General features: G+C 39.3%; 410 protein-coding genes, 2 tRNA genes and 1 riboswitch (1 of these 413 only partly in view). Of the genes, 186 read left to right on the top strand and 226 right to left on the bottom strand.

Annotated elements, in window-relative coordinates; genetic code table 11:
• The 4 genes from HDE70_RS24530 to HDE70_RS24515 form a co-directional block, all read right to left on the bottom strand.
• On the bottom strand, window positions 1–854 hold the 5' end (the start) of the coding sequence (locus tag HDE70_RS24530; RefSeq protein ID WP_183892107.1) for a Tex family protein. It extends 1,438 nt beyond the left edge of the window; the window shows 854 of its 2,292 coding nt (coding positions 1–854); it begins with the start codon at window positions 852–854; the stop codon falls past the left edge of the window.
• Between the two features lie 145 nt (window positions 855–999).
• Window positions 1,000–1,986 (bottom strand): pyruvate dehydrogenase complex E1 component subunit beta, encoded by a 987-nt coding sequence (locus HDE70_RS24525; protein ID WP_183870287.1) that lies wholly within the window; start codon window positions 1,984–1,986, stop codon window positions 1,000–1,002.
• 105 nt (window positions 1,987–2,091) lie between these two features.
• Window positions 2,092–5,001 carry a PD-(D/E)XK nuclease family protein gene (locus HDE70_RS24520; protein ID WP_183892106.1) on the bottom strand — a complete coding sequence of 970 codons (2,910 nt, stop codon included), beginning with the start codon at window positions 4,999–5,001 and terminating at the stop codon, window positions 2,092–2,094.
• A 15-nt stretch (window positions 5,002–5,016) separates the two neighbouring features.
• On the bottom strand, window positions 5,017–8,253 hold the full coding sequence (locus HDE70_RS24515; RefSeq protein WP_183892105.1) for a UvrD-helicase domain-containing protein: 3,237 nt from the start codon (window positions 8,251–8,253) through the stop codon (window positions 5,017–5,019).
• 95 nt (window positions 8,254–8,348) lie between these two features.
• Between HDE70_RS24515 and HDE70_RS24510 the strand changes: the two genes are divergently transcribed.
• Window positions 8,349–8,882, top strand: coding sequence for a thioredoxin family protein (locus HDE70_RS24510; RefSeq protein WP_183870284.1), 534 nt, complete (start codon window positions 8,349–8,351; stop codon window positions 8,880–8,882).
• Between the two features lies 1 nt (window position 8,883).
• Here the strand turns inward: HDE70_RS24510 and HDE70_RS24505 are convergent, their stop codons facing one another.
• Window positions 8,884–9,324: an RrF2 family transcriptional regulator gene (locus HDE70_RS24505; RefSeq protein WP_183870283.1), complete on the bottom strand. Its 441-nt coding sequence runs from the start codon at window positions 9,322–9,324 to the stop codon at window positions 8,884–8,886.
• Window positions 9,325–9,535: 211 nt separating this feature from the next.
• Between HDE70_RS24505 and hmpA the strand changes: the two genes are divergently transcribed.
• Window positions 9,536–10,750, top strand: coding sequence for an NO-inducible flavohemoprotein (hmpA, locus tag HDE70_RS24500; RefSeq protein WP_260162068.1), 1,215 nt, complete (start codon window positions 9,536–9,538; stop codon window positions 10,748–10,750).
• 61 nt (window positions 10,751–10,811) lie between these two features.
• Here the strand turns inward: hmpA and HDE70_RS24495 are convergent, their stop codons facing one another.
• Entirely contained in the window at window positions 10,812–12,515 is a 1,704-nt protein-coding gene (locus tag HDE70_RS24495; protein WP_183892104.1) for a glycoside hydrolase family 3 protein, read from the bottom strand.
• A gap of 226 nt (window positions 12,516–12,741) precedes the next feature.
• On the opposite strand from HDE70_RS24495, the gene HDE70_RS27370 reads away from it, so the two are divergent.
• Both HDE70_RS27370 and HDE70_RS24490 read left to right on the top strand, forming a co-directional pair.
• Complete coding sequence (locus tag HDE70_RS27370; protein ID WP_260162067.1) at window positions 12,742–12,918, top strand: hypothetical protein; 177 nt, start codon at window positions 12,742–12,744, stop codon at window positions 12,916–12,918.
• On the top strand, window positions 12,840–13,352 hold the full coding sequence (locus HDE70_RS24490) for a porin family protein (RefSeq protein WP_317617435.1): 513 nt from the start codon (window positions 12,840–12,842) through the stop codon (window positions 13,350–13,352). Before HDE70_RS27370 ends, HDE70_RS24490 begins: the two co-directional genes overlap by 79 nt.
• A 60-nt stretch (window positions 13,353–13,412) precedes the next feature.
• Here the strand turns inward: HDE70_RS24490 and HDE70_RS24485 are convergent, their stop codons facing one another.
• The 6 genes from HDE70_RS24485 to HDE70_RS24460 all read right to left on the bottom strand — a co-directional run bounded on the left by HDE70_RS24485 (window position 13,413) and on the right by HDE70_RS24460 (window position 19,264).
• Entirely contained in the window at window positions 13,413–14,723 is a 1,311-nt protein-coding gene (locus HDE70_RS24485; RefSeq protein ID WP_183892103.1) for a carbohydrate porin, read from the bottom strand.
• A 74-nt stretch (window positions 14,724–14,797) separates the two neighbouring features.
• Window positions 14,798–15,385 carry a lactate utilization protein C gene (locus HDE70_RS24480; protein ID WP_183892102.1) on the bottom strand — a complete coding sequence of 196 codons (588 nt, stop codon included), beginning with the start codon at window positions 15,383–15,385 and terminating at the stop codon, window positions 14,798–14,800.
• 2 nt (window positions 15,386–15,387) lie between these two features.
• Window positions 15,388–16,761 carry a lactate utilization protein B gene (locus HDE70_RS24475; protein WP_183892101.1) on the bottom strand — a complete coding sequence of 458 codons (1,374 nt, stop codon included), beginning with the start codon at window positions 16,759–16,761 and terminating at the stop codon, window positions 15,388–15,390.
• Between the two features lie 5 nt (window positions 16,762–16,766).
• On the bottom strand, window positions 16,767–17,504 hold the full coding sequence (locus tag HDE70_RS24470) for a (Fe-S)-binding protein (protein ID WP_183892100.1): 738 nt from the start codon (window positions 17,502–17,504) through the stop codon (window positions 16,767–16,769).
• 185 nt (window positions 17,505–17,689) lie between these two features.
• Complete coding sequence (locus HDE70_RS24465) at window positions 17,690–18,271, bottom strand: TMEM175 family protein (protein ID WP_183892099.1); 582 nt, start codon at window positions 18,269–18,271, stop codon at window positions 17,690–17,692.
• Window positions 18,272–18,304: 33 nt separating this feature from the next.
• A complete protein-coding gene (locus HDE70_RS24460) occupies window positions 18,305–19,264 on the bottom strand; it encodes a quinone oxidoreductase family protein (protein WP_183870275.1) in 960 nt (319 codons plus the stop codon).
• A gap of 155 nt (window positions 19,265–19,419) precedes the next feature.
• Here HDE70_RS24460 and HDE70_RS24455 point away from each other — a divergent pair, with 155 nt between their 5' ends.
• The 3 genes from HDE70_RS24455 to HDE70_RS24445 all read left to right on the top strand — a co-directional run bounded on the left by HDE70_RS24455 (window position 19,420) and on the right by HDE70_RS24445 (window position 22,360).
• On the top strand, window positions 19,420–20,169 hold the full coding sequence (locus HDE70_RS24455) for a LytR/AlgR family response regulator transcription factor (protein WP_183892098.1): 750 nt from the start codon (window positions 19,420–19,422) through the stop codon (window positions 20,167–20,169).
• Between the two features lie 11 nt (window positions 20,170–20,180).
• Window positions 20,181–21,263 (top strand): histidine kinase, encoded by a 1,083-nt coding sequence (locus HDE70_RS24450; protein WP_183870273.1) that lies wholly within the window; start codon window positions 20,181–20,183, stop codon window positions 21,261–21,263.
• 80 nt (window positions 21,264–21,343) lie between these two features.
• Complete coding sequence (locus HDE70_RS24445; protein WP_183892097.1) at window positions 21,344–22,360, top strand: sensor histidine kinase; 1,017 nt, start codon at window positions 21,344–21,346, stop codon at window positions 22,358–22,360.
• Between the two features lie 61 nt (window positions 22,361–22,421).
• Here the strand turns inward: HDE70_RS24445 and HDE70_RS24440 are convergent.
• From HDE70_RS24440 to HDE70_RS24430, 3 genes are all read right to left on the bottom strand, one after another.
• A tRNA-Ser gene (locus tag HDE70_RS24440) sits at window positions 22,422–22,509 on the bottom strand.
• A 67-nt stretch (window positions 22,510–22,576) separates the two neighbouring features.
• Window positions 22,577–24,004, bottom strand: a complete 1,428-nt coding sequence (gene pyk, locus HDE70_RS24435; RefSeq protein ID WP_183892096.1) for a pyruvate kinase — start codon at window positions 24,002–24,004, stop codon at window positions 22,577–22,579.
• A 139-nt stretch (window positions 24,005–24,143) separates the two neighbouring features.
• A complete protein-coding gene (locus tag HDE70_RS24430) occupies window positions 24,144–24,563 on the bottom strand; it encodes an IPExxxVDY family protein (RefSeq protein ID WP_068404929.1) in 420 nt (139 codons plus the stop codon).
• Between the two features lie 165 nt (window positions 24,564–24,728).
• On the opposite strand from HDE70_RS24430, the gene HDE70_RS24425 reads away from it, so the two are divergent.
• Genes HDE70_RS24425 through rnc form a run of 3 tightly spaced genes read left to right on the top strand, consistent with a single transcriptional unit; the run spans window position 24,729 to window position 27,009 of the window.
• Complete coding sequence (locus tag HDE70_RS24425; RefSeq protein WP_008508386.1) at window positions 24,729–24,965, top strand: acyl carrier protein; 237 nt, start codon at window positions 24,729–24,731, stop codon at window positions 24,963–24,965.
• A 29-nt stretch (window positions 24,966–24,994) separates the two neighbouring features.
• Entirely contained in the window at window positions 24,995–26,248 is a 1,254-nt protein-coding gene (fabF, locus tag HDE70_RS24420; protein WP_183870269.1) for a beta-ketoacyl-ACP synthase II, read from the top strand.
• A gap of 32 nt (window positions 26,249–26,280) precedes the next feature.
• On the top strand, window positions 26,281–27,009 hold the full coding sequence (gene rnc / locus HDE70_RS24415) for a ribonuclease III (RefSeq protein ID WP_183870268.1): 729 nt from the start codon (window positions 26,281–26,283) through the stop codon (window positions 27,007–27,009).
• Between the two features lie 8 nt (window positions 27,010–27,017).
• Here the strand turns inward: rnc and HDE70_RS24410 are convergent, their stop codons facing one another.
• Window positions 27,018–27,752, bottom strand: coding sequence for a hypothetical protein (locus HDE70_RS24410; protein ID WP_260162066.1), 735 nt, complete (start codon window positions 27,750–27,752; stop codon window positions 27,018–27,020).
• A 163-nt stretch (window positions 27,753–27,915) separates the two neighbouring features.
• On the opposite strand from HDE70_RS24410, the gene HDE70_RS24405 reads away from it, so the two are divergent.
• From HDE70_RS24405 to nadD, 3 genes are read left to right on the top strand one after another with little or no spacing between them, the layout of a single operon-like run.
• Window positions 27,916–28,779, top strand: a complete 864-nt coding sequence (locus tag HDE70_RS24405; protein WP_183870294.1) for a YicC/YloC family endoribonuclease — start codon at window positions 27,916–27,918, stop codon at window positions 28,777–28,779.
• A 24-nt stretch (window positions 28,780–28,803) separates the two neighbouring features.
• Entirely contained in the window at window positions 28,804–29,373 is a 570-nt protein-coding gene (gmk, locus tag HDE70_RS24400) for a guanylate kinase (protein ID WP_183870267.1), read from the top strand.
• A gap of 16 nt (window positions 29,374–29,389) precedes the next feature.
• Window positions 29,390–29,965 (top strand): nicotinate (nicotinamide) nucleotide adenylyltransferase, encoded by a 576-nt coding sequence (nadD, locus tag HDE70_RS24395; RefSeq protein ID WP_183892095.1) that lies wholly within the window; start codon window positions 29,390–29,392, stop codon window positions 29,963–29,965.
• Between the two features lie 8 nt (window positions 29,966–29,973).
• Here the strand turns inward: nadD and HDE70_RS24390 are convergent, their stop codons facing one another.
• Window positions 29,974–30,681 (bottom strand): SAM-dependent methyltransferase, encoded by a 708-nt coding sequence (locus tag HDE70_RS24390; protein WP_111632876.1) that lies wholly within the window; start codon window positions 30,679–30,681, stop codon window positions 29,974–29,976.
• 313 nt (window positions 30,682–30,994) lie between these two features.
• On the opposite strand from HDE70_RS24390, the gene HDE70_RS24385 reads away from it, so the two are divergent.
• From HDE70_RS24385 to HDE70_RS24375, 3 genes are all read left to right on the top strand, one after another.
• The gene (locus tag HDE70_RS24385) at window positions 30,995–32,512 is read left to right on the top strand and encodes a DUF6600 domain-containing protein (RefSeq protein WP_183892094.1); all 1,518 of its coding nucleotides are present in this window, start codon (window positions 30,995–30,997) and stop codon (window positions 32,510–32,512) included.
• Window positions 32,513–32,607: 95 nt separating this feature from the next.
• A complete protein-coding gene (locus tag HDE70_RS24380) occupies window positions 32,608–34,188 on the top strand; it encodes a peptide chain release factor 3 (protein WP_183870264.1) in 1,581 nt (526 codons plus the stop codon).
• Between the two features lie 218 nt (window positions 34,189–34,406).
• Window positions 34,407–34,577, top strand: a complete 171-nt coding sequence (locus HDE70_RS24375) for a hypothetical protein (protein WP_183892093.1) — start codon at window positions 34,407–34,409, stop codon at window positions 34,575–34,577.
• 65 nt (window positions 34,578–34,642) lie between these two features.
• On the opposite strand, the gene HDE70_RS24370 is transcribed toward HDE70_RS24375, so the two are convergent.
• The 12 genes from HDE70_RS24370 to HDE70_RS24315 all read right to left on the bottom strand — a co-directional run bounded on the left by HDE70_RS24370 (window position 34,643) and on the right by HDE70_RS24315 (window position 46,997).
• A complete protein-coding gene (locus tag HDE70_RS24370) occupies window positions 34,643–35,896 on the bottom strand; it encodes a pyridoxal phosphate-dependent aminotransferase (RefSeq protein ID WP_183892092.1) in 1,254 nt (417 codons plus the stop codon).
• 26 nt (window positions 35,897–35,922) lie between these two features.
• Window positions 35,923–37,254 carry an argininosuccinate lyase gene (argH, locus tag HDE70_RS24365; protein WP_183870261.1) on the bottom strand — a complete coding sequence of 444 codons (1,332 nt, stop codon included), beginning with the start codon at window positions 37,252–37,254 and terminating at the stop codon, window positions 35,923–35,925.
• Window positions 37,255–37,295: 41 nt separating this feature from the next.
• On the bottom strand, window positions 37,296–38,363 hold the full coding sequence (locus HDE70_RS24360) for a M20 family metallo-hydrolase (protein WP_183870260.1): 1,068 nt from the start codon (window positions 38,361–38,363) through the stop codon (window positions 37,296–37,298).
• A gap of 3 nt (window positions 38,364–38,366) precedes the next feature.
• Window positions 38,367–39,185 (bottom strand): pyrroline-5-carboxylate reductase, encoded by an 819-nt coding sequence (gene proC, locus HDE70_RS24355; RefSeq protein WP_183870259.1) that lies wholly within the window; start codon window positions 39,183–39,185, stop codon window positions 38,367–38,369.
• A gap of 1 nt (window position 39,186) precedes the next feature.
• Window positions 39,187–39,975, bottom strand: a complete 789-nt coding sequence (argB, locus tag HDE70_RS24350) for an acetylglutamate kinase (protein WP_183892091.1) — start codon at window positions 39,973–39,975, stop codon at window positions 39,187–39,189.
• Window positions 39,976–39,978: 3 nt separating this feature from the next.
• The gene (locus HDE70_RS24345) at window positions 39,979–40,938 is read right to left on the bottom strand and encodes an alpha/beta fold hydrolase (RefSeq protein ID WP_183892090.1); all 960 of its coding nucleotides are present in this window, start codon (window positions 40,936–40,938) and stop codon (window positions 39,979–39,981) included.
• Between the two features lie 68 nt (window positions 40,939–41,006).
• A complete protein-coding gene (locus HDE70_RS24340) occupies window positions 41,007–41,972 on the bottom strand; it encodes an acetylornithine carbamoyltransferase (RefSeq protein ID WP_183870256.1) in 966 nt (321 codons plus the stop codon).
• Entirely contained in the window at window positions 41,969–43,102 is a 1,134-nt protein-coding gene (locus HDE70_RS24335) for an aspartate aminotransferase family protein (RefSeq protein WP_183892089.1), read from the bottom strand. Before HDE70_RS24335 ends, HDE70_RS24340 begins: the two co-directional genes overlap by 4 nt.
• Window positions 43,103–43,192: 90 nt before the next feature.
• The gene (gene argC / locus HDE70_RS24330) at window positions 43,193–44,164 is read right to left on the bottom strand and encodes an N-acetyl-gamma-glutamyl-phosphate reductase (RefSeq protein WP_183892088.1); all 972 of its coding nucleotides are present in this window, start codon (window positions 44,162–44,164) and stop codon (window positions 43,193–43,195) included.
• Window positions 44,154–45,347 (bottom strand): argininosuccinate synthase, encoded by a 1,194-nt coding sequence (gene argG / locus HDE70_RS24325; RefSeq protein WP_183892087.1) that lies wholly within the window; start codon window positions 45,345–45,347, stop codon window positions 44,154–44,156. The genes argC and argG overlap by 11 nt, the downstream gene beginning before the upstream one ends.
• Before the next feature lie 78 nt (window positions 45,348–45,425).
• Window positions 45,426–46,133 (bottom strand): GNAT family N-acetyltransferase, encoded by a 708-nt coding sequence (locus HDE70_RS24320; protein ID WP_183892086.1) that lies wholly within the window; start codon window positions 46,131–46,133, stop codon window positions 45,426–45,428.
• Between the two features lie 429 nt (window positions 46,134–46,562).
• Window positions 46,563–46,997 carry a hypothetical protein gene (locus HDE70_RS24315; RefSeq protein WP_183892085.1) on the bottom strand — a complete coding sequence of 145 codons (435 nt, stop codon included), beginning with the start codon at window positions 46,995–46,997 and terminating at the stop codon, window positions 46,563–46,565.
• 153 nt (window positions 46,998–47,150) lie between these two features.
• On the opposite strand from HDE70_RS24315, the gene HDE70_RS24310 reads away from it, so the two are divergent.
• The 4 genes from HDE70_RS24310 (at window position 47,151) to HDE70_RS24295 (ending at window position 50,603) form a co-directional block, all read left to right on the top strand.
• Complete coding sequence (locus HDE70_RS24310; RefSeq protein WP_183870250.1) at window positions 47,151–48,305, top strand: M28 family metallopeptidase; 1,155 nt, start codon at window positions 47,151–47,153, stop codon at window positions 48,303–48,305.
• A 118-nt stretch (window positions 48,306–48,423) separates the two neighbouring features.
• Window positions 48,424–49,500, top strand: coding sequence for an NADPH dehydrogenase NamA (gene namA / locus HDE70_RS24305; RefSeq protein ID WP_183892084.1), 1,077 nt, complete (start codon window positions 48,424–48,426; stop codon window positions 49,498–49,500).
• Between the two features lie 102 nt (window positions 49,501–49,602).
• A complete protein-coding gene (locus HDE70_RS24300) occupies window positions 49,603–49,908 on the top strand; it encodes a YbaB/EbfC family nucleoid-associated protein (RefSeq protein WP_111632860.1) in 306 nt (101 codons plus the stop codon).
• A gap of 17 nt (window positions 49,909–49,925) precedes the next feature.
• On the top strand, window positions 49,926–50,603 hold the full coding sequence (locus HDE70_RS24295; protein ID WP_183892083.1) for a metal-dependent hydrolase: 678 nt from the start codon (window positions 49,926–49,928) through the stop codon (window positions 50,601–50,603).
• A gap of 67 nt (window positions 50,604–50,670) precedes the next feature.
• On the opposite strand, the gene polA is transcribed toward HDE70_RS24295, so the two are convergent.
• From polA to trmB, 6 genes are all read right to left on the bottom strand, one after another.
• Window positions 50,671–53,484 (bottom strand): DNA polymerase I, encoded by a 2,814-nt coding sequence (gene polA, locus HDE70_RS24290; RefSeq protein ID WP_183892082.1) that lies wholly within the window; start codon window positions 53,482–53,484, stop codon window positions 50,671–50,673.
• 107 nt (window positions 53,485–53,591) lie between these two features.
• The gene (locus tag HDE70_RS24285; protein ID WP_183869179.1) at window positions 53,592–54,287 is read right to left on the bottom strand and encodes a type II CAAX prenyl endopeptidase Rce1 family protein; all 696 of its coding nucleotides are present in this window, start codon (window positions 54,285–54,287) and stop codon (window positions 53,592–53,594) included.
• Window positions 54,288–54,851, bottom strand: coding sequence for a DNA-3-methyladenine glycosylase I (locus HDE70_RS24280; protein ID WP_183869180.1), 564 nt, complete (start codon window positions 54,849–54,851; stop codon window positions 54,288–54,290).
• A gap of 8 nt (window positions 54,852–54,859) precedes the next feature.
• The gene (locus tag HDE70_RS24275) at window positions 54,860–55,201 is read right to left on the bottom strand and encodes a carboxymuconolactone decarboxylase family protein (protein WP_041882030.1); all 342 of its coding nucleotides are present in this window, start codon (window positions 55,199–55,201) and stop codon (window positions 54,860–54,862) included.
• Between the two features lie 15 nt (window positions 55,202–55,216).
• Window positions 55,217–55,543, bottom strand: a complete 327-nt coding sequence (locus HDE70_RS24270; protein ID WP_183869181.1) for an MGMT family protein — start codon at window positions 55,541–55,543, stop codon at window positions 55,217–55,219.
• Window positions 55,543–56,193 carry a tRNA (guanosine(46)-N7)-methyltransferase TrmB gene (gene trmB, locus HDE70_RS24265; RefSeq protein WP_183869182.1) on the bottom strand — a complete coding sequence of 217 codons (651 nt, stop codon included), beginning with the start codon at window positions 56,191–56,193 and terminating at the stop codon, window positions 55,543–55,545. Before trmB ends, HDE70_RS24270 begins: the two co-directional genes overlap by 1 nt.
• Before the next feature lie 117 nt (window positions 56,194–56,310).
• Between trmB and HDE70_RS24260 the strand changes: the two genes are divergently transcribed.
• Together HDE70_RS24260 and HDE70_RS24255 are read left to right on the top strand one after the other, a co-directional pair.
• Window positions 56,311–57,240 carry a GDP-L-fucose synthase family protein gene (locus HDE70_RS24260; RefSeq protein WP_183892081.1) on the top strand — a complete coding sequence of 310 codons (930 nt, stop codon included), beginning with the start codon at window positions 56,311–56,313 and terminating at the stop codon, window positions 57,238–57,240.
• Window positions 57,241–57,307: 67 nt separating this feature from the next.
• Window positions 57,308–58,240 carry a hydrogen peroxide-inducible genes activator gene (locus HDE70_RS24255; protein WP_183892080.1) on the top strand — a complete coding sequence of 311 codons (933 nt, stop codon included), beginning with the start codon at window positions 57,308–57,310 and terminating at the stop codon, window positions 58,238–58,240.
• A 17-nt stretch (window positions 58,241–58,257) separates the two neighbouring features.
• Here the strand turns inward: HDE70_RS24255 and HDE70_RS24250 are convergent, their stop codons facing one another.
• From HDE70_RS24250 to HDE70_RS24235, 4 genes are all read right to left on the bottom strand, one after another.
• Window positions 58,258–59,724 (bottom strand): serine hydrolase, encoded by a 1,467-nt coding sequence (locus HDE70_RS24250; RefSeq protein WP_183892079.1) that lies wholly within the window; start codon window positions 59,722–59,724, stop codon window positions 58,258–58,260.
• A gap of 135 nt (window positions 59,725–59,859) precedes the next feature.
• Window positions 59,860–60,465: a superoxide dismutase gene (locus tag HDE70_RS24245; protein ID WP_183892078.1), complete on the bottom strand. Its 606-nt coding sequence runs from the start codon at window positions 60,463–60,465 to the stop codon at window positions 59,860–59,862.
• 80 nt (window positions 60,466–60,545) lie between these two features.
• Complete coding sequence (locus tag HDE70_RS24240) at window positions 60,546–61,019, bottom strand: nucleoside deaminase (protein ID WP_183892077.1); 474 nt, start codon at window positions 61,017–61,019, stop codon at window positions 60,546–60,548.
• A gap of 5 nt (window positions 61,020–61,024) precedes the next feature.
• Window positions 61,025–61,360: a tRNA-binding protein gene (locus HDE70_RS24235; RefSeq protein ID WP_111632849.1), complete on the bottom strand. Its 336-nt coding sequence runs from the start codon at window positions 61,358–61,360 to the stop codon at window positions 61,025–61,027.
• A gap of 90 nt (window positions 61,361–61,450) precedes the next feature.
• Here HDE70_RS24235 and HDE70_RS24230 point away from each other — a divergent pair, with 90 nt between their 5' ends.
• Window positions 61,451–62,638 carry a class I SAM-dependent rRNA methyltransferase gene (locus tag HDE70_RS24230; protein WP_183892076.1) on the top strand — a complete coding sequence of 396 codons (1,188 nt, stop codon included), beginning with the start codon at window positions 61,451–61,453 and terminating at the stop codon, window positions 62,636–62,638.
• Between the two features lie 83 nt (window positions 62,639–62,721).
• On the top strand, window positions 62,722–63,633 hold the full coding sequence (locus HDE70_RS24225; RefSeq protein ID WP_183869189.1) for a bestrophin family protein: 912 nt from the start codon (window positions 62,722–62,724) through the stop codon (window positions 63,631–63,633).
• 3 nt (window positions 63,634–63,636) lie between these two features.
• On the opposite strand, the gene HDE70_RS24220 is transcribed toward HDE70_RS24225, so the two are convergent.
• From HDE70_RS24220 to HDE70_RS24200, 5 genes are all read right to left on the bottom strand, one after another.
• The gene (locus HDE70_RS24220; RefSeq protein WP_183869190.1) at window positions 63,637–64,692 is read right to left on the bottom strand and encodes a nucleoid-associated protein; all 1,056 of its coding nucleotides are present in this window, start codon (window positions 64,690–64,692) and stop codon (window positions 63,637–63,639) included.
• A 44-nt stretch (window positions 64,693–64,736) separates the two neighbouring features.
• Complete coding sequence (locus HDE70_RS24215; RefSeq protein WP_183869191.1) at window positions 64,737–65,519, bottom strand: TerC family protein; 783 nt, start codon at window positions 65,517–65,519, stop codon at window positions 64,737–64,739.
• 80 nt (window positions 65,520–65,599) lie between these two features.
• Window positions 65,600–66,883 carry a hypothetical protein gene (locus tag HDE70_RS24210; RefSeq protein WP_183869192.1) on the bottom strand — a complete coding sequence of 428 codons (1,284 nt, stop codon included), beginning with the start codon at window positions 66,881–66,883 and terminating at the stop codon, window positions 65,600–65,602.
• Window positions 66,880–67,422 (bottom strand): hypothetical protein, encoded by a 543-nt coding sequence (locus HDE70_RS24205; protein ID WP_183892075.1) that lies wholly within the window; start codon window positions 67,420–67,422, stop codon window positions 66,880–66,882. Before HDE70_RS24205 ends, HDE70_RS24210 begins: the two co-directional genes overlap by 4 nt.
• A complete protein-coding gene (locus HDE70_RS24200) occupies window positions 67,412–67,969 on the bottom strand; it encodes an RNA polymerase sigma factor (RefSeq protein ID WP_183869194.1) in 558 nt (185 codons plus the stop codon). Before HDE70_RS24200 ends, HDE70_RS24205 begins: the two co-directional genes overlap by 11 nt.
• A 148-nt stretch (window positions 67,970–68,117) precedes the next feature.
• Between HDE70_RS24200 and aspS the strand changes: the two genes are divergently transcribed.
• Complete coding sequence (aspS, locus tag HDE70_RS24195) at window positions 68,118–69,863, top strand: aspartate--tRNA ligase (RefSeq protein ID WP_183892074.1); 1,746 nt, start codon at window positions 68,118–68,120, stop codon at window positions 69,861–69,863.
• Window positions 69,864–69,939: 76 nt separating this feature from the next.
• Here aspS and HDE70_RS24190 read toward each other — a convergent pair whose 3' ends face one another.
• Complete coding sequence (locus HDE70_RS24190) at window positions 69,940–71,013, bottom strand: serine hydrolase domain-containing protein (protein ID WP_183892073.1); 1,074 nt, start codon at window positions 71,011–71,013, stop codon at window positions 69,940–69,942.
• 63 nt (window positions 71,014–71,076) lie between these two features.
• On the opposite strand from HDE70_RS24190, the gene HDE70_RS24185 reads away from it, so the two are divergent.
• The gene (locus HDE70_RS24185; protein ID WP_183892072.1) at window positions 71,077–72,120 is read left to right on the top strand and encodes a serine hydrolase domain-containing protein; all 1,044 of its coding nucleotides are present in this window, start codon (window positions 71,077–71,079) and stop codon (window positions 72,118–72,120) included.
• A gap of 3 nt (window positions 72,121–72,123) precedes the next feature.
• Here the strand turns inward: HDE70_RS24185 and HDE70_RS24180 are convergent, their stop codons facing one another.
• The 7 genes from HDE70_RS24180 to HDE70_RS24150 all read right to left on the bottom strand — a co-directional run bounded on the left by HDE70_RS24180 (window position 72,124) and on the right by HDE70_RS24150 (window position 77,106).
• Window positions 72,124–72,651 (bottom strand): TlpA family protein disulfide reductase, encoded by a 528-nt coding sequence (locus tag HDE70_RS24180; RefSeq protein WP_183869198.1) that lies wholly within the window; start codon window positions 72,649–72,651, stop codon window positions 72,124–72,126.
• Between the two features lie 312 nt (window positions 72,652–72,963).
• A complete protein-coding gene (locus HDE70_RS24175; RefSeq protein ID WP_183869199.1) occupies window positions 72,964–73,404 on the bottom strand; it encodes a hypothetical protein in 441 nt (146 codons plus the stop codon).
• Window positions 73,388–73,768 carry a phage holin family protein gene (locus HDE70_RS24170; RefSeq protein ID WP_183869200.1) on the bottom strand — a complete coding sequence of 127 codons (381 nt, stop codon included), beginning with the start codon at window positions 73,766–73,768 and terminating at the stop codon, window positions 73,388–73,390. Before HDE70_RS24170 ends, HDE70_RS24175 begins: the two co-directional genes overlap by 17 nt.
• A gap of 76 nt (window positions 73,769–73,844) precedes the next feature.
• Entirely contained in the window at window positions 73,845–74,111 is a 267-nt protein-coding gene (locus tag HDE70_RS24165; protein WP_068404836.1) for a YtxH domain-containing protein, read from the bottom strand.
• Window positions 74,112–74,326: 215 nt separating this feature from the next.
• A complete protein-coding gene (locus tag HDE70_RS24160) occupies window positions 74,327–75,733 on the bottom strand; it encodes a sigma-54-dependent transcriptional regulator (RefSeq protein WP_068404834.1) in 1,407 nt (468 codons plus the stop codon).
• A 167-nt stretch (window positions 75,734–75,900) separates the two neighbouring features.
• Window positions 75,901–76,683, bottom strand: coding sequence for an enoyl-CoA hydratase/isomerase family protein (locus tag HDE70_RS24155; RefSeq protein WP_183892071.1), 783 nt, complete (start codon window positions 76,681–76,683; stop codon window positions 75,901–75,903).
• Between the two features lie 3 nt (window positions 76,684–76,686).
• The gene (locus HDE70_RS24150) at window positions 76,687–77,106 is read right to left on the bottom strand and encodes a cobalamin B12-binding domain-containing protein (protein ID WP_068404829.1); all 420 of its coding nucleotides are present in this window, start codon (window positions 77,104–77,106) and stop codon (window positions 76,687–76,689) included.
• Between the two features lie 79 nt (window positions 77,107–77,185).
• Here HDE70_RS24150 and HDE70_RS24145 point away from each other — a divergent pair, with 79 nt between their 5' ends.
• Window positions 77,186–78,847, top strand: coding sequence for a glutamine--tRNA ligase/YqeY domain fusion protein (locus HDE70_RS24145; RefSeq protein ID WP_183892070.1), 1,662 nt, complete (start codon window positions 77,186–77,188; stop codon window positions 78,845–78,847).
• A 61-nt stretch (window positions 78,848–78,908) separates the two neighbouring features.
• Here the strand turns inward: HDE70_RS24145 and HDE70_RS24140 are convergent, their stop codons facing one another.
• Window positions 78,909–79,739 carry an N-acetylmuramoyl-L-alanine amidase gene (locus tag HDE70_RS24140; RefSeq protein ID WP_183869382.1) on the bottom strand — a complete coding sequence of 277 codons (831 nt, stop codon included), beginning with the start codon at window positions 79,737–79,739 and terminating at the stop codon, window positions 78,909–78,911.
• 116 nt (window positions 79,740–79,855) lie between these two features.
• Here HDE70_RS24140 and HDE70_RS24135 point away from each other — a divergent pair, with 116 nt between their 5' ends.
• Window positions 79,856–81,547: a dipeptidyl-peptidase 3 family protein gene (locus tag HDE70_RS24135; protein ID WP_183892069.1), complete on the top strand. Its 1,692-nt coding sequence runs from the start codon at window positions 79,856–79,858 to the stop codon at window positions 81,545–81,547.
• Between the two features lie 65 nt (window positions 81,548–81,612).
• On the opposite strand, the gene HDE70_RS24130 is transcribed toward HDE70_RS24135, so the two are convergent.
• The 8 genes from HDE70_RS24130 to gltX form a co-directional block, all read right to left on the bottom strand.
• Entirely contained in the window at window positions 81,613–81,981 is a 369-nt protein-coding gene (locus HDE70_RS24130) for a response regulator (RefSeq protein ID WP_183869204.1), read from the bottom strand.
• Window positions 81,982–81,994: 13 nt separating this feature from the next.
• Complete coding sequence (locus HDE70_RS24125) at window positions 81,995–82,558, bottom strand: chemotaxis protein CheB (RefSeq protein ID WP_183892068.1); 564 nt, start codon at window positions 82,556–82,558, stop codon at window positions 81,995–81,997.
• On the bottom strand, window positions 82,558–83,385 hold the full coding sequence (locus tag HDE70_RS24120) for a CheR family methyltransferase (protein ID WP_111632830.1): 828 nt from the start codon (window positions 83,383–83,385) through the stop codon (window positions 82,558–82,560). Before HDE70_RS24120 ends, HDE70_RS24125 begins: the two co-directional genes overlap by 1 nt.
• Window positions 83,386–83,757: a two-component system response regulator gene (locus HDE70_RS24115; RefSeq protein WP_183869206.1), complete on the bottom strand. Its 372-nt coding sequence runs from the start codon at window positions 83,755–83,757 to the stop codon at window positions 83,386–83,388.
• Between the two features lie 22 nt (window positions 83,758–83,779).
• The gene (locus HDE70_RS24110) at window positions 83,780–87,373 is read right to left on the bottom strand and encodes a response regulator (RefSeq protein WP_183892067.1); all 3,594 of its coding nucleotides are present in this window, start codon (window positions 87,371–87,373) and stop codon (window positions 83,780–83,782) included.
• 14 nt (window positions 87,374–87,387) lie between these two features.
• Complete coding sequence (locus tag HDE70_RS24105; protein WP_183869208.1) at window positions 87,388–88,512, bottom strand: hybrid sensor histidine kinase/response regulator; 1,125 nt, start codon at window positions 88,510–88,512, stop codon at window positions 87,388–87,390.
• A gap of 21 nt (window positions 88,513–88,533) precedes the next feature.
• On the bottom strand, window positions 88,534–89,376 hold the full coding sequence (locus tag HDE70_RS24100) for a neutral zinc metallopeptidase (RefSeq protein WP_183892066.1): 843 nt from the start codon (window positions 89,374–89,376) through the stop codon (window positions 88,534–88,536).
• A gap of 72 nt (window positions 89,377–89,448) precedes the next feature.
• Window positions 89,449–90,957: a glutamate--tRNA ligase gene (gene gltX, locus HDE70_RS24095; protein WP_183892065.1), complete on the bottom strand. Its 1,509-nt coding sequence runs from the start codon at window positions 90,955–90,957 to the stop codon at window positions 89,449–89,451.
• A gap of 89 nt (window positions 90,958–91,046) precedes the next feature.
• On the opposite strand from gltX, the gene HDE70_RS24090 reads away from it, so the two are divergent.
• From HDE70_RS24090 to HDE70_RS24070, 5 genes are all read left to right on the top strand, one after another.
• Window positions 91,047–92,294: a sensor histidine kinase gene (locus HDE70_RS24090; RefSeq protein WP_183869211.1), complete on the top strand. Its 1,248-nt coding sequence runs from the start codon at window positions 91,047–91,049 to the stop codon at window positions 92,292–92,294.
• A complete protein-coding gene (locus HDE70_RS24085) occupies window positions 92,242–92,745 on the top strand; it encodes a DinB family protein (protein ID WP_183892064.1) in 504 nt (167 codons plus the stop codon). Before HDE70_RS24090 ends, HDE70_RS24085 begins: the two co-directional genes overlap by 53 nt.
• Complete coding sequence (locus HDE70_RS24080) at window positions 92,742–93,167, top strand: hotdog fold thioesterase (protein WP_183869213.1); 426 nt, start codon at window positions 92,742–92,744, stop codon at window positions 93,165–93,167. Before HDE70_RS24085 ends, HDE70_RS24080 begins: the two co-directional genes overlap by 4 nt.
• Before the next feature lie 9 nt (window positions 93,168–93,176).
• Entirely contained in the window at window positions 93,177–93,743 is a 567-nt protein-coding gene (locus HDE70_RS24075; protein WP_183869214.1) for a Crp/Fnr family transcriptional regulator, read from the top strand.
• Window positions 93,744–93,811: 68 nt separating this feature from the next.
• Complete coding sequence (locus tag HDE70_RS24070; protein WP_068404797.1) at window positions 93,812–94,138, top strand: DMT family transporter; 327 nt, start codon at window positions 93,812–93,814, stop codon at window positions 94,136–94,138.
• Between the two features lie 66 nt (window positions 94,139–94,204).
• Here HDE70_RS24070 and HDE70_RS24065 read toward each other — a convergent pair whose 3' ends face one another.
• Together HDE70_RS24065 and HDE70_RS24060 are read right to left on the bottom strand one after the other, a co-directional pair.
• Window positions 94,205–94,765: a DUF2911 domain-containing protein gene (locus HDE70_RS24065; protein WP_183869215.1), complete on the bottom strand. Its 561-nt coding sequence runs from the start codon at window positions 94,763–94,765 to the stop codon at window positions 94,205–94,207.
• Between the two features lie 44 nt (window positions 94,766–94,809).
• Window positions 94,810–94,995 (bottom strand): hypothetical protein, encoded by a 186-nt coding sequence (locus HDE70_RS24060; protein WP_245952621.1) that lies wholly within the window; start codon window positions 94,993–94,995, stop codon window positions 94,810–94,812.
• Between the two features lie 174 nt (window positions 94,996–95,169).
• Here HDE70_RS24060 and HDE70_RS24055 point away from each other — a divergent pair, with 174 nt between their 5' ends.
• The 5 genes from HDE70_RS24055 to HDE70_RS24035 all read left to right on the top strand — a co-directional run bounded on the left by HDE70_RS24055 (window position 95,170) and on the right by HDE70_RS24035 (window position 102,552).
• Complete coding sequence (locus HDE70_RS24055) at window positions 95,170–95,790, top strand: TetR/AcrR family transcriptional regulator (RefSeq protein WP_183869216.1); 621 nt, start codon at window positions 95,170–95,172, stop codon at window positions 95,788–95,790.
• A gap of 17 nt (window positions 95,791–95,807) precedes the next feature.
• Window positions 95,808–97,103, top strand: coding sequence for a TolC family protein (locus tag HDE70_RS24050; RefSeq protein ID WP_260162065.1), 1,296 nt, complete (start codon window positions 95,808–95,810; stop codon window positions 97,101–97,103).
• Window positions 97,104–97,122: 19 nt separating this feature from the next.
• Window positions 97,123–98,187 carry an HlyD family secretion protein gene (locus HDE70_RS24045; RefSeq protein WP_183869218.1) on the top strand — a complete coding sequence of 355 codons (1,065 nt, stop codon included), beginning with the start codon at window positions 97,123–97,125 and terminating at the stop codon, window positions 98,185–98,187.
• A 4-nt stretch (window positions 98,188–98,191) separates the two neighbouring features.
• Window positions 98,192–99,739, top strand: coding sequence for a DHA2 family efflux MFS transporter permease subunit (locus HDE70_RS24040; RefSeq protein ID WP_183869219.1), 1,548 nt, complete (start codon window positions 98,192–98,194; stop codon window positions 99,737–99,739).
• A gap of 224 nt (window positions 99,740–99,963) precedes the next feature.
• Complete coding sequence (locus HDE70_RS24035) at window positions 99,964–102,552, top strand: phosphoenolpyruvate carboxylase (RefSeq protein WP_183892062.1); 2,589 nt, start codon at window positions 99,964–99,966, stop codon at window positions 102,550–102,552.
• Between the two features lie 72 nt (window positions 102,553–102,624).
• Here HDE70_RS24035 and HDE70_RS24030 read toward each other — a convergent pair whose 3' ends face one another.
• The 13 genes from HDE70_RS24030 to HDE70_RS23970 all read right to left on the bottom strand — a co-directional run bounded on the left by HDE70_RS24030 (window position 102,625) and on the right by HDE70_RS23970 (window position 116,740).
• Entirely contained in the window at window positions 102,625–105,687 is a 3,063-nt protein-coding gene (locus HDE70_RS24030) for an efflux RND transporter permease subunit (protein ID WP_183892061.1), read from the bottom strand.
• Window positions 105,684–106,760, bottom strand: a complete 1,077-nt coding sequence (locus HDE70_RS24025; protein ID WP_183892060.1) for an efflux RND transporter periplasmic adaptor subunit — start codon at window positions 106,758–106,760, stop codon at window positions 105,684–105,686. The genes HDE70_RS24030 and HDE70_RS24025 overlap by 4 nt, the downstream gene beginning before the upstream one ends.
• Before the next feature lie 18 nt (window positions 106,761–106,778).
• Entirely contained in the window at window positions 106,779–108,152 is a 1,374-nt protein-coding gene (locus HDE70_RS24020) for a TolC family protein (protein WP_183892059.1), read from the bottom strand.
• 36 nt (window positions 108,153–108,188) lie between these two features.
• On the bottom strand, window positions 108,189–108,800 hold the full coding sequence (locus HDE70_RS24015; protein ID WP_183869224.1) for a TetR/AcrR family transcriptional regulator: 612 nt from the start codon (window positions 108,798–108,800) through the stop codon (window positions 108,189–108,191).
• A gap of 139 nt (window positions 108,801–108,939) precedes the next feature.
• Complete coding sequence (locus tag HDE70_RS24010) at window positions 108,940–109,524, bottom strand: carboxymuconolactone decarboxylase family protein (protein ID WP_183892058.1); 585 nt, start codon at window positions 109,522–109,524, stop codon at window positions 108,940–108,942.
• A 131-nt stretch (window positions 109,525–109,655) separates the two neighbouring features.
• Window positions 109,656–110,201: a peroxiredoxin gene (locus HDE70_RS24005; RefSeq protein ID WP_068404771.1), complete on the bottom strand. Its 546-nt coding sequence runs from the start codon at window positions 110,199–110,201 to the stop codon at window positions 109,656–109,658.
• Window positions 110,202–110,342: 141 nt separating this feature from the next.
• Window positions 110,343–112,691, bottom strand: coding sequence for a S9 family peptidase (locus HDE70_RS24000; RefSeq protein ID WP_183892057.1), 2,349 nt, complete (start codon window positions 112,689–112,691; stop codon window positions 110,343–110,345).
• 104 nt (window positions 112,692–112,795) lie between these two features.
• On the bottom strand, window positions 112,796–113,623 hold the full coding sequence (ygiD, locus tag HDE70_RS23995) for a 4,5-DOPA dioxygenase extradiol (RefSeq protein WP_183892056.1): 828 nt from the start codon (window positions 113,621–113,623) through the stop codon (window positions 112,796–112,798).
• Between the two features lie 76 nt (window positions 113,624–113,699).
• Entirely contained in the window at window positions 113,700–114,272 is a 573-nt protein-coding gene (locus HDE70_RS23990) for a YceI family protein (protein WP_183892055.1), read from the bottom strand.
• A gap of 76 nt (window positions 114,273–114,348) precedes the next feature.
• Complete coding sequence (locus tag HDE70_RS23985) at window positions 114,349–114,858, bottom strand: DUF3347 domain-containing protein (RefSeq protein WP_183892054.1); 510 nt, start codon at window positions 114,856–114,858, stop codon at window positions 114,349–114,351.
• Window positions 114,859–114,862: 4 nt separating this feature from the next.
• Window positions 114,863–115,672, bottom strand: a complete 810-nt coding sequence (locus HDE70_RS23980; protein ID WP_183892053.1) for a hypothetical protein — start codon at window positions 115,670–115,672, stop codon at window positions 114,863–114,865.
• 8 nt (window positions 115,673–115,680) lie between these two features.
• Entirely contained in the window at window positions 115,681–116,217 is a 537-nt protein-coding gene (locus tag HDE70_RS23975; protein ID WP_183892052.1) for a heavy-metal-associated domain-containing protein, read from the bottom strand.
• 121 nt (window positions 116,218–116,338) lie between these two features.
• Window positions 116,339–116,740: an HYC_CC_PP family protein gene (locus HDE70_RS23970; protein ID WP_111632803.1), complete on the bottom strand. Its 402-nt coding sequence runs from the start codon at window positions 116,738–116,740 to the stop codon at window positions 116,339–116,341.
• Window positions 116,741–116,891: 151 nt separating this feature from the next.
• Here HDE70_RS23970 and HDE70_RS23965 point away from each other — a divergent pair, with 151 nt between their 5' ends.
• Together HDE70_RS23965 and HDE70_RS23960 are read left to right on the top strand one after the other, a co-directional pair.
• Entirely contained in the window at window positions 116,892–117,614 is a 723-nt protein-coding gene (locus HDE70_RS23965) for a peptidylprolyl isomerase (RefSeq protein WP_183892051.1), read from the top strand.
• Between the two features lie 135 nt (window positions 117,615–117,749).
• On the top strand, window positions 117,750–118,520 hold the full coding sequence (locus tag HDE70_RS23960; RefSeq protein ID WP_183892050.1) for an exodeoxyribonuclease III: 771 nt from the start codon (window positions 117,750–117,752) through the stop codon (window positions 118,518–118,520).
• A 34-nt stretch (window positions 118,521–118,554) separates the two neighbouring features.
• Here the strand turns inward: HDE70_RS23960 and HDE70_RS23955 are convergent, their stop codons facing one another.
• Entirely contained in the window at window positions 118,555–119,121 is a 567-nt protein-coding gene (locus tag HDE70_RS23955) for a 5-formyltetrahydrofolate cyclo-ligase (RefSeq protein WP_183892049.1), read from the bottom strand.
• Window positions 119,122–119,385: 264 nt separating this feature from the next.
• Between HDE70_RS23955 and HDE70_RS23950 the strand changes: the two genes are divergently transcribed.
• Window positions 119,386–119,637, top strand: coding sequence for a hypothetical protein (locus tag HDE70_RS23950; protein ID WP_183892048.1), 252 nt, complete (start codon window positions 119,386–119,388; stop codon window positions 119,635–119,637).
• A 110-nt stretch (window positions 119,638–119,747) separates the two neighbouring features.
• Here the strand turns inward: HDE70_RS23950 and HDE70_RS23945 are convergent, their stop codons facing one another.
• From HDE70_RS23945 to HDE70_RS23915, 7 genes are all read right to left on the bottom strand, one after another.
• Entirely contained in the window at window positions 119,748–121,187 is a 1,440-nt protein-coding gene (locus HDE70_RS23945) for a S8 family serine peptidase (RefSeq protein WP_260162064.1), read from the bottom strand.
• 1,079 nt (window positions 121,188–122,266) lie between these two features.
• The gene (gene efp / locus HDE70_RS23940; RefSeq protein ID WP_068404751.1) at window positions 122,267–122,827 is read right to left on the bottom strand and encodes an elongation factor P; all 561 of its coding nucleotides are present in this window, start codon (window positions 122,825–122,827) and stop codon (window positions 122,267–122,269) included.
• Between the two features lie 156 nt (window positions 122,828–122,983).
• Entirely contained in the window at window positions 122,984–123,601 is a 618-nt protein-coding gene (locus tag HDE70_RS23935; protein ID WP_183892047.1) for an ATP-binding cassette domain-containing protein, read from the bottom strand.
• 8 nt (window positions 123,602–123,609) lie between these two features.
• Window positions 123,610–124,395: an acyl-ACP--UDP-N-acetylglucosamine O-acyltransferase gene (gene lpxA, locus HDE70_RS23930; RefSeq protein ID WP_183869239.1), complete on the bottom strand. Its 786-nt coding sequence runs from the start codon at window positions 124,393–124,395 to the stop codon at window positions 123,610–123,612.
• Window positions 124,392–125,804 carry a bifunctional UDP-3-O-[3-hydroxymyristoyl] N-acetylglucosamine deacetylase/3-hydroxyacyl-ACP dehydratase gene (locus HDE70_RS23925; protein WP_183869240.1) on the bottom strand — a complete coding sequence of 471 codons (1,413 nt, stop codon included), beginning with the start codon at window positions 125,802–125,804 and terminating at the stop codon, window positions 124,392–124,394. Before HDE70_RS23925 ends, lpxA begins: the two co-directional genes overlap by 4 nt.
• 26 nt (window positions 125,805–125,830) lie before the next feature.
• Window positions 125,831–126,877 carry a UDP-3-O-(3-hydroxymyristoyl)glucosamine N-acyltransferase gene (gene lpxD, locus HDE70_RS23920; RefSeq protein ID WP_183869241.1) on the bottom strand — a complete coding sequence of 349 codons (1,047 nt, stop codon included), beginning with the start codon at window positions 126,875–126,877 and terminating at the stop codon, window positions 125,831–125,833.
• A 136-nt stretch (window positions 126,878–127,013) separates the two neighbouring features.
• Window positions 127,014–128,243, bottom strand: coding sequence for an HD domain-containing protein (locus HDE70_RS23915; RefSeq protein WP_183869242.1), 1,230 nt, complete (start codon window positions 128,241–128,243; stop codon window positions 127,014–127,016).
• 104 nt (window positions 128,244–128,347) lie between these two features.
• Between HDE70_RS23915 and HDE70_RS23910 the strand changes: the two genes are divergently transcribed.
• From HDE70_RS23910 to HDE70_RS23900, 3 genes are read left to right on the top strand one after another with little or no spacing between them, the layout of a single operon-like run.
• Entirely contained in the window at window positions 128,348–129,901 is a 1,554-nt protein-coding gene (locus tag HDE70_RS23910; protein ID WP_041883582.1) for a bifunctional response regulator/alkaline phosphatase family protein, read from the top strand.
• A 9-nt stretch (window positions 129,902–129,910) separates the two neighbouring features.
• On the top strand, window positions 129,911–130,333 hold the full coding sequence (gene tsaE / locus HDE70_RS23905) for a tRNA (adenosine(37)-N6)-threonylcarbamoyltransferase complex ATPase subunit type 1 TsaE (protein WP_183892046.1): 423 nt from the start codon (window positions 129,911–129,913) through the stop codon (window positions 130,331–130,333).
• A 47-nt stretch (window positions 130,334–130,380) separates the two neighbouring features.
• Window positions 130,381–131,607 (top strand): alanine dehydrogenase, encoded by a 1,227-nt coding sequence (locus tag HDE70_RS23900; RefSeq protein WP_183869244.1) that lies wholly within the window; start codon window positions 130,381–130,383, stop codon window positions 131,605–131,607.
• On the opposite strand, the gene HDE70_RS23895 is transcribed toward HDE70_RS23900, so the two are convergent.
• Both HDE70_RS23895 and HDE70_RS23890 read right to left on the bottom strand, forming a co-directional pair.
• The gene (locus HDE70_RS23895) at window positions 131,608–132,786 is read right to left on the bottom strand and encodes an MFS transporter (RefSeq protein WP_183892045.1); all 1,179 of its coding nucleotides are present in this window, start codon (window positions 132,784–132,786) and stop codon (window positions 131,608–131,610) included.
• A gap of 152 nt (window positions 132,787–132,938) precedes the next feature.
• Complete coding sequence (locus tag HDE70_RS23890; RefSeq protein ID WP_260162063.1) at window positions 132,939–134,285, bottom strand: D-alanyl-D-alanine carboxypeptidase; 1,347 nt, start codon at window positions 134,283–134,285, stop codon at window positions 132,939–132,941.
• Between the two features lie 157 nt (window positions 134,286–134,442).
• On the opposite strand from HDE70_RS23890, the gene HDE70_RS23885 reads away from it, so the two are divergent.
• The 8 genes from HDE70_RS23885 to HDE70_RS23850 all read left to right on the top strand — a co-directional run bounded on the left by HDE70_RS23885 (window position 134,443) and on the right by HDE70_RS23850 (window position 148,469).
• Window positions 134,443–136,950 (top strand): zinc-dependent metalloprotease, encoded by a 2,508-nt coding sequence (locus HDE70_RS23885; RefSeq protein WP_183892043.1) that lies wholly within the window; start codon window positions 134,443–134,445, stop codon window positions 136,948–136,950.
• A gap of 130 nt (window positions 136,951–137,080) precedes the next feature.
• A complete protein-coding gene (locus HDE70_RS23880) occupies window positions 137,081–138,022 on the top strand; it encodes a hypothetical protein (RefSeq protein WP_183869248.1) in 942 nt (313 codons plus the stop codon).
• A 95-nt stretch (window positions 138,023–138,117) separates the two neighbouring features.
• Window positions 138,118–138,309 carry a cold-shock protein gene (locus tag HDE70_RS23875; RefSeq protein WP_037441187.1) on the top strand — a complete coding sequence of 64 codons (192 nt, stop codon included), beginning with the start codon at window positions 138,118–138,120 and terminating at the stop codon, window positions 138,307–138,309.
• 200 nt (window positions 138,310–138,509) lie between these two features.
• Window positions 138,510–141,824 (top strand): hypothetical protein, encoded by a 3,315-nt coding sequence (locus HDE70_RS23870; protein ID WP_183892042.1) that lies wholly within the window; start codon window positions 138,510–138,512, stop codon window positions 141,822–141,824.
• A 10-nt stretch (window positions 141,825–141,834) separates the two neighbouring features.
• Window positions 141,835–142,287, top strand: coding sequence for an rRNA maturation RNase YbeY (ybeY, locus tag HDE70_RS23865; protein ID WP_183869250.1), 453 nt, complete (start codon window positions 141,835–141,837; stop codon window positions 142,285–142,287).
• Between the two features lie 504 nt (window positions 142,288–142,791).
• The gene (locus HDE70_RS23860; protein ID WP_183892041.1) at window positions 142,792–144,666 is read left to right on the top strand and encodes an ABC-F family ATP-binding cassette domain-containing protein; all 1,875 of its coding nucleotides are present in this window, start codon (window positions 142,792–142,794) and stop codon (window positions 144,664–144,666) included.
• A gap of 161 nt (window positions 144,667–144,827) precedes the next feature.
• Window positions 144,828–146,690, top strand: coding sequence for a tRNA uridine-5-carboxymethylaminomethyl(34) synthesis enzyme MnmG (gene mnmG, locus HDE70_RS23855; protein ID WP_183892040.1), 1,863 nt, complete (start codon window positions 144,828–144,830; stop codon window positions 146,688–146,690).
• A 144-nt stretch (window positions 146,691–146,834) separates the two neighbouring features.
• Window positions 146,835–148,469 (top strand): Ig-like domain-containing domain, encoded by a 1,635-nt coding sequence (locus tag HDE70_RS23850; protein WP_183892039.1) that lies wholly within the window; start codon window positions 146,835–146,837, stop codon window positions 148,467–148,469.
• A gap of 1 nt (window position 148,470) precedes the next feature.
• Here HDE70_RS23850 and HDE70_RS23845 read toward each other — a convergent pair whose 3' ends face one another.
• Both HDE70_RS23845 and nadB read right to left on the bottom strand, forming a co-directional pair.
• Window positions 148,471–148,980, bottom strand: coding sequence for a gamma carbonic anhydrase family protein (locus HDE70_RS23845; RefSeq protein WP_183869254.1), 510 nt, complete (start codon window positions 148,978–148,980; stop codon window positions 148,471–148,473).
• Between the two features lie 13 nt (window positions 148,981–148,993).
• Window positions 148,994–150,580, bottom strand: a complete 1,587-nt coding sequence (nadB, locus tag HDE70_RS23840) for an L-aspartate oxidase (protein ID WP_183869255.1) — start codon at window positions 150,578–150,580, stop codon at window positions 148,994–148,996.
• 398 nt (window positions 150,581–150,978) lie between these two features.
• Between nadB and nadA the strand changes: the two genes are divergently transcribed.
• Complete coding sequence (nadA, locus tag HDE70_RS23835) at window positions 150,979–151,971, top strand: quinolinate synthase NadA (protein WP_183892038.1); 993 nt, start codon at window positions 150,979–150,981, stop codon at window positions 151,969–151,971.
• Window positions 151,972–152,080: 109 nt separating this feature from the next.
• On the top strand, window positions 152,081–153,121 hold the full coding sequence (gene thiL / locus HDE70_RS23830; RefSeq protein ID WP_183869257.1) for a thiamine-phosphate kinase: 1,041 nt from the start codon (window positions 152,081–152,083) through the stop codon (window positions 153,119–153,121).
• On the opposite strand, the gene HDE70_RS23825 is transcribed toward thiL, so the two are convergent.
• Entirely contained in the window at window positions 153,111–154,439 is a 1,329-nt protein-coding gene (locus HDE70_RS23825; protein WP_183892037.1) for a DNA recombination protein RmuC, read from the bottom strand. The genes thiL and HDE70_RS23825 overlap by 11 nt on opposite strands.
• A 318-nt stretch (window positions 154,440–154,757) precedes the next feature.
• On the opposite strand from HDE70_RS23825, the gene HDE70_RS23820 reads away from it, so the two are divergent.
• The gene (locus tag HDE70_RS23820; protein ID WP_183869259.1) at window positions 154,758–155,453 is read left to right on the top strand and encodes a zinc metallopeptidase; all 696 of its coding nucleotides are present in this window, start codon (window positions 154,758–154,760) and stop codon (window positions 155,451–155,453) included.
• Here HDE70_RS23820 and apaG read toward each other — a convergent pair.
• Both apaG and dusB read right to left on the bottom strand, forming a co-directional pair.
• The gene (gene apaG, locus HDE70_RS23815) at window positions 155,450–155,836 is read right to left on the bottom strand and encodes a Co2+/Mg2+ efflux protein ApaG (RefSeq protein ID WP_068404707.1); all 387 of its coding nucleotides are present in this window, start codon (window positions 155,834–155,836) and stop codon (window positions 155,450–155,452) included. The two genes, HDE70_RS23820 and apaG, sit on opposite strands and share 4 nt — an antisense overlap.
• A gap of 44 nt (window positions 155,837–155,880) precedes the next feature.
• The gene (dusB, locus tag HDE70_RS23810) at window positions 155,881–156,888 is read right to left on the bottom strand and encodes a tRNA dihydrouridine synthase DusB (protein ID WP_183892036.1); all 1,008 of its coding nucleotides are present in this window, start codon (window positions 156,886–156,888) and stop codon (window positions 155,881–155,883) included.
• Between the two features lie 53 nt (window positions 156,889–156,941).
• Here dusB and HDE70_RS23805 point away from each other — a divergent pair, with 53 nt between their 5' ends.
• From HDE70_RS23805 to HDE70_RS23790, 4 genes are read left to right on the top strand one after another with little or no spacing between them, the layout of a single operon-like run.
• Window positions 156,942–157,874: a CPBP family intramembrane glutamic endopeptidase gene (locus HDE70_RS23805; protein ID WP_183869260.1), complete on the top strand. Its 933-nt coding sequence runs from the start codon at window positions 156,942–156,944 to the stop codon at window positions 157,872–157,874.
• Entirely contained in the window at window positions 157,855–158,064 is a 210-nt protein-coding gene (locus HDE70_RS23800; protein ID WP_068404701.1) for a DUF2007 domain-containing protein, read from the top strand. The genes HDE70_RS23805 and HDE70_RS23800 overlap by 20 nt, the downstream gene beginning before the upstream one ends.
• Window positions 158,061–158,870, top strand: coding sequence for a phosphatidate cytidylyltransferase (locus HDE70_RS23795; protein ID WP_183869261.1), 810 nt, complete (start codon window positions 158,061–158,063; stop codon window positions 158,868–158,870). The genes HDE70_RS23800 and HDE70_RS23795 overlap by 4 nt, the downstream gene beginning before the upstream one ends.
• A gap of 6 nt (window positions 158,871–158,876) precedes the next feature.
• Window positions 158,877–159,524, top strand: coding sequence for a hypothetical protein (locus HDE70_RS23790; protein ID WP_183892035.1), 648 nt, complete (start codon window positions 158,877–158,879; stop codon window positions 159,522–159,524).
• 23 nt (window positions 159,525–159,547) lie between these two features.
• On the opposite strand, the gene HDE70_RS23785 is transcribed toward HDE70_RS23790, so the two are convergent.
• Together HDE70_RS23785 and mfd are read right to left on the bottom strand one after the other, a co-directional pair.
• Window positions 159,548–159,760 carry a DUF3820 family protein gene (locus tag HDE70_RS23785; protein WP_183869263.1) on the bottom strand — a complete coding sequence of 71 codons (213 nt, stop codon included), beginning with the start codon at window positions 159,758–159,760 and terminating at the stop codon, window positions 159,548–159,550.
• A 10-nt stretch (window positions 159,761–159,770) separates the two neighbouring features.
• Window positions 159,771–163,112: a transcription-repair coupling factor gene (mfd, locus tag HDE70_RS23780; RefSeq protein ID WP_183892034.1), complete on the bottom strand. Its 3,342-nt coding sequence runs from the start codon at window positions 163,110–163,112 to the stop codon at window positions 159,771–159,773.
• A gap of 51 nt (window positions 163,113–163,163) precedes the next feature.
• Between mfd and HDE70_RS23775 the strand changes: the two genes are divergently transcribed.
• The 3 genes from HDE70_RS23775 to HDE70_RS23765 are packed head-to-tail and all read left to right on the top strand — an operon-like array spanning window position 163,164 to window position 165,004.
• Entirely contained in the window at window positions 163,164–163,499 is a 336-nt protein-coding gene (locus HDE70_RS23775) for a DUF2752 domain-containing protein (protein WP_260162054.1), read from the top strand.
• 17 nt (window positions 163,500–163,516) lie between these two features.
• Window positions 163,517–163,879, top strand: coding sequence for a TM2 domain-containing protein (locus HDE70_RS23770; RefSeq protein WP_183869265.1), 363 nt, complete (start codon window positions 163,517–163,519; stop codon window positions 163,877–163,879).
• Between the two features lie 27 nt (window positions 163,880–163,906).
• Window positions 163,907–165,004: a Nif3-like dinuclear metal center hexameric protein gene (locus HDE70_RS23765; RefSeq protein WP_183892120.1), complete on the top strand. Its 1,098-nt coding sequence runs from the start codon at window positions 163,907–163,909 to the stop codon at window positions 165,002–165,004.
• A 47-nt stretch (window positions 165,005–165,051) separates the two neighbouring features.
• Here HDE70_RS23765 and HDE70_RS23760 read toward each other — a convergent pair whose 3' ends face one another.
• Together HDE70_RS23760 and HDE70_RS23755 are read right to left on the bottom strand one after the other, a co-directional pair.
• The gene (locus HDE70_RS23760; protein ID WP_183892033.1) at window positions 165,052–166,692 is read right to left on the bottom strand and encodes a beta-N-acetylhexosaminidase; all 1,641 of its coding nucleotides are present in this window, start codon (window positions 166,690–166,692) and stop codon (window positions 165,052–165,054) included.
• A 61-nt stretch (window positions 166,693–166,753) separates the two neighbouring features.
• Complete coding sequence (locus tag HDE70_RS23755) at window positions 166,754–169,189, bottom strand: phosphocholine-specific phospholipase C (protein WP_183892032.1); 2,436 nt, start codon at window positions 169,187–169,189, stop codon at window positions 166,754–166,756.
• A gap of 142 nt (window positions 169,190–169,331) precedes the next feature.
• On the opposite strand from HDE70_RS23755, the gene HDE70_RS23750 reads away from it, so the two are divergent.
• The 9 genes from HDE70_RS23750 (at window position 169,332) to HDE70_RS23710 (ending at window position 181,963) form a co-directional block, all read left to right on the top strand.
• Window positions 169,332–169,886 carry an RNA polymerase sigma-70 factor gene (locus HDE70_RS23750; RefSeq protein ID WP_183869268.1) on the top strand — a complete coding sequence of 185 codons (555 nt, stop codon included), beginning with the start codon at window positions 169,332–169,334 and terminating at the stop codon, window positions 169,884–169,886.
• 74 nt (window positions 169,887–169,960) lie between these two features.
• Complete coding sequence (locus HDE70_RS23745; protein ID WP_183892031.1) at window positions 169,961–170,614, top strand: hypothetical protein; 654 nt, start codon at window positions 169,961–169,963, stop codon at window positions 170,612–170,614.
• An 88-nt stretch (window positions 170,615–170,702) separates the two neighbouring features.
• Window positions 170,703–171,812: a hypothetical protein gene (locus HDE70_RS23740; RefSeq protein ID WP_183869270.1), complete on the top strand. Its 1,110-nt coding sequence runs from the start codon at window positions 170,703–170,705 to the stop codon at window positions 171,810–171,812.
• A 195-nt stretch (window positions 171,813–172,007) separates the two neighbouring features.
• On the top strand, window positions 172,008–174,452 hold the full coding sequence (locus HDE70_RS23735; protein ID WP_183869271.1) for a TonB-dependent receptor: 2,445 nt from the start codon (window positions 172,008–172,010) through the stop codon (window positions 174,450–174,452).
• Window positions 174,453–174,500: 48 nt separating this feature from the next.
• A complete protein-coding gene (locus HDE70_RS23730; protein WP_183869272.1) occupies window positions 174,501–175,733 on the top strand; it encodes a DUF4374 domain-containing protein in 1,233 nt (410 codons plus the stop codon).
• A 61-nt stretch (window positions 175,734–175,794) separates the two neighbouring features.
• The gene (locus tag HDE70_RS23725) at window positions 175,795–176,904 is read left to right on the top strand and encodes a PepSY-associated TM helix domain-containing protein (RefSeq protein ID WP_183869273.1); all 1,110 of its coding nucleotides are present in this window, start codon (window positions 175,795–175,797) and stop codon (window positions 176,902–176,904) included.
• Window positions 176,901–179,330, top strand: coding sequence for an outer membrane beta-barrel family protein (locus HDE70_RS23720; protein ID WP_183892030.1), 2,430 nt, complete (start codon window positions 176,901–176,903; stop codon window positions 179,328–179,330). Before HDE70_RS23725 ends, HDE70_RS23720 begins: the two co-directional genes overlap by 4 nt.
• 243 nt (window positions 179,331–179,573) lie before the next feature.
• Window positions 179,574–180,317, top strand: a complete 744-nt coding sequence (locus tag HDE70_RS23715) for a zinc ribbon domain-containing protein (protein ID WP_183869275.1) — start codon at window positions 179,574–179,576, stop codon at window positions 180,315–180,317.
• 140 nt (window positions 180,318–180,457) lie between these two features.
• Window positions 180,458–181,963 (top strand): tetratricopeptide repeat protein, encoded by a 1,506-nt coding sequence (locus tag HDE70_RS23710; RefSeq protein ID WP_183892029.1) that lies wholly within the window; start codon window positions 180,458–180,460, stop codon window positions 181,961–181,963.
• On the opposite strand, the gene HDE70_RS23705 is transcribed toward HDE70_RS23710, so the two are convergent.
• The 4 genes from HDE70_RS23705 to rsfS all read right to left on the bottom strand — a co-directional run bounded on the left by HDE70_RS23705 (window position 181,960) and on the right by rsfS (window position 186,312).
• Complete coding sequence (locus HDE70_RS23705; protein ID WP_260162047.1) at window positions 181,960–183,030, bottom strand: 3-oxoacyl-ACP synthase III family protein; 1,071 nt, start codon at window positions 183,028–183,030, stop codon at window positions 181,960–181,962. The two genes, HDE70_RS23710 and HDE70_RS23705, sit on opposite strands and share 4 nt — an antisense overlap.
• A gap of 76 nt (window positions 183,031–183,106) precedes the next feature.
• Window positions 183,107–183,751, bottom strand: a complete 645-nt coding sequence (locus tag HDE70_RS23700) for a lactate utilization protein C (RefSeq protein ID WP_111632760.1) — start codon at window positions 183,749–183,751, stop codon at window positions 183,107–183,109.
• 57 nt (window positions 183,752–183,808) lie between these two features.
• Window positions 183,809–185,902 (bottom strand): ATP-dependent zinc metalloprotease FtsH, encoded by a 2,094-nt coding sequence (gene ftsH, locus HDE70_RS23695; protein ID WP_183869278.1) that lies wholly within the window; start codon window positions 185,900–185,902, stop codon window positions 183,809–183,811.
• A gap of 35 nt (window positions 185,903–185,937) precedes the next feature.
• Complete coding sequence (gene rsfS, locus HDE70_RS23690) at window positions 185,938–186,312, bottom strand: ribosome silencing factor (RefSeq protein WP_068404664.1); 375 nt, start codon at window positions 186,310–186,312, stop codon at window positions 185,938–185,940.
• Window positions 186,313–186,356: 44 nt separating this feature from the next.
• On the opposite strand from rsfS, the gene HDE70_RS23685 reads away from it, so the two are divergent.
• From HDE70_RS23685 to rplS, 9 genes are all read left to right on the top strand, one after another.
• Complete coding sequence (locus HDE70_RS23685) at window positions 186,357–187,130, top strand: biotin--[acetyl-CoA-carboxylase] ligase (RefSeq protein ID WP_183892027.1); 774 nt, start codon at window positions 186,357–186,359, stop codon at window positions 187,128–187,130.
• A gap of 43 nt (window positions 187,131–187,173) precedes the next feature.
• Window positions 187,174–187,623 (top strand): protein-disulfide reductase DsbD domain-containing protein, encoded by a 450-nt coding sequence (locus HDE70_RS23680; RefSeq protein WP_183869280.1) that lies wholly within the window; start codon window positions 187,174–187,176, stop codon window positions 187,621–187,623.
• 188 nt (window positions 187,624–187,811) lie between these two features.
• Window positions 187,812–189,506, top strand: a complete 1,695-nt coding sequence (locus HDE70_RS23675) for a protein-disulfide reductase DsbD family protein (RefSeq protein WP_183892026.1) — start codon at window positions 187,812–187,814, stop codon at window positions 189,504–189,506.
• Window positions 189,506–190,489 carry a 6-phosphofructokinase gene (gene pfkA, locus HDE70_RS23670; RefSeq protein ID WP_183869282.1) on the top strand — a complete coding sequence of 328 codons (984 nt, stop codon included), beginning with the start codon at window positions 189,506–189,508 and terminating at the stop codon, window positions 190,487–190,489. The genes HDE70_RS23675 and pfkA overlap by 1 nt, the downstream gene beginning before the upstream one ends.
• 137 nt (window positions 190,490–190,626) lie before the next feature.
• Window positions 190,627–191,190, top strand: coding sequence for a 30S ribosomal protein S16 (locus tag HDE70_RS23665; protein ID WP_111632754.1), 564 nt, complete (start codon window positions 190,627–190,629; stop codon window positions 191,188–191,190).
• A gap of 91 nt (window positions 191,191–191,281) precedes the next feature.
• Window positions 191,282–191,809 (top strand): ribosome maturation factor RimM, encoded by a 528-nt coding sequence (gene rimM, locus HDE70_RS23660; protein ID WP_068404653.1) that lies wholly within the window; start codon window positions 191,282–191,284, stop codon window positions 191,807–191,809.
• A 9-nt stretch (window positions 191,810–191,818) separates the two neighbouring features.
• Window positions 191,819–192,496, top strand: coding sequence for a tRNA (guanosine(37)-N1)-methyltransferase TrmD (gene trmD / locus HDE70_RS23655; protein WP_183869284.1), 678 nt, complete (start codon window positions 191,819–191,821; stop codon window positions 192,494–192,496).
• Between the two features lie 165 nt (window positions 192,497–192,661).
• Window positions 192,662–192,934: a hypothetical protein gene (locus HDE70_RS23650; protein ID WP_183869285.1), complete on the top strand. Its 273-nt coding sequence runs from the start codon at window positions 192,662–192,664 to the stop codon at window positions 192,932–192,934.
• A 165-nt stretch (window positions 192,935–193,099) separates the two neighbouring features.
• Window positions 193,100–193,447: a 50S ribosomal protein L19 gene (gene rplS / locus HDE70_RS23645; RefSeq protein ID WP_041883657.1), complete on the top strand. Its 348-nt coding sequence runs from the start codon at window positions 193,100–193,102 to the stop codon at window positions 193,445–193,447.
• A 714-nt stretch (window positions 193,448–194,161) separates the two neighbouring features.
• Here the strand turns inward: rplS and HDE70_RS23640 are convergent.
• The 3 genes from HDE70_RS23640 to HDE70_RS23630 all read right to left on the bottom strand — a co-directional run bounded on the left by HDE70_RS23640 (window position 194,162) and on the right by HDE70_RS23630 (window position 197,597).
• The gene (locus HDE70_RS23640) at window positions 194,162–194,821 is read right to left on the bottom strand and encodes a phosphatidylserine decarboxylase family protein (protein ID WP_068404647.1); all 660 of its coding nucleotides are present in this window, start codon (window positions 194,819–194,821) and stop codon (window positions 194,162–194,164) included.
• A gap of 67 nt (window positions 194,822–194,888) precedes the next feature.
• The gene (gene hpt / locus HDE70_RS23635) at window positions 194,889–195,434 is read right to left on the bottom strand and encodes a hypoxanthine phosphoribosyltransferase (RefSeq protein ID WP_260162037.1); all 546 of its coding nucleotides are present in this window, start codon (window positions 195,432–195,434) and stop codon (window positions 194,889–194,891) included.
• 15 nt (window positions 195,435–195,449) lie between these two features.
• The gene (locus tag HDE70_RS23630) at window positions 195,450–197,597 is read right to left on the bottom strand and encodes a transglycosylase domain-containing protein (RefSeq protein WP_183869286.1); all 2,148 of its coding nucleotides are present in this window, start codon (window positions 197,595–197,597) and stop codon (window positions 195,450–195,452) included.
• Between the two features lie 118 nt (window positions 197,598–197,715).
• Between HDE70_RS23630 and HDE70_RS23625 the strand changes: the two genes are divergently transcribed.
• Genes HDE70_RS23625 through HDE70_RS23615 form a run of 3 tightly spaced genes read left to right on the top strand, consistent with a single transcriptional unit; the run spans window position 197,716 to window position 199,768 of the window.
• Window positions 197,716–198,792: an Mrp/NBP35 family ATP-binding protein gene (locus HDE70_RS23625; protein WP_183869287.1), complete on the top strand. Its 1,077-nt coding sequence runs from the start codon at window positions 197,716–197,718 to the stop codon at window positions 198,790–198,792.
• Between the two features lie 32 nt (window positions 198,793–198,824).
• On the top strand, window positions 198,825–199,070 hold the full coding sequence (locus HDE70_RS23620; RefSeq protein ID WP_183869288.1) for a NifU family protein: 246 nt from the start codon (window positions 198,825–198,827) through the stop codon (window positions 199,068–199,070).
• Between the two features lie 53 nt (window positions 199,071–199,123).
• Window positions 199,124–199,768 carry a hypothetical protein gene (locus HDE70_RS23615; protein WP_183869289.1) on the top strand — a complete coding sequence of 215 codons (645 nt, stop codon included), beginning with the start codon at window positions 199,124–199,126 and terminating at the stop codon, window positions 199,766–199,768.
• On the opposite strand, the gene def is transcribed toward HDE70_RS23615, so the two are convergent.
• The 4 genes from def to HDE70_RS23595 form a co-directional block, all read right to left on the bottom strand.
• Window positions 199,765–200,328, bottom strand: coding sequence for a peptide deformylase (def, locus tag HDE70_RS23610; RefSeq protein WP_183892025.1), 564 nt, complete (start codon window positions 200,326–200,328; stop codon window positions 199,765–199,767). The genes HDE70_RS23615 and def overlap by 4 nt on opposite strands.
• Window positions 200,329–200,450: 122 nt before the next feature.
• Entirely contained in the window at window positions 200,451–201,680 is a 1,230-nt protein-coding gene (locus HDE70_RS23605) for a M16 family metallopeptidase (RefSeq protein WP_183869291.1), read from the bottom strand.
• A gap of 50 nt (window positions 201,681–201,730) precedes the next feature.
• On the bottom strand, window positions 201,731–202,921 hold the full coding sequence (locus tag HDE70_RS23600) for a hypothetical protein (protein ID WP_183892024.1): 1,191 nt from the start codon (window positions 202,919–202,921) through the stop codon (window positions 201,731–201,733).
• The gene (locus HDE70_RS23595) at window positions 202,918–203,898 is read right to left on the bottom strand and encodes a DUF2157 domain-containing protein (RefSeq protein ID WP_183892023.1); all 981 of its coding nucleotides are present in this window, start codon (window positions 203,896–203,898) and stop codon (window positions 202,918–202,920) included. Before HDE70_RS23595 ends, HDE70_RS23600 begins: the two co-directional genes overlap by 4 nt.
• A gap of 129 nt (window positions 203,899–204,027) precedes the next feature.
• Here HDE70_RS23595 and htpG point away from each other — a divergent pair, with 129 nt between their 5' ends.
• Window positions 204,028–205,917: a molecular chaperone HtpG gene (gene htpG, locus HDE70_RS23590; protein WP_221270730.1), complete on the top strand. Its 1,890-nt coding sequence runs from the start codon at window positions 204,028–204,030 to the stop codon at window positions 205,915–205,917.
• 90 nt (window positions 205,918–206,007) lie between these two features.
• On the opposite strand, the gene HDE70_RS23585 is transcribed toward htpG, so the two are convergent.
• Window positions 206,008–208,086 (bottom strand): S9 family peptidase, encoded by a 2,079-nt coding sequence (locus HDE70_RS23585; RefSeq protein WP_260162033.1) that lies wholly within the window; start codon window positions 208,084–208,086, stop codon window positions 206,008–206,010.
• 156 nt (window positions 208,087–208,242) lie between these two features.
• Between HDE70_RS23585 and HDE70_RS23580 the strand changes: the two genes are divergently transcribed.
• A complete protein-coding gene (locus HDE70_RS23580; RefSeq protein ID WP_183892021.1) occupies window positions 208,243–208,830 on the top strand; it encodes a TlpA family protein disulfide reductase in 588 nt (195 codons plus the stop codon).
• 36 nt (window positions 208,831–208,866) lie between these two features.
• Window positions 208,867–209,142: a hypothetical protein gene (locus HDE70_RS23575; protein WP_183892020.1), complete on the top strand. Its 276-nt coding sequence runs from the start codon at window positions 208,867–208,869 to the stop codon at window positions 209,140–209,142.
• Window positions 209,143–209,187: 45 nt separating this feature from the next.
• On the opposite strand, the gene HDE70_RS23570 is transcribed toward HDE70_RS23575, so the two are convergent.
• Entirely contained in the window at window positions 209,188–212,025 is a 2,838-nt protein-coding gene (locus HDE70_RS23570) for a S8 family peptidase (RefSeq protein WP_183892019.1), read from the bottom strand.
• A 97-nt stretch (window positions 212,026–212,122) separates the two neighbouring features.
• Here HDE70_RS23570 and HDE70_RS23565 point away from each other — a divergent pair, with 97 nt between their 5' ends.
• Together HDE70_RS23565 and HDE70_RS23560 are read left to right on the top strand one after the other, a co-directional pair.
• Entirely contained in the window at window positions 212,123–212,959 is an 837-nt protein-coding gene (locus HDE70_RS23565; RefSeq protein ID WP_183869298.1) for a M57 family metalloprotease, read from the top strand.
• 210 nt (window positions 212,960–213,169) lie between these two features.
• Window positions 213,170–214,003: a M57 family metalloprotease gene (locus HDE70_RS23560; RefSeq protein ID WP_183892018.1), complete on the top strand. Its 834-nt coding sequence runs from the start codon at window positions 213,170–213,172 to the stop codon at window positions 214,001–214,003.
• A gap of 71 nt (window positions 214,004–214,074) precedes the next feature.
• Here HDE70_RS23560 and HDE70_RS23555 read toward each other — a convergent pair whose 3' ends face one another.
• The 9 genes from HDE70_RS23555 to ruvX all read right to left on the bottom strand — a co-directional run bounded on the left by HDE70_RS23555 (window position 214,075) and on the right by ruvX (window position 221,969).
• Window positions 214,075–215,613 (bottom strand): YifB family Mg chelatase-like AAA ATPase, encoded by a 1,539-nt coding sequence (locus HDE70_RS23555; RefSeq protein ID WP_183892017.1) that lies wholly within the window; start codon window positions 215,611–215,613, stop codon window positions 214,075–214,077.
• 119 nt (window positions 215,614–215,732) lie between these two features.
• A complete protein-coding gene (gene ffh, locus HDE70_RS23550; protein WP_068404601.1) occupies window positions 215,733–217,073 on the bottom strand; it encodes a signal recognition particle protein in 1,341 nt (446 codons plus the stop codon).
• A 105-nt stretch (window positions 217,074–217,178) separates the two neighbouring features.
• Entirely contained in the window at window positions 217,179–218,204 is a 1,026-nt protein-coding gene (locus tag HDE70_RS23545) for a DUF3078 domain-containing protein (RefSeq protein WP_183869301.1), read from the bottom strand.
• Window positions 218,205–218,239: 35 nt separating this feature from the next.
• Window positions 218,240–218,563 (bottom strand): hypothetical protein, encoded by a 324-nt coding sequence (locus tag HDE70_RS23540; RefSeq protein ID WP_183892016.1) that lies wholly within the window; start codon window positions 218,561–218,563, stop codon window positions 218,240–218,242.
• Window positions 218,560–219,309: a hypothetical protein gene (locus HDE70_RS23535; protein WP_183869303.1), complete on the bottom strand. Its 750-nt coding sequence runs from the start codon at window positions 219,307–219,309 to the stop codon at window positions 218,560–218,562. The genes HDE70_RS23540 and HDE70_RS23535 overlap by 4 nt, the downstream gene beginning before the upstream one ends.
• A 49-nt stretch (window positions 219,310–219,358) precedes the next feature.
• A complete protein-coding gene (locus tag HDE70_RS23530) occupies window positions 219,359–220,195 on the bottom strand; it encodes a glucosaminidase domain-containing protein (protein WP_183869304.1) in 837 nt (278 codons plus the stop codon).
• On the bottom strand, window positions 220,195–220,905 hold the full coding sequence (locus HDE70_RS23525) for a glucosaminidase domain-containing protein (protein ID WP_260162026.1): 711 nt from the start codon (window positions 220,903–220,905) through the stop codon (window positions 220,195–220,197). The genes HDE70_RS23530 and HDE70_RS23525 overlap by 1 nt, the downstream gene beginning before the upstream one ends.
• Before the next feature lie 3 nt (window positions 220,906–220,908).
• Window positions 220,909–221,544, bottom strand: a complete 636-nt coding sequence (locus tag HDE70_RS23520; protein WP_183892015.1) for an O-methyltransferase — start codon at window positions 221,542–221,544, stop codon at window positions 220,909–220,911.
• 8 nt (window positions 221,545–221,552) lie between these two features.
• A complete protein-coding gene (ruvX, locus tag HDE70_RS23515; RefSeq protein ID WP_183892014.1) occupies window positions 221,553–221,969 on the bottom strand; it encodes a Holliday junction resolvase RuvX in 417 nt (138 codons plus the stop codon).
• Between the two features lie 39 nt (window positions 221,970–222,008).
• On the opposite strand from ruvX, the gene HDE70_RS23510 reads away from it, so the two are divergent.
• The 4 genes from HDE70_RS23510 to HDE70_RS23495 all read left to right on the top strand — a co-directional run bounded on the left by HDE70_RS23510 (window position 222,009) and on the right by HDE70_RS23495 (window position 226,371).
• Complete coding sequence (locus HDE70_RS23510; protein WP_183892013.1) at window positions 222,009–223,157, top strand: ATP-binding protein; 1,149 nt, start codon at window positions 222,009–222,011, stop codon at window positions 223,155–223,157.
• Window positions 223,158–223,159: 2 nt separating this feature from the next.
• Window positions 223,160–224,650 (top strand): stage 0 sporulation family protein, encoded by a 1,491-nt coding sequence (gene ricT / locus HDE70_RS23505; protein ID WP_183892012.1) that lies wholly within the window; start codon window positions 223,160–223,162, stop codon window positions 224,648–224,650.
• Entirely contained in the window at window positions 224,637–225,119 is a 483-nt protein-coding gene (locus HDE70_RS23500; RefSeq protein ID WP_183892011.1) for a gliding motility lipoprotein GldH, read from the top strand. The genes ricT and HDE70_RS23500 overlap by 14 nt, the downstream gene beginning before the upstream one ends.
• A gap of 118 nt (window positions 225,120–225,237) precedes the next feature.
• Window positions 225,238–226,371: a hypothetical protein gene (locus HDE70_RS23495; protein ID WP_183892010.1), complete on the top strand. Its 1,134-nt coding sequence runs from the start codon at window positions 225,238–225,240 to the stop codon at window positions 226,369–226,371.
• A 216-nt stretch (window positions 226,372–226,587) separates the two neighbouring features.
• Here the strand turns inward: HDE70_RS23495 and HDE70_RS23490 are convergent, their stop codons facing one another.
• The gene (locus HDE70_RS23490; protein WP_183892009.1) at window positions 226,588–227,889 is read right to left on the bottom strand and encodes a UDP-N-acetylmuramoyl-tripeptide--D-alanyl-D-alanine ligase; all 1,302 of its coding nucleotides are present in this window, start codon (window positions 227,887–227,889) and stop codon (window positions 226,588–226,590) included.
• Window positions 227,890–228,037: 148 nt separating this feature from the next.
• On the opposite strand from HDE70_RS23490, the gene HDE70_RS23485 reads away from it, so the two are divergent.
• From HDE70_RS23485 to HDE70_RS23460, 6 genes are all read left to right on the top strand, one after another.
• Window positions 228,038–230,524 (top strand): M14 metallopeptidase family protein, encoded by a 2,487-nt coding sequence (locus tag HDE70_RS23485; protein WP_183892008.1) that lies wholly within the window; start codon window positions 228,038–228,040, stop codon window positions 230,522–230,524.
• A gap of 428 nt (window positions 230,525–230,952) precedes the next feature.
• A complete protein-coding gene (locus tag HDE70_RS23480; RefSeq protein WP_183892007.1) occupies window positions 230,953–234,165 on the top strand; it encodes a SusC/RagA family TonB-linked outer membrane protein in 3,213 nt (1,070 codons plus the stop codon).
• A 10-nt stretch (window positions 234,166–234,175) separates the two neighbouring features.
• The gene (locus HDE70_RS23475) at window positions 234,176–235,663 is read left to right on the top strand and encodes a SusD/RagB family nutrient-binding outer membrane lipoprotein (protein ID WP_183892006.1); all 1,488 of its coding nucleotides are present in this window, start codon (window positions 234,176–234,178) and stop codon (window positions 235,661–235,663) included.
• A gap of 23 nt (window positions 235,664–235,686) precedes the next feature.
• Window positions 235,687–236,190, top strand: a complete 504-nt coding sequence (locus tag HDE70_RS23470; protein WP_183892005.1) for a lipid-binding protein — start codon at window positions 235,687–235,689, stop codon at window positions 236,188–236,190.
• 416 nt (window positions 236,191–236,606) lie between these two features.
• The gene (locus HDE70_RS23465) at window positions 236,607–239,879 is read left to right on the top strand and encodes a SusC/RagA family TonB-linked outer membrane protein (protein WP_183892004.1); all 3,273 of its coding nucleotides are present in this window, start codon (window positions 236,607–236,609) and stop codon (window positions 239,877–239,879) included.
• Window positions 239,880–239,891: 12 nt separating this feature from the next.
• Complete coding sequence (locus HDE70_RS23460) at window positions 239,892–241,373, top strand: SusD/RagB family nutrient-binding outer membrane lipoprotein (protein ID WP_183892003.1); 1,482 nt, start codon at window positions 239,892–239,894, stop codon at window positions 241,371–241,373.
• Between the two features lie 77 nt (window positions 241,374–241,450).
• Here HDE70_RS23460 and HDE70_RS23455 read toward each other — a convergent pair whose 3' ends face one another.
• Window positions 241,451–242,350 carry an LD-carboxypeptidase gene (locus HDE70_RS23455; RefSeq protein ID WP_183892002.1) on the bottom strand — a complete coding sequence of 300 codons (900 nt, stop codon included), beginning with the start codon at window positions 242,348–242,350 and terminating at the stop codon, window positions 241,451–241,453.
• A 595-nt stretch (window positions 242,351–242,945) separates the two neighbouring features.
• On the opposite strand from HDE70_RS23455, the gene HDE70_RS23450 reads away from it, so the two are divergent.
• From HDE70_RS23450 to HDE70_RS23430, 5 genes are all read left to right on the top strand, one after another.
• A complete protein-coding gene (locus HDE70_RS23450) occupies window positions 242,946–245,999 on the top strand; it encodes a SusC/RagA family TonB-linked outer membrane protein (protein ID WP_183892001.1) in 3,054 nt (1,017 codons plus the stop codon).
• Window positions 246,000–246,016: 17 nt separating this feature from the next.
• Window positions 246,017–247,468, top strand: a complete 1,452-nt coding sequence (locus HDE70_RS23445; RefSeq protein WP_183892000.1) for a RagB/SusD family nutrient uptake outer membrane protein — start codon at window positions 246,017–246,019, stop codon at window positions 247,466–247,468.
• 105 nt (window positions 247,469–247,573) lie between these two features.
• Entirely contained in the window at window positions 247,574–248,245 is a 672-nt protein-coding gene (locus HDE70_RS23440; RefSeq protein WP_183891999.1) for a hypothetical protein, read from the top strand.
• A gap of 115 nt (window positions 248,246–248,360) precedes the next feature.
• Window positions 248,361–250,469, top strand: coding sequence for a methionine--tRNA ligase (gene metG / locus HDE70_RS23435; protein ID WP_183891998.1), 2,109 nt, complete (start codon window positions 248,361–248,363; stop codon window positions 250,467–250,469).
• 4 nt (window positions 250,470–250,473) lie between these two features.
• A tRNA-Arg gene (locus HDE70_RS23430) sits at window positions 250,474–250,545 on the top strand.
• 196 nt (window positions 250,546–250,741) lie between these two features.
• Here HDE70_RS23430 and HDE70_RS23425 read toward each other — a convergent pair.
• Both HDE70_RS23425 and HDE70_RS23420 read right to left on the bottom strand, forming a co-directional pair.
• Complete coding sequence (locus HDE70_RS23425; RefSeq protein WP_183891997.1) at window positions 250,742–252,058, bottom strand: M12 family metallopeptidase; 1,317 nt, start codon at window positions 252,056–252,058, stop codon at window positions 250,742–250,744.
• A gap of 15 nt (window positions 252,059–252,073) precedes the next feature.
• Window positions 252,074–253,000, bottom strand: coding sequence for a hypothetical protein (locus tag HDE70_RS23420; protein WP_183891996.1), 927 nt, complete (start codon window positions 252,998–253,000; stop codon window positions 252,074–252,076).
• A 451-nt stretch (window positions 253,001–253,451) separates the two neighbouring features.
• Between HDE70_RS23420 and HDE70_RS23415 the strand changes: the two genes are divergently transcribed.
• Window positions 253,452–253,796: a hypothetical protein gene (locus tag HDE70_RS23415; RefSeq protein ID WP_183891995.1), complete on the top strand. Its 345-nt coding sequence runs from the start codon at window positions 253,452–253,454 to the stop codon at window positions 253,794–253,796.
• Between the two features lie 85 nt (window positions 253,797–253,881).
• Here HDE70_RS23415 and HDE70_RS23410 read toward each other — a convergent pair whose 3' ends face one another.
• The 6 genes from HDE70_RS23410 to HDE70_RS23385 form a co-directional block, all read right to left on the bottom strand.
• On the bottom strand, window positions 253,882–254,922 hold the full coding sequence (locus tag HDE70_RS23410) for an NAD(P)-dependent alcohol dehydrogenase (protein WP_183891994.1): 1,041 nt from the start codon (window positions 254,920–254,922) through the stop codon (window positions 253,882–253,884).
• 87 nt (window positions 254,923–255,009) lie between these two features.
• Window positions 255,010–255,897 carry a helix-turn-helix domain-containing protein gene (locus HDE70_RS23405; protein ID WP_183891993.1) on the bottom strand — a complete coding sequence of 296 codons (888 nt, stop codon included), beginning with the start codon at window positions 255,895–255,897 and terminating at the stop codon, window positions 255,010–255,012.
• An 82-nt stretch (window positions 255,898–255,979) separates the two neighbouring features.
• A complete protein-coding gene (locus HDE70_RS23400; RefSeq protein WP_183891992.1) occupies window positions 255,980–257,113 on the bottom strand; it encodes a glutathionylspermidine synthase family protein in 1,134 nt (377 codons plus the stop codon).
• On the bottom strand, window positions 257,113–257,442 hold the full coding sequence (locus tag HDE70_RS23395; protein ID WP_221270731.1) for a hypothetical protein: 330 nt from the start codon (window positions 257,440–257,442) through the stop codon (window positions 257,113–257,115). Before HDE70_RS23395 ends, HDE70_RS23400 begins: the two co-directional genes overlap by 1 nt.
• Before the next feature lies 1 nt (window position 257,443).
• Window positions 257,444–257,758 carry a hypothetical protein gene (locus tag HDE70_RS23390; protein ID WP_183869337.1) on the bottom strand — a complete coding sequence of 105 codons (315 nt, stop codon included), beginning with the start codon at window positions 257,756–257,758 and terminating at the stop codon, window positions 257,444–257,446.
• A 107-nt stretch (window positions 257,759–257,865) separates the two neighbouring features.
• Window positions 257,866–258,405 (bottom strand): hypothetical protein, encoded by a 540-nt coding sequence (locus HDE70_RS23385; protein WP_183869338.1) that lies wholly within the window; start codon window positions 258,403–258,405, stop codon window positions 257,866–257,868.
• Between the two features lie 329 nt (window positions 258,406–258,734).
• Here HDE70_RS23385 and HDE70_RS23380 point away from each other — a divergent pair, with 329 nt between their 5' ends.
• Window positions 258,735–260,132: a S41 family peptidase gene (locus HDE70_RS23380; protein WP_183891991.1), complete on the top strand. Its 1,398-nt coding sequence runs from the start codon at window positions 258,735–258,737 to the stop codon at window positions 260,130–260,132.
• 33 nt (window positions 260,133–260,165) lie between these two features.
• Here the strand turns inward: HDE70_RS23380 and HDE70_RS23375 are convergent, their stop codons facing one another.
• The 6 genes from HDE70_RS23375 to HDE70_RS23350 all read right to left on the bottom strand — a co-directional run bounded on the left by HDE70_RS23375 (window position 260,166) and on the right by HDE70_RS23350 (window position 268,942).
• Window positions 260,166–261,011, bottom strand: a complete 846-nt coding sequence (locus HDE70_RS23375) for a YitT family protein (protein ID WP_183869340.1) — start codon at window positions 261,009–261,011, stop codon at window positions 260,166–260,168.
• A 106-nt stretch (window positions 261,012–261,117) separates the two neighbouring features.
• Complete coding sequence (locus HDE70_RS23370) at window positions 261,118–262,530, bottom strand: efflux transporter outer membrane subunit (protein WP_183891990.1); 1,413 nt, start codon at window positions 262,528–262,530, stop codon at window positions 261,118–261,120.
• Window positions 262,531–262,551: 21 nt separating this feature from the next.
• The gene (locus HDE70_RS23365; RefSeq protein WP_183891989.1) at window positions 262,552–265,683 is read right to left on the bottom strand and encodes an efflux RND transporter permease subunit; all 3,132 of its coding nucleotides are present in this window, start codon (window positions 265,681–265,683) and stop codon (window positions 262,552–262,554) included.
• Between the two features lie 52 nt (window positions 265,684–265,735).
• Entirely contained in the window at window positions 265,736–266,911 is a 1,176-nt protein-coding gene (locus HDE70_RS23360; protein ID WP_183891988.1) for an efflux RND transporter periplasmic adaptor subunit, read from the bottom strand.
• Between the two features lie 156 nt (window positions 266,912–267,067).
• On the bottom strand, window positions 267,068–267,826 hold the full coding sequence (locus HDE70_RS23355; protein ID WP_183891987.1) for a LytR/AlgR family response regulator transcription factor: 759 nt from the start codon (window positions 267,824–267,826) through the stop codon (window positions 267,068–267,070).
• A gap of 6 nt (window positions 267,827–267,832) precedes the next feature.
• The gene (locus HDE70_RS23350) at window positions 267,833–268,942 is read right to left on the bottom strand and encodes a sensor histidine kinase (RefSeq protein ID WP_183891986.1); all 1,110 of its coding nucleotides are present in this window, start codon (window positions 268,940–268,942) and stop codon (window positions 267,833–267,835) included.
• 422 nt (window positions 268,943–269,364) lie between these two features.
• Here HDE70_RS23350 and HDE70_RS23345 point away from each other — a divergent pair, with 422 nt between their 5' ends.
• Entirely contained in the window at window positions 269,365–272,550 is a 3,186-nt protein-coding gene (locus tag HDE70_RS23345) for a SusC/RagA family TonB-linked outer membrane protein (RefSeq protein WP_183891985.1), read from the top strand.
• Between the two features lie 13 nt (window positions 272,551–272,563).
• Window positions 272,564–274,051: a RagB/SusD family nutrient uptake outer membrane protein gene (locus HDE70_RS23340; RefSeq protein WP_183891984.1), complete on the top strand. Its 1,488-nt coding sequence runs from the start codon at window positions 272,564–272,566 to the stop codon at window positions 274,049–274,051.
• A 64-nt stretch (window positions 274,052–274,115) separates the two neighbouring features.
• Here HDE70_RS23340 and HDE70_RS23335 read toward each other — a convergent pair whose 3' ends face one another.
• Complete coding sequence (locus HDE70_RS23335; protein WP_183891983.1) at window positions 274,116–275,303, bottom strand: hypothetical protein; 1,188 nt, start codon at window positions 275,301–275,303, stop codon at window positions 274,116–274,118.
• 98 nt (window positions 275,304–275,401) lie between these two features.
• On the opposite strand from HDE70_RS23335, the gene HDE70_RS23330 reads away from it, so the two are divergent.
• Together HDE70_RS23330 and HDE70_RS23325 are read left to right on the top strand one after the other, a co-directional pair.
• Window positions 275,402–275,965, top strand: a complete 564-nt coding sequence (locus tag HDE70_RS23330) for a thiamine pyrophosphokinase (RefSeq protein WP_183891982.1) — start codon at window positions 275,402–275,404, stop codon at window positions 275,963–275,965.
• The gene (locus HDE70_RS23325; RefSeq protein WP_183891981.1) at window positions 275,962–276,477 is read left to right on the top strand and encodes a GNAT family N-acetyltransferase; all 516 of its coding nucleotides are present in this window, start codon (window positions 275,962–275,964) and stop codon (window positions 276,475–276,477) included. Before HDE70_RS23330 ends, HDE70_RS23325 begins: the two co-directional genes overlap by 4 nt.
• On the opposite strand, the gene HDE70_RS23320 is transcribed toward HDE70_RS23325, so the two are convergent.
• On the bottom strand, window positions 276,474–277,790 hold the full coding sequence (locus HDE70_RS23320; RefSeq protein ID WP_260161986.1) for a M20/M25/M40 family metallo-hydrolase: 1,317 nt from the start codon (window positions 277,788–277,790) through the stop codon (window positions 276,474–276,476). The genes HDE70_RS23325 and HDE70_RS23320 overlap by 4 nt on opposite strands.
• Window positions 277,787–278,872 (bottom strand): DUF4407 domain-containing protein, encoded by a 1,086-nt coding sequence (locus HDE70_RS23315; RefSeq protein ID WP_183891980.1) that lies wholly within the window; start codon window positions 278,870–278,872, stop codon window positions 277,787–277,789. The genes HDE70_RS23320 and HDE70_RS23315 overlap by 4 nt, the downstream gene beginning before the upstream one ends.
• A 169-nt stretch (window positions 278,873–279,041) precedes the next feature.
• Between HDE70_RS23315 and HDE70_RS23310 the strand changes: the two genes are divergently transcribed.
• Both HDE70_RS23310 and HDE70_RS23305 read left to right on the top strand, forming a co-directional pair.
• Complete coding sequence (locus HDE70_RS23310) at window positions 279,042–279,359, top strand: rhodanese-like domain-containing protein (protein WP_111632695.1); 318 nt, start codon at window positions 279,042–279,044, stop codon at window positions 279,357–279,359.
• Window positions 279,360–279,363: 4 nt separating this feature from the next.
• Complete coding sequence (locus HDE70_RS23305; RefSeq protein WP_183869350.1) at window positions 279,364–279,597, top strand: DUF6358 family protein; 234 nt, start codon at window positions 279,364–279,366, stop codon at window positions 279,595–279,597.
• Here HDE70_RS23305 and HDE70_RS23300 read toward each other — a convergent pair.
• Window positions 279,578–280,612 carry a dipeptide epimerase gene (locus tag HDE70_RS23300; protein ID WP_183891979.1) on the bottom strand — a complete coding sequence of 345 codons (1,035 nt, stop codon included), beginning with the start codon at window positions 280,610–280,612 and terminating at the stop codon, window positions 279,578–279,580. The two genes, HDE70_RS23305 and HDE70_RS23300, sit on opposite strands and share 20 nt — an antisense overlap.
• Window positions 280,613–280,699: 87 nt before the next feature.
• On the opposite strand from HDE70_RS23300, the gene HDE70_RS23295 reads away from it, so the two are divergent.
• The gene (locus HDE70_RS23295) at window positions 280,700–281,668 is read left to right on the top strand and encodes a hypothetical protein (protein WP_183891978.1); all 969 of its coding nucleotides are present in this window, start codon (window positions 280,700–280,702) and stop codon (window positions 281,666–281,668) included.
• On the opposite strand, the gene HDE70_RS23290 is transcribed toward HDE70_RS23295, so the two are convergent.
• The 3 genes from HDE70_RS23290 to HDE70_RS23280 are packed head-to-tail and all read right to left on the bottom strand — an operon-like array spanning window position 281,665 to window position 284,778.
• Window positions 281,665–282,291, bottom strand: a complete 627-nt coding sequence (locus HDE70_RS23290; protein ID WP_183869353.1) for a rhomboid family intramembrane serine protease — start codon at window positions 282,289–282,291, stop codon at window positions 281,665–281,667. The genes HDE70_RS23295 and HDE70_RS23290 overlap by 4 nt on opposite strands.
• Window positions 282,292–282,316: 25 nt before the next feature.
• Window positions 282,317–284,029 (bottom strand): M14 family metallopeptidase, encoded by a 1,713-nt coding sequence (locus tag HDE70_RS23285; protein WP_183891977.1) that lies wholly within the window; start codon window positions 284,027–284,029, stop codon window positions 282,317–282,319.
• 38 nt (window positions 284,030–284,067) lie between these two features.
• Window positions 284,068–284,778, bottom strand: a complete 711-nt coding sequence (locus tag HDE70_RS23280; RefSeq protein WP_183869355.1) for an outer membrane beta-barrel protein — start codon at window positions 284,776–284,778, stop codon at window positions 284,068–284,070.
• 130 nt (window positions 284,779–284,908) lie between these two features.
• Here HDE70_RS23280 and pepT point away from each other — a divergent pair, with 130 nt between their 5' ends.
• The gene (gene pepT / locus HDE70_RS23275) at window positions 284,909–286,165 is read left to right on the top strand and encodes a peptidase T (protein WP_183891976.1); all 1,257 of its coding nucleotides are present in this window, start codon (window positions 284,909–284,911) and stop codon (window positions 286,163–286,165) included.
• A 1-nt stretch (window position 286,166) separates the two neighbouring features.
• Here pepT and HDE70_RS23270 read toward each other — a convergent pair whose 3' ends face one another.
• The 5 genes from HDE70_RS23270 to HDE70_RS23250 all read right to left on the bottom strand — a co-directional run bounded on the left by HDE70_RS23270 (window position 286,167) and on the right by HDE70_RS23250 (window position 290,754).
• Window positions 286,167–287,177, bottom strand: coding sequence for an LLM class flavin-dependent oxidoreductase (locus HDE70_RS23270; RefSeq protein ID WP_183869357.1), 1,011 nt, complete (start codon window positions 287,175–287,177; stop codon window positions 286,167–286,169).
• 74 nt (window positions 287,178–287,251) lie between these two features.
• On the bottom strand, window positions 287,252–287,941 hold the full coding sequence (locus HDE70_RS23265; protein WP_183891975.1) for a class I SAM-dependent methyltransferase: 690 nt from the start codon (window positions 287,939–287,941) through the stop codon (window positions 287,252–287,254).
• A gap of 19 nt (window positions 287,942–287,960) precedes the next feature.
• Entirely contained in the window at window positions 287,961–289,064 is a 1,104-nt protein-coding gene (locus HDE70_RS23260; protein WP_183869359.1) for a mechanosensitive ion channel family protein, read from the bottom strand.
• Entirely contained in the window at window positions 289,052–290,473 is a 1,422-nt protein-coding gene (locus tag HDE70_RS23255; protein WP_183891974.1) for an MBL fold metallo-hydrolase RNA specificity domain-containing protein, read from the bottom strand. The genes HDE70_RS23260 and HDE70_RS23255 overlap by 13 nt, the downstream gene beginning before the upstream one ends.
• Window positions 290,474–290,547: 74 nt before the next feature.
• Window positions 290,548–290,754: a YtxH domain-containing protein gene (locus tag HDE70_RS23250; protein WP_183869361.1), complete on the bottom strand. Its 207-nt coding sequence runs from the start codon at window positions 290,752–290,754 to the stop codon at window positions 290,548–290,550.
• 93 nt (window positions 290,755–290,847) lie between these two features.
• Here HDE70_RS23250 and HDE70_RS23245 point away from each other — a divergent pair, with 93 nt between their 5' ends.
• From HDE70_RS23245 to HDE70_RS23205, 9 genes are all read left to right on the top strand, one after another.
• A complete protein-coding gene (locus HDE70_RS23245; RefSeq protein WP_183869362.1) occupies window positions 290,848–291,210 on the top strand; it encodes a hypothetical protein in 363 nt (120 codons plus the stop codon).
• 99 nt (window positions 291,211–291,309) lie between these two features.
• Window positions 291,310–291,753, top strand: coding sequence for a 50S ribosomal protein L13 (gene rplM, locus HDE70_RS23240; RefSeq protein ID WP_068404336.1), 444 nt, complete (start codon window positions 291,310–291,312; stop codon window positions 291,751–291,753).
• Between the two features lie 16 nt (window positions 291,754–291,769).
• Window positions 291,770–292,156 carry a 30S ribosomal protein S9 gene (rpsI, locus tag HDE70_RS23235; protein ID WP_068404334.1) on the top strand — a complete coding sequence of 129 codons (387 nt, stop codon included), beginning with the start codon at window positions 291,770–291,772 and terminating at the stop codon, window positions 292,154–292,156.
• Window positions 292,157–292,176: 20 nt separating this feature from the next.
• Window positions 292,177–293,001 (top strand): 30S ribosomal protein S2, encoded by an 825-nt coding sequence (rpsB, locus tag HDE70_RS23230; protein ID WP_068404332.1) that lies wholly within the window; start codon window positions 292,177–292,179, stop codon window positions 292,999–293,001.
• A gap of 104 nt (window positions 293,002–293,105) precedes the next feature.
• The gene (gene tsf, locus HDE70_RS23225; protein ID WP_183891973.1) at window positions 293,106–293,942 is read left to right on the top strand and encodes a translation elongation factor Ts; all 837 of its coding nucleotides are present in this window, start codon (window positions 293,106–293,108) and stop codon (window positions 293,940–293,942) included.
• 96 nt (window positions 293,943–294,038) lie between these two features.
• Window positions 294,039–295,148, top strand: a complete 1,110-nt coding sequence (gene nagA, locus HDE70_RS23220; protein ID WP_183869364.1) for an N-acetylglucosamine-6-phosphate deacetylase — start codon at window positions 294,039–294,041, stop codon at window positions 295,146–295,148.
• 44 nt (window positions 295,149–295,192) lie between these two features.
• Window positions 295,193–295,900, top strand: coding sequence for a UMP kinase (gene pyrH / locus HDE70_RS23215; RefSeq protein ID WP_068404326.1), 708 nt, complete (start codon window positions 295,193–295,195; stop codon window positions 295,898–295,900).
• 40 nt (window positions 295,901–295,940) lie between these two features.
• A complete protein-coding gene (gene frr, locus HDE70_RS23210) occupies window positions 295,941–296,504 on the top strand; it encodes a ribosome recycling factor (protein ID WP_183869365.1) in 564 nt (187 codons plus the stop codon).
• 95 nt (window positions 296,505–296,599) lie between these two features.
• Window positions 296,600–298,339: an ABC transporter ATP-binding protein gene (locus HDE70_RS23205; protein ID WP_183869366.1), complete on the top strand. Its 1,740-nt coding sequence runs from the start codon at window positions 296,600–296,602 to the stop codon at window positions 298,337–298,339.
• A 3-nt stretch (window positions 298,340–298,342) separates the two neighbouring features.
• On the opposite strand, the gene HDE70_RS23200 is transcribed toward HDE70_RS23205, so the two are convergent.
• From HDE70_RS23200 to HDE70_RS23170, 7 genes are all read right to left on the bottom strand, one after another.
• Window positions 298,343–299,617, bottom strand: coding sequence for an MFS transporter (locus tag HDE70_RS23200; protein ID WP_183891972.1), 1,275 nt, complete (start codon window positions 299,615–299,617; stop codon window positions 298,343–298,345).
• A gap of 91 nt (window positions 299,618–299,708) precedes the next feature.
• Window positions 299,709–300,341: a thiamine phosphate synthase gene (locus tag HDE70_RS23195; RefSeq protein ID WP_183869368.1), complete on the bottom strand. Its 633-nt coding sequence runs from the start codon at window positions 300,339–300,341 to the stop codon at window positions 299,709–299,711.
• A 52-nt stretch (window positions 300,342–300,393) separates the two neighbouring features.
• On the bottom strand, window positions 300,394–302,844 hold the full coding sequence (locus HDE70_RS23190) for a TonB-dependent receptor (RefSeq protein ID WP_183891971.1): 2,451 nt from the start codon (window positions 302,842–302,844) through the stop codon (window positions 300,394–300,396).
• Between the two features lie 55 nt (window positions 302,845–302,899).
• A riboswitch (TPP riboswitch) is annotated at window positions 302,900–303,047 on the bottom strand.
• A gap of 50 nt (window positions 303,048–303,097) precedes the next feature.
• Entirely contained in the window at window positions 303,098–303,250 is a 153-nt protein-coding gene (locus tag HDE70_RS23185; protein ID WP_170132634.1) for a hypothetical protein, read from the bottom strand.
• A 9-nt stretch (window positions 303,251–303,259) separates the two neighbouring features.
• The gene (locus tag HDE70_RS23180; protein ID WP_183869370.1) at window positions 303,260–303,781 is read right to left on the bottom strand and encodes an AAA family ATPase; all 522 of its coding nucleotides are present in this window, start codon (window positions 303,779–303,781) and stop codon (window positions 303,260–303,262) included.
• Window positions 303,774–304,415, bottom strand: a complete 642-nt coding sequence (gene pnuC, locus HDE70_RS23175) for a nicotinamide riboside transporter PnuC (protein ID WP_183869371.1) — start codon at window positions 304,413–304,415, stop codon at window positions 303,774–303,776. Before pnuC ends, HDE70_RS23180 begins: the two co-directional genes overlap by 8 nt.
• A 93-nt stretch (window positions 304,416–304,508) precedes the next feature.
• The gene (locus HDE70_RS23170; RefSeq protein ID WP_183891970.1) at window positions 304,509–305,033 is read right to left on the bottom strand and encodes a hypothetical protein; all 525 of its coding nucleotides are present in this window, start codon (window positions 305,031–305,033) and stop codon (window positions 304,509–304,511) included.
• A 305-nt stretch (window positions 305,034–305,338) separates the two neighbouring features.
• Here HDE70_RS23170 and carB point away from each other — a divergent pair, with 305 nt between their 5' ends.
• Complete coding sequence (gene carB, locus HDE70_RS23165; RefSeq protein WP_183891969.1) at window positions 305,339–308,155, top strand: carbamoyl-phosphate synthase large subunit; 2,817 nt, start codon at window positions 305,339–305,341, stop codon at window positions 308,153–308,155.
• Window positions 308,156–308,213: 58 nt separating this feature from the next.
• Here carB and HDE70_RS23160 read toward each other — a convergent pair whose 3' ends face one another.
• The 4 genes from HDE70_RS23160 to radA all read right to left on the bottom strand — a co-directional run bounded on the left by HDE70_RS23160 (window position 308,214) and on the right by radA (window position 313,209).
• Window positions 308,214–310,187, bottom strand: a complete 1,974-nt coding sequence (locus tag HDE70_RS23160) for a KUP/HAK/KT family potassium transporter (protein ID WP_183891968.1) — start codon at window positions 310,185–310,187, stop codon at window positions 308,214–308,216.
• A gap of 79 nt (window positions 310,188–310,266) precedes the next feature.
• On the bottom strand, window positions 310,267–311,235 hold the full coding sequence (locus HDE70_RS23155; RefSeq protein ID WP_183869375.1) for a DUF3137 domain-containing protein: 969 nt from the start codon (window positions 311,233–311,235) through the stop codon (window positions 310,267–310,269).
• On the bottom strand, window positions 311,235–311,795 hold the full coding sequence (locus tag HDE70_RS23150) for a LemA family protein (protein WP_183891967.1): 561 nt from the start codon (window positions 311,793–311,795) through the stop codon (window positions 311,235–311,237). The genes HDE70_RS23155 and HDE70_RS23150 overlap by 1 nt, the downstream gene beginning before the upstream one ends.
• 37 nt (window positions 311,796–311,832) lie before the next feature.
• Window positions 311,833–313,209: a DNA repair protein RadA gene (radA, locus tag HDE70_RS23145; protein ID WP_183891966.1), complete on the bottom strand. Its 1,377-nt coding sequence runs from the start codon at window positions 313,207–313,209 to the stop codon at window positions 311,833–311,835.
• Between the two features lie 255 nt (window positions 313,210–313,464).
• On the opposite strand from radA, the gene HDE70_RS23140 reads away from it, so the two are divergent.
• Entirely contained in the window at window positions 313,465–314,454 is a 990-nt protein-coding gene (locus HDE70_RS23140) for a hypothetical protein (RefSeq protein ID WP_183891965.1), read from the top strand.
• An 86-nt stretch (window positions 314,455–314,540) separates the two neighbouring features.
• Here HDE70_RS23140 and HDE70_RS23135 read toward each other — a convergent pair whose 3' ends face one another.
• From HDE70_RS23135 to HDE70_RS23125, 3 genes are all read right to left on the bottom strand, one after another.
• Entirely contained in the window at window positions 314,541–316,091 is a 1,551-nt protein-coding gene (locus HDE70_RS23135) for an Rne/Rng family ribonuclease (RefSeq protein WP_183869378.1), read from the bottom strand.
• Window positions 316,092–316,345: 254 nt separating this feature from the next.
• Window positions 316,346–317,209: a tetratricopeptide repeat protein gene (locus HDE70_RS23130; protein ID WP_183869379.1), complete on the bottom strand. Its 864-nt coding sequence runs from the start codon at window positions 317,207–317,209 to the stop codon at window positions 316,346–316,348.
• Between the two features lie 7 nt (window positions 317,210–317,216).
• The gene (locus HDE70_RS23125) at window positions 317,217–317,519 is read right to left on the bottom strand and encodes an HU family DNA-binding protein (protein ID WP_041883022.1); all 303 of its coding nucleotides are present in this window, start codon (window positions 317,517–317,519) and stop codon (window positions 317,217–317,219) included.
• A 259-nt stretch (window positions 317,520–317,778) separates the two neighbouring features.
• Between HDE70_RS23125 and mutY the strand changes: the two genes are divergently transcribed.
• From mutY to HDE70_RS23110, 3 genes are all read left to right on the top strand, one after another.
• The gene (gene mutY / locus HDE70_RS23120) at window positions 317,779–318,828 is read left to right on the top strand and encodes an A/G-specific adenine glycosylase (RefSeq protein ID WP_183869380.1); all 1,050 of its coding nucleotides are present in this window, start codon (window positions 317,779–317,781) and stop codon (window positions 318,826–318,828) included.
• A 14-nt stretch (window positions 318,829–318,842) separates the two neighbouring features.
• Window positions 318,843–319,268 (top strand): single-stranded DNA-binding protein, encoded by a 426-nt coding sequence (locus tag HDE70_RS23115; RefSeq protein ID WP_041883024.1) that lies wholly within the window; start codon window positions 318,843–318,845, stop codon window positions 319,266–319,268.
• 658 nt (window positions 319,269–319,926) lie between these two features.
• Window positions 319,927–320,079 carry a hypothetical protein gene (locus HDE70_RS23110; RefSeq protein WP_183891964.1) on the top strand — a complete coding sequence of 51 codons (153 nt, stop codon included), beginning with the start codon at window positions 319,927–319,929 and terminating at the stop codon, window positions 320,077–320,079.
• Between the two features lie 138 nt (window positions 320,080–320,217).
• Here HDE70_RS23110 and HDE70_RS23105 read toward each other — a convergent pair whose 3' ends face one another.
• Together HDE70_RS23105 and HDE70_RS23100 are read right to left on the bottom strand one after the other, a co-directional pair.
• Window positions 320,218–321,702, bottom strand: a complete 1,485-nt coding sequence (locus HDE70_RS23105) for a DUF4270 domain-containing protein (protein WP_183891963.1) — start codon at window positions 321,700–321,702, stop codon at window positions 320,218–320,220.
• A 23-nt stretch (window positions 321,703–321,725) separates the two neighbouring features.
• Window positions 321,726–322,550 (bottom strand): glycogen/starch synthase, encoded by an 825-nt coding sequence (locus HDE70_RS23100; RefSeq protein ID WP_245952844.1) that lies wholly within the window; start codon window positions 322,548–322,550, stop codon window positions 321,726–321,728.
• 125 nt (window positions 322,551–322,675) lie between these two features.
• On the opposite strand from HDE70_RS23100, the gene panC reads away from it, so the two are divergent.
• The 3 genes from panC (at window position 322,676) to HDE70_RS23085 (ending at window position 325,167) form a co-directional block, all read left to right on the top strand.
• Window positions 322,676–323,542, top strand: coding sequence for a pantoate--beta-alanine ligase (gene panC / locus HDE70_RS23095; protein ID WP_409339003.1), 867 nt, complete (start codon window positions 322,676–322,678; stop codon window positions 323,540–323,542).
• Window positions 323,543–323,586: 44 nt separating this feature from the next.
• Window positions 323,587–323,937 carry an aspartate 1-decarboxylase gene (gene panD, locus HDE70_RS23090; RefSeq protein WP_111635459.1) on the top strand — a complete coding sequence of 117 codons (351 nt, stop codon included), beginning with the start codon at window positions 323,587–323,589 and terminating at the stop codon, window positions 323,935–323,937.
• Between the two features lie 90 nt (window positions 323,938–324,027).
• Window positions 324,028–325,167: an acyl-CoA dehydrogenase gene (locus HDE70_RS23085; protein ID WP_183891962.1), complete on the top strand. Its 1,140-nt coding sequence runs from the start codon at window positions 324,028–324,030 to the stop codon at window positions 325,165–325,167.
• A gap of 65 nt (window positions 325,168–325,232) precedes the next feature.
• Here the strand turns inward: HDE70_RS23085 and HDE70_RS23080 are convergent, their stop codons facing one another.
• Entirely contained in the window at window positions 325,233–325,580 is a 348-nt protein-coding gene (locus HDE70_RS23080) for a phage holin family protein (protein ID WP_183891961.1), read from the bottom strand.
• Between the two features lie 18 nt (window positions 325,581–325,598).
• Between HDE70_RS23080 and HDE70_RS23075 the strand changes: the two genes are divergently transcribed.
• The 5 genes from HDE70_RS23075 (at window position 325,599) to HDE70_RS23055 (ending at window position 332,046) form a co-directional block, all read left to right on the top strand.
• A complete protein-coding gene (locus HDE70_RS23075) occupies window positions 325,599–326,033 on the top strand; it encodes a hypothetical protein (RefSeq protein WP_183891960.1) in 435 nt (144 codons plus the stop codon).
• Between the two features lie 206 nt (window positions 326,034–326,239).
• Window positions 326,240–326,704 (top strand): ribosome assembly cofactor RimP, encoded by a 465-nt coding sequence (gene rimP / locus HDE70_RS23070; RefSeq protein ID WP_183866268.1) that lies wholly within the window; start codon window positions 326,240–326,242, stop codon window positions 326,702–326,704.
• A 2-nt stretch (window positions 326,705–326,706) separates the two neighbouring features.
• Window positions 326,707–327,942: a transcription termination factor NusA gene (nusA, locus tag HDE70_RS23065; protein WP_111635455.1), complete on the top strand. Its 1,236-nt coding sequence runs from the start codon at window positions 326,707–326,709 to the stop codon at window positions 327,940–327,942.
• Window positions 327,943–328,014: 72 nt separating this feature from the next.
• Window positions 328,015–331,083: a translation initiation factor IF-2 gene (infB, locus tag HDE70_RS23060; RefSeq protein ID WP_183866267.1), complete on the top strand. Its 3,069-nt coding sequence runs from the start codon at window positions 328,015–328,017 to the stop codon at window positions 331,081–331,083.
• A gap of 96 nt (window positions 331,084–331,179) precedes the next feature.
• Window positions 331,180–332,046 carry a hypothetical protein gene (locus HDE70_RS23055; protein ID WP_183891959.1) on the top strand — a complete coding sequence of 289 codons (867 nt, stop codon included), beginning with the start codon at window positions 331,180–331,182 and terminating at the stop codon, window positions 332,044–332,046.
• On the opposite strand, the gene HDE70_RS23050 is transcribed toward HDE70_RS23055, so the two are convergent.
• From HDE70_RS23050 to HDE70_RS23040, 3 genes are read right to left on the bottom strand one after another with little or no spacing between them, the layout of a single operon-like run.
• The gene (locus HDE70_RS23050; protein ID WP_183891958.1) at window positions 332,030–333,265 is read right to left on the bottom strand and encodes a glycosyltransferase family 4 protein; all 1,236 of its coding nucleotides are present in this window, start codon (window positions 333,263–333,265) and stop codon (window positions 332,030–332,032) included. The genes HDE70_RS23055 and HDE70_RS23050 overlap by 17 nt on opposite strands.
• Before the next feature lie 23 nt (window positions 333,266–333,288).
• Window positions 333,289–334,098, bottom strand: a complete 810-nt coding sequence (locus HDE70_RS23045; RefSeq protein ID WP_183891957.1) for a DUF5672 family protein — start codon at window positions 334,096–334,098, stop codon at window positions 333,289–333,291.
• 32 nt (window positions 334,099–334,130) lie between these two features.
• A complete protein-coding gene (locus HDE70_RS23040; protein WP_183891956.1) occupies window positions 334,131–335,237 on the bottom strand; it encodes a glycosyltransferase family 4 protein in 1,107 nt (368 codons plus the stop codon).
• 135 nt (window positions 335,238–335,372) lie between these two features.
• Here HDE70_RS23040 and HDE70_RS23035 point away from each other — a divergent pair, with 135 nt between their 5' ends.
• Window positions 335,373–336,242, top strand: coding sequence for a glycosyltransferase family 2 protein (locus HDE70_RS23035; RefSeq protein ID WP_183891955.1), 870 nt, complete (start codon window positions 335,373–335,375; stop codon window positions 336,240–336,242).
• A 2-nt stretch (window positions 336,243–336,244) separates the two neighbouring features.
• On the opposite strand, the gene HDE70_RS23030 is transcribed toward HDE70_RS23035, so the two are convergent.
• The 5 genes from HDE70_RS23030 to HDE70_RS23010 are packed head-to-tail and all read right to left on the bottom strand — an operon-like array spanning window position 336,245 to window position 341,358.
• Window positions 336,245–336,949, bottom strand: coding sequence for a glycosyltransferase family 2 protein (locus HDE70_RS23030; RefSeq protein WP_183891954.1), 705 nt, complete (start codon window positions 336,947–336,949; stop codon window positions 336,245–336,247).
• A 19-nt stretch (window positions 336,950–336,968) separates the two neighbouring features.
• Entirely contained in the window at window positions 336,969–337,784 is an 816-nt protein-coding gene (locus tag HDE70_RS23025; protein WP_183891953.1) for a glycosyltransferase family 2 protein, read from the bottom strand.
• A gap of 11 nt (window positions 337,785–337,795) precedes the next feature.
• On the bottom strand, window positions 337,796–338,581 hold the full coding sequence (locus HDE70_RS23020; RefSeq protein WP_183891952.1) for a glycosyltransferase family 2 protein: 786 nt from the start codon (window positions 338,579–338,581) through the stop codon (window positions 337,796–337,798).
• 9 nt (window positions 338,582–338,590) lie between these two features.
• Entirely contained in the window at window positions 338,591–340,417 is a 1,827-nt protein-coding gene (locus HDE70_RS23015) for an ABC transporter ATP-binding protein (protein ID WP_183891951.1), read from the bottom strand.
• Window positions 340,418–340,455: 38 nt separating this feature from the next.
• Entirely contained in the window at window positions 340,456–341,358 is a 903-nt protein-coding gene (locus HDE70_RS23010) for a glycosyltransferase (RefSeq protein ID WP_183866258.1), read from the bottom strand.
• 95 nt (window positions 341,359–341,453) lie between these two features.
• Between HDE70_RS23010 and meaB the strand changes: the two genes are divergently transcribed.
• Complete coding sequence (gene meaB, locus HDE70_RS23005; RefSeq protein WP_183891950.1) at window positions 341,454–342,347, top strand: methylmalonyl Co-A mutase-associated GTPase MeaB; 894 nt, start codon at window positions 341,454–341,456, stop codon at window positions 342,345–342,347.
• A gap of 7 nt (window positions 342,348–342,354) precedes the next feature.
• Here the strand turns inward: meaB and HDE70_RS23000 are convergent, their stop codons facing one another.
• Window positions 342,355–343,011, bottom strand: coding sequence for a glycosyltransferase family 32 protein (locus HDE70_RS23000; RefSeq protein WP_183891949.1), 657 nt, complete (start codon window positions 343,009–343,011; stop codon window positions 342,355–342,357).
• A 6-nt stretch (window positions 343,012–343,017) separates the two neighbouring features.
• Window positions 343,018–344,316, bottom strand: a complete 1,299-nt coding sequence (locus tag HDE70_RS22995) for an aminopeptidase P family protein (protein WP_183891948.1) — start codon at window positions 344,314–344,316, stop codon at window positions 343,018–343,020.
• 169 nt (window positions 344,317–344,485) lie between these two features.
• On the opposite strand from HDE70_RS22995, the gene HDE70_RS22990 reads away from it, so the two are divergent.
• The 5 genes from HDE70_RS22990 to recG are packed head-to-tail and all read left to right on the top strand — an operon-like array spanning window position 344,486 to window position 349,470.
• Window positions 344,486–345,832 carry an OmpA family protein gene (locus HDE70_RS22990; protein ID WP_183891947.1) on the top strand — a complete coding sequence of 449 codons (1,347 nt, stop codon included), beginning with the start codon at window positions 344,486–344,488 and terminating at the stop codon, window positions 345,830–345,832.
• 52 nt (window positions 345,833–345,884) lie between these two features.
• Window positions 345,885–346,043, top strand: a complete 159-nt coding sequence (locus HDE70_RS27455) for a DUF6728 family protein (protein WP_317617434.1) — start codon at window positions 345,885–345,887, stop codon at window positions 346,041–346,043.
• Between the two features lie 3 nt (window positions 346,044–346,046).
• Window positions 346,047–346,427 carry a RidA family protein gene (locus HDE70_RS22985; RefSeq protein WP_183866253.1) on the top strand — a complete coding sequence of 127 codons (381 nt, stop codon included), beginning with the start codon at window positions 346,047–346,049 and terminating at the stop codon, window positions 346,425–346,427.
• Window positions 346,411–347,346 (top strand): EamA family transporter, encoded by a 936-nt coding sequence (locus HDE70_RS22980; protein WP_260161934.1) that lies wholly within the window; start codon window positions 346,411–346,413, stop codon window positions 347,344–347,346. The genes HDE70_RS22985 and HDE70_RS22980 overlap by 17 nt, the downstream gene beginning before the upstream one ends.
• 18 nt (window positions 347,347–347,364) lie before the next feature.
• Window positions 347,365–349,470, top strand: a complete 2,106-nt coding sequence (gene recG, locus HDE70_RS22975; protein ID WP_183891946.1) for an ATP-dependent DNA helicase RecG — start codon at window positions 347,365–347,367, stop codon at window positions 349,468–349,470.
• A gap of 12 nt (window positions 349,471–349,482) precedes the next feature.
• On the opposite strand, the gene HDE70_RS22970 is transcribed toward recG, so the two are convergent.
• Window positions 349,483–350,691 carry a serine hydrolase domain-containing protein gene (locus HDE70_RS22970; protein WP_183866251.1) on the bottom strand — a complete coding sequence of 403 codons (1,209 nt, stop codon included), beginning with the start codon at window positions 350,689–350,691 and terminating at the stop codon, window positions 349,483–349,485.
• 137 nt (window positions 350,692–350,828) lie between these two features.
• Between HDE70_RS22970 and fumC the strand changes: the two genes are divergently transcribed.
• The 6 genes from fumC to HDE70_RS22940 are packed head-to-tail and all read left to right on the top strand — an operon-like array spanning window position 350,829 to window position 355,054.
• Window positions 350,829–352,226: a class II fumarate hydratase gene (fumC, locus tag HDE70_RS22965; protein WP_183866250.1), complete on the top strand. Its 1,398-nt coding sequence runs from the start codon at window positions 350,829–350,831 to the stop codon at window positions 352,224–352,226.
• A gap of 1 nt (window position 352,227) precedes the next feature.
• The gene (locus tag HDE70_RS22960) at window positions 352,228–352,725 is read left to right on the top strand and encodes a fumarate hydratase (protein WP_260161932.1); all 498 of its coding nucleotides are present in this window, start codon (window positions 352,228–352,230) and stop codon (window positions 352,723–352,725) included.
• A gap of 9 nt (window positions 352,726–352,734) precedes the next feature.
• The gene (locus HDE70_RS22955; RefSeq protein WP_183891945.1) at window positions 352,735–353,535 is read left to right on the top strand and encodes a S1/P1 nuclease; all 801 of its coding nucleotides are present in this window, start codon (window positions 352,735–352,737) and stop codon (window positions 353,533–353,535) included.
• A 4-nt stretch (window positions 353,536–353,539) separates the two neighbouring features.
• Complete coding sequence (locus tag HDE70_RS22950; protein ID WP_183866247.1) at window positions 353,540–353,980, top strand: low molecular weight protein-tyrosine-phosphatase; 441 nt, start codon at window positions 353,540–353,542, stop codon at window positions 353,978–353,980.
• A gap of 3 nt (window positions 353,981–353,983) precedes the next feature.
• Window positions 353,984–354,544 carry a DUF1543 domain-containing protein gene (locus tag HDE70_RS22945; RefSeq protein ID WP_183891944.1) on the top strand — a complete coding sequence of 187 codons (561 nt, stop codon included), beginning with the start codon at window positions 353,984–353,986 and terminating at the stop codon, window positions 354,542–354,544.
• Window positions 354,545–354,595: 51 nt separating this feature from the next.
• Window positions 354,596–355,054, top strand: coding sequence for a PA2169 family four-helix-bundle protein (locus HDE70_RS22940; protein ID WP_183866245.1), 459 nt, complete (start codon window positions 354,596–354,598; stop codon window positions 355,052–355,054).
• A gap of 58 nt (window positions 355,055–355,112) precedes the next feature.
• Here the strand turns inward: HDE70_RS22940 and cphA are convergent, their stop codons facing one another.
• Complete coding sequence (cphA, locus tag HDE70_RS22935; protein WP_183866244.1) at window positions 355,113–357,728, bottom strand: cyanophycin synthetase; 2,616 nt, start codon at window positions 357,726–357,728, stop codon at window positions 355,113–355,115.
• 522 nt (window positions 357,729–358,250) lie between these two features.
• Between cphA and HDE70_RS22930 the strand changes: the two genes are divergently transcribed.
• The 4 genes from HDE70_RS22930 to HDE70_RS22915 all read left to right on the top strand — a co-directional run bounded on the left by HDE70_RS22930 (window position 358,251) and on the right by HDE70_RS22915 (window position 363,008).
• On the top strand, window positions 358,251–359,126 hold the full coding sequence (locus HDE70_RS22930) for a cyanophycinase (protein WP_183866243.1): 876 nt from the start codon (window positions 358,251–358,253) through the stop codon (window positions 359,124–359,126).
• Between the two features lie 5 nt (window positions 359,127–359,131).
• Window positions 359,132–359,974, top strand: a complete 843-nt coding sequence (locus HDE70_RS22925; RefSeq protein WP_183866242.1) for an isoaspartyl peptidase/L-asparaginase — start codon at window positions 359,132–359,134, stop codon at window positions 359,972–359,974.
• Between the two features lie 20 nt (window positions 359,975–359,994).
• Window positions 359,995–360,666, top strand: coding sequence for a hypothetical protein (locus tag HDE70_RS22920; protein WP_183891943.1), 672 nt, complete (start codon window positions 359,995–359,997; stop codon window positions 360,664–360,666).
• Window positions 360,667–360,857: 191 nt separating this feature from the next.
• Complete coding sequence (locus tag HDE70_RS22915) at window positions 360,858–363,008, top strand: carboxy terminal-processing peptidase (RefSeq protein ID WP_183891942.1); 2,151 nt, start codon at window positions 360,858–360,860, stop codon at window positions 363,006–363,008.
• Between the two features lie 63 nt (window positions 363,009–363,071).
• Here HDE70_RS22915 and HDE70_RS22910 read toward each other — a convergent pair whose 3' ends face one another.
• Window positions 363,072–363,995 (bottom strand): SPFH domain-containing protein, encoded by a 924-nt coding sequence (locus tag HDE70_RS22910; RefSeq protein ID WP_183866239.1) that lies wholly within the window; start codon window positions 363,993–363,995, stop codon window positions 363,072–363,074.
• 124 nt (window positions 363,996–364,119) lie between these two features.
• On the opposite strand from HDE70_RS22910, the gene HDE70_RS22905 reads away from it, so the two are divergent.
• Window positions 364,120–364,305 (top strand): hypothetical protein, encoded by a 186-nt coding sequence (locus HDE70_RS22905; RefSeq protein ID WP_183866238.1) that lies wholly within the window; start codon window positions 364,120–364,122, stop codon window positions 364,303–364,305.
• On the opposite strand, the gene HDE70_RS22900 is transcribed toward HDE70_RS22905, so the two are convergent.
• Together HDE70_RS22900 and HDE70_RS22895 are read right to left on the bottom strand one after the other, a co-directional pair.
• Window positions 364,302–365,411, bottom strand: a complete 1,110-nt coding sequence (locus tag HDE70_RS22900) for a CapA family protein (protein ID WP_183891941.1) — start codon at window positions 365,409–365,411, stop codon at window positions 364,302–364,304. The two genes, HDE70_RS22905 and HDE70_RS22900, sit on opposite strands and share 4 nt — an antisense overlap.
• A gap of 69 nt (window positions 365,412–365,480) precedes the next feature.
• Complete coding sequence (locus HDE70_RS22895; RefSeq protein ID WP_041878629.1) at window positions 365,481–366,035, bottom strand: C40 family peptidase; 555 nt, start codon at window positions 366,033–366,035, stop codon at window positions 365,481–365,483.
• 235 nt (window positions 366,036–366,270) lie between these two features.
• On the opposite strand from HDE70_RS22895, the gene pdhA reads away from it, so the two are divergent.
• The 3 genes from pdhA (at window position 366,271) to hisS (ending at window position 370,427) form a co-directional block, all read left to right on the top strand.
• A complete protein-coding gene (gene pdhA / locus HDE70_RS22890; protein WP_068404218.1) occupies window positions 366,271–367,266 on the top strand; it encodes a pyruvate dehydrogenase (acetyl-transferring) E1 component subunit alpha in 996 nt (331 codons plus the stop codon).
• 32 nt (window positions 367,267–367,298) lie between these two features.
• Window positions 367,299–368,954 carry a pyruvate dehydrogenase complex dihydrolipoamide acetyltransferase gene (locus HDE70_RS22885; RefSeq protein WP_183891940.1) on the top strand — a complete coding sequence of 552 codons (1,656 nt, stop codon included), beginning with the start codon at window positions 367,299–367,301 and terminating at the stop codon, window positions 368,952–368,954.
• A gap of 72 nt (window positions 368,955–369,026) precedes the next feature.
• Window positions 369,027–370,427: a histidine--tRNA ligase gene (gene hisS / locus HDE70_RS22880; protein ID WP_183891939.1), complete on the top strand. Its 1,401-nt coding sequence runs from the start codon at window positions 369,027–369,029 to the stop codon at window positions 370,425–370,427.
• Here hisS and HDE70_RS22875 read toward each other — a convergent pair.
• From HDE70_RS22875 to HDE70_RS22855, 5 genes are all read right to left on the bottom strand, one after another.
• Entirely contained in the window at window positions 370,424–371,194 is a 771-nt protein-coding gene (locus HDE70_RS22875; RefSeq protein ID WP_183891938.1) for a dienelactone hydrolase family protein, read from the bottom strand. The two genes, hisS and HDE70_RS22875, sit on opposite strands and share 4 nt — an antisense overlap.
• 52 nt (window positions 371,195–371,246) lie before the next feature.
• Window positions 371,247–371,717: a nuclear transport factor 2 family protein gene (locus HDE70_RS22870; protein WP_183891937.1), complete on the bottom strand. Its 471-nt coding sequence runs from the start codon at window positions 371,715–371,717 to the stop codon at window positions 371,247–371,249.
• A 207-nt stretch (window positions 371,718–371,924) separates the two neighbouring features.
• Window positions 371,925–373,370 (bottom strand): SDR family oxidoreductase, encoded by a 1,446-nt coding sequence (locus tag HDE70_RS22865; protein ID WP_183866232.1) that lies wholly within the window; start codon window positions 373,368–373,370, stop codon window positions 371,925–371,927.
• Window positions 373,367–374,725, bottom strand: coding sequence for an ABC1 kinase family protein (locus HDE70_RS22860; protein ID WP_260161920.1), 1,359 nt, complete (start codon window positions 374,723–374,725; stop codon window positions 373,367–373,369). Before HDE70_RS22860 ends, HDE70_RS22865 begins: the two co-directional genes overlap by 4 nt.
• The gene (locus HDE70_RS22855; protein WP_183891936.1) at window positions 374,670–375,326 is read right to left on the bottom strand and encodes a TetR family transcriptional regulator C-terminal domain-containing protein; all 657 of its coding nucleotides are present in this window, start codon (window positions 375,324–375,326) and stop codon (window positions 374,670–374,672) included. The genes HDE70_RS22860 and HDE70_RS22855 overlap by 56 nt, the downstream gene beginning before the upstream one ends.
• 190 nt (window positions 375,327–375,516) lie before the next feature.
• Between HDE70_RS22855 and HDE70_RS22850 the strand changes: the two genes are divergently transcribed.
• The 3 genes from HDE70_RS22850 to HDE70_RS22840 all read left to right on the top strand — a co-directional run bounded on the left by HDE70_RS22850 (window position 375,517) and on the right by HDE70_RS22840 (window position 379,471).
• Window positions 375,517–375,861 carry a hypothetical protein gene (locus HDE70_RS22850; RefSeq protein WP_183891935.1) on the top strand — a complete coding sequence of 115 codons (345 nt, stop codon included), beginning with the start codon at window positions 375,517–375,519 and terminating at the stop codon, window positions 375,859–375,861.
• Between the two features lie 154 nt (window positions 375,862–376,015).
• Window positions 376,016–378,334: a TonB-dependent receptor gene (locus tag HDE70_RS22845; protein WP_183891934.1), complete on the top strand. Its 2,319-nt coding sequence runs from the start codon at window positions 376,016–376,018 to the stop codon at window positions 378,332–378,334.
• Between the two features lie 147 nt (window positions 378,335–378,481).
• Window positions 378,482–379,471 carry an alpha/beta fold hydrolase gene (locus HDE70_RS22840; protein ID WP_183891933.1) on the top strand — a complete coding sequence of 330 codons (990 nt, stop codon included), beginning with the start codon at window positions 378,482–378,484 and terminating at the stop codon, window positions 379,469–379,471.
• A 34-nt stretch (window positions 379,472–379,505) separates the two neighbouring features.
• Here HDE70_RS22840 and HDE70_RS22835 read toward each other — a convergent pair whose 3' ends face one another.
• Window positions 379,506–380,285 (bottom strand): zinc-dependent peptidase, encoded by a 780-nt coding sequence (locus tag HDE70_RS22835; RefSeq protein ID WP_317617433.1) that lies wholly within the window; start codon window positions 380,283–380,285, stop codon window positions 379,506–379,508.
• Window positions 380,285–381,301, bottom strand: coding sequence for a Gfo/Idh/MocA family oxidoreductase (locus HDE70_RS22830; protein ID WP_183891932.1), 1,017 nt, complete (start codon window positions 381,299–381,301; stop codon window positions 380,285–380,287). The genes HDE70_RS22835 and HDE70_RS22830 overlap by 1 nt, the downstream gene beginning before the upstream one ends.
• A gap of 134 nt (window positions 381,302–381,435) precedes the next feature.
• Here HDE70_RS22830 and HDE70_RS22825 point away from each other — a divergent pair, with 134 nt between their 5' ends.
• Window positions 381,436–381,780 carry a hypothetical protein gene (locus tag HDE70_RS22825; protein ID WP_068404193.1) on the top strand — a complete coding sequence of 115 codons (345 nt, stop codon included), beginning with the start codon at window positions 381,436–381,438 and terminating at the stop codon, window positions 381,778–381,780.
• 91 nt (window positions 381,781–381,871) lie between these two features.
• Here HDE70_RS22825 and HDE70_RS22820 read toward each other — a convergent pair whose 3' ends face one another.
• The 4 genes from HDE70_RS22820 to HDE70_RS22805 form a co-directional block, all read right to left on the bottom strand.
• Complete coding sequence (locus HDE70_RS22820; RefSeq protein WP_183866226.1) at window positions 381,872–382,552, bottom strand: OmpA family protein; 681 nt, start codon at window positions 382,550–382,552, stop codon at window positions 381,872–381,874.
• Between the two features lie 213 nt (window positions 382,553–382,765).
• Window positions 382,766–384,046, bottom strand: a complete 1,281-nt coding sequence (locus HDE70_RS22815) for a replication-associated recombination protein A (protein ID WP_183866225.1) — start codon at window positions 384,044–384,046, stop codon at window positions 382,766–382,768.
• A gap of 83 nt (window positions 384,047–384,129) precedes the next feature.
• Complete coding sequence (locus HDE70_RS22810; RefSeq protein WP_183891931.1) at window positions 384,130–385,407, bottom strand: DEAD/DEAH box helicase; 1,278 nt, start codon at window positions 385,405–385,407, stop codon at window positions 384,130–384,132.
• Window positions 385,408–385,488: 81 nt separating this feature from the next.
• Window positions 385,489–386,289 carry a DUF4197 domain-containing protein gene (locus HDE70_RS22805; RefSeq protein WP_183866223.1) on the bottom strand — a complete coding sequence of 267 codons (801 nt, stop codon included), beginning with the start codon at window positions 386,287–386,289 and terminating at the stop codon, window positions 385,489–385,491.
• A gap of 122 nt (window positions 386,290–386,411) precedes the next feature.
• Between HDE70_RS22805 and HDE70_RS22800 the strand changes: the two genes are divergently transcribed.
• Entirely contained in the window at window positions 386,412–386,990 is a 579-nt protein-coding gene (locus HDE70_RS22800) for an RNA polymerase sigma factor (RefSeq protein ID WP_183866307.1), read from the top strand.
• Window positions 386,983–387,924, top strand: coding sequence for an energy transducer TonB (locus tag HDE70_RS27450; protein WP_183891930.1), 942 nt, complete (start codon window positions 386,983–386,985; stop codon window positions 387,922–387,924). Before HDE70_RS22800 ends, HDE70_RS27450 begins: the two co-directional genes overlap by 8 nt.
• A 68-nt stretch (window positions 387,925–387,992) precedes the next feature.
• Here the strand turns inward: HDE70_RS27450 and HDE70_RS22790 are convergent, their stop codons facing one another.
• The 8 genes from HDE70_RS22790 to HDE70_RS22755 form a co-directional block, all read right to left on the bottom strand.
• Complete coding sequence (locus tag HDE70_RS22790; RefSeq protein WP_183866221.1) at window positions 387,993–389,021, bottom strand: inorganic phosphate transporter; 1,029 nt, start codon at window positions 389,019–389,021, stop codon at window positions 387,993–387,995.
• A gap of 11 nt (window positions 389,022–389,032) precedes the next feature.
• Entirely contained in the window at window positions 389,033–389,674 is a 642-nt protein-coding gene (locus HDE70_RS22785) for a DUF47 domain-containing protein (protein WP_068404177.1), read from the bottom strand.
• An 87-nt stretch (window positions 389,675–389,761) separates the two neighbouring features.
• Window positions 389,762–390,787 (bottom strand): sensor histidine kinase, encoded by a 1,026-nt coding sequence (locus HDE70_RS22780; RefSeq protein ID WP_183866220.1) that lies wholly within the window; start codon window positions 390,785–390,787, stop codon window positions 389,762–389,764.
• Between the two features lie 53 nt (window positions 390,788–390,840).
• A complete protein-coding gene (locus HDE70_RS22775; protein WP_183891929.1) occupies window positions 390,841–391,614 on the bottom strand; it encodes a TIGR03915 family putative DNA repair protein in 774 nt (257 codons plus the stop codon).
• Window positions 391,615–392,871, bottom strand: coding sequence for a putative DNA modification/repair radical SAM protein (locus HDE70_RS22770; RefSeq protein WP_183891928.1), 1,257 nt, complete (start codon window positions 392,869–392,871; stop codon window positions 391,615–391,617). It abuts the gene before it with no gap.
• A 45-nt stretch (window positions 392,872–392,916) separates the two neighbouring features.
• Entirely contained in the window at window positions 392,917–393,570 is a 654-nt protein-coding gene (locus HDE70_RS22765) for an HD domain-containing protein (RefSeq protein WP_183892113.1), read from the bottom strand.
• A 41-nt stretch (window positions 393,571–393,611) separates the two neighbouring features.
• A complete protein-coding gene (locus HDE70_RS22760; protein ID WP_183891927.1) occupies window positions 393,612–393,860 on the bottom strand; it encodes a helix-turn-helix domain-containing protein in 249 nt (82 codons plus the stop codon).
• A 158-nt stretch (window positions 393,861–394,018) separates the two neighbouring features.
• A complete protein-coding gene (locus HDE70_RS22755; protein WP_111635405.1) occupies window positions 394,019–395,224 on the bottom strand; it encodes a class I SAM-dependent RNA methyltransferase in 1,206 nt (401 codons plus the stop codon).
• Window positions 395,225–395,295: 71 nt separating this feature from the next.
• Here HDE70_RS22755 and HDE70_RS22750 point away from each other — a divergent pair, with 71 nt between their 5' ends.
• The 5 genes from HDE70_RS22750 to HDE70_RS22730 all read left to right on the top strand — a co-directional run bounded on the left by HDE70_RS22750 (window position 395,296) and on the right by HDE70_RS22730 (window position 401,988).
• The gene (locus HDE70_RS22750; protein WP_068404163.1) at window positions 395,296–395,664 is read left to right on the top strand and encodes a DUF3127 domain-containing protein; all 369 of its coding nucleotides are present in this window, start codon (window positions 395,296–395,298) and stop codon (window positions 395,662–395,664) included.
• 148 nt (window positions 395,665–395,812) lie between these two features.
• Window positions 395,813–397,639, top strand: coding sequence for a sensor histidine kinase (locus HDE70_RS22745; RefSeq protein WP_183891926.1), 1,827 nt, complete (start codon window positions 395,813–395,815; stop codon window positions 397,637–397,639).
• 13 nt (window positions 397,640–397,652) lie between these two features.
• A complete protein-coding gene (locus HDE70_RS22740) occupies window positions 397,653–398,345 on the top strand; it encodes a response regulator transcription factor (protein ID WP_068404157.1) in 693 nt (230 codons plus the stop codon).
• A gap of 132 nt (window positions 398,346–398,477) precedes the next feature.
• Window positions 398,478–399,596 carry a M57 family metalloprotease gene (locus tag HDE70_RS22735; protein ID WP_183891925.1) on the top strand — a complete coding sequence of 373 codons (1,119 nt, stop codon included), beginning with the start codon at window positions 398,478–398,480 and terminating at the stop codon, window positions 399,594–399,596.
• Between the two features lie 136 nt (window positions 399,597–399,732).
• Window positions 399,733–401,988, top strand: coding sequence for a helix-turn-helix domain-containing protein (locus tag HDE70_RS22730; RefSeq protein ID WP_183891924.1), 2,256 nt, complete (start codon window positions 399,733–399,735; stop codon window positions 401,986–401,988).
• Here the strand turns inward: HDE70_RS22730 and dapF are convergent.
• Complete coding sequence (gene dapF / locus HDE70_RS22725; RefSeq protein WP_183891923.1) at window positions 401,985–402,800, bottom strand: diaminopimelate epimerase; 816 nt, start codon at window positions 402,798–402,800, stop codon at window positions 401,985–401,987. The two genes, HDE70_RS22730 and dapF, sit on opposite strands and share 4 nt — an antisense overlap.
• A 183-nt stretch (window positions 402,801–402,983) precedes the next feature.
• Between dapF and HDE70_RS22720 the strand changes: the two genes are divergently transcribed.
• The 4 genes from HDE70_RS22720 to HDE70_RS22705 all read left to right on the top strand — a co-directional run bounded on the left by HDE70_RS22720 (window position 402,984) and on the right by HDE70_RS22705 (window position 408,222).
• On the top strand, window positions 402,984–404,519 hold the full coding sequence (locus HDE70_RS22720) for a Do family serine endopeptidase (protein WP_183866214.1): 1,536 nt from the start codon (window positions 402,984–402,986) through the stop codon (window positions 404,517–404,519).
• Between the two features lie 219 nt (window positions 404,520–404,738).
• On the top strand, window positions 404,739–405,419 hold the full coding sequence (locus HDE70_RS22715) for a succinate dehydrogenase cytochrome b subunit (protein ID WP_183866213.1): 681 nt from the start codon (window positions 404,739–404,741) through the stop codon (window positions 405,417–405,419).
• Window positions 405,420–405,448: 29 nt separating this feature from the next.
• On the top strand, window positions 405,449–407,428 hold the full coding sequence (locus HDE70_RS22710) for a fumarate reductase/succinate dehydrogenase flavoprotein subunit (protein WP_183866212.1): 1,980 nt from the start codon (window positions 405,449–405,451) through the stop codon (window positions 407,426–407,428).
• 23 nt (window positions 407,429–407,451) lie between these two features.
• The gene (locus HDE70_RS22705; RefSeq protein ID WP_111635398.1) at window positions 407,452–408,222 is read left to right on the top strand and encodes a succinate dehydrogenase/fumarate reductase iron-sulfur subunit; all 771 of its coding nucleotides are present in this window, start codon (window positions 407,452–407,454) and stop codon (window positions 408,220–408,222) included.
• Between the two features lie 79 nt (window positions 408,223–408,301).
• On the opposite strand, the gene HDE70_RS22700 is transcribed toward HDE70_RS22705, so the two are convergent.
• The 3 genes from HDE70_RS22700 to HDE70_RS22690 all read right to left on the bottom strand — a co-directional run bounded on the left by HDE70_RS22700 (window position 408,302) and on the right by HDE70_RS22690 (window position 410,984).
• A complete protein-coding gene (locus HDE70_RS22700; RefSeq protein ID WP_183891922.1) occupies window positions 408,302–410,164 on the bottom strand; it encodes a M56 family metallopeptidase in 1,863 nt (620 codons plus the stop codon).
• Window positions 410,161–410,538, bottom strand: a complete 378-nt coding sequence (locus HDE70_RS22695) for a BlaI/MecI/CopY family transcriptional regulator (RefSeq protein ID WP_183866210.1) — start codon at window positions 410,536–410,538, stop codon at window positions 410,161–410,163. Before HDE70_RS22695 ends, HDE70_RS22700 begins: the two co-directional genes overlap by 4 nt.
• Window positions 410,539–410,702: 164 nt before the next feature.
• Window positions 410,703–410,984 (bottom strand): hypothetical protein, encoded by a 282-nt coding sequence (locus tag HDE70_RS22690; RefSeq protein WP_183891921.1) that lies wholly within the window; start codon window positions 410,982–410,984, stop codon window positions 410,703–410,705.
• Window positions 410,985–411,222: 238 nt separating this feature from the next.
• Between HDE70_RS22690 and HDE70_RS22685 the strand changes: the two genes are divergently transcribed.
• Both HDE70_RS22685 and HDE70_RS22680 read left to right on the top strand, forming a co-directional pair.
• Window positions 411,223–412,248 carry a sensor histidine kinase gene (locus HDE70_RS22685; protein ID WP_183866208.1) on the top strand — a complete coding sequence of 342 codons (1,026 nt, stop codon included), beginning with the start codon at window positions 411,223–411,225 and terminating at the stop codon, window positions 412,246–412,248.
• Between the two features lie 18 nt (window positions 412,249–412,266).
• On the top strand, window positions 412,267–413,016 hold the full coding sequence (locus HDE70_RS22680; protein ID WP_183891920.1) for a LytR/AlgR family response regulator transcription factor: 750 nt from the start codon (window positions 412,267–412,269) through the stop codon (window positions 413,014–413,016).
• Between the two features lie 32 nt (window positions 413,017–413,048).
• Here the strand turns inward: HDE70_RS22680 and HDE70_RS22675 are convergent, their stop codons facing one another.
• Entirely contained in the window at window positions 413,049–413,783 is a 735-nt protein-coding gene (locus HDE70_RS22675; RefSeq protein WP_183891919.1) for a lysophospholipid acyltransferase family protein, read from the bottom strand.
• Window positions 413,784–413,789: 6 nt separating this feature from the next.
• Complete coding sequence (locus HDE70_RS22670) at window positions 413,790–414,344, bottom strand: NUDIX domain-containing protein (RefSeq protein WP_183866205.1); 555 nt, start codon at window positions 414,342–414,344, stop codon at window positions 413,790–413,792.
• Between the two features lie 117 nt (window positions 414,345–414,461).
• Here HDE70_RS22670 and HDE70_RS22665 point away from each other — a divergent pair, with 117 nt between their 5' ends.
• Entirely contained in the window at window positions 414,462–414,797 is a 336-nt protein-coding gene (locus HDE70_RS22665) for a hypothetical protein (protein WP_183891918.1), read from the top strand.
• 822 nt (window positions 414,798–415,619) lie between these two features.
• On the opposite strand, the gene HDE70_RS22660 is transcribed toward HDE70_RS22665, so the two are convergent.
• On the bottom strand, window positions 415,620–418,106 hold the full coding sequence (locus tag HDE70_RS22660; RefSeq protein WP_183891917.1) for a TonB-dependent receptor domain-containing protein: 2,487 nt from the start codon (window positions 418,104–418,106) through the stop codon (window positions 415,620–415,622).
• 94 nt (window positions 418,107–418,200) lie between these two features.
• Between HDE70_RS22660 and HDE70_RS22655 the strand changes: the two genes are divergently transcribed.
• A complete protein-coding gene (locus tag HDE70_RS22655) occupies window positions 418,201–418,803 on the top strand; it encodes a thioredoxin family protein (protein ID WP_183891916.1) in 603 nt (200 codons plus the stop codon).
• Here HDE70_RS22655 and HDE70_RS22650 read toward each other — a convergent pair.
• The 5 genes from HDE70_RS22650 to dcd all read right to left on the bottom strand — a co-directional run bounded on the left by HDE70_RS22650 (window position 418,800) and on the right by dcd (window position 424,137).
• Window positions 418,800–419,081 (bottom strand): ATP-dependent Clp protease adaptor ClpS, encoded by a 282-nt coding sequence (locus HDE70_RS22650; RefSeq protein WP_183866201.1) that lies wholly within the window; start codon window positions 419,079–419,081, stop codon window positions 418,800–418,802. The two genes, HDE70_RS22655 and HDE70_RS22650, sit on opposite strands and share 4 nt — an antisense overlap.
• Before the next feature lie 100 nt (window positions 419,082–419,181).
• Window positions 419,182–420,057 (bottom strand): SDR family oxidoreductase, encoded by an 876-nt coding sequence (locus tag HDE70_RS22645; protein ID WP_068404114.1) that lies wholly within the window; start codon window positions 420,055–420,057, stop codon window positions 419,182–419,184.
• A 3-nt stretch (window positions 420,058–420,060) separates the two neighbouring features.
• Window positions 420,061–420,822 (bottom strand): enoyl-CoA hydratase/isomerase family protein, encoded by a 762-nt coding sequence (locus HDE70_RS22640; RefSeq protein ID WP_183891915.1) that lies wholly within the window; start codon window positions 420,820–420,822, stop codon window positions 420,061–420,063.
• Between the two features lie 7 nt (window positions 420,823–420,829).
• On the bottom strand, window positions 420,830–423,520 hold the full coding sequence (locus tag HDE70_RS22635; RefSeq protein ID WP_183891914.1) for a carboxypeptidase-like regulatory domain-containing protein: 2,691 nt from the start codon (window positions 423,518–423,520) through the stop codon (window positions 420,830–420,832).
• 80 nt (window positions 423,521–423,600) lie between these two features.
• Window positions 423,601–424,137 carry a dCTP deaminase gene (dcd, locus tag HDE70_RS22630; protein ID WP_068404102.1) on the bottom strand — a complete coding sequence of 179 codons (537 nt, stop codon included), beginning with the start codon at window positions 424,135–424,137 and terminating at the stop codon, window positions 423,601–423,603.
• A gap of 65 nt (window positions 424,138–424,202) precedes the next feature.
• Here dcd and HDE70_RS22625 point away from each other — a divergent pair, with 65 nt between their 5' ends.
• The 5 genes from HDE70_RS22625 to HDE70_RS22605 all read left to right on the top strand — a co-directional run bounded on the left by HDE70_RS22625 (window position 424,203) and on the right by HDE70_RS22605 (window position 427,295).
• Window positions 424,203–424,838, top strand: coding sequence for a 4'-phosphopantetheinyl transferase family protein (locus tag HDE70_RS22625; protein WP_183891913.1), 636 nt, complete (start codon window positions 424,203–424,205; stop codon window positions 424,836–424,838).
• A gap of 11 nt (window positions 424,839–424,849) precedes the next feature.
• Window positions 424,850–425,545, top strand: coding sequence for a lipoyl(octanoyl) transferase LipB (gene lipB / locus HDE70_RS22620; protein WP_183891912.1), 696 nt, complete (start codon window positions 424,850–424,852; stop codon window positions 425,543–425,545).
• Window positions 425,546–425,622: 77 nt separating this feature from the next.
• Window positions 425,623–426,177: a DUF5684 domain-containing protein gene (locus HDE70_RS27175; protein ID WP_221302121.1), complete on the top strand. Its 555-nt coding sequence runs from the start codon at window positions 425,623–425,625 to the stop codon at window positions 426,175–426,177.
• 5 nt (window positions 426,178–426,182) lie between these two features.
• On the top strand, window positions 426,183–426,518 hold the full coding sequence (locus HDE70_RS22610; RefSeq protein ID WP_183891911.1) for a DUF2752 domain-containing protein: 336 nt from the start codon (window positions 426,183–426,185) through the stop codon (window positions 426,516–426,518).
• A 60-nt stretch (window positions 426,519–426,578) separates the two neighbouring features.
• Window positions 426,579–427,295: an SGNH/GDSL hydrolase family protein gene (locus HDE70_RS22605; protein ID WP_183891910.1), complete on the top strand. Its 717-nt coding sequence runs from the start codon at window positions 426,579–426,581 to the stop codon at window positions 427,293–427,295.
• A 6-nt stretch (window positions 427,296–427,301) separates the two neighbouring features.
• Here the strand turns inward: HDE70_RS22605 and HDE70_RS22600 are convergent, their stop codons facing one another.
• The 11 genes from HDE70_RS22600 to miaB all read right to left on the bottom strand — a co-directional run bounded on the left by HDE70_RS22600 (window position 427,302) and on the right by miaB (window position 443,012).
• A complete protein-coding gene (locus HDE70_RS22600) occupies window positions 427,302–428,729 on the bottom strand; it encodes an L-serine ammonia-lyase (RefSeq protein ID WP_183891909.1) in 1,428 nt (475 codons plus the stop codon).
• A 38-nt stretch (window positions 428,730–428,767) separates the two neighbouring features.
• Entirely contained in the window at window positions 428,768–429,424 is a 657-nt protein-coding gene (locus HDE70_RS22595; RefSeq protein ID WP_183866194.1) for an MgtC/SapB family protein, read from the bottom strand.
• Between the two features lie 81 nt (window positions 429,425–429,505).
• Entirely contained in the window at window positions 429,506–430,534 is a 1,029-nt protein-coding gene (locus tag HDE70_RS22590; protein ID WP_183891908.1) for a PorP/SprF family type IX secretion system membrane protein, read from the bottom strand.
• Window positions 430,535–430,541: 7 nt separating this feature from the next.
• Complete coding sequence (locus HDE70_RS22585) at window positions 430,542–435,923, bottom strand: PKD domain-containing protein (RefSeq protein WP_183891907.1); 5,382 nt, start codon at window positions 435,921–435,923, stop codon at window positions 430,542–430,544.
• Window positions 435,924–436,061: 138 nt separating this feature from the next.
• A complete protein-coding gene (groL, locus tag HDE70_RS22580) occupies window positions 436,062–437,702 on the bottom strand; it encodes a chaperonin GroEL (protein ID WP_068404075.1) in 1,641 nt (546 codons plus the stop codon).
• Window positions 437,703–437,752: 50 nt separating this feature from the next.
• On the bottom strand, window positions 437,753–438,046 hold the full coding sequence (groES, locus tag HDE70_RS22575; protein ID WP_041878207.1) for a co-chaperone GroES: 294 nt from the start codon (window positions 438,044–438,046) through the stop codon (window positions 437,753–437,755).
• A 222-nt stretch (window positions 438,047–438,268) separates the two neighbouring features.
• Window positions 438,269–438,628, bottom strand: coding sequence for a preprotein translocase subunit SecG (gene secG, locus HDE70_RS22570; protein ID WP_183866191.1), 360 nt, complete (start codon window positions 438,626–438,628; stop codon window positions 438,269–438,271).
• 14 nt (window positions 438,629–438,642) lie between these two features.
• Complete coding sequence (locus HDE70_RS22565; protein ID WP_221270566.1) at window positions 438,643–439,737, bottom strand: hypothetical protein; 1,095 nt, start codon at window positions 439,735–439,737, stop codon at window positions 438,643–438,645.
• Window positions 439,738–439,793: 56 nt separating this feature from the next.
• Window positions 439,794–440,303, bottom strand: coding sequence for an LptE family protein (locus HDE70_RS22560; protein WP_183866189.1), 510 nt, complete (start codon window positions 440,301–440,303; stop codon window positions 439,794–439,796).
• A gap of 3 nt (window positions 440,304–440,306) precedes the next feature.
• Complete coding sequence (locus tag HDE70_RS22555) at window positions 440,307–441,542, bottom strand: sigma-54 interaction domain-containing protein (protein ID WP_111636255.1); 1,236 nt, start codon at window positions 441,540–441,542, stop codon at window positions 440,307–440,309.
• Between the two features lie 36 nt (window positions 441,543–441,578).
• Window positions 441,579–443,012, bottom strand: a complete 1,434-nt coding sequence (gene miaB / locus HDE70_RS22550) for a tRNA (N6-isopentenyl adenosine(37)-C2)-methylthiotransferase MiaB (RefSeq protein WP_183866188.1) — start codon at window positions 443,010–443,012, stop codon at window positions 441,579–441,581.
• A gap of 184 nt (window positions 443,013–443,196) precedes the next feature.
• Here miaB and HDE70_RS22545 point away from each other — a divergent pair, with 184 nt between their 5' ends.
• Window positions 443,197–444,975: a hypothetical protein gene (locus HDE70_RS22545; protein WP_183891906.1), complete on the top strand. Its 1,779-nt coding sequence runs from the start codon at window positions 443,197–443,199 to the stop codon at window positions 444,973–444,975.
• Between the two features lie 58 nt (window positions 444,976–445,033).
• A complete protein-coding gene (locus HDE70_RS22540) occupies window positions 445,034–446,815 on the top strand; it encodes a hypothetical protein (RefSeq protein WP_183891905.1) in 1,782 nt (593 codons plus the stop codon).
• A 50-nt stretch (window positions 446,816–446,865) separates the two neighbouring features.
• Here HDE70_RS22540 and HDE70_RS22535 read toward each other — a convergent pair whose 3' ends face one another.
• From HDE70_RS22535 to HDE70_RS22510, 6 genes are all read right to left on the bottom strand, one after another.
• Window positions 446,866–448,986 carry a DPP IV N-terminal domain-containing protein gene (locus HDE70_RS22535; RefSeq protein WP_183891904.1) on the bottom strand — a complete coding sequence of 707 codons (2,121 nt, stop codon included), beginning with the start codon at window positions 448,984–448,986 and terminating at the stop codon, window positions 446,866–446,868.
• Between the two features lie 134 nt (window positions 448,987–449,120).
• Complete coding sequence (locus HDE70_RS22530) at window positions 449,121–449,849, bottom strand: DUF4377 domain-containing protein (protein ID WP_183866184.1); 729 nt, start codon at window positions 449,847–449,849, stop codon at window positions 449,121–449,123.
• A gap of 119 nt (window positions 449,850–449,968) precedes the next feature.
• Window positions 449,969–451,033 carry a branched-chain amino acid aminotransferase gene (locus tag HDE70_RS22525; RefSeq protein ID WP_183866183.1) on the bottom strand — a complete coding sequence of 355 codons (1,065 nt, stop codon included), beginning with the start codon at window positions 451,031–451,033 and terminating at the stop codon, window positions 449,969–449,971.
• A 126-nt stretch (window positions 451,034–451,159) separates the two neighbouring features.
• Window positions 451,160–452,155 (bottom strand): tryptophan 2,3-dioxygenase family protein, encoded by a 996-nt coding sequence (locus HDE70_RS22520; protein WP_260161891.1) that lies wholly within the window; start codon window positions 452,153–452,155, stop codon window positions 451,160–451,162.
• Window positions 452,121–453,419 carry an HAD-IB family phosphatase gene (locus HDE70_RS22515; RefSeq protein ID WP_183891902.1) on the bottom strand — a complete coding sequence of 433 codons (1,299 nt, stop codon included), beginning with the start codon at window positions 453,417–453,419 and terminating at the stop codon, window positions 452,121–452,123. Before HDE70_RS22515 ends, HDE70_RS22520 begins: the two co-directional genes overlap by 35 nt.
• Window position 453,420: 1 nt before the next feature.
• The gene (locus tag HDE70_RS22510) at window positions 453,421–454,389 is read right to left on the bottom strand and encodes an NAD-dependent epimerase/dehydratase family protein (protein WP_183891901.1); all 969 of its coding nucleotides are present in this window, start codon (window positions 454,387–454,389) and stop codon (window positions 453,421–453,423) included.
• Window positions 454,390–454,462: 73 nt separating this feature from the next.
• Between HDE70_RS22510 and HDE70_RS22505 the strand changes: the two genes are divergently transcribed.
• Window positions 454,463–455,650 carry a formimidoylglutamase gene (locus HDE70_RS22505; protein ID WP_183891900.1) on the top strand — a complete coding sequence of 396 codons (1,188 nt, stop codon included), beginning with the start codon at window positions 454,463–454,465 and terminating at the stop codon, window positions 455,648–455,650.
• A 243-nt stretch (window positions 455,651–455,893) separates the two neighbouring features.
• On the opposite strand, the gene HDE70_RS22500 is transcribed toward HDE70_RS22505, so the two are convergent.
• Window positions 455,894–456,067 (bottom strand): hypothetical protein, encoded by a 174-nt coding sequence (locus HDE70_RS22500; protein WP_183891899.1) that lies wholly within the window; start codon window positions 456,065–456,067, stop codon window positions 455,894–455,896.
• Window positions 456,068–456,914: 847 nt separating this feature from the next.
• Between HDE70_RS22500 and HDE70_RS22495 the strand changes: the two genes are divergently transcribed.
• The 3 genes from HDE70_RS22495 to HDE70_RS22485 all read left to right on the top strand — a co-directional run bounded on the left by HDE70_RS22495 (window position 456,915) and on the right by HDE70_RS22485 (window position 461,306).
• The gene (locus HDE70_RS22495) at window positions 456,915–457,304 is read left to right on the top strand and encodes a DUF3592 domain-containing protein (RefSeq protein WP_183891898.1); all 390 of its coding nucleotides are present in this window, start codon (window positions 456,915–456,917) and stop codon (window positions 457,302–457,304) included.
• 27 nt (window positions 457,305–457,331) lie between these two features.
• Entirely contained in the window at window positions 457,332–457,814 is a 483-nt protein-coding gene (locus tag HDE70_RS22490) for a hypothetical protein (protein WP_183891897.1), read from the top strand.
• A gap of 150 nt (window positions 457,815–457,964) precedes the next feature.
• Complete coding sequence (locus tag HDE70_RS22485) at window positions 457,965–461,306, top strand: hypothetical protein (protein ID WP_183891896.1); 3,342 nt, start codon at window positions 457,965–457,967, stop codon at window positions 461,304–461,306.
• Window positions 461,307–461,373: the final 67 nt, after the last annotated feature.

The raw sequence follows: 461,373 nt of genomic DNA, 5'->3' as shown, positions 1-461,373 counted from the left end.
AAACGAAGTTCTGTTTCCATCGCCGGGCCTAACAAACGTTTATAACAGTCATGTAAAGCCAATTCTACTTGTTTAGAAGCAGCACCATTTCCCTGAATAACCTGTTTTTCTAAAATTGCTATCGCACCATCCTCTTCAGGCATGGCTTCAACTTTTAAGATAGATTCATTTTCTCCGCGTCTCATGGCTAAGACACGGTGAGAAGGTGCCGATTTTACGGATTCTTCCCATTCGAAATAGTCTTTATATTTTATCCCTTCTTCTTCTTTTCCTTTAATTACCGAAGACTTCATGATCGCTTTCTGCTGAAAATACTGACGCATGTCTGTACGCACTTCTGCATTCTCATTGATCATTTCCGCAATAATATCCCTTGCACCTGCCAGAGCTTCCTCCGTATTCACGACACCAAGCTCTGTATTCAGATATTTGGTTGCTTCTTCATCAGGATTTAATTTCCCCTGTTCAAAAATCAGCAGGGCTAAAGGCTCCAAACCTTTACGTCTGGCTTCAGAAGCTCTTGTTTTCCTTTTTGGTTTGTAAGGAAGGTAGATATCTTCAATAGTTGTGATATTTTCAGCCACATTCAGCTGCGCTTCAAGCTCTGGTGTTAATTTACCAAGCGTGGCCAGCGCTTTCAGAATAGCTTCGCGTCTTTTGTCTAATTCACGCAATTGCTGGAAACGGTCACGAACCGCAGCCACCTGCACCTCATCTAAACTTCCGGTCACTTCTTTACGGTAACGGGAAATAAAAGGTACAGTCGCTCCTTCATCTAATAATTCAATAGTTGCAATAACCTGTTTTTCTGAGACTGCTAATTCCGCAGCAATAATCTTTGAGTGATTATTCATGTTAAAATATTGGGTGATGTTTTAAGAAACAGCTTATCGGTAAGTCAGTTTCTGTGAATTTAAATTTCTTCCGGGCAAAGGTAAAAAACAAAAAATCCCGCATGGGGTTAGCCAGCGGGATTATATATCAACAGTTCTTAATAACTTATTTTGTTACGTACATTACTTCTTTCACTGCTTTAATTACACGTTCAGCATTTGGTAAGCTGGCAGCGATTAAAGTTGGTGCATATGGTAATGGTACATCAGCACAAGTAATACGTAAAACTGGTGCATCTAAATGATCAAATGCATTTTTTTGTACGTTAAAAGCAATTTCAGAAGAAATTGAAGCTAATGGCCATGCTTCTTCTACAATTACAAGGCGGTTTGTTTTCTTAACAGACTCAATGATTGCAGGGTAGTCGATAGGACGTACGGTACGTAAATCGATAACTTCAACACTGATTCCTTCTTTAGTTAATTCTTCTACAGCTGGATTTACAACACGTGTCAGCATTTTACCAAAAGTAACGATAGTTACATCAGTACCTTCCTGAACGATTCTTGCTTTTCCAATTGGCAGGTAATACTCCTCTTCAGGAACTTCACCTTTATCACCATACATCACCTCAGATTCCATGAAAATAACCGGATCCGGATCAATGATAGCTTGTTTTAATAAACCTTTAGCTTCGTAAGGAGTTGAAGGAATAACAACCTTCAAACCTGGACAGTTTGCATACCAGTTCTCAAAATTCTGAGAGTGTTGTGCACCTAACTGACCTGCATTACCTGTTGGGCCACGGAATACGATTGGAATAGAAAACTGACCACCGCTCATGGATAACATTTTTGCAGCTCCGTTTATAATCTGATCGATTGCAACCAGGGAGAAGTTGAATGTCATAAATTCTATGACTGGAATTAACCCATTCATTGCAGCACCAATACCGATACCGGTAAAACCAAGCTCAGCAATTGGGGTATCGATGATACGTTTGTCACCAAACTCATCAAGCATTCCCTGACTTACTTTGTATGCACCATTGTATTGCGCAACTTCTTCGCCCATTAAGAATACGTTTTCATTCTTACGCATTTCTTCGCTCAAAGCTTCACGCAAAGCTTCTCTAAATTGAATCTCTCTCATTGTATATTCAAATGTTAACTGCCGGCAAATATAACTATTGTAACGTAATAATAAAGTTTGTTTTAATTACATTACAAAGCGATTATTATTAACGCTATTGTTGCCCTACTTGCCGCAAAGGGACAAATAAGGACAATATGTACAATTATCGGCTAGTGTAGTATGTATAAAAGGGATTTCCGGGTTAAATAATTCCTCCAGTTTCTCCCGTAGCAAACGGCTAAAATCTTTTTTCAGGTCCGCTAAATATTCGGCTTGCAGCTGCAACTTCTTCCCTCTTCCTTCAGAAAAACTAAACAATGTCCCTTCTTTTCTCATCTTGCGGATCAGGTATAAATTAGGCTCCATATCCGTTATCCCTCTGGACTGTTCATACACATAGGTATAAAAAAGAGTTTGGATCAATGCCTTATTCTGTTTATCGGTTTCCGCATCAAAAATCTCCTCCAGCGAACTATATTGAAGCTCATCACGACCTGTTTTATAATCGACAACCCGCGTTACCCCATTTTTCTGATCTACCCTGTCAATAATCCCATGTAAGGTAACCTGCCTTTCTACGCCTGCAACATTGATTTTGAAATAAATCTCATCCTTGCTCTCCAATCCTATAATAGAGAAAGGGGCTTCTTTTTCATCATGGTCAAGAATTACATTCGCATATTCGGTCACAATAGCCAGCACCACCTGCTGCATCCCGTTTGCTGAGAGTACTTGTTTTTCATCATCGTACATCACTTTCACAAAGGCCAGCTCTGTTAAACGGGGCAGATTTTTGCGATGCGCAACAATCCGCTCTTTAGTGATATAAGGAGTTTCTGCTTTTAGTTCTTCATAGAATTTCTCCAGTACAAAGTGAAGCATCGAACCAATATAGTTTGCTTCCAGATTCTCTGAGAGCTCTTTCGGCTCTTCTATTTTGGCGATGTATTTATAAAAAAACTGCACCGGACAGTTCATATAAGTAGTAACCGCGGTGGCCGAAATTCTTACTGAAGGATCTTGCAGATCCAGGTAAAGACCCAGACGTTTCAAAACGTCACCTTCTTTTTTAATCTGAACCGTAACCGGATGTTCTGTTGCTACGGATTGTGACTGGTCATAGTATTTGAAGCTATACCCACTTTCAAACTCCAGCTGGCGTAAAAACCGGCTTGGCTCTCCCGTTGTATTGTCATCTGCCTGGCCATTGTAAACGAGGCTTATTTTTCTGGAACGTTGCAGCAGCCGGTAAAACATGTAGGCGGAGATCGCATCCTGATTCTCAATAACAGGCAAACCATATGCTCTTCTGATACTGTCAGGAATAAAACTTGGCGACGCGCTTACCTGTGGTAAAATACCTTCATTTACACCTAATATATAGACATGATCAAAATCCAGGCTCCTGCTTTCCAGTAATCCCATCACTTGTACACCTTCTAGAGGTTCTCCACTTAAAGGAACCGCTATTCCCTGAACCGCTTTTTGAATTAATGACAAAACAAATGGCAAAGGCAAGCGGGCAGCAAATTCTGCCAGCGTATCATGTAAACGGTTTAACTCTTTGATCGTGGCAATAAATAAATCTACCTCTGTTTGTTTTAAAGTCTTTTCTTCTACTTGTTGTGTTAAAACAGCTTTAAAAACCTCCTGAAGATTTACAATGGCCGAAGCGGCCGTATTTCTTTTGGTAAAAAACAACTGGGCTAATTCTCCGGAACGTTGCAATAAAGGGATATCAACCTCGATTAACTGTTTGGCCAAAATCTCAAGCTGTAATGTATTTCTTGTTTCTTGCGAAATACCAATCAGCGGATGAGATAAAAATGCTTCCACCTCTCTATGGTTAACGGTATCTTTTTTGCCTCCTGCCAGCTGAGATTGTACAGAAAGCCATATATCTGCCAACCCAAAAATGGAAGTCGCTAATAATGGATACCCCATGGTTACATTCAGCTCTACCGCGGTACGCTTCCCTTCTACCTCATAATGGGTAGGGATAGTTTGCAAAACAGGCAACAACAAGCTTTCATCCGCAAGGATTAAAGCTATTTTGCCCGCATTATTCGCAGCATCCAGTATTGGATAATCTTCTTCCAGTTCCAATTGCAAGATCTTTGCCTGCGCAGTCTGTCCTTGTGTTTTATAGACTTTGACTTCTTTCTGCACTGATCTGATCAGCGGCCTGCTTTGTCCCAGTGCATTAGGCAAGCCTAGTCGTTGAATATTTTTCCGAAGGAATAATCCCGCTTCCTGCGTATCATCCTCCATATAATAAGTATCTGTATCAAAATAGAAGAGTGCTTTTTCAGCTTCATTCCATCTTTTAAAAATCACAGCTTCTGCATTGCTTAAGGCATTAAATCCGGCAAAGACTAACTTACCTTTGGCAAAGTCATCAATAAAACCTGGTTTATCTGCCTTACCATTTGCTAGCTTCCGGTATACGTGTGCCATCGAAGTCAGCCCTTTTGAAGCTAATGCCTGATGAAAGCCACGGTATAACTTAGGCATCCTGCGCCACATCCGGATAAACTGTTCCTGGTGATTTTTCTGTTTCCCTGTCGAAAATGAAGTCCAGAACTGCTCCAGAAATTGTTGCTGCTCCAGTGTAAGGTGCTGAAAGTCTTTTTCAATAACTGCGATGTCTTCCAGTTCTTCAAATAACTGGTCTGCATTCACCAGATCATTGTCTATCTGGGCAAAATCACTCAGTATAATTCTTGCAATGGGATAAAAGACATCCGGATTAATTTCTTTTGCTCCTTCTGCTTTTAACAGTTCATTGTATTGCTGGTGTAAAGTGAAAAATTGTGTAAAGCCATCAGCGATCAGTAAATCTGTCGATAAGGCAAAAAATTCCTGTATGGTATAAAACGACGGACTCCAGAAAGGTCTCCCAATCGTATCTGCCAGGTGATGCCGCAAATAAGGTACAGGGCGTTTATTGTTAAAGATCACGGCAGAATTGTGCAGCGTATTCCCTAACCTGTCCACTAAATCTTCTGCAACTTCTTTTAAAAATGCTTTCATGTTTTAAACTGGCTGTTATACTAAAATCAATTCGCCAATCGTGGCATAAAATAAATAGGCACTTACTTTCGGGTAACCCATTTCGCGCAAAAGATCCCGATAGCCGTGCACTTGTTTGACGTGATTACGACTCTGTTTTTTAGTGAACTTATAATCAATCACGATCACTTCAGTTGTCGTAAACAAGACTTTATCCGGACGGTAGCTTTTACCTGTAAAATCAATAATACTCTTTTCACTGACACTTTGTGTGCTGTTCAGCAATAGATTTTGCAGCGCTTCATGTTCTAAAACGATCATGGCCTGCTTTCTGAAATCTGCGATTTCCTTTTCTTTAAAGAATCCCTCATTCAGCATCTGTCCTAAAACTTCGTCTATATCCTGGATAGCCGCAGCACGGGCCAGCACTTCATGTAAAATACTTCCTTCCCTGCCTGCGCTATCATTTAATAGCATATCCAGTTCTTTCTTTCTCAGATCGCTATTAAAAACTTCACTGAGCCTTCCTGATAATGGGTATGCTTTCAAATCAATAATTTCCGGACTGAGGTGTACGGACGATTTTCCCGACCCTTTTTTAATAACTTCTTCTTCCAGGAGAAATTGCCCTTCTGGTGTGAGCTGATCTTCAAAGATCCGGATCAGCAAGTCACCGATGGTACTGATACTATCAGATTTTTTGCCCAGACAACTCATATATAAATATTCTTTAGTGCGCGTTGTGGCTACATAAAGCATATTTAAAGCATCCATATTATTATATAGTAATTCTTCGTAGTAAGGAATGGCAACTGCCGATGCCCCTAATGCCGAAGTATATTTGAGCGGAATACTTTGCAACTGATGGTATGGAGTGTTTGCAGCAGGTACCCAAAATATCGTATTAATCTTACCATTGATATCCCAATTACAAAAAGGGATCATCACTACTTTAAAGGCAAGTCCTTTAGATTTATGGATCGTAATGACTTGTACAGCATCTGTGCTTTCTGAAGAAGGCAGGGTTTTTCTGCTTCCCTCTTCTTCCCAATATTTCAAAAATGAAGTAATCCCTTTTTCTCCCTGACGGCCAACATTCCCTGCCAGATCTCTCAAAGCAAATAAATAAGGCAGATGATTTGCATAGACTGTTTCATTTAAGCCATAAGCAGCAATCAGTTTTTCGAGTAATTCGGGTAGCGGCTGCTGCATCCAGCTGCGCCAGTGCATACATAGATCAGCAGGTAATACGCCGGTTAATTCTTCCAGTTGTTTACTTTTCAAATTAAATAAAGAAGCAGGATCAAGGGTACGTTGTTGTAGTTGTGCATATAAACTGATACAATTTGCTTTATACAAAGCGGTATTGGATGGCATTCCTGCCATCACCATTAAAGTATCAATTAATATTTTCACTGCGGTATTGTTCTCAATGAGCAGGGCTTCTCCGGAAATTACATTGATGTTATTCTCCATCAATATATCTACCACGGCAATCGCTTCTGAATTGGAGCGCACCAGTACACAGGCGTCACCGGCCTGATAACGTTTTTCTTCTATCAAAAGACGTTTAAGCGTTTCCACCATTTTGTGAAGCGCTGCTGTCTTGAAGCTTGTTTTATTTAAAGGGGCATCATTTTCATCTGTTTTTAAAACATTAAAATCAATGGTACCCCCGTCTGCTGTTCTTGGTGTCAGCCTTTGTTCTGCTTCTGCATAAACATCTGTAATAATATGACTAAAGCCTTTCTCTTCCCACCAGTCATGGAGCGTCAGGTTAGCTGCTTGTGCTTCTACTGTAGTATTGATGTTTTTCTGCATCAATATCGGCAGCGCCTTAAACAGGATATTATTAAAATTAATGATGTTTTTGGTACTTCTGTAATTTTCTTCCAGACTGGAATCGGTAACATAAGTGCTGCCGATGTCTTTTTTAGCTTGCTGGTGAAGAATATTCCAATCGCCATTCCGCCATCTGTAAATCGACTGCTTCACATCCCCTACAATCAAATGATCAATAAGTTTCCCGTTCGCTTCTGCCATTGCATTTTTTAGCAGCGGCCTGAAATTCCCCCATTGATTGGCTGAAGTATCCTGGAATTCGTCAAATAAAAAGTGCCGGTAACGGCTGCCTGTTTTTTCCCAGATAAATGCGGGATTATCATCGTCATCTCCGGTAATTCCTTTCAGCAGGTTCTGTGCATCGCTGATCAGTAAACTCCCGCTTTCTTCCCGGTAGGTTTTTAACAGAATAGCCATTTCCTGCATCAAACGCAGATAATATAAATTTTTATTGAAAGCCTGTGCTAAGATATAGTCAGGCAGTCCGTTGGTGTAAGTCTGATATAAATCCCTGATTACCGGATTCAGTGTATCATATAAGAAGGTATCACTTCCTGGTTTAAACCATTCTTCGGGTTCGTCAATGAGCTTACCTAAACTTTCTACTTTATCAAAGTCTTCATCAGCAATTTTCTTCAGGTTATTTAATGGGGATCTGGACTTTCCTTTTAAAAAATCCGGACTAACTCCTGAAGTTTCAAAAATATGAAGCGCTTTTAAAGAAAGCTGTTTAACAGTTTCTTCAAACAGCGTAATCTGTTTTTTAGTCTCTTTATGATAATCTCCAAACAGGACATTCATATCTGTATGCTGCACCAGTGCCTGGATGGCATTGTCAAATGGCTGATATCGTTCTTTAAATATCTCTCCGGCAAGATCTGTCAGTTCGGCCCTGTAGTTCCAGCTGATATTATTGCTGATCCGGTCTAAGGCCAGGTCTATAATCCATTGCAATAATTCCGGGTTGACATCCAGTTGTTCATCGAGTTTATCTGCCAGTTCGTTTTTGACCTTGTCAAAGTTCATCTCCAGTTTATAACCAGAGTCGAGCCCTAGTTCGAAGGCAAAACCACGGATAACTTTTTGTACAAAACCGTCAATTGTACTGACTGAGAAACGGCTGTAATCGTGAAGTATTCTTTTATATATTCTAGCTGATTTTTCCTGTAAAGTGGCTGTATCTAAATCAGGATGTGCCTGCAAAACCAGGGTTCTGTAATCTTCAACCTCCTCATCGCCCGTAGCAAAGCCTTTTAACACTTCCATAATACGGGTTTTCATCTCTTCGGTAGCCTTATTGGTAAAGGTTACTGCGAGAATCTCCCTGTACTTGGTTTCCCCAGATAATAAGAGGGTTAGGTAGTGTGCCGTAAGGCTGAATGTTTTACCTGAGCCTGCCGAAGCTTGTAATATTTTAAGTGGTTGAGGCATGTGGTGAAGTTAGGACAAATTGTATACATTTAGAAAAGTTTAAAATGGCACTGCTTATTTTAAACTTCTGTTAAAATTATTAAAAACAACCGGACATGAAGAAACTATCACTGATTCTATTAGCCACACTGGCAATTTCAACTGCAACATTTGCACAGGCTACCAAAACTAAAGCACCAAAAGAAGAAGTAAAAATATATAACCCTGCGGCTGATGCCAAAGCTGATATTACTGCGGCTGTTGCCAAGGCTAAAGCAGAAAAGAAACATGTATTTATACAGGTCGGCGGAAACTGGTGTTCATGGTGTATTGCTTTTCATCATTTAGTGGAGAATACCCCTGCGTTGAAAACTTACCTGAACGATCATTATGAAACTGTACTGGTAAATTACAGTAAAGAAAATAAAAACGAAGCAATCATGGCTAGTTTAGGTTATCCAGGACGTTTTGGTTATCCTGTATTTGTGATCCTTGATGGGGATGGAGAAATATTACATATCCAGAATTCTGGTTACCTGGAAGAAGGAAAAGGGCATAGTGTTAAAAAAGTAACTGAATTTCTCCAGGGGTGGACTTATGAGGCCTTAGATCCTGCAACCTACACCAAAAAAGACGCTGCTGCACAGTAATCTATTTTTTCAGGGAGAGCATTCCATTCATCAGCTCGTCATTGAACTCTCCTATTTTTGTTTCATGCAGCATCAGGTGTATTTTGTTCCTGATGTCCTTAAACTCATTGTGTAACGGGCATGGATTAATTTCGGAACATTGTTTCAGCCCGAGACCACAACCATAAAAGATATCGTTTCCGTCTACAGCGGCGACGATATCACTTAAGGGCCTCTCTAAAGAAGCACTATCAAGATAAAACCCGCCATTCGGACCTTTCGTAGATTGCACAATCCCTCTACGGCTTAAATCCTGTAAGATTTTTGCCAGGAAAGGTTCAGGTGAATCTATCCCCACTGCAATTTCTTTAATGCCTACCCTGCCGCTCTGTCCGGCTGTTCTGTGTGCAATGAAGAAAACTGATCTGATTGCATACTCACAAGTTTTTGAAAATATTCCCATCTCTGATTATAAAACAAAGATAGCAATAAATTAGCCATAGAATGTGTGTAGTATTTCTTTTAAGAATCTCATCTTAAGCATTAAAATAATAAAAGACATTTTAGTCTTTTATTATTTATTTACTATATTTGACCCATCAAACCATACCAGCGCACCTTAAAGAATGCATAGTTGCATTACAATAAAGGATAAAAAGGTATTAATATATTTTATGATGACTGACGAACAAAAAAAACTGATCACAGCAACAGTACCAATTCTAAAAGAAAACGGCGTTTTATTGACCACACATTTCTACAAACGAATGTTTACGCATAATCCAGAGCTGAAGAACATTTTTAACATGGGAAATCAGCAAAGCGGGAAACAGCAAACTGCACTGGCTATGGCAGTACTCGCTTATGCCGAAAATATAGCCAATCCTATGGTACTGCTGCCTGTAGTAGACCGGATTGGACATAAACATACTAGCCTGGATATTCGTCCCGAACATTATATGATTGTAGGCACTCACCTGATCGAATCTATCAAAGAAGTATTAGGTGATGCAGCCACTCCGGCAATTATCGATGCCTGGGGAATCGCTTATCAGCAATTAGCGAACCTGATGTCGGGCCATGAAGCTAAACTTTACGAACAACAAACTTTGAAAACTAATGGATGGACAGGTTGGAGACCGTTTATACTCGGCAAAAAAGAAGCAGAATCAGCAGAGATCACGTCTTTCTACCTTTATCCAAGCGATGGCGGAAAAGTAACACCTCACCTTCCGGGCCAATATCTAAGTATCCGCACTTTTCTTAAATCCCTGAATTTAAAACAGGCGCGTCAGTACAGTATATCAAGTGCACCGAACGATGATTATTACCGTATCTCTGTAAAAAGAGAAAAGGGTGTGAACCTGGATGCTAATGGCTTAATCAGCAATCATCTGCATGATGCTGTAAATGAAGGTGACATTTTAGACCTGACCTCTCCTGCCGGTAATTTTGTACTTATGAAAAATCCGACTGCGCCAATTGTGCTGATTAGCGGAGGTGTGGGCCTGACACCGCTCATGAGTATGCTGCAAAGTCTGATAGATCAGGATCATGAAAGCCCGGTTACGTGGTTACATGGTTGCAGAAATAAATCCGTTCATGCCTTTAAAAGGCACCTTGATCACATTACAGCCACAAAGAGCAATGTGAAACAGCATACCTTCTACAATATAGTTACTCCGGAAGATAAAGCGAATGGCATATTAGAGGGCCATCTAAATATTAATAGCATCCCGGATTTACACAATGATCCGGATACTAATTATTTTATCTGTGGCCCATCGGCCTTTATAGAAAAACAATTTCAGGACCTTCAGGCAAAAGGCATTGATAAGAAGTCAATATTTTTCGAAGAGTTCGGACCTCAGTTGTTACAAATGAACTAAGCGAAATCAGGGCATAAAAAAAGAGGCATTTTAGTGCCTCTTTTTATTTTAACAACTGTCTTTATAGTCCAGCGTTGAACCTGAAAAAATTATTGACAGTCACCGGTAATTTACCAGTAGCTATTTTTACATGACCAATAACCTCAGCCGCAGCTTTCTGCATATAATCTTCTTTCTGATAGCCGACTACTAAAGATTTCGCATTTTCTATTCCCGGCAAACCAGAAAGGTTATACGGATTGGCAAATAATGCAAATACTGTATTTTTTGCTGCCATATCTCTGATCAGCATCTTCAAATCACCGCTTAACTCCATCCCATTGCCGGGGCGCAATCTGGTATCATGAATTCCAATAATCACCTGATCAAAACCAGCTAACTGCTTCACAACGCCGGCAATTGTATTTGCATTTGCTGTTTTGTCTAAGTTGAAGAACATACAATTTTGATATAATTTCGCTGACTCCCGCTGAAACACCGTTTTGTCAGGTGTGCCAATACTAATAATAGCTGTTCTTTTTGCCAGATCCAACGATTTTATTCCTCCGTCACCATTTAAAATAGTCATAGATGCATCAGCCAGCTGTTGTAATAAAGCCAGGCTCTCTGCTCTGTTAACTTCAGCAGCAACGTGATGTGTATTGACAGTATCTCTTTTATAAACGCCTGACCAGTATTTAGCAATCAGGATCTTCCGGACACTTTCGTCAATCCTTTCCATACTGATCCTTCCATCCCTCACTGCCTGACGTACCAATTTAACTGCTCTCTTGCTATTTTCAGAAAGTTCCAAAATATCATTTCCAGCAATAACTCCCATGACATCTGCCTCACCATCTTTAAAATTCTTCACTACCCCTTTCATCTCCATCGCATCGGTCACGATCAATCCACGGAAACCAAGTTCCCCTTTTAAAAGATCAGTCACAATAGGTTTTGACAAGGTAGAAGGAAGGTTTGGTGTATTGTCCAGTGAAGGAATGTTCATGTGCGCGATCATTACGCCCGCAGCACCTTCCCGGATTAACTCTTTGAAAGGATATATTTCCAGACTATCTAAACGGGCTTTAGTAAAATTAAGCTGAGGGAGGTCATAATGTGAATCCACATCGGTATCTCCGTGGCCTGGAAAGTGTTTTAACGTAACCAGTAATCCACCATCCTGCATCCCTTTGAGATAAGCACCACCTTTCACTGCTACATTATATTTGTCTTCTCCAAAAGAGCGGTAATTGATAATCGGGTTTTTCGGATTGTTATTAATATCAACATCAGGTGAAAGATTCATCTGCATCCCTATTCTTTTATAATCTTTAGCGACTTCCAGCCCCATTTTATAAATCAGCTCTTTATCTTGTATAGCACCCAGTGCCATTTGATAAGGATAAGCGATTGTACTATCCAAACGCATACCCAATCCCCATTCTCCATCAGATGCAATTAATAAAGGCGTATGCGCTAATGCCTGGTACTTATTGGTCAAAATAGCCTGCCTGCCTGGGCCGCCCTGAAAGAAAACCAGTCCACCGATACGCTCTTTTTTGATCACAAGTCCGACAGAATCTTCAAAAGCCTGTCCTTTATTGGTATGCGCCCTTACAAAAAACAACTGCGCAATCTTATGGCGCTTTTTTAATTTATGCAGTACAGAATCTACCCAATGGTTAGGTTCATCTAAACTCTGGATATAAGATTTCTTTTGTGCCTGAGCAGAGAAGGCGAGGAATAATAGGATTATAAATGCGGGGAACTTTTTTTGAATCATGGATAATTGATATGGTTAGTCTCACAAAGTTAATTAAAACCTCCAAACCAATGTATCAGATTTGATACACAAGAAGCGATTTCAAGGTAAAAAACATGATTTTAAAAATGGGAACCAAACTACTGTATATCAATACCTAAGAACAGTACTTGCTTTTAATATTCCTGAGGTCTCTTAAACTGGCACATTTATTTCTATGCACTCCGCGTTAATCAAAAAATTAATTATGAAAAAGATCTTTATTTTGGCCATCGGCCTTTTTGTAGCTACAGCAGCAAATGCACAGGATAAGATTAAATTTGGTGTTAAAGCCGGATTAAATCTATCAGACATTATCAAAGGCGATGGCAACAACAACTTCGACACCAAAGTAAAACAGGATTTAATGCAGGTGTTACTGTAGAAATCCCATTAATTGCAGGACTAGCCTTCACACCCGAAGTGCTGTACTCACAAAAGGGTTACAAATTAACTTCTTCTTTAGGAGAGTTAAGACAAACCACAAGCTTTATTGATGTGCCTATTCTAGCTAGTTTCAGACTGGGTAGCAGCTTTAATATTGTTGCTGGTCCACAGGTTTCCTTTTTATTGTCTACTAAAAACAAGTTTGACAATGGATTCGGTACTGTAGAACAAACCAATGTGGAGAAAGACTCAGACAGATTTAAGAAAAGTCTGGTTGGTGGTCTGATCGGTTTCAGATATGATATCAATGAGAAATTTGATATTCATGGACGTTATGCTTTAGATTTCCAGAAGAACAATGAAAATGGGACTTCTTCTACACCAGAATTCAGGAATCAGGTATTCTCTGTTGGTGTAGGTATTAAGTTTTAAGTATATCCATACCTATGGAAAATCAGCCCTGACTTCTCTAATCAGAAGCAGGGCTTTTTGTTAAAATTCTACATGTGCTCTTAATGAGAAAACATGAACAGGCCCCCGGTCTTTATTATAGGCGGGATGTAAGATAAACTGATAATCGGGAGAAAGGAAGAACTTCTTCTGATAAACGTTCACCTTATAATACGTTTCAGCAATCATTTCCGGCGCATAGTTCAATTTCCCATCACCGATAATGAATCCGTATCCTCCGTGGGCGAGATAATCACGATGGTCTTTAGAGATTCCATTGCCTACAAAAGCAAGACCGATCTCTGCATCTTTTTGATTCCAGCTATCTCCTTTTAAAATCGCCCCCAAACTTACTGACCTGTCAATTTCTGTAAAGGCCCAGGTTTCAGTCTTTCCGTCATTATAGCTTGTTTTAGCAAAAACACCCAGATTTGAATTGATGTTTTGTTCTATATTGACCCCAAAACCATATTTATTTCTGCCATAAGCGCGGGTCTCCGTAATATCGGGTGCTATTGGATTTTGGGCAATTGCTAAACGGTAATCTCCCATTTTTGCGGCGTTGTCATAACCTAATACACGTAATGTTCCTTTTTGTCCGCTAATCTGGTATCGTTTTTCATATTCAAGTGTAAAGGCATGTGCTTTGCCTATTTTACCATCCCAAATTGATCCATTAGCTGTAGTGGTCACCATAGTAGTGGCTAAACGTAATGCCCAGGTTGGCTGCCCGAGTTCGAATACAACCCCAAATACATAACCTCTTGTATTGGCCGGATAGTCCCATGCCCCATTTGCCATTAGTGACCAGTTCATAAACTGCGATCTCGCATCATGGCTAAAAGCATTGTTATCGAAGAAGTCGCTTAATCCAAATTTACCCGCAGTAATAGAGAAGTATTTCTTTTTGCGGTAACCGGCCAGCTGATTGGCATCGTCAGCTATGGTATCTGTTTCTTTTCCCCAGCCAAAAGTCTGGACAAGGTAAGCTCTGGCAATGTAAATCGCTGGTTCAGGGGAGCCAATTCTAAAGGTTTCCCCATTCGGAAACCCCGCTACCCCAACTGCCTGACTAAATCCTTTTCCACCAGACATCTCCGGATTGAAATATGCTTCAGCTCCTTTCCATAGCCTGGCACCACCAAATAAGGTCGTGGTCAAAGAGGTAGCTGTTTCATGAACAGTAGAAAGACTATTGGTACCGGAATATTGTGCACTAAATCCAGGCTTAGTCTGTGTAATTACAGTTTGCTGGAAATGGAGGTTGAATCTTTTTTTAAACAGGCTATCTGTTTGTGCGAAAGTTGGTGCTGCCAGTAAAGTGGCTATACCCAGTAATATTATCTTCTTCATAGGATGAGCGCAAAGATATTAGAATACAATATTACTGAGATTAAAACCAGATTAAAGAATTCTTTTTTAACAGGTTAAGCATAAATAAATATATCCATGCTTCTTGGCCCGTGAGCCCCTAAAACCAATGATTGTTCTATGTCTGCGGTCTTGGAAGGGCCTGCAATAAAAGTTCCGAAGTCATATCCGGCTTCCCCAATTTTCTGATAGGCGGTGTGCATATCGGGAACTAATGCCGAAAGAGGGACTATCATCACCATATGCTGGGTAATAAATGGTAAAACCCTGGTCCCCATTTGATCTTCAGTAAGCCAGAGTGCCGAGTTTTCTGCAACTCCAATTGACGATTTAAAAATGGCCACGTCTACATCAGCATAACTATGCGGATCCGGATGAAGCTCAAAGGCAGGAATAACAGCAGACACTAATTCTTTTACAGTAGAAACTATTCGTTTTTCACCCGAAAACCGGGCTGCGATTAAAGGTTCTATTGAGGCAAATTCATCAACCAGATGTACTGTGCTACCTATTCCTTCGGCCATTGCCTTAAATTTAGCCTGTAGTTCAAGAATTTCTACACGCGCTAAGGGCATTGCGGCCGGAAGAGGGACTAACTCTGGTTGGTTTTCTCTTAATACGGCTAATATTTTGTCTCTGCTCATTGCTATTTAACGTTCTTCTTATACCATTCCCCAAATGATTCCTTTGGAACTTCGGGCATCTCTCTTTGCTTGTACCACGGATTAAAATGATTATTCACTGCAAAGGGAATGTATTTTAAAACCCATCTGCCTGCTTTTCCTGCGGTTTTATAAACTCCTGGTGAAGAAAGTGTATAGTTCATAATTTTCATGCTCATCTTTTTGCCTGACGTTGCATATCCCTCCTGAACGATCACCTGTCTCCATTTATAAAGTTGCTGATGAATATCAATCTTGACCGGACATACATTAGAGCAAGATCCGCATAAGGTAGAGGCAAAAGGCAGATCGGCATACTTTTCCCGATCCAGATTAGGCGCCAGAATTGCGCCAATAGGCCCTGAAATTGCATAATGGTAACTATGTCCGCCACTTCTTCTGTAAACAGGGCAGGTATTCATACAGGCGCCACAACGAATACATTTTAAAGAAGCTCTGAAATCTTCCCTCCCCATTTGTACGGTACGGCCATTGTCAACCAGCACAAGGTGCATTTCCTGTCCTGCTCTTGGTTTTTTAAAGTGACTGGAATAAGTGGTAATCGGCTGTCCGGTTGCACTTCTGGCGAGTAAGCGCAGAAATACGCCTAAATGTTTACGTTTAGGGATGATTTTCTCGATCCCCATACAAGCGATATGAACATCAGCAAGATGAGCACCCATATCAGCATTTCCTTCGTTGGTGCAAACTACAAATTCACCGGTTTCGGCAATCGCAAAGTTAACCCCTGTCAAAGCTGCTCTTCTGGTCAGAAAGGTCTCTCTCAGATGTACTCTTGCAGCTTCGGTCAATATTTGCGGATCTGAGGTTCCGGCGGCTACGCCAAGATGCTGATGGAATAAATCCCCTATTTCTTCTTTTTTCTTATGTATACAAGGCAGAACGATATGACTTGGCGGTTCTTTAGCTAATTGAACGATGCGCTCTCCCAGATCAGAGTCAATCACTTCCAGTCCTTGTTTTTCTAAATATTCGTTTAAATGGCATTCTTCCGTTAGCATGGACTTACTTTTTACCAGCTGGCGGATATCGTGTTTTTGTAAAATCTGATGTACGATTTGGTTATGCTCCTGTGCATCTGCCGCCCAATGCACAATAATGCCATTCGCAAGCGCTTTTTCTTCAAAGCTAACCAGGTATTCGGCAAGGTTAGATAAGGCATTGTTCTTAATCTGCGAGGCTTTTTCTCTCAGCACTTCCCATTCGGGAATACTATGTGCTGATTTATCTCTTTTCTGCCTGATCCACCATAAGGTTTCATCATGCCAGTTTACACGCTGTTCATCTTTATTAAATACTTCTGATAATTCAGGATGGGTTTTCGCTGTTGTACTCATAAATTCTATCCTGCATTTAGTATTTCTGCAATATGCAGCACCTTCACGTTGCTATTTTCTCTTTTTAAAATCCCTTCCATATGCATCAGACAAGACATATCGGCACCGGTAATATATTCTGCGCCATTTGCCTGGTGATCTTTTACTCTGTCTTTTCCCATTTTCACTGATACAGCTTCTTCAACCACACAAAAAGTCCCGCCAAATCCACAGCATTCATCTTCTCTTTTCAAGTTGATGAGTTCCAGTCCTTCTACCTGCGCCAGAAGTTGTTGAGGTTTAGAAAAATAAGGAGCAACCAGCTCACTCATTTGTGTAAGCAATAATCCTCTTTGGCCGTGACAGCTTTGATGTAAGCCTACTTTGTAAGGGAATTTTGCTTTAAGATTTTTCACCTGGAGTACATCTACCAAAAATTCTACGAGTTCATAGACTTTAGTCCTTATTGCGGCCGCCTGTGGTTCTGATTTTTCGGTATGCAGGTGTTCCTTAAGGTGTAAAACACAGCTGCCAGAAGGAGATACGATATAATCAAACTCTGCGAAATTGTCTACAAACAACTGATTACAATCTCCGGTAAGATGTTCAAAGCCTGAATTGGCCATGGGTTGTCCGCAACAGGTTTGCCCGGTTGGATAAGTAACGTCCAGTCCTAGCTTTTTAAGCAGCTGATAGGTTGCAATACCAGCATTAGGATAAAATTGATCTACGTAACAGGGAATAAAAAGGCCTACTCTTTTCATAAAGCGAAATCATTGGGAACTGTGTAAATTTCATGTTTACTGAAAGCACAATCTACGAAAATACGCTTAACGTGCTGCTCTTCTATCTCTGATTTTGGCAAAACATACAGCTTTATTGCTATATCAAAAATAATAGACAAGTATAAAAATTCCAGCCGGACTAACTGTACCGTACTATCTTGGTATTATTCCTGTTCCATAGTTTTTTCAATACGGGAGTCGGGTATGAACCAGATCACCGCAACTAATATATAGAGGGAAAAACTGATCCACGGATTCACAAAAGACAGGCCAATAGCTGTTAGATATAATCCGACTGAGATCATCCCTTTAGTACCTTCCCCTATCGCTTTACTGAGATTTGAGTTCTTGCCTTCATGTTTGATCAGAGAATTTGACAAGATGGAATAGGCAAATGCATTCATGACCATCACAAATCCATAACAGGCGACCGGCCATTGACTGAAATGGTTTTCACCCATCCAGGCAGTCACAAAAGGGATCAGCGAGAGCCAGAACAGCAGGTGCAGATTAGCCCATAAGATACGTCCGTTCACAGATTTTGCAGCCTGAAGCATGTGGTGATGGTTATTCCAGTAAATACCTACATAGACAAAACTGAGGATATAACTCATAAACACCGGTATAAGCGGAACTAATGCATTGAGGTCATGACCACCATGTGGTACTTTTAATTCTAAGACCATGATTGTGATAATGATGGCGATTACACCATCACTGAAAGCTTCCATTCTTCCTTTATGCATTATTGTCTGTTTAGTTTTTCAAGTATAGTTATTTTAAGGAATCAGAATTATTTTTCCTGTGCTTTTTCTGCTTTCTAAAAAGTCATGTGCGTCTTTTCCTGCTGCAAGTTTAAAAGAAGTTGGTTCAGCTACTTTAATTTGTTTTGTTCTGATCCATTCAAATAATTGACCTGATCTTTTTACACGCGCTGCTCTGGAAGTCAGATAACTCCATAGGTCTCCGCCGGTAAGTGTTTTAGAACCGTCCATCAGCATCCGGGGATCTACAAAAGCAGGATCTCCACCACTCATCCCAAAAAACACAACCTGACCACAGTCTTTAGTGACGTTAAAGCTATCTTGCAGGGTACTTCCTATACTGTCATAAACAACATCCACACCGCCAGCAGCGAAGAAAATCACTTGTTTTTTCCAGTTATCCTGATAAAGGTAAACCTGGTCAGCTCCATTTTGCAGCGCAATAGCTGCTTTTTCTTCAGAAGAAGTTAAACCAATTACTGTACCGCCCAAAAGTTTGGTTATTTGTGTCAGCAGTTGCCCCACCCCACCTGCTACCGCATGAATCAAAACGATGTCTCCGGCTTTAGTCTGATGACTGTCTGTAGCCAGATATTGTGCAGTCAGCCCTTGCAGTAAAACAGCGGCAGCAGTTTCAAAGCTAATGTCTTCGGGAATTGGTAAGGCATGACTTACAGGTAATGCCACATATTCTGCATTCGCAAAAGGTACATCAGCAAATGCAACCCTATCGCCTGGTTTAAATTCAGCATGATCATTTGCATCTACCACTATCCCTGCACCTTCATAACCGGCAATATAGGGTGGTTCTCCTGTTAAGTGATAATTTCCTTTCCTCCGGTAAATATCTGCGAAGTTCAGGCCAATGGCCTTCATTTCAAGTAGTATCTCTCCTTTTTTTAAGATTGGTTTGGGTACTTCTATGTATTCCAGTACTTCCGACCCGCCAAAGCTGGAAAATGTCAATGCTTTCATCTGTTTCACTATTAAATAATAACTAAATGTATGATAATGGAAGGAATAATCTTCAATTGCTGCTGATCATGACATTTTAATGTACAATTAACAATAATGTATTGTAATTTAGTTTTTTAATGGTTTAAGAAACCATAACTATTAATTCTTGCTTTATGCTATTAAATTGTGTCATCATAGAGGACGAAAATCATGCGATTGAATTGCTGACAGACCATATTCAGAACATGCCTAATCTTCATTTACTTAAAGTTTATTCTCAACCTATAATTGCGCTGGCAGAAATAACAGAGGAGGATCATATAGATATTCTTTTTATGGATATAAATATGCCTGGTATATCGGGAATGGATCTGGCTAAGATCCTTCGTCCGAAAGCGCGCTTCCTGATTTTTACTACTGCGTATCATCAATATGCGGTAGAAGCATTTGAGCTGGAAGCTGATCAATATATTATTAAACCTGTTACCTTCCCGAAATTTACGGTAGCCATAGAAAAGATCATCAGAAAAATTGGCAAAGCCCCTGTTCAGCCTGTTGCTAAATCAGAGATATTTATCAAAACAGGGGTAATGAATAAAATTATCAAGGTTAGTCCCGAAGAGGTGATTTATCTGGAAGCAAGGGATAACTATATTATTGTTCATACGGACAAGGATAGTATCATCACTTATCTCACGCTAAAAGAGGCACTTCACACTTTGAATCAGCTCAATAACCTGGTACAGGTGCAGAAGTCTTTTGTCATAGCCCGGAATAAGATAGAAATGATAGAAGGGAACCTGATTATTATGGTGAAGGGAACCCAGATCCCGATAGGCAATACTTATAAAAAATCATTTTTTGATTATGTGAAGAATAATACGGTGGTATCTGCAAGGATCAAGCCTCCCAAACCGCAGTAAGATTATTCAGAATGGCAATTTTTCATCCGGCTACCTTCTTTAATAAATATAAATATCATTTTCTGGTATGGAGTATTTTCATTGGTTATGAGCTAATGATGCAACGGTTAACCGGAATGAGACAGAGCAATATAAAAGAACTCATTATTGCTTATTCCACAGGTGCTGTCATTTTCTATTTCCATGCACATATTTTATTAAAATACACCCTCAACACCAAAAATAAGCTGCTAAAGTATAGCCTGCCATTATTAATCCTGCTTGAAATCACCTGCTACATTGCGATAAGATATTTTACTGATAAATACGTCTATAGCTATACAGGCCCTCCTCATTTTGGGTCAAATAATTCACTCAGGATTTATCTTGCATCGAAAGTATGGCGGTGTATTTATTTTATAGGTAATAGCACTGTTTACTATTTCTTAGTTCGTGATCTACTGCAAAAACAACAAATAGAGAAGATGAAGCGAAGGGAGCTTAAAGCCATTTTATTAGAAAAAGAGATTAAGAATGAACTTATTTTAACTCAAAATGCCTTATTAAGAGCCCAGATCAATCCGCATTTTTTAATTAATACGCTAAGTTACCTGTACAATGAAACCCGCAAGATAGCTCCAAATGTGGCTAATAGTATTTTGTCTTTATCTGATATTATGCAATATGCTTTAAGCAAAGAGATATCATCAGAATATGTGAAACTAGAAAACGAAATCAAACTTGTAGAGAGTTTTCTGATTTTACATCAGGTAAAACAGGTACAAAAAATACATCTGAACCTTTCTTATAATAAAGAAGTGCTGGCTATTCCTTTTATCCCTCTAATATTGATGTCCCTTACTGAAAAGATTGTCAAACATGGTCAGTTCGATGATCCAATGGCTCCCGCAGAGATCAAAGTAATTTATAAGAATTCAAGTCTGCATATTGAGACTTCAAGCCTTGAGGGAACAGAAAACCCGATTTTGGAATCTGATTCAGACTTAAAAAACATCAGCAATAGACTACACATGGCTTATGGAGAAAAAGCTACCTTTCATTTTCAGCTCGATTCAAAGAACTATTTTCATACCCTTATTCAGTTGCAATTTTAATTATGAACAATCAACTGATAGATTTCTTTAAAAAATATAAATATCACTTTTTGGTATGGTCCGCTTATTTAATTTATGAAATGTCTGTCACATGGCTGATTTTTGATAAAAGGCCTTTACTGATCGTATACACCTACTACTTTGTTTTTTATATCCTATTATTTTATTTCCATGCCAATGTACTCTTGAAGTATACGCTGGGAAGTTCAAATAAGCTGCTTAAGTTTAGTTTAGTGTTTTTGATATTAATCGAGCTACTGGTTTATGTCGGTTTAAAATATCAGTTTGACTTAATATTCCTTAGAAATCTGGACCCTGGTGCTATTAAAGGATATGCATTTAATTTAACAGTTTTATCGCCCATCATATACAGGTTTGTATATTTCATCTGTTATAGCACGGGATATTATTTTCTGATAGCTACCCATCATCAACGGCAGCAGGTAGAAGAAATGGAGCAACAGGAACTAAGAAACCTAATACAGGAGAAAGAAATCAAGAACGAACTGGTCTTAACACAAAATGCTTTTTTGAAGTCACAGATCAATCCGGACTTCTTAATCAATACATTAAATTATTTTTACGAGGAAACAATTAAAATTGCACCGAAAGCAGCCGAAAGTATCATATCATTATCAAACATGATGCAATATGCACTAGGTAAAGAAGCCTCTACCGGTTTTGTAAAACTTGAAAAAGAAATTGAACTCATAGAGAACTTCCTTCTTTTACACCAGGCAAGGCAGGTACATCAAGCGCAATTAAAATTAGTTTATAGTCAGGACATCTTATCTGCCTGGTTTGTCCCTTTAGTATTGATGACCCTGACTGAGAATATGTTAAAACACGGTAAACTGGACGATCCGGATAGGCCTGCGGAAATTAGAATAAGCTATGAAAATTCAATTCTGCGTATTGAAACAGTCAATAAAGAATCCAGAAACAGCAGTATTCCAGGTCATGGCATTGGCTTGAAAAATATTAAAGAACGCCTTTCTCTGGCTTATGGCGAAAAGGCTACATTCGATTATGGTCTGGATGTCAAAGGATATTTTCATACCGCTATTGAAGTGCAGAACGCAATCAGACACAATTAATTAATTACAAAAAAGCGCCTTAAGCATTAGCTTAAAGCGCTTTTATAAATTTATAATCTCGCGGAGAGAGAGGGATTCGAACCCTCGATACCCTTTTGAGGTATACACACTTTCCAGGCGTGCTCCTTCAACCACTCGGACACCTCTCCAATTCGGGGAGTGCAAAAGTAGTATTTTTTTTGATTGTTAAACCTGAGCCTGCCTGATTTTTATAAATTAAATAACAGTAACTTTTACCATGTTTGTTTTGCCTTTGCTTTCCATAGGAATTGCAGCAGTATTGATTAAAGTATCTCCTTTTTTGATCAGTTTCATTTTAACCAGCAGACTGTTTACATCTAAAATGGTCTCATCAGTACTTTCAAACTTATCATAAAAGAAAGCCTGAACACCCCAAACCAAACTTAAAGTATTTAATAATTGTCTGTTATTCGTGAAAATATAAGTCAATGCTTTTGGTCTGTGTGCAGATATTTCAAAAGCAGTATAACCACTCACTGTCATAGAAACGATACCAACAGCATTCGTACGGCTCGCTAAAATACAAGCAGAATCACAAATTGCGTCACTTAAGAAAGTTTCAGAGTCAGCTTTTAAAGCTTTCTCAACATGGAATGGATAATTATTTGTTTCAATGTTCTGAATGATTTTTTGCATCGTTTCGATAACGATCAAAGGAAATTCTCCAACTGAAGTTTCTCCACTTAGCATCACTGCATCTGCACCATCCAATACTGAATTTGCAACGTCATTCACCTCAGCACGTGTTGGTCTTGGTGTAGTGATCATGCTTTCCAACATCTGGGTAGCAATAATTACAGGTTTAGAAGCAGCAATACATTTCTGAACAATCATTTTTTGTAACAATGGAACTTCTTCCATCGGCATTTCAACTCCAAGGTCACCACGGGCAACCATGATACCGTCAGAAACTGCGATAATTTCATCAATGTTATCAATCGCTTCAGGTTTTTCGATTTTAGCGATTACCCTTGCGCCTTTACCTCTTTGCTTGATAATATCTTTTAATTCGATGATGTCAGCAGCATTACGTACAAACGAAAGACCGATCCAGTCCACGTCATTTTCTAACACAAACTCAAGGTTCTTACGATCTTCTACAGTTAAAGAAGGGATAGATACTTTAGTGTTTGGTAAGTTTACGCCTTTTCTCGAGGTTAAAATACCACCGTGAACAACTTCACAAACAACCTCATCTTCATAATTCGTTTCAATCACTCTCATTTGCAGTTTTCCATCATCTAAAAGAATGATTTCTCCTGGTTTTACATCTTTAGGGAAGCTTGTATAAGTGATATAAATACGTTCTTCGTTACCGATGCATTCTTTAGTTGTGATGATTGTACGACTTCCATTAACTAAGTGTATACCACCATCTTTAACGATTCCAATTCTAATTTTAGGGCCTTGTAAATCAGCTAAAATACCAACGTTATAGTTGTGTTTTTTATTGATTGCACGGATCGTATCCAGGACTTCCTGGTGATCGGCTTGTGAACCGTGTGAAAAGTTAAGTCTGCAAACGTCTAGTCCTGCATTAAACATGCTTAATAAAACGTCTGGTTTTGCTGAGGCCGGACCTAGCGTGGCTACAATTTTTGTTCTGGAATGAAAGGGTTTCATTTGAGTTATTTTATTTGTTACGACTAACAAAAGAAGGTTTTAGCTATTAAAAACCACTGTTAGCCTGGTTGATTCTGTTATTTAACTAAATAATGTTAGATTCAAATATAGTGTATTTAATACACCTTACATATAAAATTTATATTACCAAATTCTCATTTGACTTCAATTTGAGGGGATCTATCTGCGCAGCAACCTGAATATCAGGCAGTTTATTAAGACCTGAAATGATATAATCCAGGTCTTCTTTATCAATATATCCCTGAATAATCATAAAATAATCCACTTTATTCATCTCCGGAATCAAGAATCCTTCACTACTGCGGTTACTGAGTATAAAAAAATCATTATCACCCTGTTCTACGTAAAAATTATACTTCGAAAATGCTAAAGGAGGCTCGTCTACATTAAAAAACACCTCATGATCTTCAACTTTTTCAAAATTTAAATTGAGTCTTGTGTTGATCTTATGACACAGCACATAATCCTTTAAGGACGCTGTGATTGCGATTAAGACAAAATCCAGGTCCAGAGAAAGTTTTAAATAAGTTTTGTTCAAAGCAGCTTAGTAAGATATATTTTAGGATACGAAATTATAAAACTAATTTTGCTTTATCATTTGAAATAAAAACATTAAAATTGACAGAGAAATAAAAACATTTGAAATGTGTCAGAATTTATTTTTCTTTGCACTGAATTATTTAACCCATTAAATTATAACATTATGTCTGATATTGCTTCAAGAGTTAAGGCTATTATCGTTGAAAAATTAGGTGTGGATGAGAGCGAGGTTACCCCAGAAGCTTCTTTCACTAATGACCTAGGTGCGGATTCTTTGGATACTGTAGAACTTATCATGGAATTCGAAAAAGAATTCAATGTAGCAATTCCTGATGATCAAGCTGAGACTATCGGTACAGTTGGTCAAGCAATTGCTTATCTAGAGAAAAACGTAAAGTAGAACATACGGCCTCCGTATAATCCGTATAAATGGAATTAAAAAGAGTAGTAGTTACAGGTCTAGGTGCACTCACTCCAATTGGCAATACTATCCCAGAATTCTGGGATAATTTGTTAAAAGGGGTGAGTGGCGCTGGGCCGATTACAAGTTTTGATACAGAAAAATTCAAAACAAAATTTGCCTGCGAGCTGAAAAACTTCAATCCTGAAGACTTTTTAGAAAAAAAAGAAGCTCGTAAATTAGATCCTTTTGTGCAATACGCGATAGCATCAACAGACGAGGCGGTAAAAGATGCGGGATTCGATTTCTCGCAAATGGACACCAATCGTATTGGCGTTATCTGGGGTACTGGTATCGGTGGTATCAAGACGTTTCTGGAAGAAATGAGAAACTATTTTGCGGGCGATGGAACTCCCCGTATTAATCCGTTCTTCATTCCAAAGATGATTATTGATATCGTTCCTGGCCACATCTCCATAAAATATGGCTTACGTGGCCCTAACTTTGCTACCGTATCTGCCTGTGCTTCTTCAACTAATGCAATGATCGATGCTTTCAATTACATACGCCTGAATATGGCCGATGTGATTATCAGCGGTGGATCTGAAGCGATTATTAATGAAGCTGGTATTGGCGGTTTCAATGCAATGCATGCGCTTTCAACAAGAAATGACGACCCGTCAACTGCTTCCAGACCGTTTGATAAAGACAGGGATGGATTTGTAGCAGGTGAAGGTGCCGGAACTATTATCCTGGAAGAGTTAGAGCATGCAAAAGCACGTGGTGCTAAAATCTACGCCGAATTAGTTGGTGGTGGAATGAGTGCAGATGCAAATCATATTACAGCTCCGCATCCGCAGGGATTAGGTGCTAAAATGGTGATGACCAATGCACTAAGAGATGCAGGTATGACAACTGGAGATATTGATTATATCAATGTTCACGGAACATCTACCTCACTTGGAGATATCAGTGAAACAAGCGCAATTGTTAATTTATTTGGTGAAGATGCGTACAAACTGAACATCAGCTCAACGAAATCAATGACTGGTCACCTTTTGGGTGCTGCTGGTGCTGTTGAGGCCATTGCTGCTATTCTTGCTGTACAAAACGACATCGTACCTCCAACAATTAATCACTTCACCGACGATCCTGATTTTGATCCTAAGTTGAATTTCACTTTTCATAAGCCGCAAAAACGATTAGTACGTGCTGCATTAAGCAATACTTTTGGTTTCGGTGGTCATAATGCATCAGTAATTTTCAAAAAATACGAAGAGTAAAACGTCACGAAATATCGATTTTAATAAATTTAATGCCCCTATTTGACCTATATAAACTCTATTTATCGCCTGATAAAGAGTTTATAAAAAAGCTGAAAAATATGTTAGGCTTTGTGCCTGGAAATACCGTTTTGTATAAAATGGCATTCAGGCACAGGTCTGTGGCTAAAGTATTGAAAAATGGAAGTCGGAGCAGTAACGAACGCCTGGAATTTTTGGGCGATGCCATCCTTGGCGCTGTTATTGCAGAACTACTCTTCAAAAGTTACCCTTATAAAGAAGAAGGTTTCCTTACAGAAATGCGCTCTAAGATCGTTAACAGGGTGAATTTAAATCAGCTAGCCAGAAAAATGGGCTTTGATCAGCTGATCGTTTTCGATCAGAAAATGGTTAACATGCAGACTAAACACCACTCTATGCTCGGTGATGCTTTCGAAGCACTGATAGGCGCTGTTTACCTGGATAAAGGATATAATTTCACCAAAGAGTTATTGCTTAAACGTATTGTCAAGCCGTATATCGACGTTCATACCCTTGAACTTACTGAAACAAACTTCAAAAGTAAATTGATAGAATGGTGTCAGCGCCATGCTAAAGATATCACGTTCGAAATGATGGAGAACAGTGAAGGCGACAGTGCCAAACTTTTCACTATACAGGCCATTATCGATGGTGAAAGTTTCGGTATCGGAAGAGATTACAATAAGAAAAATGCAGAAAAACAAGCCGCAGAAAAGGCTTGTGAGGCATTATCTCTATAAAAACAGGCTTATTTCTTCTTTACCGTATCTGTATACTTTTTATAAGTATCTCTGATATACTTTACTGCATCATATTCTGTCCAGTTTTTTGCCTTCTGATAATCAGGACGGTAGTTTAGCATGAAATCTTCCAGCTCTTTACCACTCAGTTCAGTATTCTTTTTAATCAGGGATTCATTGAAATATCCGTCAATCTGAGTCTGCTGCATTTCCCTGTTATAATAATTCCCAAATCGCTTTGCATTCTTAGGTGTACGACCAAATAATTCGTATAAAGCAGTTATGGGCGCAAAAATATAAGATAGCAAAGGTGGCTTTCCCGCATAAAAAGAACCTTTATCCCTGTAGTCCTGTTTCAACTCATCCAGTTCTGCTTTTTTAGATTTACCCCTGATATTTACTTCATGTAAGGTTGTACCTGCGCCATTATCCAGGTAAACAATCAAATCCTTATTTGATAAAACGATCATTTGCTTATCTGAAAAGTCCTGTTTATAGATAACAAGCGTATCTCCTATGTTCGCTTTCACCTGGAAAAGCCCCAGATCATTACTGCTAACGGTAAACTTTGTCCGCAAGTTAGTAACCTGCGCCATTGCAATACGTGTGGTAGTCCCTTTTGTCATGACCACGCCATTTAATTGAAAATCCTGTTGCGCGAAAACAACAGATACGGAAGCAGTTATAAAGGCAAAAACAAGTAAACTTTTCTGGATTGTACGGATCATTGGTCTGTGATGCATGGAGTAAATTTAACTATTGTTTGTGAATCTGCCATAGCATAAATTGCCATATGACTTTATAAATGCTATTCAGCACGTTAAAAATTTCATATCTTCAGGGGTGTCTGTTTAAAATAGACGCTCATTTTAACAATAAATTATATCTTTGCACATGATAAAATCAATGACAGGTTATGGCCTGGCCTCTACAGATCAGGAAAATACAAAGTTTTCCGTAGAGATAAAATCCCTGAACAGTAAGTTTTTAGAGCTTAATCTAAAACTCCCAAGGGCATATGCAGATAAAGAACTTTTACTGCGTAATGTCTGTAGCAAGGATATTGAACGCGGAAAAGTAAATGTTTCTATTAATATTGAGCGCAGTGAAGAAAACCTTAAAGGTGCAACGATCAATGCAGCTTTACTGAGCAAATATTACAAACAATTAGAAGCAATTAACATTGATTTAGGTGCAAATTCAAGTAACCTTCTTCAGGCTGTATTGAATTTTCCGGACGTAATCAGCTATACTGAAGAAGTAGTAAATGAAGGTGAATGGGATATTTTGCAAAAAACATTCTATACTGCTTTAGCCAGCTTCAACCAGTTCAGAGAAACTGAAGGAAATGCATTAAAACAGGATCTGGAACTTAGGATTAAAAATATACTTGGCTTTTTCTCTCAGATTGAAGTTTTAGCTCCTTTGAGAATCCCTCATATCAGGGCAAAACTGAACCAATTATTAGAAGAGGTATCAGGAAAGGTTAATGTTGATCAAAACCGTTTAGAGCAGGAATTAATCTATTACATAGACAAACTTGACATTACGGAAGAAAAAATTCGTCTTAAAAGCCACTGTGACTATTTTACTGAGACTTTAAAAAGTAAAGATGCCAATGGTAAAAAACTTGGTTTTATATCTCAGGAAATAGGCAGAGAGATCAATACCATGGGTGCAAAAGCAAATGATGCACAGATACAGCAATTAGTTGTTGGTATGAAAGAGGAATTAGAAAAAATTAAAGAACAGTTGCTAAACGTAATTTAATACGCCGGCAAGATTTACACACCAATGATACAAGGCAAACTAATTATATTTTCCGCTCCGTCCGGCGCAGGAAAAACAACAATCGTTAAACACTTACTGGAGAAGTTTCCATCACTAAGCTTTTCTATATCAGCAACAACAAGGGAATTACGTGGTGATGAAAAACATGAGAATGATTATTATTTCATCTCTAAGGAATCGTTCTTACACAAAGTTGCACACCAGGAATTCGTAGAATTTGAAGAAGTTTACAATGGAACTTTCTATGGTACTTTGCGTTCAGAAATCGAAAGGATCTGGAACGAAGGCAAACATGTGATTTTTGACATTGATGTAGAAGGTGGTTTACGTTTAAAACGTAAATACGAAGAGGATGCGTTAGCTATCTTTGTTCAGCCACCATCTCTGGAAGTCTTAAAAGAACGTTTAAGCGGCCGTGGTACTGACAGTGAATCAAAACTTCAGGAAAGATTTATTAAAGCGGAGAAAGAGCTGCAATATGCAGATAAGTTCGATGTGATCCTTAAAAACTTTGATCTTGATATAGCCTGTGCAGAAGCAGAAAAATTAGTTACCGATTTTCTTAATAAATAAGAAGCTGATCAAAAGAATGGCGAAAACAGGTTTATTTTTTGGTTCTTTCAATCCTATTCATGCAGGACATCTGATTATAGCCAGTTATATGGCTAATTTCACCGATCTGGATGAGGTGTGGCTGGTCGTTTCCCCACAGAACCCACTGAAAAATAAAAAGGGGCTTGGTAATATGTATGACAGACTTGAGATGGCCCGGTTAGCAATTGAACCGGCAGAACAACTTAAGGTAAGTGATATTGAATTTAACCTGCCCCAGCCTTCTTATACTATTGATACCCTCGCCTATCTTCAGGAAAAACATCCTGCAAAAGAGTTCGTTTTGATTATGGGGGCTGATAACCTGGCTTCTTTAAAAAAATGGAAGAACTATGAGGTCCTGCTCAGGGACTATGCGATCTATGTGTATCCCAGACCGGGATCGGATGTTACAGAATGGGTTAACCATCCTTCGATTACATTGACAGAAACACCTCAGATGGAAATTTCATCGACCTTTATCAGACAAGCTTTAAAAGACAATAAAAATATTCAGTTCCTTGTTCCTGAAAATGTAATCTCATTTATGGACAGTAAAAATATGTATCGCTAAACTGCTGTTTAACGGTAGATTAAGAATATAGTCGGTTTTTTATGAAGATCTATCTTCTCCTGACGCCATTGACCAATACTCTGCGTTCTGATATATTCATCTTCTCCTGTAATATTACTTGCTACACATAACAAAGTATTTGCTGCTGTATTTTTTATAATATCCTCATATAAATGATTGTTCCTGAAAGGAGTTTCAATGAATAGCTGAGTTTGTTTATTTTTTTCGGCCAGTTGCTCCAGCTCTTTAATCTTCTTTACTCTTTCTACTTTGTCAATAGGTAAATATCCATGGAAAGTGAAACTCTGTCCGTTAAAGCCCGAAGACATCAGCGCTAACAACAAAGAGTTAGGGCCTACCAGAGGTACTACTTTAATTCCGCGTTTGTGTGCTTCAGAGACGATTTCAGCACCCGGATCAGCTACTCCGGGACAACCTGCTTCACTCATCAGACCTACATCTTTTCCTGTCATTAATTCTTTAAAATAAGGAACCATAGAGTCATTCCTTTTATGTTTACCATAATCATGAATGGTTAGATCACTCTGTGGAATTTTTAAGCCTGCCTCTTTCAGAGACTTCCTTGCAGTTTTTTCATTCTCTACGATATAAGTATCTATAGCATTGATAGTATCAATCAGATATGGAGTGAATGATTTCGCAGAGGCATTTTCTGCCAATGGAACAGGAATCAGGAATAATACACCTTTCTTCATTTGAATATTTGTTGTTTTTTGGTATAATTTATGTAGCACTGTAATGAATTCCGTCTATACCAATTTAATGGCTATAAGGGCTTTGATCAACAGTATTTGGAATTACAAAGGAAAAGAATAAATATTTGGAAAGAGAAAATAAGAATCTAAATCTTAAGTTTAGCTTTTTAAAGCCTGTAAATCCCGTGTCTTCCGTATGTAATTTTTCAATACGAACCTTGCCGATCCTTAATTTAACACATAAAACGTTAAACCATTGTATATTTTTTTACTCATAGATATAAGTTAGGTTATATTATAAATACACACACAAATGAAAAACATGATCAAATTTCCAGCTGCATTACTGGGGCTTATGCTCTTGTTCGGCTTCACAGCACAGAAATCGATGGCTCAGGGGGGCTATGACGATATCTCACTGCAATCGTTTTATGACGAATTATCCCCTTATGGAACCTGGATACAGGATCCTCAATATGGTAACGTATGGCGCCCTGATGTAGATCAGGATGATTTCAGGCCTTATTACAGTGATGGCCGCTGGGCGATGACTGAATATGGAAATACCTGGGTATCCGATTATGACTGGGGCTGGGCTCCGTTTCATTATGGCCGCTGGGTAAATAACAGGTTCAATCAATGGGTCTGGATTCCGGATACAGTTTGGGGACCTGCGTGGGTTAGCTGGAGAAGCGGCGCTGGTTATTATGGCTGGGCTCCTTTAGGCCCTGGTATCAGTATTAACATCAATATTGGTGGCGGTGGTTATAATACGCCGAATAACTGGTGGAACTTTATCCCTCAGCGCAGTATTTACAGCAATAATTATCCAAGATATTCAAGCAGAAACATTACGATCATTAACCGTACTACGATTATCAATAATACTTACGGTCGTGGTGGCAGAGATACTTATTACACTGGCCCAAGAGCTGATGATATCAGAAGAGCAACAAACAGAGATGTAAGAGTTTATAATATCTCCCGTTCAGAAAGACCTGGAAGAACAAGTATTACGAATAATAATATTAATATATACAATCCAAGATCAGGAGTTAACGGGTCTTCAAGAGCGGGTGATAATGGTGGTTCAAGATCAGGAAATGTTGACCGTTCCGGAAGAAGTGATATAAATAATTCAAGAGCAGGTAGTGTGGATCGTTCAGGAAGAGGAGATATTAATACTTCAAGATCTGGAAATACCAGTACTACAAGGCCGGATGTCAATAATTCAAGGGCCGGAAGTATTGACCGTTCAGGAAGAGGAGACATTAATACTTCAAGATCAGGAAATACTGCTCCTGTAAGACCAGATGCCGGTATTCCGGTAAATGGGAATACTAATCGTTCTGGCAGATCAGATATGGGCAATTCCAGGGCAGGAAATAATAATACCTCCAGATCAGCGAATCCGGATCAGCAAAGACAACAACAAGATCAGCAGCGTCAGCAGCAAGTTCAGCAACAACGCCAACAGCAAGTTCAACAGCAACAACGCCAACAGCAGGATCAACAACGTCAGCAGCAAGCTCAACAGCAACAACGTCAGCAACAACAACGTGATAGTCAGGCGCGCCAACAACAAGATCAGCAACGTCAGCAGGAGCAACAGCAACAACGCCAACAACAAGATCAGCAGCGCCAGCAACAACAACAGCAACAACGCCAGCAACAGGATCAACAACGTCAGCAGCAGCAACAACAACGCCAGCAACAGGATCAACAACGTCAGCAGCAGCAACAACAGCAGCAACAGCAACGTTCTCAGGATTCAAGAAGTGGCGGTGATGCTCCCCAAAGAAGCGAATCTTCCAGATCAGGAAGAAATTAATCACTATAAAATAAGAACCGGCTATAATGGCCGGTTTTTATTTTATATATTATAATTATCTTTGCAGCCTCATCAAGCAATATGCTTAACCCTTTATGATTCACCCCGAAATAGAAAAACGAAAAACATTCGCCATTATCAGTCACCCGGATGCCGGAAAAACAACACTAACTGAAAAGTTTCTGCTGTTTGGAGGAGCAATTAATACCGCTGGTGCTGTAAAACGTAACAAAGCCAATCAAAGCAGTACTTCAGATTTTATGGAGATTGAGAAACAACGTGGAATATCCGTTGCGACCTCAGTAATGGGTTTTGAATACAAAGATAAACGCATCAATATTCTGGATACACCAGGTCACAAAGACTTCGCCGAAGATACCTACAGGACTTTATCTGCTGTAGATAGCGTAATCCTTGTTGTAGACTGTGTAAAAGGTGTTGAGGAACAAACAGAAAAGCTGATGGCCGTATGCCGGATGCGGAATACTCCCGTAATTATCTTTATTAACAAGATGGACCGCGAGGGTAAAGATGCCTTTGATCTGCTGGATGAAATCGAAAATAAACTAAATATCAGTTTATGCCCGTTATCATGGCCAATCGGACAAGGACATACCTTTAAAGGTGTATACAGTATTTACAATAAACACCTGAACCTGTTTGAACCGGATAAAACAAAAATTGCTGATCCCGTTATAGAGGTCAGTGATCTGAATGATCCGAACCTGAATAATTTCCTTAAACCAAAGGAACTTGGAGAATTAAAAAATGATCTGGAACTTGTAGAGGGAGTTTATGGTACATTAGACCAGAATATGTATACAGAAGGTCTCCTTGCCCCTGTATTTTTTGGAAGTGCCATCAACAACTTCGGTATTAAAGAATTGTTGGACACCTTCATTAATATCGCGCCAAGTCCAAGAAGCAGAGAAGCTGAACAAAGAGAAGTCCTGGTAGAAGAGAAAAACTTTTCCGGATTCGTATTTAAAATACACGCCAATCTTGATCCTAAACACCGTGACCGTATTGCTTTCTTAAGGATATGTTCCGGTAAGTTCGAGAGAAACAAATTCTATTTCCATACGCGTCAGGGTAAAAAACTTAAGTTTTCTAACCCAATGGACTTTATGGCCAATGAGAAAAGCATTGTAGAAGAAGCATGGCCAGGTGATGTTGTCGGATTATATGACAGCGGGAACTTTAAAATCGGAGATACATTGACTGAGGGAGAGCAATTGCAATTTAAAGGCATTCCTAGCTTCTCTCCTGAAATATTTAAGGAAGTAGAGAACAAAGATCCGCTTCGCACCAAACAGCTTGAAAAAGGCATACAACAACTCACAGAAGAAGGTGTTGCCCAGTTATTCACGCAACAACCAGGAAACAGGAAAATCATTGGTGCTGTAGGTGAATTACAATTTGAGGTAATTGCATTCAGACTGGAACATGAATATGGCGCGAAAGCACACTTCCGTATGTTGAGTTACAGCAGATCAAACTGGGTAACTTCTACAGATAAAAAGAAACTGGAAGAATTTGTGAAACGTAAAGGTCAGCACATCGGAGAAGATAAAGACGGAAACCCTGTTTTTCTTGCAGACAATGACTTTATGATCAATATGACTAAAAGAGATTATCCGGATATTGAATTCCATAAGACCTCTGAATTCAAATAAGCAATAAAAAAAAGGCTGTAGCGGGAAAAACCGCTACAGCCTTTTTCATACCACCTGTTTCGACGAACTGGCATTTTTATTCTACGAAAGCTTCAAAAAGCACAAAAACACCTTTATTCCCTAATTAAACAGTTCGTCTACGATAATATACACTTGGTATAAAACATTTTAGCAGGATTTTTTTATTCATTCTATTTGTTTCAACAAAACGAAATATTATGAAATCTCTGTTTAACATATCGCCATTTCTACTCCTGTTAGTTCCTGCATTTGTAATGATGATCCTGACAATTGTAACCAATAACAGCCATACTGATCAGGCATCAGAAGTCGTAAAAACAACTGTAACCACATCTTTAGACAAGACAAGCATATCAATTGCCAAATAAAAAAGGGCATCCTGAATTTACATAATCATGCAACCAGAATACCCTTTATATTAAGTTGGAAAATACTATTTCAATTTGCTTAATGCAGCTCTAACACGTGGAATCATTTCTTTGATGTCGGTCAGAGAACAAGCACCAACCGAAGCACGGAACCATGATTTAGTTTCATCCGTACCAAAACAAGAGAATGGCACCAACGCCACCTGAGCCTCTTTAATCAAGTAAGAATTCACATCAGTACTGTCTTTCAATAAATCACCATCCGCAGTAGTTTTACCAATATAATCGATTTTCAGTGTCAGATAAATTGCTCCCATAGGCGCAATTGCATCTACCGCAAAACCATCCTCTTTCAAGCTGGTAAAGCCTTCATACAAAGCATTAAGACTATCCTGAATCTGAGTTTTAAACGCACCTAAAAACTCATCAACCTGTCCTTTATCTGCAAAATACTTACCAACCGCCACTTGTTCAGCTTTAGGCGCCCAGGCACCGATATGCGTCAGTAAAGCTTTCATTTTACCAATTACTTTATCTGGTCCGAAAGCCCAGCCTACGCGTACACCAGTACTTGCAAGACATTTAGAGATTCCATCAATATAAATGGTGTAATCTTTCAGCTCAGGACGTAAGCTTACCGGGTTGATATGTTCTTTACCAAAAGTCAATAAAGAGTAAATCTGATCGTACATGATATACAACGGTTTCTCTCCCTCAGCTCTCGATTGATTTTCTGCAATCACAAGATCACAAATTTCTTCCAGCTGTTCTTTAGTGAACATTGTACCCGTTGGGTTTAATGGAGAACATAAAGCCAGTAAAGTTGCACCTTTAAGATGTGGTTTTAACAACTCAGCAGTAGGCATGAAATTGCTTTCCGCAGTAGTTTCCACAGCGATTCCTTCCGCAGAAGAAAGATGACAGTAATGGTTATTATTCCATGATGGGGCAGGATAAATAACTTTATCTCCCGGATCAATTAAGGCAAGGTAAGTCGCATAGATCAAAGGGCGGGAACCACCAGAAACCAATATTTCATTTGTTTTAAAGTCAAGATCATATCTGTCCTTTAATACGTCTACAATCGTTTCACGTAAAGCTAAAATACCATCAGCAGGCGGATAGTTGGTTTGATTATGATTATAAGCATCAACAATCTCAGCTTTCAGCCCGGCAGGTATAGGGAAAATTGAAGGATCAAAATCACCGATAGTTAAATTTGCAATTTTAGCACCTTTGCTCTTCAGCTCATTAACCTCATTGCCAATTTTAATGATTTCTGATCCAATGAGTGAGTTTGCTAATACCGATACATTCATGTTATATAATTTATTAATGGTTAGAATTAAGCTAGCAAACTTTGAATAGCTAACTTGGTTTTTTCAAAATTAAACTGGTCGAGAATAGTTTCCATCATCACTTCAATTTCCGGATTACATAGATTTCCTATGCTGCCTTCATGGGTATGATTTACCTGAACTCCCGGTACAAAGGTACCATTTTCAATCGTCTCTCCCACTATCTGATAAGCTTCTCTAAAAGGGACACCCTTTAAAGCCAAATCATTAACCACCTCTACACTAAACAAATAAGCATATTTCTTATCTGCCAATATATCATCCTTCAGCGTGATATGCTGTAACATATATGTTGTCATTTCCAGACACTCATTTAAAGAAACTATCGAAGGAAAAAGGTTCTCTTTCAATAATTGCAAGTCGCGGTGATAGCCTGATGGCAGATTAGTCGTCATCATTGCAATCTCATTCGGCAATGCCTGAATCTTATTACATCTTGAACGGATCAGTTCAAACACATCCGGGTTCTTTTTATGCGGCATAATGCTTGAACCTGTAGTCAGTTCATCAGGAAATTTGATAAAACCAAAGTTCTGATTGATAAATAAACATACATCCATCGCCATTTTAGCCAGGGTAGCTGCGACAGAAGACATCGCCTGAGCCAGTATCCTTTCTGTTTTCCCTCTGCCCATCTGTGCATAAACTACGTTATAATTCAGGTTCTCAAACCCTAAAAGATTGGTAGTCATCGTTCTGTTCAATGGAAAAGATGAACCATAACCCGCAGCAGAGCCTAAAGGGTTTTTATTACAGATCTTCCATGCCGCCAGCATCATTTCCATATCATCCACTAAGCTTTCTGCATAAGCGCCAAACCAAAGTCCAAAAGAAGAAGGCATTGCAATCTGCAAATGTGTATAACCCGGTAACAACTTGTCTTTATGTGTATTACTTAATGTAATTAACTGCTGAAACAAGACCGCAGAATTACGCACCATCTCTTCAATCCTGTCTCTGAAAAACAATTTCAGATCCACTAAAACCTGGTCATTACGTGATCTTCCGCTATGGATCTTCTTACCCGCTTCACCGATACGCTGCGTCAGTAACCATTCAACTTGTGAATGTACATCCTCTACTGTATCTTCAATTTTAAACTCTCCAGCTTCAATTTCAGCGTAAATATGCTTCAGTTCCTTTTGTATTTCTGCAAGCTCAGCAGCAGTCAGTAAACCGATACTTTCCAGCATCTCTACGTGTGCCAGAGAACCCAGCACATCAAAAGCCGCCATTTGTAAATCCAGCTCCCTGTCCTGACCTACAGTAAAACTCTCAATACTTTTATTTACTTCTATATTTTTTTGCCAGATTTTCATTGTCTATTATAAATTATAAAACGCTCCCGCAGGAGCAAATGTTATTTCCCGTTAATAACCGGTTTAAGCATATCAATATATAGTTGTATTCCTTCAGCAATCTCCTTAACGAATACATATTCATCCGCCATATGTGACCGTGCTGAATCACCAGGCCCTACTTTTACAGAAGGAATACTTAATAAAGCCTGATCAGATGTGGTTGGCGAACCATAAGTAGTTCTGCCCAATGCAATACCAGACTGAACAAGCGGATGCTCTTTATCAATTGATGAAGGCTTTAACCGGACAGAGCGTGCCTGGACGTCACAATCCACGTGGGTACGGATAATCCGCAGCACCTCTTCATTGGTATACGCATCAGTAACCCTTACATCTACGGTAAAAGTGCAAGTTGCAGGCACTACGTTGTGCTGAGAACCAGCATTGATAATCGTAACCGACATTTTCAAAGGCCCGAATACTTCAGATACTTTTGCAAAACGGTAGTTCCTGAACCATTCAATATCTTTCAATGCTTTATAAATTGCATTATCACCTTCTTCTCTTGCCGCGTGGCCAGCTTTTCCGGTAACTGTACAATCCAGCACCAGCAATCCTCTTTCTGCAATCGCAAGCTGCATTTCTGTTGGCTCACCAACAATAGCAAATTCCAGTTCCCCAAGATCAGGAATAATACATTCCAGTCCGTTATTCCCTGAAATTTCTTCCTCGGCTGTAGTTGCTAAACAGATATTATAAGCCAGATCTTCCTGTGCATAGAAATACAGAAAAGTAGCAATCAGTGAAACCAGGCAGCCTCCTGCATCATTACTTCCCAATCCATATAACTTTCCGTCTTCTATTTTCGGTTCATAAGGATCTCTCGTATAACCTGAGTTTGGCTTTACCGTATCATGGTGCGAATTTAAAAGCACTGTAGGTTTACTTGCATCGAAATGCTGATTATAAGCCCAGATATTATTCAGCTTACGGTGTATTTTAATTCCTCGTTCCTGCAAAAATTGCCCGATCAGATCAGCAGTTTTGTCCTCTTCCTTACTGAAAGATTGAATACTGATCAGATTCTTCAACAATTCCAAACTATCTTTTTGCAGCGTCTCTATCATAATTTATTCTTTTGTATATAATGCCCCGGCTTTTATAGCCGAAAGCTTAATGCCTTTGATCAGGGATGAACTGAATCCATTGTGCTCCATTTCATTCAAGCCTGCAATAGTACATCCCTTTGGCGAAGTTACTTTATCAATTTCCTGCTCTGGATGCGATTGCATTTGCAAGAGTAAATCTGCGGCTCCTTTTGCAGTCTGAACAGCCATTTTAAGCGCTTCATCTGCATGGAAACCAATTTCTACACCACCTTGCGAAGCTGCACGGATACCTCTTAAAAAGAAAGCAATACCACAAGCACATAAAGCAGTGGCAGCGGTCATCAGGTCTTCATTAATTTTAACTACTGCACCAACCGTTTCAAACATCCTGGTCACTTCAACTATATTTTCTGCTGAAGCGCGATCCGCAGCCACACAGGTCATAGACTGGCCAATGGCAATAGCTGTATTGGGCATTGCACGGATAACTTCTAATTGCTCACCAAGTTTCTCCCGGATTGCTGCACAGCTCACTCCTGAAGCCACAGAAATCACCAGATGACGTTTGATATCAATCACACCAGAAATTTGTTCCATCAGCTGATTGAGCTGCTGTGGTAAAACCGCCAGAACAATTACATCCGCAGCTGCTACAGCCGCAGCATTATCAGCACTGATCTGATAACCAAGATTTGCAAATCCGGTTAAATGACTTAAAGTCCTTCTGGTTAAAGTAATCGCACCAGCAGGTACATAATTCGCTTTAACTAATCCTTTGGCTAGTGAAATTCCAATATTACCACTGCCCAGTATCGCTATCTTGCCTGTAAATTGTCCCATATTAATCTATTAATCGGGTTCCAAAACCCTGTGTATCAATCTGTGGTAATTCATCTGCTTTGCCAATATAGACCGCACTAACCCCTTGCCTGATGGCTTCAAATGCATTATGTAATTTAGGGATCATCCCTCCTGAAACTACCCCTTCGGTCTGCAAACGTTCAAAATCTTCTCTTTTGATCTCTGTTACCAACGAAGTTTCATCCTCTACATCACGTAAAACACCCTTTTTCTCAAAACAGTAAACCAGGCGTGTTTCATAAACCGAAGACATTGCAACAGCAACCGCCGAAGCAATTGTATCTGCATTGGTATTCAGTAACTGGCTATCTCCGTCATGCGTAATCGCACATAAAACAGGGATCAGCTTACTTTTAAGCAAACTATCCAATGTTGTTACAGAGACAGAATTTTCATCCAGATCACCTACAAAACCAAAGTCTATCTCTTTGACCGGGCGTTTTACTGCCTTAATCACATTGCCATCTGCTCCACTTAATCCAATCGCATTACATCCTCTGGCTTGTAATTGCGCTACCATATTTTTATTAATCAACCCGCCATAAACCATCGTCACTACACGCAGGGTCTCAATATCTGTAATCCTTCTGCCATCAACGAGTTTAGGTTCAATTCCCAGGGAGGCCCCTAATTCTGTGGCAATCTTACCGCCTCCATGGATCAGGATCTTATCTCCCGGTAAAGCTGTAAAATCAACGAGAAACTGATGTAGCTTCTCAGAGTTATCAATTACATTTCCACCTATTTTTATAATCGTTAACTGCTTCATTCTTTATTTCTTAAGGAATTCATTGATGATAGGAAATTCTTTTTCAGGCTCTTCCACCTGTGGATTATGACCCGATTTCTCAAACATGACAAACTGCGCCTGCGGACAGTATTCTTTATACTTTACCATCATCCAGGGCGTAGCTACTCTGTCAAACCGGCCGCCAATTATTAATATCGGCATCTTTAAATCCTTTAACTGTTTCCTGAAGTCAAAAGTTCCAATATCACTTCCCACATAAAAATCACCATCTCTGCCTACCATTTGATAGTATAGCTTGGTATTCATGCTATTTGGATAGGGTTTTCTGCCTCTGGAAACAAACTGACCAGGGTTGTAAGCGTATAAAAACCCATAAGGAACTTTACCATAAATCTCCTGATGCTGTGCATCACTTGAAACAGCCCCCTGCTCCCTGATTTTCATCAGATCTGCCCAGACTTCCGGATAATTCGTTTTGATCTCATGGTTAGAATTATCATCATTCTCCTGCCACATCACATAACTGTGAAAAGTATTGGCCAGAATCAGGTGACTTACATTATTTGGATACTTAATGGCGTACCCCTGCGCAACTAATCCACCGTAAGAGTGCCCCAAAAGAGACACTTTATTGAGTTTCAATGCTTTTCTTAGCCCCTCTATATCTTCAATATCTCTTTGCAGGCTATAATCTGAAACTACTTTCGCAGTATCTGATTTTCCTCTGCCAAACCCATCAAAATAAATCAGCTGATGATTTGCATCCGCTAAAGGATCAAAACTTCTTAAGCCAGGATGCGCGCCACCAGGACCACCAGCAATAAAAATAATTGGATCACCCTGCCCAACCGTAACTACCCATAATTTAGCACCGTTGACAGTAATAAATTTACCATCAGTCCAGCTATCTACAGTTTTTTGCTGAGCAAAAGAGAGTGCGGCAAAACAAAGCGCACAGATTAAAAGATTGAGCCTTTTCATGAGATTTCTTAGGTTTTAACGGTTTTTAAGCCAATAGAGGCCTGATTTCTTAAGCAATCAGGCACCCCCTAAGATAGCTTTTGTAACAGACCTTTCAAAACTGCCTGTGCAGCCCATAAGCGATTTCCCGCCTCATGGATCACTAAAGAGTTTGGCCCGTCCAATACCTCAGATGAAAGTTCCAGATCCCTTCTAACCGGTAAACAATGCATTACTTTCGCATCATTTGTCCCTTTTAAAAGTTCATTGTTCAGCATCCATCCTTCAGGATAAGGAAGGATTTTACCATATTCTTTATAACTCGACCAGTTTTTTACATAAATATAATCTGCACCTGCTAGTGCTTCCTGCAAGTTATGCGTAATGTGAGCACCCGGTGTAAAATCTTCAGAAAGCTCGTAACCTTCTGGCTGAACAACCGTAAAATCAAGCATATCTTCCTGCTGTGCTTTACACATCCATTCTGCAAAAGAGTTTGGAACCGCTTGTGGCAAAGCCTTGATATGTGGCGCCCAGGCCAGAACCACTTTAGGTTTAGTAGTTCCCTTCCAGGTTTCTTTAATCGTTACCAGATCTGCCAGACTTTGTAAAGGGTGACGGGTAGCACTTTCTAAACTTACCACAGGAACACCGCAATATTTGATAAACTTGTTAAAGAAATCTTCGTTATAGTCTTCCTCCCTGTTCACCAGTTTTGGAAAAGAGCGAAGTCCCAGGATATCACAATATTGGCCCATTACCGCTGCTGCTTCGCGAATATGCTCTACAGTAGTTCCGTTCATGACCACTCCGTCTTCAGTTTCCAGTGCCCATCCTTCTTTATCCATATTCATCACCATTACACTCATTCCTAAGTTAATAGCTGCTTTCTGGGTACTTAAGCGGGTACGCAAACTTGGATTCAGAAAAACAAGACCAAGCGTCTTATTTTTCCCCAATTGCTGATCTGCATAAGGATTGCTCTTTAAAGTAAGGGCATCTTTTACTAATTGGCCGATGTCTTCAACATCGTTTACTGAAGTGAACTGGTTCATCCTTTTATAGCAATTTTAAAGTTTTCTAAAAATTGATCTGCTTGTGCTTTGGTCAGATTAAGCGCAGGCAACAATCTGATCACATTTGGTTTGGCCTCTCCCGTGAAGATAAACTGCTTGAACAGCAAGTTCTTTTTAACCTGTGAAAGTTCCTCAGGAAGCTCAATACCGATCATTAAACCACGTCCTCTTACCTCACGGATTTCTTCGATCTTTTTAAGTTCAGTGATTAAATAATCACCTGTTTTCGCTGCATTTTCCATCAGCTGATCTTGTTCCATAACTTCCAGCACCGCTAACGCAGCTGCGCAAGCCAAATGATTTCCGCCAAAAGTAGTGCCCAGCATAGAATGCCATGCTGTAAATTTAGGAGCAATAGAAATTCCCGCTACAGGAAAACCATTTCCCATTCCTTTTGCCATGGTATATACATCGGCATTTACCCCGGCATAATCATGAGAATAAAATAAACCTGTTCTGCCATAACCACATTGAACGCTGTCAGCGATATAAACGGCATTGTATTGGTCACATAATGTGCGGATCAGTTGAAGGAAGCTAATGGAAGCTTCTTTAATTCCACCAACACCTTGTATACCTTCAATAATCACAGAGCTGATTTCTTCTCCATAAGCTTCAAAAGCATGTTTCAGGGCTTCTTCATCATTGAAGGGAAGAAAAACGATATTATCCGTACTATTTACTGGCGCAATAATTTTAGGGTTATCCGTTGCTGAAACAGCTAGGGATGTACGGCCGTGAAAAGCTCCTTTAAAAGCAATTACTTTTTTTCTTCCATTATAGAAAGAAGCCAGTTTCAAAGCATTTTCATTGGCCTCAGCACCAGAGTTACAAAGGAATAACTGATAATCAGTCTTTCCGGAAACTTTACCCAGTTTCTCTGCAAGCTCTACCTGCAAAGGTATTTTCACTGAATTAGAGTAAAATCCTACTTTGTTCAGCTGGTCTGTCAAACGTTTTACATAGTGAGGATGAGTATGACCGATAGAAATTACGGCATGTCCGCCGTAAAGATCAAGGTACTCCTGCCCATTGGCGTCCCATACGGCACTGCCAGAGGCTTTAACAATTTCTATATCATTTAAAGGGTATACATCGAATAAGTTCATCTTTTTAAAGCTTTTTACCCCAGGTTTTCACCTCAGGAGATTCATAAAATAATTTGATTGCAATGCCTGTTAAACAGGCGTAGTTGTTGTTTAAAAAGCAGCTGCTTTAAGTTTCAACCCTTGCCGTTCGTCTAAGCCAAACATCAAATTCATATTCTGTACCGCCTGTCCGCTTGCTCCTTTTAACAGATTATCGATCATACTGATTATTAATAATTTGTTGCCATGTTTTTCTACATGTACCAAACCCTTATTCGTATTCACGACCTGTTTAAGATCAATATTTTTTTGACTGACATGTGTAAAAGGATGTCCGCTATAATAGTCTTCATAAAGCTTTTGTGCCTGTTCAGCTGTTAAATCGCTTTCCAGATAAACCGCAGCAAGGATACCTCTGGTAAAGTCTCCGCGTTGCGGGATGAAGTTCAGCTCCTGATTAAAATCATCATCCAGCTGTAAAAGACTTTGTCCGATTTCATTCAGATGCTGATGTTCAAAAGCCTTATAAACAGACAGGTTATTGTTACGCCAGCTAAAATGAGAAGTTGCCGCAAGGCTTTGTCCTGCACCTGTTGAACCAGTTGTTGCATTGATATGAACTTCACTTTTCAATAAACCTTTTGCTGCCAGTGGCAATAAAGCCAATTGGATACAAGTTGCAAAGCAACCCGGATTCGCAATAAAGTTTGCCGATTGAATACGTTCTCTGTTTAGTTCAGGTAAACCGTAAACCCAGTCCTGCCCCGCAGCTTCAGCTAATCTGAAGTCCTGGCTCAGGTCTATTATTTTAATACCAGCTGCAATAGGGTTTGCAACCAGGAATTTCTTTGCATCGCCATGGCCTACGCATAAAAAAAGTACGTCTATAGCAGAAGAAAGTTCATCCGTAAAACGCAGGTCAGTATCTCCTAAAAGATCAGTATGAACGTCTGAGATCAGATTTCCACCATTACTGTTGCTGTGTACAAATACGATTTCTACGCCATCATGATTCACTAACAGGCGCAGCATTTCACCACCGGTATACCCGGCACCGCCAACTATACCTGCTTTAATCTTCATTTCCGTTCACTTTATGCCAGATCATAACCTGGTTACCAAAAATTTTAGAGAACCCTTTAACGTCCTCACCACTCCATGCATTGTTCATTTCTCCGTAGCTGCCGAATTTATTGCTCATCAGATCATGCTCAGACTCGATACCGATAATCTGGAATCGGTAAGGCAATAACTCTACAAATACTTTTCCGCTCACAGTACTTTGTGTGTCTGCAAGGAAAGCTTCGATATTACGCATAATCGGATCATGGAATTGACCTTCATGCAGCCAGTTTCCATAAAAAGAAGCTAATTGCTCTTTCCATGACAACTGCCATTTAGTTAAAGTATGTTTTTCTAAAGTATGGTGTGCTTTGATAATTACCATTGGAGCTGCTGCCTCAAAACCTACACGTCCTTTGATTCCAATAATTGTATCTCCCACATGGATATCACGACCGATACCATAAGGCTGTGCGATTGCCTGTAATTTCTGGATTGCTTTGACTGGTTCTAATTGCTCACCATCTAAGGCAACCAATTCCCCTTTTTCAAAAGTAAGTTCGATTTTACGGCTCTCAGTTTCAGAAACCTGTGTTGGCCATGCTTCTTCTGGTAGAGTCTCGTTAGAAGTTAAAGTTTCTTTTCCTCCTACTGATGTACCCCATAAACCTTTGTTGATAGAATATCTTGCTTTTTCAGCACTATATTCAACTCCGTGTTTACTTAAATATTCTATTTCCGCTTCGCGGGATAATTTCAAATCTCTGATTGGTGTGATGATCTCTACGTTAGGAATGATAATATTAAAGATCATATCAAAACGTACCTGATCATTACCAGCACCAGTACTTCCATGTGCTACATAATCAGCACCTATTTTTTTAACATAGTTTGCTATTGCAGTAGCCTGGCTTACGCGCTCAGCACTTACAGAAAGCGGATAAGTTGCATTTTTCAATACATTACCAAATACCAGGTACTTAATGCAGCCCTCGTAATAATTTGCAGTCTCGTCAACTACAGCATGAGAGGCCACTCCTAAAGCGTAAGCTCTTTTTTCGATTTCCTGTAATTCTTCATCAGAAAAACCACCTGTATTAACAATAACCGAATGAACTTCCAGTCCACGGTCCTGTGCCAGGTGAATACAGCAAAATGAAGTATCTAAACCTCCGCTAAAAGCTAAAACTACTTTCTTTTTCATGAGCAATGTGTGTTTTTGTGGTGATGAAGCCTGTTTGCGTTTTTTCGCTGTCAGCCTCCATAACCGTTTTAGTTGTTATTATTTAAAAAATAGGACTGATTGGTATAAGAATGATTTTAAGCTTCCTTTGTCATCCGATGGTTTGGGCTTTAGCACTAATCTTTGTTTAATGCGCATAAAACGCTCGTATAATTTAGGTTTGCGCTCTAACTCTTCGGCAAATTTCTTTGCTACATCATGTTTCTGCGTTGCAGGATCGTAAAGCATCGCTGTACACATACAGTTTTTACGGTCTTTGCTTTTCAGAATCTCAAAGTTTACGCAGCTTTGACAGCCTTTCCAGAATTCTTCATCTTGTGAAAGTTCTGAATAGGTGACAGGCTCATAACCCAGGTCGGAATTGATTTTCATCACAGCAAGCCCTGTCGTTAATCCGAAGATCTTGGCTTTAGGATATTTCTGACGTGATAATTCGAAGATTTTGTTTTTAATGGTATGCGCAAGCCCCATTTTTCTGTATTTAGGACTGACTACCAAACCTGAATTGGCCACAAACTGGCCATGGCTCCATGTTTCAATATAACAGAACCCAGCCCAGGAGCCGTCTTTGTGGAAAGCAATAACTGATTTACCTTCAGTCATCTTTCCTGCAACATATTCAGGCGAGCGTTTAGCGATACCTGTACCTCGTGCCTTAGCAGATTCAGCCATTTCTTCACAGATTTCTTCTGCAAAAACACGATGTTCAGGAAGTGCAACCTGCACTATAAAATCGTTTATATTCATTAATAGTTAACGAAAAAAAGATAAAATATTCTTATTAATTGGTTCTGAGGAGCTATAAAATTCTCAGGATTGAGTTAGAATTAACTCAAATACGGGGTGTATAATTTTGCCGGCTGGTTGTTACATAAATGACAGGCTCCAGACGTTCAATATATAAACTTCTCGCAGCAATGTTCTTTGCTGTTACGATTGAAAGTTTATGTATTATCTGTTTGATCATTTTCTGTATAATTCCCGCTTTAAAATATTAATAGTGTAAAGGTTTAAATAAATTTCGAGTTGTGCAACAGGTTTTTTATTTTTTTACATTTAATCAACTCCTTGGACCTCATGAGGTCACCGCTCAAAAATACGTGATATCTGTTGATAATAAAGATTAAATTTTCGTTAAATTTCAGGAGAGAAAGCTATGAAAAACCAGGAGGTTAACTAATAGGTGTTTCGGAATATAAATTTAGGTGCACTATAGTCAATCGGTGCGCCTTTTTTAAAATAATTTATGTCCATGTAGCTCTCCAGCGTACCTGTTCCCAAAATCAGCCTTCCATCTTTCTTCAATAAAGCTATTGGCCCCCTCAGCCATTTTTCAAGACCATAATGCTGAAAATGATAATCCCCGATTAAAGTATCACCTTTGATAGCGCCCTTTACATCTCCGGAATCTTTAAAACTGCCATGATAGTTTACTTCATACTGTCCTGTAAATTGTGTTCCTGTAATTACCAGTTTCAGAATAGCTGTATCTGCTCCTTTAATCGCAAGATAAGAGGTACGGACTACCCTTTTCTCTCTGCTATCACATCCTTGTATCACTAGCAATATAAAGCTCATCGCAAATACAAACAGAGATTTAGTAACTTTCATTATTTCGATTTTAAACAACATTTACAAATGTATCACCTAAGTTAATCAACAAAGTTATAATCCCGCAAATCTATTTTAAATTCAGATTGTACCGCTAAAATGCAAGATCTTTATTTATTTGTACGTTTATCCTGATAGCTAATACCCCTTTTTATGAAAAGACTCCTTTTCCTGCTTTTTTTACTCCTTTCATTTACCTCAATAACCTCTGCACAGGATTTACGCGCAGCCAGAAAAACGATAAACAAATTGGCTGCTCCCGATTTCTGGGGAAGAGGTTATACCAAAGACGGAATGGCAAAGGCCGCGGTTTACCTTTGTGATGAATTTAAAAAGGCAGGCCTCAAACCGATGGAAGGAAATGATTACAGACAGAATTTCTCTTACCCTGTGAATACTTTTCCCGGAAAAATGGACGTAACAGTGAATGGAAAAAAGCTGATTCCTGGTAAGGATTTCATTATTGAACCTGCAAGCCAAGGCCTGCATGGTCTGATGAAACTGGAACAAAAAGACAGTATTTACATGAACCGCGCCCAGCGGATGTTTGTCGTACTTAAAGATAAGCTGACCTGGAGCGTCGCACAGAAGGCAAATGACTATACCGTTCTTGAAATCAATAAAAAAGCATTGACAGCCAAACCTGACTCCATTCACGTAGACATCGACAATGAAGTTATTCCTGAATTTATAACCAGCAATATCTGCGGCGTGGTCAAAGGGACGAAACATCCAGACTCCATACTCATGTTAACCGCTCATTACGATCATTTGGGCGGCATGGGAGAACACACATTTTTTCCGGGAGCCAATGACAATGCCAGTGGAATAGCGCTTTTATTAAACCTGGCGAAGTATTATGCCAAAAATCCAGCACCTTATACCATTGCTTTCGTTTGTTTTGCCGGTGAAGAGCCAGGACTTAAAGGTTCTTCTTACTTTACGACCTTCCCCCCTGTCCCACTATCCAATATCAGGTTCCTGATCAATGTAGATATGGTAGGAACAGGAGAAAAAGGAATTACTGTAGTGAATGCGACTATCCTTCCGAAAGAATTCTCTTTGCTGAATAAAATCAACGATCAGTATCATTACCTCAGCAAAATTACCCCCCGGAATAAAGCGGCCAACAGCGATCATTATTTCTTTACTGAAAAAGGTGTCCCAGCTTTCTTCATCTACACTCAGGGAGGCGTAAGCGCTTATCACGATGTGGAAGATATACCTGCAACACTGCCTTTAACGGAGTTTGCCGACTTATTTAAGTTATTTGTAAAATTTAATGGTGCATTGATGAAATCCTCTTAACAACAGGCCACTATTCCTTTGTTCATTATCGATTTTCTGTCATATCTTTAATTGTGTCAATTTCCAAACTAACAAATTGACACTGTGATCGTTTATTTGCTAATAAATATATACATCGATGTCAATTTTACTATCTCCACTAACTATAAAAAACATCAGCCTGAAAAACAGGATTGTCATTTCCCCAATGTGCCAGTATTCCGCAGAAGATGGTTACGCTAATGATTGGCATTTAGTTCATTTAGGCAGCCGTGCAGTTGGCGGAGCCGCTTTGATCATTCAGGAAGCAACTGCTGTTTCTCCGATCGGAAGAATTTCACCGGGTGATTTAGGAATCTGGTCTGATGGCCACGTTCCTGTACTCAAACGAATCACTTCTTTTATTCATCAGCAGGGCGCTATAGCTGGTATTCAGCTGGCTCACGCTGGCAGAAAGGCAAGTTTTGATGTGCCATGGAATGGTGGTAAGCAAATTCTGGAGAAAGATGGAGGATGGAAAACTGTTGCGCCGAGCGCAATCCCTTTTAATGACCATGATGAACCTCCGATCGCTTTAACCGGAAGTGATATCGAAAAAATAAAAGCCGATTTTAAATCAGCGACGCTAAGAAGTATTGAGGCAGGATATCAGGTGATAGAACTCCATGCAGCCCACGGTTATCTGTTTCACCAGTTTTTCTCTCCGCTCAGCAACAAACGTACAGATGAATATGGTGGAAGCTTTGAAAACAGGATACGTCTTTTACTGGAAGTAGTAGACATCGTACGTGAAGTATGGACTTCTGAAAAACCTTTATTTGTCCGCATTTCTGCTACTGACTGGGCTGAAAAAGGATGGTCACCTGAAGATTCAATTCAATTGTCTGCTATTCTTAAAACAAAGGACGTAGACCTGATTGACTGTTCATCTGGCGGAAATATCCACTACCAGGAAATCCCTCTTTTTCCAGGTTACCAAGTACAGTTTTCTGCTTCAATCCGGAAAGAAACAGGTGTGTTAACTGGCGCAGTTGGCTTAATTACTGAAGCAAAACACGCAGAAGAGATTCTTCAGGAAGGAAAAGCCGATCTGATTATTTTAGCGAGAGAACTCTTAAGAGATCCTTATTTCCCATTACATGCTGCTTTTGAATTGGAAGATGAAATCAAATGGCCGGATCAATATGTGCGCGCCAAACCCAGAAAAAAGAGCTAAACAGTTATTTGCACCCCTATTTCAAAAATAAGATGCTTCCATTTTTAAGCTGTTTCTAAACCAATTTGTTTTAATTTTGTTCTTTCATAAAACAAGATAATTATGTTCGATAAATTAATGGCTGCTCAGCAAAAAGCTGAAGAAATAAAAAAACGTCTGGATACTGTTTACGTTCAGGCAGAAGTTGAAAGTGGTGCAATCAAAGTAACTTCAACGGCGAATAAAACAATTACAGCTATAGAAATCGATGAAGAGTTCTTTAAACAAGCTGATAAAGAAGAAGTAGAGGAACTACTTTTAACTGCAATCAATAAAGTGCTGCAACAAGCAGAAACTGTGAATGCGACCGAAATGCAAGCTGCAACCCAGGATATGCTTGGTGGCTTAGGCGGCATGTTCGGCCAATAATATTAAAACACATAAAGATGAAATACACCTATTACGGACAATCCTGCTTTCTTTTAGAAGCTGATGGAAAGAAGTTTCTATTTGATCCATTTATTACACCCAATGCGCTGGCTTCAGCAGTTGATATTTCAAAAATTGAGGCTGATTATATTTTGGTAAGTCATGGACATGGTGACCATGTGGCCGACCTTGTTCTTTTAGGAAAACAAACCGGTGCAGTGATTATTGCAATGCCTGAGGTTGCTGCATGGGCAGAAAAACAAGGCCTGACTAATATCCACCAAATGAATTACGGTGCTGCGAAATTTGACTTTGGAAAATTACGTATGGTCTGGGCTACACATTCAAGTTCAATGCCTGATGGCAGCTATGGTGGAAATCCTGCGGGATTCGTACTGGAAACCGGGGGTAAAACAATCTATTATGCAGGTGATACTTCGTTGAATCTTGACATGAAGATTCTTGCTGAGCTATACAGTTTAGATTATGCAATACTGCCGATTGGTGGTAATTACACGATGGATGTGGATGACGCTTTAATTTCCACTAAATACATTAATTGCAGCAACGTGATCGGTGTTCATTATAACACTTTCCCGGCAATTGAGATTGATACAAAGGATGCAGTTGAGAAATTCAAGAGAGAAGGTAAAGTATTGTTGTTACCGGAAATAGGAGAAACAATTCAGCTTTAAAACAAGTTATTGCATAAAAAGGCCGCTGTTTTCAGAAAACAGCGGCCTTTTTATATAATTAAAGTTCTTAATGTGCTTCCAGCCAGGTATTCCCTTCGCCGATTTCGATTTCAATCGGTACAGTTGTTTTGATGGCATTCTTCATCCGGTGTGTGATAATTTTCTTCATCGCATCAACTTCCGATTTCAACACATCAAACACCAACTCATCATGCACCTGCATAGTCATTTTGGACTGTAACTTCTGGTCCTTAATATCCTGATGAATATGAATCATTGCGATCTTAATCATATCAGCCGCAGATCCCTGTATCGGAGCATTAATTGCATTTCGTTCTGCAAAACCACGGACCGTCTGATTAGCCGAATTGATATCTCTTAAATATCTTCTTCTGCCCATCATCGTTTCTACAAAGCCATTTTCACGTGCAAAGTTCATGGTATCCGTCATATATCTTTTGATACCCGGATATTGTGCAAAATATTGCTCGATCATTTCCGCAGCCTCTTTTCTTGGTATACCCAGGTTCTGAGATAACCCAAAAGCAGACTGTCCGTAAATAATACCAAAGTTTACTGCTTTCGCATTCCGGCGCTGCGTAGAATCAACTTCCTCAATGGTGATTCCGTAAACTTTAGCTGCCGTTGCCGTATGGATATCAATTCCTTTACTAAAAGCATCCAGCATATTTTCTTCCTTACTGATATCAGCAATAATACGAAGCTCTATCTGCGAATAATCCGCCGAAAGCAATACATGATCCGCATCTCTTGCAATAAATGCCTTACGGACTTCCCTGCCACGTTCTGTACGGATAGGAATATTCTGAAGGTTCGGATTATTTGAGCTTAATCTTCCCGTAGCTGCTACTGCCTGGTTGTAACTGGTATGTACACGGCCTGTTTTTGGATTAACCAATAAAGGAAGTGCATCTACATAAGTTGATTTTAACTTTTGCAGCTGACGGAAATCAAGAATATCTTTTACAATATCACTTTTATGTGCCAGAGCCGATAAAACATCTTCTCCAGTTTGATATTGGCCTGTTTTTGTTTTCTTTGCTTTAGGATCAAGTTTCAACTTATCAAAAAGAACTTCACCCAATTGTTTTGGGGAAGCCAGGTTGAATACGACACCCGCTTTATCATAAACACTTTGCTCAAACCTGCGGATATCAACTTCCAGATCTTTAGAATAGCTGATCAAAGTTTCCATATCAATTCTAACCCCCTCCTTCTCCATATCCGCAAGAACATAAACCAGTGGGTTTTCGATATTGGTGATCAGCTCTTCTGCGTTCAGGTCTTTCAATATTGGCCTGAAAACATGGGCAAGCTGTAAAGTCACATCAGCATCTTCTGCTGCGTAATCAACCACACTTTCTACAGGTACATCTCTCATTGTTCCCTGATTCTTTCCTTTGGGGCCAATTAACGTAGTAATAGAGATTGGTGTGTATCCTAAATAGTTTTCCGATAGTACATCCATATTGTGACGTGTATCAGGGTCAATCAGGTAATGTGCCAGCATCGTATCAAATAATTTCCCTCTGATATCTACACCATACCATTTAAGCACTAAAATATCGTATTTAATATTCTGTCCCGTCTTACCTATTTTTTCATTCTCCAATACCGGTCTGAATTCATCAACAACCGCCTGCGCTTCTGCCTGATCTGCCGAAATAGGAATATACCATGCTTTTCCAGCTTCAATACAGAAAGACAGCCCAACCAGTTCTGCTCTGTTCGCATCTATTCCGGTTGTTTCAGTATCAAATGAGATACTTTCCTGCTGAAGCAATAAATCAATTAATACTTTTCTTTTCTCCGCGGTATCTACCAGCTGATAATCAGGTTTAGTATCTGCAATTGTTTTTCCTACCGGAGGCTGTTCAAATAAGTTTGGTAATTGTTCAAAGGGTTTCGCTTTGCTGACAGGTTCGTCCACTGCATTACCAAATAAATCAGTTTGCTGTGATACGTTTGCTTTCGCATCCCCGATACTGAAACCGTCTCCAAATACGCGTTTACCTAAAGTACGAAACTCTAATTCCGCAAAAAGAGGCTCTAATAATTCTCTGCTAGGCTCTTCTAACAATAAAGACTGTTCATCAAATTCAACTGGAACATTCAGGATAATCGTTGCTAATTTTTTAGAGATCATTCCCTGATCGGCAAATGCAATCACGTTTTCGCGCTGCTTACCTTTCAACTGTTCCGCATTGGCAATAATGTTCTCCATGGAACCGTATTGTTTGATCAGCAGTTTCGCAGTTTTTTCGCCTATTCCAGGGATTCCAGGAATATTATCAACTGCATCTCCCCATAAACCAAGGATATCAATAACCTGTAATACGTTTTCTATTTCCCATTTTGCAAGTACTTCAGGAACACCAATGATTTCCATCTCATTGCCCATTCTTGCTGGTTTATAGATAAAGATATTATCAGAAACCAACTGCGCGAAATCTTTATCAGGTGTCATACAAAAAACAGTGAACCCTGCTTTTTCGGCTTCTTTAGCCAGCGTCCCTATAATATCATCTGCTTCAAAACCATCCTTGGTAATTACAGGAATGTTAAAGCCTTCAATCAGTTTAAAGATATAAGGTAAAGCAGCAGATAAATCTTCTGGCATACTTTCCCGGTGTGCCTTATAAGCAACAAAATCAGTGTGTCTTTCCGTAGGTGCATCTGTATCAAATACTACCGCGATATGACTTGGTTTTTCCTTTTTCAGGACTTCCATTAAAGTATTGGCAAAGCCCATTACTGCGGAGGTGTTGATACCGGTAGAGGTAAATCTAGGGCTTTTACTTAATGCAAAATGCGCTCTGTAGATCAACGCCATACCGTCAAGCAGGAAAAGTTTCTTCATTAGTATATATTTATATTTTTATCAATATTGAACCCTGCCAGCTACTTCACAGGTTATCTGCCCAAAGTTAACATCTGAAGATGAGCTAACCTAATTTGCGATTATTTTTAGTATTTGGAGATAAATAAAAGTACAGGAAAGAAATTATACATGGCATGAAGTATAATGGAATATTTAAGCCCGTAATTCATCCGGGTGTAACCCAAAACAAGAGCTACAGCCAGCTGAGGTAAAGTGTACAATATCCCCAAAGGTAACAGGCTGATCCCTTTCTCATAGTTACTGAGATGTACCAGCGCAAAACAAATCGCGGTCAGGTGAAAATGCCACGGAAAAATCCGCTCCCAGAATTCAAACTTTAAAGTGATGCTCCGGGCCAGATTATACCGGTAGACCAGGTATAAAATGATAAAAATAAAAGGACTGATCAGAAAAGCCCAGTTTGTTTGAACTATAACGCTTAAAAATGCACCACAGATAAATGCTATAAAAGCAATGCTAGCCGTAAAACGCCTCAACTGCGCTCTGAAAAGAAGTTCTTCAGATAAAGGGGCCCAAATTACAGCCATTGCAAAGAGTACAATCTTTGACATCTTTTTATGGTCAATTACGGATGGTCCAGGATCAGGAATCAGCTTCAGCCCGATTAATATTCCCATTAACATTCCGCAGCCAATACCCACTACGATACAGATAAAAGCTAACTTTAATAACAAGCTAATTGGCTTATCTGCCTTTGCAGGAATCCTGATCAGATAAGGACGCTTCAGGTAATTTGTTAAATCAGAAACCAGCTCCAGCATTTAGCGTGCAATACAGCCCTCAATATGATCATTAACCATTCCTGTAGCCTGCATATGAGCATAACAAATTGTTGTTCCGAAAAACTTGAAACCCCGTTTTTTCATGTCGCCACTAATCGCGTCAGATATTTCTGTTCTTGCCGGAACCTCCGCCAGAGATTTGAAACGATTGACAACAGGTTTCCGGTCTGGCAAAAATCCCCAGATATAGTTGGAGAAAGAGCCGAACTCCTTTTGTATTGCTATAAAAAGCTGTGCATTTTTAATGGCAGAATTGACTTTGAGCTTATTTCTGATAATCCCGGTATCATTCATTAACCGTTCTGCATCGGCCTGCGTAAAAGCGGCAACCTTTTGTACATCGAAATCAGCAAATGCCGCACGATAACCTTCTCGTCTGCGCAGAATCGTAATCCAGCTTAAACCAGCCTGTGCGCCTTCCAGAATCAGGAATTCAAATAAAACATGATCATCATAAACAGGCTTACCCCATTCTTCGTCATGATATTTTATATACAAAGGGTCGGTTCCACACCAGCCACATCTTTTCACTTCTGCGCTCATGTGCTCTATTACATGCTTAATTCATCCCAATACTCTACCGCACGGCGGTAATGCGGGATAACAATAGAACCGCCAACCAGGTTTGCGATCATGAATACTTCATTAATTTCTGCATCGTTCACGCCTGCATCAAAACATTTTTCCAAATGATATTTGATACAATCATCACAACGCAAAACCATAGAAGCTACCAGGCCCATCATTTCTTTGCTTTTTACATCCAGTGCTCCGGCAGCATACGTTGTGGTATCCAGTGCAAAGAAACGCTTGATGTTTGTGTTGGCAGTTTCCATGATCCTGTCGTTCATCTTTGAACGGTAGTCATTAAATTCTTCTACTAATTTGCCCATATAATATTTAAATAATTACAGCTCCAATGCCGGGTCCCAAAAATGGGTTTTAAAGTCCTTTATCTTATCCTGCTCGATCACCAGTCCTTCGTTTTCTAATAATTCCTGCATCAGCTCCGGAGTGGGAAAATGAAATTTCCCGGTCAGTAATCCTTTATGGTTTACGACCCGGTGCGCTGGTATAGGAGGTAATGCATCATGAGCATTGTTCATTGCATAACCTACCAAACGGGAAGATTTTCCAGCTCCAAGAGCTTTCGCAATTGCGCCGTAAGAGGTTACTCTCCCTTTTGGGATTAACCTCACTACTTCATAAACCTGCTCATAAAATGATTGTTCCATTAGTCAAGAGAGAATTGGATGTAATTTATATTTTTATCTTGTTTTAAATAAATTCTTTCGTAGTGCGTTTTGATCTTTAATACCTCATCATAGAATTCTGAAGTATATAAATGATCTGTCTTTTTATAACATGGCAGATTTAATTCTTCCACTTTTTCAACGGTATAAGCATATAAACCGTCATTGTCGGTCTTTAAATTAATCTTACCCCCTGGTTTTAAAAAGCCTTTATACTTGTTCAGGAAGCCTGGAAAAGTTAATCTCTTCTTTTCTCTGCTGTCTTGCGGCTGCGGATCAGGAAAAGTAATCCAGATCTCATCCACTTCGTTTTCACCAAAATAGCCTGCAATATCCTCAATCTGTATCCTTAAAAATGCCAGGTTATTGATGTTTTCATCTACTCCGGTTCTCGCCCCTCTCCAGATGCGGTTCCCTTTTAAATCTATGCCTATAAAATTCTTCTCCGGGAAAAATTTAGCCATATTAACTGAATATTCTCCTTTACCACAAGCCAGTTCCAGTACTACCGGATTGTCATTTTTAAAATGCTGCGATGCCCATTTGCCTTGAAGCGCCATTCCTTCCTCCATCTGATAGACATTCGGGAAGGTATCAATTTCAGCAAATTTCCTTAACTTATCTTTACCCACTATTATTTTTTTTATGCAAAAATACAATTTAATCTTTTCAGCGTCTGTTTAATTTTAGATGGGTGGTTATGCTCGGCTGTAATTCGTATTTTTGTAAGAACATTACTTCAGAACAAATTGGAAAAGAGCGCAAAAATTTATATCGCAGGCCATCGTGGGATGGTAGGATCAGCTATTCACCGTAAATTGCTGAGTGAAGGTTATACAAACCTGGTTACCCGGACTTCTTCAGAGTTAGACTTGCGTAATCAGCAGGCTGTAACAGACTTTTTTGCAGCAGAGAAACCTGATTATGTATTTCTTGCTGCCGCAAAAGTAGGCGGTATTATCGCTAATAACACTTACAGAGCTGATTTTCTCTATGAGAATTTATCAATCCAGAATAATGTAATTCATCAGGCTTATGAAACAGGTGTCAAAAAACTGATGTTCCTGGGTTCAAGCTGTATCTATCCGAAATTAGCTCCGCAGCCTTTGAAAGAGGAATATCTTTTAACAGGTTTGCTGGAAGAAACCAATGAACCTTATGCAATTGCTAAAATAGCAGGTATCAAATTATGTGATGCTTACCGTGCACAATACAATTGTAATTTTATTTCTGTGATGCCGACTAACTTATATGGTTACAATGACAATTACCATCCTCAAAACTCTCATGTACTGCCTGCGTTAATCCGCAAGTTTCATGAGGCAAAAGTTAACGGGACACCAGAAGTCGTGATCTGGGGATCAGGCTCACCAATGCGCGAATTCTTATTTGCGGATGATCTGGCCAATGCCTGTTATTTCTTAATGCAGAATTATAATGAACCTCACCTGATCAATATTGGTACCGGAGAGGACTTAACTATAAAAGATCTGGCACTGCTGGTCAAAAAAGTAACCGGATTTGAAGGTGCACTTACTTTTGACAGCACAAAACCAGATGGTACACCCCGCAAATTAATGGATGTATCGAAATTACATAGCCTTGGATGGAAACATCAGGTGGAACTGGAACAAGGAATCCACCTGGCTTACCAGGACTTTCTGGCTAAACATATTTAGTCAATTTTAGCTGGCCGTCATATAACTAAAGTTTATACATTTGTAAAAGAAAATAAACTTTAGCTATATGACCTTAGTTCAACTAGAATATATTGTAGCAGTAGATACATACAGAAGCTTTGTTGGCGCAGCCGAAAAGTGCTTTGTGACCCAGCCAACGCTGAGTATGCAGGTGCAGAAGCTGGAAGAAATGTTGAATGTTAAAATATTTGACAGAAGTAAACAACCTGTTATCCCTACAGAAATCGGCTCTCAGATTATTGAGCAGGCCCGCCTGATTCTTCAGGAAAGCCAAAAAGTCAAAGAAATCATCAGCAGTCAGCAGCAGGATATCGTTGGCGAACTTAAAGTAGGTATCATCCCTACCGTAGCTCCCTACTTATTGCCACAGGTAATTGCTGCAATGATGGAAAAATACCCTGAATTAAAGCTATTGATCTGGGAATATACGACCGAAGATATCATTCATCATCTTAAAACAGGTGTACTGGACTGCGGAATATTAGCGACTCCGCTTGGTGATAATTCAATCACAGAAATGCCGATGTACTACGAGAATTTCGTGACCTATATCAGCAAAAACAGTAAACTCTTTAAGAAGAAAAACATCGATGCAAACGATCTGGAAGATGAAAATATCTGGTTGCTGAATGAAGGTCACTGTATGCGTTCTCAGGTCCTTAATATTTGCAGATCGACTAAAGATAATCGCTTACAGGGTTTGACTTATAACACCGGAAGTGTAGAAACATTGATCCGCATGGTAGACATGAATAATGGCGCTACATTATTGCCTGAACTGGCTTTAGCAGAATTAACCCCTAAACAACTCAGTAAAGTAAGGACATTTAAGTCTCCTGAACCAGTTCGTGAGATCAGTTTAGTAACCCACAAGAACTATATCAAGAAAAGAATGCTGAACGCGCTTAAAGAAGAGATCTTAGCGGTCATCCCAAAAGCAATGAAGCAGAAAAAGAAAAAAGATATTGTAGGAATTTAGCGCATCATTATCCTGAATTAATTGCCTGATTTGAGTTCTTTAAGTGCCTTTAATGCCGTCTCGCTTTTTGAGTTAAGTGAGAGGCATTTTTCATAATTAATGATCGCCAGTTTTTTATTCCCCATTTTTAAGTATAATTCACCGAGACTGTCATATACATTAGCAGACTGCGGGAATTGCAAGGCGTTTAACGCAAAGACTTTAAGCGCATCATCTTCCATATGCTGATCCCGGAGCAAACTATAGCCAAGGGAATTCAGACCCGATTCTGCATTTGTAAAATCATAGGTATCCTTATGGCTACTCAGTTCTTTATGAAGCTGCTCCACATTAAGCTTAGTTCTGGACAACGCCCTCCTTATGGCATAAGCAACTGTCGTTTTCTGCTTTTTTAGCGGAATTCCTCCTAATAGACTGTTTAACAATTTATCAGTTAAAAGGGTTGCTATCCTTGTATTTTTTTCATTCGCCAAAACTGCCACACCAATCTTTTGATCAGGTGAATAGCGGATTACGGCTATCCCCATCCCACCAGGATGCCCCATAGTCTGGAAATCTCCATAAGACTCAATTTCTGAAGCGATACTATAGCCCTCATTGGTAACAGAGTCTTGTATATAGATCCTGTTCTTAGCGAATACTTCTCTTTCAATCAGCTTCAGGGGAACTATTTTACCACTATTGAGTGTCAGAAAAAGATTAGCCATATCGCTTGCTGTAGTATTGTAGCCAGCACCAGTACTTTGCACAAGGGGGTAGAAGAATTTTGCGGGTAACGGTCTCCCGCCTGTCACTTCATAATTGACCGGTAAATCAGCAGGGTTACTAATTTGTTCCAGATGATGCGTATGTTTCATCCCTGCCGGATCCAAAACGCTTTGCTGTACAATATCCTGCCAGGATTTACCTGTTTTCTCAGAGATAATCATCGCCATCATGGCAAAAGTAGTTTGCTGATAACGCCAGTTTGTACCGGGCTGAAAATCCAGTGGCATATCCTTAATCAAATCAAAGTATTGACGGTAAGTCAGCTTTCTTTGCTGCTCTTCATTCATTTGGGCAAAAGGAGTTTTATCTGTTGAAGGGATGCCCGAAGTCAGATTCAGTAATCGCCATAAAGGAATATCCCCCCAATCTGACCTTACCCCCGGAATATAAGTTTTCAAAGGTAAATCCAGATCAACTATGCCATTTTCCACCGCTTTAAGAACGCTGAGGTTAGTAAAAAACTTAGTGGCAGAAGCGAGCATCCCCGGTGTATTCTTGTCAAAAGGACTGTTCTTCACGACATTCGATAATCCATATCCTTTGCAAAGGATCACCTGATTTTCTTTCACAATCGCAACGGAAAGCCCGGGAACCTTATAAATTTCCAGCATCTCTGGAATCAGCCGGTCAGCCTCCCTAACCAGATCTTTGTCTATTTGCTGCCCAACACTAAAAAGCGGGAGGATAAGAAGGAATACGGGGATTAAAGACTTCATAAAGTTACGGCTGTTATTCAGTATATCGTTTACCAAAATAACAATTAGTTTCCAGGAAACACCGATAGATTTACATTTAAATTAAAAAAGGGCACAACCGAAGTCATGCCCTTTTTATTCAAGATTTCTTAAAGCTTATGCTTTTTTGAAACGTTCAGCAACTGCATCCCAGTTTACTACATTCCAGAATGCAGCGATATAATCAGGACGTTTGTTTTGATATTTTAAGTAGTAAGCATGTTCCCAAACATCCATTCCTAAGATTGGAGTACCTTTAACTTCAGCAATATCCATTAATGGATTATCCTGATTAGGTGTAGAAGAAACAACTAATTTACGGTCAGCACCAACGCTTAACCAGGCCCATCCAGAACCAAAACGTGTAGCACCTGCTTCAGCGAATTTAGTTTTGAAATCAGCGAAAGAACCGAAAGCAGCTTTAATTGCGTCAGCTAATTCACCTGTTGGCTCACCACCTTTATTGTGGCCCATAACTTCCCAGAACAAAGAGTGGTTAAAGTGACCACCACCATTGTTTCTTACTACTGCTGGAAACTTAGAAATGTGTTTAACGATTTCTTCCAGACTTTGAGAAGCCTCAGGTTTACCTTCTAAAGCTTTATTTAAATTAGTAACATAAGCCTGGTGATGTTTATCATGGTGAATTTCCATGGTAGTTTTATCGATATGCGGTTCTAATGCATCTGTTGCGTAAGGTAACGCAGGTAATTCAAAAGCCATATTATTGTATATTTAAGTTTAAAAATTAATGGTCCACAAAGATAACATTCGAGGTTAAGTATTGTTCAGTATTTTGTCATTTACCCTCGTTTGTTCTCAAAGAAACGCTTCATCAATTGCGCACATTCCAGTGCCAGCACTCCTTTTTGTGTGATCGTTTTTGGATGCAGCAAATTAGCATTTTTACTCGTAAATCCACGCTTCTCTTCCGAAGCGCCATAAACGATCCTGCTGATCTGCGTCCAGTAAGCCGCACCAGCACACATCACACAAGGTTCCACAGTTACATAAAGTGTGCAATCCTTCAGATACTTACCTCCCAATGATAAACTTGCTGCGGTAAACGCCTGCATCTCTGCATGCGCAGTGACATCATTTAACTGCTCAGTAAGGTTATGTCCGCGTCCAACGATCCTGCCCTTACAAACGACTATTGCCCCAATCGGAATTTCCTCCTGATCAAAAGCTATTTGTGCTTCCTGCAAAGCAAGACGCATATAATGTTCATCTTCTTGTGGCAGATCCTTTTCTTCAGAAAAATTATAATAACTCATTTAGTTTAACACAATTTACTGCCATTGGGTACTTTTCCCAATAGCGTTGTCAATACAATACTTCCATCTTCATCCGCAAATCCAGTGACCAGAAACTCTGACATAAACTTGCCAATCTGCTTTTTAGGGAAGTTAACCACACCAACAATTTGTTTGCCGACCAGCTCTTCTTTAGTGTAGTGAGCGGTGATCTGCGCACTGCTCATTTTCTGTCCATATTCGCCAAAATCCACCTTAACTTTATAAGCCGGTTTTCGGGCTTCAGGGAAATCCAGGACTTCTAAAATTGTGCCTGCTCTTAATTCGACCTTCTCAAAATCATTCCAGTCAATAGGTTCCATATCCGATCTCGTATTTGTACACCGATAAAATTACGAATCTTCAGCTTATAATGCCCTATGTTGACTATTGCTTTTTGTTACCTTTGTAACATGATTGATGTTGTACTTAAAAAAGGCAAAGAAAAAGCCGTCCACCAAAAACACCCCTGGGTATTTTCAGGAGCTATAGATAAAGTTAAAGGTAATCCATTGAATGGAGAGGTAATCAAGGTTCTTGCAGCCGACCAGTCCTTCTTAGCTTATGGCTATTATAACGGCCAGTCACGCGTAGCAGTGCGTTTATTGGAATGGGAAGAAGACAACATTATTGATAAAGCCTGGTATGAAGTGAGATTGAAAGATGCAATTGCTTCCCGCGCACACTTACTGAGCGATCAGCAGACAAATACCTGCCGTTTGGTATTTAGTGAGGCCGATTACCTGCCTGGACTGATCGTTGACAAATATGCAGATTATCTTTCTTTACAAATCCTGAGCGCAGGAATGGAGAATGTTAAAGCAGAACTGATTGAAATTTTAATTGCTGAATTAAATCCAGTCGGGATCTTTGATAAAAGTGATGCCAATGCACGTACTCACGAAAATCTTGAAGTTTCACAGGGTTTACTCTGGGGAGAAACTCCACCGGAATTTATCGAGGTTAAAGAAAATGGCGTTCGCTACCATATCAATATTGCAGATGGACAGAAATCTGGTTTTTACTGCGATCAGCGTGATAACCGTGAAATCCTTGCTGCTTATACTAAAGACAAAGAAGTACTGGATTGCTTCTGCTACAGTGGCGGATTCACTTTAAATAGCCTAAAACATGGCGCTAAACATGTAACCAGTGTAGATAGTTCAGCACTGGCTATGGAAACCTTAAAACATAACCTTGGTTTAAACGACTTCATGGAACATCAGCAGACCAGCGTACAGTCTGACGTAAATAAACAATTGCGCGTTTTCAAAGAAGATGGAAAACTATTTGACGTGATCGTCCTTGATCCACCAAAATACGCCCCTTCAAGATCTGCTTTAGACAGAGCTGCACGTGCTTATAAAGACTTAAATAGATTGGGAATGCTATTGCTGAAAAAAGGCGGTATCCTGGCTACTTACTCTTGTTCAGGCGCTGTTGATCTGGAAACTTTCAAACAGATTATTGCCTGGGCAGCATTGGATGCTGGCAGAGAAGTACAGATCATCAAACAATTCCACCAACCAGAAGATCATCCGGTGAGAATTTCCTTTCCAGAAGGAGAATATCTTAAAGGTTTATTGTTGAGGGTATTATAATAGAAATAAAAGCATTTTATTCATAGGGGTAGCAAACAAATTTGCGTTTTGTTTGTAGATTAGACAAAACGCAAATTTCCCGAATGCTAATAGTACACAATATCCGGTTAAGCCGTATTCTAAGGAATACCTGGCAAGTAGACCTTATCATGATCTTTTCCTGCACAGGGGCGTATCTGACCAGAGCGTTCCTGATTAAACATAACTTTGAGATCCCAGCTATCATTCCTACCGTTTTAGGTACCGCGATAGCTTTTTTTATTGGATTTAATAATAACCAGGCTTACGACCGATGGTGGGAAGCCCGCAAAATATGGGGTTCATTAGTCAATGATTCCAGGTCATGGGCCAGAAGTATAATCACCTATATCTCCCAGAATGAAACCAGCGACCAGGAATTTAAAGCCTTAAAAGACAGAATGGTCCGCCGCCATATCGGTTTTCTCTATGCCCTTAAAGCCAAACTAAGAGATGCAGTTGATGAAAATTATCAGCAATACCTGGATGAGGCAGATCTGAAAGAAATCAATCTCCACAGTAACGTACACAATGCCATTTTAACCCTGCAATCCAGAGATCTGCAACAATTGAGTAAAGATGGACTGATTGATGGTTTTCGTTTCATGGAACTGAACAAGCTCCTGGTTAATTTCTCCGATCATATGGGAAGAGCTGAACGGATTAAAAACACAGTTTTCCCGACCACTTATAATTACTTCACCAAAGTCTTTATCTGGTTATTTGTGGTTTCACTGACTTTAGTAGTGAGTCATGAAGCAGGTGTATGGGCTATATTTATTGGCTGGCTGGTTGGTTTTGTCTTTGTATCTACGCAGATCAACGGAATGAGCCTGATCGATCCTTTCGAAAACAACTCTTCCTCAGTGCCACTAAACCAGATTACAAGAACCATAGAAATCAATCTATTGGAAATGATTGGCGCAGAAAAAATTCCCGCGCCAGTTAAGCCTATCAATGATGAATATATCTTGTAAATCTTATTCTTCTTCTTTAAAATAAACTTTGTAGTAATTCATGGATTTATCATCATCGAAGCCCTTTTCGATAAGTTCTTTATTTCCATGAATATAGATATGGAAGTTTTTATCCAGTTTAAGCACGCTTTTAAAAGCTTTAGCTTGTTTTTTAACCGCAGCACCTGAGATATCAAAACTATCAGCAATAGGCGTTTCAAATTCTTCCTCATAACTCTTTTTATAGTTTTTGAAAGATTCGATCCCTTCCTTATTCCCGATTACCTCGTTAGAAAATTCATCCATATCAAAGCTTTCTTTCTCTTTGAAATACTTCATAGAGCGGTTCAGCAGATCTATCTTGTCTGCTTTAGTGATATCGTACTCCTGATCAAGTTTTTCGGTTACAAAGCTTTTATAAACGCCCAGTACGTTCTTAGTCTGATTGTAATTATCATTTCTGACCTTAAGCTTCAAAAACTCATCTTTCCAGTAAACTGCCTCATTGCTTTTATTCGTCTGATCGATAACCGCAACCTTGTACCCCTCTTCTTTCTCGGTATTAAAAATAATGCAGCCCTTATCCAGCTTATTGATATTGATTGCATCTTCTTCATAACTCAGTGCAAAGCCAGCCTGTTCAGGAGAAACCTTCAAATAAGTCTCTTTAGTCTCCGATTTAAAAATACCAATCGCATCATGCAGCTCACCTTCTATCTGTACATTCTCAAAATAAGCCACATACAGCTCACCAGCCTTAATTTTGGGATGATTAGAGGTATCATACAGATATTTTGCCAACTGCTCACTGTTTTTGTGAAAGTGCTCTCCATTTTCAAATACCTGTTCCACGAAATGATAAACCTCATTCAGGTTTAAGTCATCGTTCGGGTGAAAAAAACGAAAGATCTCATTTGTTTTTTCATAAGGACTTAAAAAATACTGGATCAGCACGTTTTTCAAATGCTCATCCTGAATTTGCATGGAGGCTTCAGACAATACATAAAACTCATCTTGTGCTTTATTGCCAATCCTATGTATAGAAAGCTCTGACAGAGACGCTTCTGGAAAATAAATCATATACGCTGTAATTTTTAGCTTAGTTAACGGGTCGCAAAAATACTTTATTTTTCTTCTTTTGCAGTATTTCTAAGCTCCACAGGTTTGGTAGATTTCTTCTTCATTCTCAGGTTCAGCATCTCCACCAGTACAGAGAATGCCATGGCAAAATAGATATATCCTTTAGGAATATGCTGATCAAGTCCTTCTGCCAATAAAGAAACACCGATTAATAACAGAAAAGAAAGTGCAAGCATTTTCACTGTAGGGTGATTATTCACAAAGTCACTGATTGCATTAGCAGACACCATCATAATAATTACCGCTATAATTACCGCAGCAATCATGATTTCAACATGGTCTGCCATCCCGATTGCTGTAATTACAGAATCTAAAGAGAAAACAATATCCAACACAAGGATCTGAGCAATTACGCCAGCAAAAGAATGGACTTTAACTTTTCCTTCTTCCTCCTCTTCGCCTTCTAACTTCAGGTGAATTTCATGCGTACTTTTATAGATTAAGAACATCCCTCCCACAATCAGAATCAGGTCGCGTCCTGAAATAGCGAGTTTCTCCAACCATTCTTTATTGTCCAGGCTGATCCATTCTCCAACGTTAAATAAAGTGGCTGTCAGGCTCATCACCCAGCTTAATGATAAAAGCAATAATACACGGGTAATCATAGCAAGCCCTAATCCCAGTTGTCTGCCTTTTTTTTGCTGATGTGCAGGCAGTTTCCCTGAAAGGATGGAGATAAACACAATATTATCAATCCCAAGTACGATTTCTAAAATTGTCAGGGTTAACAATGAGATCCAGGCTTCGGGTGTACTAAAGAATTCCATAAATTAAAGGTTTTGCTGTAAAGCTAAAAAAAAAGCTTGTTGAATTAATCAACAAGCTTCACAACAATTAGTTTATTTTTTTACCTGAAAGTAACTGACCCATAGTCTGATTTTATACGGACTGCGCTTCTTCCGCCACTCCCGATTTTGCCGGTATAGTTTTTCGAATTATCATCGTCCTGTGACCCCGACTGACGTACAGTCACCCGGTCTCCGGATTTAAATCCGCTATAACTTGTTTGTACGTTGAAATCACTATTAAAGCCCTCAGCGAATTTTAATTTTGTATCTACATAATCGGCATCAATCGTTAAATTCCTGCATCCTGTCCCTACTTCAGCGATATCAAAATTATTATAGCTCATCTTAAAAAAGCCATCACCTCTTAAAGCGCCAATTTCTACATTAGCGTACTGTGATTTGAGATCAAGTTTTCCTACAGTTCCTATTTTAATACTATTGTATTGCTGTCTGATGATTGCATTCCCTTTGATATTATCAACTCTCACATTAGCGTATTGAATATCAAGATCAAGATTATTAACATTGGTAATACTGATTCCGGAACCGTATTGCTGCTTGATGATCGCATCCCCTCTGATCGTATTGATACGAACCGTTACATATTGGGCATTCAGATCCAGTGTTCCAGCAGCTCCGATAGTCAGGCCTGATCCATATTGCTGTTTAACAACAGCTTTATTAATATCAGTAATCGTAGTTTTGCCATACTGAACAGAAACATAATTATTTGCGCTGGATAGTTTTCCGGCGATAAAATCTCCATACTGCACTTTCGCATAAAGCGGGCCCGCAAAATCATCCATATTGACATTACCAAATTCCTGTGTTAAAGTCAGAGAGTTTGTGGCTGGCATATAAACGACATAGTTCACCTTTACTTCCCTCCTGCGGCCACGTCCCGTCCATCTGCTTCCGCTGCCTATATTGGTTTTACAAGTTACCTGATCGCCGTCCTTTTCGGCCGAAATATTAACCTGATCGATTAATCTTTGAGCCTCTCTATCCTCATTACTAAATGCTTTGATTGAAACATCAATTTTCACTTCCCTTTTGTCCCAGATCTTAATTACCATTGCTCCATACTGATTATGAAGATTTATTTTATCAGACGGACTTATAGAAAAGCTCTTGCTGAAGTTTTTAGAGCGCATCGGATCATCCCCATTTTGCGAATTTTCCTGAACTCCGTGACCAGCATGCGACGAGCGGCCGGAAGCAGACGAACTACCCGAATTTGCTACATAAACAGGCTCACTGCTAACTTTAGTGTCTGTTTCGCTCTGTGCACTGGCCATACTAAATGAACATAGCAGAGCGCCTGCAAGGATCAGATTTTTCATATACTATTCTCCTTTTTATATTGACTAACTTCATTAATAATTGACAATTGCTGATTCAGCAACTGAATCTGAATTTCCAGGTTCCTGACCATTGCCTTAACCACCATTTGCTGATTCGGGCTCCCGGCCATTTCTTTGTTTAATCCCTCATAAGTTTTATTCAGCACCTCAAAATCTGCTTTAAACTTACGGTAGAGTTCAGGGTTTGTTTTTGCAAAAGCCTGTAAACTATCCTGTTTCTGCTCAATTATGCTTACAAACTTCACTTGCTTCTGTGCATATACCGGATTTACATCCTCCACACTGATCTTTCCTCTTTTCCCGGGAATCACATACAAGAAGGTGATCCCCAGCACCACAAGCAGTGATGCAGCAATTCCAGCCCATAGCTGAAGATTAAAAGACCGTTTAAGTTTTTTTTTCTGTTTTTCTTGTTTATCCAGTTCCGCTTCAATTTTATCCCAGAGGCCAGCTGAAGGCCTGTCGGTATCGAACTCCCTCTTATTGTCTCTGATAAAATCTTCTAATTTAGTACTCATCTCTTGCTCCTCTCTTTTCTAATATATTTCTCAATTTGGTTTTTGCTCTCATTAATTGTGACCGGGAAGTAACTTCCGATATTTTCAGGATATGGGAAATTTCCTCATGATCGTACCCCTCAAATAAATACAGCGTAAGTACCACTCTATACCCATCAGCCAGTCCTTTTACTGCTGCTTTCACCTCTTCTACTCTCCACTGCAAATCTTCCTGATCTGCTGATTCCTCTGCCGCAATCTCCACCCCATCGAGGTTCGTGAACTCCACTCTTCTTTTGCGCAGACAGTTAATCGATTTATTCACGATGATCTGTTTTAGCCAGAGGCCAAAAGTAGTATCCCCCCTGAAATCGCCAATCCTCAAAAAGGCATCCAAAAATGCTTCCTGTACAACATCTTCAGCCTCAGCTTCATGATTTACTATCCGCAGCGCAGCGCTGTACATAGCTCTCTCATACAATTTGTACAATTCAAATTGTGCGGCCCGGCTACCTTTCCGGCAAGCGTTAACCAGGTCTATATTTTTGTCTATGTATACTGCTTCCAATGTTCTTCGTATTCGTTATAAATGACATCATGATTTCACAAACGTTGCACCTTAATGAAAAAACTTTTGAATATACTTCGTTAAATCAATAACCCTTTGTAATATATGGCTCAAAATGAATATTTTTGCGGCTTAATCCGATGAAAAAATGTTAAGAACAACAACTTGCGGAGCGCTGACGATTGAGAATCTAGGCGAAAGCGTAATTCTGTGCGGTTGGGTACAGAAATCCAGAGACTTGGGAGGAATGACTTTTATTGATATCCGTGATCGTTACGGTATTACCCAATTGGTTTTTAATATGGATGATAACACTCAGCTCTGTGAAAAAGCCCGCAGTTTAGGTCGCGAATTTGTGATCAAGGCCAGTGGACTTGTTGTTGAGCGTTCCAATAAAAACCTTAAAATGCCAACGGGAGAAGTGGAAATAAAAATCACTGATCTTGAAATCCTGAATGCTTCGAAGATTCCACCATTCTTAATTGATGATGAAACCGATGGCGGCGATGATTTACGTATGAAATATCGTTACCTGGATCTGAGAAGGAATCCGGTAAGAAATAATATGGTACTGCGTCATAGAATGGCTCAGTCTGTAAGAAAATATCTGGATGCTTTAGATTTTATCGAGGTGGAAACTCCTGTATTGATTAAATCAACACCTGAAGGCGCAAGGGACTTTGTTGTACCAAGCCGGATGAATGCTGGTGAATTCTATGCTTTGCCACAATCTCCTCAAACCTTTAAGCAACTATTGATGGTTTCTGGTTTCGACAGATACTTCCAGATTGTAAAATGTTTCAGAGATGAAGATTTACGTGCAGACAGACAACCTGAATTCACCCAGATTGACTGTGAGATGTCCTTTATTGAGCAGGAAGATATCCTGAACACTTTCGAAGGACTGATCCGTACCTTATTTAAAGAGGTTAAAAACTTCGAATTACCAGAGGTTCCAAGAATGCAATATTCGGATGCTATGCGCTGGTATGGTTCTGATAAACCTGATACACGTTTCGAAATGCGCTTTGTTGAATTAAACGAAGTAGTTAAAGGTAAAAACTTCCCGGTATTCGATAATGCAGAATTAGTAATTGGGATCAATGCAACAGGTTGTGCGCATTATACACGTAAACAGCTGGATGAGCTTACTGACTTCATTAAACGTCCGCAGATTGGTGCTACCGGCTTGATTTACGCTAGACACGGTGAAGATGGTTCAATCAAATCATCGGTTGATAAATTCTATAGCGAAGAAGACCTGAAAGGATGGGCTGAGGCGCTTCAGACTAAACCTGGCGACCTGATGCTGTTAATGGCGGGCACTAAAGATAAAGTACGTAAACAATTAAGTGAATTACGTCTTGAAATCGGTTCCAGACTAGGTTTACGTGATAAAAACGTATTCAGTGCATTATGGGTACTTGATTTCCCTCTTTTAGAATGGGATGAAGAATCTGAACGTTACCATGCAATGCACCACCCTTTTACGTCCCCTAAACCAGAAGACATCGCAATGCTGGATACCAATCCGGGCGAAGTAAGGGCAAATGCTTATGACATGGTTGTTAACGGTACTGAAATCGGCGGTGGCTCTATTCGTATCCATGACCGTACTTTACAGGCTTTAATGTTCAAGCATTTAGGCTTTACTGCTGAAGAAGCACAAAAACAATTCGGCTTCCTGATGGATGCTTTTGAATTCGGAGCCCCTCCACACGGTGGTATTGCTTTCGGTTTCGACAGACTTTGTTCAATCTTCGCGGGCTTAGACAGTATCCGTGACGTCATAGCCTTCCCAAAAAACAATTCAGGAAGAGACGTGATGATTGATAGCCCTTCGACCATCGATGAAAAGCAATTGAAAGAGTTAAAAATAAAGACCAATTTATAAGGAAACGTTCAGGATCTGTTCCTGCTTTTCAAGCACAAAAGCCTTTCAGTGCAAACTGGAGGGCTTTCGTGCTTTATTATTTACCAGAAAAGCCCGGCACAATATATTTAGCCAGGATCTCAAAAGCCTGCTTGCCCTTAAAAGACTGATAATTCCCCTGCGTAAACACCACCGTTAAGTCTAGATCTTTGAGTATAAAGATGAACTGTCCCCCATTCCCCGAGGCGAAAAGTAAATCCTGCTGTATATCCTTTGTTTTCAGCACCTCACGATACCAGTAAAACCCATAAAAAGTGGGCTGAGGGATAAGCAGCTGACTTCTGCTGGATTTCGCATTGGAAAAATCAGGAATAGGAATATCACAAACCGTAGACTGGCTGATCCAGTGTTTAGAAATAAGCTGTTTTCCCTTCCAAATCCCATTACCCTTTACCAGTTGCCCTAATTTAACCATATCCGCAGGACGAATATAAAACGACCCGCCAGTCATTCCATGTCCGGCAGGATCAACCGTCCATTTATAATCAATAATACCCATTGGCTTAAATAAATACTGTTCTGCAAATGCCATAATAGTCATCCCTGAGGCTTTGCTGATTACGCCACTTAAAATCATGGGATCAACGGAAGTATAAGACCAAAGTTCACCCGGCTTATATTTCATCGGCAGCTCCAGAGAAAACTTTACCCAATCCTTACTCAAACTCATTTCCTCCTCGCAATCCTTAGTATCGTTAAACTCCTCACAATCAAACCCCGACTTCATTTCAAGCAGGTCCTTAAGGGTCATTTCTCTTTTGAGCTTATCCTTTCCAAAAGCCGGATACTGCGGAAAAAACTCATAAACCCTTTGATTAACACCTTTAATCAGTCCACGATCAATCGCTATCCCAACCAGCAAACTTGTAACCGACTTAAAAGATGAGCGGGAATCATGCAAAGAATTCTGATTAAAACCATTGAAATAGCGCTCATAAACCGCCCTATCCCCTTTAAAAACCGAAACACTATGAATCTTAGGATAATGTCCCTGCTCAATTGCGCTGGTCATTTGAAGTAAAAGTGAATCCGCATTGATTTTAACATCTTGCGCAGCCGCACTCAGGCTAAACACCAGAAATAAAGCACAATGAACCACAACTTTCCTCATCCCTCTAAGTTATATAATATTACCTTTATCTTAAATCAATTTCTTTCCAAATCTTATTACTTTATGTCTTTTCCAAAACTGAATTACTTCTTTCTGTTGGCCCTAACCCTTCAGACTATTTCCCTTTTCGGACAAGCACAATCCCTGGAAAGAGCCTTTCCACGCCTCGATTCACTACTAAACGTCAAAAATAACAAACCATTCAACGGCACAATTATTATCGCCACGGATAGAAAAATAGCCTACGAACGCCAGCATGGATCTTCTGTACCCGGAAAAAAAACTCCTTTTAATGAAAACAACCAGTTTGTTATCGGATCTGTCAGCAAACAAATCACTGCCGTACTGGTCTTAAGAGAACTCGACAAACATAACCTGAACCTTAAGGATCCTATCAAGAAATACCTGCCTGAATTAACCATGTCATGGGCAGACACCGTGACTATCCACCAATTACTTACCCACACGCATGGAATTACCACACTGGACAAGCCACTGGCCTACCCCGCAGGCTCAAAATTTAACTATTCCACAATTGGCTATCAGTTACTAGGAAAAATTGTAGCTAAAACCTCTGGAAAGACTTTTCCAGAACTATCAAATGAATTATTTATTCTTTGCGGGATGAAAAACACCTTTGATCCCAAACTAAAAAAACACCAAAAACTTGTCAACGGTTATGTTGAAAAAGAAGACGGTAAACTACACCTTGAAAAATCCCCTCTGGAAGAATTTACCCCAGCAGCGACCTTTATCTCAACAGCCAGGGATTTAGTCCTCTGGAACAGCGCTGTACATTCAGGAAAGCTTCTTTCCGCAGCAACCTATAAGCTGATGATCACACCTTATGCAACCAGACAACATGTATTTCTTGGAAAAACAGACTACGGCTATGGCCCTACGATTACGAATACCGATAATCTGCTTCAAATAGGCCAGACAGGCTATATTCCCGGTTTTGTTTCCATGGATTATTATTTCCCACAAACAAAAACCAGCATTATCATGCTGCAAAACACCGCATGGGACTTAAACGACCTTTCAAAAACCTTCAGCTATCAATTACAAGCCCTAAAGATCCTTAAAGAGACCTTACTCCACCAATAACTCTTATTTCGTTTCTGCCTTCTTAAGATGCGTATCAATCAACTCAACCAACGCAGCAAACTCTTTAGGTTCATACCCGATAGACTGATAAATAATCTTTCCACGCTCATCAACCAGTATATTCCTCGGAATAGACTGCAAAGCAAACTTTTTGAATATTCCCCTATCAGTATCCGGCAGAATAGGGAATGTAAAACCCTTTTTCGCTTTAAAAGGGATCAATTTGTCCCAGCCCTCTTCCCGTCCAAAAACAAAAAAAGCGAACCCCGCATTGTCCTTATACTTTTCCCAGATCCTTTTCTGAACCTCCGGAAGCTCCTCATTACAAGGAGGACACCAGGTTGCAAAAAGATTAATCAGAATTAGCTTCCCCTTATAATCGCTAATAGATACCGATTTTCCTTTTTGGATCTCAAAATTAAAAACAGGAACAGCGTCCCCAATCTTAGTTAAAGTGCCCTCATCCTTCTGCGCAAAAGAAACAAACGGCAACAAAGCGAACAACACGATAAAATATTTTAGCTTTCTCATAAGAGTATATGTCTATACACAATAATACCAAAATAAAACTATTCCCCCATCTCTTATTTCTCCTCCATACTTCGCCAAAATATTCTCTTCCCTTCTTTCCCTCAACGCTTCGCCATTTTATTTCTTCTTCTATTTCTCCTCCATGCATTGCCATCCTGCTTTCCCCCCCAACCTGTCAAAACCGCATTACATAAAAATCAGGCCTCTAAAAAAAATAAGGCTGTATGGTTTACGAACATTGACCATCCCTTCAGATGGGCGTAGTTCGCAAACCATACAGCCTTATTTTTTTTAGCCGTACGATAACTTTATTTAAAAGGACTCACTGTCAGGCGGAATCCCATAATCCACAAACCCCGGTCTTTTTTCCTTTTTCTTTTTCCCTGTGAACAAGCCCTTCACCGTATTAAATATCGCAGAAATATGTTCCGCATCCAGCGTTTTACCAACCTTACTCGTCGCTAATCCTACCAATGCCCTTGTAATAAAACCTGACCCCTTAAACAGCGTCCCATTCATTAAAATAGGCAATGCCATAGACATCAGTCTGCTGCTGATATTCAGCTTATCGTCAACCTTTAAAAACGCAGATGGCGTAGCATATTTCTTAATCAGGCTACCCAAAGTAAACTGTTTAAGATAAACCTTAACATCATCCTTAATCATTTCCTCCTGCATCTTATAATCAACCTTAAGACTAATCATTCTGACGTTCAGATCTTGCAGGTTATTAATTTCATACTTTTTGCTCATCTTCTTCGTCCTCCTGTAGTTTTTTAAAATATTTCCTGATCGTGAAGTTGACAATAGCCTTCTCAATGAATTTCTCTTTAGTCACATACACTATAATTGCTAAAAGCAGATAAAGCAGCGCAACACAACCAAAACCAGCGGTATAACTGGCAAAAAGTGTAGATAAGAAGAGCGCAAGCGTAACCGTCCCTAAAATAAAGGCCAGCACAAAGCAAACACCCACAATAGCATTGGTAATTAAGTCAGCAAATACTTTGGCAGACCTTTTAATTAACACCAGCCGTGCGTATTCTATCCGGGTATCCACGTAGGTCTTAGCCTCCGAGAACAACTCCTCAATATTCTTTTCTTTCTTCTCCTCCATTGGTAATTAAACTTTAGCTTGTTCTGATCATAAATATGCAGAACTACTTATAATAACTCATTAATAAGAATATTGTTTAAGCGTGTTCCGCATCATCAACAAATTCTTCTTCAGCTTCATGCAGTTTACTCTTAACAGAGCTTACTACTTTATCTTTTAAGCCCGTCAAATGATCAATCTCATCTGCCGCTCTCTCTTTTATTGCATCACCAAGGTCTTTCAATGACTGATTCAAACGGTCACGAGTTTCACTACCTTTTTCAGGCGCAAACAGCAACCCTAATGCTGCACCAGCAGCCAAACCTGTTAATAATCCAATTAATACTTTTGAGTTATCGTTCATGACTTTAATTTTTATGTTTAATAATTGATTTTGTAGCGATGTAATTGATAATAAGGTGGTATTATTTGTTATAACTCTTTAGCCACGGGAATTGTTTTAATCTTTCTGAGAATTTAACAGAATAGAAATCTTTCAAACCGGAGATAAAAGATAAACCGGAGGAAACAATGTACAACACCGTCCTTTACTAAGTTAATACGAAGAATGGAGTGGACTTAGGTATCCAGGTTAATAGCCTTCATTTTATTGTAAAGGGTCTTCCTGTCTATATTCAGGATCTTTGCAGCCTTAGTCTTGTTAAAGTTCACCTCACGAAGCACTTTCAATATGGCTTCATATTCAGCCTCTGAAGCTGCATTCTTCAAGTCCCTGGACTTCTCATGGTTCCTGTGAATCGTATTTTCAATGGCAGTTACTTTTGCGTCAGTAGAAATTTCCAGCGGAAGTGCTTTAAGCTGGATTTCATCAGATTCTGTCAGTAATGTTGCTCTTCGGACCACATTCTTTAGCTCCCTTACATTTCCCGGCCAGTTATAGCTCAGGAAACACTCTTCCACATCCTTAGAAAAGCCCAGTACATTTCTGCCCAGCTCCTCATTTGCGAAATCAAGAAAAGTCTTTGCAAAGATCATAATATCTTTTCCCCTCATGCTCAATGGCGGAAGGTTAATTGCGAATTCATTAAAACGGTGGTATAAATCCTCTCTGAAACGTCCTCTCTGGATCGCTGTAGCCAGATTTTCATTCGTTGCCACAATAATACGGACATCAAGATCAATCTCTTTTGTGCTACCAATACGCTTAATTTTTCTTTCCTGAACCGTTCTCAGTAAAGCAGCCTGTAAATCATAAGATAAGTTTCCTACTTCATCCAGAAAAAGCGTTCCGCCATTTGCCATCTCGAAATGACCGATTTTTGTATTTAATGCACCCGTAAAAGATCCTTTTTCGTGTCCAAAAAACTCACTCCCTGCAAGTTCCTTTGTTAAAGAACCACAATCCATAGCCACAAAAGGGTTATCCCTTCTTGGACTGTTCAAGTGAATAGCTTTCGCTACAGATTCTTTTCCAGTGCCACTTTCGCCAGTCAGGATTACACTGTATGACGTTGGTGCTACCAATTGAATTTGCTTTAACAACTCTTTTGAAGCCTGACTCTGGCCGGCCACAAAATTTTCTACCTGGTTATAAACAGGCTTTGAAGTCTTGGCTTTTTGTACCTCAGATCTAACACCTTCGGCAGTAGTATCATTTAATGCTATTTGTGTATCAATAGCTTTATTTATAGTATTTAAGATTTCATCCGGATATAAAGGCTTGGTAATATAGTCGTAAGCCCCTAATTTAATCAGTTCAACAGCAAGTTTGATATCCGAATAGCCAGTAATAATAATCACACCCGTCTGTGGATAATTCTCTTTAATTTTAATGAGCATTTCCTTTCCGTCGGTGTCCTCCAGCCTGTAATCACATAAAACAAGGTCATACTGATCCTTACTCAGATAGTCTTGTGCAGAAACGCCACTAGTCGCAGTATTCACACTAAACCCATTTCTGGTTAAGAATTTTGACAGTAATAAACCTATATTAATTTCATCATCTACTATTAGTATCCTTTTCATATCTGGCAACAAATTCTAAACTTATTCGATGATAAATATAAAGAAATATTTTATATGGGAAATATTTTCTACACTTATATATTTATATTCCCCTTAATCGCATACTTATCCCCGAAAACGCTCCAACCGGCTTTTCCGCAAAATTTAAACCATTTAAAGCGAGTTAGTTAGCGTCCTTTGAAATCTGCGCGCCTTTTTTCCAGAAAGGCCCCTACACCTTCTTTAAAGTCTTGTGTACCAAAACATTTACCAAACTCCTCAATTTCAACCTCAAAACCGTTTACACGCTCATTTACAGCAGCATTCACAGCATTTATTGCTGCTGCAACAGCAAGAGGTGCACGTTGTTTAATTTTGTTAAGGATTTCTTCGGCCTTGCCAATCAATTCTGCAAGAGGCACTACATGATTGACCAACCCTATTTTCTCTGCCCTTTCCGCAGTAATCATATCTGCTGTGGTAATCATTTCTGTAGCTCTTCCTTTTCCAACCAATCTGGTTAATCTTTGTGTTCCGCCATAACCAGGAATCAAGCCTAAAGTAACTTCAGGCAAGCCCATTTTTGCAGTATCAGCAGCTACACGGATATGACAAGCCATTGCCAGCTCTAATCCTCCGCCCAAAGCGAATCCATTAATTGCAGCCACAAAAGGCTTTTTACTATTTTCTATCGCATCAAAAACATTGACTTGTCCACTTCTGGCTAAAGCTTCTCCCTGCTCAGTATTATAAGCTGAGAATTCTGAAATGTCAGCTCCAGCAACAAATGCTTTCTCACCAGCACCAGTCAAAAGTACACCTCTCACTTCTTCTGTTCTGGAAGCAAAAGCAATTACATCTGCCAGTTCAGCCAGTGTTTCCTTATTCAGGGCATTCAATTTCGATTCACGGTTAATCGTAACGTAAAGTATATTCGCTTTAACCTCTGATAGTATATTCTGATAGCTCATATTTTAAAAGTTTCTGTTTTCGTTAGCCCAGTCACGGATATAATCGACGATAGTCACCATGGTTGTTCCCGGTGCAAATAATTCTCCCACTCCAATCTCTTTGAGTTTTTCCATATCTGATTCGGGAATGATCCCACCACCAGTTAATAATACATTAGTCAGCTTCTTTTGTTTCATGAACTCCACAATTTTAGGAAAAACTGTCATGTGTGCACCTGATAAAATAGAAACTCCGATCGCGTCCACATCTTCCTGCAATGCAGTGTTGACCACCATTTCTGGGGTTTGCCGTAAACCGGTATAAATCACTTCCATACCGGCATCACGTAAGGATGTTGCGATCACTTTCGCTCCGCGGTCATGACCATCAAGGCCAACTTTGGCCACTAAAATCCGAATTGGCCTATTTAATGTTTTGCTCATAAATTATACCGATAATCCATCGTAAATGTAAGTAAATTAGCTCTTTTATATTAACTTTGAATATAAATTTACAGTTTTTATGAGTGAGGAAAGATCATTGAACTTTATTGAAGAGATCATTGAAAACGATTTAAATAGTGGAAAGTACAAAACTTTAGTTACACGTTTTCCACCTGAACCTAATGGATATTTACATATCGGTCATGCTAAGGCTATCTGCCTGAATTTTGGATTAACCCAGAAATATGGTGGTTATACCAACCTGAGATTTGATGATACAAATCCTGTGACCGAAAAAACCGAGTACGTAGACAGTCAGCAGGAAGACATCAAATGGTTAGGTTTTGAATGGAAACATGAATTATATACTTCAGATTATTTTGATACTTTATATGATTTTGCCGTTAAGTTAATAGAAAATGGTCTTGCTTATGTAGATCATGGTACTGCTGAAGAAATTGCAGGCTTAAAAGGTACGCCAACAGAATCAGGTACTGACAGTCCATACCGCAGCCGTAGTGTAGAAGAAAACCTGGCCTTGTTCAGCAGCATGAAAGCTGGTGAACTGGAAGACGGAGCTTGTATCCTGCGTGCAAAAATTGATATGTCAAGCCCTAACATGCTGATGCGTGATCCGATTATTTACCGTATCAAACATGCAGAACATCACCGTACAGGCAACAAATGGTGTATCTATCCAATGTACGATTTTGCCCATGGTCAGAGTGACAGTATTGAGGAAATTACGCATTCGATCTGTACACTTGAATATGTTTCTCACCGTGAGTTATATGATTGGTTTATTGCAAAACTGGGCATCTTCCCTTCACACCAGTACGAGTTTGCACGTTTAAACCTTACTTATACAGTAATGAGTAAACGTAAACTGTTACAATTAGTGAATGATGGTGTAGTAACCGGATGGGATGACCCACGCATGCCTACGATCAGCGGACTTAGAAGAAGAGGTTATACACCAGAAAGTATCCGTGAATTCTGTGAAAGAATCGGAATCGCGAAAAGAGAAAACCTGATTGAACTGAGCCTGTTGGAATTCTGTGTCCGTGAGCATTTAAATAAAACAGCGAACCGTGTAATGGCAGTTCTTGATCCTATTAAATTAGTGATTACAAACTATCCTGAAGGTAAAGAAGAAATTCTGATTGGGGAGAACAACCCTGAGGCTGAAGATAAAGGCGGCCTGAGAGAAATCCCTTTCAGCAATGAACTTTGGATCGAAAGAGAAGATTTCATGGAAGAACCTGCTAAAAAATGGTTCAGACTGGCTCCTGGTACAATGGTAAGGTTGAAAAACGCTTATATTGTGAAATGTGAAGATTTCAAAAAAGATGCAGACGGAAACGTTACTGAAATCCACTGTACTTATATCCCTGAGTCTAAAAGCGGCGAGGATACCAGCGAAATCCATGTAAAAGGGACTATTCACTGGGTAAGTACGAAACACGCTAAAACTGCTGAAATCAGAGTTTATGACCGTTTATTCTCGGTAGAATCTCCTGATAGCGAAGAAGGCGATTTCAAAGACTACCTGCACCCTGACAGCGTAAAAGTTATCAAAGAAGCTTATATAGAGCCTTATCTGGCTGGTGCTGATCTGGAATCAAGATACCAGTTTATCCGTAAAGGCTATTATTGCCTCGATAAAGATTCAACAGCAGATCACCTGGTTTTCAATCAAACTGTTGGTTTGAAAGACGCCTGGGCGAAAGCAAAGAAATAAATTCATTAAAAAACCCCTGTCCTTTACCAGGTCCAGGGGTTTTTTGTGTCTAAAAAGACCGTTAATACTTCTGATAAAGATTATATAAGATCATTTTATCACCATCAGTTAATACCGGTGTGATGTCTACCTGTACAAAATGACGTTTAAAAGCAACGATGGCCGCCGGCAGGTTACTTACATCATAACCAATAATACGCAGAGCGATAGCCGGATCAAATTCAACAGGAGGAATTTGCAATACATCATCATACCATAAACCAAAACCTCTGTCAGCAAGCTGTTTCCATGGAAATTTATTAGGATCAATCTTACGTTTAGGCGCGATATCTGAATGTCCGATAATATTTGAAGCTGGTATATTATATTTTTTCTTCAGCGAGGTTAATAGCGCAATCAGGCTATTCATTTGCGCCTCAGAATAAGGTTCATTTCCATTGTTATCCAGTTCAATCCCTAAAGAACAAGAATTCAAATCATATTCATTACCCCATTTCGCCACACCAGCATGGTTTGCACGCAGGTAATCATTCACCATTTGTACTACTTTTCCGTCTCTTCCAACAATGTAATGCGCACTGGTTTGCGTTTCCTTCTTGGTAAATGCTCTGATTGTTCCCTCTGTAGAGGTCATCGCTGTATGATGGATAATAATAAAATTAGGTTTACGGATACCAAAATTCACAGAGCCTACAAAAGACTGCTGATCAGCCGGAAGCGTCTCAATATTCTGATTCACCGGTGGCATCGCTGTCAGGATATCACCGAACCCTTTAGCCTGGGTCTTATAGATCTTATTCGTTGCTGCATATTTGTTCGTTGAACAGGCCGCAAGGAAAAGCAAAGGGATGCTTAACAGTAAAATGTTTTTACTTATAGGGATTTGTCTCATCATAGGTAATTATAAACGGTGAAATTACTAATATTTACATAAATGCGTTAGAATACACTAATGTTTATGCCCGGCTTATTATTTTTCCTAATTTAGTTGCGTTATAAAAAATTACCATGAACAAAACTACCAAAGCAGCCTTATTTTTAGCAGGATGCTCGATTATTGCAGGCATAGGATCCTGTACTAACACATCGGGAACCAAAACAGCTACAACGACAACAACAGAGAAACCAGGTGCAGTCAAAGACAGTTTACAGGAATATGTACACAACAGACTGGATATTTATGAAACGGTTAAACTAACGACTAATCTGAATGTACTGAGTGCAAATGAGCGAAAAATACTTCCTCTGCTTATCCAGGCTGCCCAGATTATGGATGAATTGTTCTGGAAACAAGCGTATCCGCAGCGTGACAGCCTGCTGGCAGGACTGAAAGATGAAAAAACTAAAGAATTTATTAAAATAAATTATGGCCCATGGGACAGGTTAAATGGTGATAAACCATTTATTGCAGGCATCGGGGCTAAACCAGAAGGCGCTTCCTTCTATCCTGCCGGGATGACTAAAGCAGAACTGGAAAAATCTACCTTAAAAGATAAATTCAATGCCTATTCGGTGATTCAAAAAGATTCAACAGGAAAACTGATCAGCGTTCCTTACCATGTTATCTATGCTTCAGAACTTCAAAGAGCTTCGAGCTTATTAAAACAAGCGGCATTAATGACTGAGGATGCAGGATTTAAAAAATATCTGAACCTTAGAGCAGATGCATTGATGAATGATAATTTTACTGTAAGTGATTATGCCTGGTTAGATATGAAGACCAATATTCTGGATATCATTATCGGCCCTATTGAGAATTACGAAGACAAAATGTTCAATGCACGTACCTCTTACGAAGCTTATGTTTTAGTAAAAGATAAAGTGTGGAGCAAGCGCCTGGCAAAATATGTAAGTATGCTGCCTGAATTACAAAAAGGACTGCCAGTTGCTGAAAAATACAAAAAAGAGAAACCAGGTACAGATTCAGAATTAAACGCTTATGATGTTGTTTATTATGCTGGTGACTGTAACTCAGGCTCTAAAACCATCGCGGTTAATTTACCGAATGATGAGGTAATTCAGCAGAAAAAAGGCACACGCAGATCACAATTGAAAAATGCAATGAAGGCTAAGTTCGATAAGATCCTGGTTCCGATTGCAGCTGAACTGATCGATAAAGATCAACAGCAATACATTAATTTTGATGCATTCTTTGCCAATGTAATGTTCCATGAAGTAGCACATGGCCTGGGTATCAAAAACACTGTTACTGGTAAAGGTTTTGTAAAAGAAGCGCTTAAAGAACAATCCGGATGGCTGGAAGAAGGCAAAGCAGACATATTAGGTCTTTACATGGTTACCGGCCTGTTGAAAAAAGGGGAGTTAACTGGTGATATTAAAACCTACTATACCACTTTTATGGCTGGCTTACTTCGTTCAGTAAGATTTGGGGCTTCAAGTGCACACGGTAAAGCAAACATGCAGTGTTTCAACTTCTTCAAAGAGAAGGGCGCATTTGTAAGAACAGCAAACGGAACTTATAAAGTAGATTTCACGAAATTCCAGACTGCAATGAATGACCTGAGCAATGTCATCCTTACCCTGCAAGGTAATGGAGATAAGGCTGCGGTAGAGAAAGTACAGAAAACCTATGCGGTAATCAGTCCTGAACTAAAAGCAGACTTAGACAAGTTAAGCAAAAAAGGAATCCCGGTTGATATCATATTCGAACAGGGAGTTGATGTATTGGGTGTAAACTAAGCAAGCCCGCATAAAAAAGGCCGTCATATTCATAAGAGTATGACGGCCTTTTCTTTTAAAGAAGTTTAAGAAGGAAGGTGTTTCAAAATGATATTTTCCAATTCCTGGATATCGAAAGGTTTGGACAAATAACCATCTGCACCAGCTTCATCTGCCAGAGACATTACATCATTATTGGCAGAAAAATAGATAACAGGGATATTCTTCAGTTTTTCATCACTTTTTAGCGCTCTGGTGGCATCAATACCACCGACGTCAGGTAACCAGTTATCCATAAAAATAATATCCGGAATATAGGCCATAACCTGTTCTATGATATTATTCGAGGTAGAAGAGGTTTTAATTTCATAACCAGCGTCTTCAAGAATAAAGGTACATAATTCAAGTATGTCGGTATTATCATCAAAAATGAATACTTTTTTTTGCTCGGCCATTTAACAGTATAGATTAGGACAACAAATTTATGAATTCTGTCATATCTTCAATGCGTAAAGTGTAATCTATTTTAGCATGGATGGCAGCTTGCTGTGGCATATAAGAAACCTGGGCTGTGGCCGGGTCCTGAATTGCAGTAATTCCACCCCATGCTTTTACGCTGATTAATCCATTTACCCCATCAGAATTGGATCCTGAGAGCAATAAACACACTAATTTAGTTTTGTAAACTTCGGCAGCTGTTTGAAATGTTGCGTCTATTGCCGGACGGGAATAATTTATTTTTTCTGAATAATCGAGTGAAAAACTCTTGTCTTTTTCTATTAATGTATGATAATCTGAAGGTGCAATGTAAATTGTGCCCGCCAGAATAGGCTCTTTTTCGTCAATTTCTTTTACAATCAGGCTGGTTCGTCCTGAAAGTAATTCCGGCAGCAGCGAATCTGCCCCATGTTTTCTGTGAACTACAATGATAATAGGAAAACTGAGCGCAGGGCTGAGTCCTGGCAGTACTTTTAACAGTACGTCCAGACTTCCGGCAGAGCCTCCTATAATTAATGCCTCACAGTCTTTCATTAGCTTACTTTCCTCCAGATTTTTTCTGCGGGAACCCGCTTATAATTTTTGGAGAGCGGGGAAAAATCCAGCGTTTCCTTACTTCCTAAAGCAAGATAACCAAGACCTTCCAGGCTTTCATCAAAAAGGTTTAAAACTTTATGTTGTAAATCCCGGTCAAAGTAAATCAGGACATTACGACACAAAATTAGTTGAAATTCATTAAAAGAATGATCAGAAACCAGATTATGTGTAGAAAAAATTAGCCTGCTTTTTAAATCATCACTGAATTTTGCCAGAGAATAGTTTGCCGTATAGTAACTCGAAAAATCTTTTGCACCACCCGATAAAATATAATTCTCCGAATATTGTTTCATCTGGCTCATCGCAAACATACCCTGCGCAGCCTTTTCTAAAACAACGGGATTTAGATCTGTCGCGTAAATCAGAGATTTGTGTAAGAGGTTTAGTTCCTTCAGGATAATTGAAATTGAATAGGCCTCCTCCCCAGTTGAACAACCAGCAAGCCAAATTCTTATAAAAGGATAAGTTCCCAGTTTAGGCAGCACTACATCTCTCAGTGTCTTAAAAAAACCCGGATCCCTGAACATCTCGGTCACATTAACCGTAATCTGCTCTACAAACCTTTTAAAATAAGTGGTATCATTATTTATAGTATACCGGAATTCTGCAAAACTTACCTGCTTATCCAGAGAATACAATCTCAGTATTCTCCTTTTAATAGATGCTTTGGAATAACCTGTAAAATCATATCCGTAATGCTCCAGCAAATCTGCCAGCAGAATTTCGACCTGCTCGTCAGTAATTACAGATAATTCCTGGCTCATCTAAATATATTTAACTAATAAATCGGTTAAGCTGTCTACATTAATAGGTTTTGAGACATAACCAACCGCACCTGCATTCAGGCAGCGCTCTTTATCTCCAAGCATCGCCTGCGCCGTAACAGCAATAACAGGTATTTCTTTTAATTCAGGATCTTTACTCATGATCGCCATGGCTTCATAACCATCCATTCCAGGCATCATCATATCCATTAATACTACTGCAATATCTTTTTGTTCTTCCAGCAACTGTAACCCTTCTTCCCCACCAATTGCCGAAACGCACTGATAACCTTTAGATTTCAACACAGCCTTTAAAGCAAAGATATTCCTGTTATCGTCATCTATTATTAATACTTTTCTCTTTTTTTCCATACCTTAAAACATGGTGGTTTTTTTAATTTTTATCATAAAGCCATACGCGCAATAACGAAATCAGCTGATCCACATCGACTGGCTTGGAAATATAGTCGGATGCACCCGCAGCGATACATTTTTCTCTATCTCCCATCATTGCTTTCGCAGTAACAGCTAAAATAGGTAAATGTTTAAACGCACTTATTTTCCTGATTTCTTTGGTGCTTTCATATCCGTCCATCTCCGGCATCATCATATCCATGAGCACAAGATCTATCGACGGATTCTCCTTAAGTAACTGTAGTGCTTCTTTTCCATCAGTAGCAGCCAATACTTTCATCTTATGTTGTTCCAATGCTTTAGTCAGAGAAAAAATGTTCCTGACATCGTCATCAGCGATTAATACGGTCTTATTATGCAACACTTCATATAAGCTGCCCAAAGTTTCAGTCGCTTTTTTTGCTTTGCTTTCTACTGATTTTTCTTCTACCAAATGCAGAAAAAGTCCTGCTTCATCCAGAATACGCTGATAAGAATGTGCCGTTTTTACAACAATAGAATCCGCGTATTGCTTAATTCTGCGTTCCTCTCCCTGAGAAAGGTTTTTACCCGTAAAAATAATGATTGGAAGATTCTCTAATCCTTCACTCTTTTTAATCGTTTCCAGAGTCAGGTAAGCATTTTTATCAGGGATACCCATATCCAGTATCACACAATCCACTTCTTTGCGCTGCAATGCGTCAACACCCTGCGCTACGTTATTTACGACCTCAGTTTGTATCGCATGATTACTTAAAAAGTAGCTTAATGCTTTTGCATGCTGCTCATTTTCTTCCACAATCAGTACCTTTTTAGGATGACGGCTTAAAGCATGTTCCAGCTTTTGGAAAATCTGCTGCATATGTTCCAGGGCTACTGGTTTATTGATAAAGTCAACAGCGCCCTTTAACAAGCTTTCCTTTTTCACTTCCAGCGAGGACATAATATGTACAGGGATAGGTCTTGTTGCTGGATTCGCTTTCAGTTCTTCCATCACCTGCCAGCCATCCTTTACCGGAAGCTGTATATCCAGCAGGATTGCTAAAGGTTTAAAGTGGTTCGCCAGTTCAATCCCAATATCACCTCTTACAGCGACTATTCCTTTGTAATTTCTCTTGCGTGTAAAGGTTAATAGTGCCTTCGCAAAAGAAGTATCATCCTCAATAATCAGGATCACTTTATCTCCTTTGACTATAGTTGCACGGTCATCATCAATTTCCTGCGGAATATGATCTACTGTATAACGCTCTGGCAGTGCTGTTCCTTCTGTCTCAATAACTTCAACATCACTGTAATCATAGGTTGCATGGATTTCTTCTTCGAGTTCGGCTGCAATACCATCTATAGGTAAAGTAAGCGTGAATGTACTCCCTGTATTTTCTACACTCGTCACTTCTATTTCTCCGCCTAATAACTTAGCCAGCTCTCTGCTGATGGAAAGTCCAAGTCCTGTTCCACCAAACTTCCTTCTGGTTGAACCATCTGCCTGCTGAAAAGCTTCGAAGACTAACCCCTGTTTAGCAACAGGAATACCAATACCTGTATCTGTTACTTTGAAGATCATTGCATTATTTGCCTGATCGCTATGAATATTCAGGGTTACACTTCCCTTAGCTGTAAACTTGATTGCATTGGACAGCAGGTTCTTTAAAATCTGCTCCAGACGCATTTTATCGGTATGAAGCGTTGATAGCTCACTCTGCTGCTCGATATTAAATTCCAGCTGTTTGTTTTTCGCTATCGGATTGAATAAAGAGCGCATATCTGACGACACCTCATTCAAACTGATATCCGCCAGTTCCAGCTTCATTTTCCCTGCTTCGATTTTAGAAAGGTCAAGAATCTCATCAATCAAGCCTAATAATCCTTGTCCCGAACTCTGAATAACCTCAGCATATTCTATATATTCCGGATCCAGTTCTTCGTTATCAGACATTAACTTAGAAAGCAGCAAGATCGAATTTAACGGTGTTCTTAGCTCATGAGACATATTCGCCAGGAATTCTGACTTATATTTCGTGCTTTGTTCCAACTGCTCAGATTTCCGCTGAATCTCCACATTATGCTCATGGATCATCTGATTTTTCTCTTCCAGCAAGGTTGTTCTTTCTTCGAGCTCCTGATTGCTTTGTAAAAGCTCTTCTTGTTGCACCCGAAGTTCTTCTTCAGAAGTTTGTATCTTTTGAGTCTGCGCTTCTAATTCTGCATTTAAGCCTTCCAGCTCACTATGCTGTGCTTGTAATTCTTCTGCCTGTGCTTGCGTTTCTTCCAGGAATTCTTGCAATTTCTTCCGGTTCTGAGCTACATGAACGGCTACTCCTATATTAGTCGCAATGTTATTGAAAAAGTCGAGCTGCAATTGACTAAATGTATTCAGTGAACCAAACTCCATCACACCAACAATTACATTATCCCTGATTACAGGTACTGCAACTATATTTTTAGGTTTAGTATTTCCAGCGGCATAACTAATGGTCAATTCTCCATCAGGAATATCGTTCAGCAAAATCTGTTTGCCGGATTTCAGCACCTGGCCAACCAGTCCCTCTCCTTCTTTCAGTGTTTGTTTCCGCTGATCTGCTAATAACGCATAACTTCCTGCCATATGCAGTTCACGGTCATTTTCTAAAAGATAAAAAGCGGCTACATGTGCGCTTGTGTGCTGAATAATGTTTTCTAAAATATCATTAGCCAGCGTTTCTACATTTTTCTCACCAACCATCTTATCATTCAGGTTCGCAATACCAGATTGTAACCATTCTTTGTCAGCCAGTAAAGAGAAAGAGTATTGTAAAGATTCGGCCATTGAATTCAGTGATAATGCCAAACGGCCCAGGCTATCTTCTGCTGCTTCATCCAGTCTGATCTGGTAATTTCCACTGGAAATCTGAGCGGCTATATCCTGAATAACGTGAATCCGGCGATCAACTTCTTTGTTGGTTTCTTCTAGTTTCTGTTGCAGTTGAATTCTGGCATCGAAATCTGTTGAAACCCTGCGGTAAAAGAAGATAGTGATTAAAATAGCCAGCAGTGCCGCAATGATAATTAACACTGGAGTAAAGCCTGCCAGCTTATTCTGGCTTGCAGTCCGCGCGTTCAGCAAGCTTTGTTCTTCAGTCTGCATGGTTTTAATGACAACCCTTGCTTTGTCCATATAAGCTTTACCGGTAAGCAAGTCTCCGATGCTCACAGACCCGCCTTTTCTTTTGATAGTTATAGTTTTTTCAAGAATACTTAAGCGCCCTTCAATAATTTCTCTCAGCTTGTTAATATTAACTTGCTGTGCAGAGTTATCTGTAGTTTGACGCTGCAAAGTATCCAATAAAAGGATTGCTTCAGCTTTAGCTCCGTTATAAGGTTCAAGAAAAACTTCATCTCCTGTCAGCAAAAACCCCCGTTGCCCGGTTTCTGCATCTTTTAAAACAGATAACACTCCATCTGTATGCCTGATTACCGCATTACTATGAGAAACCAGATCTGAATTTTTAATCAGATTAGTAATACTTACATAAGAAGCAAACGAACTGATAAAAAGCAATAATAAAGATAACCCCAGTCCAAAACGCAGGTTATTTTTTAATGTTTTCCTAACCATAAAAAGAAATATTTTTAAGCTGTCTCTGTTGTTGAAATTAAAGGGATATTGAAGTAAAATTCAGATCCCTCTCCTAAAATACTATTTACACCTACTGTGCCACCGTGTCTTCCTATAATTTCGGCAGAAATATATAAACCAATTCCTAAACCCTGGAAATGGATAGATGTTTCCTCTACCCGATAAAATTTATCAAAGACATTCTTTTGCTGCTCCGGCTCAATCCCTATTCCAAAATCCCTCACCGCTACCGTTACCCGGTCATCTTCTACTGCCACGTTTATATGAACTTCGGTTGTTCCGGGAGCATATTTGATGGCATTCGTTAGAAAGTTTACCACCACCTGTTCAATCCGCATTTCATCTGCAAAGATTTCAGTAGGAACGTGTCCATTTTTTATAATGGTAAATTCAGGATTAGACTGGTGGATCACTTCCAGAATGTTATCTAAAAGAGTATTCAGATTGAAGTATTGTTTATTAAACTTCAGTTTCCCACTTTCAATTTTAGAAATATCAAGTAAATCAGCAATCAGATCGCTCAGCTTATCCAGTTGCAACTGCGCTTTCTTTAAATGCTTTTTTACCGTTGGAATATCCCCTTTATCGACACTTCTTTCCAATAACTGGACATATCCCTTCACACTGGTCAAAGGCGTTTTTAACTCATGGCTGGCAATACTGATAAATTCATCTTTTTTTCTTTCTGCTCTTTTTCTGAATTCTATTTCTTCGAGCAGCGTTTTCTGAATTTCTATGAGTTTCCTGCTTTGTTCATAGATCCTGTAAAATGTTTTTACTTTTAAAAGCAGGATATTGATATCTACAGGTTTAGTAATATAATCCAACCCTCCTGAAGAATAGCCTTTAGTGATAAAGCTGAGTTCAGTATTTGCGGCAGATAAAAAGATGATTGCTGTTTCTTTGGCCTTACTGTATCCTGCAATGGCTTCTGCAACTTCAAAACCATCCATCCCGGGCATCTGAACATCTAATATGATTAATACGTAAGCCGTTTTAAGCACTTTTTTCAAAGCTTCTTCTCCGGAAGAAGCTGTATCGACTTCAAAATTGTGTCTTTCGAGAACTTTTTTTAGCGAGATCAGATTCTCTGGTGTATCGTCTACAATTAGGATCATTATGATGAATAAATAATAATTTTAAAGCTGATTACTAGTAAAGGTATCTCCCTGGTTTATATCTCCGGTATCAAATCCTTTTTTGAACCAGTACATTCTTTGTGCTGAAGTTCCGTGCGTAAAAGCATCAGGAACAACCTGTCCGCTGGATTGTCGTTGTAGTTTATCATCACCAATTGCATTTGCAGCAGTAAGTGCCTCCTCCAGATCTCCGGGATCTAATTCAAAATCCTTAAGATTTTGTGCATGATTGGCCCACAAACCAGCAAAAAAGTCGGCCTGTAATTCCAACTTGACAGAAAGTTTATTGTATTCTGTTTTGGATAAGGAACCACGTGCGCGTTCCAATTTCTCCGATATGCCTAATAAGTTTTGTACGTGATGGCCTACTTCATGTGCGACCACGTAAGCCTGTGCGAAATCTCCTGCTGCACCAAAGCGATCCTTTAATTCCGTATAAAAACTAAGGTCAATGTATACTTTATGATCGCCGGGGCAATAAAAGGGGCCTACCGCAGCGTCTGCGCGACCACAGGCAGACTCTACACTGCCTGTAAATACCTGGAGTTTAGGATGCTCATAAGTTTTGCCCATTTTACTAAACTCTTCATCCCAGACCTGTTCTGTAGATTCCAGTACACCACTTACAAATTTCAGTTCAGGATCAGTATTTAATCCTTTTTTAACTTCAACCTGCTGAGTTTCACCTAAAGGTAGTTGGGAAACAAGGCCGGTAAGGTCAGTACCAAAAAACATTCCGACAAGCACGACAATCAGGCCAATACCACCACCTAACAACGTTTTTCCTCCAGAGGAGCCTCTTGCGTCTTCTATATTATCACTACCCTTACCGAACCATTTCATATATTTTTGCGTTAATCAGTTATAACAAATATTAAGGTCAATTGTTGTCCTGAATTTTAATAAATCCTTAGCTTATGCAAAAGCTGCTAGTGCCGCTAAAATCCGGCTCTCAGTACTTTCAGCACCTAAAGTTACTGCAATATCAAAAACACCAGGGCCAAATTTTCCGCCTACCAGCATAATCCGGAATGGCAGCATTAATTCTCCTGGTTTAAGATTATGTTCTACAGCTAAGGCTTTGAACTTGTCTTCCAGCGCTAAAGCAGTTAAGCCATCTTCAAGCATAGGAATATACGCCGTAAAGAAAGCCGCTTTTTCAGCTGACCATTTACTTTTTACAGCAGGCAGATCATACGAAGCAGGTGCATTAAAGAAATATTCACTTTGTGCAACAAAATCAGTTAACAAATTACACCTGTCTTTGATCAGTCCAATCACCTTCAGAGCAAAATTATCATCCGATAATGTGATTTCTTTAGCAGCAAACTCCTCTTTAACGATATCCAGCAAATCGGCAGCATCCGTCTGTTTAATCCATTCGTGGTTATACCATTTAGCCTTTTCAAAGTCAAATTTAGCTCCTGCCTTACTGATTCTTTCTACAGAAAACTTCTCAATCAGCTCAGCCATAGTGAAAAGCTCCTGGTCAGTTCCATCATTCCAGCCCAGCATCGCCAGTAAGTTTACAAAAGCTTCAGGCATAAAACCAAGTTCTTTGAAACCTTTGGTCACATCTCCGGTTTTAGGATCTGTCCAGTTCTGTGCATAAACAGGGAAACCTAAACGGTCACCATCACGTTTACTTAACTTACCGTTTCCATCTGGTTTTAAGATCAGTGGTAAATGTGCCCAGTTTGGCATTTCATCTTCCCAGCCCAGATATTTCCATAATAAAATATGAACTGGCGCTGAAGGCAACCATTCTTCCCCTCTAAAAATATGGCTTATTTCCATCGCTTTATCATCAGCTACAACCGCCAGATGATAAGTAGGCATTCCATCTGCTTTTAAAAGCACTTTATCGTCAACAAGATTGGTTTCAAAAGTAACCAGTCCACGAATCATATCTATAAAAGACACCTGCTCATCTGCCGGCATTTTGATGCGGACAACATGTGGTGTATTATTTTTCAAAAGAATATCAACCTCCTCTTCAGAAAGGGTTAACGAATTTCTCATACTCATTCTGGAAGACAGCCCGTATAAGAAATTAGGAATCTCTTTACGTTTGGCATCTAACTCTTCAGGAGTATCAAAAGCATAATAAGCAAAACCATCAGCAATCAACTGATCAGCATACTGCTTGTAGGTTGGTTTACGCTCACTCTGACGGTAAGGTGCAAATTCACCACCAACCTGCGGACTTTCATCAGGATGAATGCCACACCACGCCAGGCATGAAGCAATATATTCCTCTGCTCCAGCTACAAAACGGGTCTGATCCGTATCCTCCACACGTAATACAAATGTACCCTTGTGTTTTTTGGCGAATAAATAATTAAATAAAGCCGTGCGTACACCGCCTAAATGAAGGCCCCCTGTCGGACTGGGCGCAAATCTTACTCTAACTTTCTTTTCCATATTATGAATCACAAAGATATATTTTTTAAGCGCTTACCGTTCTATTGATGTCTTTTTGAATGCTATTTTGTAATTTGCCTGAATATTCTATGAATCCTTACGAAAAAAAACGCCGCTGGAAGTTCTTCCTCCTTATTTTTGCGATTGTAATCGGAACCGCATCGGTGTTCTACAGTGACTTTTTCGTTAAAAAGATGGAGCGCGAAGAACAAGTTCAGTTTCAGCTCTATGTCAAAGTAACGGAGCAGTCTTTAGTCATGTATGATGATGACCGCTTTACCGATCTGATTGAAACAATTACCAAAAACACCAAACTCCCGGTAATTATGACCGATGGAGATGGACTGATCAATTCCTACCAGGGACTTGACTCTGCAAAAACAAACTATGGTGTAGAAAAGCAATACAAGAAAACGTACGATCCTGCCTATTTTGAAAGAGAGCTGAGACAAATGAAATTGCAGCATCCGGGTACCCCAATTATTGGTCTGGATGGCAAAATATGGCATATCTACCATAAAGACTCCTTTATTTTAACACAGCTGCGTTATTTCCCATTTATTCAGCTGGGGGTAATCGGCCTGTTCTTACTAACAGCTTATGTAGCTTTCAGCTCCGCAAGACGTTCTGAGCAGGACCAGGTATGGGTTGGGATGGCGAAGGAAACAGCACATCAGCTGGGAACCCCTATTTCTTCACTCATGGCCTGGATAGAGCTTATGAAATCCCGTTTTAATGCTGAGGATGACCCCTTAATTGCCGAAATGGAGAATGACCTCAAAAGACTGGAAGTGATTACAGACCGGTTTTCTAAAATCGGATCAAAACCTGTACTGGAAGATCATGTTGTTTATTCTGTCATTAGTAACTTCATTCAATATTTCCAGTTAAGGACTTCTGATAAGGTGATTTTTACCATTACCGGCGATGACCAGGTACGCGCCATGCTTAATATTCCTTTATTTGACTGGGTGACGGAAAACCTGCTAAAAAATGCAGCCAATGCCATTGAAAATGAAGGGCATATTACTGTCAACATTATTGAACATCTGGCAAAAGAAGAAGTGTTCATAGACATTACAGATACAGGAAAAGGTATTCCGAGGTCTAAGTTTGATGCCGTTTTTCAACCTGGTTATACCACAAGGAAAAGAGGCTGGGGACTCGGATTATCGTTAACCAAAAGAATTGTAGAAAACTATCATAGTGGTCAGATCTTCGTCAAAGACTCTGAATTAGGCAAGGGAACCACATTTCGTATCATCCTAAAAAGCAGTATTAAATATGAACCGACCTCAACCAAACGAATATCCGGCATGGGCATTGACTTACATTGAAAAAGTTAATAGTGATATTATTGAACTCTTAGAACGTCAGGCTGATGAGTTTCCTGATTTCTTAAGCACATTGACTGCAAAGGCAGATTATGCTTACGCACCAGGTAAATGGACGCTCAAAGAGATGGCAGGGCATATTATTGATACAGAAAGAATTTTAGTTTACCGCTTAACCTGTTTTGCCCGTCTGGAGCAAACTGCTTTACCGGGTTTCGAGGAAGATGATTATGTAGCGAATGCACATTTCTCAGACCGCGAGCTAAGCAGCTTTGCAGAAGAATTCAGGTTGCTGAGAAAAGCGAACCTGTACTTGTTCAAATCTTTGAATGATCATGATCTGAAGCGTAGCGGAACGGCTTCTGAAAGACAAATCTCTGTTCGTGCTTTACTTTATGTGATTGCCGGACATTTAATGCACCATACACAAATTATTAACGAAAGATATTTATGATCTGGTTTACTGAATTTACTCCTGAACAGCTAAATAACAGGCCCAAAAACCATTTGGGCGGGCTTTTAGATATTCAATTTACAGCGATTGGTGAGAATTCGGTAACTGCGACCATGCCTGTAGATGAACGTACCCATCAGCCTGCCGGAATATTACATGGAGGAGCCTCTGTCGTACTCGCAGAAACGCTGGGCAGTATTGCATCTTTCATGTGTATAGACCCTGAATTATACCAGGCTGTAGGCCTTGAAATCAACGCAAATCACTTACGTCCTGTTAAAAGCGGAAAAGTTACCGGAATTTGCACTGTTATCCATAAAGGTGCAAAAACACATATCTGGGACATCAAAATCTATGATGACAGGGGGAAAATGAATTGTATCAGCCGTTTAACAGTTGCTATTATTCCTAAAACAAGATAATTAACCGCTTTGCAAAATACACTGACCACTATAAAAAGCATTTATCCATTAAAGGAAGTGCATTTGAATCTGCTGCTGAAAGAACTAAAAGAAGCAGAATTTCCTAAAGGTCACCAGATTATTAGTGCCGGAAAGATAGAACGCTCTTTATATTTTATAGAGAATGGAGTTGCACGTGCTTATGTGGATGGCAAAGAGAACCGGATTACTTTCTGGTTCGGCATGGAAGGGGATATTATTCTTTCCTATCATAGCTATATTAACAATACACCTGGTTATGAAAGTATAGAGCTGCTGGAAAACTGTACGCTCTATGAATTGAAAACTGAGGCACTGGAAGCTTTATATAATTCGCATACAGAACTGGCCAACTGGGGCAGAAAGCTGGCAGAACTTATCTTGATTAAAACTGAAGAATCTTATATTGGCCGTCTGTTTAAGCCTGCTAAAGAACGGTATATTGATCTGCTGCAAACAGACCCGCTATTGATTCAGCGGATTCCTTTAGGTCATATTGCCTCTTATCTTGGAGTTACACAGGTTACTTTGAGCAGAATCAGGGCAGAGATCAAATAATCATTTTTTAACATTTGTAAAAAGCCACGTCAGCCACAGGCCGTACTTTTGTATCAAATTATTAAATTATGAACTGGATTATTTTGATTATTGCAGGTTTATTTGAGGTTGGATTTACGACCAGTCTTAAGCTTTCCAATAACTTTTCTAACCTTAAATGGAGTATAGCGTTCTTTGCTTGTATTACTTTAAGTTTTTTCTTTTTAAATAAAGCAACTCAAACTTTGCCAATGGGTACTGCTTATGCTGTATGGACCGGCATAGGTGCTGTTGGAACCGTTATCGTGGGTATTTTATACTTTGACGAACCCGCAAACTTCTGGAGGATATTTTTTATTGCAACGCTGATTGGCTCTATTCTGGGCTTAAAATTCTTTGCAGGCAGCGCACACTAAATAAAGACAAAAAAGAGGGAAGTCCTATAGCTATAAGACTTCCCTCTTTTTTATGGAATAATATATTTATTTAATCGTTACTGGTACTTCAACCGAAGTCTTGTCCCATCCGATAATCAAGTTTGCTCCTGATGCACTTGGTGTAAAAGTAATCGCTAAAGCTTCCACAACAGTGGTTAAAGGCTTAACTGGAACTGTTACTCTGACTACATCTTTGGTTTCATCATAAGTATATGCTCCCCAGCGGTCAGTTTGTTTATTGACAATCACTACCCATTTATCTTGTTCAGGAATAGCAAACAAGCTATAAGCACCGGCAGGAATTTCTTTTCCGCCAATAACTACTGGTTTGAAAAATCTGATTTCAGTACTTTCGTTAGCACCTAATCTCCATACTTTTCCAAAAGCTTCCTGTTTACCAAAGATTTCGCGGCCCTTCACAGAAGGTCTTGAATAAATTACTTTGATCAACGGTGCAGCATCTTCTCCTTTTTTAACCTTAGTCGTATTTAAAGGGAAGTAAGCAATATCTGCCGGGCTGGTATCCAGCCCCGGGAACTTAACTTCTTGCGCATTTACTGTAAAAGCAAATAATGCCATTACAATTAACAGATTGAACTTCTTCATTTTGTAAATTTAGTTTATAAACTGGTCTGAGAGACTTGTGTGAACTAGTATTTACGTCCTTTTACAACTGATCCAAGGAAAACTGCTCCCATAATCAATCCTAATACGCCACCAAATAGTGACCAAAGGAAACTACCTGAAATTACTGCTGCGGTAGCAATACCACATACCAGGCCTAAAACTGAATAAACCCAATCAAAACTTTTGTTATTTTCTTCTTTAATCATCATTAAAATATTGATGATCCAAAGGTATTGATTTATTTCAAATAAGAAAGAATTCAGCGCTTTATCCAAAAAGAAGCATGGGCTATATTGTCAGAAATATGTAAATTGTGATTAGAATCACTATTCTTATATCAATTCAATCAATCGATTGATTAATTTTGTTCCATCAAATCAGAAATGGAAAAGCCAGACAAAAGAACGAGCATATTAATAGCTGCTCAAAAATTGTTTTCTGAGTTGGGGTATGAAGGGACTTCAACCCGCCAGATTGCAAAAGAATCAGGGGCAAATATGTCCATGATCAATTACTACTTCGGGTCGAAAGAAGGCGTCTTTCTCGAAGTAATTAATGACAGAATTAAAGGGTTCAAAGCCCAGTTAGTAAGTATCGATGAAGACAGCATCATCCCGCTGGAAAAATTAATGAGAGTAATTGAAGGATATGCCCATAGGATCCTTTCAGATATCCCCTTTCACAAAATGATGTATAGAGAGATCTCCTTAGCCCAACGTCCCGAAATGTGTCTTAAATTAAGAGACGCAATGTCAGGAAATATGCAGGTCATTGAAAACATTATTAACAATGGAGTAGCTGACGGATCATTCAAACAAGTAGATACCCGGATGCTCATGGCCTCAATTATGGGTACCATCACCAGTGTAGCCACCATGCCGAGTAAAATTACACATGGCTCCACCCTGGACATTACCATCCCAAAAGACAAAGAAATTTTAACCGACCGCTTAATCGCACATCTGCAAGATTTGGTCACCACCTATTTAACACCCCAGAAATGATACACCAAACAATTAAAATGAGTTGCTTCGCTCTCCTGCTGCCAGGCATGCTCTATGCACAGAACGTGAAAAAACTGACGCTACAGGAGGCGATTCAGTTAGGGATAGAAAACAGCAAGAACCTGAAGCTTTCTCAGAATAAAATTGAAGAAGCAATGGCAAAACTGGAAGTCACTAAAGACAACGCTCTTCCTACAGCCAAAGCAAGTGTACTGTACAATCACGCAGAAATCCCTGCCAATCAATTGGTTTTAGACGGCGGCAGCCCGATATTCCTTCCTAAACGCGCTGATGCCTTTGTAGGTACAGCCTCAGTACAACAACTGGTTTATGGCGGTGGCAAGATGAGATATGCGAGAGAGAGTACTAAATTACTTGCTGATGTTGCCCGCCTGGATGCAGATAAAAACCAGGAAGAAGTAACTTATGCAGTGATCGATACTTACTACTCCTTATATAAAGTAGCACAAAGTAAAAAGGTTGTCGCACAAAACTTAGCCTCTATTGCAAGCCAGCTGAAACAATCACAACGCTTTTTTGAGCAAGGTATCGTGACTAAAAATGATGTACTGAGATTCCAGCTGCAACAGGCAAATATTACCCTGACCGATCTGGACATTGAAAGCAACCGTAAAATCATCAATTACAATCTGGACATCCTTTTAGGCTTACCAGAAGATACCCAGATTGATATTACAGATCCTTCAACAGGTCAGAAAGATGCTGCTCCATTGAATGCTTACATTGATCAGGCACTAGCTTACCGTCAGGAATTAAGAGCACTGGACTTACAAAATAAAGTTGCTGAGATTGATATCAAATCAGTTAAAGCAAATGCGACACCAACTTTTGGTATCGGTGCGGACGTTTATTACATTAGTCCTAACGGAAGTCTTTTACCAAAATCACATGATTATATCATGCCGATGACCGCCAGTGCTACACTTTCATGGAACATTGGTACCCTGTGGACTAATAAACATAAGGTAACAGAGGCAAGGGTTCAGCAGAAAAGCATCGTTATCCAGAAAGATATTCAATCTGATAACGTAAGAACTGAGATCAACAGAAACTACCAGACTTATCAGGTTGCTAAAGACAAGATCAAAGTACTGGAAACTTCAATTGATCAGGCAACTGAAAATGACAGGTTACTGGAATCCAAATACAAAAACAACGTAGCCTCTGCCATAGACAGAATTGATGCCGAAACCCTTTTATACCAGGCGAAGATCAATTTAGAGCTTGCCAAAGCTGATGCAGGCCTTGCCTACTATACTTTATTAAAATCAACAGGAAAAATTTCTCAATAATATTATAATCCATCTAGTAATGACTACAGAATCAACAACAGAAGCGACAATTGAACCTAAAAAGAAAAGTAAAGTTGTCCCTATAATATTAGCTGTGCTAATCGTTATAGGCGCCATATTTGGCGTGAAAGAATATATGTACTACAGCAAACACGTAGATACCGATGATGCGCAGATTGATGGCGATATCAGCCCGGTAGTTGCACGTGTTGGCGGGTATGTAAACGAGATCAAATTTGAAGAAAACACTAAAGTTACCGAAGGACAGGTATTGGTATCCCTGGACGACAGAGACTATAAAGTAAAATTGGAACAAGCCATGGCAGGTCAGAAAGGTGCTGATGCTGGCGTTGGTGTTTCACAATCTGAGATTATTGCTACTTCAGCAAATACAGGAACAGCTAAAGCCAATATCGAATCTGCTAAAGTAAAATTATGGCAGGCACAAAAAGATTTTGACCGTTATGCAAACCTGATTAAAGACGGATCGATCACTCAACAGCAATTTGACCAGGCTAAAGCAACAAGAGACGTTGCACAGGCTACTTATAATGCTGCAAAAGATCAATATACGGTTGCCCTTAAACAAATCGGTACTACAAAATCTCAGCTTGCAGTAAGCAGTAATGGAGTATCTCAACGTCAGTCGGATGTTGATTTTGCTAAATTGCAGTTGTCTTATACAGAGATCAAAGCACCTGCAACAGGGATTGTTTCTAAGAAAAGTATTCAAAAAGGTCAGTTAATTCAGGCAGGACAGTCTTTATTCTCTATTGTGAATGAAAACAGCCTGTATGTAACTGCCAACTTTAAAGAAACACAATTGGAAGAAATCCGTGCTGGTTTGAAAGTGGAAGTTGAAGTTGATGCTTTCCCTGATCAGAAGATTCAAGGTGAAGTCTATAACTTTTCTCCTGTTACAGGAGCAAAAGGTTCTTTGCTTCCTCCAGATAACGCAACAGGTAACTTCGTGAAAGTTGTACAACGTGTACCTGTTAAAATTAAACTTAAAGCCTCAAAAGAAATGCTGGAAAAATTACGTCCAGGTATGAGTGTTAAAGTTTCTGTAACTACAAAAGACTAAAAAAATGGCCGAGTATGGTTTTAAAAAATGGATAATCACGTTTACAGTGATCACAGCTTCGCTACTGGAGCTGATTGATACCACTATTGTAAACGTGGCTTTACCACAAATTCAGGGTAACCTGGGCGCTACTCTCGAGGATGTCGCCTGGTTATCAACCGGATATGCCGTTGCGAATGTAATTGTCCTGCCCATGTCGGGCTGGCTGGGCAGTCGTTTCGGGCGTAAAAATTATTTTCTAACTTCCATCATTGTCTTTACGATAGCGTCATTTTTATGCGGTAACGCAACTTCACTGGAAGAACTTATTTTATTCCGTATCCTTCAGGGGCTTGCCGGAGGGGGATTGATCTCCACTGCGCAGTCTATTCTGATTGAAACCTGGCCGCGTGAAGATATAGGTATAGCCACCGCACTCTTTGGATTGGGGGCCGTAGTAGGTCCAACTGTGGGCCCGACTATCGGGGGTTATATTCTGGACATCAGTTCATGGCCATGGATCTTTTACGTGAATATTCCCGTCGGGATTCTCGCCGCGTACTGTACGATAACCTATATAAGGGCCACTCCGAAGGATGGGCAGGGGCTACCTGTCGACTGGTGGGGTATCGCATTACTGGCAATTGCAGTTGGTAGTTTACAGACTGTACTGGAAAAAGGAGAAAGTGAAGATTGGTTCGCAACACCTTACATTATTGCGCTATCAGTAGCCTCAGTAATTGGTTTACTGCTGTTTATCTGGCGCGAGATGTCTACAGATCACCCTATTGTAAACTTCAAGATCATGCGTCACAGAAGTTTCTCTATTGGTATGGTGACCTCATTTATTCTGGGTTTCGGGTTATATGGATCTGTATTCGTGTTCCCGGTTTTCTGTCAGAATCTATTAGGTTTCTCTCCATTGCAAACCGGTGAATTGTTATTTCCAGGTGGGATTTGTACCATTATGATGATGCCGTTTATTGGTATATTCCTTAAAAAAGGAATCCCTGCACAATTTATGGCTACAATCGGGATGTTCTTGTTCTTCGTTTTCTGTAATATGCTGAGTAAATCAACGCTTTCTTCGGGAACAAGTGATTTCTTCCTGCCGCTGGTAATCAGAGGTATTGGAATGGCCTTATTGTTTGTTCCGTTAACTACACTGGCTATTCAGGACCTTAAAGGTGCAGAAATTGGTCAGGGTTCGGGATTGAACAATATGATGAGACAATTAGGCGGATCATTTGGTATCGCAGCTTTAACAACTTTGATTCATACCCGTCAGGGATTCCACAGAAGTTCATTGCTTGCCAATGTAAACGAATATAATCCTGCATTTACAGACAGAATGAATGCTTTCATTCATAATTTCATGTCTAAAGGTTATAGTATGTTTGATGCGAAGGTAATGGCGATCAAAGCGATTGATGGTACGGTAACCAAACAAGCATTATTATTGACTTACAGCGATGCCTACTGGTTAGTAGGACTAGTCCTTTTATGCTCTATACCACTTCTTTACTTGCAGAAATTCAAGAAAAATGTCAACATCCCTGTTGATGTTCACTAAAATAAAAACAGGCTGTCCTTTCGGGGCAGCCTGTTTCATTTTACAAAAAAATACAATGTCGCTACACACAACGAATGCTTATACTTTTAAAAGAGTTAAAAAACCTTAATGAAAGCAATTTATAGTATTTGTAATTAAAAAGCAAACAAAATTTATTAACATTATTCTATAGATCTTCCCGTCATTATTTTGTAGCTTAAGCTCCCAAAAAGAACCCTTTTGTTATGACGCAGAAACTAAGAGTTACAGGGCCAAGAGAATCCATTTTTAACAACGAAGTTGTCTCCAGATTCGAACTTTACAACAGCCTGTTTCTAACCCTCCCCTTTTATAAAATCAAGGATACTGGCACATTGCTGCCCCTTTTTATTAAACACTGTGAAGATGGTGTCAAGAATCTCAAGACTCCTGCTGAAATTATTAAGAGCTTTTTTGAGCGGTATACCCAAACCACAGATGCTAAGGATATTATAGATTTACTGTTCCGTTTTATTCAATATATTGAGCGTCAGGTTGTATTATTTGACGCTGTTGAGGATGCATCCTTTACAAAATTAAACACAACAGAAGACCATAGTTCCCTGCGGTCTATGTTGAAAAAAAGTGAATTTAATGCAGAGCTCCATGACAAGATAGCCAAACTGATCGAAGATTTCTCGCTCCGCCTGGTACTTACTGCACATCCAACGCAGTTTTATCCGGGTAGTGTACTCTCTATCATTAACGACCTGACTACGGCAATTAAAATCAATGATATTGTAACCATTAACCAGCTTTTACAGCAATTAGGTAAAACTCCGTTTTTCAACAAGAAATCTCCAACACCGGTTGATGAAGCTTTAAGCTTAACCTGGTATCTGGAGAATGTTTTTTACTTCGCCGCAGCCAATATACAGTCAGAAATAGACAGCAGCCTTGAAGAATTTAATATCCCTTCAAAAAAAGTGATAGAACTTGGTTTCTGGCCGGGCGGAGACCGTGATGGTAATCCGAATGTGCATGCACAGGATACTATACAGGTTTCAAAAATGCTTCGTCAGATCCTTTTCCGCTGTTATTACAGAGATTTCAGGAAATTGAAACGAAGGATCACTTTCAGAGGAGTAGAAGAAACAGTTTATAAAGTACAGGATGTACTCTATAAAAATGCCTTTGACACTAATATTGAACCGGCCAACATTTCAGACTTCCTGATAGAGAACCTGAACCAGATTAAAGATACCCTGATCGAATTCCACGATGGTCTGTTTGCAGACCTGGTAGACGACCTGCTGCGTAAAGTTGAACTTTTCGGCAGTCACTTTGCCTCTCTGGATATCAGACAGGATAGCAGAGTACTGCGTAGCGTTCATGCTTATTGCAGACAATTCAAGCCTATTATTTCCCTTTTCCCGGAAAACTTTGATGAATTACCAGAAGAAGAAAAAATACAATTGCTTTCTTTTAAAACCGCAAAAGTAAATTATTCGGGCGATGCAGATCCACTGACTACTGATACCCTGCAAACCATTGCGGAAATCAGACAGATCCAGCAGCAAAATGGAGAATTGGCCTGTCACCGCTATATTATCAGCAATTGTCAGCAGGCGAGCGATATCCTTCAGCTAATGGAATTGTTTTTATGGAATGGCTGGGATGAAAAAGAACTGACCATAGATTTTGTACCGTTGTTTGAAACAGTAAGTGATCTGGAAGGTGCTTCAGAAATCATGGAACGCCTGTATACGCATCCATTTTACAGAAAACATCTGGAAAGCAGGGGAAATAAGCAAGACATTATGCTTGGTTTCTCGGACAGTACCAAAGATGGTGGTTACCTGATGGCCAACTGGTCTATTTTTAACGCCAAGGTGGCCTTAACTACAACTTCGGTAGCCCATAATATACAATTGGCATTTTTTGACGGCCGTGGAGGCCCTCCATCAAGAGGCGGCGGTAAAACTCACCGTTTTTACGCTTCTATGGGAAAAGAGATTGCCAATAAAAATATACAACTGACTATCCAGGGACAGACGATCAGTTCACAATATGGCTCTATTGATAGTGCGGAGTTTAATATGGAGCAATTAATTAATGCTGGTATCTCGTCCGGATTGAAAGAAAAACACAATATTTTACTGGATTCGCCACATAAAGACATTTTAAACGTGATGGCAAAAGATAGTTTTGATGCTTTTGTCGCTTTACGTAAACACCCTTTGTTTTTAAATTATCTGGAACGCTTCTCCCCGCTCAGCTTATTGTCTAAAATCACAATCAGCAGCAGGCCGGTCAAAAGAAGTTCTGGTGAAAAACTACGTTTAGAAGATCTCAGAGCAATTAGTTTTGTAACTGCCTGGGGGCAGCTGAAACAGAATATTCCAGGTTTTTATGGTATAGGTACTGCTTTAAAAAATCAGGAAGCCTCAGGAAACTGGGATAAAATCTGTAAAACCTACCAGGAATCTGGTTATTTTAAAACGATCATAGACAACGGAATGATGTCTATGAGTAAAACAGACTTCTCTATCACTGCACATTTTGCCAAAGATCCTGAATTCGGCGATTTCTGGAAAATGCTCCGTGATGAATATGAACGTTCGAAAGAAATGCTTTTAAAATTAGCAGGACATACTACCCTGATGGAAAACTATCCGGTAGAGAAAAGATCTATTGCAGTCAGAGAGAAGATTGTACTTCCTTTGGTATTGATCCAGCACTTTGCTTTAGAGAACTTACAGCATGAACTGGAGGATGAACAGCATCAATCTTATGAAAAACTGGCGATCAGAACCGTTTACGGGATCGTAAATGCAGGCAGAAACTCTGCATAGCTATTTCTTTATAATTCAAAGGAGGCGACCTATACGGGAACGCCTCCTTTTTTACGTTTATTAATCTTATTCTTACACTGGTTTTTGCTCTTCCACCTCAATTACCGGGGGAATCAGCTCGTAAATAATCGGCGTAACAATCCTCGACAATAAAGTCGAACTGATCAATCCGCCTATCAATACAATCGCTAAAGGTGCAATCAATGGATTAGTAGAAATTGCGATCGGTATCAAACCACCAATTGCGGTCAGCGAAGTTAATACAATAGGTAAAAATCTGACTTCACCAGCTTCCCGGATCGCCTCTTGTAAACCTTTACCTTGTTTCCTGAGCTGATTAGTGAAATCTACCAGCAGAATAGTGTTCTTCACCTCTATCCCTGCCAGTGCAATTAACCCGATAATGGCAACGAAAGAAAGTGAATTCCCCGTTATCCATAAGGCCACCGCAGCCCCTACCACTCCTAAAGGAATAACAGATAACACAATCAGTGTACTTTTAAAAGTTTTGAATAACAGGATCAGCACTGCGATAAATAAGAATACAGTAACCAGGATGATGTTCAGAAATCCACCAAAAGAGTTATTCCTGGATTCTACTTCACCTCCCATTTCATAACTATAACCAGCTGGCAAATGAACCTTGTCCATTTTAAAAATCACATCATCAATCACCCTGTTCACTAAAAACCCATCGCGGACATTGGCTTGTACAGAGACTACACGTTTCTTTTCCTGGTGATTAATTACTGCCTGCGAAGCTTCCAGTTTCAAATCAGCCACCTGGTTCATTGGCAAAGCATTTCCTTTTGCATTGTCAACATACAAGTTCCGGAAAGCATCCATTCCAGGTCTGCCCTCTTTAGTACGCGTCAGGAGTACGCCATAACCGTTTTTGTTATCATTGTTATAAAAGGTTCCCATATTTAACCCGGTGACTGCCAATCTTGCCGTCTGATCAATATTTATAGTAGAAACCCCTAATAATTGTGCTTTTTCCTTATTCACGACTACACGGATATCACTTTTAAGTAAGCTCACAGGGTTCCTGACATACATCGTGCCCGGCGATTCGTTCAATAGCTTTTCTACCCTGATAGAAAGCAAGCGCAGCGTATCCAGGTTATCTCCGAATAAACGAACCTCTACCGGCGCAATTACAGGCGGCCCCTGCTCAAAATTCTTCACTTCGACCTTTGCACCCGGATAATGTGCCCAACGCTTCTGTAGCTTCTGAATCAGCTTTAATTTGGCATCAGGAGAAGTATCTTCACCGAGTTGCACAAATAGCTGTGCAAAATCGCTGCGGTCGTTCTCCGGTATAATATTATAATAGATCCTTGGATTACCCTTTCCTATATTAGAAGAGTAATATTTTACTTCAGACTCTTGCTTCAATTCCTTTTCAATAGCCTTGGCTACCCCATCGGTATAAGACAGATTAGATTGATTTGGCGTAGTGATATTCACCAGGAATTGCGGTTTTTCTGACGCAGGAAACAAACTAAACCCAATCACTTTGAAAAGAAATACAGAAGTTGCGAAAAGTACAACCGCGATCGAAATAGTTAACAGTGGTCTTCGCAAAGCTTTATCCAACAAACGCGCATAACTGCCATGAATCAACCTTTTCAGCCCACGCATCAACATATTGCCTTCTGGATTTCCAACGTGAGTTTTTAATAACCTGCTGGATAAGAAAGGGATAATCGTTAAAGAAACCAACATTGATGCCAGTACCGAAAAAATAACTGCCAGTGGTAATGACCTGATAAAATCACCCGAACCTTCCGGTAAAAATACCAGTGGCATAAAAGCAATAATCAAAGTAATCGTACAACCCACTACAGCCATTCCAATCTGCTTAGTTGCTTTCAAAGTAGCATCCAAACGACTGTGCCCTTCCAGCATCCACCTTTCAATATTTTCCACGACGACAATACTATCATCCACGAGCAATCCTAGCGCAACCACTAGTCCGACAATACTCAGCTGATTGAGGTTGAAACCAAACAACTGTAGTAAAACAATCCCGATAGCCAGTGAAAGTGGTATTGAAATCATCACAATGATTGCCGGACGCATCCCTAGTGGCAATAAAGTTACCGCAACCAGTAAAATGGCAATTATAAAATCATGTCCCAAACCAGTCAGCCTTCTATTTACATTATCTGCCTGGTCAAAATTCTGTACCAGATCAATATTAGCGGGCAATGTCTTTTTAAAATTTGCCAGCACCGGCTGATAGGTCTTTTGCGTTTTACTAATATTCTCCCCCTCTTTCTGAGCCGCAGTGATGAATAAACTACGGTGCCCGTTTAAGCGTGTAATGTGCTTATCTTCTTCATACCCGTAATAAACCCGGGCAATGTTCTTTAAGACTATATTTTTCCCTCCTGCTGCATAAACAATCGTATTTTGAACTGCGTCTAGGGTTCTGTATTCGTTGGTTACAATGTTAAATGTCTGGTGAGCCGCATCAATACTTCCGCCCGGTATACTCGCCATTTCGCTCTGAAGACTATTTTTTACAGCGCTAACCGGAAGATTCATCTGCGCCATTTTTTCCAGATCGAGTTCTATACGAACCTGCTGTCTAGGCAAACCAAAAATGGATACTTTCTTCAATGCAGCTACCTTTTCCAGTTCATCCTGAAGCTTTTCCGCATAATATTGCATCTTGCTGCGCGGTGCATTCTCTGAAACCAGTGCGACCTGCAATACATTCACATCAGAAGGTTGTTGTTTCTGAACCTCTATACTGTAAATATCAGCCGGTAATTCACTTCTTTTACTGTTAACCTCTCTTACAATTTCCTGATATTTTCCTTCAACACTGCTGCTGTACTTATATTCTACCCGTAAAACAGCGACTCCATTAGAGATACTTGTCCGGATTCTTTTAATATCATCCAACCCTGAAATCGTTTTTTCCAGAGGGGTAACCACCCGGTCTTCGATATCCCTCGGACTGGTTCCCGGATAAACAATAATCACGGAAAAAGCTGGTGCATGCATCTCCGGATCTTCCGATCTGGGCATACTGAACATGGTGGTAATCCCCAATACGATGATCATCAGGAAAATCACCAGCGTAAACTGGCTGTTTTTTACAGCGTAATCTGATATTTTCATTTCGCTGCTTTTAATGGTGAATGAATACTGATCTTGCTGTTATCTGTCAGATAGGCTGATCCCGAAATAATCAATGCCGCCGCATTTTCCAGTCCCCCACTGATGGTTACCGTGTTTTTCTCAATTCCTGCAACTGTCACTTTTACCCTATGCGCAGTTTTGTTGTCATTGGTAATAAAGACATAACCGCTGCTTCCGTCTCCGTCTAACAAAGCTTCGTATGGTATTTGCCAGTTTCCTTTATGCGCTACCTGCTTTGAAGGGCTCAACGTTGCCCTTCCAAACATGCCCGCAGCAATAGCTTTTGGGGTCTGTCCGGTTAACCTGATATAAGCTGTAAATGTTCCAGTAGCCGCATCAACGCCTTCAGACTTACGGCTCACCACCCCATCTAAAACCTGTCCCGGCATAGCAGTGGTTTCTATCTTTGCCGGATCATTTAATTTCAAAATTGCCCATTCCCTATCGCTGATCCCAACTTTTAACTCCCATTTCCCGGATTGTGCCCCATTAGTTTGTAACACAGCAGTGCCAGAAGAAATCTGCTGACCTACATCTGCCAGCTTTTTAAGAATAAACCCATTTTCAGGGGCATGTATCTCCGAATACTTCCTGTTAAAATCAACCTGATTAAGCTGCTGCTGAGAAATCTGAAGCGCAGTTTTGCTATTTTGCAACTGCTCTAAAGTAGCGACACTATCACTATACAGGTTTTTTGTCCGCTGGTAATCACGCTTTGCCTTTTCATAACCTAGTTGAGCCTGCTGCACTTGCGCATTAATCTCCGTCAGGTTCAAAGTTGCAAGCAACTGCCCTTTTTTAACTGCATCACCCTCTTTAACCAGCAGACTGTTTATAATCCCTCCGGTTTTAAAAGAGAGCATCACTTCATCGTTCGTTGTAAATTGTCCGGATACCGGGATCGCGGCATTACTGCTTTCCAGGTTAAGTTTCATAACCTGAACCGGAATCGTATCGTTTCCCATTGCCGTGCTGGCAACTGGCGTTGAGGTATTGCAAGCGTAAAATAACGGTACTCCCAGCAATAGCGCAGCATAATGAATAGCTTTCATTTCGTTTATATTTTAATATTAATTATTTAATGGATAAGTAGCCTGATCACGTTCCAGTTCGGCCATTGTGATTTGTAAGTCGGCCTGTGTATCGGCCATTCTGAGTTTTGCATTGGTTAACTGATCCTGTGCGTCAATCAGTTCAAGATATAATAACTGTCCAGCGCGGTATGCTTTGAGCTGATCTCTGTAATATTTACCCGCAAAGGATAATCCCGATATTGCACTCGTACAAGCAGCTTTAGCAGCCCGGTAATTGTTATAAGATTGGGCCAACTGCAATTTAAATGACTGTTCTGTTTCATCAATTTTGGCTGTATTCGCTTTGATGCTTGACTGGGCCTGTGCTGCACGGAACTTATTTTTACCTCCTGTAAAGATGTCCCATTGCAGATTGACACCCCACATATAGTATCTAGTTTTATCATTTACTTTAAAATCCATTCCCTGGGATCCCAGATCAATATAGGTGCTCAACTTAGGGATCAGATTAGACCTTTGTAATTTATAATCCAGGTTATTAGCTTCTTTCAAGCTGTTTAATTGTTTTAATTCTTCCCGTCCGCTAATACCAGTTGTGGTATCCGGTATAACTAATACATTGGCAATGGCAACACTGTCTATCAGAATTTTCTCCTTTAAAGGCCGGTTTAATAAAAAATTAAAATAGGCACTGGCATTGTCTACATTACGTTGCGCATTAATAAGGGCAGCATTTGTTTTTTCCTGCTCCGTCTGTGCACGTAATAAAGCAGTTCCATTTCTAACCCCATTCTTTAATAAACTCGTATTCACGCGGATATTTTCATCAATGAGTAATAAGGCGCTGCGGTATGTTTCCACACCCTGTAAGGCTTGAAAGTAGTGGTAATAAGCAGTTTTAATGTCTTTGACCAGTGCTCTTTTATAAACATTCACCGCGGCCTGCTGACTGCTGATCAATTTTTGTTTAATTAGTTTATTATAACGGATCTCTGCATTGATCAGCGGAAGTGATGTCCTGAGTTTAACATCATAAAAATTATCCGGGTTCAATAAGAATGATTGATTCGGTAACTGCGGATACTTAGAAGAAGAGGTCAATTGATTAAGCGCACTGTAAATAGGATTAACCAGGTCACCAACCGGTATATCTATCGTCCTGCCTCCCGCAGACTTCGTGTAACTGCCCAGCATACTCACTGTAGGCAAATACATAGCTTTGGCCTCATTCAGGGCAAATAATGATTTTTCCAGGTCGAAGTTTTGTTGCTTCAGCCCCTGGTTCTGTTCAAAAGCCAATGAAATATAGTCATCCAGCTGCCTGCTCTGCTGTTGCGCCATGGCTGGTTTCCCTAAAATAAGCAGCCATCCGGTGAGTAGAACAGATGCTTTAATAAATGATGTATACATAATAAACAGTGTTTAGTAATGGGTCAAAAAAAAGGCCTAAGCCCTTATGGAAAATAAATAATCTTCTATCGCTTTATTCAAAATTTCAGGAATGGATGCTTCTTCAGGAATCATTATTTTTAAACGACAACGGAGATTTAAAGAAACCAGGCCATGCGCCATAGACCAGATTTGCAATGCCGCCTGGTTAGCATCCTTAAAAATTAACAGGTCTGCCTGAATACATTCCTCAATCAAACTGATTGTGTAAGTTAATGTAGCATGGCCGTTATGTCCATGAACTGTTTCATCCACGTTTGTCGGTGCCCTGATAATAAACATCAGGTCATATAATTCAGGGTTGGCCAAACCGAAAGAAACGTAAGTTTTACCCAACTGCTCCAGTCTTTCCAGCAGATCTGTACTAGTTATGTTTTGTTTGAATGCCTCTAATAACTTCAGATAAGCTTGTGCCTGAACCTCAAAAAGTAACTCATCTTTATCTTTATAATATAAGTAAATAGTGCCGGGGCTGTATTCAATAGCGTCGGCGATATTACGGATAGAAGTTTTCGCATAACCATCTTCCAGGAACATTTTCATGGCCGCAGTAGTGATCATCGTTTTCATCTCTTCCCTTTCCCGCTCTTTTCTTTCTGATATACCCATATCCTTAAATTATACTGTACAAATGTACTGAACACTGTTCAGTAAATCCAAATAAATACTTAAATATTTTCAAAAACATCCTTATACAACAAAAGGAGGCTCTTTCCAGAAACCTCCTTTTTCAATAAATCAGTTAAATCTAGTAAAGGATCTTACCAGCAGAAGTAACGATTGAAGCAATACGGATCGCATCAAATACGCGTTCTTCAGTAGCTCCTAAAGCCAGAATAGATTCTTCATGTGCATTTACACACATTTCGCAACCATTCACAGCTGAAACAGCTAAACTCATTAATTCAAAAAATTCTTTACCAGTTACCGGATTGCCCATTAATTGCATTCTTACGCGTGCAGGCATGCGGGTATACTTCTCTTTTGCCGTAAAGTGACGGAAACGATAAAGTACATTGTTTAAAGCCAGTAAAGAAGCACAACCAGTTGCTTCAGCAATTTCTTCTGCTGTAGCTTCTTTTTGCTGCGCATATTTCTCGAAGAAATCAGTTAATACTTTGTTGTTGTTATTGATTGCAATACTTAAGCCAAGTAAAGCACATTCCTTTTCAGTAATATGTGCTGAAGTCAGGGTACTGCTGAAATTTAATTTTAAGTCACGTACATATCTCGAATTACCTTTTTCAAGTAAATGGATACTTTCGTTTCTATAGCCTTCGTTCAAACCTACAATGGCTAATAATTCTTCTATGGTTTCAGTACTTTCACTCATGTTTTTATGATTTTATGAAGCTGCCTTATTTATAAAAAACAGATTCTGTGGATATAAAAAACCCCTGCAAAATGCATTTACAGGGGTTTTTATGAATTAAACCCTGTTTAAAATAAACAGGAATTCAAGATTTAAACTGTTAAAGTTGCTTCACCTTTTTCCCAGTTACAAGGACAAAGTTCGTCAGTTTGTAAAGCATCAAGTACTCTTAATACTTCTTTTACGTTACGTCCAACACTTAAGTCATTTGCACTAGCCCAACGGATAATTCCTTGTGGGTCAATGATGAAAGTTGCACGGTAAGCGATTTTTTCTGTTGGCTCTAAGATATCAAGCGCTTCAGCTAATGATTTAGAAGTATCAGCAAGCATTGGGAATTTTAAACCACGTAAATCATCATGGTTGTGTCTCCATGCTAAATGCACATTTTCTGAATCTGTAGAGGCACCGATTAAAGTAGTGTCACGGTCACGGAATTCACCGAAATTAGCATTGAATTCAGCGATTTCAGTTGGACAAACAAAAGTAAAATCTTTTGGCCACCAGAACATACAAGTCCATTGGTTGTTCTCATTTACTAAAGTTTCAGAAGTTAATGTTTCAAACTCTTTTCCTTTTTCTATACTAACTACAGCTGGTTTTGAATAAGCTGGAAATTGTTCACCTATATTAATCATAATGTTCTTTTTTTCGTTGTGCAAAAATACATCAATATTGCCTCTTTATCAACCCTATTGAAAAGATAACAGATACTTAATATTGATGACCCCATAGACAAAACCTATACACACAAACCGAAGAATCAGTCACACTCTATTTTAATTCTTTAACGTCCTTTCAAACAGCTTAAAGATCCTTTTATATTCATCCGTCCAGCTCGAGGGCTGCACAAATCCATGGTCTTCAACAGGATAAACAGCCAGATCCCAGTGGTTTTTGCCCAATTCAATCAGGCGCTGACTCAAACGGACTATATCCTGAAACTGCACATTCTCATCCACCATCCCATGGCACATCAATAAATCCCCTTTCAGACCTTCAGCAAAATAGATTGGAGAACTGCGCCTGTAAGCCAGTGAATCATTAGCTGGTTCGTTCAGGATATTAGAAGTATAACCATGGTTGTAATGTGCCCAGTCTGTTACCGAACGCAGTGCCGCACCAGAAGCGAAAACACCAGGTTCATTAAACAGCGCCATTAAAGTAATGAACCCACCATAAGAACCGCCATAAATACCTACATGCTGCGGGTTCACCTGGTACTTTTCTACCAGCATTTTTATGCCGTCCACCTGATCGGTTAAATCCTTTCCACCCATATGACGGTAAATTCCTGTGCGATGGTTTCTGCCATATCCGGAACTCGCTGTATAATCGATATCAATTACTGTATACCCATTATCTGCAAGCAGGTTATGGAACATATATTCTCTGGAATACTGGCTCCACCAGTAATGTACATTCTGCAAATAACCTGCACCATGCACAAATACAACCGCGGGATGGTTTGCAGCAGGCTTTGATGCCGGATAAACCCGCGCATATACGTCATCACCATACCTGTTTTTAAAAGAAACCAGATCTGGTTCTCTCCATGGATAAGCCTTAAACGCCGCAGAAGATGATTCCGTTACTCTAATTGCTTTAGCACCCGGCTTATTCGCCTGAATATAAAGCTCCCAAGGCTTGTTCATATAAGAATAATTGATAGCCAGCCACTTTTCATCAGGGGATAAAGTAACTTCATTACCCCCTTTCATACTGGTAATTTTGACTGGCGTTCCACCATTCACACTCACTTTATAAAAATGCGTAATGCCCGGATGTTCTATATTTCCAGTGAAATAAAAGGTTTGTTTGTCTTTGGATAAAGAAAGATTTTTCACTTCCCATTTTCCGCTGGTCAGCTGGCGCTTAACCCCTGTAGAAACATCAGCAACGTAAACATGCGCGTATCCGCTCGCTTCACTCTGAAAATATATATGCTGATTATCTGTCCATCCCAGGTTATCTGAATTGATACCAGGGCCACCAATCCAGGCTTCATCGCGTTGTCTGTCTAAAAGTGTTAAACCGCCTGTAGCCGCATCTAACTTTAAGATCCAGCGATCTTTATTATCCTGCGATTCCGCCGTTAAAACCGCCATTGTACCCGCAGTATTCCATATGGGTGCAGATAAATTGACTTTTCTGTCTTCATTTTTCTTAACCGCCGCTTCCTGTTCCTTTGGATAGTCTTTCAGATAGTCCGGCAAATCTTTAATACCGGGAATATTTGTGAGCTGAATCTTATAAACAGTATCCCGTTGCTGATCATAGATAAAATTCTCATAAACAGGTAAAGGCTCTCCTACTTTAGTTCTGCCCGGAATATCTTCAGTATAGCCCGATGCCGTTACAAAATTCGGTACAATCGTTTCTCTGCCTTCCCCGGCCTGAAGCTTCAGCCTGTAATTGATATAACGTCCATCCGGACTGATCACTAAATTACTGAGCTGCTGGTTCCCAAGCTCAATTGCCCTTAAAGGTTTATCCTCTCCGCTCAGGCTTTTCTTTTTAGCCAGCCTGAAAGCTTCCTGCTTTTTCTTACTTTTAATCACTTCAAAGAGCCCGTCCTGTTCGGTTTTTAACCAATTGTCCTGCGTATTTTTAACCACAGGAGCCTTTTTCCCGGAAACAAAATTGGTAAGCTGTTTCAGCTCCGAAGTATTCAGATTGAGTGCATATAAATTATTTCCCTTTTGAAAGGCAATCGTCCCGTCGTTTAAAAAAACAGCGTTACGTTCCGCTTCTATAGTATTTGTCAGTCTGCGCTGCTGCTTTGTTTTGAAAGCGTACAAGAATAAATCACCAGACTTTTCAATAAGCCCTAAACTATGGTCTTTGTTATAAGTATAATCACCTATACTCTCCTGATCCGCCAGCTTTTCTGTAGTCTTTACAGGTTTTCCAGCAGAAATGTCCACTTTATAAGACTCATTATTGTCCTTACTTTCTGGGTTCCATTTGAAATAAATTGTTTTACTATCACCAGACCAATGGTAATCAGATGGGGAAACACCCAGCCATTTCTGGTCACGCATTATACTTTCTACAGTTAATACAGGTTTTTCCTGAGCCTGTGCGATGCTGGAACCCAATAAAAATAAGAGGCAGAATTTCTTCATTAATTTAAACTTAGACCGCAATTTATGAAAAAATTAAGCCTCGTCCTCTGCCAGAAAAGAAGGTTTTACAAATGTTACAGGATCTTGTTTTGATTGAGTGGGATCTAGCTGATCCGGACAGAGGTCATCGTTAAAGAACCACCAACAGCCTTATCATTGAAAAGTACAACTTCTTCCTTTTCATTTTGCAAGCCCAATGTATATAACAATGGCAAATAATGTTCTGGTGTTGGAATAGCCAGCATAGCGGCTTTGCCCAGGTTGTGATAAGCCATCAGTGGCTGATGTTCTTTGTTCATAATCAATGACTTGAACTGATCGTTAATTTCCAGTGCCCAGTCATATCCCCCACCGTTTATCATTTCCCAGTTCATCATTCTTAAATTATGAACCATATTACCACTGCCCATAATCAATACTCCCTTTCTGCGGAGCTGATAAAGCTCAGCAGCGAGTTCATAATGTGCCCTTGGATCTTTCGTATAATCGATGCTCAATTGCAGCACAGGGATATCAGCCTTTGGAAACATATGCTCTAATACTGTCCATGCACCATGATCCAGTCCCCAGTCATGATCTAAAACAACGTCTGTACTGGTAATTAACTTTGCGGTCTCTGCGGCCAGCAAAGGACTGCCCGGTGCAGGATATTCTACATCAAATAAGGCCTGCGGAAATCCGCCAAAGTCATGGATCGTTTTCGGAAAATTCATTGCAGTTACTGCTGTCCCCCTGGTAAACCAGTGTGCAGAAACAACAATAACAGCTTTGGGAACAGACATTGTACGGCCCATGTCAGCCCATTTTTGACTAAATTCATTGTCTTCGATCCCATTCATTGGAGAACCATGACCAATAAACAAAACAGGCATCAATTCATCCTGAACAGGAAGATTACCCGTTAAATTTTTAAGCTCTGATAAGTTTGCCATAATTTTTTAGCTAAAAAAAGGGGTTGCTTAAGCATTCACCTGCTTAAACAACCCCTCTTCAGTTTAAACAAGAATATTATTTAGCCTGAACAAATTCCAGGTTTAATTCAATTTTGATGTCTTTAGCTACTGCCATTCCACTTGGATCATATTTAATGTTATAATCTAAACGGTTAACCGTGGTAGTAGCGTGAAAGCCCGCTCTTGTATTTGCCTGCTGATCTTTAGCTATTCCGCCATAAACAACGTTGAATTTTACGTCTTTCGTTACATCACGGATAGTCAGTTTACCAGCAAGTTCATAATTATTATCTTTCAATTTCCTGAAAGACGAACCCACAAAAGTCATGGTTGGATATTTCTCTGCATTGAAGAAATCGTCTGTTTTCAAATGATTGTCTCTCATCTCAACACCAGTAGTAACGCTGTTTACATCTACAGTAAAGTTGATTTTAGCATCTGTTAAATCTGGTTTAGCTGCATCAATTGTGCCTTCAAATTTCTTGAATGACCCATTTACAAAGGAGATCCCCAAATGTTTAACTTCAAAATTAATGAAGGTATGCATAGGGTCAACAGACCACTTTGTTTGTGCAAATGATGCCGTGCTGATGGAAGCAACAAGCAGAAATAAAAATATCTTTTTCATAAATTGTATGTTTTAAATAACAATACAAACGTATAGGGAATTATGGCAAAAACCCTTGATGTATGATAAGAAATGTTTAGTTCTTTTCAAGCGTATCTTTCACAGTACCACAGTCGTACATTTGGCTCCCATAATAAGGGTTCTGTATTTCTTTCACTTCATTCAACCAGCTGAATTTACCCATTGGACAGTATTGAACAAAAGCTTCCTGCGTATTCAGCTTCAGCTCTTTTGCTAATTTGATAAATGCAGTGCTGATTCCTTCAAAACTTTTACGCTGACTTTTTAAGTCATTACTTTTGCTTAGTTCCACTGCTTTCTGCTGAATTACAGCCGACTCAGACATCCATAACAGGTGTTGTCTGGTATCTTTAAATCCTTTGTGCGGAACTTCTTTAACCGCGCTTTGTAAGGCTAGTGCTAATTTTGGAGCTTCCTCCGGTTTATCCGTTGCCAATGCATTTTTTAAAGCATAATAGCTTTTTAAACTCTGGTTAAATTTACCAGATACGTCAGCTTTCTGCGCAAGGGCAGGTTGTACAAATGCCCCTAAAAAAAGGGCTAAACCTAAAATTACTGTTTTCATAATATTATTTTAAAACGTTAAAGAAATTAAACTCTGCACGTACCAGGTACATGTTTTTATTATATCTGCCAGCCATATCTCCGGCTACCTGGAACCTGTATCCCAGATCAATACGCGTTCTGCTATTCAGAATGACCTGTAAAGCGGGCGCAAGATCGAGGTAAGACTTTCCGTTTGCCGGATTTGTTTTACCCAGCATTTCAAAGTAAACGTTGAAATTTGGCTGATTGTAGTTTTTATAAACGAATGGAAGCACGAGGTATCCAGAAGATAAACTATACCCGATCATCTGATCTGGCTGTAGGGTTCCTGTTACGCGCTGACTTTCCACATCAAAAGCTTTGCTATAGCTTACCGTACCCGATAAAGCCAGTTTATGAAGTAGCTGAGTCACCACTATCCCACCCTGAACTCCACTATTATCACCTTCCAGATTAATATCTTCTGTATAAGTTGGCCTTTTACTGGTACTTACCCTGCCGAATACCGCCGCGCGTAAATGCCGCTGCGTATCATCGATAGAAAGGAAACGGTATTTTGCATAAACGCTTCCCCCTTCCAGTCTGTATTTGCCATCCATATCAGAGAAAAACCCCTGAAAATGTGTCATCAGGTTTTTATTAAAGCTAAACATCACTTCTGGCATGGTCCTGTTTCCACCACCGTTAAAGATCCCTTCATTGGTAATTCTGACTCCGATAGATTTGGCCGCCATATTACTTGCCGGTTCTGTAAAGACATATAATTCCTGTGCACCCGCACGCAAGCTCCCGCCCAGCAGAAAAACTACTGCTGCTAATTGAATAAACTTCATTCTTGTGCTTAAATGCTTAAGTGAAAAATACGTGTTTCTTTACCCTGAACAATACCTTTTCCTTTAAGATAGGTTTCAGATTTTAGTTCCGCAGCTTGTTTCTTAAAAGCTGACGAAGTGATAAAATCCTTATCCATGATACGGGCGATAACCGGGCCGTCCAATGTTTTGCTTTTCGCATTGATGAACTGAAAAACAGCACCATCAAGTTCAGCAAGTCCGGCAGCATCAACTTGTGTATTTTTAAAGTTAATGGTGGCGGAAAGGTCCCCTATAGAAAAGCCTGCGTCCTGAACTTTGTCCCTGATTTCGTCCAGATCTACTTTTTTGTCTGCTTTAAAAGTAAGGACAAAAACGTTTCTATTCAGGTCGGGAGAGACAGTTTCAATAAAGCCAAGGCTTTTTAAAGAGGTTTCAGTAGCTCTTGAACACATAGAGCAGGTTAGACCGTTAACTTGTAATTCAGCTTTAGAAATTTGTTGTGCGAAGGTATTTCCGCCGATAAATAAGCAGAATAAGATAATGAAATATTTGATCGTTTTCATAATGAAATTGTTGTAAGCGGCTGTTTGAATATTAAAAACAGGGGCCAATGATTTGAAATAAATTAATACAAAGGGGCAATAGCGAATGAGTATCCGCAATTACACTTAATTTATTCCTGATCTAATTTCTGAAAACGCAGTTGTAGGCATGCAGGGCGACCCGCGCGGATAAAGGAGGGGCTTCCTCTTTAATTTTACTAAATAACTGCGGTAAAACAAAAGACAACAGTTCTGAAATATAAGAAGAGATTAATACCGGAAGACTATGATTTTTAGGAACATCAATTTTCAGACCTGTCTGGTGACTGTCTTTGATTTTAGCATCAACCTTAGTGTTTTTACAGCAGGAATCTTCTTTTTTAACCGATTTTTCCGCTTCATTACAGCCGCCACAATGGGCAACTTCCGTCAAATGAATTCCAGATAACTGTCCCCCGCAAAAATGCAGGCTCAGGGCAACACCAATTACGCTAATCAGGTAAAAGGCACATAATCCTAAAGCTATCTTTTGTTTCAGTTTCATTTGCGAATTAATAGTATCAATTATCAAACTTAAGGATAAATTCTTAAAAACGAAAAACGGGGCCGGTAAGAAACAGAAAGATTACAAGATTATGCCATACCAGTTTTTTAAAGTAGAATTCTGTCTTAACTTAGCCAAAAATACCTATAAGATGAAGCCATTTCTTACGCTACTACTCTTGCTTTGCCTGAATTCCGTCTTTGCTTCCGGACCAAAACATCAATATCTAAAGATAACAACAGCGCAGGGCGAATGTATCATCATGTTATACAATAAGACCCCGCAGCACCGGGATAATATTGTTAAACTGGTCAAAAAAGGTTTTTATGATGGTACGCTTTTTCACCGGGTAATCAATTCATTTATGATTCAGGGAGGTGATCCTGATTCTAAAAATGCACCCACAGGTAAAGAATTGGGAAATGGGGATGTCGGTTATACTGTGCCTGCGGAATTCCGCGATAGCTTGTTTCACAAAAAAGGCGTATTGGCTGCAGCCAGAGACGATAATCCGCTGATGGCATCCAGTGGCTGCCAGTTTTATCTGGTACAGGGGAAGAAATTCACCGATACACAGCTGGATAGTATGGAAGTTAAAAGGTTGAAATTTAAAATTCCACAATGGGAACGCGAAATTTATAAGACTAAAGGTGGCGTACCTCATTTGGATAAACGATATACGGTATACGGTGAGGTTGTAAGTGGGTTACCGCTGATTGACACGATAGCGGCAGTGAAAACAGATTCCAATAACCGCCCTTTAGCAGATGTAAAAATGACGGTGACACTTTTGAAAAAAAGAAAGGCGCGTAAGCTGGAAAAAGAGATGAAAAAATCAGGGGGTGATGAAGTCATTTTCCTGCTTAACCAATAAAAAAATAATATATACTACGATGAAACCTGTCTGGGCCCTTCAGCCTGACAAGCTTCATCACTATTAAACCACGAAGTGCTCTTGAGTTCAATTAAAAAACAATAAACACCCCGAAAAAAAATAATATATACTACGATGAAAATACTTTCTTACAACGTGAACGGAATCCGTGCTGCCTCTACAAAAAACTTTGTAGGCTGGCTGCAATCAACGGATGCAGATATGATTTGTCTTCAGGAAGTGAAAGCCCTTCCTTCTCAAATTCCGGAGATAATTGGTCTAATTGAGAACCTGGGTTATCATCATTACTGGTTTGCTGCAGAAAAAAAGGGATACAGTGGAGTCGCTATATTTTCAAAAATCAAACCTAATCACGTTGAATACGGATGTGGTGAAGAATGGATAGACAAAGAAGGACGCATTTTAAGGGCTGATTTTGACACTTTCTCTTTGATGAGCGTATATTTGCCATCCGGATCATCCGGAGACGAGAGACAGGTTAAGAAGTATGAATTCATGGCTTATTTCGAGAAGTACATCACCAAACTCCGTGAAACTTATCCGAACCTGATCATTTCCGGCGATTATAATATCTGTCACACTGCAATTGATATTCATAACCCTAAATCCAATGCAAATTCTTCTGGTTTCCTTCCTGAGGAAAGAGAGTGGATGGGCTTGTTCCTGGAAGCTGGTTTTATTGACACCTTCAGACACTTGAACAAAGATCCTCATCATTACACATGGTGGAGCTACAGAGCAGGTTCAAGAGGCAAGAACCTGGGCTGGCGTATCGATTATCATTTAGCGACGCAACCTATGCTTGACCGGATTAAAGACGTAAAGATTTTGTCTGATGCCATACATTCTGACCATTGTCCGATTTTATTAGAACTTACGTCATAAATATTATCTGCCGGATCAGACTATTGAACAGGATTTAATCCTTAAAATAGATTACCTGATCTGGTGTTATACAAAGATTAAGGCGAATATCATTTTCGTGGGTATCAGCAATGATGCCCACGCTTTTGAAAAAAGATAAACCCACTTTCAGGGTATTTCGTCCCTCTAAAAACCGGTCATAGAATCCTTTGCCATATCCGACCCGGTAACCCCGATCATCAAATGCCAGTAAAGGCACAATAACAAGGTCTATTTCTCCCTGATACTCTTCTTCGTTAACTGGCTCCAGAATATTAAAAGAACTCTTTAAAAGCTCTTGTTCTCCCTTATAATGATGATGCGTCATTAAAGAAGTTTTAAAATCTGCACGGGGTACAATTATTTTTAACTGCGGATGATGCGTTTTAAGCCATTCAATAAATAAAAAGGTATCCGGTTCATTCTTTTCAGCAATTGGAAGGAAGATATGAAGTGTTTTTACAGCACTCAGGTCAAGCGTAGCAAATTGTTCGAGTAATTTTCCACTCAGCGCATAAACTTGCTCCGGGTTAAGTTCTTTTCTTCTTTTCGCTTCCTGTTTCCTGATTTCTGTTTTATTCATCTTTTAATAGCACTATGTTCTGCAAGTTAGAAATCTTGTCTGGACCCAGCTTACTCATTGATAAATTTTCTATTCATTTACGCTGAATTCATACCACTACAAGTAGTCATATTTGGGGACTTTTGGCATAAAAAACAGAGCAGATCTTTGTAAATTAACACTATGATTTAAATCAATCAATGGGGGAAGCCGAAAACCATGAAAAGAGTAGGCATGAATTAAAGTTTTTTGATTTCTTTTTGATAGACAAAAGAATCATTTATTATGGCTAGAAGATGGTATGCCTACAACGGAGTTGGCGATCCACTAATCCCTCCTTCCTATTATATAGCAAGTTTGCCACCAAGTTGTAAAAACGGAGTAAGAGTATGTGCTATTTATGCTGCAGGCACCGGGCCAGTCCCCATTATCTTATCTAGTAACCTGAGAAATTATATTGCAAATCTTTATATAACGTTAGTAGCTCAGCCTGATTCAAATCCAGGAATTAAAAAGTATGTTTATGGCAAATCTTAGTGAACTATGGAGAGGATGAATCCAAAAATTACATGCAAGAATTTCAAACAAAACTTAACAAGGTACATACAAGTTTAAAGGTTTAAACTTGTATGTACCTTGTTAATTAATTAGTATTTGTCAATATACGATAACGCATTATATGCGTTTACCACTCCACCAGAAACACACTTATCTTTCAAAACATCTTCATGAATAACCGACTTCATGATAACTTCTTTAACTTGTACTGCTGTTAATTTCGGATAGTACTCTATGATGACCGCAGCGAGCCCCGTAACTACAGGAGCAGCCATACTAGTACCACTATTTTCATCATAGGTAGAACGAAGTACCGTAGAAGTAATATCAACCCCCGGCGCATAAACATCTACGCTATTTTTACCATAATTGGAAAATTCAGTAGCTAATTTTTGATCATTTTTAGAATCTGAGGCTCCAACTTCTATCCAGTAAGGAGCTATAACCTGACCTTCCAAAGTTTTCCTATCAGGGATAAGATTATCCATCTTATCCAGATTTTCCCCGGTATTACCAGCGGCATGAACAATCAAAATATCTTTGCTAACGGCATATCTTATTGCTTCATAGATTGTAGCAGGTCTTGTGGCTAACGGTATTCCAAAACTCATATTGATTACCTTTGCTCCATTATCAGCTGCATAATGAATAGCGTCAGCTATTGCCTTAATATTCTTATTCTCTTCAGTTCCGCCTAATGCGTAGATAGTTGCTGAATCCGCCGTCTCTTTGAACGGGTCGATACCAGGAGTTGCACGAATAACCATCAATTTCACCTGATCTGCGACTCCGTTAGTACCAACATTATTATTACGAACTGCAGCAATAATACCTGCCACATGAGTACCATGTATACTAGAAGGTCCACCCGGTATTGGGTCATAATCCTTTTTTTCATAATATGCCAACTGCATCTTATAGAAATCAGCCGCTTTTTTCAGTTTGACCCTTCCTTTGGAAACAAAATCCGGATAAATTTTCAAGCCAGTAATCATTGCCGTCTGCATTTTAAGTTCCTCTGGGCTGCCGGGTACATAATTCTTAAAATCATCAACAGTTGGAATAGGCTTGCCCATTTTCTGCAACATATGATTTAATATTTCCTGATCCTTTTTCGTTTTTTCTATCTTGTTGTGTACAGATAACATTTCAGCCTGAGTATCTTCTCCTACGGCTGCACTATAGAAATTCCAGCCATGAATATCATCTATAAAACCATTTTTATCATCATCTATACCATTGCCTGGGATCTCCTTAAGATTCGTCCAAATGACAGATTTGAGGTCTTCGTGATTAATATCAACCCCACCATCAATTACTGCAACAATGACAGGTGTCGCTTTCTTTCCACTTAGCAACTGTGTATAAGCCTTTTCCATGCTGATCCCAAAAACACTGTCTGTTTTCAAATCCAGATTTTGCCAATTAGCCTTAATCTTTCCATCAGTTTGCGCAAATACAGAATTTACAGCGAATAGCATAAAAGCTATCATCACCAGTTGAATGAAATACCGATCCGTTTTTATCATTATCCACAATCAGAAGGTATAAAGTTAATTATAAGTCGTTTAACTATATAATTAATTATATAAGTAAACATATTTCCTAATTACTAAAAGCATTTAAAACACTCCATTGCCAATAAATTTTTCTGCTATTTACGGATCAAGTCATAAACTTGTGGATTAGTGATTAAATTTCAAGTTTTGGTTTTGATATTTTCTTAGTTCAAAGCAGATGGTTACGATTCTTTAATAAGCTAATTACTTCCCGATTTTTTCAGGCTTGCTCCTTTTACAAAAGTTCTTTGATGCCTTTGGGTTTCGATTGATTGTTTCATTGTGCCCCTTACAAAACTTTCGAAACAACTTGTACTCCAAACTACTGCTTTAAAAATGAAATCGCCCAGGATTCCCTTTGAAAATTTACCCGTTAAACTTCCCATAATAAATAAATGCCTTTCCACCAATGTAGGCTATTGGCGTTAAAGATTATCCTGATGCGTAAAAAATGTCCTTAATTGTCCGCAGCTGTCTGCAATTGTCCGCAGTTGTCCATGGGTTAGTCAAAGGGAAAATTATAATTTCATTAATCTTCAACTAGTTATGGTTTAGTTGTGCCTGAGTGGTGGTCGGGGTGACACCAGGTTGTAAACGGGCTGTAAGCATGGCAAGTCCAATTGATTTCAACTAGTTGTTTTGACTTGGACTTGCCATGCTCTCACGTTACTTTAGCATTGCTCTTACCCTAACGACTACTCAGGCAGTACCCGACCAGTACCCGGCCGATATAGATCTATTATTAAGCTATTTTGAATTTATTTACTAACAGCCCGGCCTTGTTTCGACTGAGTCATTCCCATGCAAATTGAAAGCTTTCAGCACAACTGCCAGAGGCGTAACAGCATCCGTGAAATCAAAGACTTTCTGTTTAGCGTGTCAAAATTTATCCTGAAAAAAGAGCTTGCTACACAAGTTTATGACTTGATCCCTATTTACACGAAATGAACCTGATCAGGTTGAATAAAAAAGTCTCTAAAAAAATATGGCTTCGGGAACCACTCCGAAGCCAAAATCAACCTAAACCTAAAACTAAACTATGAAAATTCTTATTTTACTCTTTCTATATATTCACCTGTACGTGTATCAACCTTAACCTTATCGCCTTGATTGATAAACATCGGCACTTTTATTTCAACATCTGCTCCAACGGTCGCATATTTCAATGCACTTGTTGAAGTGTCCCCTTTAACAGCGGGCTCTGTGTAGGTAACTTCCAGCTCAACATGCTGGGGAGTTTGTGCCGAAATCGGCTCTTCACTCTCGAATGCTATTACAACATTCATGCCTTCTTTTAAGAATTTAATCTGATCCCCAAATAATGATTTTGGGATGTTAAATTGTTCAAAAGAACTGTTATCCATTACAACGAGGAATTCTCCATCTTCGTATAAATATTGATAATCATTTGTCTCTACCCGGCAAATCGTTACCTCTTCATCTGTGCGGAACCTATACTCGACTAATTTGCCGCTTTTAATGTTCCTCATTCTTGCCTGGTAAAAAGCTCTTAAATTTCCAGGAGTCCGGTGTAGAAACTCTTCTACTACTATTAATTCTCCATTGAAACGAAGAATATTACCGCTTTTCACTTCTGATGCTTTTGCCATTTTTTTCTGAAATTCATTGCTCTACCAGCAGCGCTATTTCGTGCCGCAAAGGTAAAAACAATTTCTGGTTCTACAATAGTTATTTTAAATAATATAAATAAGGCCAATTTTTAGCCCGTTTCTTGACAATGGCCTTGCAATTCAACACGTTTCGCTTTATTTATAGTCAGTTATCTTTATAAAATTATCGCAAAAAGAATACTCGTTTTCCTGATTGGAGCCGATCACGACGAGCTTATCAGCAGTAAAATCCCGGATCAGCTCGTGATACCACTTAATTCCCTGTTGATCAAGGTTAGAAGTTGGCTCATCCAACAGCAGCAGCGGTGTATCTGTACAGCAGGCCAAAGCCAACTTAGTCCGCTGTTTCATACCAGACGAAAAATACTTTAAAGCTTTATCCTGAGCTTTCCTCAACCCTAAAAGATCCATCACCTGTGCCGCATTGACACCGGGATGAAAATTCTTGAATTTAAAATGGAAATCTATAGTCTCCTGCAAAGTAAACTCCTCCACCAGGTCCAGGTAAGGTGCAGCAAAACTCACTTGCTTGTACACTTTTTCTACCGGAATGACGTTAGCGTCATCTGCATAGGTAATCGTGCCTTCAGAAGGCTCCAGACTACCGAGAATTACACTTAGCAAGGTCGACTTACCGGAACCATTTGGCCCCAGAACAGCATATTTGCCGGCAGCAGCAAACCCATAAGTGAAATTTCTGAATATCCACTCCTGGTTAAACCTTCTGCCGGCATCTTTTAAATCGATCTTCATTCAAATGATTAGCTACCCGATCCAAAACCCTTCATCACACCTCTGTTTGAATTTCTGATAAAATCAACGATTTCATCACGAATTTCCGTCGGTGCAAATTCAGCCTCTATCTTATCAAGGGCTTTGGTCACATTGTTATGCTTTACAAACAGTACCCTGTAGATCTCCTGTATCTCATTGATTTTCTCTGAAGAAAATCCGCGTCTTCTTAATCCAACAGAATTAATCCCTGCGTATGACAAAGGCTCTCTTGCAGCCTTAACGTAAGGCGGAACATCTTTTCTTACCAGTGAACCACCGGTAATGAACGCATGCGCCCCTACATTAACAAACTGATGTATCGCAACTAAACCAGCCAGAACCACGTAATCACCAATAGTGATATGCCCTGCCAGTGTGGTGCTGTTAGAGAAAATACAATTATTACCCACTTCGCAATCATGCGCAATATGTGAATAAGCCTGAATCAGGCAATTGCTTCCAATTACAGTCTTCCATTTATCTTTTGTTCCGCGGTTAATCGTTACACACTCCCTGATCGTGGTATTATCCCCGATTTCGGCAGTAGTAATTTCACCTGCGAACTTTAAATCCTGAGGGACTCCGGAGATTACAGAACCAGGAAAAATCCTGCAATTCTTTCCTATCCTTGCGCCATCCATGATTACCACATTAGAGGCAATCCATGTTCCTTCCCCAATGACAACGTCTTTATGTATAACAGAAAAAGGCTCTATGACCACATTGTCTGCTATGATCGCATCAGGATGTATATATGCTAATGGTTGTATCATGATACGCGTTCGCTATCTTTAACTTTTGAAATCTGGGCCATCATCTCTGCCTCTACTACTATTTTCTCTCCTACCATGCCCACGCCTTTCATCTGTGCAATGCCTCTGCGGATTGGCTCCATCAAATCACATCTGAAAACGATCGTATCACCAGGCAACACTTGTGCCCTGAATCTCACTTTATCAATTTTAAGGAAATAAGTCAGATAGTTTCTTGGATCAGGAACAGTACTTAATACTAAAATACCACCAGTCTGCGCCATCGCCTCTATCTGGATTACACCCGGTAAAACTGGTGCACCCGGAAAATGCCCTTTGAAAAACTCTTCATTCATCGTTACATTTTTCACCCCAACAACGTGTGTTTTTGATAATTCAAGGATTTTATCGATGAACAAAAACGGCTGTCTGTGCGGCAAAATATCCATGATCTGCATCACATCATAAAGTGGCTTTACAGACGGATCATAAACATGCTGAACTTTCTTGTTTTTTTCTTTCTTGATTGCGGCTTTAATCTTTTTCGCAAACGCAATGTTTGCCGCATGTCCTGGTCTTGCAGCCATGATATGCCCTTTAATGTGCATTCCAACAAGCGCAAGGTCACCAATCATATCTAATAATTTGTGTCTTGCAGGCTCATTCTGGTAACGCAGCTCCATATTGTTCAAAATACCCTGTGGAGCTACTTCTATCTTTTCTCTGTTGAATATTTTAGCCAGGTGATCTAACTCATCACGCGTAACCTCTTTGTCAACAATAACAATTGCGTTATTTAAATCACCACCTTTAATCAGGTTGTTCTGTAATTGATATTCCAGTTCATGCAGGAAACAGAAAGTACGGCAGGATGCAATCGCACTTTTGAATTCCGCAATCGTAGAAATTACAGCATGCTGACTACCCAGAACAGGTGAGTTATAATCAATCATACAAGTAAACCTGTAATCTTCAAGCGGCATTGCCACGATCTCTACCTTGCGTTCAGCGTCAGTATAAGTAATATTATGAGGGATCTGGAAATACTCACGGTCAATACTTTGCTGTACTAAGCCAACACTTTCCAGTGCCTCTACAAAAAGGATCGCACTTCCGTCCATAATCGGAGTTTCAGGGCCATCCAGCTTCATTAATATATTATCAAGATCCATCCCAACCAAAGAAGCCATTACATGCTCCACCGTGCTGATACTAGCTCCGTTTTGCGTAATCGTTGTGCCTCTTGCTGTATCTGTAACATTGTCACAGTCTGCATCGATGATTGGTTGACCTGGTAAATCAGTCCTTTGAAATTTAAACCCGTGGTTTTCCGGAGCCGGACAAAAAGTTAAAGTGACACTGGCACCTGTATGCAAGCCTACTCCATGTACAGAAACTTCGCTTTTTATGGTTTTTTGTTTAACGTTCATTATTGTTTTGTGTGGTACTAATTATACTATGACTGGAGTTTTGCTGTAATTTCAGCCTCTAATTTTGTAATCCGTTTTTCTATTCCCGGCAAATGCTTGAACAACACAGATGCACGCATCCAGTCTCTGAGCGGCTGCGCAGGCGTGCCGTGCCATTGTTTATTCTCTTCTGTAATATTGGAATTAATTCCAGCCTGTGCGCCAATTTGTGTGCCTCTGGCTAACGATAAATGCCCTGCAATTCCAACCTGACCGCCAACAACTGATCTTTCACCGACCTTACTGCTTCCGGAAATTCCTGCCTGAGCAGCTACAACCGTATGCTCTCCAATTTCTACATTGTGTGCAATCTGAATCAGATTATCCAGTTTTGAGCCTTTTCTAATAAAAGTAGAGCCCATTGTTGCTCTGTCAATTGCCGTATTGGCACCGATTTCAACATCATTTTCAATCACGACATTCCCTATCTGTGCAATTTTAGTATAGGTACCATCGGGCTGAGGGGCAAATCCAAATCCATCACTGCCAATTACTGTATTAGAATGGATAACGACCCCATTTCCAATGACAGAACGGTTATAAATTTTAACTCCGGGATGAAAAGTACACCCTGAGCCTATTTTTGAATCTGTTCCAATATGTATTTGCTGTAAAATCTTTGTATTGTCTCCAATTTCAACATTCGCATCGATATAAGAAAAAGCTCCTATAAACACATTCTTACCAATTTTTGCTGAAGGATGAACAAAAGAAGGTTGTTCAATACCTGTTTTTTGAGCAGTCTCATTCAAGACCTCATTATACTTTTCCAGTAAAACAGAAAAAGCACTATATGGGTCCTTCACCTTCACCAGCGTACAGCTGATAGGTTGTGAAGGAACAAAATCTAACCCAACGATAACGACAGATGCGTTCGTTGAATAGATGAAGTTCTCGTATTTCCGGTTAGATAGAAAACATAAGGCCCCTTTTTTCCCTTCTTCTATTTTCGAAAGCTCTGAAACTGTGATAGTTTCATCGCCTTCAACTGTTCCACTTAAAAAGTCGCTTATCTGCTTGGCAGTAAATTGCATTCTACAAAGTTAAATGTTAAATTGATATGAACAAATTATCCCAACTCCCTATTTTATCAGACACTTGACCATTTCAACGCTTCTATATAATCGGATAAAAAACGGGATAATAATTGGATTATTTTGTTAAATAATGCTAAATAATTCTTGGATAGCAAAGTATATGCTTTCTAACTGTCCTGTCGAGCGATTCCAGGTTAGATAAATCGGATGCTTTTGCAATATCTGTTGTTGTATTATTTTTCATTAATATATTAATTGTGCTGTTCCCGCCCCCTGTATTGTAAGCTCTGTTGCTGATTACATCCGTAAAAACAAAGTAAGATACCTCATTCTGATCAATTCCAAGGCTAAAGGCCGTATTTTCACTAATCATCGCCACTCTGCCCGGATCAGGCGCGTCATTGGTAATCTCAATCTTATATAGATTACGGTTAACCAGCATATTACATAAGGAGGAAAGGATTCTGTCCTGATGCTCACACCAGACTTTCACCGAGGCAAAAATATCCTGATCATCCAGTCTGGCGAATTGCAGTAAATGCACATTCGTCTCAAAGAACTCCTTTTGAGAAATTTCATTTTTCAGGAAATGCTGCAATGCCGGGGTTGCAAATAAGTCTCCGCCTTTTACAGCAAGCTCTTTGGCACGTTTCAAAATTTTCACCAGCAGCATCTCTCCCGCAATCACTGTTTTATGCAAATAAACCTGCCAGTACATTAATCTTCTTGCAATCAGGAACTTCTCAATAGAGTAAATTCCCTTTTCTTCAATGACCAGCTGATCATCAGCGATGTTAAACATCTTAATAATCCGGTCAAAACTGATTACACCTTCACTTACACCTGTAAAGAAACTGTCCCTGTTTAAATAATCCATTCTGTCCAGATCCAGCTGACTTGAAATCAACTGATGCAGGAATTTCTTTGGATACTCTCCCTTAAATATAGCAATGGCAGTATTTAGTTTTCCGCCAAACTCCATATTCAGGCGCTCCATCATCAGGATAGAAATATCTTCGTGCTGAATCCCTTTGACCAGTGAATATTCCAGGGCATGAGAAAATGGCCCGTGACCGATATCATGGAGCAATATTGCTATCGTTGCCCCCTCTTCTTCATCTTTGGTAATCTCATGACCCTTACTGCGTAAGATATCAATAGCCAGGCACATCAGGTGCATTGCACCAAGCGCGTGATGGAAACGCGTATGCAAAGCTCCAGGATAAACCAGGTGTGTCATCCCCAATTGCTTAATATAGCGTAAACGCTGAAAAAAGGGATGTGAGATCAGATCAAAGATCAATTCTGAGGGTATATTGATAAATCCATATACCGGGTCATTTATTATTTTCTTTTTATTCAATCTTGGCAAAATAAATTATACGGTACAAAAATTGCTATTTTTATCCGTACTTAAGAAAGAGATATCTCTTTTTAAGGATTTATTTACACCTTATACATACAATAATGCAGGAAACCAAGATTCTATGGGCCGATGATGAGATCAACTTATTAAAACCGCATATATTACTATTGAACGAAAAAGGGTACCACGTGACAACATTTACGAATGGAAACGATGCATTGGAGGCTTTTGGCAAGGAGCATTTCGACCTGGTATTTCTTGATGAAAATATGCCCGGCATGAGTGGACTGGAAACCCTCTCTGCCATTAAAAATATAAAAAGTGACATTCCGGTTGTCCTTATTACCAAAAGTGAAGAAGAAAACCTGATGGAGGATGCGATCGGTTCAAAAATTGACGATTATCTGATAAAGCCCGTTAATCCTAAGCAAGTATTGCTGACAATCAAAAAAATTATAGACAATAAAAGACTGATCAGTGCCAAAACTTCGATGGCTTATCAACAAGATTTCAGACGTTTAGGCATGACACTGAATGACAAATTAAGTTACGAAGAATGGACAGAGGTTTATAAAAAACTTATTTTCTGGGAACTGGAACTTGAAAAGCTGGATGATCCTCAGATGCATGAAATTCTGACTATGCAAAAGTCTGAAGCGAATACACAGTTCTCTAAATTCATTGAAGACAACTACATTGATTGGGTGAACAAAAGAGGCAAAACACCTTTATTATCTAATGAACTGCTTAAAAAGAAAGCATTCCCACACATCAATTCGACTACTCCCGTATTTTTCATCCTGATTGATAACCTGAGATACGATCAATGGAAAATCATCAATCCTTTAATCACCGAGCATTTCAGGTTAGACGAGGAAGATATTTATACGAGTATCCTGCCAACAGCGACACAATATGCAAGGAACTCTATCTTTTCAGGCCTGATGCCGCTCGAAATGGAGAAACGTTTCCCTTCACTTTGGCAAAACGATGACGAAGAAGGTGGTAAAAACATGCATGAAGAAGCCTTTCTCGCAGATCAGATTAAACGCAGCGTTCGTAAAGACTGCAAATTCAGCTACCATAAAATTCTGACTTATGATGATGGAAAAGCGCTTAATGAGCAAATGAACAACCTGATGCAGAATGAATTTAATGCAATCGTTTACAACTTTGTCGATATGCTTTCTCATGCCCGTACCGATATGGCCATGATCAGAGAACTGGCTAATGACGATGCAGCTTACCGTTCACTCACGCTTTCCTGGTTTGAACACTCTCCTTTATTAGAGCTGTTAAAGAAACTTGCTCAGAAACAGGTTAAAGTAATTATTACTACAGATCACGGTACCATCAGGGTGAAACATCCGAGTAAAGTAATCGGGGATAGAAATACCAATACAAACCTGCGCTATAAACAAGGCAGAAATCTGAATTTTAATGCAAAAGAGGTATTTTTGATTAAGAATCCTCATGAGGCACAGTTACCTAAAATAAATATCAGTTCTAATTATATTTTCGCCAAAGAAGACCGTTATTTTGTTTATCAGAACAACTACAACCAGTTTGTGAACTATTATAATGAAACGTTCCAGCACGGTGGGATCTCTCTGGAGGAAATGATGATTCCTGTAGCGACCTACAGCTCAAGATAGCATATTGAAATGAACATTGAAATTAATCACCTGGACGAACTGGGCAGTGCCGCTGAAGCACTGCTCAGTTTTGCAGGAAACGAAAAAATATTCGCCTTCGATGGCGAAATGGGAGCAGGAAAAACAACTTTTATTAAAGTCCTCTGCCAGAAACTAGGCGTAACAGATGTAGTTAACAGTCCTACATTTTCTATTGTAAATGAATATGCAGCACCAGCTCATCAGGCCATTTATCATTTTGACTTCTACAGGATTAAAAACTTGCAGGAAGTATTTGATATTGGTTATGAAGAATATTTTTATTCGGGTAATATCTGCCTGATAGAATGGCCTCAGATGATTGGCGGATTGCTGCCTGAAAATTATATCGAAGTTGGAATTACGGCATTGTCAGAAGACAAACGTTCTTTCACCTTCACAAAAATTTCTTAAATTCAGCTTATTTTTCTTAATTTCAATCAAAAAATCAGATAGACAGAATGGCTACAGGATTACGGGAAGAAATGGCCTCTATTGCTCAAAAAGGACTGCTACAGCCTAAAGAGACATTGTCAGAAATCAAACAGAAAAGCAACAGTCTTTATATTGGAATTCCTAAAGAGATCTCTTTTCAGGAAACCCGGATTGCACTTACACCTTTATCCGTTGCACTGCTGGTCAATCATGGCCATAAAGTATTGCTGGAAAGTGGTGCAGGTACAGGCGCAAACTTCTCTGACAATGATTACAGCGAACAGGGTGCACAAATTACATTCAATAAAAAGGATGTATATGATGCTGATATTATCGTAAAGATAGCCCCGCCAACGTTAGAAGAAATCAATCTGATGCATAAGGGCCAGACACTGATCTCTGCTTTGCAGATGGGTGCACTTAAAGAAGGTTACCTGAAAGCATTACTGAATAAGAAAATCAATGCTTTGTGCTTTGAGAATCTAAGGGATGAAGGAAATGTTTTAACGGTTGTACGCGCAATGAGCGAGATCGTAGGTGCTACTTCCATCTTTATTGCCGCAGAGTATTTAAGCAGTGTAACCGGTGGTAAAGGCTTAATGCTGGGTGGTTTTACTGGCGTCCCTCCTACAGAAATTGTGATTCTTGGTGCTGGAACGGTTGGAGAATATGCAGCCAGAACAGCACTTTCATTGGGTGCAGAGGTCAAAGTATTTGACAGTTCTATTTATCGCCTGCGCCGTCTTCAGAATAACCTGGGAAGCCGTGTATTTACTTCTGTTATGCAACCTATCGTATTGGGAAAAGCCGTAACCACCTGTGATGTGGTGATTGGTGCCATCCGGGCTACACATGGCAGAAGCCCTTGTATTGTAACCGAAGAAACAGTGAGCAGAATGAAACCAGACTCGGTAGTGATTGACGTGAGTATAGATCAGGGCGGATGTTTCGAAACCTCTGAGGTAACGAACCACAAAGACCCGGTTTTCAGAAAACATGATGTTATCCATTACTGCGTACCTAATATCGCATCCAGAGTACCCAGAACAGCTTCTTATGCCTTAACCAATATCTTTACCCCAATCCTGGTAGATATAGGCGAAATGGGTGGTCTGATGAGCCTGATCTGGAATAAACCAGGTATCAGAGAAGCACTTTATATTTATAAAGGCCACCTGACCAGTAAAGATCTGGCTGCCAGATTTAGCCTGCCTTATAAGGATATCGAATTATTAGTTGCTGCAAATCAATAGCTAAACTGTAGCTGCAAGCTTAGGCTTCCAGACAAATTGCAGGTAAACTAATGCTGCAATGGTAATGCCTGTACAGATGAAAAATGTATAGGGTATGGTTTTGATATTGTCAATAAATAACCAGCCAGCCAGCAGTGCCCCCAAACCAATTCCGGCTTCCAAAGCGATATACATGGTTGCCATAGCCTTACCGCGGTGTTTTGGATCACTCAGATCTATGGTCCAGGCATTGACAGTTGGTGAAAGCATTCCTGTTGCTACACCGTATAAAGCTGAAGCGGCCATTAAAGTAAAGGATGAATTCGCAAAGCCGATGCATAATAACGAAACAGCCAGTAATGCAAGGGATATTTTCAGGATTAAAACCCTTCCATGCCTGTCAGAGGCTTTACCGGCCACAAAACGGATCAGTAAGGAAGACAGGGTAAATACCATAAAAAACAAGCCTTTATTACTGGTTCCAAGATATTTGCTCCAATCTCCGACAACAGTCAGGATTACGCCATAACTCACATAACTCAGCAACGTAATTAAAGCCGCCGGAATCACTCTCCATTCAATAATATCCTGTCTTTTAATTTTCAATAAGGAGAAGCTGAAAGGTTGTTTTTCTTTTAGGGTTTCCTTCATATTTCCGAGAATAACGATGGAAGATAAAGCGAAAATTGAAGAGCAATAAAACAAGACGTTAATGGAGAAATGATCGGTTATTGTACTTCCAATAGCAGGGCCGATGGCCAGACCGGTACTGAAACAAATTCCATGAATCCCCATGGCTTCTCCCCACCTGTTCTCCGGAACCAGATCTGCAACATAAGCCGCGGTTGCGGTTGGCTTAAATCCAGTAGAAAACCCATGAATTAATCTGAGAAAAAGAAATCCGGCAACTGTGGTGAGTACAGGATATAAGAATCCGCAAACGAAACAAACTATGGAGCCTACTGCCATAATAGGTACGCGGCCTATAGTATCTGTCAGTTTACCGCTAAAAGGTCTGGAGATCCCTGCTGTGAGCGTAAAAAGGGCAATGATTAATCCTTTATAAGAAGCTCCGCCCATTGCACTGAGATATGCAGGCAATTCTGGGATCAGCATATTAAAACTGGCAGAAAAAAGGAAAGAGCTTAAACATACCAGGCCAAATTGCAGGGTATAAATCGATTGATCGGACTTTTGCATATCCGCACAAAAATAGAGATAAAATTAGAGAAGCAGTTTAAATTCAGGTGATAAAATTGTAAAGTACAGGATTGTTTCTTACAGCAGTTTTGAAGCGGTTGTAGTAAGGTTGTCTTGCAGTACCCAGCCATAACCCTAACCAGAATATCAAGTTAATACTGATCGTGGATGTACCCCATGAGTTTGGCCATTTCTGCCTTTAACTCTTTAACAGGGGTCATAAAATTGTTATTCATGAAAGAAAAGACCAGCGTTTTTCCTCTTTTGGTGACGATATAACCACTCTGGTTATAATTATTCGAAAACGTTCCGGTTTTTGCAAATACGAAAGGATGTGACGTTTTAGGATAAGCATTTTTAAGTGTTCCCCGCAAACCTCCGGCGGGAAGCATACTGAAGAGTTTTTCCCTGTTGTTTACCTCTTTGTCGATCATTTTCAGCAGCATAATCATATCCCTGGGGCTGAACAGGTTCATTCTCGACACCCCTGATCCATCTACCCAGCGCGGACGGTCTGGCAAATCTTTCAGGTATTTGTCCAGAACGTACCGGATCGCATCAGTGCCGCTTAATTTCTGCTGAAACTGATTCGAATAAACCAGTAGAAGCTGCTCGGCAATAAAATTATCGCTTGGCAAAAGCATCTCCCGGAAAAGATCTTCAGATTTGCTGTTGTAAATTGTCTTTGCAGTAACCGGCATCTCCAGCTGGATGAGCTGTACATCGCGTCCTAAAGTATCTCTTAATAGATTCAATGTAGTTAAAGTGCTTGTTTGATAAGGAACCAACTGTTTAAAATCAGCAGGAATAACCCCTGAAGGATATTTAAATTCGTTCTTTTCCAGCATTCTCACCACACCGAATTCCTTTTGATGAGTTAAGCTATCTTTCACCAGGCAATCGTTAAAATGATGTGGATTAACAGTGATTCGCCCCTTTTCATTTTTAAATCCGGCCAGGTTATCCATCATAGGCAGCTCGGTTATTTCTGCCTGGGTATCATCATTGTAATCGTCCCATGCCCAGCCCTGCCCATAAACATTGCCTGTATATCTGCCTGGTGCAAAAAACAACTGCTTTGTACTGCTGCTTAAAAATTTGAAGGTTTTCTCCTCGCGCATTCCCCGCTTCAAAAAAGAAGGGTCTCCTGTACCCCAGAAAATAAGTGAATCGCCGCGTTCTATATAGCGTATAGAAGGAATGGAATCCGGTATCATTTTTAACCCGGCATAAAAAGTATATAACTTGGTATTAGAGGCAGGAATAAAATATTTGTCTGCATTTTGCGTATAAATCATCCCCTGACGATCTGATTCAGAAAGGGCAAATCCGACAAGATGGTCATTGAGAATAGGTGAATCCGTTATAAAATGAGAGACATTTTTAGCTAACCGGTGCTGCATGGAGCAGCCTTCAAGAAACAGTAAAATAAACAATGCCGGAATGAAAAACGACTGAACACGGTACACTTTTTTTAATTCCATTACACTCTTTACCATTGATATAGTCCGAATATATTGCTTTTTCTGAAAATACAGATACCCTTCCGTTTAAACTGCGGCCTATTTTGTAACGTTGCAATTACGTTGCATTATTTTAAGCTGACAATAGATATTTTTACGTCTTCAACCCAAACCCCAAATTTCTTTATTATCAATGAATTCAAAAACTAAATTACTGGCCATTGCCGGTATGTGTTTTTTAGGTGCGGTATGCAGCGAAACTGCTTCTGCACAGAAAAAATCTAAAAAGACAGCTGCAACTGCGGCGCCCGCTCCCACTATTCCAGCTCCCAAAAAGGAAGGGCTGAAGCCATTTTCTGAAGTGATTACTGCAAAAGCAAGAACGAAAAATGGATTGTTCAAAACTTATAAAGTGGATGATAAATGGTTTTTCGAGATTCCTGATACGTTATTAAACCGTGAAATGCTTGTCGTTACCCGTTTAAATAAAGTCCCATCCGGCGTATCTGTTGGCAACCAGCAATATGGAGGAGAAGAATTAAATGACCAGGTTTGGCAATGGGAACGTCGCGGAAAGCAGGTTTTTATCCGTGTACCCAGTTATTCTGTAAGAGCCGACAGCACTTCAGATATGTATCAATCTGTTAAAAATTCGAACCTGTCTACAATTCTTGCCAGCTTTGAGATTAAAGCTTACAATAAAGATACCACAGGTGTAGTAATTGACGTTACCGATTTTTATAACGGTGATGTCGTGGCTATTGGCGCTACTGATGCCTTAAGAAAAGCCTATAAAGCAAGCGCTCTGGATGCCGGGCGTTCTTATGTAGATACGATCAAAACTTTCCCTATAAATATCGAAGTAGTGACCAGCAAAACCTATAAATCGGCAGAATCTCCGATTGACAATAGTATTGGTGCAGTAACTTTTGAATTCAATACTTCGATGCTCCTTTTACCAAAAACACCGGTTAAAGCGAGATTAACAGACCCGCGGGTAGGTTATTTCGGCCAATCACAAACAGATTACGGTACAGATGCCCAAAAAGCAGAACGCACGGCCTATATCCACCGATGGAATCTGGTTCCCAAGGATACTGCGGCTTATATGCGTGGTGAATTGGTAGAGCCTGTTAAACCAATTGTAATTTACATTGATCCGGCCACTCCAAAAAAATGGATTCCTTATTTAATTCAGGGGATTAATGACTGGCAGATTGCCTTTCAGGAAGCAGGATTTAAAAATGCCATTATCGGAAAGGAAGCTCCTACTGCTGCACAGGATCCTGATTTCAGTGTAGAGGATTCCAGGTACTCTGTTGTGCGTTATTTTGCTTCAAATATCGCCAATGCTTATGGGCCTCATGTTTCCGATCCACGTACCGGACAAATTCTCGAAACACATATTGGCTGGTACCATAATGTAATGAATTTACTTAGAAACTGGTATTTCGTACAAACTGCGGCTGTTAATCCGGCAGCCAGAAAAGCTAAATTTGATGATAAACAAATGGGTGAACTGATCCGTTTTGTTTCTTCACATGAAATTGGGCATACGCTTGGCCTGCCTCATAATTTTGGTTCAAGTTATGCCTATCCGGTAGATTCCCTTCGTTCGAAAACCTTTACCAATACACACGGAACAGCGCCATCTATTATGGATTATGCACGTTTTAACTATATCGCACAACCTGGTGATGGGGTAACTAAACTACATCCTGAAATTGGTGAATATGATAAATGGTCTATTAAATGGGGCTATACCTGGTTTCCGGGTAACTTAACTGCTAAACAGGAAAGAGCAAAACTGGATGTATGGACAGTCGCTAAAGCAGGTAATCCTTTGTATTATTATGGCCGCCAGGGCACCAGTCTTGACCCGCGCTTACAAAGCGAGGATTTAGGAGATAATGCAATGAAAGCCAGTACTTATGGTATCGCTAATTTAAAGCGGATCCTTCCGAATATAGAAATATGGACTTACCAGAAAGGGCAGGATTTTAGTGATTTGAAAGAGCTCTATAATGAAGTTATTACCCAGTATGGCAGATATATGGGCCATGTAAGAGCCAATGTTGGCGGAATGAGCGAAAATTTTAAAACGAATGATCAGAAAGGTACTGTTTATTCTTATTTGTCTAAAGCTAAACAAAGAGAAGCAATCGCATTTTTCAATACGCAGCTGTTTACTACTCCGGTATGGCTGATTAATAACGAACAGCTGAATAAATTTGATAACGGACAGATCCTGAATAAGATTAAGGCGGTACAAACCAGCACATTAAATCTTTTATTGACCCCTGGCCGTATTGCGCGTTTATTGGATAATGAGGCGAAGAATGGTACAGCAAGCGCATATACGCTTCCTGAGCTTTTTACGGATCTGAAAACCAGTATATTCTCTGCCAACAGACCGGATGCTTTTAAACGTAATTTACAACGTTCCTATGTAGAGACGCTAACGCAATTGATGACTAAAGAAATGGATGCCCCGGCTGGAGCAAGTGCTGAAGGCCTTGCTAATTATGGTGTTACCCCTATTAATGTTTCTTTGTCGGATATCAGGCCGCTGGTAAGAGCTGAATTGAAATCGCTGTTAACGCTAACTAAAGCAAGGGCTTTGGCTGGTGATAGCTTGACAAAAGCACATTATGATGACCTGGTGATCAGGATCAATGATATTCTTTTTCCTAAAAAATAATCGGGTCTATTCCCTTTATTAAGCCCTTAAGCAATATTTTTATAGCTTAAGGGCTTTTCTTTTATCAACCCTTGTTATGATTAGCAAATAAAGCCTGATATATTTACAGGAAAAAAGCGTTGTCTATTATATGAGAGCAATCACCTCCCTGTCTATTTTTGTAAGTTTCAGCCTGTTACTGACCGCGTGCAATACGAAAGCGAAGAAAGAAAAATTACCAGAACATGTAAAGTTGGATGTGACTCCGGTCAAAGGGATCCGCTATACGGAAGTAAAACGCCGTTTCAGCAACGGGTTATCTTTCGATACATCTGGTTTTCAGCAGGAACCAAGCTGGATTATTCAGTTTAAATCTGCTGATACCGTATGGGCTTATGATCCTGCTCAGAAAATTATGCAGCCGTTTCACTTACACCATGACCATGCTGATGTCTTTAATTTTGCGAAAGAATGGTTCAGGTTTAAGCTGATCAGCAAAGACAGCCTTGTTTTTCAACGACTTCAGGTAACTAAAAAAGAGATTGCAGATGATATCCGTTCGGATGTAAACATGACATTTTATGCCGATGATTATATCAAAAATAAATTAAAAACTACTGCCGGAAAGTTACAGCGCCCAAGTAAAGCAGATACCCTTTTTATTGAGAGAATGGTGGCTAAAGCGACCAAATATCCAGATCAGAGGGACAGTGTATTTGCGGGCAGACAAGTGGTCTCTTTGCGTCCGCGCGATAACCGGATTACCGTAGAACGTTTAAGCAGTGTCGATAAATTGAATGGCAGAACGGAGGCCTATGATTACCTCTATCCGCAATATAAGCTGGTTATTCCGGATGCTTATAAAGAATTCGCTTATGAGTTCAATGTCCTTGTAGACGAAAAAGGAAAAATGAGATTAAGTTATTTTTTCACTAATCTTCCGGAATTCAGGGAAACAAGAAAAAAAGTTCTGGAAGGGATTATAAGCGTATATCTGCAAAATTTACTAATAATTAAACCGGGTAGCACTCTTGGCGTGCCTCATACGAGTGAAATTACGGTAGATGTGATCGGGAGAAAACCCTCAAAATAAATCGTCAAAAATTATATTTATCAAAAAATGAAGCATTTGCAGATTATAAAAAAATAATTACTACATTGCAGACTTAATTATTAATACATAATACAATGCAAGAAGGAACAGTAAAATTTTTCAATGTAACTAAAGGTTTTGGATTTATCGTACCAGCGAATGGCGATAGCGAAATTTTTGTACATTCAACAGGCCTTATCGATGAAATCCGTGAAAACGACAAAGTAGAATACGATGTTGAAAGCGGTAAAAAAGGTTTGAATGCGATCAATGTTAAAGTAATCTAGATTATTATAACCATAATTCGTACAAGCTTCCTGATGAGATATCGGGAAGCTTTTTTTATGCCTTTTAAAATCTATCCAGAATAAAAAAAGGCCATTTCCTGCCCCTTTTCATAAAAAACAGCAATTACATTCGTTCTCTGTACAAGGCTTTTCTATCTTTAAATTCAGAAACGGCTTAAACGGGCTTTTATACAGCAGAAATGGATAGCAATTACAGCCTTTTAATTTCAAAGATTAATGAATTCAGGCAGCAGTTTTATCTCAATAAATTGCTTCATGGTCTGATTTATACGCTTGCCCTTTTATTTGCCCTTTATCTTTTCTTGTTTGTACTGGTGTATTATCTGCATCCTGCTCCCCTGGTTAAAACCATCCTCTTCTTTTCTTATCTGCTGATCTTACTGGTTTCTATAACCATTGGCATTATTAAACCTGCTCTTGCCTATTTCAGGCTGAGTAAGACCATTAGTTTAGAGGAGTCGGCCACACTTATAGGAAACCATTTTGAGCCTGTACGTGATAAATTGCTGAATACTTTACAGCTTAAAGCACTGGCAGATTTATCCCCTGAGCATAATCAATTAATTTTAGCAGGAATAGATCAGAAGATTAATGAATTAACACCTGTTCCATTCAGTAAAGCGATTAACCTTGGGGATAATAAAAAACTAATTAAGTATTTTGTAGTTCCGCTGGTGCTGATTATCGCTATTGGAATCGTTGCTCCTGCTATTTTAAAAGAAGGAACTAATAGCTTCGTCAAGTATGATCAGGAGATTTTACCAGTGGCCCCTTTTGATTTTGTACTGCTGAATAAGGCTTTGGTAGTTACACAAGGGGATGATTTACAGTTGAGTCTTAAAATTGACGGAGATCAGCTCCCGCAGGAAGTCTATTTAAAAGAAGGCCTTAATACATTTAAGCTGGAGAAAAAAACAAATAGTAGTTTCCGGTATACTTTAAAAAACCTGCAAAAGACGCAGCAAATCCGCTTTAGTGCAGGTGGTTTTGATTCCAGGCCCTATACCCTGACTGTCAAACCCAGACCAGCTGTATTAACGATGGAAGCCCATTTGAGCTATCCTTCTTATTTGAAGAAAAAGAACGAAACGGTTTCCAATGCAGGAGATTTAACCCTACCGGAAGGTACTGCTGTCACCTGGATAGTCTCCACTGAAAATACGAAACAATTGTTATTTGCATTAGGCAACCAGCTTCAGGAGCTCCCTGTGGCAAATAATTCAGCACAGTTTAAAGCTGTACTTAAAAAAAGCCAGGACTACCGGGTTGTCCCTAAAAATGAATTTTCCGTACATCAGGACTCGATCAGCCATAAAATTGAAGTCATTGCAGATCTTTCTCCTGCGATAGAAGTTAAAGAAACTGCGGATTCACTGAGCCGTAAAGCGCTATATTTTACGGGGAATATTCATGATGATCATGGTTTCAGCGCTTTAAAATTCATTTATACGCTTAAAGAAAATGGTATCGCGAAAAAAACAGTACAGACTGGTATTCCTGTGAAAGCAAATCAACTGGAGAATTCTTTCTTCTATTTCTGGAATCTCAAAAATATAGAGATCAAGCCTGGTCAAATACTGGAATATTACCTGGAAGTAGCGGATAATGATGCAGTGAACGGGCCTAAAAAAAGTCGCACCATGGTCAGGACTTACGAGCAGCCTACTGCCAGTCAGCTGGAAAAACAGACAAATGCCGCAAGCAGCCAGTTGAAACAGAAAATGGAGTCGGCAATTAAACTGGCCGGTCAGGTCGAGAAAGAAAGCAAGAAACTGGGAGAAACATTACTGGATAAAAAGGAGCTCACTTTTGAGGATAAGAAAGATATTGGCCAGTTAATGGAAAAGCAAAAAAAGTTGGAGGCTGTTGTAAAGGAAATCCAGGAAGCTAAACAGAAAAATACTTTCAATTCTACAGAGAACGATGATTTAAAGAAAGAATTGGCAGAAAAGCAGAAAAAAATAGATGATTTGTTTAACAATGTTCTTGATCCCAAAACCAAAGAGCTGCTGGAAAAACTGCAAAGCCTGGTTACCCAGAATAATAAAGATCAGACGCAGCAGGAGTTGAGCAAAATGACCATGGATAATAAATCCTTAAAGAATGAACTTGACCGGATCCTGGAATTGTATAAGCAATTGGAATTTGAGCAAAATCTGCAAAATAAGATCGACCGTTTAGCTGACCTTGCCAAGGCTCAAAAGGATTTAAGCAAGTCTACTAAAGACCAGAAGAATTCACTGGATGAGTTACAAAAGAAACAGGAAAAGCAACAACAGGAATTTAATGACCTGAAAAAAGAGATGAAAGAACTGGATGCTAAAAACCAGGCTTTAGAAAGGCCTAACCCTTTTCAACCACAGGAAAAAACAGCACAGCAAATTCAGCAACAACAACAACAAAGTCTTGAAAAGTTAACGAAAAACCAAAGGCAGAAGGCTTCAGAACAGCAGCAAAAAGCGGGCGATCAACTACAGGAAATGGCTGATCAGCTTAAAGAAGAGCAGCAGTCTGCCACTGAAACCGAAAATAATCTACAGGTAGAGGAATTAAGGTTATTACTTCAGCATTTGCTGAAAACTTCTTTTGATCAGGAAAAAGTGATGCTTAGTTTAAAGAAAATGGCATTCAATGATCCTGCTTATGTTGGCAATGTCCAGTTACAACGCGGAATAAAAGATAATTTAAAAACGATTTCAGATAGCTTGTCTGCGTTGAGCAAAAGAATTCCTCAGATCCAGAGTGCGGTGGGTGAAGAAATGCAGCAGATTAATTTCAATCTGGATAAAAGTCTGGAAAACCTGGCGGAACGCAGAACTTATGAAGCGGTCAAAAATCAGCAGTACACCATGACTTCAATTAATAACCTGGCTTTAATGCTGAATGAAGCACTGGAACAATTGGAAAAAAATAAGCGCAATTCTAAATCCGGCGGAAAAGGGAAAGGGAAACAATCCATGCAGCAGCTTCAGCAAATGCAGCAGCAATTGAACAAGAATATGGAGCAGGCCAGGCAAAAGCTTCAAAAAGAAGGCAAACAAGGAAGTGTACCTAAAGGGGAAATGAGTGAAAGTTTTGCAAAAATGGCGCAGCAGCAGCAGATGATCCGCGAAGCTTTACAGAAACTGAATACAGAACAAAATAAGGATGGAAGTGGTGGTCTTGGGAATTTAAACCAGGTCATCAAAGACATGAAAACAACAGAGTCTGACCTGATCAATAAAAGACTGGAAGACGCAACGATTAAACGTCAGCAAGGTGTACTGACTAAATTACTGGATGCTGAGAAAGCAAGCAGGGAACAAAGTGAAGATGAGAAAAGAGAAAGCAAAGCCGGAAAAGACTTTCCTCCATCCTATCCTAAATTGTTAGAACAGTTCAAAAAGAAACAAGCTGCTGAACAGGAATTATTACAGAAATTGCCGCCTTCGCTGAATTACTATTACAAAAATAAAATAGCAGACTACTTTAAATTGCTAAATTTGCAGCCGTAAATCGTGAGTCATGAGCAAACCAGCAGTACATTTTTTTTTAGAAGACGTTAAGTATACCCTTAAAAATAAAACAGTAATCAGAAACTGGATCAATGAGACTATCATTGCAGAAGGTTTTCAACTGGAGGAGTTAACGTTTATTCTGTGCTCTGACGAATATCTGCTGGCCATAAACCAGCAATATCTAAATCATGATACTTATACTGATGTGATCACTTTTGATAACTCAGAGGCTCCTGAAATTATTCAGGGAGATATCTTTATCAGCATAGAACGTATTCAGGAAAATGCAAAAGAATTTAAGAGCACGGTACAGCATGAATTGTGCAGGGTAATTATTCATGGTACTTTACACTTGTTAGGTTACAAGGATAAAGGAAAAGCAGCCAAAACCCTGATGACACAGAAAGAAGATCAATATCTGGCTTTATTCAACGCTGCATTGGCAAAAACAGCTGTATAGTTCTGATTACACTTAACGACGAAAACACTAAATACTGTAAATCAACAAGTTACACTTTTATTTTGAGTCCTAAAACACTGACCTTATTTTAAGCGTTATAAGCCCGTTTTAAAATTTCTTAGACTTATCTGTTCAAAACAGCAATAATTTCTTTAAATCGGCTATAAAGCGCCGAAAACAGCATATTAAAGACGTTAGTCATTTAAATTATCCTGTTTTGGCAAATCTTTGCTTTTTGACCTCATAATTACCTGCTTGGGCGTGCTGATTAACAAAATCTATTCTTCCTTTTTCAGGTTACCCGACAGCTCCTCTCCGCAATAATTTTATCATTCTGATTTTTCAAATCTTCGCTTCGGGACTTTTTCTATATATACTTATAAATCCGTAGGTTACTGAATTGTAATATAATATTTAGTTGTTTAAACACATGAATATTATACCCACAAATATTGCTTACTTTTGCGGATAATTTCTTATCTGATAATTCGTTAAAAATATACTTTGAGCACATTAATTGCAGCAGAAAATTTAGGCCATGCCTACAATGATGAATGGTTATTCAAAAATTTAACCTTAGGCATCCAGACTGGTCAGCGCGTAGCGCTGGTTGGAATCAACGGAGCTGGTAAAAGCACCCTATTAAAATTACTGGCCGAGCGGTTTACGCCGCTGGAAGGGAAAATAGTAAAAAATAAATTCGTTAAGATTGGTTTTCTGGATCAGGAACCCTCCTTCCCGGATGGATATTCTATTAGTGATTTTATTTTTTCTACAGACAATAAGCAGCAACAGTTAATCAAAGAATATGAAGAACTGATTGAAGACCCAAACCCTGATGAAAAAAAACTTAACCGTTTATACGAAGAGTTAAGCGAACACAATGCCTGGGAATATGAGCATGAAATCAAAACGATTTTAAGCCGTATGGGGATTAACCATCTGCAACAAAAAATTTCAACTTTATCTGGTGGTCAGAAAAAACGTTTGGCCCTGGCTAAACTTTTGATTGAAGATCCTGAGATTTATGTCTTGGATGAGCCTACGAATCACCTGGACATTGATACTATTGAATGGTTAGAAAAGTTACTGACTTCAGGAAATAAAACAATCTTACTGGTAACGCATGACAGGTATTTTCTGGATAATGTATGTAATACTATTGTAGAGCTGGATAGAGGTAAGATTTATAATTACAATGGAAATTACGCTTATTTCCTGGAAAAAAAATCAGAACGCGAAGCTTCGGATGAGAGTACTTTCCAAAAAAATAAGAATCTCCTGAAAAAAGAATTAGAATGGATGCGCAGAATGCCTGCGGCAAGAACTACTAAATCTCAATCAAGAATAGATGCTTTTTATGATTTAGAAAGTAAAACTAAACAACGTTCTGATACAGGAAGTGTAACCCTAAGCATGAAAATGTCCCGCCAGGGAAATAAAATTCTGGAGCTGGATCACATCGGTCAGTCTTTTGATGAGAAAAAAATAATCAATGATTTCAGTTATACATTCAAACGTGCAGACCGTATTGGTTTAGCCGGAAAAAATGGAACTGGAAAATCTACTTTACTGAACATTATAACAGGCTTTCAAATTCCTGAAAAAGGTAAAGTAAGCACTGGAGAAACTACCGTTTATGGTTATTATAAACAAGGTGGTTTAGCGTTCAATGAAAAAGAAAGAGTAATTGATATTGTTAAATCGGATGCTGAATATATCAAGATGGCTGATGGCTCAATGATCTCCGCTTCTCAGTTATTAACGTTATTCCTCTTCCCTCCCAAAAAGCAACACGGGATGGTAGAAAAACTAAGTGGTGGAGAGAAAAAGCGTTTACACCTGATGAAGGTTTTAATGCAAAATCCAAACTTCCTGATCCTGGATGAGCCGACCAATGATTTAGATATTGATACTCTAAATGTATTGGAAGAGTTCCTGGAAAACTTCCCCGGCGTACTGATCCTGGTTTCCCATGATAGGTATCTACTAGACAAAATGAGTGAGCAATTATTCATTATGGAAGGAGAAGGAATAGTTAGTATTTACAATGGTAATTATTCTGAATATAGAATTAGCCTGGATACACCTAAAGAAAAAGCAGAAACAAAACCGAATAAAACCGAACAGAAAACTGCTGCTATCCCTGCCAATAAATTAACTTATAAAGAGCAGAAAGAATTAGATGATTCAGAAGCTAAAATTGCAGAGACTGAAAACGAAATTGATAAATTAACTAATTCCCTGCTTTCCATTGACAGTGCTAACTATATGGAAATACAAGAAGTAACGAAAGCTATCGAAAAGCTAAATACTACTTTAGAACAGACCATGGAACGTTGGGTAGAGTTGTCAGAGAAGACAAACAAAACGACTTAATTAAAGAAATAGTTTAGGTCATTATAAGGCTGTCTAAGGCATTAAAAAGATTAAACAAGAACGTTAAGCCAGCATAAAAATTAACGTTCCACGTGAAACACCAGTACTCCATAACAAGAAATACAGCGCTTGTTTCACGTGGAACATAAATATAAAATAAGATGTTTAAAGAATATGATGTGATTGTTGTAGGTGCCGGACACGCAGGTTGTGAAGCGGCCGCAGCAGCAGCAAACATGGGATCTTCCGTTTTATTAGTCACCATGAATATGGAGACAATTGCGCAGATGAGCTGCAACCCTGCTATGGGCGGTGTGGCAAAAGGGCAAATTGTAAGGGAGATTGATGCCATGGGTGGTTACTCAGGAATCATCAGCGATAAGACTACCCTACAGTTTAGAATGCTCAATTTATCTAAGGGCCCTGCGATGTGGAGCCCACGTGCGCAGAATGACAGAAAGCGGTTTGCGGAAGAATGGAGACTTGCTTTAGAGCGCACTCCAAATGTAGATTTCTGGCAGGATATGGTGAGCAGTCTGATCATTGAAAACAGTAAAGTGACCGGAGTTAAAACTTCCATTGGTGTAGAGATCAAAGCTAAAAGTGTAGTACTGACTAATGGTACTTTTTTGAATGGATTAATTCATATTGGTGAGAAGAAATTTGGTGGTGGCCGTACTGGTGAAAAAGCAGCTACAGGAATTACAGAACAGTTAACTTCTATTGGATTCGAAGCTGGAAGAATGAAGACAGGTACTCCCCCACGTGTGGATGGAAGATCGCTGAATTATTCATTAATGGAAGAGCAATGGGGTGATGAAAACCCAGGAAGATTCTCTTATACGAATGTAGAAAGACCAACAGAAAAAAGATGCTGCTGGATCACTTATACAAATAGTAATGTACACGAAACTTTGAAAGAAGGTTTTGAGAAATCACCAATGTTTACAGGCAGAATCAAAGGCCTTGGTCCAAGGTACTGTCCATCTATTGAAGATAAAATAAACAGGTTTGCAGAAAGAGACAGACATCAGATTTTTGTTGAACCTGAGGGATGGAATACCTGTGAAATTTATGTTAACGGATTTTCTACATCATTACCTGAAGATGTTCAGTACAGAGCTTTAATTCAAATCCCAGGATTTGAAAATGCAAAAATGTTCAGACCGGGTTATGCGATTGAATACGATTACTTCCCGCCTACCCAATTGTCATTGACATTAGAAACCAAGTTAATTGAGAATCTGTATTTCGCCGGACAGATTAATGGAACTACCGGATATGAAGAAGCCGCAAGTCAGGGTTTCATTGCCGGGATTAATGCGCACTTGAAAATAAATGAGAAAGCTCCATTAATTATGAAGCGTTCAGAATCTTATATTGGTGTATTAATTGATGACCTGGTTACGAAAGGAACTGAAGAACCTTATCGTATGTTTACCTCCAGAGCTGAGCATAGATTATTACTGCGTCAGGATAATGCAGATATCAGGCTCTCCCCTATTGGCCATGCTTTAGGATTAATCAGCGACGAACGTTTGGCGGTTGTTCATCAGAAAATTTCGAACTCAGATAATATTGTTGCCTTTACGCGCAAGCAAGGAATCGAAATGACTGAGGCTAATGATATGCTGGAAACTTTAGGTTCTACACCTTTAGCACAAAATGTTAAAATTGTCAGTGTGCTGGGCAGGCCTCAGGTTGGAATTGACGATCTCAGAAAGGTGAGCAAAAGCCTGGATGAATATCTGGCTCCTTTCGATCAGGAAACTATTGAACAGGCTGAGATCAAAGTAAAGTATGAAAGCTATTTCCTGAAAGAACAGGAGATCGTTAACAAAATGCAAAAGATGGAAGACAAAGATATCAATCCGGATTTTGATTATTCTTCATTAGGATCGCTGTCAAAAGAGGCCAGAGAGAAATTATTGAAGATAAAACCACGTACTTTAGGGCAGGCATCAAGAATTTCCGGTGTTTCTCCTTCGGACATTTCAGTTTTGATGGTACACATCAGCAAATAAAATACAATTTATTGATAATCAATCAATTACAAACATAAATAATACAGTCTGAAAGCAGCTTATTTTAAAGCGATATAAGAAGCTTTCAGACTTTTTACATCATAGTTATTAAAAAGGTTAAAGATTCTATTACATCGCACATAAATGGCCAAAAACAGCTTATTAAAGATTGCAAGGAGTTTATTTTATACATTTTCAGGAATTTCCCTGATATATGGTTGCGCGAGCATTGGACCGGGCCCTCAAGGAGGCCCAAAAGATAAAACTCCGCCAAAAGTGCTTTCCATGACGCCGAAAAATTTAACCAGAAATTTTAAGGCTAAGAAAATCATTATCCAGTTTGATGAGTATTTCAAATTGACAGATCAATATAAACAGTTCTCCATTTCTCCGGACGTCGAGGTCATGCCTACTTTAAAAATTAAAGACAAGTCACTGGAAATTACTTTTACTGATTCTCTGGAAAAGAACACAACTTACACGCTAAATTTTGGAAAAGCTATTGGTGATGTGAATGAAGGAAACGTAATTAAAAATCTGTCTTATGTTTTTTCAACTGGTGCTTCCCTGGACTCTTTAAGTATTTCTGGTAACATCAAAGAATCTCAAACAGGCAAACCACTGATCGAAGGTGTAGCTTTTGTTCTGCCCCTATCCAGGGACAGTATCTTCGGAAAAAAGAAAGCTTCTATCTATACCTTAACAGACAGCAGCGGGAATTATAAAATCAATAATTTAAGAGCAGATACTTATAAAGTGTATGCACTGAAAGAACAAAGCAGTGATAAAATTTACCAGCAAAGTTCTGATGAAATTGGTTTTATTAAAGAGCCTCTTGTACTGAAAAAAGATACACAAAATGTAAATATGCTGGTCTTTAAAGAGGACGCGATACTTTTCAGGATCAATGATAGAAGGCTTAATGCGGATGGAAGTATTTCGATGAACTTTAATCAGAAACTTAAAAAACCAGAAATTGTAGTCACGGAACCCAAAAATCTGGATGCCACTAAATTGGTTAAATTCAATAAAAATGGTGATTCTGTAAAAGTTTGGTTAGCCGATTTAAGCTTTGATTCTACTAAAATAAGTGTCACTAATGATGGAAAATTACTGCAAACGGTAACTTTTAACAGAGGAAAAAAAGATACTTATAAAAGAAGTGTTGTCGCAACTGATAATATCGAAACCAACCTGATCAATCCTAATAAGCCATTTACTTTGACTTTTGGAATGCCGGTTGAAGCCGTAGATCCATCAAAAATAACCTTGATGGAAGATTCTGTGGTCAAGACAAATTTCAAAGTTGTAAAGGATAGTGCAAACTTCCTGGCTTACCACATTATGTATCCTTGGCAACCCAATAATATATATGAAATCAAGTTTGGTGAAGGTGCTTTTACGGGGCTGTTTGCTACTAAAAGCAAAGAGTTCTTAAAGAAATTTCAGCTGGCCAAAAAAGATGATTATGGAACTTTACAGGTTAAAATAATTGTTCCCGAACCCAACAAACAGTTCTTGCTGGAAATTACCAATGAAGCCAAAGCGTTAGTGAATAGTTTGGTGGTATCCAGAGATACCACCGTAAGATTTGCAAATTACAGAGCCGGAAAATACTTTATCAGAATTATCTACGACACGAATAAAAATGGCGTCTGGGACACTGGTAATGTAAAACTGGGCTTACAACCGGAAACCATCTATAACGAGCCTAAAGAGCTCTCTATACGGGCTAACTGGGATAGAAATGAGACCATTACCTTACCTAAGGAAAAATAGTTTATCTGAACCAGTCCGAATACATAATATAGTTATCTGGTAACTTATTTAATAAAGCCCGTTGCTCTTCAGTAATGGGCTTTATTTTTTTTGCAGGTGTTCCTGCATAAAGAAAACCAGTCTCACAAATTGTATTTTCCAGTACAACTGACCCAGCTCCTATAATACAATATTCTTCCACAACTGCATTATCCATGATGATCGCACCCATTCCAACCAGTACATGGTCTTTAAGAATACAGCCATGTACAATTGCATTATGCCCCACAGATACCCTGTTACCAATGGTAGTGGCTGCCTTAAGATAGGTTGCATGGATCACTGCACCATCCTGAATATTACTGTCATTTCCGATTGTAATTGTGTTTACATCTCCTCTGATTACAGCATTAAACCACACGGAACAATTAGTTCCCATGGTCACATCCCCTACTATAGTTGCATTTGGCGCAATGAAACAATTGTCTCCCCATTTAGGGTGTTTATCTAAAACCGGTAAAATAACGGGCATATTCCTATATATATTAAAAAATAGTATCAATTAGTTCTTCAGCATGACCGGGATAATCAGTTGTATAATGTAATCCCCTGCTTTCTTTTCTTGCCCTCGCAGATTTTATAACTGTGAAAGCAACTTGTATAACATTTCTCAATTCACATAATTTCACAGAGACTTTATTGGCTTTGTAAAATTCTTCAGTTTCTTCGTGCAGTAAAAATAAACGTCTCATCGCTCTGTCCAGTCTAAAATCTGAACGAACGATTCCTACATAATCACTCATGAGTTTTTGAGTTTCGCGCAAATTATGCGTCACCAGAATATCTTCATCAGACTGAACCACCCCATGATCATTCCACTCCGGAATATTTTCAGGAATAACACTGTCTTTAAATTTTTCTATGGCATCCAGATAAATACGGTGTGCAAAAACAGGAGCTTCCAATAAAGAATTTGAAGCTAACCGGTTTGCTCCATGTAATCCAGTTGAAGAACATTCTCCGCAAGCATATAAATTATGAATAGAAGATCTTCCGAATTCATCCACTAAAATTCCACCACACATATAATGTGCAGCTGGAGTAACCGGAATTAAATCTTTAGTCATGTCTATACCTATAGATAAACACTTCGCATAAATATTTGGAAAGTGTGTCAGAATGTCAGTCTTTGAGCGGTGCCTGATGTCCAGATAAACGAAATCTTCACCCGATTTTTTCATCTCAGAATCTATCGCCCTGGCTACAATATCACGTGGTGCCAATGACCCTCTTTCGTCATATTCATACATAAATTCATCACCATTCTTACGCCTCAGAACGCCTCCAAAGCCCCTCACTGCTTCCGATATTAAGAAGGATGGATACTCTCCGGGGTTGTATAATGCGGTAGGATGAAACTGAATGAACTCCATATTCCTCAATTTTCCCTTTGCACGGTAAACCATTGCCATTCCATCACCTGTTGCAATTACAGGATTTGTAGTGCTGGAATACACATGTCCAGCTCCTCCAGAAGCCAGCACAGTTACCTTTGCTAGTATCTTTTCCACATCGTTAAGCTCTGTGTTAAAGGCATATACACCAAAACAGTTAATAACTTTAGTACTCTTGTCAACAAACAATCCGAGGTGATGCTGGGTAATTAACTCCAAACAAAAGTAATGTGTTAATATCTCTATGTTCGGATTCTCATGAATCTGCTTCAATAAAACACTCTCAATTTCGTACCCTGTAACGTCTTTATAGTGTAAAACACGGTGCTCTGAATGCCCCCCTTCCTTCGCAAGATCATAGACACCTGCGGGGTCCTTGTCAAATTTAATTCCGTAATCTATGATCTCCTGGATACGCTGAGGCCCTTCTTTCACCACGATTTCCACAATTGCCGGATCGCAAAGTCCATCACCGGCAATTAAAGTATCGTGAATATGTTTTTCAAAAGAATCATCTTTATCCACAACTACAGCTACGCCACCCTGGGCATATTTTGTATTGGATTCATCTTCATTTGATTTTGTAATAATTAAAACTTTACCATGTTTAGCGGCCTTTAAAGCGAAGCTCAAGCCCGCAATCCCCGATCCTATTACTAAAAAGTCTGTATTCTTCATTGAATTGTGCTAAATCCGCCTTGTTGTTAACAACGTTAGAAATATGTTGATTACTTGTCTAAATAAATAGAGTAACTATTTAAGAATGTTTAAAGCTAAGGTAAAATGAGAATTAGACACAATATTTTAAGTTATTTTTCAGCAACTTTGCATGAGTTATTAACTTTTTACTACCAAGTAACTAATAAACATCTGAGTATGGATAAGTTTTTAATCTTAAAAATATCTAATTGTTAATCAGCGCATTTTTTGAAAAAAAAAGTGATTTATTTGTTGATAAGTATAGAACAAGTTATAAAAACGAATAAAAAGCTCAGAGTTACAAACATTACTAACACACTAATAAACAATAGAAATCTATTTATATTAAATAATTATTAATTATTGAAACGTTGAAAATGGATACCTTAGAAGAATTGAACAGAAGAGGATTTGTAGAAGAAAGTATCGACCCAACACTTGATCTTTTTGCGGAAATTGAAAAACTAAAAAAAGAGAAAAATGCGATAATCCTGGCACACTACTACCAAGAACCTGATATACAGGATGTTGCGGACTATATTGGGGACAGTTTAGGGCTTTCTCAGGAAGCAGCCAGAACAGAGGCAGATGTGATTGTTTTTGCAGGAGTGCATTTTATGGCAGAAACGGCTAAAATTCTATCTCCGGAAAAAAAGGTTTTATTACCTGACTTAAAGGCAGGATGCTCATTAGCAGATAGTTGTCCTCCACATTTGTTTAAAAAGTTTAAAGAGAAATATCCGGATCACCTGGTTATTACCTACGTAAATTGTACGGCAGAGCTAAAAGCGATGAGTGATATCGTCTGTACCTCAACCAACGCAGTTCAAATTGTAGAAAGCCTGCCAAAAGAGCAGAAGATTATTTTTGGTCCGGATAAAAATCTGGGTGCCTGGGTGGCGAAAAAAACTGGCAGGGACCTGGTTTTGTGGAATGGTGCCTGTATGGTTCATGAAATATTTTCCAGAGAGAAAATAACCAGGCTGAAAGAGCGCCATCCGAATGCAAAATTTATTGCGCATCCGGAATGTGAGGAAGCTGTATTGCAGATGGCAGATTATATTGGTTCTACGACAGGATTGTTAAATTATTCGATCAAAAGTGAGGCGAAAGAATTTATTGTAGCGACAGAAAGTGGTATAATTCACCAGATGGAAAAGGCAAATCCGACAAAAACTTTTATTCCGGCGCCGCCGAATAATAATTGTGCATGTAATGATTGCCCGTATATGAAAAGAAATACTTTGGAAAAATTGTATCTGTGTTTAAAAAATGGATCTCCAGAAGTTACTGTACCTGAGCATATTATCAGAGAGGCTAGAAAACCAATTGAGAGAATGCTGGAAATATCAGCAAGTCTTGGCTTATAGGAATTGTTAGTTTTTAAACTTTCCTAACAACTGTTAATAAGTTTAAAAGCTTAAAAAACAGGGGTAAAACCGACGGAAAATTCTGGCGGTTAATATTTATAAAAAAAATATGTTTGAGAATAAAGAACGTACAGAATTAGGTGAATTAGGTGAATTTGGCTTAATTGAACACCTGACAAATAATTTTAAAATAAGACATGAGAGTAGTGTCAAAGGGATTGGTGATGACGCTGCGGTATTGCATTCTGGCGATAAAGAAATCTTAATTTCTACGGATTTATTGTTGGAAGGAATTCATTTTGACCTGGCTTATGTACCCTTGATGCACCTGGGATATAAAGCTGTTCAGGTAAATTTAAGCGATATCTATGCAATGAACGGAGTGGCGACTCAGATTACTGTTTCTATTGGGGTTTCGAGCAAGTTTCCGCTGGAAGCTGTAGAAGAAATTTACAAAGGGATAGAGCTGGCTTGTAATAAGTTCAACATTGATTTAATTGGTGGGGATACTTCTTCCAGCAAGCAAGGATTAGTGTTGAGTGTAACAAGTATTGGTTATGCTGCCAAAGAAGATATTTGCTACAGAAATGGCGCTAATGATGGCGATTTAATCTGTGTTTCGGGCGATTTGGGTGGTGCTTATGTTGGGCTTCAGATTTTAGAAAGAGAAAAACAGATTTTCCTTGAAAACCCTAATATTCAACCTGATCTGGAAGGAAAGGACTATATTATTGAAAGGCAATTGAAGCCTGAAGGAAGAAGAGATATCGTGGATCTGCTGGCTCAGATGAAAATTGTTCCTACTGCAATGATTGATATTTCGGATGGCCTGGCTTCTGATATTATGCATATCTGCAAGCAATCTGAAAAAGGATGTACTTTGTATGAAGATAAATTTCCAATTGATCCGATGACTTATGAAACTGCAAGAGAACTTGGACTTGATCCAACTGTTTGTGCGTTAAATGGCGGTGAAGATTATGAATTGTTATTTACGATCAAACAAGAGGATTATACCAAATTAAAGCATGATGTGGATATCACTGTAATCGGTCATATCACGGATAAAGCTTCAGGCTGTAAAATGATTTCTAAATCAAGTGTGGTTCATGAATTGAAAGCACAGGGCTGGAACGCGTTTAAATTATAGGATTTTCATCCTCAATTAAAGCTGGGTCTAAAAATTTACGATCAATTTGTTTCGTAGTTTTTGCACCCAGCTTTTTTATTTTATCAGCTGTATTAGCCAGGTTCCCTGTTCCGGCTGACAGTTTACCCATCGCTTTGTCATAAGCATCCTGGCTCTGTCTTATATTTCTTCCTATACTCTCCATATCAGTTACAAAACCCACAAATTTATCATACATACTGCCGCTTAAACGCGCTATTTCCAGTACATTTCTATTTTGTCTTTCTTGTTTCCAGATGCTTGAAATGGTACGCAGGGTAGCCAGTAAAGTCGAAGGGCTCACTATAACTACTTTTCTTTCCCAGGCATAGTTGAAAAGTTCCGCATCTTTTTGAACTGCAATACCAAATGAAGATTCTATAGGGATGAAAAGCAGTACAAAATCAGGAGAATTAATCTGGTAAAGTGCCTGATAATTTTTACCGGACAAATCCTGAATATGGTTTTTTAAAGAAAGCAAATGCTGTTTGACAAATATTTCTCTTTCTTCTTCTGTTTCGGCAGTAACGTATTTTTCGTAAGCAATCAGCGACACTTTAGAATCGACTACGATGTGTTTATCTTCTGGCAGATCAATAATTACATCGGGTTGGACCCTGTTGCCCGTTGCCGTACTAAAACTCGATTGTATGCGGTATTCCTGATCTTTAACAAGCCCTGAGCGTTCCAGTACACGTTCCAGGATGACTTCTCCCCAGTTACCTTGTTTTTTGTTATCGCCTTTCAGTGCTTTGGTCAGGTTATTTGCATCCTCTTGTATTTGTCTGCTCTGGTCCATCAGCTGTGAAATGACGCCTTTGAGTATATTGCGCTCGTCTGACTCCGCTTTGTACACCCGGTCGACCTTTTCCTCGAATGCTTTAATATTCTCCTTTAGCGGGCTTAAAATAAGATCCATGTTGGCTTTATTGTTTGCCGTGAATTTTGAAGTCTTTTCTTCGAGTATCTGATTTGCGATATGCTCAAATTCCATTTTGAATTTTTGCTGTAGCTCTGCTATATATTTTTCCTGTTCTGTTTGTTTGTCTACCTGGGCTTTAAGCATCTCTTCTGCTTTGACGGCACGGCTTCTTTCATCCATAAATCCTGTCCGTAAATCAATAAGTTCATCTTCCAGACGTTGTTTTTCTTCTCTGTAATAGCCTAAAATCTTTTCATGTTCTGCTTCTTTTAAACATAACAGGTCGGTCTGATTATCAACTGCACCTGGCTTTTTTAATAAAATGAAAAAAAGGAAGATGATCACTATGACAAGAAGTACTATAATCAGGATATTCATTTGCTAATTTTTTTATCAAAAATCTATATTATAAACGATTTTAACAACTATTTTAGTATTTATATACTTGTTAATAGTAGTATTTATGAAGTTTTAAAGAGACATAAAATTATTTTATTGAAAATATAGTGATTTTTTGAAAGAACGAGAAGGGTATTTTATTAATACTCAAGTAATAAATTAATTAATAAGAGTGTTTTTTAATTCTAATAAAGCCTTTTAACCAAAGAATAGCTGTTTTATTGAAATATTATTGAAATTCAAGATTATGGGAACAATTTTTGATTTACGACATTGAATAAAATGTGATATCAAGAGATGGCGACCTATTTGTTTTTTATAATTCCGATGTTGATGCTGAGCATTTTTGTGCAATGGAAGTTCAGGCATAAATTTGCCAGATATGCAGAAATGCAGTTGAATTCTGGATTTTCAGGACATGAAATTGCAGAAAAAATGCTGCATGACAATGGGATATATGATGTACGGGTAATGAATGCAGACGGACAGTTAACGGATCATTATAATCCGGCAGACAAGACCGTTAATTTAAGTACAGATGTTTATTATGGAAGAAGTGTGGCCGCCGCAGCTGTAGCAGCTCATGAATGCGGGCATGCTGTTCAACATGCTAAATCCTATTATTGGCTTCAATTCAGGACAAATATGGTTCCTGTAGTCAGTATATCTTCTAATCTTTTACAATGGGTGCTGATTATAGGCATTTTGCTGATTGGTTTTACAGGTAATCCTTTTGTACTGGGAATGGGGGTAGCTGGTTTGGTGCTGATTACAATCTTCAGTTTTATCACCCTGCCTGTTGAATTCGATGCGAGTAAAAGAGCTTTAATATGGCTTAAAAACAACCAGGTAGTGATGCATAGCTACGAGGAAAATGCGCAGGCTAAGGATGCTTTATGGTGGGCAGCAATGACCTATGTGGTAGCTGCCCTTGGTGCATTGTCCAATTTATTATATTATGCTTCCATGTTATTTGGAAGAAATAAAAATTAATTCAAACGGTAAGGTACAATCAATTGAAATTCAGGAATATCAACTGTGAAATCACTTTCATCTGCGGTGCGGTGCATCAGGTAATTTCCTGACATTGATCCCATATCAGTGGTCAGATTGCATCCGGAAACGTAAGAATAACTTTCTCCTGGTTCTATCACTGGCTGAATGCCAACAACACCTTCTCCCTCTACTTCTCTTTGTGTGCCGTTGGAATCAAAGATGAACCATTGACGGCGCATTAATTGTATTGAATAATCTGACAGATTTTCTACAGAAATCTGGTAAGCAAACATAAAATGTTCTTTCTCAGGATTGGAATATTCTTCCTGATACACCGTATCTACCGAAATCTTAACGCCTTGTGTAATCGCTGTGACCATTATAATCTAAATTCTAATCTAATTTATTAAGTGTTTTTCAAAAATCAAGCCATTTCTCCTTCCAGGAGCAGGTGATGATATGTATCTGCCACTTCGTCTAAAATAGCATGAATTATTTCAATGTTGTCTTCTTTGACCAATAACATTCTATAGTTCTTAAAGTCAGGCAAACCCTTGAAATAATTAGCATAGTGACGTCTCATTTCAAAAATACCTACTTTTGGGCCTTTCCAGGCAATAGATTTATCTAAATGGGTCCTGCAAACGGAAACTCTTTCTGCAACAGTAGGGCCTGCAAGTTTTTCCCCGGTTTTGAAGAAGTGGGCAATTTCTCTGAAAATCCACGGGTAACCAATTGCAGCTCTGCCGATCATGATTCCGTCTACTTCAAATTCTCTGCGCCAATCGAGTGCTTTTTGAGGACTGTCTACATCACCGTTACCGAAAACCGGAATTTTGATCCTTGGATTTCTTTTGATATCCCTGATCATCCGCCAGTCAGCTTCGCCTTTATACATTTGCGATCTTGTTCTTCCGTGAATAGTCAGTGCCTGAATACCGATATCCTGCAATCTTTCGGCTACTTCATCTACGTTTTTCGTGTTATCATCCCAGCCTAAGCGGGTTTTAACGGTAACGGGCAAATGAGTGGCTTTGACTACAGCTTCAGTCATTTTTACCATCTTATCTATATCCTGTAAAAGCGCAGATCCCGCACCTTTACAAGCCACCTGCTTAACTGGACAGCCATAGTTGATATCAATCAGGTCTGGTTTAGCCAGGGTAGCAATTTCAGTTGCTTCCTGCATGGTCGATATCTCACTTCCGAAAATCTGAATACCAATGGGTCTTTCGTACTCAAAAATATCAAGTTTCTGCCTGCTTTTAGCTGCATCACGTATCAGCCCTTCAGAAGAAATGAATTCTGTGTACATCATATCCACACCGCTTTGTTTACATACAAAACGGAAAGGCGGATCGCTTACATCTTCCATCGGTGCCAGCAATAATGGGAACTCTCCCAAGTCAATATTTCCTATCTTTACAGACATTTTTCTATCTTCAATCCAAAATTAAAAGACAAAGGTACAAACTATTCCCAATAATGAATTTCATTTACAAAGAGGCGGAAGAAAAGGATGCTTATATACAGCTACTTATGATTCTGTGTTATACGATATCAGGCTTGGTTATAGGCTCTGTGCTGAGTTTAGCTATAGTAGTGGGTGTTTACGGGACCGATGGTCTAAGTAATGCTGCTGTTTTAATGAGCGGAGATGCCAGTTCTACAGCTGTCCTTAAAATTTCGCAGGTATTAACAACGGGTTGTATGTTCATTTTACCGCCTTTAATGCTGGCCTGGACGGAAAAAATTAAAATCAGTAATTTTTACAATTTTAAAAAACCAACGGCCTCTCTTGTTCTTTTAGTCTTTTTGATTATGCTTTGTTCTATGCCTTTAATGGAATGGATTGGATTGGTTAATCAAAAAATGGTGCTGCCGGAATTTCTAAAACCACTTGAAAACTGGATGAGGAATAAAGAGGATGAAGCAATGAAAATGACAATTTTATTATTAAAAACTAAAAATGTTTCTGACTTTCTGATCAATATTCTGGTGATTGCATTGTTACCGGCTATAGGAGAAGAACTGATGTTCAGAGGAGGGATTCAACGGTCATTTACTAAAATGTTTAAGAATCCGCATGTCGCTATATGGATTTCTGCATTTATTTTTAGCGCAATACATCTTCAGTTTTTTGGATTTTTCCCAAGATTATTTTTAGGAGCAGCATTTGGTTATATCTATTGGTGGACGGGTAGTTTATGGTATGCGATGCTGGCGCACTTTTTAAACAATGCTTATGCAGTTAGTGTAGCCTGGTATTTGCAAAAACATAATATTCCTTTAACTGAAGCAGATAATTCTTCAAATTTTCCATGGTATGCATATGTTATTAGCTTAATTTTGAGCATATTTTTATTTAAGTATTTAAAAAACAAAACCACATCGGGCAATGGAAAACAATTGGGTTAAGGTTTATACCACAGAAAATCCTGTGACAGCGGAGATTATCAAACAAGGATTAATAGAAAATGATATTGCTGCGGTAATTATGAATAAAAAAGATTCTTCTTACCAGACTTTCGGTGTGATTGAAGTATTGGTGAATCAAAAGGATTTTGATGCTGCGGATACTTATATAAAATCGACAGAAACAGAATGAAAACCAGAGCAATAACAGCCTTCTTTTTTACTATTGTAATGCTGGGTTCTATATTTCTTGGTGCCTGGACTTTTACTTTCTTTTACTTGTTTTTAAGTGTTTTTTCTCTTGCAGAGTTTTATAAACTGATTAAAACATCCGGAATCAGGCCGCATCGCAATATTGGTTTGGTCGTGAGTGCATTCATCTTTTTAATCACTGCCGGTTATCATTTATATCAATTTGATACTAAATATTTATTATTGCTGATTCCATTGGTTTCCGCAGTTTTCCTGGGTGAACTCTATAAAAAGGATAAGATTCCATTTGGCAATATTGCCTATACTTTTGTGGGCTTTGTTTATGTAACAGTTCCTTTTTGCTTTTTCTATTCTTTAGCATTTATACAGGATTTCAAAACGCATAATTATCATTTGCCACTGGCTTTTTTGCTGTTGTTATGGGCTAGTGATACTGGTGCTTACTTATTTGGCAGAAAATTAGGAAATCATAAATTATTTGAGCGCCATTCTCCTAAAAAGACCTGGGAAGGTTTCTTTGGTGGTATGCTGACCAGTGTATTGGTTTCTTTCGTGATTTCTTTGTTTTTTAAGGAAATACCATTTCTTGTCTGGGCGGGGATGGCTGTTTTAATTGTAAGTTTTGGTACACTGGGAGACCTGGTAGAATCCATGCTTAAAAGAAGTCTGAATGCGAAGGATTCGGGTACACTTTTACCAGGACATGGTGGTTTACTGGACAGATTTGACGGATTATTGATTGCGGCTCCTGTTGTTTTTGCCTATCTGTACCTTGTTTTAAACTAATTAGTGATGAATAAATTTGCTTATTTTATTTTGCTGTTGTTAATGGTTTCTGCCGGTTGTAACCGGGAATCCGGATCAGGTAAAAATAGTTCTGATGCGACAAAAGGTAAAGGATTACAGACCCAAAATGATAATTCTATTGCTGCTAAACGCATTTTGATAATTGCTGAATTGAAAAGAATGCAGCAGGCCTTCACTGCTAAAGACGTCAACCAGATTGAAAAGTATTTTGATTTTCCGCTGGCAGACAGTACCATGTCTATGTTTGATGTGAATGAGGAGTTCGATCAGGTGAGAAAAGCGAATGGTGGAAAGATCAGCAGAGATCTTTTTATCAAAAACTTTAATGATATCTACGATTACTTTCAAATGGGAGGCTTTAACGACCTGTTTAAGGCTGTGAATGTGGCTGAGCTTAAAGACAAGGGCAAACTTGAAAGTGAATCACATGTAGAAGACGAAGGCTGTTATTCTTTTTATATAATCCTGGTTGACGGGGACACGGTGAGCTTGCAATATGGCACGAATTCAGATCCTAAATATAGAGAAGCGCATCCGGATCAGGAAGAGGTTTGCGGGGAATCTGCACAGCAATGGACTTTCAAACTGGAAGGAAACCGTTTGCGTTTTGTCAAAGAAGTGACCGCCGGATAAATTCATCCGGCAGATCTTTTAATTTATCTTTTTCTGAGCGGTTTTAACAGATATTCCAATCCGTTTAACCTGATTTCATACATGGTTCCGATCAGTTCTCCGAGTTTGCCGGGAGGAAGCCCCTGGTTATTAAACCAGATCAGGTACGACTCTGGCAGGTCGCAGATTATTTTGTCTTTGTATTTACCAAATGGCATCTTAAAAGTAACCAGCTCGTTTAATAGTTGTGGGTTCATCCTGATCTATTTATTCTGCAACCATTTGCAGCATTTGAATCGCTTCATCTACCGTTTTCAGATCTTCAAAAGCAATTCTTAAGGTATTTTTAACTTCTTTCAGGTTACACATCCGGGGATGCTGCTGTGCGAAGGTTAATATTTTATGGAACATCGGAGAATCAAAGAAATTAGATTGCTTGTCGGCAATAAAATAGCCTCTTAATACGCCTTTTTTAAAGCTTAATTTTTCAAATCCCAGCTTTTTAGCTGTCCATTGTAACCGCAGCACATTCAACATCGTCTTTACGGGCTTCGGAACACTACCAAAGCGGTCTTTTAAGGACGTTTCGAAGGCTGTTAGCTGTAATTCGTCATCCAGCTTGGAAAGTTCGGTATAGAGGTTGTATCGCTCTGTAATGTTGGTTACATAATCATCCGGGATGTATAATTCCAGATCTGTATCGATTTGTGTAAAAGTGACAAATGGCCTTTCCTTGTCGTCCTTGAATAATTCTTTGAATTCGTCGGCTTTAAGTTCCTGTATAGCCTCATCCAATATCTTGTGGTACATTTCAAAGCCTATTTCTGCAATGAATCCGCTTTGTTCAGCGCCCAGCAGGTTTCCACTGCCACGAATATCCAGATCACGCATGGCAATGTTAAAGCCACTGCCCAGATCAGAAAATTCTTCTATGGCACTTAGACGTTTCCTGGCTTCGGAAGTAAGGGTAGATAAAGGCGGGCTTAACAGATAACAGAAGGCTTTTTTATTCGATCTTCCTACCCTCCCGCGCATCTGGTGCAAATCACTCAAACCAAACATGTGGGCATGGTTAATGATGATGGTATTGGCATTTGGAATATCAAGGCCTGCTTCGATAATAGTGGTAGCAACAAGTACGTCCTTTTCTCCATTGATGAAATCAAGCATGACATCTTCCAGTGCATCCCCATCCAATTGTCCGTGAGCGATACCTATACGGGCTTTTGGAACGAGTGTTTGTATCAGGCCACCAAGTTGTGGCAGGTCATTTACCCGGTTATGGATAAAAAATACTTGTCCGCCGCGATCCAGTTCAAATTGTACTGCTTCCTGGATCAGTTTATCATTGAATACGTGAAGTTCAGTATTAACGGGCTGCCGGTTTGGTGGCGGGGTACTCATAATGGAAAGATCCCTGGCGCCCATTAGTGAAAAATGGAGGGTTCTTGGTATTGGTGTAGCGGTAAGTGTAAGGGTATCTACGTTAACACGCAGTGCACGCAGTTTTTCTTTGGCAGTGACACCGAATTTCTGTTCTTCATCGATAATCATAATACCGAGTGATTTGAATTTCACGTCTTTACTCAATAAACGATGTGTTCCGATAATGATGTCAACTTTACCTTCTTCTACTTGTGCCAGTGTTTCTTTAATCTGTTTATTGGTCTTGAAACGATTAATATAGTCTACTTTACAAGGAAACTCTTTTAGTCTTCCTGAAAATGTTTTGAAGTGTTGTAAAGCCAGAATGGTCGTTGGAACCAGAACCGCAGCTTGTTTACCATTGGCTACAGCTTTAAAAGCAGCTCTGATGGCTATTTCTGTTTTTCCGAAACCTACATCACCACAAACCAGCCTGTCCATTGGATGCGGGGCTTCCATATCTTTTTTGACATCATTGGTGGCTTTCATCTGATCGGGTGTATCTTCATAAATGAAGGATGCTTCCAGTTCAGTTTCCAGATAACCGTCAGGATCAAATGCGGTTCCTACCTGTGATTTTCTCAGGGCATAAAGCTTGATCAGGTCCCGGGCAATGTCTTTAACTTTTTTTTTTGTAGTCTTTTTTAGTTTGTCCCAGGCTTCTGTACCCAGTTTATTCATTTTTGGTGGCGTACCGTCTTTTCCACTGTATTTTGCAATACGGTTTAAAGAGTTGATATTCACGTAAAGCAGGTCATTATCAGCATAGACCAACCGGATCATTTCCTGCGTTTTGCCATTGACTTCTACCTTTTCCAAACCAGCATATTTACCAATACCATGGTCTATATGGGTAACGAAATCTCCAGGTTTAAGATCCCTCAGATCTTTCATGGTGATAGCCTGACTGCGCTGATAACCTCTTTTTAACTTATACTTATAAAACCTGTCAAAGATCTGGTGATCAGTGTAAAAGGCTATGGATTGTTTGGGATCAATAAATCCTTCTCTTAACTGAATGTTGACAGGAACGAACTTGGCCGTTTTATCAATATCGTCCAGTATGGCATATAACCTCTCGGTTTGTTTAGGGGAAGAGCTGGAAATGAAATTATGAATTCCGTTTTTCTCGTTTTCTTTTAAATTATGGATCAGCAGATTGAAATCTTTGTTGAAAGAAGGTTGCGGCTTAGTATCAAACAGGAAAACGTGATCGGTTTTATAGAAGAACTGCTTGCCAAATTCTATAACCGGGAAATCATGCAGGATGTCTCCGATCATTCTTTCGTCAGAGAAAGCAAATTTCGGGTCAATCCAGTCCAGGTTTTCCTGTTTTTCTTTTGCAGGAAGTGCTTTCCATAATTCTACGGCCTTTTTATAACCTGTTTTTATAATATCCAAAGTGAATTCTACATCTTTAAACCAGAGCTGAGTGTCTTTCTCCACATAATCCAGCAGGTTAATATTGCTTTCTGTAAGGTACTTGGATTGTACGTTAGGGATAATAGTGAAGGTTTTGACATCTTCTACCGAGAGCTGGCTTTCTATTTCGAAAGTCCGGATGCTTTCTACTTCATCCCCAAAAAATTCTATCCGGTAAGGAAGATCATGAGAGAAAGAGAAAATGTCAACTATACCACCGCGGATAGAGAACTGACCGGGTTCATAAACGAAATCGGTGCGGTTAAAATCATAATCAACAAGAAATTCATTGATAAAATCAATGCCTAGTTTTACCCCTAAACTTATTTCAAGGGTGTTTTTTTCGAGAACATCTCTGTTAATTACCTTTTCAGCAAGCGCTTCGGGATAGGTAACCACGATCTTTCCAAACGAAGAATTGTGGTTCAGCTCATTGAGCACTTCTGCCCTTGCCAGCACATTAGCAGTATCTACCTGGGTGAAGTCGAAGGCTTTACGGAAGGAAGATGGAAAAATTAAGACCTCTTTTTCAAGTATACTTTCCAGATCTGCCATAAAATAAGCAGCTTCTTCTCTGTCAGGAAGGATAAATAATTGTGGCTTATGCAGCAGGAAATAGGTAGTAACGGCAACTGTAGCATCGGCAGAGCCTACTAAACCTTTTAATTGAAGTTTATTACCTTTACCCGAATTGAGGGTCTTTGCAAGCGCTTCGATGCGCTCATCAGTTTTATATCTATTGATCAGGTCACGGATGTTCACCTCACAAAGATAATATTTATGATTTGCTAATATGTAACAATGCGGCCATTTATGACTCTAAAATTCAAAACCGTGATGCTTAACTGGTTAGGCCGTTTACCGCTGGAGCTGGTTTTGTGGGTGGCAGGTTTAACTTTGCTGGCCATTGCAGAACCGGAGGGACATGGACAGGTACATCATTTTACCTTTTGCCCTTTAGCAAATATGGGTCTGGACTGGTGCCCGGGCTGCGGACTGGGAAGGTCGATTACCCAATTGTTCCATGGTAATCTGGCGGAGAGTTTTCATCAGCACTGGCTGGGGATACCTGCGGTAATCATTATCGGCTTGAGAATTATCACACTTAGCCAGTACGAGTGGAAGAAAAATAAGAATAGAAAAAATTAAATATAAGGAGAGAGATTATGTACAATTCACCATTTATGATGCTTCCGGGCATCACGCCTCAGGAGTTTTCTTATTTGCAGTCTATGACCGCAGGTTTTAATGAGCAGCAGCTGAATGGATTTCTGATGATTTACAATAGCAAAAGAAGAAATCCGGACGATATGGTACTTTATTGTGTTTTAGGGTTTTTTGTACCTGGATTATCGAGGTTTCTGGTGAATCAGATTGGGATGGGAATCCTTTACTTTTTTACCCTTGGTTTATGTATGATCGGAACAATTATTGACCTGGTCAATTATAAAAACCTGGCTTTTGAATACAATCAAAAGGTAGCTTTTGAAAGTTTGCAAATGGCGAAAATGGGTACAATTACCCAATAATTAAATCTTATAGTATCTTTACATATGATGAGATTAGCTGTAATTACTAAACATCTGGAGGCTTATGCACCGTTAAGTTATCAGGAAGATTATGATAATTCGGGTTTGCTGACAGGTGATATGAACCAGGAAATCACAGGCGCTTTAGTGGCTCTTGATTGTACCGAAGATATTGTTGATGAGGCCATTGCCAGAAATTGCAACCTGATCATTACGCATCATCCGATTGTTTTTAAAGGATTGAAAAAGTTTACGGGCAAGAATTATATAGAGCGTGTGATTGTTAAAGCAATCAAGAATAACATTGCTTTATATGCAATCCATACGAATCTTGATAGTGTGCAAAATGGAGTGAATGGGGTGATTTGTAAACGTCTGGGTTTAAAACAGCCGAAAATCCTTGCACCTAAAGACGGAATTTTGAAAAAGCTGGTTACTTTTTGCCCAACGGCGCAGGTGACTAAATTAAGAGAAGCTCTTTTTGCTGCGGGTGCCGGAAATATTGCAAATTACAGTGAATGTAGTTTCAATGCAGTAGGTGTAGGTACGTTTAAGGCTTCGGCTGGTACACAGCCTTTTGTTGGTCAGCAGGGATTGCAGCACCAGGAGCCTGAAGTTAGAATTGAAACGGTATTTTTAATTCAGGATGAAAGAAAAGTATTGCTTGCACTGCTTGAAAATCATCCTTATGAGGAGGTTGCTTACGATATTTATCCACTTGAAAATAAGTTAAATACAGTTGGAGCCGGAATGGTCGGCTGGCTGGAAGAAGAAATGGATATGGCAGATTTCCTGAGATTTGTTAAATCAAGAATGAATGTCAGCGTGATCAGACATACGAAGGATACGGGCCGGAAAATTAAAAAGGTGGCTGTTTGCGGTGGTTCTGGTAGTTTTCTACTGGGAAATGCGCTTGCAGCTGGTGCCGATGCTTTTATTACAGCAGATTTTAAGTACCATGAGTTTTTTGATGCGGACGGAAAGCTGATTATTGCTGATATCGGACATTTTGAGAGTGAGCAGTTTACTTCTGATTTACTGGTAGATATTCTGCAAAGGAAATTCCCTGAACTGGCAGTCCGTTTAACGGAGGTCAATACAAATCCGATCAATTACTTTTATTAGATAAATGAGTTAAAACGGGGGTTAGCCATAAGCTGACCCCCGTTTTTTTATTGTTTAGTTTCTTCTGCTTTTGCGTCATAATCTACGACCGCAACATTTACCCCTTCTGCTTTCCAATGTGCTTCAATCAGCTTCATTGTATTCTTGAAATAGGTATAGTCTTTCCGGGATAGATCTGTCCATCCTACTTCTGCGTAAGCAGCTAAACGCGGATAAATCTTCTTTTGCATATCAGCTGCTTCCGGAATAAATTCACTCCACATCTGACAGCCCAGGCCTAATACGTGTTTGTCATATTTAGGATCCAGCCCTTCTGGGACCGGATTAAATTCATAGGCTTTCTGAACCGGTATTTCTTTGTAATCATAGTCCAGATAAGTGTAAATGTGGTAAGAGTTAACCAGATCATAGCCTTTTGAGGCTGCGTTGGTAATCATATCTGTAGTGCCTCTCCAAAAATGAACGATAGTTCCCTGATCCAGTTTCTCTTTGACAGTTGTTTCTTTTTCATCTATATTCTCATGGACTTTACCACCCATAATTTCATTCCAGCCCATCATCCTGCGGCCTTTGGAAGCAATGAATTTAGAAATTTTGTTGGTAAACCAGATTTGTACATCAGCGGGTGATTTTAAACCTTCTCTGACCATCAATGCCTGTATCTGAGGAGAGCTTTTCCATTGATCGTATAAGACTTCGTCGCCACCAATGTGAATTACTTTAGATGGGAATAAGACCATTACTTCGGTCAGTACATCTTCTAAAAAGGCATAAACTTTAGGATCAGCTACGTTGTAGGTGTCTTTAAACTTGCCAAAAGTAACCGGAACTTCAACTTTTTCTCCTGTAGTACCTAACCAGGGATAGGCAGCGATGGCTGCGGTAGCATGACCTGGCATTTCGATTTCCGGAACTATTGTAATATGTCTTTCGGTAGCATAACGGACTACTTCTTTAATCTGTTCTTGTGTATAGAAGCCTTCATGTGGTTTTCCTGAACGTTTATCACTTCTCCAGGCTAATTGTGAATCTTTACGTTTAGAACCTATTCTTGTTAATTCAGGGTATTTTTTGATTTCAATTCTCCAGCCCTGATCGTCTGTTAAGTGCCAGTGAAAAACATTCATTTTCAGCATAGCCATGTCATCCAATAGCTGCTTTACTACCTTCTCTCCTTTGAAATGGCGGCCTTCATCGAGCATTAAAGCACGCCAGCTAAAGCGTGGTTTGTCCTGAATGGTTATAAAAGGAATTTTGACATTTTTACCGTTTTCCTGCTGTGTGATTAATTGCAGCAGAGATTGTATGCCATAAAACAGGCCTGCTTTGTCGGCTGCGGTTATTTTAACTCCTGTCGCATTTACTGTAAGCTGATAGCCTTCTTTACCGGCAGTTGCAGATTGATTTTGTTCCAGCGACAGTACAATTTTATGATTTGCGGCTTTTGATGAGTTGCTGATCTGAATGTTCAGGCCAGTAGCGGCCGAAAGTTTATCTTTTAGATAATTTGCTTCTGTGGTTAATGTTCTGGCAGCATTAATTGTGGTAGCAGCATTAAGCTGAAAGGTTCCCAGGGCTGTTTCCAGAGTTAAGGGGCGCGGAGAAATAAGTGGTTCTGTTTGTGCAAATACGGTTTGGTTACTGAGGAGTAAACAAACTGCTGCAAACGAAGCTAAAAGCTTTTTCATAATGGTTATTTGGTTAAGTTGGGGAATTCTTAATATATTAATTTTTAATGAAATAACTTAATTATACATTCGCCATTAGGGGATCTGTAAAGCTTTCTCCGGAATGTTCTACGTGGCCGGCAAACTGCTGACTGAAAGCGGGGTGCCCACTTGCTTTAACTGTAAAATCGTACCAGTTGTGGCTCTGCTTTAAATCAAGAGGAACACGTTTTGATGTTTCTTTTGCGGTCATTGAAACTTCAGCTAACTGCTGCTGATAAGCGTTATCTGTAAGGGTAAACTGAAGTGGTCTTCCTTTTTTAAGCCGCGTAATTTCCAGGATTACATTCCCGTTTAATTGATCAATCTTTCCTTTTTCATTCTGATAATGCAGGGAAATCATGATTTCAGGATCATTGATATCTCCTTTAAAGTGTCTGAAAAAACCATTAACACTGTATACTTTCAAGTCATATTGCTGCTGATCGAATGTATCCAGTGGCCATTGATAGGTAAGCGTATCTCCTGCTGCCGCTGTAAAAGACCAGTTTTTGTGTTTGGCATAAATGTTAAAGCCAGCACCACTGGCCTGTTTGCCGAAGTATTTATGACCAGCAGTAAGGGCGATTTCAAATTGTTTTTTGGCTGAATTTAATCCTCCCTGGGCGTAAATCTCATAAGGAATGGCGTTAGCTGGCTTAATTCCTTTTTCCTGCGCTGGAAGGTATATCGAGCCTTTCATGTTTTTGGTGACCGCTGTTATAGCCTGCTGATCTAATTTTTTAAAGTTATCTGGTAATTTGGCAAACTGAGCTTTGTGGATTCCTTCGATAAAGGGCTTTCTTTCTATTGTTTTTGGCAATGGAATCTTCTCTCCGTTATAGGGCCTGAAAACAGAAGTAAGGTCACCACACAAACTCCTTCGCCAGGAAGTCAGGTTTTCTTCATGGATCTTCTGCCCTGTTTTGTGGCTTAAAAAGTGTTCTAAAAATTGAATAGATGAGGTGTGATCGAAAACTTGTGAGTTTACATAGCCTCCGCGCGTCCATGGAGAGACTACAACCATAGGCACTCTGTAACCTAAACCTACAGGGCTTTCTCTTTTACTCTGTCCTTTTTGTACAAACTCGGCAGAGATATCGAGGCTTTTGGAAACAATTCCTGTAGACGGGTCTTTTGGGTTAGGAGCTGTAAATGGAGGTACATGATCAAAATAACCATCATTTTCATCGTAGGTAAGCACGAAAATTGTCTTCTTCCAGACTTCTGGATTTTTTGTTAAAATATCAATGGCTTCTGATACATACCATGCGCCATACCAGGGGGCGCCGGGATGGTCAGAGAAGTTGCAAGGTGCAACCAGCCAGGAAACTGCCGGTAACTTGCCTGCATCTGCGTCTGTGCGGAACTGATGTAATACATCCCCTTTGGGAATAGCTGTAGTTCTTTCTTTACCCTGGTCTTGATAAGTAATGGATTCTAACTGGTGAAAATCGGGATCATTTCTATTGGTGGTAAATGCTCTTTGGTGTAAGTCTTGTTGTTCGGGGGATAAAGATTCTAATGGATTGCTTTCCAGAAAGGTAAGATCCTTCTGATAGCGCTCCAGTGTCTTTTGCAGTTTCGGATCTGGTTTATCTTTTAATTTGGCAGCTAAATCTGCTGTTGCTTTTTTCAACCATGAAATATGTTCAGGGTGTCGTTTAACGTGGTATTGCTGGAAAAATTCAATTGGATTGTCTGTAAAGTTCCCCAGCCAGTCGTCTTGTTCTCCTTCAAAGCCAACACCTGCACTGAGCTCGTTCTGATAGATTCTCCAGTCTATGCCGTGAGCAGACAGACGCTCAGGGAAAGTGCCCCACGAAAGGCGCTCCGATCCATCAATGTCTCCATTGTCGAGGTGAGCTTTGGCGGTATCGTTTTGCTCTTCTCTGATCTTCCCTGTCCAGAAAAAGGTGCGGTTAGGACTTGTACCAGTCAGCGAAGAGCAAAAGCTATGATCGCAGACTGTAAACGAATCTGCAAGGGCATAATAGAATGGGATGTCTTCTCTGTTATAATAGCCCATGGTAAGGGGCATGTCTGCGTAATCTTTATTCCCGGATCTTTTGGCTTCAAGCCATCCGTTGAAATTACCATGGTTACGGGCATCAACCTGATTTTCCCACGAGTGTGGCAGGGAATTCATCCAGGTTGCCCTGGTATCTTTCAGATCTAACCTGAAAGGGGCATATGTTTCTCCTTTTTTATTGGTTTGCAGCCAAACCGGATGATCATCAGGTAGGCGGATCGCCCTGGGGTCATTGAAGCCCCGGACTCCTTTTAAAGAACCAAAGGCATGATCGAAAGATCTGTTTTCCTGCATCAGGAAAACGATATGTTCTGCATCCAGAAAAGTGGTTCCCAGTTCAGGATCGATGGCTAAGGCCCTTTGTATTGATCCTGGTAAAATTGTTGAAAGACTTAAGGCACCGGTTAATAAAGATGCCTTCTTGATAAAATCCCTTCTGTTTTCCATGTACTATAAAAATCTAAAAATTATTTTAACTGACAAGCTTAATGGGTTATTAAATATCGCTCTGCATAAAATCGTTACACATTCCGCCATTTTGAATCGTTCTAAATTATCCTAACTTTGACGGATTAACTCATAATAGATCGTGTCTGAACAATCACCGGATAATTTAAAGAATCAGCTTAGGATTGATGAAACGTCTTTTTTTCATCTTTATGAACGCTATTGGAAAAAGTTATATCAACTGGGCTATAAATATCTGGGAGATGCTTATCGCGCAGAAGGTGTGGTACAAGAGGTTTTTACGTCTATTTGGCAGCGTAAGGATAGTTTGTTGCTGAGTGAAGATACGATAGAAAATTATTTAGTCCGTGCGGTACGTTTCCGGATCAGCCGGATTTATAGTGATGAAGTCCGTAAAGCAAAGAAGATGGATGAATTGCTGCTGAGACAAACAGTGAGTGATAACAACCATACGGAGCAGGAAGTGCTGTACCGGTTTTTAAGGGAGGATATTGATAAGTTAGTCAATTGTCTTCCTGAGCGCTGTAAAGCGGTATATGTATTAAGCAGAGAAAAGGGACTGAATAACCAGGAAATTGCAGGTAATCTGCTGATCTCTGAAAAAACAGTCGAAAACCAATTGACAAAAGCGCTGAAGTTTATCCGTAAGGGACTCGATAAGTATCCATTATCTTAAAATTATTAGTCTTTATCTGCCCTGACATAGGGGATAAGGATAGGTTGTGATAATTACAATCAGCAGGACACGCTATGAATCCGGAATTATTAAAAAAATGCTTATCGGGGAATGCTTCTGAGGAAGAACTTAAAATCTATGAAAAATGGATGGAAGGGGAAGCTGATGATTTTGATGCAGAAGAATTAACCGGGGAGAATATACCGTTGCAGAGCGAGGTATGGGCTAAGATCAGTGCAGAAAATTTAAAGTATGAGCATTCGCAGCTTTTTAAAAGTAAGGTGTTTAAATTGCTGGTTGCTGCGAGTTTACTGGTTATATTTTATTTTTTTGGTTTTCAGCGGAGTGTTTCAAAGGATCAGTTCATGGTATTTCATTATGATCAGTCCAGACCAGCTATGGAAAAGGAGTTTGATGGGTTAAAAATCCGCCTGGGACAAAATGGAATGGTCAGGTTGGTACAGCAGAAAAATGATACACTGGATATCAGTTTTTCAGGGAACATGATGGTGCGCAATACGACTTCTGCTGACAAAGAAATTTTGGTGCTTTCCAGAAATAATGAAGGACAATTCCGGTCTAAAAAACTTAACCTGCGCAAGGGCAGATCTTATTTACTGGCACATTATCTTTTTAAAGGTGATGAACTGGTTATGGTAGAAAATCGTAATCTCATGGATATGCCACCGGTACTGGCCTTAAATATGAAAAGAGATTTTAACCTCTAAATCCATTGATGTGAATCGGTATTTACCTGGTAATTTTAAGCTTTTATTTTTGTCTGTGTTTCTTTTGATGTGCGCTTGTAGTGGGCACATGGAAAAGAATGACTTTAATTTTGGGCTGATTGTTTATGATCAGGAGAAGGATGTAACGCATTTTATGCCTGTTTATTCCATGGAGGAAGGAAAGCCTGAGGCTAAAGGAATAGATGTGCCTGGAATGACGATTGCCATTTATGAGCATTGTTATTTGCTGATGGACAGGTCTGATCATAGTTTGCTGAAGTACCGGGCAACGGCAGATGGTTTAGTGCTGGAACAGTCAATTGATATGAAAGCGATTCCCTGGGAGCCTTATTCTGGCTGGGTAAACTGGATTAATGACCATACCATTTTATTGGGTAGTGTGGTTGACGAGCAGTTCCGGTATATAGAAATCGATTTGAAGGAGATGAAAATATTACGGAATGGATTATTAGCTGTTCCGCCAGCACCAAAGGGGGTTAATTACACGGGTATGTCTGCTCAGCTGGTTAAGGACAAGCTTTTTATTTTCTATACTTTTCAAAAGGGTTTTATGCGGGAGCATGTTAATCCACCGGATGATGCGGTTCATACGGCTGTTTTTAGCTTTCCTGAGCTGAAATTGCAAAGTAGTTTTGAGGATAAAAGGACTACCTGGCCTGGCAGTTATAATATCTGGAGTTCCAATTCTATCGTGTTAAATGATACGGCTTATGTATTAGGGCAACCTGGTGGCAGAACAGGTAATCACCCTACTGCTCCTTCGGCTATTTTAAGGCTGAATAAGGGGGCGAAGACATTTGATCCGGATTACTTGTTTAAATTAGGGAGCCATGGCGCTCAGGAGGCTTATACGCTCTATAATTTAGGACATGGGCTGGCGGTAACCAGAATTGTAGAGTCTTCGGCTATCAGTCAGTTTGATGATTATATGCTGAAAAGAATTTCCCGGTACGAGCTATTGGATCTTCGCCGGCAAAAAAAGATTAAGCTGGCGATGCCTCCTGTGATGCTTAATTTTATAATGAACGTTACTGCGGATGAAAATTTCGCCTATCTGTCAGTTTATCAGGAGAATGATAAAAGTCAAATCTGGATTTATAATCTCCGCTCGGGGACACTTAAGCGTGGCGTAATTGTAAATGGAGAGATAATCCGCATCGATAAATTAGCAGATTAAAATCTTTTTTCTATTTTATTTAAAATTATTCTAAATAGCCGTAGGGGGAAAGCCCGACTTATGATAATAGTATAAGTAGAAGCAGGGAAACCAGCGGTAGAATATATGAAAAAATAAAAAAGAGCCATACAGTTCGTACCTGTATGACTCATCCCCAGATGGGGTTACCTCTAAATCGTTTATCATTTAAAAGTAATGCAAATTAAGAAAATTTTTCTGACGGGTATTTTGTGCGCCCTGATTTTTTTTGTTCAGGCTCAGAGTGGCAAGAACGGCACGATTAAAGGAACTATATATAATGACCAGTCGGAAGCCATTCCGGGCGCAATTATCAAATTATCACCCTTAAATAAAACGGCAGTCAGTGATGGAAAGGGAGAATTCCATTTTTCTGGATTAGCTGCGGGTACTTATCAGCTGAAAATTCATTCACTGGGGCATGCTAAAGAAGAGAAGAGCTTGACGGTTGTCGCACAAGGAGAGACTGTTATTAGTTTCAGACTTAAGCAGGATGTAAGAGAGATTGATGAAGTTGCTATTCTTGGCTTCAGCAAAAATCAAAAAACGAACAGGCAGGCTTATAATGTAATCTCTATAGACGCAAAGACGCTTCACAATACAACAATGGACCTTGGACAGGTAATGAACAGGGTTTCTGGTGCCCGGGTCCGTGAATCTGGTGGAGTAGGATCAAATATGACTTTTAGCCTGAATGGATTTTCTGGTAACCAGGTGAAGTTCTTTCTGGATGGTATGCCGATGGAGAATTTTGGATCTTCTTTCCAGCTGAATAATATCCCGGTGAATTTTGCTGACAGGATTGAAGTCTATAAAGGAGTTGTTCCGGTATGGCTTGGTGGAGATGCTTTGGGTGGTGCGGTAAATATTGTGACCAACACAGATCCCAGAACTTATGTAGATGCTTCTTATTCTTATGGTTCTTTTAATACGCATAAAAGTTCGGTCAATGCTGGTTATACAGCTAAATCTGGTTTTACGGCACAATTAAGTGCTTTCCAGAACTACTCTGATAATAATTACTGGGTAACCGGAGGGGTGACAGATAGTATCACCGGAGTAAATACGCCGACAAGAGTACGCAGGTTTCATGATCGGTATCACAATGAAACTGTAGTCGCAAATATTGGTGTATCCGGTAAAAAATATGCTGATCAGTTATTGGTAGGGATTACTTTGGGACAAAACAAAGCAGATATACAGGTCGGAAACCGGATGGAAGACGTATTTGGTGGAAGATGGAAATCCGGAAATACAATACAGCCTACTTTAAAATATGTGAAGAAGGATTTATTTGTTAAAGGACTGGATTTAAGGGTGAATGGAAATTTTAATTTTGGAGAGGAGCGTAATGTGGATACGGTTCCCCGAAAATTTACCTGGGATGGATCTTCTGTACCCAGAAACCGAAACGATCCTAAGGCTATTGGTGGAGAAGGTGATCTGGCAGACTTTAAGTTTAAAAACAACAATGGTCTGGCTAATGCAGGATTGAATTATGCCATAAATGACCGTCATTCTTTGTCTCTTAATGACCAGTTTTCGACTTTTAACAGAAAAGGAGTGAACCGTTTTGATCCGGATAACCGGCAGGACAAGCAGCCTCAGATTTCCAGGAAGAATATCTTAGGTTTAGGTTATCGCTTAAATCTTAATGAAAAACTGAATTTTACTGCCTTTATCAAACAGTACAATCAACATATTACGAGTAATAACGTAGTCAGGGATTTTGATAATTCTACTAAAGTAACTACTTATACTATCCTCTCGCGAAGCTCGGATTTATCTAAGCAAGGGTACGGGTTTGCGGGATCTTATTTCTTAACAGAAAATCTTCAGCTAAAGGCTTCATACGAAAAAGCTTACCGTCTGCCTGATAATGATGAGTTTTTTGGTAATGTATATCTGACAGTTGCAAATCTGGAACTGAAGCCCGAGCGTAGTGATAATATTAATATTGGGGCGACTTATACTACAGAAATAGATAAAACACATTTCTTTCAAATTCAGGCTAATTATATTTTCCGTAATGCGAATGATTATATCCGGGCTAATGTATTGCCTGGCGCAAGTAATGGCAGATATTTAAGCAAGTTTAGCAATGAGGGTAAAGTTACCAATCGTGGTATAGATGCAGAGTTGCGCTATGCTTATAAGCAGTTGTTCACGTTGAATACTAATTTCACTTATCAGAATTTAAGAAACGACAATGAATTCGACAGACTGATTTCAGGTGAACTCTCGAAAACCAGAAGTGTCATTTACAGAGACCGTATTCCTAATACCCCCTACCTTTTTGGAAATGCAAATGGCAGCTTTTATTTCAATAATGTCCTGAAAAAAGGTAACCAGCTTACTTTGGGCTATAACGTATTATTTGTCAATAAATTTTACCTGTACTGGCCCGGACAGGGCTCTAAGGAGACTAAAATGGTTGTACCAACCCAGTGGGCACACGATGTCAATATGATCTATGCAATGGGAGGTGGAAAATATAATATCGCAGTAGAGTGTCTGAATTTAACTGATGCTGAGCTGTTTGATAATTATGCATTACAAAAGCCCAGCCGCGCTTTTAACATCAAACTCCGCTATTATTTTTCTAAAAAAAGAGGCCTCTGATCAGGGTGCCCGCTTAAATCAGCTTTTAATAATTAAATCAATAAAACAATGAAGAAGACTACTAATTTTTTAATAACAGGTATGTTAGGAATGGCGGTACTATTAGGTGCTTGCAGCAAGGATAAAACTCCGGATGCTCCTGTAGATCCAGGGAAGCCAGGGCGTTCAAAATATGTATTTGTTTATACTGGGAAGGGTGATGGCGCTGCAACCTATATTGTAAGTACGGATGATATTACCAAAGGAGGTGTCTCATCAACTAATAATGGTGTAGAGGTAGATGCCTGGTCTTTTATCGTCCAGAATAATACAGTGTTTGCACAAGCTTATAATGAACAGGGATTGGTAAGGCCATTTCGTCTGAATGAACAGGGTAAAATATTTGAAGCCGGTAGAGCAGTAACGACCTTTCGCACCGGTGTATCTGGTAAAGTCGGTAATGATTTCTGGGTAGGTGGTGGTGATCCGCGTTCAAGTGGTGTTGGAGAATTATACCGTTTTGACGCGATCAATCTTCAACTTTCGGGAAGAAGTACAACAGATTTAAAGAAAATAACAGGAACAGGTTTCAATGCTGTATGGACAGGTTTATTTGAGGTAGATAATAAAATATATCTTCCTTACTATAAGTTTAAACATACTCCTGGTGGCCGGGTTTACGAAGGTGAATATGGTAGTTTAGACAGTACATGGGTGGCTGTTTTCAGTTATCCTGAGCTTAAATACGAAAAAACAATCTCTGATGACCGTACTGGTTTTATCGGAGACTGGAGCAGTCAGCAGGGCCTTAAGCAAATTGAGAACGGGGATACTTATGCCTGGTCTACTGCATCTGGTGATGGTGAACAAAGAACATCTACAAAACCGTCTGGTATTGTTCGTATCAAAAAAGGAGCAGAACAATTCGATAAATCTTATTTCTTTAATGTTGAAGCAGCAGTAGGATCAAAAATCTGCAGAGGTGAATATATCGGTAAAGGTAAATTCCTGATGGCGGTTTATACTGATGCCAAAGCAACTGGTGGAAAAATCAAGATGATTATTGCTGATGTATTTAACAATACGGTTACCCCGGTTCCAGGAGTTCCTGTACATGAATTTGGTGGATTTAAGTTAATCGTATATGCTGAACCAGATGGTAAAACAATCAACTACGTAATGGAGGACAGTGCAGGTGAATACTATGTATACATTATTAATGCAGACAATGGAACTGTAACAAGAGGTGTTCATATTGAAGGTGCAGCTGGCGTAACTGCTATCTCGAAATTAACGTATTAAAATATTGTGTTTTGTTGGGCCGTATTACCACGAGTAAGCGGCCCTTTTTTATTCCGTCCCAATGTTCAAAAAAATCAATGCCTGGCTCCATTTGTGGCTGGGGCTTGCTTCAGGTATTATTGTAGTAGTTGTTAGTCTTACAGGCTGCATTTTAGTATTTGAGCAGGAAATAAATAACCTGCTGTATCCATATCTGAGCGTAAAACCGGAGGCGGAAAGTAAGTATCTCCCTCCTTCTCAGCTGGCTGAGCGTTTAGCTAAAGCATTGCCTGGAAAAAAAGCAGCGAGTATCTGGTATCATGGGTTAGATAAATCTGCACATGTAACTATTAATTCTGATTCTACGGTTTATATGAATCCTTTTAGTGGTGAAGTGCTGGCTGTAGCTGATCATGATGCTTTCTTTCATTTCATGGATGAGGGACACCGGAATTTTTGGATGGGAAGAAAAGTTGGTAAGGCCGTTGTTGGCTGGGGAACGTTCATTTTTTTTCTGCTGCTCATCAGCGGATTAATTTTATGGTATCCGAAAAAGTGGAGCAAAACGAATTTCAACAGGAGCTTTAAAATAAAGTGGGATGCAAAGTTCAAAAGACTCAACTATGATCTGCACAATGTACTGGGGTTTTATTCACTGTTAATTGCCGTTATACTGGCCTGTACGGGGCTTGTAATGAGTTTTTCCTGGTTCTCAAAGAGTGTTTACTGGTTGAGTGGCGGAAGTATGGCCAAAAGGGTTAAACAGCAGGAAATTAAAATATTGCCACCGCCAGATCCGATTGTTTACAGCTCGGATAAGGTCTGGTATAAAGTGAGAAAAGAGATCGCAGTCCACGATAAGAATGCCATTATAGTTTCTATTCCTGACCATGATGATGAGGCGGTTTATGCCTGTACAGATATGCACAATGGCAGCTGGAGAGATCTTTACTTTGATCCTGTCACGATAGAGGCATTGCCTTACTCAGGAAAAAGACTGTCTGATCTTGCATTTGCAGATTGGCTCCGCAAGTCTAACTATGCATTGCATGTTGGTGCTGTTGGTGGGCTGTTCACTAAAATTATAGCTTTTATAACCAGCCTGATCTGTGCTAGTTTACCAATCACAGGATTTTATGTGTGGTGGGGTAAAAGGAAAAAAACGAAAAAAAATAAAATAACAACCGCATGAAAATAATCCTGACTTTATTCAGTTTCTTCTTGTTTGCTCAATTACATGCGCAGACGCATCAGGTGAGAGGTCATTTAACGGACGAACATCAAAAACCGGTAAGTTATGCTGGGATTTTTTTAATGAGTGCAGCGGATTCTACGAAAGTTAAAGCTGTAGTGAGTGATTCAACTGGTTATTTTAATCTTTCCAATGTGCCAAAGGGCAAATATTTTGTTAAAATCAGCTTTATTGGTTACCAGCATTATATGAGTGAACCTTTGGAGCTAAATGGTACCGCACTGGTTTCTAATCTTGGGCGTATCCGGCTGGTTGCCGAACAGCTGGCTTTAAATACAATAGAAATTAAAGCGAATAAAGCGACAATTGTACAACAGCTTGACCGGATGATCATGAATGTAGAAAATAGTGTCATGGCCGAAGGAGGAACAACTTTAGAGTTGTTGAATAAAGCTCCGGGTGTAACCATGAGCGAAAGCGGAGAGCTTAGTTTAAAAGGCAGGCCAGGCACTATGGTGATGATTAACGGCAAGCCGACTTACCTTTCAGGAAATCAACTGGCAAATTTACTGAGAGGAACTGCTTCGAACACGATCTCCAGAATTGAAATTATGGCAAGCCCGTCTTCTAAATATGATGCTGCGGGTAATGGTGGCATCGTTAATATTATTTTAAAGAAACAAACAAAGGCAGGTTTAAATGGGACTGTCTCTGCGAATGGTGGTGCCGGAAGATCGGCCCGGTTTGGTGGAGGGACAAGCCTGAATTACCGGACAGAAAAGGTGAGCTTTTTTGGGAATTATAATTATTTCTACCAGGATTTAAAAGGGTCTGATGAGGTGAAAAGAGACTTTTACCAGGATGGAATGGGGGCAGGAAAAACTCCGTATAGCAGCTCGGTTCAGCGAATGGATGAAAAAGCGAAACTACGTTCGCATAACTTCCAGGCAGGAATGGATCTGTTTTTGAATGAGAAAAATACTTTGGGTTTCATGGTAAATGGAGGGGTTGGTAAATATCCATCTGTCCAGCCTACCAGGAACCGGTTATACAATAATGAAACAGGCGATGTAATATGGGATGCACATACGAATACTACAGGTAAGGAAAGATGGACTGACATGCTTTATAATATTAATTATAAGCACCTTTTCAATGCTAAAGGACATGAATTAACGGCAGATCTGGATTATGTTTCTCACTTTTCTAAAATGGATCAGCAGTTGGATACGAGGTTCATGGGGACGCAGAATATGTTTCTGCCTGCATTAAAATCCAGAATTGGTGATCTTCCTTCTGATAATGACATTTATGTAGGGAAAATTGATTATGTACTGCCTGCGGGTAAATTGGGAAAACTGGAAGCTGGCTGGAAAGGAAGTGTGGTTCGTATGATGAATAAGCTGAAATACGATACTTTACAAAACGGAGTCTATGTTCCTGATTATTCTACAAGCAATGATTTTATTTATAAGGAACAAATTCAGGCGGGTTATGTCAACTTGAAGAAGGATATTGGAAAATTCAGTATCCAGGCAGGGCTGCGGGGTGAATATACTTATACACAAGGGCATCAGCTTACCACAGACTCTTTAGTTAAAAGAAGTTATTTTAAATTATTTCCAAGTGTATTCCTGACGCAGGAAATAAATGAGAAAAACAGGGTGCAGTTGAGTTATAGCAAGCGGATAGAGCGTCCCAGCTATTGGGATATGAACCCTTTCCGGGTTTATATGGATCCGTTTTCTTATGAGGAAGGAAATCCTTATCTGAGCCCATCTATTGTGAATGCTTTTGAACTGAGCTATGGCTTTCGTTCCCGTTATTATACAACATTGACTTACAATTCCAGCACAGATGTAATCAGCAGCCTGGTGGGGGGAGATAGTAATCTTGCTTTCCAGCGGCCTGAGAACCTGGCAACTTTTAAAAATTATGGAATCAGTTTTACGGCGTCTGTAGATTTTACCAAATGGTGGTCAGGAACGCAGTTTGCTAATCTTTTCAGAAATGATTTTTCTATTGCAGCTCCCCAGGGAGAACAGCGTATTCAAGGGACAAGTTTTACATTTGATTCTCAAAATACTTTTAAACTGGGAAATGGCTGGAAGGCTGAGCTGAGCGGAATGTATAAATCGAAAGTAGTTTCGGGTGTGTTTACGACAAAGAGCTATTATATGGTCTCTGCGGGTGGCCAGAAAGACATCCTTAAGGACAGGGGGACACTTAAATTACTGGTCAATGATATTTTTCAGAGCAGACAAATTAAGCAAGCTGCTACGTATGGAAATATCTCAACTTACAGTCATAGCAGACCCGACAGCCGCGCTGTAGTGCTCTCTTTCAGTTACCGCTTTGGTGGAGATGGAACAGGTGGTAAACAACGAAGTACGGCCAGTGAAGACTTAAAAGGAAGGTTGAAATAAGGAGGATACAGGGGATAAAATATTTAATTAAAAGCCAATCAGCAGATTAATAGCAAATTGTATGGCTGAAAGAAAATATAATACTTATCTTTGCAAGCTTTAGCAATAGACTATATGACAATTAATTCCTATATTTTGGGGAATTATATTTTGTTTTGAGTCTGTGCAAGAGCTAAGAAACAGTTAAAGAACTGACAATTAGTCAAATATAATTATACCCATACCCATAAATTATTTCATTTAATGGAACAAACTGTAGAGCAAAAGCTGAAAGCTTTATACGAATTACAAACCCTTCATACAAAAATTGATAAAATACGTCAGATTCGTGGTGAATTGCCAATGGAAGTGGCTGATTTAGAAGATGAGGTAGCGGGATTGGATACACGTATACAAAAATTCAAAGCTGAATTGGATGAAACCGAAGATGCTATTGTAACACGTAAAAATATGATCAAAGAATCTCAGGCTTTGATTAAAAAATATGATACTCAGTTAAAAGAGGTAAAAAATAATCGTGAGTATGATGCTTTAACAAAAGAAGTAGAGATCCAGTCTCTTGAAATTCAGGTTTGTGAAAAGAAAATCAGAGAATATGGATTTGATATCTCTTCTAAAACTGAAGTTTATGAGAAAGCTTTAGCTGATCAGGAGTCAAGAAAGAAAGACTTAGAGATCAAAAGAGGAGAATTACAAACAATTACATCTGAGACTGAAAAAGACGAGCAGGTTTTAAATAAAAAAGCCGAGAAAGCTGAGTCTGTAATTGAAGAAAGATTATTAATTGCTTACAGAAGATTAAGAGGAAATGCAAACAATGGTCTTGCTGTGGTAACTATTGACCGTGATTCTTGTTCAGGATGTTTCAATCAGATCCCACCTCAACGTCAGCTGGATATTCGTCAGCGTAAAAAAATCATCGTATGTGAGCATTGCGGAAGAATTTTAGTTGATGAAGCCTTAACATTAGAAAACGTACCAGCATAATTAAGTAATTATTGCTAATCCTATAAAAAAACGGTCAGATTGTAATCTGGCCGTTTTTTTTATACAGTTTTTTCTAAATTTAAAACAATAGCGCTGTCTTTGTCGTTTTTATGGATTCACCATATAGAAATATTTTATTTATGCCCGCCAAAAGGAAATTCATCCTCCTGTTTAGATACTGCCTTTTTCCCCTGTTTTTAATCCTTCCCGGCACAGTTCACGCTAATTTTGATTTTAATGCCAATTGTTTAAAAGCTTATCAGTTAATATTTGAGCTTAAAATTAACGCAGCGAAGCAACTGATTGCAGCCGAAAAAAGTGCACACCCTAAAAATTCTATAGTACCCTTATTAGAAAATTATGCGGATTATTTTTACCTGATTACAGTAGAAAGTAAACAGGATTTTGACAGGTTAAAAGACGAAAAATCCCGCAGGCTTAGTCAGATTGAGGATGACGATGATAAATCTCCTTATTACCTGTATGCGCAGGCAGAGGTTAATTTGCAGTGGGCATTATTAAGAAGCCGCTATGGAGAATATTTTACAGCTGCCAGAGAAATCAAGAAAGCAAACAGCCTTTTGCAGGAAAATAGTAAGAAATTTCCGGGCTTTCATTTGAATGGTAAAGGGTTAGGGTTAATCAATGTGTTTTTGGGAAATCTTCCTGATGGTACGCTGAAGAGTATGCTTTCCACTTTCGGCGTCAAAGGTGATGTACAAAAGGGACTATTGATGTTGGATAAGCTTGCCCAAAACCTTCCCCGTTCTGCGTTTGAGCCATTTTACGAAGAAGTAGTCTTTTATTATTCTTATGTTTTATCTGATGTGATCCATTCTCCGGATGCTTATGCTAAAACTATGAAATATACGGCCAGGATTTCTGACAGCAGTTTGCTGAAAGCTTATTTGCAGGCTTATGTTTGCGCACGAAATGGCCATAATGAGGAAGCAATAGCTATTTTGGCGAAGCGGCCTGCTGGTGAAGGTTACCAGGCATTTCCTTATCTCGAACTTTTAATGGGAACCGCAAAATTGAATAAACTGGATTATTCTGCTTCTGTTAATTTTAAAAGATTTTTGCAGCTTAATAAAGGCGTGAATTACATTAAAGACGCTAACCTTCACTTGTCATGGGTTGCTTTATTAAATGGTGATACAGGGGCTTATAGAGGCTATATTGCCAAAGTTAAAAGTGCAGGATACACCTACGCTGAAAAAGATAAGCAAGCGATGAATGAAGCTGGTGCTCCTGCTCCGGACAAAGGGTTATTAAAATCCAGGTTATTATTTGATGGCGGATACTATACTAAAGCGCTGGAGATATTATCAGGGGAGAATGCTTCGGACTATCAGGCTATCAAAGATAAAGTGGAGTTTTATTATCGCATGGGCAGAATTTACGATGCACTGGATAAAGATGATAGTGCTTTACAGCATTATCAGAATGCTGTAAATTACGGGAAAAATTTAAAGTATTATTATGCGGCGACTTCTGCTTTGAATATGGGTAAAATCTATGCAAAGAAAAAAAATGATGCCAGGGCTAAAGCTTACTTTAACCTGGCAATCAATATGAAAAATCATGAATATGAGAATAGTATTGAAACTCAGGCCAAAGATGGCCTGAAGAAACTGAGCAATTAAAACCGGTATACAAAGGCGTTGATATGCATTCCTGCACCAACGGAAGCAAACACTGCATATTCGCCTGTTTTTACCTTATAACCTGCTACTTTTTCCTTCAGTACAAGATCCAGTAAGGTAGGTATAGTAGCAACTGAGCTATTACCTAACCATGAAATTGTCATTGGGACCAGGTTTTCAGGAACCGCATCCTTATCGTATAATTTGAATAATCTTTTCATAATCGCATTATCCATTTTGCCATTTGCCTGGTGGATAAATACGGTTTTAATATCTTCAATACTCAATCCTGCTTTGTCAATAGCCATTTTTACTACATGAGGAACGTTTACAACCGCAAATTCATAGAGCTTGCGTCCATTCATTTTCATGTAGGTATTGCCATCCGTAGCGCCTGGATTACAGCTTTTAGCCATATATAACAGCGAAGCAAAGTTGCCGGCGAATGTCTGTGTTTTATGGGCAATGATACCAATTGGCTCTTCATTTTCAACGCCTTCAAAAACTACTGCTCCTGCCCCGTCCGAAAAGATCATACTATCACGGTCATGCGGATCAATGATTCTGGAAAGTGTTTCTGAACCAATGACTAAAACACGTTTAGCATCTCCGCTTTGAATCAGGTAATTGGCTTGTATTGCGCCCTGAACCCATCCCGGACATCCAAATATGATATCATAAGACACACAGTCTGGATTCACAATCTCTAATTGCTGCTTAACTTTAGCCGCAAGAGAAGGCAAAATATCCATCCGGTTACTTCCATGGTGAATATCTCCAAAATTATGACATACAATAATGTGATCTAAGGTCTCTTTATCGATTTTCGCATCATCCAAAGCTCTTTGTGCGGCAATGGCTGCGATATTGCTGTTGAGCAGATTATCATCGATATAACGGCGCTCTATAATCTCAGTAATTTCAGAGAATTTACTGATAATATCTGCGTTGTCTTTCTCAAGAATGAGCCCGTTTTCGTAAAAAGTAGAGTTTAGGAAGGAATCTCCTGAAACAATTTTCTCCGGAATGTAACTTCCTGTGCCTGCAATTACTGAAGATATATGCATTTTATTACCCATTCTGAACCGTATACTGTTTTAGTATTTAGTATAAAACTAGGATTAATTTATTGAAAACAAAAATTTAAGAGAAATCATCAATTAAAAAAACAAATAATTCTTTCGGGCCATGGGCACCAAGGACAAGTGTTTTCTCAATATCAGCAGTTCTGCTGGGCCCGGTGATCGTACTGATCATAGAGGGCAGCTGTGAGCCATATTTATTTTTGATCAGTTGAAATCCATCTTTAAGATCCATCACCATCTGGCCTGTTCTCGCGATAACAATATGGTGATGCGGAAAAATACTGAGTCTTCTGCCCGCTTCATTTTGATTGCTCAGCAATATAGAGCCATTTCTGGCAATTAAAGCTTCACACATGGTGATTCCAACCTCGGCCATTTCAAAGTCCTTGTCAGTCTTGTAAAAAGGGAATTCGTACGTGGAAAGTAATTTCTGAAGTTCAGTTTCCCAGCAATATATTTTTCTCCATTTGAACTTTTCAGCCAGTTCGAGAATGTTTTCGATGAATTCAACACCGTCCTGGCAATAAATAAAATTGCCGGATACAGCGGTTAACTGCTCGGCAAATAAAATTTCCGGAATCTCTGTGTTGGGCTTGTAAAGCGGGGTTTCTTCTAAGTTCGGATAAGGGTTATCTCTTTTTTCAAGCAGAGCTTTCCTTATCTTTTTTAGCATTAACTCCTTGGAGGAAATATTCTCTTGCATAAAAAAATGGATTTGCTGTCATCAGTATACCTGATGACAGCTCCATAAAGTTAATTATTAAGATTCAGAATTTAAAGGCGATACTAAAGGAGCAGACGGATCTGTTGTTTCTCCAACACCTTCATGAAGTAAGCCTTCAGCAGCAGGTTTTTGATCACCTGTGCCATTCACGAATTCATCATATGTAGTACGGTTGTCAAAAGGGCGTTTACCTAAGATTTCTTCCAGATCTGCCTGGAAAAGAATTTCTTTTTCCAGTAATTTCTCTGCCAGTTTCTCTAAGCCGTCTCTTTTGTCAATTAATAACTGCATTGTTCTGACATATACCTCATTGATCAGTTTACGTACTTCAATGTCAATCAGCTCAGAAGTTTTTTCTGAGTAAGGTTTATTGAAGTTGTATTCATTTTGAGGATCATGGAAGGAAACATTACCGATCGTACTGTTCATTCCATAAATAGTTACCATGGCATAAGACAATTTAGTAATTCTCTCCAGGTCATTCTGTGCACCTGTAGATATTTTACCAAAAACAAGGTCTTCAGCAACACGGCCACCCATAGTCATACACATACCATCTGTAAGCTGTTCTGTAGTGTACAGGAACTGCTCTTTCGGTAAGTATTGTGCATAGCCTAACGCAGCAACACCACGCGGTACGATAGATACTTTTACCAATGGATCTGCATGTTCAAGGTACCATCCTGCAATAGCATGTCCGGCCTCATGATAAGCAACTATACGTTTCTCTTCAGGAGAGATGATTTTGTTTTTCTTCTCTAAACCACCAATAACACGGTCAATTGCATCCTGGAAATCCTGCATATCCACAGATTCCTTATTTCTTCTGGCAGCGATTAAGGCTGCTTCATTACAAACGTTTGCAATTTCAGCCCCTGCGAAACCAGGAGTTTGTGCAGAAAGTTTTTTAGCATCCACAACCACATCAGTTTTGATAGGTTTTAAATGGACTTTAAAGATTTGCTCTCTGCCTACTAAATCTGGTTTATCGATAGAAATCTGTCTGTCAAATCTTCCCGGACGAAGTAAAGCACTGTCTAATACATCAGGACGGTTAGTTGCAGCAAGAATAATAATTCCTGAATCTGTACCGAATCCATCCATTTCTACTAATAACTGGTTCAAAGTGTTTTCACGCTCATCATTACCACCCATCATGCTGTTTTTACCACGGGCACGCCCGATTGCATCAACCTCATCAATAAAGATGATACATGGAGCTTTATCCTTAGCTTGTTTAAACAAGTCACGTACACGTGATGCACCAACTCCAACAAACATTTCTACGAAATCGGAACCTGAAAGCGAAAAGAATGGAACCTGAGCTTCACCAGCAACAGCTTTCGCCAATAAAGTTTTACCAGTACCAGGAGAACCTACAAGTAACGCCCCTTTTGGTATTTTACCACCCAGGTTGGTGTATTTTTTAGGGTTTTTAAGGAAATCTACAATCTCCATAACCTCTTGTTTAGCTTCTTCCAGACCTGCAACATCATTAAATGTTACGTTTACCTGGCTTTCTTTATCAAAAAGAGTTGCTTTGGATTTTCCGATATTGAAAATCTGTCCGCCGCCGCCGCCGGCACCACCACCCATTTTACGCATGATAAAGATCCAGAATCCAATAAATAACAACACAGGAATAATTACTGTGAAGAACCATGAATTGAAAGTACTTTGTCTGGTTTCTTTTTCTGCTAAAATCTGGCTGTCAACCGGAACAGTTTTTTGTGACTCTGACAATTGCTTATCCAGTGCGTCCATTGATCCTGCGGTAAAAGATACTGTAGGGCCTCCGGTTGAACCAAAATTGCTCTTAGTCTGATATTTTTTATACTTCTCCTGGTTAAGACGGTCTGGTTTAATAAATACATCAGCCCTGACCAGGTCTTCATATTTGTAAGCTATAATCTTCTGAACATCTCCCGGAGCAAGCATGTTCGTTTCAAATTCCCTGTACGTGATCGTTTTATTGGTATCATTTGTAAATAAAACGGAAACCAGGACAAGGCCTAAAATGATAGCAGCGTAAACCCAGAATATATTGAAATTTGAACCCTTTTGAGGTTTTTTGGGAATGTTCGGTATTCTCTTAATTAATTTGGGCTTAGTATTTTCTTTCTCTTTCATCGTTGATTCAAAAAAATGTATAAGGTTGTAACTGGTTATGCGCTTTGATAAGAAGTTGTTTGTGCGTCGCCCCATAAATCTTCGATCCCATAAAAATCTCTTTTTTCAGTTTTGAAGATATGAACAACAACATCAAAATAATCTAAGATTATCCATTCTGCGTTTTCTAATCCTTCTTTTCTCCACGGCGTGGCTTCTGTGTTTTTGTAAATTTCGTCTTCTACACTATCTGCGATAGCTTTCACTTGTGTCGACGAGTCTGCGTTGCAAACTATAAAATAATCTGATACGGAGCTATTTAATTCTCTTAAGTCCAGACGGACTATATCGTGGCCCTTTTTTTCCTGCATGCCTTGAACGGCTATTTCTGAAAGGTAGGTAGAAAGGTTTACTAATTTCTTTTTTACCATTAAAATGTTTTATTTTTGATAAATAACAACTATAAAATCAACTATTGCAAAATAACACTTTTTCAACACTATTTGTTGGTCAAAATCTTATCAAATTATTAGCAGTTGATTCTACCAATAATTTTTTGAAAAGGATGGTGTCAAATTCCGAGCCATTACCCGAAGGAACTGTTATTATGGCAGAGAATCAATATGAGGGGCGTGGCCAGGTAGGGAGTAAATGGCATGCTGAGCCAGGTAAAAACCTCACTTTTAGCATTCTTCTGCGACCATCGTTTATACAGCCCAGGGAGCAATTTAACTTGAATATGACTATCAGCATTGCGATTCAGAAAGCGCTGGAAAGTCTTATTGGTACAGGTTTATCAGTTAAATGGCCGAATGATATCTATTTTGGACATCAAAAGATAGGCGGGATGTTAATTGAGAATATCGTAGCTGGAAGCCACATAAAGGCTTGTATCGCAGGAATCGGAATCAATGTTAACCAGGAAGTTTTTGAAACGGAGTTACAGCAGCGTGCAGGTTCAATCTATCAAATTTTACACCGGCATGTTGATTTAGTAACGCTTTTAGCAGAAATTTGCAGTCATATAGAGGCTGGATATTTAAAACTCAAAGCGGGAAACTACGGCAATCTGCGGAATGAATACCTGAATTATCTTTATCAGTACAACGTAAAAGCCAATTACAGACAAAATGGCGAGATAATCGAAGGGAAAATTGTAGATGTAGGTGAAAATGGAATGTTAAGTTTAGAAACCATTGACGGACTAAAGACGTATAACTTCAAAGAGATTGAATTTATTAAACCATAATAGAAAGTATCAGTCTTAGTATATACCAATATAATTTATAAACATGAAAAGAATAACCTTAGTATTTGCCTTATTGTTTTTTACGATTCTTGGAGCTTCTGCTCAGATCGAGAATCCTGTAACCTGGTCTTATGCACAAAAGAAGATCAGTAAAACAGAAGCCATTGTATATCTTAAAGCAACTATTCAGGATGGATGGCACATCTATTCTCAAACAGTAAAGCCAGGAGGGCCTGTTAAAACAACGATTAAGTTTAATCCGTCAAAAGATTTTACTAAAGTGGGTGCTACAGCAGAACCTAAAGCTCTTTCTAAATTTGAGAAGGTTTTTGATATGAATGTTGGCTATTTTGAGAATCAGGTAGTGTTCCAGCAAAAAATTAAATTAAATAAACCAGCAACAGTTGTAACTGGTACCATAGAATTTATGGTTTGTGATGCTACAAAATGTCTTCCTCCCGATGAAGTGAAGTTTTCTGTACAAGTCAAATAGATTTACAAGAAGTATTGAAGAGCGCCAGAATTTCTGGCGCTCTTTTTTTTTGTCTTTTTCTGCCGAATATCGAAGTATAGTAAAATATTGGCAATCCGGTAATTCAAAACTTTTTAAACAAGAAATTATAAGTAATTTCACAGCCTTATAGAAAAAGATAATACCCAATCAGGTTAAAAAACATGAGAATGAAAAAGTTAATTTTAATGCTTGGCTTGGTGCTTACAATGCTTTTAATGCATTCCAGCCAGAGTTTTGCTTTGATACAAAGCCATGATTCTACTGTGGTAAGCGATGATATCCAGTTTACTGAAATTGGATCTGCGGCAGACAGTGCTGCTAATGCTGTCGTTAAGGATAGTGTCAAAAAAGACACGGTTAAAGCTGCTGCTGTAGTTAAACCGGTGCATGAAATACAACAAACAGAACAGGAGAAAACGTTATGGCAAACCTTTATACAGGGGTTGATCGGCGGTTTTATTGCTTTCTTAATGCCCTGCATTTTCCCAATGGTACCGCTTACAGTTAGTTTCTTTACTAAAAAAGCAGGCAGCAGAAAAAAGGGAATCGGGCAGGCGGTAATTTACGGCCTTTCTATTATTATCATTTACGTTGCTTTCGGGTTATTGATCACCCTGCTTTTTGGTTCAGCCAAATTGAATGAACTCAGCAGCAGCGGATGGTTTAATTTTACCTTCTTTATCTTACTGATTGTTTTTGCGATCTCGTTTTTCGGCGCTTTTGAAATTACTTTACCAAGTTCTTTCGTTAATAAAATTGATCAGAAAGCAGATGATACTAAAGGTTTGGGAGGAATATTCTTTATGGCGGCTTCTTTAGCGCTTGTTTCATTCTCCTGCACTGGTCCCATTATTGGAACATTGTTAGTACAGGCGAGTTCTAAGGGCGAAATTCTGGCTCCTGCCATAGGAATGTTTGGATTTGCGCTGGCTCTGGCACTACCTTTTACTTTATCAGCGATATTTCCTGGTTTCTTAAGCAGCATGCCTAAATCAGGCGGCTGGTTAAACAGTGTAAAAGTTTGCCTTGGTTTCCTTGAGCTTGCGCTGGCCTTAAAATTCTTATCAGCAGCAGACCTGGTTTGGCATTGGGAGTGGTTTGACAGAGAGATATTCCTGGTCTTATGGATTGTAATTTTCTTCCTGATGGGTATTTATATTCTTGGAAAGATTAAATTTTCACATGACAGTGATGTCCCTTATGTTTCTGTTCCAAGATTATTTTTTGCTATCCTCTCTTTCTCCTTTGCCATGTACCTTGTTCCAGGACTTTGGGGAGCACCGGTTAATATTTTAAGTGGAATTGCACCGCCTTTAAATACACAGGATTTTATTTTGGGTGGAAATAGCGGTGGAAGTTCACAGGGAACGTCCGATTTTCCTGCGGTAGTTAAATACAATGATGTATTACATCCTCCGCATGGTTTTAATGCATTCTTCGATCTGGATGAAGGCTTGGCTTATGCAAAAAAAGTAAATAAACCAGTACTGATAGATTTTACCGGGCACGCTTGTGTAAACTGCCGGAAAATGGAAGATAAAGTATGGATAGATCCGCAAGTGGGGCATTTAATTAAAGATGAATACGTTCTTATCCAATTATATGTAGATGAGCGGTCTGTTAAAATGCCACCAGAGAAAGTACATTACTCTAAAATTTTAAGGACCACCACAGATGATCTGGGGCGTTGGAACGGTGATTTCCAGGCAACGACCTATAATTCTAACTCACAGCCTTTTTATGTCCTTGGCGGACATGATCTGGTTCCTTTAGTTGCCCCTCAGGGAGCAATTTTTGACGCGAAAGAATACGCCGCTTATTTGCAAAGCGGACTTGATAAATTTAAAGCATCCAAGAAATAATGAATAAAATTAAAAACATAGCTGTATTAACATCAGGGGGAGACGCACCCGGTATGAATGCTGCCATAAGGGCAGTAGTCAGAGCGGGGATATATTATGATTTAAATGTTTCAGGAGTACTTAGAGGATATGAAGGGCTGATTAATGGAGATTTTATCCCCATGGACCGGAAATCCGTAGCGAATATTATACAGCGTGGTGGTACCATTCTTAAAACAGCCCGGAGTGATGACTTCCGGACTAAAGAAGGAAGACAAAAAGCTTATGACCAGTTAAAACTGCACAATATTGACGCAATGGTTGTGATTGGTGGAGATGGTACTTTTACAGGAGCAGACTTGTTTACCAGAGAATTTGATTTTCCTGTAATTGGTTTGCCGGGTACTATAGACAATGACCTGGCAGGAACAGATTTTACAATTGGTTATGATACTGCAATTAATACGGTAGTGAATGCTATTGATAAGATCAGAGATACCGCAGAATCACATGACAGGCTTTTTATTGTCGAAGTAATGGGCAGGGATTCCGGACTGATCGCTTTGAGAAGTGGGATTGGTGTAGGTGCGGAAGCGATTATGATTCCTGAAGCCAATATGGGCGTGGAAGGATTAATCAAAAGATTAGAGTACGGACGAAAAGATAAAGCATCTAAAATTATAATTGTTGCCGAAGGTGATGAAGTTGGTGGTGCATTTAATGTAGGCGAAGTATTGAAAGAGAACTTCCCTAACTATGATATCCGTGTGTCTGTTCTGGGGCATATCCAGCGGGGCGGTAAGCCAAGCTGTATGGACCGGGTACTGGCCAGCCGTTTTGGTGTAGCAGCTGTAGAAGGCTTGCTGGAAGGCAGATCGGGCGGTATGGTTGGGCAGATTAATAAAGAAATCCTGTTTACTCCTTTTGACCATGCGATCAAACACATCGATGCAGAAGAGGTAAGTCCGGTGTGGTTAAAGCTGGTAGAGATTCTCTCTTTATAAAAATTAATATGCGCTGTTCATGAACAGCGCATATTAATTTTGCGGCATCTTGCTTATCATTAGTATTTTACTTACTTTTGCATCCCCGCTAGCATGCAGCTCCGGGAACTATGTTGAATACATAAACTTATAAAGAAATGGCAACTAAAATCAGATTGCAAAGATTCGGTAAAAAGAGCAAACCTTTTTTCCACGTAGTGGTAGCGGATTCACGCGCACCGAGAGATGGTAAATTTATTGAGCGTTTAGGTTCATACAACCCAAACACCAATCCTGCTACTATCGAAATTAATTTCGAAAAAACATTAGACTGGGTAAACAAAGGTGCTGAGCCTACGGATACTTGCCGTACTATTTTATCTCACAAAGGTATTTTGTACAAAAAACACTTACAAGGTGGTGTTAAAAAAGGCGCTTTAACTGAAGAACAGGCAGAAGCTAAATTTGCTGAGTGGTTAGTAGCTAAAGACAGTAAAATCGAAGGCAAAAAAGACAGCTTGACTAAATCTAAAGATGAAGTTAAGAAAACTGCTCTTGCTGCTGAAGCTAAGAAAAATGCAGACCGTGGTGCTGCTATCGCATTGAAAAATGCACCAGTAGCAGAAGAAGTTGTAGCTGAAGAAGCAGAGGAAACTCCTGCGGCTGAAGAAACAACTGAAGAAGCTCCTGCAACAGAAGAAACAAAAGAAGAAGAAGCATAGTAATTTGTAATTCTTGATTATAGCGAAGAATCCTTCATCTGAAGGTTTTCTTCGCTATTTTTATTTAATGTAATAATTGATTTAGATTTTAATGACGCACGAAGAGGCATTTTATATAGGGTATTTTACCAAAACAAAAGGATTAAAGGGTGAACTTCAATTGTACTTTGAATATGATGAACCAGGGCTGCTTGAGCTTGACGTTATATTCGCTGAGATGAATGGCAAGATGGTTCCTTTTTTCGTTTCGGCGTTTAAAATGCAGCCTAACAGCACTGGAAATATCTATCTGGATGATATCGATCACATTGACAAAGCACAGCCTTTGTTAAAGAAAAAGGTCTATCTGCCAATCAGCAAGATGCCTAACAGAGATGATGATGATTTTCATTATACTGATCTTGTCGGGTTTATTGTTACCGATGAAACTCATGGAGAACTGGGCGAAATTCTTGAAGTCAATGAATATCCTCAGCAGTTTGTGGCTACAGTTTCTTATCAGGAAAAGGAAATCATGTTCCCGTTAAATGACGATATGATTGTTGAGATTGACGAAGATGCCAGTACTTTGCTGGTTGATCTTCCGGATGGCCTGCTTGATATTTACCTGTCTAATTAATTTGATCCTATGCGTTTTGATATCATAACAGTTTTACCTGACTTATTGCAAAGCCCTTTCGCGCACTCTATTTTGCAGCGGGCGCAAACTAAAGGCATTGCTGAAATAGTAGTACACAGCCTGAGAGATTACTCGACAAATAAACAACGTAGTGTTGATGACTATCCTTATGGCGGTGGTAGTGGCATGGTGATGTCAATTGAGCCTTTTGCACGCTGTATAGATGCGTTAAAAGAGCAAAGGACATACGATGAGATTATTTTCATGACGCCGGACGGAGTAACGCTGGACCAGTCTATGGCCAATGAATTATCAGGCATGGAAAATGTAATCATTCTGTGTGGTCATTATAAGGGAATTGACCAGCGGATCCGGGATATTTATGTCACACGTGAAATTTCTATTGGTGATTACGTTTTATCAGGCGGAGAACTGCCTGCGGCTGTTCTTGTAGATGCTATTGTCAGATTGATCCCGGGCGTATTGAACGATGAAACGTCAGCTTTGAGTGATAGTTTTCAGGGTGGGCTGCTTGACGCTCCCCTATATACCCGTCCCGCTGATTATAAAGGGCACCAGGTACCTGAAATCCTTTTGAGCGGACATGAGTTGAAGATTAATAACTGGAGGCACGAGCAGGCTCTGGCGCGTACGCTGAAGCGTCGTCCTGATTTGCTTGAAGATTAGCCGGTTTCTGTAAAAATTATTCTCTGCAAAATCTTTTTATTCTTTAATAAATAATTTATTTCCATTATTCTTTATTTGCAGATGAAATTATTTATATATTTACGAAATAGTATTCGTGGCCTGTTTGGCAGGTCTTTGTAAATCGTGTAAATAAATTCAATAAGAATGAATGAAAGTATAGATAAGTATAAGATCAATTATTTCTTAGACAAGCTTACTGTTAAGGAATATAAGTTTGCAATGAAAATGATTCCTAAATTGTTGAATATTTCGATGAACACCTTTCATAATTACCGCAGGATAAAAATTGGCGAGACCCAGGACATCCCCTATGAAAAAGTTAAACTCATGGAAATTTTATTTGACGCAGAAAGCGGAGCGCTTGAAAACGCGAAAATGAATGGAAAAAGCCTTGTGCAATTGCTTAAAGGCCAATGACAAGGCTAATTTAATACCAGTAGAGAAATAAAAAAAAGAAGAATTATTGTGGATTTCGTAAAGAATGTTGAAAAAAAACAAGAATCACTTTTTTTTATTAAATAAAATTCCTAATATTGCAGTCCGATTTTAAACAACAAAAAGTCGGCTTAATAGCTTAAAATCATGGATTTAGTAAAATTTGTTGAAGAGCAGGTAATCGCAAAGAACGAGTTTCCTGCATTCAAATCAGGAGATACAGTGAGTGTTCACTATAAAATTCGCGAAGGTAATAAAGAACGTGTTCAAATTTACCAAGGTGTAGTCTTACAACGTAACAGCGTAGGTGCTAATGAGACGTTTACTGTTCGTAAAATGTCTAATGGAGTTGGAGTAGAGCGTATCTTCCCAATCAACTCGCCAAACATCGCTAAAATTGAAGTTAACAGTCACGGTAAGGTGCGTAGAGCTAAGTTGTTCTATCTTCGTGAATTGACTGGTAAAGCAGCTCGTATCAAGTCTAAGAGAGTTTAATTTCTCTACAAAATATATAGGCCTTCCCGACTTTGTCGGGGAGGTTTTTTTGTTTGTGCCTGCCTCAGTATTCAGTATATGATTATACTCCGGATCAATTCATCAACTTGTGGAGGATGCTCTTATGTCTCTGGAAGTTGCGCTGAAAGCTTTCAATTTGCAGGGGAATGACTCAGCCGAAACGAGGCCGGGCTGTTAGTAAATAAATTCAAAATAGCTTAATAATAAAGCTATATCTGCCGGGTAGTGCCTGAGTACTGCCCGGGTACTCGTTAGGGTAACAGCAAGGTAAGAGCAAGTTGAGTCCATGGCAAGTCCAAGTCAAAACAACTAGTTGAAACAACATGGACTTGCCATGCTTAAAGCCCGTTTACAACCTGGTGTCACCCCGACCACTACTCAGGTACAACCAAACGAACTTTCGTAAAAGTAGCAAGCCTGGAAAAATCAGGATCTTTCCTCCCCTAAGAATTCCGTTGAAGTTTATGACTTGATCCATGATTATACTCATTCTTTGAAGGCTGCAAATAAAGCGATTTAAAGCTGCCAATGGGATTGCTTTATCACAAACTGCATGATGTCTGTTAGAGTTCACTAAAGTGGCTGAAAAGCTTTTTAAGCTATAAAAAAACCGGATACAAATAAAGAGGGTCAATAATTGAGTTATACACACATCAATTATTGACCCTCTTTATTTGTTATAGCTCCTGGGAACTAAGCGAGTTCGCCAAGCACGGTAATACCGCCTTTAACTACCTGGTTCAGTTCCAGGTTAACTTTTGTACCAACAGGAAGAAATATATCTACGCGGGATCCGAACTTAATAAAGCCAAATTCTTTGCTTTGTTCTACTACGTCACCTTCTTTAACATACCATACAATCCTTCTGGCAAGTGCTCCTGCAATTTGTCTGAATAGTACCGGTGTTCCGTTTGCGTGTTCTACGACAACTGTGGTACGCTCATTTTCCGTAGAAGATTTCGGATTCCATGCAGCAAGATATTTTCCAGGATGATATTTGAAGAATTTAACAACTCCAGCAATTGGATTTCTGTTTATATGTACATTAACAGGAGACATAAATATAGAAACCTGTAGTCTTTTGTCTTTGAAATATTCATTTTCCTGAGTTTCTTCAATTACAACGACTTTTCCGTCAGCCGGACAGATGATCAGGTTTCCGCCAGTTACGAATGGTCTGGATGGGTTTCTGAAAAACTGAAGCACCGTAATGAATAACGCGAATGAAGCAATATACACTGCCCACCTTAACCAGGTGACATCAGCAAATCTGTAGTCAATAATGGCATTAAGGACGAAGATAAAAAGGAGAGAGAGTGCGATGGTTGTATAACCTTCTTTATGTATTGTCATTTAAATATAAAATATGTTTGATGCAAAATTGTGAAAAATTTACGGGAATCAGGCTAAAGAATCACGATCAGGAAATTGTACGGTAAATATGTTTAAGGTTCCGGCCCAGTTCATCATAGTCCAGGCCATAGCCAACTACAAATTCATTCGGGATTTCAAAGCCTACATATTCAAGTTCTTTAATCGGTGAAAGGATGGCTTCTGGCTTGAAAAGCATACTGCAAACACGCACAGAGGCAGGGTGCTGTAAATAAACCTTTTCTAATATATATTTTAATGTAAGGCCTGTATCCACAATGTCTTCAACTAAAACCAGGTGCCGGCCTTCCAGATTGTCCGGCAAACCAAATATCTCCTTTAATTCTCCGCTGCTGGTTAGTCCGCCTTTATAGCTGGAAACCTTCATAAAAGCAACTTCACAAGGAATTTCTGTTTCCTTAAGCAAATCAGCCATAAATAAGAAGCTGCCATTTAATACCCCGATAAATAGAGGGCGTTTATCTTTATATTCAGCATTGATTTGTGCTGCAATTTCTTTTGTACGCGCATTAATGCGGTCGTTCGTGATCGATATCCCGAACTTTCTGTCTCCAACTTCTATCGTATTCATCATTTCTTTATGGCGAAGTTAATTGGCTTCTTTTTCCAGACGTCGTTTTTCCCGCCTTTCTCTTCGCAATTCTTTTCTTGTTTTTTTTACGGTATCCTGTACTGTTAATTGTTTGCTTGTTGTATCCTTCTCTTTTTTAGACCTGCCAAATAACCTGTCAAAAAGATTTTTTGATTCATCCTGCATTTTAACAGGCGCATCAGTATCTGTATCAAAGGCAGCAGTGTCAACTTTTGCCGAATCCGGCAGCAGGTAACGGCGTAAACCTTCTCTTAATCTTACGTTATAAAAACCATAACCACTGGTATCGGCAGGTGTCAAGCCACGCTTGGCCATGATCCTGCCCATATACCTGAAATAAGGCAGCATATAGTCTTTTAACCCACCATCACCCCGAAACTTGAACATTGCTATTTTTGGGCGCGGAACAATATTAGCCAGGAATATACCCTCTCCAATACTCAATTGCGATGGGCTTTTTCCAAAATACTGGCGTGATGCTTCTCCTATTCCATAAATATTTTTACCCATTTCAATAATATTGAAATAGACCTCAAGCATTCTCTGTTTACTAACCAGGCGGTTATTCTCGATTAACCAGACAATTAGAATTTCTTCCGCTTTACGTGCAAGTGTTTTTTGTCTGCTTAAGAATACATTTTTCACAAGCTGCATTGAAATCGTACTTCCTCCCCTGACAAACTTCTTCTCCTTGAAATTAATCACGAAAGATTTACGGATAGATTCTTCAACAAAACCTTTGTGTGTATAAAATGAAGGGTCTTCAGAGGTCAATAGTGCATTTTTGAAATTACTGGAGATCTCAGAAAGTGGGGTGTAATTAGGATTAGAAGGCCCGATTGTGATATCACGCATCGGTTTTCCGTACTCATAAGGGGTATATACAAAGGTCTCATTAATCTTTTGCAGGTTTAATTTACCCCATTTGACGATTTTAAAATTGTAAGGTGTTAGTGTAGAATTAAACTTTAAACTATCCGGTGTACTGCTGTCCAGGTAAAAATTAAGATCATATTTAATCTTTCCCTTCACCTGTAATCCGTCCAGTGATTCAAATAAACCTTCTGGAAAAGCATTTAAAACCGCTTGGGCATCCTGTTCATCCGCATGAAGTTTCACTTCATAAATTTTGTTCGGAGAAAGCGTATATTTCAAATAAGGGTGAATCGCGGCATCTTTAAGGAATACCGTTGAAGTGCTGTCCAGAGCCACGAAATTTGGCCCGATCAGCATATCTGCATCAATCTTGGCATTCTTGACTATAATATCGTTAGAAGCGATCTTAGTATGGTTAATCAATAGGTTTTTAACCGACCAGGACCCGGAAATCTTGAAATTATCACCACTATATTCAGCGCTTCTCATTTCGGTTCTGACCGTATCGAAACTAAGTTTTGCATGCAGTTTATTTTCCAGGTAAGGTAATTCGACTTTTTTACCATCCGCAAAGAACAGCACATCCATTTGTTTTTTACCCGGTTTCAGTTTACCATCAATATGCCAGGTTGCCTCATCATTATTGACCAGAATGGTTGATTTCAAATCTCCCCCGTCAATTGTAGCTGTTGTAGTCAGGAAATTCAGTTTTGCAGTATCATTATCATTCAAGGTGAACACCAGGTTCTTCATCTCCATGTCATCCGGGATTTTATTCAGTACCTGGTTGAGGATATCATGCGCAATTTCACTCAGATCTATTTTTGCTTTATTATCTTTTTTATCTTTCTTTTTCCTTTTGAGGATAAAATCAAGGTTAGTCAGACTATCTTTCAATACGATGCTGACTTTACCGGTATTTAAGGCGACCTCAGCAAGTTTAACGTCTCCGAACAGTAAGGGAAATAACTTTACACCAATGGTAAGATCAGCAACTGTAGATAAAGTATCCCGGTCTTTGGGAACTACAGAGATGTTTTTCATGTGTACAGTGCTCAGCCCTTTAAAGCCGGCATTCTCAATTTTTATGGCTAATCCATAATCAGTATCGGCCTTCTGGATAGCTTTGGCTATCATTTTTTTGAGTAGAGCTTCTCTCTTGCTGTAAGCAATAGAACCAAGGATGGCAATTAATACAAGAAATACCCCTAGAACCCATGCACCTGCTTTGATGTATTTTTTAGGGATGTTTATTTTTGGAAGACGCATGCTGTAAAATAGATGTTTAATTGCTTAACGTTAAATGCAAATGTTTATTTCGTGTTAAAATTACACTTAAAAAGCCTAAAATCAATTAATTGTAACGTCCTTTTGTTAATTTTGGGCAATGAATATTAGCAACGAACAAGTTTTAGCTGCTTTAAGAAATGTCGAAGACCCTGATCTTAAAAAAGATCTGGTCACATTGAACATGATTAAAGAGCTGAGCATCGAAGATAAAAAAATTAGTTTCACCTTAGAACTGACCACTCCAGCCTGTCCAATGAAGGATATGCTTAAAAATGCCTGCCTTAATGCCATCAAGCATTTTGTAGACAAAGAGGCAGAAATAAATATAAAAATTACTTCAAGAGTAACTAAGCCAAATGATACTACCCAGCTGAAAGATATTAAAAATATCATTCTGGTCTCATCAGGTAAAGGCGGAGTAGGAAAATCTACCGTGGCGAGTAACCTTGCTGTTACCCTTGCAGCAGACGGCGCTAAAGTTGGTTTAATTGATGCAGATATTTATGGGCCTTCGGTGCCAACAATGTTTGGTCTTTTAGGGGCTAAGCCAAGTGCAAGAGAAACAGCAGAAGGAAAAACATTGATTCTGCCAATTGAAAAATACGGTATCAAGTTATTGTCATTAGGATTTTTTGCCGATCCTGACCAGCCTGTACCCTGGCGTGGCCCGATGGCGTCCAATGCAATTAAACAATTGTTCAATGATGCAGATTGGGGCGAACTGGATTACCTGATTGTGGATCTTCCTCCTGGAACCGGGGATATTCATATCACCATTACCCAAAGTTTCCCGATTGCAGGTGCAGTAATAGTGACTACTCCACAGCAAGTAGCTTTAGCGGATACCAGAAAAGGGCTTGCCATGTTCAGAATGCCAGGTATTAATATCCCGGTATTAGGAGTAATTGAGAATATGGCTTATTTTACCCCGGCAGAATTGCCTGAAAACAAGTATTATATTTTCGGGAAAGACGGCGGAAAGGCTCTGGCAGCTTCTTTTGACGTACCTTTCTTAGGTGAAATACCTCTTGTTCAGGGAATTACAGAAGGTGGAGATAGTGGTACGCCTATTGCAATGGATAAAGAGAGTCAGACTTCAATTGCATTTGCAGAAATGGCAGGAAAGATTGCGCAGCAGATTGCAATTAATAATGCGTTGCGGTCAGATTGCTAAAAAATTAGTAAATTTATATTTTAAAATATATCATGGATTTAAAAGAACAAGTAGAACAAGCATTAGAAACCATCCGTCCTTATCTTAAGGCTGATGGTGGTGATGTTGCGATAGAAGAAATTACGCCGGACAATGTCGTTAAATTGAAGTTATTGGGGAACTGCGGATCTTGCAAAATGAGTTTTATGACCATGAAAGCAGGAATCGAGCAGGCTATTATGAAAGCAGTACCACAAATTACTGCGGTTGAAGCTATTAACCTGACTGAATCAGTTTAGCCATTTAACAAATTTTAACTAGTCACTGTAAGAATTACAGTTATTTTTGTACGATGAAATACATCTTTACGGTCGTTTTGATTTTTTTTACTGCGGGGCTGTTTGCACAACAAACGCCTTCAGGGAAGAAATTGATCCAATTTTCTGGTATTATAACAGACAGGGACAGTAGTTTTGTTGTCCCTTACGTGACTATAACGAATAAAACTAACCAGGATCAGCGTTATGCTGCCAATTATAAAGGTTATTTTTCTTTTGTAGCCCATCCGGGGGATACTTTGATTTACAACGCTATAGGATACACTGACAAAGTCGTTCTTATTCCGGCTGATATTAAAGACTCAAAGTATACTGCGATGGTAAAAATGAAATCAGAAATCGTTTACCTTCCTGCTGTACGCGTTTATCCATGGGCTACCATAGAAGAGTTTACGAAAGATTTTCTGGCGATGAAAGTCGCTGATGATGATATGGAAATTGCGCGGAAAAATATGTCTTCACGCTCTATTAATGGAAAAATTCAATATCTCCCCAGGGATGCTGGAGAGATATCTTCAACTAATTTCCGTATAGATCAGGAAAGAGAACTGAATAAAAATCTGGTACAATCTAACCCATTATTAAATCCATTTGCCTGGGGCAAGCTCATGCAGCAGATTTTTAGCGGGGATAAAAGCAGACAAAACAATAATAACTAGCGTTTCTTATTGCGTTGTTTTGGGAACTTCATTCTGTAATCTGCGTGAATATCACCTCTTGAAATTGAATCCAGTTTAGACTTCAGCATGGTCTTACGCAACAGACTTAGGGTATCAGTGAACAACTTACCTTCTATATGGTCATATTCATGCTGTACAACACGTGCAGGCATACCTGAAAGTGCTTCTTCATGCAATTCCCAGTTTTCGTCATAGTACTGGACTTTGATATTTGGTTTGCGTAATACATCCTCTCTGATTTCAGGGAGACTCAGACATCCTTCCGTAAAAGCCCATGGCTCACCGGTTTCTTCCAAAATCACAGCATTGATAAATACTCTTTTGAAACCTTGCTTTCCATCTTCGTCTTCACCAGTATCCACAATGAACAGTCTGATTGGCAGACCGATCTGTGGCGCAGCCAAACCAACACCACTTGCTGCATACATGGTGTCAAACATATTACTGATTAGTTTTTGTAAATCCGGATAGTTTTCATCTATGCTTTCACATACCTTCCTTAAAACCGGATCTCCATAAGCTACAATTGGTAATTTCATCTATATAATTTTTTTTGACCTGTTTAAATACACACAATATGTATTTATCTTGTCACTGCTTATTAACAGTAACAAAGTATATTACAAAAGTACAAATATTAGCGCCTGTTTCAAACTGGCTCTTAAGCTAAAGGGTAAAAGGTTAAGACACTGAGGTTTTTTTCATCCAGGATTTCATCAGCAATCTGTGCCATATCCTGTGTATTTACGGCTTGTATTTTTTGAAAAACAGTTTCCAGACTATCTATTTTATTGTAATCAATCAGGCTTTTTGCCATAGAAACAATTAATCCTATTCTATTTTCTTCTCCAAGGGCAATTTGTCCGATGAATTTATTCTTGGCTTTTTGTAATTGCACCTCTGTTAAAGGATTTTCTCTGATCTTTTTAAACTCTTTGTAAATAAGTGACTGTGCCCTGTTTACTTTTTCTTTATCCGTACCAAAATACAAGGTAAAAATGCCCGTATCACTCAAAGGACTGTACCCCGATTCTATGCTGTAAGCAATCCCATGTTTTTCTCTGATCTGTAAATTCAGGATAGAACTCATTCCAGTGCCACATAACAGGTTATTCAACAACAGCAAGCCCGTTTTAAAAGGGTGGTGTAAAGAATAAGCTGTAGAGCCAATCATGGTATGTGCCTGCATAATCGGTTTTTGATCTATACGGGTAATTACCGGTGATTTAGAAGGAGCTTTTCTATTGTCCTGATGTAGATTTTGAGGGATTCCCTCATAATACTTCGTGAATATTTTAACCGCTTTAGGCAAAGAATAATCTCCCAGAACAGCAACGACAATTTTATCGGTATGGTAATTAGCAGCGATAAAATCTTTAATATCCTGCTGAGAAAGCCGATCTACACTTTCAGTCGTTCCCAGAATATTTCTGCCTAAGGCATGATCAGCGAATACCATATCCTCAAAATCATCATAGATAGCTTCTTCAGGCTGATCAAGGTAGGATGCGATCTCATCTAAGATTACTCCTTTTTCCTTTTCCATTTCCTCTTCAGGAAAAGTAGAATGGAATACGATATCATTAAAAAGTTCCAGCGTTCTATCCAGATAAGGATGTAAAAAAGAAGCGTGGATACAGGTATATTCTTTGGTTGTATAGGCATTTAAATCTGCCCCAACACTCTCCAGTCTGTTCAGGATCTGGTTTGTATTCCTTTTTTCTGTGCGTTTAAAGATTAAATGCTCAATAAAATGGGCAAGTCCAGCCTGGCTTTCAGTTTCATCGCGCGAACCGCTATTTACAATAATACAAGCGTGAGAGATCGCTGATGCAGAGGGTACGTGAAGAAGACGAATGCCATTAGGCAGTGTGTGTACATTATATTCCATTCTATGCAAAGATACAGAAGAACATTGCTAACCAATTGTAATATTCTTTCTTAAAAATTTGAAGAAGAGCCTCCACCACCGAAATCTCCACCACCAAAGCGGCTCTCTGTTCCCGAAGGCGTATCCAGCTGAGTGCTTGCAATAATCAGTGATTCCACGTTAACCCCGCCAGGGATGGTATCTTCACTTAACTCTTCGGAAGTAAAGCCCTTTTTAGGTGTTTTAAGATACCTGATTGCCCAATAAGAGCCTCCAATGGTAACCAGTCCAATTAAAACAAGTGTGCCCTCTATAGGCAGTACATGGTAATAATTTTTAAAAGTAACCGCGGCTATGGCGATCAGAATCAATCCTGTACGCAGTAAAATCACATTCTTTTTATAAAGGCCCAGGCCTGTATAGATAAAAGGGACAAGAATAGTCCATGGCCAGAAAAAGACCGGATAAGGAACTTTGTATGGTCCAAAAGTGGTATAAGCATAAAGTTGATTGCCTAATTCCTGAACTACATAATAATTGCCAGCCAGGTATAAAGTAAGTAAGCTGCCTGTTTGCACGAAGCGGAGACAATGCCGATAATAAATAAATTTTGGACTACTGCTTTTAGACCAGGAAAAATAATAAACCAGAGCAGAAAGCAGCATGACTAAAAACGGAAGTATCGCCTTACCAAAAGAAAGGTGCACAATCGCTAACAGTACCGCAAGTACTAAGGCTGTTAAAAAGCAAAATAAGGCCATCAGGCTGTCTGCAAATCTTACTGTCAGGAATAAGCTCAGAAAAAGTGTAAAAGCAGCCATAGAGACTGCTGTGTTCATGGTGGTGTTGAAATCCCAGGCCATAGTGAATGTCAGCCAGGTAAAGGCCACACAAAACAGGCCGCCCGAAATCCAGATCAGGGCGTCATCAGCACCAGATCTGAAATGATGTTTGTTTTTCACAACCACTTCCAGTGCGATATAACTGATCAGGCCTAAAAAAAGTACCCATGCACCACCATGGGAGGTTACCACCGAATCCCAGCAGATATAGGTCAGTAAACAGCCCCCGAACAAAGCAATCACACAGGTTAGCAGAAATAATCCTGATCTGACAAAGATATTGGGAGAATAAAATCCAACCGGATAAGCTTTTTCTATATTTTTAAATTCCTCTTTAGTCAGGTCACCCGCAGCCAGAGAGGAATTAACCTGATCTTGTATATTCAGGTTGGTCAGCCATGTTTTATTGTAGATGATCATATTTCTTTAATTTTTTTGTTCAGCCGGATCAGTACAATGATTAAACCGATTGCCGATCCGATAAAATAGAGTAACCCTGTCACAAAAGCAGCTTCTGAATCTATATTGAACAGCATTCTGACTACAAGGGTGCTGATTGCTACATAAGCATATAAGATAACCAGCACCAGAAAATAGAACGATTTATTTTTTAAGGCATCCCGGTACAGGATAAAAGCCAGTATAAGTACCGCAATTAACCACAGAAAGCTTAAAGGATGCTCGTAAAAACTGAAATAACCGGTAAAAAGTGCAATAAAAGAGATATTTACTCCAAAATTCTGATAAGTGAATTTAAAATGCCTTTTGAAGTTGTACCGTTCAGAAAGGTAAGCCGCAGTTAATAACAACAGCCCTAAAAAGAGATAAGGGATAATTAAAGGATTACTGCTGTACAGCCCATTTGAAAGCATGGCAAATGGCGTAATGGTTGCGCCCAGCCAGATAGCCAGGTTAGTAATGCCCATACTCAGCACGCCGATATGGTCAAATTCATAAGCCACATAGAATAGCACGAGCATCGGAATAAATGTTGCAAGGCCATAATTATCACCAAAAACACGGTATTGAAATTGAAGATAGCCCAGAAAACTCAGCAGGCTCAGACAACCCAATAATAAGATATAATCATAAAATGAACCGGGAGATCTGACTTTTTCCCTGCTAAAAGGTTTTCTGTTTTTAACGCAGTAAAAGAAACTGCCTGTGCAGATTGCTGCTATAAATAACAAGATGAACTGATGACCGATCGTATCAATGTTTTTATAGATCAGAATTCCCAGACCTGTGCTTAAAAGTGTAACCCCGAGGTATAAAAGAGTTTTCAGCTCCCAGTGTAAGGAGAATAAAGGGCTTTTATCTTTTTCAACCACCTTTTCCAGTGTTTGTTCACTGATAAGTCCTTCAGTATATAGTTTTTTATAGAGGTCAATGTTCATATATCTGGTTGAAGCTATAATTTACAGAGTAAGCTTACGAAAATTAAATCAGACTGTCAATTTGACAACTAAAATGAAATTGGAACATCCCTTGATAAAGCCGTTATGTACTTAAAAATGAGTTAACATATGAGCATAGAAGAAAAAGGGAGTATTTCCATACATACCGAAAACATTTTTCCTATTATTAAGAAATTCCTGTACTCAGACAATGAGATATTCCTGCGTGAGCTGGTTTCAAATGCGGTTGATGCGGTACAAAAAATCAAACGTCTGGCTGCATTAGGACAATACAACGGTGAGTTGGGCAATCCTTTAGTAGAAGTTGCGCTTGATGTGGAAAAAAAGACAATCACAATCAGTGATAATGGCTTGGGGATGACCGCTGAAGAGATTAAGAAATATATCAATCAGGTTGCTTTCTCTGGTGCTAGTGAATTCGTAGAGAAATTTAAAGACGCTAAAGATGCCAATGAGATCATTGGTAAATTCGGATTAGGTTTCTACTCTGCATTTATGGTATCTGATTTAGTTGAAATTCAGACTTTATCTTACCAGGAAGGCGCAGAACCAGCACGTTGGGTTTGTGACGGAAGTACCTCTTATGAGATTACTGAAGGTTCACGTACTACCCGCGGAACAGAAATTATCCTTCATATCAATGAAGAATCAGCTGAATTCCTTAGTCAGCATAAATTAGAAGAGATCTTAGATAAATACGGTAAATTCTTACCAGTGCCAATTAAATTCGGTACAAAAACTCAGGAGATTCCTGACGGTGAAGATGAAGAAGGAAAGCCTAAAACAGTAAGTGTTGAAACTGATAACATCATCAACACTACTGATCCGATCTGGACTAAAGCACCTGCTGATTTGTCAGATCAGGATTATCTGGATTTCTATAAACAATTATATCCTTTCGGAGAAGATCCTTTATTCTGGATTCACCTGAATGTAGACTATCCTTTCAACTTAACAGGTGTTTTATACTTCCCTAAAGTGAAGAACGATTTTGATATGCAACGCAACAAAATCAAGTTATTCAGCCGCCAGGTATTTATTACTGATGAAGTAAAAGATATCGTACCTGAATTCTTAATGTTATTGCATGGTGTAATCGATTCTCCTGATATCCCGTTGAACGTTTCCAGAAGTTTCCTTCAGGCAGACAGCAATGTGAAAAAAATCAATAGCTATATCACTAAGAAAGTAGCTGATAAATTAGGTGAGCTTTTCAATAAAGACCGTAAGGCTTATGAAGAGAAATGGGGTGATATCGGCCTTTTCGTAAAATACGGAATGGTTAGCGAAGAGAAATTCTATGATAAAGCAAAAGATTTCGCTTTAGTAACCAATACTAAAAATGAGAACTTTACGCTTGAGGAATACCATGCAAAAGTAAAAGATATCCAGACTGATAAAAATGGTCAGGTAGTTTATATTTATACAAACGATCCTGCTAAACAAGATGGTTTTATCCAGTCGGCAAACAAAAAAGATTACGATGTCCTGTTGATGAACTCAGCAATCGATAATCACTTTGTGACCTCTTTAGAGCAGAAATTAGAGAAAACGTTATTAAAACGTGTGGATTCTAGTGTTGCAAGCAAACTGATTGAAAAAGATGAGGTTGTAGAATCAGTATTGACTGACGAGCAATCTGCAAAAGTGAAAGACGTTTTTGAGAAAGCAATTGTTAAACCAGGCTTCCAGGTGGAAATTGTTGGCTTACACCCAGAAGAATTCCCTGTAACAGTAACTATGGATGAGTTCATGAGAAGAATGAAAGACATGGCTCAAATGGGCGGTGGAATGAGCTTCTATGGTAGCATGCCTGATAGCTATAAAGTTGCGATCAATGGTAACCATAAGCTGGTGAATAAGATTTTACAAACTGAAAATAGCGAAGAGCAAAGTGCATTAGCTAAACAGGCTGTAGATTTAGCTTTACTTTCTCAAGGAATGCTTACTGGTGCTGAATTAACAGCGTTCGTTAACAGAAGCGTTGAATTGATCTAACCAGCAAGGGAGTTTATACTCCTTTCTGAAAAATAACCCTGTTTCCTGTATTTCCATTTAAAGGATTTATACAGAAAACAGGGTTTTTTATTATTTACTGATATTCTCCAGACTTAACAGGAATGCATAGTTCAGGGCAATATCTTTAAGATAATCGAACCTTCCGGATGCGCCGCCATGTCCAAAATCCATGTCCGTTTTCAGCAGCAGTACATTTTTGTCTGTTTTAGTTGCCCTTAACTTCGCGACCCATTTAGCAGGCTCGAAATATTGAACCTGGCTGTCATGCAGACCAGTTGTGACCAGCATGTTTGGATACTGTTTGGCTTCGATGTTCTCATATGGAGAGTAACTCTTCATATAATGGTAAGCATCGGCGTTTTTAGGATTTCCCCACTCGTCAAATTCATTTGTGGTTAACGGAATACTCTCATCAAGCATGGTATTTACCACGTCTACGAATGGGACCTGGGCAATTACCCCATGCCATAGCTCAGGTGCAAGATTTATTATAGCACCCATGAGCAGGCCGCCGGCACTACCACCCTGTGCATAAAGGTGCGCTGAGCTTGTATATTTTTTTTCAATCAGGAAGTTCCCGCAATCAATGAAATCGGTAAAAGTATTCATCTTTTTCATCAGCTTTCCGTCTTCATACCACTGTCTGCCCATTTCCTGTCCACCGCGAATATGTGCAATGGCAAAAACGAAGCCTCTGTTCAGCAGGCTCAGGTTGCCGGAAGAAAACGAAGCGTCCATGCTATGGCCATATGAACCATAAGCATAGAGCAGCAAAGGCGCGTTACCATCCTTTTTAAGCCCGTTTTTATACACTAATGAGATTGGAACCTGTGTGCCGTCTTTGGCGGTCGCATAAAGACGCTCTGTTGTATATTCGTCCTTATTATAACCACCTACAATCTCTTGTTGCTTCATCAGTTGCTTTTCTTTAGTATCCATGTGATAGTCATAAACAGACACCGGTGTAGTCATGGAAGTATAGATATAGCGGAGCTTTTCACTATTGTATTCTGGATTATTGCCAACAGAAGCATTATAAGTGGGCTCACCGAAATCTATATAATGTTCAGTGCCGTTTAATTTACGGATGCGTAACTGGGCCAGACCATTTTTACGCTCTGAAACCACAATAAAATCTTTAAAGCCCTCCACATCTTCCAAAAGAACATCTTTGCGGTGTGGAATTACCTCTTTCCAGTTTTCCTTTCCCGTTTGATCAAGAGGACATTCCATTAAACGGAAGTTTTTAGCGTTCCAGTTGGTTACAATCAGAAACTTATCGGCTAAAGCAGTTACATTGTAAAGTACATCTTTAATTCTGGGTTGAAATACTTTGAATTCAGCATCAGGCTGATCTGAAGGGATCAGTCTCTCTTCGGCAGATAAAGTAGCAGAAGAATAGATGAAGATATATTTTCCGGATTTTGATTTACCTACACCAATATAGTTGGATTTATCTTTTTCCTGGTAAACAACCACATCTTTAGTGGCTGCTGTTCCTAGTTTATGTCTTTTGATTTTCTCACTAAGGAGGGTTTTTGCATTTTTTGAAGTGTAAAACAAGGTTTTATTATCTGCTGCCCAAACGGCATCACCCTCTGTATTAGGAATGCTATCTTTTAATAGCTCACCGGTTTCCAGGTTCTTGATCAGAATAGTATACTGACGTCTGGAAACCTGATCAACTCCATAAGCAAGTAATTTATTATCAGGACTTATACTGTATCCGGTAGCTGAATAGTAGGGAAGTCCTTTAGCCAGTTCGTCAATATCGAGCAGAATTTCTTCTTTAGCGTCCAATGTCCCCTTTTTGCGGCAAAACTTAGAATACTGTTTTCCTTCTTCAGTTCTGGAATAATAGAAATATCCATTTTTAAATACCGGAACAGACTCATCTTTTTCTTTGATGCGGCCTTTTAACTCTTTGAAGAGATTCGCTTGTAACGTTTTTGTACCACTCATCATCTTGTCGAGATAAGCATTTTCGGCGTTGAGATAATCGATCGTTTTTGTACTGTCCGGCCCTTTTTTAAAATAATCAATCATCCAGTAATAATTATCGATAACCGTATCACCATGTAAAACACGTCGTTTAGGTTTGATTTCTGCTACCGGCGCTTTTGCTGCGGGCCATTTATAAGTTTCCATTTTCGTATCTTTGTTTGTGCAAGCTAAAGCTGAACTTAGCAAGAGTATTAACGGAATAATTTTCTTCACTGTACATCGTTTGGAGTTTCTGTTGTTTGCTTCTTCAGGGCTTTGACTACTGCAAAATAGGATTAATTTTATAAACATTATATCATCATGAATAAGATTCTTAACCGAAAGAATATTTTTAACGGGATTCTGATTGTATTATTCCTGGTGCTGTTATTTGTACCGCCTGCAAAGGCGCTGGTACTGGAAGGCTTAATGAAAATTGGGTTTTTCAGACCTGATACTGCTGTAGTGGATAAACAGGTTAATGCTGCGGGTAATTTGTCCGGAATTAAATTTAAAGACATCAGCGGAAAGGTTATTGACCTGGGAGAATTGAAAGGAAAAGTCATTTTTCTTAATTTCTGGGCAACCTGGTGCCCTCCATGTCTGGCTGAGATGCCGGGTGTAAATGCCCTGCACGAAAAATTTAAGAATGATAAAGATGTAGTTTTCATTCTGGTTGATGCAGATAGTCAATTGCCAAAAGCACAAAAATTTATGGATAAAAAGGGGTATCAATTACCTGTTTATGCAGTAGACAGCGAAATCCCTGAAGTACTTTTCAAAGGGTCATTGCCCACAACAGTTGTATTTGATAAAGAAGGAAGGATTTCTTACAATGAAGCAGGGGCTGCCAATTATGCAGATGCAAAATTCATAGCGTTTATCAATAAGCTAAAAACAACGAATTAATAATTATCAATTTATATACCCGGTTAAAGAATAATCATGCAACAACCATTTGATATTACTATAGGTGAAATCGACTACGCTATATTTCCAGAAGGAAATGATACTTATGTTGTTTTTAAAGATGGTAAGGAATACCGTCATATCCTGAAAGATACAGAATCGCAGTGGCTGACACTGGACCCTGAGACTGCATTACCCTTATTTGGAGAAGATGAAGAAGTGAACGCTATCGGCAAAGAGATTATAGCCTACGTGCCGGAAGATGAGGATGAAGAAGACGATGAAGCGCACGACGAAGAAGACGGATTATAAAACCAGCGCATAATGTTATAAAAAGATAAAGCCCTTATAAGGGCTTTATCTTTTTATAATCTTTAGCTTTTTGAGCGTGTTTCCATTCCTGCTTATCGTACCGATATACAATCCGGTGGACAAAGCAGTTAAATCAAACTGGTATAACCCATTTGCTTCCTTCAGGAAGATCTTTTGTCCCGATAAATTGTAAAGCGTAAGTGTGTAAGGATCAAAATCCCCGCTAAGTATGGACAGATAATCCGTTACCGGATTTGGAAAAGCTGCAAAATCATTTTCTTTCAGGAAGTTAAGAGGCAAAATATCAGAAGGAATTTTAAGACCATCATTTGTAACCAAAGTCACCCTGTAGAATTGAATACCACGAACCAGATTCTGATCAATCTGACTGTAACTTACCAGGCCAGAAGTGACAACCGTTTCGGACAGCGGAGCAAATACGCCCGGAGAGGTTTGTTTTTCCCAAATGATACTTTTCAGATTATAGGTAGTACCTACTGTTAAATCTAGCTTGCCAGCATCATTCACGATATTTGCCAGAAACGTTCTTACATAACAAGCTACCCCTTGCGCGGTATAGTCAACAGTATAACTTTTTAATCCGCTGAAATTGCTGCCATTCGCGGCTACTGCAAAATAATTTGAAGCTATGGTAGATTTGTCGACGATAGCTATTGTATCGGTCAACTGCTGAACAGGGGTTAATACATTGTTCTTTAAATTATAAAGGGTGTAACCAATTGCCTGTGCTTGTGCAGGCCAGTGAAATAAAATCTTTTCGGTACAGCTATAGCCTATCTGGAGTTTCTCTGGCATCGAAATTACAAAAGACTCACTCAGAAACTCTTTTCCTGCGGCTTCCATCTTGAACAGCGCACGTGTAAATAAATTTGGAGCGGACCATTTAAAAAAAGAAGAACCCAGATCAATGTTGCTGCTCAAAACAGTCCAGTTGACCCCATTATCATAGCTCACAGAGAGTTTCCCTGCCTGCCCTGACAAAGTACTGCTCCATCTGATATAATTGCTCTCAGCGGCGAATATTGCAGCATCTTTTAAAGGGAAAGTCCAGCTGAAATCATTCTTTGCTTTCCATTGATAAGCAATACTGAAATTCTGTTTCCCCTGGGTGACAGTTCTGCCTTTTACATGGATGGTATAAGTCCCCGCGGGTACATTGGTTAAACTTACCTGTTGTACTGTGTTCAGGTTATCTATTCCCCTTTTCGCAGGCAATAATAAAGAATCTGCACTAGGATAAGTATTCAGGATCCAGGGAAGGATTGTTGTTCCAGCGGGTGTTTCTACAGACAGGTCCAGGTGGTTGACAATACTCTGGACACTGTTAACCGGTGCCGCAGGATCAAGCCAGGCCAGTGTAACTTTCAGTTCCTGCTGGTCGGTTGTGACTTGCAGTGGAAATGTAAAGTCCTGCTGATCGTTAACCACTCCTGTTTGAAAGCGTTTGTCTATAATAGTCTGAATAGCCTGTAATGTATTTAATTTTCCAAATCCTGTAGCAAAATCTACCTGTGGTGTTCCAATATCATCTGCCGAGTTAACCAGAATACTTTTTACGGTAGCAGCAGAAGGCTGTTTCCCATACAGGCTTTTATATTCCTGCTGGAAAAGAGCAACTGATCCTGAAGTTAGTGCTGCGGCACCAGATGTGCCGTCCTGTCCTAAAGCAACCAGCTCGGGTTTTACACGGCCATCATAAGCAGGCCCCTTGCTGCTTTGACTTTCTGAAACGTTTTCCTGATTTATACCACCTATAACCAGGACATTTTTTGCGGTCTTAAAATTCCCTGTTAACTGGGCTGTATTCGGAATGTTTTTATAAATACCATCCACTGCTGTAATCAAACCGGAGTTTCCTGACGAAAATACATGGACTATCGTGTCTGCTTCAAATACTTGCTGGTCATAAGCTACTGCCTGCATGCCATAAAAGTTATCTATGCCCAGGCCATAAGAGTGGTTTTGTACATTTACTTGATATTGATTTATTTCTTTGATATCATCAGGCATTAAATCATTGTTGTTTTTTCTGTAGTCTGAAGCCGTTAAAGAGGCAAAAGGGGCAGCTCCCAGTCCGCGGATAAAAGTATTTCCCCTGCCAACCGCGAGTGTGGCCATTTGTGTGGCATGATCGTCTACTACGGGAGCAGCCGAGGGAGCAGCTACCACATTTCCGGCCAGGTCAATATCTTCTTTAACGAACATTTGTTCTTTGATAGAAAGTGTTATGCCTTTTCCATCAATAGCAGGATAACGCAGGTGTACTGCCGAAATTTCATTGCTCGAAAGATCCATATCATTAATGACTGTTTCATCTTTTGCGGTCTGATAGATGTCAGCAAAGAGGACTTCTTCCAATTGTAAGACCGGCATCAGCTCACTCATTTGTATGCTGGCCGTAACAACGTGGTTGTTTTGATCAAAGGTGTAAGATTTTAAGGTTTGCAAGGAAGCAGGTACAGTCAGTACTTGTGGATTTATCGAAATTCTTATAGTAAATTGCTTGTTCTGAGTTAAATATTGTTCATACTGACGTGAAAGTTTGTCGCTGGCTTTCCATAAAGCGTTGGCTTTGGTCTGAGAAATTATCAGAGAACTGAATTTTGCAGCCATCTTTTCCGGAATAATTAAATGGTTCAAAGAAAAACTGCGCAATGGTTTTAGTTCCTGTATTTCGGTCGCTGTTAGTGGGCGTGACAGCTCTACCAATAAAAGATTTCCACCATTTATCTTTGAATCCGATACAGTAGAGCTGTATTTGTGGAATATTTCTTTTTTTTCTGCAACCGATAATTTTTGTGCTTTTGCAGCTATGTTGCAAAGAAGAATTATAATTAAAGCATATTTTATTTTGAAATTCACAATAATTTGAAATTAAAAATTTGTTAATGGTTAAAATTATATATAATTTTAGATTAACCTATTAGTTCACAAACAATCTACCTAAAAAACTAACTTAATGAAAAAATTTAACTTATTGTCGCTTGCCGTTGCCGGCATGCTCGCACTCTGCGTTTTCGGATGCCAGAAAAAAGAAGCTGCTACTACAGCTGATACTAAACAAGATGGAATTTCAGCAAGTGTTAAATCACAGATCTCGGGTCTTGGTTTCAGCACTGAAAATGCAAGAAAAGTAGAAGGTGGTTACCTTGTAGAAGGTGATATCCTTTTAAGCGAAGCTAATCTTACTGAAAAAGCTGAAACTACACACTTGAGCGTTGCCTCTACAGAACAGTACAGAACCACTAATCTTGTAAAAGCATTGCCAAGAGTAATTACTATTTCTGTAACTAACCTGCCTACAGTTTATAGTGATGCAGTGAATGCAATGATTACCAGATACAACAATTTAGGCTTACGTTTTACTTTTCAACGTGCAGCTGCCGGAACTACTGGTCAAATTAACGTAATTGGATTTAATGAAGGTCCTTCTGGTGGTTTTATTACTTTAGGTTCTTCTGGTTTCCCAACTGCTTCTGGTAATCCATATAGCGAAATCAAAATGAATACTAACCCAGCAGCTTACGGTGCTAACCCTAACCTTTTATATCTTACTTCTGTTTTACAGCATGAAGTTGGACACTGTATCGGTTTCCGTCATACTGACTATTCAAACAGAGCCTATAGCTGTGGTGGAACTGCGGTTAACGAAGGCGCGAGCGGTGTTGGCGCAATTCTGATTCCTGGAACTCCTTCAGCACCAGATGCAGCATCATTCATGTTAGCTTGCTCAAACGGCGGTGACAGAACCTTTAATGCGAATGATGTAAAAGCAATTAACTATTTATATAAATAAAATACCTAACCATTAGATATTTTGTGAATTAGAGGCTTTAAGCCCGGCAATAACTATTGCCGGGCTTAGTCTTTTGCGGGTATTTTAAAAATATTGCGTATGTATGCTGAAAACCAGTAAATTAACTTCATTAAAATTTGTTTTTATCTTAAGATATATATAATTTTAGCTTACCTATGACTTATTAATCATCTACCTAAAATTAACTTAATGAAAAAACTGAATTTATTGTCATTTGCCCTTGTGGGTACAATGATGCTGTGCATTTTCGGATGCCAGAAAAAAGAAGCACAAACTGCTTCAACTGCTGGTCAGGATCAAATTTCTGCAAGCACAAAATCTCAAATCAGCAATCTGGGTTTTAGTACAGAGAACGCCAGAAAAGTAAAAGGAGGATACCTTGTAGAAGGAGATATTCTTCTGACTGATAAAAACCTCAATGAAAAAGCAACTACGAGTCATTTAAGTATTGCCGAAACAGAGCAGTACCGTACTACAAATCTGGTTAGTGCTTTGCCAAGAGTGATTACAATTTCGGTAACTAACTTACCCGCTGTTTATGGTAATGCGGTAAATGCAATGATTACCAGGTATAATAACTTAGGCTTACGCTTTACTTTCCAGCGTGCAGCAGCAGGAACTACTGGTGATATTGATGTGGTTGGTTTTAATGAAGGCCCTTCTGGTGGTTATATCACTTTAGGTTCATCAGGTTTCCCTTATGGAGGTGATCCTTATAACGAGATCCAGATGAATACAAATGCTGCTGCTTACGGTGCCAATCCTAACCTGGGATACCTGACATCTGTTTTACAGCATGAAGTTGGGCACTGTATTGGATTCCGTCATACTGATTATTCAAACAGAGCTTACAGCTGTGGAGGCACTGCTGCGAATGAAGGACAAAGTGATGTTGGCGCAATCCGGATTCCAGGTACGCCATCAGGACCAGATGCGGCTTCGTTTATGTTAGCCTGTTCAAACGGGTCTGACAGAACTTTTAATGCCAATGATAAAATTGCGCTAAACTATTTATACAAATAAATTTCAAACCATAGCTGATATATGAGTCATGGTTTTAAGCCCGGCATTAATTTGCCGGGCTTTTATCAGTTTTATCCTGCCCAGTTATCCCTGTCCAGGCTGCGGAAATGAATGGCTTCAGCTAAATGTTCCAATGCTATGTTTTTAGTACCTGCCAGGTCGGCAATGGTTCTGGAAACCTTTAATATTCTGTCATAAGCACGTGCTGATAAGCCAAGTTTTTCCATCGCCTTTCTAACCAGATCCAGTCCCTGTTCGTTAATTATGCAGAGTTTTCTAACCTGGGCAGGTGTCATTTGCGCGTTATAATACAGACCTGGATGTGCTGCAAACCGGATTTCCTGTTTTAACCTTGCACTAATTACCCTTTTCCTGATCACTGCACTTTTTTCCGAAGGGGCTAAAGAAGCCAATTCATTAAAATGAACAGGAGTGACCTCTACATGCAAATCAATTCTATCCATTAACGGGCCTGAAATTTTACTCAGATATTTTTGTACAATCCAGGGAGTACAGCCACATTCCTTGTCCGGGTGGTTATAAAATCCACAGGGACAGGGATTCATTGCAGCAATGAGCATAAAACTTGCCGGATATTCCACACTTAAACGCGCTCTTGATATGGTGACTTTCCGGTCTTCAAGCGGCTGCCGCATCACCTCTAATACCGACCGTTTAAATTCAGGCAGTTCATCCAGGAATAAAACGCCATTATGGGCCATGGAGATTTCTCCGGGTTGTGGATTAGACCCTCCGCCAACTAAAGCAACATCAGAAATACTGTGATGCGGGTTCCGGAATGGCCTTTCTGTCAATAATGAGGTGGCCGCACTCAGCTTTCCGCTTACGGAATAAACTTTAGTGGTTTCCAGTGCTTCCTGCATACTTAAAGGAGGTAAAATAGTAGGTAAACGTTTAGCAAGCATTGTTTTTCCAGCTCCTGGCGGGCCAATTAAGATCACATTATGTCCGCCTGCGGCAGCAATTTCTAAAGCTCTTTTAATACTTTCCTGACCTTTCACATCAGAAAAATCCTGTTCATATAAACTCACGTTTTTTAAAAACTCACTTTTCGCATCTACAAGAACAGGATTGAAAACAGTAGTTCCGTTGAAAAAAGCAACCAGGTCTTTTAAATGATACATTCCATAAACCAGTAAATTATCAACCACGGCTGCTTCTCTTGAATTATCAGCAGGTAAAATGAATCCTTTAAAGCCTGCTTCTGCTGCCTGGATAGCAATAGGTAATGCTCCTTTTACAGGCTGTATGCCTCCGTCCAGAGAAAGTTCTCCTGCAATTATAACCTCAGCGACCCTATCGCCAGCTAATTGTCCTGAAGCCGCTAAAATGCCTATTGCAATCGGCAGATCATAAGAAGTACCTTCTTTCCGGATATCAGCAGGTGATAAATTGACTACGATCTTTTGTCTTGGCATCTTAAAACCAGAAGCCTGAATTGCGCTTTCTATTCTTTTGAGGCTTTCTTTGACCGCATTATCAGGTAATCCGACAATATGATATTTATTTCCGCTGCTAATACTGACTTCAATAGTGATGGTTAAAGCATTGACACCAAAGACGGCGCTGCCATAAGTTTTAATGAGCATATCGATTTACGAATTAGCACGTAAATTTAATTCCATATTAAACCTTATAGGTTAAAAAATTACGGGCATAAAAAAAACCGGATTGAGAGCCCGGTTTTTTAAAGATCAGCAAAGAATGATTACATTCTTCCCTGTGGCATTTTAGGCATACCGCGCATCATTTTAGCAGCGGCCGCAGGGTTAGAAAACTGTTTCATCACCTTACGCATATCCTCAAACTGTTTAATCAGTTTAGTAACTTCCTCTATTTTATTTCCAGAACCTTTAGCGATACGTAAACGTCTGCTTTGTTGAATACTATCTGGATTTTCACGCTCATATTTCGTCATCGACTGAATAATTGCTTCCACATTTTTGAAAGCGTCATCTTCAATCTCTACGTTTTTCATCATTTTACTTACCCCTGGAATCATGCCCATCAAGTCTTTCATGTTACCCATTTTCTTGATCTGCTGAATCTGGTTGTAGAAATCGTTGAAGTCAAACTTATTCTTACGGATTTTCTTTTGAAGTTCTGCTGCTTCTTTCTCATCAAACTGCTCTTGCGCACGCTCAACAAGGGAAACAACGTCACCCATTCCCAAAATACGGGAAGCCATTCTGTCTGGATAGAAAACATCAAGTGCTTCCATTTTTTCACCAGTACCGACAAATTTAATCGGCTTGTTCACTACAGACTTAATAGATAAAGCCGCACCACCGCGCGTATCCCCATCAAGTTTTGTCAGTACAACACCAGTAAAATCTAATCTTTCATTAAATGCTTTAGCTGTATTAACCGCATCCTGTCCGGTCATGGCATCAACTACGAACAGGATTTCATGCGGTTTAGTATGCAGTTTCACATCCGAAATCTCATTCATCATCTGCTCGTCTATTGCTAAACGACCCGCAGTATCGATGATAATTACGTTGTGGTGTTCTTTTTTACCAAGCTCAATACCTTCCAGTGCAATCGCAACAGGATCTTTAGAATCTTTGTTCGCATAAACAGGAACGCCGATCTGTTCACCCAATATCTGCAACTGGTCAATCGCTGCCGGACGGTAAACGTCACCAGCTACCAATAAAGGCTTTTTACCTTTACTTTTCAGATAATTTGCCAGTTTTCCAGAGAAGGTTGTTTTACCCGCACCGTTCAAACCAGCAATCAATATAATTGTAGGATTTGCTTTTAAATCTAATTCTTTGACTTCACCGCCCATCAATGCAGTCAGCTCGTCGTTCATTACTTTAGTCAGTAATTGTCCCGGAGAAACCGCGGTAAGTACATTCAGGCCAAGTGCCTTTTCCTTAACCTCGTCAGTGAAGCTTTTGGCTGTTTTAAAATTTACATCGGCATCCAGTAAAGCTTTACGAATTTCCTTCATGGTTTCAGCCACGTTGATCTCTGAAATGCTTCCCTGACCCTTTAGAACTTTAAATGCCCGGTCTAGTTTATCCTGTAAATTTTCAAACATGTTTTATTAATTGATAGTCAATTAGTTAATGTATAATGGTAGTAGTGTACAAAGTTGCAAACATTTTTAATAACAATCAACATTAAAAATAGGATGCAAAAGTATTTAGCGCGGGAATATAAACATCACGCCCATAGCTAAAGACTGACTGCCCTGAATCTTATCACTGATCGTCTTGTCATATATTCCGATGCCATTCAGTGTCACGTTCATGAACCTGTTGACTTTAGTTGTTAAAGTCACATCCAGCCTGTGTTTCATGTTTTCAAAATGATCGTATGGTACAAAGACATAATATCTGCTTTTCAGGTTGACGTTATGAAAAATATCTTTTTCAAAGTTAACAGTGATCTGAAAAGCCAGGTCATTTTTAAAAGTGTCTCCTACAGGGACGCCATAAAAATCTGTTTTCTGGCTCGCAGGATCCGGATTTGCCTTCGCATCAGCCGCAGCCAGTGCCTTGTTATCCAAAACAAATGTTTGTTTTGCGGCACCGGTACCAAATTGTGTAGAGAAAAATTTATTTGGCTTGTACTCAAAACCGAAAGACTCCGTCAGGTAACCCGGAGACATAAACTTGGAAATTAATGTAGCAGTCTCCACCCCATTTACCGTTGAATAAGAATATCCGTTATCAAATTGCGATTCAAAAGTTACCTGGGTAAATAAATTCCAGTTTTTAGAGATTTTGAATGCTCCTGTATTATTCCAGAATATCCGGTCATTCGTTTTCTTTTGCAACTGGCCTTTGTTTCTTATCTTTCCATAACGCAGGTCAACTTCAGATAAATAGCTATAACTTTCTTTTTTATATTCAGCTTTGTAATTGACTAATCCTTCTATTGCCAGTGAATTTACCCCACCACCACTCCAGTTATTACTGAAAGAAGATTGATTCACATTAATCCCGATTGCAGTTTTATTTTTCCAGTAATTCACCTTTGAACTTACGATCAGTGGCTTTATCTCTACCGGTTTAAACACAATAATACCTTTTAGCGAAGGCAAAGGGCTTTTATTGAGTTTAAGGTCAAAGTTTTTCACTGTAATAGGAACTGTATCTATCTCTTGTGCACTTACTTGTGCTGAAACTGCAAATACAAATAGTAAACATGCGTATATACCTCTCATTAGTACAAAGAAAAGAAAAATGTTCGTAGGATTTATTATAAATATTTAAACCACGAATACAGTCTCCTGTTTTTCAGATAATTCATGTCCAATTCATTGGCATAAGCCTCTTTTTCAAAACTAATATTAAAATAAGCTTGCGCATGATTTCTGTATTTACACAGATTAACCACATAATTTATTAAATAAAGAAAATAAAAAGGAAGGATCAGCAGTTCCAGCTGCTGGTGGAAATGAATTTTTTCATGATTAATCAACAGCGCGTTATTTTTCTGTTTGGGATCTTTAAAGAACATCAATGGAAAAATAGCCATTGCATTTGCAGGAAGGCCTTTCCAGATGACCGGCCAGTACCTCATGGATGATCAATTTTGATCACAGGAAGCGGCTGTAGCCTGAATGCTTTCGGATTCCGCTTATAAGAAGCATAATTATTTCTCACAAAAACTATAAAAGCATAGTCAGAGGCTGCAAGAACGAAATCATAACTCGGACGGTACTGCTGCATGAAATCTTTCAGTTCAAAGTCTTTGATTCGTAAAACACGGCCTACAAAAGCAGGACTATACCTGTAATCAATAATTTCTTCTTTATAATCTCTTTCCAGGATCGCTTGCAAATGTCTTGCATTTTTGCCTTTTCTGCTCAGTAGATTATAAATCGCATCTATGCCCAGACCAACTCCTCTCGAACTTAAATTCAAGAGATCCTTGGAGCTTCCCAGGTCAGTTGCATACTTAAATTCTCTGGTTCTTTGCTCATAACGCTCCTTTGGAGAAAGTGAGCTGCCAATAATTGAAACCTCTTTCAGTTGAATAGCCAAAGGTTTCAACTGGAAAAATATGGCGCTGCCTTTATAAACTACCGTGTCTAATCCATACCCCTGACGTACGGCGAATAAGGTGTCACCAATAACGGCCTGTGTTGTAAACTCGCCCTTACTATTGTTATAAATCCCATCATCATTATGAGAATTGTAAATATACACCGTAGCTAAACGCTGTTTGGATACTTTATCTATAACAAACCCTTGAACAGGTTTCTTTTGAGCTAAAGCTATACCAGAAAAAAAGCAACAGAAAAGGAATAGAAGAGTAGGTTTCATTGCACAGCAAAAATACAAATAAGGCGAAGCTAAACGGCTTATATTAACATTATTTAACTACTACCAGCTTCTGTCCTATTTTAACACCCTCGTCCGAGAGACCATTCAGCGACTTTAATTCATCTACAGTCATGTTAAATCTTTTGGAGATATTATAAAGCGTGTCCCCTTTCTGAACAGTGTAGTTAGGATCCGTTGTGTTGATAACTTGTTTAGATACAGGTATTTCTACCGGTGCAAACTTCTTCGTCTCTTTTGGGATATTTGCGTTAATTTCCGTAAACACACGGTCTTCACGTTTAATTTTATCAGGTTCAGACTCCGACTGGTCATACTGATGTAAATTGTATTTCTCAATTGTATTGATCAGCATATCCGGATATTTTGGATTCGTTGCATAACCAGCTTGTTTTAACCCCTTCGCCCAATTTTTATAATCATTTTTATCAAGCTCAAACAAAGGCGCATAGCGTTTTCTCTTTAAAAACTCAGAGTGATCTTTATAAGATTCCCGGGCATCTTTATAAACCCGGAAACAATCATTACGCTGATCATCATCTTTATAATATGCCTTTCCCTTCCACTCTGCCGTACATTTAACCCCAAAATGGTTATTGGCATATTTTGCCAGGCTGCTGTTCCCGCTGCCAGACTCGATAATACCTTGTGCGAGCGTAATACTTGCAGGAATCCCATAAGTATTCATCTCTTCGATGGCTACCCCCTTAAAAGCTTCGATATAGCTCAGCGTATTGTAATCAGTAAAATTCGGATTCGCTTTATTGGCAGCTTTTTCAATCTGCGCATTGTTCCGGTGATACTTTCTCGATTTACACGAGGATAAGAAAACGATCGCTACAGCGAAGAGTAAGAAGGTCTGTTTCATTAAAGCTTGATTTTTTGTCCTGGTTTTAGTGCCGACTTTTTCAATCCATTTTTACGCATCAGCGATAGGGAAGAAGTACCATGTGATTCCGCAATTTTATTCAGGTTGTCCCCTTTTCTAACGGTATACAATTTAACAGAAGAATGATGTTTCTTAGCTTTATAACTGCGGCTATGGTGCTTTTTGATACTTAACGGTGCAACCTTTACGGGTTCCGTATAATCATCCGGTCTTTCATCATATTGATACAATTCGTATTTATTGATAATCGCGATGACTTGTTTAGCCCAGGTTCTGCTGCTGGCGTAACCACCCCGCTGAATCCCTCTTGCCCAGGCCGCATAATCATATTGATCACACTCATCGAACAATTTACTGAAGGAAGACTTGTTTTGTAATACCTCAACGAAATTATCATAAGATTCATCTGCACTTTCGAAATCACGGTAAGAAGAATTGATTTCGGCATTGCTGTTTGATCCTTTGATACCGAAATGATTGTTCAGATGGCGGGCAACTTTACTTTTACCAGCTGCCGATTCATGAATGGCGACCGCAAGAATTACACTTGCTGGTACATCATATGCTCTCATTAATTCTTGTGCGTGATCTGTGTGTTCCTCAACGTACTGGTTAACAGTCTGGCTTTGGGCAGTTGAGCCCAGTAAAATTAGTGCCAGCCAAATCAGCATTAGTTTTTTTGTTATCATATTTTATTTTTTTCTGATGATAAACAAGCCATCCCTAACAGGTAAGATTAATTTCTCAACCCTGTCATCTCCAGCTACTTTATCATTAAAAGTACTAATATTAACAGTATCTCTGTCTTGTTGGAGTGTTAGTACTTTTCCACTCCACAACACATTATCAACAATGATTAACCCGCCTGGTCTTACCCTGTCAAAGATAAGATCGTAGTAGGTTCCATTGTTTTTCTTATCCGCATCAATAAAAACAAGATCAAAAGTCTCGTTTAAATCATTGACGGTTTGGGTGGCATCACCCATAATATATTTTATTTGTGAATGATAAGGTGAAGCAGCGAAATAACCACGGACGCGGTCTTCGAGTTCCATATTTTTATCCAAAGTATAAATGATCCCATCCTGGGCAAGTCCTTCTGCCATACACAAAGTAGCATAGCCGGTAAAAGTGCCGATTTCGAGAATACGTTTGGGGGTAATCAACTTACTTAACATGCTTAAAACACGGCCCTGGTAATGGCCTGAAAGCATTCTTGGCATTAAAACCTTCAGATTAGTTTCCCTGTCAATCCGCTGTAGCAATTCGGATTCCGGCTCGCAGAAATTCAGTAGTAAAAGTTGTAAGTCTTCTTTAATCAGGCTCATGAGATGTTCTATAAACGGTGTTCTTCCATGAAATATTGTAAAATAATTGTTGCAGCGATCGTATCTACCCGTTCTTTATTCCGGCGATCCTGTTTTTTCAGACCACTTTGCATGATCGTCTGATGCGCCAGCTTAGACGTGAAACGCTCATCAACCCAATGCTGAGGAATTTCAGGAAAGTTCTTTTTCAGAGTGGTAGAAAAGCCTTTTACGTGCTGTGCAGACTCAGATGGAGTGCCATCCATTTGTTTAGGCTCTCCGATCACAAAGGCTTCTACCTGTTCAGTCAGCAAATATTTTTTCAAATATTCGACAACATCTTTTGGGTGTATGGTATCCAGTCCTGTAGCAATAATTTGCAGTGGATCTGTAACGGCAATGCCGATACGTTTGGTGCCATAATCAAATGCGATAATACGGGACATAGCTGCAAAGATTGTTATAAATTTACTATTTTGCACCAAATGCAGTTTAAAGAGATCGTTGGACAAGAGGAAATTAAGCGTCAGCTGATACAGACAGTTGTGGAAAACAGGGTGAGTCATGCCCAGTTATTTCTCTCTGCTGAAGGGACGGGGTCTTTGCCCCTTGCTATTGCTTATGCGCAGTATATCAATTGCTTAGATAAATCTGACACCGATAGTTGCGGTGTCTGTTCTTCTTGCCGGAAGTACGAAAGATATATCCATCCTGATTTACATTTCTCTTATCCATTTTTTGCATCGAAAGATGTTAAAATTGCTGTTGATGTGCTGGAAGAATGGCGAACGATGCTGCTGGCAGACCCTTATGTTGATCTTGATATCTGGAGATTGCAGTTAAGTGCTGAAAATAAACAGGCGAATATCAATATCGCTGAGTGCCATGACATCATTAAGAAATTAAGTTATAAAGCTTTCGAAGCAGAGACCAAGGTGCTGATTATGTGGCTGCCTGAATACCTGGAAAAAGAAGGGAACTCTTTGTTGAAAATTATTGAAGAGCCGCCTGCAAATACTTTATTCTTATTGGTCGCAAATAATCAGGAACACATTCTTTCTACCTTATTATCGCGGACACAAATTGTCAAAATACCAAAGCTACCCTTTGAAACCGTTCAAAACTACCTGACCAGTAATCACAATTTGTCGGAAGAACAGGCGGCGACCTATAGTTTTCTGGCAGATGGCAATTTAATTGAAGCAAAACTACAGGCTGCGCAATCACACAATGACAATGCAGAGGTTTTTGCAGAGTGGCTAAGGATGGGTTATGGGAACCGGGTGCTGGATCTGGTCAATTTCGTAGATCAGGCAGCAAGCTGGGGAAGAGAAAATCAAAAGAATTTTTTAAAGTACGGAATCAGCTTTTTAAGAGAGTGCAGTTTACTGATGAGTGGAGCAGATAGTTTAGTGAAATTACCTGCCAGGACGCTGGATACTGCACAAAAATTAAGTAAACACGTACTGGATCTGAATATGGTTTCGGCAATTATCACCGAGCTGGAGCAAGCACATTACCATATAGAACGTAACGCTAATCCTAAAATACTATTTTTAGATGTATCTTTACAATTGGTAAAAATAATCAAGTTTAAAACGCTCCCGAAAGGGACTCAACATATATACAATTAGTTATGGGATGTGGAAGTTGTTCTACAGGTGGCGGTTGCGCCCCCTCAGGCTGCAAAAGTAATGGCTCATGCCTTACTGGAGGTTGTCAGAAAATGGAAGTTTACGATTGGCTGTCTAATTTGGACATGCCTTCTAATTATAAGCCTTTCGAGGTTATAGAGGTTAAATTCAAAGGTGCGAGAAAGGAATTTTATCTGAATACTGATAATATTTATCTGGAAATCGGGGAACTGATTGCGGTAGAAGGATCTACCGGCGGATATGATATTGGCCATGTCTCTTTAACAGGAGAACTGGTGCGTATGCAGATGAAACGCCGTAAAACACCAATGGATCAGGTGACCCGCAAAGTCTACAGAAAAGCGACAGAAGCTGATGTGGACAAATGGAAACTCGCTAAAGATCTGGAATGGGAAACCATGCACAAGGCCCGTACGCTGGCTCTTGACCTGCGTCTTTCGATGAAAATCAGTGACGTGGATTATCAGGGAGATAAAACCAAAGCGACTTTCTTCTATACTGCCGAAGGGCGGGTAGATTTCAGGGAGCTGATTAAGAAAATGGCTGAAACTTTCCGCATCAGGATTGAAATGAGACAAATCGGAATGCGTCAGGAAGCTGGAAGATTAGGTGGAATTGGATCTTGCGGACGTGAATTGTGCTGCTCTACCTGGTTAACTAACTTTAAAACAGTTTCTACTGCTGCTGCAAGATACCAGAACCTTTCTTTGAATACTTTAAAACTTGCCGGACAATGTGGTAAGCTGAAATGCTGTTTGAACTATGAGCTGGATACTTATCTGGATGCTCTGAAGGATATCCCGGATCGTGTGGAGAGCCTTCAAACTGAAATAGGTACTGCACGCCATCAAAAAACTGATATTTTCAAGAAATTAATGTGGTTTAGTTATCCAAATCAGGAAGACTGGATTCCATTGAAGGTGGACCGTGTAAAAGAAATCATGGCCATGAATAAAAAAGGCCAGAAACCGGTTAATCTAAAAGATGAAGCGGTAGAATTAGCAACGACAGCTTTTGTGGAGAAAATCCCTGATTATGAAAATGTTGTTGGTCAGGATAGTTTAACCCGTCTGGACGATAAACCAAGAAATAAAAACGCAAGGAATAACAATAACAGAAATAAAACGAACGCGGCTAACAGGCCTGAACGTAGTGTAAAGCCAGGTCAACCCGCAGTAAAGCCGGGTCAGCCGGCTGTTAAACCCGGGCAGCCTGCTGTTAAGCCAAATCAGCAAAACGCAAAAGCAGGTCAGCCGGGTGTAAAACCAGGTCAGCCAGCTCAGAAAACTGCACAGCCGAACCAGAAACCTGCTGAAAACAGAAGAAATCAGGAAGTGAAAAAAGCACCTGAGGCAGTTAAAACAGAAGATGGAGAAGTTGTTAAAGCCCCTTCTGCGAGCAGAAATAACAGGTCGAGGAATAACCGCAGACGTAACAAACCAACGGATAAGCCAAAGAATGAAGAGAATTAAGATTTTTGTATTGTTGTTTTTCAGTTTACTGGCAACAGGACTGCTGGGATGTAATACAAATAACCTGATTGATACGAACGAAGAAATGCCTCAGCGCAACTGGAGCTATGTCAATAAGATTAAGGGCACTGCGGAGATTAAAAATCCTGCAATGCCCGTATCTCTTAAGTTTAAGCTTAGGCATACTGCTGATTACAGGTATTCCAATATTTATATTTTAATGCATCTGAGTGGCCCTGGTTTACCTAAAATAACCAGACGTTATGAATACAAGCTGGCAGAGTCTGACGGGCAGTGGCTTGGAAAAGGTTCGGGAAACTTATATACTTCTGTTCTCCCATTGCTGACTAATTATCATTTTCCGCAAGCAGGAAAGTATACTATTGAAATTGAACAGAATATGCGCGATAATCCTTTAAAGGAAATCAGCGATGCAGGAATTACCGTATCCGGGGTTCCAGTTAAATAGAGAGTGTTTGAAAAATAACTTGAGAGTTTCTTAAAATTAATTTACTTAAAAATTCGAATAACCGTGCCTTGTTAGAAATGCAGGTATATATTTGTAGTATATTTTTTAACGTAAACTTATGAAAAGATCTTTGTTGATTATTGTAGCGGTTATGGCTATGAATTACTCCTATGGCCAAAATACCTTTCCGTGGAAAGATACAGGTAATGTAGGAATTGGCACAGTTAACCCAGTTAGTAAACTAACCGTTTTCGAGGAAGGTGACCGAAATAGTTATGTAACTGTGGGTAATAATTTTGTTGCCACCATTTTTGGCGCTGGAGGTAATCAGTTTGGGATTGTAGGTACATCTTCTGACCATGATCTTGCTTTTTATACTCATTTAAAAGAAAACATGAGGTTAACCAGCAATGGTAATGTTGGAATTGGAACAAGGACGCCGGCTAATAAACTAAGTATTTTCGAATCAAGCAATAGTAATTCCTATATAACTGTGGAGAATAATTCTGTCGGTACTCTTTTCGGAGTTGGTGGAGATCAGATTGGGATTATAGGTACGTCTTCTAATCATGACCTGACTTTTTTTGCTAATATGAAAGAAAAAATGCGGTTGACCAGAGATGGTAACGTAGGTATTGGTACAAGTGTACCCGATAATAAATTGACAATTTCCAATTCAAATAATAGCAACACTTATGTAACTGCGGGGAATAATACCGTCAATACTCTTTTTGGTGCTGGTGGAACCACTGTGGGAATTGTTGGTACTATCTCCAATCATGACCTTGCTTTTTTTACTAATTTGAAAGAAAAGATGCGATTGACCAGAGATGGCAATGTAGGTATTGGTATCGAAAACCCCATGGAGAAATTATCAGTAAATGGAAATATTCGCTGTAAGGAATTATTGGTTGAAACGGCTAACTGGCCAGATTATGTTTTTAAAGAAGATTATCAGTTACTTTCTTTGACAGAATTAGAAAAATATATTGAAAAAAACCGGCATTTACCTGAATTTCCTTCGGAACAAGAAGTGGCTAAAGAAGGTGTAAATGTAGGTGAAATGAATAGATTGTTGGTAAAAAAAATAGAAGAACTTACACTTTATCTTCTTGAAAAGGATAAACAACTAAAAGATCAAACAGAAAAACTAAATAATCTTCAATTGTCCATTATTAAATCAAATGCAGAGTTTAGCCGTGAACTGCATTTGTTGAGAAAGGATGTTGTTAATGCTGCGGTCGAAAAATAAATATTATTTTTTATTGATTTTGCCTTAAGTTGTTCTGCATTTGAATTGCAGTACTGTAGGGATTGTGTTGCAGTTTGAAGCGGCACTAAAGCGGCGTTGAACCGGTATTGAGCCGGCCTGGGCTACTTCAATACCGGTTCAATGGCGGGCTAAACTGCAACACAACCTATCTGCAACCTCTACAAAATCTGATTTTAATATAATCTTGTTATTGATTTATAAGATGGGCAATAATTGCTCCAAAGCCATACCTCTTGAACCTTTCAATAAAACAAGGCTCTCTGTTATAGGGTTCGCTTTTAACCAGGCTTCAGCCTCCTTCGGCGTATTAAAAAACAGACCTTTAAACGTGTCTTTTAATGCATAAAAATGCTTACCGATTAAAATGACAGTATCTAATCCTGATTTTTCGGCTAAAGCGGCTATTAAATGATGTTGCTGTTCAGTTTCCGGCCCTAGTTCAAACATATCGCCAATAATAGCAACTTTGTTTTTGGCTTCCAGAATAGAGATATTGCCCAGCGCTGCGGTCATACTGCTTGGATTGGCATTATAGAAATCACAAATAACCGTATTGGTCGCCGTTTTAGTCAATTGTGAACGGTTATTATTCGGAAAATATGATGTTAAACCTTCATTGATCTGATCCGGACTAAGCTCAAAGAAAGACGCAATACAAATTGCGGCCAGGATATTTTCGAAATTATAAGCTCCTGTCAGGTTTGCCTTAACTTTAAATGCTTCTGCCTGTTTTTTCCAGCTCAGTTCAATCAGCGGATCTGATTTCAAGAGTTGCCCGGTCACAGAATTCTCTCCTTCGGTTCCGTAATAAACCAGGTGAGTTAATCCGGCAACACCGCTCATTTCCATAATGTATGGATTGTCTCTGTTGATGAAGGCAATTCCCGCTGTATTTTTAAGGTAGGTGAATAACTCAGCTTTCCCTTTTTTCACGCCTTCAAAGCCACCAAATCCATCCAAATGAGCCATTCCAATATTGGTAATCATCCCATGAGTAGGCTGAGCAATTGTACATAGAAATTCAATTTCTTTTTGATGATTGGCCCCCATTTCGATCACCGCTATTTCTGTACCGGGAGCAATAGCTAAAATTGATAAAGGAACGCCAATATGATTATTCAGGTTACCTCTTGTAGCAAAGGTTTTATATTTTTCACTGAGTACAGCATTGATCAGTTCTTTCGTTGTTGTTTTTCCATTACTGCCTGTTAAACCAATAATGGGGATATGAAGCTTTGTACGGTGGTGACGGGCTAAATCCTGCAAAGCAGTTAACACATCCTCAACCAATAAACAGGAATCATTAATCTGATATTCCGCATTGTCTATAATTGCATAGGCAGCACCCTGTTTTAAAGCTTCTGCTGCAAAGGTATTCGCATCGAAGTGTTCTCCTTTGAGTGCGAAGAACAAACAGCCTGCGCTAATATTCCTGGTGTCGGTACAGATAACCGGGTTTGACAGGTAATGCTGATAAATAGATTCAATTTGGGACATGGCGTAGGTTGTTGTAGTAATTGGTCGTAAAATTACATTATGGATTACAAACAAAAAATATTCTTTAGTACTTTGGTGTTAAGAAATCGTTTAAATTTAAACAACCTCCAAATTAACTTATTATTAATAACCTGAATAAACTGGCCTGATGAAGAAAATTACGCTCTTATTTTTATCATTATTCATTTGCTTAACGGCTATTCAGGCGCAGATAAAATCTCCGGATACATTTTTAGGTTATCCACTAGGCACAAGGTTTACTCCACATTATCAAATTCTGGCTTATTTTAAATACCTGGCTGGAGCAGATAATAATATCAAAATCGTCAATTATGGCAAGACTTATGAGAATCGTGAATTATTAGTGGCTGTAGTCTCCTCAAAAGAGAACATGAGTAATCTTGAACAGCTTAGAAAGAATAATTTAAGTTTGAGTAAGGCAGAAGCAGGAGCACTCAATCTTAATAAACAGCCGGCTGTTTTGTGGTTAAGCTATAATGTACATGGAAATGAAGCCAGTTCATCAGAAACGGCAATGAAAATGCTGTACACTTTAGCTGAAGGGGTAAACCGGCAAACAAAAGACTGGCTGAAAAATACGATAGTTATCATTGATCCCTGTCTGAACCCTGATGGAAGAGAAAGGTATATTAATTATTATACAAGTGTGGCAGGTTTGGTCCCTGATGTGAATCCCCTTTCCAGAGAACATATTGAGCCATGGCCAGGAGGTCGCCCTAATCATTATTATTTTGATCTTAACAGGGACTGGGCCTGGCAATCGCAAGTTGAAACGCAACAGCGTCTGGTTTTATATCATCAGTGGATGCCTGAAGTACATATAGATTTTCATGAACAAAGTTATAATGAACCCTATTATTTTGCACCTGCTGCGGAACCGGTACATCAGGATATCACAGCTTTTCAACGCGAATTTCAAGTTATAGCAGGGAAAAATAACGCCAGATATTTCGATAAAAATGGGTGGCAATATTTTACAAAAGAGCGGTTCGATCTGTTATATCCTTCTTATGGGGATACTTATCCCTTATATAACGGTGCAATTGGAATGACTTACGAGCAAGGTGGGATTGGTGCTGGCTTAGCTGTTGTGACCGCTAGTGGCGACTCTTTAACTTTAAAGGACAGGATCAATCATCACCTGACAACAGGGCTGGCTACACTGGAAACGGTCTCTGATAATTCCTATAAGCTGGTTGCGGAGTTTAAAAAATATTTTACACAAGCCGTTGCTTATCCTCCTGGCACTTATAAAACCTATGTGGTGAAAGCAGATAACCAAAGCAGAATGAAAAAAATGGCTGCCTTGTTAACAAAAAATAATATCAAATATGCTTTTGGTGGTGATAAAACAATTGCAGGGTTTAATTTCGGGACAAAAAAGACGGCACTTTTCAGGTTGGGCAGGAATGATATGGTAATTAGCCTTAAACAACCAGCGTCTGTTTTAGCTAACGTGCTTTTTGAGCCTCAAACAATTGTAACGGATTCAAATACCTATGATATTACTGCCTGGGCATTACCTTATGCTTATGGTTTGAATGCTTTTGGGTGTAAAGAGGTATTTGTTGGTGAGTTCCCTGAACCCGAACTTCGAAAAGATAGTGTGCAAACACTGGTAAAGCCATATGGATGGGTTTTATCGTGGGATGCTGTGGAGGATGCTCAGATTTTAATCGCATTGCACAGGGCAAATATTAAGGTGCGTATTGCTGAACAAGCCTTTACTGTAGGAGGAAAGGTTCGCCAGGCAGGGTCATTATTGGTTTACAGATCTGAAAATGAGAAACTAAATAAGTTTATTGAAGAGGATATAGCTGCGCTTTCTAAAAAATACCGTAAACCCTTCTTTGCCATTGCTGGCAGTTATGTAGAGAAGGGAAAAGATTTGGGTTCTTCTGCTTATCCATTACTTCCTGTACCTAAAGTTGCGATGGTTGCCGGTCAGGACATTTCTGCTCAGAGTGTTGGAGAGGTCTGGCACTTTTTTGAACAGGAATTGAATTATCCATTGAATATTATATCCGAACAAAGTATTGGAAGCCTGAATCTGGCAACGACCAATGTCCTGATTTTGCCTGACGGATCTTATATGCGCAGAAATATGGAAAAATTAGAAGATTGGATTAACCTTGGTGGTAAGGTGATTCTTTTGGAAGATGCAATTTCAAGTGTAGCAGGCATCAAACCTTTTGAGATCAGAAAAAAGGAGTTTCCCACTGCTACGGCAAAAGAAGGGTTTTTTCGGAATTATAATGAAAAGGATAGAGATAATGCCGCAGATGCTATTCCGGGAGCTATTTATAAAGTTACCCTGGATAAGAGCCACCCTTTTTCCATAGGGCTGGGCGAAGTCTATTATACTTTGAAAACGGATGACAAGATTTATGAACCTTTACAAAAAGGCTGGAATGTTGGCGTGCTGAAACAGGATGCATATGTCACTGGAATTGCTGGTAAAAATGTACAGGAGAAATTAACACAGGGGATGTTATTTGGGGTGCAGCCCTCCGGTAAAGGAAATATTATCTATCTCTCTTGTAATTTAACATTTCGTTCGTTTTGGGAAAGTGGTAAGCAGCTTTTTGCTAATACTATATTTCTTGTGTTTTAGCAATAGAATAAGGTTTTTAATTAATATTTTGTTTTTTAGTGCATTTTCGATAGTTTATTTTGTTAAGTATTAGATGTTTAACCATTTGTTTGTAGTCCCATAAGGATTAGTCATAGAAAAGTCATAATTGTGTATCGTTTTAGCAAAAACAGTAACGAGAATCTTCTATGATCTATATTAGAGCTACAATTAATTAACTGAACATAAACATAAATTACGAAAACCTAATGAAAGAGTCTTTAAATGCTTATTCATTCTTGCGCGTTGAAGAAAGTTAAGAACGCTCAAATCCAAAACAAAAGCTATTATTTAAACTTTGCCTGATGATGGCTTGAGTATTAAATAACCGGCCTATCCTATTTATTTAAATGCTTTCATATCCTGATCGCATTCCTAACAATTTGAACCATTATTTAATTAAATTATTTATGAAAAAACTTATACTAAGTTTATTCGTATTCTTATCTGTTGCAGGAGTAGCTGTGGCACAAGAACGAACAATAACTGGTACAGTAACATCGCAGGAGGATAAATTACCTATCCCGGGTGTTAGTGTGAAATTAGTAGGAGCTCCGGGTGGAGCTGTTACCGGGGCTGATGGTAAATTTGCCGTTAAAGCACCTTCTTCTGTTAAATCGTTGCAGTTTTCATTTATTGGATATGCAACCCAGATTGTACCACTAACATCTTCATCAACTGTAAATATTTCGCTGGCAAGCGACAGTAAAGGATTAAATGAAGTGGTTGTTACAGCTCTTGGACTATCAAGAGAGCGCAAAACTTTAGGTTATTCTTCAACTCAGGTTAGTTCAGAAGAAATCAACAGGGCAGCACCTACGAATCTTGCAGCAGGTTTGCAGGGTAAAATTGCAGGTGTTGATATCTCTAATACTTCAGGCTCACCTGGTGGATCGAGTAAAGTTATCTTGCGTGGATTCGCATCAATTGGAGGTAATAATCAACCATTATATGTCGTAGATGGTGTGCCGATTAACAATTCACGTCCGGGAGGAGAATCTCCGGTTGGAAGTATTGGTGATCTGTCAGATAATTATGATTTTGGAAACGCAGCAAATGATATCAATCCAAATGATATTGAAAGTATCAGTATTCTAAAAGGAGCTGCGGCAAGTTCACTTTATGGTTCACGTGCATCAAGCGGTGTTATTCTAATTACAACTAAAAAAGGTCAGAGTGGAAAATTAAAAATCAATTTCTCTACGGCAGCATCTTTTACCCAGGTTTCGATCGTTCCTGATATGCAGGATAAATACGGACAAGGCTGGAATAAAACTGACTATATCGCAGAAAACGGAAGCTGGGGACCAAAATTAGATGGTATGGAAAGGGGCTGGGGATCAATTGTTGATGGTGTTCAGCAAAAACAGCCATTCTCTGCTATTAAAAACAATTTCAGAGATGCTTTTGATACAGGTAAAGAGTTTAACAATACTTTGTCATTTAGCGGTGGAAATGATAACTCTACCTTTAATGTATCTTATGGTAATGTTTATAGTGATGGAATTTTGCCAGGTAAAAATGATACTTATAAAAGGAATTCACTTACACTGGGTGGCTCAACGAAATATAAAGCGTTGACGATATCAGGTTCTGCAAATTATATCGGTAAAAACTCAAGATTTGTTCAAACAGGTCAGTCCACATCAGGTATTGGTTCTTCTTTTTATGAAGATGTTTTACAGATTCCTGTAAATTACCCTATCAAAAGCTTTAAAGACTATACTGCGAAATACAATAATGTAAATGATTACTTTTCTCCATTCTCTCAAAATCCATATTATTCAGTAAATGAGAACGGATCAATTTTCAAAAGTGACCGTCTTTATGGAAATGTGGACATCAAAGTAAAAGCTTCAGACTGGCTGACTTTACAATTCCAGCAGGGAGCTGATTTAAATAACATCAGTGATAAACTTTTCAATGCAAAAAACAATCCTGTTGCAGGAAGCTGGGCAGGCGGAGGAAACGACGAAGGGTATAACAGACAAGCGAGCGTAGGTAATGTTGTGGAAGGAGCTGAAAGATATTTTGAGTACGATTCTAAATTAAATGCACTGTTTTCTAAAAAAATTAGCAGTGATTTTGATATCAATGGTCTTGTGGGTATGAACTTTAATGACCGTGGATCAAGAGCTTTATATACTGGTATTGAAAATCTGGCTATTCCGGGATTTTATAATATCAACAATACGGCGAATGACCCTACCTCAACCAATACTGAATCACACAGAAGAATTTTCGGTATGTATGCTTCGGCAGCAATTGGCTACAAAGGTTATGCTTATTTAACATTGAATGCACGTAATGACTGGAGTTCAACACTTCCTACTGCATCAAACAGTTTCTTTTATCCGGGAGCTAACTTAGCTGTAGTCTTATCTCAGGCATTTGATTTGTCAAATGCTAAAATCAGCTTGTTGAAATTAAGAGCGGCGTATGGCCAGACTGGTAGTGATACAGATCCATACAGAATCTATAATACACTGACAAGAGCAAGCATTCCTTTAGGTTATGGAAACATTATCTTTCCTATTGGGGGTGTACCAGGATACTCGATCTCCAATACTTTGAATAATCAGAATTTAAAACCTGAAAAAAGTACAGAAACTGAGTTAGGTGGTGAGATCAAGTTTTTCGATAATCGTTTAGGAATTGATGTAAGTTATTATAACCGTGTAACCAATAATCAGATTCTACCAATTGATGTTTCTCCATCTACAGGTTATATTGCCAGAGTTGTAAATTTTGGTAAGGTTAGAAACAGAGGTGTTGAGATTGCAGTTACAGGGATTCCTGTAAAAACTCAGGACATTAACTGGGAACTTGGTTATACCTTCAGCAAAAACAGAAACGTTGTTTTGGAATTGCCAGATGGATTGGCCTCAGTAGATCTTAACTCAGCTTATGATGCTAAATTTGTGGCTAAAGTTGGAAGACCATTAGGTGTTTTTGAAGCTCCTGTTCAAAGCTTTGATCCTCAGGGAAGAGTAATTGTATCAGATAGAGGTTATCCTATTGTATCAGGCACAAATGGTGAATATGGTACTTCACAACGTGATTTTGTGATGGGCTTTACCAACAGATTTACTTATAAAGACTTTACATTCTCCTTTACTTTAGATTATAGAAAAGGTGGTGTCTTCTATTCAGGTACCGCAGATTTGTTAAACTTTGTGGGTAATGATCCTAAAACGCTTTATAACGACAGACGTACCATGATTATTCCAAATTCAGTAAAAGCTGTTACTGGTGCGAACGGTGCTGTTACTTATGTTGAAAATACAACGCCGATTTCTGAAGCAAACTTCAATTCTTTGTATTATACTACTCAGGGACTTGCAACTGCTTATCAGAACAGGATTTTGGACAAAACGTTCTTAAAAGTAAGAGATATCACGTTCTCATATGCTTTACCTAAAGGTGTAGCTAAGAAAATTGGTTCTGAAAGAGCAACCATTACTGCTTACGGAAGAAACATGTTTACTTGGTTACCTAAAGGGAATCGTTCTATTGACCCGGAAGTATCAAACTTGGGTAATGATCTTGCAAGTGAATTCGGTGAATTCAGATCAGGGCCTTCTACCAAGAACTTTGGACTTTCTTTAAACATAACTTTTTAAGCGACCGATCATGAAAAAAATATTTAATAATAAATTAGCAGTGTTTTCTTTGTTAGTCCTTACGCTTGGATGTAAGAAAACATTAGATATAAATCAAAGTCCTAATAATCCACCCATTGAATCTGCTACAATGGAGGTGTTATTCCCTTCGGCTGTAATGTCCACTGCGAGCAGGGTTGGTGGAGATCTGTCTATTGTCGGCGGTATGTGGGCACAATTCTGGACACAAAATAATAACTCAAGCCAGTTCAGAACTGTCGATGTTTATGATTTGCCGAGTGCTTCTCAATATGTAGATGGTCCATATAGTGCGCTTTTCTCTGGAGGATTATTCGATTATTCACTAGGTTTGTCTAAAGCTGCTGAAGCTAAAAACTGGAGATATAATTTGATGTATACTGTAATGAAAGCATATACTTATGAAGTTCTGGTTGATTTATATGATAAGGTTCCCTATACAGAAGCTTTCCAGATCAATACAATTCTTCAGCCTAAGTTTGATGATGGATATACGATTTACCAGGGCTTAATTAAAGAAATCGATGCTGCACTGGCTAAAGATTATAAGACTGGCCCATGGACTGCAGAGCAGAAAGCTACAGATTTTGTTTTCGGAAAAACGGCAGCACAGTTTGATAACTGGGAAAAATTTGCCAATACTTTAAAGTTAAAGATGTATCTGCGTATGGTGAATGCAAAACCAGCTGAGGCCGAAGCAGGAATCAGAGCATTATATGCGGCTAACGCTAAGTTTTTAGATGTTCCGGCGCAGGTTGATCTTTTTGTTTCCTCTCCAAATAAGAGTAATCCTTTTTATGAGTACAACTTTAGAAGGTTAAATACACCGGATAACTTAAAAGCAAGTGCAACTTTTACAAGTTGGTTAGATGCGAATGCTGACCCAAGAGCTGAGGCTTACTTTGGGGTTGAGAATCCTGTACCTTCAATTAATCAGGGTGATTATCTTGGAGGCCCTGCGCATCCAGAGTATAATGATGCTGTAAATGTTGTCGTAAATGCAACGGACCCGGTTCCTTTTATCTCTCTTGCTGAATCATATTTTATGCAAGCGGAGGTATCAGAACGCTATTTTGGTGGAGCAAATGCATTAACTCTGTATAATCAGGGTGTTGCAGCAGCCTTTGCACAAGTCGGTATTACTCCTGATGCGACTATTTTAGCTACTTATGCTTATCCGGCAACTGGTAACTTTGAAACTAAATTAGAAGCTATTATTACTCAGAAATGGGCATCGTTCTTTGGTTCTCATGGATTAGAAGCATTTTTTGAGCAGAACCGTACTGGCTACCCAAAAACAAGTACAATCTATTCTGATGAGCCTGGTTATATTCCAGGTCAGATTGTATATACTCCAAATGGGGTAACCGGAGAGGGAAATTTCCCAAGACGTTTCGTTTTTCCGGATAGTGAGGTGAGGAGAAATACAAATACACCTGCGAAAGTTCCATTGACCACGAAAGTTTGGTGGGGTAAATAGTTTATTTTAATTAACAGAAGAACATGAAAAAAAATATTATAATAAATACTGTGGTAATGGCATTGCTGGTATTATTCTCTTCCTCTTGTAAAAAAGATCAGGAAATTGGTGGTACAGCTGTGCAGAATCTTGCAGGAGACTGGTACGTTAAAGTTAACGGGACTGGTCCTTATATAACCTTATCCACTTATAATACCGCTGCAAATTTAAGTACTGAAATGTGGCTTCAGTCTACAGGTCTTAAATCTGGTACTGTTGCGCTTGGTGTGAAGGGTAAGGTGGCCGTAGATGCAAATGCTCAAACGTTTACAGGAACAAATGTTGCGAATGTAGCATCTACAAGTACCACTATTCCAACTTTTAACGTTGCAAATGGAAAAGTGGTTTCAAACGGGACTACCGGACCTGTTTCTAAAACACCAACAGATTTAATTTCACTTGATATTACGATTAACGGTGTTACCTATAAAGTTGAAGGTTTCCATAAAACCGGATTCCAGGTAGATGATCCTGCTAATATGAAATAGCAAAAGATTATATAATTATTATATTAAGGCTGTCTCTTATTTGAGGCAGCCTTTTTTATTTTAAACTTTTAGAACCAGGAGGTGTAGAGTTTTTCTGAGATTGTCAGGAAACGAAATAAGCGGATAATCAGGTCCGTCTGTTAACTTGTTATCTTAAGTAAATTGTGCTGTGGGTTATAAGTGTTTTTCGAAACTTAAAATCTGGTAATCAAAACCTTCTTTATTGTTTTTAATGCGGTAATTCGACTGTCAAAAAGTGCGTTTTCTACTATGAATAAACCTTTTATTCAAAAAATTAGATATCATATGATTTTTATGTTACAACACTCAAAATTAGAGTGGAAAAATAAAAATCATAATATTTTAGGTTATATTAGATCCTTATTAACTTATTAACAACCTATAATTAATTCTTTATGAAAAAACTTATACTAAGTTTGGTCATGTTCTTATGCGTTGCAGTAGCTGCAATGGCGCAGGACAGAACAATAACTGGTACTGTGACAGGGAAGGATGACGGGCAACCCATTCCTGGTGTCAGTGTAAAAATCAGAGGAGCTCAAGGTGGAGCTCAATCTGGATCTGACGGAAAGTACGCAATCAAAGTTCCGGCAGGAGCGACAGGCCTTGAATTCAGCTCACTAGGCTATCTTAATCAATTTGTTGAAATTAAAGCTGGTAATGTAATTAGTGTTAGCCTTGCAGCTGATACGAAATCATTAAGTGAAGTCGTTGTTACAGCAAACTCGATCAAGAGAGAAAAGAGAACATTAGGTTATTCTGCGCCAACTATCAAAAACGATGAATTAACATCGGGCGGGAATCCAAGTGCAATTACTTCTTTAACTGGTAAAGTAGCTGGGGTAAACATTACTTCAAGTTCCAATACTCCTGGTAGTTCATCCCGTATCGTTCTTCGTGGTGGATCTTCGATTAATGGAAATAACCAGGCGCTGATTGTTATTGATGGTGTACCTGTCGATAACTCCAGTATTACTGGCGGTAGTGCAGCTGGTAGTGGTGATGACAGATCAAGTGTTGACTTTGGTAACAGGGGAAATGATATTGCTCCTGATGACATCGCTTCGGTAACGGTATTAAAAGGCCCGGCTGCGGCAGCTCTTTATGGAGCGCGTGCATCTAACGGTGCCTTGATTATCACTACAAAAAGTGGTACTAAAGGTGCTGATAAAACTTCTATTACTTTTAACACTTCCAATACCTTCTCTTCAATTTTAAAATTGCCTAAATTCCAGAATCAATATGGACAAGGTTATTATGCAACTGATGAAGATGGTAATCCTTTGGTTACTAATGGTGTTCAGCAGTATGTGAATGATCCAAGAGAAAATGGTAGCTGGGGAGCTCCTTTTACAGGAACTGTTCAACCTTGGGGACAACAAATTGATGGTGTCCGTCAACAGAAACCCTATTCAGCAGTTAAAGATAACGTTAGAGATTTCTTTAAAACAGGATTTGCAACAGATAACAACCTGAGTTTCTCTGGTGGTTCTGATAAATCTACTTTCTATTTAGGTTTAAATTCATTGAATTCTACTGGAGTTTTCCCTGGAAAAAGTAATGACTATAATAAGTATGGTGTAAGGTTTAATGGTAACACTGACTTCAGCAATAAATTTTCAGCTGGTGTTAACTTCAATTATACCAATGTAGCCAGTACCAATATTGGTGGTGGACAAGGTGGTTCTTCAGTATTGAATAACGTATATCAAACGCCAAGAGATATTGATTTGAGTAGCTTGAAAGATTTGAGCAACAAATATAATGGTTATGGCTATACAGGTGCAGATGGAGTAATCCATGACAATATGTATGGTTATTACGGTGCTTATACGCTGAATCCATATTATGTTTTACAAAGTTTTCAAAATACTGATAACATTAGCCGTGTAACAGGAAATTTCAATATTGGTTATAAGCCTACAAGCTGGTTAGATGTAAAAGAAAGAGTTGGTGTTGATACTTATTCAGACCGACGCAGATTGATCGCTCCAAAATATAGCTTTATTCCAGCCGATTCTGGTAATATGTATGATCCGGATGCTAATAAAGTAACAAATGTTGGATCTTATGAAATTGACCAGTTTAACGTTACTGAATTTGTACATGATTTAATGGTTACAGCGCGTCATAAATTCAATGATGATTTTGAAGGATCTTTAATGTTGGGTAATAATATCCGTCAGAGATCAAGTAATATAAATCAAACAGCAACAAATAAAGGTTCTGGTTTGGTTGTTCCTGAATGGTATAACTTAGGAAATAGCAATGGTCCTGTTAATATTATAACTGACCAGATCAGCAAAAGAAGATTAGTTGGTTTATATGCAGATTTAAACCTTTCGTACAAAAACTTAATTTATTTAGAAGCAACAGCCAGAAATGACTGGTCTTCAACATTGCCTCCGCAAAATAATTCATTCTTCTACCCTAGTGTAAGTGGATCATTTGTTTTCTCTGAATTGTTGAAAGGTTCTTCAGTTTCAAATTACCTGACCTATGGTAAAGTTCGTGCAAGTTACGCTCAGGTTGGTAATGACACTGATCCTTATCAATTGGCTACTAACTATGTTCGTGGAAATATTAATAGTGCTTTTGGAGGTACAACCTTCCCTTTTAACAATGTACCTGGTCTGATGATTGACAATGTTATTGGAAATGCAAACCTTAAACCTGAAAAAACATCTTCTTTTGAGGTGGGTACAGAATTGGGTTTCTTTGATAACCGTTTCTCAGTAGATTTCAGTTATTATAAAAACAAGTCTAAAAATCAAATTTTACCTGTTCCTATTCCTAATTCTACAGGTTATGGTTTTAGTGTGTTAAATGCTGGAGAAATTCAAAATAATGGTGTGGAGTTAAGCTTAAGAGGTACTCCAATAAAAACAACTGATTTCACGTGGGAAGTTTTCGGAACTTACACTAAAAATAATAGTAAAGTTGTTTCACTTTTACCTGGTGTTGATCAGGTTACTATCGGTGGATTTGGTGGAATGGGTATCGTTGCTGCTGTTGGCAGACCTTATGGTGAGTTCTACGGAGTTACTAACCAGACTGATGCTCAAGGCAGAACTATTGTAAGTAAATCAAGCGGTTTACCTCTTCAAACTAAGAGTGCGCAATATTTGGGTAGTTACAATCCAAACTACCAGGCTTCATTGGGAACAACCTTCAAATACAAACAGTTATCATTAAGTGTATTATTTGATACTAAACAAGGTGGTAAATTTTTCTCGAGAACTAAAGATATCTTAAGTTTCTCAGGAGCTGCTGAGATTACAGGTGGAGACAGAATGAATGTTATCTATCCTAACTCTGTTTATATAGAAAACGGTGCTTCGGTTGTGAATACTACTGCAACTTATAACAAACAAGATTATTATACTGGTAGTGTTGCTCCTGGTGTAAATGTAATCGATGCTTCTTACATTAAACTACGTTCTGCAAGTATTGCTTATCAATTTACTAAAGATCAATTAAGACGTAGTCCTTTTGGTGCATTAACTATTGGATTGTACGGTAACAACTTATTCTTATGGACAGCTAAAGAAAACGTATACGCAGATCCTGAGATCAACTCTTCTGGTGCTTCAAATGCACAAGGGTTTGACTTCACTGCGCAGCCATCTGTAAGAAATTATGGTATCAATCTAAAAGTTTCATTTTAAAAATTACTCATTATGAGAGCAAAGCATATATTTAATCCTAAGAAGTTATTACTTCTTGTTTTTATTGGCGTGGTAGGTTTATCAGGCTGTAAAAAATTCTTAGACGTTAACCAGGATCCTAATAAGCCTGGTACTGCGGATCCTAACTTATTGTTGCCAGTTTCTCAGGTTGCTGTGGGTACCGTAGTAGGAAATTATTTCCAGGTTTATGGTAATATCTGGGGTCAATTCTGGACGCAAGGCCCTAGTGCGAGTCAATACAGATCAATTGAGCGTTATAATGACGCAAATACAGCTTTTGATCAGGTGTGGAATCGTATTTATACCAAGGCATTAATTAACGCACAACTAATTATTGATAGTAAAGTGGGTGGTGTTGAGCAAACAAAAGGTATCGCTTATTTAACTAAAGCTTATACTTTCCAGCTTGCGACTGATGCATTTGGTGATATCCCTGTTGGAGATGCCTTGCAAACGAATAATTTATCGCCTAAGTATGTTCCTCAGGCTGCTGTTTATGATAGTATTTTCACTTATATAGATAAAGGAATTGCTTTGATTGGCGTAGCTAATGCAGTTAAGCCTCCAGGGTCGCAGGATGTGGTTTTTCAAGGTGATATGGCACAGTGGAAAGCTTTCGCGAATACTTTAAAACTAAGAGCTTATTTAAGGTTAACTAATATTGATGCTGCTAAAGCGAGTGCAGGTATAGCTGCTTTATATGCAACCAATCCAGTTTTCCTGACTAAGGATGCATCAATTAAATATAGCACTACTGGTGGTAATGATAACCCGCTTTTTAGTGAAATCGTTGGATTAGGCAGACCACAGAATCTTGTGGCGAGTGCAACAGCTGTGAGTCAGTTTGTAGCGAATAATGATCCAAGGGTTGTTCAACTTTATGTTCCAGTTGCAGGAACAACTAATGTTACAAGTTTGGTGCAAGGAACTTTCGCTCAATTTCCAACTGCTGTTGTATCGACTCCTTCTGCTTTGGTAGGTGCAAGTCCTAACAATGCACAATCTGCGCTTGCTCCTGTTAAGTTGATCTCTGCTGCGGAAAGTTACTTCCTGCAAGCAGAAGCTGTAGCAAGAGGATGGGCAACTGGTGATGTTAACGATTTATTTGCAAAAGGAATTAATGCAAGTTTTGTTGCGACCGGAATTACTGATCCTACGATAGCTGCAACTTATATTGCTACTGCAAAAGACGGACAAACTGCTTTAACCGCAGCAGCTTCGACTGAGGCAAAAGTTAAAGCAATTATCGTACAGAAATATTATGCAATGTGTGGATTTCAAGGCTTTGAGGCTTGGAGTGAATATCGCAGAACAGGTTATCCTGACTTCCTGATCATTTCAAAAGCCGCACCTGCGTCAACTACTGTGCCGCCAAGAAGAATGCTTTATCCTAATAGCGAGTCGGTTAGTAACTTAAACTTCCCGGGTACTATAGCACTGAACGTTCCGGTTTGGTGGGGTAAGAAAAATTAAATAAAAGAATTATCCTGTAAAAAAAGCGGCTATCATTTAGATAGCCGCTTTTTTTACAGGATAATTTTTAGTGATATTTATAGATAAGCTAGTTTTACTTCAGCATTGTCCACATTCATTATGGCGGCTCTTCCAACAATTAATGCATTGTTGTCTGGAATATGGCCAACAGGGAAGTTAAAACAGACCGGATAGTCGTATTCCAGGACTATATCCATAATCAGCTCTTCCGGGGTCTGCCCGAAAGGAATTTCCTGTGGTTCGATCTCATTAAAGGCTCCGATAATTAATCCCTTTAAAAGGGCTAATTTCCCGCTGCGTTTCAACATACGTAACATTCTGTCTATAGCATATTCATGTTCGCCAACATCTTCCAGAAATAGAATCTTGCCGGTATAGTCCATTTCTGAAACTGAACCTTGCATAGCGACCAGCAGCGATAAATTTCCACCAATTAAAATTCCTTCTGCCTGGCCGGAGCGGTTTATTGCCGTGCTGGTATAGTTGTAGTGAAGTTCTTCGCCAAACAGGGCTTTTCTCAATGTTTCTAAAGATAGCGGAGTCCCTGCTTCAAATGAAGCGGGCATCTGGCCGTGTATACTTTGGATATGGAATGCAGCCTGGACGTGAGAAAGCAAAGCAGTTGTATCACTGAAGCCAGCTATCCATTTTGGATTTTTGTTGAACGCGGTAAAATCTAATTGATCAATAATCCGGATGCCTCCATATCCTCCCCTGGCGGCAATAATTGCTTTTATATCAGCATCGTCCAAAAATGTTTGCAGATCTGCTGTTCTTAATTCGTCGTCCCCGGCGAATTGAAAGTGGTCTGCATGAATGCTCTTTCCCTGTATTACCTGAAGCCCCCAGCTTTCCAAAAGTGCTATTGCAGGGGCAATAGACTTCTTTAATTTATTTGCAGGACAGACAATAGCAATTTTGTCTCCTTTTTTTAAATGCGAAGGTTGAATGTTCATAGGAAATTGTTAAACGCTTACAAAAGAATATAAATAGTCTTGAATTATGGTAATATAAGCAAACAATTTGCCGGATATTTTGTATCACCAATTCTTGGGTAATTAAGGCACTAAAATGATAAATTGTAACTGTAACTGTTTCTTTACAGTTATATGTGTATTTTCTTTTTTGGTTATTATTATTCTTCTAACATAGTATCTGTTGAATACATTATTTGAAATGCGATAATTTAGATACAAAATCAGTTTTTATGCTTATTAATCGTTTTTTCTAAAAATCATCTGATTGCAATGTTTTCTTCTAAATTCTGGATAACCAGATACTATTAATGAAATAATACCGCAAACGTTACAATTAATTATTTATTGTTGTGTATTTAAGCTTTTAATGTTTTATTGGTTAAATTAAATGTTGTTTTGGCTAATAAAAGTTTCATTATTCGGGTGTTATCAGACGTTAATGATTTATTGTGCAGCACTTTAACGTTTTAGTCATTGTTTTGTCATAATGATTATGTTGACTTATTTTTCAGGTTTTTCTGCCGGTTAATCGGCTATATTGGATTAATTAACTAAACTAAAAACCAAAGATTTTATGAAAAAACTTCTACAAAGTTTGTTCGTAATGATGCTATTTGCAATTTCAGCAATGGCTCAGCAGCGAACCATTACCGGTACTGTTACCGGAAAAGAAGACGGTCTGCCGATACCCGGCGTGAGCGTAAGGGTAAAGGGGACTAAAACCGGGTCACTAACCGGTGCAGCGGGTAAATACTCAATAAGCGTACCTAATAAAGGTTCAGTTGAATTGGTATTCTCATCATTAGGGTATCTCTCTCATACCAGAAACGCAAACTCAGATGTTCTTAATATCACTTTAGAAAGCGATGTTCAATCTTTACAGGATGTCGTTATTACTGGTGCTTACGGTAGTGAGCAGACAAAAAGAACGCAGACAGGATCTATTGGGGTAGTAAAAGCCAAGGATCTTGAAGCTACACCATTGGTATCTATTGATAAAGCTCTGCAAGGACGTGTTGCGGGAGTAATGTCAGTTTCAGGAAACGGGCAGCCAGGATCTAGCCAGGATGTTCGTATTCGTGGTACAAGTTCTGTAAACGCAAGTAATCAGCCATTGTATGTTGTTGATGGGGTTCCTATCAATTCTGGTGATATTTCACGTAATACAACAACAAGTAATACACTTGCAGGACTTAATCCTAATGATATTGAAAGTCTGACTGTTTTGAAAGACGCATCTGCTGCGTCAATTTATGGATCAAGAGCAGCTAACGGTGTCGTTTTAATAACCACAAAAACAGGTAAAGCTGGTAAAACCAGGATCAGAGTTGATGCAGAGTATGGAATCGCAAAATCTGCATTCCTGAGTGGTGTAAACAAACCGCTTAATGCTGCTCAGCTAAGAGAACTAACAGCAGAAGGATTGGTTAATGCAGGAAAAGTAAGTGCAACTCCTATCCCTAATCTTGATGCAGCTTATAATTACTATGATAACACAATTGTTGGGGCCGCAAGACAGGGCGTTGATACAGACTGGCTTGGTTTAGTAACACAAACTGGTAGACAACAACAATATAATATTGCTGCAAACGGTGGGACTGAACAAACTCAATTTAATATATCAGGTGGTTATTTCAAGCAGGAAGGTACAGTAATAGGTTCTGAATTTAACCGTTACTCGGGTGCTGTGAATGTAAGACACAAATACAATGATAGATTATCTTTTGGGATTAATTTAAATGTATCTAATTCAGGTCAAAGTGGCCCTTCAGCAGGTGGAGCCTTTAGAAACCCTGTATTGGCAGCTTATTTTCTGAATCCTTATCAAAGTCCGCGCAATACTGATGGAAGTATTAATAATTCGCCAACAGATTTTACACCTGGAGCGATCTTTAATCCACTGACGGTTATTGAAATGGATAAAAATTCATACAGTGCCCTTAAAGGAATTGGTGGAGCAGATCTTGCCTATAAAATTCTTCCAAACCTGAAATTTACTTCGAAAATTGGTATAGATTACAATGCGCTGGAAGAGGATTCTTATTGGAACCCGACTTATGGTGATGGTAGAAATACAGGAGGTAATTCAGCAAGGTATTATACAAGATATTTTAACTGGGTAGCGACTAACTTATTAAACTACTCAGCAACAATGCTGGGCGATCATTCTTTAGTAGCAAATGTGAGAGCTGGATATGAAGCTCAAAAATCGAGTCGCTATACACTTACTGCAATAACAACAGGTTTACCTGCAAATATTGATCTTAACGTTCCTTCAGCAGGATCTGTTTTAAACACAGCGAATGGCTCAAATGAAGACTATACTTTTGCCTCTATGCTGGCTATAGGAGATATCTCTTATAAAAATAAATACGTTTTACAAGGGAGTTTCAGAAGAGATGGTTCTTCGAGATTCAGTGCTAATAATGCATACGGTAATTTCTGGTCTGTAGGTGCAAGCTGGAATATAGATCAGGAAGATTTTATTAAACAATACAAGTGGATAGATCAGTTTAAAATCAGAACATCTTATGGTGTAAATGGAAATGCTGGTATTGGTAACTATGACTGGAGAGCATTATATGCATTCGGAGGTAGTTATAATTACAGCGGCCTTGGTGGAAGTGCTCCATCTCAGGTAGGAAACCAGAATTTGACATGGGAAGTAAACAAGCCATTTGATATTGGTATTGATCTTGCTTTTTTCAAAAACAGGCTAGCATTTAATGTAGACTATTATTCAAGAAAATCTGAGAAATTATTATTAGACGATCCTTTGTCTCTGACATCTGGTTTCGCTTCTTTCAGCAATAACGTTGGATCAATGAGAAACAGAGGTGTTGAGATTGCTGTTTCGGGAACACCAGTTATAGCAGGTGATTTCAGATGGGATGTGTCATTTAATATCGCCTTTAATAAAAACGTTTTATTGGAGTTGTCTAACGGTCAAAGCAGAGCAATTTCTGGGGTAACAGTAAGAGATATCGGCTCTAACGTTACTACCTGGTTCATGAGAGAATGGGCAGGTGTAGATCCGGCAAATGGTAACCCACTGTGGTATACGGATGCAACTAAAACGGCAACAACAAGCAATTATGGTTCTGCACAACAGGTAAACACTGGAAAACAGGCAGATCCTAAAGGATTTGGAAGTTTAACCAATGGATTTAAATATAAAGGATTTAGTGTAGATGCGATGTTGTATTTTAGCTATGGTAACTATATCAGAGATGCCTGGGCAAATTATACACAGTCAGATGGCGCAAATGCGACATTTAACAGAGTTGCTGCACAAATGGACAGATGGCAGAAGCCAGGAGATGTTACTAACGTTCCAAAATACGTTTATAATAACTCTAACAGTTCTAATGCAGTATCTACAAGATTCTTATATAAAGGTGATTATATTAGATTAAGAGATGTTACTGTAGGCTATGATTTGCCTAAAAAAGCGTTAACTTCTCTTAAAGTTTCAAGTGTAAAAGTTTATGCCAGAGCATCAAACTTGTATACATGGGTAAGAGACAAAAATCTGCCTTATGATCCAGAGTCTTTTGCAACCAGTTCAACAAATTTTACAGTTTATATGCCAAAAACAATTGCTTTTGGAGTAAACGTAGGTTTCTAATTTAAAGGATAAAAAAAATGAAAAGATATATAAGAAATTCAATTATACTGGCTGGATTCATCGTGCTGGGTTCGCTGAACTCCTGCAAGAAGAGCTTTCTGGATCAGAAGCCGTATACCAGCTTAAACGTTGCAGACGCAATTACAAATGAAAAGGATATGCTGGCGGCTTTAAATGGTACCTATTCATCGCTTAGGTCAGCTCTTGTTGCTTTTGGTGGTGCATCAGTCGCATCTACTACTACAAATAGTTTTGCGAGGAATATACCGGTAATAGGAGATTTGGCAGCAGATAATGTGTTTGTATCTGCAAGAAATTCAGGTAGATATTTAACTTTTGGTGCATATACCTGGACACAGGCTGCTACAGAATACCGCGATATCTGGGCAAATCTGTACACTACGATTTTAAAGGCAAATAATATTATTAATTCTCCTTTAGCACAAAGTGTAACTACAGATCAGTATAAAGGTGAAGCTTATGCAGTAAGAGCATTGTGCTATTTTGAGCTGGCGCAATTTTATGCAAGGCCTTATACGGATAGTCCTACCAGTCCGGGAGTTCCACTTGTACTCACATTTGATTATACATTGAAACCGAAACGTAATACTGTAGGTGAAGTTTATACGCAGATAATTGCGGATCTGGACAAAGCATACACTATGGCTGTTGCTTATAGAGGTAGTGGTTATCTTTCTAAATATGCAGCACGTGGCCTGGAGGCCAAGGTTGCTTTATTTAAAGGGGATTACCCAACAGCTTTAACTTACGCTGAGGATGTAATTAAAAATAGCGGATTTAATCTTTTAGCGGCAGGTAATGTAGTTAATTACTGGGCGGCAACTGCACCTCAGTCGGCAACAAAAAATGAGACGTTGTTTGAAGTTGTTTCAGATAATGTATTGAACCTGGGTACTGATGAGCTTGCTTACATGTACAGTCAGGATGGATATGGTGATTTGTTATGTGCTCCTGAGCTATATAATTTATATCGTGCAACGGATGTGAGAAAATCTCTGATTAAAGCCGGAGCAAGAAGTAATGCTGAAAATCCTGCTTATATCGTTACGAAATTTAAATCTGTAACTGATGACAGGGATGATAAAAAAGTAATCAGAGTATCTGATGTTTACTTAATTGCAGCAGAAGCAGCAAAAGGAAATAACAATGAGCCTTTAGCTTTAACGTATCTGAATACACTGGTAGCACAACGCGATCCGGGTCTGGTTTATGCGTCGGCTGGATCACAATTATTAGAAGATATCCTGGTTGAGCGCAGAAAAGAACTTGCGTTTGAAGGTGACAGGTTACATACGCTGAATCGTTTAAAAAGAGCTATTACAAGATCAAACGTGTTCCCTACAGCTGCTTTGAACATTCCTTATGCTGATTTTAGAAGGATTGGTCCAATCCCTCAGACAGAAACTAACAATAACCCGAACATTACTCAGAATCCTGGTTATAATTAAGGTTTCTATTTTTTTTCGGTAAATAAAAAACGGGCTGGTTTTCTTCGGGGAAACCGGCCCGTTTTATACAGGCCTTTCTTATCTTTAACTTATAAATCAAAAAATATGAAAAAGATTATCTCTTTATGTTTTGTAATAGTTTCTTTAATTGCTTTCAAATCTATGGGGCAGGGAATGTATATGCAGGATGTCAATGGGCGACCATTGTTGACCAGTGTATATGAAAATGTTTCCGGTTCCCCATATCTTAGCCCTGAATGGATAACTGGTAAAGTTATCATGTCTGATGCCAAAACTTATGAAGGGGTTAGCCTGAAATATGATCAGATTAATGATGATGTAATTTTTAAAGGTAAAGATGGAACAGCATTGGCTGTTGATCATGTAAAGGAATTCAAATTGGCTCCTTATGGAGAAATAGCAGATAGTACTGTATTCAGAAGCGGATTCCCGGCGGTTAAATCTAATTCAGCAAAGAGTTTTTATGAGGTCATGGTTGATGGTAAATCAAAACTTTTGAAAAAGACTATTAAAACGATTAACACATCTAGAGAATATAATTCCGCTACTGTGGATAAAACGGTGGTAGCTACTACTAATTATTATCTGGTTAATCAGGCGGGAAATATTGTCTTTATTTCGAAAGATAAAAAATCAGTACTCAAGGAACTGCCGGGAAAAGAAGCAGAACTTAATGCCTTTATTGCTTCAAATAAATTGAACCTGAAGAATGATGCTGATCTGGTTAAGCTCGTTGTCTATTATAACAGTCTTTAGTCAGCAGGCTGTTTTAAGGCTTTAAAACGAGTTCAATTTCGTCTGTCTTTTTAGGGCTGGTGGTTATCTAATCAGCCGTAAAACTCTTATCTTTGAGCAAATAATAAAAATAGTTTTGGATAACAGTAAAATAAAAAGATATACCGTTACGGCGGCATTACCCTATACGAATGGTCCGGTACACATTGGGCATTTAGCTGGTGTTTATTTGCCTGCTGATACTTATGTGCGCTACCTTCGTTCGAATAAAAAAGACGTTAAATTTATTTGCGGTTCTGATGAAAATGGTGTACCCATTACATTAAAGGCTAAAAAAGAAGGCGTTACCCCACAAGTTGTAGTTGATAAATATCATAAAATCATAGGGGACTCTTTTAAAGAGTTCGGTGTATCATTTGATATCTATCACCGTACTTCTTCTGAGATGCATCATGAAACGGCATCTGATTTCTTTAAAACTCTTTACGATAAAGGTATTTTTACAGAAGAAGTAACAGAGCAGTATTATGACGAGAAAGCACAGACTTTCCTGGCAGACCGCTATATTACCGGAACTTGTCCGAAATGCGGAAACGAAAATGCTTATGGTGATCAGTGTGAGAATTGCGGAAGTACACTGAATGCAACTGACCTGATTAATCCTAAATCAACTTTATCTGGTGAACCTCCGGTTCGCAGAGAAACAAAAAACTGGTTCTTACCGTTAGAGAAATATGAAGACCAGTTAAGGACTTATATTGAAGGCCACAAGGAATGGAAACCAAATGTTGCTGGTCAGTGTCAAAGCTGGTTAAATGCGGGTTTACAGCCAAGGGCAATGACCAGGGATCTGGACTGGGGTGTAAAGGTTCCGGTAAAAGATGCTGAGGGCAAAGTTTTATATGTTTGGTTTGATGCTCCTATTGGTTATATCTCAGCAACAAAAGAATTGTTCCGTTATGCTGGTGCAGAAGGCAAAAATCCAAAGGCTGATGAATATTATCTGAACAAGGATAATATCGTGGAGGGAAATTGGGAAGATTACTGGAAAGATGATGCGACTAAACTGGTACATTTTATCGGAAAGGATAATATTGTATTCCATTGTATTATTTTTCCGGCGATGTTAATGGCGCATGGAGACTATATCCTTGCTGACAATGTTCCTGCAAATGAATTCCTGAATTTAGAAGGACAGAAAATTTCTACTTCTAAAAACTGGGCGGTATGGTTGAATGAATATCTGGTTGAATTTAAGGATAAGCAGGATGTATTGCGTTATGTTCTGACGGCAACTGCACCTGAAACCAAGGATAATGATTTTACATGGAAAGATTTCCAGGCAAGAAATAACAATGAATTAGTTGCTGTATTAGGTAACTTCATTAACAGGGTGGTTGTATTGACTCATAAGTATTTTGAGGGCAAGGTACCTGCGCTAATGACGTTAAATGAGCAAGATCAGCAGGTGATTGATGAACTGGCATCTTATCCTTCGAAAATCAGTGCTTCTATTGAAAGTTACAGGTTCAGAGAAGCTTTGACTGAGGTGATGAACGTAGCACGTTTAGGGAATAAATATCTGGCTGAAACTGAGCCATGGAAGGTTATTAAAACTGATGAGGACAGGGTAAGAACTATTTTAAATATCAGTTTACAGATTGTTGCGACGCTGGAGATTTTAATAGAGCCATTTTTACCATTTACGGCAGATAAATTAAGAGGAATGCTGAACCATGAGGCACATTTATGGGGAGATGCGGGTAAAATAGATTTATTGCAGCCGGATCATCAGCTCAATGAAACAGCTTTATTATTTGAGAAGATTGAGGATACTGATGTTCAGGCTCAGATTGATAAGTTAAACCAGAGTAAAGTTGATAATATAGCTGCAAATGTTGTGGTAGCTCCTGCTAAGGAAAATATAGATTTCGAACAGTTTAGTGCGATGGATATCCGTGTGGCAACTATCATTGCTGCTGAAAAGGTGGAGAAGACTAAGAAATTGTTAAAACTTACTTTAGATACTGGCCTGGATGAACGTACAGTTGTTTCAGGTATTGCAGAGTATTTTACTCCGGAAGAGGTAGTTGGTCAGCAGGTTAGCTTATTGATCAATCTTGCTCCGAGAGAGATTAAGGGTATTTTATCTCAGGGAATGATTTTAATGTCTGAAAATTCAGATGGAAAACTTACTTTTGTGTCGCCTTTACAAAACCATGCGAGTGGAAGCGTAATCAGGTAGTACAGGTCCCGTAGTTCAACGGATAGAATAGAAGTTTCCTAAACTTTAGATATGAGTTCGATTCTCGTCGGGACCACGAATTGAGCCAGCAGTTGTATACAACTGCTGGCTTTTTTGTTTAAAAAGATTCTCTTGTCTACTGACAGCAACCATATTAATTATATAATCTAATTGATAATAAGAACTGAAAATAAGTGACACATTGTTTTCTTTGAAAAAAAGACTAACGGATTAGGTTAGTCTTTGAAATTAGAAGTTATAGTCTGAATCTGTTATAAGACCTCTCCATCACCAGGATCAGGAGTTGACCCGCCACCACCCGGTGGTACCCAAAGTGTTCTATCTATAGTAATAGTTCCGCAACTGTTACTGAAAGTTAATCTTAATCCAAAAGCGTTGCTGACAGTACTGGAATTATTGGCACCTGGCCTGACAACAACATTTGGGGTTCCTTGTCCTGATACAACTATTCCACCAGTCGCCTCCCAGATATAAGTTGCATTTGAGGCAGAAATCTCAGCAGATATACCTGTATTTATACCACCCGCTATTGTGTTTCCTCCATTATTCGTTATGTTATTATATGTACCAATGGTAACCTCTTTATAAGTATTGGTAGAATTTAATTTTACCTTACCATTAGCATTTCCAATCCTGTTAACTTTCCATTGATTATTTCCCAGGCTCGTTAATGTGGCAATTCCACTGGCATTCTCAATGGTTACAGCCCCTGTACTACTAGTGAACGTTCCCTCTGTGCATATTTGATCCGGCCCTGAGAGTTTTCCGCCGTATAAAGTAGCAAGGCCTTGTATATCTCCTGCTGAAAGATGGTCTCGCTGATATGCCCAATATGTCCCATCGGTTTTTTGCATATAAGCATTAGAGCCATATAGCATAATTGAGTCAAAATCGAAAGGTCCTAAGCCTTGGGAAGAAGGAAAGATATTATATTGATATTTTAAATTATCGGGGATCAGGTCCATATGCACAGTTATGTAGTTATTTCTATCAGGCCTGCATTGTTCATGAAATACACCAAGAGAATGCATAATTTCATGGGCTATAGTTCCCGTAGGCTGGCTCGCAGAAAGGTATATTTCTTTTTTTCCACTTTCCATTCCAATAGCATTACTAGATGATGAAGATTCATTTGTGTCATAAATAGTAACATAGTTATCCTGATTTGTTCTTGGAATAAATTGAATATTTGTCACTGACGAGATCCATGACATCGCGGTAAAAATATCGGAAGACCTGTTGGATTGAATTTTATAATACCAGATGCCTCCTGTCCATTTTTTTGTAAAATCAGTAAGAATTGTACTACGTTCAATAGTACCTAAACTGGTATTAGCCATTCTTTTAAGTATATTAAATTGTCTTTCACTAAGAATTTCATCGTCTGAAAAATAGTATTTTCCTTCAGCCTCTTTTATTATGGTTTCATTTCCATTGATCATTAGTTTGTGAAAAGTAACTTTCTCATTTGACGTCTTTTCTGAAGGGACATTGCTAAGGTCCCTTTTACAGGAATTTAAAGTCAAAACGGTAATTAATAGCAGCGATAATTTTAAAAGTTTGTTCATACTTTGGTTTTTATGTTAAAAAATTGAATGATTTAGTGTAATGAAAATTGTGTTTTCAGTGTATTTGATTTCATTAAGTCGTGTGTTCAGTTCATCACCACCAGAAGTAAATAATACATCCTTTCCGTTTTTTAAATTCTGTTTCATAAAAGAATACCCGACACCCAGGCCTAACCAATTTGTTAAAATGATATTGGTACCAATTGATGATGATAGGTTTATCCCTTTCCCCTTGTGCTCATAACTTATTGGCTGGGCGAAATCTTTTCTAAGATTCCAATTCCCATAGGCATAATAAAAAGTTCTATATGCACCTAGTTCCAGAGAAAGATTGATACGCCGGTTAATTGAGTAACTTGAAATTACTACTCCGCCTAAGTTGGGATACTGGTATTTATAATATGAATTTAAACCAGGTTGATAATCCGGATCATCTTCAGTCAGATGTTTTTCATTTAATAGAAACAGCTTGTTTGAAACATGTTTATATGCTACTAATAAATCAATCGCATAGGTATTTTTCTTAATCAGATTATAGCCCAGCATAATGTTAATCAGATGGCCGTTACCTTTGTGATTGCTAAGGTAATGCTGCGAAAAGATAGACTTCCTGTTATCTTCAGCATAATCTATATCAGAAACATTCCCGCTAATAGTTTTTGAAAAAAGAAAAGTGGATTTGAATATAATTCGTTTATAGCTAACGTCTAGATTTCCGCCGATTTCTTTTGTGACAGTTCTATTCCATTTGAGTTCAGATAAAATGTTGGGGCCTGTCCCTTCTTCACTTCCGGCAATATTATAACTGAAATTTTGCCTTGATAATCCAATATAAGGGGCAATTTTTACTTTTAAATTTTTAGTAGTATCAGCATATAAGTTAAATGAAAGCGCTTTATTACTGATGTGCAAAAAAAGCAGAAGAGCTAATAACCGGAGCATACATGTTGTTTATCATTAATGCTAAAGAATATGCTGTCTTTGTAAGAAATTATTTCAGGATTATGAGTGATGTTTTTATCGTTAATTTTATTGCATAAAATAACTGAAATGATGTTTTTTGGTATTGGTGAGGAGCTTTTTTTCATAGAGATTAAAATAAGGATAAATTTTTGATATATTGTTGTTTATTCCGTTAATATTATTTTTATATAAAAATATTTCTGAACGTTAAAACCGTTAGTTAGCTATCGGCTCAGACAGGAATTAAAGAACACATAAAAAAGCCAGCAAATTTTGCTGGCTTAAGCGTTATATAACTAAAAAAGGAGCGTTAATAAACCTGGTTATAAGGAGATGTCATATTCTGTTAATTATGCTATTTTTATCTATTTAGAAAATATAAATAATTAATAGGTATATTCATATAGTTTATAACCTAAAACATAAATAAATGAAAAAATTCTTAACTGGGGCATTGTTCGTGTCAATGTTTCTAAGCTTCTCCACGTTGCCTTCTTTTGCTAAAACAATTAACCCTGTTCATGATAACAAAAGGACAAATTCTTATCTGGGTAAAATTATCCAGGGCAAATATACAATCTCCATATTTGGAGATCTTTCAACCCACCGGGTGTCAAGTGCAAATGTTTATGAGACTTTAACCGGGAATGATGTTCCTGTTGATTATATCCAAAATGGAGGTGTTTACGAAAGCAACGGGGTCATTAGTGTTAATATTAAGATTAACACAGTAAGTGGACTGCTTATTCGTGTAATCGGTGACCTTACTCAATAAATTTTATTGTACTCTTTAGAACCACAACCAAAAAAGCCACTATTAAAGTGGCTTTTTTGGTTAATTACAGGATAATTGATAATGCTTATAAAGTCGCCATATCAATAACGAATCTATAACGTACATCGCCTTTTAACATTCTTTCGTAAGATGCGGTAATATCTTTGATGTCAATCACCTCAACATCAGAAACAATATCATGTTCTGCACAGAAATCAAGCATTTCCTGAGTTTCAGCTATACCGCCAATACCCGATCCTGCAACACTTTTACGTCCGCCTAATAAAGAGAATGGCTGAATCGCATAAGCTTCAGATGGAACACCTACACAAATATGTGTACCATTTGTACGCAGTAAGGAAATATACATATCCATATCATGTACAGCAGATACAGTATCCAGAATGAAATCAAATGAGCCCTTTACTGTCTCAAGCTGAGCTGGATCTGAGGTAACCACAAAGTGATGCGCCCCTAATGCTTTTGCGGCTTCCTCTTTTGCAGGAGAAGTACTTAATACGGTTACTTCAGCACCAAAAGCTACACCGAACTTAACGCCCATGTGGCCTAGTCCGCCTAGTCCTAAAACAGCAAGTTTATGGCCTTTACCAACTTTCCAGTGGCGTAAAGGTGAGTAAGTAGTAATACCTGCACAAAGCAATGGTGCTGTTGCGGCCAGAGATAACTTTTCAGAGATGTGCAGAACAAATTCTTCACGAACAACAATTGTATTGGAGTAACCTCCATAAGTTGGTACGCCTGATCTGTCATTGTTATTATAGGTCTGCGTACTTCCTTCCAGGCAGTATTGTTCCAGACCGTCCTTGCAATTTTCGCAAACCTGGCAAGAATCGACCATACACCCAACGCCGGCAAGTTCTCCAGCACTGAATTTTTTTACATGTTCACCAACTTTAACGATCTTTCCTACGATTTCATGTCCCGGTACCATTGGGAATATACCCGGAAACCAATCGTTCTTAATCTGGTGAAGGTCGGAGTGGCACACGCCACAGTATGATATTTCAATTTGAACGTCATGCGGCCCTACTTCCCTGTGTTCAAAATTCCAGGGAGCTAAGTCTGTTTGAGCATCTTGTGCTGCATATCCTTTGGCTTGTATCATGGTTAAGATCTTATGTTTTATATTATTCAAATGTATAACCTGTACTCCGGATCATTACTACAAAATTCAAAGCATTAATTGTAATTTTCAAAGAGTTTTGCGAAATGCCATTGGTGTAAGTCCGGTGTGCTTTTTAAAAAAATTGTTAAAATAAGAAGCGTAATCAAAGCCCAGGCTCCGGGCTATTTCTGCTACATTCCAGTCGGTATGGATGAGCAGAGATTTTGCCTCAGCTAATATTCTGTTATTAATGTGAGTTGTAGTTGACCATCCTGTTACCTCGCTTACCGCAGCATTTAAATGGTTGACATGTACAGCCAGCTGATCTGCATAATCACTTGCTTTTTTGAGCAGGAGGGTGTACTGCTGCGAATCTACTGGAAACTGTCTCTCCAAAAGATCCAGGAATAGTTTGGCAATGCGTGATGAAGCCTTTTGAGGTGTAAAATAAGCGTCGGCTGGTTGCATCTTTATAGCCTCATGAATAATCAGGTTCAGATAATTGCGAATAAGCTCATTCTTGTGTGTATAATTGCCTTCCTGCTCTGTTTTCATCCTGGCAAAGAGACTGTTAAGGTAATCTGCTTGCTGATCAGTCAAAAAATAAACGGGTTTACCCCCAGGTTTAAATAAACTGGAATCTTTCAAACTCTGTATACGCCCGTTTTCCTGAAGGAATTCTTTAGTGAAAACACAGAAATGGCTTACCGTAGCTTCATGGTTACCTTCCCAGGAGTAAGGAATCATAGGATTAGTAAATACCAGGGCTGGCTGGTTGATCCCGATAGCCTTGTTCGCATAGTACAGCATGCTATTACCTGAAAGTGTCAGCGTGATTTTATAAAAATCACGGCGATTATAAGATGTCAGACTACAGTTAGCTGTGCAAGTATTTGCGACTCTGAATTGAGTACGCTCAGTTTGTATATTGTCCAAATATTGGTCGGTAATTCCGATTTCCTCTATTAAGCTCATATACAAAGTTAAATATTTCAAAGAGAAAAGCCCTGGATCATTTCGTCAATGCGGGCTTTTCGTAATCATATAGCAGTTAAGTTTAATTATTAATCAGGTGTGGAATAAAACAAGAAGTGTTTCCGGTAATTAAACTATCATCCTCCCGGATTCCCATGCCCGAAGGCTGCTGGCCAATAACCCATGACCCGATGATTGGGATCTTGCTGCCGAACCTTGGGATGTTAAATGTCTGCTGACAGATAAAACCCTCCTTGCCATAAATACCTCTGGTTTCCGCTAAGATCTGCCCATCCTTAATGATACTGATATTTGCACCTTCTCTGGAATAGATCGGTTTCTTTACATAATCTTTCAGCCTGTTTTCTTCCTCAAAATAGCATTCCAGCACATAAGGACAGTTCGGATATAACTTCCACAAAACAGGTAATATAGCCTTATTAGAAAGGATCATTTTCCAGGCCGGCTCAATCCAGTATACTTCCGGATTTAAGAGCAGCTGATCAAAGAATGGTTCATTAACCATCCATTCCCACGGATAAAGCTTGAAAATGTTTTTAATCTCCTGATCCTCTAAATCTACAAACTCACATTCTTCCTGATTCCAGCCAATATCATCAATAAAGACAAGTTTAGTTGGTATTCCAGCCTGAATAGCACAATCTCTCATATATTCTGCTGTAGTTAAGTCTTCCAGTGAATGCTTGACGCAGGTAAAATGTAAAATCCCTTCATGCAGATACGGCTTTAAATATTTCCAGTAATCAATCAGGCGTTCATGTACCGAATTGAATTGATCTTTATGGGATGCGAAATCCTGTAGCCAGAACCATTGTATAATACCTGCTTCAAATAAAGAAGTTGGTGTATCTGCATTAAATTCAAATAATTTTAAAGCTGTACCGTCAAAACCGAAATCAAAACGACCGTAAATAGCAGGAACATCGTCATTCCAGCTCTTTTCTATAACTGCTATTGCCCGATCAGGAATCGCAAATTTATGATATAACTTATGATCTATAACATATTGCACAGCTTCAAGGCACATGCCCCAGAGTTCGGCTGTAGCAGTTTCAATTTGAGTTACTTCTGAAAGTGAAAACTCATAATAGGCATTTTCATCCCAATAAGGAACATCCGCGGTATGAAAACCAAAGCCTAGTTTTTCTACTGCGGCTTGCCAGTTATTTCTGGGGGTGATAGTATGTCGTTGCATTACGAGGAGACCGAAAATGAATGTGAACCGCCAAATCCACCTCTTATCGCCGCACCTTTCATGGCCGATCTGCCAATATTAGAGCGCTCAGAAAGTGAAGAGGAATAATAACCGGAATGATGATACCTGCCTCCGTAAAACATGCCATAAGGCCTGAATGCATAATACCACAAAAATGGAGAGAGATGCATACCCTGGGTATGTGTATAATTAGCAGTCGTATCAGACCGCATATACACTTCATTAGAGTCCCAGTCTGGTTTAGGTTTACTACAGGAAGCTAAAGCTGCGGTAATCAGTACCAGGTTTACAACTTTTGATTTCTTCATATTAATTTACTGTAATAAAGAGCTGGTAGTTTTTTTTGATTTTTAAAGTGGTATCCTGGCCAGCGCTATTTTCTCCCTGTTCAGTGGAGAATCCAAGGGCGGGGATCGTATCTAATCTCGTAACTTCTTTAACGTTCTTATGCTTAACCCAGAATATATTTTCAGTCTTCATGACATCAAGTGAATCATTCAGGTGCGAAATGTGAACTTTAGTTTCTACTGAACCGTTTTTATCTATTTCTTTAACTTTGTCGTCATTTTCCTGTTTACATGCCATAAGAGATAAAGCAAAGATGCCGATTACTAATTTTTTCATGGATTGAATTTGAGCTATATATTGCCGGAAGATAAGAAATCTACAGCATAAAGGGGAGTTTCTCTAATGAGAAAACTCCCCTTTTATTTTAACAAAGCCCTTTAGAGCTAGCAATCAAGGCATCTCCATTCTACAATGCCTGATCCCGATCCGAAACGTTGTACTGTATATTTCTCCAGATCTATCAGGAAGCCAATCCCATTTTCATTGGCATTAATGGTACAGCATCCATCACAATCAGAATCAGAACAGTTGTCGTAAACTTTGGCGTCTATTTGTTTGCTTCCCTGTCTTATTCTAAATGTTTTTAACTTATACTTCCCTGCGTCTTTTGAATGAATAGAGACAATGTTGTTTGCTTTTACCCAGCTTAAAGTTTGTTTATCATTAAGAAATGCAAACTGGCCTGCCCAGGTACAGCCGTTAAACTCAACACATTCCGGGCTTCCTGGAAGTGGGTAGGATTCATAATTGGTCAGGTTAGCTTTACGCCACACCTCAGCATCGACTTTTGTTGTTGAAACATCCTGTGAACCAGGATTTTGAACTTCAACTTCTTTTTTACAGGAAGCAAGAATCATCGTGCCTGCTAAAACGATCAGTGCTGTCTTAGACTTTAACAGATTGAAAATGGTTAGATTTTTCATAGGTTTGGTTAGGTTGTTGTGTATCAGTTATTTGATACTTAGAATAAATTTAACAATATTAAATAGTAAAATAATTATATTTAATATTTATATTATTTAATAATAAATGCAGTTATTATTTTGCGTATTTGATATATTATCCGGTTGATTTCTTTATAAATTTATTAATATGATAATATTGAAATATATTATTCTGATTCAATTGAATCTGACTCCGGGCGAAGATTTAAATAGCATTGGAAATCCTGTAAAAAATATGCTGTATTTCTTTATTGCTGTGCTGATCCTACAGATATAATTATATTTGATCAATCACCAGTTTAGCCCATATGAAAGTAACCCTTATTTCTCTCCTTCTCTTGTTTCTGTTTCAGACCCGCAGCTTCTCTCAGAGCTGTAATTGTGCAGAAGAATTTCAATATGTTAAACATAAGATTGAAAAGAACTATGCCGGGTTCAGAGATAAAGTAAATCCTAAAACCAAAATAGCGTATCAAAAATATTCAGCCCAGGTATTAGAAAGATCCCAAAAGATCACCTCATCAGCTTACTGCGTCAATTTGATTAACGAATGGATCGGTTTTTTTAAAGATGGGCATATTGAAGTTGGACGTAACAGGCTTTCTAAAGAGAAATATGATGCAGATCAGGACAGGTTAGTCGCAGGTCTTGAAAAACACGAAATCAGTACTCAGGATATAGACAGCTTAAAGAAATCGGTATCAGCAGCAGGTATTTACTGGAGCAAAGACTCTGTTTATAAAGTCGCACTGATCAAAAGTGAAAATGGCTTTCGTGATTATGCAGGTGTAATTCTCGAATCTAAAAATAAAGCATGGAAACCAGGTTTTGTAATGATGGAATTGAAAGCCCAGAAGGCCAGCTTAAAAGGAATCATCTATGACAGATATTATACACCGGAATCTGTCTCATTAAAGCTGAGTCAAAATACATTTGGCGATTGGCAGAGAGAAGGTACAGCAGGCGTGAAAACAGAAAAAATACTGACAAACGACATTTCTTGTAAATCACTTTCAGACCAGACATTTTATATCCAGATTGGTACCTTTAATCAGAGAAATGCTAAAAGTATTGACTCTGTAATTCAGGCAAATCAGGCAATTCTGGAAAAAACACCTAACCTGATTCTTGATTTGAGGAATAATGGCGGTGGGGCCGATTTTTCCTACAGACCTTTACTCCCTTATTTGTATACGAATAAAATTAAGACTATCGGACCGGATATCCTGGCCTCAGAAGATAATGAGGAAGGATGGAGAGGACTGCTAAAAATGAATGATATTCCCGAAGACCAGAAAGTATTTATCCGTGAAAAAATAAAGGATATGGAGCTTCACCGCGACCAGTTCATCAGCCTGGGGGCAGATAATGATCTGGTACTAGATAGTATCAAAGCTTTTCCCAAAAAGATTGTGGTCTTGATTAACAAGGGATGCGGATCGACTACGGAGCAATTTCTTTTAACTGCAAAACAGAGTAAAAAGATCATTGTGATGGGAGAAAACTCTGCCGGGGTACTGGATTACGCGAATGTCAGGGATATTTCTTTTAGCTGTATGCCTTATGCGCTGCATTATGCCACAAGCCGCAGCAGAAGGGTAGATATGGGAATGGGTATAGATAATGTCGGGATCAAGCCGGACTATATATTGACACCAGCTCAAAATTGGGTAACAGCAGCACAACAACTTTTGGAAAAGAAATAAAATAAAAATAGCCTGCAAACTTGCAGGCTATTTTTAAATGGTAAATCCTTTACCGAAAACGTCATGGACATCATGGATCACTACAAAAGCATCAGGATCTGTTTCGTGTACCATCGTTTTTAATTCTATAAGTTCGGGTTTGCTGATCACCACATAAATAACCTCTTTACGGTCTTTCGTGTAAGCGCCATGGCCATGTAATACCGTTGCCCCTCTAACCAGGCCCATCGTTATTTTCTCAGCAATCATCACCGATTGTGCAGAGATAATGGTCACTGCTTTTTTAGTGTTAAATCCTTCAACAATAAAATCCACGACTCTTGCGCCAATATAAACTGCAACCAGCGTATACATCGTTTTTTCAGGGCCAATAATGAAAGTAGAGAGCCCGATTACGACAATATCAACAATTAACATTGCTGTACCCAGCTTCCATCCCCATAGCTTTTGAAACAGCCTGGCAATAATGGCTGAGCCACCAGTTGTTCCTCCCGAAAGAAAGACCAGGCCTATACCTCCACCTACAAATAAACCTGCAAATATTGCCGCAAGCAGCGGATCGGAAGTTAAAGGAGGATGTGTATTCTCTGTAAGAAACAAAAATAGTGAAGAGAAAAATATACCAAACAACGTATAAACGATCGTACGTTTGTCGAGTAACTTATAGCCTATTGCCATCAGTATAGCATTCAGAATCAGGTTCAGGATACCAGGTGACCAATGAAAATAGTAAAAGGCAACAATAGTAAGACCGATCACTCCGCCCTCAGACAGTTTATTGGGAATAGCAAAGTAGTTGATACCCGAAGCGAAAATAAGGGTTCCTAAAATTATCAGTGCGATATTCTTTGCATGTTCTTTTGTTGCCGGCGTTGCCATGTTGTTGTTTTAGATAATGAGAGTAAATAGGATCGGGAGATCGTTAAATAGGATTTCAGCGATATTTATTCTGCAAATATCTAAAACAATTCTGGCTTTTACACTACTAATTCCATCCTCCGCCAAGTGAACGGTAAAGATCTACCATTGCGCCCAGCTGCTGACGCTCTATATCCATGAGGTTCAATTCACTCTGCAATACGTTACTTTGTGCAGTAATGATCTCCAGATAATTTGCCATTCCATTTTTGAACAGCATATCTGCATTTTTAATCGCCTGCTTTAAAGTTTGTACCCTTGATTCTTCCAGTTCACGTTGTTTTTTTAGTTTTTCCAGTTTGACAAGCGCATCAGTAACCTCAGTTACCGCGTTAACTACAGATCTCTTAAACTCGATAACAGACTTATCTTTCTCTACTTTGGCAATTTCAAACTGCGTTTTTAACTGCCGGCGCTGAAAAATTGGCTGTGTTAATCCTCCAGCTACCGTACCAAATAATGAACCAGGGATATTAAACCAATTACTTGCTTTAAAAGCATTAATACCGCCGCTTGCTGTGATATTTAAAGAAGGGTACATATTTGCCTGGGTTGCTCCAACCTTTGCATTGGCGGCCATGACAGCTAATTCCGCAGCTTTAACATCAGGCCGGATTGCCAGTATATCTGCGGGAATACCTGTAGTCAGGTGCTCAGGTACAGCAAAGGCTGTCAGGCTCACTTTCCTTTCAATTTTTGAAGGTAGAGCACCTGCCAGAGTCCTTAATGCATTTTCCTGAATGGCAATCGTCTGTTCTAGTTGTGGAACAAGCAATGCAGCAGAAAGGCGTTGTGCCTCAGCCTGCTGAACAGCAAGACTATTGACCTGTCCCGCCTCCTTCTGTAAACGGATAACCATTAATGTGCTATCGTTCAGTATCATATTATGGTGTGCTATTTCCAGTTGCGCATCCAGCATCAGCAGGTTAAAAAAGCCCTGTGCTACATTCGCTACCACCTGGGTTTGAACTGCCCTTGCGGCAGCTTCAGTTTGCAGGTAAGTATCGCGCGCAGCTTCTTTTTGCCTTCCGATTTTCCCCCAGATGTCCGCTTCCCACGACAAGCCTAAACTCACATTGTAATCTTCTATATGTTTTGATCCGGCAAACATGGCGGCACTCATTCCATTGATACTATTATCTGAAGATCTGTTAGTCGCTGCATTGACTTGCAGATTAAGATCGGGAAACAGGCTCGCATTTGCCTGTTTCAAGCTTAACCGGGCACTTTCTATATTCTTAATAGCAAAAGCCAGATCAAAATTACGCAGTACCGCGCTATCTATTAATTGCCTTAAAGCTGGCTCTGTGAAGAAATCTTTATAAGCAATATTTGCTATACTTTTACCGGAAGCTGCCGCTGCGCTGGTATTGAATTGTCCGGGCAGGGCAGTTTGCGGCCTCACATAGTTTTTTCCGGTTTTGCAAGCCGATAATGCCAGTGGTACAGCTAAAAGGTATATATATTTATTCAGTTTCATGTTCGGATTTCTAAAGGTCTGTTAACTTTCTATCGCGGTAGGCTTACCACTTATTTTTTCGTGTAAATACTGAAAGGCGACGTAAAGTACCGGGATAATAAACACACCCAGAATTACACCCAGTACCATTCCGCCTGCCGCACCTGTTCCAATAGAACGGTTACCCAATGCTGATGGCCCAACAGCGCGCATCAATGGGATTAACCCGACGATAAATGCAAGAGAGGTCATAATAATCGGACGCAGCCTGAGTTTAGATGCTTCAAGAGCTGAATCTAACAAGGTCATTCCTGCCTTACGTCTTTGTACAGCATATTCAATAATCAGGATCGCATTTTTAGCCAGTAAACCGATCAGCATGACCATAGCTACCTGAACATAAATATTATTCTCCAGGCCAGCCATATTAACAGCTAACAATACGCCCAGAATACCTACGGGAACCGAAAGAATAACTGCGAGCGGTAAAATATAACTTTCATATTGCGCTGCCAGCAGGAAGTAAACGAAAAGTAAACACAAGCCAAATACGGTTGCTGCCTGTCCGCCAGATGTTTTTTCTTCCAATGACATTCCAGTCCATTCATAACTATAACCTTCTGGTAGGTATTTAGCTGCAACTTCCTCTGTGGCTTTAATCGCATCACCTGTACTGAATCCGGCTTTAGCCATTGCATTAATACTAATCGCATTGAAAAGATTGTAACGGGCTACCGTTTCAGGGCCATAAACCCTTTTCAATTTAATTAAGGTATTGACAGGAGCCATCTGGCCACTGTTGTTTTTTACAAATATTCCATTCATAGACTCCGGTGTAGCTCTTGAAGCTACATTTGCCTGGACAACTACTCTGTAATACTTGCCGAAACGGTTGAAGTCTGAGGTTTGTATACTTCCGTAATAAGCTTGCATTACACCCATCAGCTCTTTTATACTGACACCGAGTTGCTTGGCTTTTACAGCGTCAACTTCCATTTCCAGCTGCGGATAATCAGTTCTGAAAGTGGTAAATGCAGCCTCTATTTCTTTACGCTTCATCAATTCCTGGGTAAATCCCTGTGCAATTTCACTGAATTTATCCAGTCTGGCTCCCGTACGGTCCTGTAAAACAAATTCCAATCCGCTCACATTCCCAAAACCAGGGACAGTTGGCATGGTAAACACAAATATGCTGCCTTCCAGAATCGTAGATAGTTTTTGATTCATCACACCAATGATCTCATTAATGTTTTTAACCTCTCCTCTTTTATCCAGATCTTTTAATTTAATAAAGCCTACACCAAATGATGGACTGGTGGCTGAACTTAACATATCATAGCCAGAAATGCTGGTAACCCCTTCAGCGGCAGGTATGGTTTTAATTATGCTGTCAGCTTTCTTCAATGCCTTTCCGGTTCTGTCCAGAGAAGATCCGGCTGGCATCGATAAAGAAAATACGATGAAACTACCATCCTCATCCGGAATAAAACCTTTAGGCGTGGTACGCAGCATCCAGAAAGTTAAAAGCATTAGTAAAGCCAATGCACCAAAACTTGCCCATTTAAAGCGGATCAGCACTTTGATACTTTTAATGTACCGATCAGTCATTGCTGAAAAACCAGTATTGAATGCAGTAAAGAACCGGTCGCTGAACTTTGTCTTTTGAGCTGGTGCGGTATGGTTGTTTTTCAGAAATAACGCACATAATGCGGGGCTCAGTGTTAACGCATTCACTGCTGAAATCACAATAGCGATGGCCAGCGTAAACGCAAACTGTCTGTAGAATACACCCGTCGGGCCCTCCATGAAACCTACTGGTAAAAATACAGCTGCCATAACCAGTGTAATCGAAATAACCGCTCCGGTTATATCATGCATCGCCGATATAGTGGCTGGTTTTGCGGCAAGATGCTCATGTTCCATTTTTGCATGGACAGCCTCCACCACAACGATGGCATCATCCACTACAATTCCAATGGCAAGTACCAGGGCGAACAACGTTAACAAGTTGATCGAGAACCCGAATAACTGCATAAAAAAGAAGGTTCCAATAATTGCTACCGGCACGGCAACAGCAGGGATCAACGTCGATCTAAAGTCTTGAAGGAAGATAAATACCACGATAAAAACCAATATAAATGCTTCTATCAAGGTGTGTATTACTTGTGAAATCGATTGATCAAGCTGAACTTTTGTACTCAAAGGGGTTTCATATTTTAAGCCTTTGGGAAAAGTTTTTGACAGTTTCAGCATCGCTTCATTGATATCTTCCTGTACCTTGTTCGCGTTAGAACCTGCGGTTTGGTAAATAGCCATACCTGCACCGAACTTCCCATTCACCCAGGTGTCACCACTGTAGGTATAAGAACCGAATTCAACTTTTGCCACATCTTTTACACGCAATACAGACCCATCCGCATTTGCACGGATAATCATCTCTTCAAAGCCTAAAGGCTGATTAGATTTACCTTTATATTTAAGTACATATTCAAATGCTTCTTTACTGCCTTCACCGAATTTACCCGGGGCTGCTTCCACATTCTGATCCTGAATAGCTGCCATCACTTCTTGCGGAGTTAGCCCATAAGAAGCCATCTGTTCCGGGTTTAACCAGATGCGCATCGCATAATCTTTGTTTCCGAATACAGTAACGTTACCAACTCCTGTAACTCTTTTAAGTACAGGGATCACATTGATCTTCGCATAGTTTTCCACAAATGCAGCATCATATTTCTTACTGTCATCATAAATAGACATGAACATAATCATACTATTTTGCTGCTTTTGTGTAGTTACACCAATCTGAACTACTTCGGTTGGTAACTGACTAATGGCTTGCGATACCCTGTTTTGTACGTTTACTGCCGCCTGATCGGGGTCTGTGCCAAGTTTAAAGTAAACCTGAAGGCTTAGTGAGCCATCATTACTTGAAGTTGACTTAATGTAGGTCATATTCTCTACACCATTAATCGCATCTTCTAACGACGGAGCAACCGTACGCGCCACGGTTTCTGCATTTGCACCAGGATATACCGCTGTTACGAATACACTAGGCGGCGCAATTTCAGGAAATTGAGTGACCGGGAGTTTTGTAATACTTAAGAACCCAAGTATTAACAGTAAAATGGAGATCACCGTAGCCAGTACGGGTCTTTCTATGAATTTCTTAAACATGATTCATTGTGTGATGATGCCAGACAGATCAACTGCCTGGCTAATGTTAATATTATTGTTTACCGGCTTTTGCAGCAGCTGATGAAGATCCCGGAGAAATGACCATTCCCTCATGTAGACGGTCAAGTCCCATGGATACGATCTTGTCTCCAGGCTTTAAGCCACCTTTAATGATATAGTCTGTACCGCTTTTACCATCGATGTCAATCATTACTCTGCTGAGTTTATTGCTGTCTGCAAGTTTGTAGACAAACACTTTATTCTGAAGTTCCAATGTAGAGGCCTGAGGTACGAGTAAAGAGCTTTTATGAAGCTGATCAATTCTGATTTTTCCAGTATTTCCTGCCCGTAATAAGCCATCTGCATTAGGAAAGGTTGCCCTGAGCATGATAGATCCTGTGTTTTTGTCAAATTGCCCGTCTACCATATTGATACGCCCCTGATGAGTGTAAATCGTATTGTCGGCAAGGAGTAAGGAAACTGGCGGGATCTGCTTTATTTTTTCTGTCAGTGTTTTACCTGGAAACTGTGCTTTGAAATTGATAAAATCGCTTTCACCAATAGAAAAGTAAGCATAGATCTCGTGTACATCCGAAAGCGTGGTTAGGGGCTGCTGATCATTTCTTCCAACTAAACTACCCAGTCTGCGCGGAATTCTGCCAATGAAACCACTCACAGGAGCTTTAATCTTTGTGAATCCAAGATTGATCTTTGCTGATGCTACTGCCGCTTTAGCCTGTTCAAGGTTCGCTTTTGCTACATTATGAGCTGCTTGTACTGTTTTGAGTTGTATGGCAGAGACTACGTTGCTTTTAACCAGTGGAATTACTTTATCTACCTCCAGCTGTGTGTTGCTTAGTGCGGCTTCTGCGGCATGCATAACGGCAATGGCATTATTGAGTTGCTGCGTATAAGGCTGATCATTAATTTTAAATAGCAGCTCACCTGCCTGCACAAATGCACCTTCGTCAACATAAACTTTGTCGAGATAACCCTCTACCTGAGGTCTGATTTCAACATTTACTTTTCCTTCAAGGGTACCTGTATAATCTTTAGTAGTCGTTGCTGCCGATTGATTCAGCGTCATAACCGGAATTGTGGGTGGAGCTTCCTGAGCACCGGCACTTTCGTTGGCAGAGCGGCAACTGAATAAAGTAGTAAGTAGCAGTGCTGAACAGAATAAAAGGCCCGGTCTTCTCAATAGAAGAGATTTGTTTTCAACTTTCATGTGGTGATAGGATTTGCATAAATTGCGTGAACCCATATTGCTTAATGAAATACAGATTACAACGATGCAATTTTATGACTTATGTCACCAAATGAGGGAGAAGAAATAACTGAGGACGCTTTATTGGCAGATGAAACAACCCTCAGCCCAACTGAATCAGCTATCGAGCCACCTTTTAAACTGGCTTGCCTTTTCCTTACTGATATGAATATCTGCTGCGGCCGCAGGAACCAGGACAAGCTTTAATTTTCCATTGAAATAATTGTGGATACTCTCCAGGCTTTTGATATTGATCAGGTATTGCCGGTTTGCGCGGAAAAATATTGCCGGGTCCAGCTGCTCTTCAAGCTCATCCATTGTGTAAGACACGGCCTGCTCTTTTGCATCGCGGGTAACGATATTCGTGATCTTGTTTTCAGAATAAAAATAAGCGATATCGGGAACCATAATGGTCTTGTAACCATCACGATATGGAATTAGAAAACGGGAACGATAATTCGGGTTTTGTTTTTTTATAATGGCGACAACTTCTTCAATTGTTCCGGGAGATATTTTCTGCGTATGCTGTTGTTTAAATTTAGAAATACTGCCTTTTAATTCATCAATATCAATTGGTTTTAAAAGGTAATCTATGCTGTTTACTTTAAAAGCGCGTAAGGCGTATTCATCATAGGCGGTCGTAAAAATAACCGGAACAGTAATCTCAACCTGGGTAAAGATCTCAAAACAAATGCCGTCTGCAAGGCGGACATCCATCAATATCAGGTTCGGATGTGGATTTGAGCGCAGCCATTGTACACTATCGGCAATCGTATCCAGCGTTGCAACAATCTCGGTATGGCTATCTATTTCAAGCAATATCTTTTGCAAACGTATGGCATTCAATTTTTCATCCTCTATGATCAGTACATTCATCTTCTGTTATTCAGTTATTTCTAATAAGGGTAGTTTGACTATAAATGTGTTATCATTCTCGACGATCTGCGGACAGGCTTCTGATAACAACCGGTAACGGCTGATAATATTCTTTAATCCAACCCGTGTGGATGGGATATGAAAGTTGACCAGCTGCAAATTGTTTGAAACCTCAAGCCAGCCTTCTTCATTGATACAGATATTTATATGCAATGGCCGTGAACGGGAGGCCACATTATGTTTAATCGCATTTTCTATCAGTAATTGTAGGGTGATTGGCGGCACTCCTTTAATTTCGTAGTCTTCAGGAATATCTATGTTAATTTGAAGGTTATCAGATACCCTTATTTTGATCAGGTAAATATAAGAGTTGATAAACCTGATTTCATCCCTTAATGAGATAATATCTTTGCTCAGGTTAATGATCATGTAACGATATACTTTGGACAGATTATCCAGGAAAAGAAGCGCAGAATCGGGGTTTTCAGCTATCAGACTTGATAAAGTGCTGAAGTTATTAAACATAAAATGAGGGTCAAGCTGTGCCTTCAATGATTGAAGTTCAGCCTGCATAGCCACCTGGTTCAAATCATAAGCTTTAAGTTCTAATGCTGATGTTTCGAGCATTGACATTTTCCATTTGCGCAGAAAAAAATCGGCTGTGTAAATTGCACTGATTAAAGTGCTGATGATAATACTCACCAGGCAAACCTGCCAGCTAAATGTTTTGTCACTTTGTGAATAAGTATCATAATGGGGATAGACCAGGTTATCAATGTAAAGCAGCAGACTGATCACTACACCCGCACTGATAATCTGTAAGAAAAACTGGCAAACAAAGCGCAACAATGGAGACTCAATCCATGGAATATGCCGGTCCAGCCATCGGGCTATCAGCAGACTGGATTCAGTAATCAGAAAACAAACGACCATTACCCCCAGCCACTCTGTAAGCAAAGTATATATATTCTGTTCAAAATAAACATTCCAGAACGGATCGTAAGGATTGAGCAGGTAAATGAAAGTATAGAAACAGAAAAAAACGACAGGTAAAATGAAAAACCTGAAGTTTGGATAAAAAGCGCGTTCACTTATTTCTTTAGTATTCTTGGCCATAGCTTCATAGGTAGGTATTGATCAGCAAAACAGGTAATAAGCTGTAAAGCTAGTCTCGTGGCTGTTCATGCAAAGATCTTATTGACCGAACTTTATATTTATCAGGCTGAAACGTTCTTTTGAATCGCTCAGTAGTATTTATCCTGTAAGATCTTTGACAAGCGATTCAAAGATAGGGAAAACCGTATTCAATAAAAATCTGAAGACTCTTGCAGGATCTGGCAAAAATATCAGGTTTATTTCTCCACTAAAATGATTTTTCAATTTTATTCAACCACTTTAAGTGGAATTGTTTTCTGTTAAATAAAAATAATATGTAAATAAGCTAAACACCTGTCTTTTTCCGCTAACAGTTCCTATAAGTAGAATTTATTGTACATATTGTACCCCAAATAACAATTAATTAACCTTACTTATTCTAAATGAAAAGAAAACTACTCAATTTTATTGTGCTGAGTTTGCTATGCATAAGTTCTGCATTTGCTCAAAACACAACAATAAAAGGTAAAGTTACAGGAAAAGGAGATGGCCTTCCGATTCCAGGAGTATCTGTAAAAATTAAAGGAAAAACTACAGGTGCCCAAACAGATGGAAATGGTGCTTATGCAATAGGCCCGGTTACCCCAACAGATGTGATTGTTTTTTCAGCAATCGGCTATACCACAACAGAGCAGACAGTTGGCGCAAAAACTGTAATCAATGCTTCATTGAGCGAAGATGCTCAGTCATTAAGTGAAGTAGTCATTAACGTTGCCTATGGAACTGCAAAAAAAGAATCTATTACTGGTTCAGTGGCACAAATTAGCAAGAAAGAACTTGAATTAAGACCGTTAACTAATGTTAACAGTGCTTTATCCGGAGCTTCTGCTGGTGTAATGTCAAGTTCTGGTAGTGGACAGCCAGGTGCTTCCGGATCAATTCGTATCCGTGGTTTTGGCTCGATTAACGCTTCAAACACACCATTATACGTAGTAGATGGTGCTCCATATGATGGAGATCTTTCGAACCTGAACGTGAATGATATTCAGGATATTTCGATCTTAAAAGATGCTTCTGCATCTGCATTGTACGGATCTCGTGCAGCAAACGGTGTTGTTATCGTAACTACCGTCAAAGGTAGAAAAGGTAATGATCAGTTAGGCGTAAACATTACTCAGGGTGTAAGTTCAAGAGGTGTTTCTGAGTATGACAGAGTTAATGCTGCTCAATACTATCCTTTAGCATGGCAGGCTTATAAAAACAACCTGGTATATCCACAAAGTGGAAAAGGAATGTCTGATGCTGATGCAAGAGCAAAAGCTTCTTCATCGATTAAAGGTGCATTAGGCTATAACCCTTTCAATGTTGCTGATGGTGCTGTTGTAGGTACTGATGGTTTGCTTAATCCAAATGCAAAACTATTATATGATGATTTTGACTGGGTAGAGCCACTAAAACGTGTTGGTAAAAGAACTGATGCGAATATTAACTACAGTGGTGCTTCTGAAAAAGCAGATTATGTAATGTCATTAGGTTATCTTGATGATAAAGGATATATCCAGCGTTCAGATTATAACAGAATTACTGGTCGTGTGAGTGTGAATGCAAACCCATTAAAGTGGTTTAAAACAGGCTTAAATGTTTCAGGAAACCTGACTAAGTCAAATAGAGCGAGTGGTATGACTTTAAATTCTCAGGGAACCACTGGTGGAACAAGTTATAACAACGTATTCTATTTTGCACGTAATATTGGCCCGATTTATCCAGTATATATGCATGATGCTTCAGGAGCTTTTGTAACTGATAGTAATGGTGATAAGATATATGATCAGGGCGCACTTCGTCCTGCGGGCGCAAGTGGTGGAAGACACGTTGTACAAGAAACGTTATTAAACCAGGATTTAACGAAAATTAACGCACTGAGTGCAAGAACTTACGGAGAAATTACTTTCCTTAAAGACTTTAAATTCACTCAAAAGCTGAATGTAGACGTTTCAAACTATACTGCGAACTCTTATGACAATAAAATAATTGGTGACGGAGCACCTGGAGGCAGAGCGTCTAATACGAATTCAAGAACAACATCATTTACTTCAACTCAGGTTTTAAATTACAATAAGACTGTTGAGAAAAGTAATTTTGATGTCCTTTTGGGTCATGAAACTTACCAGTATCAATATAACTACATCACAGGATCAAGAAATGGTCAGGTTTTAGACGGGAATACAGAGCTGATCAACTTTACAACTACAAGTGATCTGAATGCTTTTAAAAACCTTTATAACCTGGAATCTTACTTCACAAGAGTAAATTATAACTATGATGGTAAGTATTTCCTGAACGGGTCTTACAGACGTGATGGTTCTTCTAAATTCTCACCAGAGTCAAGATGGGGTAACTTCTTTTCAGTAGGAGCTTCCTGGTTAATTACTGCTGAAAACTTTATGAAAAGTACACCTTGGGTAGATTACCTGAAATTACGTACATCATATGGTTCTGTTGGTAATGATAGAATACTTGATGCTGATGGAAATGATATCTATTATAACTATAAATCTTATTACAACTTAAACTACAACAATAACAAAGAAGGTGGATTAGCTTTAAACACTTTAGAAACACGCAAATTGAAATGGGAAACTAACTATTCTACTGACATTGCATTAGAATATGGTTTGTTCAAAAACAGGTTACGTGGTACTTTTGAGGTATTTGACAGAAGATCAGATAATTTGTTATTTAATGTTCCACTTCCAGTTTCTAATGGTGTTCCAACTGTTGCAAGAAACATTGGAAGTATGTATAACAAAGGCCTTGAGATTGAAATTGGCGGAGACATTATCAAAGGAAAAAACTTCCAATGGGCTGCTAATATTAACTGGACTGCGGTTAAAAACAGTGTGACGAAATTACCAGAAGAAACACCAACAATTATTGATGGAGTTACAAAATTAGAAGTTGGTCATTCAAGATATGATTTCTGGTTGAGAAAATGGAGAGGTGTAGATCCTTCGGATGGTGTTTCATTGTATGTAAGAGATAAAAATATCCCTGTTGGTAATCCTGCACAAAGCAGAACTATTGATGGTGTAGATTATACGACTAATCCTAATAATGCTGAGTATGGTTATGCAGGTACTGCTATTCCTAAATTTGCAGGTAGTATTACCAATACATTTACTTACAAAGAATTCCAGTTCTCTTTCATGGTGAACTACCAGGTTGGCGGTAAAGTTTATGATTCTGCATATGCAGGTTTAATGGGCTATAGCAGATATGGTGGTGCATTACATGTTGATGCATTAAATGCCTGGAAAAACCCGGGAGATATTACTGATGTTCCTCGTTTAGATGTTGGTCAGTCTGCTTTCAATAATGCTGCTTCAGATCGCTGGTTAATTGATGCGTCTTACCTGGCTTTCAGATCAGCTACTCTTTCTTATAACCTGCCAAAAGCATTAATTGCTAAAGCAGACCTTAAAAATGCAAGAGTATATGTTGGTGGAGAGAACTTATTCTTATTGTCTAAACGTAAAGGTTTAGATCCAAGTTATTCTTATAATGGAACTACGTCGGCTGGTTATTCACCAACACGTACAATTACATTGGGACTAAATGTTGCATTTTAATTAAATAGCAGAAATGAAAAATATAAAATATAAATTCCTTCCTTTTTTATTGATTGCATTGACTTTTGCATCATGTAAAAAGTCTTTTTTGGATACAAATCCAACAGATAAGGCGGATGATGCAGCTGTATTTAAAACTACAGACAATGCAATGGCTGCTCTAAACGGTATTCACAGGATGTTGTACAGACAATTTGATGATGCTAACCAGGATCAGGGTGGAGAATCAGGTATGAAGATCAACCTGGACATGCTTGGAGAAGATTTAGTAATGACTACTGCTGGTAATGGCTGGTACAATAACACGTACAAATGGAATGACCATAGAAACGCTTCCAGTACAACGGATAAATATGCGTATAAATTCTATTATACGATTATTGCAAATGCGAATCAGATCATTGCTAAAGTAAACGGTGTTGAAGGCGAACAGGCAACGAAAGATGCAATTATGGCCGAAGCATTAACTTACAGAGCATGGGCACATTTCCTGTTGGTTCAAATTTATTCGAAGCGTTATGATGCAGCTGGAAACAATACACAACCAGGTGTGCCAATCGCATTAGCTACTGATGTTACTGCAAAACCAAGAGGTACAGTTGAAGGTGTTTATACACAAATCAATAAAGACATTGATGCGGCTATTGCTCTTTTTACTACAAGTTCAGCAAGAGCAAATAAAAGTCACTTTGATTTAAGAGTTGCAAAAGGTATCAAAGCAAGAGTTGCATTAACTCAAGGTTTATGGACTGTTGCAGCCTCGAATGCTGTAGAAGCAAGAGCAGCAAGCAGCTTAATGACTAATGATGAATACAAAAGCGGTTTTAATAATAGTGCAAACCAAGAGTGGATCTGGGGAAGTAAACAAGTTGAAGATCAGACTTCTTATTTCTCTTCTTTCTTCGCTTATATGTCTGCGAATTATAACTCTTCTAACATCAGAACAAACCCTAAAGCGATTAACAAATTATTGTATGATAAAATCGCTGCAACTGATGTAAGAAAAACATTATGGGATCCGACAGGTGCAGATAAGACTTTCCCAGTTCCACCAAGTGGAGTGAGAAAACCATACATGAACAGAAAGTTTCTTGCACCAGGAGCTACTAGTATAGGTGATGTGGCGCATATGCGTGCTGGTGAAATGTACCTGATTGAAGCAGAAGCTTTGGCCAGAACCGGACAAAATGGTCTTGCGCAAGCAGCATTGTATAAATTGGCTGTGAACAGAGACCCTAAATATGTATTGTCAACCAATACTGGTGAGGCTTTGATCAATGAGATCTTAATTCAGCGCCGTGCTGAGTTATGGGGTGAGGGATTCCGTTTTACGGATCTTAAACGTCTGAACTCTGCATTGGACAGAACTAATTCTAACCATACCAATGAGCTGGCACAAACCTTAAGTGAGGTTGCTGGTGATCCAAAATGGCAATGGTATATCCCACAATCTGAAATCAATGCTAATCCAGCGATTGGTCCAGGTGGACAGAATCCATAATCATATTTAAAATTAAAAAAGCGGCTATTCTTTTGGGAATAGCCGCTTTTTATTTGGCAGAAATTTAATATTGTGCTTTCAGGATTGCTGCAAGCTCCCGCAGCGTTTTGTTTTTTGCAGAGACTTTTGCCGGCTCGGGTTTCCCCTGGCTGTACAGCTCCATGGTGTACGTTCCTTCAGTATCACCCGGCTTGTAGACAAAGCCTTCTAATTTGCCTTCATAAAGCTCACAATGGCCCATATAATTCTTTACTTCATTACGCTCCTGTAAAAACGCGATCATGTCTGCGGTTTCCAGCGGAGTGGTATCATATAAACTTAAGGATAACCGCTGTAACATCCGGCTGTTTTCCCGATCATGATCTTTAGGTTCTTGCTGTACGGATTTTGCCTGTTCTATATACAGCTTATTGTTTTTCTGAAAATAGGAATAAGGGCGGTTTTTATCGATTTTATTACGATCCGAAAAATTATAATAGCTGTATTCGGTTACTTTTCCTGATTTTTTTTCGGGAGCTATGGTTTCTATTTTCCGGCCTTCCGGAGTAAAAGTTATCTTCAAGCTATTCCTCCCGAAATCTTCCAGCAGATACCCCTGTGCAACAGGACTGACTTTCAAAAGAATGCCAGTATTCTCTGCAAAAATAAGCACTCTGAATAAAACTGTTTTTGTATTTTTAACGGTACGGATCAGCTCAGCCATTGCGCGTTGTTGCTTCATGTCAACGGGAATAATTTCTATTCCAGTATCAAGTTTGCCGTTGATAAAGGTATTTTTAGCATCCAGCTTTACCTCAGAAAACTCCTGATGATCTTCTGCAAGGATCTTATTAAATAAATCATTGTACCATTGCTGTACCAATACGCCCTGCTGATAATAATTGTAGACTACCCATTCGGAACCCGATCTTTTTTCTTTGAAAAAACCATTGTAGGGTTTTCCGGATTTAAGATCGCCGACCAGATATTCAGTATGATTTGTATGGCCAAAATAAACCGGGTTGGCCCCTTGTTTAATGACATCTGGGATCTGAAAATTAACAGAGAGCTGTTTCACAAGCTGATGTTGTGCATTTTCACAATCATAACAATTAATACGTTCTCTGGATAAGTCCTTGTTTTTAATGCATTTAAACTCGCTTTTTGTAGTCGTAACTTCATTTTTGCTGTTTAAATAGCGCGTTTCATCGTCCACTTGTTGCGCTAAAGTAAGCAATGGTGTCATCAGCAATAAGAGTATTAATTTATACATATGATATTTATAGTATAACAGTAAGCAGAGTTGAATGTTTCCTGTTATTTCTTCAAATAATCATTTAGCTTCTCAGTAATCATTAATACCTTAGCAGCATGTCGTCGCATCATATAGTCAGAGAAAAACAGGAGCCAGCCTTATATATTCACAATCTGGGCAATTTTGAGGAGGAATACCTGGGACAAATCCTGGAATGGAGTCCTACTTTAATAGTCAACAGCGCAATTTATGAGAAAGTCCTCAGCCTGGGGCTAAAAGTAGATGTGATCCTGAATGCTACCGGTGAACTTGCTCCGCAGGAAAACACAAAGTCTATTATGGGCCCCGGCGATGAATATAATACCGTATTAAACTACCTGATTTCAGAAAAGTACCCTGCGGTAAATATTATTGATGAACAGAAAGCCCTGTCAGACCTGGCTTTTTACCTGCCTAAAATTAATATTGTTTTATTCAGTGCAACGGAGAAGTCATATGCGGTTAAAACTGGATTCAATGTCTGGAAACCTGCCGGAAGTCTGTTCCTGATTGATGTGGTTTCTTATTTCGAAGCCACTAACCTGATGCAAAAAGACGAACGGGAATTTGAAGTGGTGAAAGATGGTTTTGTAGAATTCACTTTCGCTACGGAATATGTATTCTTAACGGAAAAAATATGATTACACTAAGAAAAGCGAAAGAAGACGATCTGGCAATCATCCAGCATATAGGAACTTCAACCTATGGCCCTACTTATGGCCATATTCTTGATCAGGTGCAGATTGATTATATGCTTGACAAATTTTACAGTATCACTTCTTTAACGAAACAGCTGATGGAAGGCCATACTTTTTTAATTGCACAGGATGGTGATCAGGATCTTGCCTTTGTATCTTATTCAACAACAGAACATAAAGAACATATTGTTGCCAAACTGCATAAATTATATGTTTTACCTGAGGCTCATGGAAAAGGCCTGGGTAAGCTCTTAATGAATGAAGTGAGAAATAAAGCTATGGAAGCCGGTGCGGATAGCCTGGAATTAAATGTAAACCGTTACAATAATGCAAAAGACTTCTACGAAAAGATAGGTTTTGTGGTTAAAGAAACCGTCGACATTGAAATTGGCAACGGTTTCTTTATGAATGATTATGTGATGGCACTGCCATTAACAACCTTAAAACCTGCTTAATTAGTTAATTTAGGTATTCTGGTTGGTGTATCTGTTCCTTTTACGATGGTAATTGCGCTTTTAGCAATTGCTTTGATCGTTAACAAGATGTTCTCAGTATCCAGTGTGCTGTATTCATCCTTTACCGTATGGTAAAGCTTGTCAATATCTATCTGGTCAGTACTGATGGTATGTGCAGGTACGCCTAATGCGGCAAGTGTCGCATTATCGCTCCTATAAAATAGATTCTGCTGTAAATAAGGATCCGGATGGAAAGTAAATGCTGATCCTTCCAGGTTTTTTTGCAGGATCTTTCCAAAATCAGATTTATCGTAGCCTGTAATAAAGGCCGTGTTTTTACCAAACTTACTTTCTTTACCGATCATCTCGATGTTAAACATCGCAACCACCTCATCAGGGTTTAATTGCTCAGAGAAATACTTGGCACCAAAGCCGCCAATTTCTTCTGCTGTAAAGGCAACAAAAATAAGAGTACGCTCATTATTGTTCAGTTTCTTGTAGTATTTGGCAAGAGCGATCATCGCTGTAGTACCAGAAGCATCATCATCTGCGCCATTTGCAATACTATCCTGATCTGCTGAATGAATAATACCCAGGTGATCATAATGTCCCGAGAATACGACTAATTCTTTCGCTTTTGACTTTCCGGGAATAATTCCGGCAACGTTAAATAAAGACAATTTGCTGGCCTTGTTTTTTAAGGATACCGTAAAGTTCTTTACCGTTGTATCTGGAGATAATACCAGGACTAAAGCAAACTTGTTGGTCTCATGCATCATCTTTTCATCTACAACAGCTGCTTTTGAAAGGTATGACTTTAACTCATTAAATTCTTTGGTGAATTTTGGATCTACCAGGACCAGTTTTGTTTTTTTATTACGGACTAAAAGTCTGTACTGCTCTCTGAAGGTTTTTGAAGAATCAAGTCTTACCCATCCGTCTCCGCCGGTATTATCGAAATCCAGGCTCTCGCTTGTATTTCCCCAAACGGCAAAATCAGCAGGGACAATCACTTTCCCATCAACTGATACCTGACCTGAAGCTGGTTTAAGCTCATACTTGTAAAAAGTTTGTCTGTAGCCTGTAGCTCCTTTTAGTGGCTGCAAGCCTATTTTTTTAAATTCACCTTCAATAAAAGTTGCCGCCTTATCAATCCCGGGGCTGAATGTTGCTCTGCCCTGCATGTCATCACTACTCAGGGTTTTGATCAGATTGTCTACATAATCTTTAGTGATAATTTTATCAATGTCCTGGGCTGATGCCGTTCGGGCGATAAAAAGTAAAATCAATGGGTAATAAAAGTATTTCATCATAATTTAGTTAATAGTTCTTTTTCTCTTGCAATAGTGGTCGCTACCCGGGTATCGTGTACGCCATCGGTCACTTCGATTTCAAAATCCTTATCCTTTTCAGAAGTATGTATCTGGCTGGTCTCCAGGTTTTCCACAGACCTGTCATATGGGCCTCTTGAACTCATCATTTTTACAAATACCGGCAGGCACTCAAAAAAGATAAATAACAAGCCGATAAATGTGACCGCTAATGCAGTTGTTGTATCCCGGGTACCATCTGTATTAAAGCTCAACTGGCCCAATGCCCAGTTACGGTCGGCAAAACCGGCAATACTGGTCAGGCTGTCCAGTTGTTTTCCTGTGTAAAGCCGCTCTGATAGTAAACCATCAAACTGCTTTCTGCCATCTACAAAACGCTCCATTCTCCTTACATCTGAATTCAGAGAATCCAGATTTTGCTGCCGCTGTTTGAGTTCCTCCTCTTTCCGCTTCGCATAAGGCCCATACCCCATTACGCCGGATGTTTCAGTCGTTTTGGTTCCGAAGACTTCAAAGTTAAGTTTTTGCCGGTCAGATTTGATACCATTTTCCAAAGAGTCCCTTTGGGCCTTGGATTCGTTCAGTTTGTTGAGCTCGATAGTATATTTATTAGTAAATGCTTTATTCAGGGTGTCAATCTTTGAACGCTGGTTGTTCAGGTAACTTACCTTAAGCCGCTCTTTAATCTCTTTGTCAAAAATTTTAAGCTCTAAAGGACGCGAAATCACCATGCCGATCATAATAGCCAGTAATATACGTGGTGTGGCCTGAAAAATCTGTTTGGTAGCAGAAGAATTCTTGTTGATACTGGATACAATATAACGGTCCATATTAAAAATGGCAAGCCCCCAGAGGATACCGAAAAATATGGCGAAAAGCACGGCGGCAGTGTCGCCTTTAAAAACAAAATACATGGCATATCCACCAGACAAGGCGGCGAATAAGCCAGTGAAAAAGATAGTTGCGCCGATACCAACATATTTATTATGTTCAGTAGGGTGCTTCTCTAATGTAGGCTGGTGTATACCAGAACAAAACCAAAAGAAACGTGACAGGGCATCCATAGTAACAAAGTTAAGAAAGAATACTATTAAACGCCCGGCATTCTTAGTTGTTACAAGCCGTCAGTTAAAACCATAAATTTTGACTTGCATTTAGCAGATAAGTTGTTGATAAACTTTATATTTGACCATTATTCGTGGATCATAAGCCATCCATTTAAAAGCTTTGAAGATGAAAGAAATTAGCGTAGAAGAATTAAAACAAAAAATAGATAACAAGGAAGATTTTCAACTGATTGATGTAAGAGAAACTTTCGAATACGATACTTCAAACCTTAACGGAGAGAATATTCCTTTAGGAGGGATTTTGATTGAAGTGGAGAAGATTGCAACCGATAAACCAGTAATTATGCAATGCAGAAGCGGTAAACGCAGTGCAGCAGCAGTAATGCAATTGGAGCAGCTGCATGGTTTTACAAACCTTTACAATTTAAAAGGCGGTATCCTTGCATGGCAGGCTGCATTTGATCCTGGAATGCCAGTTTATTAATAAGATGAAGAAACAAATCGCATTAAATACATTTTATACCCTGGGTATTGTGATTTCTGTAATCGGCCTTAAATGGGCTTTCCAGAACGCAAATTATCCTGTTGTTGCTTTGTTGATCGCTACAGGTTTATTTTTCATTTACCTGAAGATCAAGATTGTCAAAGAAGTGAGAGCTGGTATCAAAGAAAAACAAAATATCGTGAATAATTCTTCCCCTGTTAAGGAAGAAACAAACTAGGAGAAAGACCTTCCAGCCCTAAGCCTGGAAGGTCTTTTAATATATACTTGCCTTCGTGCAGGGCAGGTGGCTCAAATGGATTGTTCTTAGTCAGAAAAGGGCCATCAAGATCTGCCCAGTCACATAATGGCGCTAAAGCCAGTCCGGCCTGAGTAGCAATCGAAGTCTCACTCATACAGCCAATCATGACCTTCATTCCATAAGAGCGGGCTTTTAAAATCATCTGATGGGCTTCATACATTCCACCGCTTTTCATCAGTTTAACATTGATGCCATGATAAGCTCCCTTAATATGGTCAATATCACTTAATCGTTGTACGGCTTCGTCTGCGAGGATTGGAATTGGACTGCGCCCTGTTAACCAGGCATTCCCTTCTATATTTGCCTTGTCCATCGGTTGTTCAATCAGTACTGCCCCCTGGTCATGTAACCAGTAAATCAGGTCTATGGCCATTTTTCGATCTGTCCAGCCTTGGTTAGCGTCTATATAAAGCGGTAAATTGCTTACGCTTCTGATTGCATTGATCAGTTCTTTATCATGACCTGATCCCAATTTGACTTTGAGTACTTTAAACCCTTTTGCCTCAGTAACTTTTTCTTTAATCAATTCTGGTGCGGCAATTCCTATCGTATAAGAAGTAACAGGCATTTTTGCCGGATCGGCTTTATAGATTTCAAAACATGGCTTTTGCAGGATCTTTCCATTGATATCGTTCAGCGCGATGTCAATAGCAGCCTTTATCGCTGGATTACCAGCGTCAATGCTGTCCAGGTAGGCCGTAAACTCTGCGAAGTTAAAAGGTTGCTTAAAACGTGCCCAGTCTACTTTTTGCAGGAATGCTTCTGCCGAACTATAACTTTCACCTAAATAGGGAACCATAGAAGCTTCGCCATAACCGTCAATATTTTCATAAGTAAGCTTTAATAACAATAAAGGAGTACTTGTTCTGGTGAATCCGGCTATAGTGAAAGGATGTTTAAGTTCCAGGTTGAAAGAAATATGAACTGCTTGCATGTGTTTTAAAAGCTTTTGGTAATATCAAAGTTAAAAAATGGGTGCCTCACCGAATGTAAAAATAATATCCCTAATATTGCGCTTAATATGACTAACACAATCTATCAGCCGTTTAAAAACTTCGACTTTAAATTCAAAAACTGCTTTTTGAGCGGAGATACTTTTGATGTACCTGTGATACAGACCAATGTATTGCCTGCATGGTTATTGGAAGTTGCGAATTTTAGCGGTAACGAACAGATTAAATTGTTAGATGAGTCTATCAGGTCATATAATACATTGAAAGTACCTGTAAGTGAAGAGGTGTTGCTTAATTTTATCGGCCCGCTGGAAGATAAGATAGCAGCGGCATTTGCAGAAGGGTTTGCCGGAGTTTCAAAACTGGAAGAAATGGATCTGTTTAAATGGATAGGTAAGTTTCTTTACAGCCTGATCTATATCGAGATGAATGCTGCGGTTAATTTGCAGCAATTAAGCGATGACGGATTAAATATGTCGCAGGGGCTGATGCATAAATTCGGCAATTTGCAAACTATGATCCAGAGTATTTACCGCAGTGTAGTACTGGAAGATTTTACCCCCTGGTCTTTTGTAATTGTACCGCTGGAGCAGGATGATATTCCCTTCAGTTTCAGGGACGAGATCAATACGCTTACTTTCTCTTTAAAACTTAAAGATTTTGGGATCATTGCCTGCTTGCAGGATAACGGGACCAATAAAAGATATCACCAGGAAATTCTGGATCAGATTGCAGGACAGCGCTTAACAGACCAGCAGTTTGAAGAATTGTGTGCAAGGTTCTTTTACTCTGCCTACCTGTTCAACCGTTTACCGGAATATACGATTATGCCTGTGGATGGATCAATCTATATTGATGCCATGCCTTTAAGAGGAACAACTAATAAACCATTATTTGACGTTTGGCAGCATAAAATTTATGCGCAGGTTTTAGAGACCGTCTGGAAACCCTGGGGAAATCTGCTGATGGAAATCAGAAAAGATCCCTTAGCACCTACAAGCTACTTCAACCCGCCTTCTCTGCCAGCTACGGATTAACCTCCGAAACGGGCAGTAATGGTTTCAATAAAATGAGGGACAATACCTGGCACAACTAATATCGTGATGACGATACCAGTAATTGCACCAAATAAATGCGCATCATGGTTAATATTATCTCTGGAACTTTTTGACATATAATAAGAGTAAACCAGGTATAATACACCAAATAATGCTGCCCAGATTGGGATTGGTAATGGAAATATCATTAAGGTATTCAGTGGATAGAACAGGATATAACTGAACAATACTGCGGAAATTGCTCCCGATGCGCCCAGGCTATGGTAATGATAATCATCTTTATGTTTGATCACTGAAGGAATATCACTTAAAATCAAACCGATAAAATAGATCAGTCCAAACCTCAGGCTTCCTACTGTAGCTTCCAGTGAGAAAGCGAAAAAATAGAAAGTAAACATGTTAAATGCAAGGTGCATCCAGCTTCCGTGTATCAGGCCGCTGGTTAACAGCGTATAAACATTGCTTCTGCGGTATACGCTGTAAGGATGAAGCATAAACTTTCCATACAGGGAACTGTCATTAAAAGCATATATACTTGTCACCAGTGTGAAAATGAAAATCAGAGAAGCGACAGGTGTGTTGATCAGATATTCTTGTATCATATGGGTATTCGTATCGGATTATAAATTATTGCAATCTAGCAATTGGATAGCGTAAATGTGTTTTTTCATAGTAATTTGAATTTTGATATACAAATTCAAGTTGCGCTGAAGGATTCTGGGCAAATGTACTATCTTTTATTTTCTTTTGATTCAACCTGGTTTTAAGCTCAGGATCATCTTTTAACAGCCCGGTGGCTGTGTCTTCAAAAACATAAGCGGAGTAATGTTCTTTCTGATCCAGTACAGAGTCAAAGAAATTCCAGTTAAAGAAAGAATCGGTAGCCTGTGGTTCGAGGGTTTCCATAATATACCTGTTTTGCGGCTGATCCACATAAACCAGGTAATCTCCTTTATAGAATTTTAAGGTCTGTTTCTTGGTACTCAGTTGCACGTTATTGTGAATATAATGCCCCTCATAAGGTCTTGATGCTGTTTTATAATCTTCGATATAGTAAACATCGACTGCAAGCTCTTTATCTTCCTGAAGTTCCTGTACCCTGACTCCGTTTAATTTTAGCAAGCCGATTACCTTGTCCCATGCTTTGGGAATGACGTAAGCCGCTGGTTTTGCTACAGTAAGCTGCGGTTCAAACTTATTCCAGTATTTGATCTTTTTTGTATAAGGATCATTCCGGTCATAATAAAGCCTGTCAGCACCACTTACTGCACTGGGTTTATATTTTGCAGCAAAGCCTTTAAATGTAATCAGTTCGTAGGTAGTTTCATTGAGTTTCCAGTTCAAAGGGAATTCTTTTTGTATGGAAGCAGCTTCATCAGCTTTACGCTTGTTTTCCCCGATAATTTTTGCATCTCTGCTCACCAGGTCAACATAAGTCTGAAGTAATTGATAGGTAGACTCAACTCTTTTCTGATAAGCCTTTAACATATGCGTTTCTGGCATAAAGCCAATACTATTGTGTAAAGCTGCATAACCGGTTGAGTAGCGTGGAGTCTCCAGAAAACCCGTGATTCCGGCATCTGGTGTGGCTTCTACCGAGTTGATATAAGGAATGAGTTCATATCCTTTTTTCTTCATTCCCGCATATAAAGCCGGAACCATAGTTTTGGTCAGGTACTCCGCTAAAATAGGGTTTAACTTATCTTTTTGCGTAGGGATCAGCGTCATTGTATATTGATAATCGGCGCCATTGCTGGTATGGGTATCTACAAAGATCTCTGGTTGCCAGGTATTGAATATTTCCTGAAAGGCAGCCGAGTTTTTGGAATCGGTTTTAATGAAGTCCCTGTTCAGATCGTAATTTTTGCTGTTTCCCCTGAACCCATAAGCTTCAGGCCCATTTTGATTTGCTCTGGAAGTACTGCTGCGGTTAAATGACCCGTCTATATTGTAAACTGGAATAATACAGATCACAACGTTATCAGGCAGACGGTTATCTTTTAATAAATCTCTTGCCAGCATCATGGATGCGTCTATACCCTCAGGTTCACCGGGATGGATCCCATTATTAATTAATAAGATTCTTTGGTTATTCTTTCGGAGTTGGGCAGGATCAAAGACTTTATGCTTTGATAAGACCAAAAGGTGAAGTGGTTTTCCAAAATCAGTCGTTCCATAAGAAAGGAGCTTTGCCTGTGGAGATACTTTAGCCAGTTGTTTGTAATAAGCGATAGCCTGCTCATAAGTGGCCGTTTGATTTTTATTACTAAGCTCGTAAGGCGTTTGCTGTGCAAATGTTTCCATCGTTAGCAGAATTAAAGACAATAAAAGATATTTCATTGATATGCATTTATAAAAGTACTCCGCATTGTTCCAGGTTAAAAGCGCCTGAATGTTTTCTTATACAGGCCCAGTTTTCCGAAACTGTATTTAAATCCAATAGTATAAAAGTTATAGATATCAGGTGTCCCGGATTTGTGGGTCAAAGATGAATTATCATAACCATCCAGTCCTTCGCCCAGGGTTATATTACTCTGGCAATTAATATTCAGGGTGTATCTGTAAAAACCTTCCCGGTCCGGAAAAAAGAAGTTGATCCCCAGGTTTAACGGAAAATATACATCATTTGAACTGTCTTCTCCGGGATATGGATGGTCAGGGTCTTTTACATTTACCCGCCTGATCCCTGTCATCTTATTTTGTATAATTCCCAGTCCACTGCCAAAATACAGGCCTCTGAGTTTGCCAGAAAGGCTGTTATAGTCAAAATCTATAAATTGTCCCAAAGATATTTTTCCATTCACAGACACGGCCTGGTAACCATTGATGAACTGTCTGTCGTCGGGGGCCGCATTGACATCCCCTCCGTTGATTTCTCCTTTTTGAAGTTCCAGGCCAAGGCTAAGATAGGGGGTGAATAAATAGTCAAGCGTAGCATATCCGGCCAGTCCGAAGTCATGTTTTTTAAGATCTGCGAAAGATTGGGTAATACCAGCGCCGGCACCAACAGAAAACTTGTAAAAATTTGATTGTGCAAAAGACGAAAATGCTAATGCCGAAAATAAGGTTGAAATAAGTATCCTTTTCAAGTTATGCTGATTGTTTATAGATAAAATATCATCTTTGGTTATCTTTAGCCTTTTAAGAAACTGTTTGAATATATTTAAAAACAGCTTCTGAATTTACTGACTAAGAAGGCCTTTACTTTTTTTTAAAATTATGCTAAAATATCATAACACTGGTAATTCTTTACAAAATAGATTTACTGAATACGTAAAAATAGATACACAGTCTGATCCTGAATCTTTAAGCGTCCCTTCGACTGAAAAACAGAAGAACCTGGGTAAGGTACTGGTTGCTCAATTATTGGAGCTGGGAATAACAGATGCACACCTGGATGAATATGGTTATGTGTATGCGACTATCCCTTCCAATACGACTAAAGATGTTCCTGTAATCTGTTTCTGCTCACATATGGATACTTCTCCGGATTGCAGCGGATATGGTGTAAAACCGATTATCCATACCAATTACCAGGGGCAGGATCTTGTTCTTCCTGATGACCATTCAGTGGTTTTGAGAATGAGTGAGCATAAAGATTTGAAAGACCAGATTGGCAATGATATTATCACTGCAAGTGGTACTACATTACTAGGAGCAGACAATAAAGCTGGTTTAGCTGAAATTATGGAAGCTGCTGCGTTTTTGATGCAGCATCCTGAACATAAACATGGTAAAATAAGGATCCTTTTTACGCCTGATGAAGAAATTGGAAGAGGTGTCGATAAAGCTGATCTGGAGAAACTTGGTGCAGATTTCGCCTATACTATCGATGGGGAAACCTGTGGTTCTATTGAAGATGAGACTTTTTCTGCTGATGGAGCAGTTTTAACTATACATGGTATTAGTTCTCATCCGGGTTTTGCGCGAGGCAAAATGGAAAGTGCGATCAAGATTCTGAGTGATATTATCAGTGCTTTACCAAAAGATACCTTAACGCCAGAAGCTACTTCGAAAAAAGAAGGATTTTTACATCCGGTTACGATGCAGGGGAATGTAGAACAAGCAGAAGCACATTTTATTATCCGTGATTTTGATGATGCTTTATTAGCTGAACATGGCCGCACGCTGGAAACCATTGTTAAACAAGTGATTGCTGCTTATCCGAATGCTACCTATGAGCTTAAGATCAGGGAACAGTACCGCAATATGAAAAAAGTACTGGATCAGCATCCACAAGTATTGGAATATGGCGTGCTGGCAATTGAACGTACAGGTATTCCGGTTAAAAGACAAAGTATCAGAGGTGGAACAGATGGTTCAAGATTATCTCTGATGGGCTTACCTTGTCCTAACGTATTTGCAGGAGAACATGCTTTCCATGGCAAGCAGGAATGGGCTTCCGTACAAGACATGGAAAAAGCAGTGGAAACTATTATCAATATTGCGCTGATCTGGGAAGAAAAGAGCAACTAAACTATTTCAGGTACATTGCTGCTAAAAGCTCGTAAGAGCGGATGCGTTCTTCGAAACCTTCGGTGATCGTAACAGCCATCAGCTCGTTTACTTTGTAATCAGCCAGCAATGTATCTATTTTTTCTTTCAATACATCTGGTGTTCCGATTAACATCCTTTGCCTGTTATGGTCTATTCTTTCCTGTTCGGCAGCGTTATAAGTTACATGTTTAATGTCATTGTAGGCAATTGGATATAATCTGCCTCCTTTTTCAAGTTGCAGATATCTGTAGTCCATTACGGCCTGCTGACGGAAGATAATTTCCTCACTTTCTGAGCAAAAAACACCTATACCTACATTTACTTCAGGTTCTGCTTTATCAATTGATGGCTGGAAACGGTCGCGATAAATCTGAACAGATTCAGGGCCGCCCAGCGGATTAATAAAATGGGCAAAAGACATTCCCATGCCAAAATGTGCTGCAAATAAACCACTCTGTCCACTCGAACTTAATAACCACATCGGTGGTACGGTTGCTGCTTGCGGAATAGCAATGATTTTTTCCTGTATCGTGCCTGGTTCTCCGGAATCATGCAGGTAGTTTCTCAGGTCATTCAGCTGCTCTAAAAAGTCCTGTTCTCTCCACTGGTTAGACGGATTAAGTACGCTGGCAGTAATCCGGTCTGTGCCGGGAGCTCTGCCTAGTCCAAGATCGATCCTTCCCGGGAAAAGTACTTCAAGCATACGGAAGTTCTCCGCTACCTTTAGAGCACTGTGGTTAGGAAGCATAACGCCTCCTGATCCTAATTTTATATTTTTAGTCTGACCAGCCAGGTGTGCAATCAGAATTTCGGGGGTTGAGCCGGCAAGTGCTGTCGTATTGTGATGCTCAGAAACCCAGAAACGGGTATAACCGAGGTTGTCCGCCATTTTTGCGAGCTCAACGGTTTCCTGTATGGCCTGTTGTGCGGAAACACCTTTTCTAACAGGTGACTGATCAAGAATGCTTAATTGAATTGAAGGATTACTCATATGGACAAATTGTATCACAAAAATACAATGTCTGTTTCTGGCAAATGAGTTTCTTAATTATTGTGACTTCCAGATTATTGAGTGACCCTCATTTCTGCAAGATACTGATCCTGGCCATCATCAAATAGCAGGTGACATTCCCAGCCACATTCTTTAGCGATCTGTTTCAGCAGCTGAGGATCAAGGTATAACCAGTTGAACCATTCTCCTTTTTGATCTTTATATTCGTATTGATAAGCAATCTCCCCGTGATATTTACCAGCAGGTTTCTCCATATCTTCATATAAATAGGAAATGTCCGAAGTATCAAATAATAATTGTCCGTCTTCGTTTAACAGGGATTTTGCGTGATTGAGGAATGTTTTGAAGCCATCAATTGTACCTGTCAGTCCAATTCCGTTCATCAGGAATAATAAAGTATCAAACTTTTCTCCCTGGTAACTGAAAACATCTCCTTGTACCGCATGCTGTACGCCTCTTGTTTTCATGATTTCTACGGCAATTGGTGAAATGTCCAATGCGATCACATCAAAGCCGCGTTCTTGCAGAATAAGAGCATGACTGCCTGCTCCTCCGCCAACGTCAAGTACTCTGCCCTCACAAAGATCCATCGCTTCCAGTTCTATGTCCGGCATTTCTTCTTCTGTACGAAAAAAGATGTCCACAGGCATCTCTTCCGGTTCATCATAAGAATTATGCAGCAATAGTGTTGCTGCGGTACCATTTGTAAACTGATCTTGTAAAGCACTTCCGAAAACGTCCATTGGGGGCAAAGGTATTAAATTATTTTTTCTGAAGGACGGCGTCTTCTGCCCCCTGATAGCTATTGCTATTATATTCCAGTCTTGTTTTAGGCAGGCTGTCCGGATAGTTCGCTCTGATAAAAGCAATCATTTCTTCACGGACATAACAACGAAGATCAAATGCCTGAGAAGAATTGCGTGCACTCATTAAAAAACGAACTTCTACTGTATTTGCTTTATTGTCTGTGAGCTGTACGACATTAACCCTTTTATCCCATAAAGGATGATCAGTCAGTAACCTCGTTAATTCATCCCTTAGCGGTGGAATAGGAATTGTATAATCGAGGTATAGAAAAACAGTCCCTAATAATTGCGCGGATACCCTTGTCCAGTTCTGGAAAGGTTTTTCGATAAAATAGGTAATTGGTAAAATCAATCGCCGCTGATCCCAGATGTTGACCACAACATAGGTCAGTGTAATTTCTTCGACCCGGCCCCATTCTCCTTCAACAATCAGGACGTCATCAATACGGATAGGCTGTGTAAAAGCAATCTGAAAGCCTGCAAGTAAATTACCCAATGATTTTTGAGCGGCGAAACCAATAATAATACCACCTATCCCAACACCTGTCAGTAAACCTGTACCGATTTTGCGCATACTTTCAAAACTCAGCAGAATAATGGAAACAGTAACCAGGATAATCAATGAGACTACAAATTTCCGTATAAATTGTAATTGTGTCCTGATCTTTCTTTCCTTCAGGTTATCCTCTTTATTAAGATCGTACTTATGATAAAAATAATCTTCGAGTACTTTAATAATCCGGATAAGGACTAAAGCAAATATGATGGTCAGGGATATCTCTGTAATTCTGCTCAGCTGCGCCATGATGGATTCATTCATGACCATCAAACTCAACGATATATTCAGGAATAATAGCGGTATGAAAAGACCGACGGGCCCATTTAAATGTTTAATGATGGACTGAATCTCAAATGTTGCCCAGTATCTTGCGAAAAACTTAAAGACTTTCCGGATAATTATGGTCAGTATAGCGCCCAGCGCGCAACTGCTTACTGCAATGATTATGTTTTGCAGGAATTGCGGTACCGGGTAACCAAAAAATTCATTTAAATGCTCCATGCAGGTTCAGTCTCGCAATCAAATACCTGGTGGTATTCAGGAATAACTACATGTTTAAATCCATGTTCATTTAGTCTTTTGGCAAAATGCTGCTGTACCGGATATTCTCCGTGTACCAGGAAAAGCTGTTTAACCAGCGCAGGGTCCTGAGAAGAAAGGAACTGAAGCAAATCTTCATAATCGCCATGTGCACTCATCGAGCGGATAGAACGAACTTCGGCAACCACATCAAGATTCTCTCTGAATAAATACACCTGTTTATCGCCAGCCATTAATCTGCCTGCCAGTGAACCTGGAGAAGCATAACCGACCATTAAAATTGTATTTTTCTGACCACCGATCGTATTTCGGATATGATGTCTTACCCTTCCTCCTTCTGCCATACCAGAAGCAGAAATGATCACGCAAGGTCTGTTGTCATTGTTAAGTGCTTTAGATTCTGCTACACTTTCGATGAATTTCAGTCCTTTGAAGCTAAATGGGTCTGCATCAGTTTTCATGACTTCTTTAACGCCATTGTTATAAACTTCCGGATGGTTCTTTAAAACTTCCGTAGCCTGAATGGATAAAGGACTATCTACGTAAACAGGCACATCTGGTAATTGATGCTTAAGTTCAAGATTATTCAGTGCATATAATAATTCCTGTGTTCTGCCTACGCTAAATGCAGGAATAACCACTTTACCTCTTTTTTCTATACAAGTATGCTGTATAATTTCACGCAGCATGCTTTCTATAGGTTCAAGATCCTTATGTAAGGAGTCTCCATAAGTAGATTCCATGATAATGTAGTCTGCCTGCGAGAAAACCTGCGGGCTTTTGAGTATCAGATCTCCATAACGGCCAACGTCTCCGCTAAAAGTAAGGCGGGTCGTTTTACCATCTTCCTTTATCGTCAAATGTACTGCTGCACTGCCTACAATATGTCCTGCATCCGTGAAACATACGGAGACTTCCGGACAAATGTCAAAACTAGTATCGTAATCTATAATTTTGAACTGACTTAAGGTTTTAATTACATCATCTTCCGTATAAAGCGCTTCTTCCACTTCTTCGTTCTGGGGCCTTTTCTTGTTTGCATACTCTGCGTCCTGCTCCTGGATTTTTGCTGAATCCATTAAAAGAATCCTGGCCAGGTCCATTGTTGCCGGTGTACAGAATATATTTCCTTTAAATCCTTCTGCGACTAAACGTGGCAGCAGACCGCAGTGATCAATATGCGCATGTGAAAGAATCATATAGGTGACCTTGGAAGGTTCAAAACCGAAATAGCTGTTCAGCTTTTCTGTTGATTCTCCCATGCCCTGAAACATGCCGCAATCTAATAGTATTTGAGTCTGGTTTGTTAAAGTAATCAGGTGTTTACTACCAGTAACGGCGCGCGCAGCACCATGGAAAGCGATTTTCATCGGTTATATTTAGATGTAATAGTCAGTAATGGCACCGGTAAGCATCCGGTGCCATCTATAAAGTTAAAAGAGTATTAGGCTCTTACTTTTGCAATTTTGTCTTTTACAGTATCAGCCACGTCAGAAATTTTGTCTTTAGAAGCATCCAGCAGATCACAGAACCAATCTGTAACTTTATCTTTTACGTCATCACTTTTATCTGAAGATAAGATTAAAGCTACCGCAGCACCAAGGGCAGCTCCTGCCAATATACCTGCAACTATTTTCGTTTCTTTTGTCATAATAAATGTCTTTTTGTATTAGTGTAACAATATGCGAATAAAAAGGTTCTTATTTTTATATAATAAACGCTGTTTTTCTGAAAAAACTGATACATGCTTAGAACTTTATCTTATCTGAACCTGATTTTTGCTGTCCTTTATTTTTTGACGTATCTGCTGAATGGTAATCGCTGGGTTGTTTTCGGCTTATTGATTGTCATTGTTTTTAACTGGATGGTGTTGCGGAATATGGAAACTGAGCAAACGAAATGGTCTGTGTTGCAATGGGTGGCCGGATTTGTGACTTTACTATATGCTTCCTATATGGGCTATAGTGCGGTTTCGTTATTAATTGATACGGTCAGCTATCATTATTATCCTACAGAAACGATTTTGCTGATTGTTTCTGGCTTATTATTCTCATTTACGATCTTTTTGCAGCTTTTAGCAAGCTTGTATAAAAAAACATATAAATAATTTGATTAACTATTTGACAATTACACATATTAATCTATCTTTGCAGTCCCTAAATCCTAGGGAGAAAAAATAATTGTTTAACAAATTAAATACAAGCAAGTGAATACGTTAAGTTACAAAACTGTCTCTGCCAATGCTAAAACTGTTAACAAACAGTGGGTTGTTGTTGATGCACAAGGCGAGATTTTGGGGCGCTTGTCATCGAAGATCGCAATGATCATCCGTGGTAAAAACAAGCCTGAGTACACCCCACACGTAGACTGCGGCGATAATGTGATCGTTATCAATGCGGACAAGATTAAGTTGACCGGAAACAAAATGAACGACAAACAGTACGTTTCATATACTGGATATCCAGGTGGTCAGCGTTTCATCTCTCCAAAAGAGTTATTGGCGAAACATCCTACACGTGTAGTAGAAAAAGCAGTTCGTGGTATGTTACCTAAAACAAAATTAGGTGCAAAATTATACACCAACCTTTTTGTTTATGCAGGTACTGAGCATCCTCATGCAGCACAATCACCAAAAACCATTACACTTTAATTAAAGGAAGAAAGAAATGTCAGTTACTAACACTTCAGGAAGAAGAAAAACTGCTGTTGCGCGAATCTACATGCAAGAGGGCAACGGTACAATTACTGTTAACAGTAAAGATCACAAAGTATATTTCCCTACATTACCTTTACAATATATTGTAAACCAAAGTTTTGAAGTTTCAGAACTTATCGGTCAGTATGACGTAAAAGTAAACGTAGCAGGAGGTGGTATTAAAGGCCAGGCAGAAGCTGTTCGTTTAGCTATCGCTAAAGCTATTGTTGAAATAGATGCTGAGAAAAAACCGGCATTACGTGCTAAAGGGTTAATGACCCGTGATATGCGTATGGTTGAACGTAAGAAACCAGGTCGCAAGAAAGCTCGTAAAAAGTTCCAATTCAGTAAACGTTAATCTCAAGGAGGACAAAGACAATGGCAAGAACAACATATCAAGACTTATTGGATGCAGGTGTACATTTTGGTCACCTTACCCGCAAATGGAATCCGAAAATGGCACCATATATTTTTATGGAACGCAATGGGATTCACATTATAGATTTAAACAAAACTTTAACTAAAACTGAAGAAGCTGCTTCAGCGATCAAACAGATCGTAAAATCAGGTCGTAAGATCTTATTTGTAGCGACTAAGAAACAAGCTAAAGAAATCGTTGCTGATCAAGCAAGAAAAGTAAACATGCCTTTCGTAACTGAGCGTTGGTTAGGTGGTATGTTAACTAACTTCCAAACTGTACGTAAGTCAATCAAAAAGATGTCTAACATCGATAAAATGACTAAAGATGGTACTTACTCTATTCTTTCTAAGAAAGAGCGTTTGATGATCCAGCGTGAGCGTATCAAATTAGAAAGCTTATTAGGTGGTATCGCGGATTTAAACCGTTTACCAGCTGCTATCTTTTTAATTGACGTTAAAAAAGAGCATATCGCTGTTAGTGAGGCGTTGAAATTAAACATTCCAACTTTTGCAATGGTTGATACTAACTCTGATCCTTCTAACATCGATTTTCCTATTCCAGCGAATGATGATGCAACTAAATCTATCTCTTTAATTACTGATGTGATCATCAAAGCAATTGAAGAAGGTTTAGACGAGCGTAAACGTGAAAAAGATGATGAAGCTGAAAAAGAAGCTGTAGCTGCTAAAACTGCTGCTGATGCTCCTGAAACTGCTGCACCTGGCGCTAGAAGAGCAAGAAAAGAAAATGCTGAAACCGAAGAAGGTACAAGCGAAGCATAAATAATATATTTTTGGGTTGTATGTTGTGCGTTGCGGGTTCTTACTTACAACATACAATGTACAACCCATAATTTTTTAGATAAAAACTTAAAAAAGAAAATAAAATGTCAGTACAAATTTCTGCAGCAGATGTAAACAAATTACGCCAACAAACCGGTGCCGGTATGATGGATTGCAAAAAAGCATTAATAGAGGCCAATGGCGATTTCGAAGCTGCGGTTGATTACTTACGTAAAAAAGGAGCTAAAGTTGCAGCAAGTCGTCAGGATCGTGATTCTAACGAAGGTGTTGTAATCGCAAAAGCTACAGCTGACGGAAAACGTGGTGTTGTAGTTGAGTTAAACTGCGAAACAGATTTCGTAGCTAAAAATGCTGATTTCATCGCTTTAGCAAATAAATTCACTGATTTAGCGGTTGAGAAAAACCCAGCTACTTTAGAAGAATTATTAGCGCTTGAAGTTGATGGTCAAAAAGTTTCTGACATCATCGTTGAAAACACTGGTAAAATCGGAGAGAAAATTGGTATCTCTAAATTTGAAACAGTATCAGGCGAAAAAGTTATCCCTTACATCCACAGTAACTACCGTTTAGGTGTTTTGGTTGCTTTAAACCAAGCTGTTGCTGGTGCTGATGAAGCTGGAAAAGATGTAGCTATGCAAATTGCTGCAATGAACCCGGTTGCTTTAGACAAAGGAGATGTAGACACACACACGATCGAGCGTGAAATGGAAATTGCTAAAGAGCAAATCCGTGCAGAAGGTAAACCAGAAGAAATGGTTGAGAAAATTGCTGCTGGTAAACTGAACAAGTTTTACAAAGACAGTACTTTATTAAACCAGGAATTTGTTAAGGATTCTTCTAAAGACGTTCGTAAATTTTTAAATGACACAGCTAACGGTTTAACTGTTACTGCATTTAAACGTGTTCAATTAGGATCATAGTTCCTTCAATGATAAATTAAAAGGTCCCTTATTTTAAGGGACTTTTTTTTTGCCCTGTATTTTTTGCCCATATTTAAAAACTGTTAAAAACAAGATATGATAGCAATCAAGAACTCCAGATTTTTCAAAGGTGAACAGCTGATTACCGATGCGGCTGTTTTAATCGCAGATGGGTTAATCAAAGAAATTATCAAAGGCGATATCCCGGCAGGATATGAAGTCATAGACGCACAAGGGGATTATCTGACTCCCGGATTCATGGATCTGCAAATATATGGTAGCGGAGGCAATCTGTTTTCTGCTTATCCTACAGCTGAAACATTAAAACAGATGGATGCTGACCTGATCAGTAAAGGAACAACCGGTTTTCTTGCTTGTGTGGCCACCAATACACCCGATATATTTAAGCAGGCCATTGAAGCGGCTAAAGCTTATAAACCATATGCCCGTGCTTTCTTGGGCCTGCACTTAGAAGGACCTTATTTAAATCCTGAAAGATTAGGAGCCCATCCGCTGGAATATGTGCATAAAGCTACACTGGAAGAAGTAAAGGAATTAATTGAAAATTCGGACGGCGTAGTTAAGATGATGACCATTGCACATGAACTACAAGATGATGAAGTCATCAATTATTTGCTGGATCAGGGAATAGTGCTTTCTCTTGGACATAGCAATGCCAATTTTGAACAGGCAAACCATGCTTATAACAGTGGCTTTACCACAACCACGCATTTATATAACGCGATGCCTTCTATCCACCACAGAAATCCAAATTTACCAACGGCAGTTTTTAATCATCCAACCGCTATGGCCAGTATCATTGCTGACGGGGCTCACGTTGATCTTGAAATTGTCAAGATGACTTATAAATTAATGCCTGACCGCTTGTTCCTGATCACGGATGCGGTTACTGCGTGTAATATCGGGCCTTATCAGCATCAGTTGGAAGGTTCCAGATATGTAACTCCTGAAGGCACGATTTCAGGCTCTAATATCACTTTACTGGATGCAGTGCGCAATTGTGTGAACCATTGTGATATACCGGTGTCAGCAGCCTTGAATATGGCTTCAGCTCATCCGGCAAGAGTTTTGAGAATGGATGCTGAACACGGACAAATAACTATAGGAAAAACAGCAGATTTGTTATTAATCACAGACCAGTTAGCCCTTCAAAAGGTTTTTGTAGCGGGTTTAATAAACGTTTAAACATTTCAGCTTAATAATTAAAACAAATAGTTATTTTTGGAGTCATGAAGTATAAAAGGATCCTACTTAAGTTAAGCGGAGAGTCGCTAATGGGCGAAAAGCAATATGGTATTGATAATGACCGCGTTAAGCAGTACGCAGAAGATATTAAAGCCGTTCATGCACAGGGCCTGGAAATTGCAATAGTTATAGGTGGTGGTAATATTTTCAGAGGTTTGAGCGCAGAGAAATCTGGTATGGATCGTGCACAAGCTGATTATATGGGAATGTTAGCTACTGTAATTAACAGTATGGCTTTACAGGATGCACTGGAAAAAGTAGGACTTAAAACAAGATTACTTACCGCCATTAAAATGGAGCAGATCTGTGAACCATTTATTCGCAGAAGAGCAGTAAGACACCTTGAAAAAGGCCGTGTTGTTATTTTTGGTGCGGGTACTGGAAATCCTTACTTCACAACAGATTCAGCTGCGGCACTACGCGCAATTGAAATTAAAGCAGACGTAGTACTGAAAGGTACACGTGTAGATGGCATTTATACTGCTGATCCTGAAAAAGATCCGACAGCAACACGTTATACTGAAATCTCTTTCAAAGAAGTTTATTCGAAAGGATTAAACGTAATGGATATGACAGCTTTCACACTTTGCGAAGAAAATGAACTTCCTATTATCGTTTTTGATATGAATAAAACAGGGAACTTCATGAAAATTGCGCAGGGCGAAGAAATCGGAACATTAGTAAAAGGCTAAATTTAATACAAATATATTTTTTTGATAAAAAGCACAAATTATGAACGACCTCATAAAGAAACAATTACAAGATGCTCAGGCAACAATGGACAAAGCAATTGCTCATTGTGAAACTGAATTGACTAAAATACGTGCGGGTAAGGCTTCAGTAGGTATGCTGGATGGAATTATGGTTGACTATTATGGCAGTGCAACTGGTCTGGCTCAGGTAGCGAGTTTAACTACTCCTGATGCACGTACGATCCTGGTTCAGCCTTGGGAAAAAAACATGTTAGTTCCAATCGAACGCGCAATTATGGAAGCTAACATTGGTATCAATCCACAAAATGATGGTATTGTTATTCGTCTGGTAGTTCCGCCACTAACTGAAGAGCGTAGAAAAGACCTGGTAAAAAAGGTTAAAGAAGAAGCGGAACGCGGCCGTATCACAGTTCGTAACATCCGTAAAGACGCTAATGAGAAAATCAAAAAGCTGAAAGGTGAAGGAGTTTCTGATGATGAAATCAAGACAGGTGAAGGTGAAGTACAGAAAATGACGGATATCTATATTGTAAAGGTGGATAAACACGCTGAAGCAAAAGAGAAAGACGTAATGACGGTATAATCCGGATCTGCTCAAATATAATTTAAGAGTAATTAAAAGGGAATATGGCTTTTGCTATATTCCCTTTGTTTATTTTTGCGCTCTATTTTTTCAACATGAACTTATTAGTACAATATCTTAAAAATTATAAATGGATAGTTTGTCTTGCGCTGGTTCTTGCAGCCATTAACATAGGCTTTTCATTACTTGATCCTTATATCACCGGACGTATTGTGGACAGGTTCATTGAGAAAAAGGACGTGCTGAGCAGAGATCAGTTTGTCTGGGGCGTTTTAGGGCTGATTGGTCTGGGCGTCGGCGCAGCAATGGTATCCCGTATTGCAAAGAATTTCCAGGATTATTTTACCAGTATTATTGTTCAGAAAGTTGGGGCACAGATGTATGCTGATGGCCTTAAACATTCGCTGGAATTACCTTATCAGGTTTTTGAAGATCAGCGAAGCGGAGAAACGCTTGGAATCCTTCAGAAAGTAAGGCTGGACAGTGAGAAATTTATTACTTCTTTCATCAGTATTTTATTTGTCAGTTTGATCGGGATGGTTTTTGTTATCGTCTATTCCGTTACTGTAAGTTATAAAGTAACTGTAATTTATTTTCTGGCTATCCCTGTGATTAGCTTTGTGAGCTGGTTTTTAAGCCGTAAAATTAAGGTGATCCAACGTAATATTGTTGCTGAAACTACTGCATTGGCAGGTTCAACTACAGAATCCTTAAGAAATATTGAGCTGGTAAAAAGTTTAGGTCTTGCCAACCAGGAAATAGACCGCCTGAATAAGACTACCTATAAAATATTAGGATTAGAACTCAGAAAAGTCAAATATGTAAGAAGCATGAGCTTTGTACAGGGGACTACAGTGAACCTGGTGCGAAGTATTATGGTTGTAGTTTTGTTGATTCTTATTTTTGAAAATACAATCTCAGCAGGACAATATTTCTCCTTCCTGTTTTATTCATTTTTCCTTTTTGGCCCATTACAGGAGTTAGGCAATGTAATTCTTTCCTGGAGAGAGGCAGAAGTTTCCCTGGGTAATTTCAAAAAGATCCTCAGTACCCCAATTGATCAGAAACCTTTAAATCCTAAAGTGCTGAACAAAATTGAATCACTGGAGTTTTCAGGATTAAGTTTCAGACACCTCACTGGAAAAACAAATGCGCTGAACGGGATTAATTTTAAAGCCAATGATGGAGAGACTATTGCTTTTGTGGGGCCGTCAGGGTCAGGGAAAACTACTTTAGTGAAGCTTTTGGTTGGTCTTTATCAGCCAGAGGTAGGACAGGTATTATACAATGGTATTTCTAGCAAAGAGATTGATCTGGATCAGCTCAGAGAGAAAATAGGTTTTGTAACTCAGGATACACAATTGTTCTCGGGTACAATCAGAGAGAACCTTCAGTTTGTGCGTCCGGGGGCTACGGACGAAGAATGTTTGCGTGTGATGGAGCAAGCAGCCTGTCAGACACTTTTAGCACGGGCTGATAAAGGACTGGATACCGTAATCGGAGAAGGTGGAGTGAAAGTATCCGGAGGTGAAAAACAAAGGCTGTCTATCGCCAGAGCTTTATTGCGCAGACCGGATATCCTGGTATTTGATGAGGCTACTTCCTCTTTGGATTCCCTGACTGAAGAAGAGATTACCGCTACCATCAGAGAAGTTTCAGAGTTTACCAATCATATTACGATACTGATTGCACACCGGTTATCAACAATCCGTCATGCAGACCGGATTTATGTACTTGAAAAGGGGCATATCATCGAGCAGGGCAAACACGCAGACCTGTTAGAAGAGAAAGGATTGTATTATGCCATGTGGAGACAGCAGGTAGGAGAAAGATAAGGCTTAAACTGTTTCTTCGTGAATATCCTGTAAGGTGAGGCCAAGCAGGCTTTTAGTTTTGGTATAGGTGATCCCTGCAATGATTATAGTCATACAGCCACCAAACACTACTGCTGGAACAGTTCTCATTAATTTTGCAGTAAGTCCGGATTCAAAAGCACCGATTTCGTTAGAAGAACCGATAAACATACTGTTTACAGCTGATACCCTGCCACGCATACGGTCGGGTGTCAGTAACTGCATGATTGTAGACCGGATCAGGACGCTGACGCTATCAAATGCGCCTTCCATGAACAGGAACACCAAAGTCAGATAGAAGTTCTTAGAAAGGCCGTAACAGATAATGCTTGTGCCGAAGCCAACTACAGCTACCAGCAGGTTTCTCCACGGTTTGTTCATCGGTGAGATCCTGGTCATAACCAGCATGGTCAGCACTGCGCCTGCCGAGGCTGCCGCACGCATAAAACCGAGCCCTTCAGAACCCACATTTAAAATATCATTCGCAAAAACAGGCAATAAAGCAACTGCGCCGCCAAAAAATACGGAGAACAAATCAAGACTCATTGCACCCAGCATCATTTTACTCTTGAATACGAACTGTACACCTTCTGTGAGGCTTTTCATAATACTTTCCTTAGGAATATATTTTGGCGGATGTGATTTCAGAAAAAATACACAGACTAGAGCGATCAGTATAAAAGCGATAATTACTGTGTAAGTGACCGTGATGCCGTAAAAGCCGTAAACCAGTCCTCCAACGGCAGGCCCTAAAATAGAGGCTGTCATGTAAGAAGAACTGTTCCAGGTACTGGAATTGGGATAAAGTTCTCTGGGAATGGTCATAGCCATCAAAGAAGAAGTAGCCGGACTAAAGAACCCTCTGGCTATTCCTATCCCGAATACCATACAATACATAATCGGGATGATATAACTTTCCGGAACATAAGGATGCATTTGAGGAGAAGTTGCAACCAGCATGATCAGTGAGCAGGTAAAAACACCAAGGAATATTTTCAGTAAAAGCCCTCTCTTTTCAGACTTATCGGCAACATAACCTCCATAGAGTGCAATCCCAATAGCAGGGAGTGCTTCACAAAGACCAACCAGCCCTAAAGAAAGCGGATCTTTGGTTAAGTGATAAATGTGAAAGCCGATAATTACAGCTTGCATCTGATAGGCAAACGTAAAAAAGAAACGCATACCAAGGAAAGATCTGAATTCCCTGTAGCGCAGGGCGGCGTAAGGATCTTGTTTATCTACAATTGTGGGACTGTCCAAAGGAAAATGATTTGAAACAAATGTATATTATAAGCAAGTCTTTTTGAAATGTAATGTCAAATATGACAAAGCCATATTTGACATTACTAAATTATTTTACAAGAGCATAGAAATCCTCGTAGGCATGCTTCATGTTTTCGGCCTGGTTGATTGCAGAAGAAACTGCAATTCCAAAGATGCCCGTTTCCAATAAAGCTTCCACATCAGTTAACTTCACACCACCAACAGCTAATACCGGAAGGTCAATCTCTTTTTCTTTTAAGACAGCGGCGATTTTTGCATAACCTTCCAGGCCTAACCATGGAGAATTGTTTGGCTTGGTATCGGTATGGCTGAATGGGCCACAGCCTGCATAGTCGGCACCTTCTTCGGCTAGCCTCAGTAACCCTTCTAAAGTATTGGAAGAACCACCAATCGTAATATCTTCTCCTAATTGCTCACGTAATGCGTTGAAATCTGCATCCATGTCTTCGATATGAAAGCCTTGGATATCTGCTTTTCTGTTTAAATGGATGTGATTGGTTACAATCAGTGTTGCGCCCCAGTCATCACAAATTTCTGCGATGGCGTTAATATCCTTTAAAAGAGCTTCATCATCCTTCGTCAAACAACGGTATTGAACCCATTTTGCACCTGCTTCACAAGCTAGTTGTGCCTGTTCAATATGCGTTAAGGCATCAATATCATGTGTGATAAACTGAAGCTTTTCGATGAATTTTTTCATTTGTATATTTCTTGTTAAAGATGTTCTTATTAAAATTTGCTAAAGTTAAATCTTAAAACTTAACATTTAAGGATAATAAGAGGTTAGTTCCCGCTTGCGGGAAATAGAAATTCTCTGTTACCCGGTTACCGCCACTATAAGATCCATAAGTATAGCCATTACTCTCGTATTTTTTGTCGAGGATGTTATTGATCAGTAAACCGATGTTCATGTTTTTCACTCCTTTAAAACTGAAATCATAACCTAAACGGACATTATTTACCCAGTAACCATTCAGTTTTCTGCCTTCATTCTGTGTATTGTCCATATATTGTTTGCTCACATATTTACTTTGTAAAGCTACAGCGAAACTGGTGAATGGTTTATAAACCAGCTCTCCGAATAGTACCGCATCCGGTGAAAAAGAAATGTTAGTATTGGTGTAATTGTAGGTATCCTCTTTGTTCGTATCATAATTAAAAATGAACTCAGAGAAATCTTTAATTTTATTTCTGCTCAATGCAGCATTGGCATTAATCAGAAAGTGACGGCTTAAGGTGTAAGATCCATCAAACTCAACTCCAATTCTGGAGCTGTTAGGGACGTTCTGACGGATAGAAGCCCCGACATCACTTAGTTTTCCAGTTACCACCAGCTGATCTTTATAGAACATGCCATATACGTTCACACCTGCGCTGTATTGTGCATCTTTGATCCGGTATCCGGCTTCTACGTTATATAACCTTTCCGGATGTGGAAGAGTACCTGCATTTGCATTCACATAGTCATCCCGGTTACCCTCTTTGTTGGCAATACTCAAAGAAGCATAAATATTGCTTTTTGGGTTTACAAAATAAGAGGCACCAAGCTTTGGATTGAAGAAATTCAGCTTATCATGGATGTTTAAGGGAAGTAAGTCATTGTCCTTACCTGTAATATCATAATTCAGTCTTCTGTATTGCAGGTCTGCAAATAAGTTCAGTTTTTCAACAGGGCTATAAGAAACCTTTGCATAAATATTGAAATCATTTTTATTTCCGTCTCCATCGTAATAATGGTCAGAGTTATTCAGGTTTGAAGAAATTTGTGACCAGTTGATCTGGCCATAATGCTGACCACGGTACTGGTTATAGGCACCACCCACTGTGAAATTCAGCTGAGAAGATGCTTTGTAATTGAAACTATAAGTTGCGCCGTAAAAATTATTATTTAACCAGCGTCTGCGCACAAGATCCGTTGTCAATACGGGTGCACCATTGATAATTGGATTTTCTAAACCATAATCGGCAAATTTTTGTCCGGCTTTAAATTCTTCGTAATAACCTCTTCCATAGGTATAATGCAGGGCGCCATTGAAAGAGAATTTATCATTAAACTGTTTCGCATACAAGACCTGGTAATGATCCTGCCAGTAGTTATCATTTTGATCTTTGTATAGGAATGAATTATACTTTCTGTTATCCGCGGTTAATAGGTTCGCAGCATCAGCGCCGGTTATTCCATTTCTTTCGATATAATCATTGATCCCTTGTACATCCCCTCTTAACTTCGACTCCGGAACACCGTTCCAGGACTGGTAAGTTTTCTCTGAACCAGAAAAGACATTAATCCGTAACAGATCAGTTTTTCCATGGTAAGCACCAGACAAGAAATAAGATTTTAATAAGGATGCACCACGGTCTACAAAACCATCAGACTGTATTCTTGATAAGCGGCCGTCAAAACTGAATTTATTATCAATCAGACCTGTTCCGATTTTTACCGTGTTTTTTAGCGTGTTGAAAGAGCCATACGTACTGTTAACTTCTGCATAAGGCTCTAAACCTGGTGCAGAAGTCTGTATGTTCAAGCTTCCGCCAAATGCACCGGCACCATTTGTAGAGGTTCCTACACCACGCTGAATCTGGATACTCTCTACCGAGGAAGCAAAATCAGGCATATTTACCCAGAATGAGCCCTGACTTTCAGAGTCGTTTAAAGGAATTCCGTTAACAGTCACATTAACCCTTGTCGCATCACTTCCTCTGATCCGGATACCGGTATAACCTACTCCGGTTCCTGCATCTGAAGTGACTACCACACCTGGCGTATTGTTGATAATGAAAGGCAAATCCTGTCCGAAGTTATTAGCCTCAATATCAGATTTACTCACGTTTTTATAAGTTGTACCTGATTTTTCTGTAGCTCTGGTAGCCATGACAATAACTTCATCTGCCAGGTAAGCTGAAGGTTCAAGCTTGAAATCGATCTGCTGATCTCCATTGACTTCAATAGTTTTGTGCTGTGTTTCATAACCGACAAAACTTACGGTCAGTACATATTTACCGGCTTTAACGTTTTTAAGCTGATATGCGCCATTCGCATTGCTGCTGGAGCCAATACTTGTGTTTTTTAAACTGATAGTTGCTCCCGGTAAACTGGTCTGCTTTGTTTTTTCGGAAACTGATCCCGAAATTGTGAATTGCGCACTGGCAAATACAGGTAGAAGGAACACAGCTATAACTGCGATCAATAATGTTTTCAATTTGCTACTGTTTTTTAGTAAAACCTGTTGTACATAGGGCTAATACAACATAATTAAACTCCATAACTCCAATCCCTCCGCCGGCATTACCCGGATCAGGTGCATATTTGAAGCGCATGAAATCAATTCAGCACTCAAATAATGGGTATGATCTCAGCCTGTCTTTGTGTTTTTTACAAAACAAGGCACCCCTTTTGATATCGGCAAATGTATAAAATATTTTAGATATAGCAATTTAGCAACGCTTGTACCGTTATTCTATATCTTCTTTCTCGCTTTGTGCATTCGTATATCCTTGAGAATATTTGATACTTCCCCAGGCAGTTAACATCGTAATGATATCTTCATCTTTAATCGGGCCGGTCAGCTGACTTTTACAATACTCTAAAAATTCTGTTTCGTTCATTTCGTATTCTTATTTTCTTTCCAAAAATTTATCTATTGCGGTAATCGCATTTTGTAATCTGTCTTCAATCCCGCTGATCACTACGTAATCAGCACCCAGATTTTTCAATTCTTTATGCCAGATCGCCATAAAATGCTCGCGCATATGCGGGAAATCACGTTGCGGATCTTCCTGCCATGGCAAGTCAATATTCAGCAGTAAGTAATGGTCATAGGTTCTCAATGGCAAAGCATCCAGTACGAGCTGCGGAGTCTCACCCAGCATCTCATCGCTCCATATTTTTACCGTTAAAAATGTGGTATCGCAGAAAATCATTTCTTGCTCTGCAATAGCCAGGATTGATTCTTCAAGGGCCTGCTGTCCATGAAACATGTTAATTTCATCCTGCATGGTACAAGGGGCTGTTAAAGCTGCGCAGTAATATCTGGCAAACTCAGGCACCCATAGCGTATGGTAATGTTTAGCCAGTAATTTTGTCAATGTGGACTTTCCTGTGCTTTCAGGGCCAACGATAGCTATTTTTTTAGTCATGACTTTCCAATGTAATTTCTGTTTCCAATCTTGATTTTTTCCATCCCTGGTAACCTACCCAGGCGATATAAACATATAAAGCATACATAATTGCAGTAGCATAAAGATCTTTTGAAATATAAACGCCCACGTAAATGATATCAACAAAAATCCAGATCAGCCAGTTTTGTAATACTTTTCTGGCAAGGAATATTTGAGCGACCAGGCTGCATGCCGTACAAAAGCTGTCTAAAAATGGATAGGATGCTTTAGTAAAATAGTGGAGCAAAGTTCCGGGAAGGATAGTTAAAAGGATGACTGCAAGTGCAGATAAGGCCATTTCTTTAGTGGTAATCACGCTGACTGGTCTGGAAGATTCAGGGTTATTCCTGTTTTTGCTCCAGAAATACCAGCCGTAGGCATTAGTGACCAGGAAATAGACTTGCAGGCCCATGTCTGAGTATAATTTACTTTCAAAAAAAATGAAAATATAGATCAGTACACTGATAATAGCAAGCGGCCAGTTCAGAATATTATTTTTCGCTGCCAGCCATACACAAAGTGTTCCGGTAATGACACCGCACCATTCCAGCCAGCTGGTTATTCTGAAAAAATGTTCAATACTTTCTCTGACTACATCGAGTATAGCTACCATGCGTCAAATGTAAAAAAATCCAGCAGAGATGAACGTCTCAGACCGGATTTTTAAACCAGACAAAGATTCAATAGCTATGCCGAACTGGCCTTTTTATTTTTTACTGGCGGGTGAAGAGCTGAAACTTAAAGAAGTTCTAACACTTACATCCTTCGTTAAATTCTCTCTTAATACGTATTCCAATCGTATTTTAACACTATTTCCTTTAACATACTTGTCTACAAAAAGAGAATTATCGATATCTAATACCAGAGAAGATCCGATATGTTCTGAAACATCACTTCTTGAAGCGACCATGACCTCGCCACTGGTTCCGGTTGAAACAAATACTTTGATAGACTTAAACATGCCCATGCTTTTGTCATTCGGATCAGACGCCATAATCCTTGCCGAAGCAATTCTGACATCCCTGATATAATCACTTCCACTTTGATTCCCGAATATTTCATCAAAACTGCTGGCAGTACTTGTAACTGAGGCTACCGTATCTGCTTTTGAAGCTTTAGAAATAACCAGTGTGGCAGTGTATGGGAAACTGGATTTGATAATGGACTGGACAGTTCCGCATCCGCTTAATAAGATAACAGCAGCAAAGACTGTAAATAGTAATTTTTTCATTGTTTTTTATAAAGTATGACAGCGTTAAAGCTCCTCTATTAACGCCTAAAAGTTGTTCAAAGTACGCTATTAAAAATGAAACTGCTTCTGGAGCTTAATAATCCCACTTTTTAACTACAATTAGCATAGACTTTATTTAAGAAATTCTTTAAAAAAAACTGAATTATTACAGGCTAATGATGTATCTTTGCATCCCGACAGAACAGTCGGGATTCTTTAGCAATAGCACGTAAAATCTCGCCCAGCTATCAGTCTTACAAGACGAACATTTTTTAACAAAACACTTTAGACTTTTTTAAAGCCTTATGCCTAAAGACACCTCCATACGTTCAGTATTGATTATCGGTTCCGGACCTATTATTATTGGCCAAGCCTGTGAGTTTGATTACTCCGGATCCCAAGCTGCCTTATCCTTAAAAGAAGAAGGAATTGAAGTTTCTATTATAAACTCCAATCCTGCAACTATTATGACTGATAAGATCATTGCAGACCATGTTTACCTCAGACCTTTAACGGTAGACTCTATTGAGCAGATTTTAATAGAGCGGAAAATTGATGCTGTATTACCAACAATGGGAGGGCAAACTGCCTTAAACCTTTGTAAGGAAGCTGAAGAACGTGGTGTTTGGGAAAAACATGGCGTTAAAGTAATTGGCGTTGATGTTGCTGCAATTGAAAAAACAGAAAACAGAGAAGCTTTCCGCCAGTTAATGGTAGATATAGGTGTGGGTGTTGCACCCTCAAAAATTGCAAACTCTTTCCTTGAAGGTAAAGAAGCGGCACAGGAAATCGGTTATCCGCTGGTTATCCGTCCTTCTTATACGCTGGGTGGATCAGGTGGTGGTTTTGTACACAAGAAAGAAGAATTTGATGCTGCGCTGAAACGTGGTCTTGAAGCTTCTCCAACACACGAGGTATTAGTAGAGAAAGCCGTTTTAGGCTGGAAAGAATATGAGCTGGAGTTATTAAGAGACAGCAATGATAACGTGATTATCATTTGCTCGATTGAAAACTTTGACCCGATGGGTATTCATACTGGTGATTCTATTACAGTTGCACCAGCAATGACTTTATCTGATACCTGTTACCAGGAAATGCGTAACCAGGCGATCAAAATGATGCGTGCGATTGGTACTTTCGCAGGTGGATGTAATGTACAGTTCTCAGTTAACCCTGATAACGACGATATCATCGCCATCGAAATTAACCCAAGGGTTTCCCGTTCGTCAGCACTGGCAAGTAAGGCAACTGGTTATCCGATTGCTAAAATTGCTTCTAAACTGGCTATTGGTTATAACCTGGATGAAATCGAAAATCAGATTACTAAAACTACTTCGGCTTACTTTGAGCCTACGTTAGATTATGTAATCGTTAAAATACCCCGCTGGAACTTTGATAAATTCAAAGGTGCGAACATGGAGTTAGGTTTACAGATGAAATCTGTTGGTGAAGTTATGGCTATTGGCCGCAGCTTTATCGAAGCCCTTCAAAAAGCATGTCAGAGTTTAGAAATCGGACGCGCTGGTTTAGGTGCCGATGGAAAACACAACAGAAGTATCGAAGAGATTATGCACGGTTTGGAACATCCAAGCTGGAACCGCTTATTCCTGATCAAGGATGCAATGAGCATGGGTGTTCCATTGGAGTCTATCCGTAAAGTGACCAGAATCGATAAATGGTTCTTAGCACAGATCCAGGAACTGGTACAGCTGGAAACAGAATTAAAACGTTATTCATTAAATAATATACCGAAGGAATTCTTCTTCACCCTGAAACAAAAAGGATTTTCTGATATCCAGATTGCTTACCTGTTAGGTAATGTAACTGAGGATGAGGTTTATGACCGCAGAAAATCACTGGGCATCAGAAGAGTTTATAAAATGGTGGATACTTGTGCTGCTGAATTCTCTGCACAGACTCCATACTACTACTCAACTTTTGAGGAAGAGAATGAATCTATCCCTACTGATAAAAAGAAAATCATTGTATTAGGTTCAGGCCCGAACCGTATTGGTCAGGGTATTGAATTCGATTACTCTTGTGTGCATGGTTTACTGGCAGCAAAAGAAAGCGGATTTGAATCGATCATGATCAACTGTAATCCTGAGACGGTTTCTACAGATTTCAACATGGCTGACAAGTTATACTTTGAGCCGGTATTCTGGGAACATGTGCGTGAAATCATCGAACTGGAAAACCCGGTAGGTGTAATCGTACAATTAGGTGGTCAGACTGCTTTGAAAATGGCAGAAAAACTTCATGAGAATGGTATTAAGATCATCGGAACATCTTATAATGATATGGATGTTGCTGAAGACCGTGGCCGTTTCTCAGACTTGTTAAAAGAACTGGATATTCCTTATCCTAAATATGGTGTTGCGGAAAATGCGGAAGAGGCTATCGTGGTAGCTAATGAAGTAGGTTATCCGGTACTGGTTCGTCCTAGTTATGTATTAGGTGGACAAGGAATGAGCATTGTCATCAACGATGAGGATCTGGAAAAAGCAGTAGTGAAGTTATTGGGTGATTTACCGGGTAACAGAGTACTGATTGACCATTTCCTTGACAGAGCAGAAGAAACTGAGTCAGATTCAATCTGTGATGGTGAGGATGTACATATTGTAGGTTTAATGGAGCATATTGAGCCAGCTGGTATCCACTCCGGAGATTCATTTGCGGTATTACCTCCATTCAGTCTTTCTGCCAAAGTAATGGAAAGCATGGAGACTTACTCGAAGAAAATTGCCAGAGCATTAAATGTAATCGGTTTACTGAACATTCAGTTTGCTGTGAAGGACGAGAAGGTTTATGTAATCGAGGCGAATCCAAGAGCTTCCAGAACTGTTCCTTTCATCGCTAAAGCATATGATGTTCCTTATATCAATATCGCAGCTAAAATCATGTTAGGTGTGAACAAACTGAAAGATTTCACAATTGAGCGTAAATTAGAGGGATATGCGATTAAGGAGCCTGTTTTCTCTTACGATAAATTCCCTGAAGTACCAAAGGAGTTAGGCCCTGAGATGAAATCAACTGGTGAATCTATCCGGTTTATCAAAGATCTGGAAGATCCGTATTTCAGAAAGCTTTATAAAGACAAATCGATGTATTTATCGAAATAATTAAAAGTTAAGACATAAAAAAGTCCCGTAATTTACGGGACTTTTTTATGTCTTTATTTTAACCAACCGGTCTGTAAATACGCTTTAGATGGATGTTCTCCGCCGGATAAACTACCAGCGGGATCTTTTCAATAACGGTTTCGCTCGTATCCAGTCCGAAAGCTTTAGTATCAGACTGAGCCAGTCTTTTAATTGCAAAATAACTTCTCAGGATAAATCCATCTTTTAAACTGAATTCATTCTCATAAGAGAGGAATTTCTCCATGATGACAAAGCGGAAATCCGCTGCCAGATTAAATTTATTCAATGAGTCATACTTACTGGTAATGTCAATTTCCTTATTCGCTACCATCTCCTGTACTACTTTTCTGAACAGCACATTGATCCTTGGATGAATACGGAAGCCGAGCCTGAACTCGATACGGATAATTTTATCGTCTGAAAGCTCCTCTACCATAAACTCCATTGTATAGGGTTCATCAGTTCTTTCAATATGTACAAACCAATAGACATCGGCCCGCTTGGGATTACGGCTGAATATAGAATAAAGAACCTTTTGCTCAATTTGTTTACTGTTGTTGGCTTTAGTTAAATAAATCAGATGTGTACAATATTTGGCTATAGAGCGGTCTTCACTTAGCGCTTTCAGCATATCAACCTGATCTTCAAGCTCTACAAATTTCAAGAAACGATTGGTGATTTTGCGCGCTTTGAACCAGACAAACATGGTGAAAATCAAGCCGACTTCGAAGACTAAGAAGAATAATCTTTTGACGATTTTTACAGAGTTTGCTACAAAGAAAGAAAGCTCTACTACCGCAAAAACACTCACAATGATGATCACCAGCCAAAGTGGCCAGCGTTTTACATACCGCATAAAATAATACATTAGTATGGTAGTCATCAGCATCGCAATCGTAATAGAAAACCCATATGCTGCGGTCATATTCTCGGAGGTTCTGAAATAAAGAGAAACCGCGATGCACCCTATACAAAGTAACCAGTTGATACTTGGAATATAAATCTGGCCTCTGATATTAGTCGGATATTTAATGGTGACTTTAGGCCAGAAATTCATACTCACCGCTTCACTAATTAAAGTAAATGAACCCGAAATCAAAGCCTGACTGGCTATGATAGTCGCCATAGTTGCGATGATGACTACAGGAACCAGGAATAAATGCGGGACAATCTCAAAGAAAGGATTGATCCCGTTGAAATCTTTCTGCGGGCTTTGCATTAATACCCATGCCCCCTGACCAAGGTAATTTAGTACTAAGGCAGTTTTAACGAAGATCCAGCTGATCTGAATATTCTTTCTTCCGCAATGGCCTAAATCAGAATACAAAGCTTCGGCACCTGTGGTACATAAAAATACAGCGCCCAGTAACCAGAAGCCATGTGGATGATCCATTAATAACCTGGCACCATAATACGGGTTCAGTGCTTTGAAAATCTCAGGGTAATGTAATACCTGGATCAACCCAAGTAAGGCAATCATACAGAACCAGCAGAGCATGATCGGCCCGAAAGAGGCGCCGATAACCTTTGTCCCGAATTGCTGAAAAAAGAACAGCAACACAATAATTGTAATGACAATACACAGAATCAGGGTGTTGCCCGGTACAATTATCTTTGACAATGCGGGAACCAGATTTAAGCCCTCAATTGCTGAAGTTACAGAGATGGGGGGTGTAATGATCCCGTCTGCCAGTAATGTCCCGGCACCGATTATTGCGGGAATGGCCATCCATTTACCATAACGCCTTACTAAAGCGTAGAGTGAAAATATACCACCTTCTCCTTTATTGTCTGCCTGAAGTGTAATAAAAATGTACTTGAAAGTAGTTTGCAGGGTTAGCGTCCAGAATACGCATGAAATTGCTCCTAATACTAAGGCGGGATTAACTTGCCCCCCTTCTTTAAGTAATACCTGGAAGGTATAAAGCGGAGACGTTCCTATGTCACCGAATATTATACCCAATGTGACTAACATACCCGCTGCGGATAGTTTTTTTAGATTAGGATGCATGTTTTTAGAGGCTGATTTAAAGCAAAATTACGCTTTCTTGTTCTATATCAGCGATATGTGGTTTAATTTTAACCGCATTTTAATTCTTGCCCCAGATCCTGGTATTTAGATCAAGTTCATTGACGATATCATACATGAACTGAACAATATAAAGATCCTGCGCTATGGAAGTATCTTCGAGTATACTTTTCTTTAAAGGAGGTTCAAAATAGTTTCCCTGGATCGGAAATGCAATGTATACGCGGGAAGCAATGAAGGAAAGTGAAATCGCACCCTTTGTTTTCTGGTTCAGCGCCAGAATTCTGCTCATCATAGCTGGTGTGAGTATATACCTCGCTTCTATCTGATCAGTTGAATGCGTACTAAAAGTTTTGTTGAATTCAGGATCTTCCAGCAAAACCTTCGTATTACGAGCCGAACTAAATAGTGGTAGCGCTTTCGCAAACCAGTCCACTATAGAACTTCCAATATCTTCGGGACGGATCAGGGTTGTGCCGTTGAAATTTTTATTAAAGTCTGCTGCAAAAATAATTCCTTTAAAAATTTCATGCCAGGTTTCAGTCTTATTGCCCTTGCTATCGGTACTTTCTGTTTTGTAAGCAGCATCTACTTCCGAAAAATAGAAGTTGGTTTTAGCTAAAGAACCTGTTATACGGTCTTCTGTGTCATAACGGTCAGGCCTGTTTGAAAAGAGCTGACAGCCCAGAAATTCTTCCAGTGACAAACCAGCATAAGGTTCAAATGTGATATCCTGGTAATTTGATTTTAAGATTGCAGTAAGCACATTGGCTTTAAAACTATGCCTGTAAGCCCGGTAAGCCGGGGTTACTTTCAGGTAAATGATAAAGGCGTAAACCAGCGCGGCGATAGCCGGCACATAAAACCAGAATACTGCGATGCCTATAACACCAAAGCCAATCAGCACGAGTATACCAATTAAGGCATAGAGCCCTGCTTTACCTTTAAGTGCAACTATGGCTTTACGCTCCAGCTCTAAACTTTGTATAACCTCTTGTAATGCAGGATCATTTCTGAAGTCTGCTGCCATTAATTATTGAATAGGTCTTTAGCACTTATATTTTTTCTCTCTTCTACTGTATTTTCCAATACCGGGAAAGGCTGATAATTCAGCATACCGGCAAAAATACTTCCCGGAAACATCATAATCCCATTGTTATAAGCAGTCACTGAAGCGTTATAATTTCTTCTGGCAGCTGCAATCTGTTCTTCACTTTCTGTCCAGGTGGACTGAAGGTTAAGAAAATTCTGATTGGCTTTAAGGTCCGGGTAGTTCTCCACTGTAAGCATCATTCCATTGACTGCTGTACCAATTTGTTTATCCAGTTCGATTTTTTCCTGATTGCTCAGCTGACCGGTTTCTACTTTACTTCTTAATGCAGTTATTTTTGTCAGCGTACCCTCTTCGTATTTTGTGTATTGTTTGACCGTTTCAACCAGGTTTGGTATGAGTTCATATCTTTTTTTAAGCATGACGTCAATGGACGAAAAAGCATTGCTGACCTGGTTTCTTTTCGCAATAAGTGAGTTATAGAAACTAATGCCAATAATTGCGATCAGTACGATAACAATGAATACGATGATAAGCATGTTTTATAAATTAGATTTCCATTAAAACTATTGAAATTTATCCGAACAATAAAGAAAAAACATCTTCAATTTTGTTTACTCCTGTAATCTCCAGTTTATATTTGTCTGTAATCAGGCCTTTTAAGTTATAATTAGAAACAAAAATTCTTTCAAAACCTAACTTATCAGCTTCAGCAATCCGCTGTTCTATCCTGTTTACTGCACGGATTTCTCCGGATAAGCCAACTTCTGCTGCAAAACAGATTTTTGAAGAGATGAAAATATCTTCATGCGATGAAATAATAGCTGCAAGAATTGCAAGGTCAATTGCTGGATCTTCCACTTTAATCCCGCCAGCAATATTCAAGAATACATCCCTGGTACTTAATCTGAAACCACAGCGTTTTTCCAGTACGGCAAGCAACATATTCATCCTTCGGGTATCAAAGCCTGTAGCTGACCGCTGAGGCGTTCCGTAAGCTGCGGTGCTAACCAATGCCTGTGTTTCAATTAACATGGGTCTTGCGCCTTCTAATGTTGCCGCAATGGCAATCCCGCTTAATTCTTCATCTCTTTGAGAAAGCAGGATTTCCGAAGGATTGGAAACTTGTCTGAGCCCGCCGCTGTGCATTGCGTAAATCCCTAATTCTGCTGCGGCACCAAATCTGTTTTTAATAGAACGGAGAATTCTGTAGACATGATGTCTGTCGCCTTCAAATTGTAAAACGGTGTCAACCATGTGTTCCAGGATTTTAGGCCCTGCAATCGCCCCATCTTTGGTAATATGACCTATTAAAAAGACCGGAGTATCCGTTTCTTTAGCGAAACGAAGTAATTCGGCAGTACATTCCCTTACTTGTGAAACACTGCCCGGAGTAGAATCAATATGTGAAGAGTGTAGTGTCTGGATGGAATCTACTACAATAATATCGGGTTCAAGAACCTCAATTTGCTTAAATATATTTTGTGTAGAGGTTTCAGTAAGGATATAACATTCTGCGGTTGGATTACTGGTAATCCTTTCTGCACGCATTTTAATCTGCTGTTCACTTTCTTCGCCTGAGACATAGAGTACTTTTTTTCCGGTGATGTTTAATGCAAGTTGCAGCATCAGTGTCGATTTACCTATACCCGGTTCACCTCCGATCAAAACTACAGATCCTGCCACTAAACCACCACCCAGTACACGGTCGAGTTCAAGGTCATTGGTGGAGAGTTTGTTTTCCTCAGAAAATGCAATATTAGTAATCTTATTAGGTTTATTGGATCTTTTCGTAGAACCCGATGTCTGCCATGCGGGAACACTGGCTCCTGGTTTTTCAATGACTTCCTCTACGAAAGTATTCCAGGAATTACAAGATGGGCACTTTCCAAGCCATTTGGCTGATTCGTACCCACAACTCTGACAGAAATATGCTGATTTAGTTTTAGCCAATTGATTTGAGATTAAAACACGAATTTAACTTAATTCGGTGGATAATAAGAGCTCATTTGAATTACTAGTGTATTTGCTTGTTGGTCGCTTCTTTACCGAAAATATAATTTAAGATAAATAGTTGTTTATATATAATTATTGATATTCTATTGATTAATAATTTATTTTTAATTGTGTATTAATTGTATTTATTATGATAATTAATTGCTTAATATTAATACATTGCGAATAATTATTTAATCAAATATATATTTTATGAGAAAAACTATTAAAGGAGCGTCTACGGGCGCATTATTAGCTCTTGCAATTTCCGGGACAATTATTTCGGGGTGTAAAAAGAACGAAGGAAGTTCAGCAGTAAAAGATAATGTGAGTAATTCGCAGTGGCAATCTGTTAAAAATGTGGATGGCAGATTGCAATTTGCTAGTACAAAAGCCCTATATCAAACTTTGGATTCAATAAAAAATAAGGGAACTGACTTTTTGAAAAACTGGGAAAGTCAGCAAGGGTTTAAGTCACTGAGAGCTGGTAAAGTAGAAGAAGGAGGATTGATGGATACATTTGATTTCCCCGAGTTCTATGCAGCTGTAATTAACGAAAAAGGCGAATATATGGTTGGAGATACTATTGTTTGGTTTAATAAAGGGCTAAAACATATGGTTCCGGGTAGAAATGAAGCTAAACTAGCTGCAATTAAAGAAAATCCTGCTACAAGCGAGATCAGCTATAAAGCAGGGAATGTCGCTTTAAATAGCAATTCGGCAGTTAAATCGGGGCAGACAAAAACAATGAGTGTACAATTGGGAAAAAATGATGGTGATGCAAGATATCAAAAGGAATTTACGCATGATAACGATCCGGGAAGCATACGCAAAATTATTTTTGAAATCCAGAACTATGTGGAAGGTAGTGGGCAGTTCGGAACTATGAGTGTTCTATATACCAGGATTAAACAAGAATACAAAGGTAGTAAATGGAGACCTGCTGGTGAAACGATGGAAAAAAGTATCTCTAATGGAAGTTATACGATCCAATACAATAGTACTTTTGATAATTCGGTAAAATATCTAAGTGGAAGTATACCATTTCTAACGCAAACTGATGGTAACAATCTAGTATATGGAATTGGTAGCGTTACTACTCCATATGGTAATATAACTGCTACTGTGACTGGTAATTATCATGCTAAAGTATTGGTGGCAGGGTATTCCAGAGGTATCTGGGATGTTGCAGCAAACTGGTAATCAAATTTAAGGTTTGTGGAATAAATAGAAAAGCCCGGTTACTATTTAAAGTACCAGGCTTTTCCATTATGTTTTGAACACGAGTTTTACAACTTTATTTCTTCGTCTTTAGAAGAGATAAAATGAAACTCTGTTAATAAGTAAGACGGAACCGCCTTCACTTTAATTTTCTGTCCGAATTTAAAGAACCACTTCCATTGCAGGGAGTAAATACCTTTTTTGATAAAGGCCTCTATATACGGGTGTACACAAAGCGTAATGTTTTTTTCATTCTGCTCACGCAAAATGTAGTTCATATTACTTTCAATATCATCCATTAAAACGATGCTCGCTTTAATTTCACCAGTACCGTGACACATTGGACAAACTTCACTGGTCACAATGTTCATCTCAGGACGAACACGCTGACGCGTAATTTGTACAAGGCCAAATTTACTTGGAGGCAGAATAGTGTGTTTAGCACGATCCAGTAACATCAGTTCACGCAAGTAGTCAAATAACATTTTACGGTTTACTGGTTTGTGCATATCGATAAAATCGATCACTACAATACCACCCATATCACGTAGTCTGAGCTGACGCGCAATTTCCTTTGCTGCTTCCTTGTTTACCTGTAAGGCGTTGTCTTCCTGGTTTTCTTTATTAGCTGTTCTGTTACCACTGTTAACATCGATCACGTGAAGTGCTTCGGTATGTTCCACAACAAGATAAGCTCCGCCGGCAAGATTTACGGTTTTGCCAAAGCCATTCTTAATTTGTTTTTCAATTCCGAAATGCTCGAATATAGGTTCCTTGTGCTTGTAAGGTTTTACTATTTTCTCCATTTCCGGAGAAATCTCATGCACGTAAGAACGGATATCTTCAAACAAGCCTGCATCGTTCACATAAACATTAGTGAAGTCAACACTTAAAATGTCACGAATTAACGTAGACGTTCTGTCCATCTCACCCCAAACACGTTTGGAAGGTTCAGCTTCAGGTAATTTCTTGATGAAATTTTCCCACTTAGAGACAGAATCCAATAAGTCTTTTTGCAATTCTTCAACCCCTTTACCTTCAGAAACTGTTCTGATGATCACACCGAAGTTTTTAGGCTTAATACTTTCAATAATCTTTTTTAAGCGATTACGTTCCGTATTACTCTTAATTTTTTTCGAGATTGATATTACATTAGAAAATGGGACTAATACAATGTACCGTCCTGCAATAGAAAGATCAGAGCTTAGACGCGGTCCTTTAGTTGAAATAGGCTCTTTAGCTATTTGAACAGGTATAAGCATGTTTTTGGAAACGACCTCAGATATTTTGCCAGCCTTATTAATATCGGCTTCAAGCTTTAAATTGTCTAATAACGTCCCACTAACAGTGCCATTCCGCTTAATTTTTGTAAGCTTTAATAAAGATTGAACTTGCGGACCAAGATCGAAATAATGCAAAAAAGCATCTTTCTCATAACCCACATCAACAAACGCAGCATTCAGTCCCGGCATAATTTTCTTTATGCGGCCTAAATAAATATCGCCTACGGCGTAATTTGTGTTGACGTGTTCTTTATGAAGTTCTACAAGTTGTTTATCTTCAATCAAAGCTATGGTTACTCCCGTAGGAGACGAATCGATAATTAATTCCTTTACCAAAAGCTATACATTTAAAGGGATGAATCCCTTATTAAACACATGGACTGAATATATAAAAAACAGATCAACGAATAATAGATACTAAAACTAATCTTAGTATCTATTATTCGTTGATCATGGAGAAAAATCTATTTTTTCTTATGTCTGTTTTTTCTTAAACGCTTTTTACGTTTGTGGGTGGCCATTTTATGTCTTTTTCTTTTTTTACCGCTTGGCATAATTGTAAGGTTTAAATATTTTTATAAATCTGTTTATTAGTTTTTGGTTTTTAGCTCTGCCACTTTCTTATCAATGAAATTAGATAAGGTTGGATTTGCTGCCAATTTTTTACTGTTCAGGTAAGCCTCAACAGCTTCTTTGTTTTTACCCAGGTTCTCATAAGCTGTAGCCAGATAGAAATAAGCATCTGGTGAAGGCTTTTTGGCAATTATACCATTGAACCTGGTTATTGCTTTGTCAAATTGTCCGGATTTTATCGCAAAAGTTCCTAAGCTCATGTTTGCTTTTAAGTTATCAGGATCTTTTTTAATGACGTCCAGCAACATTGCTATACCCGACATCGGTGCTCCCATGCCATTAACGACAGTGATTCCCAACCCGGTTTTAGCTTCAAGATTTGTTGAATCCAGTGCTACAGCATTCGTATAGGCTGCATTTGCTTTTTGTAATAATACAGGAGATATTAAACTATCCTGTGTATTGTCAAAAGCTTTCATCAATCTGCCACCAGCAGCTAACCAGCTATTCAGGTTTCGCTCTTTGCCAGCAATGATTTCCAGATATAACGCGCTTGGAACAGCTTGCTCAACATCATCCCATTTTTCTGCAAGAACTTTCGCAGCGTTCACTTTCTGATCTTCAGATGCAGTTTTATACGCATTTTCCAATGTAGTGATTTCCGCAGCTAAGTTAGCATTAATTGAATTTTTAGCAGCGGTCGAGACCTCTGTTAAATTAATTGTACTGCCTGCTGAAGTAAGTTGCCCTCCGGCAGGAACGCCAGATGTTTCTTTCTTCGGCTTCACTAAACCTTTAATATCTCTTGTAAACAAAAATACAGCCAGCAGAATTACTGCTGCGATAATTAATGTCTGTTTAGATCGGATAGTGTTCATCATAAGCAGATTAAGCTTCTACGCTTAGTTTTTTTGAATTGTTTTTTACTTTATCAACAAAAACTTTTGCTGGTTTGAAACTTGGTACAAAATGCTCTGGAATAATAATCGCAGTGTTTTTTGAAATATTTCTGGCAGTTTTTTGTGCTCTTTTCTTAACAACAAAACTTCCAAAACCCCTAACATAGACATTTTCGCCACCGATCATACTGCTTTTGATTACTTTGAAAAACGCCTCAACGGTTTCCTGTACATCTACCTTTTCAATTCCTGTTTTCGTTGATATTTCTGAAATAATATCTGCCTTAGTCATATTTTCTATTATTAATTGTTGTGTGTTTAATATTATAAGTGATTTGGGGTTGCAAAAGTATTGCTTTTTAATGAGATAGGAAAATAAAAGATCAATTATTTATCTTGAATAGTATCAGGGAATTGCAAGTTTTACATAATCTAACCTGATCAGCGTATTTCTACAGGCTATAACAAAATATACATTGGTGAATTTTGCGCAAGAAAAAATAATAATTTATAACTCGGCAAAATAATGGATTACTTGTATTTTTGAAGTTATGGCATTTCAGCAAGAGCTTACCAGCTGGTATCTGGTTAATAAAAGAAATCTCCCCTGGAGACATACGCAAGATCCCTATATTATCTGGTTATCAGAGATCATTTTACAGCAAACAAGGGTAGAGCAGGGCTTGCCTTATTTTAACCGTTTTCTGGAAGCATACCCTACTGTTGCAGATTTCGCTGCTGCTACAGAAACACAGGTTCTGAAGCTTTGGCAGGGGTTGGGGTATTATTCACGCGGTAGAAATATGTTGTTTACAGCGCGTCAGATTATGGATTTATATGGCGGAATTTTTCCTGTCAGCTATCGGGAACTGATCAAACTTAAAGGTGTTGGTGAATATACAGCAGCTGCAATTTCTTCCTTTTCTTCTGGTGAACCGATGGCGGTTTTAGACGGGAATGTGTTTCGCGTACTCTCAAGATATTTTGGAATCAGTACGCCGATTAATAGTACTTCTGGCAAAAAACAATTCTCTGAACTTGCACAATCTTTGATTAGTGAGCAGGATCCGGCCTTGTATAATCAGGCGATTATGGAATTTGGTGCTTTGCAGTGTAAGCCTAAATCTCCTGATTGCGAAATTTGTCCGTTAGTGCTTTCCTGTTATGCAAAAAACAATAATCTGGTTCCGGTTCTTCCGGTTAAGCTCAAAACTGTGAAGGTCAGAACGCGTTATATTAATTATTTTATTTGCGAAAATGACGATAAAGTACTCGTTAATAAAAGGATTTTGGAGGATATCTGGCAGCATTTGTATGATTTTCCCAGCATAGAAACTTTAACGGAAGCTGATGTTAATCATGAGGAGTTTACGGAAAAAGTTAAACAAAATTTTGGATCAGCTGTTGTTATCCGGCCGCTGATGCAAGTGAAACATTTATTAACACACCAAATTATATACGTTCAATTTTTTGGTTTAGATAATTATATCATTAACTTTAATATTAGCGCAGAAGCGAATTGGGTCACTTGGGCCGATTTGGATCAGCTGCCACAACCGAAAATTCTAACCAAATTTATTAACTTCTATTTTAACAAATAGTAAACTCCAAATTCATGTCAGGTATTAACAAAGTAATTTTAGTTGGACATTTAGGGAAGGATCCTGAAGTCCGTCACCTAGACGGTGGTGTCACCGTTGCAAGCTTTCCGCTGGCTACATCAGAAACTTATAATAAAGATGGAAAACGCATAGAACAAACAGAGTGGCATAACATTGTGTTATGGAGGGGTTTAGCTGAAGTGGCGTCAAAGTATCTGCAAAAGGGGAAACTCGTTTATATAGAAGGAAAACTACGTACACGGTCATTTGAAGACCGGGAGAAGATAAAAAAATATGTAACTGAAGTCGTGGCTGAGAATTTTACAATTCTGGGCAGGAAAAGCGATTTCGAAAATACACCGGTAACGACTAACAGTACGCCTAAAAGTGAAAATGATTACCTGGATGCAGATGGCATCTCGGGTGATTTGCCTTTTTAAAGTCATTTATAGCGTAGCCTGATTTTTGTTTAACATTTTATAAAAAGCCAGCATATCCGATCAGGAATATGCTGGCTTTTTTTCTAGCTGAAAATGACTTCAAGCAAAAAAGGGATCAAGTCATCAACTTGTGGAGCAGGCTCTTTTTTAAGCATAAATTTTTGACACGCTAAACAGAAAGTCTTTGCTATCACGGATGCTCTTATGGCTCTGGAAGTTGCGCTGAAAGCTTTCAATTTGCATGGGAATGACTCAGCCTAAACAAGGCCGGGCTGTTAGTAAATAAATTCAAAATAGCTAAATAATAACTCTACATCGGCCGGGTACTGCCTGAGTACTGTCCGAGTACTCGTTAGGGTAAGAGCAGTGCTAAAGTAACGTGAGAGCATGGCAAGTCCAAGTCAAAACAACTAGTTGAAATGACTTAGAGTAAGTATGCTTAAAGGCTGTTCTCAACCTGGTGTCATCCCGACCACCACTCAGGCACAACCAAACCATAACTAGTTGAAAATTAATGAAATTATAATTTTCCCTTTGACTAACCCACGGACAACTGCGGACAATTGCAGACAGCTGCGGACAATTGCGGACATTTTTTACGCATCAGGATAATCTTTAACGCTAATAGCTTACATTGGTGGAAAAGCATTTATTTATTATGGGAAGATTAACGGGTAAATTTTCGAAGGGAATCCTGGGCGGTTTCATTTTTAAAGCAGCAGTTTGGAGTACAGGTTGTTTCAAAAGTCCTGTACCGGGCATAATGAAACAAGCAATAGAAACCGAAAAAGGCATCAGAGAACTTTCGTAAAAGTAGCAAGCCTGGAAAAATCAGGATCTTTCCTCCCCCTAAAACTTGAAATTTAATCCCTGATCCGCGAGTTTATAACTTGATCACAAAAAAGGCCGCCCGTTGGGGGCAGCCTTTTTTTATGCTGAGTGCTAAAAACTAATTAGGGTTCTTAACGTAATAAATATTAAGTCTTATTTTCCGGTTCGCAGGGTTGTTAAATGAACCGATAACGGCTCTTCCCGCTGAGGTTGCATAAGGCTGTAAGTTAAATTCAGTTGTAGCTGTTGGTGCTAAGTATGTTCCGTAATCCACAGTTTTTCCGTCAACAATATCCTGAATATAGCTCGTTATTACAAAAGTGTAGCTTTTTTTCGTTTTATCGTAGAATCCTCCGAATGGTAATACTGCCCTTGGATCGCCACCAGGATTATTTGTTGAGGCCACATTATTATCCGGTAGATTTTGTCTTTGTTTCGCAATATCTAATCTGTACAAAGAAAGACGTGGTGGTATTTTAAATGGAACTGAATCTGTAGGATCGCTGATGTCAATCACCAGTTCAGCTTTATTAATGACAATTTTTCCTGTGGAAGCTTTGAGGTTCTTCAGGTAAGGAAAAGTTATTTTGTTTCTCACTCCACTCATTGCCTGCAAATAAGTTACCGCGTAATCTGCTGGTGTCTTTATCTGGGCTGCAATGGCTGTATTGGTATAATCATGTTTTACAGTTGCTGCAACTGGCCCTGCGGGTGCAGAGACTGGAAACATAGCTGCCACCGTATCTCTAAGTGTTGCAGTAGTCGCATTTTGTTTTTTATAATAAATCTCCAGGTTAGAGTTGCTACCGGCGAAATCCAGGAACATCACTGCACCGGGTTTTCCGGAAACCAGGCTTGCGGTTACTTTTAAACCTTTAAAAGCAGCTGCTAAATTAGCATTTGTACTTAAAGTTACTGAGTCCAGCGCCATGATCTTACTTTTGATCAATGCTGTTGATAATTTAATCCTTAATTGAGGAGCGGCATTATATGCAGTGTCTGGTGCGCCCGGGATTACTCTGACAACTCTGACAGAGGTACTTGGCCTTGGTGTTATCGTTGCCGATCCAAGAAGGTCTGTTGACGCGTAATCCGTTGTATTCAGGAAGCCGGTTTGAGTAGAAAGGTTCGAGTTTAATTGAGTTACTCTAACATTGAATGTTGAAGTACTGTCTCCGTAAAACTGTGCAAGCTGGCTTCCGATAGTGGCCTGGACTGTAGCAGGAACTGCGGTATTTGTTGCATAAGACATCACTAATACTGCCGAATCAATTTCAGCAGCTGTACCAAAACTATATCCTGTACTACCTGGTAAGGTAACTGCCATAGCCAGGTTTGCTGTTGTTGAACCGAAAATCGGATCAGCCATTTGTCCGAGAGGATATCTGACTAAGCCAACGGCTGAACCTGTTGTTGCAGGAGGATATGTTGAGGCAGGATCATCCAGTTCAGTACGGGAAGTAACCGTAACTGTATCCAAAAGAATCCCACTGACCGCGTTAGCTGGATTAATATCTAAACCGATAGTACTGGAGTCTTTACAAGACGAAAAAAGAAAAAGACTTATTAACAGGGTCAATAAGTCTAGTTTTGAAAATTTCATAATTAATTTAATAATACCTGAGTTTATGCTATTGAAACCAATTCATCATTCGAGATTTCTTCATATAAAGCATAGAAGTTCTCGAAATTTTCGGTTAAATTAAAGGCTAAAGTTGGCTTATTTGAATCTTTAACAAATTTTAACACATCAGCATCAATTTTCTCATCGGCCAAAACTACAGCGTCAGCGTAAGTAATTGCACCAATATGCAAAGTATTGCTGTCTGCATTTTCGAAAACTTTGGTGTCATCCGCTGTCATGTTGTTCATCACTGCTTTTTTATGCAAATCAGCATGTAAAGTTTCAGTGAAACAGTTTTCATAAACAGAATAAACTACTTTAGAATTCTTGAATGTAGGGTCGTTTTTGTAAGAAGTTTTAATGTAAACAGGGACCAGTGAAGTCATCCAGCCGTGGCAATGCACGATATCCGGTGCCCAGCCTAACTTTTTAACAGTTTCCAGCGCACCTTTACAAAAGAAGATTGTTCTTTCGTCATTGTCTGCATAAAACTTGTTTTCTTTATCTCTGAATACATACTTGCGCTGGAAATAATCTTCATTATCCAGGAAGTAAACCTGCATACGAGCTGCTGGAATAGATGCGACTTTGATAATAAGCGGGTTGTCATTGTCATCAATCATGATGTTCATTCCAGATAAACGAATAACTTCGTGCAGCCTGTTCCTCCGTTCGTTGATATTGCCGAACCTTGGCATAAGAATACGGATCTCAAATCCTTTTTCTTGCATTGCCTGAGGTAATTGACGGGTAATCTCTGAAATTTTGGTGAGTTCCAGGAAAGGCGACATCTCGTGTGTAACAATCAGTAGCTTCGTTTTTGCCATCTCCATATTTGTGAATAAATATTTATGTTAAAGAAAAGATAATCAAGGGGCAAAGGTAAGCAATTTATTCAAATTTATCAATATCTTGCTTAGATGTTTTGTTGGGATTATATAATTAACCAACTTTGGACTTTGAAATTTTACAACCCGGTTTGGAAGTTATAAATACAATAGCAGGATTAAATAGCTTGCTGAAGCCACTAAAACTGGCTCAACAAAAAATAGCATTAGTGCCTACAATGGGCGCTTTGCATAAAGGACACGTATCTCTCGTAAAGATCGCTCAACAACATGCAGATGTTGTAGTTTGCAGTATTTTCGTGAATCCAACGCAGTTTACTGACCCTAAAGACCTGGAAAAATATCCAAGGCCACTACAGCATGATATTGAAATGTTGCAGGATGCGGGATGTGATTATGTGTTTATGCCGTCCGTAAAAGAAATGTACCCTGTGCCTGAAAATTGGCATATTGATCTCGGACCAGCCGAATTTTTGCTGGAAGGAGAGTTCAGAAAAGGGCATTATCAGGGCGTAACCCAGATCGTTAAGAAACTTTTTGATGCAGTTGATCCTGATCTGGCGTTTTTTGGTCAGAAAGATTTTCAGCAGGTATTGATGATCCGTAATATGGTTGCTCATTTCAATTTGCCGTTAAAGATTGTTTCCTGTCCGATTATCAGGGAAGAAGACGGGCTGGCTATGAGTTCCAGAAATATTCACCTTTCTGCTGTGGAGCATGAGCATGCATTGGTATTGAGCAAAGCCCTGACTTATGTGAAGGATCATTTTCAAACAGAAACTATAGAAGTTTTATTAAAAGAGGCCATAGCTATCATTCAAAGTGTAAAAGGGGTAGAACTTGATTATTTTACAATTGCGAACAGCGAGACGCTTCTTCCTGAAAAAGATAAGGCAGCACAGCATCTGGTTGCCCTGGTTGCGGCAAAAGTCGGAGATACCAGGCTGATTGATAACATGATGCTGAACTGACAAGAATTACAATGAATCAATATAATATTATCTAACTTTACAGCATGATTATCGAGATATTAAAATCGAAAATACACCGTGTCAGGGTGACACAGGCGGAATTAAACTATGTAGGCAGCATCACAATTGATGAGGACCTGATGGATGCCGCGAATATCATTGCTAATGAAAAGGTGCAGATTGTCAATAATAATAATGGGGCAAGATTTGAAACCTATGTGATTAAAGGTGAGCGCGGTAAAGGTACAGTATGTTTAAATGGTGCGGCTGCAAGGCAGGTACAGGTTGGAGATACTTTAATTATCATTTCTTATGGTTCTTTACCTATTGAAGAAGCTAAATTGTATAAGCCTATCCTGGTGTTCCCTGATGATAACAATCATCTTCTAAAATAATTATTTTTCGGAAAGATACTATGCAACCATAGTATCTTTCAGTTTGAAATACTAAATTTGGCAAAAAGTAATTTTCCAAAAATAATTATTATGCTATTTCAACTAAGTGAAGAACAATTGATGATCCAGCAGGCTGCGAGAGATTTCGCGCAGCATGAATTAAAGCCTGGTGTAATTGAAAGAGATGAACATCAGAAATTTCCGGCGGAGCAAGTGAAAAAGCTTGGCGAACTGGGTTTTTTGGGAATGATGGTTTCAGAAAAGTTCGGTGGAAGCGGATTAGATGCGGTTTCATACGTGCTGGTTATGGAAGAGCTTTCTAAAGTTGACGCCTCAGCTTCAGTTGTGGTTTCTGTCAACAATTCTTTAGTTTGCTATGGCTTAGAGGCTTATGGCTCTGAATTTCAAAAAGAAAAATATCTTAAACCTTTAGCTTCAGGACAACAAATTGGTGCATTTTGTTTATCTGAGCCAGAAGCGGGTTCTGATGCAACTTCTCAGCAGACTACTGCCGAAGATAAAGGTGACTATTACCTGTTAAACGGAACAAAAAACTGGATTACTAATGGAAGCAATGCTTCTACTTACCTGGTTATTGCACAGACGCATCCAGATCTTAAGCATAAAGGGATCAACGCTTTTATTGTAGAAAAGGGAATGGAAGGTTTTACAATCGGCCCTAAAGAGAATAAAATGGGCATCCGCGGATCTGATACACATTCTCTGATGTTCAATGATGTAAAAGTCCCTAAGGAAAACAGAATTGGTGAGGATGGATTCGGATTTAAATTTGCGATGAAAACTTTAGAGGGCGGCCGTATTGGTATCGCTGCTCAGGCGCTTGGTATTGCGGCTGGTGCATACGAACTGGCACTGGCTTATGCTAAACAACGTAAATCATTCGGTAAACCAATTGCAGAGCATCAGGCGATTGCTTTTAAGTTAGCAGATATGGCTACAAGTATTGAAGCGGCAAGAATGCTGGTTTATAAAGCGGCCTGGTTAAAAGATCAGGGCCTGCCTTATACGCTGGCTGGTTCTATGGCCAAATTATATGCTTCTAAGGTTGCGATGGATGTGACAGTTGAGGCTGTTCAGGTACATGGTGGTTATGGATTTGTTAAAGAATACCATGTAGAACGTTTAATGCGTGATGCAAAAATTACACAGATTTATGAAGGTACTTCTGAAATCCAGCAAATGGTTATTTCAAGAGAGATATTAAGATAATATAATTGATCAGAATTTTATATAAAAAGGCTGTTTTCTATTTGGAAAACAGCCTTTTTATGTTTTTAGTCGTTATCGGTACCGGCAATCGTACCGAATAAAGCTTTGATTACAGCCACTACGATGGCTAAAAATGCAGCAGCAAAGAAGCCGGAAATATAAAATTCTTTCATCATATTAGCTACTAAAAGGATCATTAATACGGTAATGATAAAAGACATCAGTCCCAGTGTCAGAAAGTTGATTGGGAAAGTAAGCAGCCTTAAAACAAATCCGATGGTCGCATTGGCCAGTGCAATCAGTACGGCAGCAATAATTGCGGTACCGAATCCATCAATACGAACGCCCGGAACAAGGTATGAGCCCAGCAGCATGGCCAGACCCATCAATAAAATTTCAATAATAAGTTTCATAATGTTTAGTTTTAAAAAATGTACAGCCGTTTAGTAAAATCAGTTCCGGTGCTGTTTGGGATTGCTTGTTTAATGTCATGTTCCTCAGCAAATAATAAGCCACTTTCTGTCCGGTTTTCATCGGATAGTACTGCAATTATCTTTTCAGACATTGATCCTGCTGGTTTGGGACTGATCAGGAATATTCCAGGGGTGGATACTGCGCATGCTGATTTAATTACTGTTTTAGAGACTCCTGATGACGAAGATACTACAGGCATGGAACATAATATACCCGGTAAGCTGGAAGTAACGGACAGTACTTTGGTTTTCAGACCTGCTGAATCATTTATTTCAGGAAAAAATTATTTAGTCATCTCGTATATGAATGCGCAGTTTGCCAGTACGGATAAAATAATCAGCGGCCGGCTAAATCATAGTGTAAAGCCTCAGCAGGTCGTGCTAAAGCGTTAAGTCTTTAATTCCTTCCCGTTTAATTTTTTTTTATTTTCTGTTTCAGGCTGTTATTTAATTTTTTTAAATTAGTTCTGTTAAACAGCATATGGATTTACAAGCGGTATTTGTTTTTATTTTTGAAATAAAATCCCTACCTTTGCACTGATATAGAGGGGCAAGAGGGGGCAGATGTCCCCTCTTTTCTTTTATCCGCAAATTGGTTTATGCAAGTAGAGAAGAGAGTAATAGAATTAGTAGAGGAAAAAATTTCGGACAGACCGGAGTTATTTTTAGTTGAGGTGAAGTTGTTGCCTGGCAATAAGTTAATCATTCATGTGGATGGTGATCAGGGCATCAGTATTCAGGATTGTGCTGCGATTAGCAGACATGTTGGATTTCATCTGGAAGAAGAAAATACTATTGAGAAAGCATATAATCTGGAGGTTTCCTCTCCTGGTGTTGGCGAGCCTTTAAAGCTTCAAAGACAATATGAGAAAAACATCGGACGCGAATTGAGTGTTAAAGTTACCGGAGGTGATATTATGGAAGGAAAACTGCTGGATGTAAATGAGCAGTCGATTACTATTGAAGCGAAAGTAAAAGAAAAAGGAAAGAAAGCACAATTGGTTGAAACCAGTCTGGACTTTAGTAATATAATAGAAACAAAGGTTTTAATTTCATTTAAATAAAAATGAGCAATATTAATTTAATCGATTCATTTCAAGAATTCAAAGAGTTCAAGAACATCGACCGTCCTACGGTGATCAGTGTGCTGGAAGAAGTATTTCGTAGCATGTTACGTAAGAAATATGGTACTGATGAGAATTGTGATGTAATTGTTAACCCTGATAATGGTGATTTAGAGATCTGGCGTACAAGAAAAGTAATGGAAGATGGCTTTTCTGAAGATGACGATCTTGAAATCGAACTGGCTGAGGTTAAACAGTTAGATGCAGATATGGAAGTTGGAGACGACTACATTGAGCAGATTACTTTAGAGAGTTTTGGAAGAAGAGCTATTTTAGCTGCTCGTCAGACACTGGTATCTAAAGTACTTGAATTAGAGAAAGACGAGATCTTTAAGAAATATAAGGACAGAGTTGGAGAAATCGTAACAGGAGAAGTTTATCAGGTTTGGAAAAAAGAAACGTTAGTACTGGATGATGAGGGTAATGAGTTAATTATGCCTAAAACTGAACAGATACCGGCTGATTATTTCAAAAAAGGTGATACTGTACGTGCGGTAATCTTAAAGGTGGATATGATGAATAGCACACCAAAGATTATTATTTCAAGAATTGCCCCTGAGTTTTTACAACGTTTGTTTGAAATTGAGGTTCCTGAGATCTTCGACGGTTTAATTACGATTAAGAAAATTGTTCGTGAACCAGGAGAACGTGCTAAAGTAGCTGTGGAATCTTATGATGACAGAATTGACCCGGTGGGTGCTTGTGTTGGTATGAAAGGTTCACGTATCCATGGTATCGTGAGAGAACTTAAAAATGAGAATATTGATGTAATCAATTTCACTAATAATATTTCTCTTTATATCACAAGAGCTTTGAGTCCTGCTAAAATCACTTCCATCAAATTGGATGATGTAACTAAACATGCTTCGGTTTACCTGAAGCCTGACCAGGTTTCTCTTGCAATTGGCCGTGGTGGACATAATATCAAGCTTGCCGGTAAATTAACTGGTTACGAAATTGATGTTTACCGTGAAGCTGGTGAAGAAGATGAAGATGTGGATATCGAAGAATTCTCGGATGAAATCGATAGCTGGATTATCGATGAATTGAAATCAATTGGCTGTGATACAGCAAGAAGCGTACTAGCGCTGTCAGTAGACGAATTAGTAAAAAGAACTGATCTGGAGGAAGAAACTATTAAAGAAGTTATCAGTATATTACAGTCAGAATTTGAATAAGCGTTGACTTGATGAGAAAAAACAAGAATAAACGTTACTTTTGTATAAGAATTAAGAAAAAATAGGATATCAATGTCAGACGACAAACCAATAATTTTATTCAAAGCAGTTAAGGAACTTAACGTAGGGATAGCTACGGCCGTTGAGTTTTTAGAAAAGAAAGGCTTTTCTGTTGAGAATAAACCCACTACTAAACTCTCCCGCGATATGTATAATGCATTATTGAAAGAGTTTCAGGGAGATAAAATCGTAAAAGAAGAAGCCAATCAAATTGTTATAGGTAAAATTCGTCGTGATGAGCCTGAAGTAACTGAAAAAGTTACGGATGCACCTAGAAAAAATGTTGAATTCGAAAGCGAGGGTATTTTAATCAAAAACCTTCATTCCTACACTCCTCCTACAGTTGAGAAACCTAAGGAAGAAGTAAGCCCTGCCCCTGCTCCTGAAAAAGAAGCGGTAGTGGAAAAGGAAACTGAAAAGGTTGAAGAAGGCACATTAAAAGGTGTTAAAATTGTAGGGAAAATTAATCTTGACGATTTAAACTCTAAGACCCGCCCTGCAAAAAAAGAAGAACTTCCAGCTGCTGAAGTTGTGAAAGCTGAAGCTCCGGTTGTACCGGCTGCTCCCGTTGAAACACCTGCACCAGCAGCGATTATCCCGGAGGCACCTAAGGTAGTTCAGGAGGAAGTTAAGCCAGTAGAAAAACCTATTGAGGCTAAACCTGTTGAAATTAAACCTGAAGTAGTTAAAGCTGTGGAAGAAGAAGTTAAAGAAGAAAAACCAAAACCTGTGGAATCACCTGTTGTTAAAGCAGAGCCGGTTAAAGAAGTTGTTGCACCGAAAGCGGATAAACCTGACGAAGTTGAGGTTATCAAAGCCCGTTCTGTAAAACTTTCCGGACCAAATATTATTGGTAAAATTGTCTTGCCGACAACACCTGAACGTAAATCGCAACCTGTCGCTTCTTCGGCGGACAGCAATGATGCGAAAAGGAAACGCAAGCGTAAAAAGGCTCCGGGTGCACCTGGACAGAATCAGTCGTCGGGGGGTAATCCTTCAACGCCTAATCAGCAGGGAGGAAACAATCCTGCTGCACCTGCAAAACCTGCGGGTGTGCCAACTTTTACCAACAGACCTGATTTCAGGAACAATACAAATAATACAGCCAACAGGCCTAACTTTAGAAACAGCAAACCAGGCGGACCTGGAGGCTCTAAAGAAGAACCTACGGAAAAAGAAATACAAGATCAGATTAAAGCAACTCTTGCACGTTTAAGCGGAGCTGGTAAATCTGGTAAGTTTGCACAGCGTGCAAAACTGCGTCGTGGTAAACGTGACGATGTGGCTCTTTCTGCGGAAGAAGCTGCAATGGAGCAGGAACTACAGTCTAAAGTGTTGAAAGTAACAGAATTTGTTACGGCAAACGAATTAGCAAGCATGATGGATGTACCGGTTACCAAAATTATTGGTACCTGTATGAGTCTTGGTATGTTCGTTTCGATCAATCAGCGTTTAGATGCAGAAACATTAACGATTGTTGCAGATGAATTTGGTTACGAAATACAATTCGTTAAACCGGATGATGAAGGTGATAGTATTATTGAAGAATCAGATAATCCTGAAGATTTAGTACCAAGAGCACCGGTAGTTACGATTATGGGTCACGTCGATCATGGTAAGACCTCTTTACTGGATTATATCCGTAAAGCGAATGTTGTAGCTGGTGAAGCGGGTGGTATTACACAGCACATTGGTGCTTATATGGTAACTACACCAACTGGTAAAAAAGTAACGTTCTTAGATACACCGGGTCACGAAGCCTTTACAGCGATGCGTGCACGTGGTGCGAAAGTAGCGGATATTGCAATTATTGTTGTTGCAGCGGATGATGCAGTGATGCCTCAGACTAAAGAAGCAATCAGTCATGCTCAGGCAGCTGGAGTTCCTTTGGTATTCGCCTTCACGAAAATTGATAAACCGGGAGCAAACTCTGATAAGATCCGTGAGCAGTTATCAATCATGAATATCCTGGTAGAGGATTGGGGTGGTAAATTCCAGTCTCAGGAAATCTCAGGTAAAAGCGGCTTAAATGTTGATCTTTTATTAGATAAAGTATTATTAGAAGCTGAATTGTTAGAATTAACAGCTAATCCTAATAAACGCGCTACTGGTAGTGTAATTGAAGCGACCTTAGATAAAGGACGTGGTATTGTCACTACTGTACTGGTTCAGGCTGGTACTTTAAAAGTGGGTGATCCGATTTTAGCGGGTAGCTACAGTGGTCGTGTGAAAGCGTTATTTAACGAACGTGGACAAAAAGTAGAACAAGCCGGACCTTCAGTACCGGTACAGGTATTGGGTATGCAGGGCGCACCTACAGCAGGTGATAAGTTCAATGCTGTAGAGAATGAGTCTGAAGCGAGAGAGATTGCAAACAAACGTTTACAATTAATGCGTGAGCAGGGCTTGAGAACTCAGAAACATATTACACTGGATGAGATTGGCCGTCGTTTAGCGATTGGTAACTTTAAAGAGCTTAACCTGATTGTTAAAGGTGATGTGGATGGTTCGATTGAGGCATTAGCCGATTCATTACTGAAACTATCTACTGAAGAGATCCAGATTAATATCATCAGTAAAGCGGTAGGTCAGATTTCAGAATCTGATGTATTGTTAGCTTCGGCTTCTGATGCGATTATCATCGGTTTCCAGGTTCGTCCTTCTTCAGGTGCAAGAAAGCTTGCTGAAGCTGAGCAAATCGATATCCGTCTGTACTCAATCATCTATGATGCGATCAATGAAATCAAAGCTGCGATGGAAGGTATGCTTGCTCCTGAATTCCAGGAGAAAATTACTGCAAACGTTGAGATCAGAGATACCTTCAAAATCACGAAAGTGGGAACGATTGCTGGTTGTATGGTATTGGATGGAACGATTACACGTAACAGTAAGATCCGTATTGTAAGAGACGGTGTGGTTGTATACACTGGTGAGCTGGCTTCACTGAAACGTTATAAAGATGACGTGAAAGAAGTAGCAAGAGGTTACGAATGTGGTCTGAACATACAGAACTTTAATAACATTGAAGTTGGTGATATCGTTGAAGCTTACGAACAAGTAGAAGTAAAAAGAAAGTTATAAGTTTATAAATAACTTGTATATATAACACCCTGTTAAGGTTCTTAAAAAGATTTTTAGCAGGGTGTTTTTTTTATAAAGAGAATTTAAAGAATAGTGATGAGCATTATAAAAGTTGGATATTTAATTTCATATGATTATGAATTTGTAAAAACATCTTTGCGAAGAGTATATAACTCTGTAACCGAAATAGTTTTTGCAGTTGATATCAATAGAAAAACCTGGGCTGGAGAAGATTTCTTCATCAGTGATGATTTTTGGAAATGGGTTAAAGAAACCGATGTTGAAAATAAAATCACTATTTATGAGGATGATTTTTCTATTCCTGGATTAACCACTATGGAATGTGATACCAGGGAGAGAAATATGTTAGGAAAGCGGATGGGTGCTTGTGATTGGTATGTTCAGATTGATTCAGATGAATACTTTTTAGATTTTGAAGCATTTGCAGCTAAGCTGAGAGAGTTTAAACCTGTTGTTCCGACAACAATCTGCTGCAACGTTACTACTTTGTTTAAAGAGCTTAATACAGGCTATCTATTAATTGATGAATCGGTAGAAACCTTAAGTTTTGCTACAAATAACCCGGTTTATCATGTGGCCAGAAATAATCAATCTGGTAATGAACATTTGTATTGGGATGATCTCGTTTTACACCAGAGTTGGGCAAGAACTCCAGATGAAATCAAATTAAAGCTAACAAACTGGGGACATAAGGATGATTTTAATACCACAAGCCTATATAAATTGTGGAATGCAATCGATGAGTTTAATTATCATTGTTTAAGTAATTTTCATCCCTTATCTCCATCCACATGGCCTAAACTTAAATTTATTCCAGGTGATGTCAATGAGATATTAAATTCATCGCTGCTTAAAGAACTCAGAGGTAAAAATGGACTGAGTTCAAGGAAGAAAAAGAATTTTTTATCAAGGTTATGGAAGAAGATCAAATCTTCTTTTTAAATAACCATAAGATCTTCTTAAGGAATTCAGGTCTTCCATATAAATCTATACATCTTTTGATATAATCATTAACAAGCTCTTTCGAAAAGTCAACAACTAATGACTTTTCATTTTCCTGATATGGTAGCTTCAGATGTTTAAAAATCAGGTTCTCCAAACTTTTTGCAATTTTACCGGCTTTATAATCTGTTGATATTTTTTGTTTTGAGGCTTTGGATAATCTCACTCTGATCTGAGGATCCTCATATAGACGGGTTAGTGCTGCTGCAATTTTTTTGCGGTCACGCTTAACTACAAATCCCGTTTGGTTATTGTCAATAACTTCTATCTGCGCATTATCTCTTTTCTCCGTGCTGATTGTAACGACTGGTGTGCCGCAGGTCATAGCCTCAGCGAGTACCATTCCGAAACTCTCTCCGATGCTGCTTGCCGCAAGGAAAACGTCCATAGCTTTGTAATAAACAAGTAGCTGACGGAGGTCTGATGTGGTACTCAAAGTAATAATTTTATCGCTGATGCCTAACAATGCTGCATGTGCTGCTATTTTAGGAGTTGAACCCAGTAATAAGAATCTTGCTGCTTCATTCTTTTGAGCAAATTCTGCAAATCCATCTAAGGTAATCAGGTCGAATTTATGGTCATCTGACCTGCCGATCCTGCCTGCAATAAATTTATCCTGAAGGTTATTAGCTTTTTTAAATCGGTTGACTTCGTCTTCCGTTGGGAGAAGTGAGTTAATATGATCAATATCTACAGGATAAGGCAGTACTTTCCTTTTTGAGGCGTAATTGTCTTGCAGTTTCATATCCAGCTTCATCCGGCGGACCAATATCATTTTAGAGATGTACAGATCATAATCAATCATATCGTAAAATGGAGAATTATCAAATTGCCCGAATACATTGGTCTGAATTACTATTCTAGGCTTATTCGCTTTGATCACCTTGAAAAGTTCTGGTTCAAGTGAGCCGTTTCCATGCCAGTGGAATACATCTGTTTCTTGTAATAGTTGTCCGAGTTTTACCAGGTCACCGTTAAGCTGAATAACTTTAATACCTAAATCTTCAATTAATCTGACCCGTTCCCCTCCGTTAAGCAGCGCTATAACAGTTACTTCAAAAAGGTCTTTATTTAAAAACTTACTAAACAGTTGAACTGCATATTCTGTTCCACCTAAACCGAGCTGATTTACTGCCTCTATAATTCTTATTTTCTTCATTGTATTAAATCTCTTATTAGCGCTTATTCTCCGATGGTCACGCCTGCTTTTTCAAAAAATGGTTTCCAGAATTCCAGGTTTCTATCCCATGCATGACAGCCGAACGGTAATTCGCCTTTGGTAATATCAAATCCGTGCAGATAGTTGTTTTCAATCGCAAAATGTACGGCTTGTTTATATCCTGGAATTTCCAGGCGCCTTGCTTTTCTGTTCACTTCGAGGCTCCAGAAAACATCCTCATTAAAATAATGTTCAGGTCTGCTGTTGTAAACCTCAATTTCTTTCTGATCTTCCAGACAGATGTCATGAAACTTTTTGGTATGGCGTAATGAAAATCCGCCGTTACCTACCCGGTTCTCAAATTGTAAATCGGTAGGCAGATCGGTATGGGGTTGTTTTGTGTTTTTTTTACGATGCAGGTAACTGAGAGCCTGATTTTTAATTCTTTTGATAAGGTCTGGATAAGCTGTGTATCTTAACCAGGGGGCTCCTATATAATCGTAACCCTGATTACACCAGTAGCTTAAATCATCTCTAAAGACAAATGCATCAGGCTGATAAATAAGAATAAAAGTATACGCAAGAAATTTTTCATAAAAGAGGGAAGAAAGCATCAATTTATTATATCCTTCGATGTCTTGAAAAAATGCGTCGTCAAATGAAATTACCTCGTCAAATTCAAAACCGTACTGGCTAAGGCTAAGATGCTGAGGTTTTACTGCAATTATTTTATGTTGGGATAGAATTTTAAAGCATTGTCTGATCGAAATTTCTTCTAACTTATTTAGCTGAGGTTTATATAGAGGGATAATAATTGCGGCTGTATTATTCATTGAAGTTATTCTGAATTGGTTTAGTATTTGATTTAAGCTTGAATTAACGCGTTGTAGCAATCCAGCGTTTGATTGAGGCAGTTTTTGAAAGTAAATTCTTTAACACGCTCATAACCATTATTGATATACTGTTTCCTTAAATCTTCACTATCGATCAGCCTTGAAATTACCTGGTTTATTGAATGTGTATCAGCAGGATTGAAATAACTGGCTGCATTACCTCCAACTTCTGGTAAGCAGGAAGTTTCACTACAAGCAACTGCACAACCGTTTTTAAAGGCTTCAAGCATGGGTAGACCAAAGCCTTCTTCAAGCGATGGATATATAAATACCAATGCATTTTCATAGAGCTGTTGTATTTGGGCATCCGTAGCATTGACTTGTGTTGTACGCGTTGTGATGCCTGATGTTTCCAATAAGTTAAGCTCTCCCGGATCAAATGACCCGCCTCCCGCACAAATAAGATGCAGGCTTTTATCCAGGTTTAAAATAGGAGAGACTGCATCAATCATAACTTTGAAGTTTTTATATAATGCATTTCTATCTCCTACATACAATAAAAATCTTTGCGGAAGAATATCCTGTGCTGAAACCAGCTTTGTTTCAGGAAGGCCATGGTACACTACTCTGATTTTAGCCGACAGGTTAGGATAATGACGCAAAATTTCCTGTTTGGTGTAAGTGGAAATTGCTATAATAAGATCCGCAGATTCAATCATGATTTTTTTTTCGCGGATCACCTTTTCTACATCTTCAAAAAGATAGGAAAAGTTCTCATGGATCATATCATGAACAGTCAGCACCAGTGGTTTTTTTAAATTCCCCAGAAAATAGGGATTATAGTAAGTTGCATGGAGGATTTCGAAATTAGCTTTACTGATCTTATAATCAGCGAAAAGAAGATTCCATTTTTTTCTCCTGTACAATTTTTTTAAAAAGGTCTTACCAAACCAGTTATTCATCAGTTGAGGGAAACTTCGGACATAATAATTAGTCGAATAGACCAGAGGCAGCTCCGCACTGAATTCGTTGGTTTTATTAATAGCTTCAATCAGGTTTGCAAAATATCTGGATATACCACCATAATTTTGCAGATCGAACATTTGGGGCTCATATAGAATACGGGACTGCTTCAGCATATAAAAATTGTATAGGTTGTTTTATATTCCATTGGCTTAACAATCAATATTCTGCTTATGATAAATTGCTAACTTTGGCAAAGTTAATCAATCGATTCTTTAACCTGTAGAATATAGAGGTTTTCATTTAAAATTATGCCGAATAAATATCCGAAAATCACCGTTATAACACCTTCTTTTAACCAGGGAGCGTATCTGGAGCATACTATGACTTCAATTTTGGATCAGGGGTATCCTAATCTTGAATATATCGTTATTGATGGCGGAAGTACAGATAATTCGGTAGAAATTATTCAGAAGTATGCACACCTTCTAACTTATTGGGTAAGTGAAAAAGACAAGGGGTTGTATGATGCATTACAAAAAGGATTTGAAAGATCTACGGGGGAAATCATGTGCTGGATAAACTCTGACGATATGCATCATAGAAGGTCATTGTTTACTATCGCAGAACTGTTTGAGGACTTCCCTACAGTGAATTGGATTATGGGCAAGAATACTTATTACGATGAAGCAGGCAGGGCATTTGTTTATGGCATTGATTTTTTTAACGAAAGGTGGTCGAAGTGGAAAATGTATGATCAGGATGGTCAGTATATTCAGCAGGAGTCTGTTTTTTGGAGACGTAGTTTATGGGACAAGTCCGGTGCTTATATAGATACTACTTTTTCTCTTGCGGCTGATGCAGAGCTGTGGGCGAGATTCTTCAGGCATGATCAGCTCTATTCAACGGAACTTTTGCTTTCTGGATTCAGGTTCAGAAGTGGAAATCAAAAAAGTAAGGATCAAAGGGCAGAATATATCGCAGAACTCGGGGCTGTTATTCAGCGGGAATTACAAGTTGGGAATGCGAAGACCCATTTATTATTTATCCGTTTGATGAAATATGTGGCCAAGCTCATCCCCATCAGAAAAATAAAATATAAACTAGTTATGAAAATTATGGCTGTACCGCCAAGGATAGTATATAACCCTGATGGAAAGTATTGGTTCAGCTGGAAATAAGATTATGCACCTCTGTTAAACAGCCACCATTTTAATTCTCTGAACTGGAATCGTATCCAGATGGAAAAACCGAAATATTTAAGCATTAATCTGCCTTTCTCACTTTCAAATAGCTTGTCTTTAGCTAAAGAAGAAATGCCTGTTTCATTAAAATCAGCAAGAATAAAATCGGCGAACTGAATTTTAAAATCCGGATCTGCCCAGCATTTCATATTCAGATGATGGTCTGCTGAAATGCGATATCTTTCATCGAAATGATATTTATCAAATACCCTTTTAGGATAGATCATGGATTGGTGACAGATCCCGATTTTGGCCTGATTATAGGGATTCAGGTAGCCTAAGTATTTTTCTTTGCCCTTCAATACACTTCCATAGTATATGGTGTTTTTTTCCTGAAGACCAGTTAACATAGGCGAAAAATCGGGCAAGAGGAGGTCATCGGCGCCTAAGAAATAAACCCAATCTCCAGTCACCATTTTTAATGCCTTGTTCATAGCATCATATATCCCATTATCCTTTTCACTGATCCATTTTGTTATAATATCACTATTTTTTTTAAGAATATCTACCGTTCCGTCCTGGCTTAATCCATCAACAACGACAACTTCCAATGGAGTGTATGTTTGTTTTTTAATACTGTCCAGGCAGTTTTGCAAATCCCGGGCGGCATTATAGGTGACGATAATAATAGATACTTTGTCCATGAAAACTTGTTTTTTGATATTAATCTTGAAGGTATTGTGAAATACCCAGGTCACAACTTTTTATTGCATCTTTTAAAGTGCGGTTGAGAATCCCATCATTCACTAATAAATGAGTTCTGGCTATTTCAGGATGATAGATATGAAAAGTAATCGCGGCAAATTTAATAATCCTTTTCTTTATACCGGCATTTACAAGCCTGATGGCAAGTTCACTGTCCTCTCTTCCCCAGCCTACAATGGCTTCATTATATCCGTTTACCTTCAACAAGTCTGTTTTCCAGAAAGCCATATTACAACCTCTTACATAAGCAATATTACCTGCCTTATACCTGGCGGCCAAAAAATGGGTAAGGAAGGGCAGCTTTATTCCATTCAAAAAATTGGTTATTCCTTTAGAGAAAACAGAGACGTTAATACTGGTTTCCTGAATCAGTTTTGCTGATAATGCGGAAGACATATTGACACGTGTGCCTGAAACAAAACTTCCGGGTCTTGCGAATTTCATATGATCACGGATAAAGTCCTTTTCCAGGATCAGATCTCCATCGATCTGCACAATATAGGCTTTGGACGCCTTAACTATGGCTTTATTTCTAATTTTTGAAAGCTGAAAGCCATCATCCTGCTGCCAGACATGAATTAAGGGAACTGGAAAGTTTTTCTGATGTCTTGTGATGAGGTTCTTGGTTTCTTCAGCAGAACCATCATCTGCAATAATAACTTCATCGGGCAGTATGTGCTGCTTACTGATGCTGATCAAGCACAGATTTAAAGCTTCAGTCCAGTTGTAGGTAGAAACAATCAATGAAATACCTGGAAATGCTGGTTCATTCATGTTTGATTGAGTTAGAGCTGTGCAATACCATTATCACAAGCTTTTATCTTTTTTTGGAGCGTATATTGTACAACCTGCGCATGTACTGGTTCGTTTGTTCTCGGGCTTTCTCCGTGTGACAAATGAAATTGAATTGCCTTGAATTTAACTGCTTTTTTCAGTATTCCATTATTAATAAATCTTGCAGCAAGTTCCTCATCTTCATGTCCCCAGCCTTTAAGGTCGTTATTATACCCATTGATCAGCAAAAAATCTGATTTCCAATAGGCTAAGTTACTTCCTCTTACACTATTTGAGTTACTTATTTTTTTTTCAAATAAAAATGCCAGCAAGGGTAAACGGATACCGTTAAAGCGGTTAATTATCCCTTTGGACAAGAAATTAAAACTGATCTTTTGAGTACGGTAAATCTCAGACAGCATTTTTTGAGCAATATGAGCACGGGTACCCCTGATAAAGACACCAGCTTCAGCAAGGGATTGATGATCTTTAATGAAGTTTTTGTCCAGGATCACGTCTCCGTCCACCTGTATAATATATGTTCCCTTAGCTTTTTTAATGGCAGTATTTAAGATAATAGATTTTCGAAATCCTGAATCTTCATGCCAGACATGAATTAAAGGGACTGGAAAATTACGCTGGAATTTTTCAATTAATAATTTGGTGTCCTGCCCTGATCCATCATCTGCAATGATAACTTCAGCTGGAAGCACTTTTTGATTTTTAATACTTAATAAGCATAAATTAAGTGCTTCCGGCCAATTATATGTAGCTACTATCAATGAGGTTACGGGCATATAAAATGATTAATCTGCAAAGGTTTGCATATCTATTAGCCTTCTGTATACGCCTTTATGGTTGAGTAATTCAGCATGACTTCCAGATTCAACGATTTTACCCTGGTCTACCACAAGAATCATATCCGCATGTTGAATTGTACTTAACCTGTGTGCGATTATAATAGAGGTCCTGTTTTCCATCAATCTGTTCAGCGCATCCTGTACCAGTCTTTCTGATTCCGTATCCAGTGCTGATGTGGCCTCATCAAGAAGCATAATCGGCGGATTTGCTAATACAGCCCTTGCAATACAAATACGTTGTTTCTGACCTCCGGATAATTTATTTCCCCGGTCTCCGATACTGGTTTCATAACCTTCGTCAGTATTCAGAATGAAATCATGGGCATTGGCAATTTTTGCTGCTGCAATAACTTCATCTCTGGTTGCCTCAGGTTTACCAAAAGCAATGTTATTGAAGATTGTTTCATTGAATAATATGGACTCCTGGTTTACAGTTCCCATTTGTCGTCTCAGGCTATTCAGCGCAACATCTTTTAAATTGATATCATCGAAAAAGATATTCCCTGATTTTGGATCGTAAAATCTTGGAATCAAATCAATCATTGTACTTTTTCCACCACCGGAAGGGCCTACAAGTGCAATATTCTGACCTTTTTTGATTGTAAAGTTTATATCATTTAATACTTGTTTTTCACCATAGTTGAAAGACACATTTTCAAAACGGATAGTTTCTTTGAAATCCTGAAGTTGTATGGCATTTTCTGCATCTGTCAATTCAGGTTTAGTATCTATCAGGTCTAATACCCGCACACCAGCCGCCAATCCGGAGTGGATTGAACTGAATGAATCTGACAATGCCTTTACAGGCTGCATAACCTGTGAAAAGGTAGCAATGTAAACTAGGAATTTTGAAGGGGTAAGATCCCCCTGGTTTTGCAGGATCATACTTCCTCCGTAAAGAACAATAAAAACAACCACTAATACGCCCAGCGTTTGTGAAACTGGTGAAGCCAGTTGCTGTCTGCGTGCCATTTTCCTGTTTAAATCCGAATAAAGAAGGTTTTCATTATGAAATTTATCTTTGATCCTGGTTGTTGCATTAAAAGCTTTAATGATTCTGATACCACCAAGCGCTTCATCCAGAAAGCCAATCATTCTTGCAAAGCTTTCGTGAGATTCTCTGGCCTGCTGTTTTAATCTTTTGACAATTTTACTGATAATAAAACCTGAAACAGGGATTACCAGTAGAGAAAACAAAGTCAGTTTCAGAGATATTGATAACAATACAACGATATAAAAAATAAGTTGTACAGGTTCTTTAAATACGACTTGTAAAGTATTGGTCACTGTACCTTGTACAACCTGTACATCTGAGGCAACCTTAGAGATGATGTCACCTTTTTTTTCATTGCTGAAATAGCCCAGGTGAAGATCCATTACATTGTTAAAAACGGCTTTCCGAAGATTTAATAAGGTGTGTACTCTCAGGTCTTCCATGAAGCGCTGGGAGAGATAGCGAAAAAGATTCGCTAAAAATACACAGATTACGATGGCTCCGCACACAATTTTCAGGGTGTATAGTTTGCCATAGTTCTCAATAGTATAATTAATATAGGCGTTGATATGTCCGATGAAATCAAATGCAGATGCTTTTTCCAATAATGTAGGGCCGGCACTTGCGGTCTTCGAAGAAAAAAGTGTTTCCAATAATGGGCCCAGCATTGTAAAAAGGAGCGTATTGAAAAATATGGCAAGTATAGTTACCAATGCATAAGGAATAGCGTATTTTTCTATCGGCTTTGCAAAGGCGAGTAATCTGAAATAGGTCTTCATTAAAATCTAAAAATTTTCCAAAGTTACGGATTTACGGGCTATTTAATGATGATGTAGTTTTTATATTCACCAATACGCCATCCAGTTAGCATTTCAATCCGGTGCAGAAACATTCTCCGTGGTGATAAGTCTATCTTATTCGGGTTATGTTTAAAGGTCCAGTCTTGTGCTGCAATAGTGTCTTTCATCGTTGCCGGATGCGGCTCTTCGAAAGGAGCCAGGATATCAGCAACAGTTCCGAAATCGAAGGTCTTGAATTTTTTATAGTGTTCCAGAACGTGTTCCTTTGGCGCATAATAACTGCCGAAGCTCTTTACTTTTCCCAGCAATAGATCCGGGTTGCGGCAATAAGAGTAATGAAATATACGGGCATTCAGCAATTTAACCTTTAGCTTTCTGCTGTTCGTGTTTTTTTCGTAATCTGCTAAGGATGGATAACTTCTAAAACCTTGTGAATCTTTATAAGAATAATAAGAAGGATCATTTCTGATAATCCTGATTTCTCTGCGGTGCCATTTTCTGGTTGTACCTCTATGTTTGTAATCTCCTATGAAATGAAGAAAATTGAATAAAAAACCTTCTACTTTTTTATCATGCAGGTTATCTTCCATAGCTTTTTTTATTTCAGCCAGGTCATCTTCATGAAATACTTCGTCAGACTGAATATGAAACGCCCAGTCGCCGGTTACTGCTTTCAGACCGATGTTGGACTGTTGAGCGAATACTTTGCCACCTTTGATCAGATCATCATCCCAAACGGTATCTATGATCCTGATCTTGTCTGAGCCGATAGCTTCAATGGCTTCGCGTGTTCCGTCTTCCGATTTACCTACCACAGCTATAAATTCATCACACAAAGGGAGTATAGATTTTATAGATTCAATTACAGGATATCCGTATTTGAAACTATTTCGCATATAAGTGAAGCCGCTTACTTTCATTTTGATCGCTTTGATAAAGAATTACTAATTATTTATTTTGCTAAAGAATATATATTCTGGTTCTTTGCAGGCAAAGATAGATTAAGTTTTTGCCAATGAAAACCATAGCGCAATATTTGTCGGCCATACAAGAAGGTGATTATTTGTCTTTAGCAAGGGTACTGACACTTATTGAAAATTCTCTTCCCGGCAGCAGTGAAATACTAAAGGAACTTGTGATTAATCAGCAGACTCCGGTAATCGGTATTACCGGCCCTCCGGGTGCTGGCAAAAGTACACTGGTCAATGCAATGATTGATAAGCTCAGCGGGCAAGGTAAAAAAATTGCAGTTTTGGCTGTTGATCCTACTTCTCCTTTTAACCTGGGTTCTTTATTAGGCGACAGGGTGCGGATGTCTGCACATTTTAACAACCCAAACGTTTTTATTCGTTCTGTGGCCACGCGGGGTTCTGTTGGAGGACTTTCTGCAAAAATCATTGAGATGACAGATGTACTAAAAGCATCGGGCTTTGATTACATTATTGTAGAAACGGTTGGTGTGGGCCAGTCGGAGATTGAAATTGCAGGTTTGGCAGATATAACAATGGTCATTTTAGTTCCTGAAGCAGGTGATGAGATTCAGCATATTAAATCAGGTTTAATGGAGATAGGTGATGCTTTTGTAGTCAATAAAGCAGACCGGGAGGGTGCAGATAGTTTTGCCAATCAATTGAAGAAAATGCTGCATCAGCGTGTTCATGCAGTACCGGTATTTAAAACAGTTGCTGATAAACAAACTGGTGTGGATGAATTGCTGGCCTGGCTTACCAGCGTGGAAATTCAGAAGAATGAGAAAAAGTTATTCTTATATACTGAAAAGGCATATAAATTAATACAGAATGATAGAATGTTTGATGTGCTGAAGGCTGAACTTCAACAGGAAATTGCTGAAGTTCTTGAACAGAAAGATTTTAACCTCTATCGGTTTGTAGCAGCATATGCTAAATAAAGAGCAGTTAATCCTGTTTGAGCACGGGAGTAGTCAATTGCTTCTTTTTCCAGTGATCGCCTTTCTCATATAAGAAAAACTTTCCCAGTTTATACTTTACCTTTAAGTAACCATTGTAATCTGTGCCTAATATCCGGTGTGGAATTTCAGGATTGTCTTTTAAAGACTCCACAATAGCCTTGGTATAAACAGTAGGCCCGGTCATCTGGTGGACATCGTGCGGATATTTGTTCTGACGGATATTTTCAAGGACCATTTCCATTGTTCTTTTCAGGAATGGATGTTCAGGACTATAAATTAACGCCCATTGTGCAAATAAATCGGGATTTCCTTCTCTGGTGATGATCGCGGCATCGCCAGGCTCAATGAATTGATTCAGACTTCCGTTAATACCACTGTCAATATCTACGTAGATCCCACCTTTCTTATAGAGAACTGCATAACGGAAGAAATCTGCTTTAGCTGCTCCTATATTTATTTTTTTATAAAGGGATAAAACCTCTGCACCATATTCTTGAGCCAGAAAGGCTTCAATCCGCTGGTCATCATAAAATTCATAAGTGTAGTCAGGATTTTTCTTCCTGAACCTGGCAATATGCCATCGGGTTAATAAAGGCAGTTTTGACGTTTTGAAGGTCTGGTGTATTATTTTTGGTATTGACATGTCTTCTTATAAGGTTGAGCTGTTCATAATTTCTTCTATTTCTTCAGCTTCAATTGGGATGTTGGCCATTAAATCGATGTTTCCATCAGCAGTAAGCAATATGTTGTTTTCCAGCCGGATACCAAACCCTTCTGCCGGAATATAGATTCCAGGTTCACAAGTCATCAGGTTGCCTTCCTGGAAAGGAGTATAGCGGTTTGCAAAATCATGGACATCAAGGCCGAGATGATGGCTGATGCCGTGCATAAAGTATTTTCTGTAAGCAGGATATCCCGGATTTTGATTTTTCACCTCTTCCATAGAGATGAGCTTCAGCCCAACAAGCTGTTCAGTCATCAGTTCACCTGCCTTTTCATTATAGTCATTTCCAGTGGTCCCGGGTTTCATTAGTTTTTTGGCTTCCTGCATCACGTGCTGTACAGCTTTATAAACACTTTTTTGTCTGGGTGTGAATCTGCCGTTTACAGGAATAGTACGTGATAAATCTGCATTGTAATTCGCATATTCTGCACCAAAATCCATCAGGATCAGTTCATTATCTTTACAGACTTGATTGTTGTCGCCATAGTGAAGAATGTTTGCGTTATTACCAGAAGCAATAATTGGCGGGTAAGCATGTCCGGTAGCTTGCTGACGGATAAATTCATGGATGATCTCTGCTTCGATTTCATATTCAGTTACTTCTGGCTTCGTAAATTTAAGCACCCGTATAAAAGCATCTCTGGTGATGTCACAAGCTTTTTGGATCAGCTGAATTTCTCCCGCAGATTTTGACGCTCTCAGCTCGCGCATAATTGGTGCCGCCCTTTCGTAATGATGTAAGGGATACTTAACTTTCATCTCTTCGATAAAACGGATATCGCGATAAGCTACAGTATGTGCTCTGCTATCATTTTCATTTGTATTCAGGTAAATATGGTCTGCATAAGCTATAATACTGTGAAGAATATTGTCAAAATCTTCGATCCAATATATCTTTTTTATACCGGAAGCACTTTCTGCCATTGCTTTAGTATATTTATGCCCTTCCCACACTTTAATATGCTCATTTGTCTGTCTTAAAAACAGGACTTCTCTATATAATGGATTAGGACAATCAGGATAAAGCAGCAGAATTGTGTTCTCCTGGTCTATTCCAGTAAGATAAAACAAGTCACAATTTTGTTTGAAAGGAAAATTCTGATCGCCGCTTCTTGGAAACTCATCATTAGAATTGAATATAGCTAATGAGTTGTTTTTAAGGTGTTTATTGAAGTTTATCCGGTGATTTACAAAGAGATCTTTTTCTACATTCTGATATTTCATATTCAGCTTTATCGGTAGACAAATAAAGGGAAATATATCGAATTCTTAAAATTTGTTAAAATTGGAACGGAGTTTGTATATACCTTGTGAGAATTAAAAATTTGTTTAATTTTGCTACACAAAAAAATTATACATTTTTAAATTTGTTTAACCTTAAAAAAGAAAAATTATGAATTATTCTACTTTAAAGAAGGGTTTAGCAGTTTCTTTTGTTGCTGTAATGGGTGTTACCACTCTTGCTTCAGCTCAAACTGATTCTACTTCCACTTCATCTTCAGCCAAAGTATTTGGTGGAAGAGGCCAGTACAGAACTTGGTCAATTGGTGTTAATGCTGGTGTTTTATCTCCATTCGTTGCGATTGGCGGTACAAATGACTTCAAAAATGCTGACGTTAACTTAGGTTACGGTATTTCATTGAAAAAACAACTGGGTCATGCTTTTGGTTTAGAAGGTAACATTTTCCGCGGAAAAGTTTCTGGAACAAACAAAGATATGCCAGGTGGTCAACAAGATGGTTTCACTGGATTTGAAACTCAAATCGGTTATGCTGCTGACATTAGAGGTGTTGTTAATGTTGCAACTGTAGATTTCTTACGTCGTGAAAATTCAGTTAACTTCTTCGTTACTGTTGGTTACGGTTTAGTTGCTTATGCTCCTAAAGTAACTTCAGTAGGTGGTGCAGTAACTGACTGGAAAGACAAAGCTGGTGATAGCCATGACAAAAAATACGTTAAAGAAGCTTACATCCCAGTTGGTGCTGGTGTGAAATTCAAAGTTTCTGACCGTGTTGCGTTTAACTTAGGTTACACGATGCACTTCATTGATGGCGATAACTTTGATGGAGTTTACGCTAAAGGAACAACTAAAGATAAATTCTCATACGGTTATGCTGGATTAGAATTCTCATTAGGTTCTAAAGCTAAACCAAACCTTGATTGGGTTAACCCACTTGCAATGATGTATGATGAGTTAAAAGACCCTTCATTACGTCAGGAAGTTGAAGCACTTAAAACTCGTGTTTCTAACGTTGAAAAATCTGTTGAAGATTTGAAAAAAGATAGCGATGGAGACGGTGTTTCTGACCAATTTGACAAATGCCCAGGAACTCCTGCTGGCACAGCAGTTGATGGTTCAGGATGTCCACTTCCTGTTGCAGCAGCACCTACAGTAGTAAATGCTTCTAACGCAACTGGTTTCGAAACTATCCAGTTTGAATTCAACTCTTCAGTTTTAAAAACTGAATCTTACCCTACTTTAGATAAATTATCTTCTGTATTGAAAGAAAGCAATGGTAAAGCCTTAGTAAAAGGTTATGCTTCTAGCGAAGGTACTGCTGCTTACAACTTGAAATTATCTAAAGACAGAGCAAACTCAGTAAAAACTTACTTAGTTAACTCTGGAGTTAGTGCTAGCAAAGTTGCTACAAAAGGTTTAGGTGAAGCAAATCCAATCGCTTCTAACGATACTGAAGAAGGTCGTATCCAAAACCGTCGTGTTGAAACTTCAAGAAACTAGTATTTCTTAAACAACATAGAAAAGGGTTCTGATTTATCAGAGCCCTTTTTTTATGCGCTGGATTTTATACATTTGTGTTATGTACTTTTTTAGAAAAAAAGATCCGGACAGGCCAACTAGTATTGATATCAAAATCATGCATGTCATTAATGCGCTTGCTATCTCAATTTTTATTATTGGAATTACTTTGAAACTTTTACACTGGATATAAATAATGAAGACAATCATCAATACCCCGAATGCACCAGCTCCGATCGGCCCTTATAGCCAGGCTGTATTAGCTAATGGATTTCTATATGTATCTGGACAAATCCCAATTAACCCTGCAACAGGGGAGCTTACTCAGTCTTCTATCAAAGAAGAAACTGAACAGGTAATGCGTAACCTGAATGCTGTATTACTGGAAGCAGGTTTTGAATTCACACATATCCTGAAATCTACTATATTTTTATCAGATATGGACTTATTTGCAGAGGTAAATGAAGTTTATGGATCTTACTTTGAATCTGACTTTCCTGCACGTGAAACTGTAGCTGTAAAAGGATTGCCTAAAGGAGTAAATGTGGAAATCTCAGTGATTGCTTATAAAGGATAAATTGGCGGCGGGGTCAAATGTACGTTACCTGCTGGCAGGATTCATCCCCTTTGTGATTTGGGGATGCTTTGCTATTCCTTTAAGAAATATCAAAGGCTTCCCGTCTGAAGAGATTTTGTACTACCGTATATTTACCTCCCTGATTTTAATCTGGACAGTCATCCTTCTTTTCAGAAGAAAGCAGTTGAACACTGATATTGCTTATGTAAAAGCAGTCTCTAAGAAACAGCGGTTTACTTATCTGTGGCAGATCCTTTGTGCAACGGTCTTTCTGGTGCTCAATTGGTACACCTTTATCTACGCAGTCAACAATGTAAGTCTGACCTCTGCGGCGTTTGCTTATATGGTCTGTCCATTATTGACTGCTTTTGGCGGTTTTGTGATCCTTAAAGAAAAATTATCACCTTTAAAACTGATTTCTCTAGTCGTTGCGCTGATCAGCGTTGTTTTTTTAGCGACGGGCTCATTGAGAGATGTGATATGGTCGGTAATTATTGCTGCATTTTATGCGGGTTACCTGGTGATCCAGCGAAAAATGCAGGGAATTGATAAACTTAATGTACTGGCTGTTCAATTTTTAGTAGCCTGTTTAATTCTGCTGCCGTTTTTCATCTGCCAGTATAATGGGGTTCCGCAGAGCAGCTGGTTCTGGATACATATTCTGATTATCGCTGTTGTATTTACAATTATCCCCTTGTTTTTAAGTCTTTATTCGCTGATTGGTATACCTTCCTCTACATTGGGAATTTTGATTTATATCAATCCGATTATTGCTTTCGCTATTGCAGTGTTTTACTTTGGCGAGTCAATTGATGTCCATCAGGTTTATGCTTATGTACTTTTATTATTTTCAGTAATTTTGTTTAACTGGAACTTGATCAGGACTATATTTACTGCTAAAACCTTATCTAATATTTAATACCTAATTACCAACAACTTGTTTGCTTCTGATTTAGATACAACGATTGAATTTTTGAAAGGAGTAGGCCCTAAACGTGCTGAAATTTTACAGAAAGAATTAGGTATATATACTTATGCCGATTTGCTGGGTTGTTATCCTTTCCGGTATATTGACAGAACACGCTTTTATAAAATCAATGAGCTTGATGCTGATTTACCCTATGTTCAGATCCTTGGACGGATTACTGGCAAGGAAACTATCGGTGAAAAACATAAAAAAAGAATTGTAGCCAGACTGACCGATGAAACCGGGACTATTGAACTGGTTTGGTTTCAAAGTTTGAAATGGGTAGATGAAAATGTGATGCGCGGAAAGGTTTATATTGCCTTTGGCAAGCCGACCGTTTTTAATGGTTCTTACAGCATTTCTCATCCCGAAATGGAGAGTTATCCCAGACCAGCCACATTGACTGGAAACCTGACCTTACAGCCTGTTTACAACTCTACAGAAAAACTGAAGAAATTTTCACTGGATAGTAAAGGAATTCAGAAAATGCAGGCCCTGGTAATTGAACAATGTCTGCAAGAAATCAGGGAAACAATTCCCGCTTATATTCTGGATAAGTACCGGATGATTAACCGCAAGGAAGCCTTGTTAAATATCCATTTTCCAAAAGATACAACTGCTTTACAAAATGCACAGCGCAGACTGAAGTTTGAAGAATTATTCTTCATTCAGCTTCAGCTCTTAAGTAATAAACAATTCAGAGAACTAAAATTCAAAGGGCATCTGTTCAGTACCGTTGGTGAAAGAGTAAATACTTTTTACAAAGATATTCTGCCATTTGAACTAACTGGTGCACAGAAACGGGTGATCAAAGAAATCAGGCTGGATACGCAGCGTGGCATCCAGATGAACAGATTAGTACAAGGTGATGTTGGAAGCGGAAAAACAGTGGTGGCTTTAATGAGTATGCTGCTGGCCAATGATAACGGTTATCAGGCCTGTATGATGGCTCCAACAGAAATTCTGGCGCGTCAGCATTATCATTCTATCTCTTCATTACTGGATGGAAGGCTGATTAAAGTGGATATTTTAACTGGTAACACGACCAAGAAACAAAGAGTACTTTTGCATGAACAGCTAGAGGCTGGAGAAATCGATATTCTGGTGGGTACACATGCACTGATTGAAGATAAAGTAGTCTTTAAAAATCTTGGACTGGTAGTTATTGATGAACAACATCGTTTTGGGGTAGAACAAAGAGCTAAGCTCTGGCGCAAGAATAGTACTCCTCCACACATCCTGGTGATGACTGCTACGCCAATTCCAAGAACACTGGCTATGACCTTATATGGAGATCTTGATGTTTCTATGATTGATGAATTGCCTGCGGGAAGAAAGCCCATTGAAACTAAACATTTGGTGGAAGGGCAGCGCTTAAGGATGTTTGGGTTCATGAAAACAGAGATTGCTAAAGGCAGACAGGTTTATGTGGTTTATCCATTAATTAAAGAAAGTGAAAAGCTGGATTTACTTCATCTGGAAGCAGGTATAGAACAAATGCGGTATCAGTTTCCATTGCCGGATTTTCAAATTAGTATTGTACATGGGCAGATGCCTAATAAGGATAAGCAATATGAGATGCAGCGGTTTATAGACGGTCAAACGCAAATCATGGTAGCGACAACGGTTATAGAGGTAGGTGTAAATGTTCCTAATGCCTCTGTGATGATTATAGAGAATGCAGAAAGGTTTGGGTTGTCACAACTGCATCAGCTGCGTGGTAGAGTGGGCAGAGGTGCAGAACAATCTTTTTGTATCCTGATGTCTGGCGAAAAACTAAGCAGAGAAGGCAGAAAGAGATTAGAAACTATGGTAATGACCAATAACGGGTTTGAAATCTCAGAAATTGATCTGGAGTTGCGCGGGCCCGGAGATCTGTCAGGTACCATGCAAAGCGGAGTGCTGGATCTGAAACTGGCAGATTTAGTGAAAGATCAGCAGATCTTACATGAAGCCAGAAATACGGTGATTGAGGTTTTTCAGCAAGACCCTACGCTTTCTTTACCGGAAAATGCTTTACTGAAGCGCTTTGTCGATAAAAAAAGCAGAGGGATCGCTTTGGATAAAATATCTTAGAATCAGATTTTTTTAATCTTCATCACTACCCGGCATAGAACCGGTTCCTGTATAGGCACCTTTTCTGATAACCGGAACACCCAGGTGTTTATACAGATCATCTAAGTGCATCAGGCTTCCATTAGTCAGGTTGCCCAGGAAAATAATTACAATATTCTTTTGTATATCACGCACATAGATGTGGCGGAAACCATGCCACCAACCCGTATGATAAACTACTTTACGTCCATTTTCTCCATCATACATTCTCCAGCCGTAACCGTAGTTAAAGTGGCCATTGATAGCTTTATTATGACCTGTATAAGCAGAATCAAGACTGGATTGCTTTAATAACCTGCCTTTTTTTAAGGCGTTGTCATATAAAACAAGGTCATGAATTGTGCTATAGATTCCTTTGTCACCTACAGGGCCATCCAGGAAGTTTTGTACTACTGAATATTTCCAGGTGCGGTCATGGCCTACAACATCAACAGGTATTTTTGAATAAGCGGTAGTAGAATATACATGTGTATGTTTCATGCCGGCAGGTTTGAAAACATACTCCATCATGTAATCTGAGTATTTTTTGCCGGTTACTTTTTCAATAATAGCACCAAGCACCATAAAATTGGAATTATTATAATGGAATCTTGTATCTGGTTTAGCGTAACGATTCGGTTTGTATTGTGCAATGAGGTTCATTACATCGAGGTTACTCATCGGTTTCTTTTTATCTTTCCATACACCATCACTGAAATATACATAATTCATCATTCCGCTGCGGTGGGTAAGCAAGAGTTTTACCGTGATGTCTTCGTAAGGAAAATTAGGGTAGAATTGTTTAACGTTATCTGTTAATTTAAGTTTGCCCTGTTCCACCAGCTGCATAATGGCAACTCCGGTAAATGTTTTAGTAATAGAGGCCAGTTCAAATTCAGAATTGATCTTTAAACTGTCACGATGAAGGTAATCGGCCCATCCGATTGCTTTTTCATAAAGTATCTTACCGTCTTTGGCAACGAGCATATTGCCGTTAAACCCAAATTTCTTGTGCAGATTATCTACAAAATTAGCGATCCATTTGTCCCCTTTAGCCGGGTCATATGAAATGAGGAGGCTATCAGCTTTATCATCATTTACGGTTCTGATCTTCGGATCCGGATGTTTTTTGTTAGCATGTGAACAGGCACTGATGAGAAAAGTGGCTAGTAAAGCCACAGGAAAAAAGGTACGGTAAGTCATGAATTAGTTTAGTCTTTTTTGAAGGCTGAAAAATAAACAATATTAAGCCTTTAAACGCAAAAGAGTTTTAAACATTATCATATACTTTACATTCTTCTATAGAGATAAAAGCTTATTTTTGAAAAAAAACAAAAGAAATGAATTTTAGAACCGAACACGACACCATGGGCGAAGTGCAGGTCCCTGCTGATAAGTATTGGGGTGCACAAACTGAACGTTCACGTAATAATTTTAAAATTGGTCCTGAGGCTTCAATGCCAAAAGAGATTATCCATGCTTTTGGTTATCTCAAAAAAGCTGCGGCACTGGCCAATCAGGAACTTGGTGTGCTTGCAAGTGATAAAGCAGAATGGATTGCTAAGGCATGCGACGAAGTAATCGCAGGACAGTTAGATGATCAGTTCCCTCTGGTAATCTGGCAAACAGGTTCCGGAACCCAGAGCAACATGAATTCCAATGAAGTGATTGCAAACCGTGCACATGTGATGAATGGTGGCAGCCTGGCAGATGAGAAGAAAATTCTTCATCCAAATGATGATGTCAACAAATCACAATCTTCAAATGATACTTATCCTACAGCTATGCACATTGCGGCATATAAACAAGCTGTGGAAATTACTATACCAGGTTTAGAAAAGCTGGAGAAAACTTTAAAAGCCAAAGCGGTTGAGTTTGCACAGATCGTGAAAACAGGAAGAACCCACTTTATGGACGCAACTCCGTTAACATTGGGGCAGGAGTTTTCTGGTTACGCACAACAAATTACCAACAGTATCAGAGCAGTTAAAAATGCTTTGGTGATGATTACCGAATTAGCTTTAGGTGGTACTGCTGTAGGAACAGGATTGAATACGCCAAATGGGTATGATGTACTGGTTGCCCGCAAAATTGCAGAACTTACCGGTTTACCATTTGTAACTGCTCCAAACAAGTTTGAGGCGTTGGCTGCACATGATGCCATGGTAGAATTATCAGCTGCTTACAAACGTACCGCTGTGGCTTTAATGAAAGTTGGGAATGATGTAAGAATGCTGAGCTCAGGTCCGCGTTCGGGTATTGGTGAGATTATTATCCCTGACAATGAGCCAGGATCTTCTATTATGCCAGGAAAAGTTAATCCTACACAGCCAGAAGCATTAACTATGGTTTGTGCACAAGTAATGGGTAATGATGTAACTGTAGGTATTGGTGGCAGCAACGGACATTTCGAACTGAATGTTTTCAAACCGGTTATTGCAGCGAATGTATTGCAGTCGGGAAGATTAATTGGTGATGCTTGTGTGTCATTCAATGATAACTGCGCAGTAGGTATTTTGCCAAACTTACCTGAAATCAAAAAACATCTGGAAAACTCTTTAATGCTGGTTACAGCGCTTAATCCGCATATCGGTTATGAGAATGCGGCTAAAATTGCTAAAAAAGCACATAAAGAAAATAAAACACTTCGTGAAGCTGCTGTAGAGCTGGGATTGTTGACCAGTGAACAATTTGATGAATGGGTGAGACCAGAAGATATGGTAGGTAGTTTAAAATAACATGAATAGATACCATTATCTAATTATTCTATTTTGTTTGATGGCGTTTCCCGGTTGCGAGAGACGCCCAAACGTTCAGGGTAATGGAGAAACTTTTTTACAGGGCGTCTGGAGCCAGGACAGCATTGCTAATGCGGCTAAACTGATGAATTATACGCAGCATCAGGTAAAAATTACCTGTGACTCATTTTATGTTGACCTGACTACACATTCAAAGGTTAACTATTATGAAGATCCCTGTTACAATAATGGCGTTTGGAAAGAGTATGCAAAAGGTGTATACCAGGTTAGAAAAGATAGTTTGTTTTTAGAAGGAACTTATACTAAAGCTAATTATAAGCAAAAGGTTTCCGGTTGTTATACGGTTGGAATATACAGGAAAAGTTTTCTGATCAAGTCAAAGGATTCCACTCACCTTTCTTTACAAAGCCTGAGTGATCAAAGGGATGTTAATCTTGTCCTGAAACAAAAAATCAAATGTGTACCGCAAGAATTATAAAATAAAACAATGATTTCAGTAGTAAATATAAAAAAGGTTTGTATCGCAGTCGCATTGATTGCTTACCTGCCATTGAATGCAGCAGCCTGGGGGCAAACAGGACACAGGATTGTCGGACAAATTGCCGACTATTATCTGACTGCAAAAGCCCGTAAAGCTGTAAAACAGGTATTGGGAAATGAAAGTATGGCGATTGCAAGTAACTGGCCGGATTTCATCAAGTCGGATACGACATATAATTACCTTACCAGCTGGCATTATGTAAATATTCCTGGTGATCTGGATCAGAATGGCGTATTTAATTTCCTGGAAACAAGTAAGGAGCCTAATGTTTACAATAAGATTCCGGAGATGATCAGGATCCTTAAGAATAAGCAAAGTACCGCTGATCAGCAGCAAATGGCTATGCGTTTATTGATACATATGGTAGGCGATGTACATCAGCCTATGCATACCGCAAGAAAAGAAGATCTTGGTGGTAATAAAGTAAGTGTAATGTGGTTCGGTCAGCGTTCAAACCTTCACCGCGTATGGGATGAAGATCTGATTGACAGACAGCAGTTGAGCTATACTGAATATGCAACAGCGATTAATCATCCTTCGAAAGAGCAATTTATGAAATGGAGCCATGATTCTCTGAAGGAAACTGTTTATGAATCTTATGTGGCTTGTAATAAAATATATGACAAGACTAAGGCTGACGATAAATTAAGCTACCGTTATAACTTTGAGTTTGTTGACCTGCTGAATGAGCAGTTGTTAAAAGGTGGGGTACGTTTAGCACAGATTATTAACGATATTTATTCATAAGCCGATGAAGATTCTGATGGTTTGCCTGGGTAATATCTGCCGTTCTCCACTTGCAGAAGGGATTGTGAGGCAATTAATTGCCGATGAAAACCTGGATTGGGAAGTCGCTTCTGCTGGCACAGGAAACTGGCATACCGGTCAGCCCGCAGATAAAAGAAGTATATCCATAGCTAAAAACTATGGATATGATATTTCCAGGCAACGTGCCCGGCTTTTCGAACAAGAGCTGTTTGATGAATTTGATCATATCCTGGTGATGGATAAAAACAATTTACGTGACGTCTTGAAATTAGCTGCAAATGAAGCGCATCGTCAAAAAGTAAGATTGTTTTTGACTGATGAAAAGGAAGTTACTGACCCTTACTTTGATGATCAGCTATTTGATCCGGTTTTTTTGACGATAGAAGAGAGAGCAAAAAAACTGATAGAAGAATTAAAAAAATAAAGAATGGAGCCGTTGAAATTATATCAAATACTAGTAGGGTGTAAACCAGCAGGCAGAAATACGGAACAACATGATGTATTTTTTGCTGTAGGAGCATCGTTAAAAGACCTGACCACTCAAATTCTGGAGTTCTGGCCTGAGGCAAATGGTAAAATACATTTAGATGCGTGGAGAGAAGTAACGTCGGTAGAAGGATTTAACATATCGATCGTTGAGAAAACAGCGGGTCATACTCAACCTTCAAAAGCCTTGTTTTTCCTTAATCTGGGTGGATATAAAAAAGACGAATTTGATGAACTGCATTACAAAATGCTGCTGGTTGGAGCTGATAAAGCTGAAGTGATTAAAAAGGCTAAAGAGTCTGCATTTTTTCTGCATACAGGTTTTGAAGGCGCATCGTCTCATATAGATGATAAATATGGTGTTGATGTAGATGACATCTTTGAAATTGAAGAGGTGCTGTCACCTGAGCTTAAAGAACGCTATCAGATTTTAATAACTGCTGGTGAAACAGCTGTTCAGGATGAAATTCACCTTGGATATCTTCCTTTGAAAAATTTGTAAAACTTTTCTGCGGGGTACACGTTACTTTCCTGACACTAATTTTTTAGAGACATGGAAAATACTAAAGTAAACCCAGAAACACTGAACGACCTGATTCAAATTAATAATGACCGTATTGCTGGTTATGAAAAAGCTATTCAGGAATTATCACCTGAAGACAGTGATCTGAAAGACTTATTTGTGAAAATGGTAGCAGAAAGTCATAAGCATAAACTGGCTTTAGCTTCAGCAGTTCAGGGTACAGGTACTGAATTGGAAACTGGCACTACCACATCAGGTAAAATATATCGTGCCTGGATGGATGTAAAAGCAGTATTTACAGGACATGACCGCAAAACCATCTTAAATAATTGTGAAGCGGGAGAAGATGCAGCTCAAAGAGCATATAAATCTGCTTTAGAAGAGGAAGGTCTTTCTGCGGATACCAGGAGCTTAATTACGGAGCAAAAATCGGAGCTTCGTGCATCTCATGATCAAATTAAAGGATTAAGAGATCAGACTCCATCTTAGTATATAAACAAAAAATCCTGAGCAATATGCTCAGGATTTTTTGTTTAATAAGAATTGGTTAAATACCAAATTCCTTATCCAGATATTCCGTTACCTTTTCTATTGCACTATCAATAGTATCACTTAGAATAGTTATGAAAGAACCTGATTTTGCTGTCGCTATCAGGAATTTCAAACAGTCTGAAGAGTCATTATTAATGATGATCTCCATATTAGGTTTAACTTCTCTTATGCCTGAGATCAAAATATCTATGATGTCCTGCGGCTGACGGCCACGAAGATATCTTTCCTGACAAATAATGATTTTATCAAACATTTGGGCAGAGATACGGGCGGTTTCTTTGATGTCTTCATCACGCCTGTCACCAGTTCCTGAGATTACTCCAATATGTTCTGTCGCTTCAATCGTTTTCAGATAATCTTTGATCCCGTTAAATCCATTTGCATTATGTGCAAAATCCACAAGGATTTTAAACTCTTTAAATTTAAAGATGTTCATTCTGCCTGGTGTTTGTGCCGCAGAAGGAATAAAGGTTTCCAGAGACATACGTATATCTTCAATCTTATATCCCCAAAGGAAGGTAGACAAGGTCGCTGCCAGAACATTCTGGATCATGAAATCAACACTGCCACCAAAGGTTAGCGGGATATGCGTTACTTTGTCCACTCTGATCTTCCAGTCTCCCTTTTTGATCGTAATATAGCCGTTTTCATAGATTGCTGCTGAACCGCCTTTTTTGCAATGCTCCACAATAACCGGATTATTCTCATCCATACTAAAGTAAGCCACTTTGCAATCGGCAGTTTCAGCTATTTTAACGCAGTATTTATTATCTGCATTCAATACTGCCCATCCGTCTCTTTTAACCGCCCCAATAACAACTGCCTTTACTCTGGTCAGGTCATTTAAGCTATGGATATCTGCAATTCCAAGATGATCTTCCTGGATGTTGGTTACTACACCAATATCACAGCGTTTAAATCCAAGTCCGGCTCTCAGAATACCACCTCTCGCTGTCTCTAATACAGCAAACTCTACAGTAGGGTCTCTCAATATAAATTCTGCACTCACAGGCCCGGTTGTATCTCCCTTCATCAGCATCGTATTCTGTACATAGATACCATCCGATGTTGTGAAACCAACTCTTGTACCATTGCTTTTCACAATATGTGCAATCAGCCTTGTTGTGGTTGTTTTTCCATTGGTTCCGGTTACCGCGATAATTGGAATTCTGTTGGCTTTACCAGGAGGATATAACATATCAATCACTGGTGCAGCAACATTTCTTGGTAAACCTTCACTTGGAGCAAGGTGCATCCGGAATCCCGGTGCAGCGTTAACTTCAAGGATTACCCCACCATTTTCTGTTAGTGGTTGTGTCAGGTTTTGTGCCATGACATCAATTCCACAGATATCTAAACCGATGATACGGGATATACGTTCACTAATGAAAATATTTTGCGGGTGAACAAGATCGGTTACGTCAATAGAAGTTCCGCCTGTACTCAGGTTAGCTGTTGATTTTAAATAAACAAGCTCTCCGTTTGGCACAACGGTTTCCAGTGTATAGTTCTTTTTAGATAACAAATCAAGCGTATCGCGGTCCACGAGTATTTCTGTTAAGACATTTTCATGTCCGTAACCGCGTCGCGGATCTTCGTTTTCTTTATCAATTAATTGCTGAACAGTAGCAGTTCCATTTCCGGTAACATGGGCTGGTACGCGTAAAGCTGCGGCAACCATTTTATTGTCAATAACCAGAATCCTGAAATCGTATCCTGTGATAAAGCTTTCAATGATTATTCTTCTTGAATATTGTTTAGCATGTTCAAATGCAAGTTTAGCAGCTTCCGGTGTTTTAACATTTATAGAGGCACCCTTACCGTGATTTCCGTCCAATGGTTTAAAGACCAGTGGAAAGCCAATGCTTTCAATGGCATCATCCAGTTCACTGATGTCGGAGATGGTCACTCCATTTGCCACTGGTATAGCAGAATCCTTTAAAATTCGTTTGGTTTCATCCTTATCTCCGGCAATATCTACAGCGATACTGTTCGTTTTTTCGGTCATAGTTGCTCTGAAGCGCACCTGGTTTTTACCGTAACCTAACTGGATCAGAGAGCTTTTGTTCAATCTTATCCATGGGATATCCCTTGCTATAGCTTCATCTACAATAGATCCGGTGCTTGGGCCAAGACGTTCCATTTGTCTTAATTCCCTTAACCGGTGAATATCAAATTCAAGATCGTAATCAAGGTTGTCAATCAGGGCTTCTGCGATTCTAACGCTGGCTTCTGCGGCGTATATCCCTGCTTTTTCTTCCAGGTAGCTGAATACTACATTATAGGTGCCTTCTGTTTTGGTTTGTCTTGTTCTTCCAAAACCTGTATCCATACCTGCCAGTGTCTGAATTTCCAGCGCGATATGTTCAATGACATGACCCATCCACGTTCCTTCTTTAATACGGGCGAAGAAGCCTCCTGGTTCACCTTTCGAGCACCTGTGCGTAAATAAACTTGGAATCATTTTTTCCAGACGATCACCAAACCCATCAATCAGATTTGTCGGACGTTGTTCCATGTCCTCCAGATCTAATCTCATTTGTATTAGTTTTTTCCTGTTGACCGACCAGATATTTGGTCCCCTTAGCACTTGAATGCCGAGTATTTTCATATATGTTATTTATTGTTTTTTAAAGGTGATGAAGCTTGCCAGGCTGAAAGGCTCTGGCAGGTTTCATATATGTTATTTATTGTTTTTTATTTTTGTGTATAAGGCGATGAAGCTTGCCGGACTAAAAGTACCCGGGCGGGTTTAACCCAATGAAACAACCAGTTTCATCCTGCATTTGTTTTTCTAATCATGTTTCTTTAACAGTGAACCTGTTGTCCCCGGGGACTGTCCTGACTTCAGGATTATTCGATTTAAGTTTCAATAAAGGTTGTGTATGGATAATTCCGTTGTTGTTTTTTGTTAAAAACGCTGTTAAACGGTTAATCAATATATGAATGTTTTTTAATAAATAACCGATGTTATCCGCTTAAAAACACTTAAAATATAAACGTGCATAAATTTAATCAAAGAATTGGATAATAAACGAATAATTGTTGTTTGGACACAGATTATTGATTAAATATGGTAATATTTAAACTAATGAATATATATTTGAGATTTTAGGCTAAGAAAACAAATAAAATGGCTCCAAAAGGTAAATTGATAATTATTGGTGGTGCAATAAATACCGGAAGTTTTACTGAAACACAATTCGGACTACCTCAGAATATGAATTTCTTTGAGCGTGGTATTCTAAAACGTATTACTACTGAATCTGTTAAAGACACTGCATCCCGTTTCGAGATCATTACAACGGCATCGCTGGTTCCTGAAAAAGTTGGAGAAGAATATATTAAAGCTTTCGCGCAACTTGATGTACATGATGTTGGCGTACTTAATATTGTTAACAGAGAGCAGGCAAATGATCTTCTCAATTGTAAAAGGGTTAAAGCAGCTGATGTACTGGTGTTCACTGGCGGAGATCAACTCCGGTTATCGTCTATTTTTGGAGGTACGGCCATACATGAAATCCTGCTCGATAAATATGCCAATGAAAAAGTTGTAATTGCGGGAACCTCAGCAGGAGCGGCGGCAAGTTCTAAAAATATGATTTACCAGGGTAATAGTAAAGATGCCCTGTTAAAAGGAGAAGTCAAAATTACTGCCGGACTGGGTTTTATTGACGGCGTGATTGTTGATACCCATTTTGTTCAACGCGGTAGAATCGGGCGTTTGCTTTATGCAACAGCAAGCAGTCCGGGGATACTTGGAATTGGCCTTGGAGAAGATACAGGTTTGTATATCTCAAATGGCAATACCATGGAAGCAATCGGCTCAGGAATGGTTATCCTTGTTGACGGAAGAAGTATGTCGGATACAAACCTGACAGATGTAGAAATGGGGCAACCGGTTTCCATCAAAAATATGGTAGTACATGTAATGTGTGACGGGGATATTTATGACCTGACAGCGCACCAGTTAACTATCCATCATCCAAAAGTTATACCTACACCCTAATTAGTATGAAGTTAATCATCCACGGCGGTTTTTTTAGTGAATCTTCCACCAATCAGGAAACTAAAAAAGCGAAGCAAGACGCATTATCCGAAATTGCTTCACTGTCTCATACCTACCTGCAATCTCATACCGCACTGGAAACAGTAGCTTACGCAGTTAATTTGCTGGAGGATAATGTGCTCTTTAATGCGGGTTTGGGCTCACAGATTCAAAGTGATGGTAAAGTGAGACTGAGCGCTTCTATTATGGATGGAAAAACGCAGAAATTTGCCGGGGTAATCAATATCCAGGATGTTCAAAACCCTATCCGGATTGCTTCATTACTCTTAAATTATGAAGACAGCGTATTAAGCGGGGAAGGTGCAATAGATTTTGCGAGAAATAATAAATTCCCCTATTTTGATCCGGTTATACCTCAGCGTTTAGCTGAATTCGAATTAAAACTTAATCAGCAGAATAACAAAGGTACAGTGGGTTGTGTAGCATTGGATGCTGCCGGTAATCTTGCGGCCGCAACCTCCACCGGAGGAAAAGGCTTTGAAATTCCATGCAGGGTCAGTGATTCTGCAACTGTAGCCGGGAACTATGCAAATGACCATGCCGGGATTTCCTGTACCGGAGTAGGCGAAGATATTGTGAGTGTAGCGCTATCGGCCCGGATTGTGACCAGGGTCACTGATGGCTTTACTTTAAAGGATGCTTGCGATAAATCTTTCCGGGAATTAAAAGCTATAAATGGTTTTGCAGGTGTCATTGGCATTACCGCTGCCGGCGAAATCTACCACACTGATTCACATCCCTATATGGTTTGGGCTTCTTTTGATGTTAGTTTACAGGTGTTTAACTAAAATATATATATATTTGTAATATGTATAAACTCTGTTTCGCTTTGCTATGCCTGGGATTCTCCGGGTCAGCAATGGCACAAACAAATACCTTTGTTCAGCAAGAACCACTCTCAAACAATGGTTCGATCACTATTGCTGTATCCGGAGCAGATGGTGATTTCTACTTTGAACAGGCTGAGAAGAATGAAAAGAACGGGGATTTAAATGATGCGGTCACCCTGTTTGGAAAAGCCGCCTTTGAATATAATAACTCTAAGAATTTTTCCCGTTACGGTGCCTCTCTTTTAAGGCTGAGCAATGTTCATTACCTGATGGAGCATTACACCGAAGCAGAACAGGTGACTTTAAACGTTGCACTTAAAACTTATTCACGTTTTGGAAACAGAGTCGGACAGATGGCTTCTTATAACCAGTTAGGTAAAATTTATCTGGCGTCAAATAAGCTGACACAATCCATGTGGTTCTTTACTCAGCAGGGGATTTTAGCCAGACAAGTCAATAATAACTCTGCTTATATTGACTCTATACTTGGCCTTGTGCAGGTTAAAATGAAGAAAAAGGAATTTTCGCTGGCCTTAAAGGATATCAATCGGGCAGAATTATTTGCTAAAACCACCAATTTAAATCAGTTTAAAGGTCAGTTTAAGCAGGCCAGAACTTCTATTGCAGAAAAGAAGACTACATTAAAATAAAATCATCTCTTATTGAACTCCATTGAAAATGCTGTTTATGTGTCTGTTAGCACTTATTTTAATCGCTGATATAGATTATATTGAACACTATTTAATTATCTTTGGTAAAGATTACAGAAAAGAGACAGTATAATGCTGTCTCTTTTCTGTTTATTTGAGAAATTGGTATCATATTGGTTGTTATTATAAAAATGGATTTTAAATTATTTAAAGAGATGTTGAAAAGAATATTACTGGTAACCTTCACCGCAGCTGTACTTGCCTGCTCGGCCGCTCCAAAACCACAACAGTTGGTTGAAGGTATCCCTAATATTAAGCCTGATGAGCAGCAGAGTTTGGTATGCAAGGAGATCGTGGCACTTATAGAAAACTATAACTATAAGAAATTAACAGTAAACGATTCTATTTCCTCTCTTGTACTTGATAAATATATCAAGGCACTGGATCCATATAGAAGTTATTTTCTGGCTTCAGATATTAAAGATTTCGAACAATTCCGTACTACATTAGACGATGCTTTCAGAATAGGTGACCTGAGTGCTCCATTCTATATTTTCAACGTTTATTCTAAAAGATATAACGAGACGCTGAATTATGCAATGGCACATATCAAAGACAAGTATGATTTCAATCAAAATGATACTTATGTATTTGACAGAGAGAAAATGCCGTGGGTAACTTCCACAGCTGCCTTAAATGACATCTGGAAAAAGAGAGTTAAATATGAATTGATTAATTTAAAGATTGCTGGTACTGCTGAAGCTAAAAATGTAGAAACACTGACTAAAAGATATCAGAACCTGAAATCTCAGTCTTCTAAATTGAATAATCAGGATGTATTCCAGATGATTATGGATGCTTTTACGGAAACCATTGATCCGCACACAAATTACTTTAATCCGGCTAAAGCCGTTCAGTTCAATGAAGATATGGCACGTTCTTTTGAAGGAATCGGTGCACGTCTGCAATTGGAAAATGATATCCTGAAAATCTCTGAAATCATTCCTGGCGGGCCGGCTTTTAAAAGCAAATTACTAAATTCTGGTGACAGAATTGTTGCCGTAGGACAAGCAACCGGAGAATTCGAAGATATCATCGGATGGAGAATTGATAACTCTGTTGCAAAAATAAAAGGGCCTAAAGGCACTAAAGTAAGATTGAAAATTATTCCTGTAGGTCAGGACATGTCTTCTAAACCAGTGATTGTTGAACTGACCAGGGAGAAAATCGTGATGGAAGATCAGTCTGCTAAAAAAGAAGTAAAAACTATTGAATCCAATGGTAAACCTTATAAAATAGGGATTATCAGTGTTCCGGCATTTTATGCTGATTTTAAAGCAGCAAATGCAGGTGACCCGAATTATAAAAGTACAACCCGTGACGTAAAACTATTAATTGATACCCTGAAAAATAAAGATAAAGTTGATGCGATTGTAATGGATCTTCGTGCAAATGGGGGTGGTTCATTATTAGAAGCAATTGATCTGACAGGATTATTTATTGATAAAGGGCCTGTAGTTCAGGTTAAAGATTTAAAAGGAAACGTAGAGGTTAGCAGTGACGAACATCCGGGTGTTGCCTGGTCTGGTCCTTTCGGTGTAATGGTAGATCGTTTGAGCGCTTCGGCATCAGAGATCTTTGCAGGAGCAATTCAGGACTACGGAAGGGGAATTATTATAGGTACACAAACCTATGGTAAAGGAACTGTTCAATCGTCAATTGACTTAAACAAACTGGTTAATCCTTCTATCCTGCAACGTTTGGCAAGCCTGGTTCAAAAAGGTGCTCCAGGTTCTGGTTTGACTATCAAAAGTGGAAAAGATACCCCTCAGCTTGGACAGATCAACCTGACTATGGCTAAATTCTATCGTGTAAACGGTAGCAGTACACAACATAAAGGAGTAATGCCGGATATTACACTGCCATCTTTTTATCCGATGGATAAAATTGGAGAAGACACAGAAACGTCAGCATTGCCATGGGATGAGGTTCAAAAATCTAACTTTATACCAGTTGCAAACTTAGCTGCTGTAAAACCAGAACTGGTTAAACTGCATGATGCAAGAATGGAAAAATCACTGGATTATAAAGTGCTGATTCAGGGAATTGCTGATATGAAGAAACGTGATCAGGAAACCTCTGTGACTTTGAATGAAGGTAAACTGAAAGCAGAAAGAGATAGCCTTGAAGCTAAATCTCTGGAAAAAACCAATAAACTAAGAGCTTCAAGAGGTCTGCCACCAGTTAAAAAAGGAGACAAGATCAAGAAGAACGAAGACTTTGACTTCTTCCAGGATGAAAGTCTGAGAGTAATGGGTGATTTTATCCAGCTTAAGCCATAAGCTGAATTCATAAATAATAAAAAAGGGGCTGCTCAAATCTGAGCAGCCCCTTTTTTATGGATGTTAATTTTTAGGCTTCTGGAATTGCATAGCCATCATTTCCTTCATCGTTTTGTTCATCCCGTCGGTAGAACCATCAAGGAAAATCACATTCCCATCACTGTTCTCTGCAAAATGCTTGATAGATTCAGTCCACATCGTAAACAAGATCACAGAGATATCCAGGTTTGCCTGTTCCATTTCCTGTGCTGCTTTAGTCATACCATGAGCAACCTCAGCCCTGAATAAAGCGATACCCTGTCCACGTAACTGTGCAGCCTCACGTTCGGCCGCTGCGGCGATTTTAATCGCATTACCATCAGCCTCAGCACCCTTGGTTTTCGTAATCAATAGCGCTTGTCCTTCGTTCTCAGCAGCAGCTTTCAGGTTATTTGAAGCGACTACACGGCTCATTGAGCGCATAATTTCATCATCGAAAGTAATATCATTTAATTGCAGATCCTGTAAATGATAACCCCATGATTCCAAAACAATATCAATCTGTTCCTTCACATGCATTACAATTTCATTTCGCTGCGCTAAAACATTGGCCTGTTTCTGAGTCGCTACATAAGCCCTGATCGAACCCTCAATCGTACGAATCAGGGCCTGCATTAAATTGGTTGCATCTACGAACTTAAAAGCGACATTTTTAATCGTTTCTTCATCGTGATTCAATACCGAATACAGCAGCATGGCTTTAAAATAGACATTGGCCTGATCTTGCGTCACCGCCTGAAAAGACAACTCTACTGAACGGTTCTGTATAGAGATCCTGGAATAGATTACTTCAATAAGTGGAATTTTAAAATTTAGTCCTGGTCTTAACTGGCGTCTATATTTTCCAAAGACCGTAACAACTGCAATTGTACCTTGCTTTACCGTTACAAAAGAGCTAAAAAGCACGATCAGGACAAAGAAGAAAAAAATGTACATGGCGTAATTCATGATTAATAATTTAATAAGTTAAACTTTTTCAAGATACGCAATAACTCTCATATGCAAATCCTCTGGTCTTCAAAGACTCCGGGCACAGATATTGTATAAGAAGATTTGAATTAACTTAATCATCATGAACGTAAAAAGAATTTTTGGTACAATCTTAACTATCCTTGGTATTATCGGGCTGATCTATGCAGGTATTGGATTTGTAAAACATACGATGCTGACGCGTGAACTTTTAGTTGCCGCAATAATCAGTATCATATTCTTTTTCTCAGGTATAGGACTGATCAAAAACACAAAAGATGAAGCTTAATCCGCTACACGGATCTGCTGGTCAGTAAACTTTAGACGATGGCCAGGGAAATCAGCAGCTGTTAATGAAATTATTTTTTTGAAAGCAGTTTGTGCTGTATCTAAAGTAAGGCGGTGAACTTTATCCTGCTTTACAGAAATAACATCAGCATATAGAAAATCTCCCTTGCCATTGATCTTGACCTGTAAAAGCGGAGCAAAGCCGTTTGGGCCTTTTAAACTGAACATCCCATACGTACAGAAATTTCCGAGGCTATAGGCAATGAACTTGTTCTTGTAAACCTCTACTGCACGTGTTACATGAGGCCCTTGTCCCAATACAATATCGGCACCAGCATCAATTACCGCATGCGCAAACGCATAAACATCTCCCCGGTTTTCCTTATAAAAGATCTCATTAGTTCTGGGTACATGTTCAAACCTTGCACCCTCGCCACCACCATGGAAAGAAACAATCACAATATCGACCTGCTTTTTAAGAAAAGCAACCAATTGTTTTGCACTATCCACCTGATTGATGGAAACCGTACCTTCATTAGGTGCAAAAGCACAAAAGCCATACTTCACACTATCCTTTTCAAAGACCGTATATGGATGGGAAGTTAAACCAGCATATTTGATTCCCAGTGAATCCAGGATCGCAGCACTGCGTTTTCTTCCTTTCCAGCCAAAATCTCCCACATGGTTATTCGCCACACTGAGTAAATTAAAGCCTGCTTCTTTGTAAATTCCTGCATAACGTTCCGGCATTCTGAAAGCAAAACAGCTATTACCAATGGTATCCTTACACTTCGTTGATTTCCCGCTGTTCAGAAAACAGCCTTCCAGATTACCGAATACAATATCGCCCTTTAAAAAAGACGCTACATTTTTAAAGCTGCCAACTGCATCATCAGCAGGCAGGTTCGATTTCGAAGGATAAGCAGAACCCAGCATCAGATCGCCAACAGCAGTAATGGTCAGCGTATCTTTTTTTGAGCTTAAAGTTGTATCTCTTTGAACAGCTGAATGTTGTTCAGCAGCCATATTCACATTTCCTGTGCAGCTCAGCAAAATCAGGCTGGTTACTATAGCAAGCAGAATAAAGCCGGTTATTTTCGTTTTCATAATGTCATTCATAAAAAAATCCTTCTAAAGTAATTTAGAAGGATCGTATAGCTATGGGTATAGAAGATATTATTCTTCGATTAAATCTTTTTTAGCAGATTCAAGAATCCGTCCGCCCTTATAAAAGAAGCGTGAATAATAAGGCTCGTTCAAATTGCTGATTACAACACCTCTTGAAGAAGATGCATGAGCAAAGCGGTTGTCACCTAAATAAATTCCGATATGTGTGATTCTTGTACTTCTGATTTTAAAGAAGACTAAGTCTCCTTCTTTTAGTTCATCTTTAGGTAGCGGGTCTACCATGCTGAAGATGTCTCTTGAATTTCTTAACAATGTAGTGTTGAAAACTTTGTCGTAAATCGCCTTGGTAAAGGCTGAACAATCGATTCCTTTCTTGGTATTTCCTCCAAACCGGTAAGGTGTTCCTATCCATTCGTAAATGAATTTGTAGAGCTTAACGTTAGATGTCGCGTCGACTGCGATACCCATAACCTGGGAGAAATATTGGGAAGCTAAGTTATCAGGATCCTCTAATTTGTTGGTTTCTTTTGTTTTAGTTTGCGCGTTTAAAGCAGTCACGCTGCACAAAGCAATAAGGGCAGAAAACAAAAATTTTTTTATCATGTTACACTGTTAAGTTTGGGTAATAGGCACTTGCACTTAAACGTACACCAGCTAAGGCTTATTGTCAGGTTGTCAAAACTATGTAAATAAGATATGTTATCCAAATGTATTTTGATGAAATGCATGAGTTATTAACATTTTACGGTCATTGCTCACATGCATTTTACACTAATCCTTCGATATATTACAATAAAAAAGTAGATTTGCTCTCATAAATAAAAATCAATAGCCAAAAATGAGTGCAGTAGAAATTAATAAGGATACCTATCTGAAGTGGTTTGAGTCGATGTTACTAATGCGTAAATTCGAAGAGAAAACTGGTCAACTTTACGGACAACAGAAAATCCGTGGTTTTTGTCATCTATACATCGGTCAGGAGGCTGTTGTTGCCGGAGCGATTTCTGCATTACAACCTGAAGATTCTATGATCACCGCTTATCGTGATCACGCTCATGCTTTGGCGAAAGGTGTAAGTGCAAACAGTATAATGGCAGAGATGTACGGTAAAGCTACCGGCTGTTCCAAAGGTAAAGGTGGTTCAATGCACATGTTTAGCAAAGAACATAATTTTTATGGTGGTCACGGTATCGTGGGTGGTCAGATCCCATTAGGTGCAGGTATCGCATTTGCTGAAAAATATAAAGGGACTAAAAATGTTAACGTTTGCTATATGGGTGATGGTGCAGTTCGTCAGGGCGCATTAAACGAAGCCTTCAATATGGCCATGTTATGGAAACTTCCTGTAATCTTTGTTTGTGAGAACAATGGTTATGCAATGGGAACTTCTGTAGAGCGTACCACTAATATGTTAGATCTTTACAAAATCGGTTTAGGATTCGATATGCCATGTGCCCCGGTTGACGGAATGGACCCTGTTGCTGTTCACAACGCAATGGACGAAGCAGCTCAGCGTGCACGTAATGGTGAAGGACCAACCTTCTTGGAAATGAGAACTTACCGTTACCGTGGACATTCAATGTCTGACCCTGCTAAATATCGTACTAAAGACGAATTAGAAGAATATAAAGCTAAAGATCCGATTGAATCAGTAAGAGAAACTATTCTGAACGAAAAGTATGCTGATCAGGCATGGATTGAAGAAATTGAAGCTAAAGTGAAACAGATCGTGGATGAATCTGTGAAATTTGCTGAAGAGTCACCATGGCCGGAAGCATCAGAACTATATACTGATGTTTACGTGCAACAAGACTATCCATATATCCAAGATTAATTTTACAACCTATTTTCAATTGATATTATAGAATGGCTGAAGTAGTTAAGATGCCCAAAATGAGCGACACCATGACCGAAGGGGTAATGGCGAAGTGGCATAAAAAAGTTGGCGATAAAGTTAAAAGTGGAGATGTTCTGGCAGAAGTAGAAACCGATAAGGCGACTATGGATCTGGAATCCTACTGGGATGGCACCATCCTTTTTATTGGTGTAGAAGAAGGTAAAGCTGTTCCTGTTGATGCTGTAATTGCAGTTATTGGTAAAGAAGGCGAAGATTATAAAGCTGCTCTTGACGCAGAAGGTGCTGCTGCACCGGCAAAAGAGGAAAAAGCTGCGGAAACAAAACCTGCTGAAGAAGCTCCAAAAGCTGAAGCAAAAGGTGCTGCGATAACTGATGCTGATCTGGAAAAACAAGGCGTAACGGTAGTACGTATGCCATTGTTAAGCGATACTATGACTGAAGGCGTAATTGCTGAATGGCATAAAAAAGTAGGTGATAAAATTAAAAATGATGATATCCTTGCTGATGTAGAAACCGATAAGGCGACTATGGAAGTAATGGGTTATGCAGATGGAACTTTATTACATATTGGGGTAGAAAAAGGTGCTGCTGCGAAAGTAAACGGTATCATCGCGATAGTAGGTCCGGAAGGATTTGATATCAGCGGTATTTTAAACCAGGGTGATGCTCCGGCAAAACCAGCTGCTGATAAAGCAGATGCCCCTGTTAAAGAAGCTGCTGCGGCTGCTCCGGCAGAAGCACAGGAAGAAACACATACAGCTGACGGTTCACGCCTGAAAGCTTCTCCTTTAGCTAAGAGAATTGCAAAAGAAAAAGGTATAGATCTTGCACAGGTTGCAGGTAGTGCTGATGGTGGCCGTATCATTAAAAAAGATATCGAAAACTTCAAGCCTGCTACTGCGGCTGCAAAAGGTACAGAAGCTGCTTCAGCTCCTGCATCTGCTGAGAAATCAGCACCAGTTCTTGCACAATACATTGGCGAAGAAAAATATACAGAGAAACCAGTTTCTCAAATGCGTAAAGTAATCGCGAAAAGATTATCAGAAAGCTTATTCACTGCACCGCACTTCTATCTTACGATGAGTATTGATATGGATGCTGCGATGGCTGCACGTGTAAAGATGAATGAATTCTCTCCGGTTAAACTTTCATTCAATGATTTAGTGATCAAAGCGGTAGCTGTTGCCTTAAAACAACATCCAAACGTGAACTCTTCATGGTTAGGAGATAAAATCCGTTACAATGAGCATGTGAACGTAGGTGTAGCTATTGCCGTTGAAGACGGATTATTAGTTCCTGTAGTACGTTTTGCTGATGGAAAATCATTGTCACGTATCTCAGCTGAGGTTAAAGATTTCGCACAACGTGCAAAAGCTAAAAAACTTCAGCCTTCAGACTGGGAAGGTTCAACTTTTACCGTATCTAACTTAGGAATGTTCGGTATTGATGAATTTACAGCTATTATTAATACACCTGATTCTTGTATCCTTGCAGTAGGCGGGATTTCACAAGTACCAGTAGTTAAAAATGGTGCTGTTGTTCCTGGAAATGTAATGAAAGTTACTTTAAGCTGTGATCACCGTACGGTAGATGGCGCGACAGGTGCTGCATTCTTACAAACATTCAAAGCATTATTAGAAGAACCAGTAAGATTATTGGTTTAATAATATTGAAATATTTAAAAAGCTGCTTCGGCAGCTTTTTTTATGCGTGCTACTTTTTGTACTTTTGCCCCTATGTCAAACATTAAACCGTCTTTAGCAAAAGGAACCCGTGATTTTTCACCTCAGGAAATGGTGAAACGTAATTACATATTTGATACCATTAAAAAGGTATTTAAGAAATATGGTTATGCTGAAATACAGACTCCTTCGATGGAAAACCTTTTTACCCTGACTGGTAAATACGGTGATGAAGGCGATAAACTGATTTTTAAGATCCTGAACTCGGGAGATTACCTTTCTAAAGCCAATGCGGATCATTTAAGCGCATTAAATTCTAATGCACTGATTTCATCTATCAGTGAGAAAGCATTACGTTACGATCTGACTGTACCCTTTGCACGCTATGTAGTGATGCACCAGAACGATATAGCTCTTCCTTTCAAACGTTTCCAGATTCAGCCTGTATGGAGAGCTGACAGACCTCAAAAAGGACGTTACCGTGAATTCTATCAGTGCGATGTGGATGTAGTAGGTTCAGAAAGCTTGTTGAACGAAGCAGAATTTGTGCTGATCTACCAGGAAGCCCTTTGTAACCTGGGGATGACTGACTTTACCATTAAACTCAATAACCGTAAAATCCTTTCGGGAATTGCAGAAATTATTGGTAAACCGGAACTGATCATTGACATGACCGTTGCCATCGATAAACTGGATAAGATCGGTTTTGAAGGAGTAACTAAAGAACTGCTGGAAAGAGGCTTTACCGAAGATGATATTACAAGGTTAAAACCAGTAATCCTGTTAGAAGGAACGAATGCAGAAAAGCTAGACCGCTTAAAAGAAGTGCTGGCGAGTTCAGAAGTCGGATTAAAAGGAATAGCTGAAATTGAAACTGTATTTGCTTATGTACAGGGACTGCTGAAAAACAGTGCCCTGAGACAACCGGATTTAGAACTGGATATTACATTAGCCCGCGGTTTAAATTACTATACTGGCTGTATCTTCGAGGTAAAAACCAATGAAGCAGCGATGGGTAGCATTTGTGGAGGTGGCCGTTATGATGACCTGACTGGAATGTTCGGATTAAAAGGACTGACAGGAGTGGGGATTTCTTTCGGAGCTGACCGTATCTATGATGTTTTACAAGAATTAAATCTGTTCCCGGAATCGGCAGCTGCCGGAACAAAAGTACTGATCAGTAATTTTGATGCCGCATCAGAACTTTACGCTTTACCCTTATTACAACAATTAAGGGATGCAGATATCGCTGCGGAGCTTTATCCATCTTCAGCAAAGCTTAAAAAGCAAATGAGTTATGCAGATGCTAAAGCGATCCCTTATGTGATCCTGATCGGAAGTGATGAATTGGAAAGCGGTATCCTGACTTTCAAAAATATGCATACAGGCGAACAGCAGAAAATCACTGCTGCTGCCATTATAGAAATACTTAAAGCAGAAATATCAGCCAGTTAACTGGCTAATATTTCATCAAAAAATAACAACATATGTTTCCATGATCTTTTCGAGGCCAGCTCATTGTAAGCTGCGCCTTTCGAATTGTCATTGCCGGCTTCACGGTCAGTGAACGCATGTACAGCATTCGCATACTCAATCATCTGCCAGTCGGCTTTAGCAGTTCTCATTTCCTGCTGAAAACCTAAAACCTGCTCATTGGTCATAGATGGATCATCCGCACCATGTAATACTAATACCTTGGTATGAATAGGATTTACAGCTCTTTCACCCGCATATTGCGCAAGTCCACCGTGGATAGAAACAACTCCTTTAACAGGAAAGTCAGCTCTTGCAGCTTCTAATGCCCCCGTGCCTCCAAAGCAATAACCAATTACAACGATTCTCGATGGATCAGCACCAGCTTTAATTAACTGCTGTAAAGCAAGCTTAATTCTTTGCTGATAAGCAGCTACGTTCTTTTTATAATAACCCGATTGCTGACCAGCCTCTTTTGCATCTTTCGGGTAATGGCCTTCCCCGTAAATATCAGCCACAAAAGCATAATAACCCAGACCAGCTAATTTTACAGCCGATTCTTTAGCATTATTATCGATCCCTTTCCAGGCTGGCAAAATAAGTACCCCTGCCTTTTTATGTGTGTTTTTAGCTGGTGAAATCACGAGCCCCTTTAATTGCTGTTGTCCATCCTGATAAACAACAGGTTTGAGCTGTGCGAAAGATCCGGATACGATCAATGTCATAGCGATAGTAAGTATTGATTTCATAAAGTCTTTTTTAGTATAATAATTAGTATAACAAGAAATGAACTCCTGATGTTTAATGGTTGGCTTCCATATACAAACGAAGATTTTCGGCCGCCCGTTTGCGTACTTTATTTCTCAGGAAGCCTGTCCAGCCCAATAAAATGCCTGACAGCCCTAAAGCCTGGCTTGACCATTTATAGAAGCTGAAATGATCTTCATGCTGAACAATCTTTCCATTTTCAAAAACGAAAGACGCTTTAATCCGGTTAACCACTTTTTTTCCGGTAGCTGAAAATGTATAATGTGCAACCCACTCAGCAGTACCTGTTTCTCCATCAGTTTGAACATGATTGTATTCTACGCGCAGGTCTTTTCCTTTTTTAATCAGCATTTCCCACATACTGCGTACGTGCGCAGCATCCAGGTTTCTAAATGCAGGATCATTAAAAGTAGCATTTTCTGCATAACAAGCCTGCATGCCCTTAAAATCTTTGTTCTTGAAACAAGTGTAAAAATGATGAATGAGATTTTCGTTGGTTTTCATAGGAATAGATGATGTCCTGTTTTGGACAACACTAATATATGTATAATTCTGAGTGGTAATACGAATTGGCTGAGGCTAATCCGGATAGAATGTGGAAAGGTTGAAAAATAAATAGAAATGCTTTGAAACCTTTTCAATTCATTTACGTCTTATATACAAGTTTATAGGTTAGCAGAGGTATAGTTGTGGCGACTATACCTTTGTCTTTTAAACGATCTTGTAGGTTGTAATTTGTTTAGCCATCCCTTTAAAGAGAAATATGTGAAATGGAAACATAGCATACCAATAAACTCTTCCCCATAAACCCGAAGGTCTGAAAGTTGCAATCTGCGACAAAAATGACTCTCCGCGATAATTGATCACTTTGAATTCAAGCCAGGCTTCTCCCGGCACTTTCATTTCCGCATAAAGCAGTAACCTTGCATTTTTTTGATCAGCAAGCAGTACACGCCAGAAATCAATGACATCACCCGCATGTATAGAAACCGTATTGGTGCGTCCTCTTCGTGTGCCGACACCTCCAAATAATTTATCGATGAATCCCCTTAAATTCCAAAGCCAGTCTGCATAATACCAGCCCCTGCTTCCCCCAATGCTCCAGATATTTTCGAAAACCTCTTCTGGTGGACGTTTAAAAGGCATTTTAACTTTGTATTCCAATACGCCATTCTGAGGGACTTTAACCTGGTCCATAAATGAAGTGTCCAGATAACCTCTGTTTAAAGCATCCTTCCAGCTAGAAACAATCGAATGCTGTTCAATCTTTTCAAAAGCCAGTTTAAGTGCTTTTTTATAGCTGAAGCAGGGCCCCGGTACAATTTCTTTGATCCGTTCATCTTTACAGATAACCTCATTTTTCATACTGTCCACCAAACTTCTCGCTAAAGAATAAGGCACGGCAGTTACTAAATAAAGCCATAAAGAAGATAATCTCGGTGTTAATACAGGAACGGTGAGTATCCAGCGTTTCAGATTTCTGGAAACTGCATACTGAAGGATCATTTCTTTATAAGTCAGTATATCAGGGCCTCCAATATCGAAAATCTGGTTAAAAGCTTTTTCATTCATTAATACCCCGGTCAGATAACCCAGTACATCGCGGATGCCAATAGGCTGACACCTGGTATTGACCCATTTAGGCGCAACCATAACAGGTAACTTTTCCGCAAGATCACGTATAATCTCAAAAGAAGCACTTCCTGATCCGATAATAATAGCCGCACGTAAAATGGTAAAAGCAATGCCCGAATTTTTAAGTTCATCTTCCACAGAAAGCCGGGAAGTTAAATGTACTGAAAGATGGTCATCATTCGCGATCCCTGTCAGGTAAATCAGCTGACGGCATTTTGTCTTTTGTATTGCATTTACAAAGTGCATTGCCGATTCAGCTTCCAGCTCAGCAAACTTTTGATTACCTGAAGACATCGAATGTACCAGATAATAGGCCGCATCAATGTCTTCAGGTATATTGTTTAAAGATTCCGGATGTAATAAATCGGCAGTAATGATCTTCACCTGATCATCAAAGTCAGACTCTTCTGCAAAACGGCGCTTATCACGAACCATACAAACTACCTCATGTCCCTGTTCCAGCAGAACAGGTAATAATCTGGTGCCGATATAACCGTTTGCGCCGGTCAGCAGAACTTTCATGCCGTATGCGGATTGAAAGTATCTGTGTTGATGAAGGCTTTTAATTCTTGTAAAATCGTGTATAGACCAAAATTTGTACGGTTCACATAGATAAAATGTTTCACCCCTCTGGCCTGTTTAAACTCTGGCATTTTAGCAATCTTCTCCCCAAAAGCATACAGCTGAGCAAAAAACTCAGGCTGACTGAAGTCAAAAGTTTTACTCGTATAAGGTTTAGCAAATAACTGTATCATTTCCAGATAAGCTTTGTAATAAAACTCAATCTGCCCGGCATCATCATCCGGATGTATCATTTCGAGCTTTCTGAAAGCCTCAATAGTTTTATTTTTATCCTTAATCACATCCGATGAGATCAACGAAAAGAAAGGAATGTAAAAATCATCAGGCAATTCTTTAATACAGCCAAAATCTATGACTCCTAATTTTTCATCCGGTGTAATCATGAAATTTCCGGGGTGGGGATCTGCATGTACAGCTCTCAATTCATGCTGCTGGAAATTATAAAAATCCCATAAAGCCTGCCCGATTTTATTTCTGAGTTCCTGAGAAGGATTAGTCTGAAGAAACTCTTTGAGGTGCAGGCCTTCAATCCAGTCCATGGTAATGATCCTTTTACCCGAAAGTTCAGGATAATAAATAGGGAAGACTATATTGTTCAGATCCTTGCAAGCTTCGGTAATCTCAATAGAACGGCGGACTTCCAGTTCATAATCCGTTTCCTCTAACAAACGTTCCTCTACTTCTTTAATATAAATATTCAGCTCTTTTTCGCTCATTCCCAATAAACGGAAGGCAAAAGGTTTTACTAATTTCAAATCCGAAGAGATACTATCTCCAACACCCGGATATTGAATCTTAACGGCTAGTTTTTTCCCATTCAGCTCTGCCTCATGCACCTGTCCGATAGAAGCCGCATTGGTAGAAACCAAGTTGAATTTATCATAAATCGCTTCAGGTGGTTTACCGAAATTCTTGGTAAATGTCCGGACAATAAGCGGCCCTGAAAGTGGCGGCGCGTTATATTGTGACTGCGTGAATTTATCTACGTATGATTTTGGGAGGATATTTTTATCCATACTGAGCATTTGTGCAATTTTCAAAGCACTGCCTTTCAACTCACTCAGGGATTTATAAATATCGGTCGCATTATCCTCATTCAACTCATCTCTGCCCAACTGCGGATTGAAAAGCTTTTTAGAATAATGCTTAATATAATTTCCGCCAATCTGAAAACCTGTTTTAACAAATTTTGCAGAGCGTTCTGTTTTAGTTACTGGAATACTATTTTGTTCGGCCATGTTATTGTCTACCCCTGCTTTCTGCAAACTTTCCATTTCTGGATAAGAACTTACCATACTCTAAAAGATTATCAAGCGGAGAACGCTGAAATAAATCAAACGTCACATTGATCCCTTTTTCAATAGCTTCATCCGTTTTTTCAAAATCAGTACTGTCATCGTTTATCCAAAAATTCAGGATAAAAGCAAACTGAATCCAAAGTGCATCTTTATACCTTTTGGTTAAAAATTTGCGGTCTGCCAATTCTCCCTTTTCCAATCCCTCATTAATCAATTCCCCGGCAAAGTTCTCGAAAATAGGTTTCACGCCAGCTAAAACCGCAGGCGTACTAAATCTGTCCTGATGACTTTTGAGACTGTAAACAATAAAGCTTCTGTGTTTTTTTAACAGCTCTGTATAACTGTAGAAAAACGAAAGCATTCTGTCTCTCGAAGAATACTGCGCCCAAACTTCCTGCTGCTGAATAGCGCTGATTGCTTCGACAGTAAGATCTGCCCAGACCATTTTTTCAATACTTTCGAAAGAACTGTAGAACTCGTAAAATTCAGCCTCTGAAATCTTTAATTTTTTCACGAAACTGTAGACTGATTTGGGTTTTTCGTCCTGCGTTAGCACATAATCTATGTAAGCAGTTCTGATTTGTTGAGACGTTGCCATATCTTTTTCTTTAATAACGATTTATAGCTTAGAATAGTTTTCTGATTGCGGTAATGAAACAGCCTGTGACTGAATAAAAGCATTCGGATGACATATCGGGTGTGTAAATTGGCTTACTATTATCCCATATCAAAGCAATGTTACGTGAAGATTACCTGAATTGTGCAGATTTGATTACTTTTGTCTTTAATTGAACAACAGACGCTTACATATCAGCCGGATTTTCGCGACGTTATTGCTTATGGTTTTTGCCATTGCACTCACGCCATGGAGCTCTCTTCATCATCATGAAGAGCAGCCGGACTATTGCGTTAAAGACGGTAAAGAATGTTTGCATAAATTCCATGTTGGCAGCGAAAGACATAACTGTCTGATCTGTTCTGCACATTTTGAAAAGGACTATTATACAACCGCAGTAACTTATCAGGCTGCACTGGAAAGTAAATCCATAGTAAAAAACTATGCTTTGATCAGTGCCAGTTATACTGTATTAATCAGTACCTCTCTCCGCGGCCCCCCTACAGCGCACGTATAAGACAATTCTAATTTATTGCAAAGACATTGATGGGTTTTTAACCCCGGTGGCTTCAGGCAATTTTATCCAAAAAAAGACAAACACACATTTGATCAGGAAACCTGAATGGGCCTCAGCTCAGGAAAGCTTCGTGTAAAAAACATTATACAGACATATGAAAAAGATACATCTATTTCTAGTTGTACTACTATCTGCTTTTATTTTCACCAGCACATTTGCGGCTGATGTAGCTGAATTTAAAGGTAAAATTATTGACGCGCAGACTAAAACACCATTACCAGGTGCTTCTATCACTATCCCTGATTTACGCACCTCTGCAATTACTAACCAAAATGGAGAATTTACCTTCAAAAATGCGCCTGCACATGGTCGTTTCCTTGTTCAGGTTAGTTATATAGGCTATAGAACAATCACACAATCAGTTGATTTCTCTAACCCCGGAAAGCTTGAATTCGCTTTGGAACCAAGCGTTATCGAAGGCAGGGAAGTGGTGATTACCGGTTCGGCATCCAGTTCAGATAACCGCAAAAACTCTACCTCTGTGACTACAGTGAGTAAAGCAGATTTATTATACCGCCCGTCTACAAACCTGATGGATGCGATTTCGCGCGTTCCGGGAGTGTCTCAAATCACTACAGGGCCGGCAATTTCAAAACCAGTTATCCGTGGTCTGAGTTACAACCGTGTGGTTACTTTGAGTGACGGTGTTAAACAACAAGGACAACAATGGGGAGACGAACATGGAATTGAAATCGATCAGTATAGCGCTGACCGCGTAGAGGTTTTAAGAGGCCCGGCAAGTTTAATGTACGGCTCTGATGCCCTGGGTGGGGTGATTAATATTCTTGATGGATTACCAGCTCCCGAAGGTACTTTAAGAGGTGAATTCCTGACTAATTATTCTACAAACAATGGAATGACCGGCAATTCATTAATGTTGCAGGGAAATGAAAATGGATTAATCTACAAAGTACGCGGATCTTATAAAAATGCTTATTCTTATAAAACGCCTACAGAATATGTCCCTAATTCAGGTTTCAACGAGACTAACTTTGAAGGGCAGATTGGATTGAACAAGAAATGGGGATATGCCCATTTAGATGCGTCAACATTCCGTACCAATATTGGTTTTTACGATCCCGTAAGAAACGACGCAGGTCAATTGGTTGATGCAGATGGTAATCCTTTTTCTGATGCACAAAATAAGGATAGAACGCTGGCTTACCCTAAGCAGGATGTACGCCACTATAAAATAGCTTTGAACAGTAATATCCTTTTAGGAGAAGGCAGTTTGAAAGCTACTTTAGGTTATCAGCACAATTTACGTAGAGAACTTGGAGAAGCTGATAAAGGCCCTGATTTGTTCCTGAACAGTTATACTTACAGTTATGACCTTAAATATTCATTTAAAGAAGTGAATGGATGGGCGCCTGTAATTGGTGTTTCCGGAGAATATATCCATAGTTTAAATACAGCAGGTAGTGAACAATTGATTCCTGATTTCGATACACAATCATTCGGTAGTTTTGCTTTTGTTAAAAAAACATGGGATGATGATACGTTTAATGCAGGTATCCGTTTTGACTATAGAAAAATGACTGGAAAAGAATTTACTGGTGAATCAAACTACCCGGCATTCAGCAATAAATTCTCTCATATCACCGGTGCATTAGGTTATACCCATGAATTCAATGAAGCTTTTAGTTTTAAAGCAAATGCCGGTAGCGCTTTCAGAGCACCGAATATTGCAGAATTAGCCTCAAATGGTGTACACGAAGGCGTATTCCGTTACGAAGTAGGTAATCCAAACCTTAAGCCAGAGCAGAGTTACCAGTTCGATGCTTCTTTTGATTATCAGAACCAATACGTAAGCGCAAGCTTAGGCGGTTTTGCTAACTTTATCAATGATTACATTTATTATAATACAGACGGAACAACTAAAACTGTCGACGGCAGAGATTTCCCTGTTTATAATTTTGTACAGGATAATGCCTTTTTACGTGGAGTAGAAGCATCGTTAACCTTACACCCAGTTAGTTTTATCCACTTTGAAAATGGATTCTCTTATACAAGAGCAACAAACCGTACCACTAAACAATCACTTCCATTTATCCCTGCGGCTACTTTACATAACGAATTACGTTTTGAACCAACTGTTGCAGGTACTTCTCATTCTTATGTTTCTGTAGGAATTGATAACTATTTTAAACAAACGAAGATTGATAGTTTTGAACAACCAACCTCAGGTTATACTTTATTAAATGCATCAATCGGGACAACTTTGAAACTAAGCAAAAACCAGGACATCACTATTTATGCAGCTGGTAAAAACTTATTAAACAAAGCTTATTATGACCATTTGAGTCGTTTTAAACCGGGAAGACTAAGTGATGAAGATCCAACTTTGGGTATTTATAACATTGGGCGCAGCATTACATTTGGGGTAACTCTTCCATTTACATTGAAAAAATAGTATACAACACACCAAAAATAATACACACACGTTTGCAATGAAACCCCGCTTTCCTGTTAAGGAACGGGGTTTTCTTGTAAAATAATCGTTAGTTTTAGAACTTTCGACTTCCTGCTTTGTTTGTAGGTACTAAACGATTGAGATTATATGTTCAAAAAACTACTGCTGCCAGCAATCCTTTTATTTTGTTTGTCTTTATCCGCGTCTGCTCAACAGGCAGATACACTGTCTATTACCTTAGAGAATGTAAAATATGCCTATCCGGTAAAATACTTTCCTATTCATACCGAGGGACAAGATATTAAGATGGCCTACATGGATATCGCACCTGTGCAAAATGCAAATGGCAGAACCGTAGTCTTATTTCATGGTAAAAACTTTGGAGGATATTACTGGACAAATGTAATAAAGGCCTTAACCAGCAGAGGATTCAGGGTTGTTGTGCCGGATCAGATCGGATTTGGTAAATCTTCTAAACCATTTATTCATTACAGTTTTCATCAGCTGGCACGCTGGAACAAAGCATTATTAGATACTTTAGGGATTCAGAAAGCAAATATCCTTGGCCATTCTATGGGTGGGATGTTAGCCACCAGGTTTGCCCTGATGTACCCGCAAACTACAGAGAAACTATTACTGGAAAACCCGATCGGGCTGGAAGATTATCGCGCCTTTGTACCTTATGTCACTACAGAAGAGCAATATAAAACGGAACTGAAAGCTACGGCAGAAAGTATCAAAAAATATTATCAAAGTTCTTACTTTACCGTTTGGAAACCAGAATATGATGAATTAGTCAGGATTGCTGCGGGAGTGACCTTCAGTTCAGATTACGCACGCTGGGCAAAAGTAGCAGCGATGACTTTTACCATGATCTACGAACAGCCTGTAGTTTATGAATTCCAGAATATCACTGTGCCTACCATTTTATTTATTGGTAAGGAAGATAAAACGATTGTTGGTAAAGGCTTATTAAGCCCGCAGCAGCAAGCGCTTCACGGACAGTATAAAGTATTGGGAAAACAGATTGCAGCAAAGATACCGAACGCCAAGCTGATTGAATTTGATGGTAGCGGGCACATTCCTCATTTGGAAGTGCCTACCGAATTTACAGTAGCTTTACTGGGCGGGTTATAAATAAATAGAGAACCTGCCCCGGCAGGTTCTCTATTTATTTTTTTACAGGGTCCTGTGAGAAAGTTGCGGCAAGGATCTGATATAATTCAGGATGTTTGTCTTTAAACTGTGCTGGTTTTTCAAAGAAATATTCTGACACGACCGCAAGAAATTCAGCCTCATTCGTCACCGCATAAGGATTGATATCTGACTTTCCAGCCTCAATCCTGCTGATTTCCTGGTGAATCATTTTTACCCACGGAATAATGTACTGATGCGGCATCAGGTTTTCAGGAATACCATCCGTTGCCCCGTCCGATTTATCCAGCAAGTGTACAAACTCATGAATAGCGGTGTTTTCCTTGTCTGCACTGATCGAAAATCCTTCGAGTAACGCAGAGCGCGATAAGATCATTTGTCCGTTCATATAGCCCGTACCAACCATTCCGAGAATATTCCGGTCACCACCTTCAAACTGAAAGTCTTTATTGAAAGTATCAGGATATAAAATTACCGCATGGAGATTCTGATACTTCCATTGTCCAAACCCAAAGACCGGAATAATTGCACTGGATGCAATTAATAAACGGTCTGTAGCATCAGGCACAAGATCTATTCCTTCCACACGCACATAACTTAAAAAGTCCAGCAGCATTTGCTCAAACTTTACCCGGTTATTCTGGTCTAAATACTGATAATAGGCTACATGATTTAGCAGGATCTGCCGGTCAGTTTCATTCATCGTATTTTCAGCAGCCTGTTTAGACTTTTTACTGCGGAATATAAAATATAACGCGATTATAAATGCGGCGATTAAGATCAGGTAAGGCATCATTATTCTGCTTCCAGGATTTCAAGTTGAGCAATGATATCTTCCTCACGTACCGGATAAGGTTCCTTATTCACCAGCGATTGATAAACTGCTTCAAATAATGAGATATAACTGGCAGGCTCGGAAGGGACTAGGCGTTTTGTTCTTTCTCCACTTTCACTGATCAGTGTTAAGACCCCCTCTTTTCCTTTGGCTTCAATTCCAAAACCAGGTTCATTGGGCTTAATCCCTTTTAACAACTGTTCTTCCTGCACATCTGCCCGTTCTTTGATAAAACTCCCATTTTTCCCATGCAAAACAAAAGAAGGCTGAATATCAGTGACCATCATATTGGCATGTACAAAAACATTCAAACTATCCGGGTAGCTCAGGTGGATTGAGAAGAAGTCGTCAACCTTTGTATTTTCCCTGTTTCTCCCTAATATTTTATGAAATGATAAGGGTTTGCCAAAAAGACTGATAGCCTGATCCACTAAATGCGGCCCAAGGTCATATTGTAAACCACTGGCTGCAACCGGTTCTTCTTTAAAGCTTTTGACGCCGATACTTGCTTTATACCTGTCAAATCTGAGGTGAACCTCTGATAATTTGCCCAGCTTATCACTTTTAATGATTTTTTTTACCGCTGTAAAATCACTATCCCACCTGCGGTTCTGATAAACAAATACCTTTTTACCCAACGTTTCAGCCAGTTTAAATATTTCAATGGCTTCTGCTGATGTTGCCGCAAATGGTTTTTCCACCAAAATATGCCTGCCAGCTTTTAAGGCTTGCTTTGCATAGTCGTAATGGGTATTATTTGGCGTATTGATAACGATCAGTTCAATCTCCGGGTCATTTAGTAACTCTTCAGTACTGTTATAACTGATGATGCCTGCGAAATCTTTCTCTGCATTTTTTTGATTACGTTCTGTGACTGCACGCAATTTAAACCCTTGATGTGCAGTCAGAAAAGGGCCGTGAAATATTTTGCCGGACATGCCGTAGGCCATCAGGCCGGTCGAGATTACTTTAGTCATCAATTGCTGTATTTGAGCAGCTAAATTAGGCAATCAAAAAGTTGATGATTTAATCGTATTGTCATAAACCGTTTAACTCTTTGTATTTATTCAATAAATAGAAGGCCGGCTCTTATATTTTTTATCTTTGTGTTATGAAGCCCGCAGAAATTCACGCAAAATGGAAAGTTCTACAGCAAAAGATTGCTGAGGAATTCGATTCAGATATACCTGATTTAAAGGTAATGTTATTTTTGATAGGCGTTCAGGAATTAGGAAAGGGGCCGGGTAAGTATAGCAAACGTCAAAAAGAAGAGCTGATGCATATCGCTACTTGCCGCTTAATGAGTGAAATGGGATTTTATGAGCTTGAAGGCCTGGATCAGGACGGATGGCCACATTGGAAATTGGTCAAACAAGTTCCTTCCTTTGCCATGATGGAGCAGGAACTGCTCTTGAAATCACTGGCTATTCATTATTTCGAAGACATCTATCAATAAGACAGGATAAAAAAATCTATCGCTACAAAAAAGCCGGAGTATGATTACTCCGGCTTTTTATGTTATTAAAATAGGTAGATCTTAATATTTTTTAGTTGTTAGCTTGTTGCGCTTGTTTTTTCAATTGATCATTCGCTACAATAACAATCTCAACTCTACGGTTAGCAGCTCTTCCTGCATCAGTTGCATTGTCTGCAATTGGCTCAGAGAAACCTTTACCTACAGTAGTTAAACGTGATGATGGAACACCTTGAGTAACTGCATAAGCTTTAACAGACGCTGCTCTTCTTTCTGAAAGGCTCATGTTATAAGCCTCAGTACCTTTATTATCTGTATGACCAATAACTTTGATTTCAGTATCAGGATATTTTTCTAATGATCCGGCTAATGATTTTACGTTATCTTTTGCCTGTGCTTTTAAGTTTGCACTGTCAAAATCAAATAAGATACCACTATCAAATTTTACGATGATACCTTCACCTTCACGAACTACTTCTGCATTTGGAATTGCATTTTGAATTTCAGCTGCTTGTTTATCCATACGTTTTCCGATGAATCCACCAGCAGTACCACCAATTGCACCACCTAAAATAGCTCCAATCGCAGTATTACCTGCTTTTTTGCCGATAATAGCTCCTAAAACACCACCAGCAGCGGCACCAATACCAGCTCCTTTTTGTGTTTTTGTTAAACTGTCACATCCTTGAAAACCCATTGCGGTTAAGGATAAGGCGATGCTGAATGCAGCTATTTTAAATTTCGAAGTAATCATGATAATAATTTATTTGTTTATAAGGGCATTTAATCAAAGGTGATGCCAATTGTAAGTTTTTTGTGATTTCTTATAATAAGACAGAGATTTTGTATAAATTTCCGGGTACAACTGACAGGAGATTGTCTTAAAATATCGGGATTGACTACAATTCTGTACAATTTGTTTTGAAAAAGATAATTAACTGGCACAAATATTTAATCACTATTAAAGCTAGTAATCATATTTATCTTTCCAGTTCTGCTTTAACTTTTCCCGGAGTTTGTCTTCTGCCGGATTATGTCCGGGATCATACAGCTTTGTGCCGCTGATCAGGTCAGGTAAATATTCCTGTGCTGCAAAGTTGCCTTCATAACCATGAGAATACTTATAATCTTTTCCATAACCAATGTTTTTCATCAGTTTGGTCGGTGCATTCCTGATGTGCAGCGGAACAGGTAAATTACCAGTCTGTTTAACCAGTTGCTGTGCTTTATTGATCGCTTCGTACGCTGCATTACTCTTGACAGAAGAAGCCAGGTAAGTCACCGCCTGCGAAAGGATAATCCGGGCTTCAGGATAACCGATCACATTGACTGCCTGGAAACAGTTATTCGCTAATAACAGCGCGTTTGGGTTGGCATTGCCAATATCTTCGGAAGCCAGTATCAATAACCTTCTGGCAATAAAAAGCGGGTCTTCACCACCCTCAATCATTCTGGCCAGCCAGTAAACTGCACCATTGGGATCGCTTCCCCGGATTGATTTGATAAAGGCAGAGATAATATCATAATGCTGTTCCCCGGCCTTATCATATAAAGCGAGGTTCTGCTGTGCATGTTTCAATACATTTTCGTTGGTGAGTACAATTTTGTCACCGCCAATACCGTTAACAGCTATTTCAAGTACATTTAATAGCTTTCGGGCATCGCCACCAGATAAACGAATCAAAGCCTCATGCTCTTTAATGGTAATTTTCTTTTCTTTCAGCATTATATCTTCCCGGATTGCAGTCTGCAATAAACCAGAAAGTTCATCCTCATCCAGAGATTTCAGAATATAGACCTGGCAGCGGGATAGCAAAGCGGAAATAACCTCGAAAGAAGGATTTTCTGTAGTCGCACCGATTAAAGTAACCAGTCCGCGTTCTACGGCGCCCAGTAAGCTGTCCTGCTGTGATTTACTGAATCTGTGGATCTCATCAATAAATAAGATTGGCAAACCCAGAAAGCTATCTTTTAACAGTGCTGCCTTATCAATAACCTCACGGATATCTTTTACTCCTGAATTGATAGCACTCAGGTTAAAAAACGGACGATCCAGTGTTTGAGAAATGATATAAGCTAAAGTAGTTTTTCCGACTCCGGGAGGCCCCCAGAAGATCATTGAAGGGAGCTGACCACTTTGTATTGCTTTGCGCAAAACCGCATCCGGTCCTACCAAATGTTGTTGTCCAACATATTCGTCCAGATTCTGCGGACGCATGCGTTCTGCTAATGGAGGTAGGTTTTGCATAAATGTAAAGATAAAAAAACAGGAGCAATAAAAATTGTTCCTGCTTTAAAACTGCTTAAAATTTACACTAGACAGTTTTTATATTATTCAGCTTTTGGAGCTGCACCTTCTGTTTTTGGCGCTGAGCCTTCAGTTTTAGGTTTCTTTTTCCAGAACTTACGCTGAGGCGCTTTTTTTCTGTCCCTGTTATGTTCAGGTCTTGAAGACGAAGTTGCTGCTGATTCTACCGGTGCTTCCCCTAAATGTTCAGGTAAAGGCATCCGTTCAATAGTTTTGTCAATCAGCTTCTCAATGTTCGCAAACTTACGTTTATCCTTATCATTGACTAAGGTAATTGCTGTACCAGTCGTAGCAGCCCTTGCTGTACGGCCAATCCGGTGAATATAATCTTCAGGATCATGTGGTACATCAAAGTTGATCACCAATGAAATTCCTTCTACATCAATTCCTCTGGAAAGTACATCAGTACCAATCAATACCGGAACACGTTTATTCTTAAATTCAGATAAAATAGCTTCTCTTTCCTTTTGTCCGAGGTCGGAGTGGAAAGCCTCTGCTTTAAAGCCAAGACCACGGAATACTTTACCCAGATTTTTAACTTTTTCTTTCGTTGAAGCAAAAATCAAAATACTTGGGAAATCAACATTTTTCATCAGCTCAGTCAGTAATTTTACCTTTTGGGTATCATGTACAATATAAGCCTGCTGATTAATTCCCGCTGCTGGTTTAGAAATTGCAATGCTGATCTGCTCAGGGTCCTTTAGTAAAGTGCCCGCAAGCTTTCTTATTTTAGGAGGCATCGTTGCAGAGAACAATACAGTTTGTCTTTTTTCCGGAAGGAAGCTTACAATGCGCATAATATCATCATAGAAGCCCATGTCGAGCATTCTGTCTGCTTCATCAAGCACAAGATGCTGTAACTGATCCAGCTTCAGCAAGCCTGAAGAAAGATGAGAAATAAGTCTTCCTGGTGTAGCAATGATAATATCAACACCTTCACGCATACTTCGTTTCTGCTGTTCATAAGCAATACCATCTCCACCACCGTATACGGTTAGCGAGCTGATATTGGTGAAATAAGAAAGTGCTTCAACCTGCAAATCGATTTGCTGTGCAAGTTCGCGTGTAGGGGCAAGGATAAGGGTATTGTTATGTCGGTTCTCCGTCTGGCTGATCATATTCATGACCGGCAGCAAATAAGCACCTGTTTTACCTGTACCCGTCTGGGCACACGCAATCAGATCTTTTTTGGCTAAGATAAGGGGAATTGCTTCCTGTTGTATGGGGGTTGCATTTCTGAAACCCATTGCTAATAAACCCTCTAATAAATCAGGGTTAAAATTAAAATCTTTAAAATCCAATATACTTGTATGTTATTCGTAATTGTTCTGCATAAAAGTAGCCTTTATTTTTATCTTAATGTAGATATTTCTAAGGGCTATTTATTTTTTCTGGTCTGCGTATCCGAATACTTTCTGAAGTATAGGGGTGGTACGTACACCTAAATTATTTCTGATGGTCAATTCTTCCTGTGCTACCTGAATGAACATCCCTTCCACTGCTTTTTGAGTTACATAAGCCGGAAGATCAGTTGTGACTGGTTTAACCAGTGGTAATTTATTGTATTGCCCGGTTGCATCGCCCCAATATTTAGCCGCACCGACTTTACTTAAACTCGCATTCACAACTGGTCTGAACTTCTCTAAAAGCTGTGCTGTAGTCGCCTTTTTAAAATATTCAGTTGCTGAATTTTCCCCGCCTAATAAAATATTTGTTGCATCGGTAATCGTCATTTGTTTGATAGCGGATACAAATATTGGTTTAGCCTGCTTCGCTGCATCTTCTGCCGCTCTGTTTAAGCTGGTCACCACATTATCTGCCAGAGAACCCAAACCAATACTTCTCAACGTTTTTTCTACTTTTTGTGCTTCAGGAGGGAATAAGATTTTAACCGCCATATTTCCTAAAAAACCATCCTTCAAAGCTAACTGGTCTGCTCCTTTAGAAATCCCTGCTTCCAGCGCTTGTTTAATCCCGCTGCCTATTTCTAAATTCGAAGGCTTGGCCACCGGAGCCGTGGTAGATGTCGTTACCGTTGTCGTAGTGGTCTGCGTAGTCGCAGGCTTGGTCTCCGTTGCAGATTTCACTTTCTTTAATAGATTCCCAAGAGATTGACTTTGTGCAGTATAGCTATTGAATGCGATGGCTGCAAAAGCCAGGGATGCGAGTTTAAATTTATTCATGTTCATAGTGTAAAGTCAATAGTAAGCAAATTTCTGGCCATTAAATACTGATTATCAATTTTAAACAGGCGCAGAGTCAGAAAATATTTTTATACTTGAAGAGAATTTTCCATCAGATACAATTGAAATTTATAAAGAATACAACAGGAATCAAAGATCCCGATGATGCAGCACTTCTTTTACGGTACAAAAGTACAGGAAGCCTGGATGCATTGGGTGCGCTTTATAACCGGTATATGCACCTGGTTTATGGGGTGTGTCTGAATTATTTCAAGGAAGAAGAAGCTAGTAAGGATGCTGTCATGCAGATTTTCGAGGAACTGGTTGTCAAATTAAAGATTCATGAAGTGCAGAATTTCAAAAGCTGGCTGCATGTATTGACCAGAAACCATTGTTTAATGGCGCTCAGGAAGTTAGCTAAAAACAATACGGTGTCTATTGACGATACTTTTGTGGAAAATACCGACTTTGTGCATCTGGATATAGACGATACCAAAGAAACGCAGTTGACCGTTATGGAAAAGTGCATGGAAACCCTGACCGAAGAACAGCGCAAGAGCGTTGACTTATTCTATCTTCAGGAAAAATGTTATAAAGAAGTTGCCGAATTAACCGGTTATGAAATGGTCAAAGTAAAGAGCTATATTCAAAACGGAAAGCGGAATTTAAAAATTTGTATAGAGAAAAACAGCAGTGAATAACGATTGGTTAGATATAGAATCACTGGAAGATTACCTGGATGGTAAACTTGACAGCAAAGCTATGCACAAGATTGAGAAGCAGGCGCTGGAAGATCCTTTTGTTGCACAGGCACTGGCAGGACTAAGCGAATCGCGTGGTAAAGCAGTGCAGAATGTTTCCTTGCTTCAAAAACAACTGTATGAGCGTATCGCGCAGCAGCAGGTAACCAAGAAAGAAACCGTATTTACCTGGCAGCGTTTAAGTGTTGCGGCAGCTGCGGCTGTGATGTTTATCTCTGTAAGTATCATGTTCTTTATGAAGGACAGAGAGAAACGCGAAGAGATGGCTAAAAACCAGCCCAGAAAAGTAGAAGTAAATATTGCACCTTCACCAGCTCAGGCGGTGATTGATTCTGCAAAAAATGATATTTATGCCGCTAATATTGCGGTTAAGAAAACCAAACCCGTAATTGCCGGGCAGGGGGTGCCTTCAGCTGAAGTACAAAACGAAGCCTTAAAAGAAAGGGCTGTACAACCTTATGCGATGCAAAGTGCCCCGGTTAAGCCAGCAGACAGTGCCAATACAGCGGCTGGCGTTCCGGTACAAGCAATGGCCAGAATGAGTAAATCAGTTCCGGCAGCAGCAGAACCATTAGCGGGCAAAGTTGCCGGTTTAGCTGTGGCTACAGCAGTGCCTGATGTCGCTACACCTGTAGGCGGGTGGGCAAATCTGGATACTTACCTGAATGACCACAAGAAACTGCGTGGTACAGGAGATAAGCTGGTAGAACTAAGCTTTTTGGTAAACAGTGAAGGAAATCCTGTTGATTTAAAAGTAACCAAAGGGACCAATAAAGAATTTGATGAAGAGGCCGTACGGCTGATTAAGGAAGGGCCCAGATGGGAACAGCCTAAAAATAAAGAAAGCAGGGTAATTTATACCGTTGCCTTTTAAAGAAAAACCCCTTGAACGTTAAATTCAAGGGGTTTTTTTATGCTTATGTTTTGCGTAATTTATTCTTTCTATACAACTCCCAGACCAGGGAAGAAAAAGTCAACCAGTTTGAAAATAATAGCGGCTAACAGTGCTGAAACAGGAATAGTTAAAACCCATGCCCAAAGCAAGCTTACAGTTACCCCCCATCTTACTGCGGAAACCCTTTTTAATAAACCAACCCCAACAATAGAACCTGTAATGGTGTGTGTAGTAGAAACCGGGATACCGAAGTGTTCTGTGATTCCAAGGGTTACCGCACCCGCAGTCTCTGCTGCTACGCCCTCAAAAGCATTTACCTTTGTAATTTTTGAACCCATTGTTTTTACGATCTTCCATCCACCGCTCATAGTACCTAAAGAGATGGCCGCGTAACAGGTAAATGGAATCCACTCTGGCATTGTATCGCCTGTTTTTAACACTTTCGCTGCAACCATGGCTACATAAATGATACCCATTACTTTTTGCGCATCATTTCCACCGTGGGTGAAACTTAAGGCCGCAGAAGAGATCAGTTGTAGTTTTTTAAACCATTTTTCTGCAACCGAAGGTCTTGCATTTTTAGAAAGGTGCAGCAGGATAATGGAAATGATTACCGAGATAAACATCCCGATTACAGGAGCAAGTACAATAAAAGCAATGATTTTCAGGATCGGAGCCAGGTTAATTGCCGACATGATTCCAAAACCTAATGAACCTGCTTTAGCCATACCAGCGCCAGCAAAACCACCAACTAAAGTATGTGACGAACTTGAAGGGATACCATACCACCACGTAAATAAATTCCAGGTGATCGCTGCTAAAAGTCCGGCGAGGATAACCTCGAGGGTAATGAAATTTTCTACAACCGTTTTAGCAATAGTGTTTGCAACTTTGTGATCTGTAAAGTAAAAGTAAGCAGCAAAATTAAAAAGTGCTGCCCAGAGTACCGCCTGAAATGGGGTAAGTACTTTTGTCGATACAACCGTTGCAATAGAATTGGCGGCATCGTGAAAGCCATTGATATAATCGAAACCGATAGCCAGTACAATTACGACGATCAATAAGGGTGTAAGCATTTCGTTGAATTTTAAGCGTTTTTAACCAATATAGATTCCAACACATTTGCTGCATCTTCACATTTATCTGTAGCCATTTCAAGTGTTTGAAGAACTTCTTTTTGCTTAATCAGTTCAATTGCATTGGTTTCAAATTCGAATAACCTTGCGATTGCGATATTACAAACATAATCCGCTTGATTTTCACCACTATTGATACGTACACAGGCATCAGCAATAACACGGATGTTCTTAAAGCTTCTCAGTTCTTTGATGGCTTTATCTAAATCTGTACACATTTCAACCAGTAATTCGGCCAGTTTAATCATGGCATCGCCGATATTCGTGATGTTATACAATTCTATATTACTTGCTGAAGCATGAATATAATCTGCAATATCATCCACCGCACTTGCCAATGCATGAATATCTTCCCTGTCGAAAGGTGTGATAAAGTTTTTGCTTAATTCTAAGAAGATAGAGTGCGTGATATCATCACCAACGTGCTCAAGGCGTTCAATCTCCTTTATATATTCTTTTCTTTTTTCCAGATCTTTTGTACTTAAAGCAAGAAAAAGTGCTTCTGAGATCTTCAATACATTACTTCCGGCTTGTTCAAACAGCGGTTGGAATTTTTTGTCTTTTGGTGTAAAGAACTTAAAAATATTATTCATGTTAACTATAAGATATGGTTACAAAAGTAGGATCGCAATGTTAAGTTAGTGTTAAGTGTTAACATAAAAGGAATATTTCTTTAAATCTTAACCGATTTTTTGAAGCGTAAACGCAAAAGTAGTTCCGATTTGGAGCGTACTTCTAACCGATATAATTTGCTGATGCGCTTCCAGGATATGTTTGACAATTGCCAGCCCAAGGCCAGTTCCGCCAACTTCTCTGGAACGGTGAGAATCAATTCTGTAGAATCTTTCAAATAACCTTGGCAGATGTTTTTCGTCGATGCCGATGCCATCATCTGTAACCTCAATCAGGTATTGATCATGCAATTCAAAAATCTTGATCGCTGTAGACCCGTTCTCTTTACCATACTTGATGGAGTTGGAGATCAGGTTAATCATCACCTGTCTTATTTTTTCCCGGTCGGCATTTACAAAAGCCGGGTGCATATACTTCTCTTTAAAAGACAGCTGAACCTTTCTTTTGCCCGCTTTGTCTTCCAGCGCTTCCATCACTTCTTTAGCCAGCAAAACAAAATCAAATTTCCGGTAATCAATAGGCACTTCACCAGATTCCAGCTTTGAAATCGCGTCCAGATCATTGATCAGGTAGCTTAAGCGTTCTACATTTTTCTCTGCCTTTTGTAAAAACTTAACAGCCATTTCCGGATCATCCAGCAAACAATCCTGTAAAGTCTCTATATAACCCTGAATCGCAAACAGCGGGGTTTTAAATTCGTGAGATACATTGGAAAGAAATTCTCTTCTGAACTGTTCTTGTTTTTTAAGCAGATCAATTTCCTGCTTTTTGGCACCGGCCCATTCTTTAACCTCATGTTCTACATCATTGATCGGATCAGTACTCACATATTCGCCCAATGCATCTTTCAGGTCTTTCCCTAATTTCAGATTATGGATCAGTTTATAGATTAGTTTGATCTTAGAATAGATATACTTTTCCAGCAGGTAATAAAACATGATAAAACTCGTCACAAACGAAACCGCAAAAGAGACGAGCATAAAATACCAGCTTTGCTGGAAATGGAAATTGACCAGCCCGATAGACAGGCCAACTGCGAGTGCAGTAATTAAAACCAGGACACTTAACTTCATAAGGGCAATTTACAAGATAATAATCAAACGGAATATTAAATTTAGAATTCAGGTTAATCCGGTTCGAATTGTTTTTCAGTGAGGTATTTCCAGTATCTTTTAGGTACATGCTGTACATGTAATTTCGTGTTTTTTCTGGCCTGAATATTTGTGCTTTTAAAATAGTCTTTCCAAAGTACAGCGTACAGGCCTTCCTTTTCCGAAACGATAGCATTTGCTATCCCTGTTGTTTTTTGCCGCTGGTTAAAATCTATATTGATTTCTTCCACTGTGCTCAGATCGTAAAATAAACCATAGTCTCTTTTCAGGTCATAAATGATCCATTGCTGATCCGCATACCGGTTTTTGAAATGGGTGGCAATTAAAGGCAATACATTAAAATCCGGATCTATTCCACAGTAATAAATACCGTCTGCATTGTGCTGAAACCGGATAAAAGCTTCCATTCTGTGTTTCTCCCGCTCTACTTTTTTAGCTATTTTACTTAAAGCCAGTACATAAGGATTGCCATAGTTATTTTCTATAGCTGCGCCTTCGGTAAATAGATAACAGGCAAACTCAAATAATGCAGTATACCCTTCTTCCAGTTCGGAGAGATACGTACAATAAAACTTCCGGAGTGTAGCTTTGGATAAATTAGCTTGCAAGCCCTTCCAAACCCGGTCGGCTTTTTCCCGCTCATTCACAATATGCAGGCAAGGCATAAAAGCATCTGGCTGGAAAGCAGCTTCAGTTTGCAGCTTTACCTGCCCGGGTTTGCGCTCAAACCAGTTAAAGACCGCAGATAACAATCCCTCAAAGCTTCCATCAAATACGTAGTTCTGCATTTAGAAAAGAATAAGCTGGCTGGTATCGTACTTCAGATATTTACTCTGACTTTCTGCCTGTATAAATGATTTAATCTGGCTTCCCTGGTAATCTTTTAACTGATAGGGGCTGTCGGCACATTTGATGAAATATTTAGCCCGGTTATAAGCTACTCCGATTTTTTTAAGCTGGTCTATCCGTAATTTTCCAAATTTACGGGCCTGTACAATTTTTTTTGCAGAGGTAACTCCGATTCCGGGAATCCGAAGGATGACTTTATAGGCCGCAACGTTAATATCTACCGGAAAATGCTGCAAGTTGCGTAAAGCCCAGCTTAATTTTGGATCGATGTCAATATCCAGGTGCGGATTCGCATCATTCAGCAATTCATTGACATGAAAACCGTAGAAGCGCATCAGCCAGTCTGTCTGATATAACCTGTTTTCTCTGATTAACGGGGGTTGAGAACCAATCATCGGAAGCCGGTTATCATAGCTAATCGGAATATAACCTGAATAGTAAACTCTTTTCAGCGAAAAATCTTTGTAAAACAGCGCTGCGGTCTGCATAATCTCCTTGTCAGTCTCGGGAGTTGCACCAATCACCATTTGTGTACTCTGACCCGCGGACACAAATTTGGGTGTACTTTTAATCAGCTTACGTTCTTCTTTAAACTGTACGATCTGATTTTTGATGAAGCCCAGCGGCTGGGTCACCTGCTGATGGGTTTTTTCAGGCGCCAGTAATTTAAGCCCACTTTCAGTAGGCATTTCCAGATTAATACTCATCCGGTCTGCATACATGCCTGCTTCCCTGATCAGTTCTTCACTCGCTCCGGGAATCGTTTTTAAATGGATATAGCCGTTAAAGCGCTCTTCCAGCCTGAGTTTTTTTACGACCCTAAGCAAACGTTCCATCGTAAAATCAGCATTCTTAAAAATCCCTGAACTTAAGAATAAACCTTCAATATAGTTTCTTCTGTAAAAGTTCATGGTCAGTTCTACCACTTCTTCTACAGTAAATGCAGCTCTTGTAATGTCATTGCTTTTTCTGGAAACGCAGTAAGCACAATCAAAAATACAATGATTGGTCAGCAGGATTTTCAGCAGCGAAACACATCTGCCATCCTCCGTATAAGTATGACAGATGCCAGAAGCATGGCTATTTCCCAAACCTTTATTATCATTTTTTCTATTTCCTCCGCTGGATGAACACGATACATCATATTTGGCGGCATCTGCCAGAATATTCAGCTTTTCTCTAAGACGTTCAGACATAATGCTATATTTACTAACAAATATAGCATTTAAATACTAATTATTTTAGCTTTCGCCTTCCCATTCCGAATAAAACTGATTCAGGTACAATTGCATGAACTGATGTCTTTGTTCAGCAAGCTCTTTTCCGGTCCTGGTTTTCATCAGGTCTTTTAAACGCAGCAGTTTTTCATAAAAGTGATTGATAGTTGGTGCTTCAGAATTTTTATAAGCTTCTTTACTCATATTTAGCTCAGGCTTGATTTCCGGATCATACAGCACCCTGTTTTTATATCCGCCATAAGTGAAGGCCCTGGCGATCCCGATTGCACCTATGGCATCTAAGCGGTCTGCATCCTGAACAATATCAAGTTCTCTGGAAGAGAATTCAATTTTCCCCAAATTTGCTTTGTAACTCAGATTTCTGATGATTTGCTGTACTTCCAGGATCACAGCTTCGCTAAGGCCAAGCGTGCGGAGAAAATTCCCGGCCAGCTGCGGACCGATTTCTTCATCACCGTTATTGAACTTGCTATCGGCAATATCATGCAATAAAGCAGCAAGGGTGACCAGAAGTAAATCTCCACCTTCTTTGGTATTTATACTTAAAGCAGTTTTATAAACCCTTTCGATATGAAACCAGTCATGACCAGCTTCTGCTCCCTGAAGGGTATCTTTTACAAAACTGATTGTTTTTTCTTTTATAAGATCAAAGTCCATTTGCATGAAACAAAGATATTATAATTCAAATTATTTCATTATTACTCTAAACGTACGCCACGGCTATGATCCATCGCAATTAACTCTGTCACCTTGACATCCAGTACAGATGCAATATGGAATAATCTTTCTACAGTAAGTTTGCTATAGCCCAATTCAATTTTGCTATAAGCATTTTGAGAAATTGTCAGCTTGGCCGCCAGATAATCCTGCGTATAATTCCTAAACTCTCTGACTTTTCTGATGTTAGTCGCTACAATTTCCGGTTTTAAATCCAGGAGGTCTTTCATAATCTAAATTAGTCGTGTTGACTAACTAACGTAAATGAAAAGTGTACGGATTTCGGATTTTAAAAAAAATATTCCTGGTGGTGGTTAGCCTGGAGTATTACCATAAAAAAAGACCTGTCCGAACCGGCCAGGTCTTTTGTATAGTATTAAAAAAATTGTTAATCTTCTGCTTTATGCTCCTTAGGCTGAGGTCTTTCTTCTTCAGCTCTGCGGGTACCATCATACAATTCATATTCCATCATACGGCAATCTAATTTACCATTGTAGAATTCAACTTTGCGTGATGCCTTTAATCCGATTTTTTTAGCCAGATCAGGGTTACCTGTAAAAATATAACCACTGTAACCTTTACAATCTTTCTTCAGGAAATCTCCGATACGTTTGTAAGTCAGTTCCAGCTGAGAGTGAACACCTAAGCGTTCTCCATACTCCGGATTAAATACCACAACACCTTTTCCACCTTCAGGAACCGGTGTATCTGCGAAATCGCAAACTTCAAAAGTAATCAGCGTATCTACACCAGCAGTCTGCGCATTTTTACGGCTGATATCAACCGCATCTTCAGATAAATCCGTTGCTACAATCTGTAAGTCTATATTTTTGATCACCTGTTCTTTAAGAATCCTGCGTTCAGCGAAGAATACTTCTTCATCATAACCCAGCACGTGCATAAAGCCATAGTTCATGCGGAATAAACCAGGTCTTCTGTTTGTCGCTAATAATGCAGCTTCAATTGCAAGCGTACCTGACCCGCACATCGGGTTGATAAATGGTGATTTCTGATCCCAGTTGGTGCTCATCACTACACCTGCGGCAAGCGCTTCCAGCATAGGTGCTTTTCCAGGAATTTTACGATAGCCGTGTTTCGCTAAAGTTTCTCCTGAAGTATCGATGAAAATATCTGCCTCATCGTCTTTCCAGTACAGGTGGACAACAGTTTTGTTCGCATCTGAACCTGAATTCGGACGCATCCCTTTCTTGTCTTTTATCCGGTCAACAATCGCATCTTTAACTTTCAGATTGGTGAAAAGCGGAGTAGTTATTGTTGGATTATCTACATTGGAAGTCACCGAAAAATACCCTGAAAAATCAATCAGATCTTCCCATGGCATATCTACCAGTTCACGGTATAATTCTTCTGGATTATTGACTTTAAAGCTATTTAAACAGTATAAGATCTGGCTGGCACATCTTAAGTTTAAATTCAGTTTAATACACTCTGTCAGTGTGATATTAAGCTCTACTCCCGTAGGGAAATCTCTTACGATTTCATAGCCAAGCGCTTTTACCTCTTCTACCAAATAAGGTGAAAGTCTTTTGTTACAGGTTAAAATAACCTTACTTTTGTTGTGGAAAACTTGCATAATTATTGTGCTAAGTTATCAATAATAATATAGAGATTTGAACTAGTCAATAGAATAAAAGAGTTATTGTTATGGAATTAAAAGGAAAAGTGCACGAAATCGGTGCATTACAGCAGGTGAGTGAGACTTTTAAAAAGCGTGATCTCATTATCGAATATGCAGAAAACCCAACTTATCCTGAATATATCAGGTTCGAGGCTTTACAAGATAAAACTGCTTTATTTGATAGCTTGAAAACCGGTGATGATGTTGAAGTTTCATTCAATCTGCGCGGTCGTCCGTGGACAGATAAAATGGGAAAGGTTTCTTATTTTAATAGTTTAGTAGTTTGGCGTATCAATGCACTGACGAACAGTGGTGCAGCGGCTTCAACTCCACAATATGCTCCTCCTGCGGATTTAAACAGCGCACCAGGTGAGGAAGATGATCTGCCATTCTAAACCTCTTTTCAGAAGAATGAAATGGTATAAAAATGCCGGGAATTATTTCCCGGCATTTTTTTTTGGACAGGAATTTGAACCTTACGTGTTAAATTTTGTTAAAATAGAACTTATTGCCTCAGTCTATGCTTATTTTTGACTTTCGAGAATGAAAAAGAGAAGTCTTTGGTTAATCACCGCCCTCATGACCATAGCTCTGCTTGGCGTGTTTGTAATGCAGTTGTATTACATCAGGGAAGCCTACAGACTTAAATCTCAGCTTTTCGAGCAGGAAGTTAACCAGGTGCTAAGCGCGGTTGCAGACAAAGTACAACGTTTAAATGCGGTAAATCATATCAATAAAAAAGATCTGGAATGGCGTATAAAGATGGAAAATCAACGTCGTGACCGTACCCGCCGGCTGATTGACCTGGATCAGAACTACAAAGAATTAGAAAGAAAAAGAAAATACGATCAGCGCAAGCAGATGATTGATGAACTCAATTATCAGGATGAGATGATCCGGAAAATGTACCTGAGTCCTACTATAATTTCTGAAGCCGACTTTTATGCACTGGAAAACAGGGCAACAACGCCATTGAATGTTGATGTGAACGTCGGTTTTGATGCCAATCTGAATATGATTGGAAGTAATGTACAGAAAACTTTCAGGCTTGGTTCTGTTAAAACGTTTGATATAGAACCCAAAAAATTACCAGACAGTATTCGTTATCTCGTTTACAGCCGCTATGACAGCAGGCCTTTAAGAGTCTCTTTGCCCAGCCTGAATGGAGACATGCGGCTAAAATTCAAGGTAGAAGATGAGATTGCCAACAGGCGGAGAAATCATGCTTTGAAGGAATTACAGGCAGATACTGTCCGCTTACTTGATGAAGGCAGTTTTAATGTCATCGAAGCTGCTGCTAAAGAAATGAGCCAGCTGGACATCCCATTGGCACAGCGTGTTTCGAAAGGGACGCTGGATACTTTACTCCGTGCAGAACTGGCGAATAAAAATATCAATCTTGCTTATGATTTCTGGTTGAAAAGCCTGGTTAGTGACCGGTTGGTCTTCCGTAAAATATCTTCGCTGCGGGGAGAGATTTTACCTGCCAATACTTATAAAACGGCTCTTTTTAGCAATGATGTATTGAGAGATCCCGGTATGTTATATATTAATTTTCCGAACAAAAGTGCTGCTATTTTTAATAACCTGAGTGTAACGATGGCCTCTTCTGCCGGTTTATTGATTGTACTGATTTCTATTTTCTCTTATACGCTTTATGCGATATTAAGGCAGAAAAAAATCGCGGAGATGAAGAGCGATTTCATCAACAATATGACCCATGAATTCAAGACTCCGGTATCTACCATCATGATTGCCAGTGAAGCGCTTAGAGACCCCGAAATTCAGGAAGACAAGTCGCGTATAAGCAGACTTGCAGGAATTATATATGATGAAAATGTGCGCCTGGGTAATCATATTGAGCGTGTGCTGAGTATTGCAAGGCTGGATAAAAAGGAATTGAAGCTGGAAACTGAAGATGTAGAGATGAACAGCCTGATTGCTGCCGTAGCAGACAGTATGAGTCTTCAGCTACAGAAAAAAGAAGCGACGCTGACTTTAAATCTAAACGCGTCCAACGCATTAGTGACAGGGGATGAGCTGCATTTATCAAATGTAATTTATAACTTAATAGACAATGCGAACAAATACAGTATTGATCCGCCTCAGATTACTTTAAGTACAAAGAACGCTGGTAAATGTCTTTATATAGACATCGAGGATAAAGGGATCGGAATGACAAAAGAACAATGCAAACGTGCTTTTGACCAGTTTTACAGAGTGCCTACCGGAAATTTACACGATGTAAAAGGATTTGGGCTCGGTTTAAATTACGTTCAGGATATTATTACCCAGATGAACGGGACAATCAAGTTGAAGAGTGAAAAGGATAAAGGAACAATATTTGAAATAATTATACCCCTAAAATAACGCAATATTACTTATGAAAATTCTATTGGTAGAAGATGATCCTAATCTTGGAATGCTGCTTCAGGACTATTTACAGCTAAAGGGTAAATTCGATGTAGTATTATGTGTTGATGGTGAAGAAGGACTCCGTGCTTTCAATAAACAAGCTTTCGATTTATGTATCCTCGATGTGATGATGCCTAAAAAGGATGGTTTTGCTTTGGGTAAGGAAATCAGGAAGGTCAATGAAAATATCCCTATTATTTTTGCGACGGCAAAAGCTATGATGGAAGATAAAGCCTCTGCTTATGATTTGGGAGGTGATGATTACATTACAAAACCTTTCCGTATTGAAGAACTGTTACTTAGAATTAATGCTTTACTGAAGCGCGTATCTGCTAAGGAAACCAAAGTTGCTGCACCTGTTCAGTCTCAGTTTCAGATTGGTAGTTATACTTTTGATTATACGACACAGCTGATTCAGCATAACGGACAGCAGCAAAAACTTTCGACCAAGGAAGCCGAGTTGTTACAATTGCTCTGCTTAAAACAAAATGCAGTGCTTACCCGCGAAGAAGCTTTGCTAAGTATCTGGCATGATGATAACTACTTTAATGGGCGAAGCATGGACGTGTTCCTGAGCAAACTCCGTAAATACTTAAAAGAAGATCCGAAAGTGGAAATTCTGAATGTGCATGGTAAGGGCTATAAACTTTTGATTAATTAGTAAATAATATTTTTATTAAAAAGCCATTTTCCGGATAGGAAGATGGCTTTTTTTTGTTTAGTAATAATTCGTTTGGATTTAAAGACTAATTATTTAAATTAGAGTTATATTATTTAATCTAAAATAACGCTCATGAAAAAAAGAAATCTACTCTTAATGGTCGGTTTATTGACTATTGGTTTTATTTCCTGCCAAAAAAAGGAAAGTTCTAAAACGGTTGATACGAATACTGAAATATCCGCTTCAGTTAAGTCAAAAATTAATAAACTAGGCTTTAGTGCTGCTGGAGCTCAAAAGGTTCCAGGAGGCTATGTAGTGGAAGGTGATATCCTTTTGACGGAAAAAATACTGGATGAGAACCCGACGACAAACCTTTTAAATATTGCTAAAACAGAACACTACAGGACTACCAATGTGGTAAAAGGCATACAACGTGTTTTTACGATATCAGTATCAAATTTACCAGCTGTTTATAGTGATGCAACAGATTTAATGATTGAAAGATATAATCAGCTTGGTCTGAGAATCTCTTTCCAACGTGCAAATACCGGTACAATAGGGGACATTAATGTTGTTGGATTTAATCAGGGCCCGAGTGGTGGTCAGATTGTTCTGGGGTCTTCTGGTTTTCCAACGGCAGCAGGGCAACCCTTTAATGAGATCAGAATGAATACCAACGAGGCTGCATATGGCACAAATCCGGAATTGTTAAATCTGGCTTCAGTATTGCAGCATGAAGTTGGTCACACGATTGGTTTGCGCCATACTGATCTGGCAAACAGAGCTTACAGTTGTGGCGGGCAGGCCGTCAATGAAGGAGCTTCTACCGTTGGGGCTATATTTATACCAGGTACGCCTTCTGGTCCTGAAGCAGGATCATTTATGCTGGCCTGTTTAAATGGTGGAAACAGAACTTTTAATAGTAATGATATTGTGGCATTGAAATATTTGTATGGGACTACTACGCCAAGTATTTATGGATCTGGCAGCGGTTACAGAGGACAGGATTATTCATTTACTGTATATGGATCAGTATTAGGTGATACTTTTGCCTGGACCGTAACTAGTAACGCTGCAACAATTACCAGTGGTCAGAATACAGAAACTTTGAATGTTATTTTAAAGAATATTGCCGGTACTGCTCCTTATAGTTACACTGCCAGCGTTTTAATAACGAGTCTGGATGGGACAACCAGAACTGCTACTTTTAATGCAGTATCTAAATACTGTGGTAATTGCCCGCTTAATTAGGCAAATGTTTATTGTTAAATCAGTATGGGCCCGGTATTTTACCAGGCCCATACTGATTTAACAATAAACTACCACGACTGATTAATTAGTTTCTGGAAAGCTTTAGTACCTTTGCTTTTCAACAACGGTGCAAAATATGAGTGAATACAATCCTGCTGAGATAGCGGCTAAATTTATCAACTATACTTCAAGGCACATTTTCCTGACAGGGAAGGCGGGAACCGGGAAGACTACATTTTTGAGGAATTTAATTGAGCTAACCCATAAAAAAGCGGTTATTGTGGCGCCCACTGGGATTGCTGCGATTAATGCTGCCGGGGTAACCATCCATTCATTATTTCAGCTTCCGTTTGGGACTTATCTGCCAAAACAGCCTGCGGTTGAACCGGTCAATCAACAGTACAATACACCAAGATCTATTGTTCGTCATTTACAGATGAACACCACCAAAAGAAGAATATTTCAGGACCTTGAATTACTGATCATCGATGAGGTGAGTATGCTGCGCGCCGATTTACTGGATGCGATTGATATGGTACTGCGTTATATCAGAAAGAACAATGCCAGCTTTGGAGGGGTACAGGTCTTGTTTATTGGAGATCTTCACCAGTTACCTCCGGTTGTCAAATCCAATGAGTGGCAGCTTTTAGGAGAGTTTTATAAGAGTGTTTATTTCTTTGACGCACATGCGTTGTATCACAATCCTCCGGTATATATTGAATTGGAGAAAATCTACAGACAAGCAGATTCTGTGTTCATCGATCTGCTAAATAACCTCAGAAATAATGAAATTACAGCAGAGAATATCACTCTGCTGGAAAAATATTATAAAGCTGGTTTTGAGCCGGCGAAAGACGACAAATATATCACCCTGACTACCCATAACCAGCGTGCAGATACTTTAAATAAAAAGAGTCTGGAGGAGCTTGGCGGGAAGTCTTATTTCTTCAAGGCCACCGTAGAAGATGAGTTTTCTGAAAACTCTTATCCGGCCGAACATCTGCTGGAATTAAAACTCGGTGCCCAGATCATGTTTATCAAAAATGATCAGAGTGGTGACCGCCGTTATTTTAATGGAAAAATAGCCACTGTTATTCGTCTGGGAGAGGATGGGATAGAGGTAGAAACAGAAGGGGAGAGAGAAAAAATTATCCTGGAGAAATTTACCTGGAAAAATATAAGGTACAGCAATCATAAGGTGACCAATGAGATCGAAGAAGAGGTGATTGGTAAGTTTATCCAGTACCCGATTAAATTGGCATGGGCGATTACAGTACATAAAAGCCAGGGTTTAACATTTGATAAAGCCATCATTGATATCGGGAATGCTTTTGCACCCGGACAGATTTATGTAGCCTTGTCACGTCTGCGGTCACTGGATGGATTAGTACTGACCTCCCAGATTTCAAGGACAGGAATCAGGCAGGATCAGAATGTAGCGCTGTTTTCTAAAAACAAACAGCAGGAGGAAGAGTTGAAGGAACAGATTACGCAGGAGAGCCAGGTTTTCCTGAAAAGCTACCTGATCACTTGTTTTGATTTAACACCGCTTGATAATTACGTTTATGAGCATGTGCATTCTTACAGTAAAGACATCAATAAATCTTCCAAACAAAAGCATGTCAAATGGGCTCAGCTCTTACTAAAGGATTTGAGTGAAATCAAGGCTAACGCAAATAAATTCCTCGCACAGCTTCAGCGCTTATGCAATGACCAGTCTGCTGAAGGATTAGCTAACCTGCTGGTGAGGACTACAGCCGCCGAGAATTATTTTAATCCGTTGATCCTGGATCTTTCCAGACGTATTTTTGAACGGATGGAATTGGTGAAACAGGATAAGCAGGTCACCGCCTTCCTGACTGAGTTACTGGAAATGGAATCGTTATTTTACGAGCAATTCAAAAAGATAAGAAAAGCCACCGGGTTATTACAGGCTACGATTAACGGCACGGATTTCACGAAAACAGATGTTGGTTTTTTATTGAATCAGAAAGAGCGCGAAGCACAGATGAAATCGGTCTATGCAATGCCTAATAAGCTGGACTTTACAGCCAAAAAGGAGAGAACGAAAAAAACAGCAACCCCTAAAGCGCCAAAAGAAGATACAAAAGTTGTTTCTCTGGAGCTTTTTTTAAAAGGGAAAACTATTCTGGAAATTGCTGAAGAGCGGAAAATGGTGATAGGCACTATAGAAGGGCACTTAGCACATTACGTGGCTTTACAGGAGATTTCTGCAAAAGATATTTTGGGCCGTAAAAAGCTGGACAATATTCTTGAAGCCATCAGGGATTTAAAAACAATGAGCCTGGCGCCCATCAGAGATCATCTGGGCAAGAGCTTTACTTTTGGGGAAATCAAGATAGGCATTGCTGCCCATCTGGCTGAAAACTAGATGTGTTTAATATTTCCTTCGAAAACAAGCTCTGCCGGGCCGCATAAAAACACTTTGGTAAATTCCTGTCCGTCATAGTGAAAGCCAACACGAAGGTTCCCGCCGAGTACTTCTATTTCGGTTACCTGACTGCCGGTTTTTCCATGATGTTTAGCTATAGCCAGTGCAACAGCAGTAACTCCGGTTCCGCACGCAAAAGTTTCGTCTTCTACACCGCGTTCAAAAGTGCGTACAAACAAATGGTCGCCCTTGTCTTCTACGAAATTTACATTAATCCCTTCTTTTTTGTAAGTCGTATTGTTACGGATTTTGCTGCCTTGTTTAAAGACATCCATTTCTTTCAGCGCGGTAACCTGTGCTACATAATGCGGAGAGCCTGTATTGAGCACATAAGCTTCTCCGTCCCTGCCAATTTGATGCACATTAATCATTTGCAGATCAACCCAGTTCCCTTTCTCTGAAATTTTGGCATAATGAGGGCCGTCAACTGCCAGAAAGTTAGTTTGCGTATCTATGATTCCTAAGTGTTTAGCGAAGGCGACAATACATCTTCCCCCGTTTCCGCACATACTGCTCAGGTTTCCGTCTGCATTGAAATAAATCATTTCGAAATCGTATTCTGAGTGGTTCTGAAGCAGCATCAAACCGTCTGCGCCAACGCCAAAACGCCTGTCACACAGTTGGTGGACAATATTATTATCCTTATATTGAAATGTTTGGCTGCGGTTATCAATTAAGACAAAATCATTGCCTGCACCCTGGTATTTATAGAAATGTGGTTTTAACGGATCGGTGGGTTTGGTATTTAACATTTTTTAACAATTAAGGGATGCTTCGGTGACACAAATATCGTTGTATTGGTATTAACTTTGAGTAATACGAACAAAGAAACACACACACAAATGAAACCTGCATGAGTTTGAATGCTCAAATTACTGAATAAAGTTAGGCCCATGCAAGCTTCGATACCATTAAATACATAAATTAACAAACTGATGAAAAAAATAGCATTAATAGTTTTAGCTGCATTCATTGGAGGTGCAGTAGCAATTGGCGGTTATAAAATGTTTGAACGCAGTTCAAACGGAATGACACTAACTGAAAAGCAAAATGTTCTTTTTGCAAGTAACCCATCAAAAATTTCTTCAACGGGGGCAGTTGACTTCGTTCAGGCTGCAGCTGCGGTTTCCCCGGCAGTAGTACATATCAGAACAACTTTTAAAGCAGAAGGTTCAGACGGAGGAGGCTCAGGCTCTCCGATGGATATGATGGAAGAATTCTTCGGTGGCCGTGGTGGCAGAAGATCACGTGCACCAAGGGCAGCTTCGGGTTCGGGTGTGATCTTAACGCCTGATGGTTATATCGTAACGAACAATCACGTGGTAGATAACGCAGACAAGATTCAGGTCGTTCTTTCAGACCGCCGCAAAGTAGAAGCTAAGGTGATTGGCAGAGACCCGAATACGGATCTTGCTTTAATCAAAGTAGATGCTTCGGACTTACCAGTAGTAAAAATGGGTAACTCTGATAATGTTCAGGTAGGAGAATGGGTATTGGCTGTGGGCTTCCCATTAGATCTGCAAACTACAGTAACTGCTGGTATTGTCAGTGCTAAATCCCGCGCAATCGGTATTTTAAACAGAGATCAGCAGCCTACTGAAGAAGAATATGAAGAATACCAGCGTACTGGTAAAGCACCTGCAAGAACAAACAGTGCAATTGAATCGTACATTCAAACTGATGCAGCTATTAATCCTGGAAACAGTGGGGGTGCGTTAGTAAATGCAAACGGTGAGCTGATTGGAATAAATGCGGCGATCGCTTCTCAGACAGGTACGAATGAAGGATATGGATTTGCTATTCCTGTAAACCTTGCTAAAAAGATCTTAGAAGATTTTAAAAAATACGGTAGTGTAAAACGCGGTTATGTAGGTGTTACTTTCCAGGAATTGAATGCTGATGCAGCAGAAAACCTGAAGATCAGTGATGTCTCAGGTCTGTATGTAAATGATGTGATGCCAAATGGTGGTGGCGCAGCAGCAGGAATTAAAAAAGGGGATATCATCAAAAAAGTAGAAGGCAGAGAGGTTTTTGCTTCTCCGGATCTTCAGGAAAAAATTGGTCGTATGAGCCCTGGTGATAAAGTGCAGCTGACGATTTCAAGAGATGGAAAAGAGCAGAATGTAAACGTTACTTTGAAAGGTGATGAAAGCTTAAATAAAGCAAAAACTGTACTTGCTGCAAAAACTACAGGGACAACGATGAGTAAACTGGGTGCTTCATTTGCACCGGCATCGCCAGCAATCAAAGCTAAGTTTGGTGCTAAAAACGGAGTTGTAGTGACTGCTGTTGAGCCAGGTAAGGCATTTGATAACCTGGATATCCCTAAAGGATTGTTAGTAACCAGTATCAATGGTAAACCAGTAAACAGCGCGAAAGATGTGGAGGCTGCCTTGCCAACTTCTAAAAACGGAAAGACTACTGTAGCGGGAATCGGACCTAACGGAAATTACACTTTCAGCTTTAACTAAAGTATCAGATTTTAAAGGTTTAATGACGGGGAGCAATCACAATTGCTTCCCGTTTTTTTATGCCCTCTTGTTCGTGTAATTTGCACAATAACCCCCTAAAACCATAAAACTTAGAACGTTTCTAAATAGTTTATTTATTGATTTTAACTGGAATTCTTGTATAAATTAAGTCATTTATTAAATACTTTTGCAGGAATAGAACTCAAAAATATAAATCTAATGGCTAGTTTCGGAAACGCTTTTTCCTCGTCTATAGGAAAAAAACTAATAATGGGTATCACCGGCCTGTTTCTTATTTTATTTCTAATTGTGCATTGCTTTATCAATTCGTTGATATTTCTGAATGACGGTGGATTAACATTCAATCTTGGTGCCCACTTCATGGCTACAAACTGGTTAATCAGAGGGTCAGAAGTTATACTGATGGTTGGTTTGCTTTTACACATTGTACAGGGCCTTCGTCTGACTTTTCAGAATCAGGCTTCCCGTCCGGTAAAATATGCAGTGAATGATGGAAATGCAAATAGTAAATGGTACTCCCGCTCAATGGGATTATTAGGAACATTATTGTTAATCTTTCTGATTGTGCATTTATCTAATTTCTGGGTAGTATCTCGTTTTACAGGTATCCCAACAACAGATTCAAATGGACATGAAGATTTGTACGCAGTAATGAGAGAGACTTTTCAAAATGTTTGGATCGTGGTTTTATATGTCCTTGCAATGGCATCCTTAGCTTACCATTTATTACACGGTTTTGCTTCTGCATTCCAGACCTTAGGATGGAACCACAAGAAGTATAGTCCGCTTATCAAAGGATTCGGTGTATGGTATTCGATTATCATTGCCTTACTTTTTGCAGCTATGCCTATTGCAGTGCATACAGGACTTATTAAATAAAATTTCGAACGTATAAAACGCTAAATAAAATGGCAGATTTTAATGCAAATATACCGGAAGGGGAACTGACCGTGAAATGGACTAAACTGAGGTCTTCAATGCCTCTGGTTAATCCGGCGAATAAAAGAAGTATAGAAATTGTAGTAGTAGGTTCAGGACTTGCAGGCGCTTCGGCAGCAGCAACCCTTGCCGAAATGGGATATAAAGTTAAATGTTTTTGTTTCCAGGATTCACCAAGAAGAGCGCACTCTATTGCGGCTCAGGGCGGTATCAATGCAGCAAAAAATTATCAGAATGATGGTGACAGTGTTTACCGTTTATTCTACGATACGATTAAAGGTGGTGATTACCGCGCCCGTGAAGCTAACGTTCACCGTTTAGCTGAAGTAAGTGCGAATATCATTGACCAGTGTGTGGCTCAGGGAGTTCCTTTAGCGAGAGAGTATGGTGGATTACTGGATAACCGTTCATTCGGTGGTACCCAGGTTCAGCGTACCTTTTATGCTGCCGGACAAACTGGTCAGCAATTGCTATTAGGCGCTTACAGTGCTTTAGAGCGTCAGATTGGTATGGGTAAAGTCGAGATGTTTACCCGTCACGAAATGCTTGAAGTTGTTAAAATTGAAGGTAAAGCACGTGGTATTATTGCCCGTAACTTAATTACAGGTGAACTGGAACGTCACTTCGGTCATGCGGTATTATTAGGAACTGGTGGTTACGGAAACGTATTCTATCTTTCTACCAATGCAATGGGAAGTAACGTGACTGCTGCCTGGAAAGCACACAAAAAAGGAGCTTTCTTTGGTAATCCTTGTTTTACCCAGATCCACCCTACGTGTATCCCGGTATCGGGAGATCACCAATCGAAATTAACCCTGATGTCTGAGTCATTGCGTAATGACGGACGTATCTGGGTTCCTAAGAAAAAAGACGATCAGCGTAAAGCAACAGATATTCCTGAAGAGGAAAGAGATTATTATTTAGAGCGTCGTTATCCTGCTTTCGGTAACCTTGTTCCACGTGACGTGGCTTCAAGAGCTGCCAAAGAGCGTTGTGACGCTGGTTATGGTGTTGGTGTTTCTAAACTGGCTGTATACCTGGATTTCAAAGCAAATACAGAGCGTTACGGACGTATTGAAGCTTCAGTACACAATATCCACAATCCGGATAAAGAAACTTGCATGCGCTTAGGCCGTGAGGTGATCAAAGAGAAATACGGAAACTTGTTTGACATGTACAAACAAATTACCGGTGAAGATCCTTATGATTTACCAATGCGTATTTATCCTGCAGTTCACTATACAATGGGTGGGCTATGGGTAGATTATAACCTGATGACTACTGTACCGGGTTTATATGCTTTAGGTGAAGCTAACTTCTCTGACCATGGTGCCAACCGTTTAGGTGCTTCTGCTTTAATGCAGGGACTTGCGGATGGTTACTTTGTAATCCCTTATACTATCGGTTCTTATATTTCTAAAGAATTAGCTACTAAAGCAATTCCTCTGGATCACCCTGCATTTGTGGAGGCAGAAGCTAGTGTTAAAGCTATCCTTGATAAATTCATCTCGATTAAAGGAACAAAATCTGTAGACTTCTTCCACAAGAAATTAGGTAAGATCATGTGGGAAAAATGTGGAATGGCCCGTAATGCAAAAGGACTTTCTGAAGCGATTTTAGAAATACAACAATTGCGTAAAGATTTCTGGTCTGATTTACGTGTTCCAGGTATAGCAGAAGAATTCAATCCTGAATTAGAGAAAGCTGGCCGTGTAGCTGACTTTATCGAGTTAGGTGAGCTGATGTGTATGGATGCATTGAACAGAAATGAATCATGCGGAGGTCACTTCAGAGAAGAATATCAGACTGAAGAAGGTGAAGCTTTAAGGGATGATGAAAACTATGCTTACGTATCTGCATGGGAATACAAGGATGATGTTAAGTTTGAACTTCATAAAGAGGAGTTGAAATTCGAGAACATCAAAATTGCACAAAGAAGTTATAAATAATCTAGTACTAAAATCTCAATACCATGAGTACAGGAAATATGAATTTAACGCTGAAAATCTGGCGTCAGAAGAATAACAAAGCCAAAGGTAATTTGGTAGACTACAAAATATCAGAAATTTCTCCTGATATGTCTTTCTTAGAAATGTTCGACGTTTTAAATGAGCAGCTAATTAATAAGGGTGAAGAGCCGGTAGTTTTCGACCATGATTGCAGAGAAGGTATTTGCGGTGCATGTTCAATGTATATTAACGGAAGACCACATGGACCAAAAGAAGGTATTACTACCTGTCAATTGCACATGCGTTCTTTCAAAGATGGCGATACCATTGTGGTAGAACCATGGAGAGCGAAGGCTTTTCCAGTGATTAAAGATTTAACGGTAGATCGTACTGCATTCGATAGAATTATTGCAGCAGGAGGGTTTATTTCAGTAAATACGGGTAATGCGCAAGATGCGAATGCATTGCCGATCCCTAAGTTCCAGGCAGATTTATCTTTCGAGGCTGCGGCTTGTATTGGTTGCGGTGCTTGTGTAGCTACTTGTAAAAATGCATCTGCGATGTTATTTACTTCAGCTAAGATTTCACAATTGGCGTTATTGCCTCAGGGTCAGCCAGAACGTTACCGTCGTGTACAGAGTATGGTTGCACAGATGGATGCTGAAGGATTTGGTAACTGTACCAATACCGGTGCTTGTGAGGCTGAATGCCCTAAAGGAATTTCTTTAGAGAATATTGCGAGAATGAACAGAGACTTTTATTCCGCAAAATTTGTTTCTGAGGAAGAAGTTTAATAGATTTAGACAACGAGACAAGGATTTAACACAGAACCCCGGCTATGATGGCAGGGGTTTTGTGTTAAATCCTTGTTTTTTATCCTTTCTTTTTGGTGGTAATCACAACTACTCCATTTTTTGCCGCCTCGCCATATTGTTTCAGCGCTTCCTCGCCTTTTAGGACATTCATGCTTTCAATGTCATTAGGGTTGACATTTTTGATTTCTGCCTGGTCGGTCAAACGTTTGCCATCCACCACATAAATTGGCTTTGGAGTAATATCAATACTTCCAATTTGCTTTTGTCCTTCTTCTTTTTTAACTTTTTCATTACTTAAGGTAAAGCCGATCGGCAGACTATATTGAACGCGTACAGGATTTTTACCATTATAGCCAGGAACCCATTTAGGTGATGATTTCAACACTCTGACTGCTTCTTCATCCAATCCTGATCCCAGCGCCCGGATTACTTTAATATCCGTAAGCCGTCCGTCTATTTCTACAATATAAGAAAGGAATACCTTACCCTGGACATTGTTCTTAAGCGCTTCTTCCGGATACTTAACACTCTTGGCGATGAACGTATAAAAATTGGCCATTCCACCTGGAAAAGATGGTGGAGTTGTGAGTGCGGCATAATCATAAACAGGCTCTTCTTTAACCTCGGCTGTTTGTTCATTTTTGGCAGATGCGCCGGTGATTGTGATTAAATTTAAAGCAGTATATCCTTTCAGCGGCTTAGTATCTTTGTTCTCTAAAGGTGTATTTGCTCCTTGGAGACGAAAGGCCACCGTAAGGCTATATTTGCCATTGTCCATCGATTTAAAGCCCTCAAATGCTGAAATGACCCTGATCACTTCTGCGTCACATCCTGAGCCCAGCTGCGTGCCTGCACCGATGTTTTTAAGCTCGCCATTTTGTAGTGTAAAGTTAATATGAACATTCCCTTGCAGCTGGCGCTGATAAGCTATAGCAGGGTATTTAATGCTTTTAGCTAAATAACTGTAAAGTAAAGTCCATTCGTTGGTTTGCTGTTTGCCTATATTGTTCGTATTACTGAGGGTTAAGGCTGTAATAATGGATTCTGGAGTTGAAATCGGAGCTTCTATCTTTTCAGCAACAATTTTCAGGTCTTCATTTTTACTGATCGCCGCTGAGGAGAATAATAAAGTAAGCGCGAACAGGGGTAAAAACAGACCATATTTTAATATTGCTGTTTTGGTAGAGCGTTGTTTATTTAGCATAATAATTCGTTTTTTAAGCATTGATTTATTGAAAAAACTATTGGTTAATACGTGCTGGTCAACTCCCATTGCCTGACTTAAAATCAGCAGGGCATAGCTTTCTTTGTCCCCTTGGAAACGGGCGGCTTCTTCATCGGCCAGGTATTCATGAATATGTTTTACTGTGGTTTTATAAGCATAAATAATAGGGTTGAACCAAACCAATGCGCCTATAAGTTCGAACAATAAGACATCGAAGCTATGGAGCTGGCGAATATGAATTTCTTCATGTTTTTGAATGGTGTTTAGTCCGGGAAGTGCAGGGTCTATCACTTTTTGTTTAAAGAATGAAAAGGCCATGCCTGTTGAATTCCCTTTCAGGAGTCTTTGTACTGCGAACAGTTGATAACCAAACTTGCAAAGGAAGAACAGGACACCTGTAAAGTAAATCCAGACCAGGAAAGCAATTAAGTTGAAATGTTGCCCCTGATCGGCTGATACGTTTCCCTGAGCCATCATCGTGAGTCCTTCTATGCTGATTTTAAGCTGTTGTGCGGCAGGTTGTCTGACAAACCACTCTGGTCTTAAAAATGGAATAACCAGAGAAAGCGTGCCCGAACCAATCAGGTAGATCCTGTTGAGTATAAAGTAGGTTTCTTTAGCCAGTAGCAAGCTGTAAAATGCGTAAAATATAACCAGGTATATGTTTACTTGCAGGAGGTAGTGGGCCCAGGTCATTTCGTTTTGTTTTTAAGTTTGCTGATCATTTTAAGAATTTCATCCACATCACTTACATCCATCTTTTCTTCCTTTACAAAAAAGGAGAACATGCTTTCTACTGAGTTTTCAAAGTAACCTCCGAGCAATTTCTCTGTGGCGTGGCGCTTATAATCTTCTTTCGATACCAGTGCGTGATACTGATGTGATTTCCCAAAGGCTTCATGTCCAATGAATCCTTTCACTTCCAATATCCTGATAATAGTAGATACTGTATTGTAGGCTGGTTTTGGTTCTGGTAGAAAATCCATCACGTCTTTGACGAACCCTTTCTCAATTTGCCAGACAATCTGCATGATTTGTTCTTCGGCTTTGGTCAGATCTTTAATTTCCATATGGCTTATATTCTATTGGTTAGGTTGAAACTAAAATATTAGTTATATAAATGTATGAACTAATATTTTAGTTTCAAAGAATAAAAGCAAAAAAAATAGTGACCATCCAATCACCATTTTTTTAACTATTAACTAAAAACTAAATTCTTGAGAAAAGGGCAGGATTATCTTCCCTGGTAAGCTGTAATTTTTGCAATTTCATTTGCAGCTTTAGCAGTAATTTCACTACCCCTGGTCATATTTGAAGGGTCTGTAAGGGCAAAAATCATCATGACAAAAACTGGAATCAACAATAATATAAAAGGAGAGACATTCGTTAACTTTTTCATGGTATAAGAGGCTATTTTATTTACTATATTATTTAAGGTGTTGATTTCTGATTGATATGAAACAGACAAGCTATTGTTTACAGTAGTGCCAGTGTATTGAAGAGATGCTGTTTTCATAATTGTTTCGTTTTGATGAAACAAATAGACTTATAAAATTAATCTTGTGAAAATGTATTATACCAAGTGGATATAATTATAGATCAACGGGTTATTTTGCCAATAAGCCGGGAATATCCTATTTTCGGGCGTTGGTAGAAAAAAAAAGCCAGTTCGTCGAAACCTATGGCTTAAAAACGTTACTTTCATTACTTTGAGCGGCCACTAAAGCTGGCTTCTGTTTAAACAATAAATTCTGATGAAGGATAAAAGAGCACTGATTGTACATTCTGTTTACTGGCTATTTCTAGGCCTGATTATGGCTTTGGTTATATTTCTCAATAGAGAGCAGATGACCAAGGAGTACATTCTGGTGAGTATATGCTATTTTTCCATTATCAATATTTCTATATTTTATATTAACTACACGCTTCTTATCCCCCAGCTGCTCAAAAAGTACTGGATTTATGTACTTTCCATTGTGGCCTTGATTGTGGTCATGATGTTTTTAAAAACGGGACTTGCTTTACTTTACCGGGATGTGATGCTGGAGCATACGAATCGTAAAACCGGGGTTACCACACACTCCGACCTCAACCTGTACATGATCAGTTCGGTATTTATCTCAGGATTCTTTATCATTTCCAGTTGTCTGATCAAGTTTATGCTGGACTGGTTTAGTAATATCCGTATTCAGCGCAGTCTGGAAACAGAGCGGAAAGACATGGAATTACAATTCTTAAAGTCGCAGCTTAATCCTCATTTCCTGTTCAATTCTTTAAATAATATCTATTCACTGGCCTATCAGAAATCTGATAAAACGGCTGATGCTATTTTAAAGCTGGCGGAAATTATGCGTTATATGATCTATGAAAGTAACGACAGCTGGGTAGCTTTGAGTAAAGAGATTGAATATGTACAAAGTTATATTGAGCTTCAGAAACTAAGATTTAAAAATGGTGCATCCGTGGAGATGACCCTGAATGGAGAAATCGATGATCAGCAGATTATTCCTTTAATCTTGATTTCCTTCGTGGAAAACGCTTTCAAACACGGGGTGGCGAACGATCCGAAAGACCCTATCCGTATTAATATCATTGCAAATCAGAAAATATTGCACTTCAGTATTACGAACAAGAAAAGTAATGGCAATAAAGATGAAGTAGGAGGAGTGGGGCTGAATAATGTGGAGCGCCGCTTACAATTACTTTATCCGGAAAGGTATAAGTTAAATATCGTAAATTCGGCTACCCACTATACCAGTGAGTTGATGCTTGACATATAAAAAGATAAAATTATTACAATGACACTAAAATGTATAGCTGTAGATGATGAGCCTTTAGCGCTTGATATCATTGAGGATTACGTCTCAAAAGTGCCCTTTCTGGAGCTGGTGACAAGAACTGAGAATGCCATTGAGGCTTTACAGCTTGTACAGGCGGGTGGAATAGACCTGGTATTTCTGGATATTCAGATGCCTGATCTGACGGGTATACAATTTCTTAAAATTGCCAACAACAAAGCTAAATACATCCTGACAACCGCTTACTCGCAATATGCACTCGAGAGTTATGATTTAAACGTATCTGACTATTTGCTGAAGCCTATTGCCTTTGATCGTTTTTATAAAGCTGTAGAAAAAGTTCATAACCAGCACAAAAATAATGCTGAAACAGTAGCTGTTCCCGCACCAGCACCGATGGCGGCTCCCGTGGCAGCGGCAATTCAGCCCGTTCAGGATTTTATCTTTGTGAAGACCGAGCATAAAATTCAGAAAATTGAGCTCAGCGATATCCTTTACATCGAAGGATTGAAAGACTACATTTCTATTTTCACAAAAAATGAAAGAGTGATCACCCTACAGAACATGAAGAAAATGGAAGAAACCCTGCCATCCAATCAGTTTATCAGGGTACATAAATCCTATATCATTGCGCTCGATAAGATTGAAAGCATAGAACGCAGCCGGATAACCATCTGCGGAAAGATTATCCCTATAGGAGACACCTATCGTGATGAATTTTTTAAACGAATAGAGAATAAAAATATCTAGGAGACACCTCAGATTATTGATTAACAGCCGGATTATTGATTCAGAAACTTTCTGATCGCCTGTTCGGCTGCCAGTGTTAATTCTTCCGGGTTTAGTCCTTCAGTTGGAACAGGTGGAAGAACAGTCCATCTGATCTTTTCTCCGCAACTTAGCGGAAAAGCCCCATACTGTACAATCTTCCATGAATTTTCAATTGCGATCGGCACAATAAGCGAATCAGGAGCCGCCTTCAATAAAGTGGCAATCCCCCCAACATGAAAAGGCTTCATCAAGCCATCCTTAGCCCTTGTACCCTCCGCAAAGATCATTGCTGACCAATTGTTTTCCTTCATTCTTCTGCCGAGCTTAATGATCTCAGAAACGGCCTGTTTACTATCCTTGCGATTAATATTTGCCCCACCCCCGTACTTTAGATTAAAAGAAATCGAAGGAATGCCCTTAGTCAGTTCAATCTTGGAAATAAACTTCACATGGTGCTTCTTCAAAAACCAGATAATCCCGGGAATATCATACATACTCTGGTGATTGGCCACAAAAATAATTGGTCTGTCAGCTGGCAGATCCTGTTGATTCACAAACGTGATTGAATTGCCTAAAAACACCTGGCAATAAGTAAGGAAAAAATTCAGGTAATCAACCGACACTTTATGCGCTTTATAACCAAAAAGGCGGAAGCATACCCATTGAATAGGCTGAAAAACAATCAGTGTCAGGAAAAAGAAGAGGTAAAATACGGGAGTCAGTATATATCCCAGAAATTTGTTCATATAATTCTATAGTTTGCCTTCGAGTAATAATATTTTGGTTTTCAACAAAGCTGCAACGCTCATGCTATCAGTAATTCTCCCATCCATAGCCATTTGATAAGCTTCCTCAAACGGTAACTTTCGTAAAACAAGCTCCTCCGTCTCTTCCGGTTCGGCTTCCCCCATGGTCAGGCCCCTTGCAATATAAATTATGGCCAGCTCATTGCTCACCGAATTTGATAAATGCATCCTTTGCACTTCCATCCATTCCGTAGCAATCAAACCCGTTTCCTCCTGTAACTCACGCTTGGCACTATCCAGCGGTGCTAACCCCAGTGGGCCACCCCCTTCCGGAATCTCCCAGCTATAAGCCTTGATCGGAAAACGGTACTGCCCCACAAGCCACGTATTCATGTCCTGATCCAGCGGTAAAATACCGATTGCATAATTCCTGAAATGGACTTCCCCATAAATGCCCTTTCCACCAGAAGGATTAAGAACCTGATGTTCCGTGACCCCAATCCAATTATTCTCATAAATCTTTTGGCTATCCAGAATAGTCCAGGGATTGTGATCTTCCATGTCCGCAAGTTACAAAATTTCTAAAAAGTATACCTAACCGTGAACCTAAACCCTAAAATCCCCTAACAATTTGCAAACTCAACTGTTTTACCAATAATCAACTAAACAATCAATCATATGTGGGGAGATCAACCATGGGATAATGACCGTGCCGCCGATTGGTACGGCGTAATGATGAAAAAAACAGGTCTGGCAGCTCACGTCCGGAAAACCCTGTCAGAAGAACATAAAGACAATACAGAAATACTCAGGGCTGCCGCATTTTGCCTCGTACAATTCGGCCGTATTTACATATGGCCAACCGAGGAACTTAAAGACGACCTTAAACTTGGAATAGCCGCACTAAAGCATGTCCTGGACGATGACGAATACTGTCACTCCATAGAAATCACTGTTGACATTCGCGCAGAACTCGCACAACTCGAAGAAAGATTAAACACTTACATCTGGTAATAAAGCCCAAAGTATTTTCTGAAAACACATCATATTAAGCTGTGTTTAAAATTAATCATTAGAAACAAAAAAGCCCCGGATGCGACCGAAGGCTAAACAACTTACTTAGTTACGCTTTTGCGAAGAAAAGGAGGCTTTACTAAGCATAACAACGCAAGTTAAATATAATTCCTTGTCATTTCTTCGAAAAAGATTCTCTAAAAGTACAAGAAGAAGTACATCTGAATTTTGTCCTGAAGATTTTGCTAAAAGCCCCGTCTAAAAGTATAAGAAAATGCACATCTGAATTTTGTCCTGAAGATTTTGCTAAAAGCCTTGTCTAAAAGTATAAGAAAAGGTATATCTGAATTTTATCCTAAAGATTTTGCTAAAAGTCCCGTCTAAAAGCATAAGAAAAGGTATATCTGAATTTTGTCCTGAAGATTTTGCTAAAAGTCCTGTCTAAAAGTATAAGAAAAGGTATATCTGAATTTTGTCCTAAAAGTTCCGTCTAAAAGTATAATAAGAGGTACATTTAAATCTTGTCCTAATAATTCTGCTAAAAGTCCTGTCTAAAAATGTAAGTGCAGGTTATATCTCAGGGTTTTCCTGATAGCTTGTCTAAATAAAAGTATTTCCTTTAAAAACCCTGCCAAACTATCCGCCATATTTCCCATGACGCAGAAGGAGGGCCTGAGCGCTATAGGTTTCTCCAAATAAATGATTTTTAATAAAAAAGTCAGCCCTGTATTTTGACAATATTTCTCTCTTCAGAGAAATCCGTCAAAATACAAGGCTGCTTTTTTATTAAAACCTGGTGGAGAACCCCCAGACGAAGCCCCCTTAAAAGGATCCTTCGTCAGGCTTACTATCCTGCTGCTCCACCTTTTTACCCTTCTTCATAAAACTAGTTTTCCCGAACCTGTAAGAGAACGTCAAATTCCCCATAGGCCCCTGCTGATACCTTTGAAAATCAACAATAGAATTCGCATCCTGCGTCAGCATCCCAAACTTTCTCGTATTAAAAATATCCCTCACATTGAAACTAAGAGAAGCCTTTCTTCCTTTAAAATCATACTTCGCGCCACCATCAACACCATACATCGCCTTTCTCGTACCCTGTGCCAACACCTGCGAAGAATTATAATCCGCCCTTACCTGCAACGTAATACTATGCGGTAACACAAAATTATTCGTCAGATTCGCATTCCAGCTGAACCCAGAATTACCCTGGATACCAAAAGCCGGAACCCCGTCAATCTTACTATGATAAACATTCAGATTCCCGGTAAAATTCCACACCTTCAGCGCATCCACCTTTGCAATAAACTCCAAACCACTCGAAAGATCCTTCGTTAAATTCTCAGGCGTTGTGATAATTACCCCATCCGCATCAGGCACAGACCTTACCCTTTGAATCAAATCATTCGTCTGTCTCAAATAAACACTCGAAATCAAAGTCACCTTAGGCCAGAACTTGCTATAACCAAGCTCAAAAGAATGCACATCCTCCGGCAACAAATTCGGATTACCCTTGCGCCAGTTCAGCGGATCAGAATAATCAATAAACGGGTTCGTATCCCACGGTCTCGGTCTGTTTACCCTTCTCGTATAACTCAGCTGAATCTGCTGCTCACCAGTAAACTTCTGCGTTAAATAAACACTCGGATATAACCTTTTATAAGCAATCCTTGCAGGCGCAGTCGCAAACACACCCGACTGATCATACCCACCAGAATTCGTATTCAGCAACGCATCCTCAGCCCTTAACCCAAGCTGATAACCAAAATTCTTAATCTGGTTCTGATAATTTAAATAAATCGCATGCACCTGATCCTTACTATCAAAATCATTCGACAAAGGAAGATTATCCACATAAGCACCCGAAACATTATCAAACCTTTTGGCTACCGTATTTGCATCAGAATACCTGATCTGGCTTCTATATCCAGTCTCAATCTTTCCTGATTTCCCTAAAGGCATCGTATAATCCAGCTGGATATTATAATTCTTGTTCGTTCCATCATTCGTATTGTTCAGTATATCCGCAGCTGACGAAGCAGGGACCCCATTCACACTATAAACCGAAGTATTATAAACCTGGAAATTATCATTCGTGCCCGTAGAATAGCCAAAATTGAAAGTCAGCTCCTGGTTCGGCTTAAACTTATGGCTGTAATCTAAATTTAAATCATAACTATGACCACTTCCATCATTCGTATTTACCCTTTTGCTGAATTCCAGAGGAACCCTTCCGGCCGCATACTTATTAATATCCAAAAACTCCGTACGGTCATTAATCCTGCTATTGAACCCGCCCGAAAAACTTAAAATATCCTTGTCCGTCAAATAATAATCTAATCCAGTCTTTAAATTGTGGGTTTTATCAACCGACCCCCATTTGCTCAGCTGATCCGCATAAGCCAGAGAATCCTTGCGCGTCAGGTACTGGATATTATTATAACCACCACCTGGGCGGCTACCATACCGGTACCCATAATTTCCATAAATATTAATCTTCTTATTCTGGAAACTTAAACTCACATTTCCATTGTAATTATCTCTGTTTCCAGCCGTTAAAGCTACATTTCCATTGAAACCTAACTTCGTGTTTTTCTTCAGAACGATGTTAATAATACCAGACTGTCCCTCCGCATCATACTTTGACGACGGATTTGTGATCACCTCTACCGTCTCAATTGAACTCGCCGGAATAGAAGCCAGTACCTGTGCAATATCTCCGCCCGCAATTAAAGACGGTTTGCCATCAATTAATACCTTTACTCCAGTAGAACCCCTTAAACTCACATTTCCATCCACATCAATCTGTACAGAAGGTACATTCTGTAATAAATCACTGGCAGAACCGCCCTCACTCACCAGACTTTGCTCTACCGAGAAAACCTTTTTGTCAATACCCAGCTGTATAGGGCTTTTCTTTCCTGAAATTGTGACCTCACTTAATACATTGCCCTTGGAAGCCTTCATTTTTATCGTGCCCAGGTTAATGATCCGCTGATTTTTAGTGATTGCTACAGAGTCCCTGACCATGGTCTGATAACCCACATAGCTGATCTTAAAAGTGAAAACTCCCGCAGGAATATCATTCATCAGCAAAGCGCCATCAGCATCAGTTTGCGCAACCTTAACAGTCGCTTTCGTTTTTCTGTTAATTAATATTGCTGTGGCGAAAGGAACTGTTTCATTATTTTGGATGTCTACTACTTTTCCAGTAAGTTTACCAGTAGCAGGAGTTTGTGCATTTAGTTGAAAAATTGTGGTACAAATAGTGAAAGTTACGAATAGAAACTTTGCGCAATAGTTCTTCATTTAGAATAGTCTGTGTTTAGTTTTTTTTATAGCGGCAAAGTAACGGCCTGAGAGTGAGAAAAAAGGGGGGTAACTATTTTATTACAACGCGATTATGAGTAATTACAGTAATATTTTTGTGAATGAAGGATTAACTTATTCCAAGTATAGGGATTTGATAGATTCTCTTCTTAAAAGCAATAAAACAACGGGCGCCGATCATAGCGAAGCCATGCTGCACTACAGCAAAATGAATGTACAGCGAATGAGCAGGGTCGATAAGACCGGCGTGCTCAATGAAGCTTTTATAGCAGCCATTAAAAAGCTGGAAAAAAGCTATCAGCTGCTGGTAATTTCCGAAGGATGGTGTGGAGATGCCGCGCAGATCGTTCCCTTATTTGAGAAAATGGTAGAATTTGCACCAGAGAAATTTGCGTTGCGTTTTGTGCTCAGAGATCAAAATCTGCCGCTGATAGACGCACACCTCACTCACGGAGGGCGGGCTATTCCAGTTTTACTCTTGCTGGATGCGAACGGCGGATTGATTTCCAAATGGGGGCCAAGGCCAGAAGTGCTGCAACACCTGTTAGGAGAATGGAAAAAGGAAACCTCTGATATGTTTGAACTTGCAGAGCGCTTGCACCTGTGGTATGCTAAAGATAGAACACAAACGACTCAGCTGGAGCTGACCGCATTGATCAGCAGCCTGGAAAACTAGTCTACAGTTACCGTTAACCCTTCCTGCTGAAGGATTTTACGGTAGACTTCCATTTCAGTGAAAGAACCTTCCAGTACAGCACACTTACCTTTATTATGCACTTCCCAGGCAATTTTCTCTGCCTGCGACTCTGTATAATCAAGATATTTTGTCATACAATAGATTACATGATCAAAAGTATTTACATCATCATTCCATAAAATCAGCCGATGCGAGGTTTTAAGGGAGGTTAAAATCTCTTCCAGTGTAAATGTTTCTTCCTTTGTTTCTGTTGACATGATACAAAAATAAACTATTCTTAAAATAAGAGCGTGTTTAATTTACAATTTTAAACACGCTCCTATTGATATTAAACTATTTTAGCTGAATCAGGCCGGATCAGCTGCCTTTAGCTGATCTTGTCATTTGTTCAAACGCATCCCACATCTCACCAGGAATAGCTTCCAGCCCATTAAACTGGCCGGCGCCCTGTAACCACTCCCCACCATCTATACTGATCACTTCTCCATTGATATACCCTGAAAAATCACTCACCAGGAATGCAGCAAGGTTTGCCAGCTCCTGATGTTCTCCAACACGTTTCAGTGGAACACGGTTTTTGAAATCGAACTTTTCTGCCAGATCTCCCGGAAGCAAACGTTCCCATGCTCCTTTAGTTGGAAAAGGACCAGGCGCAATTGCATTCGTTCTGATGCCATATTTTCCCCACTCCACCGCAAGAGAACGCGTCATTGCCAGTACACCACCCTTGGCACAGGCCGAAGGCACCACAAAAGCTGAACCCGTAAAAGCGTAAGTTGTTACAATGTTTAAAATGCTTGCCGCCTGTTTCTCTTTGATCCAGTGTTTACCAAAGGCAAGCGTACAATTGACCGATCCTTTGAGCACGATATCTATAACCGTAGAAAAGGCATTGGCCGATAAACGCTCCGTAGGAGAGATGAAATTTCCTGCCGCATTGTTCAGCAGGCTATCTACACGTCCAAAAGTTTTAAGCGTTTCTGCCAGTACATTTTCCACCTGTTCATAATCACGTACATCACAAGTTACTGCCAGTACTTTGCCACCTGTTTCTTTTTCCAGCTCATCTGCGGTTTTCTGTAACACATCAGCTTTGCGGCTGGTGATCACTAAATTGGCACCAAGCTTCAGGAAATAGGTGCCCATTGCTTTACCAAGCCCGGTACCACCACCAGTAACTACAATTGTTTTGCCCTTTAAAGCATCATCTCTTAACATGGGTTGATTGTACATAACTTATTTCTTTTGAAGGTTGTCAATAATCATTTTCAAAATATTCCGCGTAGCCGGTGACCACCATTGCGCAAGCATAACTTTTAATGCTTCAGACTGATCCGCAGAAGTCGCTGCAATCAGCTCTTTTCTGATGTTCAGCTTACTCTGCTGCCAGGTATTAGGTTCCAGCGCCATGTATTTTCTTATTTTGCGTTCCGCAGCGGTCATAATGCTATCCTGATTCACCAGTTCATCTACCAGGCCAATATTTAAAGCCTCTTCAGGGCTGAATAACTTGCCTTCTAATAGACTTCTGGTTGCATGACCTTTACCCAGCCAGAAAGCATACAGGCTGAAAATGCTCTCAGGAACGATAATTCCGACAGGGACTTCATTCAAACCAATAATAAATTTGCCTTCAGCCATCACTCTTGCATCACAAGCTAAAGCAATCACACATCCTCCGGCAGGAGAATGACCATTGATTGCAGCAACCATAGGTTTTTTAAAAGCGGTGATTTTAGCTATGAATGCCAGGAATAAATGCCAGAAAGACTCTGCTTCTTCTTCATTGTACCCATACAGTTCGATTAAGTCCAGGCCCGCAGAAAAAAAGTTATCGCGGCCTGCAATGATTACTCCGCCTATATTGTCATCATTTGCAATATTATGGAGCATATCGGTCAGCTCAGTGATCATCTCCCTGTTTAGTGCATTGGATTTACCGCGGTTAAGCGTAATCAGTGCTAAACGATCTTTTATTGTCACATTGATTGTGTTCATAGGTTTTTTATTTTACTTCGTAAGTATATACTTTTCTGGCCATGCGGCCATCCATGTTCATTCCTTCTATAACAACTCTATAAGTCCCGGATTCGTCTGTATTATAGAAATTAAATTTAGCTGTTCCCGTTTCATTGGTCGCTATATTGGGATTCCAGTAAACAGTAGTCCTCTTGTCGGCTATTTTTGTGTTTTGTGAGGTATTGTATTTCGGAGAATAAAACTCGCGTACCGCATAATAGCCAGAGGCAGTAATATTAATAATTCCTGGTGCATAAGTAGAATAACCTGCATTGCCACCTCTTTTAGTGGTGATGATTAAAACACCTCCAAAACCTCTTGATCCGTAAATGGCAGTAGTTGCACCACTTTTCAATACTTCTATAGTTTCTACATCATTAGGTTGAATATTGTCCAGGAAATCTGAACCTACATTGGTTCCATCCAGAATAATTTGCATAGGCACCCCATTATTCCGGACTAAGAAAGCCTCAGAACCCCGAACCGTTAATCCCGCAACCCTGCCTTGCAGACATTGCGCTAAGCTGCTGCAATAATTCAAATCTGAACCTTTGATGACCGCATCTGCACGACCAGCGCCATTTAAGTTTGTTGAGTTCTTCGCCTTTAATACCTGTTGTACAATATTTATCTGGTTAAGTGTATAACTCCTTTCCAGCAATCCGCGTTTAGTCAGGTCATCAAAATAACCCTCACTCTTGATAATATAACTTTGTATTGCTTCATTCACATTGATTTCAATATCGCCTGTATTTTTATTTGGCGTAACCAGCTGTCCGGGAACCTGGTCAATTTTTATTTCAACGAACTTTTTGTCTTTGGCATTTCTGGCCTGAACAACAAATTTTGTGGTGTCACTAAAACTGAGGTTCTCAAAATTAAAATGTCCATTGGCATCCGTTAAAGTATCCAGCATGAAGAACCCTCCTTTGTTGGAAAACAAGGTAACCTTTCCTTTGGCAATAGGTTTTCCACCTGGTGTAGTCACGGTACCACTTACCTTTAAGGACTTTTCTGCTGCAAAAACAGGTTTAACAACTGTATTTCCGATTACATCTTTCCATAAAAACCTGCTCCAGCCCTGAGTCAGCATCAGTTCATCTAAATTTGCCCTGGTTTGTACGCTGTTATCACGGAAATATTGATTGGGTTTCTCAATGTATCCTTTGAGGTCTGAACTCAATAACAAAGAAGTCATGATATTACTTTCATTGTCAACATCAGGTTCTACGATACTTGCATTGGTTACTGCGACCGAAAAACTACCATAAGTAGGTTTACCTTCAGCTGTGGCCGATAACTCAATCGGTACATACTCTCTGACCTGGTATGATTTTTTTAAATTCAGTACATTAAGATCGATGTGATCGGCGGGATTGTTAAGAAAAATCAATCTTTCAGCAACCGGAATATTTTCAGGAGAGAACAACGTAAAATGAAGGACACCTGATGGAAGTTCCTTTTTATTCAGTGCAATCGCACTGATTTGCTTCAGTGTGTTCACTTTCAGTACCGCAGTTACTGTGTTGTTATGCTGAATAACCAATTTCATTTCGCCAGTATTCAGCAACGACTGGCTAAGTAATATTTTAGCACTGACTTTATTACTGTCTGTATTGTTAATGGCGAGTACATAACCAGAAGTCAGCACTTTAGGAAAAGGGATTTGCTGAAGAGTGCCATCCTTTAATTTAACTTTTGCGGTATACGTTCTCCCTGGTTGCGGATTTAAGATGAAACTGCCCATTCCCTGGTGCGTGGTGTTGAAAGGAAGAACTTCTGTCCCCTCATTGTCCACAATCATACCTGAAACATCCACTCCAAGGCCGGATGATCCAATTGCTTTAATTCCAACTCTCGAAGGAAGGTCTTCCACAAGGTTTCCGCTTTCGGGAAACAGCTGAACAGCAACCGCGTCCGAAACTGCCTTGATTGGGATAGTTTTAACGATTTTCTCTTTATTGTCCAAAGTAAGCGTAGCCGTAATTCTTCCGGAAGTTAGTAGTTCGGCCTGTTTACTGCTAAAAGAAAGGGAAATCTCTCCCTGTGCATTGGTTGTCGCTTTTCCTTTTTCTACCGTTTTGTCTCTCAGCTTTACTGTATAGGTTACAGGGATTTCTGTATAAGGCTCATTCTTTTTGTCTGTGAACTTAATTACTGCATTCACATTATTCTCATTGTCTTTTTTACTATAGGTGTATTTAGTGTTGGTCAGCACTTTATTCGCCCATGCATTCCCAATTTTTATCGTTTTATCGAAAAAGAAATCGGGGCCCGCATTTCTCATCAATTGCGTATAAGCTCTGATTCTGTAATTTCCTTCGGCTAAAGTATCTGTTAATTTGAAATCCCCCCAGGTGAGGCCGGAGACCAGCGGAAGTTTAAGCTGACGTTTAACAGAGTCGCCTTCATTGATCAGCTCTACATATAGAATCTCACTGATTTTGGAAAGCTGGTCCGTACTGTTATCGGTTACATATGCTTTAAACCAGATGTTGTCACCAATCGCATAATAAGGCTTATCCAGATGTAAGTGGACTTTTTCCTGTGGATTTTCCTGCGTATACTCAGCAAGTTTCTTTAACAGTGTTTCGAAAGGATCATCTGCTATTCTGAATGCAAAAGAGAAGGCGCAAACCAGCAGGAAAAGACAAGCATAAAGATATTTGGGTTTCATAGCGTAGTAAAAAAATAGAGCCTCAATATAAGGATATTGAGGCTCAAATGCTATAAATTAATGCAAAGTTTAAACGCTTTCTAAAAGCTGTTCTTCCACATCATGCTTTCTACTGGCTTGGTAGTCTTGTTGCTATATTTCGCATCATCTTTCGCGTTGTATAATGTTTCAATGTCACCTTCTACAGCAAAGTAGATCAACTGGCCAATTGGCATTCCTGCGTAAATTCTTACCGGCTGCGCACAGGAAATTTCCAGTGTCCAGGTATTGCAGAAACCTACATCGCCTTTTCCGGCAGTTGCATGGATATCGATTCCTAAACGGCCGGTACTCGATTTTCCTTCCAGGAAAGGAACATGTGCATGTGTCTCCGTATATTCAAGGGTTACCCCCAGGTATAAAGTTCCGGGTTGTAAAACAAACCCATCTTTTGGAATCTCAAAATGCTGAATTTTATTGTGTGCTTTGGCATCAAGCACTCTGTCGGTATAAGTAGCCAGGTATTTTCCAAGATGAACATCATAGGAATTTGTGCCCAGACAATCTGGATTAAAGGGCTCAATAATTATTGTCCCTCTGTCAATCTCTTCTAGAATACGCTTATCGGAAAGTATCATTTGTAAAGTCTTTGGGCGAAATTATGATTAATTTAAGATACTTTTGCATTGATTTTTTAAATACGATGCCTGTAATCTATAATAAAGATATTGACGATCATACCACACTAGCTGTATGGAAAATCCAGGAGCGTGAAGAAGACCTGATTTCCGGCCTGCAATTAAAGGCGCATGAACTCGATTTTCTCGCTACTTTAAACAATGGCAAGCGCCTGCTGCACTGGTTAAGTACACGTTTACTTTTACGGACGATGCTGAATACCGCAGACTATATTGACTGCCGGATTGATGCACATGGAAAACCATACCTGGTGAATTCTGCTTCTACCATTTCGTTAAGTCATTCTTTTGATTACGCAGTGGTCATGATCGGAAAAGAAAAAGGTGTTGGCGTAGATATTGAAAGGATAGAACCTAAGATTCACCGGATTCAGCAGAAATTTCTTTCTCCACCCGAACTGTTACATGTAAAAGATAATACGGACGGGCTTTATGTTTGCTGGTGTGTCAAAGAAGCCATCTATAAATGGTATGGCAAAAAAGGACTGGAGTTTAAAAAACATATTCATATACAACCCTTCGAGCTGCATAATGAGGGGACATTGACCGCTATAGTTGATTTGCCCGAAGGCACAAGAACGCTGACTGCAAATTACTTTAAAACCGCAGATGGTTATATGCTGGGATATGTGGTAGCTTAATTTTGACAGAGATGAACAAAAAAGTAAAATTTGTTGATTGGGGACTGCTGGATTACCAGGAAGCCTGGGACAATCAGGAAATTATTTTTAAAGATACTATTGCCGTTAAAACGAATAACCGTATACAAGAAACTACTGTAGAAACACCAAATTTCCTTGTTTTTTGTGAGCATCCTCATGTTTATACTTTAGGGAAAAGCGGGCATGCAGAATATCTTTTGCTGGATGAAGAAGGGTTGAAGGAAAAAAACGCGACCTATTATAAAACGAACCGTGGTGGCGACATTACCTATCATGGGCCGGGGCAGATTGTAGGTTATCCTATTCTGGATCTGGATAATTTCTTTACTGATATTCATTTATACCTCCGGACACTGGAAGAAGCAGTAATCCTGACTTTGGCGGATTATGGTATCATTGCCGGCAGATATCCCGGATTTACAGGGGTATGGCTGGATGCAGACAATGAAAAAGCAAGAAAAATTTGTGCGCTGGGTGTGCGTTGCAGCCGCTGGGTAACCATGCATGGTTTTGCTTTTAACGTAAATGCGGATCTGGATTATTTTAAAAATATAATTCCCTGTGGAATAGATGATAAGGATGTGACCTCGATGCAAAGAGAGCTTGGTCGCGAATTAAATTTAGCTGAGGTGAAATCTCTGTTGAAAAAACATATTGCCAATTTGTTCCACATGGAACTCTATTAATTTTTTGTTATTTGTCAGGTACAGGTAAAACAATTATTTATTTTTTCTTATCTTACCGGGATAAAAGAAAATAAATTATGGATTATAACGCTTCATCTTCACCGATGTCTACAGGAGTAGGCCTTTTTGGAGGATTTACTTATCTCGCTATTCTTGTCCTGGTAGTCTACTCCATGTGGAGAGTTTTCGAAAAAGCAGGAAAACCAGGATGGGCAGCAATCGTTCCCATTTATAACATTATTGTTTTGCTTGAAATCATAGGAAAACCACCAATCTGGATTTTATGGATGCTTCTGCCTTGTACTAACATCATCTTTGGTATCTGGGCATTGAACCTGTTGTCTAAAAGCTTCGGTAAATCTGAAGGCTTTACGATTGGTTTGATTTTGCTTCCATTTATATTTTTCCCGCTGCTTGGTCTTACAGATGCAAGATATTTGGGCCCATCAGCTAAAGAAGCAAATGGATTTGGCCCTAACAATCAATTTGGTGCAAATAATCCATTCAATGGAAATAACCCTTTTGGTGCAAACAATCCTTTTAATCAACCTCCGGTTACACCGCCAACTACACCAACTACACCACCAGCGGCACCGAACCCACCAACACCGCCTGCAACACCAGAGGCTTAATTCCAATGCCTAAAATATTTACTTTATCCGCTTTCTCTTTTTTACTGGAGAAAGCGGGTAATTATATGCTGCCTTGCCCTGTGAAATATCTGACCGGCTATGATTGTCCCGGCTGCGGATTCCAGCGCTCTTTACTCGCCTTGCTCAAAGGTGATTTCCAGCAGAGCTTTCAGCTGTATCCGGCTACTGTTCCCATCCTGTTAACCTTTGCGATCGGCCTTACGGCCAATTACTTTTGGGGACAGCGGAGCAAAATCCTGATTAATGTGTTGTTTATGCTTACCGGGTCGATCATTACGATCAGCTATCTTTTTAAGATTTTTGCACCGCATGTTCACTAACAATACCTATAAATTATTACCTTCAACATCTGATTCCAGGCTTCTTTCGTAAATTTTAAAATGAAGTTAACGACAATAGCTATCCTGATGTTTTTGATGTTAGGATGTGGGAAAAGCTCAACAAATGGCATGAATAAAACTGATATAGCTCCAATCGATCCACCCACAGATCAGCTGACTTATCTCGCACTCGGAGATTCTTACACCATCGGAGAAGCGGTGAAACAAGCGGAAAGTTTTCCTTATCAGCTCCGGGAAAACCTGAACAGGCAGTCGCTTCATTTCTCAGCACCTAAAATTGTTGCGACAACCGGATGGACTGCCGGAGAACTGATATCAGGAATTAAAGCAGAAACATTTTTGCCGAAATATGACCTGGTGACTTTGTTGATTGGTGTCAATGATCAGTACAGAGGGAATTCCATAGAAACCTACCGTAAAGAGTTTATTGCCCTGCTTAAAACTGCGGTTAATTTTGCCGGTGGAAATGCAGCGCATGTATTTGTGGTTTCTATACCAGATTGGGGTGTAACGCCTTATGGTGCACAAAGCGGCAGAGATGTGAGAGTGATCGCGAAAGAAATAGATGCTTTTAATGCGGTGAATAAAGAAGAAAGTCTGAAAGCAGGAATCAGTTATACGGATATTACGCCAGGTTCAAGAAATGCGGCAACTGATGCTGCGCTTGTCGCTTCTGACGGACTGCATCCTTCGGGAAAAATGTATAAAGAATGGGCAGCTCAGCTCAGCCCATCCATTAACAAAGCTTTTAAATAAATGGAATTAACATTCAGGTAAGCTGATTGGAATGTTGGTCGCTAAACCACCATCCGAAGTTTCTTTATATTTCGAGTTCATATCCATTGCTGTTTCCCACATGGTGTTGACAACTGCACCTAAACTTACTTTTGCTTTATCCGGATTACTCTGCAAAGCCAGCTGACTTGCGGTAATTGCTTTAATAGCGCCCATGGTATTCCGTTCGATGCAAGGAATCTGCACCAAACCTCCAATCGGGTCGCAGGTTAAGCCCAAATGGTGTTCCATAGCAATTTCTGCTGCCATCATAACTTGTCGCTGAGAACCGCCCATACATTCTGTTAATGCGGCTGCGGCCATTGCAGAAGAAACACCAATCTCTGCCTGACAGCCACCCATTGCTGCCGATATGGTTGCTCCTTTTTTGAAAATACTTCCGATTTCAGAAGCACAGGCAATAAATTGTGTGATTTTGTCTTCTGAGAAACCATCACAGAAAGCGATATAATATTGTAGTACAGCCGGAATTACACCCGCAGCCCCATTGGTCGGTGCGGTTACTACGCGGCCGAACGATGCATTTTCTTCATTTACAGCCAGCGCAAAACAACTTACCCAGTCTAAAGTATAATTGAAGCTATTACCACCAGCTCTGATGGCCTGGATCCAGCTTTCGTAATCTGTATAGGTTCTGTCGCCAATCAGCCTTTTATTTAAAGCTGCTGCTCTGCGGCCCACATTTAACCCTCCGGGTAAAAAACCACCAGTATGGCAACCACGGAAAGTACATTCTTTCATAACTCTGAAATGCTGAAGCATACCCTTTTTGGTTTCCGCTTCTGTACGCCACATCAGTTCATTTTCCATCACGACTTCCGAAACTTTTAAGCCGGTAGTTAAGCACCAGTGTAATAAATCTCCGGCTATTTCAACAGGAAATGGAAGCTCCACCTGCTCTTTATCTCCACCTGTTTCACCTTCTTTAACTACGAAACCGCCGCCAATAGAGTAATACGTTTCAGAAAATGCGCTGCCATTAGTCAGAAATGCCTGAAAAGTAACCGCATTCGGGTGAAAAGGTAAACTCTCTTTGTAAAGAAATATTAAGTCATCATTATAATCAAAAGAGAGCTGATGACTGCCACCTAATAACAATTGCTGGTCAGCTTTAATCGCTGCCACTGTAGAATCAATAGCGTTTACATCAAAAGTTACCGGATCTGCACCAATCATCCCCAATAGAATGGCAATGTCAGTACCGTGACCATGACCTGTTTTTGCAAGAGATCCATAAAGCAATATTTTTACTTGTTCAACACCACTTAAAAGGTCTTTGCTGGCTAATGAAGCCGTAAACTGCTGGGCAGCCCTCCAGGGGCCAAGGGTGTGTGAACTCGACGGGCCTATCCCGATTTTAAAAATATCAAATACGGAGATCTGTTCTCTATGCATGATACAAAGCTAAATAGTTTAATATGAATTAAAGGAGGTTAGAACTGAAATTCAAGAATTTTTTCATCTTGTAACATATGATCGACAAATAGTTTGTGGTTTTTGGGGGAACCTACCGCAGTCCAGGTGCCACTGATAATTCCTTCGGACATGCGCTGCTGACCACGGCTTAACCTTAAACCCGCAATCTTGAAATGCTCTTCATAGCTATCCAGTCCTTCGTTTTCATATTGTTTGACAATCTTATATTCTCTGGAAGAAGAACGGCTTTGCACGAATTCTTCCACATAAGGGAAGAAAATCAGCGCGAGTAAAACAACGATGGTTACACCAATAGATTGTTCGGAATAACCAGCGCCTACAGCCATACCTATGGCGGCCACAATCCAGATTACACAGGCCGTGGTTAATCCTCTGACCCGGTTTTCCTCTTTGAAAATTACACCTGCACCGAGAAAGCCGATTCCGGTTACAATGTTCGAAGCGATACGATCCTGGCTTCCTGTACCAATTTTAATAGATAAAATAGTAAAAAGGGTAGAGCCAAGGCCAATCATGATCATGGTTTTTAGTCCCGCTTGTTTAGCTCTTAATTCACGTTCAATACCAATAAGCCCGCACAATAATATGGTCAGTAAAAACTTATAGACCTCGCTTTGGGTCAAAAAATGGTTGCCTTCAATAAATTCTTCCATGGTATCAAAAAGATAAAAAACTGCTTAAAAGTTTTAAACTTTTATAAAGATAACTAAAGAACTGTGATACTGAGTAAAGCTTTAGTAGAAGTCATAACAACGCAAGCCATTGAATTTATTAAAGCTGGAACTATTTGGGAAATACTTCTGATAACCGATACTAGCCTCTGTTGTCCCGTTGGTATTGGTATAGTTTATTTTTGAAGTTGTTGCATCATGGCTGATACCCACTCTTAATTTCTCCCCGTTTTCGCGTCCGGTAAAAATATCAAAGATCAGGGAAACTACGATGGCGTCGGGGCCGCCTTCGCCAGTTGTACGGTACCACAGGCCTGAGTTGAGCCCTTTATGTTTAAACTGTGCACCAGCACTCATGGAAGATACATTTCCTTGTTTGTAATACACAACCGAAGGAATGATGTAGGATGCTTCATCTACACCATAAGTATAATTCTGGGTAAGTGCGATCCGGTAACTGGCATAACCGGTAAGCCGCATTGGCAGTTTTGCCTGTGCACCGCTAAAAGATTCATCCGGCTGGTTAATGTGATGTGAGGCAACACCTGCCATAAAATTTCCGTACACCAGGTTGACTCCTGCCGCGGGATCAAAGAAGAACTTACTGGCCTGATTGGGTGGCTGTGCCGCGCTGATACTTCCAGGGATATAACCAAGCCGGTTGTCAATCTGATCGGAGAATACCAGTTTGTTCCAGTCAATCTGCCTGCTGGTAAATCCAGCCTGAATACCAAAAGAAAGGACGAAATCATCTGTACCTACGCTATAAGAATACGTAGCGGCAATATTGTTTTTCACCAGAAAGGCAGTCCCTTCAGAGCTGCGGTTGAATTGTAAGCCAACCCCGCCACCAAAACGGGGGATATTCAAATCGGCCGACGCGTTGATATAGGAAAGTGTTCCATTCAATCCTGTCCATTGATTCCGGTAAATCATATTCATTCTGAAATCACCCTCAAACTGCCCGGTCAAGGAAGGGTTGAGGTATAATGGTGCATTAAAAAACTGGGAGTAAATATGATCCTGAGCCAATACAGAGATTGACCTGGCAAACAAGCATAACAGCAAAATAGAGGTTGATCTCAGTTTCATATTCCGGTTATCTGATTAAGTGGATAATTCCTGTTCTTTTCGGTGCTGAAGAATCGTAAGTCATCCCTTTCCACTCCATGCCGTTAATAAACTCCACATCGATCTTCCAAAAGTATACACCTTGCGGAGCTTGTTCGCCCTTGAATAACCCGTCCCAGCCTTCAGCCGGCCGGCCTTCGTCGAGTTTAGTTGTTTCCCACAAGTCCTGTCCCCACTTATTGAAAATACTCATCCGCCAGTTTTTAATCCCCGATCCTTTAGCCTTATAAATCCGGAGTTCAGGCGTTTCACTACCGGGCATAAAGGAATTAGGCAGAAATAAATAACCGGGTACACCAACTACAGAAACTTTTTTGAAAGTGGTAGAAAAGCAGCCTTGTTGATTGGTTACTCTTAAGGTAACTACATAGGTTCCTGTATCCAGATAGGTATGAGAAGGGTTTTTCAGGATCGAAGTTTGTTTATCTCCGAAATCCCAGAACCACACTGCCGGGCTGCCGGTACTCTGATCTTCAAATCTGAAAGTATAATCCGGGATGTTAATCACCGTTGAAGGAGAGACGTTAAACTGAGCAACAGGAGGAGGGACGATATGAATATAATCAGTCAATACCGAAACATTGGAACAGCCTAAGGTATTGGTTGCTGTTAAGGTAACTGTGTAAAACTCCTTGCTCCCATCAAAAGTATGTTTAGGCTCGAATTCGGCGGATGTTGTGCCATCTCCAAAATCCCATAAATAACTGATCCCGCCACTACTGGTATTTTTAAACTGTACAACCAGTCCAGGGCAACCCAAAAGGATATCACCATTAAAGGCTACAGCTGGCTGAGGAAGGGCTTTGATAGTTTCGGTAGTTGTGGTGTCGGAACATCCGTTTGAGGCCGTCAGCTTCACTGTAAAGGTTCCTGAACTTGTAAAAGTATGCGCCACAACTTCAGGTGCAGACCGGGTAACCAAAGTGGTTCCGTCTCCAAAATCATATTGAAAACTGCCTGCCCCTTTACTATTGTTATAAAAGTTAACTTTTAACGGTGCACAACCTTCTTTTTCATCTGCATTGACTACCAATTCTGGTAAAATGGTATTCGGAGAAACCCGGATGGTATAAGAGGTTTCTTCCCTTCCGCATTCATTCTGAGCGGCCATTTTTACGATGTACTCTTTGACAGCTCCGGTAGTGTAAATATGTTCCACAGGTGATTTGTCAGTTTTGGTCAGTAATGTTCCGTCTCCGAAATCGAAATAATAGGTATTGGTTCCTCCGGGAGAAGTATTGCTGAACGTTACCTTCATCGGAGAACAGCCCACCGTTTTATCAGGAGAGAATAAAGCAATGGGGCGGGCCTTTACAAATACGCCCGAAACTACGGTAACCTTTCCGCACGAAGTTGTTGCAGTCAGCGCAACTTTATAAGTGGTATCCTTACCTAGTGGATCTGGCTGGAAAGTGACTTGTCCGGGCATTACCTGGGTGGTGGTTACTCCATTTCCAAAATCCCATAAGAAAGTCGCATTGGTCAAAGAAGTAGAGGTATTGATGAAATTGACTTTCAGCGGGCCGCAACCTTCTTTGGCGCTTTGTGTAAAAGCAGGGACGACGTTCTCAATCGTACTAAAGGTATGGCTGAATTCATCCTGTGTACAACCCAGACTACTGGTTACAACCAGTTTAATCACAACAGTAGCGTTACTGATTTTCATGGTATAACCGGGAAAATTACTACCTGTTCCAATTTGCACACCGTCAGCATACCACGTATAAACAGCGTTGCGGTCTGGATAAGTAACAGCTGTTATATTTAAAACAAATGGAATACAGCCATTATCCGCGGTGAAAGTATATTCGGCTTTCGCATTCGGTTTGACGGTAATTTTTACGGAAGGACTGATACTTTGTAAAGCTCCGCTACAAACTTGTGTACTTACCACACGTCTGTAAAAGATGGTCGTGGTTAATGCTTGTGGCTGGTAACCTGAAAATACGGCACCGCTAATGTCCGTCCATGCTGCATTATCAGTGCTGGATTGCCATTGATAATTAAAGTGACCATCAGATCCTGTAGGCGTACTGCCTGTCAATGCAGCAGGGATTAACCCGGTACAGATGGTTTGATCGGCAGCAATTGTATTATTGCTGATTGGAGGTTGCGCGATTATGTGGATTATGTTACTGGGCATAGGACAGGAACCGCTGGTTACCGTTCTGCGAAAACTTAAAGTCGATAAGAGTTTGAAATTTAAATCTTTGGAGGTCTGGCTGCTGATCACGTTCCATGTAACTCCATTGTCGGCGCTGCTTTCCCAGAGGTAAGTATAAGTCCCGTTTCCTCCGGTTGGTGTATCACCTGTGATGTCAATCGTTTGTCCATAACAAACTTCAGTACTGCTGCTGGTAATGGTATTGCTGATTGGCAAAAGATTATTGATCGAGACTTCTGCCGTTGTTGGTGTACAGTTTGCGGCGCCTTTGATTGTCCATTTCAACACATATGTCTGGCCTGGGATAAGCCCGGTGATTAATGTTTGCGGGTTTGACGGATCAGCAATGACCAGCGTTCCGGAAACCACAGACCATTGCCCGGTTTCTCCTGTTTTAGGTATATTCCCGGCAAGCGATGTACTTGGTTTTGCACATAAAGTTTGTGCAGGACCGGCATTGGCAACCGTAATTGGTGCATCAACTTTAATAGTAATTGTGACTGGTGTTCCCTGGCAGCTTGCTGTGGAAACCGGGGTAATCGTATAAGTTACCGTTCCCTGCGCCGCGCCGCTGTTCACTAAAACATCCTGAATTGCAGTCACCGCAATTGGAATGGTTTGATTTGTATTTCCGGTGACGCCGGCAGTAGCAGTACTTGTCCAGGTATATTTGGTATTCGCTATCGTAGAACTCAGCATAATTCCAGCAGCTTCGTTTCCGCAAATCACAGGTTGGGCTGCGGTTGCTGTGACTACTGGTATGGGCGTAACCGTTACGGTAAAAGTATAGGGTACGCCATCACATCCATTGCTTTTTGGGGTAATCGTATAGATGACTACAGCATTGGTTGTCGTATTGGTATTGGTGATGACCTGATTAATTGGGCCAGACCCCGATGGTGAAAATCCGGTGGCCATCCCGTCGGCATTAGCAGCTGTCCAGGTAAAAGTACTACCAGTTACGCTGGATGCAGGTGTATGAAAGGCTGTCTGGCCTGAACAAATATTCTGGGTCGTATTTGTGCCTATATTGTTAGGATAGATCTGTACCGTGAGATTCGCTTCGACTTTTGCGCAGGGCTCAGGAAGACTGGTTTGAACGCGTAATATAACAGTTGCAACTCCGGAATTGCGTTCAGCAGCAGTAGGGGTGTAAGTGGTAATTAAATTCACTGGTGCAGAGAATACACCTCCATTACCAATCCATTCAAAGGTGGTATTCGGATTATTATCAACGATAGTTCCGGTTAAACTAATCGCTGAATTATAACAAATCGGGTTAGCAGTGGCAGTTATTTCAGGTTTCGGTGATTTGGAAAGTGTGATTTTCTGCGTTTTTATTGTAGTTCCGCAATTGTTCGTATGGGTCAGTGTTACCGTATAAGTAGCGTAATCGGCAAAATTTAGCGTTGGATATTTAGTATTCGGGCCATCAGGTGATACAAAGGTGTAATTTCCACCGCTGACTGTCCATGTATAAGTTCCGCTGAGTTCTTCTGCTGTTCCATTCAAAGTGGTTTGCGTAGGGCCTGCGGTAGGATTAAAAGTATAATTTCCAATGGCGCATAATGTTTTGTCTGGTGACAAGGTGGCTTCTGGTTGAGTATTGACTACAATTTTCTGCGGGGCACTGGTCACCGTACAGGTTCCGGACTGAACAGCCAGCGTTACATTATATACCCCGGTCTGTGTAAACTTAAATTGTGGAGTTGCGGTATTCGCATCAAAGGTTACTCCTGCTGCCGGAGTAACTGTCCACGTATAAACGGGGCCGGCATTAGGACAAGTATTATCCAGCACAGAGGTATTAACTGGTGTTAGTGTTCCCGGATTCAGACAAATCACTGCATTCCCCAGTGTAAAGGACGGTTTTGGCGGATCCTGCACACAGATAACTTTCTCTGCATCCTCCGCCTGGCAATTGCCATTGCTTTTTGAAGTCATGCGGATCACATGTGTACCTTTTGTGGTAAAAACGGGGCTCGGTGGTGGCGTGGCAAAAGTAACATCTGTCAACACTCTGACCCCATCTACATACCACGTATACAACACCAGATTATCATTACAGCCCGTGGAATTCTCATTAGGGTTTTGTCCGGCAGTAGATTGATTGCTTAGCACCACCCGGTCGCCCACGCAAACTACAGATGGCGCATCAAACTTGTTGACCGGTCTTGAAACTACTCTTGCTGTCGTGGAGATACCTGTCCCAACTGCGCCGCAATACGGACTGGAAACCTGAACATTGATCCCAAAGGCATTATAATTGGTTTTATTACCAGTGGTATAAGTAAACCCGCACGATGATTCAGTAAATGTATGCTGTACCTTATTGTTGTTTGCTTTGATATCACAAATGGTATACTCGTCTGATTTATGATCTCCCCAATCTATCTTATAGGTATTACCCGGGAAATTAGCCGCGATGCCAGTCAGTTTATTAACTTCCACACCATATTCAAATGAACCGACCGGATAACAGACCGTATTACCGCTGGTTGTCGAAAATGCGGTGATCGCAAGGTTATTGATCAGGAAATAGGCTTGTGTACCTATAGTCCCATCTGGTGAAGTGGCTTTCACAAAAATTGTATAGTGTGCCTGATCTGCTGTAAAGCTGTTCAGTTTAGTTGCGGCAGAATAGGTTAGTACGGCCGGAGCCCCTGGATTTAATTCATTATTAATTGTGGCGGTGACCGCATCGGTTGTGGATTCATTGGTAAAATTGAATTCCGTACTTGCTGCGCTGTTACAGGAGCCAAAAGTTAGCGGATTAGTACTTATGGTGGATGCTACGCTGCTGAGTGCAGCCGTGACCGGGGTTCCGGCCTTAATTTCAAAAGGAGCTGACAGATCAGTACTCAACGCAGGGTTTGAAGATTTAACCCTTAATTTATAACCTGTGCCGGCTGGTGTACTTACTGGTATAACTCCGTTGACAAAAGTAGAGTAGAATCCATTATATGTATCTAGTGTAATTTCATTGCCTGCGGCATTGACTAAAACCAGGCTAAACGTATTACCAATCTTGATACAACTGCTTTCTCCAATATTAAAAGTGGCGCTTATGCTTGATCCGGGCGTATAAGGTCCTCCATCCACCGTTCCAAGAGCCAGCTGAGCATTGGAATGAAAGGATATAATACTAAGGAAGAGAGCGAAAAAGACAGTTAGAATTTTCCTCATATTGTATCGGTATATCAATTTAGAAAATAGAATCTATTTTTCCAAACACCTGCCTTACAACGAGTTGAATTTTCTAAAGCATAAAAAAACCTCCAGTTTTAAGACTGGAGGTTTTAATCAGCGATTAACAGAATTGACTTACATCATTCCGCCCATTCCACCGCCACCCATAGGAGGCATAGCAGAACCTGCTGCATTATCATCAGGATCATCAGCTAATACGCACTCAGTTGTTAATAACATCGCTGCGATAGAAGCTGCGTTTTCTAAAGCTACACGACCAACTTTAGTTGGATCGATAACACCTGCACTGATTAAGTTTTCATAAACATCAGTACGGGCATTGTAACCGAAATCACCTTTACCTTCTTTAACTTTTTGAACTACGATAGAACCTTCAATACCTGCATTCTGGCAGATTTGACGTAATGGCTCTTCGATAGCACGTTTAACGATTGCAATACCGGTAGTTTCGTCTTCGTTAGATCCTTTCATTCCTTCTAAAGCTTCGATAGCACGGATGAAAGCAACACCACCACCAGCAACGATACCTTCTTCAACAGCCGCACGGGTTGCATGTAAAGCATCATCAACACGGTCTTTTTTCTCTTTCATCTCTACTTCAGAAGCTGCACCTACGTAAAGAACTGCAACACCGCCAGCTAATTTAGCCAAACGCTCTTGTAATTTTTCTTTATCGTAATCAGAAGTTGTAGTTTCGATTTGAGCTTTGATCTGGTTAACGCGGGCTTTGATATCCTCAGATGAACCAGCACCGTTAATGATTGTTGTATTGTCTTTATCAACAACGATTTTCTCAGCAGTACCTAAATAAGTAAGGTCAGCATTCTCTAATTTGTAACCTCTTTCTTCAGAAATTACAGTACCACCTGTTAAGATAGCAAGATCTTCTAACATTGCTTTTCTACGGTCACCAAAACCTGGAGCTTTAACAGCAACAACTTTCAGAGAACCACGGATTTTATTCACTACTAAAGTAGCTAAAGCTTCACCATCTAAATCTTCAGCGATGATCAATAATGGTTTGCCAGTTTGAACTTGTTTCTCTAAAATCGGCAACAATTCTTTCATGTTGCTGATCTTTTTGTCATAGATCAAAATGTAAGCGTTTTCTAATTCCGCTTCCATTTTATCAGCATTAGTTACAAAGTATGGAGATAAGTAACCACGGTCAAATTGCATACCTTCTACTGTTTTTACTTCAGTTTCAGTACCTTTTGCTTCTTCAACAGTAATTACACCATCTTTACCTACTTTACCCATTGCCTCAGCGATCAAAGCACCAATAACTTCGTCATTGTTTGCAGAGATAGACGCAACCTGTTTGATTTTGTTATTGTCTTCACCAACAGTTTGAGACTGAGCTTTTAAGTTTGCTACAATAGCTGTAACCGCTTTATCGATACCGCGTTTCAAATCCATTGGATTTGCACCAGCAGCAACGTTTTTAATACCCGCTGTAACGATCGCCTGAGCCAATACAGTTGCAGTAGTTGTTCCGTCACCTGCAATATCAGCAGTTTTAGAAGCAACCTCTTTAACCATTTGAGCACCCATGTTTTCGATTGGGTCTTTCAATTCAATTTCTTTCGCAACAGTAACACCATCTTTCGTAATTGCTGGTGAACCGAATTTTTTATCAATAATTACGTTACGTCCTTTTGGACCTAAAGTTACTTTTACTGCATTAGCCAAAGTATCAACACCTCTTTTCAGGGCGTCACGGGCTTCTACGTTATATTTTACTTGCTTTGCCATTTTTAACTTTTTTTTAATATTTGGTGAGATTCGCCGGGTTAAACCAACAACTAAAGAACTGCGTAAAGATCAGTTTCACGCATAATAAGATACTCTTTACCTTCAAAAGTAATTTCAGTACCTCCGTATTTGCCATATAAAACTACATCACCAACTTTAACGCTCAATGGTACTAAGTTTCCTGTTAACTCGGCATATTTACCCGGGCCAACTGCAACTACTGTTCCTTGCTGAGGTTTTTCTTTAGCTGTATCCGGGATATAAATACCCGAAGCAGTTTTTTCTTCGGCAGGAGCAGCTTCAACAACTACTCTATCTGCAATGGGTTTAATGTTTAAAGCCATAACTTAATTATTGTTTTAATTTAAAGGTTAACGTATAAATTGTATAATAACGTTAAAGCCACATCAGTTTTTATGCCAAGGGCCTTTCGGTTGCCAAATTTACACAGGCTTGTCAGCTAATAGATTAAGCGCCTATTTTTTTTGTGTCAGACTGGCAGGGATAAACGAAAAAAGCCCGTCAGATTTATTTTCTGACGGGCTTCTGAACTCCTGTAAAAGAGCTTATTTTTTTGGTGCTTCCGGCGTAGTCGCTGGAGCAGGAGTTGTAGCTGGTTTAATACCACCGCCAATTGGAGAAGGCGTAGGTGTTTTATCCAATTGTTGCTGAATTTTAGAATCTCCGCCGCCAGTAGCTCCGGTTGATCCTGTTTTTCCAATAGCAGTAATTGCCAGTGAAATCACAACGACTAAAGTTAAAAGAACCCAGGTGCCTTTTTCAAGTACATCACCTGTACGTTGTACACCGAACATATTGCTTCCCGACCCGCCTGTTGCCAGACCACCGCCTTTAGGATTTTGTATTAAAACAAACAGGCCTAATGCAACACAAATAATGATCAATAAAATAATTAAAAAAAGCATAGTATGTTAAATGGTTAAATTTTCTTTTCTATAGATTGGATAAGGTCGGCAAAGTAACGTCTTTTTTCTGGAAACTTCAAACTTAATTTTTCATAAGTATCTATCGCCTTGTCGTAAAGCATTTGCTCGATATAAATATTGGCCAGTGTTTCGGATACGAGGTCATTCTGATCCTCTGCACTTTTCTTCGCCTTGTTTTCATTGTCGATCTGCTCGGGTTTAGGGGGCAGGATCTGCGGGTCATTTTTGATAAAGCTTTCGATGATCTCCGCATCTTTGGTCGCTGGCCTTTGCTGTTCTTCGGTGCCCAGTAAAGCTTCACTTCCGGTCAGGTGGCTCTGTATATGGAAAATATGTTCTACATACTGCTGCTGTAATTCCTGAGCGTTATTTGTTTTAGGTAAAGCATAAGGCTGAAATATACTCTGATGCTCTTTACGGGTTTTGGCCAGCCACCATAAAAAGGTGTATGGCAGGTTTTCATCATGATAATTGCTGACCTGGCTATTTTCTACTTCGGCCGCTGCCTGAGCTTCATGCTCTTCAATAACAGGTGCATCTGCAACCGGCTGCTGCTCGTGTTGTGGTTCAGCAACCTCTGTTGTACTGAAGTTTTGTTCAAAAGCGAAGAAATCTGAAGAAGCAATGCTTTCAAAAACGAAATCATCTTCCAGGGAGTTCCTGCGTTCAGGAGTTTCGGCTGTAACTGCTGTTTCAGCATCCGGATCTGAATTTCTGAATGGGCGGTAATTGGTATGGTCAACTTCAGCAATCTCCTCAAACACCTCTTCCAGCTCATCAAAACCTTCCTGTTCATTCTCTTCTCTGATCCCCGGACATCCGTTGACAATTAAAAAGGTAACAGGTGTAGTTTCTTTTTTAAACAGAAACTGGTGTAAAATCGAGCCGTTGGTATAAAGAGAAGCCTGTACAAGCTGATTTGTGCTTTTTGCCCTTTGTAAATCGGCTTTGGCCAATAATAAATGCAAAGGCTGATAATATGGATAAGTCTGCAACAAATCGCTCAACATAGCCGTATGCTGCGGAGAAGCCTTTTGAGGGTCCGCAATTAATTCAGCAAGTTGTTGTTGTATATCTTTATCCAGCATCACGAGGCTAAGTTAACGATTGAAATTCATTTAATATACCGGTTTTTCCGGCTCTTTTACCATTGCGCAAAAGCCCTGTTGAATATATCTTCAGTAAGCTGTGCGTTGATATCTTTATTTAACTGGAGCTGAAGAGATTCCAGGCTCTGACCTCTCATGTCAAAGTCTTTAAACCGCTCAAATGATTCTTCAAAACTTTGTTTAGGATTCAGGTTGTTGGTGTATTTTACACTTACTTTAATCGTCAGCCTGTTTCCGCCCGCACTTGGCGCATTGTTATTCTGAAGGGCGATAGGGCGGATGTCATAACCCGTAATCCTGCCTTCAAAAACTGCATCAGCATTACTCTGGGTAACCACCAGGCGGGTTTGATTCCGGATACGCAGTTTTAAGGCCTCCGTAAAATCTGCACTTAATGTCGGGATCACCAATGGTGCATTATTTTCAAAATACGACACCGCTACCGTTTTCATTTCTGCGGGAATAGAGGCTCCGTTTAATTTTACTGAACACGAATTCACTAAGGTTGCCAGTGGCAGCAAAAGCAATAAACAGATTCTTTTCATGACCTAATTTAAATTGAGTTCTTTGATTTTTCTATACAGCGTACGTTCCGAAATTCCCAGTTCCTGGGCTGCGAACTTACGTTTGCCTTTATGTTTTTTCAGTGCTTTTTTGATTAAATCAGATTCTTTGTCAATCAGAGAAAGGGATTCTTCCACTTCTTCTGCATCATGGGTGTAGTTATAGTCTACAGGTGCATTCTGAGGAGATTTTTTAATCATGAAAGTGGAATCATTGCTCACGGTCTGATCTACTTCCTGGTAAAGCTGGTTGATATAATGCGGGTTTTCCTCCATAATATGTGAAGTATTTCCGCCACTCTGAATAATCTCGGCAACCAGTTTCTTCAAGTCCATCATGTCTTTTTTCATGTCAAAAAGAACTTTATAAAGGATATCTCTTTCAGAAAAATCTTCTTTATTACTCCCATTATTTAATGCCATTGGCAAATTGCTGCCTCCTTCATTCGGAATATAGTTCAATAAAGCACCAGCAGTCACGTTCCTGTCTTTTTCCAGTACACAAATTTGTTCTGCGATGTTTTTAAGCTGTCTGACGTTTCCAGGCCAGCTGTAATTGCTCAGCATTTGTATCGCATCCGGTTCCAGGTGGATACCCGGACTGCGGTATTTATCGCTGAAATCAGCAGAAAACTTTCTGAACAGCAGGAAGATGTCTTCTTTACGTTCATGTAAAGCAGGTATACGCAAAGGCACAGTATTTAAGCGGTAATATAAATCCTCACGGAACTTACCTGATTTTACCCTGTTATATACATCTACGTTTGTCGCTGCAATAATACGGACATCAGTCTTTTGTACTTTAGAAGAACCTACACGCAGGTATTCTCCACTTTCCAGTATTCTTAATAAACGGGCCTGCGTACCTAAAGGTAATTCCGCTACCTCATCCAAAAAGATCGTTCCTCCGTTTGCCACTTCGAAATATCCTTTACGTGCTTCGTGAGCACCGGTAAAAGAGCCTTTCTCGTGTCCGAATAATTCTGAATCTATTGTGCCTTCGGGAATGGCACCACAGTTTACGGCAATAAAAGCACCATGTTTACGGGTACTCATCTGGTGGATAATGTGTGAAAATACTTCTTTTCCACTACCACTTTCCCCAGTAATTAATACTGACATATCCGTTGGCGCTACCTGCCTGGCAATATCTATAGCACGGTTTAAAAGTGGAGAACCACCAATAATCCCAAATCGGTTTTTAATATCTTGTACGTCCAAAATAATTATATTTAAATTCTCACTGGAGTATATTTTTTAAGCTGTAATTCTGCCCAGTAGAGTCGCTGATGTACAACGCTCAATAATGACATTTACGTATTGCCCTGGCTTTACATTTTCTACCGCCGGGAATACGATCATGGCATTCTGGTCATTTCTTCCGCAAAGGTCTTTATCAGACTTTTTAGAGAAACCTTCTACTAAAATGCGGACTGTTTTTCCTACAGATTTCTCTAATCTGTAATGAGAAGTAGCCTGTTGTTTCAATAAGATTTCCTGTAAACGGCGTTTTTTCACGTCTTCCGGGATATCATCTTCCAGTTTTCTTGCAGCCATTGTTCCTGGTCTTTCAGAATAACTGAAGCAGAATGCGAAATCGTAACCTACATAATCCATCATGGATAAGGTTTCCTGGTGCTCTTCTTCAGTTTCTGTGCAGAAACCAGCGATAATGTCTGTAGAGATTGCGCAATCAGGAATGATATTTCTGATGGCATCAATCCGGTTGATATACCATTCGCGGGTATAAGTACGGTTCATCAGGTCCAATACCCTGCTGCTTCCCGATTGTACCGGTAAATGGATATTGTTACAGATGTTATCATATTTTTGAATGGTATGCAGTACTTCGTCTGTAATATCTTTTGGATGTGAAGTCGAGAAACGTACACGCAATTCAGGGCTGATCAATGCTACTTTTTCCAGTAACTGGGCAAAGTTGACCATAATCTCAGCGCCATCTTCGGCTTCGGCCGTACCTTTCCACTTGTAAGAATCTACATTCTGTCCAAGCAGGGTCACTTCTTTATAACCGCGGTCATGTAAATCCTGTGCTTCAGCAAGAATAGAATGCGGATCACGACTACGTTCACGCCCTCTTGTAAAAGGAACTACGCAGAAAGAGCACATATTATCACAACCACGCATAATCGAAATGAAAGCAGTAATCCCGTTCCCGTTTAAGCGGACCGGACTAATATCTGCGTAAGTTTCTTCTCTGGATAACAAAACGTTGATTGCTTTCTGACCATCACCTACCTGTTCTATCAGTTGTGGCAAATCGCGGTAAGCATCAGGCCCGACAACCAGATCCACCAATTTCTCTTCTTCAAGGAATTTAGATTTTAAACGTTCTGCCATGCAGCCTAAAACCCCGACAATCAGTTTAGGGTTTTTACGTTTTTCTATACCGAACTGTGATAACCGGTTACGGACACGCTGTTCTGCATTTTCCCTGATCGAGCAGGTATTGATAAAGATTGCGTCAGCTTCCTGATAATTACCTGTCGTCTCAAAACCCTGATCTAACAGGATAGAGGCAACAATTTCACTATCAGCGAAGTTCATCTGGCAACCATAACTTTCAATGTATAGCTTCCTCGCATTAAGCAGTTTTGGGGCATCAACAATCAGAGCTTCACCCTGGCGCCCTTCATCATGTGTTTTGTCTGTTAGCTGTAAATCGATCATAAATGAGTAACATTCTTAAAGGGACAAAAATACTAAATTTAATTTGTAAATGACAAATTGGCAGCATTTAAAAATCAGGTTCAGCCTGATATTTGCCCCTTTTAGACGCTGTATTGACATTCAACGTTTCAAATATCAAAAACATTATAGGCCATTATCTGTAATATTAGTTAAATACAGAAATATGACAGTTAATGGATCAGGGAATAAGAAAATATGGAAATGGCTCGCTGGAGTACTTTTAGCCCTGATTGTTAGTGTTGGTTGTGCATCGCTTTATTTCAGTATGCAATGGAAACCGATCCTGAGCAAAAAAATTAAAGAAGTGGTTTCCAAAGGCTCAGCTGATCTGTATAAAATTGATTTTAAGGATATCCACCTCAATCTGCTAACCGGAAGTGTAACTGTTGACAGTATTTTACTCTCGCCAGATACCACGGTTTTTAACACAAGAAGGAAATTGGGGCATGCACCAACACACTTATTTCAGGTAAAGCTGGCGCGTTTAAGATTGCGCCATATTGGGATATTTGAAGTCTGGCTTCATAAAAAGATACTAATGAATGATATTATTCTGGAGAATCCTTCGATTAATATGATTTATAATAAAGTTGATAAAAAGCCGGATACCATTAAAAAAGATAAGCGCAGCCTTTATGAGCTGATTTCAAAAACGCTTGCCGCTGTCCGTATAGGAGGAATTAAAATTGCAGACGCTGATTTTGATTATATTAATGGAGCGGATGGCCGTTTACTGAACTCGGTGAAACATTTGAATGTTCAGATCAGGGATTTTAAGCTGGATGAGACTACTGAAAAAGATACAACACGGTTTTATTATGCAAAAGATGTCTCATTTGAACTGGCAGGTTACCATTCTTTAACGAAGGATAAGCTTTACACAATGAAAGTAGATACCATAACCGGATCTGCAACCGGCCAGACTATCCGGATCAAGGGGTTTAAAATGATTCCGATGTATCCTGATCTTGCTTTCAGCAGGAAGCTTAAGGTTCAAAAGGACCGGTATGATCTGGTTTTTGGTGAAGTTGCTTTTACCGGGATAGATTTTGTGAAATTTAATACCGACCGGGTAATCCATGCGCAGAGTCTGAAAATCGGCCAGACTACAGCCAAAGTCTTCATGAACCGGGAGATGCCGCCGGGTGCCGCGAACAAGGGAAATAATTTTCCGCATATGGCTTTACAGCGGTTACCTATACCAGTTACGATTGACACGTTAAAATTAAATAAGGTGAGCGTTGCTTATACGGAATACAATCCGATGTCGCAGCAGCGTGGAACAGTGAACATTGACGAGTTGACCGGGAACGTGCTGAATGTAACCAATGACCCTTCTTCACTGGGCAGAAATCATTTTGCTGTGGCCGATTTAAATGCTTTAATGATTAAGGCTGCACGGCTGGATATTGTAATCAAATTCAATTTACTGGCTAAAAACGGAGCTTTTTCGTTTAAAGGGCATATTGGAAAACTGGATATGGTGAAGCTGAATCCGCTTGCCCAACCGTTGGGTATGGTGGAAATCGAGACGGGACAGATACAGAAAATAGACTTTGATGTTCAGGCAAATGAAAAGGGTTCTGACGGGACGATGCAGTTGTATTATAATCAGCTGAAGGTGAAATTACTGAAGGAGGGAGAAAATGGCAAACCTGTTCAGAAGAAGGGATTCCTTTCATTCTTAGCCAATACATTGATCATTAAGGATGAAAATCCGTCTAAGAACGGGGATTTAAGAACGGCTAAGATTCATTTTGAGCGGCCTGCCGGTGCTTCGTTTTTTAACTTGCTGTGGAAAAGTGTTTTTGTGGGTATGCGGGAAACCATAGGATTGGGAATTATTCCAATGCAGAGTCCGGAAAAAAGCAGGAAAGAAGTGGTGAATAAGTTAAAGGAGCGTCAAGTGAAAAAGGCGGAAAGAATTAACGGGAAGAGGTAAATGACTGGTTTTTATTTTCTTAAAAACGTATATTGTAATTTTTAGACGCTGGTTAGGCATGATGAGAAAAACCCGAAAAACATTTACGGTAATTAAATGGGTTGCCGCTGTCATGTTTCTGTTGTTTGTAGCGGCAGATGCGATGTCATGGTATCTTAGTGTAAAGCTAAGGCCCGTTATTATGAAAGAGCTGAAGGATTTGGTGCTGAATTCTACGGATAGCTTGTATCATATTGAGTTTTCGACCGTAAATACCAATTTCCTGCTGGGGAATGCCTCTGTCAGTAACGTGAAAATTATCCCTGATACCATTATTTTTAATAAACTGATCAAGCTTAAACGGGCACCGAATAATATTTATGAGGTCAGCCTGAAGAAACTGACCATCCGGAACTTTCACCCTTTCAGTATTTACAAAGATAAAGAGCTGAGTGTAGAGCAGTTGTTATTTGAGCATCCTAAAGTGGTGATGATCAACAGGCAGTTTGATTTCAATGAGAACCGGCCTCCAAGACCTAATAAATCTCCTTATGAATATATCTCGAAGTTTCTGAAACTGGTAAGTGTGAACACGATCAGTTTAAAGGATGTGAGTTTCAAGTATATTAATAAAAATGTGCCTGTACCGGAAGTTGATTCTCTGGATAAGCTGGATATTACACTAAAGGATTGGTTGATTGATGCGAATTCAGCTACTGATCCAACCCGGATTTACCTGTTAAAAGATGTATTGATCAGTTTGAATGATTATCAGTTCGCCACGCCTGATAGTTTGTATCATATACAGTTGAATGAGTTCTCTTTTGCAGCTTCAACGGGGAAGTTGAATGTGAAGAAGTTTGCCGTAGTGCCGCGGTATTCGGAAATGGATTTTGGACGCAAAGTAGGTTTCTCCAAAGAGCGGTTCAGTATTCAGCTGAGTGATATTAGTTTGAGTGGGATCGATCTGCCGCTTTATATTAAGAAGCAGGAGCTTGCGGCTGAGGAAATGAATATTACCAATGGTTTTGTATCGGTATTTAATAACAATGAACTGCCTTCGCAGGGGATAGAACGGGTGGGAAAATTTCCACATCAGTTGTTGCAGCTGGTTAAGGCGCAGTTAACAGTGAAGAAGTTGAATTTGAGTGATGTGGATATTAGCTATGCGGAATTTGATAGTGATAGTAAGCAGAAAGGAAGAATTACTTTTGAGAAGACTTCAGGGACAATTTTAAATGTAACGAACGAGGAGAAGGTAAAGGCTAAGAACCCTTTTATGCTGGCCAATCTGAACACGTATATGATGGGGCAGGGAAAGTTGATGGTCAACTTTAAGTTTGATCTGAATGCCAAGAATGGGGCTTTTTCTTATCAGGGTGAATTAGGGGATATGGACGGAGGGTTTCTGAACAGGATTACCAAGCCTTTGGGGATGTTGCAGGTGAATAGTGGTATGGTGAAAAAGTTGAGTTTTAATGTGGTGGCAGATGAGGCAAAGGCCAGCGGTAATCTTAATTTCCGGTATAAGGATTTATCAATTGGCCTGATGAAGAAGGTGGAGGGGAAAAACAGGCTGGTGAAGCTGGGATTGTTTTCTATGCTGGCAAATTCATTGGTGATCAGGCCGGATAATCCGGATGACAAGGGTAAAATGGTTGGGGCTTCAATCTATTTTCAGCGGGACCCCAGAATTTCTTTTTTTAGTTTTATCTGGAAGACGCTATTGCAGGGGATTAAGTATACGGTTGGGTTAACGCCAGAGAAACAGGCGGAAATTGATGCGCAGATTGCGAAGTTTGAGAAAATGAAGAGTGATAGGGAGCAGCGGAGAGAGGCTCGGCGGAGAAGGAAAAAATAAGGCTGAACAACTATAGTTATTCAGCCTTTTTTATTTTAAAGAGCTTATTTTTATTGCAGAACTTCTGCTGGTGCTGGTTTATCTAACAGATTAGTGTAATAGAAGCGGGCACGTTCTGAAAAATCATGCTTGCTTTTAACACCTTTCCAACCATGTCTGCCACCTGGATAGATCATCAGTTCGAAGTGCTTGTTTTCATCTTCCAGCTTGTTAATCAGTTGAATTGTATTTTGCATATGAACATTGTCATCCATATCACCATGCATGATACGCATCAAACCTTTATACTTGTTAGTATATGTTAATACTGAAGCATTTTTATATCCCTCAGGATTTTCCTTAGGCGTATCCATAAAACGCTCTGCATATACGCTGTCATAAAGTTCCCAGCTCGTAACCGGGGCTCCTGCATAACCAAAATCAAAATAATCTGCACCATAGGTTAAAGCCATTGTCGTGATATAACCACCATAACTATGACCTGTAATCAGTAATTTTTTATTATTAACCCACGGTTTTGCCTTTAACCACTTGGCAGCAGTAATGTAATCCTTCATCTCCCATTTACTCAGATTTCTATGCATTAAGGCCACACCTTCTTTACCGAATTTACCAGAAGCACGGTGATCTACCTCTATCTGGATAATTCCTTCATTTGCCCACCATTGCAGGTCAGCTTTTTTCCAGGTGTTTTTTACAGTTCCGGCATCAGGGCCACCGTAAATACTGAAAATCACAGGATATTGTTTCGTCTCGTCAAAATCTACCGGGTAAGTAATAACCGCAGGCAAATTGTAACCATCATCGGTTGGGATTGTGATCATTTCTGTTTTTCCGATATTATAACTGGCGAAATCAGCAGACTTGCTATCCGCGATTTCTTTAATGATTTTGCCGTTATGGTCCACTAACGCTTGTTTAGCTGGCGTAGTTACATTGGAATAAGTCGTGATGAATTTATCGCCCGAAGGAGACATTTCTACCTCGTGGGTATAGTTCCCGAAAGTCAGTCTTTTTAAGTTTTTACCATTGTAGTTGACACTGTACAGATCAGTTGTGGTAGAAGCTTCTTTATTCGCCATGAAATAGACTACTTTATTTTTCTCGTCAACTTTAACAATGTTTTTTACCTGCCATTTGCCACTGGTCAGCGGATTTACCAGTTTGCCATCCAGGGTATACAAGTAGTAATGCGCCCAGCCTGTTTTATCACTTTTTAAGATATAATGTTTTTTATCCTCCAAATAGGTAATACGGCCATCGTAGTCCAGATCTACCCACGATGATTGTTTCTCATCATAAATTTCTTTTTTAGCACCAGTCTCCGGTTTAACTGCGTAAAACTTCAGGTTATCCTGTCCGCGGTTCATCCATTGAACCATCATGTTGCTTCCATCGTAGCTCCAGTATGGAGTTCCAAAATATTGGTCGTCTTTTTCGTTGAAATCAGCCCATACAATAGTACCGCCTGCCGAAGGAACAAAACCTATTTTAACTTCAGGATTAGGGTCACCGGCTTTTGGATAACGTGTTTTCTCTACGTAACCATGCTGCCCCGTTGAACCATTGATCGGGAACATTGGTACGTTGGTGTCGTCAAAACGCATAAAGGCAAGATGCTTGCTGTCCGGAGCCCACCAGAAAGCTTTATACTTTGTAGGACGGCCTAATATTTCCTCGAAATAAACCCAGGAAGAATAACCGTTATAAATCACATCTGTAGCATCGGTCGTATACCTGATTTCTTTACCTGTAGTCACATCAACTGCATAAAGATCACTTTTACGGGTAAAAGCTACATATTTTCCATCCGGCGAAAGTGTCGGATTGAGTTCTTCTTCAGGAGTATTGGTTAAACGTTTAGGTGCTGATTTACCGTACTTAATATAAACGTCATTGTCTTGTATCATCACGTCCACATCACTTTTAGGTGGTGGCGTATAGGCCGTTTTTGCACCTGAATTGATGTCTACCGCATATAAACTGCGTGTTTTGTCATCTTTTTCTATATAATGATTTTCATCACTCCAGCCTGTAACTTTATTCAGGCTTTTTGTTAACGAAGGAGAGAGACCCTGCGTCTGAGCAAAATTAAGTCTGTGCTCCTGAGCCTGTAGATTGAAACTGAAACAAAGCCCGGCTGCCAGACTGAATAGTAAATGATTCTTCATGTGGGAAATTTAGTGACACAAAACTAAGAAAGCAGCGGCGCATTATTTGTATTGTGTAATAGATATTACCTGATAAAAAGAAAGCATGCTGCGTTTAATGCAGCATGCTTTCCTGAAGATATCTTTTTAAATTATTATTGTGGATTGGTTTCCAGATCGGACATCCCAAATATCGCGACCAGCTTATTGCCCAGATAAAAGTTTAAGGTCTGATCTGCAATATCATATCTGAATGTTTTATCGTTCAGCAGGTTTACAAAATCATTTTCCAGTTTCATCTTCTCTTCTGAACAGGCCATCATGGTACTTCCGATTTGTTTAAAACTAATCGCACCTTTGCTGAATTCATAACTTCCAAAAATGTTATTGCAACCAGCAGAACCGTTAAAACGCTGATCTTCGCGGTGAAAGATCAGGTAAGCGGGCGATTCTTCCTGGGTAATGCCATTCAGCTGGATTAAGTTCCATTTGTGGTTAAAGACAAAGTTAGCTTCGGCTGTGTTTGTTGTCGTATTTTCAATACCACGGGATATTTTCTGGCGCTTTAAAATCCTTTTTACTTTATAGACATAACTGGAAGCATCTGCCGGAACATTTGTTCTTTTGGTACGGGAAACCAAAAGGGTATACCGGTAACCAGGCTGATAAGTAAATCCTACGATACCCCCATAAAAAAATTCCCAGTCTTTACTGGTTGAATATTTGACCAGGTAACAGGTTTGAGGGCCCATACCTGTACAGTTTGCACGCTCTTCTTTGATAACCATCCGGATGTCTTCTGCTTTGCTATAACTGGAAAGGCCAGCTATGAAAAGCAGGGTCAGAATTAATTTGGTGCTGAAGTTTTTCAATTGTGTTTTCATTGTGTATGTGTTATGTTACCCCAACAGGATGCCGGAATGGCTACCTTTCCATAAATATAAAAAAAGGGATGTTCATATACTATGAACATCCCCATTTTTTTAAATTATTTTATTTTGAATTAAACCGACCAGTTCCAGCCGAATTCATCAGCTGTAATTCCATAACGGATATCGTTTAATTTTTTAGCAATTCCAGTAGAAACGGTACGTGTAGCAGGATCTGTTAACTGGTAAGTTTTACCTTCATAAGTGATCTCACTGATCTGTGTAACCGTTGCAGCAGTACCTACCGCAAAAGCTTCTGTTAAGCTTCCGTTTTCGATGTTATCCAGTACTTCCCGGATCAGTACTCTTCTTTCTTCTACTTCAGTACCCATGCTTTTTGCCAGCAGGATAATTGTATCTCTGGTTACACCATCCAGAATCGTTTCACGAACTTCGGGTGTTACAATTTTACCATTGATCACAAACATCAGGTTGGCTGCACCAGATTCCTCTAAGTATTTATGTTCCTTAGCGTCAGTCCAGATCAGCTGATCAAAACCTTCTGCCTGTGCTTCTACAGTTGGAAGCATCGCTCTTGAATAATTTCCAGCAGTTTTTGCTGCACCCACACCACCCTCAGCAGAACGCGTGTAATGCGTTTCAATTTTAACTTTTAAAGGTTTGCTGTAATATGGAGCACTTGGATTGGCAAGGATCACAAACTTATAAGTTGAAGATGGTCTTACACCTAAAACAGGGTCTGTAGCGAACATTACTGGTCTGAGATATAAAGAATAATTTTCTTCAGCCGGAACCCATGCTTTATCAATGTCGATCAGCGCTGCAATACCCTGCATGAAAACTTCTTCAGGAATATTTGCCATCGCCATACGGGTAGCAGATTTATTGAAACGTGCAAAGTTTTTATCAGCTCTGAATACACTTACGCCGCCGTCTGCCTGTTTGTAAGCTTTCAGTCCTTCAAAAATTGCCTGTCCATAATGTAAAGCAGAAATAGCAGGGCTCATTGGAATAGGGCCATAAGGAAGGATTTCGAAATTCTTCCATTCACCGTTTTCGTAATCAGCCACGAACATATGGTCTGTAAAAACTTTTCCAAAAGGCAAGTCAGTATAATCTGTTTCAGCCAGTCTGGAATGACCAGCTTTTGTGGTTTTTATAGTTAATGTATCTATCACGGTTTCTCTTATTTATCAGTACAAAATTACGAAATATTCGTCTTATATAATATATTATTTCTCTTTATGACATTTGTCCGGTGTTGGACTGTATTATCGATTAAAGAGTGGTTTATTGTGGCTGACTTACTTTTTGATGCTTTTCAGTACACTCAGCACCCACGATTTACCCCATTCTTCCAACTGTTCCTCCGTCCATAAAAACGGATAAAAGATTCTTTTCTGGAAACGCGGAGGCAGGTATTTCTGCCAGTTGGTTCCTCCTGTAGCAGCGATGTCTACCGGATCACGCTCCAAATATCTGACTGCCGATTTATAGTGTGACAATGGCCACTCCACATTGACGAACAGATCCAGCTTTCTTAATTCGTCAGCTAATAAGCTTACATCGTGGCCTTCCTTTTCAAAACGGGTGTATAAAGCAGAGAAATTATTAAACTCCCTGTCTTTCACCAATTGCAGAAACCGGGCAGCATACTTGGTGATAAACTGTTTTAAAGTCAGCGTCTGTTTGCCGCTCGATAATTCAGTAGCTCCGAATTTCCAGTAGATATTTTCAAATTTCTCTTCTAAACTGGCATTGGCAAGTTCTTCCCTTTTACTCTTATCTACCAATCTTGTAAAATCAGTTGCACAGATTTCGATCATTCTGTATTGCGCAGATTGAAAACCGCTGGCTGGTAACAGAGACATTCTGAATTTAAGGAATTGTTCTTTTTCCATACCGTCTACCATCACATCAAAAGAGCTGGTCAAGGCATTGAAATAGGCATTGATACGTTTTACGCGTGCCGTGAAAAATTCAACGGTCAGCGCAGGATGTTCTGCAATTTGTTTACACTCATGCAGGCAAAGCTTAAAATACAGCTCTGTAATCTGGTGGTACATAATGAAAATCTCTTCGTCCGGAAAAGGTGTTTTCGGACTCTGAAGACTCAATAAAGTGTCAAGGTGGATATAATCCCAATAAGTTAAGAAATCGGCATAAAGCAGCCCATCCAGATAGGCGGCCATATCCTGGCCCATAGCTTCATACTTTTCCTGTAGTTTATCCAGCTTGCTTTTTATTTCTGGTGTAAGCTCCATTTTAATAAAGTACTCTGAATTTAATAGTATGTTCAATTTTCTTTAAAGACTTAAAAAGATCTTTGTCATATTCTGCATTAATATCTGTAATGGCATAACCGATCGATGGGTTGGTCATCAGGAACTGGCCCACAATATTGATATTGTGTTTTGCAAAAACAGTATTGATCTGAGCCATAATCCCCGGCACGTTATGGTGGACGTGAATCAGCCGGTGTGAAGCATCAATTCTCGGCAACTGTAAATTCGGGAAGTTAACGCTTAGATAAGTAGTCCCTTTATTCATGAAATCCAACATCCTTTTAGGAATGAAATTGGCATTTCTCGGATTATTTTTTGGATCTTCAAAAACTACAATCCCCATGGTTGTACAAGCTTGCAGGTCTATTTTGCTGCTTGCGCTACCCAGATAACCAATTGTTTTTAGCTTCAGTGCAATTTTTAATTTCTCAGGGTCCATTTTCTCCCCTTTTCCCAGCAAGATCATATGGACATCTTTGATATATTTATCTTCAAAAGACGTTTTATGACGGATAGAAAGACCATCTTTCTTTAAAAGTGCCAGGCTTTCTTCCGGAATATCTCCGATTGCCAGGCATAAAATCCTGTTTTTTGGATAAGAAATGGCCCGTGGCAGATTATTAACGTATAAAAACTCGTCAAAGCTAGGCGTCACATGATCAGCTCTGCTTACGATACTCTCTCTGGAAATATTTTCTGTAAAGGCGAAGAACTTTTTGATCATTCCGCTTTCACGAAGCTGAAAATCTGAATAACCATCGCCGATGCCATATAAATCGCCCTCAAGATTCAGGTGCTGCATCAGTTTTACTTTGCCACCTTCTTCGCTTAATGGGTTTGCATGGTCATAATCGATGATTTTGCCATCGCCCGTAGTCACAAAAGTATTCGCGTAAATATTTTCTTTTTTGATATGATACTGGCTTACTACCGGGGTAATAAACTCTTTAAAACCGCCGGATACGATCAATACCTGGTCGGCATGTTTTTTAAAGAACTCCGCATTGCGGGAAAAAGATTTGGATACTTTCTTCTTTAACCGGGTGATCAATTGTTTCAGGTGATCTTCTGAAGCTTCCAGTAATTTTACTCTTTGCGCCAGACTTTCACCAAATGATAGTTTTCCTTCCATCGCCAGGTTAGTGAGGTCTTCAATTTTCTTAAAGATGGCTTCCTTGTCGGGATGTTTTTTGAGGGAAATGCGGGCAAGCTCATCAAGAGCTTCTACCTGTGTGAAAGTGCTGTCGAAATCAATGATGTAAATATTCTTTTGCTTCATTTTAAAGTTTTTTTAAACCTGCACATACTTCCTGAATGCTTTGATGCAGGGGCTTGAAGGTGATACCCGTACTATTCCTGATTTTATCGTTACTGTATAAACTTATATTTAAACTGCTTTTTGCAGCATCGCTGGTCAGTGCGGCGGCTTTTCCTGTAAACAGGGAAGCTAGTTTTGCTGCCCGCCATGCAAGACCAAGCATCCACGGTTTAGCTTCTTTAGATGGGGCTTTAACACCCATTCCTTTGGCAATCTCTGAAAAAAACTGCTTATAATAGTAATTCTCTGCTGATATTGTAAATCTTTCACCTGTGATCTCACTTTCCATCAACAGAATCATGCTTTTTGCGACATCTTCAACGTCTACAATTCCGGTAGCTCCTTTGGTATAATAGCCTAAACCGTCTTTAACGAGTTTGAAGATCGCACCACTACCTGTATATCCTGCATTCCGGCCAATGATGACCGATGGATTCACAATAACTGCGTCCAGCCCTTCAGCCATACTACGCCACACTTCCATTTCTCCTTCGTATTTGGAAATTGCATAGGAGTGGACATTGGCGTCATATTCCCAAAAGTCTTTTTCGGTAATCTGCATATCTTTTTTGGCTTCTCCCAGTGCGGCAACAGAACTCACGTGAAGAAGCCTTGCGTTATGGTATACACATAAATTAGCCACATTACTGGTTCCTTCAATGTTAACTTTCAGCAGGGTTGCTTTATCTTTAGGATCAAATGATACTTTAGCTGCGCAGTGGTACACTTTTGTGATATTTTCAAAAGCATCATCAAGTGTGGAGAGGTCATTAATGTCGGCTACTACCCATTCAATCAGTGTATTGCCGGATAGTATTGCAGGGATTACGGAGTCTTCTCTTTTTAGTGCGCGTACTTTTTGTCCTTGCCCGGTAAGCTGGTAAATGAGTTCAGCTCCTAAAAATCCTGTGGCACCGGTAACTAAAATCATTTCATTTTTTTTAGGATGTTCATTAATATATGATCTCAAAAATAGATATTTGACAGCATAGATACCATTAATTATGTCCTTATCCGATTTTTTCTCCCCTTTAACTCTCGAAAAATTCACGCCTAAACAGGGCTTTTATACCAGTCAGCTGGGAATGAAGGCTAGTTTTTACACGGAAAAATTTCCTGAGCTGGGTGATAAAACCTTTGATATCGCGATTCTGGGTGTGAAGGATGACCGTGCTGCGGTGAATAATAGTGGTTGTTCTTTAGGGCCTGATTACTTCAGAGAACAGTTTTATTTACTGCATGAAGGAGCATTTGAGAGCAGGATCGTTGATTTAGGTAATATTATAGCCGGAGCGACGATTTCTGATACTTACATTGCGCTTAAGATGGTGGTAACCGAGCTGATGAGACTGGATATTGTTCCGGTTATTATTGGTGGCGGCCAGGATCTGACTTATGCACAATATATGGCTTACGAAGCGCTGGAGCAGAAAGTAGATCTGGTGGTGGTTGATAGTAAATTTGATCTGGATGAGGATGAAAATGAGCAGGGTAGTATTGCGACCAGATCGGATACTTATTTGAATAAGATCTTCATGCATCAGCCTAATTACCTGTTTAATTTCAGTAATATCGGTTATCAGACGTATCTGGTTAATCAGGATAGTTTGAAGGTGATGAATAAATTGTATTTTGATGTTCACCGTTTGGGCGAGTTTCTGACCGATGTGAGTTCTGCTGAACCTGTGATCAGAAATGCAAACATGATGAGCTTTGATTTTGGGTGCATCCGTTCTTCGGATTCTTCTGCAAACGGGAATGCCGGCCCAAATGGTTTTTATGGAGAGCAGGCTTGTAAGATTGCCCATTATGCGGGATTAAATGATAAGTTAACCTCTATCGGCTTTTATGAATTTAACCCCGCGTTTGATCATGGCAGCCAATCAGCAATGTTGCTGGGCCAGATGGTTTGGTATTTTGTAGATGGTTTTTATAACCGTAAAAAAGATTTTCCATTAAATCCTAAATCTCAATATTTAATTTATCGTGCAAGCTTAAACGATGGTTCAGGTGAAATGCTTTTTGTGAAAAGCAAGAAATCTGACCGCTGGTGGATGCAGGTTCCCTATCCTTCGGGAGTGTCTAAAAATGAGCGTTTCCATTTGGTGCCTTGCCGATATGAAGATTATACCATGGCTGTTAACGGGGAAGTGCCTGATTTATGGTGGCGTACTTATCAAAAGCTGCTTTAGACCAGTTAGATGAAGTCCATTTGTCTTGTTTTTGATGAACAAAAGTTCCCAGATAAATTATACTTTAATCCTAACTGCCGATAGCATAAGCTTTGGTTACTGCGATTTTAAATGGATCAAGTCATATACTTGTGGATCAGGGATTAAATTTCAAGTTTTGGGTTTGATATTTTCTTAGTTCAAATCAGCTGGTTACGATTCTTTAATAAGCTAATTACTTCCTGATTTCCAGGCTTGCTACTTTTACGAAAGTTCTCTGATGCCTTTTTCGGTTTCCATTGCTTGTTTCATTATGCCCGGTACAGAGCTTTTGAAACAGCCTGTACTCCAAACTGCTGCTTTAAAAATGAAATCACCCAGGATTCCCTTTGAAAATTTATCCGTCAAACTTCCCATAATAAATAAATGCTTTTCCACCAATGTAAGCTATTCGCGTTAAAGATTATCCTGATGCGTAAAAAATGTCCGCAATTGTCCGCAGCTGTCTGCAATTGTCCGCAGTTGTCCGTGGGTTAGTCCAATGGAAAATTATAATTTCATTAATCTTCAACTAGTTATGGTTTGGTTGTGCCTGAGTGTTGGTCGGGGTGACATCAGGTTGAGAACAGGCTTTAACTATAGCAAGTCCAATTGATTTCAACTAGTTGTTTTGACTTGGACTTGCCATGCTCTCGCGTTACTTTAGCATTGCTCTTACCCTAACGAGTACTCAGGCACTACTCAGGCAGTACCCGGCCGGTATAGCTTTATTATTTAGCTATTTTGAATTTATTTACCAACAGCCCGGCCTTGTTTCGGCTGAGTCATTCCCATGCAAATTGAAAGGTGTCAGCGCAAATCCACAGGCATAAGAGCATCCGTGATAGCAACGACTTTCTGTTGAGCGTGTCAAAATTTATCCTTAAAAAAGAGCCTGCTTCACAAGTTTATGACTTGATCCTTTTTAAGTGCTCTTCATAAAGGGGAACGCGCCCTGTTTGTGATCTTTTTCTTGGTCTTTCCATTCCTGTTTTAATTTAAGTGTTTATCCACCATTGTAAAGCAAAATCAGGAACGGACAAACTAATAACAGGGATAAATACCTTTTCAAAGAGGGTAGGATCCATGTGTTAATTTTCGTGATGATTAATTTATTTTAACGTAAATAACTCCCTGTATGAACGGCTTTATTATCGTTTAAATGGTATATTGGGAAACGTTTACCTGTCTAATAGTGGTATTAACGTAATAAATTGATATTGAGGTTTTTAATACAGATAATCAAATGGTGTATTTATTAATTATGGGTTTATTGTTAGCTGGTTTTGGCCTTTTTAAAGTTTTTGACCGCAAGTGCTATAAAAAGTCAGGAGTCAAAACTGCCGGGGTTGTTTCTGATATTGTACTGAGCGGACGGAGTTATTATCCGATTGTGAGTTATGAAACATTGGATGGAGTTCGTGTGGAGGAAGAGTATTCACTGGGAACAATGCCTTCAGCGTATAGAAAAGGAGAGTTTGTCAAAGTTATTTATAAGAAAGAGGATTGTAAAAAGTTCATTCTCGACAATAAGTCTTCTGAATATATAGAGTTTGGTTTTATAGCGATTGGAATAATTATGATGTTTATTTCCTGTTATTATTCCTATAAAGGGGACGGAAACTGGGACTTTTAACGGGCGATTCTTATCTTCACGCTAAATATGATCTACCCAATAAAAACAACTGAATTACAAGAAAACCTTGACTTTTATTGTGAAGTGATCCTGATGCAGGAGCGCGCAACTCAATATATCAAAGGATTTCCCTGGTGTAAGGCTGTTATCGGATCTTCTCTGTATTTCAATTTAGGGGAGAAGCTATGTGTCTTTTTATATGAAATTAATAATTCAGCAAGTAAAGATGATAACTTTCTATGGGTAGTTGTAGGTGATCTTCCACCTATGTACCTCGATATTTACGGACCTAAAAATACGGTTCATGTACTTGCGGATTATGTTGATCTGGCTAAGAAATGGATTTCGAATGTGGAGGGAGGTTTTTCTGTTACAGGTTGTTACCCTTTTAATATTGCACCTACAGCAGAAATGGCCAGTTTGTTAAAGCAAAGGATCGTGTTAATTGAAAACGCAATTCTTGCGAATATGGATGAGATTGCGTTACCAGCAGGGCTGAATGAAAAGTAATATTTTTATTTTGTAATTTTTTGTTGTCATGCTTGTTGTTTCGTAATTATGATTAATATTACTTAATATTTATATCTTAAAACATCATGTGGTTTATTTTAAGAATATGATATCATTTTTATTCTGATAAATAAATTAAAGTTAAAAATAATGGTCTCAAAGCTTTCATGGCATTACCCAATCACATTTAAATTCGTAATCTTTTCTGTTATCACATTTTTTCTTGGTTTTGATACGACTGCACAGGGAATAGATAAATTTAATTTCAGTAATATTATCCCACCCTCTCCCGAAGTTTCAGCGCTTGGGAAATATATTGAATTCCCAATGTCATATTCATCAGGAGTTCCTGTAATCAGTATTCCATTATACACAGTTCGATCAGGGGAGTTAGAGGTACCTTTAAATTTATCTTATAACGCATCAGGAATTAAGGTCGAAGAAGTTGCTACATGGGCAGGATTAGGCTGGAACCTGAATACTGGAAGCAGCTTGTACCGTGTAGTGCACGGATTACCTGACGATATGAGTAATAATGGGGTAATGTACGCGGATAGAACTATAAAAAAGGTTCTGGGTTACGCAGATAATAGCGCTGAAAAATACTTAGCTAATCATGACATCTATGAAAATATTCTGGATGTTGAACCAGACATTTACTATTTCTCTGCAATGGGATTTTCTGGCAAGTTTTACTTCGATCAAACAGCTCGAACATTTGTACAAATGCCACTTAGTCCGGTTAAAATAGATTATAGCGTTAATAGTGATAATAAAATAATACAATTTATACTAACACTTCCTGACGGAACAAAATGTTATTTCGGGAAATCTGAAGATAATACAAGAACTGGATATGAGGATTTTTCGAGTACCACGAGCGTAAACTTTAGCGATGGTATGGCCACAGTACCTCAGAATCCTGGTGGAAGTACACCACCTCACACTACCTCCTGGCAGATTATGGACTTAAAAAGTGTTGCGGGTAAAAGTATAAAATATTATTATAGCGCTGATAAATCAATAATCAATTTTGGTAGAGGAGGAGAGTCTAAAGACTATGCAGGAACAAGCGGCTGTGAAGCTGTTGTCGGTGGTAGTATGTCTAGTTGGTCGTACTATGTCCAATATGGTTCAAAGAACGTGCTGGAGAAGATTTCATTTGCCGGAGGGGATGTTTATTTCAAGGCCAATACAGTACAAAGAACAGATATTATAGGCGGCCCGGCTGCATTAGACAGCATCTTAGTCAAAAATAAAAATAATAAGCTTTTAAAGGCCTTTAAATTTAATACTGGATATTGGTTTAGTGATGAAAACCTGCATCTTGATATACCTGTAATAACTGGTGGAGATGCAAATGTTGTCGCACAATACAGACTTTACCTCTCATCACTTGATGAAATTAACGGGACGCTGAATGAGAAATACAGTCATAAGTTTGAATATAATACCTCTGGCCTGCCAAACAGGTTATCAAGTTCACAGGATTATTGGGGTTATTATAACAAAATTGAGAATGGAATCCATTTAACTCCGAGGGTCAGATCCACTTTTATAAATGGGAATCCCAATGGCGGCGGTTACTTACCGGGTGCGGACAGAAAAGTCGATACATTAACCAATCAGGTTGGTATTTTGAATTCCATCATTTATCCAACCGGCGGTAAGACGACTTATACTTATGAAACAAATCGTGTAAATAAAATTAACATTGGCGGTGGTGACGTGAGCGGTTTTGAGCTTTCAGGATTAGACCAGAAATCAGATCTGTTGCTGAAGAGTTACCAATATCTAAGTCCAGGAACGACCAATGCTTATGAGAAAACATTCAATGTAGGTTTACACCCTACTACTGTTCACTTCCGTTATACAGGATGTAAGGATTTTAACACCTTTGACTGTCCTTTAGTGACAACAATACAAGGGATTACAGATAAGAGTATACTCATTGCTTTGAATGTACCAGAAAGCTACTTGACGCTGCCACAGGGAAGCTATAAAATTACTACAATTATTAATAATGCTTTTGAAAATCCTGATGCAGAGTTTTTTGTGTCATTTGACTGGGAGGAAGAAAATGCGGCTATAACTAATCGTATGATTGTTGGGGGGCTAAGAGTGAAGAAAATCGTGAGTAGTGATGGACTTGGTAAAACCCTTAGCAGATCTTTCAATTACAATAATTTTCAAGATGGACTATATTCAAGTGGAAGGATACAAAATATTCCTATTCACGCTTTCAAAATTTCATGTGGCAATATAGGTGGAGGAACTGGGGTTACCAGGATTGTTTCTCAGAGCACGGTGCCACTGGTCAATGGTGATGGGCAGACATTAAAGTATAAAAATATTACTGAATATATGGATGAAACATCACTGTCGCAAAAGACTGAGTATACTTATTCTCATTCAGAAACGGATAATGATGGTGTTAATGTTTATCCTTTTGCTTCATCAGCAAAAGCAGACTGGCGTTCAGATTTGCTACTTATTAAACGGGATTATGAATACCGCAGTGCTGGTAAGTATCGGCCTGTTCATTCTAAAGCATTCTTATATACTGGATATGAAACCAATTTCAATGATGTTTTTGGGATAAAATTCGGGACTAATCCTACTCCCGGAAGTTTTTCCAGCGCAACTTACAGAGGGGTAACAGAATGGCAAATGAAAACCGGCGAAATAGATACGACCTTTACCTATACTGGTGAGGTGGCTGGTCCGGCTATTATACAAAATAGTATTTTCACTTATAATAAAAATAACAGCTATCAGCTTTCAAATGCGTTAACGTATGGTAGTGATGGCAAAAAAAATAACCTAAGATATACTTATCCGGGTGATTACAACTCTTCTCCTGGATTTGATATCGCAGGTTTAAAACAAAATAACCTATCAGGACTGGTTGTAAAAAAAGAAAGTAGTGTAAACGGTAAAATAAGAGGTGGGGAGGTACTTAAGTATAATATATATGGTAAACCAGTAGAAGTATATGAATTTGAGTCTGTTGCGGGATTGGATACGGCTGTTCTTGATGCGGCAAATATTCTTACCAGTGGGTATAGTCTTAAAGCTACTTTGAGCTATAGTAATCTGAACAAATCAAATCCTCTACAGATCAGTCGGGCTAATGGCGTGCCAGTTTGTTATCTATGGAGTTATGGAGCAGAGCACCCAATAGCAGAGATTAAAAATAGCACTTATGAAGCGATTAAGGGCATTCTTGGGGAAGAAGCTATAAATACCTTTAGCATGCTGGTCAATCCAGATAAGGCTGCAATAAATACTTTTATCGCACCATTAAAGACTGGACTACCTAATGCACAGGTCATGATTTATACTTATCAGCCTCTAACTGGTGTAACGGGGCTGACTGATGCCAAAGGCAAAACCAGCTCTTTTGAATTTGATGAGTTTCAGCGATTGAAAAATGTGAAAGATCAGAACGGAAATGTCATCAAGAATAATACATACCACTATAAAAATTAATGCCTCATGAAATTAAGATTACAGTATATAGGCTCGATTCTCTGTGCCTTATTTTTAGTTGCCAATA

This window comes from Pedobacter cryoconitis (assembly GCF_014200595.1).
Classification (GTDB): domain Bacteria; phylum Bacteroidota; class Bacteroidia; order Sphingobacteriales; family Sphingobacteriaceae; genus Pedobacter; species Pedobacter cryoconitis_C.
This window is presented reverse-complemented; position numbering and strand designations above follow the sequence as displayed.

What these genes read in the sequence shown, in the direction of transcription:
- HDE70_RS24525 (WP_183870287.1), bottom strand. Translation starts at nt 1,986, where the DNA reads ATGAGAGAGATTCAATTTAGAGAAGCTTTGCGTGAAGCTTTGAGCGAA.
- HDE70_RS24520 (WP_183892106.1), bottom strand. Translation starts at nt 5,001, where the DNA reads ATGAAAGCATTTTTAAAAGAAGTTGCAGAAGATTTAGTGGACAGGTTA.
- HDE70_RS24515 (WP_183892105.1), bottom strand. Translation starts at nt 8,253, where the DNA reads ATGCCTCAACCACTTAAAATATTACAAGCTTCGGCAGGCTCAGGTAAA.
- HDE70_RS24510 (WP_183870284.1), top strand. Translation starts at nt 8,349, where the DNA reads ATGAAGAAACTATCACTGATTCTATTAGCCACACTGGCAATTTCAACT.
- HDE70_RS24505 (WP_183870283.1), bottom strand. Translation starts at nt 9,324, where the DNA reads ATGGGAATATTTTCAAAAACTTGTGAGTATGCAATCAGATCAGTTTTC.
- hmpA (WP_260162068.1), top strand. Translation starts at nt 9,536, where the DNA reads ATGATGACTGACGAACAAAAAAAACTGATCACAGCAACAGTACCAATT.
- HDE70_RS24495 (WP_183892104.1), bottom strand. Translation starts at nt 12,515, where the DNA reads ATGATTCAAAAAAAGTTCCCCGCATTTATAATCCTATTATTCCTCGCC.
- HDE70_RS27370 (WP_260162067.1), top strand. Translation starts at nt 12,742, where the DNA reads ATGAAAAAGATCTTTATTTTGGCCATCGGCCTTTTTGTAGCTACAGCA.
- HDE70_RS24485 (WP_183892103.1), bottom strand. Translation starts at nt 14,723, where the DNA reads ATGAAGAAGATAATATTACTGGGTATAGCCACTTTACTGGCAGCACCA.
- HDE70_RS24480 (WP_183892102.1), bottom strand. Translation starts at nt 15,385, where the DNA reads ATGAGCAGAGACAAAATATTAGCCGTATTAAGAGAAAACCAACCAGAG.
- HDE70_RS24475 (WP_183892101.1), bottom strand. Translation starts at nt 16,761, where the DNA reads ATGAGTACAACAGCGAAAACCCATCCTGAATTATCAGAAGTATTTAAT.
- HDE70_RS24470 (WP_183892100.1), bottom strand. Translation starts at nt 17,504, where the DNA reads ATGAAAAGAGTAGGCCTTTTTATTCCCTGTTACGTAGATCAATTTTAT.
- HDE70_RS24465 (WP_183892099.1), bottom strand. Translation starts at nt 18,271, where the DNA reads ATGCATAAAGGAAGAATGGAAGCTTTCAGTGATGGTGTAATCGCCATC.
- HDE70_RS24460 (WP_183870275.1), bottom strand. Translation starts at nt 19,264, where the DNA reads ATGAAAGCATTGACATTTTCCAGCTTTGGCGGGTCGGAAGTACTGGAA.
- HDE70_RS24455 (WP_183892098.1), top strand. Translation starts at nt 19,420, where the DNA reads ATGCTATTAAATTGTGTCATCATAGAGGACGAAAATCATGCGATTGAA.
- HDE70_RS24450 (WP_183870273.1), top strand. Translation starts at nt 20,181, where the DNA reads ATGGCAATTTTTCATCCGGCTACCTTCTTTAATAAATATAAATATCAT.
- HDE70_RS24445 (WP_183892097.1), top strand. Translation starts at nt 21,344, where the DNA reads ATGTCTGTCACATGGCTGATTTTTGATAAAAGGCCTTTACTGATCGTA.
- pyk (WP_183892096.1), bottom strand. Translation starts at nt 24,004, where the DNA reads ATGAAACCCTTTCATTCCAGAACAAAAATTGTAGCCACGCTAGGTCCG.
- HDE70_RS24425 (WP_008508386.1), top strand. Translation starts at nt 24,729, where the DNA reads ATGTCTGATATTGCTTCAAGAGTTAAGGCTATTATCGTTGAAAAATTA.
- fabF (WP_183870269.1), top strand. Translation starts at nt 24,995, where the DNA reads ATGGAATTAAAAAGAGTAGTAGTTACAGGTCTAGGTGCACTCACTCCA.
- rnc (WP_183870268.1), top strand. Translation starts at nt 26,281, where the DNA reads ATGCCCCTATTTGACCTATATAAACTCTATTTATCGCCTGATAAAGAG.
- HDE70_RS24410 (WP_260162066.1), bottom strand. Translation starts at nt 27,752, where the DNA reads ATGCATCACAGACCAATGATCCGTACAATCCAGAAAAGTTTACTTGTT.
- HDE70_RS24405 (WP_183870294.1), top strand. Translation starts at nt 27,916, where the DNA reads ATGACAGGTTATGGCCTGGCCTCTACAGATCAGGAAAATACAAAGTTT.
- gmk (WP_183870267.1), top strand. Translation starts at nt 28,804, where the DNA reads ATGATACAAGGCAAACTAATTATATTTTCCGCTCCGTCCGGCGCAGGA.
- nadD (WP_183892095.1), top strand. Translation starts at nt 29,390, where the DNA reads ATGGCGAAAACAGGTTTATTTTTTGGTTCTTTCAATCCTATTCATGCA.
- HDE70_RS24390 (WP_111632876.1), bottom strand. Translation starts at nt 30,681, where the DNA reads ATGAAGAAAGGTGTATTATTCCTGATTCCTGTTCCATTGGCAGAAAAT.
- HDE70_RS24385 (WP_183892094.1), top strand. Translation starts at nt 30,995, where the DNA reads ATGAAAAACATGATCAAATTTCCAGCTGCATTACTGGGGCTTATGCTC.
- HDE70_RS24380 (WP_183870264.1), top strand. Translation starts at nt 32,608, where the DNA reads ATGATTCACCCCGAAATAGAAAAACGAAAAACATTCGCCATTATCAGT.
- HDE70_RS24375 (WP_183892093.1), top strand. Translation starts at nt 34,407, where the DNA reads ATGAAATCTCTGTTTAACATATCGCCATTTCTACTCCTGTTAGTTCCT.
- HDE70_RS24370 (WP_183892092.1), bottom strand. Translation starts at nt 35,896, where the DNA reads ATGAATGTATCGGTATTAGCAAACTCACTCATTGGATCAGAAATCATT.
- argH (WP_183870261.1), bottom strand. Translation starts at nt 37,254, where the DNA reads ATGAAAATCTGGCAAAAAAATATAGAAGTAAATAAAAGTATTGAGAGT.
- HDE70_RS24360 (WP_183870260.1), bottom strand. Translation starts at nt 38,363, where the DNA reads ATGATAGAGACGCTGCAAAAAGATAGTTTGGAATTGTTGAAGAATCTG.
- proC (WP_183870259.1), bottom strand. Translation starts at nt 39,185, where the DNA reads ATGGGACAATTTACAGGCAAGATAGCGATACTGGGCAGTGGTAATATT.
- argB (WP_183892091.1), bottom strand. Translation starts at nt 39,975, where the DNA reads ATGAAGCAGTTAACGATTATAAAAATAGGTGGAAATGTAATTGATAAC.
- HDE70_RS24345 (WP_183892090.1), bottom strand. Translation starts at nt 40,938, where the DNA reads ATGAAAAGGCTCAATCTTTTAATCTGTGCGCTTTGTTTTGCCGCACTC.
- HDE70_RS24340 (WP_183870256.1), bottom strand. Translation starts at nt 41,972, where the DNA reads ATGAACCAGTTCACTTCAGTAAACGATGTTGAAGACATCGGCCAATTA.
- HDE70_RS24335 (WP_183892089.1), bottom strand. Translation starts at nt 43,102, where the DNA reads ATGAACTTATTCGATGTATACCCTTTAAATGATATAGAAATTGTTAAA.
- argC (WP_183892088.1), bottom strand. Translation starts at nt 44,164, where the DNA reads ATGAAGATTAAAGCAGGTATAGTTGGCGGTGCCGGGTATACCGGTGGT.
- argG (WP_183892087.1), bottom strand. Translation starts at nt 45,347, where the DNA reads ATGAAAAAGAAAGTAGTTTTAGCTTTTAGCGGAGGTTTAGATACTTCA.
- HDE70_RS24320 (WP_183892086.1), bottom strand. Translation starts at nt 46,133, where the DNA reads ATGAATATAAACGATTTTATAGTGCAGGTTGCACTTCCTGAACATCGT.
- HDE70_RS24315 (WP_183892085.1), bottom strand. Translation starts at nt 46,997, where the DNA reads ATGAAAGTTACTAAATCTCTGTTTGTATTTGCGATGAGCTTTATATTG.
- HDE70_RS24310 (WP_183870250.1), top strand. Translation starts at nt 47,151, where the DNA reads ATGAAAAGACTCCTTTTCCTGCTTTTTTTACTCCTTTCATTTACCTCA.
- namA (WP_183892084.1), top strand. Translation starts at nt 48,424, where the DNA reads ATGTCAATTTTACTATCTCCACTAACTATAAAAAACATCAGCCTGAAA.
- HDE70_RS24300 (WP_111632860.1), top strand. Translation starts at nt 49,603, where the DNA reads ATGTTCGATAAATTAATGGCTGCTCAGCAAAAAGCTGAAGAAATAAAA.
- HDE70_RS24295 (WP_183892083.1), top strand. Translation starts at nt 49,926, where the DNA reads ATGAAATACACCTATTACGGACAATCCTGCTTTCTTTTAGAAGCTGAT.
- polA (WP_183892082.1), bottom strand. Translation starts at nt 53,484, where the DNA reads ATGAAGAAACTTTTCCTGCTTGACGGTATGGCGTTGATCTACAGAGCG.
- HDE70_RS24285 (WP_183869179.1), bottom strand. Translation starts at nt 54,287, where the DNA reads ATGCTGGAGCTGGTTTCTGATTTAACAAATTACCTGAAGCGTCCTTAT.
- HDE70_RS24280 (WP_183869180.1), bottom strand. Translation starts at nt 54,851, where the DNA reads ATGAGCGCAGAAGTGAAAAGATGTGGCTGGTGTGGAACCGACCCTTTG.
- HDE70_RS24275 (WP_041882030.1), bottom strand. Translation starts at nt 55,201, where the DNA reads ATGGGCAAATTAGTAGAAGAATTTAATGACTACCGTTCAAAGATGAAC.
- HDE70_RS24270 (WP_183869181.1), bottom strand. Translation starts at nt 55,543, where the DNA reads ATGGAACAATCATTTTATGAGCAGGTTTATGAAGTAGTGAGGTTAATC.
- HDE70_RS24255 (WP_183892080.1), top strand. Translation starts at nt 57,308, where the DNA reads ATGACCTTAGTTCAACTAGAATATATTGTAGCAGTAGATACATACAGA.
- HDE70_RS24250 (WP_183892079.1), bottom strand. Translation starts at nt 59,724, where the DNA reads ATGAAGTCTTTAATCCCCGTATTCCTTCTTATCCTCCCGCTTTTTAGT.
- HDE70_RS24245 (WP_183892078.1), bottom strand. Translation starts at nt 60,465, where the DNA reads ATGGCTTTTGAATTACCTGCGTTACCTTACGCAACAGATGCATTAGAA.
- HDE70_RS24240 (WP_183892077.1), bottom strand. Translation starts at nt 61,019, where the DNA reads ATGAGTTATTATAATTTTTCTGAAGAAAAGGATCTGCCACAAGAAGAT.
- HDE70_RS24235 (WP_111632849.1), bottom strand. Translation starts at nt 61,360, where the DNA reads ATGGAACCTATTGACTGGAATGATTTTGAGAAGGTCGAATTAAGAGCA.
- HDE70_RS24230 (WP_183892076.1), top strand. Translation starts at nt 61,451, where the DNA reads ATGATTGATGTTGTACTTAAAAAAGGCAAAGAAAAAGCCGTCCACCAA.
- HDE70_RS24225 (WP_183869189.1), top strand. Translation starts at nt 62,722, where the DNA reads ATGCTAATAGTACACAATATCCGGTTAAGCCGTATTCTAAGGAATACC.
- HDE70_RS24220 (WP_183869190.1), bottom strand. Translation starts at nt 64,692, where the DNA reads ATGATTTATTTTCCAGAAGCGTCTCTGTCAGAGCTTTCTATACATAGG.
- HDE70_RS24215 (WP_183869191.1), bottom strand. Translation starts at nt 65,519, where the DNA reads ATGGAATTCTTTAGTACACCCGAAGCCTGGATCTCATTGTTAACCCTG.
- HDE70_RS24210 (WP_183869192.1), bottom strand. Translation starts at nt 66,883, where the DNA reads ATGAAAAATCTGATCCTTGCAGGCGCTCTGCTATGTTCATTTAGTATG.
- HDE70_RS24205 (WP_183892075.1), bottom strand. Translation starts at nt 67,422, where the DNA reads ATGAGTACTAAATTAGAAGATTTTATCAGAGACAATAAGAGGGAGTTC.
- aspS (WP_183892074.1), top strand. Translation starts at nt 68,118, where the DNA reads ATGTTAAGAACAACAACTTGCGGAGCGCTGACGATTGAGAATCTAGGC.
- HDE70_RS24190 (WP_183892073.1), bottom strand. Translation starts at nt 71,013, where the DNA reads ATGAGGAAAGTTGTGGTTCATTGTGCTTTATTTCTGGTGTTTAGCCTG.
- HDE70_RS24185 (WP_183892072.1), top strand. Translation starts at nt 71,077, where the DNA reads ATGTCTTTTCCAAAACTGAATTACTTCTTTCTGTTGGCCCTAACCCTT.
- HDE70_RS24180 (WP_183869198.1), bottom strand. Translation starts at nt 72,651, where the DNA reads ATGAGAAAGCTAAAATATTTTATCGTGTTGTTCGCTTTGTTGCCGTTT.
- HDE70_RS24175 (WP_183869199.1), bottom strand. Translation starts at nt 73,404, where the DNA reads ATGAGCAAAAAGTATGAAATTAATAACCTGCAAGATCTGAACGTCAGA.
- HDE70_RS24170 (WP_183869200.1), bottom strand. Translation starts at nt 73,768, where the DNA reads ATGGAGGAGAAGAAAGAAAAGAATATTGAGGAGTTGTTCTCGGAGGCT.
- HDE70_RS24165 (WP_068404836.1), bottom strand. Translation starts at nt 74,111, where the DNA reads ATGAACGATAACTCAAAAGTATTAATTGGATTATTAACAGGTTTGGCT.
- HDE70_RS24160 (WP_068404834.1), bottom strand. Translation starts at nt 75,733, where the DNA reads ATGAAAAGGATACTAATAGTAGATGATGAAATTAATATAGGTTTATTA.
- HDE70_RS24155 (WP_183892071.1), bottom strand. Translation starts at nt 76,683, where the DNA reads ATGAGCTATCAGAATATACTATCAGAGGTTAAAGCGAATATACTTTAC.
- HDE70_RS24150 (WP_068404829.1), bottom strand. Translation starts at nt 77,106, where the DNA reads ATGAGCAAAACATTAAATAGGCCAATTCGGATTTTAGTGGCCAAAGTT.
- HDE70_RS24145 (WP_183892070.1), top strand. Translation starts at nt 77,186, where the DNA reads ATGAGTGAGGAAAGATCATTGAACTTTATTGAAGAGATCATTGAAAAC.
- HDE70_RS24140 (WP_183869382.1), bottom strand. Translation starts at nt 79,739, where the DNA reads ATGAGACAAATCCCTATAAGTAAAAACATTTTACTGTTAAGCATCCCT.
- HDE70_RS24135 (WP_183892069.1), top strand. Translation starts at nt 79,856, where the DNA reads ATGAACAAAACTACCAAAGCAGCCTTATTTTTAGCAGGATGCTCGATT.
- HDE70_RS24130 (WP_183869204.1), bottom strand. Translation starts at nt 81,981, where the DNA reads ATGGCCGAGCAAAAAAAAGTATTCATTTTTGATGATAATACCGACATA.
- HDE70_RS24125 (WP_183892068.1), bottom strand. Translation starts at nt 82,558, where the DNA reads ATGAAAGACTGTGAGGCATTAATTATAGGAGGCTCTGCCGGAAGTCTG.
- HDE70_RS24120 (WP_111632830.1), bottom strand. Translation starts at nt 83,385, where the DNA reads ATGAGCCAGGAATTATCTGTAATTACTGACGAGCAGGTCGAAATTCTG.
- HDE70_RS24115 (WP_183869206.1), bottom strand. Translation starts at nt 83,757, where the DNA reads ATGGAAAAAAAGAGAAAAGTATTAATAATAGATGACGATAACAGGAAT.
- HDE70_RS24110 (WP_183892067.1), bottom strand. Translation starts at nt 87,373, where the DNA reads ATGGTTAGGAAAACATTAAAAAATAACCTGCGTTTTGGACTGGGGTTA.
- HDE70_RS24105 (WP_183869208.1), bottom strand. Translation starts at nt 88,512, where the DNA reads ATGATCCTAATTGTAGACGATACACCAGAGAATCTGATCTCGCTAAAA.
- HDE70_RS24100 (WP_183892066.1), bottom strand. Translation starts at nt 89,376, where the DNA reads ATGAAATGGTTCGGTAAGGGTAGTGATAATATAGAAGACGCAAGAGGC.
- gltX (WP_183892065.1), bottom strand. Translation starts at nt 90,957, where the DNA reads ATGGAAAAGAAAGTTAGAGTAAGATTTGCGCCCAGTCCGACAGGGGGC.
- HDE70_RS24090 (WP_183869211.1), top strand. Translation starts at nt 91,047, where the DNA reads ATGAATCCTTACGAAAAAAAACGCCGCTGGAAGTTCTTCCTCCTTATT.
- HDE70_RS24085 (WP_183892064.1), top strand. Translation starts at nt 92,242, where the DNA reads ATGAACCGACCTCAACCAAACGAATATCCGGCATGGGCATTGACTTAC.
- HDE70_RS24080 (WP_183869213.1), top strand. Translation starts at nt 92,742, where the DNA reads ATGATCTGGTTTACTGAATTTACTCCTGAACAGCTAAATAACAGGCCC.
- HDE70_RS24070 (WP_068404797.1), top strand. Translation starts at nt 93,812, where the DNA reads ATGAACTGGATTATTTTGATTATTGCAGGTTTATTTGAGGTTGGATTT.
- HDE70_RS24065 (WP_183869215.1), bottom strand. Translation starts at nt 94,765, where the DNA reads ATGAAGAAGTTCAATCTGTTAATTGTAATGGCATTATTTGCTTTTACA.
- HDE70_RS24060 (WP_245952621.1), bottom strand. Translation starts at nt 94,995, where the DNA reads ATGATGATTAAAGAAGAAAATAACAAAAGTTTTGATTGGGTTTATTCA.
- HDE70_RS24055 (WP_183869216.1), top strand. Translation starts at nt 95,170, where the DNA reads ATGGAAAAGCCAGACAAAAGAACGAGCATATTAATAGCTGCTCAAAAA.
- HDE70_RS24050 (WP_260162065.1), top strand. Translation starts at nt 95,808, where the DNA reads ATGAGTTGCTTCGCTCTCCTGCTGCCAGGCATGCTCTATGCACAGAAC.
- HDE70_RS24045 (WP_183869218.1), top strand. Translation starts at nt 97,123, where the DNA reads ATGACTACAGAATCAACAACAGAAGCGACAATTGAACCTAAAAAGAAA.
- HDE70_RS24040 (WP_183869219.1), top strand. Translation starts at nt 98,192, where the DNA reads ATGGCCGAGTATGGTTTTAAAAAATGGATAATCACGTTTACAGTGATC.
- HDE70_RS24035 (WP_183892062.1), top strand. Translation starts at nt 99,964, where the DNA reads ATGACGCAGAAACTAAGAGTTACAGGGCCAAGAGAATCCATTTTTAAC.
- HDE70_RS24030 (WP_183892061.1), bottom strand. Translation starts at nt 105,687, where the DNA reads ATGAAAATATCAGATTACGCTGTAAAAAACAGCCAGTTTACGCTGGTG.
- HDE70_RS24025 (WP_183892060.1), bottom strand. Translation starts at nt 106,760, where the DNA reads ATGAAAGCTATTCATTATGCTGCGCTATTGCTGGGAGTACCGTTATTT.
- HDE70_RS24020 (WP_183892059.1), bottom strand. Translation starts at nt 108,152, where the DNA reads ATGTATACATCATTTATTAAAGCATCTGTTCTACTCACCGGATGGCTG.
- HDE70_RS24015 (WP_183869224.1), bottom strand. Translation starts at nt 108,800, where the DNA reads ATGGGTATATCAGAAAGAAAAGAGCGGGAAAGGGAAGAGATGAAAACG.
- HDE70_RS24010 (WP_183892058.1), bottom strand. Translation starts at nt 109,524, where the DNA reads ATGAGTGAAAGTACTGAAACCATAGAAGAATTATTAGCCATTGTAGGT.
- HDE70_RS24005 (WP_068404771.1), bottom strand. Translation starts at nt 110,201, where the DNA reads ATGATTAATATAGGTGAACAATTTCCAGCTTATTCAAAACCAGCTGTA.
- HDE70_RS24000 (WP_183892057.1), bottom strand. Translation starts at nt 112,691, where the DNA reads ATGAAGAAATTCTGCCTCTTATTTTTATTGGGTTCCAGCATCGCACAG.
- ygiD (WP_183892056.1), bottom strand. Translation starts at nt 113,623, where the DNA reads ATGGCAAACTTATCAGAGCTTAAAAATTTAACGGGTAATCTTCCTGTT.
- HDE70_RS23990 (WP_183892055.1), bottom strand. Translation starts at nt 114,272, where the DNA reads ATGAAAAAGATATTTTTATTTCTGCTTGTTGCTTCCATCAGCACGGCA.
- HDE70_RS23985 (WP_183892054.1), bottom strand. Translation starts at nt 114,858, where the DNA reads ATGAAAACAGTAATTTTAGGTTTAGCCCTTTTTTTAGGGGCATTTGTA.
- HDE70_RS23980 (WP_183892053.1), bottom strand. Translation starts at nt 115,672, where the DNA reads ATGAAGTTTATTCAATTAGCAGCAGTAGTTTTTCTGCTGGGCGGGAGC.
- HDE70_RS23975 (WP_183892052.1), bottom strand. Translation starts at nt 116,217, where the DNA reads ATGAAAACGATCAAATATTTCATTATCTTATTCTGCTTATTTATCGGC.
- HDE70_RS23970 (WP_111632803.1), bottom strand. Translation starts at nt 116,740, where the DNA reads ATGAAACTGAAACAAAAGATAGCTTTAGGATTATGTGCCTTTTACCTG.
- HDE70_RS23965 (WP_183892051.1), top strand. Translation starts at nt 116,892, where the DNA reads ATGAAGCCATTTCTTACGCTACTACTCTTGCTTTGCCTGAATTCCGTC.
- HDE70_RS23960 (WP_183892050.1), top strand. Translation starts at nt 117,750, where the DNA reads ATGAAAATACTTTCTTACAACGTGAACGGAATCCGTGCTGCCTCTACA.
- HDE70_RS23955 (WP_183892049.1), bottom strand. Translation starts at nt 119,121, where the DNA reads ATGAATAAAACAGAAATCAGGAAACAGGAAGCGAAAAGAAGAAAAGAA.
- HDE70_RS23950 (WP_183892048.1), top strand. Translation starts at nt 119,386, where the DNA reads ATGGCTAGAAGATGGTATGCCTACAACGGAGTTGGCGATCCACTAATC.
- HDE70_RS23945 (WP_260162064.1), bottom strand. Translation starts at nt 121,187, where the DNA reads ATGATAAAAACGGATCGGTATTTCATTCAACTGGTGATGATAGCTTTT.
- efp (WP_068404751.1), bottom strand. Translation starts at nt 122,827, where the DNA reads ATGGCAAAAGCATCAGAAGTGAAAAGCGGTAATATTCTTCGTTTCAAT.
- HDE70_RS23935 (WP_183892047.1), bottom strand. Translation starts at nt 123,601, where the DNA reads ATGAAGATCGATTTAAAAGATGCCGGCAGAAGGTTTAACCAGGAGTGG.
- lpxA (WP_183869239.1), bottom strand. Translation starts at nt 124,395, where the DNA reads ATGATACAACCATTAGCATATATACATCCTGATGCGATCATAGCAGAC.
- HDE70_RS23925 (WP_183869240.1), bottom strand. Translation starts at nt 125,804, where the DNA reads ATGAACGTTAAACAAAAAACCATAAAAAGCGAAGTTTCTGTACATGGA.
- lpxD (WP_183869241.1), bottom strand. Translation starts at nt 126,877, where the DNA reads ATGCAATTTACTGCCAAGCAGATAAGCGACTTTTTAAGTGGAACAGTT.
- HDE70_RS23910 (WP_041883582.1), top strand. Translation starts at nt 128,348, where the DNA reads ATGCAGGAAACCAAGATTCTATGGGCCGATGATGAGATCAACTTATTA.
- tsaE (WP_183892046.1), top strand. Translation starts at nt 129,911, where the DNA reads ATGAACATTGAAATTAATCACCTGGACGAACTGGGCAGTGCCGCTGAA.
- HDE70_RS23900 (WP_183869244.1), top strand. Translation starts at nt 130,381, where the DNA reads ATGGCTACAGGATTACGGGAAGAAATGGCCTCTATTGCTCAAAAAGGA.
- HDE70_RS23895 (WP_183892045.1), bottom strand. Translation starts at nt 132,786, where the DNA reads ATGCAAAAGTCCGATCAATCGATTTATACCCTGCAATTTGGCCTGGTA.
- HDE70_RS23890 (WP_260162063.1), bottom strand. Translation starts at nt 134,285, where the DNA reads ATGGTAAAGAGTGTAATGGAATTAAAAAAAGTGTACCGTGTTCAGTCG.
- HDE70_RS23885 (WP_183892043.1), top strand. Translation starts at nt 134,443, where the DNA reads ATGAATTCAAAAACTAAATTACTGGCCATTGCCGGTATGTGTTTTTTA.
- HDE70_RS23880 (WP_183869248.1), top strand. Translation starts at nt 137,081, where the DNA reads ATGAGAGCAATCACCTCCCTGTCTATTTTTGTAAGTTTCAGCCTGTTA.
- HDE70_RS23875 (WP_037441187.1), top strand. Translation starts at nt 138,118, where the DNA reads ATGCAAGAAGGAACAGTAAAATTTTTCAATGTAACTAAAGGTTTTGGA.
- HDE70_RS23870 (WP_183892042.1), top strand. Translation starts at nt 138,510, where the DNA reads ATGGATAGCAATTACAGCCTTTTAATTTCAAAGATTAATGAATTCAGG.
- ybeY (WP_183869250.1), top strand. Translation starts at nt 141,835, where the DNA reads ATGAGCAAACCAGCAGTACATTTTTTTTTAGAAGACGTTAAGTATACC.
- mnmG (WP_183892040.1), top strand. Translation starts at nt 144,828, where the DNA reads ATGTTTAAAGAATATGATGTGATTGTTGTAGGTGCCGGACACGCAGGT.
- HDE70_RS23850 (WP_183892039.1), top strand. Translation starts at nt 146,835, where the DNA reads ATGGCCAAAAACAGCTTATTAAAGATTGCAAGGAGTTTATTTTATACA.
- HDE70_RS23845 (WP_183869254.1), bottom strand. Translation starts at nt 148,980, where the DNA reads ATGCCCGTTATTTTACCGGTTTTAGATAAACACCCTAAATGGGGAGAC.
- nadB (WP_183869255.1), bottom strand. Translation starts at nt 150,580, where the DNA reads ATGAAGAATACAGACTTTTTAGTAATAGGATCGGGGATTGCGGGCTTG.
- nadA (WP_183892038.1), top strand. Translation starts at nt 150,979, where the DNA reads ATGGATACCTTAGAAGAATTGAACAGAAGAGGATTTGTAGAAGAAAGT.
- thiL (WP_183869257.1), top strand. Translation starts at nt 152,081, where the DNA reads ATGTTTGAGAATAAAGAACGTACAGAATTAGGTGAATTAGGTGAATTT.
- HDE70_RS23825 (WP_183892037.1), bottom strand. Translation starts at nt 154,439, where the DNA reads ATGAATATCCTGATTATAGTACTTCTTGTCATAGTGATCATCTTCCTT.
- HDE70_RS23820 (WP_183869259.1), top strand. Translation starts at nt 154,758, where the DNA reads ATGGCGACCTATTTGTTTTTTATAATTCCGATGTTGATGCTGAGCATT.
- apaG (WP_068404707.1), bottom strand. Translation starts at nt 155,836, where the DNA reads ATGGTCACAGCGATTACACAAGGCGTTAAGATTTCGGTAGATACGGTG.
- dusB (WP_183892036.1), bottom strand. Translation starts at nt 156,888, where the DNA reads ATGTCTGTAAAGATAGGAAATATTGACTTGGGAGAGTTCCCATTATTG.
- HDE70_RS23805 (WP_183869260.1), top strand. Translation starts at nt 156,942, where the DNA reads ATGAATTTCATTTACAAAGAGGCGGAAGAAAAGGATGCTTATATACAG.
- HDE70_RS23800 (WP_068404701.1), top strand. Translation starts at nt 157,855, where the DNA reads ATGGAAAACAATTGGGTTAAGGTTTATACCACAGAAAATCCTGTGACA.
- HDE70_RS23795 (WP_183869261.1), top strand. Translation starts at nt 158,061, where the DNA reads ATGAAAACCAGAGCAATAACAGCCTTCTTTTTTACTATTGTAATGCTG.
- HDE70_RS23790 (WP_183892035.1), top strand. Translation starts at nt 158,877, where the DNA reads ATGAATAAATTTGCTTATTTTATTTTGCTGTTGTTAATGGTTTCTGCC.
- HDE70_RS23785 (WP_183869263.1), bottom strand. Translation starts at nt 159,760, where the DNA reads ATGAACCCACAACTATTAAACGAGCTGGTTACTTTTAAGATGCCATTT.
- HDE70_RS23775 (WP_260162054.1), top strand. Translation starts at nt 163,164, where the DNA reads ATGACTCTAAAATTCAAAACCGTGATGCTTAACTGGTTAGGCCGTTTA.
- HDE70_RS23770 (WP_183869265.1), top strand. Translation starts at nt 163,517, where the DNA reads ATGTACAATTCACCATTTATGATGCTTCCGGGCATCACGCCTCAGGAG.
- HDE70_RS23765 (WP_183892120.1), top strand. Translation starts at nt 163,907, where the DNA reads ATGAGATTAGCTGTAATTACTAAACATCTGGAGGCTTATGCACCGTTA.
- HDE70_RS23760 (WP_183892033.1), bottom strand. Translation starts at nt 166,692, where the DNA reads ATGAAAAAGCTTTTAGCTTCGTTTGCAGCAGTTTGTTTACTCCTCAGT.
- HDE70_RS23755 (WP_183892032.1), bottom strand. Translation starts at nt 169,189, where the DNA reads ATGGAAAACAGAAGGGATTTTATCAAGAAGGCATCTTTATTAACCGGT.
- HDE70_RS23745 (WP_183892031.1), top strand. Translation starts at nt 169,961, where the DNA reads ATGAATCCGGAATTATTAAAAAAATGCTTATCGGGGAATGCTTCTGAG.
- HDE70_RS23740 (WP_183869270.1), top strand. Translation starts at nt 170,703, where the DNA reads ATGGAAAAGAATGACTTTAATTTTGGGCTGATTGTTTATGATCAGGAG.
- HDE70_RS23735 (WP_183869271.1), top strand. Translation starts at nt 172,008, where the DNA reads ATGCAAATTAAGAAAATTTTTCTGACGGGTATTTTGTGCGCCCTGATT.
- HDE70_RS23730 (WP_183869272.1), top strand. Translation starts at nt 174,501, where the DNA reads ATGAAGAAGACTACTAATTTTTTAATAACAGGTATGTTAGGAATGGCG.
- HDE70_RS23725 (WP_183869273.1), top strand. Translation starts at nt 175,795, where the DNA reads ATGTTCAAAAAAATCAATGCCTGGCTCCATTTGTGGCTGGGGCTTGCT.
- HDE70_RS23720 (WP_183892030.1), top strand. Translation starts at nt 176,901, where the DNA reads ATGAAAATAATCCTGACTTTATTCAGTTTCTTCTTGTTTGCTCAATTA.
- HDE70_RS23715 (WP_183869275.1), top strand. Translation starts at nt 179,574, where the DNA reads ATGGAACAAACTGTAGAGCAAAAGCTGAAAGCTTTATACGAATTACAA.
- HDE70_RS23710 (WP_183892029.1), top strand. Translation starts at nt 180,458, where the DNA reads ATGCCCGCCAAAAGGAAATTCATCCTCCTGTTTAGATACTGCCTTTTT.
- HDE70_RS23705 (WP_260162047.1), bottom strand. Translation starts at nt 183,030, where the DNA reads ATGCATATATCTTCAGTAATTGCAGGCACAGGAAGTTACATTCCGGAG.
- HDE70_RS23700 (WP_111632760.1), bottom strand. Translation starts at nt 183,751, where the DNA reads ATGCAAGAGAATATTTCCTCCAAGGAGTTAATGCTAAAAAAGATAAGG.
- ftsH (WP_183869278.1), bottom strand. Translation starts at nt 185,902, where the DNA reads ATGAAAGAGAAAGAAAATACTAAGCCCAAATTAATTAAGAGAATACCG.
- rsfS (WP_068404664.1), bottom strand. Translation starts at nt 186,312, where the DNA reads ATGGTAAAAAAGAAATTAGTAAACCTTTCTACCTACCTTTCAGAAATA.
- HDE70_RS23680 (WP_183869280.1), top strand. Translation starts at nt 187,174, where the DNA reads ATGAAAAGAATAACCTTAGTATTTGCCTTATTGTTTTTTACGATTCTT.
- HDE70_RS23675 (WP_183892026.1), top strand. Translation starts at nt 187,812, where the DNA reads ATGAAAAAGTTAATTTTAATGCTTGGCTTGGTGCTTACAATGCTTTTA.
- pfkA (WP_183869282.1), top strand. Translation starts at nt 189,506, where the DNA reads ATGAATAAAATTAAAAACATAGCTGTATTAACATCAGGGGGAGACGCA.
- HDE70_RS23665 (WP_111632754.1), top strand. Translation starts at nt 190,627, where the DNA reads ATGGCAACTAAAATCAGATTGCAAAGATTCGGTAAAAAGAGCAAACCT.
- rimM (WP_068404653.1), top strand. Translation starts at nt 191,282, where the DNA reads ATGACGCACGAAGAGGCATTTTATATAGGGTATTTTACCAAAACAAAA.
- trmD (WP_183869284.1), top strand. Translation starts at nt 191,819, where the DNA reads ATGCGTTTTGATATCATAACAGTTTTACCTGACTTATTGCAAAGCCCT.
- HDE70_RS23650 (WP_183869285.1), top strand. Translation starts at nt 192,662, where the DNA reads ATGAATGAAAGTATAGATAAGTATAAGATCAATTATTTCTTAGACAAG.
- rplS (WP_041883657.1), top strand. Translation starts at nt 193,100, where the DNA reads ATGGATTTAGTAAAATTTGTTGAAGAGCAGGTAATCGCAAAGAACGAG.
- HDE70_RS23640 (WP_068404647.1), bottom strand. Translation starts at nt 194,821, where the DNA reads ATGACAATACATAAAGAAGGTTATACAACCATCGCACTCTCTCTCCTT.
- hpt (WP_260162037.1), bottom strand. Translation starts at nt 195,434, where the DNA reads ATGATGAATACGATAGAAGTTGGAGACAGAAAGTTCGGGATATCGATC.
- HDE70_RS23630 (WP_183869286.1), bottom strand. Translation starts at nt 197,597, where the DNA reads ATGCGTCTTCCAAAAATAAACATCCCTAAAAAATACATCAAAGCAGGT.
- HDE70_RS23625 (WP_183869287.1), top strand. Translation starts at nt 197,716, where the DNA reads ATGAATATTAGCAACGAACAAGTTTTAGCTGCTTTAAGAAATGTCGAA.
- HDE70_RS23620 (WP_183869288.1), top strand. Translation starts at nt 198,825, where the DNA reads ATGGATTTAAAAGAACAAGTAGAACAAGCATTAGAAACCATCCGTCCT.
- HDE70_RS23615 (WP_183869289.1), top strand. Translation starts at nt 199,124, where the DNA reads ATGAAATACATCTTTACGGTCGTTTTGATTTTTTTTACTGCGGGGCTG.
- def (WP_183892025.1), bottom strand. Translation starts at nt 200,328, where the DNA reads ATGAAATTACCAATTGTAGCTTATGGAGATCCGGTTTTAAGGAAGGTA.
- HDE70_RS23605 (WP_183869291.1), bottom strand. Translation starts at nt 201,680, where the DNA reads ATGGAATATAATGTACACACACTGCCTAATGGCATTCGTCTTCTTCAC.
- HDE70_RS23600 (WP_183892024.1), bottom strand. Translation starts at nt 202,921, where the DNA reads ATGATCATCTACAATAAAACATGGCTGACCAACCTGAATATACAAGAT.
- HDE70_RS23595 (WP_183892023.1), bottom strand. Translation starts at nt 203,898, where the DNA reads ATGAACATTGACCTCTATAAAAAACTATATACTGAAGGACTTATCAGT.
- htpG (WP_221270730.1), top strand. Translation starts at nt 204,028, where the DNA reads ATGAGCATAGAAGAAAAAGGGAGTATTTCCATACATACCGAAAACATT.
- HDE70_RS23585 (WP_260162033.1), bottom strand. Translation starts at nt 208,086, where the DNA reads ATGGAAACTTATAAATGGCCCGCAGCAAAAGCGCCGGTAGCAGAAATC.
- HDE70_RS23580 (WP_183892021.1), top strand. Translation starts at nt 208,243, where the DNA reads ATGAATAAGATTCTTAACCGAAAGAATATTTTTAACGGGATTCTGATT.
- HDE70_RS23575 (WP_183892020.1), top strand. Translation starts at nt 208,867, where the DNA reads ATGCAACAACCATTTGATATTACTATAGGTGAAATCGACTACGCTATA.
- HDE70_RS23565 (WP_183869298.1), top strand. Translation starts at nt 212,123, where the DNA reads ATGAAAAAATTTAACTTATTGTCGCTTGCCGTTGCCGGCATGCTCGCA.
- HDE70_RS23560 (WP_183892018.1), top strand. Translation starts at nt 213,170, where the DNA reads ATGAAAAAACTGAATTTATTGTCATTTGCCCTTGTGGGTACAATGATG.
- HDE70_RS23555 (WP_183892017.1), bottom strand. Translation starts at nt 215,613, where the DNA reads ATGCTCATTAAAACTTATGGCAGCGCCGTCTTTGGTGTCAATGCTTTA.
- ffh (WP_068404601.1), bottom strand. Translation starts at nt 217,073, where the DNA reads ATGTTTGAAAATTTACAGGATAAACTAGACCGGGCATTTAAAGTTCTA.
- HDE70_RS23545 (WP_183869301.1), bottom strand. Translation starts at nt 218,204, where the DNA reads ATGAGAGGTATATACGCATGTTTACTATTTGTATTTGCAGTTTCAGCA.
- HDE70_RS23540 (WP_183892016.1), bottom strand. Translation starts at nt 218,563, where the DNA reads ATGAGGTACTGGCCGGTCATCTGGAAAGGCCTTCCTGCAAATGCAATG.
- HDE70_RS23535 (WP_183869303.1), bottom strand. Translation starts at nt 219,309, where the DNA reads ATGAAACCTACTCTTCTATTCCTTTTCTGTTGCTTTTTTTCTGGTATA.
- HDE70_RS23530 (WP_183869304.1), bottom strand. Translation starts at nt 220,195, where the DNA reads ATGAAACAGACCTTCTTACTCTTCGCTGTAGCGATCGTTTTCTTATCC.
- HDE70_RS23525 (WP_260162026.1), bottom strand. Translation starts at nt 220,905, where the DNA reads ATGATAACAAAAAAACTAATGCTGATTTGGCTGGCACTAATTTTACTG.
- HDE70_RS23520 (WP_183892015.1), bottom strand. Translation starts at nt 221,544, where the DNA reads ATGAGCCTGATTAAAGAAGACTTACAACTTTTACTACTGAATTTCTGC.
- ruvX (WP_183892014.1), bottom strand. Translation starts at nt 221,969, where the DNA reads ATGTCCCGTATTATCGCATTTGATTATGGCACCAAACGTATCGGCATT.
- HDE70_RS23510 (WP_183892013.1), top strand. Translation starts at nt 222,009, where the DNA reads ATGCAGTTTAAAGAGATCGTTGGACAAGAGGAAATTAAGCGTCAGCTG.
- ricT (WP_183892012.1), top strand. Translation starts at nt 223,160, where the DNA reads ATGGGATGTGGAAGTTGTTCTACAGGTGGCGGTTGCGCCCCCTCAGGC.
- HDE70_RS23500 (WP_183892011.1), top strand. Translation starts at nt 224,637, where the DNA reads ATGAAGAGAATTAAGATTTTTGTATTGTTGTTTTTCAGTTTACTGGCA.
- HDE70_RS23495 (WP_183892010.1), top strand. Translation starts at nt 225,238, where the DNA reads ATGAAAAGATCTTTGTTGATTATTGTAGCGGTTATGGCTATGAATTAC.
- HDE70_RS23490 (WP_183892009.1), bottom strand. Translation starts at nt 227,889, where the DNA reads ATGTCCCAAATTGAATCTATTTATCAGCATTACCTGTCAAACCCGGTT.
- HDE70_RS23485 (WP_183892008.1), top strand. Translation starts at nt 228,038, where the DNA reads ATGAAGAAAATTACGCTCTTATTTTTATCATTATTCATTTGCTTAACG.
- HDE70_RS23480 (WP_183892007.1), top strand. Translation starts at nt 230,953, where the DNA reads ATGAAAAAACTTATACTAAGTTTATTCGTATTCTTATCTGTTGCAGGA.
- HDE70_RS23475 (WP_183892006.1), top strand. Translation starts at nt 234,176, where the DNA reads ATGAAAAAAATATTTAATAATAAATTAGCAGTGTTTTCTTTGTTAGTC.
- HDE70_RS23470 (WP_183892005.1), top strand. Translation starts at nt 235,687, where the DNA reads ATGAAAAAAAATATTATAATAAATACTGTGGTAATGGCATTGCTGGTA.
- HDE70_RS23465 (WP_183892004.1), top strand. Translation starts at nt 236,607, where the DNA reads ATGAAAAAACTTATACTAAGTTTGGTCATGTTCTTATGCGTTGCAGTA.
- HDE70_RS23460 (WP_183892003.1), top strand. Translation starts at nt 239,892, where the DNA reads ATGAGAGCAAAGCATATATTTAATCCTAAGAAGTTATTACTTCTTGTT.
- HDE70_RS23455 (WP_183892002.1), bottom strand. Translation starts at nt 242,350, where the DNA reads ATGAACATTCAACCTTCGCATTTAAAAAAAGGAGACAAAATTGCTATT.
- HDE70_RS23450 (WP_183892001.1), top strand. Translation starts at nt 242,946, where the DNA reads ATGAAAAAACTTCTACAAAGTTTGTTCGTAATGATGCTATTTGCAATT.
- HDE70_RS23445 (WP_183892000.1), top strand. Translation starts at nt 246,017, where the DNA reads ATGAAAAGATATATAAGAAATTCAATTATACTGGCTGGATTCATCGTG.
- HDE70_RS23440 (WP_183891999.1), top strand. Translation starts at nt 247,574, where the DNA reads ATGAAAAAGATTATCTCTTTATGTTTTGTAATAGTTTCTTTAATTGCT.
- HDE70_RS23425 (WP_183891997.1), bottom strand. Translation starts at nt 252,058, where the DNA reads ATGAACAAACTTTTAAAATTATCGCTGCTATTAATTACCGTTTTGACT.
- HDE70_RS23420 (WP_183891996.1), bottom strand. Translation starts at nt 253,000, where the DNA reads ATGCTCCGGTTATTAGCTCTTCTGCTTTTTTTGCACATCAGTAATAAA.
- HDE70_RS23415 (WP_183891995.1), top strand. Translation starts at nt 253,452, where the DNA reads ATGAAAAAATTCTTAACTGGGGCATTGTTCGTGTCAATGTTTCTAAGC.
- HDE70_RS23410 (WP_183891994.1), bottom strand. Translation starts at nt 254,922, where the DNA reads ATGATACAAGCCAAAGGATATGCAGCACAAGATGCTCAAACAGACTTA.
- HDE70_RS23405 (WP_183891993.1), bottom strand. Translation starts at nt 255,897, where the DNA reads ATGAGCTTAATAGAGGAAATCGGAATTACCGACCAATATTTGGACAAT.
- HDE70_RS23400 (WP_183891992.1), bottom strand. Translation starts at nt 257,113, where the DNA reads ATGCAACGACATACTATCACCCCCAGAAATAACTGGCAAGCCGCAGTA.
- HDE70_RS23395 (WP_221270731.1), bottom strand. Translation starts at nt 257,442, where the DNA reads ATGAAGAAATCAAAAGTTGTAAACCTGGTACTGATTACCGCAGCTTTA.
- HDE70_RS23390 (WP_183869337.1), bottom strand. Translation starts at nt 257,758, where the DNA reads ATGAAAAAATTAGTAATCGGCATCTTTGCTTTATCTCTTATGGCATGT.
- HDE70_RS23385 (WP_183869338.1), bottom strand. Translation starts at nt 258,405, where the DNA reads ATGAAAAATCTAACCATTTTCAATCTGTTAAAGTCTAAGACAGCACTG.
- HDE70_RS23380 (WP_183891991.1), top strand. Translation starts at nt 258,735, where the DNA reads ATGAAAGTAACCCTTATTTCTCTCCTTCTCTTGTTTCTGTTTCAGACC.
- HDE70_RS23375 (WP_183869340.1), bottom strand. Translation starts at nt 261,011, where the DNA reads ATGGCAACGCCGGCAACAAAAGAACATGCAAAGAATATCGCACTGATA.
- HDE70_RS23370 (WP_183891990.1), bottom strand. Translation starts at nt 262,530, where the DNA reads ATGAAACTGAATAAATATATATACCTTTTAGCTGTACCACTGGCATTA.
- HDE70_RS23365 (WP_183891989.1), bottom strand. Translation starts at nt 265,683, where the DNA reads ATGTTTAAGAAATTCATAGAAAGACCCGTACTGGCTACGGTGATCTCC.
- HDE70_RS23360 (WP_183891988.1), bottom strand. Translation starts at nt 266,911, where the DNA reads ATGAAAGTTGAAAACAAATCTCTTCTATTGAGAAGACCGGGCCTTTTA.
- HDE70_RS23355 (WP_183891987.1), bottom strand. Translation starts at nt 267,826, where the DNA reads ATGAATGTACTGATCATAGAGGATGAAAAATTGAATGCCATACGTTTG.
- HDE70_RS23350 (WP_183891986.1), bottom strand. Translation starts at nt 268,942, where the DNA reads ATGGCCAAGAATACTAAAGAAATAAGTGAACGCGCTTTTTATCCAAAC.
- HDE70_RS23345 (WP_183891985.1), top strand. Translation starts at nt 269,365, where the DNA reads ATGAAAAGAAAACTACTCAATTTTATTGTGCTGAGTTTGCTATGCATA.
- HDE70_RS23340 (WP_183891984.1), top strand. Translation starts at nt 272,564, where the DNA reads ATGAAAAATATAAAATATAAATTCCTTCCTTTTTTATTGATTGCATTG.
- HDE70_RS23335 (WP_183891983.1), bottom strand. Translation starts at nt 275,303, where the DNA reads ATGTATAAATTAATACTCTTATTGCTGATGACACCATTGCTTACTTTA.
- HDE70_RS23330 (WP_183891982.1), top strand. Translation starts at nt 275,402, where the DNA reads ATGTCGTCGCATCATATAGTCAGAGAAAAACAGGAGCCAGCCTTATAT.
- HDE70_RS23325 (WP_183891981.1), top strand. Translation starts at nt 275,962, where the DNA reads ATGATTACACTAAGAAAAGCGAAAGAAGACGATCTGGCAATCATCCAG.
- HDE70_RS23320 (WP_260161986.1), bottom strand. Translation starts at nt 277,790, where the DNA reads ATGATGAAATACTTTTATTACCCATTGATTTTACTTTTTATCGCCCGA.
- HDE70_RS23315 (WP_183891980.1), bottom strand. Translation starts at nt 278,872, where the DNA reads ATGGATGCCCTGTCACGTTTCTTTTGGTTTTGTTCTGGTATACACCAG.
- HDE70_RS23310 (WP_111632695.1), top strand. Translation starts at nt 279,042, where the DNA reads ATGAAAGAAATTAGCGTAGAAGAATTAAAACAAAAAATAGATAACAAG.
- HDE70_RS23305 (WP_183869350.1), top strand. Translation starts at nt 279,364, where the DNA reads ATGAAGAAACAAATCGCATTAAATACATTTTATACCCTGGGTATTGTG.
- HDE70_RS23300 (WP_183891979.1), bottom strand. Translation starts at nt 280,612, where the DNA reads ATGCAAGCAGTTCATATTTCTTTCAACCTGGAACTTAAACATCCTTTC.
- HDE70_RS23295 (WP_183891978.1), top strand. Translation starts at nt 280,700, where the DNA reads ATGACTAACACAATCTATCAGCCGTTTAAAAACTTCGACTTTAAATTC.
- HDE70_RS23290 (WP_183869353.1), bottom strand. Translation starts at nt 282,291, where the DNA reads ATGATACAAGAATATCTGATCAACACACCTGTCGCTTCTCTGATTTTC.
- HDE70_RS23285 (WP_183891977.1), bottom strand. Translation starts at nt 284,029, where the DNA reads ATGAAATATCTTTTATTGTCTTTAATTCTGCTAACGATGGAAACATTT.
- pepT (WP_183891976.1), top strand. Translation starts at nt 284,909, where the DNA reads ATGCTAAAATATCATAACACTGGTAATTCTTTACAAAATAGATTTACT.
- HDE70_RS23270 (WP_183869357.1), bottom strand. Translation starts at nt 287,177, where the DNA reads ATGAGTAATCCTTCAATTCAATTAAGCATTCTTGATCAGTCACCTGTT.
- HDE70_RS23265 (WP_183891975.1), bottom strand. Translation starts at nt 287,941, where the DNA reads ATGGACGTTTTCGGAAGTGCTTTACAAGATCAGTTTACAAATGGTACC.
- HDE70_RS23260 (WP_183869359.1), bottom strand. Translation starts at nt 289,064, where the DNA reads ATGGAGCATTTAAATGAATTTTTTGGTTACCCGGTACCGCAATTCCTG.
- HDE70_RS23255 (WP_183891974.1), bottom strand. Translation starts at nt 290,473, where the DNA reads ATGAAAATCGCTTTCCATGGTGCTGCGCGCGCCGTTACTGGTAGTAAA.
- HDE70_RS23250 (WP_183869361.1), bottom strand. Translation starts at nt 290,754, where the DNA reads ATGACAAAAGAAACGAAAATAGTTGCAGGTATATTGGCAGGAGCTGCC.
- HDE70_RS23245 (WP_183869362.1), top strand. Translation starts at nt 290,848, where the DNA reads ATGCTTAGAACTTTATCTTATCTGAACCTGATTTTTGCTGTCCTTTAT.
- rpsI (WP_068404334.1), top strand. Translation starts at nt 291,770, where the DNA reads ATGTCAGTTACTAACACTTCAGGAAGAAGAAAAACTGCTGTTGCGCGA.
- rpsB (WP_068404332.1), top strand. Translation starts at nt 292,177, where the DNA reads ATGGCAAGAACAACATATCAAGACTTATTGGATGCAGGTGTACATTTT.
- tsf (WP_183891973.1), top strand. Translation starts at nt 293,106, where the DNA reads ATGTCAGTACAAATTTCTGCAGCAGATGTAAACAAATTACGCCAACAA.
- nagA (WP_183869364.1), top strand. Translation starts at nt 294,039, where the DNA reads ATGATAGCAATCAAGAACTCCAGATTTTTCAAAGGTGAACAGCTGATT.
- pyrH (WP_068404326.1), top strand. Translation starts at nt 295,193, where the DNA reads ATGAAGTATAAAAGGATCCTACTTAAGTTAAGCGGAGAGTCGCTAATG.
- frr (WP_183869365.1), top strand. Translation starts at nt 295,941, where the DNA reads ATGAACGACCTCATAAAGAAACAATTACAAGATGCTCAGGCAACAATG.
- HDE70_RS23205 (WP_183869366.1), top strand. Translation starts at nt 296,600, where the DNA reads ATGAACTTATTAGTACAATATCTTAAAAATTATAAATGGATAGTTTGT.
- HDE70_RS23195 (WP_183869368.1), bottom strand. Translation starts at nt 300,341, where the DNA reads ATGAAAAAATTCATCGAAAAGCTTCAGTTTATCACACATGATATTGAT.
- HDE70_RS23185 (WP_170132634.1), bottom strand. Translation starts at nt 303,250, where the DNA reads ATGAACGAAACAGAATTTTTAGAGTATTGTAAAAGTCAGCTGACCGGC.
- HDE70_RS23180 (WP_183869370.1), bottom strand. Translation starts at nt 303,781, where the DNA reads ATGACTAAAAAAATAGCTATCGTTGGCCCTGAAAGCACAGGAAAGTCC.
- pnuC (WP_183869371.1), bottom strand. Translation starts at nt 304,415, where the DNA reads ATGGTAGCTATACTCGATGTAGTCAGAGAAAGTATTGAACATTTTTTC.
- HDE70_RS23170 (WP_183891970.1), bottom strand. Translation starts at nt 305,033, where the DNA reads ATGAAAAAATTACTATTTACAGTCTTTGCTGCTGTTATCTTATTAAGC.
- carB (WP_183891969.1), top strand. Translation starts at nt 305,339, where the DNA reads ATGCCTAAAGACACCTCCATACGTTCAGTATTGATTATCGGTTCCGGA.
- HDE70_RS23160 (WP_183891968.1), bottom strand. Translation starts at nt 310,187, where the DNA reads ATGCATCCTAATCTAAAAAAACTATCCGCAGCGGGTATGTTAGTCACA.
- HDE70_RS23155 (WP_183869375.1), bottom strand. Translation starts at nt 311,235, where the DNA reads ATGGCAGCAGACTTCAGAAATGATCCTGCATTACAAGAGGTTATACAA.
- HDE70_RS23150 (WP_183891967.1), bottom strand. Translation starts at nt 311,795, where the DNA reads ATGCTTATCATCGTATTCATTGTTATCGTACTGATCGCAATTATTGGC.
- HDE70_RS23140 (WP_183891965.1), top strand. Translation starts at nt 313,465, where the DNA reads ATGAGAAAAACTATTAAAGGAGCGTCTACGGGCGCATTATTAGCTCTT.
- HDE70_RS23130 (WP_183869379.1), bottom strand. Translation starts at nt 317,209, where the DNA reads ATGATGAACACTATCCGATCTAAACAGACATTAATTATCGCAGCAGTA.
- HDE70_RS23125 (WP_041883022.1), bottom strand. Translation starts at nt 317,519, where the DNA reads ATGACTAAGGCAGATATTATTTCAGAAATATCAACGAAAACAGGAATT.
- mutY (WP_183869380.1), top strand. Translation starts at nt 317,779, where the DNA reads ATGGCATTTCAGCAAGAGCTTACCAGCTGGTATCTGGTTAATAAAAGA.
- HDE70_RS23115 (WP_041883024.1), top strand. Translation starts at nt 318,843, where the DNA reads ATGTCAGGTATTAACAAAGTAATTTTAGTTGGACATTTAGGGAAGGAT.
- HDE70_RS23110 (WP_183891964.1), top strand. Translation starts at nt 319,927, where the DNA reads ATGGGAAGATTAACGGGTAAATTTTCGAAGGGAATCCTGGGCGGTTTC.
- HDE70_RS23105 (WP_183891963.1), bottom strand. Translation starts at nt 321,702, where the DNA reads ATGAAATTTTCAAAACTAGACTTATTGACCCTGTTAATAAGTCTTTTT.
- HDE70_RS23100 (WP_245952844.1), bottom strand. Translation starts at nt 322,550, where the DNA reads ATGGCAAAAACGAAGCTACTGATTGTTACACACGAGATGTCGCCTTTC.
- panD (WP_111635459.1), top strand. Translation starts at nt 323,587, where the DNA reads ATGATTATCGAGATATTAAAATCGAAAATACACCGTGTCAGGGTGACA.
- HDE70_RS23085 (WP_183891962.1), top strand. Translation starts at nt 324,028, where the DNA reads ATGCTATTTCAACTAAGTGAAGAACAATTGATGATCCAGCAGGCTGCG.
- HDE70_RS23080 (WP_183891961.1), bottom strand. Translation starts at nt 325,580, where the DNA reads ATGAAACTTATTATTGAAATTTTATTGATGGGTCTGGCCATGCTGCTG.
- HDE70_RS23075 (WP_183891960.1), top strand. Translation starts at nt 325,599, where the DNA reads ATGTACAGCCGTTTAGTAAAATCAGTTCCGGTGCTGTTTGGGATTGCT.
- rimP (WP_183866268.1), top strand. Translation starts at nt 326,240, where the DNA reads ATGCAAGTAGAGAAGAGAGTAATAGAATTAGTAGAGGAAAAAATTTCG.
- nusA (WP_111635455.1), top strand. Translation starts at nt 326,707, where the DNA reads ATGAGCAATATTAATTTAATCGATTCATTTCAAGAATTCAAAGAGTTC.
- infB (WP_183866267.1), top strand. Translation starts at nt 328,015, where the DNA reads ATGTCAGACGACAAACCAATAATTTTATTCAAAGCAGTTAAGGAACTT.
- HDE70_RS23055 (WP_183891959.1), top strand. Translation starts at nt 331,180, where the DNA reads ATGAGCATTATAAAAGTTGGATATTTAATTTCATATGATTATGAATTT.
- HDE70_RS23050 (WP_183891958.1), bottom strand. Translation starts at nt 333,265, where the DNA reads ATGAAGAAAATAAGAATTATAGAGGCAGTAAATCAGCTCGGTTTAGGT.
- HDE70_RS23045 (WP_183891957.1), bottom strand. Translation starts at nt 334,098, where the DNA reads ATGAATAATACAGCCGCAATTATTATCCCTCTATATAAACCTCAGCTA.
- HDE70_RS23040 (WP_183891956.1), bottom strand. Translation starts at nt 335,237, where the DNA reads ATGCTGAAGCAGTCCCGTATTCTATATGAGCCCCAAATGTTCGATCTG.
- HDE70_RS23035 (WP_183891955.1), top strand. Translation starts at nt 335,373, where the DNA reads ATGCCGAATAAATATCCGAAAATCACCGTTATAACACCTTCTTTTAAC.
- HDE70_RS23030 (WP_183891954.1), bottom strand. Translation starts at nt 336,949, where the DNA reads ATGGACAAAGTATCTATTATTATCGTCACCTATAATGCCGCCCGGGAT.
- HDE70_RS23025 (WP_183891953.1), bottom strand. Translation starts at nt 337,784, where the DNA reads ATGAATGAACCAGCATTTCCAGGTATTTCATTGATTGTTTCTACCTAC.
- HDE70_RS23020 (WP_183891952.1), bottom strand. Translation starts at nt 338,581, where the DNA reads ATGCCCGTAACCTCATTGATAGTAGCTACATATAATTGGCCGGAAGCA.
- HDE70_RS23015 (WP_183891951.1), bottom strand. Translation starts at nt 340,417, where the DNA reads ATGAAGACCTATTTCAGATTACTCGCCTTTGCAAAGCCGATAGAAAAA.
- HDE70_RS23010 (WP_183866258.1), bottom strand. Translation starts at nt 341,358, where the DNA reads ATGAAAGTAAGCGGCTTCACTTATATGCGAAATAGTTTCAAATACGGA.
- meaB (WP_183891950.1), top strand. Translation starts at nt 341,454, where the DNA reads ATGAAAACCATAGCGCAATATTTGTCGGCCATACAAGAAGGTGATTAT.
- HDE70_RS23000 (WP_183891949.1), bottom strand. Translation starts at nt 343,011, where the DNA reads ATGTCAATACCAAAAATAATACACCAGACCTTCAAAACGTCAAAACTG.
- HDE70_RS22995 (WP_183891948.1), bottom strand. Translation starts at nt 344,316, where the DNA reads ATGAAATATCAGAATGTAGAAAAAGATCTCTTTGTAAATCACCGGATA.
- HDE70_RS22990 (WP_183891947.1), top strand. Translation starts at nt 344,486, where the DNA reads ATGAATTATTCTACTTTAAAGAAGGGTTTAGCAGTTTCTTTTGTTGCT.
- HDE70_RS27455 (WP_317617434.1), top strand. Translation starts at nt 345,885, where the DNA reads ATGCGCTGGATTTTATACATTTGTGTTATGTACTTTTTTAGAAAAAAA.
- HDE70_RS22985 (WP_183866253.1), top strand. Translation starts at nt 346,047, where the DNA reads ATGAAGACAATCATCAATACCCCGAATGCACCAGCTCCGATCGGCCCT.
- HDE70_RS22970 (WP_183866251.1), bottom strand. Translation starts at nt 350,691, where the DNA reads ATGACTTACCGTACCTTTTTTCCTGTGGCTTTACTAGCCACTTTTCTC.
- fumC (WP_183866250.1), top strand. Translation starts at nt 350,829, where the DNA reads ATGAATTTTAGAACCGAACACGACACCATGGGCGAAGTGCAGGTCCCT.
- HDE70_RS22960 (WP_260161932.1), top strand. Translation starts at nt 352,228, where the DNA reads ATGAATAGATACCATTATCTAATTATTCTATTTTGTTTGATGGCGTTT.
- HDE70_RS22955 (WP_183891945.1), top strand. Translation starts at nt 352,735, where the DNA reads ATGATTTCAGTAGTAAATATAAAAAAGGTTTGTATCGCAGTCGCATTG.
- HDE70_RS22950 (WP_183866247.1), top strand. Translation starts at nt 353,540, where the DNA reads ATGAAGATTCTGATGGTTTGCCTGGGTAATATCTGCCGTTCTCCACTT.
- HDE70_RS22945 (WP_183891944.1), top strand. Translation starts at nt 353,984, where the DNA reads ATGGAGCCGTTGAAATTATATCAAATACTAGTAGGGTGTAAACCAGCA.
- HDE70_RS22940 (WP_183866245.1), top strand. Translation starts at nt 354,596, where the DNA reads ATGGAAAATACTAAAGTAAACCCAGAAACACTGAACGACCTGATTCAA.
- cphA (WP_183866244.1), bottom strand. Translation starts at nt 357,728, where the DNA reads ATGAAAATACTCGGCATTCAAGTGCTAAGGGGACCAAATATCTGGTCG.
- HDE70_RS22930 (WP_183866243.1), top strand. Translation starts at nt 358,251, where the DNA reads ATGGCTCCAAAAGGTAAATTGATAATTATTGGTGGTGCAATAAATACC.
- HDE70_RS22925 (WP_183866242.1), top strand. Translation starts at nt 359,132, where the DNA reads ATGAAGTTAATCATCCACGGCGGTTTTTTTAGTGAATCTTCCACCAAT.
- HDE70_RS22920 (WP_183891943.1), top strand. Translation starts at nt 359,995, where the DNA reads ATGTATAAACTCTGTTTCGCTTTGCTATGCCTGGGATTCTCCGGGTCA.
- HDE70_RS22915 (WP_183891942.1), top strand. Translation starts at nt 360,858, where the DNA reads ATGGATTTTAAATTATTTAAAGAGATGTTGAAAAGAATATTACTGGTA.
- HDE70_RS22910 (WP_183866239.1), bottom strand. Translation starts at nt 363,995, where the DNA reads ATGAATTACGCCATGTACATTTTTTTCTTCTTTGTCCTGATCGTGCTT.
- HDE70_RS22905 (WP_183866238.1), top strand. Translation starts at nt 364,120, where the DNA reads ATGAACGTAAAAAGAATTTTTGGTACAATCTTAACTATCCTTGGTATT.
- HDE70_RS22900 (WP_183891941.1), bottom strand. Translation starts at nt 365,411, where the DNA reads ATGAAAACGAAAATAACCGGCTTTATTCTGCTTGCTATAGTAACCAGC.
- HDE70_RS22895 (WP_041878629.1), bottom strand. Translation starts at nt 366,035, where the DNA reads ATGATAAAAAAATTTTTGTTTTCTGCCCTTATTGCTTTGTGCAGCGTG.
- pdhA (WP_068404218.1), top strand. Translation starts at nt 366,271, where the DNA reads ATGAGTGCAGTAGAAATTAATAAGGATACCTATCTGAAGTGGTTTGAG.
- HDE70_RS22885 (WP_183891940.1), top strand. Translation starts at nt 367,299, where the DNA reads ATGGCTGAAGTAGTTAAGATGCCCAAAATGAGCGACACCATGACCGAA.
- hisS (WP_183891939.1), top strand. Translation starts at nt 369,027, where the DNA reads ATGTCAAACATTAAACCGTCTTTAGCAAAAGGAACCCGTGATTTTTCA.
- HDE70_RS22875 (WP_183891938.1), bottom strand. Translation starts at nt 371,194, where the DNA reads ATGAAATCAATACTTACTATCGCTATGACATTGATCGTATCCGGATCT.
- HDE70_RS22870 (WP_183891937.1), bottom strand. Translation starts at nt 371,717, where the DNA reads ATGAAAACCAACGAAAATCTCATTCATCATTTTTACACTTGTTTCAAG.
- HDE70_RS22865 (WP_183866232.1), bottom strand. Translation starts at nt 373,370, where the DNA reads ATGAAAGTTCTGCTGACCGGCGCAAACGGTTATATCGGCACCAGATTA.
- HDE70_RS22860 (WP_260161920.1), bottom strand. Translation starts at nt 374,725, where the DNA reads ATGGTAAGTTCTTATCCAGAAATGGAAAGTTTGCAGAAAGCAGGGGTA.
- HDE70_RS22855 (WP_183891936.1), bottom strand. Translation starts at nt 375,326, where the DNA reads ATGGCAACGTCTCAACAAATCAGAACTGCTTACATAGATTATGTGCTA.
- HDE70_RS22845 (WP_183891934.1), top strand. Translation starts at nt 376,016, where the DNA reads ATGAAAAAGATACATCTATTTCTAGTTGTACTACTATCTGCTTTTATT.
- HDE70_RS22840 (WP_183891933.1), top strand. Translation starts at nt 378,482, where the DNA reads ATGTTCAAAAAACTACTGCTGCCAGCAATCCTTTTATTTTGTTTGTCT.
- HDE70_RS22835 (WP_317617433.1), bottom strand. Translation starts at nt 380,285, where the DNA reads ATGATGCCTTACCTGATCTTAATCGCCGCATTTATAATCGCGTTATAT.
- HDE70_RS22830 (WP_183891932.1), bottom strand. Translation starts at nt 381,301, where the DNA reads ATGACTAAAGTAATCTCGACCGGCCTGATGGCCTACGGCATGTCCGGC.
- HDE70_RS22825 (WP_068404193.1), top strand. Translation starts at nt 381,436, where the DNA reads ATGAAGCCCGCAGAAATTCACGCAAAATGGAAAGTTCTACAGCAAAAG.
- HDE70_RS22820 (WP_183866226.1), bottom strand. Translation starts at nt 382,552, where the DNA reads ATGATTACTTCGAAATTTAAAATAGCTGCATTCAGCATCGCCTTATCC.
- HDE70_RS22815 (WP_183866225.1), bottom strand. Translation starts at nt 384,046, where the DNA reads ATGCAAAACCTACCTCCATTAGCAGAACGCATGCGTCCGCAGAATCTG.
- HDE70_RS22805 (WP_183866223.1), bottom strand. Translation starts at nt 386,289, where the DNA reads ATGAATAAATTTAAACTCGCATCCCTGGCTTTTGCAGCCATCGCATTC.
- HDE70_RS22790 (WP_183866221.1), bottom strand. Translation starts at nt 389,021, where the DNA reads ATGCTTACACCCTTATTGATCGTCGTAATTGTACTGGCTATCGGTTTC.
- HDE70_RS22785 (WP_068404177.1), bottom strand. Translation starts at nt 389,674, where the DNA reads ATGAATAATATTTTTAAGTTCTTTACACCAAAAGACAAAAAATTCCAA.
- HDE70_RS22780 (WP_183866220.1), bottom strand. Translation starts at nt 390,787, where the DNA reads ATGAAGTTAAGTGTCCTGGTTTTAATTACTGCACTCGCAGTTGGCCTG.
- HDE70_RS22775 (WP_183891929.1), bottom strand. Translation starts at nt 391,614, where the DNA reads ATGCAGAACTACGTATTTGATGGAAGCTTTGAGGGATTGTTATCTGCG.
- HDE70_RS22770 (WP_183891928.1), bottom strand. Translation starts at nt 392,871, where the DNA reads ATGTCTGAACGTCTTAGAGAAAAGCTGAATATTCTGGCAGATGCCGCC.
- HDE70_RS22765 (WP_183892113.1), bottom strand. Translation starts at nt 393,570, where the DNA reads ATGGACTTTGATCTTATAAAAGAAAAAACAATCAGTTTTGTAAAAGAT.
- HDE70_RS22760 (WP_183891927.1), bottom strand. Translation starts at nt 393,860, where the DNA reads ATGAAAGACCTCCTGGATTTAAAACCGGAAATTGTAGCGACTAACATC.
- HDE70_RS22755 (WP_111635405.1), bottom strand. Translation starts at nt 395,224, where the DNA reads ATGCAAGTTTTCCACAACAAAAGTAAGGTTATTTTAACCTGTAACAAA.
- HDE70_RS22750 (WP_068404163.1), top strand. Translation starts at nt 395,296, where the DNA reads ATGGAATTAAAAGGAAAAGTGCACGAAATCGGTGCATTACAGCAGGTG.
- HDE70_RS22745 (WP_183891926.1), top strand. Translation starts at nt 395,813, where the DNA reads ATGAAAAAGAGAAGTCTTTGGTTAATCACCGCCCTCATGACCATAGCT.
- HDE70_RS22740 (WP_068404157.1), top strand. Translation starts at nt 397,653, where the DNA reads ATGAAAATTCTATTGGTAGAAGATGATCCTAATCTTGGAATGCTGCTT.
- HDE70_RS22735 (WP_183891925.1), top strand. Translation starts at nt 398,478, where the DNA reads ATGAAAAAAAGAAATCTACTCTTAATGGTCGGTTTATTGACTATTGGT.
- HDE70_RS22730 (WP_183891924.1), top strand. Translation starts at nt 399,733, where the DNA reads ATGAGTGAATACAATCCTGCTGAGATAGCGGCTAAATTTATCAACTAT.
- dapF (WP_183891923.1), bottom strand. Translation starts at nt 402,800, where the DNA reads ATGTTAAATACCAAACCCACCGATCCGTTAAAACCACATTTCTATAAA.
- HDE70_RS22720 (WP_183866214.1), top strand. Translation starts at nt 402,984, where the DNA reads ATGAAAAAAATAGCATTAATAGTTTTAGCTGCATTCATTGGAGGTGCA.
- HDE70_RS22715 (WP_183866213.1), top strand. Translation starts at nt 404,739, where the DNA reads ATGGCTAGTTTCGGAAACGCTTTTTCCTCGTCTATAGGAAAAAAACTA.
- HDE70_RS22710 (WP_183866212.1), top strand. Translation starts at nt 405,449, where the DNA reads ATGGCAGATTTTAATGCAAATATACCGGAAGGGGAACTGACCGTGAAA.
- HDE70_RS22705 (WP_111635398.1), top strand. Translation starts at nt 407,452, where the DNA reads ATGAGTACAGGAAATATGAATTTAACGCTGAAAATCTGGCGTCAGAAG.
- HDE70_RS22700 (WP_183891922.1), bottom strand. Translation starts at nt 410,164, where the DNA reads ATGACCTGGGCCCACTACCTCCTGCAAGTAAACATATACCTGGTTATA.
- HDE70_RS22695 (WP_183866210.1), bottom strand. Translation starts at nt 410,538, where the DNA reads ATGGAAATTAAAGATCTGACCAAAGCCGAAGAACAAATCATGCAGATT.
- HDE70_RS22690 (WP_183891921.1), bottom strand. Translation starts at nt 410,984, where the DNA reads ATGAAAACAGCATCTCTTCAATACACTGGCACTACTGTAAACAATAGC.
- HDE70_RS22685 (WP_183866208.1), top strand. Translation starts at nt 411,223, where the DNA reads ATGAAGGATAAAAGAGCACTGATTGTACATTCTGTTTACTGGCTATTT.
- HDE70_RS22680 (WP_183891920.1), top strand. Translation starts at nt 412,267, where the DNA reads ATGACACTAAAATGTATAGCTGTAGATGATGAGCCTTTAGCGCTTGAT.
- HDE70_RS22675 (WP_183891919.1), bottom strand. Translation starts at nt 413,783, where the DNA reads ATGAACAAATTTCTGGGATATATACTGACTCCCGTATTTTACCTCTTC.
- HDE70_RS22670 (WP_183866205.1), bottom strand. Translation starts at nt 414,344, where the DNA reads ATGGAAGATCACAATCCCTGGACTATTCTGGATAGCCAAAAGATTTAT.
- HDE70_RS22665 (WP_183891918.1), top strand. Translation starts at nt 414,462, where the DNA reads ATGTGGGGAGATCAACCATGGGATAATGACCGTGCCGCCGATTGGTAC.
- HDE70_RS22660 (WP_183891917.1), bottom strand. Translation starts at nt 418,106, where the DNA reads ATGAAGAACTATTGCGCAAAGTTTCTATTCGTAACTTTCACTATTTGT.
- HDE70_RS22655 (WP_183891916.1), top strand. Translation starts at nt 418,201, where the DNA reads ATGAGTAATTACAGTAATATTTTTGTGAATGAAGGATTAACTTATTCC.
- HDE70_RS22650 (WP_183866201.1), bottom strand. Translation starts at nt 419,081, where the DNA reads ATGTCAACAGAAACAAAGGAAGAAACATTTACACTGGAAGAGATTTTA.
- HDE70_RS22645 (WP_068404114.1), bottom strand. Translation starts at nt 420,057, where the DNA reads ATGTACAATCAACCCATGTTAAGAGATGATGCTTTAAAGGGCAAAACA.
- HDE70_RS22640 (WP_183891915.1), bottom strand. Translation starts at nt 420,822, where the DNA reads ATGAACACAATCAATGTGACAATAAAAGATCGTTTAGCACTGATTACG.
- HDE70_RS22635 (WP_183891914.1), bottom strand. Translation starts at nt 423,520, where the DNA reads ATGAAACCCAAATATCTTTATGCTTGTCTTTTCCTGCTGGTTTGCGCC.
- dcd (WP_068404102.1), bottom strand. Translation starts at nt 424,137, where the DNA reads ATGATACTTTCCGATAAGCGTATTCTAGAAGAGATTGACAGAGGGACA.
- HDE70_RS22625 (WP_183891913.1), top strand. Translation starts at nt 424,203, where the DNA reads ATGCCTGTAATCTATAATAAAGATATTGACGATCATACCACACTAGCT.
- lipB (WP_183891912.1), top strand. Translation starts at nt 424,850, where the DNA reads ATGAACAAAAAAGTAAAATTTGTTGATTGGGGACTGCTGGATTACCAG.
- HDE70_RS27175 (WP_221302121.1), top strand. Translation starts at nt 425,623, where the DNA reads ATGGATTATAACGCTTCATCTTCACCGATGTCTACAGGAGTAGGCCTT.
- HDE70_RS22610 (WP_183891911.1), top strand. Translation starts at nt 426,183, where the DNA reads ATGCCTAAAATATTTACTTTATCCGCTTTCTCTTTTTTACTGGAGAAA.
- HDE70_RS22605 (WP_183891910.1), top strand. Translation starts at nt 426,579, where the DNA reads ATGAAGTTAACGACAATAGCTATCCTGATGTTTTTGATGTTAGGATGT.
- HDE70_RS22600 (WP_183891909.1), bottom strand. Translation starts at nt 428,729, where the DNA reads ATGCATAGAGAACAGATCTCCGTATTTGATATTTTTAAAATCGGGATA.
- HDE70_RS22595 (WP_183866194.1), bottom strand. Translation starts at nt 429,424, where the DNA reads ATGGAAGAATTTATTGAAGGCAACCATTTTTTGACCCAAAGCGAGGTC.
- HDE70_RS22590 (WP_183891908.1), bottom strand. Translation starts at nt 430,534, where the DNA reads ATGAAACTGAGATCAACCTCTATTTTGCTGTTATGCTTGTTTGCCAGG.
- HDE70_RS22585 (WP_183891907.1), bottom strand. Translation starts at nt 435,923, where the DNA reads ATGAGGAAAATTCTAACTGTCTTTTTCGCTCTCTTCCTTAGTATTATA.
- groL (WP_068404075.1), bottom strand. Translation starts at nt 437,702, where the DNA reads ATGGCAAAGCAAGTAAAATATAACGTAGAAGCCCGTGACGCCCTGAAA.
- groES (WP_041878207.1), bottom strand. Translation starts at nt 438,046, where the DNA reads ATGGCTTTAAACATTAAACCCATTGCAGATAGAGTAGTTGTTGAAGCT.
- secG (WP_183866191.1), bottom strand. Translation starts at nt 438,628, where the DNA reads ATGCTTTTTTTAATTATTTTATTGATCATTATTTGTGTTGCATTAGGC.
- HDE70_RS22565 (WP_221270566.1), bottom strand. Translation starts at nt 439,737, where the DNA reads ATGCTGGATAAAGATATACAACAACAACTTGCTGAATTAATTGCGGAC.
- HDE70_RS22560 (WP_183866189.1), bottom strand. Translation starts at nt 440,303, where the DNA reads ATGAAAAGAATCTGTTTATTGCTTTTGCTGCCACTGGCAACCTTAGTG.
- miaB (WP_183866188.1), bottom strand. Translation starts at nt 443,012, where the DNA reads ATGATCGATTTACAGCTAACAGACAAAACACATGATGAAGGGCGCCAG.
- HDE70_RS22545 (WP_183891906.1), top strand. Translation starts at nt 443,197, where the DNA reads ATGACAGTTAATGGATCAGGGAATAAGAAAATATGGAAATGGCTCGCT.
- HDE70_RS22540 (WP_183891905.1), top strand. Translation starts at nt 445,034, where the DNA reads ATGATGAGAAAAACCCGAAAAACATTTACGGTAATTAAATGGGTTGCC.
- HDE70_RS22535 (WP_183891904.1), bottom strand. Translation starts at nt 448,986, where the DNA reads ATGAAGAATCATTTACTATTCAGTCTGGCAGCCGGGCTTTGTTTCAGT.
- HDE70_RS22530 (WP_183866184.1), bottom strand. Translation starts at nt 449,849, where the DNA reads ATGAAAACACAATTGAAAAACTTCAGCACCAAATTAATTCTGACCCTG.
- HDE70_RS22515 (WP_183891902.1), bottom strand. Translation starts at nt 453,419, where the DNA reads ATGAAGCAAAAGAATATTTACATCATTGATTTCGACAGCACTTTCACA.
- HDE70_RS22510 (WP_183891901.1), bottom strand. Translation starts at nt 454,389, where the DNA reads ATGATTTTAGTTACCGGTGCCACAGGATTTTTAGGAGCTGAACTCATT.
- HDE70_RS22505 (WP_183891900.1), top strand. Translation starts at nt 454,463, where the DNA reads ATGTCCTTATCCGATTTTTTCTCCCCTTTAACTCTCGAAAAATTCACG.
- HDE70_RS22495 (WP_183891898.1), top strand. Translation starts at nt 456,915, where the DNA reads ATGGTGTATTTATTAATTATGGGTTTATTGTTAGCTGGTTTTGGCCTT.
- HDE70_RS22490 (WP_183891897.1), top strand. Translation starts at nt 457,332, where the DNA reads ATGATCTACCCAATAAAAACAACTGAATTACAAGAAAACCTTGACTTT.
- HDE70_RS22485 (WP_183891896.1), top strand. Translation starts at nt 457,965, where the DNA reads ATGGTCTCAAAGCTTTCATGGCATTACCCAATCACATTTAAATTCGTA.